Below are 454,314 nucleotides of genomic sequence, written 5' to 3'. Positions count from 1 at the left end.
TAGGTTATTGAACGGCGTTTAGCCGCGACCGATTGGGGCAAATACCCCCTGGGTCAGTTGCGCCAGCACAGCGGCCGCCAGCTGTACTTCCAAGCCGCGCCGCCCGGCGCTGACGTAGATACTGGGAAACTGCTGCGCGGACTCATCAATAAAAGTACGCAGCCGCTTCTTCTGCCCCAGCGGGCTGATGCCGCCCAGCAGGTAACCGGTAGCGCGCTGCGCCGCTGCCGGGTCGGCCATGTCGGCTTTCTTCACGCCCGCCGCCTGAGCCAAGGCTTTCAGGTCGAGCGTGCCTGCCACCGGCACCACCGCTACCAGCAACTCACCCTTCTCGCTGGCCGCCAGCAGGGTCTTGAACACTTGCGCAGGGTCAAGATTGAGCTTTTCCGCCGCTTCCAAACCGTAGGAAGCCGCCTTGGGATCGTGGCTATAGCTGTGCACCTGATGCACCGCTTTGGCCTTTTTTAACAAATCGATGGCTGGGGTCATGTTCGAATGTGAAAACAATCTGACAAAGTTGGCGTACCTTAGCCGAAAAAACTGCCTAGAGCAGTTTTTAACGTCGCCTAGCGGCGACCCGCAGAGTGACTTGTGTGGGTGGCATGCTCATAAACTTAGCAGCCGCCAGTCTATAATGCGCGCACTTCCAAGGAGCCTCCATGACCCTGCCGCTGCGCCAACAGGATATTCTCGAAATCGCCCGCGAGCGCGGCTACGTCAGCATCGACGAGTTGGCCCAGGCCTTTGCCGTCACTCCGCAAACCATTCGCCGCGACATTAACCAGCTCGCCGAACAAGGCTTGCTGCGCCGCACCCACGGCGGCGCGGCGAGTGAAAGTTCAAGCATCCAGAACACCGCCTACAGCATGCGCGCAGGCCTGATGCGCGATGAAAAACAGCGCATCGCCACCGCCATCGCCGCACAAATCCCCGACCACGCGTCGCTGTTTATCAATATCGGCACCACCACCGAGGCGATTGCCCGTGAGTTACTCGGCCACAAGGGCCTGAAGATCATCACCAATAACCTGCACGTGGCGGCCCAGCTCAGCGCCAAGGCCGACTTCGAGGTGCTCCTGGCCGGCGGCACCGTGCGCAGCGATGGCGGCGTGGTGGGCCAGGCAGCAGTGGATTTTATCCAGCAGTTCAAAGTCGACTTCGCCCTGGTTGGCATCAGCGGAATTGATGAAGACGGCAGCCTGCTCGACTTCGACTATCAGGAAGTCCGCGTCTCCCAAGCCATTATTAGCAACGCCCGCCAGGTATTCCTGGCCGTCGACTCAAGCAAATTTGGCCGCAATGCCGTGGTGCGCCTGGGTTCGGTTGCCCTGGTTGATCGACTGTTCACCGACGCCGCCCCCTCAACTGCAGTCAACCGCCTGCTCAGCGAACACAAGGTGCAGCTCGACCTGGTGTAACCCAGCGCCTTAATTTTAATAACCGAACGCCGTTGGGCGCGAAAGCGCACCCCGGGGTGGCGAAGCTGTGCATATTCGACTAGCATATTTTCGAAAGTGAACATTTAAAGTTCAATACTGACTTTCGGTGCCGCCATGCCTACTCGCTCTGCCAGCCACACCCCTCTCGCTGAAGTCTATGACCTCGCCGTCATTGGCGGCGGCATCAATGGCGCGGGGATTGCCGCCGATGCCGCCGGTCGCGGCCTGAGCGTGTTCCTTTGTGAAAAGGACGACCTGGCGCAGCACACCTCTTCGGCCAGCAGCAAGCTGATTCACGGCGGCCTGCGCTACCTGGAGCATTACGAATTCCGCCTGGTGCGCGAAGCGTTGGCCGAACGTGAAGTGCTGCTGAACAAAGCCCCGCATATCGTTAAACCCCTGCGTTTTATCCTGCCGCACCGCCCGCACCTGCGCCCGGCGTGGATGATCCGCGCCGGGCTGTTTCTCTACGACCATCTGGGCAAGCGCGAAAAGCTGGCCGGCTCGCGCAGCCTGCGCTTTGGCGCCGGCAGCCCGCTGAGAGCCGAGATCAGCCGCGGCTTCGAATATTCCGACTGCTGGGTCGACGACGCCCGCCTGGTGGTGCTCAACGCCATGGCCGCCCGCGAAAACGGCGCACACGTGCACAGCCGCACCCGCTGCCTCAGCGCCCGGCGCAGCAAAGGCCTGTGGCATATCCACCTGGAACGTCACGACGGCAGCCTGTTTTCGATTCGTGCACGTGCGCTGGTCAACGCCGCAGGGCCCTGGGTTGCGCAGTTTATTCGGGAAGACCTGAAGCAGCAGTCGCCCTACGGCATTCGCCTGATCCAGGGCAGCCATATCGTCGTGCCACGCCTGTTCGAGGGCGAGCAGGCCTACATTCTGCAAAACGAAGACCGCCGCATTGTGTTCGCCATCCCCTATCAGGAGCGCTTCACCCTGATCGGCACCACCGACCGTGAATACCAAGGTGACCCTGGCAAAGTAGCGATCAGCGCAGAAGAAACCGACTACCTGTTGAACGTAGTCAACGCCCACTTCAAAAAGCAGTTGGCGCGCGGCGATATTCTGCACACTTACGCCGGCGTGCGGCCGCTGTGCGACGACGAGTCGGACGACCCGTCTGCGGTCACCCGCGATTACACCCTGTCACTGTCCAGCCCACCGGGCGAAGCGCCGCTGCTTTCGGTATTCGGCGGCAAGCTCACCACCTACCGCAAACTCGCCGAATCGGCATTGGAACAACTGTCGCCCTTCTTCCCCAAGATGGGCCCCCGCTGGACCGCGACCAGCCTGCTGCCTGGCGCAGAGCAGCTGGACAGTCAAAGCGTCTTGATCGAAGCATTGTGTGCACGCTTTGACTGGCTGCCCACCGCCCTGGCCCGGCGCTGGGCCAGCAGCTACGGCAGCCGCAGCTGGGTAATGCTCAAAGGCGTGAGCAGCCTCAGCGATCTGGGAGAGCACCTGGGCGGCAGCCTCTACACCCGTGAAGTCGACTATTTATGCCAGCACGAGTGGGCTATACAGGCCGAGGACATTCTCTGGCGGCGCAGCAAACTCGGCCTCTTCACCACAGCGGCGCAGCAAGCCAAGCTCGACAGTTACCTGCGCCTCGAATCACCCCACAACCCGCAAGACGCCAGCGCCATCTAAGCGCATAACCCCGGTAAGCATGCTCAAAAATCATCGTTAACCGCGCGCTGCGGCTGTTCGACTGGATGCTCGCCATGCATGGCACAGGCATAAAAAAGGGCGACCGAAGTCGCCCAAATTGCCTTGCGTGCCCCTTGCCCTAGCGGATTCAGCCCTGCTTGCGCTTGTGCGAGTCCTGCCAGATGAAATAGCCAACACCGACGAAGAAGGCGACCATCAGACCGACCGTGCCGATACCGGCGAGAACTACGACATCGATAAACATGGTTGCCTCCTGCATGAAGCCTGTGTGGGAATGGCTTCAAGGTATCAGGGGCAAATTGGCCGCTATTGATCCAGATCAATAATGGCCAGGCGCGGCTCGCATGAGGCGGCGCTTAGCTGATCCAGATCAATAAATCAGCTCGCCACCTGCCGGCATCAACGCTTTTTCGGTTTGCCTGCAGGCTTCTTCTTGCCCTTGGGCAATGGCAGGGCTTGTTCGAACGCGTCACGCATTTCATTGAGTTTTTTGTCACGCAGGTCATGGATGCGTTTGTCGCGTTCGGCCGCGAAATCAATCAGCTGGTTGTCTTGGCTCATGGGCTCGGCTTGATCAAACGAAAGGTCAGGTTCAGACGTGGCGCACAGGGGCTGCGCGTCTTCGCCACTTGGTGCTGCCAATAATGCTGGGTTGGCCCGCGCATGACCAGCAATGATCCATGCGCCAAAGGCAGCGAATGCTCAATACGACTTTGCCCCTTACGGCGCAAATCAAAACGCCGAGTGCCGCCTAGGTTAAGCGAGGCAATCAGCGGATTAGCGCCCAACTCTGCTTCATCATCGCTGTGCCAGCCCATGGAGTCCTGACCATCACGATAATAGTTGAGCAGCACGCCATTCAGTGGCTGCCCGACAGCAGCGACCACCTGTGCGCGAATCTGCGCAAGCAATGGCGTCCAGGGCAGCGGTTGATGGGTCAAGCCCGAGTAGCGATAGCGGGCCTGAGCATCGCCATACCAAGCCACCAGTCTTGGCACCGGCAGTTGCCGGCCATATATCTGTACGTGCGGCTGCTGCCAGGGTGTTTGCGCGATCAACTCGCTTAGCCAGCGCTCGGCGGTCGCTACATCTAACCACTGCGTATGCAACTCAAGTTCGGCGTTGGGTAGCTGCAGTGGGTTGTCATCAAATAGATCCACAGGGTAAAGCTCGCAGGACGGTGTGAATAAGTGTGCAGTCCTCAGACTTCAACATCCACCCACAACCCTTGACGCGGCAGCTCCTCGAAGTCGGCTTCATCGGCTGCGCCCACCTCACCTTCGGCCAACTCTTCGGGCGTATAGCCGCGTCGACGCTGGCGCCGGCGTTGCTCTTCGCGCAGCAGCGCCTCGGCCTCCTGCGGGTGCCGCTTGTCCACACTGACGGCGCTTTCCTTGGCGCTTTCGGCAGCCGCGGTCACCGGCGGAATTTCCGGGCGCGGCTTGACCACATCGTTCTGCACGGTGACAGGAGCCAGGCTGTGGGGGATTGGTGGCAGCATTTTTCAGCCCTCCTTTGGTCAGACTGTCGGCCGGCGAGGCCGCGACTTGAGCGCCAGCTCGCTACACTTTTGATCAACCAAACCACACAAAGTGCCCGACGTGGAGCATTGCGCCTTTGGTCAGGCCCGGCGCTGCGTTAACATAGTCGGCTTTTTTACGCGGGAGACAAGCATGGCGCAGTATGAACCGGGGCAACGCTGGATCAGTGACAGCGAAGCGGAGCTGGGTTTGGGAACCGTTCTGATGCAGGACGGCCGCATGCTCACCGTGCTCTACCCGGCCACCGGCGAAACCCGCCAGTACGCCATGCGCAGCGCGCCGTTGACCCGCGTACGCTTTTCACCGGGCGATGAAATCACCCACTTCGAGGGCTGGAAGCTGACCGTCCAGGAAGTCGACGATGTTGACGGCCTGCTGGTTTATCACGGCCTTAATGCACAGCACGAAAGCGTCACCCTGCCGGAAACCCAGCTGTCGAACTTTATCCAGTTCCGCCTGGCCAGTGACCGCCTGTTCGCCGGGCAGATCGACCCGCTGCCGTGGTTCGCCCTGCGCTATCACACCCTCGATTACACCAGCCGCCAGTTGCAATCCAGTCTCTGGGGCCTGGGCGGCGTGCGCGCGCAACCGATTGCTCACCAGCTGCACATCGCCCGCGAAGTGGCTGACCGGATTGCCCCGCGGGTACTCCTGGCGGATGAAGTAGGCCTGGGGAAAACCATCGAAGCCGGTTTGGTGATTCATCGCCAGCTGCTCTCCGGGCGCGCCAACCGCGTGTTGATCCTGGTGCCGGAAAACCTCCAGCACCAGTGGCTGGTGGAGATGCGCCGGCGCTTCAATCTGGACGTTGCGCTGTTCGACGAAGAGCGCTTTATCGAAAGCGATGCCAGCAACCCGTTCGAAGACTGCCAGCTGGCGCTGGTCGCGCTTGAGTGGCTGTGTGAGGACGAAAACGCCCAGGACGCGCTGTTCGCTGCCGGCTGGGACCTGCTGGTGGTCGACGAAGCGCACCACCTGGTCTGGCACCCGGAACACGCCAGCGCCGAGTACGCTCTGGTCGAACAGCTCGCCGAAATAATCCCCGGCGTGCTGCTGCTCACCGCCACCCCCGAGCAACTCGGCCAGGACAGCCACTTTGCGCGCCTGCGCCTGCTCGACCCGAATCGCTTCCACGACCTCAATGCCTTCCGCGCTGAGAGCGAGCACTACAAGCCGATTGCCGAAGCCGTACAGGAGCTGCTGGACAAAGGCAGCCTGTCCGACGCGGCGCACAAGACCATCCACGACTTCCTCGGTGACGGTGGTGAAGAGCTGCTCAGCGCGGTCAATGCCGGCGACAGCGAAGCTTCGGCGCGCCTGGTGCGTGAACTGCTCGACCGTCACGGCACCGGCCGCTTGCTGTTCCGTAACACCCGTGCCGCCGTGCAGGGTTTCCCCGACCGCGAGCTGCACCCCTACCCGCTGGCCAGCCCCGACGAATACATGGAGCTGCCCATCGGCGAGCACGCCGACCTGTACCCAGAGGTCAGCTATCAGGCGCAGTCGGAAGTCGATGAAGAGCTGCGCTGGTGGAAGTTCGACCCGCGCGTCGAATGGCTGATCGACACCCTGAAGATGCTGAAGAAGTTCAAGGTCCTGGTGATCTGCGCCCACGCCGAAACCGCCATGGACCTGGAAGACGCCCTGCGCGTACGCAAAGGCATCCCGGCCACGGTGTTCCACGAGGGCATGAGCATCCTTGAGCGTGACCGCGCCGCGGCCTACTTCGCCGATGAAGAGTTCGGCGCCCAGGTACTGATTTGCTCGGAAATCGGCTCCGAAGGCCGCAACTTCCAGTTCGCTCACCACCTGGTGCTGTTCGATCTGCCGGCGCACCCGGACCTGCTCGAACAGCGCATTGGCCGCCTCGACCGCATCGGCCAGAAGCACCGCATTCAGTTGCACGTGCCGTACCTGGAAAACAGCCCGCAAGAGCGCCTGTTCCAGTGGTATCACCAGGCACTCAATGCCTTCCTTGCCACCTGCCCGACCGGTAACGCGTTGCAGCAAAAGTTTGGTAGCCGCCTGCTGCCGATGCTGGAAAGCGGCGATGACGGCGAGTGGCAAGCGCTGGTTGATGAAGCCACAACCGAGCGCCTGCGCCTGGAAGACGAACTGCACGCTGGCCGCGACCGCCTGCTGGAGCTAAACTCCGGCGGTGCTGGCGAAGGCGAAGCACTGGTCGAAGCGATTCTCGAGCAAGACGACCAGTTCGCCCTGCCGATCTATATGGAGCAACTGTTCGACGCCTTTGGCATCGACAGTGAAGACCATTCCGACAACGCGCTGATCCTGCGCCCCAGCGAGAAGATGCTGGATGCCAGCTTCCCCCTCGGCGACGACGAAGGCGTGACCATCACCTACGATCGCGACATGGCCCTGGTGCGCGAAGACATGCAATTCCTCACCTGGGAACACCCCATGGTGCAAGGCGGCATGGACCTGGTGCGCTCCGGCTCGATGGGTAACACCGGCGTCGCGCTGATCAAAAACAAGGCACTGAAACCCGGCACCGTGTTGCTGGAAATGCTCTATGTCAGTGAAGTAGTCGCGCCGCGTGCGCTGCAGCTCGGTCGTTATCTGCCGCCGATTGCCCTGCGCTGCCTGCTCGACGCCAACGGCAACGACCTGGCGCACAAGGTGGCTTTCGATACCTTGAACGATCAGCTGGAAAGCGTCCCGCGCGCCAGTGCCAACAAGTTCGTCCAGGCCCAGCGCGACAGCCTCAACCCGTTGATCAACGCCGGCGAAGGTAAAGTTGCCGAGCGCCACAACACCCGCGTCGATGAAGCCAAGCGCCGCCTGGCCGCCGAGACCGATGAGGAACTGGCGCGCCTGATCGCCCTGCAAGCGGTCAACCCAAGTGTGCGCGACAGTGAACTCAACGCCCTGCGCCAATTGCGCGAGCAAGGCCTGGCCATGCTCGACAAAGCCGCGCTACGCCTGGAAGCCATCCGCGTGCTGGTCGCCGGCTAAGCCTAAGGTGTATACCCAGACAGCAAAAGGCCCGCAATTGCGGGCCTTTTGCTGTCTGGGTCCGGTTCAGGCCGGCACGCCTTCAGCCATACCGCGCTGCATCTGCGCGGAATCGCGCACAAAGCAGCGCGAGGCCTGCACCAGCGCCAGCATGGTCATAAACAAGGCCACCGGTATCAGGTACATGGCGTTGTGCAAACCCACGGCTTTGAAGGCTTCGCTCATCTCACTTGCGCCTGCCGCGAGCATCGCCGCCTGGGAGTAATGATCCGACAGCAGCCCAACCGCCACCGGGCCCAGGCCACCCCCTAACAGGTACAGGCCAGCGAAGAACAGCGCCATGGCCGTAGCCCGCAAGCGTGGCTCGATTACATCCTGAATCGCGGTGTAAACGCAGGTGTAAAAGTTGTAGGCAAACAACCAACCAATGCTGAACAAGGCCACAAACACGGCAACTTCAACCCGCCCCGCGAGCAAGGCAACGCCAGTAGCCGTCGCGGCGATCAGCATGCTCAACGCAGCAAACAGCAAGCGCCCGGTCTGCCAGCGCTGATGAATCTTGTCGGCCAGCCAGCCACCCAGAGTCAGGCCGACTAAACCGGTAAGACCGACAATCACCCCAGTGGCCATGGCGGCTTGCTCCAGCGGCAACAGGAAGTAGCGCTGCAGCATCGGCACCATAAATGAGTTGCAGGCGTAAGTGGCGAAGTTGAACGTCAACCCGGCCACCACCAACCACCAGAAGGTGCGAATCGCCAGCACCTTGCGCACTGGCTTATCCACCGGCGTGGTCTGTGACTTGACCTGCTCGGCCGCACCACGCGCGGGCTCTTTAATAAAGAACATAAACAGCGCCAGAATCATCCCCGGCACTGCGGCAATAAAGAACGGCGCGCGCCAGCTGTCGAAGGCCTTAACCATCGCGCCAATGGTGAAGAACGCCAGCAGCAAACCAATCGGCAGCCCGAGCATAAAGATACCCATGGCCCGTGCGCGCTTGTGCGCCGGAAACAGGTCGCCAATCAGCGAGTTGGCCGCCGGCGCGTAGCTGGCCTCGCCAATGCCCACGCCCATGCGAATCAGCAGGAAACTCCAGAAGTTCCAGGCCAAGCCGTTCACCGCCGTCAGGCCACTCCAGACGGCCAGGCCCCAACCCATGATCTTGCGTCGCGCGCCGGTGTCGGCCATGCGCCCCAGCGGCACACCGGCGATGGCGTAGACAATGGTAAAGGCGGTACCGATCAACCCCAGCTGCAGGTCGCTTAGGCCCCACTCCATGCGGATCGGCTCGATGATGATCGCCGGAATGGTGCGATCGAAAAAATTGAACAAATTGGCGAGAAAAAGCAGGAACAGAATGCGCCAGGCATTCGTCGCTTGCAGGGATTGCTGCATGGAATCCATCTCTAATTATTGTTATCGAAACACGCCAGCGGCACTCAGCCAGCCATCGCGCCCAGCACGTGCAGGCAAATCTAGAGCCTTGCACCTTGGCTGTCTGTGACTATTGGTGGTGTGTATGCCGGGCAATGGCCGCTCGAGCAAACCGCAGCTCACAAACCAGGGCGGCGCGGCGGAGTCGAGAAGACCGACGGCGAGCGGAGCACGCTTGCCTCGGCCACACCCGTCAGTTGCCACGCAACAGCTTGCGCCACTCGCCAAGCCAGCCCAGGCTTGCGCCGGTCGCCGCCTCACCCGGCCGATATTCGGCCGCCAACCACCCGCGACAACCACTCGCACGCAAGGCCGACAGCAGCGGCGCGAAGTGCAGTTCGCCAGTGCCTGGCGCGCCACGCCCGGGATAATCGGCAAACTGCACATGACCAATACGCCCCGCCAGCAGAGTAAGCCCCGCGAGGATGTCCACGCCCTGCCGGGCCATGTGGTAAAGGTCGTACTGCGCGCTCAGATTAGGCTGCGCCACGCTCTTGAGCAGGGCATCCAGCTGCTGCGGGGTATTGATCAGAAAGCCTGGCATGTCTAACGGGTTGATCGCCTCCACCACCACGCCAATCCCCAACAGCTGGAAGGCCTCGGCTGTCTTGCGTAGATTGCCGACCAGACAAGCCAGTGCCTGCTCAGGTTCAAGGCCAGCAGCTAAACGCCCCGGCAACACATTGACCAACGCTGGGCGGACCATGGCGGCGTAACTCAAGGCCTCCTGCAGCGCGGCATCGAACTCAGCCTGACGCGCAGGCACGGCGGCCAACCCAGCACCGCCGCTCATCAGGTCACCCGCCGGTAGATTGATCAGGCGCAACGGCATGCCTGCCGCCGCCAGCGCCTCTTTTAGGCGGACGGCCGGCAATTCGTAGGGAAACTGGATTTCCACGCCATCAAAGCCGGCAGCGGCCGCCGCCACCACGCGCTCAAGCAGGGGCAACTCGGTAAATAACAGCGACAGGTTGGCGGCAATTTTCATGGCTGTGCCTCTTGATGCCGTGGCTCCCGGTACAGCTGCACCAGCGTTGCCGGGTCGCGCTGCAGATTGCCCTGACGGCCGTGTTGACGCATCAACTGCGCGGCCAGGCCACTAAGCGGCGTAGCAGAGCCGACCTGCTGCGACAGTTTGACCGCCGTATCGAGGTCCTTAAGCAGGGTGCGCACATGCCATTTGACCGGCTCGAACTGACTCTCGGCCATTTGCGGCGCGAGAATCTGTAACGGTTTGGAGTCGGCAAAGCCGCCGGCCAGCGCCGGCGCGATAAGGCTGGCATCGACCCCGGCCTGCTCCGCCAGGGCCACCACTTCGGCGATCACCAACGCGTTGCACGCGACGATCATCTGGTTGCACACCTTGGTCACCTGGCCTGCGCCAACATCGCCCATGCGCGTCAGCCGTTGCCCCAGGTGCGCGAGAATCGGCCGCACACGCTCGATGTCCTCCACCCGGCCACCGGCCATGATGGCCAACGTACCGCTGGCGGCCCCCGGCGTGCCGCCTGATACCGGCGCATCGACCCAACGCATGCCACAGCGGGTGTACAGCTCGGCCGCCATCGCACGGGTAGCAGCAGGTTCCAGGCTGGAAAAATCCACCAGCAGCTGCCCAGGCTTGGCTGCTTCAACAATCCCGCCTGGGCCAAAAACCACCTCACGCACCACCTCGGTATCGGCTAAGCAGAGCATGACGATATCGGCCTGAGCGCACAGCTGCGCAGGGCGCGCAACCGCTTGTGCGCCGCGCGCCTGCAGGGGCGCGCATTTCTCCGCCGAACGGTTCCAGACCGTCAGCGCAAAACCAGCGGCCAGCAGGCGCTGAGTCATGGGCAGGCCCATCAGGCCAATACCCGCGAATGCCAAAGCTGGAAGATGTGAGGACATAGGCAGTCTCCAATACAATCAAGGCCGCCATCTTAACGTAGGTTGCGCCTGCATCCGCCTTGCCCAGTCCGCGCTTGTAAAATGGCCGACTGGCGCACGCCCGAGCGGGGTTGAAGTGCCGCAGGCTGGTTGCCATAGGCTGCGCGATGCCGCTTAAAAACCGTCCTTGTCCAGATGGTCGAGATTGACCGGCTCGCCGCTGTGCGCGCCGAGCTTGGCGCGAATGTCCTCGAACATCTGATCGTACTCGGCGTGGCTGTGCATGATCAGGCTGCTATCAGTCGGCATACCATGCTTATGTGCCAACCGACTGACCACACTGGCAAAGTTGTAGGCCGTGTCGCGGTGCAGTTCGAAAACCTCTTCAAAGACCTTGCCGTCCACCTGCCCCTGCAGGCGCATGTGCAACATCGGCCCCTCGCTGGAGTCCTGGCGAACTTCGTAATACAGGTCGATGTTGAAGAGCGGCAGCTCAGCCGTAGCCAAGGTGTTGGCACGATGCAAATGGCCGGGTTCAAACATGCTGGCAGCTCCCGCAATCAGTCGGTGGTGCTGCCAGCATAGTTGCTCTGCTGCAGCCTGATGAGCGCCAACTCAGTGCAGCGGCGCGCGCTCGAGTCGTTCTTGCGCCAGCACCCAGGGCGCTACCACCACCGCCCAGAGTTCAGGATCGCGGTTTAGCAGGTCTTCGGCACGGCTGTCATCGACCCGGCTTAGCAGCCCAGACGCCAGCCAGGAAGCAACTTTTTCATGGTCGTTCTGCGCCACAGCCTGCGCCACGTCGATCAGGTCCTGCGTAGCGTCGACCAGCAGCAATGCGCCGCGGGCGAAGGTAGGTTGCAGCTCCTGCCAGGTAATTGCTGCAGTTTCACCAAGCAGCTTGGCATAGAGGGTGCTAGGTTGTTCAGTCATGGGATGCCCTGTCATGGATGGCCAATTTACCAATCGGCGGCCATGATAGCGTTGACCCGCCCGCTGGCAAATTCCCGAAGTCATTCGCGACGTTACCAGCAGCGAGAAAGACACGCCGTTTTTCTATACGTTTCTTGCGTTAAAGCGACACCTCAAGCCTTTGCCCCCAGCAAGCGGCTTTTCAAGCCGCGAAGCAGCGCTCTACACTGCACCGGTACAGTTGCCGGGGGAATGGCCGGGGGAAACAACCCGGTTCTGCAGCTTTGGCCGCCAGAACTACAATAATCAAAACCAATAAGAGTGGAGCACTATGAACAAGGCTACTAAGCAGATTTCCAAACTGTTTGCCGCCATGGCCATGGCTGGCGTTGCCAGCTACTCGGTAGCGGCTGACACCATCAAAATTGGCCTGGCAGGCCCGGTCACCGGCGCCGTCGCGCAATACGGTGAGATGCAGTTCATCGGTGCCAAAATGGCCATCGAGCAGATCAACAAAGCCGGTGGGGTGAATGGCGCGCAACTCGAAGGCGTGGTTTATGACGATGCCTGCGACCCTAAGCAAGCGGTTGCCGTGGCCAACAAAATCGTCAACGACGAAGTCAAATTCGTGGTCGGCCACCTCTGCTCCAGCTCCACTCAGCCTGCGTCGGACATTTACGAAGACGAAGGCATTCTGATGATCACCCCGGCGTCGACCAGCCCGGACGTCACCTCGCGTGGCTATGAGCTGATCTTCCGCACCATCGGTCTGGACAGCCTGCAAGGTCCAACCGCAGGTAACTTCATTGCCGACCACGTCAAGCCGAAAGCCGTTGCCGTGATCCACGACAAGCAGCAGTACGGTGAAGGCATCGCTACCGCGGTCAAGCAGACCCTGGAAGGCAAAGGCACCAAGGTAGTTCTGTTCGAAGGCATCAACGCCGGCGACAAGGACTTCTCCTCGATGATCTCCAAGCTCAAGCAAGCCAACGTCGACTTTATCTACTACGGCGGCTACCACCCAGAGCTGGGTCTGATGCTGCGCCAAGCGTCCGAGAAAGGCCTGAAGGTCAAGTTCATGGGCCCAGAAGGCGTAGGCAACAAGGAAATCTCGGCCATCGCCGGCCCGGCTTCCGAAGGCATGCTGGTAACCCTGCCGAAGTCGTTCGATCAGGACCCACGCAACCAGGCACTGGTTGATGCATTCAAGGCCAAGAACGAAGACCCAAGCGGCCCGTTCGTATTCCCAGCCTATGCTGCTGTTCAGGTTATCGCTGAAGGCATCAGCAAAGCTGGCGACACCGACACCGCCAAAGTGGCCGCTGCCCTGCGCGCCAATAGCTTCGACACCCCGACAGGTAACCTGACCTTCGACGAGAAGGGCGACCTGAAGGACTTCAGCTTTGTGGTTTACGAATGGCACCAGGACGGTACCAAGACCGAAGCCAAGTAAGCCTCCCGCCTGAACCCAAAGCCCACTGCATCCGCCGTGGGCTTTGCTTATTAGAAGAATTCCGGTTGCATGCTGCGCCACAAGCGCTGCCTTGCGTGCCAACCCAGGAGTTAGGCAATGCCTGATCTATATCACTACCTGCAACAGCTGGTTAACGGCCTGACCGTTGGCAGCACCTATGCCCTGATCGCCATCGGCTACACCATGGTTTACGGCATTATCGGCATGATCAACTTCGCCCACGGCGAGGTTTACATGATTGGCTCCTATGTCGCCTTTATCGCGATTGCCGGCCTGACCATGCTGGGCCTGGATAGCCTGCCACTGCTGATGATCGCCGCCTTTGCCGGCAGCATCATTATTGCCAGTGCCTACGGCTACAGCATTGAACGGGTTGCCTATCGTCCCTTGCGTGGCGGTAATCGCCTGATCCCGCTGATTTCGGCCATCGGCATGTCGATTTTCCTGCAAAACGAAGTACTGCTGGCCCAGGATTCGAAAGACAAAGCCATCCCCAACCTGCTACCCGGCAACTTCGTGTTTGGTGAAAGCGCGATGAATGGCGTGGTGATTTCCTACATGCAGGTGCTGGTTTTCGTCGTCACCTTCTTTGTCATGCTCGGCCTGACCCTGTTCATCTCCCGTTCCCGCCTGGGCCGCGCCTGCCGCGCCTGCGCTGAAGATCTGAAGATGGCGAACCTGCTCGGCATCAACACTAACAACATCATTGCCCTGACCTTCGTCATCGGTGCTGCTCTGGCCGGCGTCGCCGCCGTGCTACTGGGCATGCAATACGGCGTGATCAACCCGCACCTGGGCTTCCTCGCGGGGATCAAGGCCTTCACTGCCGCTGTACTGGGCGGTATTGGCAGCATTCCAGGCGCCGTTCTCGGTGGCTTGCTGCTCGGCCTGGCCGAAGCCTTTGGCGCTGATATCTTCGGCGACCAATACAAGGACGTGGTGGCCTTCAGCCTATTGGTGTTGGTGTTGTTGTTCCGTCCTACGGGCATCCTCGGTCGTCCGGAGGTTGAAAAAGTATGAGTACTGCCATCACCACAAACCTCAAGACCGCGATTTTCAGCGCCCTACTGGTGCTGGCCGTGGCCTACCCGGTACTCGGTCTGAAGCTGACCACCGTGGGCATCAAGCTCGAAGTACAAGGTGCCAGCCCGGCCATTATCTGGACCATCGCCGGTTGTGCGATTGCCATGTTCTTTTGGCAGTTGTTCCGCAGCCAACTGAGCGCGGCCTGGAGCCAGGTGCCGAGCCTGCCCAGCGTACCGAGCCAGGCGAGTAACTTTCTCACCCTGCCTTCGACCCAGCGCTGGATCATCCTCGGCCTGATCATGGTCGCCCTGGCCTGGCCGTTCTTCGGTTCGCGCGGCGCGGTGGACATCGCCACGCTGATCCTGATCTACGTGATGCTCGGCCTCGGCCTGAATATCGTGGTTGGCCTCGCTGGCCTGCTCGATCTGGGCTACGTCGGTTTCTATGCCGTCGGTGCCTACAGCTACGCGCTGCTGTCGCACTACTACGGCCTGGGCTTCTGGGTATGCCTACCGATTGCCGGCCTGATGGCGGCATTCTTCGGCTTTATCCTGGGTTTCCCGGTGCTGCGCCTGCGCGGTGACTACCTGGCCATCGTCACCCTGGGCTTCGGTGAGATCATCCGCATTCTGCTGCGCAACATGACCGACATCACCGGCGGCCCCAACGGCATCAGCAACATCGACAAACCGACGCTGTTCGGCCTGTCGTTCGAGCGCAAAGCCGCCGAGGGTATGCAGACCTTCCACGAGTACTTCGGCGTCGCCTACAACTCGATCAACAAGGTGATCTTCCTCTACCTGATCGCCCTGCTGCTGGTGTTGCTGACCCTGTTCGTGATCAATCGCCTGCTGCGCATGCCAATCGGCCGCGCCTGGGAAGCCTTGCGTGAAGACGAAATCGCCTGCCGCGCGCTGGGTATGAACCCGACCGTGATCAAGCTCTCGGCCTTCACCCTCGGTGCGACCTTTGCCGGGTTCGCCGGCAGCTTCTTCGCCGCCCGCCAGGGTTTGGTGACGCCTGAGTCGTTCACCTTTATCGAATCAGCGATCATCCTCGCCATCGTCGTGCTGGGCGGCATGGGCTCGCAGCTCGGCATCATCCTCGCCGCCGTGGTGATGATCCTGCTGCCCGAGCTGATGCGTGAGTTCAGCGAGTACCGCATGCTGATGTTCGGTGCCCTGATGGTATTCATGATGATCTGGCGTCCGCAGGGCCTGTTGCCCATGCAACGTCCGCACCTGGAGCTGAAACGATGAGCCGCCCGATTCTAGAAGTAAGCGGCCTGTCCATGCGCTTCGGCGGCCTGCTGGCCGTCAACGGCGTGGCCCTTAGCGTGCAACCCCAGCAAGTGGTGTCGATGATCGGCCCCAACGGTGCTGGCAAGACCACGGTGTTCAACTGCCTGACCGGTTTCTACCAGCCAACGGCCGGCAGCATCAGCCTGGACGGCGAGCAGATCGAAGGCCTGCCCGGCCATAAGATCGCGCGCAAAGGCGTGGTGCGTACGTTCCAGAACGTGCGTCTGTTCAAGGATATGACCGCGGTGGAAAACCTGCTGGTGGCGCAACATCGCCACCTCAACACCAACTTCCTCGCCGGACTGTTCAAGACCCCAGCGTTTCGCAAAAGCGAGCGCGAGGCCATGGACTATGCCGCGCATTGGCTGGACCAGGTCAACCTGACCGAATTCGCCAACCGCCCGGCCGGCACCCTGGCTTACGGCCAGCAGCGCCGCCTGGAAATTGCCCGCTGCATGATGACTCGCCCACGCATCCTGATGCTCGACGAACCCGCTGCGGGCCTCAACCCGCGCGAGACCGACGACCTCAAGGCGCTAATCGGCATGCTGCGTGATCGGCACAACGTCACCGTGCTGTTGATCGAGCACGACATGAAACTGGTCATGAGCATTTCCGACCACATCTACGTGATCAACCAGGGCACGCCCCTGGCGGACGGTACGCCGGAGCAGATCCGCGAGAACCCGGACGTGATCAAAGCCTATCTGGGGGAAGCTTGATGCTGTATTTCGAGAATGTTTCCACCTTCTACGGCAAGATCCAGGCGCTGCACGACGTCAACGTTGAGGTCCGTCAGGGTGAAATTGTCACCCTGATCGGCGCCAACGGTGCCGGCAAGTCGACGCTACTGATGACCCTGTGCGGCAACCCACAGGCCAGCAGCGGCAGCATTCGCTATCAGGGCGAAGAACTGATCGGCATGGACACCCCAGAGATCATGCGCAAGAGCATTGCCGTGGTCCCGGAAGGCCGGCGGGTATTCGCCCGCCTGACCGTGGAAGAAAACCTGGAAATGGGCGGTTTCTTCGGCAGCAAAGCCGACAATCAGGAACAGCTGGATAAAGTCCTGCATTTGTTCCCGCGTCTGCGCGAGCGCTTTGCCCAGCGCGCCGGCACCATGTCCGGCGGTGAGCAACAAATGCTCGCCATCGGCCGTGCGCTGATGAGCAAGCCCACCCTGCTGCTGCTCGATGAGCCGTCGCTGGGCCTGGCACCGATCATCATCCAGCAGATCTTCGACATCATCGAACAGCTGCGCAAGGACGGGGTAACGGTGTTTCTGGTCGAGCAGAACGCCAACCAGGCGCTCAAGCTGGCCGACCGCGGCTATGTGCTGGAGAACGGACGGATCGTCATGCAGGGCAGCGGCCACGAACTGCTGAATGACCCCAAGGTACGCGACGCATACCTGGGCGGCTAACCACCCGCGTTATAAAAAACCGCCCCTCGGGGCGGTTTTTTATTGCCGAGCACCAAGCCTGGCCTTGCGCATTTCCAGTTGGCCGCAGATTTATCGTCGCCATCAGCCTGATCTTCCGTGCATAGCCGTCTCGGCCAGTTACAATGGCAGCCCTTTGTTTATTGATGACTGCTTTTTATGACCGAGCCTGTTCGCCTGTCCAAACGCCTGATTGAAGTGATCGGCTGTTCGCGCCGCGAGGCCGAGCTGTATATCGAGGGCGGCTGGGTCACGGTGGATGGTGTGGTGGTCGAAGAGCCGCAATTCAAAGTCAGCGAGCAACGCGTTGAGCTGCTCGCCGATGCCGTGTTGACCCCCGCCGAACCCGTCACCCTGCTGTTGAATGTACCGGCCGGGCATTACCCGGATCGCGCCATCGAGAACATCGGCGTGGCCAACCATTGGGCGGACGACGCGTCCGGCATCCGCCCGCTGAAAAGCCATTTCGCTCGCCTGAACAGCTGCGCACCGCTGCAAGTCGGGGCCGACGGCCTGCATGTGCTTACCCAGGACTGGCGCATCGAGCGCAAGCTCAAGGAAGACCTAAACAAGCTCGAGCAGGAATATGTGGTCGAGGTGCTCGGCACCTTGAGCGCCAGCCAACTCAAACGCCTGGCCCACGGTCTGACCTTCAATGGCGTGGCGTTGCCGCCGTGCAAAGTCAGCTGGCAGAACGAAACGCGCCTACGCTTCGCCTTGAAGAATCCGCTGCCCGGCCAGCTGGTCTTCATGTGCAACAGTGTCGACCTCAAGGTACTGGGCATGAAGCGCATCCGCATTGGCGGCGTGTCGATGGCCAAGGTACAGCCGGGGCAATGGCGCTACCTGGCTGGCAAAGAACGTTTCTAATTTTTTAGCTGATGCGCCTTGTGCATCAGCCCTTTTCAGGACCACCCCATGCTTAATAACGACATACTGCGCAGCCTGCGCTACACCCTCGACATCAGCGATGCGCAGATGGCCGAGATCTTCCAGCTGAGCGGCAAAAAAATCACCGTCGCTGAACTCAGCCCATTGCTGAAAAAAGACGATGAAGAAGGTTTTAGCGCTTGCGACGATGAGCTGATGGCGCACTTCCTTGATGGCTTGGTGTATTACAAGCGTGGCAAAGACGACAGCCGCCCGGGCCAACCCTTCGAGCTGCCAATCACCAACAACATCGTGTTGAAGAAATTGCGTGTGGCCTTCGAGCTGAAAGAAGACGACATGCACGCGGTCATGAACAGCGTCGACTGCCCGGTTTCCAAACCGGAAATGAGCGCCCTGTTCCGCAAATTCGGCCACAGCAATTACCGCACCTGCGGTGATCAGTTCCTGCGTAACTTCCTCAAGGGCCTGACCCTGCGCGTACGCGGCGAGTAACGCCGCTCCTTGCCATGCGCCCTGCATGGCAGCGTATTTCCAAGGCCAATAGTGCCTGCCGCACGGCAGGCACGCGATTAGGCTGGTGGCATTCATCCCCCTGAGGACTTGCCATGCACCCCTACTTTGATCTGCAAGGCCGCACCGCCCTGGTGACCGGCGGCACCCGCGGCATCGGCAAGATGATCGCCAAAGCATTTGTCGAGGCCGGCGCAACGGTCTATGTCTGCGCCCGCGATGGCGAGGCCTGCGCGCAAACCGCCGCTGAACTCTCCGCCTTCGGCACCTGCCATGGCATCGCCGCCAATCTGGCCAGCGAAGAAGGCGTACAGGTATTGGCTCAGCAATTAACTGAGCAGATCGGCAGCCTGGATATTCTGGTCAACAACGCTGGCACCACCTGGGGCGCACCGCTGGAAAGCTATCCGGCCAAGGGCTGGGAGAAAGTCATGCAGCTCAATGTCACTTCGGTGTTCAGCTGCATCCAGCAGTTGCTGCCGCTGCTGCGCAAAGCCGGCAGCGCGGCCAACCCGGCGCGGGTGATCAACATTGGTTCGGTGGCGGGCATGACCTCGCACGGCGAAAATGCCTACGCTTACGGCCCGAGCAAAGCGGCGCTGCATCAGCTGTCACGCATGCTCGCCCGCGAACTGGTGCGCGAGCACATCAACGTCAACGTAATTGCCCCTGGGCGCTTCCCGAGCAAGATGACCCAGCATATCGCCGGCGATGCAGCCGCCATGGCCGAAGACACGGCCCTGATCCCCATGCAGCGCTGGGGCCGTGAAGAAGAAATGGCCGCCCTGGCGATCAGCCTGGCCAGCACCGCCGGTGCCTACATAACGGGCGCAATCATCCCCATCGACGGCGGTTTTAGCCTCTAGTCAGGTACTATGGCGGCGTTTTCACTCGATCACGCCGCCATGTCTTATTCCGTTTCGCCCATTGGTTTTCTCCGCTCCTGCTTCAAGGAGAAGTTCGCCATCCCCCGCCAGCCGCAACTCGCCCCGGCCGCCCGGGGCGTGCTGGAATTGCTGGCACCCTTCGATAACGGCGATGCGGTACAGGGCCTGGAGCAGGTCAGCCACGTTTGGCTGCTGTTTCTGTTTCATCAGGCGCTGGAAGACAAGCCGCGCCTGAAGGTGCGCCCGCCGCGCCTGGGCGGCAATCAGTCAGTTGGCGTGTTCAGCACCCGCGCTACCCACCGGCCCAATGGCATCGGCCAATCGGTGGTTAAGCTGGATAAAGTCGAACAGGGCAAGCTCTGGCTCTCCGGTATTGACCTGCTTGATGGCACGCCCGTGCTGGATATCAAGCCCTACGTGCCCTACGCCGACAGCGTCACGGAGGCCTATAACCGCATCGCCGACAGCGCCCCGGCATTGATCGGGGTGACGTGGCAGGAGGAGGCGCTGCTGCAGGCCCACAGCCACAGCCAGCGCCTGGCTGAACCGCTGGTTGAGCTGATCGAACAGTGCCTGGCCCAAGACCCGCGCCCGGCCTATCAACAGCCATCGCCTGAGCGCCGTTACGGCGTGCGCTTCTGGGATGTCGAGGTGCACTGGCATTACCCACAACTCGGCAGCATCCGCGTGCTGGATGTGTCGTTGGCCGACTGACAGCTGCAGGCCTGGCGGCATAACGCGGCGCTTAGGCAGTGCGTTCTAAACTGAATAGATGCTCAGCGCAGAGCGGCCACACAAGAGCTGCGGCATTGCACTTGCCGGGCAAACTAGCGTTCACTGTTGTCAGCCTTGCCGGTAAGGTCAATGTGACGGCTATACTGCCAAAAGGCCAGTAAGCGGCTTGCTCCGCCTACCATCATGCCCAGACGACGTATTGTGATCGTATGAAGCCCAGCGCCTACAGCCCAAGCGAAAACCTGGTTGATTTACTGCTCGACGCCGTCTGTGTTGTGGATAAAAGCGGGCGTTTCGTTTTTGTCAGCGCGGCCTGCCAGCGCATTTTCGGCTATCGCGCGGATGAAATGGTCGGCGAGATCATGATCGACATGGTCCACCCAGACGACCGCGCAAGAACCCTGCAAGCCGCAGCAGAGGTCATGGCCGGGGGCAGCAAGCCACAGTTCGAAAACCGTTACCTGCGCAAAGATGGGCAAACGGTGCACATCCTCTGGTCCGCGCGCTGGTCGGACGATGATCAGGTGCGTGTTGCGGTGGCCCATGACATTACTGCCCGCAAGCGCAACGAGGCTATCCAAACGGCGCTGTACGGCATTTCAGAGGTCGCCCACTCGGCAAAAAACCTGCTTGAACTGTTCCAGCAGGTGCACTTGATCATCGACGAACTGCTGCCTGCGATTAACTTCTCCGTCGCGCTCTATGATCAACAACACGATGCCCTGACCTTTCCCTACCCCGCTCACCCCACAGAAGAACTCAACGCCGCCCCCCAACTGACTATCGCAACGCTCAGTGCCGAGGTGATACACAGCGGCAAGCCTCTGCTACGCACGTCGGCGACCCAAGAGAGCGCAGGCCAACCGCCAACCCACTGCTACTGGCTAGGGGTTCCGCTGAAGTCGCATACAGGCGTGATGGGTGCCCTGGTCGTGCGCAGTGCGGTACTCAACCATGACTACAACGAAGACGAGCAAGAGCTGCTGCAATTCGTCTCAACCCAGGTGGCAACGGCTATCGAGCGCCAACAGATGTTGAGCCGTTTGCAGTTTATGGCGCAGTACGACCAGCTCACTCAGTTACCCAACCGCGAGTTGCTGCGTGACCGCTTGCACATAGCGCTGACCCGCGCCCGCCGCGAGCAGTCGCAAGTGGCGCTGCTGTTTCTCGACTTGGACAAGTTCAAGCAGGTGAACGACACCCTCGGCCATGCCGCCGGCGACCTGCTGCTGCAAAGCGTGGCCCAGCGCATCCAGCAATGCCTGCGCGAGGTCGATACGGTGGCCCGCTTTGCCGGCGATGAATTTGTCATATTGCTTGAAGACTTTGCGTCCGCCGATCATGCCAGCGTCGTCGCCGAAAAAATTCGCCAGAGCCTTAATCAGCCCTTTGAGCTGAACAGCCAGCACCTGAACGTTCTGCCGAGCATCGGCATCGCCCTGTACCCGCAACATGCCCAGACTGAACAGCAATTGCTGCAGCATGCCGACAACGCCATGTACCGGGCCAAGCAGAGCGGTGGCAACCGCTCGCACAGCGCTGATTAACGTGACTGAAGACGGATAAAAAAGCCCGCCAATAGGCGGGCTTTTTACTGCTGTAACACTTACTTTTCGACGAACGCCCGCTCAATCAAGTAGTCACCCGGCTCGCGCATCCGCGCGGAAACCTGCAGACCGAACTCGTTCAGCACCTCGCTGGTTTCATCGAGCATGCTTGGGCTGCCGCAGATCATCGCACGGTCATCCTGCGGGTTGATCGGTGGCAGGCCGATATCCCGAAACAGCTTGCCGCTGCGCATCAGATCAGTCAGACGCCCCTGGTTCTCGAACGGCTCGCGGGTCACCGTTGGGTAGTAGATCAACTTGTCCTTCAGCGCATCGCCAAAGAACTCGTTGCGCGGCAGGTGCTCGGTGATGAACTCGCGGTAGGCCACTTCGTTCACATAGCGCACACCGTGAACCAGAATCACTTTTTCGAAGCGCTCATAGGTTTCCGGGTCCTGAATCACGCTCATAAAGGGCGCCAGACCAGTACCGGTGCTGAGCAGATACAGGTGCTTACCAGGCTTGAGATCATCCAGCACCAGCGTGCCGGTGGGCTTCTTGCTGATGATGATCTCGTCGCCTTCCTTCATATGCTGCAGCTGCGACGTCAGTGGGCCGTCCGGCACCTTGATGCTGAAAAACTCCAGATGCTCTTCCCAGTTCGGGCTGGCGATGGAGTAGGCGCGCATCAGCGGACGGCCGGTCTCTTGCTGCAGGCCGATCATCACGAACTGACCGTTCTCAAAGCGCAAACCGGGATCACGGGTGCACTTGAAGCTGAACAACGTGTCGTTCCAGTGATGAACACTCAGAATGCGCTCAGCGTTAAGGTTGCTCATGCTCGGGACTCCGCAGAAGGTAAGATTGCCTGCGCGCTTAGGCGCGATTGCGTGGCATTGTAATGAGCGACGCAATATCTGTTAACTTGATTATCAAGATATAGGTTATCGGTTATATAGATATGCGATTTACCCTCAGACAACTGCAAGTCTTCGTCGCCGTCGCTCAGCAGGAAAGCGTGTCCCGCGCCGCTGACTCCCTGGCCCTGTCGCAATCGGCGACCAGTACCTCGTTGAGCGAACTGGAGCGCCAGTCCGACTGCCAACTGTTCGACCGCGCCGGCAAACGCCTATGCCTAAATGCCCTCGGCCTACAGTTGCTGCCTCAGGCCGTGGCCCTGCTCGACCAGGCCAAGGAAATCGAACGCTTGCTGGGCGGCAAGAGTGGCTTCGGCTCACTGGATGTCGGTGCCACCCTGACCGTGGGCAACTACCTGGCCACCCTGCTGATCGGCAGCTTTATGCAGCGTCATCCGGAGTGCCGGGTGAAACTGCAGGTGCATAACACCGCCTATGTGGTGCAGCAGATTGCCCACTATGAATTGGACATGGGCATGATCGAAGGTGACTGCCAGCACCCGGATATCGAGGTGCAGCCTTGGGTCGAGGATGAGCTGGTGGTGTTCTGCGCCCCGCAACATGCCCTGGCGCAACGCCGCGAGGCGAGCCTGGAGGAGTTGACGCACGAGGCCTGGATTCTTCGCGAACAAGGCTCCGGCACCCGCCTAACCTTCGACCAGGCCATGCGTCATCACCGTACGGGCCTGAACATTCGCCTGGAGCTGGAGCACACCGAAGCGATCAAACGGGCGGTGGAGTCGGGCCTGGGGATTGGCTGCATTTCCCGCCTGGCGCTGCGCGATGCATTTCGCCGGGGCAGCCTGGTGCCGGTGGAAACACCGGAGCTGGACCTGCGCCGGCAGTTCTACTTTATCTGGCACAAACAGAAGTACCAGACCGCTGCCATGCGTGAATTTATCGAGCTGTGCCGCGCGCTCACGGCAGGGGTAACACGCAGCGATCAAATCGTCCTGCCGACCATCGCCTGATAACCCAGCTACTACCCCAGCAGAATAATCGCCCAGACCAGAGCAATCAGGCAGAGCGCAGTGAACTGGGCGGCACTGCCCATGTCCTTGGCGTTTTTCGACAGTGGGTGCAGCTCCAGGGAGATGCGGTCGATCGCCGCTTCCACCGCCGAGTTGAGCAACTCGACGATCAGCGCCAACACACAGACCGCAACCATCAACGCGCGCTCGACGCGGCTGACATCCAGGTAGAAGGCCAAGGGCACCAGCACTAAATTGATCAACAACAGCTGACGAAAAGCGGCCTCGCCAGTGAAGGCCGCACGCAAACCGGCCAGCGAATAACCCGTGGCATTGAGAACACGTTTAAAGCCCGTTTGGCCTTTGAATGGCGACATCATCACGACCATATGCGAGAAAGCCTGGCAGGCTACGCCAAGCGCGGCAGAAAAAACACGCTAGTTAGACGCAATCGTTTCCAACTGCTGCAGCAGCAACGCCGCCTGGGTGCGGGTACGCACGCCAAGCTTGCGGAAGATCGCGGTGACGTGCGCCTTCACCGTGGCCTCAGAGACGCCCAATTCATAGGCAATCTGCTTGTTCAGCAAACCATCACAGACCATGGTCAGTACGCGGAACTGCTGCGGCGTCAGGCTGGCCAAGCCGGCGCTGGCGGCTTTGGCTTCGGCTGACAAGGCAATGGCCTCCTGACTCTGCTGCGGCCACCAAACCTCACCATCGAGTACCAAGCGCACCGCTTGCTGAATGGTTGCCAACGGGCTGGATTTAGGAATAAAGCCGCTGGCGCCGAACTCGCGAGAACGCGCGACGATGGCCGGCTCTTCCTGGGCGGAGATCATCACCACGGGGATATGCGGATACTGCCCACGCAACAGCACCAGGCCGGAAAAACCGTAAGCGCCTGGCATATTAAGGTCGAGCAGAACCAGATCCCAATCGGTCTTCTGCACCAGGCAGGCTTCCAGTTCGGCAATGCTGGCCGCTTCAACCAGCCGTACATCCGGCCCCAGTCCCAGGGTCAGTGCCTGCTGCAAGGCACTGCGAAACAAGGGGTGATCATCAGCAATAAGGATTTCAAATGCGGCCATGGTGAATCCTATTTTTTGTTATGTGGATACCCGCCAGGGGTATTGCCCAGGGCTCGGTGAACAGTGCGCGCAGGGTACAGGGTTGCAGCGCAACCAAACCTATCATCGCAAAAAAAGCGATCAAGCATGCCGAGCGCCGACGGGGTGGTCAAGCGCGGTGCTTTCCGGCACAGTTCGCAGCTTTACCGACGAGTTGCCTGAAATGCGAAGCAACGCCCTACGTGCCGACCTATTGATGCTAGTAACTGCGATGATCTGGGGTTCGTCTTTTGTCGCCCAGCGACTGGGCATGGACTCCATCGGTCCCTTTCTTTATAGCGGATTACGCTTTGCCCTAGCCGCGCTGATTTTACTGCCCGTGCTGCGACTGCTGGAAGGCCGCATCAGCAGTGCCAAGGTCGTCCCCTTAAACCGCCAGCTACTGCGTGGCGGCATGCTGATGGGCCTTGCGCTCGCACTGGGGATCAACCTGCAGCAAGTCGGCCTGCTGTTCACCAGCGTCACCAACTCCGGCTTTATCACCGGGCTGTACGTGATCATCGTACCGCTGCTGGGGCTGTTTATCGGCCACAAGACCGGCCTGGGCATCTGGCTGGGAGCCTGCATGGCGGTAGTCGGCATGTTCCTATTGAGCGTCGGCGAGGGCTTTCAGGTGGCCTCCGGCGATTGGCTGCAACTGGCCGGGGCCTTTGTCTGGGGCGTGCACGTACTGCTGGTAGGCTTCTTTGCCGGGCGGCATGACCCGCTGCGTTTGGCCTTGGTGCAGTTCATCACCTGCGCGGTGATCAGCCTGGTGCTGGCGGTGATCTTCGAGGAAATCCAGCTGCAAGCGATCATCGCGGCCGGCCCGGCGATTCTCTACGGCGGAGTTTTTGGCGTGGCGGTCGGCTTTACCTTGCAGGTGGTGGCGCAGAAAGATGCCATCGCCTCCCACGCCGCGATCATCCTCTCGCTGGAAGCGGTATTCGCCGCCATTGCCGGCGCTTGGCTATTGGGTGAATCGCTGGAACTGCGCGGCTACTTCGGTTGTGCGCTGATGTTAGCGGGCATGTTGATGGCGCAACTGTGGCCGAAAACACTGGCTGAACGCCAAGCCGTTTAAACCTCAGGCAAACCAGCCGGGCCTGGCTTTACCCAGGCCCGGCAACGCTGATCGACTTTCGCCAGGCGCTTAGAGGAACTCGCGCAGGCGCTCATGCAGAGGATCATCCAGCGGCACCGCTCGCGGCGCCTTGGCCGCCAGGTAGTGCTGGCTGAACACGTCCAGATAGGCATTCAAACCATCGGCGGCGCGCTGGTCACCAGCCAGCTCCAAACACAGCGCGGCGACTTCGGCGGTGCAAAAATGATCGTCTCGTTTAGAGCGGCGCAACTTGTAGCGTGACAGCTGCTCAGCCTGCAGGCTGAGCACCGGCAGGCTGTCGAGGTAGGGGCTTTTGCGGAACATTTTGCGTGCCTCGCTCCAGGTGGCATCCAGCAGCACGAACAACGGCCGTTTCCCCGTATCCGGCTGCACCACGCTGACCACTCGCTCGGCGGCCACATACTCGCCCGGAAACACCAGATAAGGCTGCCACTGTGGATCACGCAGCAACGCCGGCAAGCCAGCATCGACCTCCACCCGCGACCAGCCAAACGCCGCGGTATCTGCCAGCACATCGGCAATCAACCAGCCGGTATTGCTCGGCTTAAGCGCTTCCACATCGTGCATCAACAGGCACACCCCCGAGGTTGCCGCAATACGTGGACGCCAGGCGCACAGGCAATGGGTCACCGCCAAACGGCAATCATCACAGCGCACCGAGCGGCTGCCACGAGCGAGAAAGGGTTTGACGCTGCGGGCAATCCGCGCAGCTCGCAAACGTGCGACAGCGTGGCTCATCAGGTGCGTACCTGACAGATTAGAAGGGGCGGCATGGGTGATCCTGGGTCGATAAGCGCGGCAGTCTAACAAAGCCCGCGGCGGCCCACTCAACCGTGCGTCTTACGCCGCCTGCCGTTGCCACTGCGCAAGTGCCGGCAGGCGAGTAAGATAAGCGTCACTGAACCTCTGCCCCGCCCTGCCGGTCAGAAGGTGCGAATCGACTTTGGAGAACCCCATGCTGCGTTTGACCAGCCTGACCTTGGCCTTGAGCCTCCCGCTGTTTGCCCATGCCGCCACCTTGAAAGACTTTGAACTGAGCAAAACCCTGGAAAACGTGGCGCGTGAAAGCAGCGTGGGCACGCCGCGCGCGATCAACGCCGACATCCTCGATCAAGGCTATACGGTTGACGGCAGCGAGCTGGTCAACCACCTCAGCGTGCGCAGCGAGCATGCCGCGAAGATGCGCGGCAACCCGGATGTGGTCCGCGCACAGCTGGCCAACAGCGTGTGCCGCAATGCCGGTTATCGCCAGCTGTTGGTGCGCGGTGCGGTACTGCGTTATGAGTTCAGCGAATACAAAAGCAACCGCCCGGTAACCACCGAGCGGTTCAGCAAAGCCGACTGCGCGCTGTAAGCCGGTAAATGCCGCCCTGCTTCGCGCGACTCGCCTCAGCCCGTCGTGCGGAGCGTGCGCCTAACGCAGGCTCCGCGGATCACCCCGCCCCTGCACCGCCGCGAGCTCCTCGGCATTGAGCAACTCATCGAGCGGCTTATCCAGCAACACGGCAACGGCCTCCAGCACATGCGCCCAGCTCGCCTGATTGGCGAATAACATGCCGGCTTCATCCAGCGTGCCGCCCCGATTGCGGTAACCCAATACGCGGCTCTGACGCCCATCACCCAGCAGCGGCCAGAGATGCCCACGCGCCACTTCCGGGCGCATATGGGTCAACAGCACACGGCGTGAATATCTCGCCGGGAAGATCTGCTCAACCCGCCCGGCATCGGTAATACCGGCCTGTTCCCAGTGATCGCGCGGCTCACGAAAACGCCCTGGTTCCTGCAGGTACACCAAGCGCCAGGCACAACCTGCCTGGCTCAAACGCACGCTGGCGCGCTGCATTTCAGCCAGTTGATAACTGCCGGTGGCAATCAGCAGCACAGGCTGCGCGCCAGGCTCCTCAGCCAGCACAACAGCCCCGTCCTGCGCCAACTGCTCGGCCTGCTCAGGACTGAAGGCATAAGGCCGTTCCCGCTTGGCAATCACCATGCACGCCAGCTGGCCACGTGCCTGATAGATGCCCGGCAGCAGGGCCAACACCGAGTTATGGTCAGCTGGAAAGACCACCCGCACCATATCGTTCATCTCACCCAGCAACGCCTCACAGAACGTGGTGTCTTGATGCGACTGCTGGTTCTTGCCGTTCTCCCACGTATGCGAAGTGGCGACCAGCGGCCAGCCGAGCCAACCCGCCGGACGCCCTGCCTCTTTCTGCTGACGGGCAAAGATGATCCGTTGGCGCACCGCGCCAAGCATCTTCACGCAGAAGGCCTCATAGCTGGCCACCAGGTTCAGGCCGCCCTGATTGGCCAGGCAGGCGGACACCACCGCCTCTTCGTTGAGCGCGGTAATGATGGCGCCATCCAGTGCTTCCAGCTCGCTTTCCGGCGCAATAACCCGGTGCTTGAGCGCCTTTAGCACGCCGCCCAAGCGATTGCTGGCCAACTCATCGGGGTTGCCAACCCGAGGGCGTAACTGCGGGTTGGCCCGCACCAAATCAATAAAGAACCGATCCAGCGCCAGCATCGGCGAGCAGGCGCTGTCTTGATAATCCAGTGCAGGCAGTTGCGCCGCTGGCGGCTGGCGCTGCGCCAAGGGATTGTCCCGCTCCAAAGCACGCTCACCGCGGGCGGCGAACAGTGCGCAGGCGCTACGCAGCTCATCGGGGGCTACCCACAGCTGCGCCGCATGTTGGTTGAACAGCTCGCGGGCAGACTCATCGGTATACGGGTTAGCCGGCAGCGGCAGGTTATGCGCGGCATTGCTGCCGGCACCATAAAAACCAAAACCTTTGACTGTTTCGGCAATGCCATAGGGCATTGGCAACGGATAGTTCAGCACGCTATCGCGCAGCTCCTGCACGCGACGACCCATGCGCTGCTCCATGCCCCATAGGGCGCAGACAAAGGCCGCCGGATCCCGACCATCAAAACTCACGGGGTCAAAACCGCAATGACGCAGATGCTCGCGGAAGTTATCCAACCCCGCAGGCGTTGCCAACTCGGTGCGTTGCTCGATGCGCCGGCCGTTGGCAATCATCAACGGCAAAGCCAGCCCACAGTCTTCCGCGCGCCACCAGCGTGGCATCCAGTCACTGCCGCGTTGTTCCTCGGCAGCCCCATCCGAGAGGAACGCCACCAGCTTCTCACCCGGTAACGGCAGATGGGCGTATTGCAACTCGGCAAAACCCAGGTAGCCGCCCTCAGCAATGCCGCCGGCGGTATGCGGGTTAACGTGACTGCCCAACGGGGCGCTGACCTGGCCAGCCGCGTTCTGCACATAACTGTAGAAATCAGCCACCATCTGACTCATTCCCGCCTCGTCACAGGGGTAGCGCGCGGCCTGCTCAGGGTGCTGATTGGCGGTCAGCAGATTAAGCGCTTCAATTGCCGCCACGCAGTGACCCTGGCCCATTAACCAGCCACGGGTTTCGCCGGTCAGGTTATTCAATGCCAAGTAACCGGCATAAGCCGGCACCATATTCAGCGCACCACCGGTGTGCCCTTCCGGGGTCACTTTGAAATCCTCTGCCGCCAGGGGCACACCATCCAGACGCACGCGCTGGGCATAGGTCATATGCACAACCAACCACATCCCTGCCGCAGCCAGCCGGTCCAGCGCATAAAAATGTCGGTAGACGCTGGCCAGGTCAGCTTGTGAGCCCGCCTGTACCAGCTGATGCGCCAAGCGGTAAACCGCCGCACAGGCCTGTGGACTATGCTGAAAAGGGCCGTAACCGCGCTGCCAAGCGGCAAAGGACGGCTCACTGCGTGCATGCTCTGCCAGCTCGCTGGCACTAGGGAATAGCTGGGTCATATGCGACTCCTCATGGGTACCTAGAGTCTAGGACGTTGGGTTCGGAAAGCAGCTGACCTGCATCAATAGTCATCGCGGTTTTTTAGCGCAGGCTAACCCGCACCCATTCGACTCCTATAGGTATTAGCCATGGCTCTGCTCAACTTCCTCGGCGCCATTCAACAGGTCACCGGTTCCTGCTACCTGATCGAAAGCCGCGATGGCGCGAAAGTTCTGCTCGAATGTGGCATGCGCCAAGGCCGCCGCGAAGAGAACGAAGGTAACCGCGCCGCGTTCCCCTTTGTGCCGCGCAGCCTGGATGCCGTGGTGGTGTCCCACGCACATATTGACCATACCGGCCTGCTGCCCAAGCTCGCGGCCGCAGGCTACCGCGGGCCGATCTTCGCCACCGACGCGACCTCTGAGCTAATGGAGCTGATGTTGCTCGATTCAGCCTTTATTCAGGAGAAAGACGCCGAGTGGGAAAACAAGTGGCGGGCGCGTATGGGCAAAACCGCCATCAGCCCGCTGTACACCAAAGCCGATGCGGAACAGGCCCTGAGCCAGCGTCAGCCCATGCTCTATGGCGAGACCCGGGAGGTCGCTAAAGGCGTGCAAGTGACCTTCCACAATGCCGGGCATATCCTCGGCTCGGCGATTGTCGAAATAGCAGTACAGGACCATCACCTGACCCGCCGCCTGGTGTTCTCCGGCGACCTGGGCAATACCTGCTCACCCTTGTTGCAACACCCCAGCACACTTAAGCAGGCCGATGTTGTGCTGCTTGAATCGACCTACGGTGATCGCGACCATCGCTGCAGCGAAGACACCCTGGATGAACTCGTGGAGATTCTGCAGCAGGCTCATCGTGACGGTGGCAACGTGCTCATTCCCTCGTTCGCCGTGGGCCGCACGCAAGACCTGATCTACTATCTGGGCCGCTTCTATCACGAAGGCCGCTTACCTCAGCAAGTGGTGTTCCTCGACAGTCCCATGGCGATTCGCGCCAACGCCATCTACTCACGCTTTCAAGAGCAGTTTGCCAGTGAGGAGCGCGCGGAGTTTCAGGCGCACGGCAGCAAACGTATCGAAGACTGGCTGCCGATCCTGCGCTGCACGCCCACGCCTGAGGAGTCGATGGCAATCAACCGGATAAAAAGCGGCGCCATTATTATCGCCGGCAGTGGCATGTGCACAGGCGGCCGGATCGTTCACCACTTCAAGCACAACCTCTGGCGCGAGGACTGCCACCTGATTTTTCCCGGCTTCCAGGCCAAGGGCACGCTCGGGCGCAACATCGTCGATGGCGCAGAGCACGTGAAAGTCCTCCACCAGCGCATCGCGGTAAAAGCCAAAGTGCATACCCTTGGCGGGTTCTCGGCACACGCCGGCCAGTCGCAACTGATTGACTGGGTCAGCCATTTCGACCATCACCCCGAGCTGTATCTGGTGCATGGCGAACTGGAGAAAATGCAGACCCTGCAGCTGACCTTGCGCGAGCGCCTGAACTGGATCGCCAACATTCCTGAGCCCGGCGAGCAAATCGCCCTCTGAATGTGGCAGGGCCAAGGCTGCCGGCAATCATCTAGCGGCCTGCGCCGCACAAAGCTTTAACCGCCAGGCATACTCAAGGCTCGGCCGACTCAACACTGCGCAGCCTCGGCCAGTAACCTGAAGGAGATGTTGCATGCCCTATGAATCGGACGATTATCTGTCCCGGCACTTTCAGATCAGTGGCGTCGACCTGCACGCTAAAGTGGAAGAGCTGAGCACGCTGGTAACGCCACCCGACAGCCCCAACATCAAGCTCTACCAGGCCATGCTCCACACGGTTGTACGCATGGCGCAGGCGGACCGCAACCGCTGGGACGCGAAGATCATGCAACAAACCCTGCGCGAGATGGAGCATGCCTTCAGCGCGCTTGAGCAGTTCAAACGGCGACGCAAGGTGACCGTGTTTGGTTCAGCACGTACCCCGGCAAATCATCCGATGTACAGCCTGGCTCGCGACCTCGGCGAGACCCTGGCCAAGCATAATCTAATGGTCATTACCGGTGCCGGCGGTGGCATCATGGCCGCCGCTCACGAAGGTGCGGGGCTGGAAAACAGCTTGGGTTTCAATATCACCCTACCCTTCGAGCAAGATGCCAATGCCACCGTACAAGGCAGCAACAACCTGCTGCCGTTCCACTTCTTCTTTTTGCGCAAGCTGTTCTTCGTCAAGGAAGCCGATGGCCTGGTGCTTTGCCCGGGCGGTTTCGGCACCCTCGACGAAGCGCTAGAAGTGCTGACCTTGATCCAGACGGGTAAAAGCCCGTTGGTGCCAGTGGTGTTGCTCGATCAACCGGGCGGCACCTTCTGGACCAGCGCCCTGACGTTTATCCGCGAGCAGCTGCAGGACAACGGCTACATCCTGCCCAGCGACATGCACCTGTTGCGTCTGGTGCACAGCGCTGAAGAAGCCGCCGAAGCGATCGCCCAGTTCTACCGCAACTACCACTCCAGCCGTTGGCTCAATGAGAGCTACGTCATCCGCCTTAACCATGCGCTGAACGAGGCGGCGATGCAGCAGCTGAACAGCGAGTTTCGCGACCTGTGCAAACACGGCGACTTCCAACAGCAGGCGCGCTGTGAATCCGAGCAGGACGAGCCAGAGCTCTGCCACATGACGCGCCTGGCCTTTGCCTTCAACGGCCGTAACCATGGTCGCTTGCGCGAGTTGCTAGACCTAGTCAATCAGCCGCAACACTGGGCAGAACCGGCCTGACCTGCACGCACCAGCCGATAGCCTGCTCACGGGCTATCGGAATAGCTATCAGGCTAACGAAAAAACAGCTATCGACTGCCGGCACTGCAGTGCAAAGCACTCTGTAGCCAGTACTGCTGCAGTATCGGAATAAGGGAGGGGAGTACAAGTAACAGTAGTAAGCAATGGCAGCGGCTAACGGTTAACTGAGCGACAGGCCGTATCGGTTTAATCGTCCAGCGCACCACGCAACAAGCGCCCGATCAGCTCAGGCGGATAACCTCGATAACTGAGAAAGCGCCCTTGCTTGGCACGCTCGCGAGCATCGTGCGGTAATTCGCCGGCAAACTTGCGCCGCCAGGTCTCTTGCAGGTATTCACCCCAGTCGATACCACTGTCGCGCAAAGCCTGCTCGACATCGCTGCGGGCCAGGCCACGCTGCGTCAGTTCCTCACGGATACGCAACGGCCCATAACCGGCACGCGCCTTATAACTGACAAAAGCTTGCAGATAGCGCGCTTCAGATAACAAACCCTCTTCCGCCAGGCGGTCGAGGGCTGCGCCAATCAATTCATCTGCCGCGCCACGTCTGCGCAGCTTGCGGGTCAACTCGACACGGCCATGCTCACGCCGCGCCAGTAGGTCCATGGCCGCCCGCCGCACAGCGACGGGGGTATCCAGAACAATGCTCATGTCCCGATAAATCAGGCGTCGGCATCAGCCAGGTCATCGGCCGTAGCGTTGGCCTTGGCCGGCGCAGCAGTGACCAACAACTTCTCACGTATCAGCCCCTCGACAGTGCGCGCCACTTCCGGATTGTCTTCCAGGTACTTGGCCGAATTAGCCTTACCCTGGCCGATTTTGCTGCCCTGATAGCTGTACCAGGCACCGGATTTTTCTAGCAGACCAAGCTGCACACCGAGGTCGATAATTTCGCCGTTACGGTAAATGCCCTTGCCATACAAAATCTGGAATTCGGCCTGACGGAAAGGCGGCGCGACTTTGTTTTTCACCACTTTGACGCGGGTTTCGCTGCCGACCACTTCGTCGCCTTCCTTCACCGCACCGGTGCGGCGGATGTCCAGGCGTACCGAGGCGTAGAACTTCAGTGCGTTACCGCCGGTGGTGGTTTCCGGGCTGCCGAACATCACGCCGATCTTCATGCGGATCTGGTTGATGAAGATCACCAGGCAGTTGGCGTTCTTGATGTTGCCGGTGATCTTGCGCAGCGCCTGGCTCATTAGGCGAGCTTGCAGACCGACGTGCATGTCACCCATCTCGCCTTCGATTTCTGCCTTCGGCACCAACGCCGCCACGGAGTCGATGACGATCACGTCGATGGCGTTGGAACGCACCAGCATGTCGGTGATTTCCAGGGCCTGCTCGCCGGTATCGGGCTGCGACACCAACAGATCATCGACATTTACACCCAGCTTGCCGGCGTACTCAGGATCGAGTGCGTGCTCGGCGTCGACGAAGGCGCAGGTAGCGCCGAGCTTCTGCGCTTCAGCGATGACCGACAGGGTCAGGGTGGTTTTACCAGAAGACTCAGGGCCGTAGATTTCAACGATACGGCCTTTCGGCAGACCGCCGATGCCCAGCGCGATGTCCAAACCCAGCGAGCCGGTGGAGATGGCCGGAATCGCCTGACGATCATGATCGCCCATGCGCATGACCGCACCCTTGCCGAATTGCTTTTCAATCTGGCCTAGGGCAGCCGCCAAGGCGCGCTTCTTATTCTCGTCCATTTAAGTCCTCACGTAATCAAGAAGGGCCAGCTAGCGGCCACCAACAACTGTATAAGTAGACAGTATTATTCCACAGGGCAAGTCGTCCGCCTACCCCGCGTTTGGATTTTCTTGCGCCAACAGCCGCAACAGCCCCGCCAGTGCTGCCTCGACCGTCTGTCGGCGGACTTCGGCCCGGTCACCGGAAAACTGCCGACGCCCACTAAGCAGCCGCTCGCCATCGCCCCAAGCCAGCCATACGGTGCCCACTGGCTTCTCCGCTGTGCCACCGTCAGGGCCGGCCACACCGCTGACCGCCACCGCATAGCGCGCGCCGCTGTTAGCCTGGGCCCCGCGCACCATCGCCTCGACCACCTCCTGGCTCACCGCACCGACAATGCCGAATAGCGCCTCAGACACGTCCAGCTGCTGGACCTTTTGCCCATTGGAATAGGTGACATAGCCGGCCTCGAACCAAGCCGAACTGCCCGGGATCCGCGTAATCGCCTCGGCAATACCGCCACCGGTACAGGATTCCGCGGTTGTCACGTGAGCCTTCGCCTCGAGCAACTGCACACCGAGCTGGGCAGCCAACTGGGTCAAGGCGTAGTCATTACTATTCATCTGCACTCCGGGGTTAAAGCCAGCCAGGTCGATACCGTACACTAGGCGCTTTTGCGATTCAGCCGGACAGTTAAACGATGAGCCAAAGCGACCTCAGTTCTCACACGCCGATGATGCAGCAGTATTGGCGGCTGAAAAACCAGCACCCAGACGAGCTGATGTTCTACCGCATGGGCGACTTCTACGAGATCTTCTACGAGGACGCGAAAAAAGCCGCCAAGCTGCTGGATATCACCCTGACAGCCCGTGGCCAATCGGCCGGCCAGGCCATTCCGATGTGCGGCATCCCCTACCACTCACTGGAGGGTTACCTAGCCAAGCTGGTCAAACTCGGCGAGTCGGTGGTGATCTGCGAGCAAGTCGGTGATCCGGCCACCAGCAAGGGGCCAGTGGAGCGTCAGGTGGTGCGCATCATTACCCCAGGCACGGTCAGTGACGAAGCCCTACTGGATGAGCGCCGCGACAACCTGCTAGCCGCAGTATTGGGCGACGAGCGCCTGTTTGGCCTTGCCGTGCTGGATATCACCAGCGGCCGCTTCAGCGTGCTGGAGATCAAGGGCTGGGAAAACCTGCTGGCGGAACTGGAGCGCCTGAACCCGGTTGAGCTATTGATTCCCGATGACTGGCCGCAGGGCTTGCCCGCCGAAAAGCGCCGCGGCGCACGCCGCCGTGCACCGTGGGATTTCGAGCGAGACAGCGCGCTCAAGAGCCTGTGTCAGCAGTTCGCCACTCAGGACCTCAAAGGCTTTGGCTGTGAAAATCTGACCCTGGCCATTGGCGCCGCCGGCTGCCTGCTGGCGTATGCCAAGGAAACCCAGCGCACGGCCCTGCCGCACTTGCGCAGCCTGCGTCATGAGCGCTTGGACGACACGGTGATTCTCGACGGGGCCAGCCGGCGCAACTTGGAACTCGACATCAACCTGGCGGGTGGTCGCGACAACACCCTGCAATCGGTGGTCGATCGCTGCCAAACCGCCATGGGCAGCCGCCTGCTCAGCCGCTGGCTGAATCGTCCATTACGCGACCAATCCATTCTCGAAGCGCGCCAGGAATCGATCGCCTGCTTGCTGGAGAGCTACCGCTTCGAAACCCTGCAGCCACAGCTGAAAGAAATCGGTGATCTGGAACGCATACTCGCCCGCATCGGCCTGCGCAATGCCCGCCCGCGCGACCTGGCACGCCTGCGTGACGCCCTCGCCGCATTGCCCGAGCTGCAACAGGCATTGAGCAGCCTGGACTCGCCACACCTGCAAAGCCTGGCCGTCATCGTCAGCACCTACCCAGAACTGGCCGAACTGCTGGCAAAAGCGATTATCGACAATCCGCCAGCGGTGATCCGCGATGGCGGCGTACTGAAAACCGGTTATGACGCTGAACTGGACGAACTGCAATCGCTCAGTGAGAACGCCGGCCAGTACCTGATGGACCTGGAAACCCGGGAAAAAGCGCGTACCGGCCTGGCTAACCTCAAAGTCGGCTACAACCGCGTGCACGGCTACTTTATCGAACTGCCGAGCAAGCAGGCTGAATCCGCCCCGGCCGACTACATCCGTCGCCAGACCCTGAAAGGCGCCGAGCGTTTTATCACCCCCGAGCTCAAAGAATTCGAAGACAAGGCGCTGTCAGCCAAGAGCCGTGCCCTGGCTCGCGAGAAGCTGCTGTATGACGAGCTGCTCGAACGCCTGATCAGCCACCTGGGCCCGCTGCAGGACAGTGCCGCCGCCCTGGCCGAACTCGATGTACTGAGTAACCTGGCTGAGCGCGCGCTGAATCTCGATCTCAACTGCCCGCGCTTTGTCGACGAGCCATGCATGCGCATCGACCAGGGTCGTCATCCGGTGGTTGAGCAGGTACTGACTACGCCGTTTGTGGCCAACGACCTCAGCCTCGATGATGACACGCGCATGCTGATCATCACCGGGCCGAACATGGGTGGTAAATCCACCTACATGCGTCAGACCGCACTGATCGTACTCCTCGCGCATATCGGCAGCTTCGTCCCAGCCAAAAGCTGCGAGCTGTCACTGGTCGACCGTATCTTTACCCGTATCGGCTCCAGCGATGACTTGGCCGGTGGCCGCTCGACCTTTATGGTGGAGATGAGTGAAACCGCCAACATCCTGCATAACGCGACAGAACGCAGCCTAGTGCTGATGGACGAAGTCGGCCGCGGCACCAGCACCTTCGATGGTTTGTCGCTGGCCTGGGCCGCCGCCGAACAACTGGCCAAACTACGCGCCTATACCCTGTTCGCCACCCACTACTTCGAGTTGACTGTGCTGCCGGAAAGCCAGCCGATCGTGGCCAACGTGCACCTCAACGCCACCGAACATAACGAACGCATCGTGTTCCTCCACCATGTATTGCCTGGCCCTGCCAGCCAAAGCTATGGCCTCGCCGTAGCCCAACTGGCAGGTGTGCCAAATGAAGTCATACTGCGTGCTCGCGAGCATTTGGCGCGCCTGGAAACCACCAGCCTGCCTCATGATCTGCCGTCCACACCGCTCGGCCAGAGCGGCGCGCCCATGCAAAGCGACATGTTCGCCAGCCTGCCGCACCCTATGCTCGAGGAATTACAGAAAATCAATCCAGATGATCTGACTCCGCGCAAAGCGCTGGAACTGTTATATACATGGAAGACACGCTTCTAACGCTATTGCGCGTGAACTGTTAGAATCGCGCGCATTTTTATCAATGCCCGACTTAAAGCCTGAGCCGTGGCCATTACCCCTAGCCTGCTAAAGCCCGCATAGAACGGGGCAGGCTGGCGCCCGAGGAGAGAATCAGAAATGACCTTCGTCGTTACCGACAACTGTGTCAAATGCAAATACACCGACTGCGTAGAAGTCTGCCCGGTGGACTGTTTCTACGAAGGCCCGAACTTCCTGGTGATTCACCCGGACGAGTGCATCGACTGCGCACTCTGTGAGCCTGAATGCCCTGCAGAAGCCATTTTCTCTGAAGATGAAGTGCCGGAAGACCAGCAGGAATACATCGAGCTGAACGCCGATCTGGCCGAAGTTTGGCCAAACATCACCGAGAAGAAAGAATCCCTGCCGGACGCTGAAGAGTGGGATGGCGTTAAGGACAAGCTGCAATACCTAGAGCGCTAGTATCCGGCTCACCGGCTGTACAAAAACCCGCCTTGCGCGGGTTTTTACTTTTCTCCAGGCAAAAAAAGGGGCGGTATAAACCGCCCACTTTTTGTCCCTAGTCCCTGTATTTCCCAGCTCATCGTCCTGATGAATCGCGTCCTGCGATGTCCTGATTGTCATCCTGACAACCTGTGCTTGTCCGTCAGCACAGGTGTAATACTAGCGATCTTTGCTTTGCGAACAAGCGCACCGCTTTGCTGCGCACACCACTTAACGCCATCGATAATTAAAAAATAATCTTTATAAATCAGTAACTTATCTAATAGACAGGCACTTATCCAACCAACATACACACCAAACACTTACGCAGCTTGTAAGCGATGGCTTACAGCACCTCTCGCATTAATAGCCAGAACACCAGGCACTGCTGCGTAAAAGACGCTGCCAAACGGGATGAGCGCCAAGAATAGCCTGTCACAAAAAACCCGGCAGACGCCGGGTTTGTGGTTAATGCATCAGACTCACTGGAATAATGAGTCGCTCGACAGACCATTCTTTTCCAGGATTTCGCGCAAGCGCTTGAGGGCTTCGACCTGAATCTGCCGAACCCGCTCACGGGTCAAGCCGATCTCCCGACCCACCTCCTCCAGCGTGCAGCTTTCATGGCCACGTAAGCCGAAGCGGCGAATCACCACCTCGCGCTGCTTATCGGTCAGGTCCGATAGCCATTGATCGATGCTTTGCGACAGGTCTTCATCCTGCAATAACTCGCAAGGATCAGTCGGGCGATCGTCAGTTAGCGTATCAAGCAGGGTTTTGTCCGAGTCCTGACCCAGTGAGACATCCACCGAGGAAACACGCTCATTCAAACCAAGCATGCGCTTGACTTCGCCCACAGGTTTTTCCAGCAGGTTGGCAATTTCTTCTGCAGAAGGCTCGTGATCGAGCTTCTGGGTCAATTCACGGGCGGCGCGCAGGTAAACGTTGAGCTCTTTCACCACGTGAATGGGTAAGCGAATGGTACGCGTCTGATTCATGATCGCCCGCTCGATGGTCTGGCGGATCCACCAAGTGGCATAGGTCGAAAAACGGAAGCCGCGTTCGGGGTCGAACTTCTCCACCGCACGAATCAGACCGAGATTGCCCTCTTCAATCAGATCAAGCAGGGACAAGCCACGATTGACGTAGCGCCGTGCAATCTTCACCACCAACCGCAGGTTGCTTTCAATCATGCGCTTGCGGCCAGCCGGGTCGCCTTTCTGCGCCAGGCGCGCAAAGAACACTTCTTCTTCAGGCGTCAGTAGAGGGGAGAAGCCGATCTCATTGAGGTACAGCTGAGTGGCGTCGAGCGCGCGAGTGTAATCGATGTACTTATGTTGTTTGCTGCTGGCTGTGGAGGCCTTAGCTTTGGCGCGGGAAAGTGGCGGTTGTGCGTTTGCGTTTGATTCGTCGTCCAAGACAATAGCCGGCTCCATGAGGAGCACTTCATCATCGACATCAAACTCCGGCGCTTCTTTTTTATTATTTATAGCCATTTTTATATTCCTTGCTGAGTTCAACAGCAAGCTCTAGCGCACCAAGTCCCTGGTTACACCCGAGCCCGTCCCTCCTACGTGGCGGAGACAGGCTAGCGTAAGGTCAGCGTTTAGGCAGGTATTGCAGCGGATCTACAGGTTTACCTTGGCGGCGGACTTCAAAGTGAAGTTTCACCCGGTCGGTTCCTGTGGAGCCCATCTCGGCAATTTTCTGCCCGGCTTTGACCTGTTGCCCCTCCTGTACCAACAACCTGCGGTTATGACCGTAGGCGCTTACGTAGGTATCGCTATGTTTGATGATTACCAACTCGCCGTAGCCCCGTAAACCACTCCCGGCGTATACCACTGAACCATCAGACGCAGCTAAAACAGGCTGGCCCAATTCACCGGCTATATCAATGCCTTTATTCAAACTGCCGTTTGAGGAAAAACGCCCAATAACTGCGCCATTCGAGGGCCACAACCAACCGGATGCCGAGCGCTGCGTCGGCGGTAACGCTGTCACGCTAGGCGCAGTTCTGACCGGGGCCGGCGACTGAGTTTGTACAGGGCGGGACTGTATGGGTGCGCTAGGCCGACTGGTCGGCGAGACAACCACGGGGGCCGTCACCACCACAGGCGGACGACTGGCGCTGTGCCCGTCAAAGCGAATGATCTGGCCAACCCGAATCAGGTAAGGCGGCGCAATACGGTTACGCGCCGCCAGCGCCTTCCAATCCCAGCCGAAACGGAAAGCAATGGAATACAGCGTGTCGCCTCGCTGCACCTGATATTGACCACTACGAACCGGCTGACGCTGCGCTGCCTGGCTGGCACCGCCATGGGCACGGTCAACCACTTTGACCCCGCCCGGCGGCGGACTCGCACAGGCACCCAGCAGTACACTGAGGACAAGGCCACTCAACAGGTTACGAGCACTGCTGGCGCGAATCGGCAATTGAATGGCTGTGAAACTCACCTGCATCTCCCTCGGGTAAAACTGACTGCATCTAACAGGCGTGCATTGTGCCGCAATTATCGGTTATCAGCAGCGCTTTGCGGGTTTCGTCCAGCCAACCACTCGAGCCCCAGCACCAGCACCACGCCAGTAACAGCCAAGGCAATGGCCAACAGTAGCTGCGGGTCTTGCCCGCTGATCTCGGCAAAACGCTCAGGCCACAGGTTCGCCTGCAGCAAAGGCACTTGCTCGCCATGACTATTGGTACGCCAGGTCAGGGTTTCCTTCCATGGCCAGATTTTGTTCAGGGAACCAATCATCAGCCCGGTCAAAAACGCCAGCGTCAGGTCGCGCCAACGCGCCAAGAGCCAGCGCAGTGCACTGGCAAAGCTGACGATGCCGACCAGGCAACCGCTGGCAAAGATCAGCAACACGCTGATATCCAGACCTTTTACCGCCGTCAGCACAAAGCTGTACAGGCCCAGTAGCACCAGAATAAAGCTCCCGGAAATACCTGGCAGAATCATCGCGCAAATGGCGATCGCCCCGGCGAAGAACAGACTCAACGGGTCATGCCCCAGCTGCAGCGGCGCAGCCACGGTTATCCAGTAAGCGAACGCCCCGCCGAGCAGCAGACTGACAGCTCGTCCCCAGCTCCAGCGTTGAATTTCCCGCACCACCAAGTGGGTGGAAACCAGAATCAGGCCGAAGAAGAACGACCACACCGGAATCGGCTGCTCAACCAGTAGGTAAGTAATTACCCGCGCCAGGCTCAGCACGCTGGTCATGATGCCCAGCAGCAGCACCAGCAGAAAGGTTGCATTGGCAGCCTTCCAAGCCTCAACAATTCGCCCGCGCAGCAACAAACCAAGGGCCACCGGTACGCTGGCAATCGAACGCAGGAGTTCGTCATAAATACCGGTAATAAAAGCTACGGTACCACCCGATACACCAGGCACTACGTCGGCAGCGCCCATGGCAATACCTTTGGCGTAGAGCAGAAAATACTTCTTCATGGGTCCATCCGCGAACAATCGAAAATCAGGCCAGGGGGCCGTTGAGCAAGGGTACAAAACGCACAGCATCGAGAACATGCCGTGAGAAGCCGTGCTCTTCACGAACGATCAGCAAGAGCTCTTGCTCATCTCCCGCACCGACCGGAATAACCAAGCGACCACCAGGTGCCAGCTGATCGAGCAAGGCCTGTGGCACATTACTCGCCGCGGCCGTGACGATAATGCCGTTGTAGGGTCCCAAGGCATTCCAGCCTTCCCAGCCGTCGCCCCAGCGAAACACCACATTGCGCAGGTTAAGCTGCACCAGGCGCTCCTTGGCTTTGTCCTGCAAACTCTGGATACGCTCAACGCTAAACACGCGCTCGACCAGTTGGGACAGAATCGCCGTTTGATACCCCGAACCCGTGCCGATTTCCAGCACCTTGTCTAAAGGGCCTGCGGCCAGCAGCAGCTCACTCATGCGCGCAACTATGTAGGGCTGCGAGATGGTCTGATTGCTGCCAATCGGCAGCGCGGTGTCTTCATAGGCGCGATGGGCCAGGGCCTCATCAACAAACAGATGGCGCGGCGTGCGGCGAATAGCTTCCAGCACGTGGGCGTTGGACAGCCCCTCCTCGTAAAGACGCTGAATCAGACGCTCGCGGGTGCGCTGCGAGGTCATGCCAATACCGCGGTGCAAATCATCCTGTTCACGGAAGATCACAACAGCCCCTCCAACCAGGGTTGCAAGCTGTTGAACCCTTCTTGAAAGGTACGATCCAGCTGCAACGGCGTGACCGAGACGTACCCTTGCATCACCGCATGAAAATCTGTGCCGGGGCCGCCATCTTCCGCATCACCCGCCACCGAGATCCAATAGCCTTCTTTACCGCGCGGGTTGACCACCTTGACTGGCGCAGCTGCCCGTGCACGATGGCCGAGGCGGGTCAGCTGGATCCCGCGGATATGCTCCAGCGGCAAGTTGGGGATGTTCACATTGAGCACGGTACGCGGCGGCAGATCGAGTTGCTCATGCGCCTCGACCAGCTTACGGGCGAAATAGGCGGCCGTCGGCAGGTTATCCGGCAGACGTGAGAGCAGGGAAAAGGCAAACGCCGGGCGTGCCAGAAAGCGCCCTTCCAGAGCCGCGGCCACCGTACCGGAATACAGCACGTCATCGCCGAGATTAGCGCCCAGATTGATCCCTGCCACCACCAGATCCGCCACCTGCGGCAGCAGGCCATTAAGGCCTAGGTGCACGCAGTCGGTCGGCGTGCCATTCAGGCTGATATAGCCGTTAGCCAAGGTGTTCGGGTGCAAAGGACGATCAAGGGTCAGCGAACTGCTCGCGCCACTCTTGTCCTGATCGGGTGCAATCACTGCGCACTCGGCATAATCAGCCAGCGCTGCATGCAGCGCTGCCAGGCCTGGGGCAGCAACGCCGTCATCATTAGAAATCAGAATACGCATGGGTTGTCCGTCTGCCCTGCAGGCAACAGATCGACAAGCTCACGCACCAAGACGGTGGCGAAGCATCCAGCCGGCAGGACGAATTCCAGTTGCAGAATGTCAGGCTCGGGATAATGCCACGACAGGCCGCCAATGGGGAGGCGCAGGATACGCCGCTCATGGTTCATGCCCGCTTCTGCCAACCAGTCGACCAAGACAGACTCGCGCGCCGCCAACTGCTGTTCCAGCTCTTGGGCAGTACCTTCAGCGGGAGAGGCACCAGAGCCCCACAACGGGCCGGTTGGGTGCAAATCAAGGATTGCCAGCCGCGGATCAGCACACTCGGCCTCACCGGCAGCAAAGAAACTGCGGCTGTCGGTGAAGGCCAGCAAGTCGCCCAGCAATGCCTGATTCCAGGTACCGGCCTTTACTCGCTCGGCCAACACCTGGTTGAACAGGTAGCTACGCGCGGCCGAGAGCACCCGCGAGCGCACATTACGTTTTTCCGGCAGGTTTTTACCTTGGGCAAAATGCCGAGCATGGGCGACATTACCGCCCTCAAAACCGAAGCGCTGCAAGCCGTAATAGTTGGGAATACCCTGCGCTGCGATTTGCTTCAGGCGCTGATCCAGCGCTTCGCGATCCACAGCAAGCTGCGTCAGGCGCAAGGTAAAGCCATTAGCCGCATGCGCGCCGCGCTGTAATTTGCGGGTATGCCGTACCTGTTTAAGGATGCTCAGGCTGGCATCTTCAGCAGCGCTTAGATCAGGATTGGCCTTGCCTGGCAGGTGCAGACTGAACCACTGCCGGGTCAACGCCTGGCGATCCTTGAGCCCGGCATAGCTGATCAGGCGCAGCGGCACGCCCGCCGCACGGGCGATGCGTTTAGCTGCCTCTTCGGTGTTTAACTCACGCTTTTCCACCCACAGCCAGAGGTGCTCGCCCTCGCCGGCCAGCGGGATATCCAGCACTTCATCGACTTGAAAGTCTTCCGCTACGGCTTTGAGCACCGCCGTGCCGCAGGATTCGCCATGGGCGCGCGGGCCCAACAGTTGAAGTTCGTTCATCGGCTAACCAACAGCGCAACGGCATGCACGGCAATGCCTTCTTCACGACCGGTAAAGCCAAGCTTCTCAGTGGTAGTGGCTTTGACGTTGACTTGATCCAGGCTCACCTGCAGGTCTTCGGCAATCCGCGCACGCATGGTCTCGATATGCGGGGCCATCTTCGGAGCCTGGGCAACGATGGTGGCGTCGACATTGCCCACCTGCCAGCCTTTAGTGTGAATCAAACCCAGCACATGACGCAGCAACACACGACTATCCGCCCCCTTAAAGCTCGGGTCAGTGTCGGGGAAGTGTTTGCCGATATCGCCCAGCGCGGCCGCGCCAAGCAAGGCGTCACTCAGTGCATGCAGCAGCACGTCGCCGTCGGAATGGGCCAACAGGCCGAACTGATGGGGAATTTGCACGCCGCCCAGGGTAATAAAACAACCCTCGGTAAAACGGTGTACGTCGTAGCCGTGGCCAATACGCATAAAGAACAACGCCCTGAAAAAGTCAGGGCGTGATTCTAACTGAAAGCGGCCTGCAGAAGCCGGCTCGCTGGCGAGGCAAGCATCGCTCGCCAGCGCAACCTCAGCTCAACAGCGCCTTGGCGTGATGACGCAGATGGTCATCGATAAAGCTGGCGATGAAGTAGTAGCTGTGGTCGTAACCAGGCTGCAGCCTTAGGGTTAATGGATGCCCTGCCGCCTGCGCCGCGGCTTTGAGCGCGTCGGGCTTAAGCTGGTTTTCGAGGAAATCATCACGATCCCCCTGATCCACCAAGATCGGCAGTTTCTCCGTGGCCTCGGCCAGCAAGACGCAGGCATCCCACTCGCGCCAGCGCGAACGCTCCTCCCCCAGGTAGCGCGAGAACGCCTTCTCGCCCCATGGGCAATTAATCGGATTGCTGATCGGCGCAAACGCCGACAGCGACTGATAACGCCCTGGGTTACGCAAGGCACACACCAGTGCGCCATGCCCGCCCATCGAGTGGCCGCTGATGCCACGCTTGTCGGATACCGGGAAATTCGCCTCGATCAACGCCGGCAACTCCTGCACCACATAGTCGTACATGCGGTAATGCCGCGCCCATGGCTCCTGCGTGGCATTCAGGTAGAAACCTGCGCCTAGACCGAAGTCCCAGGCTTTATCCGGATCATCCGGTACATCAGCGCCGCGCGGACTGGTGTCCGGCGCCACGATGATCATCCCCAGCTCGGCCGCCAGCTTGTGCGCACCAGCCTTCTGCATAAAGTTCTCATCGGTGCAGGTCAACCCGCTCAACCAATACAACACCGGCAGCTTGCCGCCCTGCTCCGCCTGCGGTGGCAGGTACACGGCAAACACCATGTCGCAGCCCAGCACCGCGGAACGGTGGCGGTAGCGTTTATGCCAACCGCCTGCACTCTTCTGGCAGGAAATATTTTCCAAACTCATGACCGACCTCAGAAGTGAATAACGGTACGGATGCTCTTGCCTTCATGCATCAGGTCAAACGCCTTGTTGATGTCTTCCAGCGGCATGTTGTGGGTGATAAAGGTATCCAGCGGGATTTCGCCCTTCTGCGCCTTTTCCACATAGCTTGGCAGCTCGGTACGGCCTTTCACGCCGCCAAACGCCGACCCGCGCCAGACGCGCCCGGTGACCAACTGAAACGGACGGGTGCTGATTTCCTGACCGGCACCGGCTACGCCGATAATCACCGACTCACCCCAGCCCTTGTGTGCACACTCCAAGGCCGCACGCATCAATTGCACATTGCCGATGCACTCGAAGGAGTAGTCGACGCCGCCATCGGTCATTTCAATGATCACGTCCTGAATCGGCTTGGCGAAGTCCTTCGGATTGACGAAGTCAGTCGCACCCAACTCGCGGGCCACGTCAAACTTGGCCGGGTTGATATCGATGGCGATGATGCGCGAGGCCTTGGCCATTTTCGCGCCAATGACTGCAGCCAGGCCGATGCCGCCCAGGCCGAAGATTGCCACGGTGGCACCCGCTTCGACTTTAGCGGTATTCAGCACGGCGCCGATGCCGGTGGTAACGCCGCAACCGAGTAGGCAGACTTTTTCCAGCGGCGCGTCCTTAGGGATTTTCGCCAAGGACACTTCCGGCAATACGGTGTACTCGGAGAAAGTCGAGCAGCCCATGTAGTGGTAAATCGGCTCGCCTTTGTAGGAGAAGCGGCTGGTGCCATCGGGCATCAGGCCCTTGCCCTGAGTGGCGCGTACCGAGCTGCACAGGTTGGTCTTACCGGATGTGCAGAACTTGCAGGTGCGGCATTCGGCGGTGTACAGCGGGATCACATGATCGCCCACTTCCAGCGAGGTCACGCCCTCGCCAATGGCTTCGACAATACCGCCACCTTCGTGACCCAGCACCGCCGGGAAAACGCCTTCGGAATCTTCGCCAGACAGGGTGTAGGCGTCGGTGTGGCACACCCCGGTGGCAACAATACGCACCAACACTTCGCCGGCCTTGGGCGGCGCCACGTCGATTTCGACAATTTGCAGCGGCTGGTTCGGGGCAAACGCTACAGCAGCACGGGACTTGATCATCAGCACTCTCCAGGGAATTCAACAGTGAGAAGAGTGTAGATCAGTGCCTTAAAAAGATTAATCCGCTAAAAAACAAAACATTCTTGCTGTACAGGGATAATCTGCCGATAAAAACCGCCTTAAGGAAAACACTATGAACCGCTGGGAAGGCCTCGATGAATTTGTCGCCGTCGCCGAATGTGGTCAATTCACCGCCGCCGCCGAACGCCTGAGCTTGTCGTCGTCCCAGGTCAGTCGGCAGATCGCGCGCCTGGAAGAACGCCTGCAGACGCGCCTGTTCTATCGCAGCACCCGCCGCGTAGCGCTGACCGAAGCCGGCCAAACCTTTCTGCAACATTGCCAGCGCCTGCAGGACGCCCGCGAAGAAGCCCTGCGCGCCATAGGTGACCTGAGCAGCGAACCCAAAGGCCTGCTGCGCATGACCTGCGCGGTGGCGTATGGCGAACGCTTTATTGTGCCGCTGGTAACCGAGTTTATGATCCAGCACCCACAGCTGCGGGTGGATATCGAACTGAGCAATCGCACCCTCGACCTGCTGCACGACGGCCTGGATCTGGCCATCCGTCTAGGGCGCTTGCAGGACTCGCGCCTGGTGGCAGCACGCCTGGCTTCGCGGCAAATGTACCTGTGCGCCGCCCCCGAGTACCTGCAGCGCTATGGCCGCCCACACTCGCTGTCCGAACTGAGCCAGCACAATTGCCTGATCGGTAACTCAGACTTGTGGAGTTTTACCGCCAACGGCCAGGATGCCAGCATGCGGGTGCAGGGCAACTGGCGCTGCAACAGCGGCCAAGCAGTACTGGAAGCCGCGTTACGCGGGATTGGTTTGTGCCAACTGCCGGACTATTACGTACTGGAGCATCTGCGCAGCGGCGCACTGGTGTCCTTGCTGGACAACCAGCAGCCACCAGACACCGCCGTGTGGGCGATCTACCCACAGCAACGGCATCTGTCGCCTAAGGTGCGGCAGCTGGTGGATTTTCTAAAACAGGGCCTCGGGCAACGCCGCGAATACCGCAAGGACTGAGCTAGCAGCGCCCTTGCCAGAGTAGATTGAGGCTCTGCAGGTCTTCCGGTCGCGTGACTTTGAGGTTATCGGCACGCCCCTCAATCAGCCGCGGGGCTTGCCCCGCCCACTCCATAGCAGAGGCCTCATCGGTAACCGCCACCCCGGCAATCAGCGCATCGGCCAGCGCCCGCTGCAGCTCACCCAGGCGAAACATCTGCGGGGTAAACGCCTGCCAGATGGTTGAGCGATCAACCGTGGCCTGCACTCGGCCATCTGCGCTCGCCCGCTTGAGCGTGTCGCGGGCGGGCACAGCGAGCAGCCCCCCCACCGGATCAGCAGCCAACTCGGCGAGCAATAAGTCCAAGTCGCTGCGGGCCAGATTCGGCCGCGCGGCATCATGCACCAACACCCAGTCCTGATCCTCTGCACCCAATTCACTCAAGCGCAGCAAGCCATTGAGCACTGAGTCGGCGCGCTCAGCACCACCATCGGCGCGCTGAATGCGCTGGTCACTGGCACACGCCAGGCTGGGCCAATAAGGGTCATCGGCCGCCAGGCTAACCACCACCGCGCGCAACTGGGGATGTTCGAGAAAGCACCCCAGGGTGTGCTCGAGAATGCTTTTGCCGGCCAGTTGCAGGTACTGCTTAGGCCGGTCGGCACGCATCCGACTGCCAATACCGGCAGCTGGAATCAGCGCCCAGAAAGGGGGGAGTTCAGGGTTATTCATTCAGCCAACTGATAGAGGGTTTCGCCCTCTTTGAGCATGCCCAACTCGTGCCGCGCACGCTCCTCAACGGTTTCCATGCCACTTTTCAGCTCCAGAACCTCGGCCTCGAGAATCCGGTTGCGCTCCTGCAGTTGCTGGTTCTCGCCTTGCTGATCGGCAATCTGCTGTTGCAACTGGGCCACCTGCGCCAAGCTGCCATCACCCACCCACAGGCGATATTGCAGGCCTGCCAGCACGCTAATCAGCACGATAAACACCCAGTAGAAATTATTGCGCATAGCGAAAAAAGCTTCCGAACGAAAAAAGGGGCGACTTACGCCGCCCCTTTTACCATGCCCTGAGTGATCGCTGAAAACATCGCGACCCCAGATAAGGCTAGATCAGGCGGGCGGTGAAGTTTACTGCAGTAAACGAGCGTGCCCAGCCTGATTTTTAACGCTGTAGCGTCACGCTCCGTGGCGTTTAGCCACGGAACTCGGCGCGGCCCTTGTAAGGTGCCTTGCCCGCCAGCTGCTCTTCAATACGCAGCAGCTGGTTGTACTTGGACACACGGTCCGAACGGCACAGCGAGCCGGTCTTGATCTGGCCCGCCGCAGTGCCCACTGCCAGGTCGGCGATGGTGCTGTCTTCAGTTTCACCGGAGCGGTGCGAGATAACCGCGGTGTAACCGGCAGCCTTGGCCATCTGGATGGCTTCCAGGGTTTCGGTCAGGGTGCCGATCTGGTTGAACTTGATCAGGATCGAGTTACCGATCGACTCGTCAATACCACGCTTGAGGATCTTGGTATTGGTGACGAACAAGTCGTCGCCAACCAGCTGAACCTTGTTGCCGATCTTGTCGGTCAGGACTTTCCAGCCCGCCCAATCGGACTCGTCCATGCCGTCTTCAATGGAGATGATCGGGTAGCGCTCGGACAGACCCGCCAGATAGTCGGCGAAACCTTCGGCGTTAAACACTTTACCTTCGCCAGCCAGGTCGTACTGACCATCCTTGAAGAACTCGCTGGAGGCGCAGTCCAGAGCCAGGGTGACGTCATCGCCCAAGGTGTAACCGGCATTGGCCACAGCCTCGGCAATAGCTGCCAGCGCGTCTTCGTTGGACGCCAGGTTCGGCGCGAAACCGCCTTCATCACCGACCGAGGTGCTCAGGCCACGGGCCTTCAGCACCGCTTTCAGGTGATGGAAGATCTCAGTGCCCATACGCAAGGCGTCGGAGAAGGTCTTGGCACCGACCGGCTGCACCATGAACTCCTGGATGTCGACGTTGTTATCGGCATGCTCGCCGCCGTTGATGATGTTCATCATCGGTACCGGCATCGAGTAAACACCTGGGGTGCCATTCAGGTCGGCGATGTGCGCATACAGCGGCACGCCCTTGGCCTGAGCGGCAGCCTTGGCAGCAGCCAAAGACACCGCAAGGATGGCGTTGGCACCCAGGGTGGCTTTGTTCTCAGTACCGTCGAGGGCGATCATCGCCAAATCGAGGGCTTTCTGGTCAGCGGCATCTTTGCCCAGCAGCAAGTCGCGGATCGGGCCGTTGATATTGGCCACGGCCTTGAGTACGCCCTTACCCAGGTAACGGCTCTTGTCGCCATCACGCAATTCCAGTGCTTCACGCGAACCGGTGGAGGCACCAGACGGCGCACAGGCGCTGCCCATGATGCCGCCCTCGAGAATTACATCGGCTTCCACAGTTGGGTTACCACGGGAATCGAGAACCTCACGGCCTTTGATGTCGACGATCTTTGCCATTGCGTGTAGCACTCCAAAAAATTGACGAAAAGGGTAGCACTGAGATGCACACTCGCTGCGCACTGGAAACGAGTCCAGCGCACAACATGTATCGACTACTAAGTCAGATTGTATACAAAAAGCACTTTACCGGAGAATTACCGTTTCAGGCAGTCTCAATCGGCGCAAAACTCTTGATCAAATCATCCAGCTGCTTGAGCTGAGTGAGGAACGGTTCCAGCTTGTCCAGACGCAAGGCACAAGGGCCGTCACATTTAGCGTTATCCGGATCCGGATGCGCTTCCAAAAATAAGCCCGCCAGGCCTTGGCTCATACCCGCCTTGGCCAGGTCAGTGACCTGAGCACGACGACCACCGGCCGAGTCGGCACGCCCACCCGGCATTTGCAGCGCGTGGGTTACGTCGAAGAACACCGGGTAGTTCATCTGCTTCATGGTGCCGAAGCCGAGCATGTCCACTACCAGGTTGTTGTAGCCGAAGGAGCTGCCACGCTCGCAGAGAATCAGTTGGTCATTACCCGCCTCTTCACACTTAGCCAGGATGTGCTTCATCTCCTGGGGCGCAAGGAACTGGGCTTTTTTGATATTGATCACCGCTCCGGTCTTGGCCATGGCCACGACCAGATCAGTTTGCCGCGAGAGAAACGCCGGCAGCTGAATGATGTCGCATACATCAGCCACGGGCTGCGCCTGATGCGGCTCATGCACGTCAGTGATTACCGGCACGCCGAAGGTCTTTTTAATTTCCTCAAAGACCTTCATGCCCTCTTCCAGGCCTGGGCCACGGAATGAGCTCACGGACGAGCGGTTGGCCTTATCAAAGCTGGCCTTGAACACGTAAGGGATACCGAGCTTGTCAGTAACCCGTACGTACTCTTCACAGGCACGCATGGCCAGCTCGCGCGACTCAATGACGTTGATCCCGCCGAACAGCACGAAGGGCTTGTCGTTGGCGATTTCAATAGCGCCAACCTTGATGATTTTCTGCGCCATCGTCTTATGCCTTCTTGGCTTTCTGGGCCAGCGCGGCAGTGACAAAGCCACTGAACAACGGATGGCCGTCACGCGGAGTAGAGGTGAACTCCGGATGGAACTGGCACGCGACGAACCATGGATGATCCGGCGCTTCGACCACTTCAACCAGCGCGCCGTCGCCCGAGCGGCCGGTAACCTTGAGGCCCGCTTCGATCAGCTGTGGCAACAGGTTGTTGTTCACTTCATAACGATGACGGTGACGCTCGACAATCACATCCTTGGCGTAGCAGGCATGCACTTGCGAACCGGCCTGCAGCTGGCAGTCCTGAGCGCCAAGGCGCATGGTGCCACCGAGATCCGAAGCATCGGTACGCTGCTCGGTCACACCGGTCGCGTCCTGCCACTCGGTGATCAAGCCGACCACTGGATGCTGGCTAGTGGTATCAAACTCGGACGAGTTGGCATCGTTCCAGCCCAGCACATTTCGTGCGAACTCGATGACCGCAACCTGCATACCCAAGCAGATGCCCAGGTAAGGAATTTTGTTTTCGCGAGCGTACTGGACGGTGGTGATCTTGCCTTCCACACCACGCAGACCGAAACCACCCGGTACCAGAATGGCATCCACGCCTTCAAGCAGCGCAGTGCCTTTGTTCTCGATGTCTTCGGAGTCGATATAACGCAGATTGACCTTGGTGCGGTTCTGGATACCGGCATGGCTCATCGCTTCAATCAGCGACTTGTAGGCATCCAGCAACTCCATGTACTTGCCGACCATGGCGATAGTGACTTCGTGCTCCGGGTTGAGCTTGGCATCAACCACGCGGTCCCACTCGGACAGATCAGCACTGTTGCATTCCAGGCCGAAACGCTCGATGACAAAATCATCCAGACCCTGAGCATGCAAAACACCTGGAATCTTGTAGATGGTGTCGACGTCTTCCAGGGAAATCACCGCACGCTCTTCAACGTTGGTGAACAGCGCAATCTTGCGGCGCGAGGAGATATCGATCGGGTGGTCGGAGCGGCAGATCAGCACGTCTGGCTGCAGGCCGATAGAGCGCAGTTCTTTCACCGAATGCTGGGTTGGCTTGGTTTTGGTTTCGCCCGCAGTGGCGATATACGGAACCAGAGTCAGGTGCATGAGCATGGCGCGCTTGGCACCGACTTCTACACGCAGCTGGCGAATCGCCTCGAGGAACGGCTGCGATTCGATATCACCGACCGTACCGCCGATTTCAACCATGGCCACGTCAGCATCGCCAGCACCCTTGATGATGCGGCGCTTGATCTCGTCGGTGATGTGCGGGATGACCTGAATGGTCGCGCCCAGGTAATCACCACGGCGCTCACGGCGCAGCACGTCTTCGTAGACGCGACCAGTGGTGAAGTTGTTGCTCTTGGTCATCGTGGTGCGGATAAACCGCTCGTAGTGGCCCAGATCAAGGTCGGTCTCCGCGCCGTCATGGGTGACGAACACCTCACCGTGCTGGAACGGGCTCATGGTGCCCGGATCGACGTTGATATAGGGATCCAGCTTGAGCATCGTGACCTTCAGGCCCCGCGCCTCCAGGATAGCCGCCAATGAAGCCGAGGCGATGCCTTTCCCCAATGAAGAAACAACACCACCCGTGACGAATATGTAGCGCGTCATGAAAAACCCTAGAAGTCTGCGTTTAAGCGGCCAGTGCCGCCGGGGAAAGCGAAGGAGTACCCAAGCTGCTTACTGCAACACATGCAATAAGCTAGCCCTGTCGATTCCCAAGGGAGTCAACAAAAGCACTAGTAAGACGGGAGCGTAGTCTACCGGAAAGGGCTTATCAGCTCAAACCTTGATCGCTGGTCGGCGGCTGCCAATGTAATTGCCAACTGCCGTCGAGCGCGCCATCCAATCCTGGCAGATTGGCGACCGCCACAACTTGGCCATCCAAACGTAGCAACGGCAAGCGCTCACGCACAAAAACCGGCACCCGTAACTCATTGAACAAGCGTTTCAAATCACGATGCCCGCGTCCCTGCAAGAGGATCTGCTCACCAGCGCGGCGATAACCCAACTGCCAGTTGCCCGCCGGTAATCGGCCTTCAATACGCACACAGCCATTACCCGGCAACACCGCGCACTGAGCACCGTGAACCGCTCTAGCGAGCTGTGCCGGCGAGCGCAGCCAGTCACCCGCCAACCACCATAAGCACTCATCACTGCGGCGTAACTCACCCGCCGCCAGCCTCCAGACCGGCGCAGCATCGACCGCCGCATCGCGCAGCGCCTGCCAACCGACCCAATGCTCGCTATCCGGCATCGCCGTCAACGGTCGCAGCCAATAACGCAGCGCATTACGCTGACGCGGCTCACTCAAACCGCGTAGTGCAGGCAGCGCCAGGCGTGGCAGCGGTAGCCAGGCAAACTCGCCCGACACCTCAGCGGCCGCGACATCCTGCTGCGCCAGCTCATCAAGCAACTGCCCCGCCTCACCCAAGTGCGCGGCGGTGCGCGACAGGCTGACCAGCGCCTGCGGCCAACGCTTGAGCAATGACGGCAGCACCTGGCGACGCAAGTAATTACGCGAGAACCGCTCATCGGTATTTGATGGATCGTCGACCCAGCTGAGCTTTTGTTCGACGGCATAAACCTGCAACTCAGCCCGCGAACAGTTCAGAAGCGGCCGAACCAGGCGCCCCGCCGCCAATGCGCGACTCACCTGCATCGCCGCCAAACCCTGCACACCGGCACCGCGCAGCAGGCGAAACAGTAAGGTTTCCGCTTGATCATCGCGATGCTGCGCAGTCAGCAGCACCTCACCAGCATCCAAGCGTGCAGCAAAAGCGGCGTAACGAGCATCACGCGCTGCACGCTCAAGACTGGCTCCTGGGACAACCTGCACATACTCAACCTGTAACGGCACAGATAGCCCCGCGCACAGCTCACGGCAATGCGCCGGCCAGGCATCGGCAGCGCTCTGTAAACCGTGATGAATATGGATGGCGGAAAGTGGCGGCAATGCCTCGCGTTGCGCGAGGCCGGCCAGCAGGTGCAACAGCACCGTGGAATCCAACCCACCGGACAAGGCGATATGCCAAGCCGGCGCGTTGCGCCAGGGCGCCAGAGATTCCAGCAGCCTGGCGCTCAAGCTCATTTAGGCGATGCCGTAGCTCATCAAACGCTCATAACGACGCTTCAACAACGCCTCCGTATCGAACGTTTTGAGCATGTCCAGCTGGGTTAACAACGCCTGACGCACCGACTCAGCGGCAGCCGCCGGGTCACTGTGTGCACCACCGAGCGGCTCGCCAATCACCTGATCGACGATGCCTAAGCCTTTCAGGCGCTCAGCGGTGATGCCCATCGCCTCAGCGGCATCTGGCGCTTTCTCCGCAGTCTTCCACAGAATCGAGGCGCAGCCTTCCGGCGAGATCACCGAGTAGGTGGAGTACTGCAGCATGTTCAACTGATCGCACACACCAATGGCCAGTGCGCCGCCGGACCCACCCTCACCGATCACCGTGGCAATGATCGGCGTCTTCAACCGCGCCATGACGCGCAGGTTCCAGGCAATCGCCTCACTCTGGTTGCGCTCTTCGGCATCGATACCCGGATAAGCACCCGGGGTATCGATAAAGGTCAGGATCGGCATTTTGAAGCGTTCAGCCATTTCCATCAGGCGACACGCCTTGCGGTAGCCCTCAGGACGCGGCATGCCGAAGTTGCGGCGTACTTTTTCGCGAACTTCACGGCCTTTCTGGTGACCGATGACCATCACCGGCTCACCGTCCAAGCGCGCTACACCACCAACCAGGGCGGCGTCATCGGAAAAATGCCGATCACCATGCAGCTCATCAAACTCAGTAAAGATGTGCTGCAGGTAATCCAGGGTGTAAGGACGGCGCGGGTGGCGCGCCAGCTTGGCGATCTGCCAGCTGCTCAGGTTGCCGAAAATGCTTTCGGTCAGCGAGCTGCTCTTAACCTGCAGGCGTGCGATTTCATCAGTGATGTTCAGCGAGTTGTCGTTACCAACCAGGCGAAGCTCTTCGATCTTGGCTTGCAGGTCGGCGATCGGCTGTTCGAAATCGAGAAAATTCGGGTTCATAGTCATCCGTCTTGCGTCGACGGCCAAGTGGCCGGGAGCTGTATCCGTTATCGCGCCCTACCTTATAGCAGCAGGCGCATTCAGGTCGACACCCGGTTCTGCACGAAAGCCTTCAATGCAGAACCCACTGGGTATCACGACCAACCGGCGAGGCCAGAGCCTCGCAAATCAGCGGTAGTGCAAAAAGACGTTGTCGCGGCCGAACTGGTCACGCAATGCTTGAATCAGACTGTCAGCCGGCTCAATCCGCCAGCCCTCACCAAACTGCAAGAGCGCCTTGGCGTCAGCACCACTGTAGTCAACAGTAATGGGGCAAGCACCGCGATAACGCCCACACAGCTCGGCCAGCCAACGCAGACGATCACCTTTTAAGGCGCTACTGGCGAGTTTGATTCGCAAGCTGTCAGCCAGCCCCGTACGCGCCTCCTCCAGGCTCATCACGCGCTTGGCGCGCAGGCGCAGACCGCCGGAGAAGTCGTCATTACTCACCTCGCCTTCAACCACCACCAAGGCGTCGGTCTGCAGCAGCGCCTGTGCATTGTTGAACGCTTCGGCAAACAAAGAGGCCTCGATCCGTCCGGAGCGGTCATCGAGGGTAATAAAGCCCATCTTGTCGCCTTTTTTATTCTTCATCACCCGCAGGTTAACCACCAGGCCGGCAATCGTCTGATCACCCCGCGCCGGCTTGAGGTCAACGATGCGCTGACGGGCAAAGCGCCGCACTTCGCCTTCATACTCGTCGATCGGGTGACCGGTCAGGTAAAGACCCAGGGTATCTTTCTCACCTTTAAGGCGCTCTTTGAGCGTCAGGTCACGGGCACGCAAGTGATTGCGGTAAACATCCGCCTCGGCATCGGCAAACACCCCGCCAAACAGGTCCATATGACCGCTGTCGTGGCTGCGTGCGGTTTGCTCGGCAGCCTGCACCGCCTCCTCCATGGCAGCCAGCAGCACGGCGCGGTTACGGTCGATATTGGCCTTGTAGGCTTTTAACTCTTCATGGAAGTACGGGCCGAGACGGTCCAGCGCGCCGCTGCGGATCAATGCCTCCAGCGTGCGCTTGTTAATGCGCTTGAGATCAACCCGCGAGCAGAAATCGAACAGGTCCTTGAACGGCCCCGCCTGCCGCGCTTCAACGATCGCCTCCACCGGCCCTTCGCCGACCCCTTTGATCGCGCCAAGGCCGTAAACAATCCAGCCTTCATTGTTAACCGTGAACTTGAACTCGGAGATATTCACATCCGGCGCATCGAGGCGCAGCTTCATGCTGCGGCACTCCTCGATCAGGGTCACGACCTTGTCGGTGTTGTGCATATCCGCCGACAACACCGCCGCCATAAAGGCCGCCGAATGGTGGGCCTTGAGCCAGGCAGTCTGGTAAGAGAGCAGACCATAGGCAGCCGAGTGCGATTTGTTGAAGCCGTAACCGGCGAACTTCTCCACTAGGTCGAAGATGTTACCTGCCAGGTTCGCATCAATGCCGTTATTGGCGCAGCCTTCAATAAAGCCGCCGCGCTGCTTGGCCATTTCCTCAGGCTTCTTCTTACCCATGGCGCGGCGCAGCATGTCTGCACCACCGAGGGTGTAACCAGCCATGACCTGGGCAATCTGCATCACCTGTTCCTGATACAGGATGATGCCGTAAGTCGGCTTGAGCACCGGCTCCAGCCCCGCGTATTGATAATCCTGATGCGGGTAGGAAATCGGCTCACGACCGTGCTTACGGTTGATAAAGTCGTCCACCATGCCCGACTGCAGCGGCCCCGGACGGAACAGCGCCACCAGAGCGATCATGTCCTCCAGACAGTCCGGCTTGAGCTTTTTGATCAGTTCCTTCATGCCGCGCGATTCAAGCTGGAACACCGCGGTGGTTTCGGCCTTCTGCAGCATCTGGAAGGTCGGCTTGTCATCCAACGGGATAAAGTCGATGTTCAGGTCCGGCAGGCCCTGCTTGGCCTGTTCGCGGTTGATGGTTTCCATCGCCCACTTGATGATCGTGAGGGTACGCAGGCCGAGGAAGTCAAACTTCACCAGGCCGGCGGATTCCACGTCATCTTTATCGAACTGGGTCACCAGCCCGCCGCCCTCGTCATCGCAGGCAATCGGCGAGAAATCGGTGAGTTTGGTCGGCGCGATAACCACACCACCGGCGTGTTTGCCGGTGCCGCGACAGATGCCTTCGAGCCTGAGCGACATGTCCCAGATCTCGCGGGCGTCTTCGTCGACCTTGAGGAAATCGCGCAGCGGCTCCTCCATCTCGTAGGCTTTTTCCAGGGTCATGCCGACTTCGAAGGGGATCATCTTCGACAAGCGATCGGCCAGGCCGTAAGACTTGCCCTGAGCCCGCGCCACGTCACGCACCACCGCCTTGGCCGCCATGGTGCCGAAGGTGATGATCTGGCTCACCGCATTGCGCCCGTATTTCTCCGCCACGTAGTCGATCACCCGGTCACGACCGTCCATGCAGAAGTCGACGTCGAAGTCGGGCATGGAGACCCGCTCGGGGTTGAGGAAGCGTTCGAACAGCAGGTCATAAGCCAGCGGGTCGAGGTCGGTGATCTTCTGCACATAGGCCACCAGCGAACCGGCACCTGAGCCACGGCCTGGGCCAACCGGGACGCCGTTATTCTTCGCCCACTTGATGAAGTCCATTACGATCAGGAAGTAACCGGGGAAGCCCATCTGGATGATGATATCCAGCTCGAAATTCAACCGATCAATGTAAACCTGACGTTTCTCTTCATAGTTCGGCGTGGTGTCTTTCGGCCACAGCACCGCCAGACGCTCCTCCAAGCCCTCGAAGGAGACCTGACGGAAGTACTCGTCCATGGTCAGGCCGTCAGGCACGGGGAAGTCCGGCAGGAAGTATTTACCCAGTTGCACCTCGATATTGCAGCGCTTGGCAATTTCGATGGTGTTTTCCAGCGCCTCGGGCAGGTCACTGAACAGCTCGGCCATTTCCTCTGGGGTCTTCAGGTACTGCTGATCGGAATAGGTGCGCAGGCGGCGTGGGTCATCCAGGCTGCGGCCCTCGCCGATACACACGCGGGTCTCGTGGGCGGCAAAGTCATCTTCTTTGATAAAACGCACATCATTGGTCGCCACCAGCGGCGCGCCGAGCTTATCGGCCAGCGCCACTGCCGCATGCACGTGCTCTTCATCGTTGACCCGGTTGGTGCGCTGCACTTCGAGGTAGAAGCGCTCGGGGAACACCGCCATCCACTCTTGCAGCAACGCCTCGGCCGTGGCCAGCTCGCCATCGAGCAGAGCATGGCCCACCTCGCCCTCCTTGGCACCCGACAGGGCAATCAGGCCTTCGGCGGCGGCTTTGACCCAGTCACGCTGAATGATCACCAGGTCATTGCTCTGACCTTCGCTCCAGCCACGCGAGACCAGTTCCGTCAGGTTACGGTAGCCCTGGGCATTCATCGCCAGCAGAGTCATGCGGCTCAGCGGGCCGTCTTCCTCGGCGCTGGCCAGCCAGATGTCGGCACCGCAGATCGGTTTGATGCCGCCGCCCATGGCGGCCTTATAGAACTTCACCAACGAGCACATATTGCTCATGTCGGTCACCGCTACGGCCGGCATGCCGGCAGCAGCCACCGACTTGATCAGCGGCTTGACCCGCACCAGCCCATCGACCAGGGAAAACTCGGTGTGCAAACGCAGGTGGACGAACGAGGCGGTCATGGCAGTCCTATACAAAACACAAAAACGATAAGGCCCGGATTGTACCGGGCCAAAGTGCAAACAACAGCAAGTAGGATGGGTTGAGCACAGCGATACCCATCGCGCGACATGATGGGTATCGGCGCAAGCACCTCAACCCACCTTACGTATCCAAAAGAGCCTTGACCGGCCCGAACGAGCGTCGATGAATCGGCGTCGGCCCTAGGCGGCGTAAAGCCTCTAGATGCACGGGGGTGGGATAGCCCTTGTGCCCGGCAATGCCGTAGCCGGGGTATTGCTGATCAAGCTGCTGCATCTCGCGGTCGCGGCTGACCTTGGCCAGGATCGAAGCGGCAGCAATGGCCGGGACCTGGCTATCGCCCTTGACCACAGCGGCACTGGGCACCTGCAGCTTGGGGCAGCGATTGCCGTCGATCAGCGCCAATTTAGGTGTGACGCTCAAACCCTCGACCGCACGCTGCATGGCCAGCATGGTGGCCTGCAAAATGTTCAGCTGGTCGATCTCTTCCACCTCAGCCCGGGCAATGCACCAGGCCAGGGCTTTTTCACGAATTTCATCGAAGAGCTTTTCGCGACGCGCTTCAGTCAATTTCTTCGAGTCATTGAGGCCGAGAATCGGCCGTGCCGGATCGAGAATGACGGCGGCCGTCACCACCGCACCGCAGAGCGGGCCACGGCCCACCTCATCGACACCAGCAACCAGTTCCTGCACCAGGGTGAAATCCAGGCCGAGCTGCATCAGCTACGGCCCGTTAGCTGCAGCACGGCCTGGGCGGCCTGTACTGACGCATCACGACGCAAAGCCCGATGAATCACATCAAAGCCTTCAGTCTGCACTTCGCCGCCATTGAGCAGCGGTGCCAGCAACTGCGCCAGCGCTTCGGCAGTAGCCGCATCCTGGATCAGCTCGGGCACCAGCAAACGCTCGGCCAGCAGGTTGGGCAATGAAATATAGGCACTGCTAACCAGGCGCTTAAGGATGCGGTAGGTCATAGGTGCAACCTTATAGGCCACCACCATGGGGCGCTTGTACAGCAGGGCTTCAAGGGTCGCCGTACCGGAGGCAATCAACACCGCATTACAGGCGGCTAGCGCCTCATGGGAGCGGCCATTGAGCAGGGTCAGCGGCAGATCACGGCCTACCAGCATCTGCTCAAGCTGTGCACGACGTTCGGGACTGGAACAGGGCAAGACAAACTGAATACCGGGGCGCAACGTACGCAAGCGCACGGCCGCATCGAGAAACAGACTGCCCAGGCGCGCCACTTCACCACCGCGACTGCCCGGCATCAAGGCAACCACGGGCTGATCATGGGGCAGGTTAAGCGCATCACGCGCCGCCGCGCGATCGGCCTGTTGCGGAATGGTATCGGCCAGCGGATGCCCAACAAAACGCACCGGCACCTGATGGTCCTGGTAGAACTGCGCTTCGAACGGAAACAGGGTCAGCATCAGATCGCAGGCATCCCGAATCTTCAGCACACGCTTCTGCCGCCAGGCCCACACGGAAGGACTGACGTAATGCACGGTCTTGATTCCCGCCTGACGCAACTTGAGCTCAAGGGTCAGATTGAAATCCGGCGCGTCGATGCCGATGCACACATCCGGCTTGGCGGCGATCAACGTGTTGATCAGGCGTTTACGCCGTGACAACAATTCGGGAAGACGACCAAGCACCTCAACCAAACCCATCACCGACAAGCGCTCCATCGGAAAATAGGAGTTCAGGCCCTGGGCCTGCATCAGCGGGCCACCGACACCGATAAACTCGATTGCGGGGTGCTGGGCTTTAAGGGCCTGCATCAGGCCGGCACCGAGAATATCGCCAGACGCCTCGCCGGCGACCAGCGCGACACGCATCAGGTCAGTCATAAATTATCGGGTAATGCCGCGGCTGGAAGCCTGAATGGAATCGCGGAAGATCGCGACTTCGGGGAACTCTGCTGCCGATTCGGCCAACTCGCTCATCGCCTGATCAACCGTCAGCCCTTGGCGGTAGACCGTCTTGTAACCGCGACGCAGGGCCGCAATGGCTTCGGGGCTGAAACCACGACGACGCATGCCCTCGAAGTTCATGCTGCGGGCTTCCGCCGGGTTACCAAAGACGGTGACAAACGCCGGAACGTCCTTGCCAATCGCCGTGCCCATGCCGGAAAAGCTGTGCGCGCCGATACGGCAGAACTGATGGACCAGGGTGTAACCGGAAAGAATCGCCCAGTCATCCACCCATACATGCCCGGCCAACGCGGTGTTGTTGACCAGAATGCAATGATTGCCGATCACGCTGTCATGGCCAATGTGGGCATAGGCCATGATCAGATTGTGGTCGCCAATAGTGGTTTCACTGCGGTCCTGCACGGTACCGCGATGGATGGTGACACCCTCACGAATCACATTGTGATCGCCAATCACCAGGCGCGTCGCCTCACCTTGATACTTAAGATCAGGGGTGTCTTCGCCCACCGAGGAAAACTGATAGATGCGGTTATGTTTACCGATCCAGGTCGGCCCCTTGAGGATCACATGGGGGCCGATCACTGTACCTTCGCCAATTTCCACATCGGCCCCGACTATCGACCAAGGGCCTACGATAACGTCGTCAGCCAGCTTGGCACTGGGGTCGATGATCGCGCGAGGGTCAATCAAACTCATAGTTTGCGTTCCGCACAGATGATTTCTGCCGAGCAGACTTCCTTGCCGTCGACGCTGGCCTTGCACTCGAACTTCCAGATGCTGCGCTTGCTGCTCAGGTAGCGGGCCTCGAGGATCAGTTGATCACCCGGCACCACTGGCTGACGAAAGCGTAGCTTGTCCGAGCCAACGAAGTAATACAGGGTGCCATCGGCAGGCTTCAGATCCATCATCTTGAAGCCGAGAATGCCAGCGGCCTGAGCCATGGCCTCGATGATCAACACGCCCGGCATGATCGGGTGCTCAGGGAAGTGGCCGTTAAAGAATGGCTCATTGATACTGACATTCTTGTAAGCACGAATACACTTGCCTTCAAGATCCAGCTCAGCCACCCGATCCACCAGCAGGAACGGATAACGGTGCGGCAAGTATTCGCGAATCTGGTTGATGTCCATCATGTGCAGAGGAGCCTGTAAGAGAAAAAAGAGAAACCGGCAAATACCGGTTCAGGCATCAGATGAAGTGTCAGCGGCGGAGGTCACGGCGGCCAGCTGCTTTTCCAACTGCTGCAGGCGTCGCGCCATGTCATCCAACTGACGAATCCGTGCCGCGCTCTTGCGCCACTCAGCCGCTGGCTGCATGGCTGTGCCCGAAGAATAGGAGCCGGGCTCGGTAATCGAGCGGGTGACCATGGTCATACCGGTGACGAACACGTTGTCGCACACCTCGATGTGCCCAACCATGCCAACGCCGCCGGCGATCATGCAGTTCTTGCCGATTTTGGTGCTGCCGGAAATACCCGCGCAACCGGCCATGGCGGTGTTATCACCGATCTGCACGTTGTGCGCGATCATGATCTGGTTATCCAGCTTAACGCCGTTACCAATCAGCGTGTCCGACAACGCACCACGGTCCACCGTGGTGTTGGCACCTATTTCAACATCATCGCCGATAGTCACGCCGCCGATCTGCGCGATCTTCTGCCAGACACCCTTCTCGTTGGCAAAGCCGAAGCCCTCACCGCCGATCACCGCGCCGGACTGAATGACCACGCGTTTGCCGATCCGCACATCGTGATACAGCGTCACTCGCGGGGCTAACCAGCCGCCCTCACCGATCACCGAACGCGCGCCGATAACGCACTGCGCGCCGACAGTCACGCCGGCGGCTATCTGCGCACCACTCTCGACCACTGCATACGCGCCAATACTGGCACTGCCATCGACCTGCGCATCCGCCGCCACCACCGCGCTCGGGTGCACACCCGGCAAGGCCCGCGGCTTGCGATCAAACAGATGGGAAAGCTCGGCATAGGCCAGGTAGGGATTGGCCACAACCAGGGCATTACCGGTATAGCCTTCGGCATCGGCGGCGGTCAGCAGCACCGCACCAGCCTGACAGCCAGAGAGAAACTTACGGTATTGCGCATTGGCGAGAAAACTCAACTGCTCAGGGCCAGCCTCCTGCAAGGTAGCCAAACCACTGATCAGTTGATCTTCGGTGCCACGCAAGGTGGCACCCAGACGCCCGGCCAACTGGCCAAGGGTATAAACCGGCATGTTCATGATCAACGCAGCTTGTTCATACGCTCAATAACCTGGCGGGTGATGTCGAACTGTGGTTTGACATCAATCACCGCACCGCGCTCCAGCACCAAGTCAAAGTTACCGGTCTTGATCACTTCTTCCACCGCCTTATCCAGGTTCGGCTTGAGCTTCTTAAGCATTTCACGATCCGCCACAGCCTTGGACTCGTTCAACTCCTTGGACTGAAACTGGAAGTCACGGGCTTTTTGCTTGAACTCAAGCTCCAGACGCTCGCGCTCGGCGGTTTGCATTTTTTCACCGTCTTTGACCAGACGATCCTGAATGCGCTTGGCATCGCTTTCCAAGGTTTTCAGCTTGTTCAGTTGCGGGCCGAACTTCTTCTCGGCATCCACGGCATAACGCTTAGCCGCATCAGACTCCAACAGGGCCATCTGATAGTTCAATACCGCGACTTTCATCTCGGCAAACGCCGGAGTCGCCAGCAGGGCAACGCTTAACAAAACCAGTTGAGTCAACTTACGCACGGTGCAACTCCTGCAAAACTGTTGATATTCAATAATCCGACGCTTAGAACGTCTGACCGAGAGAGAACTGGAAAATCTGTGTATCGGCATCATCCGGCTTGATGATTGGCATGGCCAAACTAAAGCTTAACGGGCCAAGAGCGGTGATCCACGTCAGGCCAACACCCACCGAGCTGGCCAAATTGCCGGCATCGATGCTGCTGCAATCGGCCTGGGAACTTCCGCAATTGGTGTCGAAGACATTACCCACATCCCAGAACAGTGCGGTACGCAGGGAGCGCTGGTCTTTGACGAACGGCATAGGGAACAGCAGCTCGGCACCACCTTGAATCAGCACGTTGCCGCCGAATGGTAGAGGATCTTGATCCGGGTCGAACGACGTACCTGGGTTGGTGCCTTTGCTCGGCGTGCTACGCGGCCCCAGACTGCTGTCCTTAAAGCCACGCACCGAGTTGAAACCACCGGCGTAGTAGTTCTCATAAAACGGCAACTCGCTGGTAGAACCATAGCTTTCGCCATAACCCAACTGGCTGTGCAAGCGTAGGGTGTAGGTATCTGTCAGCGGCTTGAAAACCTGGCCACGGTAATCCACCTTGAAGAACGACAAGTCACTGCCCGGCACCGTTGACTCAAATACCAGACTTTGTGAGTGACCACGGTTAGCCAGCACGCCACGGTTAAGGGTCGACTCAGACCAACCGACCGAGGCTTTAAGGTTCAGGTAGCTGTCACCTTCGGCTTCAATAAAGTCGAAGATCTCATCAACGGTATACACACCAGTGCCGATGCTGTCGTTCTGGATGGTCAGGCCATAGGTCAGACGCGAAGTATCGCTGATTGGATATCCAATGCTGACGCCCGCGCCGTAGCTGTCCACCGAGTAGCTGGACACATCGGTGTTCAGCTCATCGTAATCGGTTTCACGGAAGAAGGCGTTGTAGCCCAGGCTCACGCCGTCCGGCGTCCAGTACGGATCAACGAAACCGAAGTTGTAGCTGCTCTGGTATTCGCTGCGGGTCAAACCCACGCTGACCTTATTACCGGTACCGAGGAAGTTGTTCTGAGTAATCGAGCCACCCAGAATCAAACCGGCGTTCTGGGCAAAACCGACGCTGGCGGTAATCGAACCAGAAGCCTGTTCTTCAACGCTGTAGTTGACATCAACCTGATCATCGGTGCCCGGCACTTGCGGGGTTTCGACGTTGACTTCCTTGAAGTAGCCCAGCCGCTCCAGACGGGTCTTGGACTGATCAATCAGGTAAGTCGAAGCCCAGCCACCTTCCATCTGGCGCATTTCACGGCGCAGAACATCATCTTCTGTCTTGGTGTTACCACGGAAGTTGATCCGGTTTACATAAGCGCGCTTGCCCGGGTCGACCACAAAGGTGATGGACACGGTGCCATCATCATGCGCTTCCGGTACGCCATTGACGTTGGCGAAGGTATAGCCTTCGTTACCCAGGCGACGGGTGATCAACTCGGACGTAGTGGTCATCACTTTACGCGAGAACACCTGGCCCTCTTGGACCAGCAGCAAGGCGCGAACTTCTTCTTCCGGCACCTTCAACTCACCGCTGAGCTTGACCTCACGCACGGTGAATTTCTCGCCTTCATCCACGTTGACGGTGACGTAGACGTGCTTCTTGTCTGGGGTAATGGACACCTGCGTAGAGCTGATATCCATGTTGATATAGCCGCGATCCAGATAATAGGAGCGCAGACGTTCCAAGTCACCGGAGAGCTTCTCACGGGCGTACTTGTCATCATTCTTGAAGAAGGACAGCCAGTTGGTGGTTTTCAGCTCGAACAAGTCAATCAGGTCTTCGTCGGAAAAAACCGAGTTACCCACCACGTTGATGTGCTGAATCGCCGCAATAGAACCTTCGTTAATATTGATCTTCAGCGCGACGCGGTTGCGTGGCTGCGGAATCACTTCGGCTTCGATTTCGGCGGAGTAACGGCCCTGCGCCACGTACTGACGCTGCAGTTCGTTACGCACACCTTCCAGAGTGGCGCGCTGGAAAATCTCGCCTTCGGCCAGACCAGACTGATTCAAGCCCTTGAGCAAGTCTTCACTGCTGATAGCCTTGTTACCTTCGATTTCGATGCCGGAAATCGACGGCCGCTCAACAACGGTAATAACCAGTACGTCGCCATCGCGACCGAGCTGGATATCCTGGAAGAAACCGGTCTTGAACAGTTCGCGAGTGGCCTCGACCAATGCGCGATCATCCGCTTGCGCACCCACATTGAGAGGCAAGGCACCGAATACGCTGCCAGCCGAAACGCGCTGCAGACCGGTGACCCGAATATCGGAGATGGTGAAGGACTCGGCGTGAACTTCGGTGATCATCAGTGCGGCAAGCACCGCAGGTAGCAGCAGACGTTTCATGAAGTCCTTTCTTATTTCAACTGACAATAAAAAATCTGCCGCTTAAGGCGACACTTTTTGTACATACGAAGAGCGTAATTCAGCAGCGACTACAGGCGACCCAGGTCATTTATCAGGGCCAGCAACATAACCCCAATTATTAGACTGATGCCGATCTGCATCCCCCAACCCTGCACCCGTTCCGACAGTGGACGACCACGCACCCACTCGACCAGATAAAACAGCAGATGCCCCCCATCCAGCACGGGGATAGGCAGCAAATTAAGAACCCCCAGGCTAATGCTCAGGTAGGCGAGGAATTTAAGAAAATCACTCAAACCCGACTCAGCAGAAGCGCCCGCCACTTTAGCAATGGTTATCGGCCCGCTCAAGTTTTTTACCGAGAGCTCACCAAAGAGCATTTTCTTCAGCGAATTAAGGGTCAGAACGCTCATTGCCCAGGTGTTTTTGGCCCCTTCAACAACGGCCTCTAACGGGCCGTAACTCACTTCGCGCAGCATGTCGGCGGGCCACTCTCCGCCGGCCACGCCGGCGCCCAGATAACCCGTCGACGCCCCACCCTCACCGCGCGCAGCCAGGGTCAAAGGCACATCCAGCTGCTGACCTTCGCGCTCAACCAGCAGGGTAACTTTCTTGCCCGGCAAGCCACGAACTTGATCAACCAGTTGCTGCCAATCAGCTAACCGCTGGCCTTCAAACGCAAGCAGTCGATCACCCACCTGCAAACCCGCCGCGAATGCAGGCCCTTCGGGGTCAAGCTGTGCCAGCACGGGCTGCAGCACCGGACGCCACGGACGAATACCTAGTGAAGCGATGGGGTCGGGCTCATCGGTGCCGCGCAACCAGTTATCCAGCACGATCTGCCGAGGGCTGTCGACCGAAGAGTCTTGCTCACGCACGGCCAAATCCAGACGACCACTTTCACCCAGGCGACCCACCAGCTGTAGATTGACTGCCGCCCAACCGAGGGTTGCCTGACCATCAATCGCAACGATTTCCTGCCCAGCCTGCAATCCAGCGACATCAGCCAGGCTACCCGCCTCGACCGCACCGATAACCGGGCGCACCTGCTGGCTACCGAGCATCGCCACGACCCAGAAGAACAGCAACGCAAGCACAAAATTGGCTACAGGGCCGGCCGCCACGATGGCAATACGCTGCCGTACCGACTTACGGTTGAACGACTGATCAAGCAACTCCGGCGGCACATCGCCTTCGCGCTCATCAAGCATTTTCACGTAGCCGCCCAGCGGGATGGCAGCCACAACAAACTCGGTGCCCTGGCGGTCATGCCAGCGCAGCAAAGGGCTGCCAAAGCCGACAGAAAACCGCAGCACCTTTACACCACAACGGCGGGCAACCCAGAAATGGCCATATTCATGAATAGTTACCAGCACACCGAGAGCAACCAGGGTGCCGACCAACATATAAAGCGCACTCATCAAACTTCTCCGCGTCAGCGATTAGCGCAGACTCAGCCATTGCTCAGCCAGATTACGTGCCCGACTATCAGCAGCCAGCACAGCATCCAGACTCTCAACCGCCAGGGCGGGCTCAGCGTGCAGGACGTCTTCGATCATACGCGCGATCTCCGGAAAGCGGATGCGCCGTTCAAGGAAAGCGGTCACCGCCACTTCGTTCGCCGCATTCAGCATGGCCGGCGCAGTCCCTCCGGCTTGTGCCGCTTCACGCGCCAAACGCAAACAGGGAAAGCGCTGCTCATCCGGCGCCTGGAAGTCCAGCCGGGCGATGGCGAATAGATCCAGCGGCGCGACACCTGAATCAATACGCTCCGGCCAAGCCAAGGCATGAGTGATTGGCGTGCGCATGTCCGGATTGCCCAATTGGGCCAACACCGAGCCGTCAACGTAATCCACCAGAGAGTGGATCACGCTCTGCGGATGCACCACCACTTCAATCTGCGCAGGCGTCGTATCAAACAACCAACAGGCCTCGATCAGCTCCAGACCTTTGTTCATCATGCTTGCCGAGTCGACCGAAATTTTGCGACCCATCGACCAGTTAGGGTGCGCGCAGGCCTGCTCAGGCGTGACGGCATGCAGCTGCTCCAGCGGCATTTCACGGAATGGCCCGCCTGAAGCGGTCAATAGAATACGGCGCACGCCAACCGACTGCAGCCCGCGCGCGTAGTCACCCGGCAGGCACTGGAAAATCGCATTGTGCTCACTGTCGATCGGCAGCAACACCGCACCGCTGCGCTTGACCGCCTGCATAAACAGTGCGCCCGACATCACCAGGGCTTCTTTATTGGCCAGCAGGACTTTCTTGCCAGCCTCGACTGCCGCCAGGGTCGGCGGCAAGCCTGCCGCCCCAACGATAGCCGCCATCACCGTATCGACCTCAGGATGCGCCGCTACCTGACACAAGCCTTGCTGACCATACAGCACCTCAGTAGGCAGCCCGGCCGCACGCAGATTGCCTTGCAAGCCAGCAGCAGCGGAGGCTTCCGGCACCACAACAAAGCGCGGCCGATAAAGCACGCACAACGCCTCGAGCTCAGCCAGACGACTGAAGCCAGACAGCGCAAACACTTGATAACGCTCAGGGTGACGAGCAATCACATCAAGGGTGCTCAGGCCGATCGAACCCGTCGCACCCAGCACCGTAACCTGCTGCGGGTGACTCACAGCGCGCCCCAACCAGCCAGCCATAGCAAGGCGGCAAACACCGGGATCGCAGCCGTTAGACTGTCGATACGATCCAGCACACCACCATGTCCAGGCAGCAGATTGCTGCTGTCCTTGATCCCGGATTGGCGTTTAAACATGCTTTCAGTCAGATCGCCGACCACCGAGATCAGCACCACCACAGCGGTACCCGCCAAGCCCAGCAGCAGGCTGGCGAACGACCAGTCCCGGTAAACCGCCACACCCACGCAGATCAGCAGTGTCGCGAGCAAGCCACCAAACACGCCTTCCCAGCTTTTACCGGGACTGACCTGCGGGGCCAGCTTGCGCTTACCGAAACGCCGGCCACTGAAGTAAGCGCCGATATCTGCACCCCACACCAGCACCATCACCGCCAGAATCAGCCAGTTCGCCTCAGGCCATTGCTTGAACAACACCAACCCCTGCCAAGCCGGCAGCAGAATCAGCAGACCAATCAGCAACTTAGCCGGCAGACCAGACCAGCAACGGCTACTGGCCGGATAGCCCAGCACCAGAACGGTTGCCAGCGCCCACCAGATAACCCCAGACAACAACACCCATGGCGCCAAAACGGGCAACAGGTACAAGCCCAATAGCAGCACGGCAACCAGCGACGCGAAAGCAACACGCTGCACCTGCGCAGTCAAGCCGGCCAAGCGCGCCCATTCCCAAGCGCCCAAGCTGACCACTGCGCCGATAAACAGCGCAAACAGCCCGCCATCAAGCAGAAAGAAACCACCCAGAGCGAACGGCAACAGCACCAGCGCCGTGATAATTCGTTGTTTGAGCATCAGCTGCGGGTCTCAGCAGCCACCTGATCGCTGGTTTTCCCAAAGCGACGCTGGCGGCTAGCAAAATCGGCCAAGGCTTTGCGCATGGCGTCGTGTTTGAAATCCGGCCAGTACAGGTCGGAGAAATACAGCTCGGTATACGCCAGCTGCCAAAGCAGGAAGTTACTGATGCGGTGCTCGCCACCGGTGCGAATGCACAGATCCGGCAGCGGCAAATCGCCGGTCACCAGACAGCTTTGCAACAACTGCGGAGTGATGTCCTCGGCGCGCAAATGACCACCCTGAACCTCACGCGCCAAGCGCTGAGCGGCCTGGGCAATATCCCACTGACCACCATAATTGGCGGCCACTTGCAGGACAAATCGCTTGTCGCCGGCCGTTTGCGCCTCAGCTTCACGCATTGCCGCCTGCAGTTCAGGGTGAAAGCGCGAGCGATCACCAATAATCCGCAAGCTGATGTCATTGGCATTAAGCTTCTTCGCCTCGCGGCGCAACGCGGCGAGGAACAACTCCATCAGCGCACTGACCTCCTCAGCCGGGCGCTGCCAGTTTTCACTGGAAAAAGCGAAGAGGGTCAACACCTCGACCCCCGCCTCAGCGCACACCTCGATCACCGCGCGCACAGCATCGACACCGGCTTTATGGCCGGCCACGCCAGGCAGCAGACGCTTCTTCGCCCAGCGATTATTACCGTCCATGATGATCGCCACATGCCGCGGCACAGCGGACGGACTACTGTCTTGGCTTTTGATCATGACGAAATCCTGACCGTTAAACGGCCATCAGATCCGCTTCTTTCTGCTTAACCGCTACTTCGATCTCGGCCACGAACTTGTCCGTCAACTTCTGCACGTCATCGGCGGCACGGCGCTCGTCGTCCTCGCTGATTTCCTTCTCCTTGACCAGGTCTTTCAACTGGCTCAAGGCATCACGACGGATATTGCGCACGGCCACACGGCCATCTTCGGCCGCATCGCGGGCCTGCTTGGTGAAGCCCTTGCGGGTTTCTTCGGTCAGCGCCGGCATGGAAATCAGCAGCAATTCGCCCAGGTTGGTCGGATTGAAGCCCAGACCGGAGCTTTGGATCGCCTTATCCACTGCGGCCAGCATGTTGCGCTCGAAGGCCACAACCTGCAGGGTGCGCGAGTCTTTAACCGTCACGTTGGCAACCTGATTCAGCGGGGTGTCAGCGCCGTAGTAAGGCACCATCACGCCGCCAAGGATGCTCGGGTGCGCCTGGCCGGTACGAATACGGCTAAAGGCATGCAGCAGCGACTCCAGGCTCTTTTGCATACGCACCTGAGCGTCTTTCTTGATCTCATTAATCATGTTTATCTTCCTCAATCAGAGTGCCTTCAGCACCACCTACTACTACGTTGAGCAGGGCGCCGGGCTTGTTCATATTGAAAACGCGCAGCGGCATAGCATGGTCGCGGCACAGACAAATAGCGGTCAGATCCATTACACCCAGCTTGCGATCGAGCACCTCATCATAGGTCAGGCGATCGAACTTCTCGGCATGCGGGTCTTTGAATGGATCGGCAGTGTACACACCATCCACCTTGGTCGCCTTGAGCACCACGTCGGCATCGATTTCGATGGCTCGCAGGCAAGCAGCCGAGTCAGTGGTGAAAAACGGATTACCAGTGCCAGCAGCGAAGATCACCACCTCACCGGTTTTCAGATGACGCAATGCTTTGCGCCGATCGTAATGGTCAGTCACGCCGACCATGGAAATCGCCGACATCACGATGGCCGGGATATTCGAGCGCTCCAGCGCATCGCGCATGGCCAGGGCGTTCATCACCGTGGCGAGCATGCCCATATGGTCGCCGGTTACTCGGTCCATGCCAGCGGCGCTCAGAGCTGCGCCACGAAACAAATTGCCGCCACCGATTACCAGGCCAACCTGCACGCCGATACCGACCAACTGGCCGACTTCCAGCGCCATGCGGTCAAGCACCTTGGGGTCAATACCGAAGTCTTCCGCCCCCATCAGGGCCTCGCCGCTAAGTTTGAGCAGAATGCGCTTGTAGCGCGGTTGACGACCACTCATCTGCTGAGCCATTGCGAGTCTCTCCTGCGGCGTTTGAATTCTATGCGAACCTTGGGTTCACCTTGATTGAGCGCTTCGACAGCGCCCTCAGTGATTGGTGCCAACGCCCAAACACTGCATTGCAACACTGCGCCCTTAATTTGACAAAGAGGCCGCGCGCGTGAGCGGGCAGCCTCTTCGGGGCGACAGCGATTAACCGTCTTACTGCTTGCTGGCAGCCAGCTGGGCAGCAACTTCTTCAGCGAAGTTGTCGACCGGCTTCTCGATGCCTTCACCTACCTGGAAGCGGGTGAAGGAAACGATTTCAGCGCCGGCTTTCTTGGCCAGAGCACCGACCTTGATTTCCGGATCTTTAACGAAGGCTTGCTCAACCAGACTGGCTTCAGCGAGGAACTTCTGGATACGACCGCCAACCATCTTCTCGACGATTTCAGCCGGTTTGCCCTTCATCTTGTCTTCGTTGAGGCTAATGAACACGGCTTTCTCGCGCTCAATGGCTTCAGCAGAAACTTCTGTAGGCAGCAGGAACTCAGGATTGCTGGCCGCTACGTGCATGGCAATGTCTTTAGCCAATTCAGCGTCGCCACCCTTGAGGACAACCACAACGCCGATCTTGTTGCCGTGCAGGTAAGCATTGACCACGTCGCCTTCAACACGCGCCAGACGACGAATATTGACGTTTTCGCCAACTTTGGCCACCAGCGCTTCGCGCGCCGATTCCTGGGAAGCGATCAGTGGCGCGGCGTCAGTCAGCTTCTCGGCAAATGCCTTTTCGATGCTGCTGTTCACGAAGTTCTTGAAGTCGTCCTGCAGAGCCAGGAAGTCAGTTTGCGAGTTGACTTCAAGGATCACGGCCGACTTGCCGTCTTCAGCGACTTTGACACTGATAGCGCCTTCAGCAGCTACGTTGCCCGCTTTTTTGGCAGCCTTGATCGCGCCGGAAGCACGCATGTCGTCGATGGCTTTTTCGATGTCGCCGCCAGCCTTGGTCAAGGCCTTCTTGCAGTCCATCATGCCTTCGCCAGTACGCTCACGCAGTTCTTTTACCAACGCTGCAGTAATCTCTGCCATTTCAAAATCCTCTGGATAGGTTGTTAACCATTCCACCCGCCAATACAAAACGGGCGCTCAATTCGTAACGCATTGCCGACAATGACCAGAAACAATTGCAAGTGCGTGTCGGCGATGGTTTTAAAGGTGGCAAAAAGGGGGCCAAGCCCCCTTTTTGCGAACTAAGCAAACGCTAGACGCGCTCTACTTAGCCTTCAACAACTGCAGCCGGGGCTTGCTCGACGAACTCGTCGGTGCCGCCATTAGCGTTGTTGCGAGCACGAATCACGGCATCAGCCATGGCGCCCATGTACAGCTGGATGGCGCGAATGGCGTCATCGTTACCTGGAATAATGTAGTCAACGCCTTCCGGGCTGCTGTTGGTATCGACGATGCCGATAACTGGGATGCCCAGCTTGTTGGCTTCAGTGATAGCAATGCGCTCGTGGTCAACGTCGATCACGAACAGAGCGTCTGGCAGACCGCCCATGTCCTTGATACCACCCAGGCTGCGATCCAGTTTTTCCAGATCACGAGTACGCATCAGGGCTTCTTTCTTGGTCAGCTTGGTGAAAGTACCGTCCTGGGACTGAACTTCCAGATCACGCAGACGCTTGATCGAGGCACGGATGGTTTTGTAGTTGGTCAGCATGCCGCCCAACCAGCGATGATCGACGTACGGCGAGCCGCAACGTGCTGCTTCTTCAGCAACGATCTTGCCAGCGGAACGCTTGGTGCCGACGAACAGAATCTTGTTTTTGCCCGAAGCCAGCTTCTCAACGAACGACAGTGCGTCGTTGAACATTGGCAGGGTTTTTTCAAGGTTGATGATGTGGATCTTGTTGCGCGCGCCGAAAATGTACTTGCCCATTTTCGGGTTCCAGTAACGGGTCTGGTGGCCGAAGTGCACACCGGCCTTCAGCATATCGCGCATATTGACTTGGGACATGATAGTTCCTTGATAAGTCGGGTTAGGCCTCCACGTATCCCGATCTCCAACCTCGCGAACTTGTCGCAAAGCACCCAGGAAACCGTGTCGATACGTGTGTGGGTTTAAGCTTCCGGGCACGCAGCCCGCAAAGCGGCGCGTTTTATACCATAGAAATCAGGCGCAAGCCACCTACGAACAACAACATATACCATCCACCCGACTGGCACGCTTTTTCGTCCTTATAGCTTGCGCCTGGTAACTGCTAATATGTCGCCCTTTCTGTTCGCGTCCGAGAACCGCATATGACCGTCACCATCAAAACCCCCGACGAAATCGAAAAAATGCGCGTAGCCGGCCGCCTGGCTGCCGAAGTGTTGGAAATGATTGGCGAGCACGTCAAGCCCGGCATCACCACCGAAGCGCTCGACCGCATCTGCCATGACTATATTGTCAACGTGCAGCAGGCCATCCCTGCCCCTCTCAATTATAAAGGCTTCCCCAAGTCGATCTGCACCTCGGTCAACCATGTGGTTTGCCACGGCATCCCCAATGACAAGCCACTGAAAGACGGTGATGTGATCAACATCGATATCACCGTAATCAAGGACGGCTACCACGGCGATACCAGCAAAATGTTCATGGTTGGCAAAGTGCCTGAGTGGGCCGAGCGCTTGGCTACGGTCACCCAAGAGTGCCTGTATAAAGGCATCGAGCTGGTCAAGCCGGGCACCCGCCTGGGCGACATCGGTGAAGTCATCCAGAAGCATGCTGAGAAGAATGGCTTCTCGGTAGTACGTGAGTTCTGCGGCCACGGCATTGGCGCGGTGTTCCACGAAGAGCCACAAGTGCTGCACTACGGCCGCGCCGGCACCGGCATGGAGCTGGTAGAAGGCATGACCTTCACCATCGAGCCGATGATCAACCAAGGCCGCGCGGAAACCCGCACCCTGGGCGACGGCTGGACCGCGATCACCAAGGACCGCAAGCTTTCCGCACAGTGGGAGCACACCCTTCTGGTGACAGCTACCGGCTACGAGATTTTCACCCTGCGCAGCGATGAAACCATCGCCCGCACTTCAGCCTGAACCCTCACGAGTTTGCTTTATCGATAAAAGGAAGGCCGCAATGCCGCAGGTAGATCCCGAACTGTTCGATCGCGGCCAGTTCCAGGCCGAGCTGGCCCTCAAGGCCAGCCCCATTGCGGCATTCAAGAAGGCCATCCGCCACGCCCGCGAAGTGCTCGACGGGCGCTTCAAGTGCGGCCGCGACGTACGCCGCCTGATCGAAGACCGCGCCTGGTTTGTCGATCAGATCCTGCGTGAGGCATGGCTGCGCCTACCCTGGAGCGATGACGCCGACATCGCCCTGCTGGCCGTAGGCGGCTACGGCCGTGGCGAGCTGCACCCGTTCTCCGACATTGACCTGCTGATCCTGCTGGATAACGCCGACCACGAAACCTTCCGCGAACCCATCGAGAGCTTCCTTACCCTGCTCTGGGACATCGGCCTGGAAGTTGGTCAAAGCGTACGCAGCGTCGACGAGTGCGCCGAAGAAGCCCGCGCCGACCTGACAGTGATCACCAACCTGATCGAAAGCCGCACCATTGCCGGTCCGGAACGCTTGCGCCAGCGCATGCAAAGTGTCACCAGCACGGCACACATGTGGGCCAGCACCGATTTCTTTGTCGCAAAACAGGCCGAGCAACGCGCCCGCCACAGCAAATACAACAACACCGAATACAACCTGGAGCCCAACGTCAAAGGCTCGCCAGGCGGCCTGCGCGACATCCAGACCATTCTCTGGATGGCGCGCCGGCATTTCGGCATGCTCAACCTGCATGCCATGGTCGGCCAGGGCTTTTTGCTGGAAAGCGAATACGCGCTACTGGCGTCCAGCAAGGAATTTCTCTGGAAAGTCCGTTACGCCCTGCACATGCTCGCCGGCCGCGCCGAAGACCGCCTGCTGTTCGATCATCAGGTCAAAGTGGCCGAGCTGCTGGGCTTTAAGGAGCAGGACAACAAGCGCACCATCGAGCGCTTTATGCAGAAGTACTACCGCGTGGTGATGGCGATTGCCGAGCTTAGCGACCTGATCATCCAGCACTTTGACGAACAGATCCTGCGCGCTGGGGAAATCGGCCCGACCAAGGCCCTCAACAGCCGCTTTCAAGTGCGCAACGGCTACATCGAAGCCGTGCATCCGGGCGTATTCAAACGCACGCCGTTCGCCATCATGGAAATCTTCGTGGTCATGGCACAGAACCCGGAGATTGAAGGGGTCTGCGCCGACACTATCCGCCTGCTACGCGACCACCGCTACCTGATCGACGATGACTTCCGTAACGACATCCGCAACACCAGCCTGTTTATCGAGCTATTCAAGTGCAAGGAAGGTATCCACCGCAACCTGCGGCGGATGAATCGCTACGGCATTCTCGGCCTGTACCTGCCGGAGTTCGGCCTGATTGTCGGGCAGATGCAACACGACCTGTTCCACATCTACACGGTCGACGCGCACACGCTCAACGTGATCAAACACCTGCGCAAGCTGACCAAACCCGGCGTCGCCGAAAAATTCCCCCTGGCCAGCGAACTGGTCGACAAGCTGCCCAAACCGGAGCTGATCTACCTAGCCGGGATTTACCACGACATCGGCAAAGGTCGCGGCGGTGATCACTCTGAGCTGGGCGCGGTAGACGCGGCGGCGTTCTGCGAACGCCACCAACTGCCTAAATGGGACGCCAAGCTGATTGCCTGGCTGGTGCAAAGCCACCTGACCATGTCCACCACCGCGCAGCGCAAAGACCTTTCCGACCCGCAGGTGATCTCCGACTTCGCCCACCTGGTCGGCGACCAGACGCGCCTGGATTACCTCTACGTGCTGACCGTGGCCGATATCAACGCCACCAACCCGAGCCTGTGGAACTCCTGGCGCGCCAGCTTGCTGCGCCAGCTGTACACCGAGACCAAGCGTGCGCTGAACCGCGGCCTGGAAAACCCACTGGATCGTGAAGAGCAAATTCGCCTGACGCAACGCGCCGCACTGGACATTCTGGTGCGCGGCGACACCGACGCCGACATTGCCGAGCAACTCTGGGCGCAATTGGGCGATGACTACTTCCTGCGCCATACGGCCGAAGATGTGGCCTGGCATACGCTGGCAATCATTAGCCACCCCAATGACGGCAACCCGCTGGTACTGATCAAGGAAACCACCCAGCGTGAGTTTGAAGGCGGCACACAAATCTTCATTTATGCCGAAGACCAGCATGATTTCTTTGCCGTGACCGTGGCGGCCATGGCCCAGCTCAACCTGAACATCCATGACGCACGGATTCTCACCTCCACCAGCCAGTTCACCCTCGACACTTACATCGTGCTGGAAAGTGAAGGCGGCTCGATTGGCAACAACCCGGCGCGCATCAGCGAAATCCGCCAGGGCCTGATCGACGCCCTGAAAAACCCGGACGACTACCCCAGCATCATTCAGCGCCGGGTGCCGCGCCAGCTCAAGCACTTTGCCTTTGCCCCGCAGGTGACCATCCACAACGACGCCAACCGCCCGGTGACCGTACTCGAAGTGATTGCCCCGGACCGCCCCGGCCTGCTGGCGCGTATCGGGCGCATCTTCCTGGATTTCGACCTGTCGCTGCAGAACGCCAAGATCGCCACATTGGGCGAGCGGGTAGAAGACGTGTTCTTTATCACCGACGCCAACAATCAGCCGCTCTCCGACCCCGAACTGTGCGCCAACCTGCAGGCCACCATCGTGCGCAAGCTATCGGCGCCCAACCCCAGCGAAAACCAGCCGTCACGGCACATCATTTAATCCACCGCACGCCTGAGACCGGGAACACCCCGCCTCAGGCGCCCCACGACTTAGATGCGGAAGCTGTCCACCAACTGTTTGAGTCGCCCGGCCTGCTGATCGAGCTCAGTACAGGCCCGCAAACTGGCTTCCAAGTTACGCACACCATCCTGGTTCAGCACGTTGATCTCGGTGATATCCATGTTGAGGTTTTCGACCACCGAGGTTTGCTCCTCGGTCGCGGTGGCCACCGACTGGTTCATGCCATCAATCTCGGCAATGCGCAGTGTCACGCTTTGCAGGTTGTCCCCGGCTTGCTTGCCGATACGCACGCTGTCATCACTGAAGCGGCGGCTTTCCAGCATGGTGTTCACCGCGTCCTGAGCGCCCGTCTGTAGCTGCTCAATCATCTGCTGAATTTCCTGCGCCGAACTCTGGGTACGCTGCGCCAGGTTACGCACCTCGTCCGCCACCACGGCAAAACCGCGCCCTGCCTCGCCGGCACGCGCAGCCTCAATGGCCGCGTTAAGGGCCAACAAATTGGTTTGCTCGGAGATGCCCTTGATCACATCAAGAATCTGGCCGATGTCGTTGCTCTTCTGGCTCAGGGTTTCGATGTGCGAGCCAGCCACCTCGATCTTGCTCGACAAATCACTCATCGCGCCTAGGGTTTTTTCGACCATTTGCTGACCGTTCTCGGCACCTTGGCGGGCGTCACTGGCCTGACTGGAGGCATCGGCGGCGTTACGCGCGATCTCCTGCGCAGCAGCGCCCAGCTCGTTAATGGCCGCCGCCACGCTGTCGGTGCGCGCCGCCTGTTCGCTGGAGTTATTCATCGAGGCATTGGATGCCGCCACCACGGTGCGCACGCGTTCATGCACAGCGCTGGTGGTGGACGCCACTTCACGGATCGACTCGTGAATCCGCTCAACAAAGCGGTTGAATGCCACTGCCAGCTCACCAAACTCATCCTGCGAACCCACCTGCAAACGCCGGGTCAAATCCCCCTCACCTTGAGCGATATCGCCCATGGCGCGGCTCATCACATGCAGCGGCTGCAACAGAAAGCGAATCAGCAGCCCGAGCAGCAACAAAATCGCCGCGACACCAATCACCATCACCATCAACGCCGACAGGCGGAACTTCTGCAGCGCGGCATAGGCCTTGCTCTTGTCGACTGACAGGCCGACATACCAACGCACGCCCTGCAGGTCTTGTACGGGAATAAAGGTGACTATCCGCGCGGAGCCATCGGCCGCTTGCACATCCTGCAGGGTATTGCTCAGCGTCGGCTGGCTACCAGGGAACAGTTCACCCAGGCCCTTGAGCACCTGCTCGCGGTTCGAATGAACCAGCACAGTGCCTTTGTCGTCGACCAGGAAGGCATAACCCAAGCCCCCAAGGTCCAGCGAACTGAGGATGTTGTCGATGGTTTCCAGTTTCAGGTCGCCGCCCACCACCCCGACCAACGCGCCATTACGACGCACCGCACGGGTAATGGTGATCAACAAGCCATCGCGCGGGTCAGCCGCCAGATAAGGTGCGGTCAGGCCGACGCCAGAACCAGTCTGGGCCATTTTGTACCAGGGCCGCTGACGTGGGTCATAACCAGCCGGCAAGTCACTGGACGGCGACTGGGTATAGGTGCCGTCCGTTTCACCCAGGTAGGCGTATAAAAAGGACGAGGCAATACTGCGGTGTTCAAGACTTCTGCTCAGCGCGGCGGCATCACTGCTGTCCTCCACCGTTTCGCCAAGCGAGTCGAGCAGCAGAACGCGACCATTGAGCCAGTGCTGAATATTGCCCGCCGAGACATTGCCCATGTCGCGCAGGTAGTTTTCGAGGTTTTCACGAATGGCGTTGCGTTGCATATAGTCGTTGTACAAGGCGAATGAGGCGAAGGCCGCAATCACCACCAACGACGCAGCCAGCATGATCTTGTGACTGAATTTTAGGTTGCGCATTAATACTCTCGTTTAGCTGACCCACAATCGCCGCCCGGCTCTTTGTCCGGTAACCGACTGTCGGCCCAAAGCTCAGGGCGTTCACTGAAAAAAACAGCGACTACACGCCCGCATGAGCCACGGCAAGCTGCCGCGTCATCTGTTGGTTCAGGCTGAGGCCGCAGCGCCGCCATGGCGGCGGAGGATTAAGCCGTAAATCAACCCCACAGAATTCTCTAAATGCGTCTTAACGTGCTAGTGTCGCGACCTTTTAAGTATTCCAGTAGCGATCTGTCATGAACCACGCCCTCGCCCATTTACAGCCCTACCCTTTTGAGAAGTTGCGCGCCCTGCTCGGCAGCACCACAGCGCCGGCCGGCAAAAAGCCGATTGCCCTGTCGATTGGCGAGCCCAAGCACCGCTCGCCGGACTTTGTCGCCGCCGCCCTCAGTGCCAATCTCGATCAGCTCGCGGTGTACCCAACCACCCTGGGCATCCCGGCGCTGCGCGAAGCCATTGCCGCCTGGTGCAGCCGCCGCTTCAACCTACCGGTCGGGATGCTCGACCCGGCGCGCCATGTGCTGCCGGTCAACGGCACCCGCGAGGCGCTGTTTGCCTTTACCCAAACCGTGGTACAGCGTGATGTCGAATGTTTGGTGGTCAGCCCCAACCCGTTCTATCAGATCTATGAAGGTGCAGCCCTGCTTGCCGGCGCACAGCCGTACTACCTGCCGTGCCTGGAAGAACATGGCTTCAACCCGGATTTCGAGGCGGTCAGCGATGACGTCTGGCAGCGCTGCCAGATTCTCTTTCTCTGCTCGCCCGGCAACCCGACCGGCGCGCTGATCCCGCTGCAAACGCTGAAAAAATTGATCGCCCTGGCCGACAAATTCGACTTCGTGATCGCCGCCGACGAGTGCTACAGCGAGCTGTACTTCGACGAAAGCAATCCGCCAGCCGGCTTGCTCACGGCCTGCGCCGAACTGGGCCGGCATGACTTTGCGCGCTGCGTGGTGTTTCACAGTCTGTCCAAGCGCTCCAATCTGCCAGGCCTGCGTTCGGGTTTTGTCGCCGGCGACGCCGCCATTCTGAAATCTTTCCTGCTGTACCGTACCTATCACGGCTGCGCCATGCCGGTGCAAACCCAGCTGGCCAGCGCGGCCGCCTGGAGCGATGAAGAGCACGTCCGGGCTAACCGCGAGCTGTACCGCGAAAAATTTGACGCGGTGCTGGCAATTCTTCACGACGTACTCGATGTACAACGCCCGGACGGCGGGTTCTACCTGTGGGCGAGAACGCCGATAGACGATGAAACATTTACCCGCGAGCTGTTTGCCCGCGAACATGTCACCGTAGTGCCCGGTTCCTACCTGTCGCGCAGCGTCAATGGGCATAATCCAGGCGCCAATCGCGTGCGCATGGCACTGGTCGCCCCATTGGCCGAATGCGTGGCCGCCGCTGAGCGTATCCGTGATTTTGTGAAGGGCCTCGACGCATGAGCAAAACCCTGTTTGGCATCAAAGCCTGGGATGCATAAGCAAAAGCGGTAAAGCCCTTTTGTATCAATGGCTTGCGCAATAAAAAGCGCCCCGCCATGGGGCGCTTTGCACGAATTCCCGCCCCAATAAAATCAAACACTTACGGTTGTGTTTTGGGGAGGATTTAACCGCAATCACCGACCGTTCTGGTCAAGCTCACCCACCACTTAACGATTCATACTGACGCTCACACGCGCGCCCTCTTATTCCTCGGTCGTCGGCTTCTGCAGCATAGAGTTGAGCCAACGCTCCAAGCCGGCCGAGCAGCTCGGTACGCACTCTGGCTTCGGCTTCTGCTGCCTGGCTGAGCTGGGCAGTGATGGTATTGCCTGCTGCTCGGCTGCGACGTTCGGCAAGGTCGAGACGTTGCTGCAACCGCTCAAGAGCAGTGCCAGCCCGAGCAGCATCAGCCAGCGCAGTTTCAATCTGTTGTTCGGCATCTTTCTGCACCTCTTCGCTCACCGTCATGCGGCGTTTGGTTTCTTGAAGGGCGGCCAGTGTTGCAAGCCGGTCACGCTCGCTGACCTCGGCCCGGTAGCTGGCCAGCTCAGAGACAGCGCCGGACGCCTTCACTTGCGCGCCACTAACCCGCACCTGCTGCACACCAGCCACAATCAGCAACGCCAGCAGCCAGTACGCCCAAGCCGGGACCAGCCTCAGCCAGGTCATGGGTAAACCCTGCGATCAAGCTCAAAGTGCGGGCCGTCCTTGAATGAAACCCAGTCGCCGCCCCAGACAATGGCAACGTCCAGCTCCTTTGCGGCTGCCTTCATGGCTGCGGCGAGCTTGTGATAGAGCGGCCAGTCCCAGCGCACCTCAGCACCGATATACGCAACCAAGTCAACGGCGTGCCCGGTAAGGTGACGGCTGTTCATCGTCTTGCTTGCGCCCTTGGCGAAGTATTCGCGCTGCTTCTCGATAGTTCGCACGCCTTCGGTGATGCCGAAGTCCACTTCGGTGATCTCAATCGCGCGCATGACAACCCGCACTAGGTCAGGGTGCACGCGCTGCAGACGCTCAAGGCTTCTGCGGCTAAGTCGATAGGGCATACTTTTCTCCAGGCATAAAAAAGCCCGCACTTGGCGGGCGATTAAATTTCTATTGACGGCTAAGCTTGGGGGAAGTGCTCGCGGGCTAGCTCGCCTAGGTAGGCCAGTTCGCAGTGGCGCAGATCGCCTTGGCGGTCGAACCAGAACAGGGTATCGATCAGCTTCTCAGCAATCGCCCAGCGGCGTTTGGCGTTGCAGCGGTGGGCGCGACTACTCAGGGTTTCGTCGGTGTAGCCAGCTAACAGGGTGTTGGCCAGTTGGTCGAGGGCAATCAATACGCCAAGCCAGTACACGCGACGACCATAGCTTGGCGTGTAGAGGTCAAGCCGGGTCATCGGCCTGGAACCAAAGACGTGTTTGCTCCAGCCCTGCCAGCTCCAGCACCTCAAGAAACTCAGGCAGCGCCACTAAGGCAACAGTGTTATCAGCAAGCGCCCATGGCTGCGTCGTCCCTTCTGGTTTAACTTGCAGCACGGCGATGGGTTTGAGCATGCGGTCAGTATCTTTTTCACCGCCGTCGAATGTGCGACCTAGAGAACTAGTGACTTTGATAGCTGCAACTGCCTCTGCGCGGGCGGCTTTGAATGCACCCCTTGCCGCTACTGCCGCCTCGGCCTGCTTGCCCTCTGCGGTCTTTACTTGGCTCCAATCAATCATACTGGCACCTCATCAGTCGGCAATTTAACCGGCCCGTCTTGCGTTACATGGGCTGGCTCAGGAAACGCCACCGCCCGCGAAGGGTTAGGCCCGTGAGGCAGGCGTAGGGTCAAATGCAGCTCCCCGCTAATACGCTCAACAGGCCCACCAAAATGCCCCGAGTCGATAGCGTCAGCGGGAAGGGTTGCGCCCTCTGGTAGCTGGGTAAAGTCGAAGGCTTGACCGTTAAGGGTGATCACATCACCGGCAACGGAGGCTTCTAGTGCTTCGTCCAGACGTAATGGGCTTAGTTTAATAATCATTAGAACCACCTCCCGAACGCCATATACGTAAAAGGCGTAGAAACACCGCGCCCGCTGGCAATTACGCATGTGGTAGTCGTTGCATCATAAAGCACGTCATTAGCTTCGCTCGCAGCCGCCCGCGCCACCCCGGTGGGGGTAACCACTACAAAGGGTGTCGCGATAAATACTGCCGGGAACGTCTCGGTTCTCACCCCGGTCGTTGACGCGGACATGCTCGGCGTAAGTGCAGCGCAAATTTGTGTCCCGTCCGCATACCGCACGTAAGACCCATTAGCGTTACTGCCCCGCTCGATAATCGCCCCAGTCGGCACGCCGGCAAGCTGGGACACAGTGCCAACGAACCCTGAGCGCGCTACCTTCTCAAGCTGAAGACGGCTGGCGGTTGCTTGCAGCTTGCCAATCGCAGCCAGCACCGTATCCGTTGCGGCCACGTCTGCGCTTGAGGCGGTAGACAGGCCGGTCAGTAAGGCGGCACGAACAGCGGTGGGCAAGTCCTGCCAAGTCTTATCGCCGCGCCAGTATTGGGCGGTTGTGCCGGCTGCAATCGCGCCCTCCTTGTCAGCCCCCAGCAAGACAACCGAGCCGTCTGACTTCTTGAGGTAAACTTTGCCATCGGCGGTATTGATGGCCAGCTCACCTAGCGACAACTGGCCAGCAGCGGGCACAGCGGCGGCGGTTGCTGAGCGCTTATGCTTGATAATGTCAGCCATACATCACCTCAGTACGTGCCGCCGTCGATACCATCCACGAACTCAAGCGCTGTGCCGCCCGCGTTTACTTTTACAAAGCGGCCAGCCGCACCGGTAAAGCTTGCCGGCGTATCAGTGAGCGCGACGAAAGTAGTCGCACCGCTGCCGCCCATGGCTTCCATCACGAAGGTGCCGCTGCGGTAGACAAGAACTTGGCCGTTCGATGCGCCAGTGGTGTCTACATCGCTCAGCGCGTTGATGCTGGTAGCCGCTACAACGGTGCCCACAGCGGCCGTGAAGTCGGACAGATCGGCAGACGACAGGCCGTCGAGCTTATCCTTGAGCGCCTTGCCGCCGATGATGATGGGCGCGCCGTCGCTGATACGGCCGTAGTACAGATACCCACTGACCTCGGAGTAGGCCAGTTCGCCAGCAGCCAGTGAAGCCGGGGCAGATGTTGCGCTTGAGCGCTTGATGCGGATTACGTCAGCCATGTGTATTACCTCAGAAGAAACCGCCATCAGGCGAAACAGGCTGCCAGCCGGCAGCGGTGTAGACCTGCAGTTGCAAGGTCAGGGGGTTGTACCAAGTTTCATTTTCCAGCGGCGCGGGTGGCGGGTAGTCCTGCAGATAGGTGACGCCAGAGCCACCACCAGGCGCGCCGGGAGTACCTTGCGGCCCAGCCGGACCCTGCTCGCCAGCAGCTACCAACACGGCCGGCGCATGCTCAGGCTCGACAACTAGGGCGAACGCCTCAGCCGTGACCAGTACGCGCGGGCAGTCACTCATGCGTCACCTCCTGGCTGACCACTACCTCACCTTCAGCCCAGCGCGTTACGTCGCCATTGCTCATGGTCAGCTCAAGGTCATAGCGGCCTTTGGTCCATGTAATCGCGGCGGTTTCTGCGGCGGTCAGGGTGATAACGATGCGGCCATCGCCTGCGACTAGCCGTCCATTGTCCATGGACAGCTCAAGCAGCAAGGCTCCTGCCGTGTCGCGGATCATCATCCGAGCTGAAAAGCCGGTCAGATCAACCGGGGGCTGGTACACAATTAGGCCGCCGCTGGCGGTGCGCCCAATGCCGCTGATGTTATTGAGCTCCAGGGTGTTTGCATCGATGACCTTGGCCAAGCGGAAAGGCTCTCGGGCTTTGTCGCGCCCCAAGTCACCCCATCCGGTCACGCCTTCGATCCAGATCGGCCAGCTACCCACTAGGCCATGGGCAGGAACAGTGAGCAGCAGCGGCGCGCTTTGCTGGATAGCGGTGATGGGCTTGTACTGGTACGCCGGCTGCATCAGCAGCAGCGGCTTGCGCAGGGTGGCCCCCTGATTGATGCGCAGGTCTAGGCGAGCAGGCTGCATAAATTCTCCAGGCGTAAAAAAGCCCGCGCGGTGGCGGGCTGGGTCTGTGTGCGTTACGGGGCGGGCGGCTCGGAGACCGTCAGCGGGGTGGTCATAAAGAACATCGACCCGTCATCGTCGCCCCAGACTTTGTAGTAATAAGGGCTGGCGCTGGCCGGGAGTTTGCGCGACGATCCTACAGTCGTAAGCGTGGCATTAGTGTGGATGGTGCCAACGCCCAGGCCGAACTCGGCTACGCCCCCGGCCGCCATAATGCCCTCGGTGACAGGGACCGCCGCGCCGCCATTAAATCCGAGGCCTATAGATATAAGCGGGGCCCCCGCCGCGAACTGGACCTTGTGCCAGTCGCTAAACTCAACCCCTTCATAAACCCCGCTGTCTACGCAAAACCACAACTCAAAGTATTCATCATCAATGTAGTGCGCACCTGCTGGAGCCAAGACAACCCCGGCAGGGCTGCCGTTGCCCCGCAGCGGCTCTGAGCCGCCAAAGCCCGCCAGCATCCCGGCCGTGACCGAGCAATAGATCGAGCTGCCTGCTGGCCACTCTTGCGCGGTTGTGCCTTCCAGCCCTCGCGTCAGTGTGGCAGTGCCGCTCACAGCCACCGCATCCACCACTTCAAATAGAGCGCCCGAGGCATCACTGATGCACAGGCGGTAGCTGCCATCGGGTAAATCCAAGGCGGCCGAAGTATCTGCAGCGCCGAGGGTGATCGGCCGCAGCCAGTTGTTCACATAGTTCATGGTCATTCCTATAGGTAGCCGATCAGTTGCTTGCCGGGCATATCCACGCCGCGAGCGCCTTCGCCGGTCATCGGGTTGTAGGCTGATGCGGTGTAAAACGGCCGGCCATCCATTTGCAGCCGCCCAGGGGATTCAGTCGCCAGCGCGCCAACCGTGCCGCGCGGCGTAAGCAGCGGCGACACATACACGTCAGGCGTGCTGGACAGCGGCTCACGAATGGCAATGCCGGAATTTGAGGGGCCGGGGTATGCGCACAGCTGATAGCCGAACAGGTGTCGAGCGCCGACCAGAGTGGCTCCGGGCGTCTGTGCGGCGTAAGCCTTGGTGAACACCTGCGTTCCCGGCCCGCTGGTCCACGACCTGCCTGCGGTAGTAATCGTCGTGCTGCCGGTGACCGTCTGGATGTACTTCGGGTCGGCGTTGTCGCCCTGGAACTGCGTCAGAATCGTTGACCAGCCGTCGAACTCATAGTCTTGGGTGATGCTGTGCGCGCCCATGCGCAGGGTGATGCGCTGCGTCTCCTTGGTGCGCACCGTGTTGGTGTGGTCGCTGATGTAAATGGTCGGATAAACGCAGGTGTCGCCTTCAAGCGTGCCGCTGTGGCCGCCGCCGTCTTGCTCCCTAGAGCTTTCAGCGGTGCGTAGTATGTCCGCCTCGGTGTAGACAATCTGTCCATCTACATACTCAGCCGCCAGCAGCACGCCGCTATGGGTGAGGCGCCGCGTGGTCGTACCGCCCGCGATGGATTCGTTCGGCTCGTTTTCGGGCAGTGACTCCATCGCGTAAACAAAGCTGCAGGGGCCGGTCGATACAATCACCCGCTGCTTGAGGTCGTTGGTCACTGTCTCGTTAAAGCTGCCCAGGCATTGGGCCTGGCTCTTCAGCAGCTGCCAGGTTGCAACCACTTCACCGGCCGGCCCTTCGGATAGGATCACCTCAAAGAAGCTGATCGGCGTTGAGTCAGATTGCAGGTTGCTGCTCGACGGCCCCGACCGCAACTCCCGCAGATACACGGAATACACGCGGCGCGTGCCGTCAGTCGAGCGCGCCTGCTCAAACGGATCAAGCTCATACTTGCCACGGTCTTGGCTGACGGTTTGGCCGCTTTGCGAGTAGAGCGTGTCGAAGTCCACACCAAGGTCAGCATGGCTGAGCGTGGCGAATATCTGCGAATCCGTATCAGGCCAGCGCACCCGAACGCTCAGCTGTAGGTGCGTATCCGGCTCAAGGGGGTTTGGCTCCCCCACCCCGTCTATATCAATCTGCACCTGATAGGTCTTATCGCCAATGCGTGCCGGGCCTACGCCGCGACGATCAACCAAGCGCTTGCCGGCAGCCTTGGCACCAGAGGCGGCAATGGCCGGCGTTACCGGCGGGTCAGCGCGGCCAATATCCCACAGCGAAGCGTCTAGCCTTGGCCAGTACGGGTGCCACGGCATATCGCTATTCCAGCCAGGCGATGGCGGGCGGATGAATGCCGGGCGGCCGTCGCGGGGATCGATGCGCTCAATGCCGGTTTCGCCTGGCAGGCTGTAGACCAGGCCGTGGAATGGGTACGGGTCGATAGCCTCAATAATCTGCCCCAGCGGCATGTTGGCTTGCGGCTCGGTCATGGGGTTGGCGTCACTGGGGGTTCAAAGGCAAGGCCGGTGATCAGCACTTCGCGGTTATCAGCGTCGAGCAGGGTCAGAGTGTCCACCGCCTTGACGCGGAACAGGCCGGCCCCGTCGAAGGTTTCCACATACACCGGCTCAGCGCTGAACGTGCGCGACTGGGCAGCAAGCGGGCTGGCAATGGCGCCGCCCCCAGTTGCCGGCGGCGCCTGGTAATGGCCTGTGCCTGTTTGCGCTGGCAGAGCGCCACGCGGGTTCACGGTCTTCAGGGTTTGGCGGGAGCGGGGCGGCACAACTACCGCATTGATTTCATCGACCTGGCTCTTGCCGGTGCGGCGCTCGATCATGGCCTTGCCGCCAGCACGGCGACTGTCCTGCATAGCCTGGCCGCTTGCTCGGCGCTTTTGGTCGTTGGTCATATCAAAGCTCCAGCTGATCGTTAGGGATGGCCACCCGGTAAGTCGCACTCACGGCGCGCTGCAGCTCGTCGCGGTACACCGCATCAATCTCCACGCTGCTCACCGCAAAACGGCGCGGGAAGTCCTCGGCGGTCAAGTCATCCTTGGCATCCCAGTTGCCGGAGAACCCAAGGCGCGCCTCGTCATACGGCGAAATGGGGTAGCCGGTCACCGGGTCAACCAAACGGCCGCCCAACTGCGTGACCAGGCCGCCACCCTGCGACGGGATATCTGGCAGCGATGTGTCTGGAGCGGCTGGCACGACGAGCGGGTCATTCACGCCGCCGCCGCGCATCACCGCAACGCTCAAGGTGGTAATGGCCCGGCCTGAGCCGAGGTCGATATTGTGCTGTATGCGCCGGCACTTGCCGGTGGCCTTGGCGGTGTCGTCCAAGCGCAGGGTGTGCCTGAGGTCAACGGCCAAGGCCATGTCGGTCGGCGTCTGCCAGCTGATAGTGGTGCCACGATGCGCGTCCACCAGTGTGGCCTTGCCTCGATTGAGCAGGCAGCTGAGGAAGCTGACGCGGCGGCTTTCGTCGCCAAGGTCTTGCCGGATGCCTGTGCTGGTCGGCTTCCCGCTTTCCCAGTCATCGACCCGGCCGTCTTCGACTTCAAAGCTGCTCGACTCGCGCACCATCACTGGAGTGGCCGAGCCGCCAGCGGTCAGGGTGAGCGTGTAATGCTGGGTGATTGTTTGCACCCAGCGCGCAGCCCCTTTAGCTGTCGCGGACAGCCACAGATTGTCGTAAGGGTTGATCCACGGGTTACCGTCGCCGCAAGGGTCTGCCATGTTGCCCGGCAGCTTGTAGCCGCCCACGCCGCCAACAAGGCTGAGGCCTGCGCCTGTCACGGCGCTCTCGATCATATCGGTGGTGGGCAGTTCGTGGCTGTTCTGCCGCCATGTGCAGAAGCTGCCAATGCCTGACGCAACGCCCCAGCCGAACGTGGTGTTGTTCTGATACAGGCGCGAGTAGCGGTAGCTGGCCTCGATCTCGACCGTGTTAGTGCTTGCGCCCTGCGGCTGCAGATCAATCTGCACGCTTTTGTAAAGCGTGGTGCCGGGGCCAAACACGAATGCCGGCGCGGTGGCGTACCAGCTTGTGGTGCGCAGCTCGCCGGTTGCTGAGCAATCCAGCGAGGCGGTGATGGTGCTGAGCAGTTCCTCGGCATATTCCCAACGGCTTCGGCCTTCAATCGGCTCAAAGGCATCCGCCGACCAGGTGCCCGGAATCAGCGCAGTGATCTGCTCGATCGTCAGCGCTTCTACCCTGTCCTGCCGCTGGTCACTGCACTCACACGACAGAATGCGGGTGGTGCTGTCCCAGGCTGGCATTTCCAGCGTACCGGTATACAGCCGCGCGGTGGTCACCACGCCCTCACGGTTGCGGCTGATGTAATCCAGCTCAACCGGCTTGCCGGTCCAGTCCGGCGGCACAACAGGGCCAGGCGGCAGCAGCAGGCTAAAGCCCGCTACGCCGGCGGCGCCTTCTTCGCGGTCGATATCGATCAGGCCCGTGAGCAGCTGGGTCAGGTCGACACCGCCCACCAGCAGGCGCACGCGCCACACAAAGGAGATACCGCGCACCACATACACCGGCTCGGGTACAGGCGCAGCGCTTGCGCCGGCACTGCCCAGGGGTGCGGAGCCCAGTGGGCTGAAACCGATAAGCATTAGGCTTCTTCCCAGCTGATGGACCACGACTGAAAGCCACCGGCTTGGCTCTTAGCCGGCCGGCTGCAAAACACTGAATACACCGGCCACCACCACACCTGGTACATCGCCGCGCCCGGCACGGCGGTTACCGTAGCAACGCCGTCAACGGTGACCACCGCAGCATCCACCCACTGCTCACCGACCAAGGCAAACGCCCACGGCGCGTCGTCTGGACGCGGCGTGGTGGTGAGGGTGAATACCAGGCCGGCCTGCTGCATGTTGCTGGCTTGGGTGCTGCGCAGCTCAAGCGGGCCGGTGTAATCCAGGCCATCAAGGCCTGGCGGCATCCAGCCCTGAGCACTGATGGTGCCGCCCGCCTTTTCCCAGTGGGTTTGCTTGGCCAGAGCGCCGTCACTCATACGGTCCTGCGACGATCCGCCGATGGGCTGCACGGTCAAATCCGGGGCGCCAGCATGCAGCACAATCGGCACACCGCCGAGCATGAGGGGTACGGGCATTGGGGAACTCCAGGCGTAAAAAAGCCCGCTCAGCGGCGGGCTATTTCAGGGTAAAAATCAGCTTTCCGTAAGCATCGGAATTGGCATTGTCATTATTACAACCTTGGGGCTTTCTGGTCTGTCCGCCAGCTCACGGCGCCGCCAACGAGTTGCGGTTATCGCTTTCTGAAGGTCAGACGTGACGATATGAACGCGGAGCAACAAAAAGCCTTCATCAGCTTTTAGATATCCTATCTCGCATGCCTTGAACCCATGATCACTGGCTATCTGTAGCGCCTCTTCTGGACCGGGCAAAACGACAGCGCGGACAAGGGGCTCAACAACTGACAGGCCCGACTGCCCTGAGCATGCGCACTCAAGCTGATAAATGCATTCTTGCTCTTTGGCTTCTAGCTCATCGGACTGGTTACTCGGCAGCACGTGCATGCGGATGCTAAGCCCATCAAATCTGGCCATTAACGAATCAACAGCCTGGCCGGCAGCGGTAGCCGTGAGGAACGGCCCAAAGTGCGGAAGGTTTACAAACTCATGCTTTGCCTCAACCGAAAACAGATACTCGCCTATCATCGAACCCCCACGCTATCTACGCCCAAACTTAGTGGCCAGTCGCCTCAATATACGATCGAACTGATCCGCCTCGGCTTGCATCGTATAGGTTTCGCCGCCTGGCAGGGTTAGGTTTACAACGCCACGGCTTGGGCCGGAAGATGGCATTGGCATGGACGCTACCGCCTCAACCATGCCGCCGTCAGCAAAGCGCCGAAGCGGGATGCCGTTGTTGATCAGGTCGAGGTAGCCCTTGCCCAGCTTGCGCACAGCAGCCGCTTTGATGACGTACTCGCCGTTACTCAGCAGCGCCGGGATGCTGTCGCTTGTGCCAGTGCCAGGGCCGCGAACGTGGCCGCCTGTGGCGAACTGTTGAGGTGCCTGCGCATCGCCGCTTGGGCTTGCAACCCGAACCGGCAGAACAATCTGAGTATTGCCAAGCTCTGCAGCCAGGGCCTGGATTTGAGTGCGTACCGCCTCGATGCTTGCGTCGTCAGCCTTGACGCTGACGGGCATGTTCTTAAGTTTTTCGGCGTCGGCAGCTAGGGTTGCCATGCTCACGCCGATGGCAGTGATTTTGTCTTCTGCGCGGGTTTGCTCAATGTCGTTTGCGGCCAATTCAATGGCCTGCAGCTCTTGGATAAAGCCACCAAATCCATAGGTGTTCTCGCCGGCTGCGGCAAGGTCTTGCAGCATTTTTAATGCGGCCTGCGCCTGCGCCTGCGCGCCTTCAACATCACCCGCCTTAAGCGAAGCCCGAGCCCCAACCTTCAGCGCCTGCGCACTGCTGTAAGACGCCTCCCCCTCACCACCAAGGCCTGCCAGCGCTTCGCTATAGCGCTTCTCGATATCAAGCCGCTCGCTCTTGACCTTTTCCAGGGCGGCATTGGCTTTTTTCTGGGAGGCTACAAGGGCTTTGGCTTGTTTCTCGGCCGCGTCAACCTGCTGGTCCTGCAGGGTTTTCAGCTCGGCAACATAAGCCCGACGATCATTGATTTCCTTTTCCCGAATCGCTTGCTGTGCTTGCGCAGCCATATCAGCAAGCAACTTTGTTTCGGCATTCATACCCTCTTGTTCTTGCGTCAATGCAGAGTAGTACGCCTTCCAATCGGCAAGGCCTTTGGCGATCTGCTCATCTGTCATATACAGGTCAAGCATGCCAAAGCCATTTGCGGCAGCTTCGAACTTTTCAAGCTCTTTTGCAGCCCGATCAATCTCAACTACATTCCCGGTAATACGCGCGGCGATGTAACCCAGGTCTTGAGCTAAAGAGACAGTTCCGGCGCCGGCCTTGATTGCGGCTTCAGCAACTTGCGCGAGCGCACTTGCCAACAGTATTAGGCTATCTCTGGTATTGGGATCAGAAATGGTGTCGCCAAGCTCATTGATCGCATCGATAAATGGTTGAACATCTGCCTGGCCAAGCGCTTCATTCCATCGGTCGGCAAGCTCCGTCATAGCTCCGCCAACTGTATCTGGCAGGGTCTCTGCTTCCTTTCGCAGCACCTCAAGCTGGCTGGTGAGCGCGTTTGTCACAACGTCAGCCGTCAACTCTCCCTGTGCGGCCATCTCTTTTAATGCGCCCGTAGGCACGCCAAGGCTATCCGCCAGCGCCTGCATCAACCGCGGCGCTTGCTCAGCCACGCTGTTGAACTCATCGCCGCGCAGCGCGCCTGAGCCCAAGGCCTGCGCAAACTGGATAACGCCGTTCTCGGCTTCTTGGGCACTGGCCCCGGAAACCCTGAAAGCCGTGGCGACCGCTTCAGTAACCTTGAGAATGTCCTCTTGGCTGCGGCCAGCCTCTTTAAGTGGGCGGCTTATGCGGCCATACAGGGTGACCAGAGAGGCCAGAGGCGTTTGGGTGCTGGTGGCAATTTTGCGCAGCTCAGCCTGGGCGGTGTTGAACTCTTCCTGTGACTCTGTTGCGAGCTGCAGGCGGGCATTCATCAAGTTGTAACTGTCCGCCGCAGCGGCAATACCTTGCACAGCACTGGTCAGTGCAGATATGGAGAATGCACCGATCACCGCGCGGCCAGCGGCTTCCAGCTTTTTGTTCATGCTCTCAAGCGAAGAGTTAACTTCCTTGAAAGCCTGCTGGGTTTCGTTTTTGCCACGGATTACAACCTGGGCTTCTGCCTTGCGTGCCATCAGTCGAACCCCTTCATGATTTTCTTGAAGTCTTTGGCATCTGCCTTGGCGCAGCGGGCAGCAATGATGGAATTGCGCATGTCTTCGCGGCCCTGTTTCTCAGCTGCTTCAAGGTAAAGCTCAACTTGTGCCAGGGTGTAATCACCCACCTCGGCGGCGCTATGCCCGGCGCTTATCAGGCGTTGGGCGATATCGGGCCACTCAACGCCCTTACCATTGCTGGCAGGGCGTCGACGAAAAAACCCGTATTCACCCGCACCACCTCGGCCAGTACCTGCACACAAATGGCTGACGGCATAAACCAGAGCTGCCAGCGTTTTAAGCTGGTGGTGGCCAGCAGCAACTTGCGAATTTCACAGGCGTTCTTGGCGGCGTAGCGGTTTATCTCGGCCACACTGGCCTTTGCAAAAAGCTCGACAAGAGCGCCGGCCGTTTTCCCGTACCGCTCAAAATGCCGCAGCTTGACCGGGTAAACCATCACGGTACGGCCCCGCACCTCAATGGCTTCTGGCGTTGGGTACATGATTTCAAGGGGGCTCATACAATCTCCGGGCATTAAAAAACCCGCCGAAGCGGGTTTTGTTAGTTGTGTATTGAAGTTAATCGCCCATTGGTCACGAACATTCTTATAGGCGGGTAACCGTCACACTTATAAACAAGATACTCCTTAACTCCCTGAGCACTTGTTGTCTTTGAAGTGTCGTCTGGGTATCCCCACAAATCATGCTCAAAAATACTTGCCTTTGGCATTCCAATTGAGAGGCCAACTTGATCACGACGAGAAGAACAAATCTCATCGTGTTTTCGGCGCATCTCTGCAACAGCTTTATCCGTGACAAGTTTGTCGGCGGCGAGTTTTTTCTCTAACTCAGCATACTTCTGTTTACGCTCAGCGCTCTCGCGCATGGTTTTCTCGTAGTAGCTTTCAGCGTGGCTGAACTCGATTTTCTCAACAACAGGTCCGCACTCTTTGTCTGAAAAAACGGCTCTACCAGAACTATCTGTGCACTTGAAAACGGTGTCAGCAACTAATGGCGAGCTAGTCAGCAACACGAAGGCAAAACAAAAACCACGGCGCATAGCGGATTCCCTCCCAACTGATATGGAAGGGACTTTAGCCCATAGACCTACCGAAGGGCCATAACCCGTAGTAGCCTGCCGCAAACCAAAGCCATGGAGCGGCCATGCACATCCTTACATTCTTAACCCTGATCAGCGTCCCTTTCATCGCAGGCCTGGCTTATCTGTACTGGCGTACTGATACCCCGAAAAAGCCGAGCAACAAGTCACGACATGAGACCAAGAAAAAAATCATCACGGTCCAGGCCGAAGACGCACTAGAAAGCTTCTTTTGCGCCATCGCCGGCGAAAGCTTTGAAAACGAAGATGGCACTTCACGCCAAGACATCATCCGCAAGCATGCCAAGCCAGGCATGCAGGTGCATCTGCAGCGCGAACCAGAAAACCCCCACGACACCAACGCCATTGCCGCCTACTTGGGTGACCACCAAATTGGCTACCTCAGAAGCGAGGTGGCCGAGCGTCACGCGCAGGGTATTGATTCGGGCCGGCTTGCTCTGTACGCAGAAATAAAGAGCGTGAACGGCGGCACCAAAAACAAGCCAAGCTTAGGTGTGACACTACGCGCCACCCTATTCAGAGTGCGAAAGCAGTAACTTTAAGACTGGGCCGTGCGGCCGCTTAGCGTGAAATCTGCCGGGCGCTTTCCGCCATTTTCTTTCTGAAAATAGGCGACCAGCTCAGGCATGCTTTTGTCCAGTCGCTGGGCAGCACGCTGCGCTTCCATAAAGAACTCCCAGGTGCTGCTGTAAAGGTCGGGGTTCAACTCTTTAAGCCCTGTGCGGATGCTTTTATTCCAACGGTGCATCACCCAGGCGGTGTAGTGCAGCAGCAAGCTCAGGTCCTGGGCGCGGGGAAAGTCTAGGGCAAAAAGCGTTTCTGCCTTTTCATCGCGGCCCAACCACTCCCCCTCCAGCGCATAGGCAGCGATGAAGTTGCGCGCGGCGTCCAACTGGCTGGCGGGGATATCCGCTGCCGATCGCACGCCGAAGGCTGCATGGGTTTGCGACCAGATTTTAGCAATTGCCTTGCGCTGGGTTTGCGCGGGCAGGCTTACCACTTTGCCCTTGATCAACGCACCGAGCATGTTGAAACCGTTGGTGCCGATAGTCTCCCCAAGCAGGGTGCCCATCTTGTTGTGCGTGTCGGCATAGCTGCCGTGTTTACGGATAGCGGGCAGTACCTCGGCGGTGATCCACTTCTTGAATCGCTTCGCCTCCGCTTTGCGGCTACGCAGGATGGCCGAGTAAAGGCCGGATTCGTTGATCACCAGCATTTCCTGAGCGCCACCAAGGGTGGGCACAATCTGCCTACCCTTTTCGTCTTCATCCAGGTTGCGGGTCATGTCCTTAGCGGTCAGGTAGTCAAGAGCGCCAGCAACGTCAGTCGCAACAAACCATGGCTGATCATCAATCAGCAGGGTGCGGACTTCGCGGGCTTCGAACTTGAACGGAATGATTTGAGCGGTTTGCATGATGGAACTCCTACGATCTGTCTGGAGTTCGCCACCGCTTGCGACCAAGCAAATAAGGGAGGCGAACCGTACGCAGGTTGGTCGACTGGGGACGTAGGAACCCAGCAGGGCCGAAGCCCTCCCGCGCACGGCCCGCCATAAACGGGCACAAAAAAACGCCATTTGAGGCGTCGTGCGCCTACATCAATTCCGAGCGACCAAACCCGGCCGCTGAATTTGCAGCGGCACGGGAACTATGGCTACAAAGCCAAGTTGCGTCAAGGCTTAGGTGATCACATCCATCTCGATCTTAAAGAACTGCGACAGGCCAGCGGTAACGATGCTGGTGTCGATAAGCACTTCGCCGGTGATCTCCAGGGCGCCGAAGTCATCACCGATGAAGCCAAGGCCCTGAGCAGCGCCGATCTTGGCGCGGTGCACGGTGACGGTCACAGTCTTGCCGGTGGCGGCTTCGTTCACGCCCTCGAACACCATTTCGAAAGTCTGCGCACCAGTGGTGAGCGCTTCGATGGTGGCCACGTCGCTCACGGTGGTGGCAGTGCCGAACAGGACCATTGCCATGTTTTCCGGACTGAGGTCGTGCAGAGTTGCGGTGAACTCCACCGACTCAATGCGGTTGACCTGAGCATAGGTGCCGCCGCCGGCGCTGCGGTAGTTTGGCAGCTTGATGATGTTCTCGTTTACGTTGAACTGCAGCGCAGACACGTTGCCCACATCACGGGCGGTGCCGCCAGCTTCCGGGGTGAGCTTAACGATGCCCTTGCCCATGTATGCATAGTTGGCCATTTCAGGTTTTCTCCAGACGAAAAAAAACCCGCACATGGCGGGCTTGGGTGTTGGTTTGCGGGGTTAGTAGGTTTCGACGTAGCGCAGGGTCACGGTGACAACCACGCTGCGGTAGGTGCTGCCGTCGTTATCGGGGTCGTACTCGGTCGACTCTTCGCTCAGCCAGCCGCTCGCAAGGGGGCGGATCATGGGCAACGGGTCAGCGCCGATGGTTTTGATGATGTCGTGATGCAGGTGCTGCAAATCTTGCAGCGTGGCGGTGCGCGGCAGCACGCCCTCAATCTGGTAGCTGGCGGCGCGGATAAACTTGCCGGCGCGCTCATCCTCTTTGTCATCGCCTGTGATTCGCATCAGCAGAAAGGGCAATGGCGCTTTGTCGGGCTTGTTTTTGCCGAAGCCATACACACCCGCTATCTCGGTATGAAAGCCGGCAGCTTGCTTGATGGCATCAAGGCGCACTTCCAGCGCTTCGGAAAGCTCAGTACCTCTGGTCATCGTGGCCCCTTGTCGATTTCTTTCTGTAGGCGTTTGGCGAACTCAGCCTGCAGGTAATCACTTGTCCATTTAATTGTTTGGGTCGTGGCGAGCTGCTTAAACCAATAAGCCGTGCTCGGACCGCGCGCCAACTGCAGGGCGCGTTTGTAGGCGTAGGTTTTGCCCCTTGCCGCGGTCTTGCTGCTGCGGGTGGAAAGCGGCAGCTTTTGACTGCTGGATGGGTTTACAAAGCCTGCGGCGATCTTCCTGCCGCGCGGCCCGCGAACCCATATCCGCGCACGGGTGGCGTCGATAACGTCAAACCCCCAGGTGCGGTAATTAGCAACTAGCACGCCGGAGCTACTGGGGATAATGCGTGCATCCATTCGGCCACGGCGGGCACGTTTAACCTTGAGCGCAGCACGAACCCGCTGCGGCCTTATCGTCTGCGTCAGCGGCTTAACGAAGCGCTCAGAGCGGGTTTTGGTGGCGGTAGTGTTGAGCGCGCCGCGCAGTACGGGATCAACCTTTTTGCCGAGTCCTTCCAGTTGGCGCTGGACTTGCTTGAGGCCCATCACTTGTATGGTGACGTTCATGCAACCAGCTCCAGCCAGAGGCCGCGCACCACGCCGTCGTCGCTGTCGCGGGCGTAGGCGATGACGTTGTACAGAGCCCCGGCAATGAGCAGTTGGTCGCCCTCTTCGGGCCGCCCTACTTCGATCACCGCCACTTCGGCTTTGGTTTTGTAGTCCGTGACCTGGCCCATGTCGTCCAAGTAGGGCGCCAGGTGGGCGAGGTGCACGCGGCAGGCGACAGGCATGCCGCTTTGCGGGCGGTACTCAGCGCACTGGCCAACCAACTCAGCGCAGCTCATGACCATTTCAGCGCGGGTGCCCATGGGGTCACGCGGGGCGCTGGCGATGTACAGCAGGCGGTTACCGTTGCGCAGGTAGCGGCCTTGTTGCAACTCATTGGTATAGCGGGCGCGCACTTCGACCAAGCCGGTTGAGCGCAGGCCGGCTGGGGCCGTTACATCGCCCGTATCCTTGGCGCGGATGCTGGCCCAGCGGGCACCGTGCTCAACCGGGCATAGGTCAGCGGATAGGCTGAGGATGGTGGCGCGGTGGCGCAAATTCCCGGCGCGCATCAGATGTTCACCCAGCGATGGGGCTGCCACAGCGCATGAGTGGCAAAGGGCAGTTCAGCGGTAATGGTGCCGATTACTACGCTCTCAGCATGGGCGTACCAGTGGCCGATGAGCATGAGTGCGCCTTGCTGGATGCTTTTGCTGATGACCAGCGCGTTGCCGATTGGCTCCGGCAATGAGGCTTCGTCCTCAACCAGCTTACGGTTGGTCCAGACTTCGAAGGCGCTGATGGCGCCGTCTATGTAGCCCTGGATCATTGTGTCCTCGTCGTCGTGCTCGACGCGCAGGTGCGCCTTCACGGCGGCAAGGGCAATCATTTTTTAGGCTCTGGGGCGGGCTTTTCTTTTTTAGCCGGCGCTCCTGCCAGTGTTGCAACTTTGAGCTGCTCGACCGCAACAACGGCGCAGCGCTCGGAGACTTCTTGCTCGCCCAGTTCGATTTGCACAACGGTGTTGCCGTCGGGCGAAAACGGGAACGCTTGGGTGACGTTGATTTTTGGCATGTTAATGGCCTCAGCAAGGGCCAGCCGTAGCTGGCCCTATTAGGGTTAGGCGCTCAGGGTGAGCACTTTCACGGCGTTGGAGTCGGTCAACATGCCGCCTACGCGCTTGGTGGTGTAGAAACCGACGTTCGGCTTGTTGGTGTAGGGGTCGCGCAGTACGCGAGTGCCGATGCGGTCAACGATGGTGTATGCGCGGCGGAAGTCGCCGAACAGCACCGCGTTGGCATCTGCAGCCACTGCTGGCATGTCTTCGTTCTCGGTCACGCCGTAGCCCAGCAGGCTGGACGGCTGGCCGGCTTCGATGCCTGGGCGCCAGATGTAGTTGCCTTCCAGGTCCTTCATGGTGCGGATCTTGAACAGGGTCATGTTCGGCAGCATCCAGCTTGCGCCGGCGCGGTGACCTTTGCGCAGGGTGTAAACCAGCTTCACCAGGTCGTCGGTGTCGAAGTCACCGGCAGTGCCCGATTTGATGTTCTGGATGGTGCCGAAGGCGCGAACATCATCGGCGGTCAGGGCCATGGTGTATGCCAGCAGGCCTTTTGGTTTGTTGGTGCCGTTGCCGGTGAGGAACGCCAAGCCTTCCTGCTCGGAGAACTCGCGGGCGACTTCGGCATTCAGCCAGCCCTCAGCATCGAAGAACATGTCATCGAGACTGGTTTGGGTGGCCTGCGGGTTGGCGTAAATCTCACCCATGACGGCGCTGATTTGCGCCAAGGTTGGGGTGCCGGTTGCTGGGCGGGCGTCAGTCTCGCCAACCCAGCCAGAGCCAGCGCCACCCAGGTTCACCAGCTTCTTGTAATCCGGGGTGGACACGGTGATCTGGCTGCACACTTGGCGCATGGGCGACTCGTCGCGCAGCAGCTCAAGGATGGCGCGGTCGAGTTCTTCCGGTACGGCATAGCCGCCGTCAGCTTCAACGGTGGTCTGCAGGGCCTTGGCTTGCAGTTCGCCCAGGCCGTCGTCCTTGCCTTTACGCACGAACTGCATGAATGCAGCTTTATGCTCAGACACCACTTTGTCGGCGTTGCCACCTGGGCGCTTGATGCCGGCCAGCTCTTTCTCAAGCTCAGACTTGAGGGCGTCCAGCTCGGTCAGTTTGCCGTTAAGGGCTTCAACCTGGCCGGACAGCTTGCCTTTTTCGGCTTCCAGGGCATCAACGCGCTTGTCGTTTGCGCCCTTGAACTCATCAAACTTCTTGCCGAGTGCTTCGGCAACGTCTTGCACGTCTTTCAATTCAACAGCCATGAGAGGCTCCTTACATTTTGGCGATTAGGGATTTCAGGGTTTGCAGCGCTTCGTCTGCGCCCGCCTCTCGCGGGGTGATGGCGCTATAGCCTTTGGCCATAAAGGCCTTGGCTTGTGTGCCGGAAAACCCAACCTCTCGAAGGGCCTTCTCGACCTTGCTGGGTGGCGGTGTTTCACCGCGCTCAAGCAGGGATTTCACATCAGAAATGCGGGCTTCATCGTTGGCCGGGAACGTCACCAGCGAGACTTCCCAAAGGTCGATGGCCTTGAGAATCCAGATGCCCTTTTCTTTGTCGTATTCGTAGTCATCGAGCATGTAGCCGATGGATAGCCCGGACAGGCTGCCAGCCTTCATGTGGCCGTGGGCGCGCTTGGCAAGCGGGTCGGCATCAATGAGCAGGCGGCCTTTGACGTAGAGGCCGGTTTCGTCCTCACGCATCTCGGTGTAAACACCGATGGGCTCGCTCATGTTGTGCTGCCACAGCAGGGCCGGCAACCGGCCTTTGGCTGCCCAGCGCTCAAGGCTTGCGGTGAACGCGCCGCGCACAACCACGTCGCCGTAGCTGTCTTCGACGCCAAACACAGAGCCGTAGCCTTCGAACTCGCCAGTGTCACTAACCGATTTAACGGTCAGCGGCATATCAAGGCGTTGTTTTGTCTTCATTCCCGGCCTCCGGGTTGGTGGTCATGTTCATGGGGGTCAGGTAGATGTCGCCACCATCGCGCGGGTTGAGGTCTTCCAGTTCGCGGCAATCGTTGGGGCTGAGGATTCCCCACTGAATGCCCTTGCCGTAGGACTCATAGCGGCCTTTGATGTCGCCGCGCAGCAGTGCGCCGGCATTGAACTTGGCGTAGTGGGTAAGGCGGTCTTTCTCGCTCAGCAACCCAACCTGAATGCGATGCTCGATACGGGTGAGCAGCGGCACCAGGCTGTAGTTCACGAAGCTCATGCCCATGTGCTCGATGTTGTTGAGCGTCATCTTTTCCATGCTGGCCACCAGGTGGGGCGGCACCCGGAACAGCCCGCAGATTTGGGCGTCTGTCAGCTTGCGCGATTCGATGAATTGCGAGTCTTGAGCATTGAGGCTGATCGGTTTCCAGTTCAGGCCCATCTCAAGAATCATTGGCTTGTAGGCATTGGCCACGCCCATGTGCTCGCCTTGAAACTCTGTCTTAAGGCGCTTGAATGCTTCGTCTGTTAGTTGCTGTTCGGTAGCCAGTACGCCAGAGGTGACTGCGCCATTGGTGAACAGCTTGGCGGCGTGTTGCTCCATTGCCTGGCCAAGACCCAGCGCCTGGCGGGCGTAGGCGATGGGGTTCAGGCCGTTGAGGCCGTCTAGGGTAAACAGCCGCACGTGCCAGATTTCATCCTGCGTCAGCGTGCGAACGCCATCCTTGAACGTAACCTGGTACTCAACCGTCCAGTCGTCGTTAAGCTTGGGCTTTACGTTGGCTGGGTTGATTGGCAGCAGCTCAACCACGTTACCCAGCGCCATGACCTTGTAGGCGTAGAAGTTGCCGCGCAGGCACAGGCAGGCAATCAGCAGCTCCCACATTTCCTGGGCGGTCATGTAGCCGTTAGGTGCGACGGAAAGCAGCGGGTAAAGCCGGTGGCCGGTGGCACCTGAGCGCTCGCGCCCGACTTGCTGAAACAGCCGACAGGGCAGCATGCCAACCGACTCAGCCAGGACCCGAACGCAGTTAAATACAGTGAGCTGCTGCATGGCGCTGTTGGTGGTGACCACTTGCCCGCTGTGGGTTTCGTATTCAACGCCAAGGGCGCGGGCCAGCTTTTCGGGCGTGTCGATGATCTGCGGATCACTTTTCGCCCACAGCCGGCCGAGGCTTTTGAGTATTCCCATCAGAGCGTCCTGATTCCGTGTTTCACGATGTGGTCAGAAAGCCCTGGGGCTTCTTCTTCTCTGCCCGCAATTGCCCGACTGATGGCCATGATCAAGCCGACGATGCCGTCGATCTTGTTCTCTGGCCGTTCTTTGTTGGGGTAGATGTTGTCTTTTACGTCCAGCTTGGCGATCACGTTGCTGGCCATCCATGTCAGGATCGGGCAGTCACCGTGAGCCAGCACGCGGCGCAGGGTGAGCGCCTCAAGCTCTTTCATGGGTTCGCTGATGTTCTGCACCGTCTGGCGCACTTCGACCATCAACAGCCCTTCGGCCTGCATTTCCTGCGCAAGCTGGGTGGCTTGCCAGGGGTCATAGGCGACTTGCTGCACATCGAAGCGGCCGGCGAACTCGCGCAGATCCTCTTTGATGACTTCGAAGTCGATCACTTCCCCATCGGTGAGTGTCAGCAGGCCCAGGGCGTCAAACTCGCGGTAGCGGGCGGTGTTGCTGTCCAGTTCCTCGATCACGCGCACTTCAGGCAGGTAGTACCGGCCGTGGACGTGCCAAAGCGGGTCACCCTCAACCGGCGGGAACAGCAGCAGGTTGCCGGCGATGTCGATCTTGCTGGCCAGGTCGAGGCCGATGATGCATGGCCTGCCCTCAAGCTCTGCGAGCGATTTGCGGGCAGGGGCTTCTTTCCAGCGCAGCATGTTGAGCCAGGCGTTTTTGGCGCCGACCCATTCGTTGAGGTGCTTGGTGCGGAACGTGGCCTGCTTGGCGGCGCTCTGCATGGCGTCACGCTGGCGCGCCTGCAGAAAGTCGCCGTTGATGCTGATGCCGTAATTTGGGTTGGCCTTGATCAGTACCGATTCGCTGGTCCAGTCGTCGCCAGGGTCAATCGTGTAGAGCATGGCCCACAGGTCGGGGCGCTCGATTGCACCCTCAAGCATGCGCTCGGAGTCCCTGACCAGCTGGTGGCATGGGCCGCCGATGCTCGACCCTGCGGTGGTGATGACCAGCATGACGGGCTGCTCGCGGGCGCCCATGCCGGTTTCCATGGTGTCAAACAGGGTTGAGTCTTGGTGTTCGTGAAATTCGTCAACGATGGCGCAGCTTGGGCTGGAGCCATCACCGGGCTTGCCGATCACCGGCTCAAAGCGTGAGCCATCGGTGAGGCGGCACATGTTGGAGGCGTTAACCTCGACGCCGTAGTGGTCGCGCAGCGCGGGGGTGCGGTCAACCATGAGTTTGGCTGGGCGGAATACCTCCCATGCTTGTTTCTCGGTGGTCGCGCCGCTGTAAACCTCCGCGCCAAACTCGCCGTCAGCGGTGAACATGTACAGGCCCAGGCCGCCGCCGATGATCGACTTGCCGTTTTTACGCGGCACGAAAATCAGGATGGTGCGGTAGCGCCGGGTTTTGTCTTTCTTGCGCAGCCACCCAAACGGGATGCACACGCTGAATAGCTGCCAGCCTTCAAGCTTGATGGTCTCGCGCTTGCTAGCCCATTTACCTTTGGTGTGCGGCAGCAGCTGCAGGAACTTGGCAACGCGCTCGGCCTTGGCCGGGTCGAACACATAGGGGAAGTCGGCCGACTTGGAGCGCTTTACGTCATCGAGGTGACGCTGGCAGGCCAGCTTGATCCACTTGCAGGCCGGAATCTTCCCGCTGATCACCTGGCGTGCGTAGGCCTCCGCTGCTTTTACCAGCGGATAGGTTTTCTTGGCGGCCATTACAGGTCATCGAATGGGTTGCCCTTGGGGGCGTCTTTCTTGCCGCCAACCTTGGCGCGGTCGGCAGGGGTCATGCCGAACTTGCCCAGCAGGGCTTCAAGGCGCACCAACTTGGCGGCCGGGAAGTCAATCGGGTTAAGGCGGAACTGAGCCAGGAGGTTTGCAGCCAGCTCAAGGGCTAGCCGGTCAGAAGCGGTGAGCACTTCCAGCGGTGCTGATTTCTCGATTTCCTTCCAGGCCTTGAGCACTTCGCCGTCGATATGGGCGGGCGCTTTGCCAAGCGGGCCGGCAGTCGGGGCGTCAGTTCGCGCACGCTCGGGGTGTTTTTTAAATGCGCCACGGGCGTCGAGCACGTTGGTCGGCGTCCTTGGTCGGGCCATTTTTGAAAACCATTATTTTGGAGACGTAAGAAAAAGGTTCCCCCCGTCGTTCGGGAAGGCGGTCTTGCCCTACTTTTGACCCTCCCCCTCCCCTGTCAGGCCGACCCGCTCACCGATGCGGTTGTGGCACGGTCTGCAGAGCGGTCTGACGTTGTGCCAGTCGAGGCCCAGCTCAGGGTGAGTCTTGTAAGGCTTAATGTGGTCGAGGATCACAGCGGCCGTCACACGGTCATGCTTGGTGCACTCGACACACAGAGGATGCAGGCGCAGGTAATAGACGCGGAAGCGGGTCCAGCGAGTTGTCTTGTAGAACTCATCGGACTCATCACGGCGCTTGTTGTACTGCTTGTGGGCGCGCTTCAGCTGCTCTGCCCTGCGCTCATCGGCCAAGGGCTTGTGCACGCTGCAATGGCTCACACCACGCACCAGGACACTGCAACCAGGCCATGCGCATGGCTTAGGCGGCTTAAGCGCCACGGTATTTCTTCTTGACTGCGTGCTTGTGCACCGAAGAGTGGCGCGGCTTCATAAAGCGCAAGGCGCCCCGCGACCAACGATCAACCAAAAGAACTGTTCGGCCACTCTCAAGCATCTGCTCTACAACGCGCATCGCAGCCTTTTCTTCTGGGGTGAACTCACTCATTTCCACACCACAGCCTTAAGCTCGCGCAGCATGTCAGGCAGGCTCATGTGCTTGCTTAGCTCGGCATACACGAACCAACCGCGAACCATGACCCATGCAGGCAGGCCACAGACAAAGATGATGGCAGCCAGGGCGACTAGGCCAATGTCGTCATTGATCCAGTGACCCAGCTCAAACCAGCGGATGATGAACGCACCACCGCCAAGGCTGGCCACTACTGTCGAGATCATGGCCACTACAAACTCCCGCGCCGTCTTGGGCAGGGTCATAGCCATTACAACGATGGTCACAAGTACGGCAGCGAATGCGCCCAGCACACCCAGCTTGTACAGCGCGATCCCGCCAAATGCGGTAGATGCTGGCTCGGTCATGGTGTTTGGTCTCATTGGCGTACCTTGGCCATCGCCGGCCGGGCTTTGCTGTAGGTCCAGCACAGCAATGCGCCGCCATCCGCTTGGAGCAAAGAGGCGAGCACGTGTGCTGGGTGTCAGGGATAAAAGGCCCGGTGTGATCGGGCAAGGGCTGTTGGGGAACAGCTAGGGATAGCGGAAACGAAAAAGCCCCGGCGGTTAGGCCAGGGCTTTTGAAGCGGTAAAACCGCAAGATGGGGAGAAATGTACAGCCCGTGTAATCCACTGTCAATAACCACAGCGTGTACATTTAAACAGTCACGCTACCTCTTGGTAGTGGCACAGCGCGGCATCAACCCAGGCAGCGCCCACCATCACCAACTCTTGAGCGCGAACATGGGTCACAGGCTTGCCCAGCGCCGCCGTCATCAACTGCCCCAGACGGCGATAGCTCATGCCCTGGTGCCGGTAGTAGTTCCACAGTGCCAGGCCCGCTTCCTCATAGCGATCGAACAAGCGGCACACCTTGCCATCGATCAGCAGGGCCAGCTCATCAGTGATACAGGGATCAGGGGCGCGCTCAACCTGCACATGATCACGCATAAGCGCCAGGCTGGGTGAAACGTAGCTCGGCACGCCGGACTGCACACGCAGCCACACACCCCACTCTTGCAGCATGTACTCAGTATCCAGGTGTTGCATGGCTATCCCCTCAATCGCCAGTGAAGTGCGCGCCGCCCGCGCCCTTCTTGTTGTTGCCCTGGTAGTCCGCTGCCGGCCCCGTTACGGGTACCAAGCCAGCGCGCTCCAGTTGTTCTTGTTGCTGCTCAACCTGCCGATGGGCTCGGTTCAGCCTTACCCGCAGCTGTTGCACCATCTGCTCAAGGCTCAGCGCCTTATTGGTTGTGCGATCGATCAACCCAGCCCCGTTGCAGCCCGCGCAATCGAACACATCAAAAATGCCCTTGATAACGCCCTGCCCTTGGCACACCTCACAGCGCACCAGAGGGATCACCGCTATCTGGCGCGCCATCAGAACTCCTCGACTACCCAGCCGGTGTTGCGCTTACCGCGCTGCACACCGAAGAACTTGAACGGGTACATCGCCGCCGCCACCTTCGTCTTCACCCGAGCGTCATCCGTCCAGAAGCCCTTCACCTCATGCACCTCAAGCAAGCCCTCGGCATTCATCACGAAGAAGTCCGCGGTATAGAAGGTGTTATCAGCCAGGCGAAGCTTCACACCCTCGAAGCGGTACCACTGGATCTCCCCAGCATGCAGGCGCTGTTTCAGCAGTAGGTCATAGGCTGCTTCGGTCTTATTCATCGCGCCGACCTTGAGCCGCCCGAGCGCTTGAAGTGCCTTCATTCCGCTCATATACATCCTCTACCCGTGAATACACTGGAAACGCCCGGAGCGCCCGCAGCGTCTAGGCCCCCGGCTGTTTGCGGAGATGCAGCAGCGGCAACATTTAAGCCGTGCGCGATTGCAAACCCACACTCATCAAGCCGGGCATGCCATAGCTCAAGTGCCTCACGGCAGCGGCCTGCAACATCACGCGTGAGGTAGGTTTCTGCCGTCTTGCCAAGGCTGTGGTTGATCAGCCGCTCACCAATGAAGTGATCCACGCCCAGCTCAGACAGCGAGGCGCGCATCAACTTGCGCAAGTCATGGCTCGACCACTTCCCGCCCGATATCGCCCGGAACATTGAATGCGCCGTAGTGGCCGACAACCGAGCGCCGCCCCTCACCGGGAACACCCAATCACCCTGGGCGCGGGCATCAGGCAACGCAGCCCGATAGCGCGCCAGCAACGCCAGCACCTGAGGCGTCAGAGGCAGCTCATGCAGCCGGCTGGACTTGTTCGCGGGGATCACCCAAAAGCGCTCAGCCCTCGAAATATGCGCCCAGGTGGCCTTGAGCGTTTCCGATATGCGCGTGCCGTGGGCCAGCATCATCAAAGGCAACAGGCCGTTCACCGGGTCCTTGTCGAAGGCCTCTGAAAGCTGCGCAACCAAAGGCGGCAGGTCGATGCGCGACAACGCAGCGGGCTTGCTCTTGATGGGTGCGCTGTCGAAGTCCTTGAACGTGATAGAGGCCATCGGGTTAATCTTGATGCGCCCCGTCTTCTCGGCCGTCGCGAACGCACGGCGCAACACCTGAATAGCCTTCTGCTGGGTGGCTGGCTTCTTCCCGTCACCACCCATGCGCCAGATCAGCTTGTCATCCACAACCCGCCGATCCAGCTTCTTGATGGCCACACGAGCAAGGGCCGGGAGAATGTTCACCTTGGCCATCGAGACCACATTCTTCCTGTAGTCCGAGTTCGCCGGATACTTCTGCTCCACCCTGCGCAGCCACCACAGCACCACATCACCCGTGGTGCGCAGCTCGCCCGCCTTCTTTCCTGCAGCAGCCATCAGTGCTCAGCCTCAGCCATTGCCCGGCGCTCAAACTCAATCAGCATGTCGATGCAGTGCTTGGCCTTCTCCAAATCCTGAATGCCGCCCTTCTGCCGAAACCGCGAGATGTACTTGATGGCCGTGTGCTGGCAGGCGTCCAGGCCGTTGGCCATGCTGTACTCCATGGGCTGGATCTTCATGCCCTTGTAATGCGCGCCACCCACCTGGGTATCCAAGGCGCTTTCAGTCTTGATTGGCTCACCCACGTACCACCTCCGGTAATTCCATCCAACCCTTGAGCGTGTGCTCGTACTCAGTCACATAGGCCGGGTCACTCTTGCCATCGCACAAGTTGCCCTCCAACTGCGCCGTCACCCACTCGCACTGGTAATCACTCCACTGCGCCACAACAGGCCAAGGCCCGCCGGTGTCGGCAAGAAACTGGCGATCCTTCGGCGCGGTTTCAGCGGGTAGCCACTCAGCCATTGATCAACACCCCACCGCGCACGATCTTCTTCTTGCTGCCCAGGCTCAGGTGCACCCCATCCGCCTTGCGCTCAAGCTGCCAGCCCTGAATCAACAACCACTCCACATCCCGGCGCATTTGCGTGTGCACCCGCTTGCCGTCTGGCTTGGGTTTGTTGCTAACAAACTCGATCACGCAGCCACCCCCATGATTAATTGATGGTTCTCGCAGATCGTCTGCGCGGCCTTGGCCGTGGTGCACACCTGCCCGATGAACTCCCCGTTGATGCTTGCGCGATAGCTCGCAACGCCGGCGCTGATGTACTTGGCCACCTTGTAGCCGCTGTCGCTGACCAGCAGATAAGGCGAATGTTTGCGCCAGTTCATTGCGCCACCCCGCCACGCAGCGCGGCCCGCAAACTGGCCAGCCCTTTGCGCCCACCTTCCTCGGTGCGTACCGATGAAACCGAATACGGGTCAGGCAGCCCCAGCGGGATCGCCTTCAGCGCCTGGCCATCCATCACCATGCGGCAGGCGGCCTCGTAGTTGCGGGCAAACAGCTTGCGGCTCACATCGGCTTTCGAGCTGAGCAGGCAGTGAAAGCCCGTCTCAAGCGCCGCGTGGCAAACAGCCGGATGGCTCCACGGCGCATCAATCGAACCGCCCGCCGGATGCGCCCGCTTGCAGGCCTCGTGGTAGGCGGCCCCCTCAGCCGGCAAACCAAACGCCTCCGGGTCACGGTTCTCACACATTGCACGGAACTCAGGGGCCGCCGGCGGCCAGCGCTTCAACTGCGGGTCTTGGGTCTCCGCCAGGGCCGAAAGGCCTACCGCGATCTGCGCACCGCGCAACCCGCCCAACGTGGCTGCCCAAGCGTGGGTCTGGTCAGCCGACACGCCGAAACTCCCCGTCCAGCGGTGCCCGTAAAGCTCCGTCATCTTGAGCCACAGGTTGTCCAGCAGGCCCTGGCGCAGCTTCTCGGGCTTCACGGGCGGCAATGGCGGCTCGCACTTGCCCAACGGCTGACTTGTCACCTGCTGGGCGATTTGGCTGGCTGGCGTCATGAGTAATCTTCTCCGGGAAAATGCCCGTCCAGCCGTTGGCCATCGACTGGCTCAGCACGGCATCGGGGTTGTGGTGGCCAGCCAGGGCGGCGGCTTGGTTGCGAACAGTGGTGGCGGTCAGCGCCTTGCGGATTTCACGGCGGTACTGGCACCACTCCGCCCAAATGCTCGGGCTGACGTTGCCAGGGCACTCAGTCACCGGGTCGTACTTCGCGGCACCCGGCGCACCTGTGCGCCCAGCTTTTGGTTTAAGTGATGGATTAGTGGACGGATTGGGTGCAGCTGCTGCACCCCGTTCCTGCGTCAGTTGCACCCCGTTCGTGCAAGAGCTGCACCCCGTACCCTCACAACGGCATGCATCTACTGCACCCCGCTCAGTGCCGCATGCAGCAGCTGCACCCCGTTGCATGGCCAGGTCATAAACCACTGGGCGGCGGTCGTGACGGTCGATATAGGCGGCCGCAATAGCCTGGTTACCCGGCGCAATCGCACCCACCTCACGCAAGTGCTCAAGCGCACTGCGCACCGTGCGCACAGAGAGCCCCGTGTCCGCGCTCAAACTGTTAGCCGAAGGGAAGGCAGCATGGCCATGCTTATCCGCGTAATTAGCCAAGCACAGCAGCACATGCCGCGCAGTTGGCGTCTTCACCAGCGTCTGCTCAAGCGCCCAGGTCATTGCCTGCACGCTCATTGGGCAGCACCCATCTTCTGCGCCAGCTTCGCCAAGCCCTTCGGCGTAACCCGCACCTGCCCGGCAAGCCGTTGAGCGCCGTCATCTTCGAGGCCAATCACCGTAACCTTATGCTCAAGCAGCCCGGCGGCCTCGCGCGGCTGGTACGCCAACAAGCGCGTCGAACCCTCACGGCGATAAACCCAGCGGTTCTCACGCAGCCAAGCGATCAGCACCTTGCGCTGCACGCCCAAGTGCTTGGCCGCATCCGTCAGGCACATCGAGCCGCGCGCCGCCGCAATGCGCGCCAGCGCCTCAACCTTCGGCGCCTGCTCGGTTACCACAAGGCGCAGCTGGTTGTTTTGCTCGGCAAGGTCAGCGGCCAAGCGCAACGCCTCAGGCAGGCTCTGCGGGATGACCGGAGCCAAAGCGCCCTGCTCCAGCTCATGCCAACGGCGGATCACCTTCATACGCAACGGCACGCTGTAGCCGCTCAGCAAGCAATCGGTGTGCTCACGATCAAGGTGATACTCGGTTTGCTCACGGTTTTGGCTGTCCAGATAGATGCGCGCAAAACTGCTCACATCTCCATTCAGCGCATCGAGCATGGCCGCAATGTCACGCTTCACATCCGGGTGACGCTTGCCAGTCAACTCGGCAATCTCTCGGCTGCTCATCGTCCGCGCCACGTTTTCACATTGCGCAAAACGTGGCGCGGTAAGGGTGGTATTGCTCGGGGAAGGCTGCATGGGCATAATCGACTCCGTGTGTTGTTGTTGAAGAAGCCGCTCTAGACCAGCGGCTTTTTTTTGCCTGCAATTCAGGCGGCTTTTATCGACTCTTCCAGCACTGCCAGGCTGTCTTTAGCGCCCAGCAGCTCACGCTTGATCAGCTGCTTCTCCGTCTGCGACACATGGCCATCAGCCAAGGCATCCGCCACGGCGCGGGTCACGTCCGCCACCTCGGCCGACATACCCAGCAACGCAGCCGTAAGGCCAGTGGCAGCCGGGGCTTGTTTAGCCACCAACTCAAAGCCGAACTCAGTCGCCATCGCACGCAGCACCGATGCATCGCCGCTGTGCAACATGATCTGCAGCAGCTGCTCCACGTTCAGGCGGTGGGTGTCGTCGTTTGGGTTGGCGCGGTTAAGCAGGGTGGTGTGCGCCATACCCATCTTGTGGGCCAACTCTTTTGGGCCAGCAGCCAGAACGGTTTCGTGAATAGCGCGGTGAATCTCTTCCATATCGGGAAACCTCAGCGGGTTTGTCGTGGCGGGCCAGCCGGCTGGCTGCCAAGCTGTAATCAATGGATCAGGCGGCTTGAGTTTTCGCAGACTGCGATGGGAACGGGCGAAGTTCCTCAGCCGAAAAACTGCCATCGGGGTGCTCGGTGACGAAAACGGCGCGGCCAACGCGCAGGGCTTTGCTGATGGCGCCCTGGGTGCAGCCGAGCAGCGCGGCGCATTCTTCTTGCGTGCGCTCATGTACGAAGGTTGTGAGGGGGGTGCGTTTCATTGGCCGCTCCAGGTTCTTTGTATGCGCAAGTATTACTCGCGGTCTTGCTTTAAGCAAGACCAGCGGTCTTAGATTGCTATTACCGGAAGTCATAAGCTCAGCTCATGAATGAAAATCCAAAAAAACGAGCGCTCAGCACTGAAGAACAGCGCGAATGCGCAGCCCTGAACGCCATCTACAAGGCGAAAAAGAAAGCGCTGGGCGTCACCCAGGAGCTGATTGCGATAGAAGGCCTTAAAGCCAACTCTCAAAGCGCGGCCAGCCACTACCTGACTGGGCGTAATGCTCTGAACGCCGAGGCAGCTTCCGTTTTCGCAAGGTACCTGCAGGTTCCGATTCAGGATTTCAGCCCGAGACTGGCTGAAGAGATTCGCCGGCAGGCACAGACAGTGATTAGCGCAAAGCCAGTCGAGGCAAATGCTGAGCTGATCGGCACCATGTCAGCCTGGGATAGCAGCACACCATTGGGTGACGATGAAGTCGCCATACCGCTCTACAAGGAGGTTGAGTTGGCTGCAGGAGGCGGTGCCACCCAGGTAATCGAAGTGCCAGGCAGACTGCTTCGCTTCGCAAAGTCCACGCTACGCGAAGCCGGCGTGATGCCCGCCAACGCCGTGTGCGCCACCGTCAAGGGCCGCAGCATGGAGCGCCTGATCATGGACGGCGCCACCATCGGCATTGATACCGGCAGCAAGCACATAGAAGACGGCGAGATATACGCCTTCGACCAAGACGGCATGCTGCGCGTCAAATACCTCTACCGCCTCCCCGGCGGCAGCGTGCGCGTGCGCAGCGAGAACGACGAAGAGTTCCCCGACGAAGTATTGAGCCCCGAAGAGTTCGCCCAGGTGCGCATGTTCGGCTGGGTCTTCTGGTGGTCAACCGTGCGCCGCCGGCGCGGGCTTAGCATCGCGAAATGACACAGCAAGCAGATGGATCTGGACCGCTTATAGAATTCAGCATGATCAGCCTGTCTTTTGAAGACTGGCCATCAACCATTGATGCGCTAGGAAGGCTGTATATCATCGCCTGGGATAGATCGCCGCCCTTTGTAACGGCCGTAACAGCGGCCATTGCGCTATTTCCGTATTATTGGCTGTGGATGCGTCGCACCACAGCACCAGCTGAGAGAGAACTCAACCTGCGCGAGAGCGCCGCTTGGGATACACTAGACCTCAAGAGCAAACGCAAAAAGAAAGGGGGGAAGAAATGACCAGCTCAGTTCTAATCGGCCTACTCATTGCCGCCGCCACTGTTCTCTACTGGATGCTTTGCCGCAAGCGCTCACTGGCTGTACAGGCTCGCGCCGTCGATCTTCTAAGCGAGCTATACGCTGACGACTCTGTAACAGATAATGAAAAGCAGACAGCCCACTACAACTACTTAATGACCCAGCGGTGGTGGTACTTGCCGTTTCTTGTTGCGGTTGCACCTTTCGTGCTGGCTTTTACGCTTATCTTTAACCGCAAGGGCCTACCAAAGCCATCTGATGACTCACCGAAGATGCGTGAGGTAATGGATTGCCTGGTGATGATCTACCTCACTCGCAACCCGATCACGGCCGCAGTCTGCATGACAACTATTACCCTAATGGCCCTGCCAGTGATTCTGGTTGGTCTGCTCTTGAATCGCATCAAGAGCCTCCCCAGTCTTGCCATGCTTGCAGTAGTCGTTAGCGCGCTAGTTGCAACCAACGTCATCAAGCCAAGTAAAGAGGCGCGGGCGCACTAAGTGCGCTCTGCGCGGTGAGCCCAAATACAGCGCCACCATCCAAGCACGCGCCAGCAGGCTTTTAGCCACACGGAGCGCTAAACTGGACAGATGGTCAGTATTGCTGGGTAACATCCGATGGCTATAAAGTAGCCATGTACGTATAGTCCAAGCCCGCTTATTAACGACATCCAAAGGAGTGCGCCATGTCTGCAAAAGCTGCCGCTCCTGCGCTTATAGTCGCAGCACTAGCCCTGGTGGGTGATTACTCATCCGTCTCCGAAGCGCCAAACAAGCCAAGGCCAGGCAACCATGCCTATTACGCTCAAGCCAGCGACCTCAGTGCGGCCATTTCTCAGATGGTTGCAGATTGGGCTGCACTCGATATCGAGTACATTCAAATAGTCGGCACTGTGCTCGAACGTAATGAGCTAGATGAAAGCTACTTTCTCACCAACATGCAGCTTCTTAAGGCTGTTCGCCAGCTCGAGGCCTCGCTACAAATGGCGGCCGTGCCGGTGCCGGTGGCAGATCATCACTTGGCGTTACGCCGCGCTATTGCAAAGGTGCGCACGCGCCTAGCCACAATTGATAACCAGTTCCGCCAACACTTCGTTGTGCCCACAGAGTTTGAAAGTCAGCTTTCAGGCGGCGCCCTTGCAGCGCTAGCCACGCACACTACCCGGCAACTAGCCAAGCTGGCTTAAGGGAGCAAATGGCAGTTGATGTCCGCTTTCACCCTGAGACCTTTGCCCTCTTCTTCAAGCCAGTAGATGACAAGCACCCTGGGCTTTCCGCCAAACTGCTTGAAGAGTTCACTCGCTACGTTAAGTCAGAGCGCCAGCAGATACCTTCAATCTTCGGCAAAGACGTGCCTTACATGCAGCCAATTCAAGCGGCGCAAGCTTGCATGATGCACATCCACATAAAAATACCGCCAGCCGCCTTCCCCAAAAACACCCCTCAACACAGCAGGGTCTGCAGGCTTGGCCGGCCCGGGGACGACGCGGCGCTCCTCTATGTACCGGGTGAGCTATATGAAGATCGCTTCCTGATCCTCGCCCTCTTCTGGCCAGATGCGCACGGCAGAGCGAACGACCGACCAACAATGAAGGCCCTTGCGCGCATCGCTAAGGCATGGCGCGACCAAAACTAATACAAGCACCAAACACCCAAGCCCGCCACTGAGCGGGCTTTTTTGTGCCCCTGACAAATATATTACCGCAGGTCTTGCTTAATAATATGACCGCTGCTAATTTAAACCCAAGCCGAAGCAACACCGGCCAGGCCGAAAGGCCGCCACTCTTTAAAAACCTGCAGCAACACAAACCGCACGCCTCTACCGGCGACCGGCGTCAGACAGGCGAACGAGGAAAGCCTGCCAACGGTGCGAACGCACACGGCTGACGATGGATTACCACCCGAGCGAATGACCCGGAAAGCAGTGCGGCTGCAAGTTTTCACTGATGCCCATTCACTGAGTGGGCATTGGGAAAACAACGGAGGGGATCAGCATGTTTGATGCCATTAAGCACCACGACAGCGATGGCGGCCTAACCAGCGCCAGCTACATGGATGGCGAAGTTCAGGGCTACATCAGCTTCAGCAGCGCGCCGGATCGAACCGGCGTAATCAGCGCGGTTGGGCCGGATGAGGCCGTGCGCGAATGCTCGATGAGCCACTGGGTTGGATTCGGCGGCCGCTACCGCGCAAGGGCGCGCGACGAGGTCAGCTGCTACGCCTGAAGTTTTCACTGATGCGCCTTGGCAACAGGGCGCATTGGGAAAACAACCGGAGAGCAACCATGGAAAACCAACACCGCAAAATCACCGGCTACCGCGAGCTTAGCCAGGAAGAAGTCGACCTGATGAACCGGATCAAGGCGGCGGGCGCTGAGCTGCTGCAGCTACAGGCAGAGCTGGCAGGCCGCCTGAGCACTGATCAGGAAATTCTAAGGGCAGATGCCGGGCGGTCAATCAAGGGTCACGAAGTAAACGGAACCCCGGCCACCGTACATACCGGCACCACACCTGAGTGCCACGAGCTAAGCCGATTTCAGGCAGCCGAGCCACTGCGCTGGGCAAACATCGGCAAGACAGACATTCAGACCGGAATCATGGCGCTAGTGCGGGCAGTGGCTCAGCCAGCAGGTGCCTAACCCAATCCCGCAACACGACCGGGACGCCACCGGGCAACGCATGAAGCCGCGCCCGGTAATAAGCCGGACTGGCCCACCGGGGCATACGGGCCAACAAACACCTGCAAGACCGCCGCGAATCGGTATGCGCTGGCGTTAGCTGCTCGGCCCAACCTACCGGGCAGGTCAGGCACGCCAATGCCAAGACCAGGGCGCGCCATCGTTTGAGTAATTCGAAGTCACGGTGCCGGCTGAATGGCCGGTTCCTTGTATGGGTGTCCCGCATACCTGGCGACAGAGCGGGCCGATCACCTGCATGCAGGGCGTATCGGAGTGTGATTGGCGGGGCGCACCGAGAAGCGCTGGGAGTTCCAAGAGTAAAGGTGGCAAGTAATCGAGGCTGTTCGTGGAGTTGGTACGCCGTACGACACTAAGCCCGCTGAAATATCGAAGCCCGCCACCCAATCCAATCACACCCCGATGCGCACTTTCGCGCATCACAACCCTAGACGAATCGTTCATTCCGACTGGGAAGGTACACCGCCGGGAGGCGGCAAGCACTCGGGCCACGGCTAAGCAGGAGCGAAGCCGCCAGGGGATTAGATCACCCCGCAGGTCAGCCGGAATGGTCGCAAGCCGGCACTAATTCAATAGGTGGCCACTGCCTGCCCAGTGAGCGAACAACGGGAGGCCATGGCCATGAATTAAGCCAACGCAACACCTGCGCGGCGCAGTAAGCCTGAAGGCTGCGCCCAACACCTGACAGGCAGCGGCCAAGCGGGGCGACGATGTGACCGCGCATCATTGGGCCAAGCCCAAAGCCCCACCCGAACGTACAGCGCGATTCCCGGCACCGGGTTCCCGATGCCGGGCTTTTTCCCTATCCCGTACCCATAAGCAGCCAACCCAGCACGCAGCCTTGCGGAAGTCTGGCGGGTTGGTGCGGCTGACTTATGGGTATGACCAACACAGGTGCCACACCATGAATGCATTCCAGCAAGCCAAAGCCAGCACAGCCGAACTGACCGACCTGCTCACCCTCGCCCGCCAAGCCCGCGCCGCCTTTGCCCAGCGCAGCCTGCTGCAAGGCTACCGCCCGGACAGCACCCAAGCCGTGATACGCGGCAAGGGCATGGTTCGCGTAGTAGACAGCACCAGCCACCGCGTCCTGGGCTTTCGCCGCACCGCACAAGAAGCGGCCTGGTTGCAGCAAGCCCTGGAGAACGGCACCCACCAACCCACCGTCGCCTAAACGGAGGCCAGCATGACCCGCACAACAGTCAAAGCCCTGTACCGGGGCAAGCCGGTGGTCTGGCCAGTCGAGCAGATCACCCACTTCCAGCACGCCGACAAGTACACCGTTGCCCACCACGTTGATGGCCGTGAGCTGCTGCTTAACGACACCATCAAAGTGCTGGCTGATGAGTTCTGCCGGCAGTTTCTGCTGGTCAACCGCGGCGTACTGGTCGCCCGCGCTCGCATTCGGCAAGTCGTGCACACACCGGAGCGCATCGAAGGCGCGGTGTACTTGGAGGGTGTTGATAACCCCCTACCCTGCAGCCGCTCACGCATGCCAGTGGTCAAAGACTTCCTGCGCTGCGCCGCATAGCCCCTTACCGGCGCGTCCTGCGCCCCTATTCACGGTAGCCCTATGTTCGACATAACAAGCATCCAGGCCCGCGATGGTCTGCGCCAAACCCTGGCCGCAAAAATGGCGGCCTTTGAAGCCGAGTGCGGCCCAGTTAAGACCCTGCCCATCCGCATCGGTGACGCCCCCATCCCAGGGTTTCGCATCCACTGCCCCGACAAGCCCAAGGCCGTGCTCCGGGTGCGCGTGCGCAAGCCAGCCAGCGAGCGCAAGCCCCGCGCCAACATGATCGCCAAGCAGCAGAAGATCGAGGCCATCCGCCAACTGGCCGCCAAAGGGCTGCGCATTGAAGAGATAGCCGACCAGGCCGACTTCACCCCCAAGCTAACCCGCAGCAATGTGCTCAACACCCTGCGCGAGCACAGCATCCCGCGTGGCCCCAAGACAAACTTGGAGGCGTAATGGCCAAGACAACCCAGCAGCGCTCAGAAGAATCAGCCGAAAAAGCAAAAGCGGCGGGTGAGGAAGAGCTGCGCAACAAGGTCCGCCCTGGCACCCGCGCCATGCTCAAAGACCTCATGCACTGGCACGACATCACGGTCATATCTGAAGCCATCCAGAACATGATCATCAACCTGCATGCCCTGGGGCCAGAAGGCTCAGCCCATGCACTCAAAACACCGCGCCACACTTTCGAGATAAACGAAAACGTGGCGCGTGATTTGTACAGCCTGGGTGCGCGCAGCGCGGCAAAGCTCGACGCTGACGACCTGCCGTAACACCCCTCATACCAAGCCCAGCGCCAGCAGCGCAGCGGGCTGCTATTGCCTGGAGAAAGCTATGCCACACGTACTTTATGCCGGCCTGCGCAACCCTGAGCGCGACCAGAACATCTTTAACGCCCTGATGGGTAAGTCGATAGCGGAAGTGGCTGAGGCTATGGAGCTGCAGCCAAGCACGGTGCGTGCGGCGCAGAAGCGCATCGCTGACCTTGACACCTTCAACCTCACCCTCACAGGGGGGGGTAAGGACATTCCGATTGGGCCGGTGGCTGCGAAGTCATTCCGCCGCGCTGCGCTGGGTGCATACCGCCACTTTTGCGGCACCTTCCGCAGCCTAGAGCTGAACCAGTGGGCCGTAACTGACGGCACCACCACCCTCACCATTCAAGAGCTTCGCGACCTCGACTCCGGTGTGGCGTCGGTGACCGAGGACGATCCGGAAACAACCACATGACCCACTACCCCAAAGGCGGCCGCTGCCGTGGCTGCTCCAAACGCCTCGACGACTGCAGCCACCTACCCTTCGAGCGCATGCCCATCCACCGACAGGACGGCGCTGACACAGTGGTTATCTGCACTGAGTTTGCGACGGCAAGCGGTGAGGTGGGCAAGCCGTTTTTCAATCCTAAGCGAGCGCGACGCCTGTAGCGCCAAGAGACACCCATGCACACCCCAACCTTTTGCCGCCACAGCGGCCAGCGCATAGGCGTCTGTAAATGCCTGTGCTGCACACCCATCAAGCCGGAGTAACCAGCAATGGACATACCACCCCATAGGCACCCGCTTTATCTGGACGGACGGAGTTCGCGCCGATCAGGGCAAGGGCGCAATGCTTGCCCATTCGCAGCCTTGGATATGCGCCGCCGCTCGCTGTGGCTTGCTGGCTGGCACGATGCAGACATGGAGGCCGCATGACAACGATGACCGAAAGCGCCGCCGTACAACGCATCAACGCCCAGCTAAACGACCGCTATCAGCAGCTCTCCACCGGCATCGTGTACCGGGTAGTCATGGAGTGCGGCGGCATGTGTGAACTGGAAAGCATTGGCCGAGGCACCAACTACCGCAGCCGCGAACAGCTGAACAATCCTGAGAACTGGAGGCGCATGCCATGAGCGAACAAGCCCGAATTGAAACCGCTATCGACACCGCGATTGATAACTGCGAACTGTTCCGCGCTCAGATTGCCGAGCGGGCGCGGGAGATAGCCGCCCTGACACCCAATCCAAGCGCGGTGGTGCTGCCTGAGCGCTTGGCGACTTTCCACGACGACGATCCAGGGCGGGTTGCGTTCTCGCGCACCTGGAACGCCTGCCTTCGTGAAGTCGCCCGCCTCAACCCGTCGCGGGGTGTGCCGGATGGTTATCGACTGGTGCCAGTTGAGCCGACGCCAGAGATGATCGACTGCTTCTGGGGGGAAATAACGCAGGGGGATGCTGAGATTGCTGTTGCCCTAGAAGCATACGCAGAAATGCTATCCGCCGCACCAACCCCTGCGCCAACGGTTGAGCCAGCCCGTAGCGATGACCATGTGGAGGATGACCTCACTATGGTCAAGGTGCCGCGTGAGTTGCTGCGCACCATTGAGCAGAGCTGGCGAATCCCCAATGGCTGCCCTGCAAGCGTCAGCGAGGAAGTAGGTGAGATTATCGCCAATGGACTGCGTGACCTCCGCGCACTGCTGAATGGTGGCCGCCATGAGTGAGGCACGGCTGATGCAGATACTGGCAAGCCTTGCTCGCCGCAGCCCACTGCGCACGCTGCACACTATCTGCGAGACGCAGCACCAGATCAGCACGCGAAGGCTTGAGCAGTACCTTGAGCCTATTGGCGATGAATTGGCAGACTTCGCTTTCTATCTGCGACAGGACTACGACCAACTCCACGCCGCCAACCAGCGGCTAGAGGTTGAAGTGGCGCGGTTGCGGGAGGCTCTGGATTCCAAGGTGCCACTTTACGAGGCAGTTGAGCGCGCATGCGGCTCGTTGCCGGATGGCTGGAAGATCGAGATTCACTGCGAGCAAGGTGCTGGCTGGGTTGAGCTTTACGACGATTGCGGCGTTATCTGTGACGGCTTCCCGACCAACAACGAGCGGCTTGACTACACGGTGAACGACGCCATCGATGCAGCCCTATCAACCGACAATGGCGAGGTGACGGAATGAATATGGCCAAATCGATAGGGGTTTGCTGTCTTATCTGGCTGGCGGTCGTCTACTTCGGTGTCGCGCTGTATGGCCGCGTTGCATCCACCGGAACTAGCGCGTGGTACAGCGGCACCGTGGATGCAACGTGCATCCTTGAAAAGCGTCTTGATCAAATCGCCATGAGCTGCCTGCCGGGCAACCGACTATCAACTGCCAATGGCGAGGTGGCGGAATGAACAAACCCGAATGGAAAGACGCGCCAGATTGGGCGCAGTGGCTAGCGATGGATGCGAACGGTGATTGGTATTGGTACGAGCTTGAACCGGATTACAACGGCGAAGAATGGGAGCATATCGGCGCTGTCTCAATCGCGTTTGAGTGCCCTTATCCCGGTCAGACTTTGGAGCCACGCCATGACGCCTAACCTGATTCACGTTGCAGGGCTTGAGCTGGCAAGTGAAGCCGTTAAGGACTGCACATCTCCGGAGGCGATTCAGGGGGCTATATACCGGCTGCTAAACCAAGCCAAGTCCGCCCCGCCATCGCATGACGCTGAGCTGGTGCGCCAGTGCATAGCCGAGGAACTGTCTACATGGGAAGGTGATTTCCAAGGGCCGGTTCAAACTGCAATGCGCTGCCTACAGGTACGCATCGACGCCAAGCTGGCCAGCCTCAAGCCATGAGCCAGCCCGCCTACCTAAAGGCCCAGCTCGTATGGGCCTACGAAATGCGCCACCTGCCCAAGCCAATGCCCTGGCGCCGGATCGGCCGAGCCCTCGGCGTCAGCCCCGGCGCAATCTGCCTGGCCGTTCACCGCGCTACGCAAAAAGGCATTAGCCACCTGGCCTAGCCTGCAACTTAAACCCCATCTTTAACTGTGCCGGCTTGAGCCGGTGGAGAGGTATTCCTGTGCAAATAAAAACCAGCGGATCAAGCATAACCATCGACGGCAAGACCTTCACTGGCCGCAGCGTGAGCATTGTCGGAAACAAGGTGGTGGTCGATGGCGTTGAACAGCCTGGCGAACTGGTCGGGCCGGTCAGCGTAACCGTCAACGGCAATGCTGAGTCGGTAGAAAGCGGCTCAGGTCTCATCGAGGTCGCGGGTAGCGCTGGGCGCGTTAAGACGATGAGCGGCGATGTTTGGTGCGGCGACGTGACCGGCGACGTAGGAACCATGAGCGGCGATGTTACCTGTGGGGCAATACGCGGCTCAGTCAAAACAATGTCGGGCGATATTCGCCACCGCTAACCACACTCCCCAGCCGCGCTGGGTGGAGAGAGATATGAGCCTTGCAACTCTTGAAGAATGGGCGGCCGAGAACTTCAGGACGCCGCCAAGCACTAACACGCTGCGCAAGTGGGCGCGCGAAGGCAGCATACAGCCCGCCCCGGTAAAGCATGGGCGCAGCTACTATGTTGAGATTGACGCCCGCTACCACGAGCCACCCAAGCCTCAGCCTATCCCGCGAGGCTCAAGCCTACTCAACCGAATAGAGGCCGCCCGCAATGTCTCCAAGGCCGCGTGACCCAGGCAGCAAAGACCTTGCCGGCCTGAACCTGTACCGCAAGCTGGATAAGCGCAATGGTGTGACGTACTACCAGTACCGCGACCCAGTGTCTGGCCGATGCTTTGGCATGGGCACCGATAAGGAGGCCGCCATTCGTGAAGCGGTGGCCGCCAACCATGCGTTGAACGCTGCGCCGGTATCACTGGCGCAGCGGATCACTGAGCAGCCAGAGCCTGCCGGCCTTCTGTTCTCGGCCTGGCTGGTCGAGTACCGGGAGATTTATCAGGCGCGCGAGCTATCACCGGCCAGCGTGCGCAACGCACGCATGCGGATTAACCGGCTTGACGTTGCGCTGGGCAGCAAGCCAATCCGGGCGATCACCACTATGGACGTGGCGGGCTACTTGGCGGGCGTGGCCAAAGGTGGCAAGGGGCAAATGTCCAGGGCGATGCGCTCACTCCTGCGCGACGTTTTCGTCGAGGCGATGGCGGTTGGCTGGACGGATAGCAACCCGGCCGACGCAACCAAAGCGGCGCGCGTGAAGATCAAGCGGCAGCGCCTGACCCTGGATATGTGGAAGGCGACCTATGCGGAGGCCAAGCAGTCATGGCTAAAGCGCGCCATGGAGCTGGCTGTGCTGACGGGGCAGCGGCGGGAGGATGTGGCAGGGATGTTGTTCAAGGATGTGCGCGACGATCACCTGCATGTGATCCAGTCAAAGACCGGTGCGCGCCTGCGCATTAGTACCGGCCTGCGGCTTGAGTCGGTCGGCCTTGAGCTGGGCGCGGTGATTAAAAGCTGTCGCGACATGGTAGTGTCCAAGCACCTGATCCACCACGCACGCACCATCAGTCGTGCCAAGGCAGGGCAAAGTATTGTGCTGGACACGCTGAGCAAGGAGTTTGCCGCAGCCCGGGATCGAGCCGCTACCAAGCTCGGGCTTGATCTTGGCGACCACCCGCCGACCTTCCATGAAATGCGCTCGCTGGCTGCAAGGCTGCACGCCGCAGAAGGTCGCGACCCGCAGGCTTTGCTCGGTCATCGTCACGCGAAAATGACCGACCTGTACCGTGATGCGCGCGGGGCCGAGTGGATCGACGTGGCATAATGCGCGCCGGAATTTTGGGGAGGATTTGGGGAGGTTTTGGAGAGCCAACACAGCCCCTTATAAATCAATGACTTACAGCCTATACGGCATCAAAGCCTGCGACACCATGAAGAAAGCCCGCTCCTGGCTCGACGAGCACGGGGTAAGCTATGCCTTTCATGATTACAAAACTTGCGGTATAGACCGCGACAACCTGGAAAAGTGGTGCAACGAGCATGGTTGGGAAATCGTCCTAAACCGCGCAGGCACCACCTTCCGCAAGCTGGACGAGGTGCAGAAAAGCGACCTCGATCAGCACAAGGCGATCGAACTGATGCTCGCCCAACCGTCGATGATCAAACGCCCCGTGCTGGATCTCGGCAACAAGACCCTGGTCGGCTTCAAGGCCGACCGCTATGCCGCCGAACTGGGTTGACCACTCGGCCCACATGAATTTGCGGTAAGGAAAATAAAATGAACACAACTCTATTTAGCCTGGCCTTTGGCGTTGGCACTCAGAACCGTCAGAGCAACTGGCTGGAAGTTTTTTACGCCCAGCCGCTGCTCAACCCAGCCAGCGAGCTGGTCGCCAAGGTGATAGAGCAACTCGGTTACCAGGGCGGTAACCAGACCATCGCAATGAGCAACAGCCAGGCCGGCGATCTGGCCGAAGCGTTGAAAAATGTAGACGCGGCGCAAGCAGCCCTGCTCACCCGCCTGGCCGAAAGCCAGAAGCCACTGGTCGCCACCCTGTTGGCTGAAGACAGCGCGCTGACCAGCACCCCTGAGGCCTACCTCAAACTGCACCTGCTGTCGCATCGCCTGGTTAAGCCGCACGGCCTGAACCTGACCGGTATCTTCCCGCTGCTGCCTAACGTGGCGTGGACCAACAAGGGTGCCATCGACCTCGCCGAGCTGGCCGAACGCCAGCTGGAAGCCCGCTTGAAGGGCAACCTGCTGGAAGTCTTCTCGGTGGACAAGTTCCCGAAAATGACCGACTACGTGGTGCCTGCCGGCGTGCGAATCGCCGACAGCGCACGCATTCGCCTGGGTGCTTACGTGGGCGAAGGCACCACCGTGATGCACGAAGGCTTTGTTAACTTCAACGCCGGCACTGCAGGCCCGGGCATGATCGAAGGCCGCGTTTCCGCCGGTGTCTTCGTCGGTAAAGGCTCGGACCTGGGCGGCGGCTGCTCGACCATGGGCACCCTGTCTGGTGGCGGCAACATCGTCATCTCCGTCGGCGAAGGCTGCCTGATCGGTGCCAACGCCGGTATCGGCATCCCATTGGGCGACCGCAATACCGTGGAATCCGGTCTGTACATCACCGCCGGCACCAAGGTGGCGCTGCTGGATGCCGACAATAAGTTGGTCAAGGTTCTAAAAGCCCGCGAACTGGCCGGCCAGCCGGACCTGCTGTTCCGCCGCAACTCGCAAAGCGGTGCAGTGGAGTGCAAAACCCACAAGTCGGCTATCGAACTGAACGACGCCCTGCACGCCCACAACTAAAAAGTAGGTTTAAAGCGACTGCGCTCGGCTATGCAGCGTTGAACTCAAGCTCAAAATGCTCATGTACATTCGTACACTCCGCGTTCTCGCTTAAGTTCGCCTTGCCTAGCCTTCGCTCGCTACGCTTTAACAACAACTTTTGGACGGTAGCTTTGTAGGATGGGTTGAGCATAGCGATACCCATCACGCCCATCATGGGTATCGCTATGCTCAACCCATCCTACGGTTTCGACTCTTCTCTCATGCTCATGCATTCCCCCTGGCGCGCTGACTTCCCTGGCATTCTGGCCCTTGAGGCCGAGGGCCAGACCTACCTCGACAGCGCCGCCACCGCACAAAAACCCCAGACGATGCTTGACGCCCTGCTCGGCTACTACGCCGGCGGTGCCGCCAATGTGCATCGCGCCCAACATCTGCCCGGCGAGCGTGCCACCCGCGCCTTCGAAGCCACCCGTGAGAAAGCCGCACACTGGCTGAACGCCGCCAATGTGCAGCAACTGATCTTCACCCGTAGTGCCACCGAGGCCTTCAATCTGCTGGCTTACGGCCTGGAACAGCACTTTCAGCCTGGTGACCAGATCGTCATCAGCGCTCTGGAACACCACGCCAACCTGTTGCCCTGGCAGCAACTGGCGCTGCGCCGCCAGCTCAAGCTGGTGGTGCTGCCACTGGATAGCGCTGGCCTGATCGACCTGACGCAAGCCGCGCAATTGCTCGGCCCGCGTACCCGCCTGCTGGCGGTCAGTCAGTTGTCCAATGTGCTCGGTTGCTGGCAGCCGCTTGAGCCGCTGCTGGCATTGGCACAGGCGCAAGGCGCACTGACCGTGGTCGACGGTACCCAGGGCGTGGTACATGGCCGTCATGATGTGCAGGCGCTGGGCTGCGATTTCTATGTCAGCTCCAGCCACAAGCTCTATGGCCCGGATGGCGTCGGCCTGCTTTACGGTCGCACGCCCGCCCTGCAACAGCTGGCGCACTGGCAGTTCGGCGGTGAGATGCTGCTGCATACCGACTACAGCAGCGCCAGCTTCCGCGCCGCGCCACTGGGGTTTGAGGCCGGCACACCGCCAATCGCCTCGGTGATCGCCCTCGGCGCCAGCCTGGATTACCTGAACAGCCTCGACGCCCATGCCGTCGACGCCCACGAAGCCGCCCTGCATGCCGAGCTGATCAGCGGCCTGCAGCAGCGCCAGGGTGTACGCCTGCTCGGCACGCCTAACGTCGCGCTGGCCAGCTTTGTGGTCGAGGATGTGCACCACGCCGACCTCGCTCACCTGCTGACCGAGCAGGGCATCGCCGTGCGCGCCGGCCACCACTGCGCCATGCCCTTGCTGCAAGGCCTTGGCCTCAGCGGTGCGATTCGCGTGTCCTTGGGGCTGTATAACGACGGCGCTGATCTGCAGCGCTTCTTCACCGCGCTGGACCAAGCCCTGGAGCTGTTGCAATGAGCCTGCCCGCCCACGCCGACACTGCGCTGCAGGCTTTCGCTGCGTGTCCCGGCTGGGAGCAGCGCGCACGTTTACTGATGCAGTGGGGCGAGCAGCTTGCTCCGCTCAGCGAGGACGAGCGCAGTGAAGCCAACCGCGTAACGGGCTGTGAGAGTCAAGTGTGGTTGCTGGCCGAGCGTAACGGCGCACACTGGCAGTTCCGCGCCAGCAGCGAGGCGCGCCTGCTGCGCGGCCTGCTTGCGCTTCTTTTAGTGCGGGTCAATGGCCTGAGTCAGGCCGAGCTGGCGCAGCTGAATCTACCAGACTGGTTTGCCCAGCTTGGCCTGGCGCGTCACCTGTCACCCTCTCGCAGCAATGGTCTGCAGGCGGTACTGACGCGCATGCAGCAATTGCTGGCGGCAGACGATCAGGGCGCGCTTGACCACTGATCCGCGTCGCCCGAATCCAGCGCCTGCTGCAAACGCTGTAGCTCACCGTTCGCCGTCAGGCGGCGCAAACCGGCATTGAACACCTCACGCAGCTTATTGGCCTGGGCATCACCCTTAGCAAACAACAGATGCAGCGATTCGTTATTCAAAACACGCGGGTGATGGCTGATTTGTGCGCGCTCGGCGGGCGAGAACAAGCGACGCAACATGGCATAACCCACCGCCCGATCCTGCGGGTGAAAGTCCACGCGGCCCAGGCTCAACAAGCGCAAACCGGTGTCTTCCTTGCTGCTCTGCTGCACCTGTAACTGCCCCGCTTCGAGCGCTGCATCAAACTGCGGGCCGTAGGAGTAACCGTGGGTGGTGGCGATGCGAAACGCCTTGAGGTCTTCAATCCGTGTCCAAGCCAGCTGCTGATCGGCGCGCTGGAACAGCACGATCTGCCCCTGCACCACGGCATCACTGCACTCACTGATGCGCTGGCGCTGCGCCGAACAGGAATACGGCATCACCGCATCCAGGTGGCCCTGCTCGAGCATCAACAGGTTACGGTCCCAAGGGTAATAAACGAACTCGACCGAGTAGCCGGCCGCGTTGAAAATCTCCCGTGTTAGCCGCGCCAGTGCACCGCCATCCTCGCGCTGCGGGTCGACATAAGGCACCCATTCGCCGCTACCGATACGCACCAGCGGCTGGGCACTGACGCCCAGACAGGTGCACAGGAGGGCAAGCGACAGCAGGTAACGTAGGGTACGGCTTAAGGTAAATCGCAGCAGGGACAACACACACCTCAAAGGTTAAGCACCAGCATATCCCTGCTATACATCGACCCGAATCGGCCACTCCTTACAGTCTAGCCAACAACCTCAGGCGGTGGGCTGGCGCTCCGCCGGTCGCCGTGTTCCGGCCACCAGCTTGTCGACAATCCGCGCGGCAGCGACCATGCCAAAGGTCGCGGTGACCATCATCACCGCGCCAAAACCGCCGGCACAGTCGAGCTTGACCCCTTCGCCGACAAAGCCCTTGTATTGACAGACGCTGCCATCTGGCTTGGGGTAGCGCAGCTGCTCGCTGGAGTACACACACGGCACGCTGTAGTTGCGCCCAGGGGTGCGCGAGAAGCCATAGTCACGACGCAGGGTGGAACGCACTTTGGACGCCAGCGGATCGTTCCAGGTCTTGTTCAGGTCAGCCACCTGAATCTGCGTCGGGTCAATCTGCCCGCCCGCGCCGCCGGTGGTAATCACCTGGATCTTGCGCCGCTTGCACCAGGCAATCAGCGCCGCCTTGGCGTTGACGCTGTCGATGCAATCGATCACCGCGTCGAGCTGCGTGGTGATGTACTCGGCCATGGTCTCGCGGGTGACGAAGTCCGCCACCGAATGCACCACACAGGCCGGGTTAATGCCGCGAATGCGCGCCGCCATCACCTCGACCTTGGCCTGACCGACGGTGCTGTCGAGCGCATGCAACTGGCGGTTGCTGTTGCTCACACAGACGTCATCCAAATCAAACAGGGAAATCTCGCCTACCCCAGATCGCGCCAGGGCTTCGGCGGCCCATGAGCCCACGCCGCCAATGCCGACCACCGCCACATGCGCGGCCGCCAGCCGTTCGGCCCCTTGCTGGCTATATAAACGGGCAATGCCGCCAAAGCGTTGTTCATCCACAGGCATTCTTATCTCTCACGCGCCATCAGCGGCGCGCATTATAGGGAGCCGGCGACCTGCGCCCAAGCGCTGTGTTGGCCCAGAGCGCGGCTAACCGATGAGCTGCAGTAGCACATGGCCATAAGCGGAACCTAGAAGGCCATCAAGCGTCCCAGCAATAGGCCCACAGGCCAGGCTATACAGCCCTATGGCGGCGGCGTAGCATGCGCCACCCGACGCCCGTCGATCTTTATTGCCCCTTCGCTGGACCTGCACACTATGCCTTCGCGTAAGTTTGGACTGAACCTGGTCGTATTCCTGGCGATTGCCGCCTTGTTTACCGGTATTTGGGCGCTGTACAACCGCCCGGTCACCGCCCCCGACTGGCCGGAACAGGTCGCCGGCTTTTCCTTTTCGCCGTTCCGCGCCGGGCAGAACCCCCAGCAAGACACTTACCCCAGCGACGCCCAAATGCGTGAGGATCTGGAACTGCTGAGCAGCCAGACCGACAATATCCGCACCTATTCGGTCGACGGCCCTTTGGGCGACATCCCCCGCCTCGCCGAAGAATTCGGCCTGCGTGTAACTCTGGGTATCTGGATCAGCCCAGACCTTGCGCGTAACGAGCGAGAAATCGCCAAAGCCATTGAAATTGCCAACAACTCACGCAGCGTGGTGCGCGTGGTGGTCGGCAACGAAGCCTTGTTCCGTGAAGAAGTCAGCGCAGAAAACCTCATCGACTACATCGACCGCGTGCGCGCAGCGGTCAAGGTCCCAGTGACCACCTCCGAGCAGTGGCACATCTGGCAAGACCACCCTGAACTGGCCCAGCACGTCGACCTGATCGCCGCCCACGTGCTGCCCTACTGGGAGTTCGTGCCGATGGAAGACGCCACCGACTTCGTCCTCGAACGCGCCAAGGACCTAAAGAAGCTCTTTCCGAAAAAACCGCTGCTGCTCTCCGAGGTCGGCTGGCCGAGCAACGGCCGTATGCGCGGTGGTGCGGACGCCTCACAAGCCGACCAAGCCATCTACCTGCGCACCCTGGTCAATGCACTGAACGGCAAAGGCTACAACTACTTCGTCATCGAAGCCTTCGACCAGCCGTGGAAAGCCAGCGATGAAGGCTCAGTCGGTGCCTACTGGGGCGTCTACAACCTCGACCGCCAGGCCAAGTTCGCCTTCGAAGGCCCGGTGGTCGCCATCCCGCAGTGGCGCTTGCTGGCCATCGGCTCGGTGGTACTGGCACTGCTCAGCCTGGCCTTGATGTTGATCGACGGCAGCGCCCTGCGCCAGCGCGGGCGCACCTTCCTGACCTTTGTTGCCTTCGCAGGCGGCTCCGCCCTGGTGTGGATCGGCTACGACTACAGCCAGCAATACAGCACCTGGTTCAGCACCATCGTCGGCCTGTTGCTGGGCATCGGTGCCTTCGGCGTATTTATTGTGCTGCTCACCGAAGCCCATGAACTGGCTGAAACCGCCTGGACCCGCACCCGCCGCAGGCCCTTCCAACCGGTCAGCGGCGACAGCGCCTACCGGCCCAAGGTGTCGATCCACGTGCCCTGCTACAACGAGCCGCCGGAGATGGTTAAACAGACCCTCGACGCCCTCGCGGCGCTGGATTACCCGGATTACGAAGTACTGATCATCGACAACAACACCAAGGACCCCGCGGTGTGGGAGCCAGTGCAGGCTTACTGCGAAGTGCTCGGCCCGCGTTTCCGCTTCTTCCACGTGGCACCGATTGCCGGCTTCAAAGGTGGCGCACTGAACTACATCCTGCCGCACACCGCGCCAGACGCCGAAGTGGTGGCGGTGATCGACGCCGACTACTGCGTCGACAAGAACTGGCTGAAGTTTATGGTGCCGCACTTCAGCGACCCGAAAATCGCCGTGGTGCAGTCGCCGCAGGATTACCGCGACGGCAACGAAAGCATCTTCAAGAAGCTCTGCTACGCCGAATACAAAGGCTTCTTCCATATCGGCATGGTCACCCGCAACGACCGCGACGCGATCATCCAGCACGGCACCATGACCATGATCCGCCGCAGCGTGATGGACGAGCTGAAATGGGCCGACTGGACCATCTGCGAAGACGCCGAACTGGGCCTGCGCGTGTTCGAGAAAGGCTATAGCGCCGCCTACGCGCACCAGAGTTTCGGCCAGGGTCTGATGCCGGACACCTTTATCGACTACAAGAAGCAGCGCTTCCGCTGGGCCTACGGCGCCATTCAGATCATGAAGGGCCACGCCCGCAGCCTGTTCCTCGGCAAGGACAGCGAACTCAAGACTGGCCAGCGCTACCACTTCGTCGCCGGCTGGCTGCCATGGATTGCCGATGGCCTGAATATCTTCTTCACCGCGGGCGCCCTGCTCTGGTCGGCCGCGATGATCATCGTGCCGCAACGGGTCGACCCACCGCTGATGATCTTCGCCATCCCGCCGCTGGCGCTGTTCTTCTTCAAGTTCGGCAAAATCATGTTCCTCTACCGCAAGGCCATGGGTGTCGATCTGCTGCACTCGTTCCAGGCGGCCATCGCCGGGTTGGCGCTGTCACACACCATCGCCAAGGCGGTGCTGTACGGCACCTTCACCAAAACCATCCCGTTCTTCCGCACCCCGAAGATGGCCAGCAACCACGGCATCCTGGTGGCCCTGGCCGAGGCCCGCGAAGAGCTGTTCATCATGCTCCTGCTGTGGGGCTCGGCACTGGGCATCAGCATCGTGCAAGGCCTGCCCAGCGCCGATGTGAAGTTCTGGGTGACCATGCTGCTGGTGCAGTCACTGCCGTACCTGGCGGCGTTAATCATGGCCCTGCTGTCGTCATTGCCCACGGCGCAGGCAACCGCCGAAGCAGCGCCTGTCACCAGCTGACTGCTGGCGTGGCTGAATGCCAGACGGCGGCCAATGGCCGCCGTTTTGCTTTAAGATGGCGGCCTTTCTGCCTGACGCCGCCTTGGAGCCGCAATGACCGCCAACGCCACGCCCCTCTCCCCGACGCTGGAGCTTGCCTGCGAGCTGATCCGCCGCCCGTCCGTGACCCCGCTCGACGAAGGCTGTCAGGAACAGATGACCCGCCGCCTGGCCGCCTGCGGCTTCACCATCGAGCCGATGCGCATCGAGGAAGTGGACAATTTCTGGGCCACCCACGGCAGCAACGATGGTCCCGTACTGTGTTTTGCCGGGCATACCGATGTGGTGCCAACCGGCCCCATTCAGAGCTGGCAGCACCAGCCCTTCGATGCCCTGATTGATGAAAACGGCATGCTCTGCGGCCGTGGCGCGGCAGATATGAAAGGCAGCCTGGCGTCGATGATCATTGCCGTTGAACGCTTCGTGGCCGAGTACCCAAACCACCAGGGGCGTATCGCCTTCCTGATCACCAGCGACGAAGAAGGCCCCGCGCATCACGGCACCAAGGCCGTGGTCGAGCGCCTGCGTGAGCGTAATGAGCGCCTGGACTGGTGCATCGTCGGTGAACCGTCGAGCACCACCCTGGTCGGCGATGTGGTGAAAAACGGGCGCCGTGGCTCGCTTGGCTGCACCCTCACGGTGCGCGGCAAGCAGGGCCACGTGGCCTACCCGCACCTGGCCCGCAACCCGATCCACCTGGCCGCACCAGCGCTGGCCGAACTGGCCGCCGAACACTGGGACGAAGGCAATGCGTTCTTCCCGCCGACCAGCTTCCAGGTCTCCAACCTGAATGCCGGCACGGGCGCGACCAACGTGATTCCCGGCGAGCTGAAAGCGGTGTTCAACTTCCGGTTTTCAACCGAGTCCACAGTCGAAGGCCTGCAACAGCGGGTCGAAGCGATTCTCGGCAAACACGGCCTGGACTATCACCTGGACTGGGCACTGTCCGGCATGCCGTTCCTCACCGAACCCGGCGCGCTGCTCGACGGCGTGGCCGCCAGCATCAAAACCGTCACCGGCCGTGACACCCAGCCCTCGACCAGCGGCGGTACCTCCGACGGGCGCTTTATCGCCACCCTCGGCACCCAGGTGGTCGAGCTCGGCCCGGTCAACGCGACCATCCACCAGATTGACGAGCGCGTGCTGGCCAGTGACCTGGATGTGCTGACCGAAATCTATTATCAAACCCTAGTGAACCTGCTCGCATGAGCCTGATCTGTCCCATTTGCCAGGGCGCACTGAGCCTCGTCGACAACGGCGTGGCTTGCCCGGCCAACCATCGCTTCGACCGCGCGCGTCAGGGTTATCTGAACCTACTCCCCGTGCAGCACAAGAACAGCCGCGACCCTGGCGACAACGCCGCTATGGTCGAGGCGCGTCGACGCTTCCTCGACGGCGCTCATTACGCGCCGCTGGCCAAGCGTCTAGCCGAGTTGGCCGCTGGTTATAACCCGGCGCGCTGGCTGGATATCGGCTGCGGTGAGGGCTATTACACCCGCCAACTCGCCGATGCCCTGCCACAAGCAGAAGGCTACGCCCTGGACATCTCCCGCGAGGCGATCAAACGCGGTTGCAAGCGCGCGCCGCAGCTCGAATGGCTGGTGGCGAGCATGGCCCGCGTGCCGCTGAGTGACGCCAGCTGCCAACTGCTGGCCAGTGTATTCAGCCCGCTCGACTGGCAGGAAGCCAAACGCCTGCTCGCCCCCGGTGGCGGCCTGCTGCGCATGGGCCCGACCCGCGACCATCTGATGGAGCTGCGCCAAAGTCTGTATGACGAAGTGCGTGACTACGATGATCAGAAGCATCTGGAGCTGATCCCCGAGGGCATGCGCCTGGCCCACAGCGAAACCTTAACGTTTAACCTCCAACTGGAGAGCAGCGAAGCCCGTGCCGACCTGCTGGCCATGACCCCACACGGCTGGCGCGCCAGCGCTGAACGCCGCGCCGCGGTAATTGCCCAACCCTGTGCAGTGACCGTTGCCATCCGCTACGACTGGATCGAGAAGCTATGAGCATGCGCCAACCGGATATCGAGATTTACCTGAAAGACGCCGATCACAACGCCATCGCTGAATGGCTGAGCACTGCCCTTGGCAGCTGTACGCCCTGGCAGCAGAAAGGCCAGACCTATAAATGCTTGGCCGGCGATGTGTCGGTCACCTGGCTGCCCAAGGCGGTCGGCAAATGGCACAGCCTGTTCCTGGAAAGCGCCGCCACCCCCTGGGCCGACGACCTGGCCTGCGCCCAGGCCGCGTTCGCCGCGCTGAATGTTGAAGTGCGCTGCGCCCCGAACGGCTGGCAGGAAGAAGAAAGCGACGAGCAGGCCGACCGCTGGATGCGTATCAGCGCCGATGGCGTTGAGGAAATCACCTGGCGCACCGCTTAACCCGGAGACAGACCGTGCCGAGCGGAACCATCAGCACCTGGAATGACGCCAAAGGCTTTGGCTTTATTCAACCGAGTGACGGTAAAGAGCGGGTGTTCTTTCATATCTCGGCATTCAATCGAGCCTCGCGGCCAACCGTGGGTCTCAAGGTGTCCTATCAGCTGGTCTATGACCAGCAGAACCGCGCCAAAGCCCATAACGTCAGCGCCGAACAGAGCGCCAGGCAACGGCAAAAGAACGTCGCACGCGCCAAGGCAAAGCCCTTCGGCATTGGCCAGTTATTGATCCTCGCCAGCCTCTTGCTGGGCATGTTGCTGCTGTTCAATGGCATGGGCGGCACGCAGCTATTCCACTCGTTCGGGGGCGATAGCAGTGAACGTGTGCAGACACAGGATCGTGAACTGTCGCACACCCTGTCGCTGATCCGGCAAGGCGGGCCGTTCCCCCACAGCCAGGATGGCAGTACCTTTCACAACCGTGAACGCCTGCTGCCCAGCAAGCCCAGAGGCTACTACCGCGAATACACCGTGGCCACACCTGGCCTCAATCACCGCGGCGCCCGCCGTGTGGTAACAGGCGGGCAGCCGCCCGCAGTCTATTACTACACCGGCGACCACTACCGCAGCTTCCGCCAGATTGCCGGTGAGCCCTGATGCGTGATTTCCCAACCTTACCGAGCAGTGGCGTCTGGAGGCTCAGCGAGCGCCCGAATACAGATGCGGCGCTGGTGGGTATTCACTGCCATCCAGCGGCGGATAAAGACAGCCTCCTCGCCGCGCTTGCGCAAGCCCTGCACCTGCCGCCTGACTTCGGCATGAACTGGGACGCTGCCTGGGACTGCCTGAACGATCCACACTGGATGGCTCAGCGCGCGTTCACCTTGCAGCTGCCTGAAACATTGCCGGTTGACGAGAACGCCCTGAGCATTTTTCTGCAGCTATTCAGCGAGGCCTGCGACGCATGGCATGAGCAACAGCAGAATCTGCTGCTGCTGGTCGTGACTACACGCCAAGACCTGCCCTGTATTCAGGCGCTGGCAGAGCCGCCGCATTATCCGGCCGCCTAAAACAACTAAACCCCGCCTAGGCGGGGTTTAGTTTTAACCGGGCAGTTACTTCTTGCCCTGTTTCTTCAACTCTTCGTCACGCAGTTCGCGGCGCAGGATCTTGCCGACGTTGGTGGTCGGCAGTACGTCGCGGAACTCGACAGCCTTGGGCACCTTGTAGCCGGTGACATTGGCGCGCATGTGCTCCATGACCTGCTCTTTGGTCAGGGTTTCACCCGGTTTGACCACCACGAAGATTTTGATCGCCTCGCCCGACTTCTCATCCGGCACGCCAATCGCCGCACACTGCAGCACACCTGGCAACGCAGCCAGCACGTCTTCCAGCTCGTTCGGGTAAACGTTGAAGCCGGACACCAGAATCATGTCCTTCTTGCGGTCGACGATGCGCATGTAACCGTCTTCCTGGATCACCGCAATATCGCCGGTCTTCAGCCAGCCATCGGCATCAAGGACTTCGTCGGTGGCTTCCTGGCGCTGCCAGTAGCCCTTCATCACCTGCGGGCCTTTGACGCACAACTCGCCAATCGAACCCAGTGGCTGCTCAACGCCTTCATCGTCGATGACCTTGCAGATGGTCGACGGCACCGGGATGCCGATGGTGCCGATCTGGATATTGCTAAATGGGTTAACCGACGCCACCGGGCTGGTCTCGGTCATGCCGAAGCCTTCGCAGATGGCACAACCGGTGACCTGCTTCCAGCGCTCGGCGGTGGCCAGTTGCAGCGCCATACCGCCGGAGAAGGTGGCCTTCAGGGTGGAGAAGTCGAGCTTACGGAAGTCCTCGTTGTTGCACAGGGCAACGAACAGGGTATTGAGGCCGACAAAACCGGTGAATTTGTACTTGGCCAGGTCTTTGGTCATCGCGGGCAGATCACGCGGGTTGGTGATCAGCACGTTGTGCCCACCAATCAACATCATGGCCATGCAATGGAAGGTGAACGCGTAGATATGGTACAGCGGCAATGGCGCGATCAGTACCTCACTGCCTTCTTGCATTTCCGCGCCCATCAGGGCTTTGACCTGCAGCATATTGGCGATCAGGTTGCGGTGGGTCAGCATCGCGCCCTTGGCTACACCAGTGGTACCACCGGTGTATTGCAGCACAGCGATTTCGCCATTCGCCGGTGCGGCGTCTTTAGCGGCCAGGCCACGGCCTTTAGCCATGGCAGCGGTGAACTTGATGGCGCGCGGCAGGTTGTAGGCCGGCACCATTTTTTTCACATGCTTGACCACAGTGTTAACCAGCAGGCGCTTGAGCGGCGACAACATGTCGCCAACTTCGGTAATGATCAGCGTCTTGATCCCGGTTTTCGGCAGTACCTGCTCAACCAGATGGGCCATGTTGGCCAGGCTGACCAGCGCCTTGGCGCCGGAGTCGTTGAACTGGTGCTCCAACTCACGTGCGGTGTACAGCGGGTTGGTATTGACCACCACCAGGCCGGCGCGCAGTGCGCCGAAGACCACAACCGGGTACTGCAGTACGTTGGGCAGTTGCACGGCGATACGGTCGCCGGGCTGCAGGTCGGTGTTGTGTTGCAAGTAGGCGGCAAACACGCCCGACAACTCGTACAGCTCACCGTAGGTAATGGTTTTACCCATATTGCTGAAAGCTGGCTTGTCGGCGAAACGCTGGCAGGACTCTTTCAGTACCGCCTGGATATTCGGGTACTGGTCAGGATTGATTTCGGCAGCAATCCCAACGGGATACTTATCCTTCCAAAAGTTTTCGGTCATGGAAGCCCACTCCTCAGCAACAGCTTGATCTTCACCGCGCATAGACGGCTGTTTATTGTAGATTCGCGTGTTTTCTAACGACTTTAACGGCGAAAAATTGCCGGGAGCAATTTTTGACGTCGCGCAGCGACGCGCCCACAAGGGTGATCGCCCTAGCTGGCGGGTCCCCAAAAGCCGACCGAGAGTAGCAGCTTTGCCAAACAGCGACCAGCACCAATACGTGCCGCAGCAGTCACTAAAATGACTGACAGGCAGGATTTAGTCACGCTCGTAATATCGCCAGAACAGGCGAGCTACAGGCTTTACAGAGGGGTTTTGCCGTTTTATCGCCAGCCCGTCACGGCTGGCGATCGCTGCACAGGCGGCAGCACGGCAATGACTATCAGGCGATATCGCGCAGCTCGCGACGGAGGATTTTGCCCACCGGGGTCATCGGTAACGAATCACGGAAGACGATCTGCTTGGGCACCTTGTAACCGGTGAAGTTTTCCTTGCAGTAAGCCTTCAGCGCCTCAGTACTTAGGCTGCTATCGCGGGGCACTACGAACAACTTGACCGCCTCGCCAGACTTCTCGTCCGGCACACCGATGGCCGCACAGCTGACCACTTGCGGGTGGGCCATCACCACGTCTTCGATTTCGTTGGGGTAAACGTTGAACCCCGAGACGATGATCATGTCCTTCTTGCGGTCGACAATACGCACGAAGCCGTCCGGGTCGATCACCGCCACGTCACCACTCTTGAACCAGCCATCGGCGCCCAGTACCTCGGCGGTGGCTTCTGCGCGATTCCAGTAGCCCTTCATCACCTGCGGGCCTTTGATACACAACTCGCCACGCTCACCCAGCGGCTGCTCAACGCCGTCATCATCGACCACCTTGAACGCGGTACCCGGCACTGGAACGCCGACAGTGCCCAGGCGCACCTTGTTGCCGTAAGCGTTGGTGCTGGCCACCGGAGAGGTTTCAGTCAGGCCATAGCCTTCAGTCACCGGGCAGCCGGTCATGGCCTGCCAACGCTCGGCAGTGGCTTTAACCAATGCAGTGCCACCGGAGTTGGTCAGTTTGAAATGGGAGAAATCGAGGTTCTTGAACTCTGGGTGATCCATCAGTGCCACGAACAGGGTGTTGAGACCCAGCAGCGCAGAGAACTGCCACTTGCCCAGCTCCTTGACGAAGCCTGGGATGTCCCGTGGATTGGTGATCAACACGTTGTGATTGCCGTTGACCATCATGCACATGCAATTCGCGGTGAAGGCATAGATATGGTAGAGCGGCAGCGGCGCGATCATGATTTCCTGGCCCTGCTTCATCAGCGGGGTGCCATCGTCGCCCAGCTGTGACAGGCAGGCATCGACCTGCAGCATGTTGGCCACCAGGTTACCGTGGGTGAGCATCGCCCCCTTGGCCACGCCCGTGGTGCCGCCGGTGTATTGCAGCACGGCGATATCGTCCTGGCCGACCTTGACCGGTTTCAACGCATGGCCCTGGCCCTGCTTGAGTACATCCTTGAACCCCACCGCCTGCGGCAGGTGGTAAGCCGGGACCATCTTCTTGACCTTCTTCACCACTGCGTTGACCAGCCAGCCCTTCAGGCTCGGCAGCAGGTCGCCCATTTTGGCTTCGATAAGGTAGTCAATCTCGGTATCTGGCAGCACGTCCTGCACCAGCTTGCCGAACATATTCAAATACACCAGCGCGCGGACCCCGGCATCCTTGAACTGATGGCGCATCTCACGGGCGGTGTACAGCGGATTGGTGTTGACTACAATCAGCCCCGCACGCATCGCGCCGAACACGGCAATCGGGTACTGCAGCACGTTAGGCATCTGCACCGCGATACGCTCGCCCGGCTGCAAGTCCGTGTGCTTTTGCAGGTAGGCGGCAAACGCCGCCGAAAGTCGATCCAGCTCGGCATAGGTCAGCGTTACGCCCATGTTGCTGAAAGCAGGGCGGTCGGCGAATTTCTTACAGGAGCGCTCGAACACCTCGATCACCGACTTATAAGCCCCCATGTCGATGTCATTGGGTACACCGGCCGGGCGTTTGTCGCTCCAGAAATCAGGCTGCATTATTTTTATCCTCTTGCCCTGAGATGATCCTATCCGCGCTGCGGAGTTGGCTGAAAAGTAACAGCTAACTCCAGGCAGGCAAATAGCCTGGCGGCGTCATTGATGCACTGAATCTTGCCGCTCCTTGTGGAACTATCCTGGGGTGCCACGTATAACCGCTCCGTTCATAAACCATTATGGTTCGCCATGGCTTTTATTCTGCTCACGCTGGCCTTACTGACGCTGCTCGTGCAGCCGGCCCACGCCGAGTCGCACCTGCGTATGGCCACGTTGGAATACCCGCCGTACAGCTCTCAATACTTGACCAATGGCGGCAGCATCATCGCCCTGACCCGCCGCGCTTTTGCCGTACGCGGGCATTCAGTGCAAATCGACTTTATGCCCTGGGCGCGGGTGCGCTTGGCCTTGCGCAACCGCAGCTACCACGGTGCACTGGGCCTGTGGCCGCAAGAGATTAAGGAGGAAGGACTCCGCGCCTCGCGTCCGCTGTTTTATAGCGAGCTGGGCATATTTATACGTAATGACTACCCACTGCAGTTCACCGTGTTAAAGGAGCTGCACGGGCGAACCCTGGGCACCGTGCGCGGTTACGGCTACCCGCAGCACATTCTCGATGCCGGCCTGACCCTCGAAGAGGCCGTGAGTGACATCAGCAACCTGCGCAAACTCAATGCCCGACGCTTCGACATGGTGCTGCTCGAACACATAGTTGGTAATCACCTGATCAACAACGATCAACAACTGCGCGGCAAACTACGCTGGCACGGCAACGTACTCGAGCGGGTGCCCCTATTCGTCGGCTTTGTCCCGCCAACGCCTGGCGAGCCAGACTGGAGCAAGGTGTTTGAGCAGGGCCTGCGCGACCTGCATAGCAGTGGCGAATACATGCAGATTCTGCGCGAACACAACCGCTGAACCCAGCACAGGCTTTGCGCCATGCCGCGCGGGGTGCACAATGCCCCGATTATGCTGGCTTAAGGGATACGCCATGCTCCACCAAGCGTTCTGGCTCAATTGCACTGATGCCGCGCCCCTCTACGTAAACCGCTGGCACAGCGAGCAACCGCCCAAGGCACTGTTGATGATCGCCCATGGCATGGCCGAGCACAGTGGGCGCTATGCCCGTCTGGCTGCAGCGCTGGTGGCGCAAGGCTTCGAGGTCTATGCGCACGACCAGCGCGGGCATGGCAAAACCGCCGAACATGGCCTGCTCGGCCACTATGCCGACAGCCATGGCTGGAGTCTGGTGGTCAACGACCTGGCCAACCTCAACCACCATATGCGCCAGAGCCACCCGCAGACGCCGATTTTCCTCCTCGGCCACAGCATGGGCAGCTATATCAGCCAGGCCTACCTGATGCAGCACAGCTGCAGCCTGCAGGGCGCGATTCTCTCCGGCTCCAACTACCAGCCCGTGGCGCTGTACCGCGCCGGCCAGTGGCTGGCGCGCTTCGAGCGCTGGCGGCAAGGCCCGCAGGGCTATAGCGCCCTGCTTGAGTTCGTTTCGTTCGGCTCGTTCAACAAGGCCTTCAAGCCCAACCGCAGCAGCTTCGACTGGCTGAGCCGCGATCCGCTGGAAGTCGACAAATACGTCGACGACCGATTGTGCGGTTTTCGCTGCAGCAATCAGCTGTGGATCGACTTGCTCGGCGGCCTGCAACAGATCACCCCACTGCACAGTCTCGCGCAGATCGACAACCACCTGCCGCTGCTGGTAATTGGCGGGGCCTGTGACCCGGTCAGCGACGGCCACCGTCAACAAGACTTAGGCAATGCCCTGCTCGCCGCCGGCAACGCGCATGTACAGGTAAAAATCTACCCGGATGCCCGTCACGAACTGCTCAACGAGAGCAATCGCGACGAGGTGACCAGCGACATCATCGACTGGCTGCACCAGGCCCTCAGCCAACCGCGCCAGCCCAACCAACAGAACCAAGAGAGTCATCCATGAGCCAAAGCAGCAACACGCCCTACGACGTTCTCGAAGTTGGCCAGACCGCCAGCTACAGCAAGACCGTCAGCGAACGCGACATCCAGCTGTTTGCCGAAGTTTCCGGCGACCACAACCCGGTGCACCTGGACGCCGAATACGCGGCCACCACCATGTTCAAGGAGCGTATCGCCCACGGTATGTTCAGCGGTGCGCTGATCAGCGCGGCGGTGGCCTGCGAACTGCCTGGCCCCGGCACCATCTATATCGGCCAGAGCATGCGCTTTACCGCCCCGGTAAAACTCGGCGACACCCTGACCGTGCGCCTGGAAATTCTCGAAAAACTGCCTAAGTTCCGCGTGCGCGTGGCCACCCGCGTGTTTAACCAGAACGATGAACTGGTGGTAGACGGCGAAGCCGAGATCCTCGCCCCGCGCAAAGCGCAGACCGTTGAGCTGACCAAACTGCCGCCCATCACCATCGGCTAAGCTTGACGCCTCAGGTCACTGCCTCTGGCGGTGGCCTCCCCCACTACGCACTCATGCCCGGAGCAACCCGTTTCGGCGCTTCTGGAGATTTCCATGTCCATGTACCAAACATCCATCCCGGTCTTCACCCGTCAACTGACCAACCTGTCGACCATCCTCGGCATCGCTGCGGCCCACGCCGAAGAGAAGAAGATCGAGCAGAGTGTGTTCCTTAATGCGCGTCTGGCCCCGGATATGTTCCCCCTGAGCCGCCAGGTGCAGATCGCCTGCGACGGCGTCAAAGCGGGCGCGGCGCTGCTGGCTGAAGTTGACGCGCCGAGCCATGCCGACGACGAAACCAGCTTCGCCGAACTGCAGGCGCGTATCGCCAAGACCCTGACCTTCCTGCAGAGCCTGAACGCCGCGCAGATCGACGGCAGCGAAACCCGCACCATCACCCTCAAGCGCCGCGACAAGGAAACCCACTTCCAGGGCCAGGCCTTCCTGCTTGATCACGTACTACCGAACTTCTACTTCCACCTCACCACCGCCTACGCCATCCTGCGTCATAACGGCGTGGCCATCGGCAAGCGCGACTTCCTCGGCACTCGCTGAGTGCTCCAAGCAGCGGCCGGTTTGACCGGCTGCTGGCTCCGTTTTAAATCAGTTAGATCATTACAGCTGTGCCCACTGCCCATCCTGGCGATGCGCCTGTAAGTGCGGCAACACCGCCGCCAGCAACGGCTCCTTGAACGCCTCCTGAAAGCGATGGGCCAGCCCCGGAATCAGCTTCAACTCACTGCCTTTGATATGCGCCGCCACATGCACGCCGTGCATCACCGGCAGCAACGGATCGGCAGTGCCATGCACCACCAGGGTCGGCACCCGTAGACGATTAAGCAGTTCAACCCGACTCGGCTCGGCCAATATCGCCAACAGTTGGCGTTGCACACCTTCGGGGTTGAAGGCGCGGTCGTAAGCCAGTTCTGCCTGCTGCAACAACAGTTCACGGTCATCGCTGACGGTCGGGCTGCCCAACGCGGCCAACAGATCAGCCTGCTGCTCCAATGCCACCGCGCGGTTAGGCGCTTCACGCTTGGCCAGCAATGCCAACAGCGAGTCACTCGGTGCCGGCAAGCCTTGGGCGCCAGAGCTGGTCATGATCAAGGTCAGGCTCTGCACCCGCTCAGGCGCTATAGCCGCCAGATGCTGAGCAATCATCCCGCCCATGCTCGCCCCCAACACATGGAATTGCTTTACGCTCAGACTATCCATCAGCCCCAAGGCATCGCCGGCCATGTCACGCAAACCATAAGGTGCGCTCACCGACAGGCCCAGGCGATACCGCAGCGCTTCGTAGGTCAGATTGATCGACGGCGCGGCCTGCGCCCAGGTGCTCAACCCCACATCACGATTATCAAAACGAATGACGCGAAAGCCTTGCTCGCACAGGCGCGCGACCACTTCATCGGGCCAGTGAATCAGTTGCCCGCCCAGGCCCATTACCAGCAGCAGCGCCGGGTCACTGGCGCGGCCGATGCTCTGGTATGCCAGACGCACCTCGCCCAGCTCGGCCATTTCAGCCGGCACCTGAACATCACAACGTTGGGCTGCAAAAGCAGGCACGCCGCACAACAGCGCAGCGAGAAGAATAAGTACACGCATAACATCACCACATCGCAGGACAGCGAAACGCAGCCCCCCATTAAGGCGCGAGTGTGGTGAAAGTTGTTCGCACGCGCTGCCACAAAACCGTGACAGTTTGATGAAGGAAGACGAGCGGTTGCCTAGCAACTACAAAAACTACAGAAACTCGCGGCTAAAGCCCCTCCCACAGACGCAACAGGCTCCGTGGGAGGGGCTTTAGCCGCGACAGAACAGCAGTCAGGCCAGTTCAGTACGCAGCTGACGGGCCGCCGCGACCATATTGACCAACGCCGCTTCGGTTTCCGGCCAGGCGCGGGTTTTCAGGCCGCAGTCCGGATTGACCCACAAGCGCTCAACGGGGATGCGTTGCGCGGCCTTACGCAGCAGCGTGGTCATCTCGGCCGTGTCCGGCACGCGTGGCGAGTGAATGTCGTAGACCCCGGGGCCGATATCATTGGGGTAAGCAAACGCCTCGAAGGCCTGCAACAACTGCATGTCTGAGCGCGAAGTTTCGATGGTGATCACGTCGGCATCCATGGCGGCGATGGACTCGATCACAGCGTTGAACTCGCTGTAGCACATGTGCGTGTGGATCTGCGTCTCGTCGCGCACGCCCGAAACGCACAGACGGAAAGCGTCGGTGGCCCAATCCAGATAGGCCTGCCACTGCGCCTGTCGCAACGGTAGCCCTTCGCGGAACGCCGCTTCGTCGACCTGGATAATCTTGATCCCGGCCGCTTCCAGATCCAGCACTTCGTCACGAATCGCCAGGGCCAACTGGCGCGCCTGTTGCTCGCGGGAAATGTCGTCACGCGGGAACGACCACATCAGCATGGTCACCGGGCCGGTGAGCATGCCCTTCATCGCCTTGCTGGTCAGCCCTTGGGCATAACCAATCCACTCCACGGTCATCGCCTGCGGGCGGCTCAAATCGCCGAAAATCACCGCCGGCTTGACGCAACGCGAGCCGTAACTCTGCACCCAGCCGAAGCGGGTAAAGGCATAGCCATCGAGTTGCTCGGCGAAGTACTCGACCATGTCATTACGCTCGGCCTCACCGTGCACCAGCACATCCAGGCCGAGGTTTTCCTGCACCTCAACTGCGTGGCGAATCTCGCTGTGCATGGCTTCGGTGTAGTCGGCCAGCGACAGCTTGCCGGCCTTGAACGACTGCCGCGCCAAGCGAATTGCAGCGGTCTGCGGAAACGAGCCAATGGTGGTCGTGGGGAAGACGGGCAGTTGCAAGCGCGCACGTTGCTGCTCGATACGCTGAGCAAACGGCGACTGACGCTGACTGTCGGCGGCACTAATGGCCGCCAGACGCGCCTGCACCGCCGGCTTGTGAATACGCGGCGACTGCGCACGGCTGGCCTGCACGGCGCGGCTCTCGGCCAGGGCAGTTTGCACCGCGGTGTTCTGCGGGTCATTCAGGGCCGCGGTCAGCAGCGCGACTTCCGCGCACTTTTGTACGGCAAAGGCCAGCCAGCTTTTCAGCTCATCATCCAGCTGCTCTTCACGGCTCAGGTCGACCGGGCTGTGCAGCAGCGAGCAACTCGGTGCTACCCACAAACGCTCGCCCAAACGCTCCTGAGCCTGTTGCAGAATGGCCAGCGTGCTGTCTAGATCGGTGCGCCAGATGTTGCGCCCGTCCACCACACCGAGCGACAACACCTTGTAGGCCGGCAAGCGGTCGAGAATGCTGGGGAACTGCTCCGGCGCGCGCACCAGATCGATATGCAGGCCATCCACCGGCAGGCTGGCGGCCAGACCGAGGTTGTCTTCCAGGCCGCCAAAGTAGGTGGCGATCAACTTTTTACCGGGCTCGCGCTGGAGAATGTTGTAGCTACGCTCGAACGCGTTCTTCCAATCTTGTGGCAGGTCCAGGGCCAGAATCGGCTCGTCAATCTGCACCCACTCCACGCCCTGCGTCGCCAGGCGCTGAAGAATCTCGCCGTAAACCGGCAGCAGCCGCTCAAGCAGATCCAGGCGATCGAACGCCTCGCCCTTGGCCTTGCCCAGCCACAGGTAGGTCAGCGGGCCGATGAGCACCGGCTTAACGCTATGCCCCAGGCTATGGGCTTCGGCCACCTCCTCAAACAACTGCTCCCAGCTCAGCTGGAACTGCTGATCGGCGCTGAATTCCGGGACCAGATAGTGATAGTTGGTGTCGAACCACTTGGTGAGCTCTTGGGCAGACGCGGGTTGCGCATGGGCTGCGCCGCAACAGGCGTTCTGGCTGTTGTTGTTTGCAGAAACCCCACGCGCCATAGCGAACAGCGTGTCCAGGCTCGGCTTGGCGTTGTGCGGCCGGAAGCGCTCGGGGATCACGCCAAAGCTCAGCGAGTGAGTCAGCACCTGGTCGTACCAGGCGAAGTCGCCGACCGGCAGCAGGTCGATACCGGCGTCCTTCTGCACCTGCCAATGGGCGGCGCGCAGTGTGCGGCCCACCGCCTGCAAACCGGCTTCATCCAGCTCGCCTTTCCAGTAGGCCTCCAGGGCTTTTTTCAGCTCACGGTCGCGACCAATACGCGGAAAACCCAGGGAATGGGACAAGGCCATGTCAGAACGCTCCATCGAATCAATAAGATAGGGCTATTCTCGGCACTCACTCCACGTGAGACAAACTCAACCTATTCGTCTTGATCTACAGTTTTATTCATGTAGGGTGAGTGACGTTTCGCCCATCCACCACCCCCGGCCTGCCAATGCTGGGTGAATACAGCGTCAACCACCCTACGCCCTCTTCTCCCCCGAGGTTTCAATGCTCGAATTGCGCCACCTGAAAACCCTGCATGCCCTACGCGAAAGCGAAAGCCTGGTGGATGCCGCCGAGCGCCTGCACCTGACCCAGTCGGCACTGTCGCACCAGTTCAAGGAGTTGGAAGAGCGCCTGAGCATGCAGCTGTTTGTGCGCAAAACCAAGCCGGTACGCTTTACCAGCGCCGGCCTGCGCCTGCTGCAACTGTCGGATACGGTATTGCCGCTGTTGCGCGGCGCTGAGCGCGATCTGGCGCGCCTGGCCGGCGGTACAGCTGGCCGCCTGCACATGGCCATCGAATGCCACAGCTGCTTCCAGTGGCTGATGCCGACCATCGACCAGTTCCGCGATGCCTGGCCGGAAGTGGAATTGGACCTGGCCTCGGGTTTCTCCTTCGCTCCGCTGCCGGCTCTGGCCCGCGGTGACCTGGATCTGGTAGTGACCAGCGACCCACTGGAGCTGGCCGGCATCACCTATGTCCCGCTGTTCACCTACGAGGCCATGCTCGCGGTGGCCAACCAGCACCCGCTGGCGAGCAAACCGTGCATCAAGCCAGAAGACCTGGCCAGCGAAACCCTGATCACCTACCCGGTGGAGCGTGATCGCCTGGACATTTTCACCCGCTTCCTTGAGCCCGCCGATGTTGAGCCGGCGCAGGTGCGCACCTCGGAGCTGACGGTGATGATGATGCAGCTGGTGGCCAGCGGCCGTGGCGTGTGCGGCCTGCCCAACTGGGCGCTGCACGAGTACAGTTCGCGCGGCTATGTAACGGCCAAGCGCCTGGGCGATAAAGGCCTGTTCGCCACCCTGTACGCCGGCATCCGCACCGACATGCTCGACGCGCCCTTTATGCGCGATTTTCTGCTGACCGCCAAAGACACCTCCTTCGCCAACCTGGAAGGCGTCAGCGTGGCGCGCTAAAAAGCCTGCCACATCAGCTCAACGCGCTAGGCAGAGGCTGGGCAGCGGCGCATAATCCGCGCCGCTCAAGCCCTCCCCCGATCCCTGGATGCACTGCCGTCATGATCGTTCGCCCGCGCCCCAGTGCGCTGCACCTGTTCTTCGTTCGCCGTGGTTCAATCTTCCCGCATATCGCCTCCAAGCTGCTGAGCATCACGCTGCTGTCCTGCGTGGTGGTGGGGCTCTATGAGTACGGCTGGATGCAGTGGCTTAGCCACGTCAGTGCCCCACCCTTTTCGCTGTTGGGGCTGGCCCTCTCGGTCTTTCTCGGCTTTCGCAACAGCGCCTGTTATGACCGCTGGTGGGAAGCGCGCAAGCAGTGGGGCGAGCTGATTATCCAAGCCCGCGGCCTGGCCCGCGAAAGCCAGGCATTGCTGGCCGGTGACGACAATGCGCGCTTGCGCCGCCTGGCCATCGAACGCTGCATTGCCTTTGCCCATGCCCTGGCCGCCCATCTGCGCGGCCAGGATGCGCCGGCGGCCTGTGCGGCATGGGTCAGCCCGGACGAACTGGCAGCCCTGCGCCAACGGCGCAACGTGCCAGATACCCTGCTCAACTGGATCAATCAGGATCTGGCGCAATGCGTGCGTGAACGCCGTCTTAGCGATGTGCTCTATCGCGGCCTGGAACAACGCCTGGACACCCTCGCCGCCAGCCAGGCCATTTGCGAACGCATCAAAAGCACCCCGACACCGTTCGCCTACACCTTGCTGCTGCACCGCACGGCCTGGTTGTTCTGCATGCTGCTGCCGTTTGGTTTGGTCAGCTCACTGGAAATGCTGACGCCGGTTCTGGTGACGATTATTGCCTACACCTTCTTCGGCCTCGATGCGCTGGGCGACGAGCTGGAGGAACCCTTCGGCCTGTCGGACAACGACTTGCCCCTGAGCGCCATGGTTCGCGGCATTGAGATCGACTTGCTGGAAACCCTTGGCGATACCCTGCCCGAACCCCTGCAACCGCAAGGCTACGTTTTGCAGTAAATAGCACTGCTGCTTTGCTGTGCTCAGCACTCAAAAGGGGCAGCGCGAAACCGCTGAAGGTGACCTTCAGCGGTTTCGCGCTGCTTGGCGATAGGCCATAAGAGTCTTGCCAGCGGACGTCCCTGTCACCACGCTGGAAGGATGATTCAGGTCACTGCGGCTTACGCCGGCGCAGCAGCAGATAGGCTGCCGGCAACACAAACAAAGACAGTAATGGCGCGCTGAGCATGCCTCCGACCATCGGTGCGGCAATGCGGCTCATCACCTCGCTGCCAGTGCCGCCACCGAGCAGAATCGGCAGCAGGCCGGCAATGATCACCGCCACGGTCATGGCTTTGGGCCGCACCCGCTGCACCGCCCCTTCGCGAATGGCCGCAAGCAGCGCCGTCTCATCGTCTTGCCCTTTGGCTTGGCGCTCTGCCCAGGCGTTTTTCAGGTAGAGCAGCATGATCACGCCGAACTCCGCTGCCACCCCGGCTAAGGCGATAAAGCCGACGCCGGTGGCCACCGACAGGTGATAGCCGAGCAGGTAGAGAAACCAGATGCCGCCGGTGAGGGCGAACGGCAGCGTGGCCATGATCAACAGCGCCTCGCTGAAGCGGTTGAAGCACAGGTAAAGCAGCACGAAGATGATCATCAGCGTCGCTGGCACCACCAGTTTCAGCCGCGCATTGGCCCGTTGCAGAAACTCGAACTGCCCCGAGTAACTCAGGCTAATGCCCGGTTGCAACTGCACCTCAGCCTCGATGGCGCGGCGCAAGTCGGCGACCACCGAGGCCAGGTCGCGGCCGCGTACATCCACATAGACCCAACCGGAAGGCCGGGCGTTTTCGCTCTTGAGCATCGGCGGGCCGTCGCTGATCTTGATGCGCGCCACCGTACCGAGGGTAATCTGGCTGCCCGCCGGGGTGTAGATCGGCAGCTGCTCCAGCTTGCTCAGAGAGTCGCGCCATTCACGCGGGTAACGCACGCTGATGGGAAAGCGCGCCAGCCCTTCGATGGTCTCGCCGATATTTTCACCACCAATCGCCCCGGCGACTATGGCCTGCACATCAGCGATATTCAGGCCATAGCGCGCCGCCGCTGGCCGATCGATGTCGACGTCGATATAGCGCCCGCCAGTCAAGCGCTCGGCCAGCGCCGAACTGACTCCGGGCACACCTTTGGCGACCTTTTCGATGGCTTGGGTGGCCTGATCAATCTGCGCCAGATTGCTGCCCGCGACCTTGACCCCAATCGGGCTCTTAATGCCGGTGGCGAGCATGTCGATGCGGTTGCGAATTGGCGGAATCCAGATGTTGGTCAGCCCCGGCACTTGCACCACCCGGTCCAGCTCATCCACCAACTGCTCGGCGGTCATGCCGGCGCGCCACTGCTCACGCGGCTTGAACTGAATGGTGGTTTCAAACATCTCCAGCGGTGCCGGGTCGGTGGCAGTTTCCGCGCGCCCGGCTTTGCCAAACACATGGGCGACTTCCGGCACGGTTTTGATCAACCGGTCGGTCTGCTGCAACAACTGCGCGGCTTTCTGCGCCGACAAACCCGGCAGGGCCGAGGGCATATACAGCAGGTCGCCTTCATCCAGCGGCGGCAGAAACTCGCCGCCCAACTGCGACAACGGCCACAGCGTGCTGAGCAGCACCAGCAGTGCAACCGCCAGGGTCGCCTTGGGCCACGCCAATACCGCGTCCAGCACCGGTTGGTAGAGGCGGATCAATCCACGATTAAGTGGGTTGCGCGCCTCATCGGGTATCCGCCCGCGTATCCAGTAGCCCATCAGCACCGGCACCAGGGTCACCGACAATCCTGCGGCGGCGGCCATGGCGTAGGTTTTGGTAAAGGCCAGCGGGCCAAACAACCGGCCTTCTTGGGCCTGCAGGGTGAACACCGGAATAAACGACAGGGTGATGATCAGCAGACAGAAGAACAGCGCCGGGCCGACTTCCACCGCTGCAGCGGTAATCACCCGCCAATGCTGCTCGCCTTTGAGTTCTTCGTCTGGATGCTGCTCGCGCCAGGCTTCGATCTTTTTGTGCGCGTTCTCGATCATCACCACCGCCGCATCGACCATCGCGCCAATCGCAATGGCGATACCGCCGAGGGACATGATGTTGGCGTTAATGCCCTGTTGCTGCATCACCGCGAAGGCGATCAACACGCCGACCGGTAAAGACACAATCGCCACCAGCGAAGAACGCAGGTGCCAGAGAAACGCCGCACAGACCAAGGCGACGACGATGAACTCCTCAATCAGTTTGACGCTGAGGTTCTTCACTGCACGGTCGATCAGCTGGCTGCGGTCATAGGTGGTGACGATCTCCACCCCTTCCGGCAGGCTGCTTTTCAGCGTTTCGAGCTTGGCCTTGACCGCCGCAATGGTGCTGCGCGCGTTCTTGCCGCTGCGCAAAATCACCACGCCACCGACCACCTCGCCCTCGCCATCCAGCTCGGCGATACCACGACGCATCTCCGGCCCTAACTGGATATGCGCGACGTCGCCAAGGGTCAGCGGCACGCCACCGCTATCGAGGCGCAGCGGGATGGCGCGAAAGTCGTTGAGGCTTTGCAGGTAACCGGACGCACGGACCATAAATTCGGTTTCCGCCATCTCCAGCACCGCACCACCGGTTTCCTGATTGGCCTGGCCAATCGCGGCGGTGACCTCGGCCTGGGTGACACCCAAGCTGGCCAACTTGATCGGGTCGAGTTGCACCTGGTACTGCTTGACCATGCCGCCAATGCTGGCCACTTCGGCGACATTGGCCAGGGTTTTCAGCTCGAACTTGAGAAACCAGTCCTGCAGTGCGCGCAGCTGCGCCAGGTCATGTTTGCCGGAGCGATCAACCAAAGCGTACTGGTAGATCCAGCCGACGCCGGTAGCGTCCGGCCCCAGCGACGGTTTGGCAGTGGCCGGCAGGCGACTCTGGATCTGGCTGAGGTATTCCAGCACCCGCGAGCGCGCCCAGTAGAGGTCGGTGTCGTCGTCGAACAACACATAGACGTAGCTGTCACCGAAGAACGAGTAACCGCGTACGGTTTTCGCCCCCGGCACCGAGAGCATGGTGGTGGTCAGCGGATAGGTCACCTGGTTTTCGACAATTTGCGGTGCCTGGCCCGGAAAAGGCGTGCGGATGATCACCTGCACATCGGACAGGTCTGGCAGCGCATCGATCGGCGTGTTTTGTAGCGACCAAATACCCCAGGCCGTGGCGAACAGCGTGGCCAATATCACCAGAAAACGATTAACCACCGACCAGCGAATCAGCGCGGCAATCATGGTTGCACCTGCTGCTGGCCGTCCTGCTGCTTTTGCAGCGGCGCTAGGTGCTCGATGCGCTCAATCAGCAGGCCGTTATCATCGGCGCGCACGCCGACCTTCACTTTATCGCCCACCTTGAAGCCCTCCACCAGCGTCGGGCTGGCAAGCGGAAAGCGCATGCTCATGCCGGGCATGCCTAAGGTTTTGAACGGCCCGTGGCTGAGCATCACCCCCTCCTCGTTGATGCCGTCGATCTGCCCCTCGGCCTCATGCAAGGCTGTCTCCAGCTTCACTTCAGCGGCCGCTTGCCCCAGACCTTGCACCGCAATACCGCGCAGGCTGGCTTCGGAATCGAGCAGGAACTGCCCTGAAGCAACCACCTGTTGGCCCTCCGTCAGCCCCTCCAGCACCTCGGTTTTACCCTCGGCCTCAGCACCCAGGCGCACTTCCACCGGGCGATAGCGCCCTTCGCTTTCAGCCAGCATCACCAGCGCACGGCGACCACTGCGGATCACCGCCTCGCTGGGCACTAATACAACATCGCGCTCGGCGGGGCGGGTAAGCCGCACCTGAGCCGTCAGGCCTGGGCGCAAGCGGCCCTCGGGGTTGGCCAACTCGACCCGCAGCCGTAGGGTGCGGCTATCGAGATTGGCCTGGGGCAGAATTGCCGCAATGCGGCCGCTGAGCACTTCACCGGGGAAGGCCGGCAAACGCGCCTCGACCTGCTGACCCTGGCTCAGCCCTGCGGCCTCGGCTTCCGGCACGGCCACCTCCAGCCAGACCGTACGCAAACCGTTGATGGTGGCCAGGGTTTGCCCTACCGCCAGGGTCATGCCTTCGCGCACCTCAAGTTGCTGCAGCACACCACTGATGGGGCTGGTAACCGTCCATAGCGTCTGCACCTGACCACTGCGCTCGAACTGGCTGATCAACGCGGCAGGCATACCGGCCAGCCGCATGCGCTGACGCGCCGCGCTCAACAGACCGGGATCGCCCGCACTGCGCAATGCCAGATAGTCTTCCTGAGCACTGACCCAAGCTGGCACCAGCAGATCGGCCAGCGGCGCGCCGGCCTCCAGCACATCCTCGGCGGCGCGGGCATACACGCGCTCGACGAAACCGCCACTGCGCGTTTGCACCACGGCAACCTCACGGCTGTTGAACGCCAGGCTGCCGACCACTTCCAGGCTGCTTGCCGCCGCCCCGCGGGTTACCAGAGCCAAACGCATGCCAAGGTTTTGGCTGATGCTCGGGTCAATGCTGACGGCGGCGCTGTCGCCGCCTTCATCGGCATAGCGCGGCACCAGCTGCATGTCCATAAAGGGCGACTTGCCCGGCTTATCGAACTTCTGCTGCGGCACCATCGGGTCGTACCAATACAGCACCTGACCCTTGGCGGCCATCGCCGCTTCAGCGCTAGGACCTGCCTGCAGGGTGCTGGGCATCGAGATATGCGCGATCCCGTAACCACCCGCCGCCGCAACGGCCATCAACAGGCTGGTCAACAGCACGCCTTTTATCGTTGTCACGCTCATTGCTCAGCCCCTTCGTAGGCGAAATACAGTCGGGCACTGGTCAGCGCCCGTTCTTGCTCAACGCTAATCTGCTGCAGGCGCGTCTCGATCAGTTCGCGGCGCGCGGCAATCACACTGGCCAACTCAGCCGCGCCCGAGCGATAGTCGGCCAGGCTCAGTGCGACCTTCTCCTCAGCCAAAGGCAGCAAGCTGTCCTGGCTGCGGCGCAGCGCCCGGTCATAGCGCTGATACTCGGCCAGGTCTGTGGCCAACTGCTGCGCATACTCGCGCTGGGCGTCCGCCCGTTCGGCTTCCAACTGGTTCAACTGGGCTTGCTTAGCGGCAATGCGCGGGTTTTGCCGGGAGGCGGGAAACAGCGGCAAATCAACACTGACTTGCACACTCAACATGTCGCCGAACATGGCGTCGCGCTGTTGGTAGGCCAGCTGCCAGCTCCAGTCTGGAGTTTTCTCAGCCACTGCCTGGTGAATCTCGGCCTGCGCCTCGGCGGCCAGCGGATCAAACAGCACTAGCTCGGGGCGACGCTGCAGGTTCTCCTGGTAGTGCTCGGCGTTTACCGGCCAATGCGGCAGTTTTCCAGTCAGCGACTCGTCACCTCGTGGCCCGACCCAGCGGCGCAAAGCCGCACGTTGCTGGGTGCGCTGCTGCTGCAGCACGTCTTCCTGCTCGGCCAGCAACGCGGCCTCTTGGCGCGGCCCGATACTGTCGGCAGCCGGCCCGCGACCGCTGCTGATGCGGGCGCGTACGGCGTTAGCCAGCAAGGTGTTTTCAGCATAAAGGTCTGGGAATAACGCCAGCTTCTGCTCCACACCGAGCGCCTCAATCCAGGCCAGCGCGGTTTCCCGGCGCACCTTGAGGTGCTCCACACGCTGCGTCTGGGTAGCACGCTTGACTCCAGCTTCGGCTACCCCCACCTGAGCTCGGCGCTTGGCGCGACTGGGCACCTCTTGCATGACACCGAGCATTTTCATGGTCATGGGTTCAGCGTTGAGGCGACCACGATTGGCGCCCTCAATGGGCACGTTTTGCAGCCCCAACAGCAATTGGGGGTCGGGCAACTCGCCGGCGGGTATCGTCAAGCGTTGCGCCGCGTCAACCTGTGCAGCTTGCGCGGTCAGTGAAGGGGCTTCGCGCTCGGCCAGGCGCAGAGCCTCATTAAGAGTCAGGGCAGCAACCGGCAGGCTGCACAAAGCAGTCGCCAGAGCCCCGAGCAGCCACAACGGGCTGGAGGAAAACGTGAGCATAGTGGGGATTCCTGTCGCAATTGCACCCGATAAAGGGCACTCAACAGCTGCTCTGCAGCCTTAGCCGCACAGTAGCGTTCATACAGAGCAGGAATCAGGCGCGGGGAGGACGCCAGGGAGCGGCCTGTGGCCGCGAAGGAAATACCGCCTGGGTTAGCCACAACGGGCCACGTTCAAGCGCCAGTACTTTGAGCTTAAGCCGTTGGATATCCAGCAACGGCAAGCTGGCCGTGGAGCACTTGAGCATGTTTGGGCAGGCCTGACTACCGGCCGCCATGGCGGCATCGGCGCAGCACTCCATTTGCACTTGGCTGGCGTGGTCCATCAAGCAAATTTCGCCGGCCTGGAGCATGCCCGCCAGGCTCTGCAAAGGCAGAATCAGCGACAGCAACAACACCAGATAGGCACGGCGAAAGGTATTCATAGCCGGCAGTTTATTCCTGCGCAGCGCGCAGAACAATTACCAAAAGCCTGCCTGCTCGCATCAAGACCCAAGACGCTTAGCGAGAAAAATACTCGTGCACCAACGCCGCCCATCAGCACAGCCCGTTACAACTCAGGGCTTGCTGATCGTGACCACCAGTCATAGCATGACCATTGGTCACAAAGCCTAAGGCCCTCCATGCGCTACCAAGATCGGCAGTTCGAACAACGCGAAAGCGCCCTCCTTGAGGCCGCGCGCCAGCTGTTTGCCGAGCAACATTGGGACCGCGTGACCATTGCCGAGGTGGCGATAGCCGCCGGTATCGGCAAAGGCACGGTGTACAAGCACTTCCCTAGCAAAGAGGCGCTGTATGCACGCCTGGTGCTCGACCTCAGCCGCCAACAATTGCAGGAGTTGCGCAGCCTGTTTGCCGCCAGCCCGGCACCTGAGGCCATGCGCCGCGTCATCCGCCGGGCGTTCGAGCTGATGTTGGCCGATCCGATCCAGGCGCAATTGTGTTTGCACTGCGACCGCCCGGAATTCCAGGCGCGCTTGGAAAGCCCATACCGCCAACAGTTTCTCGATATCGAGCAGCACTACCAGCAGTTCTTTGCCGACCTGCTCAGCGCCACCTTTAACCGCCAGACGCTGAGCCAGGCCGATTGCCAACAACTACTCTGGGGCGTGGAGGCCTGCTTCAACGGGGTGATGGCGCGCATCGCCTCGGGGGGCTTCGCCCACTGGGCCGACCCCATTGCCCTGGATGACTATTTCACCTGCGTCACCGATTTCATCATTGCCGGCCTGCGTACCCAAGCAGCCGAACTGCTTGCTCAACCCATCAGCCACGAGTAGCCGCTCATGTTCAGTCAGCTGTCCAAACGCCCTTGGTTGATCGCTGTAGCCATCACCCTGCTGCTCCTGCTGTGGTTGCTCAGCGGCTCGTTGTTCAAGGCCCAGAAAACCGCCAGCGCTGACGTTCCGGCGCAAGAGCCGGGTCTGGCCAAGGTCGAAGTGCAGTGGCTGGAGGCCAGCCCAATGCAGCGCCAGCATGTGGTGCAAGGCCAGGTGGAGGCCTGGCGCCGGGTCGAATTACGTTCACAGGTCAGCGGCACGGTGACTCGCCTGGACCAAGACAAGGGTAGCCCGGTCAAGCAAGGCCAGCGGCTGCTTACCTTGTCCGCCGACAATCGCCCGGCTCAAGTGGCCAAGGGCGAAGCCGATGTGCGCCAGCGCGCGGCCGATGCCAAAGCGGCAACCCGCCTGCGTGAGCGCAACCTGGTGTCCGCCAACGAACTGATCCGCCTGCAGAGTGAGCTGGCCAAGGCGCGCGCAGAACTCGACCTGGCGCGCATTCAACTGGCCAATACGCAGATCACCGCGCCCTTTGCCGGCACCTATGACCAGCGCATGGTTGAGCTGGGCGATTTTGTCCAGCCGGGGCAAAGCCTGCTGACCCTGGTTGATATCAGCCAGCTCAAGGTCAGCGCGCAAATCGCCCAGCAGGAAGTGACCCAGCTAACGCTCGGCCAGGCGGTGCGAGTGGAGATGCTCGATGGCCGTGAATTAACCGGCGAACTGCACTTTATCGCCGCCGCCGCCGACCCTGGTTCGCGCAGCTTCCGCATCGAGGTCAAGGTCGATAACCCCAAGGCGCTGCGCCTGGCCGGTGCCAGTGCGACCCTGCATATTCACACCGGTGAAACCCTCGCCCAGCGTATTTCCCCAGCGTTGTTGAGCCTCGATCAAGCCGGCCGGCATGGCGTCAAATGGGTTAACGAGCAACAACAGGTGGTGTTCACCCCGGTGCAGCTGATCAGCGTCGACAATCAGGGTGCCTGGGTCAGCGGCTTGCCGCACAAGGTCGCGCTGATCACCCTCGGCCAGGGCTTTGTCGAGCCAGGCCAGCAGGTAATCAGCCAACCGGCCAAAGGGGGGAGCTGAGATGCACAACCTGATCGCTGCGGCACTTGATCGCAGCCGCACCAGCCTGCTGTTGCTGATGTTTCTGATGTTCGGTGGCCTGGCCGCCTATGTGGCGATTCCCAAGGAAGCCAACCCGGATGTCAGCATCCCGATCATCTATGTATTGGTCACGCTTGAGGGCATCAGCCCGGAAGACGCCGAGCGCCTGTTGGTGCGCCCGCTGGAGCAGGAGTTGCGCAGCCTCGAAGGGATCAAGGAAATGCGCTCCACAGCCAACGAAGGCCTAGCCTCGGTAACCCTGGAGTTCGATGCTGGCTTCAATGCCAAGCAAGCGTTGGCCGATGTACGTGAGAAGGTCGATACCGCGCGCAGCAAACTGCCGGAGGAAGCCGAAGAACCGACGGTTAACGAAGTCAACGTGGCGCTGTTCCCGGTGCTGTCGATTGGTCTGTCCGGGCCAATTGCCGAAACCGAGCTGGTGTATATCGCCCGCCGCCTGAAGGAAAACGTCGAAGGCATTGCCGAAGTGCTCTCGGTGGAAATTGGCGGTGACCGCGAAGACCTGCTGGAAATCGTCGTCGACCCACAAGTACTCGACAGCTACGGCATCGACTACAACGAGCTGTTCACCCTGATCAGCCGCAACAACCGCCTGGTCGCCGCCGGCAGCCTGGACACCGGCGCGGGGCGCATGAGTTTGAAGGTGCCCGGGGTGATTGAAGACCTCGAAGACGTGCTGAGCATGCCCATCAAGGTGGTGGGTAACAGCGTGGTGACCTTCGGCGATGTCGCCACCATCCACCGCACCTTCAAGGACCCCACCGGCTTTGCCCGGATCAACGGTCAACCGGCGGTGGTGCTGGAGGTTTCCAAGCGCAGCGGGGCCAACATCATTGCCACCACCGAGCAGGTCAAGGCGCTGCTGCTCGAAGCCCAGCCGCTGCTGCCCGAGGGCCTCAAAGTCAGCTACATCATGGATCAGTCGCTGCAGGTCAAGAGCCTGCTCGGCGACCTGCTCAACAACGTTATGACCGCCATCGTGCTGGTGTTGATTCTGGTGGTGGCGAGCATGGGCATGCGCTCGGCATTGCTGGTTGGCCTAACGATTCCCGGCGCCTTTCTCACCGGCATCCTGCTGATCTGGGCGCTCGGCTTCACCCTTAATATCATCGTATTGTTCAGCCTGATTCTGGTCGCCGGGATGCTGGTGGACGGCGCCATTGTGGTCTCCGAACTGGCCGACCGTTACCTACACCAGGGACAAACCCCACGCCAGGCCTGGGCCAACGCGTCAACACGGATGGCCTGGCCGGTAATCGCTTCCACCGCCACCACCCTGGCGGTGTTTTTGCCGTTGCTGTTCTGGCCCGGTGTGGTTGGCCAGTTTATGAAATACCTGCCGGCCACGGTGATCGTCTGCCTGCTCGCCTCGCTGGCCATGGCCTTGGTGTTCCTGCCGGTACTCGGCGCAGTCACCGGCGGCCAACCGCTGGCCAAACCGACTCAGCCGGGGCGTGGCGCAGTGGCTTATCGCCGGCTACTGGGAGCCTTGCTAAAACGCCCGGGCCTGACCTTGCTGGGCATCCTGGCGCTGGTTGCCTTGATCTACACCGCGTACGGCCGCTTCAACCATGGTGTGGATTTCTTTCCTGAAGTCGAACCGGAAAGCGCCCAGATCTGGCTGCGCGCACGCGGCGACCTGTCAGTAGAGGAAAAAGACGCCCTGCTTCAGCGCGTAGAAAAACGCCTGCTCGGCATGAGCGAAGTGAAAGCCCTGTATGCCCGCTCGCTGGCGCAGCCGGGCGGGCAACTGGGGGCAGATGTCATCGGCACCCTGCAGTTCCAGTTCACCGAATGGCATGAGCGACGCCCGGCCAGCAGCATCCTTGAGGACATGCGCGCACGTACAGCGGACATCCCCGGCATAGTCCTGGAATTTCGCAAGCAGGAGGACGGCCCCAGCAGCGGCAAGCCGCTCAAGCTGCAAATCAGCGCCCATGACGCTCAGCAAGCCGACCGCTATGTCGACGAATTACGCACGACCATGCAGCGCATTGGCGGTTTCAAAGATATTGAGGATGATCGCGCGCTGCCGGGCATCGAGTGGCGCATCAAGGTCGACCGCGAAGCTGCCGCACGCTTCGGCGCGGACGTACTGAGCGTGGGCAATGCCGTGCAGATGGTCACCAACGGCCTCAAGCTGGCCACCTATCGCCCGGAAGACGCCACCGATGAAGTAGACATCCGCGTGCGTCTGCCCGCCAACTGGCGCTCCCTCGACCAGCTTGGTCGCCTGACGCTGAACACAGCGGCCGGGCAGATCCCGCTGAGCAACTTCGTTGCGCTTGAGCAAGCGCCCAAAGTCGGCACCCTGCGCCGAGTCGACGGCAACCGCACCATCACCCTGCAAGCGGACCTGGCCGCAGGCGCACAACTGGCGGAACGCCAGAGCGCGCTGGAACAAGCCATGGGCACGCCGCCCGCAGATGTGCAGCTGAAGGTAGCTGGCGAAGGCGCGGACCAAGAGCAGGCGGCCAACTTCCTCAGCTCCGCTTTTATGGTGGCGATTTTCCTGATGTTTATCATCCTGGTGACCCAGTTCAACAGCATCTATCAATCGCTGTTGGTGCTCTCGGCCATCGTCCTGTCGACCGCTGGCGTATTGATGGGCTTGCTGGTCAATGCTCAGTCGTTCGGCATCGTTATGGTCGGCATGGGTTTGATTGCCCTGGCCGGGATTGTGGTGAACAACAACATCATCCTGATCGACACCTATAACCAGCTGCGTCGCCAAGGCCTGGAGCCGCGCGCTGCGGCGCTGGAAACCGGCTGCCTGCGCCTGCGCCCGGTGCTGCTAACCGCGGTGACCACGGTGCTGGGGCTGATCCCAATGGTGATTGGGGTCAGCGTCGATTTGCTGACCCCAAGCCTGGGCCTTGGCGCGCCGTCAACGCAGTGGTGGACGCAGCTGTCCAGCGCCATCGCCGGCGGCCTGAGCTTCGCCACGGTACTCACGCTACTGCTGACGCCCTGCTTGCTGGTGCTCGGCTCGCGCTTCGAGCGACGCCCGCCACCACTGGAAACCTTCGAAGATGACCTGCTCGACTTGCCAGAGCATTTGCTGGCCAGCGCCCCCGGCAATAAAGCCCAGCTGCAACAGACGCTTTAAGTGAATACGCCCCACGCCAGCATTGGCCTGGGGCGCTGCTTACCGGCAAAACCAGAGCAGCGCCGCGCGACTGGGTAGTCAAGCCCGCAGCCCGTACACTCGCGGCATCATTGCCGAGGACTCCGCATGCGCACGCTTTATCAGTTTCCGATCTCCCATTACTGCGAAAAGACCCGCTGGCACCTCGACCACAAGGGCCTCGACTTTCAGGTCGACAACCTCTTCCCAGGCCTGCATCGGCTGAAGAGTAAGCGCCTGGCCGGCATCGTCACCCTGCCAATCCTGCGAGATGGCGACAGCGTGATCGGCGACTCCACGCAGATCGCCCTGTACCTGGAACAGCATTACCCTGATAGACCACTGCTGCCGGCCGATGCCGCGCAGCGCGCCGAAGTGCTGGAACTGGAAGAGCAGTTCGACCGCCTCGGCGTGCACGTGCGCCGCTGGCTGTATGGCCAGATTAAGCAGTGGGATTCGGTGATGCACGCCATGCTCAAGGTCTACCGCCCCATGCTGGGCCTGCGCGACCTGATGAAGCCGGTGCTGATCAATGGTGTACAGAAACTCTATGGCGTGACCCCACAGCGGGTGGACAAATCCCAGACCGCATTGCTTGAGGGCTTGGCGCTGATCGAATCGCGCATCCACGGTGATCCATCGCGCTACCTGGTCGGTGATCAATTGACCCTGGCCGATATTAGCGCCGCCGCACTCTTCGCCCCGCTATTCACCCCGCCGGGTACCCCCTGGGAAGGGGTCGCCGGCTATGACGGCAAAACCCAAACCTTTCTCGATGAACTGCACGCCCACCCGGGCGGCCAGTGGGTACTGCGCCGCTATGCCGAAGACCGTCAGCGCCGCAGCTAAACAACCTTGGCCTGGCTGTTGAGCAGCCAGGGCTCTCCTGCGAAGCCTGTTTTGTCAGCCGCTTGTACCAGCTACCTGCTATAAGCGCTCAGCCCCTGGGTAATCCTGCGCCAATAGCAGGCAGTCGCTATTGGCGCGGCTCAGCCTGTCGGCACCCTCACCCACCAATTCAACAAAAATATCTTATGCGCGCCAAGCACTTCCCTGCCTGCCGCGCACGCCAACGGCTAAACTGCAGACAGTGGCCCGCTGCGAGGAACTCAGCGCGCAAGCCCGCTGATGTTATTCAGCAACCTGTCAAACCTCTGGATGAGTACATCAGGCCAAATGAATATGGGCGCACCACAGCAACTAAAAACCACCACCCGGCCAGCCGACGAGCAGCCCAGCCCACGCAGACACAGACGTACGCTGAAAATTATCTTCTGGCTGCTGCTTGTGGCGTTGTGCATCGCCGCCGGCCTGCTGCTTGTCGAGGAAGTACGCACCTCGCGGTTTCAGGCCCAGGAGATCAGTCGCTACGCGCAAACCCTCAGCTATCAGGTCAAGCCGGGGCCTAGCCCGGCAATCATCTACCCCAAGGAAGGCCCCTTCGATAAGCGCCAGGGCTACACCTACCTGCCGCTGATGCTGGAGCGTCTTGGCCAACGCAACTTTGTCGTGCAACAGCAGGCGCAGTTCTCCCCGGCACTGCTCGACTATGCCCAGCGCGGGCTGTTTGTGCCCTACCCGGAGAAAATTCAAAGTGGCCTGCTGATCAATGACTGCAGCGGCACACCGTTCTACCAATTCCGCTATCCGCAGCAGCGCTACCCAAGCTTCAGCGCCATCCCCGCGCTAGTTACCAATAGCCTGCTGTTTATCGAAAACCGCAAACTGCTCGACCCCGAACAGCCCCTGGCCAACCCGGCAGTGGATTGGCCGCGCTTTGTTATGGCTGCGGTGTCCCAGGTCGGCAAGCTGCTGGACATGCAGGATCAATCGGCGGGCGGCAGTACCCTGGCCACCCAGCTGGAGAAATATCGCCACTCCCCGGACGGCCTGACACTCTCGGCGACGGAAAAACTGCGGCAGATGCTTTCCGCCAGCGTGCGCGCTTACCAGGGCGGCCCACAAACGCTAGCGGCGCGGGAAAATATCGTCCGCGATTACCTCAACAGCGTGCCGCTCTCGGCTGCCCCAGGTCACGGCGAGGTGCACGGCCTGGCTGACGGTCTGCGTATCTGGTTCGGCGCTGACTTTGCCCGCGTCAACCTGCTGCTCGACCCTGCACGTTCACCTGAGGCCAGCCTGGCCGAGCGTGGCCTGGCCTTGCGTCAGGTCCTGGCCTTGATGATTGCGCAGCGGCGCCCGTCTTATTACCTGGCGCAGGGCCGCCATGACCTGGGTGCCCTAACCGACAGCCATATTCGCCTGCTGGCAGGCGGCGGCTTGATCGACTCGGCGCTGCGCGATGCCGCCCTGCAGCAGCCACTCACGTACCGCGACTGGGTGCTGGAACCCAACCTAAGACCGGTGGACGGCAACAAGGGCATCAGCGTCGTACGTTCACGTCTTTCGGCCATGCTTAACATGCCGTTTTATGACCTGGACCGCCTTGACCTGACGGCCACCAGCACCCTCAACAACCCGCTCCAACAAGCCGTCAGCCACTACCTGCAGCAATTGGCTGACCCGGTGTTTGCCGGGGAAATCGGCCTGTTCGGCGAGCGCCTACTCTCGCCGGAAAAAACCGCCGATGTGCGTTACAGCTTTACCCTACTTGAACGCACCAACAACGGTAGCCTGGTGCGAGTCCAGACCGACAATACCGATCAACCATTCGACATCAACGAAGGCAGCAAGCTCGAGTTGGGCTCTACCGCCAAACTCAGGGTGCTGGCCACCTACCTGGAAATCATCGCCGAACTGCACCAGCGCCATGCGGGACAAAGCGCCAGTGAGCTGCGTGCAGTCAACGCCGAGGACAACCTGACCCGCTGGGCCATCAGCTACCTGCAAAGCACCACCAACACCAGCCTGCCAGCCATGCTCGATGCGGCGTTAGAACGTAAATACTCGGCCAGCCCAGGCGAGCGCTTCTTCACCGGCGGCGGTATTCACACCTTTAGCAACTTCCGCCGCGAGGATAACCAGCGCATCGCCAGCCTGCGCGAAGCCCTGCGCGAGTCGCTCAACCTGCCGTTTATCCGCCTGATGCGTGATCTGGTGCGCTACACCACCTACCAGGGGGCGAATAACAGCGCCGAACTGCTCAAAGACGACAAGGATCCACGCCGCCAAGCCTATCTGCATGACTTCGCCGACCGTGAGGGCAAAACCTTTCTGCTGCGCTTCTGGCGTAAGTATCAGGGGCAGCCCGAGCAACTGCGCCTGGAGACCTTCCTCAGCGGCCTGCGGCACACCTCGGTAAGGCTCGCGGCCGTGCATCGCTACCTCACGCCGCAAGCCGACGAGGCCACCTTCGCCGCTTTCCTAAGCAGCAACCTGCCCCAGGAAAAGCTCAGTGAGAAGCGCATCAGCGAGCTGTACAAGCGTTACGGCCCGGGGGCTTATAGCCTGCCAGACCAGGGCTATATCGCCCGCGTTCACCCGCTTGAATTATGGCTACTGGGCTACCTGATCGAGCAACCGCAGGCCAGCTTCAACGATGCCGTGGCGGCCAGTCGCGAGCAGCGCCAGGAGGTCTATGGCTGGCTGTTCCGCAGCCGGCACAAAAGCGCCCGCGACAGCCGCATCCGCATCATGCTGGAGGTCGAAGCCTTCCTCGACATTCATCGGCGCTGGCAAAACCTCGGCTACCCCTTTGCCCACTTGGTGCCATCACTGGCTACCGCCATCGGCAGCTCCGGCGACCGTCCAGCGGCGCTGGCCGAACTGGTCGGAATTATCCAGAACGACGGTATTCGCCAGTCCACCGCGCGCATCGACAGCCTGCATTTCGCCGCCGACACGCCTTTCGACACGTTAGTGACGCGCGACCACACCAACGGCAAGCGGGTCATGGCCTCGGAAGTCGCCGCGGCATTGCGCAGCGCGCTCGCCGATGTGGTCGAAGCCGGCACTGCACGCCGCCTGCTCGGCAGCTTTACCCAGACCGATGGCCTGCCCCTCAAGGTCGGTGGCAAAACGGGAACCGGCGATAACCGTATCGAAACCGTCGCTTCAGGCGGGCGCGTACTCAGCTCGCGGGCGATCAACCGTACGGCTACCTTTGTGTTCTATCTGGGCCCACGCCACTACGGCACCCTCACCGCTTTTGTCCCTGGCCGCGCGGCGGAAAACTTTCGTTTCACCTCCGCTCTGCCGGTGCAGGTTCTCAAAGGCATGGCGCCGATACTGCTGCCTTACCTTGAGCCGAGCACCTACAGTCAATGCCTGCCGCGCATACCCGCAGCCAAGGCCAGCAGCCTGTAAAAACACCACGATGGACAACACTCGCGCCAAAAAAACGGGAGGCCACTGGCCTCCCGTTTTTCCGAACCCTGCTGGCGACTATTTCGCCTGGTAAATGATTCCAGGACTGCACTGCACCATTTGATAGTGGCTAGGCAGGCCATTAAGGGCTTCAGAAGCCCCGAGAAACAGGTAACCACCTGGCTTCAACATGGCATGAATGCGGGTGAGAATGTCCTTCTTTACCTCGGCCGAAAAGTAGATCAGTACGTTACGGCAGAACACCACATCGAACTTGCCCAGGCTGGCGTAACTGTCCAGCAGGTTCAGCGCGCGAAACTCAACACGACTGCGAATGGCCGGTTTGACCACCCAGCGGCCCGGCCCTTTAGGCTCGAAATACCGCTGCAACCGCTCCTGGGAAAGGCCACGGCCCATCGCCAGGCTGTCGTACTCGCCAGATTTACAGTTGACCAACATCGTCGGCGAAAGGTCGGTGGCAACGATCTGCACCCCACCCTTGAGCTGACCGATATTGCTCTTCTCGAACTCATCGATGGTCATCGACAGCGAGTAGGGTTCCTGACCGGAAGAGCAGGCCGCCGACCAGATGCGCAGGCGCTGACCAGGGCTGGCCTTGATCATCTCCGGGAGCACGCGCTTCTTCAGCACTTCGAAAGGATAGGTATCGCGAAACCATAGGGTTTCGTTAGTGGTCATGGCATCAACCACCTGCTCACGCAAACCGCTGCGCGGCTGGGTTTGCATGCGCTGCACCAGCTCCCCCAGGGTCTTGATGCTGTTCTGTTCCATCAGCTTGTTGAGCCGGCTGGAAACCAGATACTGTTTATTCGTGCCCAGCAGAATGCCGCAGGCTTTTTCCAGGAACGTCCGGAACTGCTCGAAATCCAAATTACCTGTAGACACTCGCGAGGCCTCGACAAACATATGTTTAACGGAGGGCCAGGCCCTCAGTCCCCTGCCGCAATATTGATGCGGTCAGCTACCCGTGCTGCCAGGTCATCCGGGCGAAACTTAGCGAGAAAATCATCCGCGCCGACCTTCTTCACCATGGCCTGATTGAACACGCCAGACAGTGAAGTATGCAGGATGATGTGCAGCTTTTGCATGCGCGGATCGGCACGGATTTCCGCAGTTAGCGTATAGCCATCCATTTCCGGCATTTCGATGTCGGAAATCAGCATGAGAAATTCCTCCTCAGGCTTGCGGCCTTCTTCAACCATGGCCTTCAGGTATTCCAACGCCTGGCGGCCGTCATTCAGCGCCACCACCTCGACGCCGACGGTTTCCAGGCAACGGGTAACCTGCTTGCGCGCCACCGATGAGTCGTCGCAGGTCAGCACGCGCTTGGTCACCGCACGCGCCTGCGTCTGGGCATCCAAGACACCTTCAGAGATGACCTCTGATGTCGGTGCTACTTCAGCCAGAACCTTCTCGACATCAATGATTTCAACCATCTTGCCGTCCAGCTGGGTAACCGCCGTCAGGTAGTGATCACGCCCGGTGCCTTTGGGTGGTGGATGAATCGACTCCCAGTTCATGTTGACGATGCGCTCAACCGAGTGCACCAGAAAGCCCTGAACCTTGGTGTTGTATTCAGTGATGATGACAAAACTGTTGTGGATGTTGGCCAGCGGCGCACTGCCGGTGGCCATGGCCAAATCAAGAATCGGGATAGTACCGCCACGGATACTGGCCACACCGCGAACGATCGGGCTGGATCTCGGCATGATGGTGAGCTTCGGGCACTGCAACACCTCTTTCACCTTGAATACGTTGATCCCATACAACTGATTGCCATTCAAACGGAACAACAGCAATTCCAAACGATTCTGCCCAACCAACTGAGTTCGCTGGTTAACCGAATCCATCACACCGGCCATACCCAAACTCCTCTTTGAGTAACAAATTGCTGTCAGCGTAGCAGGCGGCACGCGCCTTGCTAACCAACCCATATGAACATTGAAACGACAACTAACCGACGCCCATTGCCACTGCGCCGCTACTGGCTGGCAGTTGTACCCGCTTTACTGGCGCTCTGCCATAGCACCCTGGCAACGGCAGACGCCACGCGGCCTGAACAGCTTATCGGCGCCGGCGAAGTGTTTCTTGAGCAAGCGGTGAGCGATTATTTAAAACGCAGCAATATCGCTGGCCGCCATGAGATTGAAATCAATCGGCTTGACCCACGCCTGCGCCTACCGCTGTGCGGACAGCCATTGACCACCACCCTGGAAAGCCCCGCCGAACCAATTGGCCGCGTGACGCTGCGCGTACGCTGTGATGGCGATGCGCCATGGACGGTGTTCGTCCCCGGCCAAGTTCGCCTATACCGCGAGGTGGTGATCGTGAGTCGCCCGCTCAAACGCAACAACCTGGTGACGGACATGGATATCGTGCTGGCCGAACGGGATGTCGGGTTGCTGAATCAGGGTTACCTCACAGCGCTTCAGCAGGCTATCGGCAAAAAATTGACACGCCCTCTGCTGCCGGACCAGGTGCTGGCCCCCAGCCATGTGCAAATAGCCGAAGCCATACGCAAGGGCGAGCAGGTGGTTATCAGCGCCCGCAGCGGCGGAATCAGCGTGCGCATGCCCGGCGAAGCCTTGTCAGATGGCACGGTTGGCCGGCAGATCAGCGTGCGCAACCAACGCTCCAATCGCGTGATCAGAGCCCGCGTAGTAGGCCCTGGACAAGTTGAAGTGGCGATGTAGGCACGTGTGTTGTTTTGGCTTTGTGCACTCAGTGAGCTGACGATTACCCGCACTGTGTTTAGACTGTTACCTGACGCACAGTTTTTTGCCCTAAAGTTTTTCTAGGCCATGCCGACAACCAGGCAAGCGTCCAATACTGTTCGAGGTTTTGCATCATGGTCATTGATATCAACCGGCTCAACAATGCCGCAACGCCAGCCAACTCGGGGCGAGCAGGCAGCGCACAGGCAAATGGTCAGAGCGATGCCATCGGCCACAAACAGCCTGGCAACGTTCCCAGCGCCGAACAAGCTAAACAAGCCGACAAGAGCGGCGAATCGGTACAACTGAGCCGCGAGGCCCAACAACTGCAGAAAGCCAGCGAAAAGCTGCGCGATCAGCCGGCGGTCAATAAAGAACGCGTCGCCCAACTGAAGCAGGCAATTGCAGACGGCAGCTACCAAGTCGATAGCCAGCGCGTCGCCAGCAAACTGCTTAATTTCGAATCCCAGCGCTAGCCTCCGGGCTGCGTCGGGGTATTGGTCGCCCAATAGACACTTCATGCCACGCCCTGAAGCATCTATTACCCTGAAGAGCCCGCTATGCAAGACACCAGCCTGCTTCAACTGTTCACCAGCGATATCGGCACCGCCGAGCAATTGCTTGAATTGATCGACAGCGAATTCCAAGCCCTCAGTGATCGCGACCTCCCGCGCCTGCAGAGCATCCTGACTGACAAGCTGCCGTTGCTGACCCTGCTCGACCAGCACGGCAAGGAACGCAGCCAGCTGCTCGCCAGCCTCAACCTCAGCGCTGACCGCACAGGCCTGCAGGCACTTGCAGCCCAATCCAGCCAAGGCGAACTGTTACTTGAGCGCGGCGATCAACTCAGCGCCCTACTCGAGCGCTGCCAGACGGCTAACCTGCGTAACGGCAGACTGATTCGTTCCAGCCAGGCCTCGGCCAACAGCATGCTCGGCATTCTTCGCGGCAACGAAACCCCCAACCTCTATGACAGTCGCGGCAGTGCCGCTAGAATCGCTCAGCAGCGCCCGCTCAGCCAGGCCTGACACTTAAAAAGGCACACCGAGCACACTGCCATATAGCCAGTATGCTCGTGCCATCGCATTTGCCCGGAGAGTTACGGACCGTGTCCAGCCCCTTTAGCCAGGAAGATGGCCCGCAACCACCTAAGGTGCTCAAGGCACCGGTTGAAATAGTTGCCAATCTACGCCAACTGCAACAAGCCAATGACCCGCTGACCATCACCTTCCACGAACGCAATCAACGCTTCCAGAGCTATGTGGTCGAGGTTGATCGCGATAAAAACCTGTTGATTCTCGATGAGTTGATACCCAGCGACGGTGAACGCTATCTAGTCAATGGTGAAGCGTTCAACGTCGAAGCGTTCCACGATGGTGTCCGCGTGGCCTGGCAATGCGAACAGAACGTACGCATTACTGAGCATCAAGGTGCGCGCTGCTATTTCAGTCCGATGCCGCCTGAAATGACCTACCACCAACGCCGCGGGGCTTTTCGTGCCCCACTGAGACAGAGCGAATCACTCAAGATAGAGCTGGCTGGCGATAAGCTGCGTACCGCTCTGCCTGGAGAGTTAGTGGATATATCGGCAACCGGCTGCAAACTGCGCTTCCCCGGCAGCCTTGGCAGCAGCCTGCAAGCCGGCCAGGTTTATGAGCGCTTTACCGCCCGATTTCCTTTCGGTGCCATGACCACCCCGCTTGAGGTGCGCCATGTAGTGTATGACGAGAAAGTGGACAGCACCTTTATTGGCGCGCGCTTTCATCGCATTGGCGGCCAGGAGCAGCGCTTGGTCGAGCGCTTTGTCTACCAACTGCAACGTGAAGCGCGCCGCTTCGAAAGCGACGGATTGTTCTAACGCCGCTAGAGCCGGATGTTAAGCGCCGCCAGGCGCGGCAGATCCTCGGGCCGATCCACGTCCCACAACGCAGGCAGCAGTACCGGATGCCAGTCCAGCTGCTGCAGGCGTTGCAGCGTCATATTGAAGACCCGCTCGCTCCCCCACGGAATGTCGCTGAATAACGTGGCGTGCAGGCTGCGCAACCCCAGCAGCACATAACCACCATCCTCCGCTGGGCCAATCACCACCGACTGCTGCTGCAACGCGCTGCAAGCTTGCTGCAGATAATCACCATCCAGCGCCGGGCAGTCATTACCGATCAGGATCACCGCATCACTTTCCGCCAACCCTAGGGTGGCAATGCGCCGCATGCGTTCACCCAAATCGCCTGCCGGCTGCTCGACCAAGGTCCAACCGTACTCCTGCGCCTGCGCCTGCAGCTCGGCGCTGGGCAAATCATCCAGCCACAGAAAGCGCTCACTAAAGCCATGACCTGGCAACTGCAAGGCACGCTCCAACAACAGCTGCTGCAAGTCACAGGCACCTTGAGCACCCAGCGCTGGAATCATGCGGGTCTTCACTCGCCCCGCTACTGGCGCGCGTGCCAGCATGTGCAATGAGATCGAAAGGTTCATAGCATTGATCCTCGACGGTATTGTCGAGCCAGTTTTTCCGGACTAACGCCGCAGTAATAGGCCAGACGTAAACCCCACATCAACACTACGGTACGCCAGATTCCGTGATGCTCCCAGCGCCGGCTGGAAGTCGTCAAGGGTGGCCGCAAACAATACGGCCGAGCCTGTGCCTTCAGGCGGCGACACAGCTGCAAATCCTCCATCAGCGGGATCTGCGCATAACCACCCAAGGCGTCGAAGCCTGCCCGTTGAACAAATATCCCCTGATCGCCCGAGGCGATACCCGTCAGCCGCGAGCGCAGACTAATCATCCAGCCAATCACCCATAACGCCACCCCGCTGCCGGACAACCGCACATCAAAACGCCCCCACAGCGGGCGCTCGCGCAACACGCCCTGCAAGCGTTTGACTGACTCGGCACTGACCCGCGTATCGGCGTGCACGAACCACAGGTACTCCCCCTGAGCGACAGCCGCGCCGGCATTCATCTGCAACGCACGCCCGGGAGCGGTTCTGAGCAGCCGATCAACCCGCCCGAGGGCCAGCTCACAGGTGCTATCACAGCTACCACCGTCGACCACAATCAATTCCGCACCCGCCGCGCGAAGCGCTGCCAGGTCCTCAAGCAAATAGGGCAACGCCTGGGCCTCGTTGCGCACCGGGATCACCACACTGAGCAGCGGCATCATCCGCGCTGAGCCGGCTCAGCTTTAGGCTCGACGCCTGGTTCAGCGCCTGGCTCGACGCCGGCATCCTCTGGCGCGCCGTGGTCATGCATTTGCTCTTGCACCACCTGCTCATCGACACGCGGGTCGAGCGCGGCCGTCAACGGCGAACTGGTGGTGCTATCCGGCATTGGGATGTGATGCAGCGGCGCATCATCAACCTGGTGCAGATTAGTGACCTTCGCGGGCCTTACGCATAGCACCAGAATCAACGAGCAACCACTGACGAAGGCATACAGCATGTTTGCCCCGAAAAAGCGCATCAGCACACCTGCCAGCAACGGCCCGATACTAGCGCCGACACCAAAGGTCACCAACAGCATGGCCGTTAGCGACACCCGCCGTTCGGCCTCAACGTGGTCATTCGCCAGCGCCACCGCCAGCGGGTAGAGACTGAACTGCAGGGCAGACACCGCAAAGCCTACGGCAAATAAAAGCAGCAAGCTGACCTGCGGCAAAAGCGCTAGCGGCAATGCCGCCACGACCAGCAACGCGGCGCAACCACGGATCAGATAAACCCGATCACGGCGATCGGACAGCCAACCCAATGGCCACTGCACGACCAGGCCGGCGATAATGCAACTGCCCATAAACAAACCGATTTGCTCAGTGGACAAGCCCATACGCGTGCCATATAGCGGGGCCAAACCGTAGAACGAGCCAATCAACAGCCCCGCGACCACGATGGCCGTCAGCGACAACGGCACGCGCTCGATAAAAAAGCGCATTTCCAATGGAGCCGGATGCAGAGGTGCAGGGTGCAACTTACGGGTCAGGGCCACCGGCACCAGGCACAGGGCGAAGCACAGCGCCACCAGCATCAGCAGCTCAAGGCCAAGTGTTGGATGCACGACCAGCACCAGCTGACCGAGGATCAAACCGAGGTAAGAAGCCCCCATATAGCCGGCAAACACCTGACCACGCTGGCTGTTTTCGGCCTGCTCATTGAGCCAGCTCTCAACCACCATGTACTGGCACATCATGCCCAGACCGACCAGCACCCGCAGCAGCAACCAGCTTGGCAGCCAATCGCTGAGGCCGTGCCCCAGCACTGCCGCGGTGACCACCCCAGCACAGGCGACATAAGCGCGAATATGTCCCACCCGCGCGATCAACCGGTGCCCCAGCTTGCCGCCCAGCACCAACCCCAGGTAGTTGGCTGCCATCAACGCACCGACCCACAAACCATCTGCAGTTTGCGCCAGCCGCAACGCCAAATAGGTGCTCAACAAGCCCGAGCCCAGCAGCATTAACAGGGTGGCGAAATACAGCGAACTGAATGATTTTAGGATCAAAGTCATGGGGCGGAGGTAACTCCATACAGGGCCGCCGAAGCCATGCTCGACGATCAGATTTTAGCCGTGAGCGGCCAATATGCGGTGCTCACACGGGGTAATTTCATCAAGGAAGCGGGTCAGCTCCAAGGTCTTGCTCGCTATGTAACCATCGACAAATTCCTTGCCGAACAATTCCACTGCAAACTCGCTGCGTTTGAGACGCTCAATGACGGCATGCATGGTACAGGGTAGCGTTAAATTATCCGCCACCTCGCACTCACCCTGAATCGGCGCGCTCGCCTCAACTGCTGTTCGATAGCGTACAGCCCTGCCGCCAGGCTGGCGCCAGGCAAGGATTGCCATCGACACCTGGCAAACGATTTTCCGCTGACTGGGACACGCAGCCCGGCAGCGCGCTTATCCGCCGACCCGCAGACAAGAAAACCTTCAGCGCTCATTACCTGGCCACGCGACACATCGTTCAGGTTCTGGGTCACGCATTCGACTTTATCAATACCACGCAGCAATTCAGCCAGGGCAGGGCAGTTGAGGGTGTTCATGCGCTGCTGCCCTCGCACAGACAGGAAGCCGTAGCTGAACGACTGAAGTGAACAAAATACGTATCAGTGGTTCGGGGTATCAAGCGCAGCACGCGGATTGATCAAGCAAGTCGTCATCGCACAGACATACACATCAACAAATTAGATATATATAAATAAGTATAGGGCAGCCAAAAACTCACCTAAAGCGCTCGCACTTTATAAGCAAGATATTGATTTATATAGACAAAATACAACTATCAACGGCATCGATGATTACCATGCTCACCCTGCACTTCTTCATCAATTTTTCGCAAGTAACATGGGCTCCGTACTCACTTACTACCCGCCCTTACGAGGAGCCTGAACATGAAAAAGCAAATGCTTACCGCCGTACTTCTGAGCAGCCTGTCCATCAGCGCCTTTGCCCTGCCGCAGGACAACCCGCAACCGCTTTTGGGTGAGATGCAAGACAGCAACGTAAAAGTTCTACTGGACCTGGGCTACAAGATGCAGAGCGAAGGCGGCGCTGAGCGCACTCATGAGCGTCAGATGGATCGCCTGCGTGTTGCAGAAGGTGGCGCTGACCGTGTGCATGAGCGCCAGATGGAACGCCTACGTGTAGCTGAAGGCGGTGCCGAGCGTACTCATCAGCGCCAGATGGAACGCCTACGTGTAGCTGAAGGCGGTGCCGAGCGTACTCATCAGCGCCAGATGGACCGCCTGCGTGTTGCTGAAGGTGGCGCTGACCGTGTGCATGAGCGCCAAATGGAACGCCTGCGCCTGGCAGAAGGCGGCGCGGAACGCCTGAGCGAGCGCCAGCAACGCTTACTGCGTAGCAGCTAAGCCCCCTGCTACAACCCGCGCATAAAGCACCCACTGGGTGCTTTATGCGTTTAAGGCGGCCTCTAACTGCCCCAGCCGTTGCTCCAACTCCGCAACTCGCGCCTCCAGCGCCTCGACTCGACTGTCCTGCTGCGCGCTATTCGATGGCCGCCCTGGCTCACTGGCCTTGGCTTCCAGCGCTGCCTGCAAATCAGCTGGGTCACCCAGCACGTGCATATAACGCTCTTCACGTTGTCCCGGCTGACGCGGCGGCAGGCACGCCAGTTCACGGCTGATCAGACGCTCAAGGTGATGCCGCACCTGCTCGACGTCATCAAAGTCATGCATGCGACTGCTGCGCGTCAGCAACTCATTAAGGGTCTGCGGGCCGCGCAACAACAACAGGCCGAGCAACACCACCTGCGCCGCGACCAATTCCAGCGCCTTATCGGCGCGATGCTCCCAGCGATCCGCCCGACTGCCCATCACCAGGCGCGCCATCTCGCGCCCCTCCAGGCTGCGCAGAGCCTGCCCGACCTGCCCAGCCGTCAGGTTCAGCACCGGTTCACGACTGGTTTTCTGGTTACAGGCCAGCACCAGCGCATTCAGTGTCAGTGGGTAGGCTTCAGGGGTGGTCAACTGCTTTTCGATCAGGCAGCCCAGCACCCGCGCCTCAACCAGAGTCAAATGGGCCATAGCCACCGCACTCGCATTTTCATTGGACATAGCAACCTCAGCGCGTTGAAGACCCCTAGCCTAGCCGGCCTGGCCATAGGTTGATAGGCACAGTTCAGTGGCCAGGTGCGGCAGTAACAGCGCAGGTAACCCGCGTAGCTGTGCTAAAGTCGCGCGCTATTTTTCAGCGCGGTCTTGTTTTATCCCCGCGAAAAGCCTCGTAACGCGCACTGCAGCCATGCATCCAGCCGCTCAGCCTTTCAGCTCAGTGGGCTATAGAAGAGATCGCAGGCCTGCCCACCAAGTAGAGATGTCTGTTATGCCCCCTGCCCAACACCCGTTTTTACAACTGCTCAACCGCACCAGCCTGGTGCTGCAAATCGCCATCGGCCTGGTAGCCGGCATCGCCCTTGCGCTGTTCCTGCCTGAAGCCGCGGCAAGCGTCAGCCTCCTCGGCACGGTGTTCGTCTCGGCATTGAAGGCCGTGGCCCCAGTATTGGTGTTCGTGCTGGTCGCAGCGTCGATTGCCAACCATCAACACGGCCAGCAAACCCATATCAAACCCATCCTGGCGCTCTACCTGCTCGGCACCTTCAGCGCCGCGCTGATTGCAGTAGCCGCCAGCTATACCTTCCCATCGAGCTTGACGCTGGTGAGCAACAGCGCCGAACTGTCGCCCCCGGGCGGCATCAGCGAGGTGTTGAAAACCCTGCTGCTGAACGTGGTGGACAACCCGATCAATGCGCTGCTCAAGGGCAACTTTATTGGCATCCTGGCCTGGGCCATCGCCCTGGGCTTTGCTTTCCGGCACGCCAGCCCGAGCAGCAAGCAAATGCTCGCGGACCTCTCCAATGGCGTGACCAGCATCGTCAAGCTGGTGATCCGCCTGGCGCCTCTGGGCGTCTTCGGCCTGGTAGCCGCAACGCTGGCCGAATCCGGCATGGCCGCCCTGCTCGACTATTTGCACCTGCTGCTGGTTCTGGTGGGCTGCATGCTGTTTGTCGCACTGGTCAGCAACCCGCTGATTGTCTACCTCAAGACCCGCCGCAACCCCTACCCACTGGTGCTGACCTGCCTGCGCGAAAGCGGCCTTACGGCATTCTTTACCCGCAGCTCGGCGGCCAACATCCCGGTCAATCTGCAGCTCTGCGAACGCCTGGGCCTGCATAAAGAAACCTACTCGGTATCGATCCCGCTGGGTGCGACCATCAACATGGCCGGCGCCGCCATCACCATTACCGTGCTGACCCTGGCTGCGGTGAACACCCTGGGTATCGCTGTTGATCTGCCGACCGCACTGCTGCTGAGCCTGCTCGCCTCGATCAGCGCCTGCGGCGCATCGGGAGTTGCCGGCGGCTCGCTGCTGCTGATCCCTCTAGCATGCAGCCTGTTCGGCATTCCCAATGATGTGGCCATGCAGGTGGTGGCTGTCGGCTTTATCATCGGCATCGTGCAGGACTCGGCGGAAACGGCGCTGAACTCCTCCACCGACGTGCTGTTTACTGCGGCGGCCTGCATGGCCGATAAGCCGCGCAAGTAAACCGCCTGCAGTAAAAAGGCTTACCCCATGGGTAAGCCTTTTTTATGGGTGCCTCATCACGCGCGACCACCTGGCGAGCCGTCGCGGCGCGGGGCGAGTCAGCACCTCAGGCAGTTTTTTCCTGGCCAACCGATAAACGTCATACGTGCAGCGTTTGAATCGCTGAACGATTACGGTAGGCTTTGCCGCTTCTTTATAAGGAGTAACTCCCATGGCCCGCGCCACTGCCCGCCACATCCTGGTTGCCAGCGAAGACAAGTGCAACGAACTGAAAGCCGCAATCGAAGGCGGTGCTGACTTCGCCCAAGTCGCCAAAGACAACTCCAGCTGCCCGTCCAGCCGCAGCGGCGGTGATCTCGGCTCGTTCGGCCCAGGCCAGATGGTTAAAGAGTTCGACACCGTGGTATTCAGCGCACCGGTCAACGTGGTGCAGGGCCCGGTGAAGACCCAGTTCGGCTATCACCTGCTGGAAGTGACCAGCCGTCAGGACTGATCCTGCCTGCTCGCCGGGCCTCCCGGGCCCGGCGATACCTTTCTCTGCGCAGCCTTCACTGAGCAACGCGCCCTGACCAACAGCGACACCGCCCGTGCAATAGCCCGGTATACTCGCCGGCCTTTCCCTCTCGCACCCGCGGACATTGTCATGACCCACACCCCAGCAGCTGAACCCACACTCGCCGTGCAGGCTGCCGACAGCGCAGTGCCACACAGCGACTTAACGGCTGCAGCGCCCAAAGCACGTGGCTTTTCCTCACTGTTTAGCGCCGCCAAGACGGCTTCCGGCAAACAGGACGACCAGCCCTGGCACCAGAAGGGCAATAAATCAGCCCATGAAAAGAAAATTGGTGCAGCACCGAACGGCACCCGGCGCTCCATGGGTAAGCGTTAAGCGTCTAGCTGAAACGCGCGCGTAATCGCGACTGCAGCCAGCCACCGAACACATTCAACAATAAGCCGAGCATGACCAGCAGCGCCCCGAACAATTGCAGGGTGCTCAGCTGCTCATCAAGCAGCAAGGCCGCTGAGGTAACCCCCACCACCGGCACCAGCAGCGAAAACGGCGCCACCTGGCTGGCCGGATAGCGCGACAGCAAAAGACTCCACAGGCCATAGCCGAGGATGGTCGCGCCAAATGCCAGGTAGGCCAGCACCAGCAGCGTATCCAGGCTGATCGCACGCAGCGCAGCCTCGATCACCTCAGGCCCTTCCAATAGCCACGACAGCGCAAAGAACGGCAACGGTGGCACCAGACTGCCCCACACCACCAATCCGACCAGATCCACCTTGCCCAGCTTGCGCGTGACGATATTGCCCAGCGCCCACATCGCGGCCGCGCACAACGTCAGGAGAAAGCCGGCCAGGGTCATCAGCCCATTGCCCTGCAAACCAATCAGCAACAAACCGCTGGCGGCTACCAGCAGGCCGAATAAATTGGCCAGACGAAAACGCTCACCCAGCAACAGCACGGCAAACAGCAACGTAAAGAAAGCCTGCGACTGCAGCACCAGCGAGGCCAATCCGGCCGGCATGCCCACCGACATGGCCGAGAACAGAAAAGCGAACTGCCCCAGCGAAATGCTCAAGCCATAGGCCAGTAACCAACGCAGCGGGATCTGCGGTCGCTTGATAAATAACACCGCAGGAAAAGCCGCCAAGAGAAAGCGCAGCGCGCCGAGCAACATCGGCGGCATGTCATCCAGGCCGATCTTGATCACCACGAAGTTCATGCCCCAGACGATGATCACCACCAGCGCTAACAACAAATCCTTGGGCAACATAGCGCGCTCTCATGACCGTCAAAGCGCCATTAGACCAGTCGCACTAACGCCTGCCTAACTACAGCTGTAAAGGAATCGAGGGTCACAGTGCTAAGTTTAAGGCGAAGCGCATGGACTTGCCCGGCGTGCTCGGACAGCTTGTTCGAGCGCAGTCAGGCGCTACTTCACCAGCAACACCGGCACCTGCACCTCATGAATCACCCGAGTCGCCACCGACCCCATTAGCAGGCCAGTAAAAGTGCCCAGGCCGCGAGTGCCCATCACCACGGTGTCGCATTGCAGCTGCTTGACCGTATCGTTTACCTGCTCGGCTATATTGCCAAGCGCCGCGTGCGCCTGGCAGGTAATTCCCGCAGCCTTGAGTTGTTCAAGTGGCCATTCGAGCTTGCCGTTGGCTTGCTCCAGTAGCGACTGGCGGATATTGGCGAACATCTCGTCGTTGACGTATTCACCGTAAAGCGTCGCCTCGTGCTGAACATTGATCACGTGCACCTCAAGGGTCGCGCTGTGCGCCTGCGCGAAGTCGATCACATACTGCAGGGCGCGTTTCGAGCTGTCCGAACCATCGAATGCAATCAGTACATTGCGCATAGCGAGTCTCCTCTGCCGAGATATACAAAGCATAGTCCACAGTCGAACCGGAAGGCTTAACCCCAAACAGCGCTCCGCTCAGCGGTGTCCATCACAACAGGGCCGCAGCGCCCAAAAACAAGCGCAGACCAGCCATTCAGCCATCCTGCAGAGGGACAGATCAGACCCTTGCGCCGCCCCATCCTGAATCTGGCATGCCATCATGCCGCTGTGCGCCGCCGCGCTGGCACCACTGCCGTAAGGAATCGCCATGGACAAACAACGTCTCAGCGCAGACATCTACGCCAAGCTGACCAACGAAGAGGATGCGCGGGTCTGCACCGACATCGACGAGCACGCCTGTCGCGCTGTGCCGGGCAATTTCTTGCTGATGATCCTCAGCCACTTTTTCAGCAAACTGGGTGACGCCCTGGCAAACCCGAAAGTGGTCTTGCCCTGGGTGATGGAAACCCTGCATGCGCCGCTCTACCTGATCGGCTTTCTGGTGCCGATTCGCGAGTCGGGCTCGCTGATCCCACAACTGTTTATCGCCAGCTACATTCGCGCCGTGGCAGTGCGTAAATGGATCTGGATCCTCGGCAGCCTGGTACAAGCGGCCGCTATCGGGGTCATCGGCCTGGTGACGTGGACGCTGGACGGCGTCATAGCGGGTTGGGCAATCATTGCGCTGCTGGTGCTGTTCAGCCTGGCTCGGGGTTTAAGCTCGGTGGCCTCGAAAGACGTACTCGGCAAGACCATCCCCAAGACCCGCCGCGGCCAGGTTAATGGCTGGTCAGCCAGCAGCGCAGGCCTGGTCACCGTCGCCCTGGCCTTGCTGCTGTTGCTCAGCGGTGCCGCTCAGCTGCCGCCTCAAGCCTATGGCCTGCTACTGGCGGGTGCCGGCCTGCTGTGGCTGATCGCCGCAGCGATTTATGCCCGTATCAGCGAGTTTCCAGGGGAAACCGAGGGCGGTGGCAATGCCGTGGTCGAAGCCATGAAGCGCCTCGACATCCTGCGCAGCGACCGCCCCTTCCGGCGTTTCGTGATCACCCGCGCGCTACTCCTGTGTTCGGCCCTGAGCGCGCCTTACTACGTGGTGCTGGCGCAGCAGAAGCTCGGCTCGGCGGCCACCACCCTGGGCTTGTTTATGCTGGCCAGCGGTGCCGCGAGCTTGGTCTCCGCGCCACTATGGGGGCGCTTCGCCGACCTCTCCAGCCGTCGGGTGATGATGCTCGCCGCCGTGTTGAGCGCCAGCCTTGGCCTGCTAGTCTATCTACTCGACAACCTGCAACCGAGCTGGCTGGCCGTCGGCTGGATGCTGCCGGCACTGTACTTTTGCCTGAGTATTGCCCACCAAGGCGTGCGCATTGGCCGTAAGACCTACGTGGTCGACCTGGCGCAGGGCAACCGCCGCACGGATTATGTGGCGGTCAGCAATACCCTGATCGGAGTGATTCTACTGCTGCTCGGCTTCGCCGGAGCCCTGGGCACGGTCTTGACGATCAGCCAGATTATTCTGTTGCTGTCATTGCTGGGTGCCTTCGGCGCAGTCATGGCCGCCGCGCTGCCGGAAGCTGAATAATGCGCATGCTCACAGCGCAAACCCTATCGAATTAAGCGAGCACAAACCGCTGATTAATCCACCCCTGGCGATCACCCGAGGAGCCCGTCATGAGCACACGACCCGAGGCCGATGTTCCGACCTTTCTCGAGAGCATCTTTGAGCGTCTAAACGCGGCTGATGATGTGCGCCAGCGTCTGGCTTGCGCCAAGCTCACCGCCCAAGTGAGCATTCCGGTGCGCATGGACGATGGCGCGCTAAAAGTATTCCAAGGCTGGCGCGTGCAGTACGACGACACCCGCGGGCCGACCAAGGGCGGTGTGCGATTCCACCCCCAGGTCTCGGCGGAGGAAGTGACCCACCTGAGTTTCTGGATGACCATCAAGTGCGCCGTGGTCGACCTGCCGTTCGGGGGCGCCAAAGGCGGCATCTGCGTCGACCCCAAGGGGCTTTCCAAGCTAGAACTGGAGCGCCTATCGCGCGGCTATATCCGCGCCATCCATGACCTGATCGGCCCAGACCGCGACATCCCGGCCCCCGACGTCAACACCAACGCCACGGTGATGGGCTGGATGGCTGACGAGTACGCACAGATCGAGCGCCGCCAGGTGCCCGCGATGATCACCGGCAAACCCTTGGGGCTCGGCGGCTCGGCAGGCCGCGTAGCCGCCACCGGGCGCGGCGCCCTGCAAGTGCTGCAACTGTGGGCCAAGCGTGAAAATAAATCGCCGGAAAAGCTACGTATCGCTGTGCAGGGTTTCGGCAACGCCGGCTATCACTTCGCGCGTCTGGCCCATGACGCGGGTTATCGCATCGTCGCCATCTCTGACTCCAAGGGCGCGATCTATGACGAGGAAGGCCTGAAGCCTCAACCGATCTGGGAGCACAAGAACCAAACACGCGAACTCAAGGGCATGGTCTATTGCGACGAATCGGTATGCGAACTGAGCAAAGCCGAAAGCATTGATCAGCAGAAACTGCTTGAACTGGATGTCGACGTACTGGTCCTCGCGGCCCTGGAGAACGCCGTCAACGAAGACAACGTCGAGCGGATCAAGGCCAAGGTCATTCTCGAAATCGCCAACGGGCCGGTCACCAGCAAAGCTGACCAACTGCTGGCTGAAGCTGGCGTGCTGATCCTGCCCGATGTGCTGGTGAATGCCGGCGGGGTAATCGTCAGTCACCTCGAGTGGGTGCAGAACCGCACCGGTGACTACTGGACCGAAGACACCGTCGAGCAGCGCCTGGACGAGCGCATCGGCCAAGCCGCCGAGGCCTGTTTCGCGCGCGCCGAAGAACAGCAGGTGAGCATGCGCACTGCCGCCTATCTGCAGGGTGTAGCCCGCATTGCCGAAGCCATGAGCAATCAAGGCACACGCACCTATTTTAACGAGCACAACGACTGACACCCCTCAATGCAGCCCATGCGGCATTGAGGGGGTGTCAGCAACAGGCAGACCGATTAAAATCCGCAGCTGACCTGTGCCCGCTTCTTAGGCAGACACACGATTCATCCGACCGTACCGACCGAGAGAGCACCCATGGGCGCACAATGGAAAGCCAAACCTAAAGAAGCCGCCGCCAACGCCAGAGGCAAGATCTTCGGCCGTCTGGTCAAGGAAATCATGATCGCCGCCCGTAACGGTGCCGACCCTGACCTCAACCCCAAGCTGCGCCTGGCGATTCACCAGTCGAAAAAAGCCTCGATGCCCAAGGAAACCCTCGACCGGGCGATCAAGAAAGGCGCCGGCCTGCTGGGCGACACCGTGACCTTTCACTCGGCCACCTATGAAGGCTTTGCGCCGCATCAGGTGCCAGTGATCATCGAGTGCCTGACCGACAACATCAACCGCACCGTCGCGGAAATCCGCGTGCTGTTCCGCAAGGGCCAGATGGGCGCATCCGGTTCGGTCACCTGGGATTTCGACCACGTGGGCATGATCGAAGCCTCACCAGAGGGCGATGCCGATGCCGAATTGGCTGCCATTGAAGCCGGTGCTCAGGACTTCGAGCCGTCGGATGAAGGCGCCACACTGTTTATCACCGAGCCGACCGACCTCGATGCCGTCTGCCGTGCATTGCCGGATCACGGTTTCAGCGTCAACGCGGCAAAAATCGGCTACATCCCGAAAAACCCAGTCAATAGCCTAACGGCCGAGCAGCTCGAAGAAGTCGAAGCCTTCCTCGAAGCCCTCGACGCGCATGATGACGTGCAAAACGTCTATGTCGGGCTCTCCGGCTAACTAACGCCGCGCACAGGCTCGCTCGGCAGGACGCTCAGCGGGCCCACGAACACCACTAACTTGCGTGCGCTGTTCGTCAAACAGGCCGATTGCTGCTCCGCACAACGTCCAAAGCGAGTAGAATCGCCGGCCGCCGCGCCGCCAGCGCCCGGCGTGTACACAAGGACGTTGTCACACAGGAGTTTTATCGTGCACAAATTTCTCACCTTGGCTGCGTGCCTACTGCTCGGCGCATGTGCCAGCAACCCGCAGACGCTATATCAGCAAGAAGTCATCGAGGGCCACAGCCCGATGGCCAAAAGCACCCTGGAAGCCATCCATAACACCCAGGCCATCCCCCTGCCGCTCAACCCTGGCCTGCTAGCACCGCAGTGGCCGATCAGCGCCGACGAACCACGCCTGGACTTCGGCAGCTCGATCTCCAATTACCGGATTTTTTCCCTGCAGCTGAAAAAGGGGGAGCGTTACACCCTCAACGTGCGCTCGCTGTGCAACAAGCCCTGCCTGGGCGTGAGCAAGTTCGCCTTGAAGCCACGCGCCATGCTGCTGGATGCCTACGGCGCAGTGATTGCCGACAAACCCTCGCATGCTTCGGCAGCGGTTGGGCAGATCAACCTCAGCTGGGATGGCGAAGCCGCCGAAGATGGCACCTATTACCTGCTAGTAGCCGCCGATAACGACACTCTCGGTCAGACCATCGTGATTGACGATGTGTGGATCAACAACTCGCCGCTGATGGCGGTCGAGGTCGATATGCACAGTTCGCCGTTCGGCAGCATCAGCGCGTTCTCTACCCCGCGCTGACACATAACAGGCCTCGCGAGCTGCAAGGGCTCGCGCAGGCCAAGCGGCCGCTGAATATCCGCGGCGCCCAGTAGCCCCCGCCCATTTATTGATCCAACGCAAGATGCCCAGCCCCTAGCGCTTTAGCCTAGAGCGATGCCTTTCCGAGGGTTTGCCCTCCAACTGCCATCGACGAGGTCTCCATGAGCATCACCTCTGCCAGCATCTGCGCGGCGGCCGAGCAACTGCAGGGTTTTGTCGGTTTCAATGCCAAGACCGGGCGCTACATCGTACGTTTCTCTGAAGATTCCTTCGGCCTCGACGTCCTCGAACACAGCATCACGCCAACCTGCGAATTCGTTTGGCGCGCCTTTGACGGCGAGCTAATGAACCTTGACCGTGCGCGCCTGCACTTGCTGCGGGAGCAGAACATTGATGACCGCCTGAATCTCAGCGAAGCGTTGCGGGTCTACCTGCGCCGCACGGACCTGCCGGAAATCTGCGCCGAGCGGCACCGCCTAAACGCCTAAAAAATCTGCTTTTTATAGATGTCCGCAGGCTCTTTGAACGCGAACGAGCCAATCTGTTAATGCTCGACCCAGGCATGCAGGGCGATGCAGCGGCTGCAGTCATGTTCAACCCGCGCGTTGATTTTGAGCAGGACGAGTTGGTCGTCGACCTTGGCCACCGCCATGACCTATGGCCAAGGTCAGCACAGCAACCCGCAGGCTGACTCCCGCGCCTGTGAGTTGGCGCATAACGGCCGCTTGTCAGGCTGGCATAATACCCAGCGCACAGCCGGGCAATCAGCCCGAAGTGGTATTGAAAGGACTCAACATCGAAATGCCCCGCATGCTCTCGCCGGCCACCTGGTGCTGGCTTATAGGCCTTCTGCTACTGAGCCTGCCGCCCCTGCTATACGCCGATGAGAACGGTGTGATTCATTACCCTCGGCGTGCAGAGGGCGATGAATTTCGCTCCACTTACGAGCTGGCGCAACTGCAACTGGCCTTGAATAAAGCCGGCAGCCCGCTACGCCTAGAACCCTCGCCATTCAGCATGGAGCAAGAGCGTGCGCTAGCCAGCCTGGAGCGCAATGACCGCCTCGACGTGGCCTGGAGCATGACCACCGACGATCGCGAACAGCGCCTGCTACCGGTTCGCATTCCGCTCGATAAAGGCCTATTCGGCTGGCGCATCGCCCTGCTACCTAGTAGTCGCGCGGAACTCCTCAAAGGTGTGCGCAGCCTCGACGACCTGCGCCAGTTCTCCGCTGGCCAGGGTCACGACTGGCCGGACAGCGAAATTCTGCGCAGGCATGGCTTGTCGGTCACTACTTCGTCGAGTTACGGCAGCTTGTTTCGCATGTTGCAGGCGCAACGCTTCGACTACTTTCCACGCTCGGCGATCGAAATTTGGGGGGAGCTGGAACACCCTCGCGGCAAGCAGTTGGTTGCCGATCAACATGTGCTGCTGCACTACCCCACGGCCATGTATTTCTTCTTCTCACGTAAACGCCCGGAGCTGGCAGAAACCGTCCGCCGAGGTATGGAGAAGGCAATTGCAGACGGCTCATTTGAGCGCCTATTTCAGCAGCATTTCGCCGCGCGGCTAAAACGTGCGCAATTCGCTCAACGCCAGGTAATCGAGCTGCACAACCCGCTACTGCCCAGCGCCACGCCCTTGCAGCGGCGCGAGCTGTGGTTCACTCCAGCGGCACGGGGGCGCTAGGCTGTGGCTGCGCCAGGGTGGTCTGCACCACGTTGCGCGTATGCGCGCCGAAGCGCTTGAACAACTCCACCAGCAACTGCTCCAACAACGGATCCGCTGCGCGCTGCGCCAACTGGTTACCTTCGCTAAAACCCGGAGCCGCCGCAGGTTTACGCGCCAACCACTCACCGACCCGTTGATCCAGCGCATCGGCACTGGCGTAGGACTCGGCCGCCACCACGTGCTGCGCATAGCCCGACGAGTAAGCCGGGTAGCTGCTCGGCGGCGTCTGCGTATAGGCCTGTAACAGTGGGGACACCGCCTGTTCGCCCATCAGCTGCTGCATGCGCTCAAGCTGGTACTCCTCGATCGCCGTATGCCGATCCGCCACGCGCGCAATAGCCGCCAGGCGATCAGCGGGATAGCCCAAGGCGCCTTTGAGGGCGATCAGCATCAGCTCGGGCGTGCTGAAACCCGGCACGGTCTTGGCGTGGTACGGCTGGGTCAGGTCCTGCATGTAGTGCAGCGCCCAACCGAGAAAACGATAGCCCCAGTAATCATGCCCACTGGCCAAGGCCAAGCGAGCAAGCCCGGTGTACTGATAAATACGCCAATGCGGCAAAGTGCGCCGCAGGTAGGGTGCCGCCTGAAACACCAGCTCCGGCTCATGGTAATAGCCGATATGAAAAGGCGCCTGGGAGGAGTACTCGAAACGCGCGTCGCCAAACGGCTGCTCGCCAAAGTTGTACTGCCCGCCGACCTCACCAGGGTTGTCGCTGAACAAGTTGATGTCGTGGCCATAATCCGGCTCATCGGCCGCACTGCTCAGCACCTGCACGGCGCCCACCGTGTCGCCCGGTTGCAAGGCGAGATAACGCCAGTGGCTCCAGGGGCCGATCTTGCGGAACACCAGCACCTGCTCGGCGGCCAGCCGCGCGCGCCCCTCATCAGTCTGCCCAGGTAATTGCTGGACGAAACCGGCCAAGCGAACTTGCGGGTTGACCCGCAGCGCATGCAGGAACGCGCTGCGCCTTTCGTGCGCTGGCGTGGCAGCGGCACTGAAGCGCAAGGCATCCGGACGCGCCGGGTAATTCGGGAAATGTGCTCGGGCAAAGGTTTCCTGCTCATCGAGTAACTGCTCGATGGCCGGCGCCTGAGCGTCGAGAAAGTCCTGCAGCGACTCGTAACGCAACGTGCGCTGCAACTCAGGCAAGGCCTGTAAGGCCAGCTGGCTGCCCAACGAGTGATTGGACCAGGCCAGCGCACTTAACGGCTGAGACGCCAGGCAACAGGCAGAAAGCAACAGCAACAATGGCTTCACAGGTACTCCGGCAGCAGCTAACAACGCGAAGAGCCGTAGCCTAACGGCAAAGTACTGATCTAGCACGGTCGTATCATGTCAGCCCACTCACCAATCGGGCAGCTCTTCGCTCGCGCTGTCGATCAGCCGTTGCGGGGCCTACCCGAGATACACAGCCACTGCGACGACCAGCGCCATTACTACCAGCGTGAGCGCCAACAGCGACACATTCAGCCGCCGTGGCTCACTCTCGACAGTGGCCGCTGCATGCGCTGGGGCAGCCTGTGCCGCCGCGTGCAGCGGGTTTACCGGGCTGTTCAGCGAGCTAGACAGAGGGGGCCTCTGCTTGAGCGGTTTCGGCAGATCCACGGCGCGCATAAACAATGTGGCATCTTCATCCACGCTTGGCGCCACCGTGCCTTTCGGGCCGATCACCAGCAAGCTGACCGAGCCCATCTTCAACTGGTCGCCGGGCTGCAGCACCGCCGTCGCGACCTTCTGCTGATTGACCAACAAGCCATTCGCCGAAGCCAGGTCCTTGACCTCCAGCACGCCATCCTTGAGGTAGAACTCACAGTGCCGGCGCGACAATTCCTGATCGTGGAAGCACAGCTCGCACTTCACTGAACGGCCAAAGGTCATGGAGCCGTTAATATGGAACTTCTTGCCTTCGTGCTCACCCTGGATCACCTGCAGGTACCAGCGTGCAGCCTGCTCGTTTTTGCTTTTGCTGCGGGCGGGGTCAACCAACAGCAGCTCCACCGAGCCCAACCGCACACGGTCATCGGCGCGCAGCTGAAAGCGCGTACTGATACGTTCGTCATTGACGAACGCGCCACCCGGGCTGCCCACATCGGTCAGGTAGTAGAAGCCATGGTCCTGGCGAATTTCCGCATGAAACGGGCCGATGCTCGGATCCACCAGCACCAGACTGTTGCGGCTGTCCTGACCGATGGTGAAGCGCTCATCGACCAACCAGATTGGAGCCTGACGATTATCACTGAAGTGAATTCTGAGCATCTGCGCCACTACCCCAAAGTCAGTTAAACCGCCGGTAAACCGGCTCAAAAATTGCCGCACTGCGCGCAGGCGCGATTAACCGCAGACACTCTCGAGCCGAGGCGCGCATGCTGCCTGCCAACCAGGAAGGTAGCAATACGCCAGCATCGTTACTTAATCAAAAAGGTTATTCCACAAGCGCTTGACCGGATTATCCGACTTCGCTGACCTCGTCGCTGGCGCGGGCTGCGAGGCCGCCGCTGGCTTGCGGCGCGGTAGTTGCGCCAGGCGTACGCGCTCGTTATGGCCATCGAGCAGCTGCAACAGCGGCTCGTTAGCCGGCTCAACTTCTAAGCCCTGCTGCACCAGCGCCAGCGCCAAGGCAAACTCACGACGCTTGTAGGCCGCCTCACTTTGCTCGATATAACGCTGTGCAACGCGGTTGGTCCCGGCCAGTGCCAGCAGGTTATCCGGCTCCAGCGCCAGAACTTGGCGGTAGTAGTAGATAGCGCTGTCATCTTCGGGGAGCATTAGCTGTTGCTCCGCCAGGCGCTGCTCAGCCAATTGCAGGTACTGGTTGATCCGGGCCTGCAGAACACGGGCCAGCCCGTCCATCGCTTGGAGGTTGTCCGGGTCACGTGTCAGCACCTGGCGGAACAGGTAGTCCGCATTATCCAGCGCAGGCTCTAGCAAGCGGCCCTCTTGCAGGCGCAGTTCCGCGCGCGCCAGTTGCTCGCTGATTTGTTTTTGTTGGTACAGGTAATAACTGCCGCCGGCCGCGCCGGACAACAGCAACAGACTGGCCAATAGCCAAACCCACAGCGTACTGCGTCCGGCCTCAGCCCTCGCCGGCTTAACCAGGCCGAGTGCTGGTGCGATGCGCGTGTTATCCGGGTCATCCAGCGCCAGCTCATCCAGGCTGGCCAGCAGCACCTTGCAGTCGGCAAAACGCTCATCCGGATCTTTAGCCAGCATGCGCTCAATTAGCCACTGGTAACCCTGGAGATGTGCGGGCAGTTGCGGCACATCCATCTGCAGGTGATTCATCACGGTTTGGGTGTAATTAGCCGCGCGAAACAGGTTCGTACCGGTGAGCATCTCCAGCAGGATCACCCCCAGGCTATAAATATCGCTGCGCGCGTCCAGCGCCTGACACTGGGCCTGCTCTGGACTGCTATAGGACGGGCTGCCGACGGCGATACCAAACTGGGTGATGTCATTGTCCAGTTCGAGTTGTTTGGCTACGCCAAAATCAGTGATCACCGCGGTGCCATCAAGGCGAAAGAGAATATTCGCCGGTTTGATATCGCGGTGTATCAGGCCCTTGTCATGCACCACAGCCAGACCACTCGCTACCTCCTGCAGGATGCGCAAGGCGCGGCTCAGGTCGAACACCTCGCCTTTGTACTGCGCCAGATCACCACCCGGCACAAATTCCATCGTCAGGTAATGACGACCATCGGCCAGTTGGTTGATGTCATAAATGGTGATGATCGACGGGTGATGCAAGGAGGCGACGGTATGGCCTTCCCTGATAAAGCGCTGGCTGAACGATTGGTCATCCGTGCTCAGCAAGACCTTAATTGCCACCTTGCGGTGCAGCGATTCTTGAGTGGCCAGGTAGACCTCGGCCATCCCGCCTTTACCCAAGCGGCCGTGCACCTGATAACCAGGGATATCGAGTAATTGTTCAGTCATAAGTGTCAGTGCACATCATCAGGTTGAGGCTTGCGGGAGGTGAACAGCCGGCGAAGCAGCCCCTGCGGTTTGACTTCAACGCTGGGCGCAGCCGCATTACGCCCGAGCACGATACAGGAGATATTATCCTTGCCGCCCATTTCGTTGGCCCGCGCCAGCAACTGGCTGACCAACTCATCGAGGGTCTGGGCACTGCTGCACAGCTGCTGGATCTGCGCATCGTCAAGTTCGCCGCTCAAGCCATCACTGCACAGCAACAGCAACTCATGCTCACCGAGCGTTCCGTGCTGCACGCCAACCTGCAGCGGCTGATCCTCTCGGCCCAGGCACTGCAGAATGACATTACGCTGCGGATGACTTCGCGCATCCTCTGGCCCCATCTGACCGGCATCAACCATCGCCTGAACCCAGCTGTGGTCGCGGGTCAAGCGCTCGATGTGCCCCACACTGACGCGATAGGCACGGCTGTCGCCGACCCACGCAATACTGAATGCGGCACTATTGAAACGCACCGCCACCAGGGTTGTGCCCATGCCGCGCTGCTCATCGTTACGCGCCGCAGCGAGAATTTCGCGATTAGCCGCATGCACCGCCTCGACCAGCTCCAGGCCATTGGCGCAGCCTGCCTGTAACACCTGCAAGGCCAGAGCGCTGGCCACTTCGCCACATTGATGGCCGCCCATACCATCGGCAATTGCCCACAAATTCAATTGCGGGCAACACAGCAGGGCATCTTCATTGTGTTCACGCACGCGCCCAGGCACGCTGTGGCCGGCATAAATCAGTGCTTGTTCCATAACGTCTCAACATAGGATCAACAGCCGCACGGCACTACGTTGTACTCGGCTCAGAGCGCCCATAATGCGATGAGACACTCCAGCTGTCACCGCCGAGTGATGATTTTACAAGTGAACTGTTAACCAGTCGCACCCAACGCTCCTTAGACAAGGGCGTAGACTGAAAACACCGGCCTGGCCTCACCGCGAGGAGCTGGCGCGCTCCAGAACGCTTGCCCTCAGGCATCCACAGCCAATACGCCGACCACCCGCCATGCACTACTACCAACTCCCCGCCCCACTTAAACCACTTGCTGACAAGTTCTACCGCAGCCAGCGCTCAGCCATGCGTGCCAAAGCCGACGGGCAGACATGGGTGGCTGCAGATCGCGCAATAGTTGCAGCGTTGTGCCTGCACAAGGTCGAGCATGGCCACTGGCTGACCAGCCTGCTGGTCGCCACAACGCAGCGTAAGCAGGGCGTGGCACGGCAGTTGATCGAAGCCGCGCTGGCCGACTGCTCGACCCCGGTCTGGTTGTTCTGCGAACCGCAGTTAAACGACTTCTACCTGCGCCTAGGATTTATCCCCTGCACCGACCTACCCCAGGTCCTGGCTGAGCGCCTGGCCCGCTATAGACGCAGCAAAAGCCTCCAGGCCTTCTCCCGACACCCAGCACACGCTGTACGGGGCGACGCTTGCCCCTAATCACGGGCGAGCCGAACACCGCCCGGTAGCTAGCGCCCAATACTGGCACCTTGCTCACTTCGCTATTGCCATAATCGGCTAAAGCTCTGCATGCTTAGGCCAAAGCAATTATAAAAATGGTTCTTCCATGCGGCCACCGCGACTGATCAGGCGCCTGCGTAACGACTTCCAGCTGTCCATCATCACCTTGATGGGGCTGCTTGGCGTGATTGGCATCACCCCTTACGCCGTTTACCGGCTCGCCACCGGCAACTACCTAGTCGCCTCGGCCGATAGCGTCATAGTCGCCTCCACCGTACTCGCGGTGCTGTACGCCTGGCGGACAGGCGACACCGTCAAGCCGGGCATTTACCTGGCGCTCATCTTCTCGGCGGCAGCCACCCTGATTGCCATTAACCTGGGCGTCAACGGCCTGTTCTGGATCTATCCGTTGATCCTGTTCAACTTCTTTATGGTGTCCCCACTCAAAGCCTTGCTGATCACCACACTGGTACTCACGACCCTGGCCAGTTACGGCCTGCTAAAACCAGGCGCGGTGTTCGAAAGCCACTACCAGATGGTTTCATTTCTGGTCACCAGCATGATGGCCAGCAGCCTTAGTTTCGTCTTTGCCTACCGCACCACCAGTCAGCGCGATGAACTGCAGCAACTGGCCATCCATGACCCACTGACCGGCGCACGCAACCGCCGCGCCATGAATGAAGAACTGCGGATAGCAGCCTCCCTCAAGCGCCGTCACGGCAACAGCTGCGGCGTTTTGACCATGGACCTGGACCATTTCAAACGGGTCAACGACAACCATGGGCATCAGGCCGGCGATCAAGTGTTGATGGACTTTGTCGAACTGATCACAAGTGCCTCACGCCAAGAAGACCGCTTGTTCCGCTTCGGCGGCGAAGAGTTCCTGCTGCTACTGCCTAATACCGAAAAAGCTGGCCTACTGGCTGCGGCCCAGCACCTGCAACAACAAATTCGCCAGCACCTGCGCGGGCCAAGCGATGCCGTGACCATGTCTGTCGGCGGCGCCATATTGCGCAGCGATGAGCACTGGGAAGACATGCTGCAACGGGCCGATCTACGCCTCTATCGCGCCAAGAACACCGGACGCAACTGCATCGTAATTGATGACGATGCCGACACGACAAGCCTGCAGCCTATCGCCTAATTACGCGCTTTATCTTTGCTTACTCCTTAGGCGGCAAAATAACTGCCCACGGCCATCAACGCTGTAACAACCCTGGCTTGAGCTTGTCTATTGGCCACACTCACTCGAGAACCCTGCCATGAAAAGACGCTCGCTGCTCAAGGCCATCGCCCTGCTGCCGGCCCTGCCCCTGCTCAGTCACGCCCCGCTCAGCCTGGCGCAAGCCATCGCCAGCAGCGTAACGCCGCTGGACAAACCGCATAGCGCCTGGCGTGATCTGCTAACACCCGAGGCTTATGCCGTCTTGTTCGAGGAAGACACCGAAGCCCCAGGTAGCAGCCCGCTGAATCAGGAAAAGCGCGACGGCACTTATGTCTGCGCGGCCTGCTACCTGCCGCTGTTCGCCAGCCAGGACAAATATGAAAGCGGCACTGGTTGGCCCAGCTTTACCCAGCCGATTGCCGGCCACATGGGGCAGAAACGCGATTTCAAACTGTTCTTCCCGCGCACCGAATACCACTGCATCCGCTGCGGCGGGCATCAGGGCCATGTCTTCGATGACGGTCCAAAGCCAAGAGGCGAACGCTGGTGCAACAACGGCCTGGCCTTACGCTTTATCCCTCAAGGCGAACCTTTACCTGAGCTGAGGAGCTGAATATGGCGCTTATCACTGCTGCCTGGCGCGGCCGCCTGCTGGCCAGCGCTACCCTGCTCCTCGGCGGCCTGCTGGCCGCCTGTGAGCCCATGGCTGCGCAGGCACCACAACCGCAAGTCAACACTCAGTCGGTGGAAAACCCTGGCGTAGCGATCTTTGCCGGCGGCTGTTTCTGGTGCACCGAGTCGGACTTCGACAAGCTGCCCGGGGTGATTGAAACCACCTCGGGCTATATCGGTGGGCATGTCGATAACCCGACCTACGAGCAGGTTTCAGCCGGTAACAGCGGGCATATTGAAGCCGTGCGCGTGCGCTTTGATCCGAGCAAAACCAGCTATGCGCAACTGCTGGAGGCCTTCTGGCCAACCATCGACCCAGTGACAGCCAACGCGCAGTTCTGTGACCGCGGCTCGCAATACCGCAGCGCGATCTTTTACAGCAACCCAGCAGAGCAGCAGCAGGCCGAAGCCTCCAAGGCTGCCCTAGATAAGTCCGGACGCCTGCCGGCAGCGGTGGTCACTGAAGTTCTCGCCGCCAGCACCTTTTACCCGGCCGAGGAGTACCACCAGGACTACTACCTGCGTAACCCACTGCGCTACACCTACTACCGCAACGGTTGTGGCCGCGACCAACGCCTGGAGCAACTCTGGGGCAAGAAATAAAAAGTGCGCACGCATCCGCTGGCTCTCGCACCAACAGAGCTAACGGCTGCGTTGCTGGTATTCCGTGGCTTGCCCTGGGTACTGTTGTGCTAGGTTGCCGGCGGGATACTCGATGCTTTGCCTGAGAGTCCCGCGTCGCTCAAACGACTGGCTGCTGTAACCCTGCTCATCACGCTGCAGCCCGCTGGGTAAGCGCTGCCCGCCATACAGATTATAATTTTCGGCTTGCTGGGAACTGCCAATGCTGCCGCTGGCACCAGGGCTGATATAGGCCTTCGGAATCACCCGCAACGTCTGCGAGGCTTGTTGCTCGGCATACAACGGCGCGCTCACCAGCACACCCAACAGACTGATTATGTACCTGCACATTGTCATCACCGCCTCTGCCGCATCGCGCAAAACACATGAAGTATTGGCCACTAGCAACAAGCTAGCGGCTCCGCCCAGCGACCCAAGCAGCCCACGCCTCGGGGCTCACAAATCGTCCCGCTTCGATTTCGCGATAACCGTCCCGCTTAATTTGGCGAGTATTCATTACTATCAACAGCTCTGAGTTTGCACAACGAGCATGACCACCAAGATGAATATTCGCATGGCTCTATTACTGCTGATCAGCCTGCCCGGCTTGGTGCTGGCTGATCCATTCAGCTGCAGGGTAGTGACTGTCAGCGAAGGCGACACCTTCACCTGCCTGAGCACTGAGAACAAACGCCTACGGGTTCGCCTTGCAGAAATCGACGCGCCAGAAAGAAAGCAGCCCTATGCGAGCGAAGCCAAGCAGGCGCTCTCTGAACTGGTGCTTGAAAAACACGTTGTCCTGCACGTGCAAGAGCTGGATCGCTACGGCAGGACGCTGGCGCGCGTCTACGTCGGGGGCCTCGATGTAAATTACAGCCTGGTCGAGCACGGCGCTGCCTGGGCGTATACCCAACAGCTAAAAGACCGCAGGCTGAAAGATGCCGAAACCCTGGCGAGGAAAATGGGCAAAGGCCTTTGGCGGCTCCCCGCCGAATCCAGAGTCGCGCCCTGGGACTGGCGCTACACCGGCAGAATTGCTGCACCACAAAAGACCAAACCTAACCCAAGAGCGTCGTTCTCCCAGTTCGGTGACGGCCAGTAGCCAGGGTGCTTGGTTTATTAATGGTGCCGGAGATAGGAATCGAACCTACGACCTTCGCGTTACGAGTGCGCTGCTCTACCAACTGAGCTACACCGGCAAGCTTCAGCCAAGTGGCACAGCAGCTAAGGTTCAAGCATCCGCTGCCGCGCGACTTAAGGCTGTCACTGCAAGCCTAGCACTCAGTTACAGAGCGTGCGGTTCACTGCCAATGCAGCGCAGTGAACCCTAAGCCCATAAAGCGCTGCGGCTCACTTGCTGGGCAGTTCGATACGGTCTTCGTGGATCACGATGCGACCCTGCTTGTACAAACCGCCGATGGCTTTTTTAAAGTTGCCCTTGCTGACCCGAAACAGTCCGGCAATTTCTTCAGGCGAGCTTTTATCATTCACCTTGAGCACACCATCGTGCTCGCGCAGCTTGGCCAGTATTTGCTCACCCAGGCTGCTGGCCGCTTCCTGACCAACCGGCTGCAAGCTCAGGCTGATCTTACCGTCGGCGCGCACTTCCTTGATAAAGCCCTTCTCCTGCATGCCGCTGCGCAGAAATTTGAACAGCTCATTCTTGTGGATCAGGCCCCAGTGCTTGCCGTTGATGATGGCCTTGAAGCCCATATCGGTCGCTTCCGCCACCAGCAGGTCAACAGCCTCACCCTCCGCGTAATTCGCTGGCACGTTATCCAGGTAGCGGTCCAGGCGAGCGGTGGCGGTAATACGCTTGCTGCGCTTGTCGAGAAACACATGCACCACGCAGTAATCACCCACCTGCAGCGGGCGCTTTTCTTCGGAGTGCGGCAGCAATAAATCTTTTGGCAAACCCCAATTAAGGAATAAACCAACTCGGTTGATATCCACAACTTTCAAACTGGCAAAACCACCCACCTGAACTTTTGGCGTTTCAGTGGTGGCAATCAATTTGTCTTCACTGTCCAAGTAAATAAAGACGTTCAACCAGTCTTCCACTTCACTTGGGGTATCGCTCGGGATATAGCGTTTTGGCAATAAAATCTCGCCATCCGCGCCGCCATCCAGATACAGGCCGAAGTCGGTGTGCTTCACGACCTGCAAACTATTCATTCGTCCAATTACCGCCATGATGCCCTACCCTCATTACCAGGCCAGCATTCTAGCCGAGTCGCCCCTGAATTTCTCGGCCTAGCGTGCGCCGCAACGTAGCCGTCTGACAGCCTGCCAATCGACCCGACCAGCGGGCCAGCGGTAAACAATCCCCACCCCGCCGGCTCAAAATTAATTGCCTATCCCTATTAAAACAGCCACTTACTGAAATATCCGATAATGCCGCAGGCTATCTAGGCAATTATATTTCCAGCACCAGACACATCCGGGATTTATTTACCAAGCAATTGTCAAGTATTTCAAGTACAATGCGCGGCCAAATTAATTTTTAAATAGGTTAATGGCCGTCATGCGCGTAAAAGCATCCAACAGTAAACCCAAGCCGGCTCCAGCCGTGGAAACCAGCGCCTCGATCGATGCACAGATCGAAGCCTTCCTGAAATCCGGCGGGGAAATCCAAAAAATTGCCAAGGGCATCAGCGGCCAGGTGTACGGCACCACCAAGCAGATCACCATCGGCAAAAAGTAACGATCTCTGGCCACGCGGCGCTTTGCTCGCAATGACAAGGCGCTGGCCAGTGCATCCCCCCACTTAATGCCATCGCTGTTTTGCCCTTTTGCGCACCTCCCTCTGGCGCTAAACACAGGCTTGTTTCAGAATCATGTCAGCCCGCATCTTGCGGCTGATTCGGCCTTGCCGTTGCTGAACGATGGCAATCGCCCCAGGAGTACCCGTGCGCGTTACCTGCAATTGGCTTCGTCACCCTTCCAGCCCCCTGCTCACCCTCGGTTTGTTACTACTTGCCCTGCCATTGCTCAGCCGCTACCTGCTGGGCTGGTCACACCCCTACGGTTACCTGTCTGACCTGGCAATCGGCAGCCTGCTGCTGGTAGCCCTGCACCAACGCGCCTGGCTGCTGAGCATTCCCCTGCTGCTGGTGTGGTGCATCTTTACCTTGAGTACGGCCGAGCTAGTCAATGCCGTGGGGCGCATGCCGGAACCTGCCGATTTACAGTACTTGAGCGATGTGCAGTTCCTCAGCCACTCCACCCAAGGCGGCGGTTTGAGCCAGCCGTTATTGGCCTTGAGCATGGCGGTGCTGGTAATGCTCTACCTGGGCCTGCGCCGCCGGCCGACACTGCACCGCACCGCGCCGCTGTCACGTATTTGGCTGCTATTGCCGCTGTCACTGTTTGCCGTGCACAGCATCGGCCAGCAATTCAAACCCAGCGAAGCGGATCAATGGCTGCAGTTCAACCTGCCACACAAGCTACTGGCGGAAAGCACCAGTAGCGGCCAACAGCTCCTGGCTGACTGGCTAGCCGGGGATGAGCCGAGCAGCCCACCCGACATCAGCGGCCTCAACCAACTCGACCTGAATGGCACGCCACTGCTCAAGCAGGCCGGCAGCGCGCGCAACGTGTTGATCATTACTTTGGAAGGTGTGACCGGGGCGTATATACGCGCCAGCCGCCTGGCCATCGGCAGCAGCTATGCGCAAGACCCGATGCCGCGCCTGAGCCAATGGGCCGAGCGCGGCATGCTCACCAGCGATTACGTGCTGCATGGCCACCAAACCATCCGCGGCCTCTACGCCATGCTTTGTGGCGACTACAACAAACTCGACACCGGCACCCCGAAAGGCGTTGAGCTGCTCAACAACCCCGCGCGCAGCGAGCAGTGCCTGCCCGCGCAATTGCGTGAGCGCGGCCTGAGCACGCACTTCCTGCAAGGCGCCGGGCTGCGCTTTATGGCCAAAGACCAGATCATGCCGCAGATGGGCTTCGACAAGACCCTCGGCCGCGACTGGTTCAAGAACAAGCCCTATATCGACTTTCCCTGGGGCATGGACGACAAGGCCTATTTTGAAGGCGCCCTGGGTTACGTGAAACAGCTGCGCACGCAACGTCAGCCCTGGATGCTGACCCTGCTGACCGTTGGCACTCACCAACCCTACTCCGCCCCCCAGGAATACCTGGATCGCCAGCCCAATGCCAAGCTGGCAGCGATTGCCTATCTGGACGATGCCGTTGCCGACTTCCTCACGGCCCTCGAGCAGCAAGGCGTGATGAAAGACACCCTGGTGCTCGTTACCTCGGATGAGTCCCACGGCTTGGGCGACGTGCGCCTGGCCTCGGCCTGGGGCTTTAACCTGCTGCTGGCCCCCGAGCAGTCGCAATTGCCTGCACTCAAGCAGGGTGTGTATGGCCATGTCGATTTGACCGCCTCGGTGCTCGACTACTTCGCCTTTCCCGTACCTAGCAACATCGCCGGGCGCTCACTGCTGCGTGACTACAGCACTGGCCGCGAAATCATCTCCTACACCAATGGCCTGCTGCGCCAGCATGACGGCCAGGGCACGCTGACTGAGTGCGACTTCCAGAGCGTCTGCCGGCGTTACGCCAGCCCTGGCTTTATCGCCGACAGCGCGCGCTACCTGGGGCGCTTTACGGGTAAGCCCGCCCGTTTGATCAGCCAGCGTGCCGGCCTGCTCGACCAGTCGCTGAGCAGCGGCCAGGACGAGCAGCATTACCAGTTCGCCAACAAGCAGCCGGTCATGCTTAAGCCCAGCGCCAGTGATGACTGGGCAGACAACCTTGTGGGCGCGCAATACCTGACCTTGGGCAAGGACACGCAGACCACGGTGACCCTGAAAATCCGCGCCCTGAGCATGGATAAGCAAGGCGCTAGGCTGCACTTGAAAACCAAGGAATACGACCGCGATGTGGCCTTGCCGATACCCGAACTGCCGTTGCTAACCCGTGATAAGCCGGTAGAGATCAGCTTCACTTTCGACAACCCGGCAGCGCGCAAGGCGTTCTCCTTCCACCTGGTCGGCCAGGGCCGGGGGGCCATCGAAATCGTCGACTTCAGCGTCAGCAGTTCGCCGCAGGCGCCTGAGGCCAAGCTACTGGCCGCTCAGGAAGGCCTCGACACAGTCGCCCCCACGCAATAAGTGAGTTGCAGCCGTCAGTGCATCGCGTAGCGGCGCTCAATGCGGGTGTACTCGCCACTTTGCCGAAGCGCTGCCAATCCTTGATTGAGGCGCTCGCAATCGGCCCGCTGACGGCACCCCAGCTTGTAGTCGGTTGGCGCAAAGAGCGGATACACCGTCAGCGGCTGGCTCACATCGACCTGGGTATACACCTCACGGTTGAAGTAACGCAGGATGCGCATGTCCGCCACCACCACATCAACTCGACCGCTATAGAGCATGCGGTTGCGGGCAATCTGAAACGCCTCTTCACGGTAACGCGGGTTGGCTTCGGCCATGGCCTGGTATTCGCTGCCGAGCAGCAAGCGTGAGCGTTGAAAGGCATTCACCGAGTACCGCGCCAGATCACTGATACGCAGGATATCCAGGTTTTTCGAGCGCAAGGCCACGGCGACATTCTGGTAGCGGATATAAGCGTTGGAATAAAAATTAGCACCGCCGCTGAGCTCATTGGTCGTGGCAATGACGTCAAGCTGGCCCTTGCGCAGCATCCGATTTAAACGCTCCATCGGCGCGTAATACGCCACCGGCTGCAGACCGCCTCGCTGCGCGGCGGCCATGACAATGTCGTATTCCAAGCCACGCGCTTGGTTCTCGAAAATATACGGCGGCTTGTTCGTACCGAAGCCAACTCTCAGGCTTTGCGCCGAGGCCGTCAGGCTGCATGCCAGCAGAAAAAATACCCACAACCCTTTCATGCCGATACCCAAACTTGACCAGCGCCCAGCATAGCCCGCTACGCCCTGGTTTGGCAGCGCTCTATCACTGAGATCGATTTGCCCGAATTAGTCGCCTGGAGCCCTGACAGCGCTAGACTCTTGCCACCCAAGTCAGCCCATACACTCTGGAGAGCCTTCATGCTTAAAGCCGAATACCCACAACGCGGCCCGCAACCTCACGAGGTGATTGCCGCCGTCGAGTTGCAACTGCCAGAGCCTGGCGCTGGCCAGGTGCGCATTAAAGTACTGGCCGCGCCGATCAACCCCTCCGACGTCCTCACCCTCACCGGCGAGTACGGCATGCTGCCGCCGCTACCGGCCATCGGCGGTAACGAGGGCGTCGGGCGTGTCGAGGCACTGGGTGCCGAAGTCGCCAATCTGAAGGTCGGCCAGATGGTACTGCTGCCCGTGGGTTGCGGTACCTGGGTCAGCCATTTGAATGCGCCCGCCGGCAAACTTATCCCTCTGCCGGAGGCCGATCCACAGCAACTGGCAATGCTCACGGTCAATCCGCCAACCGCCTCCCTGCTGCTCAGCCAGTTCGTCGAACTCAAACCCGGCGACTGGGTGATCCAGAACGCCGCCAACTCGGGCGTTGGCAGCTACTTGATCCAATTGGCAAAACTGCGCGGCTTCAAGACGGTCAACGTGGTGCGCCGCGAGTCAGCGATCGCCGGTGTTGAAGCCGAAGGCGGTGACGTGGTGCTGGTCGACGGGCCGGACTTGGCCAAACGCGTACGTGTCGCCACAAGCAACGCGGCCATACGCTTAGGCATCGATGCGGTGGGCGGTGAGGCCACCGATCATCTGGCGGCCAGCCTGTGCGACGGCGGCGTACTGGTTAACTACGGCATGATGAGCCGCCAGCCGTGCCAGGTATCGCCGTCTTCTTTTGTCTTCCGCGATGTCAGCCTGCGCGGCTTCTGGTTGGCCAAATGGTTCCAGAATGCCAGCCAGGCCGAGCAGATGAAGGTCTTTGGTGAACTGGTACAACTGATTGCCAGCGGCAAGCTGCACAGCCGCGTTGCCGCGACCTATGACGTCAGTGAGATCAAGCAAGCCGTAGCGGCCGCCGCCAGTGGTGAGCGCGATGGCAAGATCCTGATCGTACCGAAGTAAGCCCCTGTTGAGCGACGGCGGGTAGTCCGCCGCCGCTCAACCTATGAGCGGCGCATTCACCCACCACAGCAGCCCAGCCAGGGCCACGTGCAGCAAGACGATCAACCAGAACACCAGTTGATAGCTCAGCTTGCGGTTCTTGTGTCGAATCAAGCGCTGCGCCAGCAAACCACCTGGCCAGCCACCCAACACTTCATACAGGTGCAGACGCGCCTCGGGCGTGCGCTGCCGGCCCTTAATCGCGAATTGCTTGTCGCGGTAGTAAGCGAAGAAGCAGACCAGACTCATCAGCCCGTAGACCGCCGCCAGCAGTGGCAACAGCTCGACGCTCAGCAATAGCGGCTGCAAGCGCTCGTGCCAGAGCGGCGCAACGCCCTGCAGCCAAAAGGGATAACTGGCGTAGTGACTGATACTCAAGGCCAGGTTGCTCTGCGCAATGCTGCACGGCTGGTCGGTGTAAAGCATCACCCCGTCAGCCTGCATACATTGGTGCACCGCGCCCGCGCCTTGGGCTTGCGCGACTATAAACAGCGCAGCAAGCCAACACAGCCAGCGCGCCATGGTGTTACTCGGCGGCTGGCGTGCGGCGCTTCAACGGTGCCAGGCCGTCCTGGCTGACCAGCGTCGGGGCATCAGCCTTGGGTTTGTTGATGGTGTTGCGCTTGCTCGGCGCCTTGGCGACCGGCTTTTTCGCGACAATTTTCTTGCCGGTTTTCGGGTCGATCTTTTTCTTCTTCGGCCCGACAGCCTTGCCAGATGCCTTGAGGTTTTTCGGGCCCTGGTAGATGCCCTTGATGTCCTTGATATTACGGCGCTCGAAACGCTGCTTGAGGTAGCGTTCGATGCTCGACATCAGCGCCCAGTCGTTATGGCAGATCAGCGAAATCGCCAGACCTTCGGCGCCGGCACGGCCGGTACGGCCGATGCGGTGCACGTATTCGTCGCCGGAGCGCGGCATATCGAAGTTGATCACCAAGTCCAGACCGTCAACGTCCAGACCACGCGCGGCGACGTCGGTGGCCACCAGAATCTTCACCGCGCCCTGCTTAAGGCGATCGATGGCCAGCTTGCGGTCCTTCTGATCCTTCTCACCGTGCAGCACGAACACCTTGTATTCCTTGGCCACCAGCTTGCCGTACAGACGGTCAGCCTGGACGCGGGTGTTGGTGAAGATGATCGCTTTTCCGTAGGTTTCGTTGGCCAGCAGCCAGTCGACCAGACGCTCTTTATGATGGTTGTGGTCGGCGGTGATGATCTGCTGACGGGTGCCTTCATTGAGCTGGCTAACGCGGTTGAGCTGCAAATGCTCTGGCTCTTTCAGCACCTTGCCAACCACCTCGCGCAAGCCGGCACCGCCACTGGTGGCAGAGAACAGCAGGGTCTGGCGTTCGGCATTGCACAGCTCGGACAACCGCTGCACGTCTTCGCTGAAGCCCATATCGAGCATGCGGTCGGCTTCGTCGAGCACCAGCACTTCAACTTCATCGAGCAGCAGGTTGCCGGCGTTGGCATGTTCGATCAGACGACCCGGCGTGCCGATCAGGATATCCACCCGGCGCAGCATGGCCGCCTGCACCTTGAAGTCTTCGCCGCCAGTGATCAGACCGGCCTTGAGGAAGGTGAACTGGGCAAAACGCTCGACTTCCTTGAGGGTCTGCTGCGCCAGCTCGCGGGTTGGCAGCAGGATCATCGCGCGCACGCTCATGCGCGGCGAGGAGGCACCATCACCGAGCAGGCGGTTGAGCATGGGCAGCACGAAGGCGGCAGTTTTGCCGCTGCCGGTTTGCGCGGTTACCCGCAGGTCTTTTCCTTGCAGCGCCAGCGGAATGGCCGCCAGCTGCACCGGGGTGGGCTCGACAAAGTTCAGCGCAGCCACGGCTTTAAGCAGGCGTTCATGCAGGGCGAATTGGGAAAACACGGGATAACCTCGACGAAAAACAAAAATCAGCCGCATAGCCTACCGCTTTCCGGGCCGCAGGCCGAGTGACTTTGCATATTCAGCGCAATAAAGCGACCGCAGCCCTTGAACAAAGCGGCGCTTCAACGTTCAAAATGACCGTTCATTCGTTTTTGCCGGTCTTGGAGCACCTCATGCGCAACCTTGATAAAACCTTGCTAATCAGCTCTACGCTGGCACTTACACTCGCCATGCAAAGCAGTATTGCCGCCCCAAAACATGACCATCCGGGCAAACAGGGTGGCAACTCGCACAGTGACATCAGCGTTAACGTCAATGGCCCGTCAATTGATATCGGTCGGGTGCGTATCGTGCTTGGCGAGAATCGCAACCTGATTGGCCCAACCCGCGCCTTACCACCCGGCATTGCCAAGAACCTGGCCCGTGGTAAACCGCTGCCACCCGGCATTGCGAAAAACTTCGACAGACGGCTACTTGGCCAACTGCCGCGCTATGACGGCTATGAGTGGAAACAAATGGGCACTGACGTGGTGCTGGTGGCCATTACCACGGGCATCATTTACGAGGTGTTGCGCAACGTACTGGACTGAGCAAGGCCTATTGCTCAGTAAAGGCGATACGCCGCCGCTGCTTGATCAGCAGCCGGCCGCTATCCCAGCCCACCAACAACACGGCCAGCCAGATCGGCAGATAGGTCAGCCATTGCGCGCTATCAAAATGCTCACCGAGAAACAGCAGCGCAACCAAAAACAGCAGCACCGGCTCGACATAACTGAGGATGCCGAACAGCCCCATCGGCAGCAACCGGCTGGCCGCCATCATCGCGGCAAACGCCAATGCGCTGAGCAGGCCCAGGCCGGCCAACAGCCACAACAACTGCGGGGTTTGACTGAACAACTCTGGCGGCCCCCACTGCACAATTATGTAGATCGCCACCGGAGCCATAAACAGCATCTCTAGAACAAACCCAGACAGAGAATCCAGACGCATCCAGCGGCGCAACATGAAATACGGCGGATAGCCCAGCGCCGTGACCATCACCACCCAGGAAAACGCCTGGGTCAGCCACAGTTCATGGGCGACGCCGAGCAAGGCGCTGAACACCGCCAAGCGTTGCAACGGCCGCAACCGCTCGCCATAGAACACCCGGCCGGCCAGCACCATGACCAGTGGCAGGAGGAAATACCCCAGCGACACCTCCAGCATGCGCCCAGACAGCGGTGCCCAGACGAACAGTGCCCACTGAATGCCCATTAGCAGCGCCGCCACCGGTAGGCTCGCCAGCAGCAGCGGCTCGCGGCGCAGTCGCCCACAGGCGGCCAGCAACAGCGGCCATTGCCGCGACACGGTCACCAGCAACAGCACCGCCGGCAACGACCACAGCACCCGCTGGGCAAACACCTGCAGGCCATCGAGCGGAGCCAATAGCTGTACATAGCCAGGCACCAAGGCAAACAGCACCGAGGCGATAATCGACAGCGTTACACCACGCCCAGACAGTTGCATCACATCACCCTACTCATTCAGACCTCAACACATTGCCTCGCCTGTAGTTAAGACCACAGCAAGCAACACGGCCGCGACCTTACCCGCTGGCGTCTAAAAAAGCTCGGGGCACCTGCTCTAGCGCGTGCAAGAACGGCTCGCAGGTGGCAACGCGACACATGAAAAACCCGCACGGTAGCAGCCGTGCGGGGAGATGAGCCCAGGCGTAGCAGACGCCTGGGGAGCAGGATGCAGCGGACAAATCAGATCGCTTGAGCCAATTGCGCCTTGGCCTGGCTCACGCCTTTTTCCATAAACTCGCCGCCCAGGTTGAGACCTTCGGCGTGGATAAAGCTGACATCGTGGATGCCGACAAAGGCCAGCGCCTGGCGCAAATACGGTTCCTGATGATCCTGATTGCTACCCGCGTAAATGCCGCCACGGGCGGTCAGGACAAAGGCGCGCTTGCCGCTGAGCAGGCCTTGTGGGCCAGCGTCCGTGTACTTGAAGGTCACCCCGGCACGCAGCACGTGATCCAGCCAGGCTTTCAGGGTGCTGGGGATGGCGAAGTTGTACATCGGCGCAGCCAACACCAGCACATCGGCGTCCAGCAACTCGTCAGTCAAGCGATTGGACAGCGCCAGAGCAGCCTGTTCGGCTGCGCTTTGTTGCTCAGCCGGGGTCATCCAGCCGCCCAGCAAATTGGCATCCAAATGCGGTACCTGCTCAACCGCGAGGTCACGCACCTTGATCTGATCCGCGGGATGGGTGGCCTGCCAGGAGGCAATAAACTGTTCAGTCAGCTGGCGCGAAACCGAACCTTGTTGACGGGCACTGCTTTCGATTACGAGGACGTTTGCCATGTTGTTTGCTCCACCGAAGAGACGACTGAAGTGTCGATGGGCAAAGAATAGAAGCTAGCAAATCGATTAAAAAGCGCAAAAAATCGCACAAACAAATCGAATAAATTGATTTATAGCCGATCAGCACTTAGTCTCAAAGACAAAGCGCAGGCTACGACAGCTCGCAGGTCAGCTTGACGCGCAACTTGATGATGCTACGGCTGAACTTCACCGCCAAGTTGCCGCTTTCACCGGCAGCCAGACTGACTTTACGGGTACGTGGCGCTTCTGGGCCATTACGAAACATCGCCGTGCACTTGGCATCGCTGCGGCCATAGTTGTACAGCTGGACGCCGCCTATGTTGTGGTCGATTTCCTGGGTACTGGCCGATACTTCAGCACCGTTGAGTTGTTTCTCCACCTCAATCGGGTAGGCCATCGCAGTCAACGGCAAGCAGGCCAGCAGCGCGCAACAGAGCTTTTTCATCAGGGCAGTCTCCGGAAAAAGGAGGCCAGTTTAGGTTGATTGAGTGAGCATTTGCACCCTAGAACTTGAGTGCGTACAGGAACCGAATATGAAAGCCCCCCGCGTAACCCTCGATCAATGGCGCACCCTGCAGGCAGTGGTCGATCACGGTGGCTTTGCCCAGGCGGCTGAAGTCCTCCATCGCTCACAGTCCTCGGTCAGCTACACCGTGGCGCGCATGCAGGAGCAACTGGGTGTGCCGCTGCTGCGCATCGACGGGCGCAAAGCCGTGCTCACCGAAGCCGGTGACGTGCTGCTGCGGCGCTCGCGGCAACTGGTCAAACAAGCCAGCCAGCTGGAAGACCTGGCCCACCATATGGAACAGGGCTGGGAAGCCGAGGTGCGCCTGGTGGTGGATGCCGCTTACCCCAATGCACGCCTGGTGCGGGCGCTGACCGCCTTTATGCCGCAAAGCCGTGGCTGCCGGGTGCGCCTGCGCGAGGAAGTGCTGTCCGGCGTGGAGGAGGTGATAAAGGAAGGCACCGCCGACCTGGCCATCAGTGCGCTGAGCATTCCCGGCTTCCTCGGCGCCGAAATGAGCACGGTGGAGTTTGTCGCCGTGGCCCATCCCGATCACCCGCTGCACCGCCTGCAGCGGACAGTCACCTTTCAGGATCTGGAAACCCAGATGCAGGTGGTGATCCGCGACTCCGGCCGCCAGCAGCCACGTGATGTCGGCTGGCTCGGTGCAGAACAACGCTGGACGGTCGGCAGCCTGGCCACCGCCGCCACCTTTGTCAGCAACGGCCTGGGCTTTGCCTGGTTGCCGCGCCACCTGATCGAGCGCGAGCTCACGGATGGCCTGCTCAAGCCCCTGCCGCTGGAGCAAGGCGGCAGCCGCAACCCGCTGTTCTACCTGTACTCGAACAAAGACACCCCCTTGGGTCCGGCCACGCAGATTTTGGTTGAGCTGATCCAACGCTTCGATGCCGCCCCTTTAAACGCAGCCTTTGCTGCGCCCCTGCCCTCCGCTTGAGAGGAACCTGTAGATGTCATTTTTCGATTACGACGGTTGCCAGCTGCATTACGAAGAATATGGCCACGGCGCACCGGTGCTGCTGGTCCACGGCCTGGGCTCAAGCACCCGCGACTGGGAGTACCAGATCCCCGAACTGGCACGCCACTACCGGGTGATCGTTCTGGATGTGCGTGGCCATGGCCGCTCGGATAAACCCCGCGAGCGCTACAGCATCGCTGGCTTTGCCGAAGATGTTGGCGCGCTGATCGAGCACCTGCAGCTTGCCCAGGTGCACCTGGTGGGCATTTCCATGGGCGGGATGATCGGCTTCCAGCTCGGCGTGGATCGCCCCGAGCTGCTAAAGAGCCTGTGCATCGTCAACAGTGGCCCCGAGGTTAAGGCGAAAAGCCCACGCGACTATATCGAAATAGCTAAACGCTGGAGCCTGTCGCGCCTGCTCAGCCTCGACACGATTGCCAAAGCGTTGGGCAAACTGCTGTTCCCTAAACCGGAGCAGGCCGAACTGCGGCAGAAAATCCTTCAGCGCTGGCCGCAAAACGACAAGCGCGCGTACCTTGCCAGCCTGGATGCCATCATCGGCTGGGGCGTGCGGGAACGTCTGAGCCGGATCAGCTGTCCGACCCTGGTGATCAGTGCCGATCGCGATTACACCCCGGTGGCGCAGAAGCAGGCCTATGTCGACGAAATGCCCAACGCGCACCTGCTGGTGATCAACGACTCGCGCCATGCCACACCGCTGGACCAACCCGGACAGTTCAATAGCAGCTTGCTGGCCTTCCTCAGTGAAGTCGAGCAAGCCGCCACACAGCCCTCCCCCAATAAGGACGCCCACGCATGTTGAAAAAACTCACCCTCGCCGCTTGTTCTGTGTTGTTTGCCGGTAGCCTGCTGGCGGCGGAAAACCCCAAGGTGCTGCTGACCACCAGCCTTGGTGAAATCGAGATCGAACTCAACGCCGAGAAAGCCCCGATCAGCACCGCCAACTTCCTCAGCTATGTAGACAGCGGCTATTACGCCGGCACCCAGTTCCACCGGGTAATTCCAGGCTTTATGGTGCAAGGCGGCGGCTTCGATGCCGACATGCAGCAAAAAGACACCCAGGCACCGATCAAGAACGAAGCCGACAATGGCCTGCACAACGTGCGCGGCACCCTGGCCATGGCCCGCACTCAGGTGCGCGACTCCGCCACCAGTCAGTTCTTTATCAACCACAAAGACAACGCCTTCCTCGATCACGGCTCGCGTGACTTTGGTTACGCGGTCTTTGGCCAGGTAACCCGTGGCATGGATGTGGTCGACAAGATCGCCCAAGTGCCCACCGCCACCACTGGCGGCCATCAGAACGTACCGCGCCAGCCGGTGCTGATCACCGCCGCCAAACGCCTCTAACCGCGCCCGGGCTGGATAGCCGGCCTATCCAGCCCGATACGGCAACTGCGTGCGGGCCTGTGCGGCATAGTCGCGCACGCCCAGTTGCTCTTCGGCGAGGAAGTTCGCCACGGCCGCGCGCAGGCCGGGATGACAGAGGTAGTGCCAGGAGTGAGTGATCACCGGCTCGAAGCCGCGAATCAGCTTGTGCTCACCCTGCGCCCCCGCATCGAAACGCTGCAGACCATTGGCAATGGCGTAATCCATGCCCTGATAGAAGCAGGTCTCAAAATGCAGCCGGTCAAACTCGGCCAAACAGCCCCAGTAACGCCCATATAGGCTATCGCCGCCGATCAGACTAAAAGCCATGGCCACCGGCCTGCCGGCTTGATGCGCGAACACCACGCGGATCATCTGCGGCATACGTTCGGCCAGCAGGCTGAAAAACGTTCGCGTCAGGTAAGGCGACTGGCCGCGCACGCGGTAGGTGTTGGCGTAGCACAGATAGACAAAGTCCCACTCCAGCTCGCTCAGCTGATGACCTTCACGCCACTCAAACTCGATACCCTGCCCCGCCACCTGCTCACGCTCCTTGCGCATCTGCTTGCGCTTGCGTGAACTGAGCAGGTCGAGAAAGTCCTGAAAATCCCGATAGCCGCGGTTGTGCCAGTGGTACTGACAGCCCAGGCGCTGCAACCAGCCCTCGCGCCCTTCTAGCAGGGCATTTTCGGCCTCAGTGGTGAAGTTGATATGCAGGCTCGATAAACCCTGCGACGCCAGGCTACCGGTCAACTCATCGAGCAACTGCCCAGCCGCCTGCGGTGCGCCGAGTAACCGTTGACCGGTTACCGGGGAAAAGGGAATCGCGCCGAGCAGCTTGGGGTAATAGTCGATCCCGGCGCGGTGGCAGGCATCCGCCCAGCCGTGGTCAAACACGTACTCGCCGTAGGAATGGCTTTTCAGATAACCCGGCATGGCTGCCTGCAGTTGGCCCTGCTCGCCGAATAGAGCCGCATGCGCCGGCTGCCAGCCGCTGCGCCCACCGACGCTGCCGCTGTCCTCCAGCGTCGAAAGAAAAGCATGGCGCAAAAACGGCTGCGCCTCAGTCAGTAGGTCATCCCACTGGCGGGCGGCCACTTCATGGATGGAATTCAGTCGGGTCGGCAACATCGGCAACTCAGTCAGTCGGGCAAGGCTGCACTATAGCCGCAAGGCCTTAGGCCTGGCAGCGCTGGGTAAACGCCAATCGGCCTGCTAGATCAGCGTCACCGGTAACCGCACTCCAGCCCGCTGCGCCACAGAAAAATAAAAAGCCCCGCACAAGGCGGGGCTCAAAGAGAGGAGCAGCAGTGAAGCGGGGTTGCTTAGAACACGTACTGCAGGCGACCGACGATGGCTTTACCGTCGTCTTGCACGTTTGTGCCACCGACCTGACGCGAGGTGTCGATGTTGTCCACTTCGTAGTCGATGTAGTTCAGGCTGACACGTACCGCCGGCGTGGCGAAGTAGTTGACACCAACCACCATGGCGCTGGCGTCGAACTCACTGCCAGTATCTGCCGCAACGATGTTGGCCAGCCCCAGGTTGCCTGGAATAGCCGTCGCGTCAGAGTCAACCGAGGTGCTCTCATAACGTGCGAACACTTCCCAAGTGCCTTTCATATCGGTCGGCTTGTCCCAGCGACCATCAGCGGCCTTGTAACCACGGGCAGCGCCGAACATGTAGGACAACTGAGCGTTGTAGCCGCTGATATCCACATCAGAATTCGCGCCAACCAGGTTTTCACCGGCAATGTTGCGCTGGAAGTATTCAGCCTGAGCACGCACCGAACCGAACTGCGCACCGGACTCCAGCACCCACTCGTTGTCCTTATCCGCTACGCGCACATCACCCAGGACCAGACGGAAATCGTTGTCGCTGCGGATCCCCATACGGGTACGGGCGCGTGCACGGTTATCGTCCGGGTTGCTGCTGTGATAGTTGGCCGCCAGGTGCACCACATCAGTACCGCTCAGATAAGGCGCCCAGTGAGCACGCAGGGTGTAACCGAACAGCTCATCGTTACCCTCATCAGCGACTTCCTTCTGGTCGTAGTGAGCAACCTGCGCCATCAGGCCGTAGTTCTCACCCGAGTGCTTGGCCATCAGACCAAACTTGGTGTCTTCGTCACCGTTGAGGAAATCGTACATGAACGGACGTTCAATCGCGGTGATCCACGAGGAACTGGTGGTGTTTTCCAGGCCGTACTCGCCGCCATACTGACCCACAGTAAAGGTGGCAAAATCCAGACCGCTGTAAGTGATATAAGCGCGGTCAACATCGGTACCATTCTCAGAACCGTCGTAGCTCACCCGCACACCCCAGCCCCAATCCTTGTAGGCAACCCCTTCCAGACCGATTTCACCACGGCGGATAAAGGTGTTGAAGGTGTCATCAAACGGTTGGTTCTGGTCGGCGGCCTGCAGGCCATCAAAGTTAGTGGCATCCCACTGCAGCTTGCCGCCCAACTTAAAGCTGAATTCTTTGTCCGTGGTGGCGACTTCCAGGCCACCCTTGGTTTTGATCACGAGATCGGCGCCATCAGTGCTGACGGTACCGGCGAAAGCCTGGGCGGAAACGGCCAGGGCCAGAGCGCTGGTAGCAAAGCCGGCCATTACTCCACGAAAGCTGTACGTACGGATCATCGAAGATTCCTCTAAATGGACGTTAAGTGTTGAAAACACCCGAGCGCTGAGGGCTCGTTCGTGCTGGAGGGAATCTTGGCGGCGGGATATTTCAGCGCGGTTGCTGATATATAAATATTTGATTACAACGGAACTTTTTACTTCGTTTGTACATAAGCAGTGCGCAACCCGCTCACGCCGTGCTTTACCACCGCACGCGGCAGAAGACTTTTGCCGGCGGCCAGCCGATCCGTCACACTACGCCCCCCGAGCAAATGCTCGTTTTTTCAAAGCCTGCAGACTCCGTATGACCCGATCCCCGCTTCGCCGTCTCGTTTTTGGCGCCCTGCGCCGTGTGCTGTACCTCTGGGTACGCTCGGAAACCATCAACCAGTCCGCCTTCACCCTCAAGCTCGACCGCAGCAAGCCGGTGTTTTACGTGCTGCAGCAGCCGTCGCTGAGTGACCTGGCGGTGGTCGATACCGAGTGTCGCAAGGCCGGCTTACCGAGGCCGGTGCTGCCAGTATCGGTGGGTAACCTGGAGGAGCCGTCTGCGTTTTTCTACCTGACGCCAGAGCCGGACTGGCTCGGCCGTCAGGACAAACGCGGGATCGCGCCGACCCTGCAACGCTTGGTCAGCGCGCTGAGCCAGCATGCGGTGGACGATGCGCAAATCATCCCCGTCAGCGTGTTCTGGGGCCAATCGCCGGATCGCGAAACCAGCCCGTGGAAGCTCTTGTTCGCCGACAGCTGGGCCGTCACCGGCCGCCTGCGTCGCCTGGTGAGCATCCTGATCCTGGGGCGCAAGACCCGCGTGCAGTTCTCCACGCCGATTCATCTACGCGAGCTGGTCGAGCAGGACAAAGGCCACGAGCGCACCCTGCGCATGGTGCAGCGCATCCTGCGGGTGCACTTCCGCAACCAGAAGGCGGCCGTGATCGGCCCGGACGTGTCACACCGGCGCAACCTGGTCAAAGGCCTGGTGCACGGCCCGCAGGTGCGCCAGGCGATCATCGACGAAGCCGAGCGTGAAGGCATCAGCCTGGAAAAGGCCGAAGGCCAAGCGCTGCGCTACGGCAACGAGATCGCCTCGGACTACACCTACACCGCCATTCGCTTCCTCGAACTGGTGCTGAGCTGGTTCTGGAACAAGATCTACGACGGCATCAAGGTCAACCACATCGAAGGCGTGCAAGAAGTCGCCCAGGGCCATGAGGTGATCTATGTGCCCTGCCACCGCAGCCATATCGACTACCTGCTGTTGTCCTACCTGCTGTTTCGCAACGGCCTGACGCCGCCGCACATTGCTGCGGGTATCAACCTCAACATGCCGCTGATCGGCGGCCTGCTGCGGCGTTGCGGGGCGTTCTTTATGCGCCGCACGTTCAAGGGCAACCCGCTGTACACCGCGGTGTTCAATGAGTACCTGCACACCCTGTTCAGCAAAGGCTTCCCGGTCGAGTACTTCGTCGAAGGCGGGCGCTCGCGCACCGGACGCATGCTGCAGCCGAAAACCGGCATGCTGGCCATCACCATGCGTAGCTTCCTACGCAGCAACCGTCTGCCGGTGGTGTTCGTGCCGGTGTATATCGGCTACGAGCGGGTGCTGGAAGGCCGTACGTATCTGGGCGAGCTGCGCGGTGCGAGCAAGAAGAAAGAGTCGATCTTCGACATATTCAAAGTCATCGGCGCGCTCAAGCAGCGTTTTGGCCATGTCTGGGTCAACTTTGGCGAGCCGATCAAACTGGCCGAGTTCCTCGACAGTCAGCAACCGGACTGGCGTGAGCAGGATTACGGCACGCAGTTCCGCCCCACCTGGCTCAACGAGGCGACCAATAACCTCGGCGCACGCGTCGCCCAGCACCTCAACGAAGCCGCCGCCATCAACCCGGTCAACCTGGTGGCCCTGGCGCTGCTTTCCACCAGCAAGCTGGCCTTGGATGAACGTGCCCTGGCGCGGGTGCTTGACCTCTATCTGGCCTTGCTGCGCAGCGTGCCCTACTCACCGCACACGACATTGCCGGACGGCGATGGTCAGGCGCTGATCGAGTACGTGCAGAAGATGGACCTGCTCGCCGAGCAGACCGACCCACTGGGTAAGATTCTCTATCTGGATGAGCACAACGCCGTTCTGATGACCTACTACCGCAACAACGTACTGCACATTTTCGCCCTGCCAGCGCTGTTGGCGAGCTTCTTCCAGAGCAGTGCACGGATGAGCCGCGAGCAGATCCTGCGCTTTACCCGCGCCCTCTACCCCTACCTGCAATCCGAGCTGTTTATCCGCTGGGAACTGGATGAACTGGACGCCGTGGTCGACCAATGGCTCGCCGCCTTTGTCGAGCAAGGGTTGCTGACCCTAGATGGCGACACCTATGTGCGCCCGGCACCAAGCTCGCGCGAGTTCGTCCTGCTGACCCTGCTGGCCCGCGCCATCGTGCAGACCCTGCAGCGTTTCTACATGGCCACCGCCCTGCTGCTGAATGCCGGGCAGAACGCCATCAGCGCCGAAGAGCTGGAAGACCTGTGCACCGTGATGGCCCAGCGCCTGTCGATCCTGCATGGCCTGAATGCCCCGGAGTTCTTCGACAAGAGCCTGTTCCGCCACTTTATCCAGGGCCTGCTCGACCAAGGCGTGCTGCGTCAGGACGAAGCCGGCAAGCTCAGCCATCACCCGCTGCTCAATGAGCTGGCCGAGGGCGCGGCCAAGCGCGTGCTGCCGGCCGAGATTCGCCTGTCGATTCGCCAGGTGGCCATGGACCGCAACGAGGATGTTACCGAGCCGGCGTAAAGCCACTTTCGCAGGACGGGCAGGCGCCAGGCTTGTCCGCCACGTCCACCCTACGGCCTCGCGAAATGACGTCGGGTGGAGGACGCTTCATCCACCCAGCCAATCGCCTCGGTGGATGAGCAAGGCGTCATCCACCCAACGAGGTCACAGGCCTGTAGATAATCCCAAGATCGACCACAGCGTCCGCCCCCCATGAACCCCGACAACGCTAAAACCAGCACGCCGTCGCGTGCGGAATTCCACCTGGCCAACCAGCCCCGCGCCGAAGCCGAGGCCCAACGCCTGCTGGCCGCCAAAGCCGAACTCGGCGGACGCTGGCTGAACTGGGTGGCGGCCGAGCTATACGCCCTCAAACCGCCGGCTTATGCACAGATGGTGCGCCGCGAGCTGCAGCGCCTGAGCCGCTAACTGCGGCTCAGGTCAATCAAGCGGGATGACAATGCCTGCATCGCAGTACTGACTTCATCCAGTGCCTGCGCATCGCGAGCATTTTCTTCGCTGATGCTGTGGATACGCACGGCCAACTCGTTGATCTCTTGGGTGACGTGGCTTTGCTGTTGTGCTGCAACGGCGATCTGCTGGGCGCGCTGAGAAATATCATCAAAACTCTGCACCGTACTGGACAGTGCCGATGCGGCCCCTTCGGCCTCACCCACGGCATGCTCAGTACGCGCTTCACCGGCCTGCATGGCTTTCACGGCCTGACGTGAGGTCTGCTGCAGGGAGCTGATCATGGTGCTGATCTCATTCGCCGAGTTCTGCGTTCGCCCAGCCAGGGTGCGCACCTCATCGGCGACCACCGCAAAACCACGGCCCTGTTCACCGGCCCGCGCCGCTTCAATCGCAGCATTCAAAGCCAGCAAATTAGTCTGCTCAGAAATCGCCTTGATCACATCCAGCACCACGCCAACTTGCTGGCTGTCCTTCTCTAAGCGGCCAATCGCCAAAGCGGCCTCAGCCATCTCGGCGGACAGCGTCTGAATAGCGGCACTGTTGGAGGCCACCTTCTGCTGACCGTCCTGCACCACCGACAAGGAGTTCTGCGCGGTAGTCGCGCAGTCGTTGGTGTTATGCGCCACTTCCTGAGCACTGGAAGACATCTCGGTAATCGCCGCCGCCAACTGGGTGTTCTCCTGACGCTGCTGCTCGGCGCGCCCAGCTAAGGTGCTGCTCAGACTGCCCAGCTGAGCCGCTTCTGCCTGCAGATGGTCGGCCTCGTCAGCAATGCGCTGAAGCATCGTGCGCAACTGCCCGGCATAGCGATTGACCGCATGGCGCAACGCGCCGATCTCATCCTCACGCTCTACGCTCAACTGCACATCGCGGCTGGCCGAACCACGGCCTAGGGAATCGATCTGCGCGGTGGTTTCTTCCAGCTGAGCAATCAGTTTGCGCCCAGCCAACCAGGCCAACGCCAGCAAAATGGCCAACAACGGAATCAGAAACAGCAAAATGTCCCAGGTTAGCGCCCAGGCCAGGCCGGTCACGCGCTCAAAGGGCGTCACCAGACCGATCACCCAACCGGTGTCAGGCATAACAAACAGGCTGACGCGACTGGCCTGCTTGAGCTGCTCGTCGTGTTCCAGGTCCAGGTTGCTAATGGTTCCCACACTGCTGCTCGCGAGCGCCGCCTGAATAGGTTTCAGCCAGCTTTGCTGCTGCGCCAAATCAGCAAACTTGAGCATCGCGCTGCCTTTGGCACCGGCTATACCGGGGAAATGCAGCACATTGCCTGCCTGATCGAGGGCAAACGCATAGCCATCAGTAACCTTGCCTTGCTCGGTGAGAAAACGCGACAGATCGTCCAGCAGCAGATCCAGAGTAGCCACACCGGCAAAGCGGCCGCCCAGCTGATAAGGCACGCTGCACGTGACCATCGGCACGCCGGTCACGGCATCCTGATAAGCCTCTGACCACAAGCAGCGACCGGCCTTACTGTTACGCGCCCCGGTGTACCACGCATCGTTTTGATAGCCAGGGCCATCGGCAGCGTTGTAGTCATCCGAGTAAGCCAGCCGCCCATCGCCACCGCGCGCCCAGAAGAAGCTGCGGCGCGCGACACCGTCGGTAAAGGCATTCGGCTCAGGCCAAACACCGCCACCGGCGATGGCTTTATCACCCTGGTTATTAATCACATTGGGCAGCGTATTGAGGTACAGCGCTTCATCCAGCGGCAACACTTCGGAGAGGTGCGCTAAGCTCGCGGTCACTCCTTCAATCCCGGACAGCTGCAACGCCAGCTGACGCACGATTGCACCGCCCGTTTGCTCAATCAACTCACCGCTGGCGGCCACCACACGCGGCTGACCGCGCAGCGCCATTACGGCAAAAACCGCCAGGGCGGTCAGGATCAGCAACAGAATACTGCCCAAGGTCAAACGCTGCGACAAACGAACTGGCACCAAAGCCATGCGACTACTCCTGCTGCATAAAGTTGATTCTTATAGTTACGGCTAGAACAGCGTAAAACGCGCCCCCGTTTCATCAGCAAATCAGATGGCGCACTCGCTAAACGGCGCCACAAGTAAGATTGCATGGCCAGAGTCTATAGATGAATTGGCCCCTTGGGCGGTTTCAGCCTATTTCTAGAGGCCGCAAAATTTACCCTGCGGGCCAACAGCGCCAGGCAAGAACCTAATAGCGAGTAGGCCGGCAAGCGCTTGGTCGATCTGCACGCCTCACTCAGGGCCAAGGCCAGAGACGCTAACCGGCGCCTACGTGCTCATTTGCCTGCGCGACTCAGTCCGCTAAGCTCCGCAATACTCCACACCGCACAAGGATGCCCACCATGCTTCGTTTAATGTCCCTGGCCGCCGGCCTTGCTCTTTCCGGTAGTGTCTTCGCCCTGTCCCTGGCCGACCTGAGCCAAAGCGACGCCAGCGGCGGCCTCAAAGACGCCCTCACCCAAGGCGCTAAAGTGGCCGTGCAGCAACTGGGCAAGCCCGGCGGTTTCAGCAATAACCCGGACGTGCGCATCGAGCTGCCGGGCAACCTCGGCAAGGCCGCAAGAACCATGAAAATGATGGGCATGGGCGCGCAAGTCGATCAGCTTGAAGCGAGCATGAACAAAGCCGCCGAAGCCGCCGTGCCGCAAGCCCAGGCGCTGCTGGTGGATTCGGTGAAGAAAATGACCGTTCAAGACGCCAAAAGCATCCTCAGCGGCCCGCAAGATTCCGCCACCCAATACCTCAACAAAACCAGCCGCGAACAGATCCGCGCCAAGTTCCTGCCCATCGTCAAACAAGCCACCGACCAGGTCGGCCTGGCCCAGCAATACAACAGCTTCGCCGGCCAAGCCGCGAGCTTCGGCGTGATCGACGCGAAAAGCGCGAATATCGAGAGTTATGTCACCGAACAAGCACTGGACGGCCTGTTCAGCATGATCGCCGAGCAAGAAGCCAGCATCCGCCAGAACCCGGCTGGTGCCGCGACTAGCTTGGCGAAGAAGGTGTTTGGGGCATTGTAATAAGGGTTGGATGGATATGAAAAAGCCAGGCCGTGAGGTCTGGCTTTTTTGTTAGGCAAAGCAAAAGCACCGCGACCAAGGCCACTCCTACTGGATTGCAAAGACACCTAGGATGGCTTGAGCAGCGCGATACCCATACGGTTAATTGCCTGGCTGATGGGTATCGCTGCGCTCCACCCATCCTACGCAGCTAGCCATATAAATCAGAACAGCAAAACTCGCGGCTAAAGCCTCTTCCACAGGGCTGACAGTGTTCACAAGCCCTCGCCAGGCCAAAAAAACAAAACCCCGCCAATCAGCGGGGTCTTGTTAGGCAAACGCCAGGCTTATTCGGCCTGCGCCACCAGCACATCATTCTGGTTGCGGCTCCACTGCGGCAGCAGCGTGCCGATCAGCATACCGGCCATGCTGAACAGCAGGCCCGCCAGCTGCGGCGGCCAGAACGCTGCTTCACTCCAGGTCAGTTCCAGATAGATCCACGACACCAGGCCAAAAGCGATGGCAACCAACGCGCCCTGAGTGGTCGCACGCTTCCAGAACAGTCCGGCGAACAACGGCACCACAGCCGCCACCAGCGTCACCTTGTAGGCGTTACCGACCATCTCGTAGATGCTCGCGTCTGAATACAGGGCAAACGCCAGGGTCGCCACCGCGCACACAAAGATGATGCAGCGCATCAGCAGCAGGTACTGCTTGTCAGTGAGCACCGGCAAAAAGCGCTTGAGCACGTTCTCAGTCAGAGTCACCGAGGGGGCCAGCAAGGTGCCAGACGCGGTGGACATGATCGCCGAGAGCAACGCACCGAAGAACATGATCTGGGCGAACAGCGGGGTTTTATCAAGGATCAGCAGTGGCAGGATCATCTGCGAATCTTCAGCCAGCCACTTCTCGACCAGCGCCGGGTCGATCATCGAGGCGGCGTAAACCAGAAAGATCGGCAGCATGCAGAAGCCCAGGTAGAACACCGCGCCGGTCATCGAAGCGCGTGCGGCGATGTTCTCGCTCTTGGCCGACATCACCCGCTGGTACACGTCCTGCTGGGGGATGGAGCCGAGCATCATGGTTACCGCAGCGCCGATAAAGGCGACGATATCCTTGGGCTCGAAGGCGTTCATAAAGGTGAACTTGCCTTCGCTGGCGGCTTTGCTGATGACCAGGTCGGCGCCACCGGCCATGTCGCTGAACAGCCAAACCAGGTAGATCAGGCCGACGACGATAACGATCATCTGGAAGAAGTCAGTCAGGGCAATCGACCACATGCCGCCAAACAGGGTGTACAGCAGCACGATAAAGGTGCCGAGGAACATGCCTTGAGTGGTGCTGATGCTGCCGTCGGAGATGACGTTGAACACCAGGCCGAGGGCGATCAGTTGCGCGGCGATCCAACCCAGGTAGGACAGCACGATGACCAGGCTGATGATCAGTTCGACCTGCGGCCCGAAGCGTTTCTTGAAGTAGTCACCGATGGTCAGCAGGTTCATTCGGTACAGCGGCCGCGCGATGATCAGGCCGACTAGAAACAGGCAGCCGAACGAGCCGAACGGGTCTTCGACAATGCCGGCAAAGCCTTCTTCAAGAAAAGTCGCGGGGATGCCCAGCACAGCCTCGGAGCCAAACCAGGTGGCAAACACCATGGCCGCGACGATGGGGAAGCCCATGCTACGTCCACCCGAGGCGAAATCACGGGTGTTATGGACGCGAGTGGAGGCGTAGAAACCGATGCCAACAGTCACCAGTAGATAGAGCACAACGAACCAAATCAGCATGTTTCCCGTTCCACAGACGTCAGCTCACCGCATGCGTGCCCCGCGCAGGCAGCGCAGGCTAGAACGGTGAACTACAGGTTTTTGTTATGTCTTTTCATGACGGGTCACTGCACGCGCCCATCAAGGTCGCGCAGTCTGGCAAAACCGTAAAATATGTCAAATAAAAATTACAAACCCGTGCAAAAAAGTCTGACAAGCGGACTGGATAACGAGATAAAAGACTGTAATACCTAAAGAAAACCAATGCAGCCCCCAAAAAGAGTTGCATATTTTTGACAGCCACTGATCAAGAAATCGCTACAGCGGGCTGTCGCCACGCATAAAAAAGCCAGACGCTAGCGTCTGGCTTTTTTACCTCAAGCGGCTGCTCAGCCCGGCTGACGCTCCACTTCCTTGACCCGGAACCACGCCGCATACAGTGCCGGCAGGAACAGCAGGGTCAACGCTGTGGCAACGATCAGGCCACCCATAATGGCCACGGCCATTGGCCCGAAGAACACGCTGCGCGACAGCGGGATCATCGCCAATACGGCCGCCAAAGCGGTCAGCACGATGGGCCGGAAACGCCGCACAGTGGCTTCGATAATTGCGCGCCAGCGGTCCATGCCGGCGGCAATGTCCTGCTCGATCTGGTCGACCAGAATCACCGAGTTGCGCATGATCATCCCCGACAGAGCGATGGTGCCGAGCATGGCCACAAAACCGAACGGCTGACGGAAGAGCAGCAGAAACAACGTGACGCCGATCAGCCCCAGCGGCGCGGTGAGGAACACCATCGCCGAGCGCGAAAAGCTCTTCAGCTGCAGCATCAGCAAAGTCAGCACCACCACGATAAACAGCGGTATGCCGGCGTTTACCGACTTCTGCCCACGGCTGGAGTCTTCCACCGTGCCGCCGACATCCAGCTGGTAGCCGTCCGGCAGTTGCGCACGCACCGGCTCGAGGGTCGGCAAGATTTGTTTGACCAGGCTAGCCGGCTGCTCCTTGCCGTACACATCAGCACGCACGGTGACGGTTGGCAGGCGATTGCGGTGCCAGATGATGCCTTCCTCAAAACCATATTCCAGAGTGGCCACTTGCGACAGCGGCACGCTGCGAGCATTGTCGGTCGGCACCGCCAGGCTTGGCAGCAGGCTCAGTTCCTTGCGCTCGCTCAAGGTACCGCGCAGGAGGATTTCGATCAGTTCGTTGCCCTCACGGTACTGACTGACCGACGAGCCGGTCAGCGAGCTTTGCAGAAAGCGCGACAGGTCGGCGGTGCTCACACCCAGGGCGCGGGCGCGCTCTTGGTCGATGTTCAGACGCACGACCTTGCTCGGCTCTTCCCAATCCAGGTGCACGTTGGCCACATGCGGGTTCTCGCGCACCTTACCGGCCACCTGACGCGCCAGTTGACGCACTTCATCAATATGCTCGCCGGACACCCGGAACTGCACCGGATAGCCCACTGGCGGGCCATTTTCCAGGCGCGAAATACGCGTGCGCAGGGTCGGGAATTCATCGTGCAATACATCGATCAGCCAGCTACGAATCTGTTCGCGCTCTTCGATACTTTTCGCCAGTACCACAAACTGGGCAAAGCTGGCGGCTGGCAATTGCTGATCCAGCGGCAGATAGAAACGCGGTGAACCAGTGCCGACATAGGCCACGTAGTTATCGATGCCTTCGTGACCTTTGAGCAGCGCCTCAAAGCGCTTGGCCTGCTCTTCAGTGGCGGCCAGTGATGAGCCCTCGCTGAGTTTGAGATCGACCATCAGCTCCAGACGACCAGAGGCCGGGAAGAACTGTTGTGGCACAAAGCGGAACAACAGGATCGAGCCGACGAACAGCGCAATGGTCAGCATGATCACCGTCTTGCGCCGGCGTACGCACCACTCGACCGCCCGGCGCACACGCTGATAAAACGGCGTGCCGTAAGGGTCGTGAACGCCCGCACTGGCGCCATGTTTGGCGGCGTGCAGCTTGGCCAGATCGGGTAACAGCTTGGCACCCAGGTACGGCACGAAGACCACGGCGGCGATCCATGAGACCAGCAGGGCAATGGTCACCACCTGGAAGATCGAGCGGGTGTATTCGCCGGTGCCGGACTGCGCGGTGGCAATCGGCAAAAAGCCAGCCGCAGTGATCAAGGTGCCGGTAAGCATGGGAAAGGCGGTGCTGGTCCAGGCATAACTGGCCGCTTTGATGCGGTCATAGCCCTGCTCCATTTTGATCGCCATCATCTCCACGGCAATGATCGCGTCATCGACCATCAAGCCCAACGCCAGCACCAGCGCGCCGAGGGAAATTTTGTGCAGGCCAATACCGAGGTAGTACATGGCGGCAAAAGTCATCGCCAGCACCAGCGGAATAGACAGGGCGACCACCAGGCCCGTGCGGATGCCGAGGGAGAAGAAACTCACCAGCAGCACGATGATCACCGCTTCGGTGAGCACCCGGACAAACTCGCCCACGCCGGTTTTAACCGCGGCGGGCTGGTCGGAGACTTTGTTCAGCTGCATGCCGGCCGGCAGGGTTTCCTGCAAGCGGGCGAACTCCCCCTCCAGGGCCTCGCCGAGCACCAGAATGTCGCCGCCGGGCTTCATCGACACGGCCAGACCAATGGCATCTTCGCCCATGTAGCGCATGCGCGGCGCGGGGGGATCATTGAAGCCACGCTTGACCTCAGCCACATCGGAGATACGGAAGGTGCGATCGGCGACCCGGATAGGAAAGTTGCGAATGTCATCGACCGACTCAAAGCGCCCCGTCACCCGCAGCTGGATACGGTCTGAACTGGTTTCAAAAAAACCAGCGGCCGCCACCGAGTTCTGCTCTTCCAGCGCCTGCTGCACAGCGGCGAGCGGCAGGCCAAGGGTGGCCAGTTTGGTATTGGACAGCTCGATCCAGACCTTCTCATCCTGCAGACCGAGCAGGTCGACCTTGCCCACGTCCTTGACCCGCTGCAGTTGCAGCTGGACACGGTCGGCATAGTCCTTGAGCACGGCGTAGTCGAAGCCTTCTCCGGTCAGCGCATAGATATTGCCGAAGGTGGTGCCGAACTCATCGTTATAAAACGGCCCCTGAATGCCCTGTGGCAAGGTGTGGCGAATATCGCTGACCTTCTTGCGCACCTGATAGAACAGCTCGGGAATATCCACCGAGCGCATGGAGTCGCGGGCCACGAAGGTGACCTGGGACTCGCCAGGACGCGAGAACGAGATGATTTTGTCGTACTCGCCGGTCTCCATCAGTTTCTTTTCAATGCGCTCGGTGACCTGCTGGGCCACCTCTTCGGCGCTCGCCCCTGGCCAGTTGGTGCGCACCACCATGGCCTTGAAGGTAAAGGGCGGGTCTTCGCTTTGGCCCAGCTTGGTGTAGGACAGCGCGCCGACCACGGCCAGCAGCAGCATGAGATACAGCACGATTTGGCGGTTGCGCAGCGCCCAGGCGGACAGGTTGAAATCCATCGGGCTTACTCCTTGGCCGTGAGCTGGATAACACGGTTGTCACGGTCAACCGGGCGCACCTGCTGGCCTTCACGCAGCACCTGGCCACCAGCCGCCACGACCCAGTCGCTGGCCTTTAAACCTTCGAGTATCGGTACGCTGTTCTCACCGTAGGCACCGATGCGTACGTGGGTGCGCTTCAGCGTGGAGTCTTTCGGGTCGACGACCCAGACGTAGGGCTGGCCCTGCTCGGCGGTCAGCGCCGACAGTGGCACCGCCAGCGGCACTTCGCCGTTATGGGCGATAAACACGCGGGCACTCTGGCCGAGTTCGGCCGGCACCTTGCCTTCGGTAAACGCCACACGGGCGGCGAAGGTGCGCGACTGCGGGTCGGCCGATGGCGAGATTTCACGAATACGCCCGGGGAAGCGCTGATCCGGCTGTGACCAGAGCTCGACCGCGACCTCCTGGCCGACCTTGAAGCGCTCGAAGGCTTGCTCCGGCAGGTTGATCATTACTTCCCGCTCGCCATCAGCCGCCAAGGTGAACACCGTTTGCCCGGCCGCCACCACTTGCCCGACCTCGACCATGCGCCGTGCGACCACACCATTCTGCGAGGCGCGCAGCACGGCATAACCGGCCTGGTTGTTGGCCACGTTGAACTCGGCGCGCACCTGCTTGACCCGTGCCTCACCGGAGCGATAGGTATTTTCCGCATTGTCATACTGCGAGCGGCTGACCAGGTTGCGCGCCAACAAGGTTTTGTAGCGATCACGTTCGGCACGCACCAGCTGCAGGTTGGCCTCGGCCGCTGTCAGTTGGGCGCGGATGGCCTCCAGCTGCAAGCGCACGTCTTGCGGATCCAGCTCGGCCAGGGGCTGATCCTTCTTCACCTGCGCGCCGACATCGACCAGGCGCTTGCTCACCTTGCCACCGATACGGAAGGCCAACTCCGGCTCCAGGCGCGCGCGCACTTCACCAGGATAGGCATCCACCAACTCACCGGCCAGCTGCGGCTGCACCACCATGGCCGGGCGCACGGCAACCGCAGCGGGTTCGCCATTGCCACAGGCAGCAAGCAACAGAATAAGACTGGCAGGCAGAGCAACAGACAGGGCATGACGAAACATGATGACTAACCTTTGTGAGGCTTTTGAATATTTAAACTGACGGGTATAGTAAAAATAGCAAACTCACTAGTCCAGTATTAAAACCGACCCATGCCAAACAACTTGTTGCCCACCAGCGGTCCCGGCCGCCCCAAAGACCTGGCCAAGCGCAAAGCCATTCTGGAAGCGGCGAAGACCCTGTTTCTCAGCAATGGTTATGACGGCAGCAGCATGGACGCGATTGCCGCCGAAGCCGGGGTTTCCAAGCTCACGGTGTACAGCCACTTCACCGACAAGGAGAAGTTGTTTGCCGAGGCAATTAAATCCAAATGCGAGGAGCAACTGCCGCAGCTGTTGTTCGAGCTGAACGATAACGTGCCAATCGAACAGCTGCTGCTGAGCATTGGTCGCGGGTTCAGCGAGCTGATTAACAGCCGTGAGTCGGTGGAGCTGCACCGGGTGATGGTGAGCTTGGCCGCGCAGGATTCGAAGCTCTCAAAGGTGTTCTACGCGGCAGGTCCGGAGCGCGTGCTGCATGGCATGGCAGACTTGCTGCGCCAAGCTGACCTGGCCGGCAAGCTGCGCGTAGCCGATCCTCTGAGCGCGGCGGATCAGTTCTTCTGCCTGATCAAGGGCGGGGTTAACTTTCGCCTGCTAATCGGCTGCGGCGAAGCCCTGCAAGGCGCCGAAGCCGAAGCCTATGTGCGCGACGCGGTAGACGTATTCCTGCGCGCCTACCGCGTTGAACCGCGCACTTAGGTTGGCGCGGGTGCTGCGCCGCCACAAGCGCGCAGCGCACGGACTTACTCGCTTGCGGCTTGCAGCTTTTTCTTCGGGTAGATGTCGTACCGGCTGGATTTACCTTCTAGGGCATAGCCGGGCTTAGCCCCCTCAATCAGCGGCGCCTTGCGCGGGCGCTTGACCACCACCCGATGAGTGGCGAGTTCTAACGCGGCCTCAAGTAACGCCGGAGCATCCAGGTCATCGCCGACAAAGGGGCGGAACAGACGCATCTCTTTTTTCACCAGCGCGCTCTTGTCGCGGTGCGGGAACATCGGGTCGAGGTAGATCACCTGCGGCGGCTCGCCCTGCCAGGCGCGCATCAGCTCAATCGCATTGCCCGTCAGCAACTGCATCCGCGCGGCAATCGGCGCGACCTCGCGATCCAGCGCCGCACGGGCCAGACCATCTTCCAGCAATGCGGCAATCAATGGCTGGCGTTCAATCAAGGTCATCTCGCAACCCAAACTGGCCAGCACGAAGGCATCACGCCCCAGGCCAGCGGTAGCATCCAACACGCGCGGGCGTACTCCTGCCTGCACGCCCACTGCCTTGGCAATCATCTGCCCACTGCCGCCACCAAATAAGCGCCGATGCGCCACTGCGCCCTCAACAAAGTCGACTTTGACCGGCCCGGGTGCCTGTGGGCCTAGCTCGACCAACTGCAGGCCGCCCTCGCCCAATTGCAGGGCGAACTCACCGTCGCCCTGCAGCGGCAAGCACAAACGCTGCGCCCAGGCAGCCGCCGCCTCGGCCAGGTGCGGGGCCAGGGCTTGCATACAAATTCTGGCTAGTAGCCGCTCATCACTCATGAAAAAACATGCTCGAAAATCACTCAATTAACCATTTGGATCGGTTGATAACGTAGCTGGGCGGCATTTTGCCAGACCTGGCAGCTTCCAGCCGCACCGAGTTCGCCCATAGCCGCCGCAGCGTGGCCGCATACTTGCTCTTGGCGCAGGTTTAACGCTTGCGCTACAGCAAAGCCAACTGTTCAACCTCAGGCGGTGACGGCCACTCAGGCAACGCCCGCAGCCCCGGGAGGCGCAGCATCAGCTGCTGATGAAAACGCTGGGCCAGCTGCGGTGCCAGGCGGTTGTCCGAGGTGTGGAGAAACACATAGGGCGCGCGCCCTTCTTCGATCCAGCCGGCTACTTTGTTCAGCCAAGGCAGCATAAACGGGTCATTGGCCAGCAACTCCGGATGACCGATAAAGCGCAACTGCGGGGACTGACTAAAAGCCGTGGGGCGCAGCGGCAGGCGCGGCTTCTTGGCCTGGGCATGCAGCACCGCCGGCGCGCTGGAGGCACAACTGAACAGCGCCCGTGAATCCAGACAAATACGTTCGATGCCGCGTTCATGCAGCAGGCGATTGAGGCTGCGCTCTTCCTCGCCTTTGGCGAAAAACGCCGGATGACGCAGCTCAACCGCCAATTCAGCCCCCTGCCAAGGCTCGATAAAGCTGACCAGCTCGGCCAAACGCTGCGGCCCGAAACTGGCTGGCAACTGCAACCAGAACGGCGCAACCCGCGCCCCCAGAGGCGCCAATAAGCGGCGAAAGCCCTCGGCGGCACTTAGTTGCTCGCGCAAGTCGCCGCCGTGGCTGATCTCACGCGGTAACTTGGCGCAAAAGCGCAGGTGCGCCGGCATCTGCTCAGCCCAGCGCGCCACCGTTTCCACGGAAGGCGCGGCATAGAAGGTGGTGTTGCCCTCAACGGCGTTGAACGCCTGGCCATACAGCGGCAGAAACTCGCGACTGCGGCTGCCCTCCGGGTACAACGAGCCGCGCCAAGCAGGCTCGCTCCATGACGGGCAACCGAGGTAATAAGGCAACATCAATTTGAAGACCGTGGAGAAATGTAGCGAGCGAAGGCTAGGCAAGGCGAGATCAGCCGAGGATGCGCAGTGTACGAGTTGTACATGAGCATTCCGAAGCTGATATCAACGCGGCATAGCCGAGCGCAGTAGTTTCGCAATGGTCTTCTAGGCGTAGAGATCGAGACCCAGCACTTGCTGAGCATCTGCCTCACTGGCGAAGCTGGCGGTTGAGCTGTAGCTGGCCAAAGCTTGAGCGGCGCGATTGTTCAGCGGCGGCTGATACAGCTGATCTTGCAAACGGCTAGGCAGGCTGTCGCTGCTGGCATTGCCCGCTTCGACCTTTCGTGCCTGAGCGACGGACTCAAGACCCTGGGTGCTGGCCGGTGATGCTGGCTGCTCACGACGCGCCTCTATCTCGCGCTGCGCTTCGCGAAATGGGGTAACCGCAGAACCCGGGCGGGCACTGCGGTCTGGCGAATAAGATGAGGTAAAACCGTCGATACGCATCAGTTACTGCTCGGTTTACTTAGCCAACAATGGGGGCAAGTCATAGCCAATTTAGCCCCCACCGGGGCCGCTTGGCAATCAAACGCCGTGAAACGTCGCAGATACGCGACGGCAGGTGCAGTAGCGCCACAACGTGTGGCCGTTCAGAGCGGCGCCTTGGGCGTGGCGACCTTATCGCGCAGGTAAACCGGCTGCGCCAGGTCGGCGGCAACCGATTCGCCACGCGCCCAGGCAAATCGTGCCAGGCTGAGTAAATCTTCGGCATGCGGCAACATCGCAACATCTTGCCCAGTGGCCACCACCGGGATGCGCGCGGCAAACGTCCCCCAGCCGGTGCCGGCGGCGAACCAGTCACCCGCCGCATCCTCGGGCAGACTGGCGCGTTCTGGCGGCAATACGGCCTCAACGCCGACCAAGCGCATCTCGCCCTGCTCGGCGCGATAGCAGCCCCAGTAGACTTCATCCATACGCGCATCAATGGCCGCAGCGACCTGCTGCGCGCCATGCTCGCGCAAGCTGCGTTGAGCCAGCACGGCCAGGTTGGACACCGGCAACACCGGGCGTTCTAAAGCAAATGCCAGGCCCTGCACCACACCGATAGCAATCCGTACGCCGGTAAATGCCCCTGGCCCACGACCAAAGGCAATCGCGTCGAGCGCCGACAACGGCACATCAGCGTCCGCCAGCAGCTGCTTGATCATCGGCAGCAGACGCTGGGCGTGCATGCGCGGAATCACTTCATAGTGGCTGAGCACCTTACCGTCATGCAGCAAGGCAACGGAGCAGGCTTCAGTGGCAGTATCCAGGGCCAGGAGAGTGGTCATTGCATTCGGACAGGTGACGAAATGGGCGGGCATTAAAACGGTTTAACGTGTTTTTTGCCAGCGCCACGGCCTGTCAGGCGACAGAGCGGTGCGCTACAGACATGACAGGCCATCAAGCTGACGCTTGGCCTGCGATCACGCCGCAGAGGCCAACCGCGCTTATGTGCAAAAACGACAACGCCCCGCAAAAGCGGGGCGTTGTCTGACAGCAACTGAGGTTTAGCTCAACGCAGCCAGTACCTTAGCGGTGATCTCATCAACCGAACCGACGCCCGCAATGGCGCTGTATTTCGGCGTGCCGTCAACGGCAGCCAGCTTCTGGTAGAAATCTACCAGCGGTTTGGTTTGCGAATGGTAGATCGACAGGCGATGACGCACGGTTTCTTCTTTGTCGTCTTCGCGCTGGATCAGCTCGTCACCGGTTTCGTCGTCAATACCGGCGACTTTCGGCGGATTGTGCTCGGTGTGGTAAACGCGACCCGACGCCGGGTGCACACGGCGACCGGCGATACGGCCGACGATTTCTTCATCATCAACGGCGATTTCCAGCACATTGTCGATGATCACGCCAGCTTCCTTCAGAGCTTCAGCCTGCGGAATGGTGCGCGGGAAACCATCGAAGAGAAAACCATTGGCACAATCGGCCTGGGTGATGCGTTCCTTGACCAGATTGATGATCAGGTCATCGGAAACCAGACCACCACTGTCCATGACGCTCTTGGCGGCCAGGCCCAGCTCAGTGCCGGCCTTGACCGCAGCACGCAGCATGTCACCGGTGGAGATTTGCGGAATACCAAATTTCTTGGTGATGAAACCAGCTTGGGTACCTTTACCGGCACCGGGCGCTCCCAGCAAAATCACGCGCATCGATGTGCTCCTCAAAACTTAAGTGGAAATCGGTCGGATTCGCCTCGTGGGGCCAATCTCAGAATGGTTTAGGCAGCGCTGACAACAAGGGCCATAGTGCCGAAAGGCCGATCAAGATACACAGCGCACCCATAGCGCACAAGCCACCTAAAGTCGGATACGTCTACGACCGCCCCAGACCGATAGCGCTGCCGGCGACGCGCTACACGCACGCCGCCGAAGCCATAAATAAGCCCTTGGAATGCGCTAACCGGTGTTGCGCAAACCTGCTGCGATACCCGCCACACTGACCAACAACGCCTGTTCCAGAGGGCTATCGGCCTGATTATCGCGCTGCCGCGCGCGCGCCAAAAGCTCAGCCTGGAGCAAGTGCAGCGGGTCCAGGTAAGTGTTACGCACGCTGATCGACTCGAGGGTTTCGGGACTGTGTGCCAAGAGCTGCGATTGCTCTGTCAACCCTAATACGGAGGACACCGCCTGCGACAATAGGCCGCGCAAATGCGCCCCCAGCGGCTGCAGCGCGGGCTCGACCAGACGCTCGTCATACAGGCTGGCGATCGATTCGTCAGCCTTGGCCAGCACCATCTCCAGCATATCGATGCGCGTGCGGAAGAACGGCCAGTGCGTGCGCATCTGCCCGAGCAATTCACCTTCGCCACGCTGTATGGCGTTGCTCAGCGCCGCTTCCCAGCCCAGCCAGGCTGGCAACATCAAGCGGGTTTGGGTCCAGGCGAAAATCCACGGGATCGCCCGCAAACTTTCCACGCCACCCTCGCGCCGCTTAGCTGGGCGACTGCCTAGGGGTAAGCGGCCCAACTCCTGCTCTGGCGTGGCCTGGCGGAAATAATCGACAAATTGCGGATGCTCGCGCACCACCGCCCGGTAGGCGCTGACGCCGTCGCTGGCGAGTTTGTCCATCAGCTCGCGCCAAGCGGGCTCAGGACTGGGTGGCGGCAATAAAGTGGCCTCTAGCACGGCCGCTAGGTACAGATTGAGGTTCTGCTCGGCGATATCCGGCATGCCGAATTTGAAACGAATCATTTCGCCTTGCTCGGTGGTGCGGAACCGCCCCGCTACCGAACCGGGCGGCTGCGACAGAATCGCCGCATGCGCCGGGCCGCCACCGCGCCCCACCGTGCCGCCGCGACCGTGGAACAACAACAACTCAACATCCTGCTCACGGCACACTTGCACCAGGGTTTCCTGCGCGCGGTACTGCGCCCAAGCGGCAGCCGTGGTGCCGGCGTCCTTGGCCGAGTCGGAGTAGCCGATCATCACTTCTTGCGGCCCCTGCAGCCGCGCGCGATAGCCATGCAGTGCCAGCAGCCGACTGATCACCGGGCCGGCGTTATCCAGGTCGGCCAGGGTCTCGAACAGTGGCACCACCCGCATCGGCCGCTGTAACCCGGCTTCTTTAAGCAGCAGTTGCACGGCCAGTACATCGGAGGCGGCACCGGCCATGGAGATCACGTAGGACCCCAGGGACGCAGCAGGTGCGCGAGCCACTTCACGGCAGGTCGCCAGCACCTCCTCGGTCTCACCACTGGGTTTGAAATGCCCCGGCAGCAATGGTCGGCGGTTGTCTAGCTCACCCTGCAGAAACGCCAAGCGTGCCTCTTCATCCCACTCCGCGTAACGCCCCAGGCCTAAATAATCGGTAATTTCACTCATGGCCGCCACGTGCCGGCTGGCGTCCTGACGCACGTCCAAGCGCCCCATAAACAGGCCAAACGTGGCGGCGCGACGCAGGCAATCGAGCAACGGCCCATCGGCAATCACTCCCATGCCGCAGTCATGCAGGGACTGGTAGCAACACTGCAGCGGTTCGAACAACTCGCGGTTGTTCTGCAGCACCGCCGAGGGTGGCGGCAGATCTTCCTGCAAGGCCGCTTGAGCCCAGCTGCGGGTGGCACGCAAACGGTCACGCAACTGCTTAAGCAGGCTGCGGTACGGCTCGGCACTCTCCCCCACCCGCGCCAGCAACGCCGGGCTGGCCTGCTGCATGGACAGCCCGGCGGCCAGCTGGTCGATATCACGCAGGTACAGATCAGCCGCCATCCAGCGTGCCAACAACAGCACCTCACGGGTCACGCTGGCGGTGACATTCGGATTGCCATCGCGGTCACCGCCCATCCAGGAGGCGAAACGAATCGGCGCCGCATCCAGCGGCAGGTGCAACCCAGTAGCGCTATGCAGCACCTGGTCAGCCTTGCGCAGCACATTAGGGATGGCGTGCCAGAGTGAATGTTCGATCACGGCGAAGCCCCACTTGGCTTCATCCAGCGGGCTCGGCCGGCTGCGGCGAATCTCTTCGGTGTGCCAGGCTTCGGCAATCAACCGTTGCAGACGTTGTTTGACCTGCTCACGCTCGGCCGCCGAGAGATCGCTATGATCGCCGGCGGCTAACTGCTCAGCCATGGCGTCGTATTTCTGAATCAGGGTGCGCCGTGCCACTTCGGTAGGGTGGGCGGTCAGTACCAGCTCGATATCCAACCGGCCGAACTGGCGGGCCAGCGCCTCACCTTTATGGCCGTGGGTGGACAAGCGCTGTAGCAGCTCGGCGAGGATATTGTCTTCAAACGGCTGCGCTTCACCCGGCGCTCGGCGGCGCACGCGGTGGTACTGCTCGGCAATATTGGCCAGGTTGAGAAACTGGTTAAACGCCCGCGCCACCGGTAACAACTCGTCGTCCGCCAACTGATTCAGGGTTGCACTGAGTTGCTCCGCGCCTTCCCTTGAACCCTGGCGAGAGGCTTTGGCCCCTTTACGGATACGTTCGATCTTGTCGAGAAAAGCCGCACCATGCTGCACCCTGATGGTGTCACCCAGCAGTTCGCCGAGCTGATGGACGTCTTCGCGCAAACGCGCATCGATTTCTGCCATGACTATTGCCTCCACTGATCCTGCTTGCAGAGTGCCCAGCGCGCCAACTTCTTACAAGTGCGCGACGCCCTCAGCGCACTTATCAGCGCAAGCACTAGTCTTAATAGGGCAAGCCCGAGCAAGAGTCGCCGGGCACCGAACGGACACGAGGCCATCATGAAAATTCACGAGCTGGTTCAACACTGGCAGGAAAACGCCCAGGGGCGACTGAGCGCCACACCCTATCAGATCCATCTCGACCTGGAAGCCGCCGCACGCCTGGCCGCGCTGCAGGAGATGTACCCCAAACACCACGTCGAAGAACTGCTTGGTGAGCTGCTCGGGGCAGCCCTCGAAGAGCTGGAAGCCAGCTTGCCCTACGTCAAGGGCAACAAAGTGGTAGCCACCGATGAATTGGGTGACCCTCTGTATGAAGACATCGGCCTGACGCCGCGCTTCCTCGCCCTGTCACGCAAGCATCTGCGCGAGCTAAGCTAGCAGCAGGACAATACCGAGCACTGACAGCAATCAGCTACCGCGCAGATCGCCGGCAGCGCCCTCTCAGCATAAAGCCAGACCGCCCCAGAGCTCTAGCTCTGAGCGCTCTAGCCATCAACTACTACACTTCAAAACTGAGGCACCCCTATGTGCCAATCACGCAGGAGTCGCAAACCATGTTCAAGTTTCCCGCAACGCGCTCACTGAAAACCTTGGCCTTGGTCGGAGCGGTGTTTCTGGCCGGTTGTGCCGGAAACCCACCAACAGATCAGTTCGCTTTGACCAATACGGCGGTAAAAGCGGCAGAAACAGCCGGGGCTGCCGAGTTTGCTCCACTGGAACTGAAGTCTGCACGCGACAAATCTCGTCTGGCCGAGCAGGCCAATTTCGACAAGAACTATGCACAGGCAAGCAACCTTGCCGAACAGGCCGAGTGGGACGCTCGGGTAGCAGAGCGTAAGGCCCGCGCAGCTAAGGCAGAGAAGGCCGTAATGGATGCCGAGAAAGGTGTCGAAGAACTGCGCGAGGAAGGTTTGCGCAGCGCCGAATGATTATTACGTCCAGTCGCCTAACGTAACCTGCCTCCCATGAGGAATCAGATCATGCATAAACACATCATGCTTCCCGCCCTATTCATTCTCAGCGCAGGCCTTACCGCGTGCGCAACGCCCCCTAACGACAACCTTGAGCAGGCCCGCGCCAACTACGCCAATCTGGAAAGTGACCCTCAATCACTCAAGCTAGCGGCCCTGGAAACCCAGGCAGCCGAGAAGACCCTAGACAATGCCGACCAGGCTTATCGCGAGGGTGAAGACGAAGAGTCCGTCGACCAACTGGCCTATGTGGCCAACCAAAAAGTCGAACTCGCCAAACACACCATTGCGCTGAGAATTGCCGAACAAAAGCTCGGCAATATGGCCAACCTTCGTGCACGCGCACGCCTTGAGGCACGCGACGCGCAAATCCGTAGCTTGCAGGAGTCAATGCAAGCCAAGCCAACCGAGCGCGGCGCGATGATTACCTTTGGGGATGTGCTGTTCGACCTGAACAAGGCTGATTTACGACCCAGCGCCTTCGGTAAAGTGCAGACCCTCGCGCAATTCCTTAAGGACAACCCGGAGCGCAAGGTGCTCGTGGAAGGCTTTACCGACAGCACCGGTTCAGACCAATACAACCTAGAACTGTCCCAGCGCCGCGCTGATGGGCTAAAACACGCACTGGCTCGCCAGGGTGTGGACATCAACCGCATTGCTACACGCGGCTTCGGTGAGGAGTATGCGCTTACCGACAACAGCACTCCGGCAGCACGCGCGATGAATCGTCGTGTCGAGGTGACTGTATCTAACGGTGCCGATGCAGTGGCGCCACGCCGCTAAGGCGCTAAGCGCAAATAAGACGTTACTTTGGCGATGGCAGCGACCTGAACAACAGCCGCAACCCTAGCGGTACTCAGGTCGCTGAGTTGCATTGCTGTAAAAGCAGACAACGCGGCCATCCATACACACGCACCTGCACACGACTGGCCACCTCTGCACCGACAGGTAAAGCGACGCTAAGGCTAACGCGGACGCGCCAGCGCCGTTGATTTACTGAGCGATAGCCGGAGCGCTTTCGTCCACACAACGTACGGCCTGCTTGCGCTGGTCGACCAGCACACCGCTCAGCCCCTTCTGCTCCAGGTCAAACATCACCAACACGCTATCGATGCACTGAGCCACCTGGCTAGCAGGTTTGAGCGAGACCTTGTAGTCCTCACCCGGAACAGTCTTGAGCATGGTGAACTCGGACAGCAGCAAGGCATCCTCCGGTTTGGCGATATGCAGGTAGCCGTAATAGCTGAGCACAGCCACTGTGGCGCAGATGCTGCCGATAGCGGTAAGGATCAGCGGGACAGGGTTCACTTCACTCATAACAGACTCTCGGGGTTAACAATGGGCGGGCTGAGCATTAGGCGGCGCAGCTTGCAACAAACCCAGGCACCTGAAAAGTCCCAGATTGCCGCATTACTTGCCGCCAGCACGCACTTCCTCGCGGGCCTTGAAGGTCGCCTCGTAAATACGTTCGGCCAGCCGTGAAAACGGCAGACTCTGCACCCACACGGTGCCGGTGCCCTTGAGCGTGGCCAGGAGAATACCTTCGCCACCAAACAGCATGCTCTTCAGCCCGCCCGCCAGGGCGATGTCGTAATCGATACCGCTGGTAAAGGCCACCAGGCAACCGGTGTCCAGGCGCAGGGTTTCTTTGTTTAGCTGCTTGCGAATAACCGTACCGCCGGCATGCACAAAGGCCAGGCCGTCACCTTCAAGCTTTTGCAGGATAAAACCTTCACCGCCGAAGAACCCCGCCCCCAGGCGTTTGTTAAAGCTGATGCCGACTGCTGTGCCGTAGGCCGCGCAGAGAAAGGCGTCCTTCTGACAGATCAGCGTACCGCCATGCTCGGCCAACTGAATCGGCACCACGGTGCCGGGGTAAGGAGCAGCAAAAGCCACCCGGGCCTGGGCTTTGCCGGCATTGGAAAAATGCGTCATAAACAGCGACTCGCCCGTCAGCATGCGCTTGCCCATGCTCCATAGCTTGCCCAGCACACCCGCAGCCGCGCCATCGCCCATGCGCGTTTCAAAGTGGATGCCGTCGGTCATGTAATTCATCACCCCAGCCTCGGCGATCACCGTTTCACCGGGATCGAGAATGATCTCCACACTCTGCGCGGAGGCCCCAAGAATTTCGTAGTCGAGTTGATGGCTGGGCATGCGGCGGCTCCTGACCAATTAGACGAGGGTTCTGTGCCTGCGAAGGCTGCCCCGGATTTCCATCCGGGTTACAGCGCCCCTAACTTAAGGGCTAGGAGCGTAACGAGCGAAGAGCAGGGCCGCGCCCGTTCCCTACGAGTAGCGGCATTTCCCACATCCATGTGGGTCACAAGGTCTGCACGCCGCATAACGCGCGAAGCCCGCAGTAGCTACTAGAGGATATTGGCGTAGTCGGCTTCGATGCGATCCAGGCTCAGGTGATTGAGGAAGTTAGAGAAACACATCCAGGCCGACAACGAGTTGAGGTCGCTGAACTGCGGCGGCAGGTACTTGGGCGCGACGACTAACCCTTCATCCACCAACTGGCTCAGCGAGCGCATGTCCTCGAGGGTGGTCTTGCCGCAGAACAACAGCGGAATCTGCTCCAGCTTGCCTTTGCGCACGGCCAACTGAATGTAGTTGTAAACCATGATAAAGCCTTTCAGGTAGGACAGGTCCTTGGTGAAAGGCAAACCGCTAGGGGTTGAGCCGCGGAACACCCGGTTAGCATTGCTGTAGCTCTGCTCCTGGCTGAAACCCTGCTCGCGGTAGAAGTCGAATACTTGCAGAAAATCTGCGCCCTCTTCAGCCATATGAATGGCGCGGGTACGGTTGGTCAGTTTGCGCAAACGGGTTGGGTAAGAGGCGAAAGCAATCACCTCCATGAGGATCGCCAGACCTTCCTGGGTCACAGTCGAAGATGGCGGGCCTTTGGCCAGAAAGGTGCAAATTGGCTGATTCTGCCCATTCAGGGTGGTTGCCACATGCACCAAGCCTTCGTGCACTTCCAGGGCCTTGACGTCACGCTCGTTGAACATCGCATCGGCGCGGATCTTGATGTAATCGGCACCCGCCGCCGCATCAGCCAGAATACCGTCGGACTCGAACACCCGAATGGTCTCTTCCGCCTCGCCAAACACCTTGTTTAAGCGGTGCTGCAGCAGGTTGACCGCCTCTTTGGCGGTCAAGGTCTTGGCCTCATCCTTGAGGTCACCGCGCTGGTCGATGTTGTTGAGGAAGTCCGAAAACATCAGGCCAAGATCGGCCAGCGTCGGATCACCGGCGTGGAAGGCATCGGACGCCGCGCCGTAGAGTTCCTGACTGATCAGGCCAAAATCTTCGGTGCCGCGCGCTTCAAGCATACGGATGACCATGCGGTACTCGCGGCACATGCGCCGCATGATCTTGCCCACCGGGTTGAACTGGCCGAGCTGACGGGTGATGTCGCGCTCAATATTCTGAAACTCCAGCTTCTTCCCTGCCGCATCAAAGGGCAGCGGCCGACTGGCGTAGTAGGCACGGTCGACGGCGGGTAATTTTTTACCCTTGTGCTTGAGAAACTCGCTACGAATCGAGTCGTCCCACTTCACCGCATCCAGGACACGAATCGGTGTTTGCGCCTCAACCAAACGATCGGACAGTGCACGCACAACCAACTGATAATCGTCCAACTCGGTATGACTGTTCATGCGTTCCCCATTCCCCACTAATCGCCCACACGCTGATAGCGCGCGACTTCAACAAACACATCCGAATTAGCATGATCGTCGAGGTAGCCGAATACCTGCTCCAGCGGGCTGCTGATTAGCACGCCGTCGCCTTCCGCCGCCTCGACCAACTCACCCTGCAACACGCCCTGCTCCACCTCCTGGAGGATGCGATCGACATCCAGGTTGTAGATCACCAGTTCGTTGTCAGTGGTCAGCTCAAAGCCGGCAATGGCGAAATTCGCCCCCAAACTTTTCGGCAACCCCGCTGACAGGTACCAGCGCCGACCATGATGAGCCACGGTAAAGCCATATTCTTCAACGCCTTGCAGGTTATCCAAGCTGTCGATATAGGCTCGCGCCTTGTAGACGTTGGAGCCGGCCCGAGTGATTTGCAGATACTGCTGCTCGCCCCACTCATTCTTGCGCGACCACTCGCCAAGCAGAGGAATTGGGGCGGCTTCATGGGCGGGGATTGGGTCCTTGAAGGTAACCAGGCAGCCACCCAGCAACAGGAAGGACACGGCAAGCAGCACGCGCCAGGCGTTCATTAGACTCTCCTTGTGAGCGAGTTGACCGGACTAGAGGCCCAGTACCAAGTGCATATAACGTTTAAGCATGGCCAACATCTCCTCACTGTCCAGATGATCGACACCATCGAGCAGGCCCTGATATTCCATGCGTACGATAATCGCCGTCAACAGCTTGGCATCCTGCTCCGCGTGCTGCGAACCCAGCACCTCGAAGAAGTGCGTCACGCCCTGTAGCAGAATTTGTCGATGGGCACGCACCAACCCGCGCAAGCGTGGATTGAGCAAGGCCTCCTGCTGAAAGGCCTGCTCCGCCAGCAGGTGCTCACGGCGGCTCGACAACTGCTCACGCACGTATTCCACGGCCAACCGGGCGATTTCATTGGCCAGCCGCCGCCGCGCTTCGGCGCTACCATCCAGGTTGCTCACCTGCTCACGCAGCAAGCCCTCGGTGCCCTGCCAAAACTGCCCCATATGCGCCGCACTGCGCTCGACGAACTGGGTGAAGGTATCGCTGATCAGGTCATTAATATCTTTGAAGTAATAGGTCGTGGCCGACAACGGCACCGCGGCCTCGGCCGCTACGGCGCGGTGACGCACAGCGCGCACGCCATCACGCACGATAATGCGCATGGCCGCATCGAGAATAGCCTGACGGCGCTGCTCGCTGCCCTGACGACTGGCTTTGCGGCCCTGGTATTGAACGCTCTCAGCGATGGCATTGGCCACCAGGGTGGCGCTTTCTTGGGCGGGCTTGGCTGTCACAGCAGGGCAATCCTCTGGCGGTTATTCACAGTGACCTATGACTTAGTCAGTAAATCGCAAAAAACATCCCATTGCAGGCAATAAAAAGCCGCCCGTAGGCGGCTTTTTAAGCATCAGGCTTGCGGGCGCATATGCGGGAACAGGATCACGTCACGAATCGACGGTGAGTTGGTCAACAACATCACCAGGCGGTCAATACCGATGCCTTCCCCTGCGGTCGGCGGCATGCCGTACTCCAGCGCGCGCACGAAGTCGGCGTCGTAATGCATGGCTTCATCGTCACCGGCGTCTTTATCGGCCACCTGCGCCATAAAGCGCTCGGCCTGATCTTCGGCATCGTTCAACTCGGAGTAGGCGTTGGCGATCTCGCGGCCACCGATAAACAGCTCGAAGCGGTCGGTGACGTTGGGGTTTTCGTCGTTGCGACGTGCCAGCGGCGAGACCTCGAACGGGTACTGAGTAATGAAGTGCGGCTGCTCCAACTTGTGCTCGACCAGCTCTTCGAAAATCATCACCTGCAGCTTGCCCAGACCTTCGAAGCCGAGCACCTTGGCCCCGGCTTGCTTGGCGATAGCGCGGGCCTTGTCGATGTCCTGCAGATCGGCAGCAGTGATTTGCGGGTTGTACTTGAGGATCGAGTCGAACACCGACAGGCGCACAAACGGCTCGCCGAAGTGGAACACCTTGTCGCCGTACGGCACGTCAGTCGAACCCAGCACCAGCTGCGCCAGCTCGCGGAACAGCTCCTCGGTCAGGTCCATGTTGTCTTCGTAGTCGGCGTAGGCCTGGTAGAACTCGAGCATGGTGAACTCGGGGTTGTGCCGAGTCGAAACGCCTTCGTTACGGAAGTTGCGGTTGATCTCGAAGACCTTCTCGAAGCCGCCAACCACCAGACGCTTGAGGTACAGCTCCGGGGCGATACGCAGGAACATTTCCATGTCCAGCGCATTGTGGTGTGTTTCAAACGGCTTGGCCGCGGCACCGCCGGGGATGGTCTGCAGCATCGGCGTTTCCACTTCAAGGAAGTCGCGCTGCATCAGGAAGCTACGGATGTGCGCGATCACCTGCGAGCGCACGCGGAAGGTCTGACGCACGTCTTCGTTGACGATCAGGTCAACGTAACGCTGTCGGTAGCGCTGCTCGGTGTCGGTCAGGCCGTGGTGCTTATCTGGCAGCGGGCGCAGTGACTTGGTCAGCAGGCGCACTTCGGTCATTTCGACGTAGAGGTCGCCCTTGCCGGAACGGGCCAGGGTGCCCACGGCGGAAATGATGTCGCCCATGTCCCAGGTTTTCACTGCGGCCAGGGTTTCTTCGGACAGGGTCTTGCGGTTGACGTAGACCTGAATACGCCCGGTCATATCTTGCAGCACCATGAACGAGCCACGGTTGAGCATGATGCGCCCGGCCACTTTGACCGGAATCGCGGCCTCGGCCAGCTCTTCCTTAGTCCTCTCGGCGTACTGTTTCTGCAGGTCGGCACAGTAGCAGTCACGGCGAAAGTCGTTAGGGAAAGCGTTGCCCTGCGCACGGATGGCAGCAAGCTTTTCTTTGCGCTGGGCAATCAGCTTGTTTTCTTCCTGTTGCAGTTCGTGTTGGTCGAGTTGTTGGTCGCTCATGGTCGTTCGTCTGTCCTGTAAATCGTTGGTTGGGCACAGGCCCGGCGGGTGGTTGGGCAGCGCGTGGCACACCCCAACTGGCCTAAAACCATCACGCGGCGGTTAGAGCCCTTGCTTCAGGCTCGCCACCAGGTATTCGTCGATATCGCCGTCGAGCACTTTGTCGCAGTCACTGCGCTCGATGTTGGTACGCAGATCCTTGATCCGCGAGGCATCGAGTACATAGGAGCGAATCTGGTGCCCCCAGCCGATATCCGACTTGGTGTCTTCCAGCGCCTGGGAGGCTTCGCGGCGTTTCTGCATTTCCAGCTCGTACAACTTGGCCCGCAACATTTTCATCGCGGTATCGCGGTTGGCGTGCTGGGAGCGTTCGTTCTGGCAGCTGACCACCGTATTGGTCGGTACGTGGGTGATACGCACCGCCGAGTCGGTGGTGTTTACGTGCTGACCGCCCGCGCCCGAGGAGCGGTAGGTGTCGGTGCGCAGATCCGCCGGGTTGATGTCGATTTCAATGTTGTCATCGATTTCCGGCGAGACGAACACCGCGGTAAACGAGGTGTGGCGACGGTTGCCGGAGTCAAACGGGCTCTTGCGTACCAGGCGGTGTACGCCAATCTCGGTGCGCAGCCAGCCATAGGCGTACTCGCCCTTGATGTGCAGGGTTGCGCCCTTGATCCCGGCGACTTCGCCAGCGGACAGTTCCATGATGGTCGCATCGAAGCCGCGCTTGTCGGCCCAGCGCAGGTACATGCGCAGCAGGATGTTGGCCCAGTCCTGAGCCTCGGTACCGCCGGAGCCGGCCTGGATATCCAGGTAGGCGTTGTTGGGGTCCATCTCGCCACGGAACATACGGCGGAATTCGAGTTTTTCGAGGATGTCGCGCAAGCGCTCGACTTCGGCAGCCACATCATCGGCAGCGGCTTGGTCGTCTTCTTCGGCGGCCATTTCCAGCAGGTCACGCGAGTCGCCCAGGCTACCGTGCAGGTCATCCAGGGTGTCGACGATCAATGCCAGTGCGGCACGCTCGCGGCCCAGGTTCTGCGCGTATTCGGGGTTATTCCAGACGTTAGGGTCTTCGAGCTCGCGGTTTACTTCGACCAGACGATCATGTTTGTGATCGTAGTCAAAGATACCCCCGAATGGTTTGGGTGCGCTCGGACAGGTCCTTGATGCTGTTGAGGATCGGGTTGATTTCCATGGCGTTCAGCACTCGCAGGCGATTGAGGTGTACAGCGGCCTTGTGCGGTCCGGCCAGCACGCCTGATGGCTACTGAGCGGACACGGCAACCTGACCGTGGCCCCGAAGTTTTAGAAAAGCCGGCGAGTATACCCCAGTCAACGCGCTGCTGGCAGCCCACGACGAATGCCGTCCAGCCGGATAGCCTCAGCCAACCTCAGGCCGGCGCACCTTATCCGGCTCGGCAACGCCCACTTGGTTACGCCCATTCTGCTTGGCCAGGTACAAGCCACGGTCGGCCAGTTCGACCAGGTCGGTAGGGGCCATATCGCTCCGCGGGGTGAGCGTGGCAACGCCCAGGCTGATGCTGACGGTGGAGTCCTGGGTCGGCTGCTCATGGGGAATCGCCAAAGCCTGCACACAAAGCCGGACCTTCTCTGCCAGTAAGCGCGCGCCGCCACGCGAAGTGCCCGGCAGAATCATGACGAATTCCTCACCGCCATACCGCGCCGCCAGGTCCGAAGAGCGGTTGCACATGTCACTCAGGCAGGTGGCCACCTGGCGCAAGGCCTCATCACCCTCGACATGGCCAAAGCGATCATTGAAGGCCTTGAAGTAATCGACATCAATCATCAGCAGCGACAACTCGCTTTGCTCACGCAGCGCGCGCGCCCACTCACTGTTCAGGCAGTCATCGAAATGCCGACGGTTAGCCAGGCCCGTGAGCCCGTCAGACCTCATCAAGCGTTGCAACACCAGATTGGCCTCGAGCAATTGCTGCTGGCTCTCACGCAACGCACGAAAAGCTTCATCGCGCTGCTGCAAGGCCAAATAAGAGCGTGAGTGGTAACGAATGCGCGCCACCAGCTCAATCACATCGGGCAGCTTGACCAAATAGTCGTTGGCCCCGCGGGAGAATGCCGCGCTCTTGACCTTGGGGTCTTCCTTGGTCGACAGCACGATAATCGGCACATCTTGCAGGGTGCTGCGGCTGCGGTACTCGGCCAGCAATTCAAGACCGTCCATGCCTGGCATGACCAAGTCTTGCAGGATAACCGTTGGCTTGATCTGTTCTGCCAGGCTGACGGCCTGCAGAGGATCAGAGCAGAAATGAAAAGAAATATTCGCCTCAGTCGCCAAGGCCCTGCGCACAGCCTCACCAATCATCGCTTGGTCATCGACCAGTAAGACCATCAACGGAGCCGATACCGATGCACCCTCCTGAGCACCGTAAAACTGAGGATCACTACGCATACCACTTACTCCAGGCGTATTGCCCTTAACTGTCATAAATCCTGCAACATCCGACACCACTTAACCCTCTCCAGCTGTTAATCAAACAGCGTCACGAGACGCCGGCCAATCTCGGCCAACGGTAATATTTCCACTGCAGCGTCAAGCTGCGCAGCCGCTTTGGGCATGCCATACACCGCACAACTGGCCTGATCCTGAGCAATGGTCAGAAAGCCACCCTGGCGCATGTTCAGTAACCCCTGAGCACCATCGCGGCCCATGCCCGTGAGCAATACGCCTATCGAGTCGCCCTTCCAGTTAGCCACCACGCTGTCAAAAAAAACATCGATCGACGGCCGATAAATATGCGTGCTGGGCTCGGCGCTGTAGGTCAGCTGGCCATTACGCTGCATGATCAGGTGATCATTAGTGCCAGCCAGCAACACGCTGCCGGGTTGCGGCACATCGCCGATGCGGGCCAAACGTACCGGCAGCGGTGACTCGCTGGCCAACCATTGCGCCATGCCGGCAGCGAAGGTTTCGTCCACGTGCTGCACCAGCACAATGGCGGCGGGGAACCCAGGCGGCAATTGCTTGAGCAGCTCGACTAAGGACGCCGGGCCACCCGCCGATGCACCAATAACCACCAGCCGCTGGCGGCAACTGCTACTCTCACGCGGGATCGGCTCGGGGGCTTTGCGGACATTTTTTTGCCCCAGCAGCAGGTCCAAATTATGAATCTTGCGCAACAGTGTGGCGGCATCCGGCAACTGCGCTTCGCCCAGCGCCGGCGTCGCGACGACATCCAGCGCGCCATGCCCCATGGCCTCGAACACACGGCTAACATGCCGTTCGACATCCGAGGTGACGATCAAGATGGCGCAAGGGGTCTGGGCCATAATCTGGCGGGTGGCTTCCACGCCATCCATTTCAGGCATCAGCAAGTCCATCAACAGCAGGTCCGGGGTGTCTTCAGCACAGCGCTGCACAGCCTCCACGCCACTGCCCGCCACCCAGACCACCTGATGCTCGGGGGCGCGCGCCAACGTGCGACGCAACGCCTCCACTGCCAGCGGCATATCGTTGACTATTCCGATTCTCATCCCTGTGCCTCGCCTATTAATATCTGCACCGCATCAAGCAGCGCTTCATCATGAAAGCTGGCCTTGGCCAGGTAGTAATCCGCGCCGGCATCCAGCCCACGGCGACGGTCTTCCTCGCGATCCTTATAAGACACCACCATCACCGGCAACGTGCGCAGACGGCTATCACGGCGCAGTAACGTCACCAACTCGATACCGTCCATGCGCGGCATGTCGATATCAGTAATCAGCAAGTCGAAGTGTTCGTCACGCAGCGCATTCCAGCCATCCATACCGTCCACGGCGACCGCGACCTCGTAGCCACGACTGAGCAACAGCTTGCGCTCAAGCTCACGCACCGTCAGGGAGTCATCGACCACCAACACGCGCTTACGGGCGGCCTGCTGAACGCCCTGGCTGCGTCGATCAACCCGCTCCAGATGGCCGCTGCCCAAGAGTTTGGCAATTGAGCTGAATAAGTCTTCAACATCCAGAATCAGCACCGGCGAGCCGTCATCCAGCAAGGCGCCGGCTGCCACATCGCGAATTTTTCCTAGCCGGGCATCAAGTGGCATGACCACCAAGGTGCGCTCGCCAATAAAGCGCTCCACGGCAATGCCGTAAAGGTGTTCGCGCTCGCGGATCAACACCAGTGGAATGCCGGCGTCTTCAGTACGCCCCTCGGGACGTTGCAATAACTGGCTAGCAGAAATCAGGCTGACATGCCGATCGCCGTGCCAGAAGTGCTGACGGCCTTCTAGCTGCACCACATCCTCTGCGCTCACCCGCAACATGTGTTCGATATGCGCCAAGGGGAAGGCGTAGGCTTCACCGGCAACTTCCACCACCAGGCTACGCACCACTGAAAGCGTCAGCGGCACTTGCAGGATGAAGGTACTGCCCTCTCCGCGACGATGCTCTAGGCGCACGCTGCCGCGTAACTGGCGCAACTCGTGTTGCACCGCATCGAGCCCCACCCCTCGCCCGGACACCTCGGTGACCTGCTCACGCAGGCTAAAGCCCGGCAAGAACAGAAAGGCCAACAGCTCGTCTTCGCTCAGCCGGGTGGCCGTCTCCGCGCTGGCAAACTGGCGCGCAACCACCACCTCGCGCAGGCGCTCGACGTCGATCCCGGCACCGTCATCGCTGAGTTCCAGCACCAGCATGCCGGCACGGTGACGCGCGCGCAGCAGCAGTCGCCCTTCCTCGGGCTTACCCTTGCGAAGACGCAACTCGGTCGGTTCGATGCCGTGGTCAACCGCATTACGCAGCAGGTGAGTCAACGGCGCGTCCAGGCGCTCAAGTACATCGCGGTCAACTTGCGTAGCCTCCCCTTCAATATCCAGTCGCACCTGTTTTCCGAGAGAGCGGCCCAGATCACGCACCATCCGCGCGCGCCCGACCAGACCATCGGCCAGCGGGCGCATACGCGAAGCCAGTGCGGCATCGTAGAGAGAGCGGCTACGCAGGCCACCCTCCCAAGCAAACTCTTCAAAGGCATCGGAATGCACCTGCAGCAACTGCTGGCACTCGGCCAATTGCGCCCTGGTTTCCTCCAGCAATGCTTGCGCCTGAGGCTCTAGGTCGCTGCTTAGGGTTAAATCGCGCACGCTATCCAAGGTCCGCCGTAGCGCTGACTGCTGGCGCTTGAGCCGTTGCAACGAGTCGGTCAGCGGTTGGATCCGCTGAAACTCGACCAGCGCTTTCCCTGACATGTCCAATAAGTGATCAAGTCGCTCAGCCGAAACTCTAAGTACGCGCCCACGGCCATCTTCAAGCAGCTCTTCTGCAGGCTCTGGCGCAGCAACCGGCGCGGTGGCGGCTGGCTCCTGCACTACCGGCGCTGCGGCAGTCGCACGCCCCAGCGCAGGCACCGCAATTGCCAGTTGCTGCTCCAGCAAGGCCACCAGTTGCTCAATCCGCTCGGCCGGCGGGGCATCGGCAATAGCCTGCGCGCCAACCCGGCGTAATAGATCGGTGCCCTGCAGCAACCCGTCGATGTGCTCAGGCAGCAAGCGCAGCAGGCCTTCCTGCGCGGCCACCAGCAGGTCCTCCATGGCGTGGGCGACCTTCACGCCGTCATCCAAACCGACGATACGCGCCGCGCCTTTGAGCGAATGCGCCGCACGCATACAGGCTTCCAGCTGCCCCGCATGGTTGGGCTCACGCTCCAGCACCAATAAGCCGGCATCCAGCACCTGGGCCTGGGCATCCGCCTCCATGCGGTAGAGTTCCAGCAACGAGACATCCCTCATCTGATCGGGCGTCATGCGAAACTCCTGCTCATGGCCTGCTGCAACAGCTCATCATCAAGCAGGGTAATGCTGCGCCCCTGCCACTGGAATACACCGCTGGCAAACTGACTGACCGCCAGGCTGCCGTCACGCACAGCAGGTCGCACACTGTGCAACGCAATCGCATGAATGCCCTCCACTTCATCGACCGGCACTACCACCGGCCCGCCTTGTCCGGCCAAGATCAGCATGCGCGCAATCACCCGCTGAGCCGAAGCCGGTGCCGCGCCTGGCGGAATACCCAGGAGTTCGCCAAGTGATAGGCAGGCCACCAGCGTGCCACGCACATTGCTCACGCCCAACAGGCTGCGTGAGCGCTGGTGGGGTAAGGCGTGAATCGGCATCTGCGCCACCACCTCGACCAGGCCGCGCGTTGCCAGGGCCAGCCATTCATCGGCAACCCGGAACAGCAGCAGCGAACAACGCTCGACAAGCGGCTCGTCTACGACTTGCTCAACATCGTCTTGCTCTGCCGCATAACGCTCAAGCAGGCGGAGAGCGGCAGCGGCGTGCACCTCACAATTGCGGCAGTGCACGTGTTCGGGCAAGCGCTCACAGCTCTTATCGCCCCGAACGCCAATACGGTTCCAGCAATCATCGATACCTGCGGCGCTCTCCGTCAGTATCACGTTATCGCTCATCGCGCTTCACTCCAGAAGGGCTCGCCCGGTTGGCCCGCTGCTGCAGACGCTTGGCACCGTCATGGTCACCCCGCGCACCCAGCAGAGCGGCCAAGTGCACCAGGCTCTCAACATGTTCAGGTTCAAGGTAGAGCGCTTTGCGGTAGTAACCCTGGGCAACGTCGTCCAGGCCCGCCATGTCATTGAGCAGGCCCATCCAGTAAAACGCCTCGGCGCTGGGACCGTGCGCCAGCAGATAACGCTCACAGCCTTGGAGAGCCTCGGCACTGCGGCCGGCATCTGCCAGCTGAGCAATCCTGCCCAGCGCACTGGCCGCTTCGTCGAGCGGTGCGGCGGGTGCGGCGAAGCGAGCAGGCAGCACACGAGGTGCAGGCGCAGGTCGGGGCGGACGAATCGGCGCAGGCGCGATCACGCGCGGCGCCGCTTTCAAGGCAGGTGCCGCCAGCTCACGGCGGAAGGCAAAGGTCAGCGGCGCACCCAGCGCGTGCATACCGCGCTGGGTGAGCAAGCTGGCCTCGGCAGGCCCGACAAAGAAGGTGCCATCGGCGTGCAGCAAGCGCTGCAGCCCATCAAGCACTGCATGCTGCGTGGGCCGATCAAAGTAAATCAGCAGGTTGCGGCAGAAAATAAAATCGAAGGGGGCTTCGCCGCCCAGCACGTGGCTATCCATCAAGTTGCCACAGCGCAGCTTGACCCGCTCGCGCACCCGCGACTGCAACTGAAAGCCGTTGTCAGTGGCGTCGAAGTAACGCTCGCGAAAAGCTAAACCCTGACCGCGAAAGGAATTGCGCCCGTAGTGCCCCAGGCGCGCCAACTCGACTACCTTGGCGCTGACGTCCAGCGCCTCGACCTGAAACGCCGCCGGGGCGAAGCCGGCATCCAGCAGGGCCATGACAATCGAATACGGCTCCTCACCACTGGAGCACGGCAGGCTGAGCACGCGCAGCGGACGGCTGCCAGCCAGCGCGGCCTTGCGTTTAAGCGCCAAGTCGACCAATGCGACAAACGATTCCGGGTAGCGGAAAAACCAGGTCTCCGGCACCACAACCGCCTCGACCAGCGCCTGTTGCTCGGTCTTTGAGCGCTCTAAGTGCAACCAGTAATCGGCATCCACTGAAACGCTCTGAGCCTGCATACGCTGGCGAATTGCCCGTTCGATCACCAACCGCCCAACCGACTCTGCCTCCAGGCCGATCAGCTGCTTCAGCAAGCGCTCCACCTGAGCAATCACGAGGCGACGCCCGCGTCCGGGAACAGCAGCGCGCAGACATCCGCAGGCAGCAACCCGGCGACCTCGATGCGCTGCAGCAGCCCTTGAGGGGATTGCTGTACACCGCCCAGATAATGCGCCTCACCGGCGCCCAGCCCCGAATCACGGAAGGCACTGGCCGGCAGGCGCAGGGTGTCGGTGGCTTTTTCCAGAATCAGGCCAAGCACGCGGTTGGCCGGACGGTAATGCACCAGCACCAAGCGGGTACTGGCCAGTGCAGCGGCGGGCCGGCCACAGGCACGCACCAGCAGATCAATCACCGGTACCAATGCCCCACGGTACTCAAAGCCCCCGGCGACCCACGCCGGGGCTTGCGGAAAGGCCTTCAGGCGGCGCAACGGCAGCACTTCCGCGATCTCATGCACATCCAGCGCATAGCGGTCCTGATCCAAGCTAAACAGCAAATAAAGCCCGCCCGCCTCGCGACTGAGAGACGCCTGACCGGCACTCGGGCTGTCCATGCTCAGACCTTGAATCGGCTGACGCCGCTGCGCAGGCTACCGGCCACCTGGTTCAGCTCATCAATCGCCGCGCCCGCCTGGCGCAGCGAGTCGACTGTCTGCCCACTGGCTTCGCTGAGCTGCACCAGTGCCTGGTTAATCTGCTCGGCACCCGTCGCCTGGGCTTGCATCCCCTCGTCCATCATCTGTACGCGGGGCGCCAAGGCCTGCACCTGATGAATGATCTGCGACAGTTGATCACCGACCTGGGTCATCTCGCTATTACCGCGGCGCACCTCTTCGGAGAATTTATCCATGCCCATGACCCCCGCCGACACCGCCGACTGAATCTCGCGCACCATCTGCTCGATGTCGTAGGTGGCGACAGCGGTCTGGTCGGCCAACCGTCGTACCTGAGTGGCGACAACGGCAAAGCCGCGACCGTACTCGCCAGCTTTCTCGGCCTCAATGGCGGCGTTCAGGGACAACAAGTTGGTTTGATCCGCCACTTTGACGATGGTGGTCACCACATGATTGATGTTGCCGGCTTTCTCATTAAGGATCGCCAGCTTGGCATTCACCACATCGGCGGCGCCCACCACGTGACGCATGACATCTTCCATGCGGGCCAGGCCCAGCTGGCCGGAGCCGGCGAGCACCGAGGTGTGTTCAGCGGTGCCAGACACTTCACTCATGGTGCGCACCAGGTCGCGTGAAGTGGCGGCGATTTCACGCGAGGTTGCGCCAATTTCCGTCGTCGTGGCGGCGGTTTCGGTGGCGGTGGCTTGCTGCTGCCGAGAGGTCGCTGCGATTTCGGTGATCGACGTGGTCATCTGCACCGCCGACCGCTGCGCCTGGGCCACCAGCGTCTTCAGCTCCCCAGCCATGCTATTGAAGCCTTGCTCGATGGCATTGAACTCATCGCGCCGGCCCATATCAAGGCGCGCGGAAAGATCACCCGAGCCGAGCAATTTGAAGGTCTCTACCACCGCATCAATGGGCCGGCTAATCGCTCGCTGCAGGCTCACCGAGCTCAAAGCTGCCACGCCGAGGACAATCAAAATTGCCAGCACCAAGCTCAGCTTGGTCAGCTCAACGTCAGTGACAATCTGCTGCACCGCGCGCTCGGCATATTGCCGGTTCAGCTCAAACAGTTGAGTCAGAGCCGCACGCGCCTCCAGCCAGGCGGGGGTCAGTTGTTCACGGGTCAGTTGGGAAGCCTCGGCATCGCGGCCAGCGGCAACCAACTCAAGTAATTGCGCATGCAGCGCCAGATACTGATCACGCTTGACCAAGAAATTTTGCGCATCAAGTCGTTCCGGCTCAGTGCTGATGGTCGCTTGGTAGGCCCTCCAGTTTTTATCCAGACGCTGAGTCAACTCGGCAAAGGCCTTGCTCGCATCAGCGCCCGCGTGCTGCCTGGTTTCATCATCCTGACTGGCCATCAGCAGGCGCTGGCTCTCCAACAGATGGTCAGCCCAGGCCAACCGCGTCAACCCGGCAAACTCCATACCCGGCGCCGCCGATGTGCGCACATTAATGGCCGCCTGTTCAACCGTGGCCAAGCGGTAATAAGCCGTGGCGGAAAGCAATAAAAGAATTACCACCACAACCGAAAAGCTCGCGATGATGCGTTGCCGGACAGTCCAATTCTTCACAATATTCCCCAATCGGTTAAACGCACCCGGCCAGCCATATGCTGATCGCGCGTAGAAATGGTGCGACTCTAGAGTTTGCCTCACTCAGCGGCAAGCACTGAAATTCCAGAGTGCGCAGAGACCATGAGGCTCAACCTAAGGTCTGCGTCGCCGACGGCCAACTGAGGTTTATTCAACCGGCAAGCGCCGTAACAGGTCGGCCAGCTCGCGCATGCCGCTCAAGCCGCCTCAGCCAACGGGCGCTGCACGCTTAACCGGCCAACAGCTCCTGGCGCACCTGTGCCTCAAGCTCGACCTTGAGGGCGGGGTCCAACTTGAGCTGGCGGGCCAACTCTTCGAGGTAGGCGCGCTCCATAAAGTGCTCTTCATCGACCATCAACACACTGGCCACATACATCTCTGCGGCCATTTCCGGGCTGCTGGCGGCGCGGGCGATTTCAGCGGGGTCCAGTGGCTTGTTGAGCTCAGCCTGCAGCCAATGCTGCAGTTCGGCATCACCGGTTAGTTTGAGCAACTCACCTTCGAGCAATTGCCGCTCGCGGGCATCGACATGGCCATCGGCTTTCGCCGCAGCCACCAGCGCCTTGAGCACCGCCTGACTATGCAGCTCGGCCTCTGGCGCGGGCAGACGATCGAGGGTTTGTGGCTCGCCTTGCGGCGCATTGGCCTGCTGCGCCTGCCAGTTGCCATAGGCCTTGTAGGCCACGACACCGAGCGCAGCCAGGCCGCCGTAGGTAAGCGCCTTGCCACCCATTTTGCGTGCACTTTTGTTGCCCAATAGCAGCCCCAAGGCCCCAGCCGCCAGCGCGCCACCCCCGGCACCTTTGAGCAAAGTGGCCAAATCACCACTCTGGCCACCTTTGCCAGCAGCACCAAGCAAACCGCCCAAACTGCCCGCCAGGCCGCCTGAGCCACCAGCAGAGCCGCCGGCGGATTTCTGTTGCAAGAGGTCTTGGCCGGATTTCAACAACTGATCAAGTAGCCCACGGGTAATCATCACGCGCTCTCCCTAAAAATACGGTGCAGGTACATGGACTGATTCTAGAGAGCGAGGTTTCCCGCCACCCAACCCAGAATGCTTCGAAAGATTGCTAGCAGGCGTCAATCTTAGAAAAAAGCGGCCACTCGTCGGTTAGCCGGCACAAAACGGGGGAAACAGTGGTCAGAATCACGCTTCACCACTGACTGATCTATATTTGACGTCAGTAGGATGGCACGACAGCCCTTAGGGTGTCCGGCAAGGATGACAGACACAACACTCTGTAACGGCAAAAGGCTAGCAATCGCCAACGCCGGAGACCTTGCATCATGCAGTTACGCGTCACCCGCCTCGCCCGCCCCTTACTGCGCAGCCTAGTCGCCAGTTGCTGGCTGTTCAGTCCCGCACTGCTGGCTGAGACGCCGGCAAGCCACAACAGCGGGTTCTCAACAGCTTTGCACGACGCACGTCTGGTGAGCTGGCACAGCCTGGTCGACAACTCCGCCGATGACGACGAACGTGCCCAGCTGGAGCGGGTCAACCAGTTCATCAACCGTGCGGTGAGCTTTGTCAGTGATCAGCAGGCGTGGGGAGAGGAGGATTACTGGGCCACGCCGGCACAGACCCTCAGCCGCAGCCAAGGTGACTGTGAAGATTTCGCCATCGCCAAATACTTCAGCCTGGTGCGCATGGGTGTGCCCAGCGAGAGACTACGCCTGACCTTCGTCAAAGCGCTTACGCAGAACCAGGCGCATATGGTGCTGGCGTATTACCCCAGCTCCAGCGAACAGCCGCTGATCCTCGACAACCTTAATCCGCACATTCTTCCGGCCAGCGAGCGTAGCGATCTGCTGCCGGTGTATTCCTTCAACAGCCACGGCGTATTTCTCGCCAAAACGCCGCAACGGGTCAGCCAGCCAGCGCAGTTTCTCACGCGCTGGAGTGAGCTAAGCGAGCGGGCGCTGGCCGATGGCTCGGCCGCACCCTCACCACAGAGTTAGGCGCTGCTCAGCGCGGGCTGATATGGGCGATCAGCAGCTGCACAGACTCCTGCCCACGAAACTCATTCACATCCAGCTTGTAGGCCAGCTCAACCCAGCGCACGGTGGGGTTTGGCCAGATCTCACGATCCACGCCAAAAGCAATGCCATCCAGCTGCACGCTGCCGCATTCGCTTTTCAGCACCACCTTGAGGTGCCGCTCGCCGACCACGCGCTGCTGCACCAGCTGGAACACGCCATGGAACAGCGGCTCGGGAAAGTGCTGGCCCCACGGCCCGGCATTGCGCAACTCCTTGGCCAGCGGCAAATGGAACTCTTCAATGGACAAGGCACCATCGGACAACAAGCGCCCGGTGAGGTCATCCTCACACAGCTGGCGACGCACTTCGGCATCGAAGGCGGCGGCAAAATCGGCGAAGTTGGCCGCTGGCAGGGACAAGCCGGCAGCCATGGCATGCCCACCAAACTTGCTGATCAATTGCGGATGCTTAGCAGCCACCGCATCCAGCGCATCACGGATATGGAAGCCCGGCACCGAACGCGCCGAACCTTTGAGCACGCCATCGCCGGCATCGGCAAAGGCGATGGTCGGGCGGTGATAGCGCTCTTTCATGCGTGAGGCGAGGATACCGATCACCCCTTGATGCCAATCGGCCTCGAACAGGCACAGGCCGAAGGGCATGTCTTCCAGCGGCAAGTCCTTGAGCTGCGCCAGGGCCTCGCGCTGCATGCCCTGCTCAATCGCCTTGCGATCCTGATTGAGTTGATCCAGCTGCACGGCCATGTCGCGGGCCAGGGCTTCGTCTTCACAGAGCAGGCATTCGATGCCCAACGCCATGTCATCCAGGCGCCCCGCCGCATTCAGCCGGGGGCCAAGGATAAAGCCGAGGTCGGTGGAGGTGATGCGCCGATGGTCGCGCCCGGCCACTTCGAGAATCGCGCGCAAACCCGCGCGCGCTCGGCCAGCACGAATCCGCGCCAGGCCCTGATGCACCAAAATACGATTATTGGCGTCCAGCGGCACCACGTCGGCAACGCTGCCCAGGGCTACCAGATCCAGCAGCTCGCCCAAATTCGGCTCGGGCCGCTGCGCGGTGAACCAGCCCATATCACGCAAGCGCGCGCGCAGGGCCAGTAGCACGTAGAACATCACGCCAACCCCAGCCAGCGCCTTGCTGGGGAACTCGCAGCCCGGCTGGTTGGGATTGACGATGGCATCCGCCGCCGGCAACTCGGCACCGGGCAAGTGGTGGTCGGTGACCAGCACAGTCAAGCCAGCGGCTTTGGCCGCCGCCACGCCTTCAACGCTTGAGATGCCGTTATCCACGGTGATCAACAGCTGCGGCTGACGCTCCAGCGCCACCGCGACGATCTCCGGGGTGAGGCCATAACCGTATTCAAAACGGTTGGGCACCAGGTAATCGACATGCGCCGCGCCGAGCATGCGCAAACCCAGCACGCCGACCGTACTGGCGGTCGCGCCGTCAGCATCGAAGTCACCGACGATCAACATACGCTGGCCCTGCTCGAGCCCCTGCACCAGCAAATCGACGGCCGCATCCATGCCCTTGAGCTGCTGATAAGGAATCAGCCGCGCCAAGCCTTTATCCAGCTCAGCCGCCGATTGCACGCCACGGGCGGCATACAAACGGGTCAACAGCGGCGGCAGAGCGCCCAGATCGGGCAGCGTGGCGGGTAACGGGCGGGCTTCGATACGCATCAGGGTTCCGGTACAGACTAAGGCAGGGCATACATAGGCGCGGCCTTGGCCGCGGAGCCGTAGGATGGGTTGAGCCTGCGATACCCATCATTAGCGGAACTTGATGGGTATCGCTGCGCTCAACCCATCCTACCAAGGCAAGATTTAGCGTTCGCCAATCAGCCACTCGATCGGCAGCTCATGCTGACCGCGCTCATCGGTGACGAACAGTTCGCCGTCGCTGATCATCACGCTCCAGTTCAAGGAACGCGGCATATCCAAGGCCAGATTGGCCAATGCGTCCTGATCCAGCGCTACTACGTTGATGTTTTTCAGGGTGCGCACCGGGTCCAGCTCTTTGGTCTGCCATACGCGCAGGTTGCCGTAAGCCACCAAGCTGAATTTTTCGGTACGCCGCGAGCACCAGGTCATGCGTTCGCTGTCCGGCTGGCCGACTTCGATCCAGTGCAGCACGCGGTCATCCAGGCTTTTTTCCCACAATGCCGGCTCGTCTACATCGGACAAGCCACGACCAAACGCCAAGTGCTCGTGATAGAACAAGGCATAGCCGATCAAGCGCGCGGCCAAGCGCGTTTCAGTTTCCGAAGGGTGCTTGGCCACGGTGAAGCGCAGGCTTTCATAGACGCTGCGGTCCATGTCGGTGAGGTTCAGCTCGATTTTGTAGGTGGTTGCTTGCAGAGCCATAACACAGGTCGTCGCTAGAAAAAGTGGCCGACAGTCTAACGGAAACGCCGCACCTGTACCGTTTTCTTGACGTCATTGTGCGCATACAGATCAGCCACCACCACGCGATCCCGACCGTTATTTTTGGCTTGATACAGCGCACCATCGGCCAGCGATAAGAGCCGTGATATATCCAAACGCGCCGAACTCGCACAGGCAATGCCAATACTGGCGCTCATGGCGCCTTGCGCCTGAACACGCTGCTTGAACGCCAGCCGAATCGCCTCAGCAACGGCCACAGCCCCATCCCGATCAGTCTCCAGCAGACACGCGAACTCTTCACCGCCAATGCGTCCAAATATGTCATGCGGTTTTAGGCTGTCGCGCAAAGCCTGGGCAAAGCATTGGATCACCCAATCGCCTACGGGGTGACCCAGCCGATCGTTAATTTGCTTAAAGTTGTCCAAGTCACACACCAGCAGCGCCAGCGGTCTGGGCTGTTCGGCAATGCTCTTGAGCAAGTTTTCAACTGAATGGGTAAAGGCGCGGCGGTTGCCGATGCCGGTTAACGGATCGGTTAATGAGGCTGCACGGTAATGCACCTCAGCACGCTCTTTCACCAGCGACAGGGCAATAAAGCCGGCCCCCACCGAATAAAGCATGCTTTCAATCAACACCCAGCCAAAAAACGCACTACTGCCGTTATTGAGCGGCGAGCCGGAGTCGGCCAACAGGCGCATGAGATAAAACCCGCAGTGGCTACCGAGCAAGAGTGTTGCCGGCACAATCGATAGACCTTGCTTGCGTGGCATACGCAATAGTTCAAACAGCGTGGCCACCATGTACAGCACCACTAGGCCGCAGAACAGCGCCAAACGCAGGGACGTTGACTGAAGGAACACGGGCCACAGACCAAGCAAACACCACAGCGATGCGCCTGCCAACAGCAGCACTAAAGGCACTCGGCGACCGACAAATGCGCACATCCCGGCCCAGTACATGGCCACTGCCAGCAACACCAAAGCGTTGCCCAAGACAATCGAGAGTGTATCGATGCCCACCCCGCGCAAGGCGGTCACTACAATGCCGGCGGCAGTTATTAACAGTGAGCTGCCCATCCACAACAGCGTGCGCTCAACCCGGCCACGCCACCACGTAGAGATAAGCAAGCCGCCGCACAGGCCCATCACTAACGTATTGGCCACCAACAGGGTGGGTATATCCAGAATCATAAGCTCACTCACGGCATCCGGCCGGGCACATTTAGGCGGCAGTATAGCAATGTGCCTGCATGCTCTTGGTGAGCAAAAACCGCCGCGCCGGATAGTACAAAAAGTGATAAAGGCCTATCACCCTACAACTACAGCGCGACGACCTAGGCTGATGCCGAGCTTTGTAGGCAACGCCAGCATGCGCACTCAAGCACTTGCTGGATTAAACCTGACCTGGCTGGGCAGCTTGATCGCGGGTTTATTTGTGTCACGCATTTGAGCGAAGCTCGGCGCGCAAACGCTCAAGGTCGAGTGAGCCCATAGCGGCGGCCCGCTGCGCAGACTTCCTTAGGGCACATCCTGGCGATGGTTTGGCCGTCGCGTAACAAGCCAGCGCTCACCTAACCAGCAAGACGACTCAACAACGTATTTGCTGCTCGCAGCCACTCTCAGGGTCGCGGTAATCGATAATTGCCTGGCAGGTGCTCAGGTCAACATACAGCCGGCAATAATGCTCGCCATGCCGCCAGGCCATGGCCACGCTGCTTTCGCTGGACTGGTTCAATTCAAAACGCCCAGCAAATGCCGGGTGGCTATTGCGCAGGCGCATCAGCGTTAACAGCCGCTGCACCAGCGGCTGCTGCAGCGCCACCTCGGCCTCGTCCACACTGTAATAGCGCCGATTGACATCACGCGCCTCACCGGTCGCGGCACACAGCTCAAAATCATTACAGCCGGCGAGCAAGCCGACGTAGTAAACCTGTGGAATCCCCGGGGTGAAAAACTGGATGGCACGCGCGGCGATGTAGGCTTCGTCATTGCGCAGCAACGCTTCGTAAAAGGTGCAGGTGAGCTGATAAATCGCCCCCACGCTGTGCGCACTGACCGCCGAACGACGCATGATCGGGTCGGCACTACGGGTCGAGACTTCATCGACGAGAAAACGAATTTCCGCTTCCGGCAGCATGCTTTCCACATCCGGAATGCAGATGCCGTCGTGGGTATCGAGCACGGTGATCTGGTTGCGCGGGCACATGCGCAGCCACTGCTTCAGGTACCGGCTGCTGCCAGCGAGAAACGCATGCAGCACCAGTGGCGGCAGGGCGAACGCATAGGGCCGCATGTGTCGGCGCGAGATGGCGTATTGGTAGCTGATGTGGTCGTGCACCTCGGGCAGCATCTCGGCACCGTACTTCTCGCCGGTCTCGCGAAACCAGTCGAGGATGCGGTACACGTCCGGTTCGACCAGAAAGCAGCTGCTGCCAATTTTCTTGGTGGTGTAACCAAACGCATCGAGGCGGAACAGCTTGACCCCGCGCGCGGCGAGAAAGGCCATGTACTGCTCCATCAGCTGATAAGTCAGCGGGGAGTCGTAGTTGAGGTCAATCTGCCGCTCGGTAAAGGTGCACCACACCCGGCATGTCTGACCATTGGCCAGCTGCACATCGCGAAACGGCTCTTTCTCTTTGCGGATATGGATCTTGCCCAGGTCTTCCAGGCTGATTTCACCCAGCGTATCGACCTGCACAAACAGCTCGGCGTAGGCCGAGTCCTGGCCATGGGCAACAAAATCGAGAAACTCTGGCGACTCATCGGCAATGTGGCTGATCACCAGATCGACGCACAAATCGAAACGGGCCGAGATGCGCTCGACATCCGCCCAGTCACCGTAGCGCGGGTCGACCTGCATATGGGTTAAGGGCGAGAATCCACCGTCGGCGTTCGAGGGGTACATGGGCAATAAATGCACGCCACCGACTGCATCGGCCAGGTGCCGATCCAGTAACGCGTAGAGGCTACTGAGGTTGCCACCCAAACGATCTGGATAGGTGATCAACTGGACCGCGTTGCGCAATGCCATGCCCACTCCTTACTCGCTGGTACAACGGCCTACTACTGCAGCAGGACTGTCATTGACCTTAGCGAGACATGCTGGTCATGGCCAGCGAGAAGCCGCCCTCGACATACCCTGTGCATATTTCCCCTGCAGCCACCCAATCGCATAGGCTTAGCCATGCTTCTTCGCCCTGGAACCGCCATGAGCCCGAACAAACCCTTAGCTGGCCTGAAAGTCATCGAACTTGGCACCCTGATCGCCGGCCCGTTTGCCTCACGCATCTGCGCCGAATTCGGTGCCGAAGTAATCAAGGTCGAATCACCGGATGGCGGCGACCCGCTGCGCAAGTGGCGCAAGCTGTATGAGGGCACCTCCCTGTGGTGGTTTGTGCAGGCGCGTAACAAGCAATCGATCACCCTCAACCTCAAGCATGAGGCCGGCCGCGAGGTGCTGAAAAAGCTGCTCAGCGAGGCCGACATCCTCATCGAGAATTTCCGCCCCGGGGTGCTGGAGAAACTCGGCCTGGGCTGGGACGCGCTACACGCACTCAACCCCAAGCTGGTGATGGTGCGCCTGTCCGGGTTCGGCCAGAGCGGGCCGATGAAGGATCAGCCCGGTTTCGGCGCGGTGGGCGAGTCCATGGGCGGCCTGCGTTACATCACCGGCTTTGAAGATCGCCCACCGGTGCGCACCGGCATCAGCATCGGCGATTCGATTGCCGCGCTATGGGGCGTGATCGGTGCGCTGATGGCGCTGCGCCATCGCGAAGTAAATGGCGGCCAGGGCCAGGTGGTCGATGTGGCGCTGTATGAGGCGATCTTCGCCATGATGGAGTCGATGATCCCGGAGTTCGACGTGTTCGGCTTTATCCGCGAGCGCAGCGGTAACATCATGCCCGGCATCACGCCCTCCTCGATCCACACCAGCAGCGACGGCAAGCACGTGCAGATCGGCGCCAACGGCGATGCGATCTTCAAACGCTTTATGCAGGCCATCGGCCGCAACGATCTCGCCGAGGCACCAGACCTGGCCAGCAATGACGGTCGTGATGCGCGCCGCGATGAGCTGTATGGGGTAATCGACCGCTGGGTCGGCGCACTGCCGCTGGAGCAGGTGCTGGCGACCTTGAACCAGGCCGAGGTGCCGGCCAGCAGGATCTTCAGCGCCGAGGACATGTTTCACGACCCGCAATTTCTCGCCCGCGAGATGCTCCTATCGGCCAAACTGCCCGACGGCAAAGCCTTCAAGATGCCTGGCATCGTGCCCAAACTGTCGGAAACCCCCGGCGGCGTGGAGTGGGTCGGCCCGCAGCTGGGCGAGCATAACCAGGCGGTACTCAATGCCCTCGGTTACAGCGACACGCAGATCGCCGAATTAAAAACCCTCGGCGCCATTTGACCTCGTGCTGTTCTCCGACCCGTGCAACGGCCCGGCGCACAACCTGATCACCGAGCTGCGTGATTACCCCGAGTGGCATCTGGGCCGCAGCCGCTATGGCGTGTGGGTACTGCCCGTGCAATGCCCCACCCTGCTCGTCCGCATCGCCAATATTCAGCAGCAGCTGGCGGACGTGCTGCATCCGCCAGGTCGGCGTCAGGCGCATATCACCCTGTTTGTCTGCGGTTTTACCAGTGGCGTGCAGCGGCGTGACGACGACTTCAGCAAGCAGCAGTTACAACGGCAACTCAAGGCGTTTGGCCGGCAACCTCGGCAAGCCTTGAGCCTGTCGATTGGCCAACCGGATAGCTTTGCCAGCGCGGCGTTTCTCCCGGTCAACGACCCATCCGGCCAGCTACTGGCCTGGCGCGAATGCCTTGGCGAACATGCCGAAGAAGTGCGCCAAAGCCCCTATCACGCTCACATTACCCTGGGCCTGTATCGACGCAGCGTTGACGCCGCACTGATTCGGCAGCGACTGAATGAGCTGAGAGAACCCAGCCCGCGCCAGCTCAATATTAATACCGTGCACTATGGCCATTACCGGGCGCGCCAGCTATTCAGCCCACTGCGCATCCAGCACACCCTGCGCCTCGGCAGTCGTCCGATAATCTAAAGCGCATAAAAAAGCCGGCGCCTTTAAGGGAGCCGGCTTTTTCAAGCAACGCCAGGCTTACAGCGGCTTGCCGCGATTGCCGTGTTGCGCGACGAAGCTCTGGACCGCTTTCAGGTCATTGGCCAGCACGGTGCAACGCTCATCGCGCTCGAACAGGTCGGCCAAGTGCGGCGGCAACGCCGGGGCGGCACCAATGCCGGCCTTCTCCACCGCTTCCGGAAACTTCACCGGGTGGGCGGTGCCAAGAATGACCATCGGCGTGGCCAGGCTGCGGCGACAATCGCGTGCGGCCTTAACCCCGATCGCGGTATGCGGGTCGAGCAGCTCGCCGCACTCGGCATACACCGCGGCGATGGTGGCGCAGGTTTCTTCGTCGTTTACCGCCAAGGAATCAAACAGCTTGCGCGCCTCGGTCCAACGATCATCCGCCACGCTGAAGGCACCAGTCTGCTTGAAGCTGGCCATCAGCTCGGCCACGGCCGCGCCATTGCGACCGTGCAGGTCGAACAGCAAGCGCTCAAAGTTCGACGAGACCATGATGTCCATGGACGGCGACAAGGTTGGGTGCAGGGCGTCTTTGGCGTACTGATTACCGCTCATAAAGCGGTGCAGGATGTCGTTGCGGTTGGTGGCGACGATCAGCTGGCTGATCGGCAGGCCCATGTTGCGCGCCAGGTAGCCGGCGAAGATATCGCCGAAGTTGCCGGTCGGTACCGAGAAGGCGATGGAGCGCGCCGGGCCACCCAGCTGCAGGGCCGCGTGGAAGTAGTAGACGATCTGGGCCATGATCCGCGCCCAGTTGATCGAGTTGACCGCGACCAGACGGGTGCCCTTGAGGAAGCTCTGGTCAGCGAAGCTGTCCTTGACCATCTCCTGGCAGTCATCGAAGTTGCCTTCGATGGCGATGTTATGGATGTTGTCACCGAAGATGGTGGTCATCTGCCGGCGCTGCACTTCGGACACGCGGTTGTGCGGGTGCATGATGAAGATGTCAACGTTATCGCAGGCCTTGCAGCCTTCGATGGCGGCCGAGCCGGTGTCGCCACTGGTGGCACCCATGATCACCACACGCTCGTTGCGCTTGGCCAGCACGTAGTCGAGCAGACGACCGAGCAGCTGCAGGGCGAAGTCCTTAAAGGCCAGGGTCGGGCCGTGGAACAGCTCCAGCACCCACTCGTTGCCATTCAGCTGACGCAGCGGGGCGACGGCGTTGTGGGCGAACACACCGTAGGTCTCTTCAAGGATTTTCTTGAAGTCGGCATCCGGAATGCTGCCGGTGACAAACGGGCGCATCACCCGGAAGGCCAGCTCGTGATACGGCAAGCCGGCCCAGGAGGCGATTTCTTCCTGGGTGAAGCGCGGCAGGTTTTCCGGCACATACAGACCGCCATCACTGGCCAGACCAGCCAGCAACACGTCTTCGAAATTCAGGGCCGGTGCCTGGCCACGGGTACTGATATAGCGCATAGGGGCAAACCTTCGGTTGAATCTTTAAGAGCCGCCGCTGCGGGCTGCAGCTGCGGCCAGAGGCGAATTAGCTCAACTGCTCGACGCGGATACGCACGACACTGCCGACCACATCGTCCAGCGCCTCAAGGGCACTGATCGCCTCGTTGATCTGCGCTTCGACCACGCGGTGGGTGACCAGAATCATCGGCACCAGGCCGTCCTGCTCCTCCACTTCCTTCTGCATGATCGACTCGATGTTGATCCCGCGCGCCGACAGAATGCTCGCCACCTGGGCCAACACGCCCGGATGATCCTTGGCCTGAATGCGCAGGTAGTAAGCGCTCTCGCTGGCCTCAATCGGCAGAATCGGGTGGTCGGACAGCGAGTCTGGCTGGAAGGCCAGGTGCGGCACACGGTTGGTTGGGTCGCTCGTCAGCGCACGGACCACGTCAACCAGATCGGCGATCACCGACGAAGCGGTCGGTTCCATACCAGCGCCGGCACCGTAATACAGCGTGCTGCCGGCAGCGTCGCCGTTGACCATCACCGCATTCATCACCCCGTTGACGTTGGCGATCAGACGATCCGCCGGGATCAGCGTTGGGTGCACGCGCAACTCAATACCAGCCTCGGTGCGGCGCGCCACACCCAGGTGCTTGATGCGGTAACCCAGCGCTTCGGCGTAGTTCACATCCGCGGTGGTCAGCTGGGTGATGCCTTCGGTGTAGGCCTTGTCGAACTGCAGCGGAATGCCGAAAGCGATGGACGCCAAGATGGTCAGCTTGTGCGCCGCATCAATGCCTTCGACGTCGAAGGTCGGATCGGCTTCGGCATAACCCAACGCCTGCGCTTCGGCCAGTACGTCAGGGAAGGCGCGACCCTTCTCGCGCATTTCACTGAGGATAAAGTTGCCGGTACCGTTGATGATCCCCGCCAGCCAGTTGATATGGTTGGCCGACAGGCCTTCACGGATCGCCTTGATCACCGGAATACCGCCAGCTACGGCGGCTTCGAAGGCGACGATCACGCCCTTCTCGCGGGCACGGGCGAAGATCTCATTGCCATGCACGGCGATCAGCGCCTTGTTGGCGGTGACCACATGCTTACCGTTGTCGATGGCCTTGAGCACCAGCTCCTTGGCCAGGGTGTAGCCGCCAATCAGCTCGATAACGATATCGATCTCAGGGTTGTTCACCAGCTCGAAAACATCGCTGGTCATGCTAATACCGGTCGTATCGTACTGCGGCTTAGGCGAGCGAATGGCGATTTGCGCGACTTCAATACCGCGCCCTGCGCGCCGGGTAATTTCCTCGGCATTGCGCTTGAGTACATTCAACGTACCGCCACCGACGGTACCTAGCCCACAGATGCCTACTTTCACCGGTTTCACACTGAACTCCCCATCTGCATGCGTAAAACGACCGGAACAGGCCCGGTCGTAGAAAAGAGCCGCACCATACGAAGCGGCTGTTTATTAGTCAATCTGCTGTAAAACTCGGATCACTTGGACTCTAGGGCGATTTTCGCCAACTGCGGTGCCGGCTGGTAGCCCGGAATGATCTTGCCGTTGGCCAAGACAATGGCCGGTGTGCCGCTGACCCCAATCATCTGCCCCAGGGCGTATTGCTTGGCAACCGGGCTATCGCACTGTGCATCCGCCACGCTCTGACGGCTTTTCGCACGGTTCATGGCGTCCTTCTGGTCCTTGGCGCACCAGACATTAGCCAGTTCCTTGGCGGCGACACTGTCCAGGCCCTGTCGTGGGAATGCCAGGTAACGCACCTCGACCCCCAGACGATTCAGCTCAGGCACTTCGCTGTGCAGCTTCTGGCAATAGCCACAGTCAGTGTCGGTGAAGACGGTGATATGAGTTTTCGGCTGCTTAGGCGCGAACACCACCATTTCCGAGGCGGGAATGGCCTCCATTAGCTTGGCCACGCCACGGCTCTCCGCCGCCTCAGTCAGGTTCACCGGCTTACCGTCCTTGATCTGAAACAGGTAGCCCTGCAGCAGAAACTGCCCATCGGCGCTGGTATACAGTTGCCGGCCACCGGCCAGCTCGACCTGATAAACGCCAGGCATGGGGCTTTCAGCAATGGCCTCAATCGGCAGGTCCGGATCGATAGCCTTGAGGGTATTGCGAATGGCCTGGTCGGCGTCGGCAGCAACGCCCACGCCACTGATCAGCCCCAGGGCCAACGCAACAACAATGCGGTTAAAACGCATACAAACTCCTGGCGAAAAACGATCTAACGAGGGATACGCGCAGCCTATCATAGAAGCCCACAGAGACCGACCACAGCAGGCCAGACGGCGCGCTCAGCCACGTGGATGGTGCTGCGCATGCAGCTCCTGCAGGCGCGCACGGGCAACATGGGTATAAATTTGCGTGGTCGACAGATCGCTATGCCCCAAAAGCATCTGCACCACGCGCAAATCCGCGCCGTGATTGAGCAAATGCGTGGCAAAGGCATGGCGCAAGGTATGTGGCGACAGGCTCTTGGCAATCCCCGCCACCCTGGCCTGGTGCTTGATGCGGTGCCAGAACGTCTGCCGCGTCATTTGCTCGCCACGCATACTGGGAAACAGCACGTCACTGGGCTTGCCATCCAGTAGAAACGGCCGCGCCTCCTTGCTGTAGCGCTCAATCCAGGCAATCGCCTCCTCACCCAGAGGCACCAAACGCTCTTTGCTGCCCTTGCCGAACACCCGCAGCACACCCTGACGCAGGTTAACCTGCTCCAAGGTCAAGCCAATCAGTTCACTGACGCGCAGGCCGCAGGCATACAGCACTTCAAGCATGGCGCGATCGCGCAGACCGATGGGATCGTCCAGCTCGGGAGCGGCCAGCAAGGCCTCAACATCGACCTCCGACAGCGACTTGGGTAAAGGCCGGCCCAGCTGCGGCAAGTCGATTTGCAGCGTTGGATCGCGCTCGACCAGCTGCTCGCGCAACAGAAAACGATAAAAGCCGCGCAACCCCGACAGCAGGCGCGCGGTGGAGCGCGCCTTGTAGCCCTCACTCAAACGCCAGGCCAGATGATCCAGAATCAGCTCACGCCCGGCGTCCGCCAACTGCACATTGCGCGCCTGCAACCAGCCATTAAACAACCCCAGGTCACTGCGGTAAGCCGCGCGCGTATGCGCCGACAACCCCTTCTCCAACCACAGGGTTTCAACAAAACGATCAATCAAGGGGTGGTCGATGGCAGGCATGCGGAACTATGGCGGCAGTGGAAAGCAGGTTAGTCTTCCACACCTTGGCCACGCAGGGCCAGGTATCCATTCGCAAGGACCCTTGATGAACGAACAACATATTCTGCTGGCCTTCGCCGCCATCGGTGCCAGCGCCCTCGCCTGCCAGTGGCTGGCGTGGCGCCTACGGTTACCCGCCATCCTATTTCTGCTGATCGCCGGCATCCTTGCCGGGCCCATTTTGGGCTGGCTTGATCCACAAGCCCTGTTCGGCGACCTGTTATTCCCTCTGGTGTCGATGGCCGTCGCCCTGATCCTGTTCGAAGGCAGCCTGACCCTGCATTTATCCGAGTGGCGCGAGATTGGCAGCGTGGTCCGGCGCATGGTGACGATCGGCGCACTGGCGACCTGGGCGGTGATCGCTGTCAGTACCCACTATCTGCTGGGCTTTAGCTGGGAGATGGCCTTGCTGCTTGGCACCCTGACGCTGGTCACCGGGCCGACAGTGATCGTGCCGATGCTGCGCGTGGTACGCCCCAAGGCATCGGTTGCCAACATTCTGCGCTGGGAAGGCATCGTTATCGACCCGATTGGCGCGCTGCTCGCGGTTGTGGTGTATAGCTTTATTATCTCCAGCAGCGACGGTAACGGCTGGGACAACGGCCTGGCCACCTTCGCCGGGGTCATTGCCTGTGGCAGCCTGTTCGGGATTGCCGCTGGCTGGTCACTCGGTATTGTATTAAAGCGCCAATGGCTGCCGGACTACCTGCACAACCTCGCAGTATTAGCGATGGTGCTGGGCGCGTTCATTGCCTCCAACGAAGTCATGCATGAATCTGGCCTGCTCGCCGTGACCTTGATGGGCATGTGGTTGGCCAACATGAAGGGCGTCGACGTGCGGCATATCCTGCACTTCAAGGAGAACCTCAGCGTTCTGCTGATTTCCGGTCTATTCATTCTGCTTGCCGCGCGACTCGACCTGAACGCCCTGCTCGCCCTCGGGCCGGCGGTCTTGGTACTCTTGGTTATCATTCAGTTTGTCGCCCGCCCGCTCAACGTCGCGCTATCCACCTTCGGCTCCAGCCTTAACTGGCGCGAACGCGCACTGCTGGCCTGGATTTCGCCACGCGGCATTGTCGCTGCGGCCGTATCGGCCATTTTCGCCATCCGCCTCGGCGAGCTGGGCTACGAAGGTGCCGAACTGCTGGTACCACTGACCTTTGCCGTGATCATCGGCACGGTTGTGCTGCAGAGTGCCACGGCGCGCCCGCTGGCCAAGCTGCTGAAAGTGGCAGAGCCGGCGCCAAGCGGTTTTCTGATCGTCGGCGCCAATCCGGTAGCCCGCGCACTCGGTACAGCCCTGCAAGACCTCGGCAACCGCGTGCTGCTGTGCGACTCCAGCTGGGAAAACATCAGCACGGCGCGCATGAAGAAGCTTCCGACTTACTTTGGCAACCCCACCTCACAGCACGCCGAAGCCCACCTGGATCTAGTCGGCCTTGGCCACTTGCTGGCCGTGTCGCCGTCAAGCGAACTGAACTCACTGGCCTGCATGCACTTCCGCCACGACTTTGCCGCCAGCCGCCGCTTTACCCTGCCCAGCGGAACGGAAAGCCGACGTAGCGATAAACACCGCAGCCGCGACGCGGTGCGTGGTCGCCCCCTGGGCAGTCAAGCACTGAGCTTCCCGCAGTTTGCCAGCCGCCTCAGCAAAGGCGCCGAGGTGCGTACCACCACCCTCACCAGCGCATTTGACTGGCAGGCCTACCAAGATCTGCACGGTGAAAAAGCCATTGTCCTGCTCGCATGCGACCCAACCGGCTGGATCCATATTGCAACCCAGCCACTCGATATCAAGCCAGGTCCGGACTGGACATTGGTCGCACTGATTGACGCCGAACAAGAAGCAGCCCGCTAACCGCCGCGCACAGAGAACCACACCCCCAGCAATCTTTGGATTGGTGGGGGTGCTTGCTAGCGAGTTCATTGCTGCACCGGCGCCCAAACCCAGCGCCACCGCACTGAATATCAACCTGCCTAAATAGCCTAGCGGCGCATGGAGTTAAAGCTCCAGCACCGGCACAGGCCTCTTCTGCTCGTCAATTGCCACAAAGCTGAACACCCCAGTGATTGCTCGCTCACGAACATCACTGCTCATGCTCTCGACAAACACCTCGACCTCAACCTTGAGGCTGGTGTTACCCACCTTGATCACCCGCCCAATCAGCTCGACGATTGAGCCCGCAGGAATTGCATGCTTAAAGTCGATCCGATCTGACGACACCGTCACCAGCGGTAAGCGGCAAAAGCGTGTGGCCGCGATAAACGACACCTCATCCATCCAGGCCAGCGCCGTCCCACCAAACAAGGTGTTGTGATGGTTGGTCGTCGGCGGGAACACCGCCTTGGTCACTCGCGTTTCCGACAGTTCGGTACGCCGTTGAATCTCTTGCTCTCTTGGGCTCATGTGACGACTACCTGATCAGATCAAATGGCAAACTACTAGACGGCGAGGCATCTCTAGCATCGCGCCAACTTATTGGCCTATAGCCTCTCTGCAACACTCGCCGAGCAGCAGCCCCATAAACGAAAAAAGCAGCCCGAAGGCTGCTTTTTTTTACAAGGAAGCTGAGGCTTAGCCCAGTTTTTCCTTGATGCGTGCTGCTTTACCGGACAGGTCACGCAGGTAGTAAAGCTTGGCTTTACGCACGTCACCGCGACGCTTAACGGCCAGGCTCTCAACCAGCGGGCTGTAGGTCTGGAAAGTACGCTCAACACCAACACCGTTGGAGATCTTACGAACAGTGAAGGCACTGTTCAGACCACGGTTACGCTTGGCGATAACAACGCCTTCAAACGCCTGCAGACGCTGACGGTCGCCTTCCTTTACTTTTACCTGAACTACGATGGTGTCGCCCGGTGCAAACGGCGGAATCACTTTACCCATCTGCTCAGCTTCGATCTGCTGAATAATCTTGTTGGTCATGCTGCGCTCCTAAGACAGGCCTTGGCCGGTCATCGATACATTAACTATCGTCCCGCTGGCGGACGTATTCCTCCAGCAGCTTCTTCTCTTCTCCAGAAAGCGAGCGGCTTTCCAGAAGATCAGCGCGGCGTTCGTGCGTCCGACCAAGGGACTGCTGCAAACGCCAGCGCCGGATGTGCTCATGATTGCCACTCAGCAATACATCAGGAACACGTTTATCCGCATACACCTCCGGGCGAGTGTAGTGCGGGCAGTCGAGCAGACCATCCGTAAAGGAGTCCTCCTCGGCCGAACTTGCATGACCCAATGCACCAGGCAAAAGGCGCGTTACCGCATCGATTAGCACCATGGCCGGCAGCTCACCGCCGGACAGGACGTAGTCCCCAATCGACCATTCTTCATCAACATGCGCTTCAATAAAGCGTTCATCAATGCCTTCGTAGCGACCTGCGATGAGGATTAACCCCTCAACGTTTGCCAGTTCGCGTACTGCTGACTGCGTCAGCTGGCGACCTTGCGGCGAAAGATAAATCACTTTCGCTTTTTCACCTGCGGCGTGCCTGGCATCGAGCAAAGCATCCTCAAGCGGCTTGATCTTCATCACCATGCCAGGGCCACCACCAAAAGGCCGATCATCCACAGTGTGGTGACGGTCAGTGGTATAGCTTCGCGGGTTCCAACAGGTCAGTTGTAACAACCCCTGTTTCACCGCGCGGCTGGTAATGCCGTAATCGCTGATAGCGGTAAACATTTCCGGGAACAGCGTAATGACTTCAACGCGCAGATTAGGCATCAGGCTTAGAAGTCCGCATCCCAGTCGACCCGCATTTCGCCAGCACTCAGATCAATCGACAACACGCATTGCTCGGTATAGGGCAACAAGCGCTCACGACCATCCAGGCTGTCGGTGCAGGGTTTAACCACCATTACATCGTTGGCACCGGTTTCTAACAAGTGATCAATCTTGCCGAGCAATTGCCCTGCCTGATCGATAACCTTGAGACCTTCCAACTGGTACCAGTAGTAGTCGCCGTCGGTTAATTCAGGGAACAGGTTGCGCGGCACACAGATCTCATAACCGGCAAGAAGACGCGCCTCTTCACGGTCATCAAGACCCTTAAGCTTTGCGACCAGGAACTTATCATTCCCGCGTCCGCTGACCAGCTCTACCTGTTTCACACTGCCTTCGCGCTTGAGCGTCCAGGACTTGTACTGCAACAGGTTTGCAACAGGATCAGTAAAGGAATACACCTTCACTTCACCGCGAACGCCATGTACAGAGTAAATCTTGCCGATAACAATCAAATCATCGGTAGAAGCAGGCGTCGCGCTCATATTACTCAGGCCGCAGCCTTAGCAGCGTCCTTCAACAACTGAGCAACACGATCAGAAGGCTGTGCGCCAACGCTCAGCCAATGGGCCAGGCGATCTTGCTTCACGGACAGGCGAACTTCCTGACCACGAGCGATCGGGTTGAAGAAACCGATCTCTTCTTTGTGCGAACCGTCGCGTGGGTTGCGGCTGTCGGTCACGTTGATTTTGTAGAACGGGCGCTTTTTGGAGCCGCCAAGGGCAAGACGAATCGTTAGCATGTGAACATAGTTCCTGTAGTCGGTGCTGCAAATCTAAATGCACAGCGGGCATAGGTGCCCGAAAGGCCGCATATTCTAAGGAATATCCGGACTTTTGCAAATGGCTTTTTCAGGCGCATAGGACTGTGCAATCAAGAATTGCCAGAGGCCGCAATCCAAACCGGCCCGTCAGCTCCCGCAAAATGCGGGCTTACTGTACCCCCCTCACTCAGCGGGGGCTGCGCCGACATCGCTGCCGACGCGGATTCCTTACATCTTCGGCATACCGCCTGGCATCATCCCGCCCATGCCACGCATCATCTTGGCCATGCCGCCTTTGGCCGTGAATTTCTTCATCATCTTCTGCATCTGCTTGTGCTGCTTGATCAAGCGCCCGATGTCCTGCACCTGAGTGCCGGAACCCATGGCGATACGGCGCTTGCGCGAACCACTGATCACATCAGGATCACGCCGCTCCTGGGGCGTCATCGAGTTGATGATCGCCTCCATCTGCTTGAACTGTTTCTCGGCCGCACCCTGGGCATTGCCCATCTGCGCCAGATTGACGCCGCCCATCTGTGGCAGCTTGTCCATCAAGCCACCCAGTCCGCCCATATTCTTCATTTGTTGCAGCTGATCACGGAAGTCTTCGAGGTCGAAACCCTTACCCTTCTTCAGTTTCTTGGTGAGCTTGTCGGCTTTTTCGCGATCCAGGGTCTGCTCGGCCTGCTCGATCAGACTGAGCACGTCACCCATACCCAAGATGCGCGAGGCGATCCGGTCCGGATGGAAGGGCTCCAGCGCCTCGGTTTTTTCACCCATGCCGATAAATTTGATCGGCTTACCGGTGATATGCCGAACAGACAACGCAGCACCACCACGGGCATCACCGTCGACCTTGGTCAGCACGACACCGGTCAGCGGCAGCGCATCATTAAAGGCTTTGGCGGTGTTGGCGGCGTCCTGACCGGTCATCGCATCGACCACAAACAGGGTTTCCACCGGTTTGATCGCGGCGTGCAGGGCCTGGATCTCCGCCATCATCTCAGCATCGATAGCCAAGCGACCGGCGGTATCGACGATCACCACATCAATAAACTTGAGCTTGGCTTCCTTGATCGCTGCCTCGGCAATATCAACCGGCTTCTGGCTGAGATCGGAGGGGAAGAAGGTTACGCCGATATCATGGGCCAGGGTTTCCAACTGCTTGATCGCCGCCGGGCGATAAACGTCGGCCGAGACCACCATTACGGTCTTCTTCTTGCGCTCTTTAAGGAAGCGCGCCAGCTTGCCCACCGTGGTGGTTTTACCGGCACCCTGCAGACCGGCCATCAGCACCACGGCTGGCGGAACAGCGTTCAGGGCCAAGTCTTCATTGGCCGCACCCATTAACTCTTCGAGTTCTGCACGGACGATTTTCACAAAGGCCTGGCCCGGCGTCAGGCTTTTCGAGACTTCGGTGCCAACCGCACGATCCTTGACCTTGTTGACGAAGTCCTTAACCACCGGCAAGGCAACGTCGGCCTCAAGCAAGGCCATGCGCACTTCACGCAGGGTGTCCTTGATGTTGTCTTCACTCAGCTTGGCTTTGCCAGTGACATTTCGCAGGGTCTGCGAGAGGCGGTCAGTCAGATTTTCGAACATGCGCGTTCCTTTCAGGCTCAACTGAGCCGAGGGTGGGCTTGCAACAGGTCGCAGATTATAGCGAAGACTGCCAGGCACCGACACCGCCAGACGCTTTCGTGGCACATGGGTTATATGCCACACTGGCCGCCTTTCGGGTTTGCCTAACAAGGATTTATGCACCCTCTGCTACCCAGTCTCGCCGCTGCCTGCCTCTATGCGGGAGCCGCACTCTATCAAGGCCTGCGCCTGCAACAGCGCGGCACATCTGACAAGCGCCTGCTGATTGCGCTCGGCGCACTGGCGTTGCTTCTGCACAGCAGCAGCCTGTTTCTGCAGATGTTCGATGCCAACGGCTTGTCGCTGGACTTCTTTAAAGCTGCCAGCCTGATTGCCGCCGCGGTTATTCTGCTGACACTGCTGGCCTGCGCACGGATCCCGGTGGAAAACCTGCTGCTGCTGCTATTTCCGCTGGGGATGATCACCGTCCTGCTCGCCCAGTTCATGCCCAGCGGCACTACCCAGGTCATCGACGAAGCACCGGGCATAATCGCCCACATTCTATTGTCGATAACCGCTTACGGCATGCTCACCATTGCCGTATTTCAGTCACTGCTACTGCTCTTGCAGAATCACCAGCTCAAGAACAAACACCCTTCGGGGCTAATCAAGAACTTCCCCCCCCTGCAAACCATGGAAAGCCTGCTGTTCAGCTTCCTCTGGACTGGCTGGGCGTTGCTGTCACTGTCTCTGCTGTCTGGCGCACTGTTTATCAGTGACCTATTTGCCCAGCATCTGGTACACAAAACCATCCTCTCGTGCTTTGCCTGGGTGGTGTTTGCCGTACTCCTGTGGGGCCGCCACCAACTCGGCTGGCGTGGCCACAAAGCCATTCGCTGGACCTTGACGGGCTTTTGCCTGCTGATGCTGGCCTATTTTGGCAGCAAGCTGGTTCGCGAATTCATCCTGCATATCTGAGACCCCTTCCGTGGACGACCTTCACTCCAGCTACCTGCTTGGGCTGCTGATTTTTCTGATTCTGTGCTCGGCCTTCTTCTCCAGTTCGGAGACCGGCATGCTCAGCCTCAACCGCTATCGCCTCAAGCACATGGCCAAGGAAGGACACAAGGGTGCTCGGCGCGTGACCGCCCTGCTCAGTCGCCCTGATCGCCTGCTCGGCACCATCTTGGTTGGCAATAATGTGGTCAACATTCTCGCCGCCTCCATCGCCACCGTACTGGCCGTGGACATGTGGGGCGAAGCCGGGATTGCCATTGCCACTGCTGGCCTGACCATTGTGGTGCTGATTTTTGGGGAAATCACCCCGAAAACCCTGGCCGCCCTGCGCCCGGAACTGGTGGCCTTCCCCGCCAGCCGCGTACTGGCGATGCTGCAGCGCCTGCTCTACCCGGTCGTCTGGACGACCAGCACGATCAGCAACGGACTGCTGCGTTTGTTTGGCATCGACCCCTCGCAACGCGCCAGCGACAGCCTCTCCACCGAAGAGCTGCGCAGCGTGGTGCGCGAGTCCGCGAGCGGCATGCCAAAAAACCGGCAAAACATGCTGCTCGGCATTCTAGATCTTGAGCGCGTGACGGTGGATGACATCATGATCCCGCGCAACGAAGTCACCGGCATCAACCTTGATGACGACCTCGAAAGCATCATCAGCCTGCTGACCAACACCACTCACACGCGCCTGCCGGTCTTCCGCACCGACATCAACCAGATCGAAGGCATCGTGCATATGCGCCAGATTGCCCGCTTGCTGACGCATAACGAGCTGAGCAAAGAGGCGCTACTGGCCGCCTGTAATGAGCCGTACTTCGTCCCGGAAGGTACGCCGCTGTCGACCCAGCTGATCAACTTCCAAAAGCAGAAACGCCGGATTGGCATCGTCGTCGATGAGTACGGTGATGTGATCGGCATCGTGACCCTGGAAGACCTCCTCGAAGAAATCGTTGGCGACTTCAGCAACCAGGACACCTTGCGCAGCCCGGACATTCACCCCCAAGAAGACGGCACTCAGGTGATTGATGGCGCAGCCTATATCCGCGAAATCAACAAGGCGCTGGACTGGCACCTACCCTGCGACGGCCCGAAAACCCTCAACGGCCTAGTGACCGAAGCGCTGGAAAGCATTCCAGACAGCGCCGTTTGCCTGAAGATTGGCCCTTATCGCCTGGAAATTTTGCAATCGTCGGAGAACCGGGTAAAAAGCGTACGCGCCTGGCAAGCCAAGCCTAAGACGCACACTGAGCCGCCGGCGCAAGGCTGACGGCCAGCCCCTGCGCCCATACGCGATACCCCAGGCCTGACGGGTGATAACCATCACGCGCCAGGTACTCTGGGGAAAACTCCAGCTCAACCGCGTGATACCCCACACCCAGGCACGCCGCCAACTCACCCAAGCGCACATCCAACAAGCCCGCGCGCAGGCCGAGCAAGCGCCGCAATAACCAGGGCAGCGCGGTAAAATGCTGCAGCGGCGGCACACTGCTAAAGGCCACCCGAGCACCACGCGCCGCCAACGCTTCGGCCATGCCGCCGAGCGCAGCCTCCCAGCGCGACAGCGAGGTCAAGCGCGTGGTGTCGTTAACGCCAAACACCAGCAGCGCCAGATCAAAGGGCTGCTCAAGCACCTGCGGCAACAACCGTTCGCGCGCCTGCGCAGCGGTAATCCCATTCTCGCCACATGCACGCCAGGCCACCGGCCGGCCGTAACGCACCGCCAACGCTGCCGCCAGTTGCCCGACCAGCGCCGCGTGCAACTGCCCCACACCCACGCCGACCACGGTTGACTCGCCCAGTACCAACAGGCGCAACGGCTCACCTGGCAAATCCTCGCCGGCCACCCCGTACAACAAGCCGGCCGCCGGCGGCAAACGCAGCGCTTTACGCCGCGTATACACAGCCAGCGGCAGCGCTACCGGCACCAGCAGCGTAAAGCCTAGCCACCACGCACTGGCGCGCCAGGCACTCACAACTCGACCTTGACCGCCTGCGCCGCACGCGTGGCCTTGGCTCGCGCCGCCTGCAATGACTCATCACGCGCCAACGCCACCCCCATACGCCGCTGACCACTGACTTGCGGCTTGCCGAATAGGCGCAGAGCGGTATCCGGCTCGACCAGAGCGGCCGCCAAATTGCCGAAACTGACCTGTTGCGACTCACCCTCGACCAATATCACCGCAGACGCCGACGCACCGAGCTGGCGAATTGCCGGAACCGGCAAACCGAGAATAGCCCGCGCATGCAGGGCAAACTCAGATAGATCTTGGGAAATCAGGGTGACCAGACCAGTGTCGTGCGGGCGCGGCGAAATCTCGCAGAACCACACCTGATCGCCTTTGACGAACAGTTCGACGCCAAACAAGCCACGCCCACCCAACGACCCGGTGACAGCTAACGCAATACGCTCAGCTTCTGCCTGGGCCTTTGGGCTCATCGGCTGTGGCTGCCAGGACTCCTGGTAGTCACCCTTGACCTGACGATGGCCGACCGGCGCACAGAAGGTGGTGCCACCGGCATGGCGCACGGTGAGCAAAGCGATCTCGTAATCGAAGTCGATAAAGCCTTCAACGATCACGCGCCCCTTGCCGGCCCGGCCACCGGCCTGGGCGTAATCCCAAGCGCTTTGCAGGTCATCGATACCCTTCAGCACGGACTGCCCCTTGCCGGACGAGCTCATGATCGGCTTGATCAGACAAGGGAAGCCGATAGCCTCGACCGCGGCCTGACACTGCTCGAATGAGTCGGCGAATTGATAAGGCGAGGTCGGCAGCCCCAGCTCTTCGGCGGCCAGCCGGCGAATGCCTTCACGGTTCATGGTCAGCTGCGCGGCGCGGGCACTGGGGATCACGGTAAAGCCTTCATTCTCCAGCTCAACCAGGGTCGCGGTGGCGATGGCTTCAATTTCCGGGACGATGTAATGCGGCTGTTCCAATTCGATCACGGCTCGCAACGCGCCACCGTCAAGCATGTCGATCACATGACTGCGGTGCGCCACCTGCATGGCCGGCGCATTGGCGTAACGATCTACGGCAATCACCTCAACGCCCAGGCGTTGCAACTCAATCGCCATTTCCTTACCCAGCTCACCAGAGCCGCACAACAGCACACGGGTCGCGCTCGGCGACAAAGGGGTTCCGATACGGGGCATGCGGGTTCCTCAAACGAATAGATTTAACGCGCGGTTATAACAAGATGCCTTGGGCTTTAGCGCGCGCATGACAAAACTGCAGCACCTGGCGGCGCTCAGCATTGTCCATTAGGCCCCAGCGGGTGATTTCGCCTACCGAGCGCTGGCAGCCGATACAGATATCCTGATCATCCAGCGCACAGACATGCACGCAAGGTGACGCAACCGGGCGCTCCTGTTGCATCAATCGTCCTGCACTGACAGCTCGCGCGCATAGCGCTGGGCATTGTGCACATAGTGCGCCGCGCTGGCTTCAAGCATTTTCTTTTGCGCTTCGGTCAGCTCACGCACCACCTTTCCCGGCGAACCCATGACCAGTGAGCCATCCGGAATCTCCTTGCCTTCACCAATTAGGCTATTGGCGCCGATGATGCAGTGCTTGCCGATTTTAGCGCCGTTGAGCACCACGGCATTGATGCCTATCAGGCTGTAATCACCCACGCTGCAACCGTGCAGCATGGCATTGTGACCAATGGTCACGCCCTTGCCGATACTCAGCGGGAAGCCCATATCGGTATGCATCACCGTGCCGTCTTGGACGTTGCTGTTCTCGCCGATATGAATCAACTCGTTGTCACCGCGCAACACGGCGTTAAACCAGACGCTCGCCCCCGCGTCCAACTTGACTTTGCCGACCAGGGTGGCATTGGGCGCAACCCAGCTTTCGCTATGGGTTTCTACGTGGGACTGGCCCAGACGGTATTTCATGCGTTATTCCTCATCCCACAGTCATGTGAGCTTGATGAAGTGCTCGGGCGGCTGGCGCATATCGATATGCACATCGTCGAACACCAGGTTGACCAACTCGATCAGCATGATCGCCGTCAGCCCCCATATTTTATATTCGCCATAGCGGTAACTCGGCACGTACCAGCTGCGCCCGAGGTAATCGATACGGTGGGTGGTTTCCCGTGGATCATCGCGAAAAAATGCCAGCGGCACGGCAAACACGGCGGCGATCTCGGCGTCATTCGGCTGATACTCGACAAAGTCCGGCACCAGCCCGACATAGGGCGTGACCTGGATGCCGTGGCGCGAGACCAAGGCGCTGAGCGGCCCAACAATCTCCACCAACCCAGGCGGCAAGCCGATCTCCTCCTCCGCTTCGCGCAAGGCGGTTTGAATCAGATCGGCATCTTCCGGGTCACGCCGCCCACCGGGAAACGCCACTTCGCCACTGTGAGTGGAGAGGCCACTGGCGCGTAAGGTCAGCACCACTTCCGGCTCGTCACTGCGAGTGATCGGCACCAGTACGGCGGCCTCAGGATAGTGTGTGTCGATCTGCATGCTCTGCGGGCTATAGCCACGCACGCGAAGGAGCAACTCGTCCAGCATGGGGATTCTCGGTGTTTTATTCTGCCTTCGATGATGGCACGAAAGCGGCGCACGGCCCAAGCCCCGCGCCACCGACCGGCATCATTCAGGCGCTCGATAAGGCTGCTCTCGCCGCTTGCCGAGTACCCATCACGCACGCCAATATAGACCATAGGCAACGAGGATCTGGCATGAAGTTCTGTAGCAACTGTGGCGGGCCGACCAGTCACATCATCCCGTCGGGTGACAACCGCTTGCGCCACGTCTGCGCGCAATGCCAGACCGTGCATTACCAGAACCCGCGCATCATCGCCGGCTGCCTGCCGATATGGGGCGAGCAAGTGTTGCTGTGCCGCCGCGCCATCGAGCCACGGCGCAGCTACTGGACCCTGCCGGCCGGCTTTATGGAGAATGGCGAAACCCTCGAACAGGCCGCCGCCCGAGAAACCCATGAGGAAGCCTGTGCCCGCGTGCGCAGCCTCAATCTCTATACCCTGTTTGACCTGCCACACATCAATCAGGTGTATATGCTGTTTCGCGCCGAGCTGGTCGACCTGGACTTTGCCCCCGGCGAGGAAAGCCTCGAGGTTGCGCTTTTTCACGAACACGACATCCCCTGGTCAGAGCTGGCTTTCCCGACCATCGGACGTACCTTAGAATGCTACTTCGCCGACCGCCGCGAGCAGCACTACCCGGTCCGCAACGAGCCGCTCGAAGCCTTGCGCGCGCATTACAAAAAAGCCCTTTGATCGATGGAAATTACCATGCGCTGGTTGTTCGCCCTACTCTGCCTGAGCGTCGCCCTAACCGGCCACGCCAGCACTGCCCCAATGCCTGACGGCAAGACCGTCGACAAGGTGCTGGTGGTTAAGTCTGAACGCACTCTGCACCTGATCAGCCGTGGCGATACCCTCAAGTCCTATCGCATGTCACTGGGTAAAAAACCTGACGGCGCCAAACAACGCGAAGGCGACCTGCGCACCCCTGAAGGGTTTTATTGGATCGACTGGCGCAAGACCAGCGACAAATACAACCTGTCCATGCACATCTCCTACCCCAACGCCCGCGACCAAGCGCAGGCGCGAGCCCAGGGCGTATCGCCAGGCGGCATGATCATGATCCACGGCACGCCACTGGATGAGGAATACCCCGAATGGTTCTTCCACACCCTGGACTGGACCGAAGGCTGTATTGCCATGAAGAACGCCGATATGCGCGAGATCTGGAGCCTGGTCAAGGACGGCACGTTGATCGAAATCAGACCGTAAACCCGCCACAGCGATAAACCGCACACATAAAAAAGGCACCTTAGCGGTGCCTTTTTTGTCGCTGACGTTTAAAACTGGATATCCGACAGCCGCCACACCTCAAAGGCTGGCGTCTCATAGGGATGTTGCTGCTTCATGGCCTTGACCGCGTCATGGATCAGTTCGTCGGCCACCACCATCTCGACCTTCCACTCCGCCACCTGCTCGACCCCTCCACGCTGGCCAAGAAACGGCTGGCTGCCCTCCAGAGCGCGGAACTGGCCCTGCCCCAGCACCTGCCAGCAGCACTGATCATAGCGACCAATACGTCCGCCGCCAGCGCTGAACACCGCGTTCTTGACGCTATCCAGATGAGTTTCAGGTACATAAAAACACAGCTTGTACATCGAAGTCTCCGCCGGCAAGACTGATAAAAACACGCCGCAATCATGCCACAGGATACTGGCACTTTGCCTCACAGGGCACGGGCACAGGTCATGACCCACCGCATGCCCCAGGCATTTGCTGGGTGTTCAACGCATTAGGCCAACTCACACAACCCGGCGCAGGTCATAAACCTCACCAAAATCGCCGCCAACGAGCCGTTGGCCCACTGACCGGCAAATTATGGCGACCATCACAGTAAGGTAGACGCTGCGACAAACCGCAACGGCAAAGCAATAGAAATTGCTCGCGCTCAGGCAGTAGCTCAAGCACATCAGCACAGGCAGAAACACAATCGGGAAGCTGGGACGAACGCCCGCAGCGGCACAGCAGCAAGGTATCGCCAGGCTTGACCTGGCGCACCTCAGGCAAGATCGGCGCGGGCTTATCCATCAGCCCGCGCCGCCTTGATCAATCCACCCACACGCGGGCGTTGCGGAACATGCGCAGCCAGCCGGCATCTTCCTGCCAGTCATCCGGCTTCCAGGAGTTCTGCACGGCGCGGAACACCCGCTCCGGGTGCGGCATCATGATGGTCACGCGGCCATCGCGACTGGTCAGGCCGGTAATCCCGCGCGGCGAACCGTTGGGGTTGGCCGGGTAGGTTTCGGTGACCTTGCCGTGGTTGTCGATAAAGCGCATGGCCACGCAACCGGACAAGTCGGCTTCGAGCAGGGCTTCTTCGTTCTCGAACTCGGCATGACCTTCACCGTGGGCGATGGCGATCGGCATGCGCGAACCGGCCATACCTTGCAGGAAGATCGAGGCCGACTCCTGCACCTGCACCATGGCCACGCGCGCCTCGAACTGCTCCGAGCGGTTGCGCACAAAGTGCGGCCAGAACTCGGTGCCGGGGATCAGTTCATGCAGGTTGCTCATCATCTGGCAGCCGTTGCACACGCCCAGGCTGAAGCTGTCCTTACGCTCGAAGAAGGCCTGGAAGCCATCACGCGCACGGCTGTTAAACAGGATCGATTTGGCCCAGCCTTCGCCGGCACCGAGCACGTCACCGTAGGAGAAGCCGCCGCAGGCGACCAGACCCTTGAACGCCTCCAGGCTGACGCTTCCGTTAAGGATGTCGCTCATGTGCACATCGACGGCATTGAAGCCGGCGCGGTCGAAAGCCGCCGCCATTTCCACCTGACCATTGACGCCCTGCTCACGCAGCACGGCGATCTGCGGGCGTACGCCCTTGCGGATATACGGCGCACTGATGTCCTGATTGACGTCGAAGCCAAGCTTGACCGTCAGGCCGGGGTTGTCTTCTTCCAGCAAGCCTTCGAACTCTTGCTCAGCGCACTCAACGTTATCGCGCAAGCGCTGGATCTGATAGCTGGTCTGCGCCCACTGGCGCTGCAGCAGACGGCGCTGGCCTGTGAAGACCGGCTGACCGTTAAAGCTGATGGCCACGTCGTCGCTGTTGACCGGCTGACCGATCACCGCCACACAGTCACCCAGACCCGCCGCGCTGAACTGCGCCAGCACTTGCGGGGTAGCGTCCTGATGCACCTGAATCACCGCCCCCAGCTCTTCGTTGAACAGTACGGCGGCCAACTCTGGCTTGCCATCGGCTAAAGCATCGAGGAACAGATTGAGGCCGCAGTGACCGGCAAAGGCCATTTCCAGCACAGTGACCAGCAGGCCACCGTCGGAGCGGTCGTGGTAGGCCAGGATATGGCCGTCGGCGTTCAGCCCCTGGATCACCGCGAAGAAGGCTTTCAGGTCTTCGGCGTCATCGACATCCGGCGCCTGGCTGCCAAGCTTGCTGTAGACCTGAGTGAGAATCGACGCACCCAGGCGGTTCTGCCCACGACCGAGGTCGATCAGGATCAGGTCTGTTTCGCCCTTATCCATACGCAGCTGCGGGGTCAGCGTCTTGCGAATATCACTGACCGGGGCAAAGCCGGTAACGACCAGCGACAGCGGCGAGGTGACGCTCTTGTCAGCATCCTCATCGCGCCACTGAGTCTTCATCGACATCGAGTCCTTGCCCACCGGGATGGTGATGCCCAACTCCGGGCACAGCTCCATACCTACAGCTTTAACCGTGTCGTACAAGCGCGCATCTTCGCCCGGATGGCCGGCTGCGGACATCCAGTTGGCGGATAGTTTGATGTCACTGATGGCATTAATCCGCGAAGCCGCCAGGTTGGTCAGGGTTTCACCAATCGCCATACGCCCGGACGCCGCCGCATCGAGCAGCGCCAGCGGAGTACGCTCGCCCATGGCCATGGCTTCACCGGTGTAAACATCAAAACTGGTGGCGGTCACGGCGCAATCGGCCACTGGCACCTGCCACGGCCCGACCATCTGGTCGCGGGCCACCAGGCCAGTAATGCTGCGGTCGCCAATGGTGATCAGGAAGCTCTTGCTGGCCACCGCTGGGTGGTGCAGGACACGGGTAACTGCTTCATCGATAGCCAGCTTGCTGGCATCGAAGTCGTCACCCAGCTCGCTTTCACGCGTGGCCGAACGGTGCATGCGCGGGGCCTTGCCCAGCAGCACGTTGAGCGGCATGTCCACGGCATTGTTGCCGAAATGGCTGTCGGTCACGGTCAGGTGAGCCTCTTCAGTGGCCTCACCGACTACCGCAAACGGGCAACGCTCACGCTCGCAAATCGCCTTGAAGCGCTCGAAGTTGGCCGCATCCACCGCCATCACGTAGCGTTCCTGGGACTCGTTGCTCCAGATTTCATGCGGGGCCATGCCCGGCTCATCATTGGGTACGTTGCGCAGCTCAAAACGCCCGCCACGCCCGCCATCGTTGACCAGTTCCGGGAAGGCGTTGGACAAGCCACCCGCGCCAACGTCATGAATAAAGGCAATCGGGTTGTGCTCACCCAGCTGCCAGCAGCGGTCGATCACTTCCTGACAGCGGCGCTCCATTTCCGGGTTTTCGCGCTGCACCGAGGCAAAATCCAAGTCAGCCGAGCTGGTGCCGGTGGCCATAGACGAGGCCGCACCGCCACCCAGACCGATGAGCATGGCTGGGCCGCCGAGCACGATCAGCTTGGCGCCTACGGTAATTTCGCCTTTCTGCACGTGCTCGGCGCGAATGTTACCCATACCGCCCGCCAGCATGATCGGCTTGTGGTAGCCGCGCACTTCTTCACCGCGCGGGGTCTGAATCGCCTGCTCGAAGGTGCGGAAGTAACCGGTCAGCGCCGGACGTCCGAATTCGTTGTTGAATGCCGCGCCGCCCAGCGGGCCTTCGATCATGATGTCCAGTGCAGTAACGATGCGCTCGGGTTTGCCGTACGGCACTTCCCATGGCTGCTCGAAACCCGGAATTTGCAGGTTGGACACGGTGAAGCCGGTGAGGCCGGCTTTCGGCTTGGCGCCACGACCGGTCGCGCCCTCGTCACGAATCTCACCACCAGAGCCGGTCGCCGCCCCAGGGAACGGCGCAATCGCGGTCGGGTGGTTGTGGGTTTCCACCTTCATCAGAATATGCACCGGCTCCTGCACCGCGCCGTACTGACGGGTTTCAGGGTCCGGGAAGAAACGCCCGGCAACGTTGCCGACGATCACCGAGGCGTTGTCCTTATAAGCAGACAAGACCCCTTCGCTGTGCATTTGATAGGTGTTTTTGATCATGCCGAACAAGGATTTCTCCTGGCTCTGGCCATCAATATCCCAACTGGCGTTAAAAATCTTGTGGCGGCAATGCTCAGAGTTGGCCTGGGCGAACATCATCAGTTCGATGTCGTGGGGGTTGCGCCCCAGCCCGACAAAAGCATTGACCAGGTAGTCGATTTCGTCCTCAGCCAGGGCCAGGCCCAAGTCGACGTTAGCCTGCTCCAGCGCGGCGCGGCCGCCACCCAGAATATCCACCGCCGTCAGCGGCTTAGGCTGAGCATGGCTGAACAGCGCCGCAGCGCCTTCCAGGTTATCCAGCACCAACTGGGTCATGCGGTCATGCAGCAGATCAGCCACCTGCTGCGCCTCGGCAGCATTCAGCTCGCCGCTAACGTAGTAGGCCAGACCGCGCTCGATACGCTGGATCTTTGCCAGGCCGCAGTTGCGGGCGATATCACTGGCCTTACTCGACCAAGGCGAGATGGTGCCAAAGCGCGGAATGCTCAGGAACAGGCGGCCGCTTGGCTCCTGAACCGGCACGCTCGGGCCATACTTCAGCAAACGAGCCAACACCTGCTCTTCGTCAGCACTTAAAGCGCCGGTCACTTCGGCGAAATGCGCGAATTCGGCATACAGGCCGGTGACCGCAGGAACCTTGCTGGTCAGTTGTGCAAGCAGTTTGCCGTGACGGAAAGCAGAAAGGGCGGGAGCGCCGCGCAGGATCAACATCGGGGACAGCCTCTGGGAAGGGGTGTACTTTGAGGCCGTGCATTCTAGCCTAAAGCGTCGACAACGGCACCCGTGAAGGCCAGGCTCTGTTAGCGCTGCATGCCAACGCGAGCAACAACGCCAATTGCCCGATTGGCGCCGCAGCAAAAGCACCATTTTTCTAACAGAGAAGCCACCTGCTGTCGATATATGGCGCGCCCCGTGCTTTGCGTATACTGAGTCAATGTTTGCCCTATCTGTGTGCCGTGTGCGCCGTGCCTGCTGGCTGTCGGCGATCGGAGTCCTCCTGCTGCTCGGCGGCTGTGCTGAAGAACCCAGCACACTCGAACGCGTTCAGGCGGAGGGTGTACTGCGGGTGATCACCCGTAACAGCCCGGCCACCTATTTCCAAGACCGCAACGGCGAAACCGGCTTCGAATACGAGCTGGTAAAACGCTTTGCCGATGACTTGGGCGTTGAGCTGAAAATCGAAACAGCCGACAACCTCGACGACCTTTTCGCCAGCCTGAACAGGCCCGCTGGCCCCGTACTGGCCGCCGCCGGTTTGGTAGAAAGCGACGGACGGCGGCAGCACGCACGCTTCTCCCTGCCCTACCTCGAAGTCACCCCCCAGGTGATCTACCGTAACGGCCAACAGCGCCCGACCCGCCCAGATGATCTGTTAGGCAAACGCATCCTGGTTCTAAAAGGCAGCAGCCATGCCGAACAACTTGCCGAGATGAAGCTGCAACTGCCGGAACTGGCCTATGAAGAGTCGTCTGCGGTTGAGGTGGTCGATTTATTACGCATGGTGGATGAAGGCCAGATCGACCTGACCCTGGTTGATTCTAATGAGCTGGCGATGAACCAGGTGTACTTCCCCAACGTACGCGTGGCCTTTGACCTCGGCGATGAGCAGAGCCTGGCCTGGGCCACCGCGCCCGGAGAAGACCGCAGCCTGCTTGATGAAATGAATGCTTTTATTGAGCGCGCACAGCAGAACGGCAGCCTGCAACGCCTGAAAGGCCGCTACTACGGCCATGTTGATGTACTCGGTTATGTCGGTGCCTACACCTTCGCCAAACACCTGCAACAGCGCTTGCCGCGCTACGAGAAGCACTTTCGCGAAGCCGCTAAGGTCAACCAGGTGGACTGGCGCCTGCTTGCCGCCATGGGCTATCAAGAATCTCTCTGGCAACCCACCGCCACCTCAAAAACCGGGGTGCGCGGACTGATGATGCTGACCCTACGCACCGCCCAAGCCATGGGCGTATCCAACCGTCTCGACCCCAAGCAGAGCATCGATGGCGGTGCCAAATACATCGTCCACGTAAAGAGCCTGCTCCCAGAGAGCATTGAGGAGCCGGACCGCACCTGGTTCGCCCTGGCCGCTTACAACGTCGGCGGCGGCCACCTGGAAGACGCCCGCAAGCTCACCGAAGCCGAAGGCCTGAACCCGAATAAATGGCTGGATGTGCAGAAAATTCTGCCACGCCTGGCGCAGAAACAGTGGTACAGCAAAACCCGCTATGGTTATGCCCGAGGCGGCGAACCGGTACATTTTGTGCGCAACATCCGTCGTTACTACGACATCCTCACCTGGGTCACTCAACCGCAACTGGAAGGCACGCAAATCGCCGAAAGCAGCCAACATGTCCCAGGCATCGACAAGCGCCAGCCCAACCAGCAGACCCCACCACTCTAGCGTTGCTCGCGCCGCGCCTTGAAAAAGGCACTGAGCAGTGCCCCACACTCCTCGGCCAGCACCCCACCTTCAACCAGCACTCGATGGTTGAGAAACGCCTGATTGAAGAACTCGCCGCGACTCAACGCCACCCCAGCCTTGGGCTCGCTCGCACCAAACACCACCCGCTGCACCCGCGCATGCACAATCAACCCCGCACACATGCTGCACGGCTCGAGCGTCACATACAGGGTGCTGCCGGGCAGACGGTAGTTGTCCACGGCCTGCGCAGCGCCGCGAATCGCCACCATTTCGGCGTGTGCACTGGGGTCATGGGTGGTGATCGGGCAATTAAAACCGCGCCCGACTATCACGCCATCCTGCACCAGCACCGCACCGACCGGCACTTCACCCAGCACTGCCCCCTCGGCGGCCAACGCCAAAGCCTCGCGCATAAAGTGCTGGTCCTGGCTGCGATCGACAATCAATGGACGACGCATCAGGCCACCTCAATCGCAGCCATCAGGCCGGTTTCCATGTGATCAATCACATGGCAATGGAACATCCAGATTCCCGGGTTATCGGCGACAAAGGCGATACGCGCCACTTCATTCTTGCCCAGCAGATAGGTGTCGGTGAAATACGGAATGATCTGCTTGCGGTTGGATGAGATCACCTTGAATGCCAACCCATGCAAGTGAATCGGGTGCAGGTACTGCGCCATATTGCGCAGCTCAAAGATGTAGTGGCCATCCTTCTTCAGACTGGCTATGGGCCGATCCGCGCAGGTCTTGTCGCTGATATCCCAGGCCTGACCGTTGATCTGCCAATACTTGGCCGGCCCGTTATCACCTTCACTGACCAGACGCGCCGACCACTCGAAGTTGAAGCGCAACACCTCGGCGCGCTCTAAATCAGGCTCGGCCACCGGATTGGCTGGCAGCGGCGCAGGCCACTCGCCGGCGACGCCAGCGCTGCCAACACTTTTCAGCGTCGCCAGGCGCAGCGGGCCATTGCGCAGGGACAACTCAACACCCGCCGCTGGCACCCGCACCGCCAGGTCGATACGCATACCTGGGCCCAACCAATATTCCTTACCCAAAGGCCGCGGTGTAATCGGATGGCCATCCAGCGCATACAAGCGCGCATCGGCACCTGGCAGGTTGAGCCGATAGGTCACAGTGTTATCCAGATTAAGCACACGCAGGCGCACCACCTGCCCGGCCGGCAGCTCAATTACCGGCGCCGGCTTACCGTTAATGGTGGTTAGCCGTCCGCGCGTACCTTCCCGCGCCGCTTCACGCGGCACACTGAATGCGGTAAAAGCACCCTGCTCGTCGATATGCCAGGTTTTCAGGCTCAACGTGCGCTCATGGGCAAAGCCTGTGGGCTCGCGTTCCTCGACAATCAACGGGCCGACCAAGCCACGCCCAAGCTGCTCGGCGCTGCTCAGGTGCGGGTGGTACCAAAAGTTGCCGGCATCTTCAGTCTTGAAGCGGTAGTCGAAATACTCGCCCGGCAATACCGGCAGCTGCGAGACATAAGGCACGCCATCCATTGCCAACGGCAGACGGATGCCATGCCAGTGAATGGTGGTCGGCTCGTCCAGCTGATTGATAAAGCGCACCCGCAGCCAGTCGCCTTGGCGTGCGCGGATTTCCAGCCCTGGCACTTGGCCGGCATAGCCCCAGGCCGGGGTTATGTGCCCAAGCAACAGCTCGACATCCAACGGTGCGGCGATCAGTTCGTAGTCATGGGTCGCCTGATTTTCAGTGCGCCCCAGCCAGTAACGCACGCCGCCAGCGCCCAGACCGACGACACCCAGACCGACTAAACCGGCAAGGATCTGCCTACGCTTCAACTTCATCAACCACCTATGTCCGGCCTGCAGAGCCTGCAATGCAACCTCAGCCCCAGCACATTGGCAGGGGCTAAACGAGAGAGAGTCGCATTCTATGCGGGCGGCTTCAGCAAGTCGAACGCCCGATCGTCGCACTTGGCACTCACGCCAGCGCAGTAATCCCCAACAACATCGCGCCCAGCAGCAATAGTGCGCCACTGAAACGAAGCCAGCCGGCACCCAACGCCAGCCACTTCTCCGCCAATACCAGCAGGGCCAGCAGCGCCATACCCCACAAACTCATGGCACCCACCACTAGCAGAAGCAGCATCAGCGCCCAACAGCAACCCAAGCAGTAGAGACCATGCTGCATGCCGAGGCGCCAGGCACCCGACAAGCCAGGACGAACGTGGCGCTGCAGAAACCCCAGCGGGCTTTGACAATGTTGCAGGCAAGCCGCCTTTGCCCGGCTCAACTGGTACAACCCGGCCATCAACAGAGCCAGAGCGCCAAGCCAGGGCGGCAGGCGCAAGAGCATTGGGTCGAGCCAGCCGAGCTGCTCGCCCACGCCCTGCAACAGCGTCATTAACAGCGCGAACAGACTCCACAACAACACATAGGCCACAATGAACAGCAGCAGCTTTGTCAGTTTCTGACGATCACGCTGCAGGCAACGACGGTAAAGCAGGAAGACGGGCAAAACGGCTGGCAGCATCATGGCCTGCATCATCACCATCCACATCAGCAAGGCAAACATACCTGCAGGCGCCAGCCAGTCGGTGGGCGGCATCTGCATCTCACCCATGGCCGCCATCACTGTCGCCTGCTCAAACTGCCACCACCAAGCAACCGCACTCAGCAGCAGAATGCAGGCGCTGGCTAGCAGCGCACCATGGTCGACCGGCCTAGCCGCGAATGATGCCATTGGGCCCGGTATGCAGTTCATAGAGCAACGCGTTGGCCTCGCTGTAGTTCATCGCAAGGGCTGCCGTGGTGCTGAAAGTGCCACTGACACAGTCGGCCTCAGCAAACTGAAAACCATCCGGCAAGACCATGCTCACACGGTGCACCGAGCCATCCAGCGGATTTCGAATTGGCACGGCCGTGGCTTCAATGGCGCTCCGCACGTGGATACTCGCCGTCAACCCAGCACGGTCGACACACACCTTGACTGGCACGAAGCGCGGCTCATGCATGGTTTCGATGGTGCTGGCGAAAATGGCAAAGAATGCCGTTGGTTCCTGCTCCTGCCCTGTAAGGATGGTCAACAGGGCTTGGCGCTGTGCCTCACTGGCACGCTCATCAATGAAGGCCTGGCACTGACCATGCCCCTCGTGAATAGCACCGGGCCAAGCAAAGCTGCAGGCCACGTGCAAATCGTCCAACGACACATCGGCGAAGTGCCCTTGCTCAATATGAAAGCCCACCGCAGCCTCGCAATTACCAGAGGTGGGCGGCGCATTGAACTGGCAGGGGCAGCCGTACGCGCAATTACACAAATCAACGCCGGCGCCGCGCAGACGCCAGTCGACATAATCGGCCATGCTCATCTCCTCGAGCGGCAACAATGCCACTTAATGAGACTAGCCCCTACGGCAACGACCCCGTAGACGCATTCGACCCCTGAGCCGCCGCCCTAAGCGAGAAAGCGCATAACCACAGGCGAAGATGCAGAAAGGGCAGCCTAAGCTGCCCTTTCTGTCAGTGCATCATTCCCACTCAATGGTCGCTGGCGGCTTGCTCGACACGTCGTAGGTGACGCGGGAGATACCGTCGATTTCATTGATGATGCGGCCGCTAACGGTTTCCAGCAGCTCGTAAGGCAGGTGCGCCCAACGTGCGGTCATAAAGTCGATGGTTTCCACCGCTCGCAGGGCCACAACCCAGGCGTAACGACGGCCGTCACCGACCACACCGACCGACTTAACCGGCTGGAACACCACGAACGCCTGGCTGACCTTGTGGTACCAGTCGGCCTTGCGCAGCTCTTCGATAAAGATGTGATCCGCACGGCGCAGCAGGTCGGCGTATTCCTTCTTCACTTCACCGAGGATGCGCACGCCCAAGCCTGGGCCTGGGAATGGATGACGGTAAACCATGTCGTACGGCAGACCGAGCTCAAGGCCCAAACGACGTACTTCGTCCTTGAACAGTTCGCGCAGCGGCTCGACCAGCTTCAGGTTCATTTCTTCCGGCAGGCCGCCGACGTTGTGGTGCGACTTGATCACGTGGGCCTTGCCGCTTTTCGCGCCCGCCGACTCGATCACGTCCGGGTAGATGGTGCCCTGAGCGAGGAACTTGATGTTATCCAGCTTGCTGGCTTGAGCATCAAATACATCGATAAAGGTGCGACCGATGATTTTGCGCTTCTTTTCCGGATCGGCTTCGCCGGCCAGGTTGCCGAGGAACTGCTCCTCGGCATTGGCGCGAATCACTTTGACGCCCATGTTCTCGGCGAACATGGCCATCACTTGCTCACCTTCGTGCAGACGCAACAGGCCGTTGTCGACAAACACGCAGGTCAGTTGGTCGCCAATCGCCTTGTGCAACAGTGCTGCGACCACAGATGAGTCGACGCCGCCGGACAGGCCGAGCAACACATTGGCGCTACCCACTTGCGCACGCACAGTGGCAATGGCGTCTTCAGCGATTTTCGACGGCGTCCACAGCGCTTCGCACTGGCAGATATCGAGGATAAAGCGCGAGAGGATGCGCCCGCCCTGCTTGGTGTGGGTCACTTCTGGGTGGAACTGCACGCCGTAGTAGCCGCGCGAGTCGTTGAACATGCCGGCAATCGGGCAGCTCGGAGTGCTGGCCAGGATGTGGAAGTCCTGCGGCAGCTTGGTGACTTTGTCACCGTGGCTCATCCACACGTCGAGACCAAATACGCCGTCGTCATCGACGTGATCTTCGATGCCATCGAGCAGGTGGCTTTTGCCCACCACATCAACGCGGGCGTAACCAAACTCACGCAGCTCGGAACCTTCAACCTTGCCGCCCAGCTGCTCGGCCATGGTCTGCATGCCGTAGCAGATACCGAAAACCGGCACGCCGAGGTCAAACACCGCTTGCGGCGCACGCGGGCTGCCGACCTCATGCACCGACTCCGGACCACCGGCGAGGATGATCCCGCGCGGGGCGAAGGCACGAATGTCATCGTCGCTCATGTCGAACGGATGCAGTTCGCAATACACGCCGATCTCGCGCACGCGACGGGCGATCAGCTGGGTGTACTGGGAGCCGAAATCCAGAATCAGAATGCGGTGCGCGTGGATGTCTTGATGAGCCATGGCCGTCTCTCGTAGCGAAATTCACAAATGACTCGGGGCTGCCCTGTAAAAAACAGCGACAGCCCCGCATTTCATATCAACAGTTAGCCGACGCGGTAGTTCGGGGCTTCTTTGGTGATCTGTACGTCGTGTACATGCGACTCAGCCATGCCAGCACCGGTGATGCGCACGAACTCAGGCTTGCTGCGCATCTCTTCGATGGTCGCGCAACCGGTGTAGCCCATGGAGGCACGCAGGCCGCCCATCAGCTGATGGACGATAGCGCCCATCGCGCCCTTGTAGGCCACGCGGCCTTCGATGCCTTCCGGGACGAGCTTTTCAGCACCGGCCGAAGAGTCCTGGAAGTAGCGATCCGAAGAGCCCTGCGCCTGCGCCATCGCGCCCAGCGAACCCATACCGCGGTAAGCCTTGTAGGAACGACCCTGGAACAGTTCGATTTCACCTGGCGCTTCTTCAGTACCGGCGAGCATCGAACCGATCATCACGCAGGAAGCACCGGCCACGATGGCCTTGGACAGGTCACCAGAGAAACGAATGCCACCGTCGGCGATCAAGGGTACGCCGGTGCCTGCCAGGGCAGCCGCTACATTGGCGACAGCGCTGATTTGCGGCACACCGACACCGGCGACGATACGCGTGGTGCAGATCGAGCCTGGACCAATGCCGACCTTGACCGCATCCGCACCAGCTTCGGCCAGCGCCTTGGCCGCGTCACCAGTGGCGATGTTGCCGCCGATGACCTGCACCTCAGGGAAGGTCTGCTTGACCCAGCGCACGCGGTCGATCACGCCCTTGGAGTGACCGTGGGCGGTGTCGACGATGATCACGTCAACGCCGGCATTTACCAGCGCGGTCACGCGCTCTTCTGTATCGGCACCGGTGCCGACCGCCGCGCCGACGCGCAGGCGACCTTGGTCATCCTTGCTGGCCAGCGGGTAGGCCTTGGCTTTTTCGATGTCGTTGACCGTCATCATGCCTTTGAGGCGGAATTGCTCGTCGACGATCAGCACGCGCTCAATGCGGTGCTTGTGCAGCAGTTTGCGCACAGTCTGGGTGTCTTCACCCTCTTTGACCGTGACCAGACGCTCTTTTGGCGTCATCACGTCGCGCACCGTGGCGCGCATATTGGTCTCAAAGCGCACGTCACGACTGGTGACGATGCCGACCAGATCACCGTGGTGCAGCACCGGTACGCCGGAGATGTTGTTCTGCCGAGTCAGGTCGAACAAATCACCCACAGTGGCGTCGGCCTCGATGGTGATCGGATCCTTGACCACACCGGACTCATAACGCTTGACCTTGCGCACTTCGAGCGCTTGCTGCTCGGGAGTCATGTTCTTGTGGATGATGCCGATGCCGCCTTCCTGAGCCATGGCAATCGCCAGACGGGCTTCAGTCACGGTATCCATCGCAGCAGAGAGCAGGGGAATATTCAGTTCAATGCCACGGGTCAGGCGCGTTTTAAGGCTGACATCCTTCGGCAGAACTTCGGAATAACCTGGAATAAGTAGAACGTCGTCGAAGGTAAGAGCTTCTTGACTGATACGCAGCATGGCGGGGGCTCCCGGACGGGAAAATTGGAAGCGCGCCATTATACTCAGACGCCCCCCTGCACTCAACGCAAAGTATTGATAAACCTCTCCAAACATTCACGCGCCGGGCATCGCGCCCTACAAATCGACCCGCACCAAAGAGACCGGATAGCCCAGTCGCGCGGCGAACTCGTCGAGAAAACTCGGCTTAAACCGGGCATCCGCCCAGTTATTGAAGATAAATCCCAGGTTGGAAAAGCCGCAGGGCTGCAGAAATAAAAAACCGTTGATGTCATCTTCATGGCCACAGCGCGGACAGGTGAAGTTGTCGGTGTGCCCAGGCATCCACTCTTCCAAGCTGTCGAACAGTGGCCCGCCGACCTCTTTACGGCACTGGGCGCAGCCTGCTTCCTCAAGAAAACCAGTGGTCGGGGTATAGATGCAACGCTTGTAGATAATCTCCAGGCCATGCACCGCCTGCCCGAACGGCAGCAATTGCGGACGCTCAACCACCCGGCGCGCGCCCTCGGCAATGCCATAGGCCATATGCTGGTAAGTACGCCCGCAGGTCGAGAGCTGCTCGGCGATGATGTTCTGTTTGACCAGCCAACGCACGATCAACCGCGCCCGCGCCTCGTGGCCGGGAAAGCTGGAAATCTGCGGCACGATGATCGCTTGCTGCTCGTTCATGACTGGTTCTGCATGGATAAAGCCGCGCAGCTTAATCGGCTGGCACGCTCGGTCAAGGTCAATCCGCTATGGCCTGCCTGGTTAAAGCCTTTATCATGCCGAGCATGATCAAAGACCCGTTCCAACGCCTGAACCTCGACCGCGAAGTGCTCAGCGTCAGTCAATTGAACAACCGCGCGCGCCTGCTGCTGGAAGATGTGTTCGGCGGCATCTGGGTGGAAGGTGAAATTTCCAACCTGGCCAAGCCGGCGTCCGGGCACATCTACTTCACCCTTAAAGATAGTCAGGCCCAGGTACGTTGCGCGCTGTTCCGGCAAAACGCCGCCAAAGTGCGCCAAGCGCTGCGTGATGGCTTGGCCGTGAAGGTGCGCGGCAAGGTTTCGCTGTTTGAGGGGCGCGGCGATTACCAGCTGATTCTCGATGCAGTCGAGCCGGCCGGCGATGGCTCACTGCGCCTGGCCTTCGAAGCACTGAAGGAAAAACTCAGCGCCGAAGGACTGTTTTCGGCCGCGCACAAAGTCGCCCTGCCCGCCCACCCGAAACGCATCGGCATTATCAGCTCGCCGACCGGCGCGGTGATCCGCGACATCATCAGCGTGTTTCGCCGCCGTGCGCCGCAGGTCGATCTGACCCTGATCCCGACTGCCGTGCAAGGCCGTGACGCCACCGCACAGATCGTCCGCGCACTGGCCCTGGCCGACACCAAGGGCTTCGATGCATTGATCCTGGCCCGCGGCGGCGGCTCGCTGGAAGACCTCTGGTGCTTCAACGAAGAGCCGGTGGCCCGCGCCATTGCCGCCTGCCAAACCCCCATCGTCAGCGCCGTGGGCCATGAAACCGATGTTTCCATCGCTGATTTTGTCGCCGACGTACGAGCGCCGACGCCCTCGGCGGCCGCTGAACTGCTGGCTCCGGACAGCAGCGAACTGCTGCAACGACTGCACACCCTCAAACGTCGCCTGAACCTGCGCATGCAACACCGCCTGGAGCGCGAGCGCATGCGCCTGGACGGCTTGCAGCGGCGCTTACGCCACCCTGGCGAACGCCTGCGCCAGCATGCCCAGCGCATCGACGACCTGGAGATGCGCCTGAGCCGCGCCTTCGCGCGCCAGCTGAATAATCGCCGCGAGCGCCTAACCCAGCTACACACCCGGCTGCTCAGTGTGCATCCGGAGCGCAACCTCAAACTGCTCGACCAGCGCTTGCAGGCCCTCGCCGAGCGCCTGCAACGCAGCATGCGCGCAGGCCTCAAACAACGTCATCTGCAACTGCATAGCCAGGTGCAAACCCTGCATGCGGTCAGCCCGCTGGCGACGCTCGGCAGGGGCTACAGCATCCTCCTCGATGAGCGCGGCCGGGCCATCCGCAACGCCGCCGACACGCAACCAGGCCAGCGCCTAAAAGCCCGCCTAGGCAACGGCGAGCTGGAGGTGCGGGTCGAAGACAATCATCTACAGCCGGTCACGTTGTCGCTGCTGGACTAACCAGCAGGCACAACAACGAGTAACCGCCTACCCACTGGAATCGCCATGCGCCTGTTTCTCTGCTCAATCGCCCTCTGCCTTGCCCTACCCGCTCATGCAGAAGGCTTTATCAGCCGCCTGTTGAACAAGCCCGTACCGGGCGGCGTGGCTGTGGTTGATCTGGGTGCCGGAGAAACCGCGCCCAGCGTGCGCTATCAAAACAAACCGGTATTGGTGATTAAAGAAGACCAGCAACGCTGGATCGCCATAGTCGGCGTGCCGCTTAGCGCCAAGCCAGGCCGCCAGAAAATCAACGTTAATGGCAGTCAACAGCTGAGCTTTCAGGTGGCCAGCAAGCACTATGTTGAACAGCGCATCACCATCAAAAACCAGCAGCAGGTCAACCCCAACGCCAAGAACCTGGCGCGCATCGAGCGCGAGCTGGCTGAGCAAACCCGCGCCTATCAGCAATTCAGCGCCCGCCAGCCGAGCAACCTGCTGTTTGACCGCCCCGTAAGCGGGCCATTGTCCAGCCCCTTCGGCTTGCGCCGCTTCTTCAACGGCGAAGAACGTAACCCGCACTCCGGGCTGGACTTCGCCGCCAGCCGCGGCACACCGATTAAAGCCCCGGCGGCGGGAAAGGTGATCCTGATCGGCGACTACTTCTTCAATGGCAAAACCGTATTTGTCGACCACGGCCAGGGGCTGATCAGCATGTTCTGTCACCTCTCGGCCATCGACGTGAGGCTCGGCGACGAACTGCCGCGCGGCGGCGTGCTCGGCAAGGTCGGTGCCACCGGTCGCGCCACCGGCCCACACCTGCACTGGAACGTCAGTTTGAATGACGCCCGCGTCGACCCGGCGATTTTTATCGGCGCGTTCAAACCCTAGCGGCCCGCAAGACACGTCCAGTAACCAACCTGGCCGACCTAGTGGCAGCGCCTTGGTTAAGGTAGCGCCAATCATTAAAACGCTGAAACTCTAGAGGAGTGGCATGAGCGACTTGTACAGCAACGCCCAGAACTGGCTTGAACACTACCCCGAACTCTACAGCCTGACCGGCCTGAGCCTGCTGATACTCGCGGCCTGGTTAGCCAATTGGGTGGTCAAGCGCATCCTCTTGCGCGGCTTGTACCGTCTCTTGAAGGCCACGCCGATTGGCCAGGATGGCACCCTGCATAATTCGCGCATCATTGCGCGGCTCGCCAATATCGTCCCAGCGCTGATCATTTCCGCCGGCATCATGCTGGTACCGCACCTGCCAGAAGCTGCCGTGGCAGCGACACGCAATGTCTGCAGCGCGTTTATCGTGCTGACCATCGCTTTGGCCATCAGCGGCGTATTGACGCTGCTGAACAGCGTTTACGAGAAGCGCCCCAACGCCCACCTGAAGCCGATCAAGGGGTATGTGCAGGTGGTGAAGATACTGCTCTTCGCAGTTGCCACCATCCTCATGATCGCCAGCTTGATTGATCGCTCCCCACTGATCCTGCTGTCGGGCCTCGGGGCCATGGCCGCGGTGCTGATGCTGATCTTCCAGGACACCCTGCTGTCGTTGGTCGCCAGCGTGCAGATCTCCTCCAGCGATATGATTCGCGTCGGCGACTGGGTCGAGATGCCACAACTGAATGCCGATGGCGACGTGATCGACATCGCCCTGCACACGGTCAAGGTGCAGAACTGGGACAAAACCATCAGCACCATTCCGACCAAGCGTTTTATCAGTGACCCGTTCAAAAACTGGCGAGGCATGCAGGAATGCGGTGGCCGGCGGATCAAGCGCAGCTTGCTGCTCGACCAAACCAGCATTGGCTTCCTCAGCCCGGAGCAAATCGCCCGCCTGCAGCGTTTCCTGCTGCTTGGCAAATACCTGAGCAACAAGCAAAGCGAACTGCTCAGCTGGAACAGCGCACTGCTCGACACCAGCCAGGAGCCGGCGAATACTCGCCGAATCACCAACATCGGCACCTTCCGCGCCTATGTCGAGCACTACCTGCGCCAACATCCGGGCATCCATCAGGAGATGACCCAACTGGTCAGGCAGCTGAGCCCCACAGCAAATGGCCTGCCACTGGAGCTTTACTGCTTCACCAATACGACGGCTTGGACACGCTATGAAGCTATCCAGTCCGACCTCTTCGACCACCTGCTGGCGATCCTTCCGGAGTTTGGCTTGCGGGTTTTCCAGCACCCGAGTGGCGCGGACATGCGCGAACTGAAACCCGGCCTTGCCGCTGTAGCCCAGGGCTGAGCGTAAGACGGGCGGCTGCAGCCGGTGCAGCCGCCCGCAACCAGCACAAAGCCCAGCAGAATTTTTCAGCACAAAAACCACAATTAACTGCAAAAACAGCTCACCAACACCAATTTATTCGCATTGCTTGCCAGCTTTACCTTCACCGATTAGGGTTGGCGCCATGCACACTCAACACACTCTTATTCAGCTGCGCCAACACACCTGCCTCTGCTTGGTGAGCCAGCGACTGCGTGGCTAACGCCTAACGCCACCGCCCTACCCTGTTTACAGATTGCGCCCGGCCCGCCGATTGCCGCCGCGCTACAAGGATTGCCCCATGAGCATGCTTAAACACCCGTCCAGCAAGTACCGCCCGTTCACCCAGATCGCCATCCCGGACCGCACCTGGCCGGATCAAATCATCGACAAGGCGCCGATCTGGCTGTCGACCGACTTGCGCGACGGCAACCAATCATTGATCGAGCCGATGGACGCCGAGAAGAAGATGCGTTTCTTCAAGTGCCTGGTACAGATCGGCCTGAAGGAAATCGAAGTGGGTTTTCCCTCGGCCTCGCAGACGGATTTCGACTTCGTCCGCGAGCTGATCGAAGGCGGCCACATTCCGGATGACGTGACCATCCAGGTGCTGACCCAGGCCCGCGACGACCTTATCGAGCGTACCTTTGAGTCGCTCAAGGGCGCGAAGAAAGCCATCGTGCATTACTACAACGCCTGCGCGCCGAGTTTCCGCAAGATCGTCTTCAACCAGGACAAGGCAGGCGTCAAAGCCGTCGCCGTGGCCGCCGGCACGACCATCAAGCGCCTCGCGGCTGCCGCCCCAGAAACCCAGTGGGGCTTTGAGTACTCACCGGAAGTGTTCAGCTCCACCGAGATCGATTTCGCCGTGGAGGTGTGCAACGCGGTCATCGGCGTATTCCAGCCGACCCCGGCCAACCCGCTGATCCTCAACCTGCCCGCAACCATCGAGTGCGCCACGCCGAACAACTACGCCGACCAGATCGAGTGGTTTGGCCGCCATGTCGACCGCCGCGACAGTGTGCTGATTAGCGTGCACACCCACAACGACCGTGGCACCGGTGTAGCCGCCTCTGAATTGGCAGTCATGGCCGGCGCCGATCGCGTCGAAGGCTGCCTGTTCGGCAATGGCGAGCGCACCGGCAACGTCTGCCTGGTGACCCTGGCACTGAACCTCTACACCCAGGGCGTCGACCCTGAACTGGACTTCTCCGATATCGACAACGTGCGCAAGGTGGTCGAGGACTGCAACCAAATTCCGGTACACCCGCGCCACCCGTATGTCGGCGACTTGGTTCATACCGCCTTCTCTGGCTCGCACCAGGATGCCATCCGCAAGGGCTTTGCCCAGCAGCAGACCGACGCTGTCTGGGAAGTGCCTTACCTGCCGATCGACCCCGCCGATATTGGCCGCGATTACGAAGCGGTAATCCGCGTCAACAGCCAGTCCGGCAAGGGTGGCATCACCTTCCTGCTCGAGCAGGAATACGGCATCTGCCTGCCACGGCGCATGCAAATTGAGTTCAGCCAGGTGGTGCAGAAGGAAACCGACCGCCTCGGCCTGGAGATGAGCGCCAAGCAGATCCATCAGCTGCTGGAGCGCGAGTACCTGCAAGCCAGCGTGCCTTACGCACTGAAAGGCCATCGCCTGCAGGAAGAAAACGGCACCAGCGCGGTCGATGTCGAGATCGTCAACGACGGTGAAGTTCAGCACTGGCGCGGCATCGGCAAAGGCCCGCTGGAAGCCCTGGTCGCCGGTCTGCCGGTTGCCGTGGAAATCATGGACTATTCCGAGCACGCCATCGGTGCCGGCACCAACGCCAAGGCCGCGGCCTATATCGAGCTGCGCGTTAACGGTGGCCGCGCCCTGCACGGTGTAGGCATCGACGAGAACCTCACCACGGCGAGCTTCCGCGCGCTGTTCAGCGCCCTTAACCGCTCGCTGAAACAGACTGAGGCACAAGCCGCCTAAGGCGCTCCAGCAGTGACGACAACGCCGGGCATGCCCGGCGTTGTTACATCTGCACCCCGGATAAATCCACGGCAGTACTGGCGGTTATACCTGGATAGGTGGGTTGCACCCAGGTGACGTCAACTCAAAGCCATCGGCATCGAGGTAAGCCGGAAAACGCTCGCGGTAAGCCGCCAACGCGGCACCCGACAGGCTGATAGTAAACACCCCGGTCGCCGCCTCGGCGCTGAGCAATGAATCACCCTGAAAATCCAGTACCTGGCTGTCGCCGCTATAAGCGTGGCCCTTGCCGTCCTCGCCGATACGATTGACCGCCGCCACATAGCAGAGGTTTTCGATCGCCCGCGCCGGCAACAGGCGGTTCCAGTGATGGCGCCGCGCCGCTGGCCAGTTGGCGGTGTAGAGCAGCAGGTCGGTATCTTGCGGATCGCAACTCCACACTGGAAAGCGCAGGTCGTAGCAGATCAACGGTCGCACCTGCCAGCCCTTCACCTCCAGCAGCACTTGCTGCTCACCCGCGCTGTAGTGCTTGTGCTCACCGGCCATACGAAACAGGTGACGCTTGTCGTAGTGGGCCAAGCTGCCATCCGGGCGCGCCCAGAGCAGGCGATTACGGTACGCACCATGGGCGGTTTGGATAATCAGGCTGCCGGTAACCACGGCCTGCAGCGCTTGGGCCTGCTCACGTAACCACTGGCTGCTCGGTCCATTCTCCGGCTCGGCCAGAGCGGCGGAGTCCATGGAAAAGCCGGTGCTAAACATCTCCGGCAGCACGATCAGATCGGCCCCACGGGCCTGCTCCAACAGGGCTGCAAAATGCGCGCGATTGGCTGCAGGGTCTTGCCAAGCCAGGGAAGTCTGAATCAGCGCCAACTCTAGATCGGGCAACAGGCTTATATCGCGCATAACTTCTCCGCCGCCTGGCGCAAGGTTTCCTCACGCTTGGCGAAGCACAAACGCAGCAGGCGTAAATCCTTGGGCGCTTGTTGATAGAACACGGACACCGGAATCGCCGCGACAGCGTGTTCACGGGTCAGCCATTCGGCCATGGCCACATCATCCAGATCATCGCGAATGGCCGAGTAATCAAGCAACTGGAAATAGGTCCCCGGGGTGCGGGTAAAGCTGAAGCGCGAACCCACCAGCAGATCACAAAACAGGTCGCGCTTGGCTTGGTAAAAGCCCGGCAGCTCCTCGACATGCTCAGGATGCTCAGCCATGTAGTCGGCCAGCGCCCATTGCAGCGGCGTCACTCCGCAGAAGCTGACGTACTGATGCACCTTGCGCAGCTCCGTACTCAAGGCGGGTGGCGCGACCACGTAGCCGGTTTTCCAGCCGGTTACGTGGTAGGTCTTGCCGAACGAGCTGACCACAAACGCACGCTGATACAACTCCTCATGCGCCAACACGCTGGCGTGCTGGCCACCATCGAACACCAGGTGCTCGTACACCTCATCACTGATCAGGTGGATATCGCGGTGGCGAATCAACTCAGCCAGCCGATCCAGCTCGGTACGCGAGATCAGCGCCCCGCTGGGGTTGTGCGGACTGTTGAGGATGATCAGCCGCGTCTTGGCACTCAGCGCGTCCTCTAGACGCTGCCAGTCGATGGCAAAATCCCCGCATGCCAGTGGCACGTGCACGCAGCGCCCGCCGGCCAACTCAACGGATGGCTCATAACTGTCGTAACACGGGTCGAAGACGATCACCTCATCACCCGGACGGATCAGCGCCTGCACCGCACAGAAGATCGCCTGAGTCGCCCCCGGGGTAATGGTGATTTCGCTATCGACGCTGACCACGCGGCCATAACTACGAGCAATTTTTGCCGCTACTTGCTCGCGCAGTGCGGGTAAACCGGTCATCGGCGCGTACTGATTATGCCCAGCCGCAATATGCCGGGCGACGGCTTCACGCAGCGCTTGCGGACCATCGAAGTCAGGGAAGCCCTGGGACAGATTGAGCGCGCCGGTTTCCCCGGCGAGCTGCGACATGCGGGTAAAAATCGTGGTGCCGACATTCGGCAGCTTGCTGATGATCATCGTGGCAGCATCCGGCTTGAGCGCTTGTGATGCGGCAGGATAGCCGATCCCCCAGACACGCAAAAGGCACCCGAAGGTGCCTTTATAACGCGTTTCAATCCACGCTTAGCGCTTGTCTTTACGCTTCTTCTCGGCCTTTTTGTGGTGGGTCATCATCCGGCGCTTCTTGTTCACCTGACGATCCGTAAGGGTGTTTTTGTTGCCCTCGTACGGGTTATCACCGCCTTTAAACTCGATACGGATCGGCGTGCCGACCAGTTTGAGCACGCGGCGGTAGGTATTTTCCAGGTAACGGATATAGGACTTGGGCACCGAATCAACCTGGTTACCGTGGATCACGATCAGCGGCGGGTTAGCACCACCGAGGTGGGCGTAACGCAGCTTGATCCGACGATTCTGCACCATGGGCGGCGCGTGATCGCTGACCGCGTCTTCAAGAATCTGGGTCAGGCGGTTGGTCGGCCAGCGAGTGATCGCCGACTTGAACGAGGCCTGTACCGATTTGTACAGGTTGCCCACACCGGTGCCATGCAGCGCCGAGATAAAGTGAATGTCGGCGAAGTCGACAAAGAACAGCCGGCGTTGCAGCTCGACCTTCACATAGTCGCGCTCGCTCGGTTCCATGCCGTCCCACTTGTTCAGGGCAATCACCAAGGCACGGCCGCTTTCCAGGACGAAGCCGAGCAGGTTGAGGTCATGGTCGACCACACCTTCGCGGGCATCCATGACGAATACCACGACGTTGGAGTCTTGGATCGCCTGCAGGGTTTTCACCACCGAGAACTTTTCCACCGCCTCGAAGATCTTGCCACGGCGACGCACGCCCGCGGTATCGATCAGGGTGTACTTCTCGTCATCGCGCTCAAACGGAATATAGATGCTATCGCGCGTGGTGCCGGCCTGGTCATAAACGATGACCCGCTCTTCACCGAGCATGCGGTTGACCAGCGTCGACTTGCCGACGTTCGGCCGGCCGATAATCGCCAGTTTGATGCCGTCCTTCTCGCTCGGGCCGGGAATGCGCTTGGCCTCCTGGCCTTCGAGGACAACTTCCTCTTCCTCGCCTTCTTGCAGCTCGGCAGCATCCTTGGGGAAGGAGCCCAGCACGGCTTCGAGCATCTGGGTGATACCACGGCCATGCGCACCGGCAATCGGCAGGGACTCGCCCATGCCCATGCTGGAGAATTCGGCGCGGGCCAGGTCGGTGTCGATATTGTCGACCTTGTTGATCACCAGGAAGCTGCGTTTGTTACGACGACGCAGGTGCTCACCAATCATCTGGTCGGAGGCGGACAGCCCGGCGCGGGCGTCCACCAGAAACAGTACGGCATCGGCTTCTTCAATGGCCTGCAGGGACTGCTCGGCCATCTTCGCGTCAATGCCTTCCTCGTCACCGGAAATACCACCGGTGTCGATGACGATATAGGTTCGCCCCTGCCACTTGGCCTCGCCGTATTGGCGATCACGGGTCAGACCAGACAGGTCGCCGACAATCGCGTCACGGGACTTGGTCAAGCGGTTAAACAGGGTGGACTTGCCGACGTTCGGACGGCCCACCAGGGCAATTACGGGAACCATTAGGCTCTCCACTTCGTTATTTCAGAAAATACAAAAGCCGCTGCAGGGGCAGCGGCCGGAATTCATTGCACTGACGATGCTGCGCAGCCCCAAGAGCTGTACAGCACCGCCAAAGCGACAGGCGCTTATTTGATGGTCAAAGCCACCAGTTTGCCGCTATTGCCGAAGGCATATAGCCAGCCGCCTGCCACCAATGGACGCGCACGCAGACCATCACTGTCGATACGTGTACGGCCGACAAAACGGCCATCCACCTGACTCACCAGGTGCAGGTAACCTTCCAGGTCACCAAACGCCACGTAGCTGGAGAACACTTCCGGCGCAGACAGCTGACGGCGAGCCAGCGCGTCATTGTTCCACAGTGCCGAAGCCGAACGCTCGTCGATCCCTTCAACCGTGCCGTTGGCCAGGTTTACATAAACACTGCCGTAACCTTGGGCCACGCCCACCGAGCTGGAGGCTTCACGCTGCCAAAGAATACGACCACTCTCCAGATCCATCGCCGCCACACGGCCTTGATAGCTAACTGCATAGAGCGTACCGGCCGAAAGCAGCAAGCCGCCGTCGATATCAACAACGCGCTCCAACTCGGAACGGCCCTGCGGTACAGCTACGCGCTGCTCCCAGACCGGAATGCCACGCTGTGCGTCCAGCGCGATCACCTTACCGGTGGACAGGCCGGCAACCGCCAGGCGGTTGGTCAGTACCGGGCTACCAGTGCCGCGCAGCGTCAGAACCGCCGGAGTGTTTTCGAAGATCCAGCGCTGATTGCCGGTGTCCGCATCAAAAGCAATCAGACGGTCATCCTGGGTCTGTACCAGCACCACATCACCGTTCAATGCAGGCGCGGCCAGTACTTCACTGGTCACCCGTGCACGCCACTTTTCTTCACCGCTAACGGTGTCGAGGGCGATGATTTCACCTTTAAGGGTACCGACAACTACCAGGCCGTAGCCTGCAGCTACGGCACCGGAAACCGGCAGATCCAGCTCAGTTTTCCACAGGACCTTACCCGTCATGCGGTTCATGGCCACAACCAGGCCTTCAACGTCGGCAGCATAAATCTGCTCACCGTCAAGCGCCGGCGTGAGCATGTTAAAGGTGTCGCCCTGGCCGTCGCCAATCGAACGACTCCACTCTTTCTGCAGGCTAACCTCTTCCTCGAACTTGGGCAGATCGGCCGGGGGCAGTTCCTTCTTACTATTGCTGCTGCAACCTACAGCCAATACGGCCAGGGCCAGCAGTGCGGCATTCTTCCAGCGCATCACGTCACGCATCCCCTTTTGCCAGATCATCCAGCTTCATTTGCAGACCACCTACAGCCGCGTCTTCGGAGAGCGCAGCTTTGGCTTTTTCGTAGGCAGCGTGGGCATCATCGGCACGGCCGAGCTGCACCAGCAGATCACCTTTGAGTTCTTCACGACTGGCGGTAAAGGCCGACGCAGCCTGGGTTTCCAGCAACTTGAGGGCCTCTTCAGCCTTGTCCTGAGCCGCCAGCACACGCGCCAAGCGTTGACGCGCCAACTCTGCCAGGCTGTCGTCAGCAGGCTTATCGACAATCGCCTGCAGCTCGCTGGCAGCGTCGTCCAACTTGCCCGCTTCGACTGCTACTTTGGCCACGAACAGGCTGCCGTATTGAGCGTAATGGCTGCCGGCGTAGTCACTTTTCAGGGTGTTGGCCAACTCGGCAACCTTGGCGGCGTCAGGCTTGCCGCTAGGCTCCAGCGCCGCTTCCAGCAATTGCTGATAGACGATCGAAGCGCCTTGCGCCTGATTGCTCTGGTACTTCTGCCAGCCCTGCCAGCCAAATACCACCACCAACGCCAGCGCAACGCCGGTCAGCAATGGCATGCCATTCTGCTGCCACCAGTCCTTGATTACCGCCAGCTCTTCATCATCAGTACGCGAAACCACCCCAGCACTCCTTTTCGCTAAATCACTAAATAGACGCTCAGGCCTGATTGGCGCAGTTCGCCAGATGCTCGGCCAATGCCGACCATGCAATACTTTGCTGCTCGCCCTGACCACGCAGCGGCTTGCAACCTACCACTTGCTGGGCCAATTCGTCTTCACCCAAGATCAAGGCGTACAACGCGCCGCTTTTATCGGCTTTCTTGAACTGACTCTTGAAGCTACCCGCCCCGGCATTCACCTGCAGACGTAGGCTAGGCAGCTGATCACGCAGCCGCTCGCTCAAGGCCAGCGCCGCCAGCTCAGCGGGCTCACCGAAAGCACACAGGTAAACGTCAACCGTGCGAGCGATTTCAGCCGGTACTTTACCTAGAGTTTCGAGCAACAGCACCAAGCGTTCGATGCCCATGGCAAAACCCACGCCCGGCGTCGGCTTGCCGCCCATCTGCTCAACCAGGCCGTCATAACGACCACCGGCGCAGACGGTGCCCTGGGAGCCGAGCTGATCGGTGACCCACTCGAACACGGTCTTGCTGTAGTAATCCAGGCCACGCACCAGCTTGGGATTGATCACATACGGCACACCCGCCGCATCCAGACGGGCTTTCAGCCCCTCGAAATGCAGCCGCGACTCGTCATCCAGGTAATCCGCCAGCTTCGGCGCATTAACCAGTACGGCCTGGGTTTCCGGCGATTTGCTGTCGAGCACACGCAACGGGTTGCTGCCCATACGGCGACGACTGTCTTCATCAAGCTGATCCGCGTGCGCGCTGAGAAATTCAACCAGCGCATCACGGTAGACCGCACGCGCAGCACTGGTGCCCAGGCTGTTGAGCTCAAGCTTTACCGCATCACGAATACCCAGCAGGTTCCACAAACGCCAGGTCAGCACGATCAGCTCAGCATCGATGTCCGGGCCGTCAACATTGAACACTTCCACGCCAATCTGGTGGAACTGGCGATAACGACCTTTCTGTGGGCGCTCGTGACGGAACATCGGGCCGATGTACCAGAGTTTCTGCATCTGCCCACCGCCGGACAAACCATGCTCAAGCACCGCGCGCACGCAGGCCGCAGTCCCTTCCGGACGCAGGGTCAGGGAATCGCCGTTACGGTCGTCAAAGGTGTACATCTCTTTTTCAACGATATCGGTGACTTCACCGATGGAGCGTTTGAACAGCTCGGTGAACTCGACGATCGGCATGCGCATCTGACGGTAGCCGTAGCCGTCCAGCAGATTGGCCACGGTGCCTTCAAAATAGCGCCAAAGCGGGGTCTGCTCGGGCAGGATATCGTTCATGCCACGAATGGCTTGCAGGGGCTTGCTCAATTCAATTCCTTAACGGTGTTAGCTACGCACGATAACGGCGGCGTCAGCGGCGACCTTGTCGGCCGCTTTCTGGCGAATCAGCTTTTCCAGCTCATCGACCAGGTTGTCATTACCCAGCTTGAGAGCCGGTTTGCCATCGATATAGATCAGGTTGGGCGAGCCGCCAGTCAGGCCGATATGCGCCTCTTTGGCTTCGCCAGGGCCATTAACCACACAACCGATCACCGCCACGTCCAGCGGCACCAGCAGGTCTTCGACGCGCTGTTCCAGCTCGTTCATGGTCTTAACCACATCGAAATTCTGCCGCGAGCAGCTCGGACAGGCGATGAAGTTGATGCCGCGCGAACGCAAGCGCAGTGACTTGAGGATGTCGTAACCGACCTTGATCTCCTCCACAGGGTCTGCGGCAAGGGAGATACGGATGGTGTCACCGATACCTTCGGCCAACAGCATGCCTAAGCCCACAGCCGATTTGACCGTGCCCGAACGCAAACCACCGGCTTCGGTGATGCCCAAGTGCAGCGGCTGCTCAATCTGTTTAGCCAACAAGCGGTACGCCTCGACGGCCATAAACACGTCGGAAGCCTTAACGCTGACTTTGAAATCGGGGAAATTCAGACGATCCAGATGCTCGACATGGCGCAAGGCGGACTCAACCAATGCCGCTGGCGTGGGTTCGCCGTACTTCTTCTGCAGGTCTTTTTCCAGCGAGCCGGCATTCACCCCGATGCGGATCGGAATGCCTCGGTCCCGCGCGGCTTCAACCACAGCCCGCACACGGTCTTCTCGACCGATGTTGCCCGGGTTGATACGCAGGCAATCAACGCCGAGCTCTGCTACCCGCAAGGCGATTTGATAGTCGAAGTGGATATCGGCCACCAGCGGTACCTTGACCTGCTGTTTGATCCGACCGAAGGCTTCGGCCGCATCCATATCCGGCACCGAGACGCGCACAATGTCAGCACCGGCATCTTCCAGGCGACGAATCTGCGCCACGGTGGCGGCCACGTCATTGGTATCGCTATTGGTCATGCTCTGCACGGCAATCGGCGCATCGCCGCCAACCGGCACGGAGCCTACCCATATCTGCCGTGAAACGCGGCGTTTGATCGGTGATTCGCACTGCATATTACTGCCCACCCAACTTCAGACGCGCCGTTTCACCTGAGATAAAAGGCGCAACATCGACCGGACTGCCATTGAGGCTGACCTGCGCACCTCGGGCATAACCCAGGCGTAGTTCCAGCGGAGCCTTGCCAGTCACCTGCAGGCTATCGCCTTTGCGTTTCAGGGCGCTGAACAGCACCTTGCCATTGGCATCAGTCAGCTGCGTCCAGCAATCGGCAATAAAGCTCAAGCTGACAACCGCTTCGCCTGCGGCAACCTGCACCGGAGCGGTTGCAACCGGGGCAGCAGGCAATGCCTCTGCCGCAACCTGCACAACCGGCGCTGCAGCTGCGACGGTTGGAACAAGCGGTGCTTGTGCCTGCACATCCACCGCTGCCGCTTCATCAGCGTTAGCAGCTGGCATTACGGGCGTGCCTTCAGGCAACGGCAAGGCCGTTTCCGCGTCCATTTGGGCCGCTTCCACCGCCTGATCTTCCGGCTCTTCCAGCGGGTGAATCTGTGTGGTGCCGTCGGCGCCATCTACTTCTACATGCTCAAGACTGGTCGTGGCGAGGTCTTCTGCTTGGCGCTCGGCCTTCTCCTGCCACCAGAAGAAGCTCAAACCGGCCAGCGCGAGCAACAACACAAAACTGACCATGCGCAGAATGCGCTGTGAGTACCTTACCGGCCCTTCAATGCGCCCAAGACTGTGCACACTGCTGCCAGCGGCATCGCTACCGGTGAACTGATCGAACTCCAGTACCAGACGATTCTGATCGAGCTCCAGCAACTTGGCATAGGCCCGCACATAACCGCGGGCAAAGGTATGCCCAGGCAGCTTGTCAAAAGCACCTTGCTCGACCTGACTCAAGCGCTGCGAGGTCAAATTCAACTGTGCAGCGACTTCGGCGATAGTCCAGCCGCGACCCTCGCGAGCCTCGCGCAATGTATCGCCCGGATTGACGCGGGAAACTGCTAGCACTTCAGGTTGCGCCGCTTTCATTATTGCTCCGACAGGTATTGCTGATATTCCGGCGTGCCCGGATAAAGTCGCTTCAATTGCAAGCCGAGGCTCGCAGCTTTGTTGCGCTCATCGAAAATCTTCGCTAACCGCGCCCCTAACAACAAGCTACGCGCAGTCTGCGGCGCCAAGGTTAGGTAGCCCTCGTAATAGCTCCGGGCTGGGACGAACTGCTTGTCCTCATAGGACAGCTGCGCCATCTCCATCAACGCGCGCGGCTGGCGGCTGTTCAAGCGCAGCGAGCGCTCGAAATACGCCTTGGCCTGTTCAGGCTGGTTCAACTGCTGCGCGGTCAACCCAAGGTTTTCAAAAACCCGTGAACGCTCAGGGTAGAGATTGTCCTGAGCCGCTTCCAGGTAACGCTCAAGTGCTTCCTGATAACGCTGTTGTTCGAACAGGAAACTGCCGTAGTTATTCAGCAAGCGAGCATCGTCACGGCGCTGCGAAATAGCCTTACGAAAGTGCTCATCCGCCAGTTTGGGTTCCATTTCTATCTGGAACGCCAAGGCCAGCGCGGCGTGTGCATCGGCATTGGAGGAGTCGAGCTCCAGGGCCTTCTTCAGCGGCACTTTGGCACGCCCAGTCTGACCTTGCTGCAGGTAGCCTATGCCCAACTGAACATAGGCATCACGGGCCTCGTCGCGGCCCTTATCGGTTTTCATCGGATCAACACTACCGGTTGTGACACAACCGGCTAACAGACTAGCGGCCAACAGCAATGACGCGGGACGCAAGGTCATGGGTATCCTCCCCTTAAGTTCGATTGGCGGCGGAACTCGGCGTTTCTGCCTCGCTACTCAACTCACGCACAGCGATGTAACGCTCACTTCGGCGGGTACGGTCCATTACCTGACCAACCAACTGGCCACAGGCTGCGTCAATGTCCTCGCCCCGCGTGGTGCGCACGGTGACATTGTGCCCGGCCTTATGCAGCAGGTCCTGGAAGCGGCGAATCGCATTGTTACTCGGCCGCTCATAGCCCGAGTGGGGGAAGGGATTAAACGGAATCAGGTTGATCTTGCAAGGCACATCTTTGAGAAGTGCGATCATTTCCTCAGCGTGCTCAATCTTATCGTTCACATCCTTGAGCAGGGTGTATTCGATGGTCAGCACGCGTTTCTCGCCAAGCCGCGAAACATAACGCTTACACGCGGCCAAGAGCATTTCCAGCGGGTACTTCTTGTTGATTGGTACCAACTGGCTACGCAGCTCATCATTCGGCGCATGCAGCGACAAGGCCAGCGACACATCAATCACTTCGCCCAGCTTATCGATCATCGGCACCACGCCCGAGGTCGACAGGGTCACCTTGCGCTTGGAGATGCCATAGCCGAGGTCGTCCATCATGATTTTCATGGCGGCGACGACATTGTCAAAGTTCAGCAATGGCTCACCCATGCCCATCATCACCACGTTGGTGATGGCACGGTCGACTTTAGCCGGGACACTGCCAAACGACTTGTTGGCAATCCACACCTGGCCGATCACTTCGGCGGCAGTGAGATCGCTATTAAAGCCTTGTTTACCGGTTGAGCAGAAACTGCAATCCAGCGCACAGCCAGCCTGCGACGAGACACACAAGGTGCCGCGCGAGCCCTGGGGGATATACACGGTTTCGACACAACTGCCTGACGCCACCCGCACTACCCACTTGCGTGTGCCATCAGTGGAAATATCTTCGCTGACCACTTCCGGGCCGCGGATTTCAGCACAGGCCTTGAGCTTTTCGCGCAAGGCCTTGCTGACGTTACTCATGGCGTCGAAATCATCGACACCAAAGTGGTGAATCCACTTCATCAACTGACCGGCGCGGAAACGTTTTTCCCCGATATGTTCGAAGAATTGTTCCATTTCTGCCTGGGTCAGACCCAACAGATTAGTTTTACCGGTCGATGCGATCATGGTTTCACCCTCACTCAAATTCGCTTAGCGAATGCGAGCGCAAACTTCAGTGGCCGCGAAGAAGTAAGCAATTTCGCGAGCAGCCGACGCTTCGGAGTCAGAACCGTGTACAGCGTTTTCGTCGATGGAAACGGCGAAATCAGCACGGATGGTGCCGGCAGCAGCTTCTTTTGGGTTGGTAGCGCCCATCAGCTCGCGATTAGCCAGAACAGCGTTTTCGCCTTCCAGAACCTGAACGATAACTGGACCAGAAGTCATGAATGCAACCAGATCCTTGAAGAAGCCACGCTCGCTGTGCTCAGCGTAGAAGCCAGCAGCTTCGCGCTCGGACAGCTGAACCATCTTCGAAGCAACGACGCGCAGGCCGGCTTTTTCGAAACGGCTGGTGATTTCGCCGATAACGTTTTTAGCAACAGCGTCAGGCTTGATGATGGAGAAAGTGCGTTGAACAGCCATGTGAAACTCCAGGAACAGTGATTAAAGCGAAAAATTAAACCCGCGAATTATACGCGGGTTTATAGGGATTGCCTAACAGCGTACAGGGCTGACTCAGTCGGCTTCTTCGATCCAGGCGGCCTGAACGGCCTCCAGCACCTTCTCGCCGCCGCGCGCCGGGTCGTCACTGAATTCCGGCAATGCCAGAATCCACTTGTGCAAATCGACGAAATTCACATAACGCGGATCCACATCAGGCTTGGATTCGGCCAACTGAATAGCGATTTCCAGCACATCAACCCATTTCAAAGTCATAACGGCTCCTTGAATCAATGCGGCGCTTCGGCGGCATGATTGAGCGAGTATTTAGGAATTTCGACCGTCAGGTCTTCAGTGCCGACAACCGCCTGACAGGACAGGCGCGACTGCGCCTCCAGCCCCCAAGCCTTGTCGAGCATGTCCTCTTCCAGCTCGTCGGCCTCGGCGAGCGAAGCAAAGCCTTCGCGGATAATGCAGTGGCAAGTGGTACACGCACAGACACCACCGCAGGCACTTTCGATCTCGATGTGATGCTCATGGGCCACTTCAAGCACCGAAGTACCAGGTGCAACTTCAATTACCAAGCCTTCCGGGCACAGTACAGCGTGGGGCAGAAAGATAATCTGCGGCATGCTTATTCCTCAATCTCATCAAGACTACGGCCAGCCAGCGAGGCTTTGACCGTGGCATCCAGACGACGCGCCGCGAAGGCATCGGTTATCTGGGTCAATCGCTTAGTGTGCTGCTCAATGGCCAAGCCATCACTGGCCGCCATGCACTCTCGTAATTGCTGCATCTGCGCTTCGATGGCCAGGCGCTCATCGGCATCCAGCAAGCGCTCACCATCGGCCAGCAATGCGGCCTCAACCGCCTCCAACAGACGCTGAGCATCGACTTGCTGCTCGCGCAACACGCGCGCCACCTTGTCATCACCCGCATTTTTGAAGGAATCCTGCAGCATGCGGGCGATTTCGCCATCAGTCAGGCCATAGGACGGCTTGACCTGGATACTCGCCTCGACACCCGATGCCAGCTCAAGGGCCGACACGCTGAGCAGGCCGTCGGCATCAACCTGAAAGGTCACGCGGATCTTCGCCGCACCAGCAACCATCGGCGGAATACCGCGCAACTCGAAACGCGCCAGAGAACGACAGTCGCTGATCAGCTCGCGCTCACCCTGCAGCACATGGATCATCATGGCCGTTTGGCCGTCTTTATAAGTGGTGAAGTCCTGAGCGCGAGCCACGGGGATGGTGGTATTACGCGGAATCACCTTCTCCATCAGCCCACCCATGGTCTCCAGCCCCAGCGACAGCGGAATCACGTCCAGCAGTAGCAGCTCTTCGCCATCACCACGCTTGTTACCCGCCAGAGCATCCGCCTGGATCGCCGCACCAATGGCCACCACCTGATCGGGGTCAATATCGGCCAACGGCTCACGGGCGAACAGCTCGGCGACCGCCTGACGCACACGCGGCACGCGGGTCGAGCCGCCGACCATGACCACCGCCTCAACTTCTTCCAGCTCAATACCGGCATCGCGTACGGCGCGGCGGCAAGCCTTGAGACTGCGCGCAACCATCGGCTCGATCAACGCATCAAGCTGCCCACGACTCAACTGCCCCTGCCAGCCAGCATAATTGAGCGTAGCCACATCGCTATTGGTCAAGGCTTCCTTGGCGGCGCAGGCTGCCTGCAGCAACAGGCGCTGCTGACCCGGATCGAGATCAGCTGATACGCCTGCCTGCTGCACAATCCAGCCGGCGATGGCGTAATCAAAGTCATCACCACCCAGGGCGCTATCGCCGCCGGTGGCGAGCACTTCAAACACGCCGCCGGTCAGGCGCAGCACGGAAATATCGAAGGTACCGCCACCCAGGTCATAAATCGCCACCACACCTTCGGCGTGCTGATCGAGGCCATAGGCAACCGCTGCTGCGGTCGGTTCGTTAAGCAGGCGCAGCACATTCAGACCCGCCAGGCGCGCCGCATCCTTAGTGGCCTGGCGCTGCGAGTCGTCAAAATAGGCCGGCACGGTGATCACGGCGCCGACCAGCTCACCACCCAGAGTCGCCTCAGCACGCTGACGCAGTGCTTTGAGAATATCGGCGGAAACCTCGACCGGGCTTTTCGGCCCCTGCACCGTATCAATGAACGGCATGTGCGACTCACCACCGACAAAGCGGTAGGGCAGCTGCTCGCCCAACTGTTTAACGTCAGCCAAACCACGCCCCATCAGGCGCTTGACCGACAGCACGGTGTTTAGTGGATCACCTGAGGCAGCCGCCCGTGCGGCCTCGCCCACTTCGACTCGATCCGCGTGGTAGCGCACGGCGGACGGCAGTATGACCTGCCCAGCCGCATCAGCTAAAGGTTCAGAGAGCCCGCTGCGCACAGCGGCGACTAGCGAATTGGTGGTACCCAGATCAATCCCCACCGCCAGCCGACGCTGGTGTGGCTGGGGGCTTTGTCCGGGTTCAGCGATCTGCAGTAAGGCCATGAGTAATCAATGCTTATGTATCAGGTGCAGCGCAACAGGCGCACCAGCGTTAATCGTCGAGGCGCTCTTCCAGCTGGCGAACCTCGTGAGAGAGCTTGTCGAGAAACTGCATGCGGCGCATCAGGCGCTCGGCCTCTTCACGCTGCGTCGCATCATCCCAACAAACGGCAAAGCTTTCGTTGAGCTCATCCTGAGCCACTTTCAAACGGCGCTTGAACTGCGCAACCCCAGCCAGATCCGCGCTGTCATGCAGATCTTCCAGCTCTTCACGCCACTGCATCTGCTGCAGCAGAAAGCTAGGGTCTTGCACGGTGACTTCCAACGGCAGTTCCGGGCCACTCAGCGCGAGCAGATAACGCGCGCGCTGCGGCGCATTTTTCAGCGTTCGATAGGCTTCATTGAGGCTGGCAGACTGCTCCAGCGCCAGGCGCTGTTCGCGCTCTGATGCATCAGCAAAACGATCCGGATGAACCTGCCGCGCCAGTTCGCGGTAGCGACTGGCCAACAACTCCGGGTCCAAACGAAAACCTGGCTGCAGCTCAAACAAAGCAAAGTGACAAGGAGTACCCACAGGCGCCTCAGATGTTGAAGCTTTCGCCGCAGCCGCATTCGCCGCGTACGTTTGGGTTGTTGAACTTGAAGCCTTCGTTCAACCCTTCCTTAACAAAGTCCAGCTCGGTGCCATCGAGGTAAACCAGGCTTTTTGGATCAATAATCACTTTGACCCCGAAGCTCTCGAACACCTGATCTTCGCCGGCGGTCTCATCGACAAACTCCAGCACATAAGCCAGGCCAGAACAGCCAGTGGTGCGAACAGCCAAACGGATGCCCTCACCCTTGCCGCGCCCGTCAAGGGAGCGACGCACGTGCTGAGCCGCTGCTTCGGTCATGCTGATAGCCATCGACATACCTCCTTAGAGCAAGCCTTTCTTCTGCTTGTAGTCACGCACAGCAGCCTTGATGGCATCTTCTGCGAGAACTGAGCAGTGAATTTTCACCGGCGGCAGAGCCAATTCCTCGGCCAACTGGGTGTTCTTGATGGTTTCTGCTTCGTCCAGGGTCTTGCCCTTCATCCACTCAGTTGCGAGGGAGCTGGAGGCAATCGCCGAACCGCAGCCGTAGGTCTTGAACTTGGCGTCTTCAATCACGCCCTGCTCGTTGACCTTGATTTGCAGACGCATCACGTCGCCACAGGCTGGCGCACCGACCATGCCGGTGCCTACGCTTGGGTCTTCCGCGTCCATCTTGCCGACGTTGCGCGGGTTCTCGTAGTGGTCAATGACCTTTTCACTGTAAGCCATGCTGGTATTCCTTCCTCATCAGAGAGTCGTTCTTACTCGACGACTACTTAGTGCGCCGCCCACTCGATCTTGGAGATGTCGACACCGTCTTTGTACATATCCCACAGCGGCGACAATTCGCGCAGCTTGGTAACCGCCTCGCAAACCTTCTGCGCGGCGTAATCGACCTCCTCATCAGTAGTGAAGCGGCCGAAGGTAAAGCGAATGGAACTGTGTGCCAGCTCGTCATTGCGGCCCAGGGCGCGCAACACGTAGGACGGCTCCAGCGAAGCCGAGGTACAGGCCGAGCCGGAAGAAACGGCCAGATCCTTAAGCGCCATGATCAGCGACTCACCCTCAACGTAGTTGAAGCTAAGGTTGAGGTTGTGCGGTACACGGGCCGTCATGCTGCCGTTGATGTACAACTCCTCAAGACCATCGACCTGCTTAAAGAAGCGATCGCGCAGGGCCAGAATGCGCTGGTTTTCCTGAGCCATTTCTTCCTTGGCAATCTGGAACGCCTCACCCATACCCACACACTGGTGGGTCGCCAGGGTACCGGAACGCATGCCGCGCTCATGGCCACCACCGTGAGTCTGGGCTTCCAGACGCACACGCGGCTTACGGCGCACATACAGCGCACCGACGCCTTTGGGGCCATAGGTCTTGTGCGCCGAGAAAGACATTAGATCGACCTTGAGCGAACCCAGGTCAATCGCCACCTTACCGGTGGACTGAGCCGCATCAACATGCAGGAACACGCCGCGCGAACGGGTCAGCTCGCCAATCGCCGCGATGTCGTTGATGGTGCCGATTTCGTTATTCACATGCATGACCGACACCAGAATGGTGTCCTCACGCAGCACCGCCTCGATCATGGCCGGGGTAATCAGGCCATCTTCAGTGGGTTCGAGATAGGTGACCTCGAAACCTTCGCGCTCAAGTTGACGCATGGTATCGAGCACCGCTTTGTGCTCGATTTTCGAAGTAATCAGGTGCCTGCCTTTACTCTTGTAGAAGTCAGCAATGCCCTTGATCGCCAAGTTATTGGACTCGGTAGCTCCGGACGTCCAGACAATTTCGCGCGGATCGGCATTGACCAACTCGGCCACCTGACGACGGGCATTCTCCACCGCCTCTTCAGCCTTCCAGCCAAACACATGGGAGCGCGACGCCGGGTTACCGAAGTTACCGTCAACCAGCAGGCATTCGCTCATTTTTTGCGCAACACGCGGATCAACCGGCGTGGTGGCGGAATAATCGAGGTAAATCGGCAACTTCATCAACTTTCTCCTAATCAGGTATCAGGCCAGCTAGCCAGCGCTTAGCGCTCAATCGACGGCGGACGTTTCAATCTTATCCAGGTAAGGCGTCCTGCCATTGCAACGGCGCTGATCCTGGCGCTGGGCAACTTCCTGGACTTCACGACGGGTCACCAAGTCAGCGAGACTGATGCCACTGAGAAATTCGTGTATCTGCTGACTGAGATCACACCACAGGTGGTGGGTCAGACAGGTATCGCCGGCGTGACAATCGCCCTGCCCTTGGCAGCGCGTAGCATCAACAGACTCGTTCACTGCATCGATCACTTCAGCCACCTGAATGCCCTGCATGTCTCGCGACAGCTGATAGCCACCGCCAGGCCCGCGCACACTGGAGACCAGATTGCCGCGACGCAGCTTGGCGAACAGCTGCTCCAAGTAAGACAGGGAAATCCCCTGACGCTCGGAGATATCAGCCAGAGACACCGGCCCGCGCTGAGCATGCAGCGCCAGATCAAGCATGGCGGTGACGGCGTAACGGCCTTTGGTGGTTAGTCGCATAAGGGATTACCGCGTGATCGCAATATGCTGCGATTATGCAATTCCCGAGTATTTAAGTCAACTATAAGACCTAGCGCTCTAGTCGGGATTAGCGGACGTGAAGGGCGCGCAGTTTAGCAAAACGCCCGCGCCCACACCATCAAACTGCAGGGTTGTCTGCATCCTTGACCACACCAGCGAAATCCTCATTACGCAACTGCGGCAGGTCCTTAGAGCAGTAATCACTGCCCAAGGCCTTGAGCGCACCGCACATTCCCTCCAACTGCCCGTCCACCGCATGCAGGTGATCGAGCAACTGACCAATGGCGCGCGCCACCGGATCAGGCATGTCCTGACCCACGCCATAGGCATCGAAGCCGAGCTTCTCGGCAATCGCCTTACGCTTGGCTTCCTGCTCATCATCGGCCTTAACAATAATCCGCCCTGGAATACCAACCGCCGTAGCACCCGCCGGCACCTCCTTGGTCACCACGGCATTGGAGCCAATCTTGGCGCCCGCACCCACTGTAAACGGCCCCAACACTTTGGCACCCGCACCAACCACCACACCATCTTCCAAGGTTGGGTGACGCTTACCCTTGTTCCAGCTGGTACCACCCAGCGTCACACCCTGATAAAGCGTGACGTCATTACCGATTTCCGCGGTCTCGCCAATCACAATGCCCATGCCGTGATCGATAAAGAAGCGCCGACCAATTTTCGCCCCGGGATGGATTTCGACCCCAGTCATCCAGCGCCCGATATTCGACACCACGCGCGCCAGCCACTTCCAGCCAGCCACCCAAAGCGCATGCGCCACGCGATGCAACCAGACCGCATGCAAACCCGGATAGCACGTGACCACCTCAAAGGTATTACGCGCAGCCGGGTCGCGATGGAACACGCTCTGAATGTCTTCCCGCACGCGCTCAAACATCTACTTTCTCCTGCCCAGAGTGCTCGCCACGCGCCGCCTTGATGGTTTCCGTCAAGATACCGCGCAAGATATTCATTTCCAGCTTGCTGACCTCGCTGCGCCCATACAAGCGGCGCAAGCGACTCATCAAGTGCCGCGGCTTGGCCGGATCTAGAAACCTGATTTCAACCAGCGCCTGCTCAAGATGCGCGTAAAACGACTCCAACTCATCTGCCGTTACCGGCTGCGAACTCTGCATGGCAGTTGTTTCTAATTTGAGCGTCTTGGTCGGTTGATTCTCGGCCGCCAACCAGGCCATACGCACCTCATAGGCCAAGACCTGCACCGCAGCCGCCAGATTCAGCGAACTAAACTCCGGGTCTGACGGTATGTGCACGTGAAAATGGCAACGCTGCAATTCTTCATTGGTCAGCCCGGCATACTCACGTCCAAACACCAACGCCACCTGCGCACCTTGCCGCGCCTGCTCGCACGCCGCCACGCCACACTCACGCGGATCCAGCAGCGGCCAGGGAATACGCCGATCCCGCGCACTGGTGCCGAGCACCAGACTGCAGCCGACCAACGCCTCTTCCAGCGTGCCTACCACCTGCGCCGCATCGAGCACATCACTGGCTCCAGAAGCCCTGGCCACCGCATCGGCGCTGGGAAAGTCCTGCGGATCAACCAGCACTAACTGCGACAACCCCATGTTTTTCATGGCCCGCGCCGCGCCACCGATATTGCCCGGATGGCTGGTATTGACCAAGACAACGCGAATATTTTCTAGCAACGCAAACGCTCACAGACAAGGCTTAGAGAGGCAAATCTTACAGAACCATCAAGCCTTACGCCACGCAAGGTGCAGGTTGCACTTCAACCGCCGGGCTTTTCTGCTAGAATGGCCGGCTTTCTTTAACGACCCAGGTGAACATCCATGCAGCCCATGCTGAATATCGCGCTGCGCGCAGCCCGTAGCGCCGGCGAAATGATCTTCCGCTCGACCGAACGCTTGGACGTCATCTCGGTCGACGAGAAAGAAGCCAAGGACTATGTAACTGAGCTTAATCGCTCCGCCGAGCAACTGATCATCCAGGGCTTGCGCAAGGCCTACCCGACTCACGGCATCTTCGGCAAGGAAAGCGGCCTGAGCGCAGGCAGCGGTGAAGGCGCTGACTATGTGTGGATCATCGACGCACTGGATGGCAGCGCTAACTTTATCCGCGGCATTCCGCATTACGCCGTGAGCATCGCCTGCAAATACCGTGGCCGCCTTGAGCATGCCGTGATCATCGACCCCGTGCGCCAAGAAGAATTCACCACCAGCCGCGGCCGCGGCGCTGCCCTCAACGGCCGCCGGATGCGCGTTGGCAATCGCAAGAGCCTGGAAGGCGCACTGCTCGGCACCGGCTTCCCGTTCCGCGACAGCCAGATGGACAACCTCGAAAACCACATCGGCATGTTCCGCAGCTTGGTTGGCCAGGCTGCGGGCCTACGCCAGGGCGGAGCAGCAAGCCTGGACTTGGCCTACGTTGCCACGGGCCGCTTCGATGCATTCTGGGAGTTTGGTCTGTCCGAATGGGACATGGCCGCCGGCGCCCTGCTGATTCAAGAAGCAGGCGGCCTGGTCAGCGACTTCAACGGCAGCCATGAATTCCTTGAAAAAGGCCAGATCGTGGCCGGCAACACCAAGTGCTTCAAAGCGGTACTCACTGCTATCCAGCCGCACCTGTCAGCCGCTTTGAAGCGCTAATAGGTCAGGCAATAAAAAAGCGCCCTAGGGCGCTTTTTTATTGCCTGAACACTTACTCGGCCAACACCAACTGACCATCACGCACCGGGATGCGCTGACCTGGATCATTAGCCATACGCACTTGGCTAATCTTACCGTCCAACTCGTACTTAACATCATAACCAACCAGTTTCTCACTGGTGTCGGTCACCGTATTGCAGCGCGTTTCGGTGGTGGTCACCGTGTCATTGGCCTGCATGCTGCCCTGCACCTTGTTACCGGCATAGCCACCGCCGACCGCACCGGCCACGGTTGCCAACTTCTTGCCGTTACCACCACCAACCTGGTTACCCAACAAACCGCCAACCACCGCACCAATCGCCGTACCGGCAATTTTATGCTGATCCTTGACCGGTGCCTGCCGGGTGACCGCCACGTCTTTACACACCTCTCGCGGGGTCTTGATGGTTTGGTTAACCGGCTTCACTGCGAGCACTTCAGCATACTTAGGGGCAGTGACAACGTTGTAAGTGGCCACCGCACCGCCTGCCGTCACACCCACTGCACCCAATACTGCACCGACCAACAATGACTTATTCATACCAACCTCCTGGAAACGCTGCTTAGCGCGCATCGCGCCTTAATCCCTGCCTTGGAGCATAAAAAAACCGGGCAAGTTCAATACCTGCCCGGTCTATTCAAACATTTGCGATTAAGCGCACAGAATCAAGGACGCTCATCAACCTCTTCTTCCACCACCGGCGGAATCAAATCATCCACGGTCAGATCAAGCCACACCAGCATCACGTTGGCGATATAGACCGACGAGTAGGTACCCGCCGCCACACCGACAAACAGCGCCACCGAGAATGCATACAGGTTGTCGCCGGCAAACATCAGCAACGCACCAATCGCCAACAAAGTAGATATGGAGGTCGCCATGGTGCGCAACAGGGTCTGCGTGGTGGAGATGTTGATATTGTCGATCAAGCTCGTCTTGCGCAGCACGCGGAAGTTCTCCCGCACCCGGTCGAACACCACGATAGTGTCGTTCAGCGAGTAACCGATGATCGCCAGTAACGCCGCCATCACCGTCAGGTCGAAAGTGATCTGAAAGAACGAGAGAATGCCGAGAGTGACAATCACGTCGTGGACCAGCGAGATAATCGCCGCCACACCGAACTTCCACTGAAAGCGGAAGGCCAGGTAAAGCATCACCCCACCCAGCGCCAGCAGCAGCCCTAGCCCGCCCTGATCACGCAGCTCTTCACCGACCTGCGGGCCGACGAACTCAACCTTCTTCACCTCAAGCTGCTCACCGGCCTGGCGCAGCGCTGTCGCTACTTTGTTACCCAGCTCAGGATCATTGCCCTGCATGCGCACCACCACATCGGTGGTGGCACCAAAACTCTGCACCACGGCATCGGCATAGCCGGCACCCGCCAACTGCGCGCGGATATTACCGAGGTCTGCTGGCTGCTCGTAGCTCAGCTCGATTTGCGTACCGCCGGTAAAGTCCAGGCCCAGGTTCAGCCCCTTGGTAAACAGGCTACCCAGCGACACCAGCGTCAGCAGCACAGTGAGGGCGAACGCAATATTGCGAACCCCCATGAAGTTGATCGTACGATTCATCACAGCCCCTTAAATCCACAACTTCTTGAAGTCACGCCCGCCGCACGTCAGGTTGACCATGCAACGCGTCACCAGAATGGCGGTAAACATCGATGTGATGATGCCCAGCGACAGGGTCACCGCGAAGCCCTTGACCGGCCCAGTGCCCATGGCGAACAAAATACCGCCGACCAACAGGGTGGTCAGGTTGGCATCGACAATCGCCGAGTAGGCCCGATCAAAGCCTTCATGGATCGCACGCTGAATCGACATGCCATTGGCTATTTCCTCACGAATACGCGAGAAGATCAGCACGTTGGCATCCACCGCCATACCCATAGTCAGCACGATACCGGCAATGCCTGGCAGGGTCAGGGTAGCACTGAGCAGAGACATCAGCGCCAGCAACAGCACCATGTTCAGGCCCAGGGCAAAAGTCGCCAGCACACCAAAGGCACGGTAGATGGCAATGATGAACAGCGAGACAAACAGCATTGCCCACAACGACGCATTTACGCCCTTGGCAATGTTGTCAGCACCCAGGCTCGGGCCAATGGTGCGCTCTTCCGCGAAGTACATCGGCGCCGCCAGGCCACCAGCACGTAACAGCAGCGCTAGCTCGGACGACTCGCCCTGGCCATCCAGGCCGGTGATGCGGAACTGGCTACCCAGCGGTGACTGAATAGTGGCCAGGCTGATGATCTTCTTCTCTTCGACGAAGGTCTGCAGTTCGACTTCCTTCTCGACGCCATCGACCACCTGACGCACATAGCGGGTCACCGGCTTCTGCTCGATAAAGATCACCGCCATGCTGCGCCCGACATTGTTGCGGGTGGCGCGATTCATCAGATCACCACCACGGCCATCCAGGCGGATATTCACCTGCGGGCTGCCGTTTTCGTCGAAGCTGGCCTGCGCATCGGTCACTTGGTCACCGGTGATGATCAGATCACGCTCCAGCAGCGCCGGCGGACGGCCTTCCTGGCGGAACTCGAAGCTTTCTGTCGCCGCCCTGGCTGCATCCGGCTCAGCGGCCAGACGGAACTCCAAGTTGGCGGTCTTGCCGAGAATACGCTTGGCTTCGGCGGTGTCCTGCACGCCCGGCAGCTCAACCACGATGCGGTTGGCCCCCTGACGCTGGACCAGCGGCTCGGCTACACCCAGCTCATTGACCCGATTGCGCACCGTGGTCAGGTTCTGCTTGATCGAGTATTCGCGAATTTCGACCAGCTTGGCCTGGGTCAGCGCCAAACGCAGCACCTGCAACTCATTACGCTGCACAGTGGTCATATCAAAATCGTTAAAATCCTTGCGAATCAGCTGCTGAGCTTTCTCCAACGCCGCCTCATCAACAAAACCCAACTGAATAGCACCATTGAGCTCAGGCAGACTGCGATAACGCACACGCTCTTTGCGCAGCAGGCTCTTGACCTCACCCTCGTAGACCTTACGGCGCGCATCCAGGGCTTTGTCCATGTCCACTTCCATCAGGAAGTGCACACCACCGGACAAGTCCAGACCGAGCTTCATTGGGCTACCGCCCAGGTTGCGCAGCCAATCCGGTGTGGTTTGCGCCAGGTTCAACGCCACCACGAACTCATCGCTCAAAGTCTTGCGCACCAGCTCTTTGGCAGGCAACTGATCTTCAGCGCTGTTCAAGCGCAGCAAGCCGGCACGCCCCTGATTGGCCACGCTGACTGCTTTTACACTGATACCGGCCGCTTCCAGCGCACGCTTAGCGCGCTCCAGGTCAGCCTGCTCGACGCGCATGGCGGAGCTGTTGCCACTGATCTGGATCGCCGGATCATCCGGGTACAGATTGGGCGCGGAATAGAGGAAACCGATTGCTAGCACAGCCAGAATCAGCAGGTACTTCCAGAGGGGAAATTTGTTGAGCATGACGCCGCCCGTTATGACGCGGGGCGCATTAAGCGCCCCGTCGAATGGTAAAGGTGTGTGGCTTAGATCGCTTTCAGCGTGCCTTTAGGCAGCGAGGCGGCAATCGCCACTTTCTGAATCTTCAGCTCGACGGTGTCGGACACTTCGATTACCACGAAGTCATCGGAAACCTTCGACACCTTGCCAGCGATACCGCCGCTGGTTACCACTTCATCACCTTTCTGCAGGCCACCAATCAGACCCTTGTGCTCTTTCGCACGCTTGGCCTGTGGACGCCAGATCATCAGATAGAAGATGACCAGAAAGCCGACCAGAAATACCCACTCAAAACCACTACCAGCAGGACCGGCAGCCGGAACGGCACCTTCAGCGAACGCAGCGGGGATAAAAAAGCTCATATAACACTCCTGTTAAAAGGTCTTTATAAGGTTGGGGAATCAGTCCAGAGGCGGCGTTGGCAGCCCGCGCTTGGCATAGAAGGCATCGACAAAGGCGGCCAATGTACCCTGTTGAATAGCCTCGCGCAAACCAGCCATAAGCACTTGATAATGCCGCAAGTTATGGATTGTATTGAGCATGCTACCGAGCATTTCGCCGCATTTATCCAAGTGATGCAGATAGGCGCGGGAGAAGTGTTTACAGGTGTAACAATCACAGCTCGGATCCAGCGGCGAATTGTCCTGCTTATGGAAGGCATTGCGGATTTTCAGCACGCCCGTGTCGATAAACAGGTGACCATTGCGCGCATTACGGGTCGGCATCACGCAGTCGAACATATCCACACCACGGCGCACGCCTTCGACCAGATCCTCCGGCTTGCCGACGCCCATCAGGTAGCGCGGCTTATCGGCCGGCAACTGCGCGGGCAGGTAGTCGAGCACCTTGATCATTTCTTCTTTCGGCTCACCGACGGACAGGCCACCAATCGCATAACCGTCAAAGCCGATCTGCTCCAGGCCCTCCAGGGAAACCTTGCGCAACTCCTCATGCATGCCGCCCTGAACGATACCAAACAGCGCCGCGGTATTCTCGCCATGGGCGTCTTTCGAGCGCTTGGCCCAACGCAAGGACAACTCCATCGACTTTTTGGCCACGTCAAACTCGGCCGGATAGGGCGTGCATTCATCGAAAATCATCACGATGTCGGAGCCCAGATCGCGCTGCACCTGCATCGACTCTTCCGGCCCCATAAACACCTTGGCACCGTCGACAGGCGAGGCGAAGTACACCCCCTCCTCCTTGATCTTGCGCATCGCGCCCAGGCTAAACACCTGAAAACCGCCGGAGTCGGTGAGGATCGGCCCCTGCCACTGCATAAAGTCGTGCAAGTCGCCGTGCTTCTTGATCACCTCGGTGCCAGGACGCAGCCACAGGTGAAAGGTGTTGCCGAGAATAATCTGCGCACCAATCGCCTCGACATCGTCCGGCATCATGCCCTTGACCGTGCCATAGGTACCCACCGGCATAAACGCCGGGGTTTCCACCACGCCACGCGGAAAGGTCAGCCGACCACGGCGCGCCTTGCCCTCGGTCGCCAATAATTCGAAAGACATGCGGCACGTGCGCGTCATAACTGTTCCTCTGGCCCGCGCGGTGCGGGATTGCGGGTGATAAACATGGCATCACCGTAACTGAAAAAACGGTACTTGCCGGCAATCGCCGCCTGATAGGCCGCCATGGTTTCCGGGTAACCGGCAAACGCCGACACCAGCATCAGCAGGGTCGATTCCGGCAAATGGAAATTGGTCACCAGCGCATCGACCACATGCAGCGGCCGGCCTGGGAAAATAAAGATATCGGTATCACCACTGAAAGCCTTGAGCACGCCATCGCGCGCGGCGCTTTCCAGCGAACGCACGCTGGTGGTGCCGACGGCGATTACCCGCCCGCCGCGCGCACGACAAGCCGCCACAGCATCCACCACATCCTGACCGACCTCTAGCCACTCAGTGTGCATATGGTGGTCTTCGATGCGCTCAACCCGCACCGGCTGAAACGTCCCCGCGCCTACGTGCAGTGTGACAAAGGCGCGCTCGACACCCTTTGCAGCAATGGCATCCAACAGCGCCTGATCGAAGTGCAGCCCCGCAGTCGGCGCGGCCACGGCGCCGGCACGGTCGGCATACACCGTCTGATAACGCTCACGATCGGCCTGCTCATCCGGGCGGTCGATATACGGCGGCAACGGCATATGCCCGACCCGCTCCAGCAGCGGCAGCACTTCTTCGCTAAAACGCAGCTCGAATAACGCATCGTGGCGCGCGACCATCTCGGCCTCGCCACCGCCGTCGATCAAAATGCTCGAACCGGGCTTGGGCGACTTGCTCGAACGCACATGGGCCAGCACACGATGACTGTCCAGCACCCGCTCGACCAGCACCTCCAGCTTGCCGCCCGAAGCCTTCTGCCCGAACAGCCGCGCCGGAATCACCCGCGTATTGTTGAACACCATCAAATCGCCGGGGCGCAGATAATCCAACAGATCACTGAACTGTTTGTGCGCCAACTCACCGGTTGGCCCATCGAGCACCAGCAAGCGGCTGGCACGGCGTTCGGCAAGAGGATGGCGGGCAATCAGAGCGTCTGGCAGCTCAAAACTGAAGTCGGCAACACGCATGGTCAGAGTGGGGTCATCTAGAAGGGCGGCAAAGTTTACCGGAAATCACACATTCTGAACACGCAGTGCATTGACCAACTCAAATACCATCTCTATACTCCGCCGCCATTGTGCCCCGGTGGCGGAACCGGTAGACGCGGCGGATTCAAAATGCCCACTGCCTACTACCAAACCCCTCTAGAACGCACCTTTCAGGCCATCAAGGCCGCTGCTACACCGCTGAGTCACGGTTAAGACTCAATTCTGACAACCTCGTCAGAGATCTTCAAGCCTCCTCCAACAACTGACATTCAGACCTGTTCTTGCAGCGTTTCCTGATGACCTTTCCGTTTGCCCCAAGACATGCCAAGGCATCGGCCCGCTCATTACCTAGCATTCCGTTGCGTGCCTTCACCCAGCAGACGGTGACATCCTTCTCTTGTAGCAACTGGTCAATGCACCGCCATAGGTCGAGATGCTCCGGGGGCTTCTTGTCGGCCCTCTTCCAGCCCCTACTCTTCCAGCCCTCTAGCCAGCCGTTGCAGGCGTCGGCAATGTATTTGCTGTCAGTGTGCAGGGTGATAGGTGCTGTCTTAGTACATCGCTTCAGAGCCTCGACAAGGGCCATTAGCTCAGCCCTGCTGTTGGTCTGCGGCTCGCCCCGAGGGACTGGCCCGGCAATTTCTAATGTCTCCCCTTGGGGATTGGTCAGTACTGCACCCCAGCCTGCCTTGGCGCTAGGCCTTCCATTGTTGCGGCATGCGCCGTCGGTATAGATGGTGTAGGTGGTCATTGGTAAGTGTTCCTTATTAGATGCACGGGCAGGCCTCCCCCTCCTGACGCTTCTCAGGTGGAGACCTCCGGTGATGCAGGTCAGGTAGTCGAGGCCAAGGCCTTCGGCTGAGACCAAGATTTTGGGGACGCCATGTGATGGCTGAGAGTGGCGCTGAGTGCTTCGCCCAGAGACGGCCTTGGCGGTGGTCTTTGCATGGATTGCCTTTGAAGAGGCAACTACAGCAGCTGCACCAGAGCGAACACCCGGAGACCTCTAGGAGGTAGTGGTCTTGGTGGTCTCTTATATATTGCGACGTTAATTCAGCTCATCAGGCTGCAATGCCTTCCTGCTCTTCGTCATCGAAATATTCAGCACCTGACTGAAGCTCAGCTATGCGCTCGAAGGTTCCGACGGGCATTCCAGCTAACAGATAAGGCATGGCCATTCTCAGCGCCTGAACGTATCGCTGGGCCTGTCGAACCTCAACAAGCAGCAGGGCAGAAACGCCGGCGGCAGTGATGACAGACAGTTGGTCAAGAATCGCCAGCATATGCCGTACAGACAGCGGAATACTGCGAGCATTGGGGCGATACCAATCAAGACTTGCCACTCCTCGAAGAACATCATCCAGCCATGCTGGGTAGCCATAGGCTCTGACCGCTTCTTCGTCCTCACGGAGCAACGTTCTAAGACCTACGAAAGGATTGCAAACCGCATCAGGCTTGCGCCCTCGCCCACTAACCTTTGCATTGGCGACCAAGCCAGAAAGCCGCGTCCTTCGCTCCTCAAGCTCACAAATTCGGGCCTCCAGCCGCCGACTGAACTCCAGCAACTCTTCGGGCAAATTTTCCATGCCCCCTCCTTCAGCGACTGAGCTTTGCCGGGGCGAGAGCCTTCCCACCCATGCGGTTGACTGGGCCAAGCTGCAGCCAGTGAGAACCATCCTTGTCGCCCTGGGCGAGCGCCAAGAGGTCGGCAAGCGATTTGCTCAAGCCAGCGATTAGAGCCAGCTCCAGTGACTCGCCAAGACGTGTGTCGCGCCCCTTCAGCTTCGCTAGAGCGTTGGCCAGTTCAACCAACTGAGTGGCATGGTCTCGGCGCATGTGGACGTGGAAGCGGACAAGTGAATCAGGTGTGTGGTGTTTCATTGGGTAGTTTTCCTTTGTGATAGGCGAACGCGAGCGCACCGCTAGGGGTAGCCCTGCAGGGTGTCGGGAGATGTCGCCGGGGGAGTGTTAAGAGGCAGTAAAGGGCCGATAAGAACGGCTTTCTTTTCTGCTAGTACTGGGGGTAAAGGAGGCAGGTAGACTCAGCATTACATACGGCTCAGCACCGCCCAAAGAACGCTTCAAGAATCTTCTGCACTTCGTAACAGACACCTCGCAGGATGTAGTCGACGTCACGCATTACGCTGCCTCCTTGCTCAGGATGAAGCGCAGCTCGGTGAGGCCTTTAGGTGTCACGAAGACCTGAGGGAAGCTGCGGCCAGTGCCTGCCTTGTTACGGAAGCGAGTGACCAACCAACCTTTATCCCGTGCCATCGCTGTTGGGGCGTCTGTATCGCGCTTCGACTTCCAACCGATAGCCCTGAGGAAACGGTTCAGAGCGATGGCGCTCGGCATGCCCAATGCTTCAGCGGCCTGCGTGGCTGTGAAGAAGCCGTCGTTGCTGACCAAGGTGTCGTAGCCGATTGCCTTAGGGGTCAGTGTGGTGACTTCTTGAGTGAGCTGCAGGTTCGCCTGCTCCAGTTGCTCACGTTCCTTAAGGGACTTGACCAGCTCTTCCAGAGACGCCAGATAAGTCTGAGGCAAGGCAAAAGAGGCGGACTCTTCCGGCTTGGTGATGGTCAGCTCAGCTTTCTTGTTGAGGATGTCGTCGATGACCATGTCGCAGAACACGGCGAACTTCACGTCCAGCCAGCGGGCGAAGAAGACGGCCAGCTTAGGGTGACCCCAAGTGCCTGGGGCGCGGCCCCCGCGTACTGCCTGGACTACAGGGCAGTCCGTGGATTTCACGGTTTGAGAAAGCGCGTCGACGTAATCGACAGTATCAGGCGACCGCATGAAGTTGCTCAGGTCTTTACCGTAGACCTTCGCAGCCTTGGTCATGTTGAAGTAGCCGTCCTCGCGGAAGCTGAAGGTCTGGCCGTTGTAGTCGCGGGTGATGATGTTGTTGGTCATGTCGTTCTCTCCAAGATGTTGATAGGCGGCGAAGGGCCGCTCGAAAGGTTCTGAAGTGATTCAGCTAGTACTGGGGGTAATTACGTTTGGGAGGCCTCAACCCCGCTTGGGGCGTGGCCTGTAGCCCGGTGGAAGAGGCGCGCACATGGCTTACTGCCCGAGCATTTCGCGGATGTTCTTAGCGACTGCCTCAGCGCTCTGTGCCTCGGCCAGCAGGTCTTCTGCTTGCTCTTCCAGGGCGATGGCCTGCTCGGTCTTCTGAGCGGCGACTGCCTTGTTGCGGGCGGTCAGGTCTTCCAGGGCGGCCAGGGTCTTGTTGAAGGACTTGAGGTAGGAGAAAACAACAGGGGAGCGGACAGGGAGAGGAATGGTTTTGCTACGGACGGAGAATCCGTTGAGGGGCAGGACTTAAATGGTTATGCAGCGGACTGGTTATCCGTGGATGAACCACAAGATACGAAAAACCCCCGTTGGGTGACCTCCGGGGGCTTCGTCTTTGTGCTGGTGCTGGTGATAGGCGTCAGGCTGTGGCGCCTTCCTTGGCCTTGTCCCTTGCCCTGATAACAGTGCTGGTGCTGACCCCTAGGAGCTTGGCAGCTTCGCGTATACCAGTGCCTTTGCTTAGCAGTGCCATGATGCGGGCGTGCTTCTCCTTGTCTACACCCCTTCCCTTGTATGCCCCCTGAGCCTTGGCCTTAGCAATGCCCTCGTCCTGCCGTCTGCGGCGGTCTTCGTAGTCTTTCCGGGCAACCGCTGCGAGCATGTCTAAGAGCATGTCATTGATGGCCCCAAGCATCCGCGAGGTGAAGGCGTCAGCAGTGGTGGCGTTGGGCGCGACTAAGAACTGGTGCGAGGTAGGCAGATCCAAGGCAACGACCCTCACATCCTTAGCCTTAATGGTCGCCCTGAGCTGCTGCCAATCGCCCTCAGTGAGACGGCTAAGCCTGTCGACCTGCTCAACCAACAGAACATCCCCCGGCTTGGCGTCGGCCAGCAGCCTGAATAACTCGGGACGCTGCAAGGATGCCCCGCTCTCGTTCTCTGTGTAATAGCTGGCGATGGTGAGGCCGTGGCTATGGACGAAGGTATCCAAGGCAGAGCGTGCGCGGCTGGCGTCTTGCTCAGTAGTGGATGCCCGAAGATATGCGCGGACAAACATTGGCGACAACTCCTCGTAGTCGTTTAAGTGTTGCCACCATGCATGTAGCCGTATAAGTAGTCAACAGTACACAAACGACAACGCAAACGAAGGCTGCCGCTGTAGTCGATGAGGTATACCCAAAGAGAACGGCTTGGACTGTGGCGTAGAGATGATAATTTCCTAGACCGAGGAAAGGACGCAGAGCTGCACCGGGGGATATCAAGGCTGCACAGCCAGCAATGGGCGGAGCTATGCTTGGGCGGAAAATGATGCTCGAAATGCCCCCCCCGGCACGGGGGAATCAGGGCAGAACCATTGTTACAGAAGGCCGCTCATATTTTTCTGCCAGAAACATTCACTCTTGAGTTACCTACCTAAAGCAAGCAACTACAGGAGCACCCACGGGAGCAAAGGCAGGTGTAACGCAGAGCTTGTGTGATCTATCGGCATGAGTAACTGCAAATTTCGACGAGCCAGATGCCCCATCTGACCAGTCATAACGTAGTAACAATAACGACCAGATAGCATCCAACCCAAAGCGACCAGAGGATAAACTCAAGCTTCGCAGCGAAAGCAGAACCTCAAGGAGGCGTCGAAGAAGCCTAACCTCTACTAAAGGGGGGCGCGCGCACCAAAATGCTACTGGGTTGTATGCTCGACTAATGGCTTCCCCCCCCCTCAAAAGGCTGAATTTACGCTCAAGCATTCCTTGTTTCTTGGGTACGTGGCGAGTTAGCTCCAATCAAGCTCCTAATTTTCTCAGCGCTAGAACTAAACTGAGCACCAAGTAAAAAAGCTCTATCTAGCTTAGACGCCCGAAAACTTGACGATCCAAGTCTCGCATGGAGAGCGCACCAAGCTACAAATAATGGCTCATTGACCTCATCGGTGGTAGTGTTTTCAAGATTTCGCATCAAGGAATTTAATGTTTTAGCTTCCTAGGGATATGAGGCTGTTATGAGTACTACTAAAAAACCATTGGCTGTAGTGTTTGTTCATGGGTTTACAGGCGGAATTAGTACATGGAAAAACTTAAGCGGTGAAACATTCAAAGATTTATTATTAAAAGAAGCTGACCTATCAGAAACCTTTGAAATGGTTGAGTTTGAGTACTTTTCCAAAATAACTGATATTTTCCACGCTGACATAATCCAAAAAGCCATATCACTGTTCGGACTTAGGCCAAAGGTTAGATATAATCGGCCGATAAAAAATCTCGCCGATGAACTAAGAAGTTTCATACAGCTAAATCTAGATGAGCATGATGGCATTGTTCTTATAGGGCACAGCATGGGAGGCTTGATTTGCAAGGAAGTCATACTCAGCCATGTGCAGGGTGACGGGCCTGAAATTATAGGTTATGGCTCTATTGCGGTTCCTCACAAAGGGTCTTTGGATTCAATACTGCTCTCGCTTTTCAACGTGAATAGCAAAGAACTAGTCCCCTTGAACGCATACAACAGTGAACTTAACAATCGATGGATTGATAGAAAAAGCAAGCTTCCCGAATCTGTTTACGTTATTGGCCAACATGACCAGTATGTCCCTCAGTCAAGCGGTCTCCCCTTCACAACCAAATTCCTAAATATCCCCCACGACCATAATACAATATGCAAGCCCCAATCCAGCAAGGACAGCGCGTACAAAGCCATTCAGAAATTCTTAAGAAAAATCTCAAAAAATAATAAAATGCACTCTCTTTCAACGCTTACATATGAAGAGGCGTCACCCGATTACGACAAAGAAATTTTTGTAATAAAAATGATACTTTGTGATATCGGTGAGAAAGGGATTGAGGACGCAAAAGAATCCTTTTTTAACGCAGAAATCATCACAAAAGCGGCAGATGAAGAAGATAAAAATCTACTTCGCGAACTGAGAGTCAAAGTAATTTCTCTCTACAGGCAAACATTTAATTATCACGCAAATACTGGCTCAACTCCTAATATGATCTTTGGAGAGGTGCACCAAAAATTATTAAGTGAAGATAAACACGCCCTTGAAGTAGGTGCGAGCTACATCAACTTTCTTCACAAAAAAGGCCTATTACACCAAGAGGCAAACAAGGAATGCACCACCGTAACATGGTCAAACAGCACATCAATTGAAGAAATCAAGAGCATGCTGGCATGAGCATAGACTATGCTTTTTTTGATTTCAGAGAAGAGCACTACTCTGCGCTTTATCGTGCCTGGCTTATAATTTACAAACTCTCCGAAAATCGAAATAAAAAATTACAACTATCTATATATAAGGCTCAGCAAATTGACCACATAGTTAAGAGCCCCAAACTATTCAAAAATGCCTGCCAATTCCTGAGTGGGCCTCACTCAGCTAACGACATTCCTGAATCACTATATAATTCAGAAGTGAAAAGCACGGGTGCCTTCGACAAGAAGGAATTTCTAACCAAAGTAATGCTACTTTCAGAAGCCGGTATTGTGGAGCTAATTAGAGATGACGAGCACTTTCTAATTAAGTGCCTAACACCACCACCAACTTCAGAACTACCAACACAGGTACAACTTGAAAGTCAAATTGTGGCGATTAAAGGACTGATAAACAAATCAGAATCAGTCTTGAACAAAATCATATTGGGTGGATAATGGATAGCAACCCCTCTCTAATCGTGCATCGATTGATATTAATGGGCATCGACGGTATATATGAGGCCAAGTTTAAATTAGGGCTTAACATTATATGGGGCTCGATGGACTCCGGAAAATCCACCATACCCCATATGATAAATTATTGCCTAGGCGGCTCAAACAAGAAAATACTTTATGATGAAGTTAAAGCAAAGGTAAGAACGCTATTCCTTGAGCTATCACTCAACGGGAACATATATACAGTAGAGCGCGCTCTAAACGAACCCAAGTCAGCCGTAAAAGTATACTCTTGCAACTTCGATAATAGAGGGGAAGTTTTCCCTCAGTTCATGGCCGCAGACTCTAACGGGAATATGCCTGATGGCTGGTTATCAGATTTCATTCTTGAAAGCCTCGGCATTGCACGCGTTAAAGTCAAAGAATCATTGACCAGACCTGATGCTGACGAAGACCGACTTAGTTTTAGAGACCTAATGAAGCTAATGTTCCTAAAGCAAACAGATGTAGGCTCTGACGGACTTCTGGATTACAAAAACCAAGCTGTATTTATTAAAAACGTAGCCATCCAGAAGTTTGTTTACAACATCCACGACGAGCGACTTTCCTCGCTAAACACTCAGCGAAAGCAGGAAATTGACATACTCAAGCAACTCAAGAGCTCCCAAGATATTCTTTCAAAGTTTTTGAGAGAAGTAGGAATATCTCTCGATGAATTTGCTTTCGGGGATAAAATCGACGACACCAAGAAAAAAATTGAGGAACTAGACGAAGCAGTACAAAACTTAAAAACAGATTTCAGCTTGAACTCTAAAGCCTCCATTGAGCTACGAAAAACCCTAGGCCAACTGAGAGACAACCTAGACGAAAAGACCAAACAAATCGCCTCTCTAAAAAAGCGCATCACCGAATTTTCCAAGCTTAAAAGCACGTATCGGATTGAGCTAGATAACATCAAGATTTCAAAGTTGTCTCGTCCATTTCTGAGCAACGTACCTGTTGAAAAAACCATTGCATGCCCTACGTGCAGCAGTAATTTAACTATCGCCTCTCAGGCCATACCTGAAAACGAAATAAATTCGATTGAACGATCTGTTAATAATAAAATATCTGGACTTGACGACACCATAAAGATCGCTCTAGACAAGATAGAAACTCTCCAGACCGAAGCTGCTCAAGTAGAACTTCAGATTCAACAGCACACACAAATTTTTGACGTTAATAACCTTTCCAGCATATCCCCCATCGTATCAATGATCGAAACAGCAGAGAAAGCTAAGGTTCAGGCACATGTAGAACTGGCTCATCTCAAAAAAAATCTATCCATATACAAAAAGTACAGTGAAACTCAAGAAAAAATAAACAGCAAACAATCCGTCATCTCCAACTTAGAAATTTTAATCAAAAATATTGAGGCCGGACTGATTGACGCAGATGAAATCATCTCGAAACTCAGGACTACTTTCACTAGATATATAGAAAAAAGCGGCGTTCAGAACGTACACAGCATCTCCTACAGCAAGCAGTTCGTCCCACAATTTAGAAACATCTCTTATTACGACCATCTTTCTGGTGGAATTAGAACTGTTATGTCTCTTGGCATGTATATAACAAGACTTGCATACTCCATAGAAGAGGCCTGCAACATCCCTCCATTTTTGATGATAGATACACCGGGCCAAAATATAGGCCGAAAAAGGAGCCCGGAGGACGACGACTCGGTTTCAGACCCAGCTATTTATGAAAAAATCTACTCTCAACTATTAGATGTAGTAAGCCTAGCGAAAAATAATGATACCCCCTGCCAAGTGATTGTCGTTGACAACGACCTCCCGGACATTTTGTCTGGCCCTGAAAACTCGAAAAAATACCACTTAGTCAAACGATTCCAGAAGAACAATCCGAAGTTTGAAAAAGGGTTAATTCACGACGCATAAAACCATTCATAATATGCAATTAATAACTTTATGTGATTGGCATTTTTTGGCATGCCATGATTTATGCGCCAGGCAAAACCTTCTCAACTTTGAGTGTTGCCGGCGCAGCTGTACAGGTGAGATTCTAAAAACCCCATTAGCCGCTCGCCATAGAACACTCAAAACCAACTTAAAGTTAAACCACATAACTACGCGACTTTGCCTGCAATAGCTCTCAAACTACATAAACCTCGGCGCATACTGGTCAGTATTTAATGTAATCTACATATAGATGGCAATTCAATTGGACAGATAAACATTATCGCCATAACGCAGATAGCGTCACGGACGTGAAATACTGAAAGACTCGCGAGCAAACCTCAACTACGGGTAAATCCTCGGCGGAGGCGCTGTGATGTTTGCGCGCCCCTAGGAATTTGGTTAATAAGTCTAAGCAGAAACCAAGATATGAATCCTATAACTGAGGCTCGTCGAAACTATCATCTACAACCGCAACTCTTCGCACCTCCTCGAAAGCATCCTCCACCTGCTGCATCGACTCCCGTAAATCTTCAACACTCAGCCGCAAATAGTGCTTCATGGTCACGTCACCACCCACGCTGTGGTTAACCATCCGTTTGACCGTGGCCAAGTCCTTAAGCGTCCTCTGAGCGATGGTGACAAACGTCCGCCGCAGGTCATGGGGCGACCACTTGAACTGCAGTTGATTGACCAGATGCTCAACCATCAACTCCAAGCGGCGGGTCGTGAGATGGAAGACCAAGCCTTGACGCCCCTCACAGTGAACCTTCAGCAGGGCAAATAGACGCCTGCACAGAGGCAACCGGTGGTCGCTGCCGTTCTTGGTGTCGTGGAAAGTGACTGTCTTTGCCTGCCAATCAATGTCCGTGGTCTTCAGCCGCAGCGCCTCCCCTCTCCGGCACCCAGTCAGGGCGATGAAGACAAAAGCCGCCGATGCTTCCTTGTCGGGCAATGCTTCAACTGCTCTCCACCACCTGGGCTGCAAGGAGTCAGGAATAACACCATCCCTTGGCTTTATGTGGTGCAGCCCTCCCATTGCCTTGAGCCTCTTAGTCGGGTTTATCGTCGTGATGCCGTACTTAGCAGCCCCGAACGACCAGACCGCAGAGAAGATGCGGGCAAGCTGGTTGGCCTGCGCCTTGGACTTGGCACTGACTTCATTGAAGCGCTTCTCGAAGATGTCTGACGTGATAGCTAACCACCCCCTTTCTAGCCAGTCAGCGGCATAGCGGTTGAAGACCTTTTGATAGTCGTCGGCGGTGGATGACTTCAGTTTTCGAGTGTTGCGGTAGACATTGAAGACCGCCTGCAGTGTCGGTGCGGGCTTGGTTTTTGGCTTGGTCACCGGGACTGGTGCCGGGGGTGACGCAACCTCAACCCGAGCGACATCCGTCCTTGATGCAACACCAAGCATTGCCCTGAGAGCATCCAGCGCTGCCGCCCTAGCCTCCTCCGCGCTCATTACAGGCCAATGCCCAAGCGTTCGATAGCTTCCCCGTAGTCGAACCCGGAAAACCCTTGAGCGCGCCCCTGCGACCATCTGAAAGCCCAACAAGTGGCTGTCGTGGATAACCTGCCGAGTGCTGCCTGAACAATTGACCCGCGCGACCGAGGAATCGGAAAGGAGAAAGCGTCTTGCTGCTGAGTTCTGCGTCACCATTGCTACACCGCTGCGTCACCAAAGTGCATGGGCGTGACTCAGCTGCGAACGGCCAAAAACGGGCCATCCGCACTCAATGGTCTAGCGTCAGGAAGTCTTGAAGAGGACTGAAAGCATTGAAATACAAGGATTTGCAGCAAGTGCATTGACCAATGCAAATACCATCTCTATACTCCGCCGCCATTGTGCCCCGGTGGCGGAACCGGTAGACGCGGCGGATTCAAAATCCGTTTTCGAAAGAAGTGGGAGTTCGAGTCTCCCCCGGGGCACCATAAATCTCGAAAAAGGCCTTGATTATCAAGGCCTTTTTTATTGCCTGCAATAAAGTGCTGGTACACCAGCACAGCGGCGTGACGTCGCCTTAGAAAGGCCCTCGACGCGCACAAAGCCCTTGCTGACGACCGTACAAAAGCGCCCTCAAGGCCAGTATTTACATGCCCTGGCGGGGCTTGGCATGCACCTGAATGTTGGCTAGAGTTTCCCCACTGTGTTTGCATGGGTCGCCGAAAATCGTGGCCAGGCGCAGTAGATCAATAAGATCCGCTACAGCCAGCTCAACCTCGCACACCGCCTTGCAACCAGTATCAGCCCCTCATCACGGGTAGCGGCTGTCATCAACTCTAGGTTCAAGGAAATACACTATGTCGAATCGTCAGAACGGTATCGTCAAATGGTTTAACGACGAGAAAGGTTTTGGTTTTATCAGCCCTGAAAGCGGCCCGGATCTGTTCGTGCACTTCCGTTCGATTCAGAGCAATGGTTTCAAGAGCCTTAAAGAAGGCCAGAAGGTCAGCTTTATCGCTGTGCAGGGCCAGAAAGGCATGCAGGCTGACGAAGTTCAAGTGCAGGAATAATCCTGCCACCCTGAAGAACCCCTGATGGCAGCATCAGGGGTTTTTTATTGCCCTCTGATGCCGCATTGTTAGCGCCCATTCCGCCAGCCTACCGAGTAAAGAGCCAATCATGCCGAAACACCTGCTGCGCCCGCAGGGTGAATTCCCCAGCGCCGGACTGCTCCGCCGCCTCGCCGCCATGTTTTATGACGCCCTGTTGTGCATCGCACTGCTGATTGTGGTGACCTTTATCTACAAACTGATCCTGATGGGCTTCTATGGCGAGGCGCAGCTCAAGCAGATGTCCGATGCCGGCGCACTGGATGGCGACCCCCTACTCTCGACCCTGTTGCTGCTAAGCCTGTTCGGCTTCTTCGCCAAGTTCTGGACCCACAGTGGCCAGACCCTGGGCATGCAGGTTTGGGGCCTGCGTATTCAGAACCGCGACGGCTCAGCTGTCAGCCTGTGGCAGGCATTACTGCGCTTTCTGGTCGCCATTGGCTCCTGGCTACTGTTCGGCCTGGGCTTTCTCTGGATGCTCTGGGACAAACAAAAGCGCAGCTGGCATGACATCTATTCGGACAGCCAGGTCATTCAACTGCCGAAGAATATTCACAAGAAGTAAACCGCAGGCATACAAATGCTCGGGAGCCATTTTTAACGTCGCGCAGCGACGGCCCGAAGGGTCGCCGCCATGGATGGCAGGCTATAAAAAAGCCGGCGTGCACATCGGGTGCACGCCGGCTTTTTTCGCCTGATTAACCGGCGCGACGCAGCAAGAACATCCCGACCAGTGCGCAGATACCGGCTGGGGTCAACACCGCCAGCAGCGGTGAGAAGCCGAACACCAGGCTCGATGGCCCGAGCAGGTCCTGGCTGATCTTGAACACGAAGCCTACCAGCACCCCAGTAAACACCCGCTGCCCCAGTGTCACCGAGCGCAATGGGCCGAAGATAAAGGAGATCGCCATCAGCACCAGGGCGGCCGTCACCAATGGCTGCAGCACCTTGGTCCAGAACGACAGCCAGTACTGACTGTTGTTCAGCCCCTGCTCGGCCAGGTAGTGAATGTAATCCCACAGTCCGGTCATCGACAACGCATCCGGGGCCAGCACCACAGTGCCGAGCAATTGCGGGGTCAACTCGACATCCCAGCGCTCGCTAGCCTGTCGGATGACTTCACTGCTGCGCTCACGGAAATGCGTGGTCGCCACGTCTTCCAGCTGCCAGTGATCACCCTGATACTGCGCGCGCCGGGCAAAGCTGGAGGACTGCATGTGTTTCTGCTCATCGAAGCGGTAGCGGGTAACCCCCAGCAGCACGCCATCGGGTTGCACGGCGTTGATGTGCACATACTCTTGCCCCTGGCGATGCCACAGACCGTGCTTGGAGCTCTGTGCGTCACCGCCACCTTGAGCCATGGCACGACTCGCCTGAGCCTGGTTCTCGCTATAGGGCGCCAGGTACTCGCCAATCAGCACGCCGACCAGCATCAGCACCAGCATCGGCTTCATCACCGCCCAGACTATCCGCCCAATCGACACGCCGGCCGCGCGCATGATGGTCAGCTCGCTGCTACTGGCCAACGAGCCCAAACCGATCAGGCAGCCAACCAGCGCCGCCATGGGTAGCATTTCATAGATGCGCCGCGGGGCTGTCAGCAGCACATAGCCGAGGGCATCGAGCAGGCTGTAACTGTCCTCGACATCCCCCAGTTCATCGATAAAGGCAAACAGCAGGGCCAGCCCCACGATAATCCCCAGCACCGCGATGATGGCGATAAAAACCTGGGTACCGATATAACGATCCAACTTAACCACGGGCCACCTCCTGCGCCACACGAGGGGCCGCCCAGCGCAACCGCAGCGACTCCCAATTCAGCAACAGCAGACCGATCAACGCGAACAGCCCATGCACCCACCACAAGCCCAAGGCGGTTGGTATTGTTGCTTTATCCAGTGCGCCACGCGCACCGATCAACAGCGCCAAATAAGCCATGTACAGCAGAATGGCGGGCAACAACTTGAGAAAGCGCCCCTGCCGTGGATTGACCCGAGACAGCGGCACCGCCAGCAAGGTGACCACAAAAACCAGCATGGGAATCGATAAACGCCACTGCAATTCAGACTGCATGCGTGGATCGTCACTGCCAATCAGCTCGCGCGTCGGGATCGCCTCACGCTCCATCACATCCGCTGCCACTTCCGGCTTGGGCAGTAATACACCGTATGTGTCGTACTTAATTGCGCGGTAATCGGCCTGACCCGGATTGCCGTCATAGCGGTAACCATTTTCCAGGATCAGGTAACGACTGCCGTCTGCCTGAATTTCCTGACGCCCGGACTCCGCCACCAGCACAGAAATACCGCGCTCCTTGTCACCTTGGCTCGACAGCTGCGTCTCGGAGATAAACACCCCGGCCAACGAACTGCGATCCTCGGAAAGATCTTCGGTGTAGGTCACCCGCGCGCCACCTTTCATTGACTGAAAACGCCCCGGCACCAGGGTATCCAGCTCGGTCAAGGCGCTCTGCTGGTTGAGAATCCGCGCCACATGCTCAACGCCTTGTGGGGCCAGCCCCAGGCTTAACCAGCCGGCGAGCAGCGCAACCAAGGTGGCGGGCGCCAGGCTGTAGGTAAATAAGCGCTGCTGGCTCATGCCGGTGGCCGAAAGCACCGTCATCTCGCTGTCCAGATACATCCGCCCATAGGCCAGGAGAATGCCGAGGAACAGCGCCAGCGGCAGGATCAGCTGCAAGAAGCCGGGGATCCGGTACGCCATGATCATCAGCAGCACCCCAGGATCAAGCATCCCTTGCGCCGCCTGGGCCAAATAACGAATAAAGCGGCCGCTCATAATAATGACCAGCAGCACGGCACTCACCGCACTCAGGGTCAGCAGCACTTCACGAGACAGATAACGGAAGACGATCAAACCAGACACTCCAGGGTTGTCAGGCTCAGCTGGCTAAGCTCAAACTAGCCAAACTGCTTGCCGGCGCGCCCAACGGGCGCACCTTGAAATTTAAGCCGGCATTATCCTGCAATAGCGACTCGTTGTCTTGGGGACACCACGTAATGGAATTTATTGTTAAAAGCGCACGCCCAGAAACTCTAAAAACCGCCACCCTGGTTATCCCTGTCGGCGAAAGCCGTACACTCGGCGCAACCGCCACGGCCATCGACACCGCCAGCGCAGGGGCCATCAGCGCCCTGCTTAAGCGTGGCGACCTGACTGGCAAGCTCGGCCAGACCCTGCTGGCGCATAACCTGCCAGGCCTCAAAGCAGAGCGCGTGCTCCTGATCGGCACCGGCAAGGACAGCGAGCTGTCTGACCGCCAGTTACGCAAAGTTGTCAGCAGCGTTTACAGCAGCCTGAAAAACCTCGGCGGCGGTGACGCGGCCCTGGCGCTCGACGAACTGCAGGTGAAAAACCGCGACACTTATGGCAAAACCCGCCTGATGGTGGAAAGCCTGGCCGATGCCGGTTACTGCTTTGATCGCTTCAAGAGCCAGAAAGCCGAAGCCGGCGCACTGAAGAAAATCACCCTGCTCAGCGACAAAGCCGGCCTGGCTGACGCCCAGCGCGCCAGCAGCCACGCCCAGGCGATTGCCACGGGGATGGCCTTCACCAAAGACCTCGGCAACATGCCGCCGAACCTTTGCCACCCAAGCTACCTGGCGGAAGAAGCCAAAGCACTGGGCAAGGCCTACAAGAACCTTAAAGTCGAAATCCTTGATGAGAAGAAGCTCAAGGAACTCGGCATGGGCGCGTTTCTCGCCGTCGCTCAGGGCAGCGATCAACCACCACGGATGATCGTCCTCAACTACCAGGGCGGGAAAAAGACCGAGAAGCCCTTCGCCCTGGTCGGCAAAGGCATCACCTTCGACACTGGCGGCATCAGCATCAAACCCGCCAGCGGCATGGATGAGATGAAGTACGACATGTGCGGCGCCGCCAGCGTGTTCGGCACGTTGAAAGCCGTGCTCGAAATGCAGCTGCCGATCAACCTGGTCTGCCTGCTGGCCTGCGCCGAGAACATGCCGAGCGGTGGCGCCACACGCCCTGGCGACATCGTCACCAGCATGAGCGGACAGACCGTGGAAATCCTCAACACCGACGCCGAAGGCCGCCTGGTGCTGTGTGATGCCCTGACCTATGCCGAGCGCTTCAAGCCGCAGGCGGTGATCGACATCGCCACCCTCACCGGCGCCTGCATCGTCGCGCTGGGCAGCAATGTCTCCGGGCTGATGGGCAACAACGACGAGCTGGTACAGCAAATCCTCGCTGCCGGCCTGGCTGCCGACGACCGCGCCTGGCAGTTGCCGCTGTATGACGAGTACCAGGAACAGCTCGACAGCCCGTTCGCTGACATCGCCAATATCGGCGGGCCGAAAGCCGGCACCATCACCGCTGGCTGCTTCCTTTCGCGCTTTACCAAGAGCTACCACTGGGCGCATCTGGATATCGCCGGCACGGCATGGATCAGCGGCGGCAAGGATAAAGGCGCGACCGGCCGTCCGGTGCCGATGCTCACGCAGTACCTGCTGGACCGCAGCAACGCCTGACAACCGGCCTCGGATCTGCTGCGCGCCGACGTCTGGCGCGAGCGATCCGAAATAGGCGCTACACACCAGGCGCACTGTAGGAGCGGTCTTAACCGCAATTGACTGGTAAGCTGCGCGCCTTTCAGCAAGCCGCTCCTGCAACCAACGCCCAAGCGTATCGCCATGCCCCGAATAGAATTCTATGTACTCTCCACCGCCGTGCCGGGTGACCGCCTGCGCGCGGCGTGCCAGCTGGCGATGAAGGCCTGGCGCGCCGGCCTGCCGGTGTTTCTGCGCGGCAGCGATGCCACGCAATGTGCAGAGCTGGACGAATTGCTGTGGCGCTTCAAGGCGGAAAGCTTTGTCCCGCACAGTCTCTATCAGGATGATGCGCAGGCGCCTGTGGCGATTGGCCTGGATGAAGAACCCAGCGGCAGCCAAGGCGTGCTGATCAACCTCGGCAGCACCCTTTCACCGCAGATTGAGCGTTTCAGCCGGGTGATCGAAATCGTCAACCAAGAACCCGACCTACTGACCGCCTGCCGGGAGAATTTCCGCAGTTACCGTCAGCGCGGCTATGATCCAAAACGAGTCGAGCTTTAGCGCCACACCATGGACAACCCAAACACACCGAAAAAACCCGCACACCTGCTGAACGACCTGGAGTCGATCCGCCAACTGCTGGGCGATGAAAACCTTGAGCCACCGCTGCTGATCGACTCGATCGACCCGGATAGCATCCCCCTGCTCTCCGAGATCGTTACCCCACCACCTAGCGAGGCAACGCCAGCCGCCCCAGCGCAGCCCGCGCCAAGCGTTGCGCAAACCCTGCGCGAAACGGTCAACCAGAGCATCAGCCGCGACAGCGAGTTGAACCGCCTGGACACTGAGCTACGCGCCGCCGCCCAGCTGATTCTGCAAGACGTGATCGACGACTTCGTGCCGCAAATTGAAGCCGAACTGAAACGTCGTCTAGAAGCGCGCCTGCCGCGCCTGCTGCCGCGCCGCCCATGACACGGGGCGCCTAGCGCCCATCAGTCAGTCACTCCACGCTCACCCTTACGTCACGCAGGCCATCCCCGCTATACTTGCCGGCTTTTCCGACCAGCCGTCATAAGGGTCCCGCCGCGCATGGACAAGACCTACCAGCCGCACGCCATTGAAACCGCCCTGTACCAGAACTGGGAAGCGAACAACTACTTCGCCCCGCAAGGTGCAGGCGAGCCGTACACCATCATGATCCCGCCGCCGAACGTCACCGGCAGCCTGCACATGGGCCACGGCTTCAACAACTCGATCATGGATGCGCTGATCCGTTTCCGCCGCATGCAGGGCCGCAATACCCTGTGGCAGCCGGGCACCGACCACGCCGGCATCGCCACGCAGATGGTGGTAGAACGCCAGCTTGCTGCTGAAGGTGTCGGCCGTCACGACCTGGGCCGCGAAAAATTCCTGGAAAAAGTCTGGGAATGGAAGGAACAGTCCGGCGGCACCATCACCCGACAGATTCGCCGCCTCGGTAGCTCGGTGGACTGGTCGCGTGAGCGCTTCACCATGGACGACGGCCTGTCCGAATCGGTTAAAGAGGCCTTTGTGCGTTTGCATAAAGACGGCCTGATCTACCGCGGCAAACGCCTGGTCAACTGGGACACCAAGTTCCACACCGCAATCTCCGACCTCGAAGTGGAAAACCACGATGAGAAAGGCAGCCTGTGGAATCTGCGTTACCCGCTGGCCGACGGCAACAAAACCGCCGACGGCAAGGATTACCTGATCGTCGCCACCACTCGCCCGGAAACCATGCTCGGCGACAGCGCCGTCGCGGTAAACCCGAGTGACGAGCGCTACCAGGCGCTGATCGGCACCTTCGTCGAACTGCCGCTGGTTGGCCGCCGCATCCCGATCATCGCGGATGACTATTGCGACCCCGAATTCGGCACCGGCTGCGTGAAGATCACCCCAGCCCACGACTTCAACGACTATGAAGTCGGCAAACGCCACAACCTGCCACTGCTGAACATCTTCGATAAAAACGCTGCGGTATTGGCGCAAGTCCAGGCATTCAACGTCGACGGCAGCGTCAACAGCGACATCGACGGCAGCCTGCCGGCGCAGTTCGCCGGCCTCGACCGCTTTGAGGCACGCAAGCAAATCGTTGCCGCCTTTGAGGCCGCCGGTCTGCTTGAAGGCATTGAGCCGCACGCGCTGAAAGTACCGAAAGGCGACCGTTCCGGCACCATTATCGAGCCGTGGCTGACCGACCAGTGGTACGTCAGCACCAAGCCGCTGGCGGAAAAAGCCATCGCCGTGGTCGAGAGCGGTGAAATCCAGTTCGTGCCCAAGCAGTACGAGAACATGTACTTCAGCTGGATGCGCGACATTCAGGACTGGTGCATCAGCCGTCAGCTGTGGTGGGGCCACCGCATTCCGGCCTGGTACGACGATGCCGGCAACGTCTATGTCGGTCGTGACGAGGCGGAAGTACGCGCCACGCATAATCTGGGCGACGCCAACCTGCGCCAAGACGAAGACGTGCTGGATACCTGGTTCAGCTCCGGCCTGTGGACCTTCTCCACCCTCGGCTGGCCCGAGCAGACCGATGCTCTGAAAACTTTCCACCCGACCGACGTGTTGGTCACCGGTTTCGACATCATCTTCTTCTGGGTCGCGCGGATGATCATGCTGTCGACCCACCTGACCGGGCAGATTCCGTTCAAGACTGTGTACGTGCACGGTTTGGTCCGCGACGGCCAGGGCCAGAAGATGTCCAAGTCCAAGGGCAACGTGCTCGACCCGCTGGATATCGTCGACGGCATCACCCTGGATCAGCTGCTGGAGAAACGCACCACCGGCTTGATGCAGCCAAAGCTGGCCGAGAAGATCGCCAAGCAGACCAAAGCCGAATTCCCTGACGGCATCGCCGCCTACGGCACCGACGCCCTGCGCTTCACTAACCTGGCGCTGGCCTCCACCGGCCGCGACATCAAGTTCGACATGGGCCGGGTTGAGGGCTACCGCAACTTCTGCAACAAGATCTGGAACGCCGCCAACTTCGTCATCGAGAACACCGATGGCCAGGACACTGGCGTTAACGGCGAAGAAGTCGAGTTGTCCTCGGTGGACCGCTGGATCATCTCCGCCCTGCAACGCACCGAAGCCGAAGTCACTCGTCAGCTCGACGCCTTCCGCTTCGACCTGGCCGCGCACGCCCTCTACGAATTCATCTGGGACGAGTACTGCGCTTGGTACCTGGAGCTGGTCAAGCCCGTGCTGTGGGACGAGAACGCGCCGATCGAGCGTCAGCGCGGCACCCGCCGCACCCTGGTGCGCGTGCTGGAAGTGGCCCTGCGTCTGGCCCATCCGTTTATGCCGTTTATCACTGAAGAGATCTGGCAGCGGATCAAGGCGCAAGCCGGCGTCAGCGGTGAAACCATCATGCTGCAGGCCTGGCCGGTCGCGAACCAGGAGCGCATCGACGCTGCTGCCGAAGGCGATATCGAGTGGGTCAAGCAGCTGATGCTGGGCCTGCGGCAGATCCGTGGCGAGATGAAAATCTCCATGGCCAAGCGCATCGACATCATCCTGCAGAACGCCAGCGACGAAGACCAACGCCGCCTGGCCGACAACCTGCCGCTGCTGAACAAGCTGGCCAAGCTGGAGTCGGTACGCGTACTGGCAGCTGGTGAAGACGCGCCGATGTCCGCCACCGCCCTGGTCGGCGACATGCAGGTGCTGGTACCGATGGCTGGGCTGATCGACAAGGACGCCGAACTGGCGCGCCTGGACAAGGAAATCGCCCGCCTGGATGGAGAGGTCAAGCGCGTCGGCGGCAAGCTGGCCAACGAAGGCTTCGTCGCCAAGGCTCCCGCCGAGGTGCTCGATAAAGAGCGCGCCAAGCTGAATGAGGCCGAGCAAGCGCTGGGCAAGATGGTCGAGCAGCGCGGCAAAATCGCCGCGCTCTGATCACCAGCAACACCTAAGGCCCGCGCCCTCACCGGCGCGGGCTTTGTTTTTTTGTGGCAGGCGCCTCAGCCGCAATTTTCGCCGCTGAAGCGCCTGCCACAGCTCCATTTATTGACCGGTACACCCATGACTGATGCACGCGCCCCCTCCCTACTCGACGCCCTGTTACCGATTGGCGTGCTGGTGGTTTTGTTAAGCCTTTCCGTTTACTTGTATGGCGACAGCTCGTCCAGCGGGCCTAACCAAATCGCCCTGATGAGCGCCGCATTTGTGGCCGGCCTGGTCGGTTTGAAGAACGGCCTGCAATGGGCACAAATCGAAGAAGGCATCCTGGCCGGCATCCACATGGCGATGAAAGCCAACCTGATTCTGCTGGCGGTCGGTGCACTGATCGGCACCTGGATTCTCGCCGGCACCGTGCCGACCATGATCTGGTTCGGCCTCAAGCTGATTTCAGCCGAATACTTCTATGTCACCAGCTGCCTGATCTGCGCCCTCACCGCGCTGTCCATTGGCAGCTCCTGGACCGTGGCCGGCACCCTCGGTATCGGCCTGATGGGCGTAGCCGCCGGCTTGGGGCTGGACCCGGCGATTACCGCGGGGGCAATCATCTCCGGGGCGTACTTTGGCGACAAACTCTCGCCCCTGTCGGACACCACCAACCTGGCTCCAGCCGCCGCCGGTGCTGATCTGTTCGCGCATATCCGCTACATGCTGCGCACCACCACGCCGGCCCTGCTGATTACCCTGGTGATCTTCTTTGTGCTGGGCCAGCAGGCCAGCAGCAACCACGACACCACGCGTATCGCCGAGGTGCTGCTGGCGCTGGAAGGCCAGTTCAGCCTGGGCTGGCACCTGCTACTGCCGGTAGCGTTCTTGCTGTTTCTGGCGGTGCGCCAATGGGCAGCCTTCCCCGCCGTCTTTCTCGCGGCGCTGGTCGGTGCAGTGTTTGCGCTGATGTTCCAGGGCGATGTGATGCAGCGTCTGGCCGACCCCGCGGCGGGCGCGCTGGCTCCGCTGAAAACCGTATGGAGCGCACTGTTTGCCGGTTATCAGTCCAACAGTGGCAACGCTGCTTTGGATGGCCTGCTATCCAAGGGCGGCATGGGCAGCATGCTCACCACCGTGTGGTTGATCATCTGCGCCATGTGCTTTGGCGGTGTACTGGAAAAACTCGGCCTGCTGCAGCGCCTGCTGCAAAGCACCCTGCACCTGGCGAAAAGCACCAGCAGCCTGATCGCCAGCACCATCGCCACCGCCATCGGCACCAATATCATCACCGCCGACCAATACATCGCCCTGGTGCTGCCCGGCCGCATGTACCGCGAGGAGTACGCCAAGCGCGGCCTGGCCCCGGTAACCTTGTCGCGGGCACTGGAAGACGGCGGCACCCTGACCTCGGTGCTGGTACCGTGGAACACCTGCGGCGCTTACATGGCCGCCACCCTCGGTGTCGCGACCCTGAGTTACTTACCGTACTGCTTCTTCAATTTGTTGATGCCACTGCTGGCCATCAGTCTGGCGTTTATCTTCCCGCCGCAGCCCGTTGCACAAGCCGAGGCCCCGCGCGACGTCCTGCCGCAGGCGGAGTAGCGAAGACCACTCCCAGTTGCGCAACCCCGCGCAACTGGGACATTCCAGCGTAATCCGAACGCTCAAAAAATCGCTGCGCAGGCCACAAATTGGCGGGCGGCGCGATAAATACCCTGCCAATTTCCATGGAATTCAGGCATCTTCGTCGGCGCATCAAGAACCTCTGGCACCTCTAATTCAATAAAAAAGCCCTGCAACTGGAATTCTGATCATGTATGCGTTGATGGCACTGACCTTCGTTTTTGGCTACCTGTGTATCGCCCTCGAACACCCACTTAAAGTCGACAAAGCCGCTTCGGCAATCCTCACCGCCGTAATCTGCTGGACCTTACTGGTGCTGGGCGCTGACAGTATTTTGCCGCTGATTGGCTCAGGCACTGCCGGCGCCAGCAGCAATGGCCATCACGTCACCGAAGAGCTGCGCCATCACCTCGGTGAAATTTCCGAAATTCTGTTCTTCCTCATGGGCGCGATGACCATCGTCGAGCTGATCGACGCCCATGAAGGTTTCAAGGTCATCACCGACCGCATCCGCACCAACAAGCGTGTGCACCTGCTCTGGCTGGTGGGCCTGATCACCTTCTTCCTCTCGGCGGCGCTGGATAACCTGGCCACCACCATTGTGATGATCTCGCTGCTGCGCAAGCTGATTGACGACCAGAAAGAGCGCTGGTTCTACGCCGGCATCGTGGTGATAGCCGCCAACGCGGGCGGGGCCTGGTCACCGATCGGCGACGTAACCACCACCATGCTGTGGATCGGCAATCAGATCACCGCCAGTGGCATCGTGGTCAAACTGATCATCCCGAGCATGATCTGCCTGCTGGTCCCGCTGATCATCATGAGCTTTGTGCTCAAGGGCGATATCACCCCGCCGAAAATCAGAGAAAGCCGCGAAAGTCGCCGCGACCCGACCACGCCATTCGAGCGTAACCTGGTGTTCGTCCTAGGCCTCGGTGCGCTGATCTTCGTCCCGGTGTTCAAGACCGTCACCCACTTGCCACCGTATATGGGCATTCTGTTCGGCCTGGGCATCCTCTGGGTCACCACTGAAATCATTCACCGCAGCAAGAACAGCGAAGACAAAGACCCGCTGTCGGTGGTCGGCGTATTGCGCCGCATCGACGTCACCAGCGTGTTGTTCTTCCTCGGCATTCTGCTAGCGGTCTCCAGCCTGTCGACGGCCGGCCACCTGATCGACGTCGCCACCTACCTGAAAGACAGCCTGGGCAATGTCTACACCATCGCCATGTCCATCGGCCTGCTGTCCGCCGTGGTGGATAACGTGCCGATGGTCGCGGGCGCGATGAAAATGTACCCGCTGGTCAGCCCCGAGACCTTAGCGCTCGCCGGCAGTGAAACCAGCTGGCTGAGCAACTTTGTGGTCAATGGTCACTTCTGGGAAATGCTCGCCTATTGCGCGGGTACCGGCGGCAGCTGCCTGATCATCGGCTCGGCGGCAGGTGTAGCAGCCATGGGCATGGAGAAGATCAATTTCATCTGGTACGTGAAGTACATCAGCGGCCTGGCTTTCGCCGGCTATATCGCCGGCGCCCTGAGCTATATCGTGCTCTACGCCCTCTAAGCCAACAGCGAGGCGGACACCATGACCACAGCTGCCTCGCATCGGAGCGCTTATGCAAATCAGTAAAACCCGCAGCAGTTTTTACCGCCGGCTGTACGTAGCCTGGCTGATCGACAGCGGCACCGCGACCAACGTGCCGGCGCTGATGGCAGTCACTGGCATGCCCCGCCGTACCGCCCAGGACACCCTCAGCGCCCTCAGCGAGCTGGATATCGACTGCGCATTTGCCCAGCAGAGCGGCGAGCGCAATAACGCCGGGCACTATGAAATACGCGACTGGGGGCCGATCGACCCACAGTGGGTGAGCGCCCACCTGCAGCCAATCAAAGCCGCGCTCGGCTACCTCTGACGCACCGTAACCGGGTTGCTCGCGCTCGCCATCCTTAGCGCCTATATGGCTAACCACGAGCAACCTGCGCCCAGCTGTGGGAAAATCCCGCGCCCCAAGCCTGCGATCTTCCTGCCATGTCCCTGCCGCCGAAACGCCCGAGTCGTAAACCCAGCGCAGCGCGCCCTGCTGCCAGCAAGCCTGCTGCGGCCAAGCCCGATGCAACCAAGGGTTTGCTGCACCCGCGCAATCGTCACCAGGGCCGCTATGACTTTCCCGCGCTGATCAAGGCCAGCCCTGAGCTGGCGGCTTTTGTGATCATCAATCCCTATGGCAATGAGAGCATCGACTTCGCCAACCCGGCGGCGGTCAAGGTGTTCAACCGCGCGCTGCTCAAGCAGTTCTACGGCATCGCGCAGTGGGATATTCCCGCCGATTACCTGTGCCCACCGATTCCTGGTCGCGCCGATTACCTGCATTACCTCGCCGATCTGCTGGCTGCCAGCAATGGCGGCGAGATACCGCGCGGTACCAAGGTGCGCGCACTGGATGTCGGCGTTGGCGCCAACTGCATCTACCCGCTGCTGGGTAACCGTGAATATGCCTGGCGCTTTCTCGGCTCGGACATTGCGGCCGAAGCCATCGCCTCGGCCAAGGCCATCGTGCAAGCCAATCCAGGCTTGAGTGAGGCCATCGAGTTGCGCCAGCAAGGCGACACTGCGCATATCTTTCAGGGCCTGTTAAGCCGTGACGAGCGCTTCGACCTGACCCTGTGCAACCCGCCCTTCCACGCCAGTGCCGAAGAAGCCAACAGCGGCAGCAAACGCAAATGGCGCAACCTGGGCAAACTCGACCCCAAACGCAAACTGCCGGTGCTGAACTTCGGTGGCCAGGCCGCAGAATTGTGGTGCAAAGGCGGCGAAGCGGCGTTTGTCAGCCGCTTGATCAAGGAAAGCGTGCAGGTCGGCCAGCAGGTGCTGTGGTTTAGCAGCCTGATCTCCAAGGCTGGCAATCTGCCGCTGGTCTACAGCGCACTAAAACAAGCCGGTGCGCTGCAGGTGCAGACCGTGGAAATGGCCCAGGGCCAGAAGCAAAGCCGCTTCGTTGCCTGGACCTTCCAGACGCCCGAACAGCAACAGGCGTGGCGTACAGCGCGCTGGGCCTAGGACGGGACGGGGCGCATCGCCGTAGGATAGGTTGAGCAAAGCGATACCCATGCCGTCTATAGCGCCAGGTGATGGGTTACGCCGCTTCGCTGAAGCTGCATGACTGCGGTTATAGGCAGCGGCTAACCCATCCTACGTTTGGCCCAAGGCGTTACTTGACCAGCTCGAACAGCGCGACGTTGCCGCTCTTTTCCAGGCCAGTCACGAGGTAATGTCGGCCGTCCTTCTCGACATGGGCCAATCCTTCCGGCGCCAAATTACCAGAGCCGGCACCTTCGCCAGCACCGATCACCTGCAGCACCTTAGGTTGCGCCGGCTGATCCAGGTCGATCAGGGCCAGGGCGTCTGCACGCTCCAGGGTGGCAACCGCCAGGCGCTTACCAAAGGCATCGAAACTCACCACGCCTTCCGGCTCGCTGCCTTTATTGGGGCTGCGCGCATCCGGGTAAACACCGGCCTCGGCAGCTTTGTCGTCGAACTGGCTACCGGTATCGCCGAGCAGCTTGCCGCTTATCGCATCGAACACGCTGAGCGTGCGCCCTCCACCGCTGGGCAGGCCGGCTTTGGTCTTGCCGATTTTCGGGTCGCTGTCGCCTTCATCGGCGCTGATCAGGTAGCGGCCATCGGCACTCACAGCGATGCCATCTGGTTCGCGCAGGGCGAACAGCTCGGCAGACGGGTCATACGTGCCGTCATCGATGATATCCGCGGCATGGCGCACCGTACCCAAACCAAACACCTTGTCCAGCTTGCCCTGCAGCACATCAACCACCGCTACCGCGTTGTTTTCCTGCAGGCTGACGTAAGCTCGCGCACCGTCCGGGCTGAACACCACGTATTCCGGCTCGATATGCTCAGCGCTGGTACCGAACGGAAGCTTTATCTCTTCGCCATCGATCACCCGCTCCAGCAGACGTTGATGCGCGGCCTGAGTTGCACCTTCGACACCCGCCAAGTCCGGCAGCCTGATCAGGCTGTGCTTGGCAGCAGCCACACCCGCGCGCAGGTCGATCAGGCTGAGCGAGCCTTCGCCGCTGCGAAAGCCCTCGCCGTCGCGCACATAACCTTCGCCTTCATTGGCCACCAGCACAACGTCGCCCTTGGGCGAAAACGCCACACTGTCCGGCCAGATACCGACCTCGATGGACTTCAGCAACTTACCGTCGGCGGCCGCACGCAACTCGACCCGGCCGTTTTTTAGGCCATCACTGTTGCGCACGCACACCGCGAAGAGATCGTCGCTGGGATGGAACGCCACCGAGGTAATTTCCCCCGCGCCCTCGGTCACCAGGTTATAGCGCGCAAGACGACTGAGGCCCTTGGCCGGGTCCAACTGCAGAAGATCCACCAGGCCTTCGGCGCTATTGGAAACGACCACGCGCATGCTCGAAGCCTGCACACTGACAATTTCAGTGCCCGCAGCGAAGCCGCTCTGGTACTCCGCCAGGGGTTTGAGCTCAAGGGCCGAGACCAGTGGGGCCAGCGCAAAAAGCGCACACAGTGTAGGGATTCGCAGCACAGTAACTATCCTTATGCAAAGACCGGGGAATTGAACCATTTCGCAGCAGTCTTCACGGCCAAGATGACGCCTTGATGAAGTATTGGTGGCACAGGCTGTCCGCAATCTATACAAGCAACATTGCCCACGATGGTATAAATGCGCGCTGCTAACAGAGGTCATTTAATGAAGTGGAAAACCCTGTTCGTCGCAGTGTGCTTGCTGCTTGGTGTCTTCGTGCAGGCCAGCGAACAACCGGAATTGAAGATCAGCGTCGGTGACTGGCCGCCATACTTGTCCAGTGACCTGAGACATAACGGCGTCATCGCTCACCTGATCAGTGATCTGCTCGCCGATGAAGGCTACCGCGTCAGCTTTCAGTTTCTGCCCTGGCCACGGGCTTACTCATCTGCCGCCGCGGGCCACTTTGACGCCACGGCCGTGTGGATGCACAAGGACGAGCGCGAGGCTGACTTCCTCTTCAGTGCCCCGCTGCTGGATGAGCAGTTCGTGTTCTTTCACCTGAAAAGCCTGCCCTTCGACTGGCGCAGCTTTGCTGACCTCAGCGGCATGAAGCTGGGTGGCGGCCTGGAATACAGCTACGGCCCACGCTTCGATGCTTTTCTCGCCGAGGGCAAGGTGAAGATCGAGCGCGTTTCCCACGACCAGCAAAACTTCGACAAGCTGCTTAAAGAACGCGTGACCCTCTATCCGCAGGAGATCAACGTGGGCTACGCAGCACTGCGCAGCCACTTCAGCGCGGCGGAGCAAGCGCGTATTACCCATCACCCTAAGCCGCTGCTGATCAACCACAGCTACCTGATGCTGCCGAAAAGCCTGAAAGGCAGCCCGGCGCTGCTCGCACGCTTTAACCAGCGCCTGCAGCACTATCGCAAGAGTGGTCGATACCAGCGCTATTTCGATGACTTACAGCAAGGGAAGTACCAGGCAGAGCCGTCTGCCTTGCCCGTAAGCGAGTGATTCAGGCCGCAGCAAGGTTTAGCGTGAGCTGCGCCCGGCGGTTTATTTGGGTTGCCAATAGCGCTGCATTTCAACGAACAGGAAAGAGGCGGTCCAGGTGATCAACACCAGGCCAGTAAGCCCTTCAATTCCGGCCAGGAAACGTATCGATCCAGTCGGCTCGATATCGCCGAAGCCCAGGGTGGTGAAGGTCGTGAAGGAAAAATACACACAATCCAACAGGCTGCCGTCGAAGTTGCCCGCCAACTCACCCCAGCCGCTGGCGCGATGCATAAAGTAATAGGCGAAGGCGAATACCCACACCTCGACCGCATGGGCCAACAGCGCACCGCAGACGCCGAGGACAATACGAAAGCGATGACGGACGTTGAGCTTGGGCAGCAACTGGGTCAAGCGAAACAGGAACTCGTAGTGCGTCACCACCGCGATTATCACCACTAAGCTGTTGACCAGAAATACACTGAACACGGACGCTCCGTTTACCGAGAGACGGGAAGATGGGCGGCGCAGAAGGCCCCGCTCATGGTACTGAGTATGGCGCTGAGGTGGTCAGCGGGCCACTGTAAACAGCTTCCCCGCGCCCCTACTGCGTGCGTTCAACTGCGCGAGCAGCGCCAGCCCAGGTTTAGCAAGCGAAGCGCCGGTCCAGGCCGCTGTAGCCCATGCCGACACTCTTGTGCACTTTCAGCTGCACCGGGATGCGCTCCTTGAGCGCCTCGACGTGGCTGATTACGCCGATCATCTTGCCGCTGGCATTGAGGTTATCCAGAGCATCCAGCGCCACTTCAAGGGTTTCGCCGTCGAGGGTGCCGAAGCCTTCGTCGAGGAACAGCGAGTCGATGCTGGTCTTGTGGCTGACCAGGTCGGAGAGCGCCAAGGCCAGCGCCAGACTGACCAGAAAACTCTCGCCGCCCGACAGGGTTTTGGTGTCGCGCGCCGCATCGGCCTGCCAGGTGTCGATCACCTCCAGCTCCAACTCACCGCTGCTGCGCCGCGCCAACTGGTAGCGGCCATGCAGGCGTTCTAGCTGTTGGTTAGCCAGATAAACCAGGTGATCCAGGGTCAGCCCCTGGGCGAATTTACGGTACTTGGCACCATCGGCTGAGCCGATCAAGCTGTTGAGTTGCTGCCAGAGGTCGTACTCGCCCTGCTTGATGTCGATCGCCGCAAACAGGCTTTGCTGGCCTAGCCTGCGCTCGTCATTGCTGTGTAGCTGGGCGCGGATTTCGCCCTGACGTTGAGTCAGTGCTCGCAACTGTGCAGCCAATGTCTGCAACTGCTCATCCAGCTGTTCAAGGCCCAATGCGCTGTGCGGCAGCGCCTGGAGCTGCGCCAACTGTTGCGTGCTGGACAGTGCCAAGGCTTGGGCCTCGGTCAGGGCTTTTTCCAGACGCGCCTTGAGCTCGCTCAACTGAGCCTGTTGCTCATCACTGAGCAGCGCCGCCAAGTAGGCCGCCTCATCGGCAAAGGGGCTGAGGTCGAGCGCTTCGAGCCAGGCTTGTTGCTGCCGATGCAGGCTGCTTTTTGTCTGAGCCAGCAACTCGCCGAGGGTCTGCTGTTTACCCTGCAAGGCGCTAACCGCCTGCACGCTGCTGTCGTAACCCGCTTGAACGGTCAGCAGGCGCTCGTGAGCATCCGTCGCTATTGGCAGCGCAGATAACCCGGGCGCGGCCAGCTGCTGCAGGCGTTGCTGCCAGAGCGCGGCAACGTTCTGATTTGTCAGCAGGCCGTGTTGCTCATCGCGCAACTGCTGCGCAAGCTCGCGAAGTTGCTGCTGTTGCTGCTGCCACTGCGCCCATTCCTGCTCGCGCTGGCGCAGCCAGTCATCGCCCTGCTCAGGCAGGCTGTAGCCGAACTGCGCCAACACCTCTGCCAGCTGCGCCTGCTGTTGGTGCTGTTGCTGTTGTAGTTGCTGCAACTGCGCATGGCTGTCGTTGTGTAGGCTCTGATTGGCCTCCTGCTTGTTCAGCAGCACAACCTGCTCATTGCGCAGCGCTTGCTGCCCTTTTTCCGCCTGCTGAGTCGCCGCCCGGGCGCTCTCCATGGCCGACTTGCGCTGCTGTAACTGAGCCAGGCGCAGCTGCAACTGCTCCACCTGCTGCGCATGGCTTTGCTTACAGGCTTGCAACGCCGCAGCATCGGCTGGGGCTTGGCCAAGCAACGCACATTGCTGTTGCCATAACTCGGCCTGTTGCGCGCGCTCTTGCTCCAGCCGTTGCGCCTGCTGGCGCTGCTGGTCGATACGTTCGCCAAGAGTCGCCACGCCACTGCGCAGGTTTTCACCCTGCTCGCCCAGCGCCTTCAACTGCTCGCGCTTGGCCTCCAGTGCGGCAGCGGTCGCCGAACTGTCCAGGGCTTGATAAGCCGTTATCGCCGGGTGTTCCAGCGAGCCACAGAGCGGGCAGGCCTGCTCAGGCTGCAACTGCTCGCGGTATTTCTCCAGCGCCTGAATGCGCTGTTCCTGCTGTAACAGGGTTTCCTTGTCGCGCACCTGTTGCTGCAGGTCGCGATACTGCTCACGCAGGCTGATCAGGGCCTGATCCTGGGTAATCTTTTGCTGCTCCTGCTCCAGCAGGTCACGGCTCAACTGCGCGGCTTGCTTGGCTAACGCCTGACGCTGCTGGGCAATCTGTTCCAGGCGCTCCAGCACATGCCCCTGGCCGACTAAACGCTGCCAGTGCTCATTCAAGGCGCTCTCGGACTCACCGGCCAGCAGTTGCTCCAGCAACGCCGCTTGCTCAACCTCAAGCTGCTGCGCCGAGGCCAAGGCCGTATCGGCCTCAGTCAGCTGTGCTTGCAGGCGCTGCAATTGCTCCACCAACTGCACACCCGCCACCTGCTGTTGCTGCTGTTTGTGCAACTGCTCGGCGACCGCCACGGCCAACTGACTGCGCGCGGCAAACTGCTCTCGCCAGACGCCCAACCGCTCGCCCAACTGAGCACGCTGCGGCTGTTGCGCCAACCGCGCCTGCACGCTCTGCTGCTGTTCGCTGAGCTGGGCAATCGTGGCCTGCCTGGCCGTCAGCAACTGCTGGCTGAACTGACTGGCCTGCCAGACATACTCGGCCACCTGTTGTTGGGCTTGCTGCTGAGCAGCGGTAACGCTGCGCAACTCCTGCCCACGCTGCACGCACTGTTGCTGAGCCTGCTGCCAAGCCTGATGCACGGGCTGTAATTTGAGCGCCGGCGCGCTGTCAGCCAGCACCTGCAACTGCGGCTGAGCGTCCAACAGGGCTTGCCGCGCCAGTTGCTCCTGGGTTTGCGCCTGTTGCTGCTGGTTGAGCGCTTTACGCAGCTCAAGCAGGTGCTGGCGCTGTTGCTGGCCGTCCTGTTGCTGGCTGTTGAGGGCGGTTTCCTGCTCGCTTAGCTGCGCGGCTTCAGCCTGTAACTGCTGGCGCTGTTCATCGCTCAGCAACTCAACTCCATCGGCGCGGGCACGCAGCTGACCTAGATCAACTTCTACCTTCTTGGTGGACTGATAAACACGCTGGGAAATTTGCCCGTAGATGTCGGTACCAGTCAGCTCTTCCAACAGTTCGGCACGCTGGTTGGCATTGGCTTCAAGGAAGGCCGCAAAACCGCCCTGGGCGAGCAGCATGGACTTGGTAAAACGCTCGAAATCCAGCCCGGTCAAGCGCTCGGTTTCGCGCAGCTTCTCGTTGATTTTGTCGGTGATGATCTGCCCGTCAGCCGCCGCCAGCTCGACCTTGGGCGCTTGCAGCGCGCCATCGGCCTTGTCGCGGGCGCGGCGCTGGCTCCAGAAGGCGCGGTAAGCCACACCCTTGACCTCGAACTCGACCTCGGCCAGACAATCGGCGGTGTGCCGGGTCATTAGCTCATTGGCGCTAGCCGACACCGTGTTCATGCGCGGCGTGCGGTGATACAGCGCCAGGCAGATGGCATCCAGCAACGTAGTCTTGCCGGCACCGGTCGGCCCGGTGATGGCGAACAGGCCGTTGTCTTTGAACGGCTCGGCAGTGAAGTCGATCTTCCACTCGCCCTTGAGCGAATTGAGGTTCTTCAGGCGCAGGCTGATGATTTTCATGCGTCGCCCTCGCACAGCTCACTCACCACCTGTTGATACAGCCCGAGCAGCTTGGTCTGCTCGGCTTCCTCTAAGGTTTCGCTGCTCAGCCGCTGGGCGAACACCTCCTCCACGCTCAGCTCGTCCAGGGTTTCCTTGGCCTGGCCTTGCAGGCTGGCGGCAGCATTGCCGCGCTCACGGCGGATGCGCAGCACCTCGACCGGCAGCCCCTCGCACAGGGCGGCGATGCGCAGTTGCAGGTCGCTGAGGTAGTCATCGGTGCCGACCAGCACTTCCAGCCATACCGGCTGCTCGACACTGCCCTGCTTGGCCGCTTCTTGGATGGCCACGCCTAGTTCCTTAAGTGAGCCGCGCAGCGACAGCAACGGCTGAAACCGCGGCACCAACAATGGCTGAATGCTGCGCAAACCGCTGACGTCGAGCTCAACCAGCAACACTTCTTTCTGCTGCTTGGCTTCATCAAAACTCAGCGGGATAGGCGAGCCGCAGTAGCGAATATGCTCCAGACCACCGACCTTCTGCGGGCGATGGATATGCCCCAGGGCGATATAGGCCGCCGGCGGAAAGGCGCTGGTAGGAAAGGCCTCCAGGCTGCCGACATAAATCTCGCGCACCGAATCACTGGCGCTGGCTCCCACAGTGGTCAGGTGGCCAGTGGCAATAATCGGCAGCTCGCCGCCCAGCTCCAGACGCTTGGCTTCGGCCAAGGCATAGAGGTCCTGGTAGTGCTGCTGGATCGCCTGCTGCAGCGACAGCTGCTTGTCCTGGGCGCTCTGCCCAGCCTGGCTGAGTAACACATCACGCGGGCGGATAAAGGGGATGCCACAGAGCAATGCGCCGACGGAACCGTCACGCCGATGCAGCGCCAGCAGTTGCTCATCCAGCTGCTCGCAGACGCCGGGAATCACCCGCGTACCGAGTTGCGCCAGCAGAGTTTTACTCTCGCCGAGCATGGCCACCGAATCATGATTACCGCCGAGCACCACCAGCTCACAGCCGGTGGCGCGCAACTCGACGATAAAGCGGTTGTACTGCTCACGGGCATAACTGGGCGGCGCGCCTGTGTCGAAAATATCACCGACAATCAGCACAGCATCCACTGCCTGCGCGCGCACCTGCTCGATCAACCAGGCACAAAAAGCCTGGTGCTCGGCCTGGCGAGTCTTGCCCATAAAGTGCTGGCCGAGGTGCCAGTCGGAGGTGTGCAGGATGCGCATGGGCTGAGTCAAAAGGTCCAATCCTTAACCATCATATGAGTCTTCACTTTCTGCATACCGGGGAAGTTTTCGATCTCGCCACGCACCTCACTAAAGCGCAGCATTGAAGGCGCCTCGATATACACCAGCATGTCGGTCTCACCGCTGATGCCGCTGCAGCGCCGCACTTCGGGGAATACGCGCATCAACTCGACATAGTGCTCACAACGGCCGCCGCTGTAGAACAACTCCAGATAGCCCTTGATCGCCGCCTCACCCGGCAGCGTTACGTGTGCGTGGTAGCCGCTGATCACGCCGCGCTGCTCCAGTTGGCGGACTCGCTCACTCACCGCCGAGCGCGACAGGTTGACCTCGCGGGCGATCTGGCTGACGGGTAAACGCGCATCGGCGCGCAGCAAGGCGAGTATCTGCTGGTCGAACTTGTCCACGGGGTGCTCTCAAAAGCAATGTGCTGGAGAATGCCGCCATTTCGTCGGGCAAAGCCGACGCTTCGCCAGCTGCCTGAATCAGGTGGGCGATTTAACATGGCGAACGAAACCGCAGAGCATACAACATGAGTCGTCTGAATCAGGAATTGGGCCTGTTGCAAGGGATTGGCCTGCTAAGCACCTCGTTACTCGGTACCGGAGTTTTCGTGATTCCGGCGCTGGCGGCGACGGCCGCCGGTGAGGCCTCGTTATGGGCCTGGATGATCCTTATCGCCCTGGTGCTGCCGGTGGCGTTTACTTTTGCCCAATTGGGCCGGCGCTTCCCCCATGCCGGCGGTGCACCGCACCTGATCGGCCGCGCCTTTGGCCCGCGCATGGAGCGCCTCAGCGCGCTGCTGTTTCTCGCTGTGCTGCCAGTGGGTTTACCGGCGGCGCTGAATATTGCCAGCGGCTTCTGGCAGGCGTTATTTGACCTCACGCATAACCAGGCGCTGATCATTGAGCTGGCGACCCTGGCCGCCATCCTCCTGCTCGGCCAGCGCCCAGCCAAGGCTTCGGGTTTGATTCAGGGCGCGATTGCCGTAGCGATTATTGGCACCATCGCGCTGATCTGGTGGGTCGGCGACTTGCCCGCCAGCCACCAGCCACTGCTGCCGCCGATTAGCGGTTCCTGGCACCTGCTGCCAACGGCGCTGGCCGTGATGTTCTGGTGTTTTGTCGGCATCGAAGCCTTTACCCACATGGGCGAAGAGTTCAAGAACCCTGAGCGCGACTTTCCGCTGGCCTTGCTGTTCGGCGTGCTGCTGGCGGGTTTGGTGTACTGGGCCTGTTCGGTGGCGGTGCTGAGCCTCCATGCTTACGGTGATGTGCAGACCGACGCGGCTTCGCTGCCACGCTTGCTCGACCTGCTGCTGGGCGAGAAGGCCCGCTGGTTGGCCGCCACGGTCGGTTACCTAGCCTGCTTCGCCTCAATGAACGTGTATATGCAGGGCTTTGCCCGGCTGATCTGGAGCCTGGCCGACGAAGGCAAGCTGCCGGACAGCCTGGCCCAGCGCAACCAACACGGGGTGCCGGCGCGCGCCCTGCTGCTGGTGGTGCTCGCCTGCGCGCTGTGCGCCGGCCTGGCCAGCGTGCTCAACCTGACGGTGGACGACCTGATCCGCTACGCCAACGGCAACTTCGTGCTGGTCTACCTGTTCAGCATGGCCGCGGGCTGGGTGTTGCTGCGTGGGATCTGGCGCTGGCTGGCCGCATTCAGCGCACTGTTGTGCGGCCTGGTGCTGCTGATGCTCGGCATGGATGCAGGCTATGCCCTGGCCTTGCTCGCCGTACTCGGCCTGCTCGACCGCCTCAATGAGCAGCGCAGCATGCGCCTGGCGGCCGGGCCACACTGAAAGCACCGCTAACCTTTAACTTGGTCAGCCTTACCAGCTACCCTCAGCCCAGCTAGGTACTGACAAGGACTGACCATGCGCCGCATTCTTCATGACCTGAAAATCCTCATCCTCACCAACCTGTGGATCGTGCCGGTACTAGCCGGCCTAGTCGGTGCGCTGTTTTACTTTGCCGCGCCGCCACCGCCGATGCACGCGCGCCTGGCCACTGGCAGTGAAAACGGCGGTTACCATGCCTTCGGCGTGCGCTTGCAAGCTGAGCTGGCGCTGCACGGCTTCACCCTGGAACTGGTGCCCAGCGCTGGCTCGCAGGACAACCTGAGCAAACTCACGGCCGACGAGGTGGAACTGGCTCTGGTGCAAAGTGGCCAAGAGTTGAGCCTGAGCGATGAGCAGCGCGAGAAAATTGCCGGCCTCGGCGTGATGTACCGCGAGCCACTGTGGTTGTTCGTAGGCGAACATGTGCCGTTCGAACGCTTGGCCAACCTGACGCAACTGCGCCTGGCCATCGGCTCAGAGGGCAGCGGCACCCAGGCGGTAACCGCCGCGTTGCTGAGTGCCAACCGCATCGCGCCTGAGAACTATCCGCCGCAGTGGCAAGCGCTTGGCGGTCGCCGCGCCGCCGATGAGTTGATCGCCGGCACGCTGGACGCCGCCTTCTTCATCGGCCCGGCGGAAAATGTGCTGCTGCAGCGCCTGGCCGCCGAACCGAAGCTCCGCCTGGTCGGCCTGCGCCGCATTGATGCCTACCTGGCGCGCCTGCCGTACCTGAGCCAGCTGCAGGTCGGTGAAGGCATGCTCGACTTGGCTCATAACGTGCCAAGCACGAACATTGCCACCCTCGGCCCGGTCGCCACCTTGGTCGCCGGCGAAGACTTTCACCCCTCGCTGACCCCGCTGATCCTCGAAGCCACCAAAACCGTGCTGAAGAACGGCAGCCTGCTTGATCCAGCTGGCAGTTACCCGGCTCGCCCGCCGCTGTCGCTGCCGATTCTGGATGAGGCCGAGTACTACTACGCCAAGGGTTTGCCGATCCTGCAGCGCTACCTGCCATTTCGTATCGCCTCGCTGGCCGACCGCTACATCATCCTCGCCATCCCGCTGCTGGTGCTGCTGTTCCCGCTGTTCAAGGCCATTGGCCCGATTTACCAGTGGCGCATCCGCGCACGCATCTACCGCTGGTACAAGCACCTGCGCGAGATCGACCAGCAGCTGTACAAAGGCAAGCTGAGCGGCAACATCGGCGCAGAAATCGAGCGTCTGGAAAAACTCGAAGACGAACTGGCCCAGGTAGAAGTGCCGCTGTCCTACTCCAACGAGCTGTATGAGCTGCACATGCACCTGCGTTACATGATTGAACGCTTGAGCTCCTACCAGCGGCGCACGACTGACCAAGCGAAGGTCGGGTAACATGCGCACTTTCCGTTTACGCACCACGAGGCCGCTATGCCGATCCGCCACTGTATCGTCCACCTGATCGACAAGAAGCCCGATGGCACGCCCGCAGTGCTGCATGCTCGCGACACCGAGCTGGGCGCGTCCCAGGCCATCGAGAACATGCTCGCCGACCTCAACGAGAGCTATAACGCCAAGCAGGGCAAAGCCTGGGGCTTCTTTCACGAAGAGTCCGGCGCTTACCCGTTCAGCGGTTGGCTGAAGGCTTATCTGGATAACAGCCAGGACTTCGCCGCGTTCAGCCGTCAGGCCGTGGAGCAGCTGCAGAAGCTGATGGAAGAATCCAACCTATCCACCGGCGGCCATGTGCTGTTCGCCCACTACCAGCAAGGCATGACCGACTACCTGGCCATCGCCCTGCTGCACCACAGCGAAGGCGTGGCGGTGAACGATGCGCTGGACGTAACGGCCGCCAAGCATCTGGACCTCAGCCAGTTGCACCTGGCAGCGCGGATCAACATTTCCGAATGGCAGAACAACGCCAACTCCAAGCAATACATCTCGTTTATCAAGGGCAAGAACGGCAAGAAGGTCTCGGAGTACTTCCGCGATTTTATCGGCTGTCAGGAAGGTGTCGACGGCCCAGGGGAAACCCGCACCCTGCTGAAAGCCTTCAGCGACTTCGTGGAAAGCGAAGACCTGCCGGAAGAACAGGCCCGCGAAAAAACCAAGACCCTGGTCGGCTACGCCAGCAGCCAGGCCAAGCTGGGCGAGCCGATGACCCTCACCGAACTATCCGGGCTGATCGATGAAGAGCGGCCTAAGGCGTTTTACGAGCATATCCGCAACAAGGACTACGGCCTGTCGCCGGAAATCCCAGCGGATAAGCGCACCCTCAACCAGTTCCAGCGTTTTACCGGCCGCGCCGAAGGCCTGTCGATCAGCTTCGAAGCGCACCTGCTGGGTTCAAAGGTCGAGTACGACGAAAGCACTGACACCTTGGTGATTCGCAACCTGCCGACCCAGCTCACCGACCAACTCAAGCGCCGTAAAAACTAGCGATGAGTCGCCTGCCGGACACGCTGCTGGATGCCTGCCTGTGTGATCCGGCGGCACTCTTTGGGCAAGATCCGGCCCGCGACTTCGGTTTAGACAAACAGCAGGCCAAGCAGGCGTTGGCGGCCCTGCGGCCCTGGCTCAACAAACAGCAGCGCATGCTCTGGGCCAATCGCCGCAATGCCCTGCTGCTGATCCTGCAAGGCACCGACTGTTCCGGTAAAGACGGGGTGATTCGCCGGGTGGTCAACAGCTTCGACCCCCAGGGCGTACGTATTCACGGTTTCCATAAACCCGATGCCTGCGAACAACGCCATGACTTTCTCTGGCGCTATCAGCGTCGCTTGCCAGAGCCAGGCCTGCTCGGCGTATTTAACCGCAGTTACTACGAGGGACTGATCAGCGATCCGTTGGATGGTCTGTGCAACCTCAGCGAATTGCCTGCTCGCCGCCAGGCCATCCAAGCCTTCGAAATGCAGCTAATCACCCAGCACATCCAGCCGCTGAAGTGCTTTTTGCACCTATCCAAAGACGAGCAAAAACAACGCCTGCGTAAACGCCTGGAGCAACCGCATAAGCGCTGGAAGCTGCACCGTAGCGACCTGCAATCGTACCGTCAGTTTGATCTGCGCCAGCAGCGTTGGGCCGAGCAGTTAAGTGCCAGCCACAGCCATGCTGCGCCCTGGTATGTGATACCGGCCGACCATCGCTGGTTACGCGACTGGATAATCGCCAGCCTGCTGGCCCGCGAATTTGAACGTTTGCAACTGGACTGGCCGGATGACCCGGCACCGTTCAGTCTGGAAGACCTGTAACAGTGCGGATCAACAACCGCGGATTTCCCCGCGATTGTGCTTAAGCCTATTACAACGCTTTGATGGCAAAGCCCAGTCGCGGAAAGTGCACGTGCACGGTGCCGGCGCGTGGGTCTTCGCGGCGCAGGATCAGCTCTTCTGTGCCGCTGAAAACCAGCTCACCCTCAACCGCATCCACACCATAGTCGACGGCCGAAATCGCCACCTGCTGACCCACGGCAAAGCCGTTTGGATCAACCAGCGGCGCTTCCGGTAGCGCCGCGGGGGTGGCATCACGGGCAATATTAATGGCGTCCTCAGCACTCATGTCGCTGAACGAACCGTGACCAAAGTCCAGCACTCGCGCCAGCCAAGTGGCGACGGCCGGATAGGCGTCCACCAGTGGCGCAGTCACCGGGGTGCCGCGCAGGAACCACAGCGAATGGGCCATGGCGATATCCGCCAGCGACGGCTCGCCAAACAGAAAGTCACCCTGCTCGCGCTCAAGCTGCTGCTGCAAGCGCGCCATGATTGTCGGCCATTGATGCTTGGCCACCTCTAACGGTACACGGGTGGCCAGGCCGCCGTTGAACAGCGTCGAACGGTCGGCAATAAAGGTCTTGAGGAACTCCGGCGGCAGTTTGCCGAAGCGTGCGGCGACGGACTCCGGCTGGAACACCAGGCTCACTGCATGCAGAAACACCTGGGAGTCGGCCCACTGGGCGAAACTGGCGACGTTGAATTCTTGGCCTTCCGGAAACAGCGCCGGGGTGCTTTTCTCCGTTTCCAGGCGACGGGCAATCAAGGCGCTGTCGCAGTAGATGTCCGCGCCGATCTGCAGCACCGGGGTTTTGCGGTAGCCACCGGTCAATGCGGTGAGGTCTGGCTTGGGCATGATTGGCGGGATCATTACCGAGCGCCAGGACAGCTGCTTGAAACCGAGCATCAAGCGCGTCTTCTCGGCGAAGGGCGAAGTCGGGTAATGGTGCAGGATCAACTCGTGCATGACAGGCTCCGCAGCGTTGGGGATAAACCAGCAGCTTAACCCTGCCTAGGGTATCGGCCTACCCGCTTAGCCTAATGGCGCATTATCAGCCTCGGCGATAACAGCCTGCGTGGCGACCAGGGCTTCCTTGGCGGTCTTGGCCAGCGCCTTGATGGCGCGTTCGCGGCGCAGCGCATCGCCTTTCGCCGCGCAGGCCTCGATATACACCAAGGCCTGCGCCGGGCTGGAATGGAAGAAGCGCGCGCCTTTGCCGCTCTGGTGCTTGGCAAAGCGCTTGTGCGGGTCGTCGCTGATGCCGCAATACAACGCACCATTGGCCGCCCGCACCAGGTAGACAAACCAGGCTTTGCTGACGGGCGTGGCAATCGCAGGGGACAAATCAGGCATCAGGAAAATCAATCGGTTGAGGCTCAAGCGGCGAGCTTAACGGCTCTTTTACAACGCCGCCAAACCTTTACCCGCCGGCTGTTGAAGAGCCGGTTGCGTTCTACTCTTTGAAATACCGTGCCCTGACCGCCGTCACCGTGGCCTCGCGCAGCAGGCCGATAAACAGCTGCTCGACATCGCTCAGCAGCTGGTTTTCCGGGGTCACTAGGTAAACGTCGTTGACCGGCAGCTGGTCATAGGGCGGTAGCTGGAACAACAGCTTCTGCGCCACATAGGGCTTGGCCCCCTCCACGGTCAGGGCGCCAAAGCCGAGGCCGGCGAGAATCAGCCGGCGCACTTCTTCCTCGTTGGGCGACACGGCCACCAGGCGTCCCCAGAACTGCTGCTGGCTGCGTACCGAGCTGACGGCGCTAAGGCCCTCGCCCGGCTGATCGCTCTCGAAAGACACATAACTCAGGCCGCGCAGGTCCTCTGCCGTAAGTCCCTCGCGAGCAAACAGCGGGTGGCGCGGGCCACAATAGAAGGCCATCTGCTCGTAACCAATCAGGTCAAAGTGCAGGCCGGTCTGCGCGGTTTTCTTGTTGCTGATACCGATATGCAGGCCGCCCCGCGCCACGGCGTCGACGATGTCGGCGCTGGGCTGGGAACTGAGGCTGATCAGCACATTGGGATAGAGCTGGTGAAACTGCGCCAGGCTGTCGTCGAACGGCTGGCAGCTGACATGGCTGGCCACCTGGATATGCAGCTCGCCGAGCACCGCACCGGCCGCACCGGCGTACTGCTCGGCCATCTTGTCGATGATGCTGCCGGCCGAGGAAATGTACTCGTAGACCCGCAAACCCTGCTCGGTCAGGGCGAACATGCCCTTCTTGCGCTGGATCAGGCGCATGCCCAGGTGTTCTTCCAGACGCTTGAGCGCATTGCTGACGCTGGGCTGGCTGAGCGACAGCTTGCGCGCCGCGCCGGTGATGCTGCTTTCCTCGACTATCACCAAAAAGGTGTACAGCAGATTCCAGTCCAGATTGCGCAGCAAGCGCTCGCGGGGCGACAGCATGATCGGTGGTTCTCCCAGGCAGGCCGTCATATTGGCCAATTCTGGGGCAACAGTGCACTGCCCCAGCCACCGAGTGCAAGCCTGCCCGGCCGCGTCATCGCTCAGTCGACATCAAGCGCCAGGAGGTCGCGGTATTCGCCACGGCGACGGATCAGCCGGCTGCCCTGCTGCACGTCCACCAGCACCGCGGCAGCCGATTGCCGACCACAGTACTGGTTCATCATTTCCAGGGCGTAGGCCCCCACGTCCAGCAGGGCAATGACATCGCCTATCTCGGTGGCAGCCGGCAATTCACGCAGGTTGGGCTGGTGTACCAGCACCTTCTCCAGCACCGCACGATGTTCGGCCAGCGCCGGTTGCTCGGCGATCAGGTCGGCCACGGCACCCTCGCCCTCAATGTCGTAGTAGGTGTCGCTGCTGTCGCACAGCGGCCCGGCGATACGGCAGTGGTGGGTATCCCGATCATCAGCGCGCGAGGCGTTGAGCATGTGGAAGTACCAGCCGATATACAGGTCGAACAGCACGCTGTAGCCGGCATCCAGGTAAAACACCGGACGCCCCTGGCGCTCTTTGCGGGCCTCGATGCGGGTCAGCAAGATAGCGGTGTCGCTGACCATGCTGCGCCCCGGTTCGACGATCAGCTCAATCTGCTCACCGAGAGCCTGAGCCATCGGCTTGATCAGGTGCTCGGCGAGCATGGCGAAGTCGATCTCGGTGCGGTAGTTGGCACAATAATGTGCAGCGACCGAATCGAAGTTCTCCTGCGCGCTGCTGTAATTCTTCGGGAAGCCGCCACCCAGATTCACGTGTTCCAGCGGGTAAGGCAGGCGCTCGCCGACCTGACGCACATAATCGATAAGGAAGTTGGCCTCGGCCTGGTACACGCTGATATCGGTGATCTGGGTGCCGATATGCGCATGCACCCCCACCAGCTTGACCGCCTGCGGATGTTGCAAAATCAGCTCGATGGCCTCGGCCTGCTCGGCGGCGGTCATGCCGAATTTGGAGGTCGAGGTGCCAGTCTGCCAACCGGCGGCCGCGCCGCCCTGAATTTCCGGGATGATGCGCAGGCTAACGCGGGCCTGCTTACCCAACTCCTCCGCCACCGTGAGAATGCGCGCCAGCTCCGACAGTGAATCGACGTTGATCGCCTTGATTCCGGCGGCAATCACCTCGCGCAGCTCATGCACCTGCTTGGCCACACCGTTGAACACCAGCTGCGACGGGGCGAACCCGGCGATTTGCGCCTTGTAGAACTCGCCACCAGAGTTGACCTCCAGATCCAGGCCGCAGTCCTTGAATACCTTGAGCACCGCCAGGTTGGCGCAGGCCTTGCTGGCGAAGCAAACCCGGGTATTGGCGTGCACACGGCGGAAGTTGTCGAGAATATCCCGCGCGTTATGCCGCAGCTTGGCTTCGGAATAAACAAACAGTGGCGAACCATAGCGTTCGACCAATTCGCGGGTGTTGACCCCATCGATCAGCAACTGGTTGTGGCCACTCTCAAGGTGCTCGGCTCTTTTCCACGGGTACAGAGAAACGACTTCGCTCATGGCAGTTCTCACTCAAACAAGGCAGTTAAAATTAATATTGGCTGGCCAGCAGGCGGCGCAGGTTGTCCGATTTCGGGGCATTGAACAGCTGCTCGGGGCAGCCCTGCTCCTCGATGCGGCCCTGGTGCAGGTACACCAACTTGGACGAAACCTCGCGGGCAAAACGCATCTCGTGGGTGACCATGATCATGGTGCGGCCCTCCTCGGCCAGCTCGCGGATTACCTTCAACACCTCGCCGACTAGCTCCGGGTCTAGGGCCGAGGTTGGCTCATCGAACAGCATCACTTCCGGGTCCATGGCCAGGGCGCGGGCGATGGCCACCCGCTGCTTTTGCCCACCGGACAGGCAGTCGGGGTACATCTGGCACTTATCCAGCATGCCGACGCGGGCCAGCAACTTCTTCGCCTGGGCCTCTACGTCAATGCGATTGCGTTTAAGCACCAGACACGGGCCGAGCATGACGTTCTCCAACACGGTCATGTGCGACCACAGGTTGAACGACTGGAAGACCATGGCCAGGCGCGAACGCACCCGCTCGATCTGCCGCTGGAAACGCCGCGAGCGCACGCCACGGCTGTTCGGCGTCAGCTCCAGCTCCTCGCCGTTCACCTGCAGGCGCCCGCTGTCGGGGAACTCCAGCAGGTTCATGCAGCGCAGCAAGGTGCTTTTGCCCGAACCGCTGGAGCCGATGATGCTGATCACGTCTTGCTTCTCGGCGGTCAGGGAAATGCCCTTGAGCACCTCGATACCGGCAAAGGTCTTGTACAGTCCATCCACTTGCAGGGCGGCATTGGTCATCTCGAGACTCCGGTGGCGACCCGCTCTGCGGCGGGTGCAGTAGCAATGGCTGGGGCCTGGCGGGCCCGCTGGTGGCGGGTCAGGCACAGCTCCAGGCGACGCCAGAACCAGACGAAAACACTGGTCATCAGCAGGTAGAGCACGGCCGCCCAGAGGTACACGGACAGGTCGAAGGTCTGCGAGAAGATCCGCCGGGTCTGCCCCATTACATCGAACAGGGTGATCACGCTGACCACCGCACTGCCCTTGAGCAGCAGAATGATTTCGTTACCCAGGGCCGGAAATACAATGCGGTAGGCATTGGGCAGGATGATTTTGCGGTACTGGTTGAAGCGCGACAGGCCCATGGCCACACCCGCCTCGATCTGCCCGTAAGGCACAGCGCGCAGGCCACCCCGAAGAATCTCGATCTGATAAGCCGTGGAGTTGAGGGCAAAGGTCAGCAGCGCGCAGTAGTACGGATCGCGGAAGAACCACCACAGCCCCAACTCGCTCAGCTCGGCGCGGAACTGCCCGGATCCGTAATAGACCAGAAACAGCTGGGCCAGCAGCGGCGTGCCACGAAAGAACGAGACGAACAGGCGAATCGGCCAACGCAACAGCCCCTGCTCGCGGCAGCGGGCGATGGCCAAAGGTAAGGCCAGCGCGCAGGACAGCAGCGCGGCGATGACGGTGAGCTGCAAGGTCAGGCCGGCGCCGGCCAACAACTGAGTGGAGAAGCGCGCAAGGATATCCATCATGCTGCGGCACCTCCGCTACGGTAACCACGGTTAGCACGGCGCTCCATGCGTGCCAGCAGAAACTCGCAGAGCAGGCAGACGCCCCAATAGGCCAGGCACACCACCAGGAAGAACAGAAACGGCTTCTTGGTGGTGCCCACGGCGATATTGGCCACGCGCATCAGGTCACTAAGGGCAATCACCGACACCAAGGCGGTGTCCTTGAGCAGGTTGATCCATAGGTTGCCCAGGCCCGGTAACGCCAGACGCAGCAGTTGCGGCAGCTCAATCACCCGGAAGATCGTCAGCCGGCGCAGGCCCATGGCCTGGCCCGCCTCGCGCTGACCGCCGTCCAGGGCCTGCCAGGCGCCACGCCAGACTTCGCTGGAATAGGCGGCAAACACCATGGCCAGGGCCACGACCCCGGCGACAAAGGGGCTCAGCTCGAAATACCCGACGTCCGGGTCATACCAGCGCAACAGGGCATTCAAGCCCATACCCACGCCGTGGTAGATGATAAACAGGGTGAGCAACTCGGGCAGGCCGCGCAGGGTGGTGCTGTAGGCCAAGGCCAGGCTGCGCGCCAGGCGCCCGCCAAACAGCGCCAGTGCTGCCACCAGTAAGCCCAACAGCAACCCGACCGGCAGGGTGGTCAGTGCTAGGACCAGGGTTACCCCAAGCCCTTGCAACAACTCGTCACCCCAGCCGGCGTCACCAAAACTCAGGTAAGTGAGCCAGTCCATAAAACATCCTCTTCTCGTTCAGCAGGTGGGCCGTGCTTGGCTCACTGCTCCAGGGTCAGCAGGTTGAGCGAGAAGAATTTGTCGTTGATGAGCTTGTAGGTGCCGTCGGCGATGATCGCCGCCAGTGCCTCATTAAGTTGCTGGCGCAGCTGTTCGTCTTCCTTGCGCACGGCCATGCCGACGCCCTCACCGACATATTTAGGGTCACTGACCGGCTCACCGACTATGCGGCAGCAACTGCCGTCGTCGGACTTCAGGGTCCAGTCAAGCATCGGAATCATGTCGCCGACCTGGGCATCTAGACGCCCGGAGACCATGTCCAGGTTCACCGCATCCTGGGTCGGATACAGGCGTACATCGGAGTCGGGGTACATGGCCATCAGGAAGTCGGCCTGGGTGGTGGCACCCTGAGCGCCGAGGGTCTTACCCGCCAGGGCAGCCGGGCTGAAATCCTTGAGCTTGGAGTCCTTTGACACCACAAAGGTCATCGCCGACTTCTGATAGGGATCACTGAAGGCGACCATCTGCTTGCGCTCCTCAGTGATAAACATGGAAGCGATCACCACATCATATTTGCGCCCCATCAGTGCGGGGATGATGCCGTCCCAGTCCTGAGCCACCAAACTGCACTTGACCTGCATGCGCTTGCACAACGCCTCGCCGATTTCGACATCGAAGCCAGCCAACTGGCCGTCGGCGGTGTAGTAGTTAAAGGGTGGGTACGCACCTTCGGTGGCGATGCGCAGGGTCTTGGCTTCGGTGGCCTGGGCGGCGCCTAAAGGCAGGAGGCCGATGCCGGCACAGAGCAACAATGAGCGGAGAGTCTTATTCATATTATTTTCCTCTGGAAGCAGATTTCGCTGTGAAATCAGGTTGTGCGGTAAAGCCGACTATCAGCCACACCCCCACTTCACATCGCACTGTGGTGACCATTTGGTCACCGCTGCAACGCAAGAATCCGCCCAGCTCAGACATTTATCAAATGTATATTTATTATGTTATGCATAACCATCAGCTATGTGTGAGCCCGCAAAAATCCGCGTACGCAAACGCGACATACCGGTGCAAACACTACTGAGCGATCCGTAAGCACCGAGCCCGCGCCTGCGCGTGCTGACACGCCAGTCGCCCTCTGCAGAAAATACGCGGGCGCCGTTACACTGCGTACTTTGTAAAGGAGCACAGGCGATGCAAAAGGCAGCGGTTTACGGTACAGGCGATGCGTCCTATCAGGCCGCCGGCGGCATTGAGGGTTTACGCGGCCTGGTCTCGGATTTTTACCGCTTGATGGATGAGCGCCCCGAGGCCGCTCAGCTGCGCAGCCTGCATGGCGAGAGCCTGGAACTGGCGAGCGACAAACTGGCCTGCTTTCTCAGCGGTTGGCTCGGTGGTCCCAGCCTGTTCAGCGAGAAATACGGTGCGATCGCCATCCCGGCTTTTCACGCCCAATGGCCGATTAATCAACAGCTGGCCGAGAGCTGGCTCGACTGCATGGGCCGGGCGATCGCACTGCAGCCCTACCCTGCTGACTTCGCTGACTACCTGCTGACCCAGTTGCGGGTGCCGGCGCAGCGTATCGTTCAGGCCAGCCGAAACCGGCATGGCACGGCTGGCGATTAGCGCGATAACGCGGCGTGAGCGCTACTGTAAGCACCACAACTCATCAGCAATAGCGCTAAGTGATGTCGTTACGATTGTTTCCAGCGCTCGGCCGCGTCCTGATCTGAGCAGCGCCCTTCGACCCAGCGCGGGCCTTCGGCGGTGTCTTCCTTCTTCCAGAACGGCGCGCGGGTTTTCAGGTAATCCATGACGAAGTTGCAGGCATCGAATGCCGCCTGACGGTGAGCGCTGCTGGTGCCGACAAACACAATCGGCTCGCCCGGTTCCAGACGGCCAACACGGTGGATGACCTCAATGCCCAGCAACGGCCAACGCTGCCGGGCCTCCTCGGCGATCTTGGCCAGGGACTTCTCGGTCATGCCGGGGAAATGTTCGAGAAACATGCCGGCGACTTCGCGCCCCTCGTTGAAGTCGCGCACATAGCCGACAAAGCTGACCACCGCACCGATGCCCAGGTTGGCGGCATGCAGGGCGTTGAGCTCATGGCCGGGATCAAAGGGTTGCGACTGGACGCGAATGCTCATGCAGATGCTCTCTTTGCGAGGGGCGTAGGGTGGGTTAGCGGCGCAAAGCCAAGCTGGCAAAACAGCCGAGCAATCCGGGCGCTGCGCAACCCACCACGGTATTCACTGGCGGCATGGGTAGCATGAGGGCAGCTAAAGCGGTGCAATACGGCATCCTGCCGTTTTGTCGCTACGCTCAACCCACCCGACAAAATCATCCACCCGTCACGGTGGGGAAGAACGCCACTTCATCGCCGGCCTGTAGCGGTTCGTCCAAACTGCAAAGCTCCTGATTGCGCGCACACATCAGGTTTTGTTCGGCCAGCACGTCCCATACGCCACCACGGGCTAACAGATGCTGACGCAGCTCATCGAGGCTGGCGAATGCACCACTCAACTGCTCACCGTCCAGCCCCAACGCTTCGCGGTAACGGGCAAAATACTGCACGCGAATCATGCTTCGTCCTCAACTTTGCTTTCTACCTTGAAGGCGCCACTTTTGCCGCCAACTTTCTCCAGCAGGCGCACGCCTTCGATGACCATGCCGCGGTCCACCGCCTTGCACATGTCGTAAATAGTCAGCGCGGCGACGCTGGCGGCGGTCAGGGCTTCCATTTCCACCCCGGTCTGCCCGGTCAGCTTGCAGCGCGCAGTAATGCGCACGGCATCCGTACCTTCGGCCCGCAGCTCGACCTTGACGCTGGTGAGCATCAGCGGATGGCACAAGGGGATCAGGTCACTGGTTTTCTTCGCGGCCTGAATGCCGGCAATCCGCGCCACGGCAAACACATCACCCTTGGGGTGTTCGCCCTGGCTAATCATCTGCAGGGTTTCGGGGCGCATGCGCACCAACGCTTCGGCCACAGCCTCACGGACGGTCAGGGCTTTATCGCTGATATCGACCATATTGGCGCGGCCTTGGGAATCGAGATGGGTTAACACGGGCAGACTCCAGACAGGTGTCCGCCGATTGTAAACCCAGGGGTCAGGTTACGGCACCTGTGAATGCCGATGGATTCAGCCAGATGCTGCAAGCAGCAGCCAGCCCTGCAGCCATAAGGCGTGCAAGGCTGGCTGGCGGTGAGTTACAGATGGGTTTCGGCGTACTCGGCGAGGATCGAGCGTGGCACCCCTTGCAGGGTGATGTGCACGCCATGCTCGAAGTCTTTGAAGCGCTCCGTCAGGTAAGTCAGCCCGGAGCTGGGGGCCGACAGGTAAGGTGTATCGATTTGCGCCAGGTTGCCCAGGCACACCACTTTAGAGCCGCTGCCGGCACGGGTGATGATGGTTTTCATCTGGTGCGGGGTGAGGTTCTGGCATTCGTCGATCAGGATCAGGCTTTGCTGGAAGCTGCGCCCGCGGATGTAGTTGAGCGATTTAAATTGCAGCGGCACCTTTTGCAGGATGTAATCGACGCTGCCGTGGGTGTTCTCGTCCTCCATATGCAGCGCTTCAAGGTTGTCGGTGATGGCCCCAAGCCAGGGCTCCATCTTCTCCGCCTCGGTGCCGGGCAGAAAGCCGATTTCCTGATCCAGCCCCTGCACGCTGCGGGTGGCGATAATGCGCCGATAACGCTTGCTGACCATGGTCTGCTCGATGGCCGCCGCCAGGGCCAGGATGGTTTTACCGGAGCCGGCCGCGCCCGTCAGGTTAACCAGATGAATGTCCGGATCAAGCAGGGCAAACAGCGCCAGTGACTGGTACACATCACGCGGGCGCAAGCCCCAGGCCTCTTGATGCATCAGCGGTTCCTGGTGCATGTCGAGGATCAGCAATTCACCCGGTTTAATGCCTTTGATCCAGCCGACGAAGCCCTGCTCGTCGATGATGAACTCGTTGAGGTGCATCGCCGGCATCTCTTCGGTGAGCTGCACTTGATGCCAGGTGCGGCCGTGGCCCTGACGTGTCTCGACCTTCTCCACGCGATCCCAAAAGGAGCCACTGACGTTGTGGTAGCCCTTGGGCAACAGCGATATATCGTCGACCAACTGGTCGGTGTGGTAATCCTCTGAATCGATGCCGCAGGCGCGCGCTTTAAGGCGCATGTTGATGTCTTTGGTCACCAGCACCACGTTGAGGCCAGGGCGACGCGACTTCAGCTCGACCAGTTGGTTGATGATTTTGTTGTCGTTGAGGTCTTCCGGCAGCCAGGTCAGCGGCGCGGCGCTTTTGCTCATCAGAATCGACAGAAAGCCGCATGCCCCGCTCTTATCGCGCTGAATCGGGACGCCATGCTCCACTTCCTCGGGGTTGGCACTGCCGAGAATCTTGTCGATCAGGCGAATGGCCTGGCGGCATTCGGCGGCGACCCCCTGCTTGCCGGTTTTAAGTTTGTCCAACTCCTCCAGTACAGTCATCGGGATGGCGACGTGGTGCTCCTGAAAATTCAGCAGCGCGTTGGGATCGTGAATCAGCACATTGGTGTCGAGGGCGTACAGGGTTGGGGCGGTGGATTTGGCGCGTCCGTGGTCATCCATACTCGGTCACCTTCTGTAGTAGCCAAGCAGCGCAGAAGTGAAACTGCGCCGCGAAGGGCCGCCGGTTGCTCAGTGACGAGGCTGAGCACGCTGCAAATAGGTGAGGGCCGATGGCCGCCACCTGTCTGCAGGGTTCGGCGGTCTTGCCTTTTAATTACTCCTATTTGGATGACAGAAAAACGTTTTTTTACGTATTTGCCGGTTTATTTTCTAGTCCGGCAAATAGCGCTTGGCGCACCGCTCAGGCACCGCTAAAGTCAGGGGTTCTAGCGCCCTGCGCGGCTGTTGACTTTTTAACCAACGCCCCGTGCAACCGCACAGCGATTGACCTCCACGGTCACATGCACCAACTCGCTAATCCCCGCCAAACGTGCCTTGTAGCGATCTGCCGAGCGATCACCATGGGTGACCAGGCTGACGATGCAGGCAAACTGCGCCCGCCCTACACGCCATACATGCAAGTCGGTCAGTTCGGTATCCGCTTCCTCGGCTACAGCACTGCGGATGCGCGCCACCACCGGGCTGTCCATCTCGCGATCGAGCAACACCTTGGCGGTTTCAATCAGTAAGCCTTTGGCCCATACCGCGATGATCACCGCACCAATCACCCCCATCAGCGGATCAAGCCAATCCCAGCCCAGCAGCATCCCGCCTACCAACGCGAGGATCGCGGCGACCGAGGTAAGGGCATCGGCCAGCACATGCACAAAAGCAGCATGGCGATTAAGGTCTTTGCCCGACGGCGTTGCGGCGTGATCGTGATCGTGATCGTGATCGTGATCGTGATCGACATGAGCATGCCCATGGGCGTGGCCGTGATCATGGCTGTCGCGCAGCAACCAGGCTGACACCAGATTGACCAGCAGGCCAATCACGGCCACCCACAAGGCCATGTCGAAGGTAATGGTTTGCGGTTGCCATAAGCGCCACAGCGACTCGAACGCCAGCATCGCCACCACCACAACCAACAGCAAAGCACTGGCGAAACCGGTCAGCACCTCAATCTTCCAGGTGCCAAAGGCAAAGCGTGGGTCATCGGCATAGCGCCGCGCCAGCAGGTAGGCCAAGGCAGTCAGGCCAATGGCAAGCATATGCGAGGCCATGTGCCAGCCATCTGCAAGCAAGGCCATGGAGTTGAAGGCATAGCCGGCGACAATCTCCACCAGCATGGTCACCCCGGTCAGCGCGGCGACACGCCAGGCTTGGCGCTCGGCGCGGGTCTCCAGAGGGCGATAGTCGTGGGAAGGCTCCCAGCGTGAGTGGTTGCAGGCGGTCATGATGGCTCCTTGATGGATTCGACCCGAACAAACTACAACCCCGTGGCGGCCCCCGGGTCAAGCGACGCAAGACAAACTTAGCCAATCGCCCTTATAGGTAGTCTCAGCCGCCGCCAGCTTCTAGAATCGCCGCAGACTTTCAGGAGCACAGTGTATGTTGATGGTGATTTCCCCGGCCAAGACCCTCGATTACGAGACGCCGTCGGTAACCCCGCGTTTTACCCAGCCTGAGCACCTCGACCATGCGCAGGCACTGATCGAGCAACTGCGCGATTTTAGCCCCGCGCAAATCGCCGAACTGATGCACCTCTCGGACAAACTCGCCGGCCTGAATGCCGCGCGTTTTGGCAGCTGGGAGCGGCCGTTCAACCCCTCCAACGCCAAGCAGGCGCTGCTGGCGTTCAAGGGCGATGTGTACACCGGGCTAAATGCCGAAGACTTCAACGAAAGCGATTTCGATTTCGCTCAAAAACACCTGCGCATGCTCTCCGGACTGTATGGCCTGCTGCGTCCACTGGACCTGATGCAGCCCTATCGCCTGGAGATGGGCACCAAGCTGGCCAACCCACGCGGCAATAACCTCTATGACTTCTGGGGCGAGCGCATCAGCGGCTGGCTCAATGAGGCGCTGGCCGCTCAAGGCGATGAGGTACTGCTCAACCTGGCCTCCAACGAGTACTTCAGCGCGGTGAAGCGTAAGGCGCTGAATGCGCGGGTTATCAACACCGAGTTCAAGGATCAGAAAAACGGCCAGTACAAGATCATCAGCTTCTACGCCAAGAAAGCCCGCGGCCTGATGGCGCGTTACGTGATCAAGGAGCGCATCAGCGACCCGGCCGGCCTCAAGGACTTCAGCTACCAGGGCTATCGTTATTCGGCGGAGCAGTCCAAGACTGATAGTCTGGTATTCCTACGTGACCACCCCGAGGCCTGATTAATGCTATTCGGCGCAATTCTGGTACTGAGCTGGCTGATCTTGCTGATCCGCTACCCGAGCAAGGCCCTGCCGATCTCGCTCGCCGCGTTGATCGGCCTGGGCCTGGTGACCAGCTGGGTGCTCTGGGAAGAAAGCCGCGAAAACCGCCACCTGGCGCACCTCGAATTACGCCTCGACTATGCCCCGGACAGCTGCCCGGCAGATCGCCCGCTGACCCTGAACCTGAAAAACGCCAGTGCAGCGGCATTGGTCGAACTGCAATGGCAGATCGCCGCTTACCGCCCGGGCGACAGCACCAATCTGGCCGAGCGCCTGTATGAAACCCCGCGCTACAGCGGCCCGGGCGACTTACAGCCAGGGGCCACCTGGCAAACCTGCCTGCCCCTGCCGCCTCTGCGCAGCGGCTACCGTGCCAGCACCCTGAAGTTCCGCGCCGAGCGCCTGCAAGGCAGCTTTGTCTATTAACACCGCTACATCGACTGCATAAAAAATAATAAGGAGCTGTGCATGAGCCAACCCAGCGTACTGATCACCGGCTGTTCCAGCGGCATTGGCCGCGCCCTGGCCGAGGTGTTTCAGCAAGCCGGTTATCAAGTCTGGGCCAGCGCGCGTAAAGCCGAGGACCTGGCGGCCTTGAGTGAGGCTGGGTTTAACGCGGTGGAGCTGGACGTCAACGATGGTCAGGCGCTGGGCCAACTGGCCGAACGCCTAAAATCCGAAATTGGCGGTCTCGATGTGCTGATCAACAACGCCGGTTACGGCGCCATGGGCCCGCTGCTCGACGGCGGCGTGAGCGCCATGCGCAAGCAGTTCGAAACCAACGTGTTTTCAATCGTCGGCGTGACCCGTTCACTGTTCCCGCTGCTGCGGCAGAACAAAGGCCTGGTGGTGAATGTCGGCAGCGTCTCCGGCGTGCTGGTCACCCCGTTCGCCGGTGCTTACTGCGCCTCCAAGGCTGCCGTGCATGCGTTAAGTGATGCGCTGCGCCTGGAGCTGGCGCCCTTTGCGATTGAGGTGATGGAAGTACAGCCCGGCGCGATTGCCTCCAGCTTCGGCGCCAACGCCAGCCAGCAGGCCGAACAGCTGATCGACCAGGCCTCACCCTGGTGGCCGATCCGCGAGGGCATCCGCGCCCGCGCCAATGCCTCACAGGACAACCCCACCCCCGCCAGCCACTTCGCCCGCAACCTGCTGGCGGCGGTGCAGAGCAAACCCCGGCCCAACCTGATCCGCCTGGGCAACGGCAGCCGTGCCCTGCCCCTGCTCGCAGCGCTGGTGCCTAAGCGCTTGATGGAAAGCATTCTGAAAAAACGCTTTGGCCTAAACCGCAGCCTGTAGGAGTCGCCCCAATGCACGACGCCAGCCCCGACCACGCGCCGATCACTCACTTGGCCATCGGCGGGGTCGCGGCAGTTATCGTGCTCAATCTGCTGCTGCGCACCTTCGCCAAACTCCCCGGTGTACTTAACACCCTCATCGTGGCGGCTGTCGTCGCCGGTGGCATGGCGCTGTGGTTCTACCTGCAACATAAGCGTCGCCCGCACCCCGGCGAACGCCGCCGGTTAATCGCCCTGTACGGCGGCATCCTTGCCCTGCTCTACCTGGGTCTGCTGGGCATGATGTGGTTCAAAGACGAACCCGGCCCGATGGGCCTGTTTATCTTTGGTTTGCATTACTTCAGCTACCCGCTGCTGGCCTGGCTGGCGCTGGCCAAGCTCCAGCGTCCTTAAGCGCCGTCCACCCAAACACCGAGTGGCCGTAGGATTACCGCTTAGCGTTAGCGCTTGATGGTTTTCAGCAAATCTTCCGGGGTGATATAGCCCACCGCGCCGGCATTGCTCGCCGCGCTGCCCGGTTGTGGCTGATGCAGGATATGGCCCTTCATCTTGCCGATGATGTGCATCTCACACGGTTTGCAGTCGAACTTCAGGGTCAGCACTTCGTCCTGGTGGATCAGCTGCATGTCCGAGACTTTGGTGCGCACGCCGGTGACGCCTTTGGCCTGCTTAGGGCAGAGGTTGAAGGAGAACCGCAGGCAGTGCTTGGTGATCATCACCGGCACATCGCCGGCTTCTTCATGGGCCTCGTAAGCCGCATCGATCAGCTGCACGCCGTAACGCTGGTAGAAGGTGCGGGCCTTGTCGTTGTAGACGTTGGCAAGGAAGGTCAGATGCGACTCGGGGTACACCGGCGCTGGCACGCTAACTGGCTTGCGCCCGCCACGGGGATGGACGGCAACGCGGGCCTGAGTCAGCGCTTCAATGGCTTCGCGGCGCAGGGCCTTGAGTTGCGAGCCGGGGATAAACGGCACGGCTTCGCAGTCGATCTGCACAGCGGTGCTGAAGTAGATGGTGGTGCCCAGCTTGCTCAAGGTGTCGGCCAGCTGCTCACGGGATTGCTCGGCATCCTTGGCGGCGGCGAACGGCCCATTCAGGCTGACGCTGGCCACTACGCCCTCTTCGCTGGTCACGCTCAAGTGCAACTGATCGCCGTGCAACGCCACCTGCCAGCTCACCGCAACGCGGCGCTCGGCCGAAGTCTTCTGCAAGGCTTGCTGCCAGTTATGGTCAAGGTTGCGATTGAGCGGCTGTTGCGGGCGCACGCGCTGCATGGCCTCGGGCATCTCATTAGGCTCGACGCGGTAGCGGTAGCGCTTCTCGCCGTCCTCGTCGAACTCGCCTTTGAGCTCGCAGATGTTGCTGCGAAAGCCCACCACTTCGCGCTTGATCAGCACATTAAGGCCATCGCCATTCGACAGCGGCGTGTCAGTGACGGCGATCAGGTCGCGCTTGTTGACCTTCTCGATATAGCCCACCGCCAACCCGGTAAAGGTTGGCGAGTCGAACGCGCCGATATCCACCTTGCGGTCGCTGACAAAGTAGTCGGTGCTGCCACGGTGGAAGGTTTTGTCGGTGTCCGGGGTAAAGAAGTGCTCGGTACGGCCGCTGGCAGCGCGGGCCAGGTGCGGACGCTGTTCGAGAATCGCGTCGAGTTCCTGGCGGTAGTGCGCGGTGATGTTCTTCACGTAGCTCATGTCTTTGTAGCGCCCTTCGATCTTGAACGAGCGCACGCCGGCATCCACCAGATGAATCAGGTTGTCGGTCTGGTTGTTGTCCTTCATCGACAGCAGGTGCTTATCAAACGCCACCACGCGGCCCTGATCATCTTTCAGGGTGTACGGCAGGCGGCAGGCTTGTGAGCAGTCACCACGGTTGGCGCTGCGCCCGGTCTGCGCGTGGGAGATGTTGCACTGCCCGGAGAACGCCACGCACAGCGCGCCGTGGATAAAGAACTCCACCGCCGAATCGACGTTTTTGCAGATGTTGCTGATTTCTTGCAGGTTCAGCTCGCGGGCCAACACCAGCTGGGAGAAACCGGCGTTATCGAGGAAGCGGGCTTTTTCCAGGGTGCGGATGTCGCACTGGGTGCTGGCGTGGATCTCGATGGGCGGCAGGTCCATCTCCATCACGCCCATATCTTGCACAATCAGCGCATCGATGCCGGCCTCATACAGCTGCCAGATCATCTGCCGCGCCGGCTCCAGCTCATCCTCATGCAGGATGGTGTTGAGGGTGACGAACACCCGCGCATGGAACAAATGGGCAAACTGCACCAGCTCGGCAATCTCCGCCACGCTGTTGCTGGCGTTGTGCCGCGCGCCAAAGCCGGGGCCACCGATGTACACGGCATCAGCGCCATGCAGGATGGCCTCCTTGGCAATAGTGGTATCGCGCGCAGGGCTGAGCAGTTCGAGGTGGTGCTTGGGCAGGGACATGGCGTGGGCATCGGCGGCAGTCAATTAAGCCGGGCATTTTACCCTTAAAGGCGGGTTTGTCTCTGCCCGCTTGGCAGCCACTTACACACTGTATGGGCATCCATGCAAAAGGCCACGTAGAATTGCCTTTCGAATGAGCACGGGATGAGTACGGTGGACTTACAGCAGGGCTTTATCCTCACCCGCCACTGGCGTGATACGCCGGCCGGGACGCTGGTGGAGTTCTGGCTGGCCACCGATAACGGGCCGCGGCATATCCGCTTGCCGCTGCAACCCTCGGTGGCGTTTATTCCAGCTGAGCAGCACGCCCAGGCCGAGGCGCTGCTGGCCAATGAAAGCGGCGTTGAACTGCGCCCCCTGGGGCTAAAGGACTTTCAGCAGCGCCCGGTGCTGGGCCTGTATTGCCAGCAGCATCGCCAGTTGATTGATCTCGATAAACGCCTGCGCCGCGCCGGCGTGACGGTCTACGAGGCAGATGTACGGCCGCCCGAGCGCTACCTGATGGAGCGTTTTATCACCGCCCCGGTGCAGTTCACTGGCGCGCCCAACAGCGATGGCCTGCTGCTGGATGCGCAGATCAAACCCTGTAGCGACTACCGCCCGACGCTCAAGCTGGCCTCGCTGGATATCGAAACCAATGCCTTCGGCGAGTTGTACTCGATTGCCATCGAGGGCTGCGGCCAGCGCGACGTGTATATGCTCGGCCGCACGCCCGAGCAGCCGCCGGCTGTGGACTTCGCATTGGGATACTGCGAAAGCCGCGGTCAATTGCTCGAACGCCTGAATCAGTGGATGGCGCAGCATGATCCGGACGCGATTATCGGCTGGAACCTGGTGCAGTTCGACCTGCGTGTGCTCCACGAACATGCGCGCAGCCTGGCCATCCCGCTGCTTCTGGGCCGTGATGGCAGCGAGATGCAGTGGCGCGAACACGGCAGCGCAAACGGTCACTTCTTTGCCGACGCGGCGGGCCGGCTGATCATCGACGGTATCGAAGCGCTGCGCTCAGCGACTTGGAGCTTCCCCTCGTTCAGCCTGGAAAACGTCGCACAAACCCTGCTCGGCGAAGGCAAGGACATCTCCACGCCCTACCAGCGCATGGACGAAATCGACCGCATGTTCCGCGAGGACAAACCGGCCCTGGCGCGCTACAACCTGCGCGACTGCGAGCTGGTCTCGCGGGTTTTCGAGAAAACCGAGATCCTCAGCTTCCTGCTCGAACGCGCCACCGTCACCGGTTTACCCGCCGACCGCAGCGGCGGTTCGGTGGCCGCGTTTGAACACCTATATATGCCGCTGATGCATCGCCGTGGCTTTGTTGCGCCGAACCTCGGTGACAACCCGCCGCAAGCCAGCCCCGGCGGCTTTGTCATGGAGTCGCAGCCGGGGCTGTATGAGTCGGTGTTGGTACTGGATTACAAGAGCCTGTATCCGTCGATCATCCGCAGCTTTCTGATCGATCCGGTGGGGCTGATCGAAGGCCTGCGTCAGCCAGACGACGCGCATTCGGTGCCAGGCTTTCGCGGTGGGCGTTTCTCCCGTAGCGAGCATTGCCTGCCGGCGATTGTCGAACGTGTGTGGCAGAGTCGCGAGGCAGCCAAACGCGAGCACAACGCACCGCTGTCGCAAGCGTTGAAGATCATCATGAATGCTTTTTACGGCGTGCTCGGCTCCAGCGGCTGCCGCTTCTTCGACACGCGCCTGGCCTCCTCCATCACCCTGCGCGGCCACGAGATCATGGCGCGCACCCGCGCGTTGATCGAGGCAGAAGGTTACCGGGTGATTTACGGCGACACCGACTCGACTTTCGTCTGGCTGCAACGCCTGCATGACGAAGCCGATGCCGCGCAGATCGGCCGCAGCCTGGTGGCCAAGGTCAATGCCTGGTGGGCTGAGCACTTGCAGACCGAGTACGGTCTGAGCAGCGCCCTGGAGCTGCAATACGAAACCCATTACCGGCGTTTTCTGATGCCGACCATTCGCGGCGCCGAGGAAGGCAGTAAGAAGCGCTACGCCGGCTTGGTCAGCCGCGCCGACGGCAGCAGCGAGATGGTCTACAAAGGCCTGGAAACCGTGCGTAGCGACTGGTCGCCGCTGGCCCAGCAGTTTCAGCGCGAGCTGTATGAGCGGATCTTCCGTAATCAGCCCTATCAGGATTATGTGCGCGATTATGTTGAGCGCACTTTGAATGGCGAGCTGGATGAGCTGCTGGTGTACCGCAAGCGCCTGCGCCGCCTGCTTACTGACTATGAGCGCAACGTGCCGCCGCATGTGCGCGCCGCGCGCCTGGCCGATGAGTACAACGCCGCGCACGGGCGGCCACTGCAATACCAGCGCGGCGGCTGGATCAGCTACGTGATCACCACGGCCGGCCCGCAACCACTGGAAGCGCGCAGCGCCGCGATCGACTACGACCATTACCTGACCCGGCAACTGCAACCGGTGGCCGACGCCATCCTGCCGTTTGTCGATGATAATTTCGCCACCCTGATTGGCGGGCAGCTGGGGCTGTTCTAAGTACTTTTACCGGATGAAAACCCGCGAAAGGTTTTCCACTCTTACCCCCGCAGGCTTATCGGGCTCGGCTTGATTGACGTGTTTGGCGGGCACCATTAATGACGCTGAGCGACTTAATCGTGCTGTGCTTACTCGATGAGTTCATCCCAGCTCCCCCCCAACTCGCGGCAATATGCCTATAGTCTGGGTACCCATCAGGTCGAACATAAGGCTGAATAAATGACCGTAGACGAGCTCAGTCACTTAGTCAGTGAGACTATCAATAAAGCACTCGACGCATTTTCCCAGCCGCAAACCTATGCACAGATCGGTATTATTTTAGCGATCTACCTGGTTGCCTGGGTGTTGGCCAATCGCATCAGAACCTATGCCCCGTTCCTTGATGCGCTGCAAGAAAAGTCTGTTACCCACCCTTTGCGCAAATTGGTTAGCCGCGTGGGCGGTTTAATCTTTCCGCTGTTCGCCATCTTAATGCTGCGCATCGCCGTTGAGGTAAGCGGCGAAGCCTTGGGCCAAAGCTGGCTGATGCAGACCGCATTAACAGTTGCCATATTGCTGCTGTTCTATTCGATCATCCGCAACTTTGTGCAAAGCCGGGTGGTCGCGGGGGTATTCAAGTGGCTGGGCATACCGCTGCTGCTGCTGCACCTACTGGGCATACTCGCTGGCTTGATCGCCATACTCGAATCCATATCGGTCAACCTCGGCAATATTGAGATTTCGCTTTACGGCATCGCCCGCGTGGCCATTTTTGGTTCACTGCTGTTTTGGCTAGGGCGTATTAGCAGCAAGACTGGCCGCTCATTTATCGCCCATCAGGAAAACCTCGATATACGCACCCGCGAAGTGGCGGCGAAACTGTTCGAGGTGGCGATATTCTTCGTCATGGCCCTGCTGATCTTGCAGGTGATGGGCATCAATCTGACCACCCTCGCGGTGTTTGGCGGCGCCATTGGTGTGGGTGTCGGCTTGGGCTTGCAAGCGATTGCCTCCAACTTTATTTCCGGAATCATCATCCTTCTCGACCGCTCGGTGTCGATTGGTGATTACGTTGAACTCGATGATGGTCGCACCGGCATCGTCCGCGAATTAAACATGCGCTCAACCACCCTGGAAACCTACGACGGCAAAGACATCGTGGTGCCTAACGAAAAATTCATCGCCGAGATTTTTACCAACTGGACGCACAAGGACAAAAGCCAGCGTTATCGCGTGGATTTCTCGGTCGCCTATCACTCCGACATCAGAAAGCTGGTGGAAATCATCAAGACCGTGGTGGCCAGCCATCCACAAGTATTCAGCGGTGAAGATGTGCCACTCGAGGAGCGCCCCGACTGTGAAATCGATAGCTTTGGCGACTCAGGCATCAACATGTTTGTTGAGTTCTGGATGGAGGGCATCGACGACGGCAAAAACCGCGTCGGCGGTGACCTGCTGTTAATGATTCTGGAAGCGCTGCAGGAACACGGCTATGAAATCCCCTTCCCGCAGCGCGAGGTTCGCGTGGTGAATAAGGACTTTTCCATTAACACCAAGCGCAGCGATTAATCGCTGTTGATGAAGGGCCCGATCAGCCCTTCGCTACCAACGCCGCGGTTGCCGGCAACGCCTTGGGCTTACGAAACACCAACACGTTGCCGAGCATCACCAGCAGCAGGCCGAACAAGGCCGGTGCGGTCCATTGATAGCCCTCGGCAAACACCGAGATATTCAACGCCACCACCGGGAACAGCACCGTGCAGTAGGCGGCGCGCTCCGGGCCCATGCGCCCGACCAGGGTCAGGTAGGCGGTAAAGCCGACCACCGAACCGGGGATCGCCAGGTACAACAGGCTGCCGATATAACGGCTGGTCCACTCGATACTAAACGGCGTGCCACTGACCACACAGATCGCCACCAACATCAACGCGCCATAGAGCATGCCCCAGGCATTGGTGGTCAGCGGCTTGAGGCCGGCCTTCTGCTGCAGGCTGGAGAGCATATTGCCGGCGGAGAACAGCAATGTGCCCACGACCGCCAGAGCAATGCCCAACAAGGTTTCATGGCTGGCCTCATGCCCGGCCAACTCCGGCCAGAACAACAACGCTAAACCACCCAACCCCAGCGCACCACCGGCGAGCACATTGGCGGCGATTTTCTGCTTAAAGAACAGCCGTGCGTTGATCGCGTTCCATAACGTCGCGGTGGAGAAAATCACCGCCACCAGGCCGCTGGGTATCCATTGACTGGCGGTGTAGAAGCACATGAAATTCAGGCAGAACAGGCACAAGCCTTGCGTCAGGCAAATCAGCTGACCGCGCTTATCGAGCTTCTGCAGGCGGCCACTGAGCAGCAAAACGGCAAACAGCACCAGCGCGGCGAGGGCAAAGCGATAGGCAATCGAGGCGGCAATCGCCACTTCACCCAGTTGCATCTTCAGGGCAATCCAGGTGGTGCCCCAGATCAGCACGGTTAACAGATAGAGCGACAGGTTCATCAACAAACTCCCTTTGAATGGCCGAGAGTTTGCGCCTGCTCAGCCCTGACTGGCTTGCACAAACTTGCGCTTTTTATCCCCGGTGAGTGCGACTGAGTCAGGGCCAGCCTTATGCAAACACATCAGCGCTGAGCCGTTGCCTGATACCGAGGCAACCCGAGGGAAATCAGCGCCGCGAGCAGAACAAAAGCCGAGGAAATCCACAGACAGGCCTCCAAGCCATAGGCCTGATACACCCAGCCGGAGAGCAACGTGCCGAGCAGCCGGCCCAAGGCGTTGGCCATGTAATAGAAGCCCACATCCAGCGACACGCCGTCTTCCTTGGCGTAGCTGACGATCAAATAGCTGTGCAGCGAGGAGTTCACCGCAAACAGCACGCCAAACACCATAAGCCCACCGAGCAGTACCCACTGCGCTGATAAGTCACTGCCCAGGCCCAGGGCTATCGCCGCCGGCAAGCCAGCCAATAGCGCGGCCCAGACAAACGCCGCGCGACCATCCGGCAACTGGCCACTGGCTTTGCCGGTAATGGCTGGAGCGAAGGACTGCACGATGCCGTAGCCAATCACCCAGACCGCAAGAAAACCGCCGACCAGCCACACATCCCAGCCAAATACACTGGCTAGATACACCGGCAGCGCCACGACAAACCATACATCCCGCGCACCAAAGAGAAATAACCGCGCCGCCGAGAGCAGGTTGAGCGCCCGGCTTTTCGACAGCAGCTCACGGAACTTCGGCTTGGCTTTGGCCTTGCCCAAGTCCTTTTTCAACAACAGCAGACTGGCCAGCCAGACCAGCGCCAGCACAGCAGCCATGGCCAGCACCGCGCCGCTAAAACCGAGCAGCGCCAACAGCGCACCACCGAGGAAGAAGCCCGCGCCCTTGAGCGCATTCTTCGAGCCGGTGAGGATCGCCACCCACTGATACAAGGTGCCCTGCTGGTCGCCCGGCACCAGCAGTTTGATTGAGCTTTTCGCGCTCATCTTGTTCAGGTCTTTGGCGATACCGGACAGCGCCTGCGCGCCCATCACCCAGGGGATGGTCAGCCAGGCCGCCGGCACCGTGAGCATCAACAAGGCCACGACCTGCAGGCCCAGACCGATATTCATGGTGCGATTGAGCCCCAACCGTGCGCCGAGGTAGCCACCGAGCAGATTGGTCACCACGCCAAAAATCTCGTAGAACAGAAACAGCGCGGCAATCGCCAACGGCGTGTAACCGAGGCGGTGAAAATGCAGCACCACCAGCATGCGCAGTGCGCCGTCCGTCAGGGTAAAGGCCCAATAGTTGCCAGTAACCAGCAAGTATTGGCGCACCTCAGGGGCTAGACGGGATAAGGCGAGCATAGGCAGTGTTCCGCTCAAGTGAGGATTATAAAAGGGCTATGAGCTGGTTTGAGTAGGATGGGTGGAGCGCAGCGATACCCATCAAAATCGGCTACGCCAGATGGGTATCGACGCGCAATGCCCGCTATCCGCTAGGCAGACTTGCGCAAGCGTCTCAACCCATCCTAGGTTGGCCTCGTTAGGCCGCACCGACCAGCCGCGCCAACTCGACAGTACGGTTGGCGTAGCCCCATTCGTTGTCGTACCAGGCATACAACTTCACCTGAGTGCCGTTGACCACCATGGTCGACAGCGCGTCGATGATCGAGGAGCGCGGGTCGCTGCGGTAGTCGATGGACACCAGCGGGCGCTCTTCATAACCGAGGATGCCAGCCAGCGGCCCAGCGGCAGCCGCCTTAAATAAGGCGTTGACCTCCTCCACCGTGGTCGCCCGCTCGATCTCAAAGACGCAATCCGTCAACGAAGCGTTAGCTAGGGGTACGCGCACCGCATGGCCATTCAGCTTGCCGCGCAGCTCGGGGAAGATTTCGGCAATCGCCGTGGCCGAGCCGGTGCTGGTGGGGATCAGGCTCATGCCACTGGCCCGCGCGCGGCGCAGGTCCTTATGCGGCTGGTCGAGAATGCTCTGGGTGTTGGTCAGGTCGTGGATGGTGGTGATTGAGCCATGGCGGATACCGAGGTTCTCATGGATCACCTTAACCACCGGGGCCAGGCAGTTGGTGGTGCACGACGCGGCGGTAACGATGCGATGCAGCGCCGGATCAAACAGCTGCTGGTTAACGCCCAAGACGATATTCAACGCGCCGGCCTCTTTCACCGGCGCACTGACCACCACACGCTTCACGCCCTGGTCGAGATAGCCTTGCAGCACCGCCACGGTCTTCATCTTGCCGCTGGCCTCGATCACCAGGTCGCAACCGCTCCAATCGGTATCGGCGATAGCTTTGTTAGCGCTGACCTTGATCGACTTGCCGTCGATCAGGATGCACTCGCCTGCGCTGCTCGCCTCATGCTGCCAGCGGCCATGCACCGAGTCGAAATTCAGCAGATGGGCGTGGGTCGCGGCATCGCCGGCCGGGTCGTTGATCTGCACAAACTCAAACTCCGGCCAGCCCCAAGCCGCGCGCAATGCCAGACGGCCGATGCGGCCAAAACCGTTGATACCTACTTTGATAGCCATGGGTAATGGTCTCGCTAAGTGATTAAACAGAACGCGGGGCGAACATGATGATCGCCATGCCGAACAAGGCCACAGCGGCCCCGAGCAAATCCCAGTGGCTGGGGCGAATGCCATCCACCAGCCACAACCAAACAATGGCCGTGGCGACATACACCCCGCCATACGCCGCATACACTCGCCCGGTGGCGGTTGGGTGCAGGCTCAGCAGCCAGACAAACAACGCCAGCGAGGCTGCGGCCGGTAGCAGCAGCCAGATGCTCTTGCCCTGTTTCAGCCATAAATAGGGCAGATAGCAGCCCAGGATTTCAGCCACAGCCGTGAGCGCGAACAAACCGAGGGTGTTGAGCAGGCTCACCTCAATCTCCAAACTGGGTTAGCGCAGATGCTGAGAGTGCCGAAGAAATGCGACATGCTGATGGTCCCTGAAAGTTAAATAGACGCCTGATTGACCCGTTTGGACAGCTGCTCAGCCGATTCCTTGCGCTCGGAATAGCGGTCCACCAGGTAGTCCGCCTGGCCGCGCAACAGCAGGGTGAACTTGACCAGTTCCTCCATCACATCCACCACCCGGTCGTAATAGGCCGAGGGCTTCATCCGCCCCGCCTCATCAAATTCGAGAAAGGCTTTGGCCACCGAGGACTGATTGGGGATGGTGAACATGCGCATCCAACGCCCCAGCACGCGCATCTGGTTCAGTGCATTAAAGGATTGCGAACCACCGGACACCTGCATCAGCGCCAGGGTTTTTCCCTGGCTTGGCCGTACCGCCCCCATGGCCAAAGGGATCCAGTCAATCTGCGCTTTGAATACGCCGGTCATCGCGCCATGCCGCTCCGGCGAGCACCAGACCATGCCCTCACTCCACAGCACCAGCTCGCGTAATTCCTGCACCTTGGGGTGGCCCTCGGGCGCGTCATCCGGCAGCGGCAGGCCACTGGGGTTGAAGATCCGCGCTTCGGCACCGAGCTGCTCAAGCAGCCGCGCCGCCTCCTCAGTCAGTAAGCGGCTATAGGAGCGCTCCCGGTTGGAGCCATAGAGCAGCAGGATGCGCGGCTTGTGCTGCGCCGCCGCTTTATCCTGGGGGGTGATATCCAGCAGCTGCGCAACGATATTCGGCAGATCGGGGAGCATAATTTTTCTCCAGAAATAGGGCGTTAGCTGCACAGCGCCGCACGGTCAGGGCGGTCACGCATGCTGTGCAAACGCAGGCGATCTTCGGCCAGTTGTGGGTCATCGGCCTTGAGCACTTGCGCCAAAAGTTCACTGATCCAGGCGGGCAACTGCGGATGCAGGCGGTAATACACCCACTGCCCGGCACGCCGGTCTTGCAACAGCCCGCAGCTGCGCAACTGGGCCAGGTGACGGGAGATCTTCGGCTGACTCTCCTGCAGCGCAACAGTCAGCTCGCAGACGCACAACTCACCCTCCTGAACGATCAACTGGGTCATGCGCGTGCGGGTGTCATCAGCCAGGCACTTGAACAAGGTGACCGGGGCCAGTGTCTGCACAGGCGCACTGGCCTTGCTCTTGACCAGCACGAACATTTTGATGCGTTCATGGATCTGCTGGAGGGTGGTTTTGTAAGCGTTCGGCTGCTGACTGCTGGCCGGGTCCTCAAAGTCCCAGGCGATGTATTCGCCGGCACCCGGCAGGGTGCTGCACTCGAAGGCGGACTTATCACACAGGGTGATCACATAATCGAACTGCTGACCGTCGAAGCTCTCCAGCGGTTTGCTGTGCAGGCCCTCAGTGTTTATCCCCAGCTGCTCCAGCGCTAAACGGGCACGCGGATCAACCTCACTCGGCTGGGTGCCGGCGCTAAAGGCCTCGTAGCCTTCAGAGTCGGTATGACGCAGCAGGGCCTCGGCCAACTGGGAGCGGGCGGCATTAGCCACACAGAGGAACAACACGCGAATCTTTTGGCTCATGGGGATGGCCTCACGCAAATACGATTTGGCGAATATATTTAAAACCATATATCTTGTAAACCGTATATTCAGCCCAACTGAACCAACCCAGATCAATACCGCGTATAGCGGACATGACCCGTGACTCGACCTAAGGAAGCCTGCATGACCAACGCCATTCAATCCGTAGCGCCTCGGGCCGGCTCGCCGCTGGGTTTGTTCGAGCGTTACCTGAGCCTCTGGGTGTTTCTCTGCATCGGTGGCGGCACCCTGCTCGGCCTGTTTGCACCCGAGGCAGCACAGGCCGTGGGAGCGCTGGAGGTCGCCCAGGTGAATATCCCGGTGGGCCTGCTGATCTGGGTGATGATCATCCCCATGCTGATGAAGATCGACTTCAGCGCCATCGGCGAGATCTATCAGCAACGCGCCGGCCTGGGCGTGACCCTGAGCATCAACTGGCTGATCAAGCCGTTCACCATGGCGTTTATGGCCTGGCTGTTTCTGCGTCATGTGTTCGCCGACTGGCTGCCAGCCGAGCAGATCGACAGTTATGTGGCCGGGCTGATTCTGCTCGGCGCAGCACCCTGCACCGCCATGGTGTTCGTCTGGAGCAACCTGTGTAAGGGCAACGCCAACTTCACCCTAACCCAGGTGGCGATCAATGATCTGGTGATGGTGTTCGCCTTCGCGCCGATCGTCGCCCTGCTGCTCGGCGTGTCGTCGATCCCGGTGCCCTGGGACACCCTGCTGCTGTCGGTGCTGATGTACATCGTCATCCCGCTGGCGATTGCTCAGTTTATCCGCGCACGCCGTCTGCGCCGGGGCGAAGCCGCATTACAGGCGACGCTGGCGCGCATAGGTCCGTTCTCCATCCTCGCCCTCCTGGCCACCCTGATGCTGCTGTTTTCCTTTCAGGGTCAGACCATCGTCGAACAACCGCTGATCATCGCCATACTGGCAGTGCCGATTCTGCTGCAAACCCTGTTTATCGCCGCACTGGGCTATTGGCTGTGCCGCCAACTCAAGGTGCGCCACGACATCGCCGGCCCTGCCGCGATGATCGGTGCCTCGAACTTCTTCGAGCTGGCGGTAGCCGTGGCCATTGTGCTGTATGGCTTCAACTCGGGTGCTGCACTGGCCACGGTGGTCGGTGTACTGATCGAGGTGCCGGTGATGCTCTGGCTGGTGCGCATGGTTAATAACAGCAAGGGCTGGTACGAACGCAAAGCCTGATTGTTACTGCACCACGCTTGCAGATTCTTGCGCTTTTTATGACTGCGGGGCTGGCAGGCGGCCATGCCCGGCGTAGCATGGGGCGACGGAGGATGTATGGCGCCACTCGAACACTTACAGGTTTTCCAGAGCATGCACAGCTCGCCCAATGCTCAGCTGCAGCGCAGCGCCGAGCTGGGTGACGGGTTGGCGGCGGCGGTGTGGAGCAACCGCGATGATGCCCGCGACTACCAGGCACCCAGCCACCACACACTGTCCTGCTACCTGGCCTACGGCACCGGCAGCTTCCGCCGTGAAAACCCGTCCAGCAAGGGTGCACCGAACAAACTGTGCATCCTCCCGGCCGGGCATCAGTCGGCCTGGGTGATCAACGGCAAAATCCAGCTGGCCCACCTGTATGTCAGCCAGGAACAGTTCGCCCTGGCTGCCGCCCACCTGCTCGACCGCGAACCGCGTGAACTGGAACTGCGCGAAGGCACCTTTCTCGATGACCCGCAGCAGGCCCAGCGCTTCCGCCAGCTCAGCCAACTTGACTGGAATGAGCCGGCCGAGCGTCTGCTCAGCAGCAGCCTGGCCCACGGCTTGATCAGCCACGCCCTGCTCTCCCAAGTGGGCCGCCGGGAAGGTTTGCGCCTGACGGGCGGCCTAGCGCCCATGCAGCGCCGGCGAGTGCGCGAGTTTATCCAGGCCAATCTGGCCGAGCCGCTCAGCCTGGGCCAGCTGGCCGGGTTATGTGCGCTCTCCGAATACCACTTCGCCAGGATGTTCCAACTCAGTTTTGGTCTACCGCCGCATCGCTATGTACTGGCGCAGCGTTTGCGCCATGCCCAGCAGCTGCTGCAATACACCACCCAGCCGCTGCTCGAGGTCGCCATGGCCTGTGGTTTTGCCAGCGCCAGTCATTTCAACAACCGCTTCCGCCAAGCGTTTAATGCCACGCCTGGGCAATACCGCGCGGCGCTGCAACGCCGCTAGTACGCCGCGCCCCTGCTCGCCAAAACACAGTGTAATTACCACCCCCGCGCATAAGTGAGGGGAGTGGGCGCGGCCGGGCAGCGAAAAGCGTCTGCTAAAGCCGGGCCGCCTGTGCAAGAATCATCGGCTGTCTTCGAGAAAGCTGCCCATGTCACGATTCGTCTTTTCGCTCAGCAGGGTCATCTGATGGCCCTCGATATCCTGCATCTACGTGAGGAGGACTGGCGCGCCGAATTTGGCGTGGGCGACCTGCAACGTGGCCAGGGCTACGCCGCGCAAGGCCGCAGCCGCCTAATCAGCCTCAAGGACAGCACCCTGCTGGCCAGCTGCCGTGGCTCCGGCAGCCAGACCTACCAACAACGCATCACCCTGCATCCTTACGGCCAGGGCTGGGGCGTCAGTGGCAAGTGCAGCTGCCCGGTGGGTTTCAATTGCAAACATGTGGCCAGCGCCCTACTCACCCTGCAAGCCCAGCAGGCGCAAGGCGTCGACCTTTCACCGCTGATCGTCAGCAGCCCGGAGGCCCGCGAAGAACGCCTGGAGGGCCTGCAGCCGAGCCCGGTGCTGAGCCTGGGCAGCCTGGTGCGCGTGCACTTCGATGCCCGCAAGAGCCGTATGCAGGAACAAACCCAGCACCGCGCGGCCTTGGCCTTCGATTACCAGGGCCATCTGGCCTCGGGTAAGCATGGCAAAGACCTGCTGATCAAACAGCACCCCGAGCTGAGCCTGCGCATCGTGCGTAACCTCGACGCTGAAGCGCAGCTGCGCAAACGCCTGCAACAGACCGGCCTGCTGGTCTCGCTCCGGCAAAGCGAAGCCCTGCCGGAGAGCGCCGGTGAAGCCTACGAGCAAGTCAACGACGCAGCCTGGCTGCTGTTTGTCCGCGAGCAACTGGCGCAACTGCGCGAAGAAGGCTGGCAGATTCGCATGCAGCCAGACTTCCAATTCAACCTGGCGCAAGTTGATGACTGGTACGCCGAGGTCGAGGAAGACCCCGAGCAAACCTGGTTTGACCTGGAGCTGGGCATCGAGGTCGAGGGCCAGCGCATCAGCCTGCTGCCGATTCTGCTGCAGGCCATCCGCCACAAACCCTGGCTGCTCAACGGCGAGGCACTGAACAAGCGCGACGACGATGAAATGCTGCTGGTCAGCCTGCCCAACAGCCACAAACGCGCCGCCCTGCCGCTGTCACGCTTGAAACCCTTGCTGGCCACCCTCGGCGAGCTGTTTGTGCGCGAGCCTGGCGAGTCCAGCCAACGCCTGCGCCTGTCGCGTTTAGACGCCGCGCGGCTAAATCATCTGCAAGATGGCCCCGCGCTGAGCTGGCAAGGCGGCAGCCAGCTGCGCGACTTCGCCGAGCGCCTGCAACGCCTGGGCAGCGCCACCTTGCAGCCGCCACCAGGCCTGCAGGCAGAGCTGCGCGCCTATCAGCTGCAAGGCCTGGCCTGGATGCAGGGCCTGGCTGAGCTGGGCGTGGGCGGCCTGCTGGCCGATGACATGGGCCTGGGCAAAACCCTGCAGACGCTCGGCCATATTCTCTGCGAGCATCAGGCTGGGCGCTTGCAACAGCCGGCGCTGATCGTCATGCCCACCAGCCTGATCCCCAACTGGCAGGATGAAGCGGCGCGCTTTACCCCGCAGCTCAAGGTGCTGGCGCTGTACGGGCCGAAACGCCGCGCGCTGTTCAAGCAGATAGACCAGCAGCAGATCATCCTCACCACTTACGCCCTGCTGCCCCGCGATCTCAAGGCGCTGAGCGCTTACCGCTACCGCCTGCTGATCCTCGATGAAGCGCAGAACATCAAGAACCCGCGCAGCAAGGCCGCCATCGCTGCCGGGCAGCTTCAAGCCGAGCAGCGCCTGTGCCTGACCGGCACGCCGCTGGAGAATCACTTGGGCGAGCTGTGGTCGCTGTTCAATTTCCTCATGCCCGGCTGGCTCGGCGACAGCAAAAGCTTTACCCGCGACTACCGCACACCGATTGAGAAAAACGCCAACGAACAACGTCTGGCGCACCTCACCGGGCGGATCAAACCCTTTATTCTGCGGCGCACCAAGGAACAGGTGGCCAGTGAATTGCCGCCGAAAACCGAGATCACCCATTGGGTTGAACTCAGTGCGACGCAACGCGACCGCTACGAAACCCTGCGCCTGGCCATGGACAAAAAAGTCCGTGACGAGATCGCCCGCCAAGGTTTGGCCCGCAGCCAGATCGTGATTCTCGAAGCGTTGCTGCGCCTGCGCCAGGCCTGTTGCGACTTGCGCTTGCTCGGTGAGGAAGGTGACAGCCAGCTCAGCAGCCTGGATTCGGGCAAGCTCAGCGGCCTGCTGGAGATGCTCGATGAACTGTTCGCCGAAGGCCGCCGGGTGCTGCTGTTCTCGCAGTTCACCTCGATGCTGACGCTGATCGAGGCCGAGCTAAACACGCGCAACATCCCCTACGCCAAGCTCACCGGCAGCACCCAGGACCGGCGCACCCCGGTGCAGCAATTCCAGGCTGGTGAGCTGCCGATCTTCCTGATCAGCCTGAAAGCCGGTGGCGCGGGCCTGAACCTCACCGCCGCCGACACGGTGATCCACTTCGACCCCTGGTGGAACCCGGCTGCCGAAGCCCAGGCCAGCGACCGCGCTTATCGTATCGGCCAGGACAAACCGGTGTTCGTCTACAAGCTGATCGCCCGCGGCAGCGTCGAAGAGAAGATCCAGCAACTGCAGCAGGCCAAGGCCAACCTGGCCCGCGGCGTACTGGAAGGCGGTAGCCAGACCCAACTGCAACTCAGTGAAGACGACTTGCAGGCGCTATTTGCCCCGTTAAGCCCCTGAGCCAAGCCACTCAATCGTCGCTTTGGGTGTCGTCTTTTTCCGCTGCATCATCCGCCGGGTTAGGTTTTTTGCGCACCCCACCCGCCTGAACCGAGGGAAAACGCGACGAAGCATAGCGCACCACAAAAATCGCCAGCGCCAGCAAGAGAATCGCCCCAGACACCATCACCACGCCCATATCGGGTTTATGGTTGTGCGATATATCGGCAATCATCAAACGGGTCAGCGCGGTAATCGCCACATAAATCATGAAGCGAATCGGCATGTGGTTGGTCTTGAAATAGATCCCCACCATGGCCGCCAATTCCAGGTAGATGAACAGCAACAAGATGTCATCGACCGTGATATGACCCTTGTCCAGCATGCCGATAAAGGCCATCACCGCCGCCCAGGCAGTCACCGCACCGATGGCGAACAACGCCAGGTAATGGAAGGCCTCCATCAACAGATTGCCCAGCGACTCAGCCTGGCCATGCATGCGCTCGCGCATCTGCTCGGCCCAGTTTGGCTTACCCATAACATCTCCTAGAGAATCAAAAATAACCACGGCCCTGCGCACGCAGCTAACCGCGCCAGTAGCAGAAGCCTGCTGGCAACGAAAAAGCACCTGCAACAGCCACGCCATGGCGGCGCACGCGCACCCTACACTGAAAATTCGACTATGTTGTCAGCCGGCATAGCAATTGCTGCTGTTCAAATGCCCGCGAGTTCTTTATGCTCGCAACCACTGTACAAATAAACAGTTTATTGCAACCTATTCAGCGTGAAGGCGTAGAGGTGATGAATGGCCGTCGAAGTGGTGTACCGCAGCAGCCGGGATTTGGAGCGTTTATTCATGGATAAAGCCGAAGCTGACCGTCATGACAAAATGCTCGAACTGGCCGAACTGCTCACCGAGGTGCTGCAAAAAGCCGTGCCGTCGCTAAATGAAAGCCAGGGTGAAGAACTGGGCATCTACATGGCGAAGAACCGTGAAATCTTCGCCAAAGCCTTCAAGAACCAGCCCGATGCGCTGAGTGAATTGAGCGAAGCCGCTGCCGAATAATCTTCGCCGCGGCAAACAAAACCCCAGCCAGTGACTGGGGTTTGGCATTTATAGCGACTATAAATGCGCCGTGGGAGGCGCTTTAGCGGCGAGCGTTCAATCGCCGGATGGTAATCGCAGGGGCGCGGCTAAAGTCCCCCCACGTAGATGGCTTCACTTATTTAGCCATACAGCAGCCGCTCGGCAATCGCATCTGCAACCCTTGCCGGGGAGCGTTTGTCAGCCTGGGCATGGCCGAAAATCTCCGTCAGGCGACGGCTGATCTGGGTCAGGTGCGCGGTGATCGCCACCAGGCTTGCACCTTGATGTTTTAAGGACACGTAAATCAGCCCACCGGCATTGATCACATAATCCGGTGCGTAGAGAATCCCCCGCGCCTGCAGATGGTCGGAGATATCGGCACTGGCCAGCTGGTTGTTCGCCGCCCCCGCCACTGCCGAACAGCGCAGCTGGGCGACGCCTGTAGCGCTCAACACACCGCCCAACCCACACGGCGCAAGGATGTCGCAGGGGATGGCCAGCAACGCCTCATTGGCCACCGGCCGTGCGCCGAGTTGCTCGACCGCCAGTTGCACGCGGCCAGGGTCGAGATCGCTGACCAGCAACTCGGCACCGGCGGCATGCAGCTGCTCGGCCAAGGCATAACCGACATTGCCCAGGCCCTGAATCGCCACCCGCAAGCCCTCCAGGTTGTCGCTGCCGAGGCGCGCCAGGGCGGTGGCGCGAATCCCGGTAAACACGCCCATGGCGGTGTGCGGCGAAGGGTCGCCTTCAGCCGTGGTGCTGGTCACATGCTGGGTGTACTGCGCGATGCAGTCCATATCGGCGCTGGACGTACCGCTGTCCATGGCGCTGATGTAGCGGCCGTTCAAGGTTTCGATGAACCGCCCGAAGGCCTCGAACAATGCACCACGATTCTCGACATGCGCGGGGCGAATGATCACCGCCTTGCCACCACCTTGCTGCAGGCCAGCCAACGCCGCCTTGTAGCTCATGCCTTGGGCCAGGCGCAGCACATCGTCGATGGCGCTCTGGGTGTCGGCATAGGGTAAGTAGCGACAGCCGCCCAGCGCAGGGCCCAGGCGACTATTGTGAATGGCGATAATGGCCTGCAGACCGCTTGGCGGGTCCACGGCGAAGTGCAGCGACTCCAGTCGGGCGGTTTCCATCATGGCGAACATGCTGTGGCTCCCGTACTGCTTTGCTACTCAGTATAGGCCGCGGCGCTGCCGGCAGACCTCCGGTGGTCAGTTGCGCCAGCACTCACTCGCCCCCGCAATCAACGGAACGATAAGCCGCCTCTGCGCTAGAACAAACCCAGTGCCTTAGCCTTGGCCACCGCCTGGGTGCGCCGCGACACGCCCAGTTTGCCGTTGATCCGCCGGGCATGGGTCTTAACCGTGTGCAGTGAAATAAACAGCTGCTCGGCCACTTCCTGATTCGAACAGCCCTGGGCGATCAGCTGCAGCACGGCCAGCTCGCGCTGGCTCAGCGTATTGGCCGTTTCGCCCGGCAAGGCGCACTCATTCAGGGGGTTGCCCAGGGTAAACCACAGGCATTGATAACCCAGGCGACGGCGTAGCGCCTGCCCCTCCGCCCGCGCCTGCTCGGCCGCGGCTTGGTCAGCGTGCGCATCGCAAGCCTCGGCATATGCCAGCAAGAGTTCACTGAGCAGCGCCTGACGCCCCTGGTTCAAGGCTTGATCACGCAGCTGTCGCAAGGCTTCACGCACATCCGCGCCTTGTGCCAGATCCAGCTGCAGCCCTAACAACTGCAGGCGTGGGATCAACTCGGGGAAGTTCGGTGTAGGCAGAATCGCCTTAACCTTCTGCTCATAAGCCAACACTCGATCCACCGCCAGGCGCGCACGCTCATGGTGCCCCTGGGCGATCCACAGGTGACTGCTGGCCAGTAGCAGGGTGCCGCGGTACAGGGTTTCACTGACGTGCTGGCGTTGCATCAACCGCTCGGCTTCGCCCAGCTGAGCAAAGGCCGTGGCCAGGTCGCCCTGCACCATGGCCAACTCGGCCAAACCAAGGTAGCCATGAAATGCCGCGGGGTCCCCCCAGTTGAGTGCCAGCGCAAGCCCAGCGGCAAAACCATTGGCCGCCTCGGCACGCCTGCCCTGACGTAACTGCACGCGGGCCAAACGCAGCTGCAGCCGCGCCCGCACCGGGGTATTTTGCAGGGTGCTCAGGTGGCCCGCAGTCAACACCCGCAGCAACAGTTTCTCGGCACGGGCAAACTCGCCGCGCGCCTCCAACAACAACCCGTGGTCCAACTCCAACAGGGCCTCAAACACAGGGTTGCCGTGCGACCGCGCGCGTTTCAAGGCCTCGAAACTGAGCTTTTGCGCCAGTTCCAGATCACCCTGACCAATCGCCACTAACGTCAGTGCCGAGCGACAGAGCAAGGACTGCGCCCAGGCGCTTTCCGGCAAACCCTGCAAGGCTTCAAGCAGATGGCCGCGCGCACTGACTGCGCAAAGCCGACCGTAGGCGATGATCCCCTGAATCGCTTGCCAGTGAGCAAACAGCTCGCGGGTGCGCAGGCCATCACTGCGCGGCTGAAACCTGGCCAGTTGATCGATACAGTGCTGCGCCTCATCCAGACGCCCGACCAACAGCAAGACCCAGGCATTCAGCAGAATTAACCTGGGCGTACTGCACAGCAGGCTCTCGGGTAACTCGCTGCGCCAGCGCAGGATCAGCGGCAAGTCCTGACCTTGCAGCACCTGCTCCTCGGTAAAGCGCTCCAAAAAGCTGCTGGCCACCTCCGGCTGCCCGGCCAGCAAGGCATGCTCCACCGCCGCGCGAATATCGCCCTGGCTGGCGAACCATTGGCTGGCGTGCACATGCAGCGCGCTGTAAGCGGTGCCCGCAGTCAGTCGCTGCAACAGCGCGGCCAGCGGCGCAAACAAGACCCACCAGCCCTTGCCGGATTCGACTTCCTGAATAAACAAACCACGCTCAATCAACATGCGCAGCCAGTTCGCCCCCTCCCCCACACCAAACAAGTGCTCACACAGCGCCGGGTTAAAGCGTGGTAACTGGGCCAGCTGATAGAACATCTGCAGCAGCTCGTGCGGCAGCTCGCGCAACACCTCGCGCTCGACGTACTCAGCGAGCAAGTGATTGTGCTCCGCATCCAGCGGCGCACTTGCTTCAGCGGGCTCGGCCTGGGCAGCCAATAAGCGCAGGCGCAATGCCGCCGGCCAGCCGTGAGTGAGCCCGTGCAGCGCGGGCGCCCAGGTGCTGCGGGCAGGGTCCAGCTGTTGCAGCCAGCCGGCAACCTCGGCCTCGGTAAACGACAGGTCAGTCGCGCCCAACTCCAGCAGCTCGCCTTCCAGCAACAGCCGCGACAAGTTACAGGCCGGCCGGCGGCGGCTGCCCAGCCACCAGCACACGCTGGCGGAAGTCACCAAGAGCAGTTGATCGAGGACGTCATCCAGATCGCTGTCCGGCCGTGCCGGGTAATCGTTGAGCATGATCCACAGACGCCGCGTCTCCTGCGCCAGTGCGATCAGCACTTCGCCAGCCGTTAGCTGTGCCGGGTAACCGAGCAGCGTGCCCAGTTGCTGCACCAACTGCTCGGCTGAGATGCCTTCAGCGGCACAGTTGAGCCAGAGGACGCGGCAGTCTGGCGGGCACTCACGGGCGCAGTCGGCCAGCAATACGCTCTTGCCAAACCCGGCAGGCGCGATCAGCAGTCGCAGTTGACAGTCTTGGTCAAGCAGCCGTTGCTGCAGGGTTACGCGCGGAATATGGCCGGGAGGTGGGCGCTTAACGCTGCCGCAGGAAGTCGCAGCGACGCTCAGCGAAAAAGGCGCTAATGCGTTCATGGCGGCTCGTTTTATTGTTGTACGGGAACCGGATCATCGCAGGCTAAACCTCAACACTTGAGGCTTACAGCTCTATCAACGCAGGTGATGGCGGATGATAAAAAAAGCGGCCCGCAGGCCGCTAAATCACGGAGTAATACCTATGCCTTGAGGGTTAACGCACGCCTGAACTGCGCAAAGCGGCCGGCGTGTAGTCGGCCGCGGAGGCCTTGAAGCCGAAGTTGTACGCTGACTTTTCCTCGTTCTTCATGCCCAAGGCCAAATAGCGACCAGCCACCAGGTCGTACAGCGCCTCCAGGGTGTAACCCGGCACCTGATGGTTGAAGTACTGCTGCGCATGGCCCTCCGCCACACGCCAGAGTTGGCCGCGACCGTCGTAATGGTCGACCAGGGCGATCTGCCAGCTGTCCTCATCGACATACATATGCCGCTTGGCATAAATATGCCGTTCACCACTCTTCAGCGTGGCCACCACCTCCCACACCCGGTGCAACTCGTAGCGGGCCAGGTCCTGGTTGATATGCCCGGCCTTGATCACATCGTCGTAAGCCAGCGCTGGCGAATCGAGCTTGTAGCTGTTGTATGGAATGTACATTTCCTTCTTGCCGACCAACTTCCAGTCGTAGCGATCCGGCGCGCCGGAAAACAAGTCGAAGTTGTCGGCCGTGCGCATACCGTCAGCGGCGGTACCCGGACCGTCGTAGGCTACCTGGGGTGCGCGGCGTACCCGACGCTGACCGGCGTTATAGATCCAGGCCAGGCGCGGTTCCTTGACCTGATCAATGGTCTCGTGGACCAGCAATACGTTACCGGCCAGGCGCGAAGGTGCCGTCACCCGCTGTTTGAAATACAGCAGTATGTTGCTGCCCTTGGCGGGGTCGAGGTCCGGCATATCCGCCGGGAACGCCACCTCGTCCTCGAACTTCACCAGGCTGTAGGAGCCGTTAGTCTGCGGCGTAGCTTGCGTGACGATCCGACGGGTATTGCCCCCGCGGTATCGGGTGATGTGGTTCCACACCACCTCAACGCCGCTTTTGGGGATCGGGAAGGCGTAATAACGACTGGCGTTAAAGTTGAGCAGACCGTTGCCGCCATCCACCGGCGTGGTATTCAGCGCACTGAGCTTGGCGGCGGCTGCAATGGCCTCAGGCACGGCGGTGGTGCGATGGGTGGCATAGACCGGGATCTTGTAGCTGTCCGCGTAGCGCTTGAGCATGGCCATCTGCCCGGCTGACAGTTTGTCCTTGTACTGCTCGGCATTGGCGGCGGTGATGGTGAACAACGGTTGCTCGCTGGCAAACGGGTCAGCGAGAAAACCTTTGCTGTCGACAGCGGCGGCGTTGGTCGGCAGGCCACCAGTCCAGGCAGGGATGGTGCCCTCGGCATTACCAGCCATTTCACCGCCCAGCGGCGTCAGGCTGACGCCCAACTGAGCGGCTTCTTGCTCAGAGACTGCGGCCATCACACTGCTGGCTAACAGGGTCAGCGCCAGCGCTCCGGCTTGCAGGATTCTTGTGCTTTTCATTGGGTACGGATCCTTTTGCACTGCGTTGATCAGAAGTTCACACCAAAACTGAGGGCGACAAAGTCACGGTCGACGTTGGTGTTGTAATCACCACCAAAAAAGTCGGTGTAACTGAGGCTGGCGGTGTAGGTGTTCTGGTAATCAGCATTCAAACCCAGGCTGACGGCTTTACTGCCTTCGCTAAAGTTGGGTCCATAACCATCAACGTCATGCGACCAAGCGATACTCGGCGTCAGGTTGACCCCGGCAAAAACGTTGCTGTAGTCGGCACTGGCGCGCAGGCGATAGCCCCAGGAGCTGCTGGTGATAAAGCCATCGTCATTACACTCATCAGGGTTGGCGGTATTCAGCGAGCCGGTACAGGCAGCATTAGGGGTTAACTCACCAATGCCATAGACCGGATCGCGGCCGAAGCGCAGATCGCCGATATCATTACTGATACCACTGACATGGTTGTAACCCACCTCACCGAGCAGGGTCAGGCGGCTGGCACCGAGCACCCGGTCAAAGAACTGCACCGCAGTAATCTGAGCCTGGGTCACCGGTTTGCGCACATAACCACTGATTTCCTCGCCGGCGACATTGCGCGCATGACCACTGGTAAACACCGGTGAATTAGGCAATGCCAGCGAAGCAAAGGTCAGGTCGGTAGAGTTGATCGAGATCGGCATGTTTGGCCGATAGCTGAGTTCACCCGACAGCGCAGTGCCCTCGACGTTGGTTTGAAAACTTATGCCATACAGGCGGATATCTTCGGGGTACTCGAGAAAGTAGCGGGCATTCGGCGCGCCAGGAATGAGGGACGCAGAGGGTGTGCTGGTGCGTACGAAACTGCCGTTCGGGGTACGGCTGTGGTAGTTCATCGCATACAGACCGAACTCGGTGTCGTTCAGCGATTCGGCAAACCAGCGCAGGGCAACGCCGAACTGGCCACTGTCGCGCGCATCCCGATCGCCGCCACGCGGGACATAAATGGGATTGCCAGGAGCACCGGTGTTGTTCGAGGCACCTGGCGCTACATCCGCGCCGAACACCGCCAGGCGATCATTGCAGCCATCAGCCGCGGTGTCACTGGGGGCGAAGAAGGTGCCGCAGTTATCAATAACCGTCTGGTCCCACTCCAGCTGATAGAACGCCTCCATGCTCACGCTGTCAGTCAGGCTCTGCGACACGTAGAGCATATTGACCGGAATCAAACCCTCTTTGATCTCCGCACCAGGACGGCGGAACGCTGCGGCATCCACCGGGTTGATTGAGTTGATCGAGTTCTGGATAAAAGTGCTCTCACCCCAACTCACCACCTGCTTACCCACCCGCACGCTACCCGGCATGCCACCCAGGTTGTAGTTGTGGTAGATAAACGCATCGAGGATTTCCGCGCCAGAGGCCTGCGCCGCGGTCTTGCGGTTGCTGTCGACGATGTCATAGAGCAGGCGGCTTTCGTCCTTGGTTTCGAAGTCGTACCAGTACTTGCCGCGAATAAACACGCCGGTATCGCCGTACTTCAGCTCAAGGTCATGAATGCCTTTGAAGATTTTCGAGAAGGTTTCGCCCTTCTTGAAGTTCAGGCGGCCGTCATCGTTGGTTTGCGAGGACGCCTTGCCGCCATTGCGCGTGCCGATAAAGTCCGGTTCAGCGCCGCGTACGCTCCAACTGGCACCCACAGAAAGGGACGAATCGAACTGCCCTTCGACCTCACCAAGGTTAAACGTTACGGCCTGAACAGGCGCGACACAGCACAGCGCAATGGCAGTCGCCAAAACACTAGGCTGGAAGATGGCATGTCTTGTTTTTGTTCTCATGCGGCTCTCCTGGAAAGCGGGGGTTTCGTGTTGAAGCTCCACGCTACCCAGCCACCCGGGGCGGGATAAGCGCCCGAAAGAGGTATTTGCCCGGTCAGCCGAAAGAGTGAATAGCCGTCTAATAGGCCACCCCGCGCCCAGCCCATTGAGCCTCCCAATGGCGCTGGATAGGCTGGATGAATAGTTCTTGCTGTCGGCCACGGGCATGGCCGCTACACCCCGCTCAGCCCAGTTCGCGTTAGCGCAATAACCCTCGGCAACAAGCCGTGGCCAGCATCAACCGTATCGCTTTAGATACAACGTAATAAAATCGATACAGCCAGCCTAACCCACGGCCTCAGCGCCCTTACCGAACACATAGCCGTTGAACGCCCCTCACGCGTATTGAAATCACTACAGGCACAACAAGAGCACAACCACAGAAACAATCTAAGTTATTGTTTTTGTTGATAAAAATAACAATGGCACCTACCTTGCTATGGTCTTTGCATCTTGCGTTCGCTGCCCTGCACGAGCGTCCAGCACATCGCCCCCAGCAGAAAGGGCGAGTCACCCCCTTGAGGAGTTCACATGAGCGAATTGCGTTTTACCGTTGAGCACGAATGGCTGCGTCAGGATGCCGATGGCCTGGTTACCGTGGGCATCACCGCCTATGCCCAGGAAGCCTTGGGTGACGTGGTATTCGTGCAATTGCCAGAGGCCCAGAGCTACGCCGAGGGCGACGAAGTGGCCGTACTGGAATCGGTAAAAGCGGCAAGCAATATCTCCATGCCGCTGGACGGTGAGGTGGTTGAGGTCAATGGCGAGCTAGAATCCAGCCCTGAGTTGGTTAACGAAGAGCCCCTGGGTAAAGGTTGGTTCTTCCGTTTCCGCCCGGCCAATGCCAGCGCGGTAGCCGACCTGCTCGATCAGGCTGCCTACGAGCGCCTGCTCAACGCCAATGCTGACGCCTGAGAGATTGCAATGACCAAGCTGACCACCCAGAACGAATTTGTCGCCCGCCACATCGGCCCACGTGAGGCTGATACCGCGGCCATGCTCGAACTGCTCGGCTACGCCAGCATCGACGCACTGACCGACAACGTGATCCCCGAGAGCATCAAGGGCACCAGCGTGCTGGGCTCACTGCCGGGCCTGTCGGAAGCCGACGCGCTGGCCAAGATCAAAGCCATCGCTGGCAAAAACCAGCAATTCAAAACCTACATCGGCCAGGGCTATCACGGCACCCACACGCCAAGCCCGATCCTGCGCAACCTGCTGGAAAACCCGGCCTGGTACACCGCCTACACCCCGTACCAGCCAGAAATCTCCCAGGGTCGCCTGGAGTCCTTGCTGAACTTCCAGACCCTGGTCACCGACCTCACCGGTATGCAGATCGCCAACGCGTCCCTGCTCGATGAGGCCACCGCCGCCGCCGAAGCCATGACCTTCTGCAAGCGCCTGTCGAAGAACAAGGCCAGCAACGCCTTCTTCGCCTCGCAGCACTGCCACCCGCAAACCCTCGACGTGCTGCGCACCCGTGCCGAGCCGCTGGGCATTGAAGTAGTGGTAGGCGACGAAGCCAGCATCACTGACGCCAGCGCCTACTTCGGCGCACTGCTGCAGTACCCGGCGAGCAATGGCGACATCTTCGATTACCGCGAGCTGGTAGCGCGCTTCCACGCCGCCAACGCGCTGGTTGCCGTGGCCGCTGACCTGCTGGCCCTGACCCTGCTCACCCCGCCGGGTGAGTTTGGTGCCGACGTGGCCCTGGGCAGCGCGCAGCGCTTCGGTGTGCCGCTGGGCTTCGGTGGCCCGCACGCCGCCTACTTCGCCACCCGCGATGCATTCAAACGCGACATGCCGGGCCGCCTGGTCGGCATGTCGATCGACCGTTTCGGCAAGCCGGCCCTGCGCCTGGCCATGCAGACCCGCGAGCAGCACATCCGCCGCGAGAAGGCCACCAGCAACATCTGCACCGCCCAGGTGCTGCTGGCCAACATCGCCAGCATGTACGCCGTGTACCACGGCCCCAAAGGTCTGACCCAGATCGCCCAGCGCACCCACCAGTTCACCGCGATCCTGGCCAAGGGCCTGCGCGCTTTGGGCTACAGCGTTGAGCAGGAATTCTTCTTCGACACCCTGAGCCTGGCCACCGGCAGCAAGACCGCCGCCCTGCACGCGGCTGCGCGCAAAGCCAGCATCAACCTGCGTGAAATCGATGGCGAGCGCCTGGGCCTATCCCTGGACGAAACCACTGACCAGGCCGCTGTCGAAGCACTGCTGGCGGTATTTGCCGAGGGCAAAGCCGTGCCGGCATTCGCCGAGCTGGCCGCAGGCGTCACCGCACAACTGCCGCAAGGCCTGCTGCGTGAGTCGGCGATCCTCGCGCACCCGGTGTTCAACCGTTATCACTCGGAAACCGAGTTGATGCGCTACCTGCGCAAACTGGCCGACAAGGACCTGGCGCTGGACCGCAGCATGATCCCGCTGGGCTCCTGCACCATGAAGCTCAACGCCGCCAGCGAAATGATCCCGGTGACCTGGGCCGAATTCGGCAACCTGCACCCCTTCGCTCCGGTTGAGCAAAGCCAAGGCTACAGCCAGCTGACCACTGAACTGGAAGCCATGCTCTGCGCGGCCACCGGTTACGACGGCATCTCCCTGCAGCCGAACGCCGGTTCCCAGGGCGAGTACGCCGGCCTGCTGGCCATCCGCGCGTACCACCACAGCCGCGGCGACGATCAGCGCGACATCTGCCTGATCCCGCAGTCGGCCCACGGCACCAACCCGGCCACCGCCAGCATGGCCGGCATGCGTGTAGTCGTCACCGCCTGCGACAGCAGCGGTAACGTCGACATCGCCGATCTTAAGGCCAAGGCCGAAGAGCACAAAGAGCGCCTGGCTGCGCTGATGATTACCTACCCGTCGACCCACGGCGTGTTCGAGGAAGGCATCCGCGAAATCTGCCAGATCATTCATGACAACGGCGGCCAGGTGTACATCGACGGCGCCAACATGAATGCCATGGTCGGCCTCTGCGCCCCAGGCCAGTTCGGCGGCGACGTCTCGCACCTGAACCTGCACAAGACCTTCTGCATCCCGCACGGCGGTGGCGGCCCAGGCGTCGGCCCGATTGGCGTCAAAGCGCACCTGATTCCGTTCCTGCCGGGCCATGGTCACATGGCGCGCAAGGAAGGTGCCGTCAGCGCCGCACCGTTCGGCAGCGCCAGCATCCTGCCAATCACCTGGATGTACATCAGCATGATGGGCGGCGAAGGCCTCAAGCGCGCCTCGCAGATGGCCATTCTCAACGCCAACTACATCGCCCGCCGCCTCGAAGAGCACTACCCCGTGCTGTATTCGGGCGCCGGTGGCCTGGTGGCGCACGAGTGCATTCTGGACATCCGTCCGATCAAGGACAGCAGCGGCATCAGCGTTGACGATGTGGCCAAGCGCCTGATCGACTTCGGTTTCCACGCCCCGACCATGTCCTTCCCGGTCGCCGGCACGCTGATGATCGAACCGACCGAAAGCGAATCCAAGGAAGAACTGGACCGCTTCTGCGACGCCATGATCGCCATTCGCGAAGAAATTCGTGCGGTGGAAGCCGGTCATCTGGACGCCACCGACAACCCGTTGAAAAACGCCCCGCACACCGCCCTGGAACTGGTCGGTGAATGGACGCACGGCTACAGCCGCGAGCAGGCGGTGTACCCAACCGCCACGCTGATCGAAGGCAAGTACTGGCCACCGGTCGGCCGCGTCGACAACGTGTTCGGCGACCGCAACCTGATCTGCGCCTGCCCGTCCATCGAGGCGTATCAGGACGCTTAAGGCGATGTAAACGTAGGATGGGTTGAGCGCAGCGATACCCATCACGCCACGTACCATCAACGATGGCTTACACGGCGTTCAATAGCGGCGTTGCCAGCCTGATCAGGGCAATGCGCCGCCCATCCTACGGTTTATTTACCCAAAATTTCGACTCACCCCTACCCGGGGCGGGTCAGTTGTACCCACAAGAACAACAACCGAGGGATCTGCGCATGTTCAGCAAACACGACCAACTGCAAGGTTATGACGACGCCCTGCTCGCCGCGATCAACGCCGAAGAGCAACGCCAGGAAGATCACATTGAGCTGATCGCCTCGGAAAACTATTGCAGCCAGCGCGTCATGCTGGCGCAAGGCAGTGGCCTGACCAACAAGTACGCCGAAGGCTATCCGGGCAAGCGTTACTACGGCGGCTGTGAGCATGTCGACAAGGTCGAGGCCCTGGCCATCGAGCGCGCCAAGCAGTTGTTCGGTGCCGACTACGCCAACGTCCAGCCGCATTCCGGCTCATCGGCCAACAGCGCGGTGTACCTGGCGCTGCTCAATGCCGGCGACACCATCCTCGGTATGAGCCTGGCCCACGGCGGCCACCTGACCCACGGCGCCAAGGTGTCGTCTTCGGGCAAGCTGTACAACGCGGTGCAATACGGCATCGACGAGCAAGGCCTGATCGATTACGCCGAAGTCGAACGCCTGGCGCTTGAGCACAAGCCGAAGATGATCGTCGCCGGTTTCTCCGCCTATTCGCGCACCCTGGATTTCGCCCGTTTCCGCGCAATCGCCGACAAGGTCGACGCCCTGCTGTTTGTCGACATGGCCCACGTCGCCGGCTTGGTCGCCGCAGGCCTGTACCCCAACCCGATGCCGTTTGCCGATGTGGTCACCACCACCACCCACAAAACCCTGCGCGGCCCACGCGGTGGCTTGATCCTGGCGCGCGCCAATGCGGACATCGAGAAGAAGCTCAACTCGGCGGTATTCCCCGGCAGCCAGGGCGGCCCGCTGATGCACGTGATCGCAGCCAAGGCAGTGTGCTTCAAGGAAGCGCTGGAGCCTGCTTTTAAAACCTATCAACAGCAGGTCATCGACAACGCCCAGGCCATGGCCGAAGTGTTCGTTGGCCGCGGCTATGACGTGGTTTCCGGCGGCACCGACAACCACCTGATGCTGATCAGTCTGGTCAAGCAGGGCCTGACCGGCAAAGCCGCCGATGCGGCGCTGGGTGATGCGCATATCACGGTGAACAAGAACGCCGTGCCGAATGACCCGCAGTCGCCGTTCGTCACTTCTGGCATCCGCATCGGCACTCCGGCCGTGACCACGCGCGGCTTCAAGCAAACCGAATGCCGCACCCTGGCTGGCTGGATCTGCGACATTCTCGATGAGCTGGACAACCCGGCGCTGATCGAGCGCGTCCGTGGTCAGGTGGCGGCACTCTGCGCCAGCTTCCCGGTCTACGCTGACTAAGCAACAGCTGCTTTTTGCTGAACGCAGGCGCGGTTACACGCCGCGCTGTATCCACGCCAACCTACAAGGTCGGCTCAGAGCCGGAGAAAGCATGTCACTCAGCGTTTTTGATTTATTCAAGATAGGTATCGGCCCCTCCAGCTCACACACCGTGGGCCCGATGCTCGCCGCCCTGCGCTTTGCCGAAGGCCTGCGCCGCGACGATTTACTCGCCAGCACCGAGAGTATCAAGGTCGAGCTATACGGCTCCCTCGGCGCCACCGGCAAAGGCCATGGCAGCGATAAGGCGGTGCTACTAGGCCTGGAGGGCGAGCAGCCCGACACGGTCGACACCAACAACGTCGACGCCCGCCTGGCGGCGATCCGCAGCGGCGGTGAGCTGAATTTGCTTGGCGAAAAACCGATCCGCTTTGTCGAAAAACAGCACCTGGCGATGATCCGCAAGCCGCTGCCCTTTCACCCCAACGGCATGATCTTTCGCGCCTTCGACGCCGCCGGGTTACAGATTCGCTCGCGTGAGTATTACTCGGTGGGCGGCGGCTTTGTGGTGGATGAACAAGCCGCCGGCGCTGACCGCATCGTCGAAGACACCACGCCGCTGCAATACCCCTTCACCACCGGTAAGCAACTGCTGGCGCATTGCGCCGCGCACAACCTGTCGATCAGCCAGGTGATGCTGGCCAACGAGGCGGCCTGGCGCCCGGAAGCGGAAACCCGCGCGCGCCTGCTGCAGATCTGGCAAGTGATGCAGGATTGCGTCGAAGCCGGTTGCCGCAACGAGGGCATCATGCCCGGCGGGCTCAAGGTCAAACGCCGCGCGGCAGACTTACACCGACAACTGTGCAAACACCCGGAAGCCAGCCTGCGGGATGCCTTGAGCGTGCTCGATTGGGTCAACCTCTATGCCTTGGCGGTTAACGAAGAAAACGCCAGCGGCGGCCGCGTGGTTACCGCGCCGACCAATGGCGCGGCCGGTATCGTGCCGGCGGTGCTGCATTACTACAGCCGCTTTATCCCCAGTTCCAACGATGACGGCGTGGTGCGTTTTCTGCTCACTGCCGCCGCCATCGGCATCCTCTACAAGGAAAACGCCTCGATCTCCGGCGCCGAAGTCGGCTGTCAGGGCGAGGTCGGCGTAGCCTGTTCGATGGCCGCCGGGGCACTCTGCGAAGTGCTGGGCGGTAACGTCAACCAGGTGGAAAACGCCGCCGAAATTGGCATGGAACATAACCTCGGCCTGACCTGCGACCCCATCGGCGGCCTGGTGCAGGTACCCTGTATCGAACGCAACGCCATGGGCTCGGTGAAGGCCATCAACGCCGCACGCATGGCCCTGCGCGGCGACGGTCAGCACTTTGTGTCGCTGGATAAAGTCATCCGCACCATGCGCCAGACCGGTGCCGACATGAACAACAAGTACAAGGAAACCGCCCGCGGCGGTTTGGCCGTCAATATTATCGAGTGCTGAGCAGCGCACCCCATACAAGCCTGTAGGCGCGAGCACGCTGCGCCTACAGGAATAACGTTTACCGACATGGAGAACCGCATGACCACTGAAACCCTGGCGAAAACCCCACTACACGCCCTGCACCTCGAATTGGGCGCGCGCATGGTGCCGTTTGCCGACTACGACATGCCGGTGCAGTACCCGCTCGGGGTGATGAAAGAACACCTGCACACCCGCGAGCAGGCTGGTCTGTTCGACGTCTCGCACATGGGCCAGATCGTCCTGCGCGGTGCCAATGCCGCCAAGGCCCTGGAAACCCTGGTGCCGGTGGACATCATCGACCTACCGGTGGGCATGCAGCGCTACGCCATGTTCACCGATGAGAATGGCGGCATCCTCGACGATCTGATGGTTGCCAACCTGGGCGACGACACCCTGTTCCTGGTGGTCAACGCCGGCTGCAAGCATCAGGACCTGGCTCACCTGCAACAACACATCGGCAGCCAGTGCGAGATTGAGGAGCAGTTCGAAGCCCGCGCCCTGTTGGCGCTGCAAGGCCCTAAAGCCGTCGACGTACTGGCGCGCCTGGCCCCAGAAGTGGCGCAGATGACCTTTATGCAATTCGCCCCGGTGCGTTTACTCGGCGTGGACTGCTACGTCAGCCGCTCCGGTTACACCGGTGAAGATGGCTACGAGATTTCCGTGCCTGCTGAACACGCCGAGACCCTGGCGCGCAGCCTGCTAGCCGAAACAGAAGTCGAGGCCATCGGCCTCGGCGCGCGTGACTCGCTGCGTCTGGAAGCCGGCCTGTGCCTGTATGGCCACGACATGAGCAGCAGCGTCACGCCAATCGAAGCCAGCCTGCTGTGGGCCATCTCCAAGCCGCGTCGTGCCGATGGTGCCCGCGCCGGTGGTTTCCCGGGGGCGGCGCGCATCTTCGCCCAGCAACAAGAAGGCGTGACCAGCAAGCGCGTCGGCCTGCTGCCACAAGAGCGTGTACCGGTGCGTGAAGGCGCGGAGATTGTCGATGCCGACGGCACTGTGATCGGCAGCGTCAGCAGCGGCGGCTTCGGCCCAAGCCTCGGCGCACCGGTGGCCATGGGTTATGTGCAGAGCAGCCATATCGCCCTGGATACCGAACTGTGGGCCATGGTGCGCGGCAAGCGCGTGGCGATGAAAGTCGCCAAAACGCCGTTCGTGCCACAACGCTACTACCGAGGCTAATCGCCCACCGCGCTGCGCCGGCCGCCAGGTCGGCGCACAACCTTCGTTATCGCAACTGCCCGACCATCGCAGCCGCGACACTGAGCACATCCTTGCCCAGCTGCTTGGATCGCTCGCCATTCCAGCCCGTTTGCGGGTTAGGCCGATCGTCGTGGTCTTTGAACGGCATTTCGATGGTGAACGCTAAACAATCGAACTCTAGCCCCACGGCATTACAAGCCAGGGTGGTATTGGCCTGGCCGAACTGGTCTGGGGCGTATCCGAAAGTGGTCTGAAACTCGGCACCATTATCGATCAGCAGCTGGCGAAATTGCTGCTCCAGCCCGGCAAGGCGCGGGCTGTAACCCGGATTACCCTCACATCCTGCGGTGAATACGTGGGGAATCTCTTCGTCACCGTGGATATCCAGAAACAGATCAACGCCAATCGCGCGCATCTGCTGCTGGACGAAATGCACTTCGGGGCTGTCCGCCGCGCTGGCTGACTGCCAGGCTCGGTTGAGGTCACGTCCGGCGAGATTAGTGCGCAAGTGACCACGGAAGGCGCCGTCCGGGTTCATATTCGGCACCAGGTACAGATCGGCCTGTGCCAATAACGCGCTTAGCTCGGCGTCATCACGCTGCTGCAGACGCTCGATCAACCCCTCCATAAACCACTCAGCCATATGCTCGCCAGGGTGCTGCTGGGCGATCAGCCAAATCTTGCGCGCCGCTTGCGGATTACGGCTGATCCGCAGCAACTCGATGGCGCGGCCTTCGAGGCTTTTGCCGGTGGCAAACAACTCGGCACCGGCCAGGCGCTGCGCCTGGTCAATTAGCTGTGCATGGCGGGCGCGGCTATAGGGTTCAAAATAGGCAAACCAGATCTGTGCCTGCTGCGGCTCGACATCAAAGCTCAGCGCACCATCTGCAAAACGGCTGGGTACGCGAAACCAGTTACGCTGATCGTAAGAGGCCACGGCGTGGTAGTCCGTCCAGGCATTCGGGTAAGACGACTGCCCAGCATTGCTCAGGCTAAAACCATAACGCTGCCCTGGCTGCAAACCTTCAACCTTAAAATGAAACCACTGGAAGTGGCCGCTGTTAAGGTCCGGACGAATCGCCAGCAACACCTGCTGCGGATTACTGGCGTCGATGACCTCGATATTGCCGCTGTCGAAGTTGGAGCTGATCTGCATGGATACCTCGATGGCTGGTGATAGACCGCTACGCTTAAGAGTCGCAGCTCTGCCTGGCGAACGAAACGCTGAAGGCGACACACTGCTAGGCATTCGACCCTGTCGAATCAAGCAGCGCCAACCCTAGCCGCGCAACTTGCTGCCGCCTGCACAGTCTGCTGTGCAGTGGCCCTTTCAAACCCCGCAAAAGACCGGAGAAGCCCCGCATGGCTATTGCTTACCCATACGTAGCATTGCTTGGCATGCTGATGATACTAGGCGGTTGCGCCAGCACCTCAAACGGCAAGCCAGCCAGTGCCCCCACCCCAGTAGAGACGGCAAAAACCGACACCCGCGCCGCGCACGCTGACCTGCAACGCCAGGCCATGCGCGGCGACCTCGACAGCCAGTTCCAATTGGGCAGCCTGTATTTTGTCAGCCAACCGAAAGACCTCAAACAGGCCGAATACTGGTGGAAAATGGCCGCCGACAAGGGCCATGCGCTGGCTGCGGTCAGTCTGGCGTTTTTGTACACCGGCCGCGATAACCCGGCGCTCAACAACCCGCCACTGATGCTCAAGTACTTGAATCAGTCTGCTGCTGGGGGTAACCCGATGGCCCAGCACATCCTCGGCAACCTCTACCTCAGGGGCGAACAGGGCGTGCCCCGTGACGCACGGCAAGCCCGGGCATTATTCCTCAGCGCCTGCCAACAGAACTACGCCGCCAGCTGTGAAGCGCTCAGTCAAACACCCTGAGACTGGCGTCAGGTTTCAATCATTTTTGCCTCAGCCGGAGCTAACGGCTCAGCATCGGGCTGCTCGGGCTGCCGGGGTTCGTCTGGCTGATCTGCTTCAGCAGGTGTGCCCAGCCACTCACTGAGCGAGCGTTGCACGTCGTCCACCTCCTTGTTGAGCGCTTTAGCCGTCTCATCAAGCATCTCTTGAGCCAGGTCCCGCACAGCTTGCTCGGTCTTCTCGACCAATTTCTGCGCCGACTGTTCGAGGGCATCGCAACCTGCCAGGTTAATTAGCAACACCCCCAGCACACCTACTTGCATCGCTTTACGCATCACGGCCTCTATTAACAACTGTTAGCGGGTTGCTCTGTGGCAGCGACCCAGCACGATAAAATAACTTCCCCGCGATCGCCCACTCGCTCACAGGACGCAGCAGAGTCGAGCCGCTTGGCAAACACGCCAACACAGGGCTAATAATACAAGCCACTGTACGCACCCAGTAGCCACGCATTGGCATGGCTGCATTTGCCTGCCAGTATTCATCGCCACTAAAGGATTATGTCGTGTTGATACGCAAGGCGCTGGTCGTGCTAAGCATTTTATTTTCGGCCAGCGCTTCAGCTGAAGAATTGCACTTTGTCACCGAAGAGTTCCCACCCTTCAGCTATTCCCGCGGCGCAATAGCCAGCGGCGCACTGTCCGAAATAGTAGAAGCCACCTGCATGATTTTGCAGTGGCGCTGCTCTATTGAGGTATTACCCTGGCGGCGCGCACTGCAGTTAGCCGAGGAGGGTGAAGTGGATGGGATTTTTACTGTTATTCAATCACCCGCGCGACAGCAGGCATTCTTTATTACCCCCATGCTGGTGACCTCCGGGTACGACTTCTACACCACACGCTCAAGCAACTTCCACTACACCCAGCCAGACGATTTACGTGGTCGCCAAATCGGAGTGTATGGCCCGTCAGGCACCTCATTTATTTTGCAAGAACACCTGCAAAGCACCCCAAACGTCGAGGTCAAGCTGGTTACCAATAACCGGCGCTTGTTATTGATGCTCAATGCCGGACGCTTTGGCGAGAATGGCGTAGTTGTACTTAATCGCGATGTAGCGCGGCACTTGATTGAGCATGAACATCTGTATGCCCTGCGTCACGCCGGACACTTGACATCGATTGCATACGGCATTGGTTTTTCCCGCAAAAAAGTCAGCCTTGGGCAATTTCAGGCCTTCAATCGCGGGTTAAGCAGACTGCGCAATAGCGGCCAACTTGCAACCATTGTGCAACGCTATGGTCTACAACCTAGCGATTAAGCACGCTGGACATTTGACTCGGCTTCGCCATAATTACCGTGTGCAGCCTAATTAAGCCCTTTACAAGCCTGACAACTCGATCAGGCAATCCTCAATTAAAGGGCACGCTGGCGCTGATAATAGTCTCTGAAACTATTCGCAACGCCTTGCTTAATACATGCGCAAACTACAACTGTTTGGCTGTCTCAGCTGTCCAGGCACGCGCCTGGCATCAAGCCAATATTCTGCTCAACACCATGGGAAACAACGTGACGAAAGACGAACTGCGCGCCGAACTCGAGCGCCAGGCGCAGCGTTACAAGGATGTATACGGCGGGGAAGTGATTACCTACGCCGCTCAACCGGACCCCGAGCGCAAGCCATGGCGCAAGAAGGCTAACCTTCTCGACCAAGCGTTTGACAAAGAGCTGGAAAAAATCGAAAAAGAGCTGCAAACCAAGGCCGACGAAGCGTCTGGCTGACGCCCGCCTCCCTGGCAGCTGACCACGCGGCCATCCCTCATCGGGATGGCCGTAGCCTCAACGCCGCTTGCCGCCCATTAACGACCCCAACAATCCGCGCACCAGCTGCCGGCCGATCTGATTGGCCGCCTGGCGCATGGTGGCTTTCATTACCTGACTCGCCAGCCCGCCGAACAGCTCACCGGCTGCGCCAGCAATGCCGCCGTCCGCCTCGTCTTTCTTGCCGGCGGGGGTCACTTTACTTTGCTCGATTTGCTCCGCGGCGGCCTGTTCGGCGCGCGCGGTCAACAGCTCGTACGCCGACTCACGATCAATGGGTTTATCGTAGCGTCCACGCAATGGCGACTGGGCAATCAAGGCCGCGCGCTCAGCCTCACTCAACGGCCCAATCCGCGACTGCGGTGGCGCAACCGCCACACGCTGGACCATGGCGGGCGTGCCTTTAGTCTCCATGGTACCGACCAGCGCCTCGCCAATACCCAGTTCAGTCAACACCGCCAGCGTGTCGATGGCAGGGTTAGGCCGAAAGCCATCGGCTACCGCGCGCAACGACTTCTGTTCTTTGGCGGTAAAGGCGCGCAAGCCATGCTGGATACGCAGGCCCAGCTGCGCCAACACATCGTCCGGCAAATCACCCGGTGACTGGGTGACGAAGTACACCCCCACGCCTTTCGAACGAATCAGCCGCACCACCTGCTCCAGGCGTTCCTGCAACGCCTTCGGCGTATCGGCAAACAACAGGTGCGCTTCATCAAAGAACAGCGCCAACAGCGGTTTGTCGGCGTCGCCGCGCTCCGGCAGTTGCTCGAATAACTCGGCCAGCAGCCAAAGCAGGAAGGTCGCGTAGACCTTGGGCGCTTCGTGCACCAGACGGCTGGCGTCGAGCAGGTGAATGCGCCCGCGACCATCGCGATCAGGGTGCAAAATATCTTCAAGTTGCAGCGCCGGCTCACCAAACAACGCCTCCGCACCTTGCTGCTCAAGGCCGGCCAGCTTGCGTAGCAAGGCTTGTGCTGAAGCGCTGGTAAACAGCGCGCTGTCGTCGCCAAGCACCTCGGGGTGGCTTTTCAGGTGCGCCAGCAATGCCTTGAGGTCTTTCAGATCAAGCAACAGCAAGCCTTCGCGATCTGCCACCTTGAACGCGGCATAGAGCGCAGCCTGCTGGCTAGCGGTCAGCTCCAGCAGCGCGCCCAGCAACAAAGGCCCCATTTCACTGAGCGTGGTGCGCAGCGGGTGGCCGCTTTGCCCGTGCACATCCCACAGGGTGACCGGGTAGGCCATCGGCTGATGGTTAAGCCAGGGCATGCTGGCAATCCGCTCAGCCACCTTGCCTTGTGGCGCACCCGCCGCACCGAGGCCACAAAGATCGCCTTTAACATCGGCGGCGAACACCGCCACGCCAGCATCGCTAAAGGTTTCGATGAGGCGCTGCAATGTCACGGTTTTACCCGTACCCGTGGCACCTGCGATCAGCCCGTGCCGGTTGGCCAGACGCAGCGCCTGCCCCACTGGCAGCCCATCAAGACCGGCCCCCACAACAAACTGATCGGTTTGCGTCATTTTGTTATCTCCCTGGTTAAAGCTTTGCTGCAATCAAGCCGACACAATCACCATGACCGCACAGTCGGCCCCGCGATTAGCTCAGTCAGCCCAAGACTGATGCCAGAACTTACCGGACGCAAGAAGCCATGACCAACAACCTGAAGTTCAGCCACAAGATTCTGCTCGCCGCCTCACTGGTGGTGATCGCGGCATTCTCGCTGTTCACCCTGTACAACGACTATCTGCAACGCAATGCCATTCAGAGTGATCTGGAGAGCTACCTGCATGAGATGGGTGATGTCACTGCAAGCAATATTTCCAACTGGCTGTCGGGGCGCATCCTGCTGGTGGAAAGCGCAGCGCAGTCGATTGGCCGTGATGCTTCGAGCGAAGCCCTGACCGGTTTGCTGGAGCAGAGGGCTCTGGCCTCTACGTTCGTGTTTACTTACTTGGGTAGCGCCGATGGCAGTTTCACCATGCGCCCAGACAGTGAAATGCCCGCGGATTATGACCCGCGCACACGACCTTGGTATAAGGACGCCATGAGTGCGGGTGGCAGCACCCTGACCGAACCTTATTTCGACGCCTCCACCGGAGCGTTGACCATGACCATCGCCACCCCAGCCAAGCCCGCTGGCGTAGTCGGTGGCGACCTGAGCCTGCAGACCCTGACAGACATCATCAACTCACTGAGTTTCGACGGTATCGGCTACGCATTTCTGGTCAGCTCAGACGGCAAGATCCTGGTCCACCCGGACAAAGCACTGGTGATGAAGAACCTCAGTGAGGTCTACCCGAAAAACACCCCGCGCATCAGCAGCGAGTTCAGCGAAACAGAACTCGATGGTAGTCAGCGCATCCTGACCTTTAGCCCGGTCAAAGGTCTGCCTTCGGTGAACTGGCATATTGGTCTGTCCGTCGACAAGGACAAGGCCTATGCGATGCTCAGCGAGTTCCGCGCGTCTGCAATCATTGCCACCATCATCGCGGTGGTGCTGATCATGCTGCTGCTGAGCATGCTGATCAGCGTGCTAATGCAACCGCTGAATGTCATGGGCAAAGCCATGGAAGACATCGCTCAGGGCGAGGGCGACCTGACCAAGCGCCTGAACATCCAATCGAATGACGAGTTCGGTCGACTGGCCCGCGCGTTCAACCAATTTGTCGAGCGTATCCACAGCTCGATCCGCGAAGTGTCGTCGGCCACCAGCCAGGTTAACGAAGTGGCCAAACTGGTGGTCGGTGCGTCCAACTCATCGATGATCAACTCGGACGAACAAGCCAGCCGCACCAACAGTGTGGCCGCGGCGATCAACGAACTGGGCGCGGCCGCCCAGGAGATCGCGCGCAACGCGGCTGACGCCTCGAATCAAGCCTCCGATGCGCGTCATCTGGCAGAAGATGGCCGCCAGGTCGTGGAAAAAACCATCCGCGCCATGAATGAACTGTCGGGCAAGATCAGCGCCTCTTGCAGCAACATTGAGACCCTCAACAGCAAGACCGTGAACATCGGGCAGATTCTTGAGGTAATCAAAAGCATCTCCCAGCAAACCAACCTGCTGGCACTCAACGCCGCCATCGAAGCGGCGCGCGCCGGTGAAGCCGGCCGTGGCTTCGCCGTGGTAGCCGATGAAGTGCGCAACCTGGCCCATCGCACCCAGGAGTCGGCGCAGGAAATCGAGAAGATGATTGAAGAGCTGCAAGTCGGCTCGCGTGAGTCGGTCACCACCATGACCGAAAGCCAGCGTTACAGTGAGGAGAGCGTCGAGATCGCCAACCAGGCCGGTGCACGCCTGGGCAGCGTAACCGAACGCATCGGCGAGATCGACGGTATGAACCAGTCGGTGGCCACCGCGACCGAAGAGCAGACCTCGGTGATCGAGTCACTCAACGTCGACATCACCGAAATCAACACCCTTAACCAGGAAGGCGTGGAAAACCTCAACGCCACCCTGCGCGCCTGCGGTGACCTGGAGCAACAAGCCAGCCGACTTAAGCAGTTGGTCGACAGCTTCCGCATTTAACCAAGCAATAAAAAACGGGGCGCTCAGTGAGCGCCCCGTTTGCATGCCTACTCGTCGCCGCTCGGCGGCTGCTTATCTTGCTGCAACTGTCGCCATAGCTCGGCGGCATGCGCGAATTCGGTGCCGTGTTCAGGGGTCAGTGCCTGCGGGTCATAGCGCTGCGTACAGCCCTCACCGAGCACTGCTGGCGCGCTCGATGCCCCTCGCGAGAGCGGATCACCCATAACCCCTCCAATCAGCAGCGCTCGGTTTTAGTTAAGCGCCAGACGCCCTTCGTCGTGCTGGGCGAACTCTTTGACCGCCCGCAGCACATCACTGCGACTGACCTGACCAACCAAGCGGCCCCCTTCAACAACCGGCAAGCGCCGACGCCGACCGCGCAGGAAGCGCTCTGAGATTTCAATGATATCTGCCTCAGGCGAAATCACTTCTACCTCAGTGGTCATATAGGCGCTGACATTACCGCCCGTCGACTCGTAATAAGCGCCTGAGAGGATGCCGCGTAAACAATCACCTTCCGACAACAGCCCTACCAGATGCCCTTGGCCATCGACCACTGGCGCGCCGGATATACGGTGCTCAAGCAGACGATTGATCGCGGTAAACAGGTTCATTTCGGGACGAAAAGTCACCAGATTGCGGGTCATGTAATCACGTACTTTGATTGACTTGAGCATCAGTAGACTCCTCTGTCTGCGCTTAACCGCAGCGCCGCATGCACGTCAGTCGAACACCACCGTCTTGTTGTCGTGCACCAGCACTCGGTCTTCTAAGTGATAGCGTAGACCACGCGACAGCACCATCTTCTCGACATCTTTACCCAGGCGCACCATCTCCTCAATGCTATCGCGATGGCTGACCCGTACCACGTCCTGCTCGATGATCGGGCCGGCATCCAGTTCCTCGGTGACATAGTGCGAGGTCGCCCCTATCAGCTTAACCCCACGCAGCGACGCTTGGTGATAGGGCTTGGCCCCGACAAAGGACGGCAGGAAGCTGTGGTGAATATTGATGACGCGCTGCGAGAACTCCGCACACAACTGCGCCGGCAGAATCTGCATATAACGCGCTAAGACAATTACGTCAGCCGCATGGGCTTTTACCAAGCGTTCAACTTCATCGAAAGCCGGCTGTTTGTCTTCAGGGTTAACCGGTACGTGGAAGAATGGAATGCCATGCCACTCGACCATGCTGCGCAGGTCATTGTGGTTAGAAATCACACACGGAATCTCGCAATCCAGCTCATCGCTGTGCCAGCGGTGCAGCAAATCGGCCAGGCAATGCGATTCCCGGCTGGCCATCAACACCACGCGCTTTGTCTGCGCCGAATCGGTAACCCGCCACTCCATGGAAAACTCACGGGCGATAGGCGAAAACGCCTGACGGAAACCATCCAAGTCAAAAGGCAGTGAGTCGGCGCGGATCTCATGACGCATAAAGAACCAACCGCTCTGGTTATCAGAGTGATGACTCGCTTCGGTAATCCAGCCGTTGTAAGTAGCCAGAAAGTTACTGACTTTGGCCACGATCCCAACCCGGTCTGGACAGGCAATAACCAATCGAAAAGTACGCATCAACGGCTCCAGCACTCGAATAAAGTCGGCCATTCTAGTCACTGCACGAGAAAACTGCAGTAGCCAAACAGCCCTGCCGTTGCAGCCGTACGGGCGAGTGGCGCTTCAGATGCAACTAAACCCGAGCGTGAACTAGGCGTTGAACATGCACTCATGTAGAAAAAGCAAACGGCCAATAAGTTACTTAACAATACAATTCATAAAAAATACCGACAAAGCGGTTTACTTGTGAAAAGTGCCTGACTACTATTACCAGTACTTAATCGTCATTTCTTAATACAGGCACGCCTACATGTCGCTGATCAATGAATACCGCGCCACCGAAGAAGCTATCAAAGAGCTGCAAGACCGCCTGAAGAACATGTCGCAAGACGACAAGCTGAAAAAAGAGCTGGAATTCGAAGGCAAATTGCGTGCACTGATGGGCGAATACCAAAAGTCGCTGCGTGACATCATTGCCATGCTCGACCCAGACGCCAAAAGCAGCAAAGCTATCCGCACAAGCAAAACCACTGGCACCAAGCGCGCCCGTAAAGTTAAGCAATACAAAAACCCGAACACTGGTGACGTGATTGAAACCAAAGGTGGCAACCACAAAACCCTGAAAGAGTGGAAAGCCAAGTGGGGCGGCGACGTCGTTGAAAGCTGGGTAACCCTGCTGGACTAAGCCACAACGCGACCCGTACGGCTGCAAATAAAAACGCCAGCATTGCTGGCGTTTTTTTATGGGCATTAGTTTCTAACTAGCGCCACATTTGACCTTACTGATTACAAGGCATATTGCTCGCGCAGCCGCTCGGCATACGCACGCCACTCCAACAGTATCGCTTGCTGTGCAGCATCTGCACTGGCAAACACCTGCGCCACCGCCTGCTCGAACTGCTCAAGGGTATTCGGCGCACCGTATTCGGGGTTGCTCAAACGTTGCTGGCAAAAGGCTCGCCAGCGCTGCTGTTCTTCAGCGTTAAGGCTCGCGGCAAAGTTGCGCGCCCGGTAACGAAATAGCAACTCAGGCAAACGCCCATCATCAAAAGGCCAAACAGCCTTGGCCAACTGCTGCGGCTCCGCACGCCTTACTTGTTCGCACAAGCGGCGATCACGGTCACCAATAAAGCCATCGTACAACTGTTGTTCCGGGTCTTGATTGGGGGCGAATGGTTCTTCGCCATATACCTGCACCAGCTTGTCCTGCCAATGAGCGGAACTAGCCTGTAACTGCTCGGCCTGCGCCTGATACGCCGGAATATCGAGTTGCAGGCGCTGAATATCCTGCGCACGCAATACATTCATCGGAGCAACAACCGGGCAACGATTGATATGCAGCAACTTGAGCGGCACCGGCAACTCGCCCTCGGCCAATTGATCACGGCGCGTGTAAAGCCGCGAGCGCAATACCTCAGCCGACTCATTGAGCAGCGGCGCAATATCCGCCTGTAGGTCACACACAATCAGGGCATTACGATTACGCGGATGCCAGGCCAAGGGCAGCACCACTGCCAGGTAATGCCGCGCACCGGCATAACGCCCGGAAATATGCACCAAGGGCTGTAATAAGCGTATGTGTTCCTGCACCCGTTGCTTAGTGCGCAGTTGATACAAATAGTCATACAACTTCGGCTGCTTGTTGCGCAGTAGCCGCGCCAACGCAATAGTGGCGCGTACATCGGACAGCGCATCGTGAGCCTGGCCATGCGCAATGCCATTCGCGGCAGTCAGGCGCTCCAGCTTGAGCGTGACCCGCCCCTCTTCTTCCGGCCAAACGATGCCTTCCGGGCGCAAGGCGTAGGCCGTTCGCACCAAGTCGATCAGATCCCAACGGCTATTACCGCCCTGCCACTCGCGGGCATAGGGGTCATAGAAGTTGCGGTACAGACTATAACGCGTCACTTCATCATCGAAGCGCAGGCTGTTGTAGCCCACCCCGCAGGTGCCTTGCTGCGACAACTCGGCATGGATGCGGTGCATAAACTCGGCCTCATCCAGGCCATGCTGCGCCAAGGTGCTTGGGGTAATCCCGGTAACCAGGCAAGCCGCCGGGTGCGGCAGGATGTCGTCGCTGGGCTGGCAATAAATGTTCAGCGGCTCCGCGATTTCATTGAGCTGTTCATCGGTGCGAATCCCGGCCACCTGCAACGGGCGGTCGCGGCGCGGGTCGATTCCGGTGGTTTCGTAGTCGTACCAAAAGAGGCTAGCGGTCACAATAACGTCCTAATGCTGAGGCGCAGGCAGTCTAGCACCCTGCTGCCAAGCACAGCCCCCGCCCCACATATCCGACCTTGAAACTGTCAGCCAACCGATTAATTGCCATTAAATAACCTGCTGCTTCGAGTCTTGTGACAGCGCCGGTTGCGTCCCTGCGTACTGCTGGCTAGCATCGGGCTTTCCTCGACGCAGTCTGCCGATGCCGCTCACGCCCCCCTCTGCTTCAGTTGCCGCACGTGCGCTGCTGGATACCCGCTATAAAGTGGAAACACCGGAAGGCATCGACCTGATCCTGCGCCCGGCGGGTTTGGTGCCGCGTGCCCTGGCATTCAGTATCGACCTGCTGATCCGCGGCGCACTGCTCGGCGCATTGTTTGCTGTCTTGGCGCTGCTGGGGCAGTTCGGTATGGGCCTGGGCACGATCCTGCTGTTTCTCGTGACCTGGTGGTACATGGTGCTGTTTGAAGTGTTCAACCAGGGCCGCTCACCTGGCAAACAACTGATGGGCCTGCGGGTCACTCATGACGACGGCACGCCGATTGGCTGGGCCGCCTCACTCACCCGCAACCTGCTGCGCTTCGTCGACATCCTGCCGTTCGGCTATACCCTGGGCATTCTCAGCTGCCTCAATCACCCGGCCTTTAAACGCCTGGGCGATATCGCAGCCGGAACCCTGGTGGTTTATCGCGATACCCCGCCCATTGCCCCCGAACTGCCGCCAGCCGAAGCCTTGCGCGCGCCGTTCAGTATGACGCTGGACGAACAGCGCGCCCTGCTTAGTTTTGCCGAGCGCGCGCAGAGCCTGTCTAGCGCGCGCCGTAATGAACTGGCAAGCATTCTTGCCGAGCCGTTGCAGGTTCCGGCCGAGCGGGCGGAACAACAGATTCACGGCATTGCCCGTGGCTTGCTAGGCCCGACATGAAGCAGAGCCTGTTCGAAAACCAGCACCAGGCCGATTGGCAGGCGTTCAGCACGCAGCTTGAAGCGCTTGAGCGCGGCAAAGCCGACAGCCAGCAGTGCAAAGGCTTTGCCGCGGCCTATCGCCGCGTGTGCCAGCACCTGGCGCTGGCGCAGAGTCGCGGTTACAGCAGCCTACTGATCGAGCGCCTGCAGCAACTGGCCATGCGCGGCCATCAACAGTTCTACCGCCATCGCAGTCCGCTGGGCGGCCAGTTACTCGGCTTTATTCTGGCGGGTTTTCCGCGCCTGGTTAGAGCCGAATGGCGCTTTGTCGTCGCTGGGTGCCTGGTGTTTTTTGGCAGCCTGTTACTGATGGGCGTGCTGGTGTACCACTTCCCCGATTTGGTCTACGGCGTGATGGGCCCCGAGCAAGTCGCCGACATGGAAAAAATGTACGACCCCGACGCCAGACGCATTGGCCGCTTCAGTGAACGTGATTCGGGCGATGACTGGATGATGTTCGGCTACTACATCATGAACAACATCGGCATCGCCTTTCAGACCTTTGCCAGCGGCCTGTTATTTGGCCTCGGCAGCCTGTTCTTCCTGCTGTTCAACGGCCTGATGATTGGCGCGGTGGCCGGCCATCTAACGCAGATTGGCTACGGCGCAACCTTCTGGTCTTTCGTCGTCGGCCACGGCGCATTCGAGCTCACCGCCATTGCCCTGGCTGGCGCCGCCGGGCTAAAACTGGGCTGGGCACTACTCGCGCCGGGGCGCTTACCTCGCGGCGAGGCCTTGCGGGTGGCTGCCGGTAGCAGTGTGCGACTGGTGGGCGGGGTGATTGTATTTCTGCTCTTGGCCGCCTTTATCGAGGCGTACTGGTCATCCATGAGCCTGGCCAGCCCCACCGTCAAATATGCAGTCGGCGGCGTGCTCTGGCTGCTGGTACTGGCTTACCTGCTGCTGGCCGGTCGAGGTACGCATGCGCCTGACTGATGCCAGCGTGGTCATTCGCCCACGCAGTGCCTGGGAGGCCGTCGACCTTGGCGTGCTGTTGGCTAAGCAGCATACCGGGCTGTTGATGCTCAGCTGGGCGCTGGTGACCCTGCCAATCTTCGCCCTGCTGTGCCTGCTGCTGTGGGACTCGCCAAGCATTGCCCTGCTGATTTTCTGGTGGCTCAAGCCGGCTTATGAGCGCTTGCCGCTGTACATTCTGTCGCAGGCTTTATTTGCTGCGCCCCCCACACTCAAGCAGGCGCTGAAAGCCCTGCCTGGCCTGCTCAAACCGCAGTTACTGGCCAGCCTGACCTGGCGCAGGTTAAGCCCCACACGCAGCTTCGACATGCCCGTCATGCAGCTAGAAGGCCTTACTGGCAAAGCGCGCAATCAACGCCTGACGGCCCTTGGCCAGCGTGATGCCGGTGGTGCCAGCTGGCTAACGATTGTCGGCATGCACCTGGAGATAGCGCTGTGGCTCGGCATCATCAGCCTGTTCTATATGCTGCTACCGGCGCAAATTGAGCTGAACTGGAGTTGGGACAGTTTGATCAACGCCGCCGGCGAGTGGTTATGGCTGGAACACCTGTCCAACCTGCTTTACGTATTGCTGCTGATTCTCTGGGAGCCGATTTACGTCGCCTGTGGCTTCACCCTTTATCTGAACCGGCGCACCGCCCTCGAAGCCTGGGATATCGAGCTGGTGTTCCGCCGGCTGCGCCAACGCCTGACCGGCGTGGCCTATGCCCTGCTGCTGGGCTGCGGCCTGCTGCTGATGCAAATACCCAATAGCGCCATGGCCACCACCAGCGACCCAGTGCCGATTGAAGACCCCATGGGGCCACAGGCCGAACGCCTGCTCAAGCAACCGCTGAGCAGCCTGCAAGCGCAGCAAAGCATCAGCCAGCTGCTCGATCAACCGCCCTTCGAACACCGTGAAACCGTCACCCGCTGGCGTTTCGGTGAGGAGTCCAAGGAGCCCGGCGCAGCAGACGGCAAAACCCTGAGTGAGCTATTGAAGAGCTTGTTAAAACTCTCCGAACTGTGGAAAAGCATCGACGGCGTGGCGCTGTTGTTCGAAGTGCTGCTGTGGGCGACGCTGTTCGGCCTAATCACCTGGCTGCTGTGGCGCTACCGCGACTGGCTGAGTGCCTTTGCTGGGCGCATGCGCTTGCCGCAGCGCCAGCAGCACCTGCCACCGCAACAGCTGTTCGGCCTGGAAGTGGCACCGCAAAGCTTGCCAGCGGACATTCCCGGCGAAGTCGAACGGCTGTGGGACACACAACCGCGCGCGGCCCTGGGTTTGCTCTACCGCGCCCTGCTCAGCCGTCTGCTGCATGAGCAGCGCTTGCCGCTGAACAGCGCGCATACCGAAGCCGAAGTGCTGCAACTGGTGCAGGCGCTTGCGCATAAAGACCTCAGTCACTTCAGTCAGATGCTGACCGGCCACTGGCAGCACCTCGCCTACGGCCATCAGCTGCCGCCGCCAGCGCTGAAACAGAGCCTGTGCAGCGCGTGGCGACAGCTGTTTGAACAAGAGGCTCAGGCATGACTCGGCGCCTGCAACTTGCACTCGGCGCCAGCCTGCTCCTGCTGCTCGGCGTGCTCGGCATTTACCTGCTGAGCAAACTCACGCCTTACCAGGAAACCCTCAAGCACGGCCCGGCTCCAGAAGCCCAAGCCAACCCCTATCTGGCCGCCGAACAGTTCCTGCGTACACAGGGCTTGCAAGTGCAGCGTGCCGACGGTCTAAGCATCATCAGCGACCTGCCGAGCGCGGGACACACCCTGCTGCTGCTCGGTGATCGCCAGCGCATGACGCCCAAACAAAGCGCGCGCCTCCTGGCCTGGGCGGCCAAAGGTGGGCATCTGCTGTTCGTGGCCGAACGGCTATGGGATGAACAAGACGGTAAAAGCGGCGATCTGCTGCTCGACAGCCTGGGAATCCAGCAGTATCAGGCTGAAGATCTCGACGAAGAAAACAACCCAGCGCCTGATGAGCCGCTGCCCGTCGACGGCGACCCACAATCCGCCCCTGCGGCCGACGGCGCAGCTGCAGCTGCGGATGACGAGAACCATGCCTATCCAGAGCTGACCCAGCTCTATCTGGAAAACGAAGAAGCGCCGGCCTACATCAACTTTGACCCCGACTTCCATCTCTACGATGCCGAAAATCGCGCCCATGCCTGGGCCAACAGCGATGCAGCCACGCACTTGCTGCAGCTCTACCATGGCGACGGCCTGATCAGCGTGATCAGCGACAGCTGGATCTGGCAGAACCAGAGCATCGGCGAGTACGACAACGCCTGGCTGCTCTGGTACATGAGCCAAGACAGCCAGGTCACCCTGCTCTACCGCGCCGACCGCGATGACCTGCTCAGCCTAGTGCTCGAACACTTCCCGCAGGCGCTAGTTGCCCTGGCGCTGCTGCTGGCCTTTGGGCTGTGGCACCTGAGTATGCGTCAGGGTCCATTATTGCTGCCCGCCAGCCGTAATCGGCGACAGCTGCAGGAACACCTGCGCGGCAGCGCCGAATTCCTCCTGCGCCACAACGGTCAACAGAGCCTGCTGCAAGGCCTGCAACAGGATATCCAGCGCCGCGCCCGGCATCGCCACCCGGGCTTTGAACGCCTCGCAGTAGCCGAACAATGGCAGGTGCTTAGCCGCCTGACTCGCCAGCCGTCCCGCGTTATCAGTCAAGCCATGCGACCGCCGCCCAAGCAGCGCCTGGCCGCCGCCGAATTCACCCGCCAGGTCGCCAACCTGCAAACCCTCAGGAATGCCCTATGAGCGAGCACACCCCCGAACAGCCGGACAGCGAAATCGCAGTGGCTGCCGCAACCCCCGAGCCCAGAACTCCTGAAGTACCCGCTGCCGCACCCACAGCAGCGGCCCCGACAGCGCCCGCCGCGAATCCGAATAGCCAGCGCCAGCGTGCCAGCCAGCTGGCTCAGGCACTGCGTAGCGAGCTGCAGAAAGCCCTGATCGGCCAGACAGCGGTGATTGATGACGTGCTCAGCGCACTGATTGCGGGTGGCCATGTGCTGGTTGAAGGCGTTCCCGGCCTGGGTAAAACCTTGCTGGTGCGTGCGCTGGCGCGCTGCTTTGGCGGCGAGTTCTCGCGCATTCAATTCACCCCGGACCTGATGCCCAGCGACGTTACCGGCCACGCCGTGTACGACCTGCAGAGCGAGCAGTTCAAGCTGCGCAAAGGCCCGGTGTTCACCAACCTGCTGCTGGCTGACGAGATCAACCGCGCCCCGGCCAAAACCCAGGCGGCACTGCTGGAAGTGATGCAGGAGCGTCAGGTGACCCTGGAAGGTCGCGCCCTCAATGTGCCGTTGCCGTTTATGGTGCTGGCCACACAAAACCCGATCGAGCAGGAAGGCACCTACCCGCTGCCGGAGGCCGAACTTGACCGCTTTATGCTCAAGCTGCGCATGGACTACCCCGAGCAGAGCGAAGAGCTCAACATGGTGCGTCAGGTGGCACGCTCGAGCAAAGCCGACATGCTCGAGGTCACCCCATTGCGCACCCTGCTGCAAGCCCGCGATGTATTGGCGCTGCAGAAAATCGCCAGCGACCTGCCGATTGATGAACAGGTACTCGATTACGCCGTGCGCATTGCCCGCGCCACACGTAGCTGGCCGGGCCTGGCCATCGGTGCCGGGCCACGCGCCTCAATCGCCCTGGTGCGTTGCGGTCGTGCCCGTGCGCTGTTGCGCGGCGGCGACTTCGTCCTGCCGGATGACATCAAAGGCTGCGCCCTGGCCGTGCTGCGCCACCGCGTACGCCTCTCCCCCGAGCTAGACATTGAAGGTCTGTCGGTCGATCAGGTGCTGCAACAACTGCTCAGCCTGGTTCCGGCACCGCGCCTATGAAGCCCGTATTGATAGGCGCTACGGCATGAAACCATCGCGCGCACTGCTGGGCTTGCTGGCCGGCCTGTTCGTCCTTGGCCTGCTGCTGGGGATCTGCAGCGCCTTGGGTATCGGCGTGCCGCGCAGCTTTACCCCCATTTATTGGGGCCTGCTGCTGGTGCTGCTCGGCCTGACACTGATCGACGCCCTACGCGCGCGCTTGATGGCGGTGCCGCGCCTCGAACGCCAGCTCCCCGGCAACCTGCCATTGGGCCGCTGGAGTGACGTGTGCTTGACCCTGCACCACACCTACAGCCGCCCACTGCAAATCGAGGTATTCGATCACCTGCCCGCTGACATGGCCTTCGAACACCTGCCGCTCAAGGTCGATCTGCACCCAGGCGAACAGACGCAGGTCAGCTACCGCGTGCGGCCGCTGCGGCGTGGGCACTTCCACTTTCCGCAATGCGAGGTCAGCCTGCCCAGCCCGATGGGGCTTTGGCGCGACCGGCGTTACTTGCCGCTCGCAGGGGAAACCCGCGTCTACCCGGATTTCGCCCGCCTGTATGGCGCACAGTTGATGGCCGTGGATGACTGGATCAACCAGCTCGGCGTGCGCCAGCAACAACGCCGCGGCCTCGGCCAGGAGTTCCACCAGCTGCGCGAATTTCGCGACGGCGACAGCCTGCGGCAGATCGACTGGAAGGCCACCGCACGCAAACGCACGCCGATTGCCCGCGAATACCAGGATGAGCGTGACCAGCAAATCATCTTCCTGCTCGATTGCGGCCGGCGTATGCGCAGCCAGGACGGCGAGCTGGCGCACTTCGATCACGCCCTCAACGCCTGCCTGCTGCTCAGCTATGTGGCGCTGCGTCAGGGCGACGCCGTCGGGCTCTCGACCTTTGCCAGCGACCAGCAACGCTTTATTGCACCGGTCAAAGGCCAGGCGCAGCTCAATGTGCTGCTCAATGCCCTGTACGACCTGCGCAGCACCCTGCAGCCAGCCGACTTCAGTGCCGCAGTGGAGAATGTGCTTAGCCGTCAGCGCCGACGCGCCCTGGTGGTGCTGGTGACCAACCTGCGCGATGAGGATGACCAGGCCCTGCTCGGCGCGGTCAAACGCCTGAGCCAGCAACACCGCGTGCTGGTCGCCAGCCTGCGTGAAGAAGTGCTGGATACCCTGCGCCATACCCCGGTGCAGGATCTATCCAGCGCGCTGGATTACTGCGGCACCCTGGACTACCTGAATGCCCGCGCCAGCCTGCACGAGCGCCTGACAGCCAACAAAGTACCGGTACTGGATGCCCGCCCCAGTGAGTTAGGGCCGCAACTGGTAAGCAGTTATCTGGCGTGGAAAAAAGCCGGCGTACTGTAAGGAACCGACCAGGATCTGCAGCGCGTCGGCTCTGCTGCGTTAAAAGCACAACGCTAGCTCGCGAGATCCGCGATCTGTTTCGCGAGCAGTAACCCTAAAGCCAGGTGACGTGCTGCTCCAACGGAAAGCGCAGACGCGGGTTGTACACGCCCTTCTCGTCCTGTTTACCCACCGCCAGCAGCATGATCGGCAGCGCCTCGCGCGGGATATCCAGAGTTTTACGCAAACGCACTTCATCGAAGCCTTCCATCGGGCAGGTGGCGTAGCCATGGCTCTGAAAGGCCAGCATCAGGTTCTGCGCCGCCAAGGCCGTGGATTTCACCGCCCAGATACGCATCTGCGCGCGGCTATTGGGCGCACGCATCAGCGGCTTGCGCCAGGCGGCCACACGTAACAGCTGCCGCTTGAACAGCCCCAGCAGACCGAACGGCCCCTGGTTGTACTGAAAAGGTGCGGTCTTGTTGTAGAAACTGCGAATCCGCGCGGGCACTTGCGGCTCCGGCCAGTACTCAATGATGTTCTGGCAGGCCTGTTTCCAGGTGTCCGGGCGCGCCAGCACGGCGATGATCAAAGGCGCCTTGGCGGCGTTCTGGCTCATGCAAATCGGGTGCAGGCGGGCCAGCAGCGCTGGATCGCGAATCACCTGAAAACTCCAGGGCTGCAGGTTGCAGGAATTCGGCGCGAGTACCGCCAGTTCCAGGCAGTCGCGCACCACCTCATCCGGCACGGCTTCGGCAGTAAAACGGCGTACCGAACGGCGACTCTCGATCAACTCGCGAAGCGCGGCGGGGTTAGCGCAAATCGGGGCAGGGTCAGCAGGGAAAAGGCTCATCAGGGTCATCCTTAGCAAATCGACCCAATTAAGCCGTGATGGCTGGCTGCGGACAAGCCATGGGCTGGCTGAGTCCGCAGCCTGGCGCAAATGGCCTGCTCACGATCTGCTGCGCGTCGGCTGAACGGCGTTGGAAACGGCCTCAGATGCTCGTTTACAGCTCGTAAACTCCGCTTCCTCGACCGCTTTCACCACCGCTCTCTAGGCTCGCAAGATCGTGAAAGACGTTTAACCTAAGGCCTTTTCGATGGCCTGAATGATGTTGGGATCATCCGGGGTGGTGCGCGGCGAAAAGCGCGCCAGCACGCGACCATCATGGCCGACCAGAAACTTCTCGAAATTCCAGGTGATATCACCCGGAAACTCAGCCCCTTCACCCGCCAGCAAACGGTACAGCGGGTGGCGGTCCGCGCCATTCACCTCAAGTTTGCTAGCCATGGGAAAGCTAACCGCATAATTAAGGCTGCAGAATTCGCGGATGGCGTCTTCGCTGTCCGGTTCCTGCTCGGCAAACTGATTGCACGGCAAGCCCAGCACGCTGAAGCCTTGGTCCTTGTACTGCTGATAGAGCTTTTCCAGGCCGGCATATTGCGGCGTCAGGCCACACTTGGAGGCCACATTAACCACCAACACCACCCGCCCCTTGAAGGGTGCCAGCGGCAGCTCTTGGCCATCCAATGCACGCAGGTTGAGGTCGTGAAAGGCACTCATGTTTAACTCCTTGAGAACACAGATGTGGCGCGGCGGGCAGAAAGTGCCCGGGAAGCATTTTTAACGTCGCTCAGCGACGCTCTGTAGGGTGGCCGCCATAAAAGGCCGTGCCATAAAAAAGGCACCTATCGAAGGTGCCTTTCTTGTGTTCCAGCTTAGCAGTCGAGCCGCTAGTTGGTACGACCATAAGTCGAATTACAACGACGACATAAGGCGGACACTTAGTGCTGGTGACCACCTTCGCCATGGATATGGCCATGGGCGACTTCTTCTTCGCTGGCATCACGCACGTCAACAACCTTCACCTTGAAGTGCAGGCGCTGGCCGGCCAGTGGGTGGTTGCCGTCAACGATTACGTCATCGCCGTCGAGGTCACGGATGGTGACGATCTGCATGCCGCCGTCCGGACCGGAAGCGTGGAACTGCATGCCGACTTCCAGCTCATCGACACCTTCGAACATCGAGCGGTTGAGGGTGGCGACCAGCTCAGCGCTGTATTCGCCATAGGCATCTTCCGGCTCGACTGCAACGTCCAACTCGTCGCCAACCTGCTTATCCAGCAGGGCTTTTTCCAAGCCGCCGATGATGTTGCCGGCACCGTGCAGATAAACCAGCGGCGCGCCGCCTGCGGAACTGTCGATCACCTCACCGGCATCGTTAGTCAGGGTATAGTCGATGGAGACGGCCTTATTGGCGGCGATCAGCATGGGGCGGGACCTTTTGCTTGAAAATAAAGAGCGGGCAAGTTTACCGAAGGGCGCGCGTGAAAGCGAACCGGACACAGACGGACGGCCATGCGTGGTTTTAGTGCGCGTGCTTGATTTCCGTCAGGATGAGCACGGCGACTGGCTGGCAGTATTGTCCTGCGGCCATACACAGCACCTGCGCCACCAACCGCCCTGGCAGAATCGCGCGTGGATACTCGACCCCACACAACGCAACGCACAGCTGGGTAAAGCCTTCCCCTGCGGCTGGTGTGCGGCCGCACATGCCCCCAACGAGGCAGCAATACAGCGCCCGAACCCAGCGTTAAACAAGGAGCGGTAAATGCCCGCACGCAACATTTTGGTGATCAACTGCGGCAGTTCATCGATCAAGTTTGCTCTGGTCAACGAAGACCACGAGGCATTCACCCTGAGCGGTATAGCCGAGCGGCTTGGCAGTGCGCAGGCGCAGGTACTCTGGCAGCAGGACGGCAACAAAGAGCGCCTGATGCTGCCCCACGCCGACCACCGTGCGGCCCTCGCCCAAGTGTTAGCGCTGATCCAGACGGCCGCTGGCGACCAGTTGCACGGCATTGGTCATCGCGTGGTGCATGGTGGCGAGCACTTCACTGCAGCTTGCACGCTGGACGACTCGAGCATCGCCGCGATCCGCGCGACCGCAACCTTGGCCCCGCTGCACAACCCAGCCAACCTACTCGGTATAGAGGCCGCCACCAAGCTGTTCCCGAGCCTACCGCAGGTGGCGGTGTTCGATACCGCATTCCACCAGTCACTGCCCGAACACGCCTATCGCTACGCCCTCCCCGAGCCGCTGTACCGTGAGCACGGCGTGCGCCGCTATGGCTTTCACGGCACCAGCTACCGCTTTGTCGGTCAGCGCGCTGCCGAGATGAGCGGGCTGGCGTTCACGGCCAGCAGCTGGCTGCTCGCGCACCTTGGCAACGGCTGCTCCACCTGCGCCATTGTCGACGGCCAAAGCCGCGACACCAGCATGGGCCTGACGCCATTGGAAGGGCTGGTGATGGGCACCCGCAGCGGCGATGTCGACCCCAACCTGCACAGCCATCTGGCGCGGACTCTGGGCTGGAGCCTGGAGCAGATCGAAACCCTGCTTAACAAGGAAAGCGGCCTGCTCGGCCTGTCCGCCCTGTCCAATGACATGCGCACCCTGGAGCAGGCCCGCGCACAAGGCCATGCCGGCGCGACGCTGGCCATTGAGGTGTTTTGCTATCGCCTGGCCAAATCCCTGGCGGCCATGAGCTGCGCCCTGCCGCAACTGGACGGGCTGATTTTCACCGGCGGTATCGGTGAGAACTCGGCATTGATCCGCAGCAAGACCGTCGCCCATCTCAAGCTGCTCAACCTGGCTCTCGACGAGCAGGCCAACGCCAGCACCGTGCGCGGTGTCGCCGGGCCGATCCAGGTCCACGGCCACCCGCGCGTACTGGTGGTGCCGACCAACGAAGAACGACAGATCGCCCTCGACACCCTGGCGCTACTCGACGCCTGAACGGAGCACCTATGCACACCTTCTTTATTGCCCCCACCGGTTTCGGTGTCGGCCTGACCTCCATCAGCCTCGGCCTGGTTGGCGCCCTGGAGCGCGCCGGCCTCAAGGTCGGCTTTTTCAAACCCATCGCGCAACCACATCAAGGTGACATGGGCCCGGAACGCTCCAGCGAGCTGATCGCCCGTACCCACGGCCTGCACTCACCCAAGCCGCTGGCCTTGGCGCATGTCGAACGCATGCTCGGCGACGGTCAGCTGGATGAATTGCTTGAGGAAATCATCAGCCTTTATCAAGAGGCGTCTGCCGACAAAGACGTGATCATCGTCGAAGGCATGGTGCCGACACGCCAGGCCAGCTATGCCGCGCGCGTCAACTTTCACCTGGCCAAGAGCGTGGATGCCGAGGTGATTCTGGTCTCTGCCCCGGAGCAGGAAAACCTCAGCGAATTGATTGATCGCGTGGAGATCCAGGCCCAGCTGTTCGGTGGGCCGAAGGACCCCAAAGTGCTCGGGGTGATCCTTAACAAAGTGCGCAGCGAAGACGGCACCAACGCCTTCATCCGCCGCCTGAAAGAACTTTCGCCGCTGTTTAAGAACGATGACTTCCGCCTGCTCGGCTGCATCCCCTGGCAGGACGAGTTAAACGCCCCACGCACCCGCGACATTGCCGACCTGCTCGGCGCGCGCGTGCTCAATGCCGGCGATTACGAACAGCGGCGCATGCTCAAGATCGTGCTCTGCGCTCGCGCAGTGGCCAACACCGTGCAACTGCTCAAGCCCGGCACGCTGGTGGTTACGCCGGGGGACCGCGACGACATCATCCTCGCCGCCAGCCTGGCGGCGATGAACGGCATGCCCCTGGCCGGCTTGCTGCTATGCAGCGACTTTGCTCCCGACCCGCGCATCATGGAGCTGTGCCGTGGTGCGTTGCAGAGCGGCTTACCGGTGATGACAGTGAGCACCGGCTCCTACGACACCGCGACCAACCTCAACCGCCTGAACAAGGAAATCCCCGTCGACGATAAGGAGCGCGCCGAAACGGTCGCCGACTTCATCGCCAGCCATATCGACCACGAGTGGCTATTTACCCGCTGCGGCACGCCGCGCGAGTTGCACATGTCACCGCCGGCGTTTCGTTATCAGTTGGTGCAACGGGCCAAGGCGGCGAACAAGCGCATTGTCCTGCCGGAAGGCAGCGAGCCGCGTACCGTGCAGGCCGCCGCGATTTGCCAGGCGCGCGGTATTGCACGCTGCGTGCTGCTGGCCAAGCCGGAAGATGTTCACGCGGTGGCCCGCGCCCACGGCATCGAACTGCCTGAGGGACTGGAAATTCTCGACCCTGAGCTGATCCGCGAACGCTATGTCGAGCCCATGGTCGAGCTGCGCAAAGGCAAAGGTTTGAACGCGCCAATGGCTGCCGCCCAACTCGAAGACACCGTGGTGCTGGGCACCATGATGCTCGCGCTGGATGAGGTCGACGGCCTGGTTTCCGGGGCAATCAACACCACCGCCAACACCATTCGTCCGGCCCTGCAGCTGATCAAAACTGCCCCCGGTTACCAGCTGGTGTCGTCGGTGTTCTTTATGCTGCTGCCCGATCAGGTGCTGGTGTACGGCGACTGCGCGGTAAATCCCGATCCGACGGCGGTGGAGCTGGCCGAAATCGCCGTGCAAAGTGCGGCCTCGGCCAGCGCGTTTGGCATCACCCCGCGCGTGGCCATGCTCAGCTACTCCACCGGCGACTCCGGCACTGGTGAGGAAGTCGAGAAAGTCCGCGAGGCCACTCGTCTGGCACGGGCCATTGCCCCCCAGTTGCTGCTCGACGGCCCGCTGCAATACGACGCCGCCGCGATCGACAGCGTCGGCCGGCAAAAGGCCCCCAACAGCCCGGTGGCTGGGCGTGCCACGGTGTTTATCTTCCCAGACCTGAACACCGGCAATACCACTTACAAAGCGGTGCAACGCAGCGCCGATTGCGTCAGCGTCGGGCCCATGCTGCAAGGTCTGCGTAAGCCGGTTAACGACCTGTCTCGCGGTGCACTGGTCGACGACATCGTCTACACCATTGCCCTGACCGTAATTCAGGCGGCCAACTTGCCAGACTAAAACCCAGCCGGGGCCGGCCAAGCGCCGCCCTGGCCGGCTAATAGCACTTAAAAGCCACGAACGACGCCGATAAGCAACACTTCGTAAGGTTTGCAGTTCGGTACACAGACGTTAATCTGTGCGCCGACCGAGCTGTGCTGGAAAACCACAGACTCAAACGCTTCGGGGCGCACGCCCTACTTTTGGAGACACCGGCCCCCATGCTGCATTTTCTCCCTGCTCCACTGCGCGGCGTAATTGCCGGCCTGCTACTCGCCCTGAATACCCTGATCGGCTGCTGGCCGCTGTTCATCGGGGCTCTGCTGAAATTCTTGCTGCCCATCCCGAAGGTTCATCGCGTGTTGCGCTCGGCCATGCATGCGACAGCCGAATTCTGGATTTCCACCAACAAGTTCTGGATGCGCCTGGTTGGCAATATCGAGTGGAATGTCGAAGGACTGAAGGGCTTCGACAAGCAACACTCCTATCTGGTAACCAGCAACCACCAGAGCTGGGTCGATATCCTGGTGCTGCAATACCAGCTCAACCGCCGCGTACCCTTTCTCAAGTTCTTCCTCAAGCAGGAGTTGATCTGGGTGCCGGTGATCGGCCTGTGTTGGTGGGCGCTGGAGTTCCCTTTCATGAAGCGTTTCAGCAAGGAGTTCCTGGCCAAGCACCCGGAGAAACGCGGCCAGGACCTGGCCACCACGCGCAAAGCCTGCGAACGCTACAAAACCAACCCGGTATCGGTATTCAACTTCCTTGAAGGCACGCGCCTATCACCGGCCAAACACGCCCAGCAGCAGTCACCCTTTAAGCACCTGCTCAAACCCAAGGCCGGCGGTATTGCCTTCGTTCTGGATGCGATGGGCGAGCAACTGCACAGTCTGGTCAACGTCACCATTCATTACCCGCACGGCGTCCCAGGCTTCTGGGACCTGCTGTGTGGACGGATTGATCAGGTCGTGGTGCGCTTCGAGGAGGTGCAAATCCCCAAGGAGTTCATTGGCGGCAACTACGATCAGGACGACGCCTACCGCCTGCAATTCCAACAGTGGGTCAACCAGCTGTGGCTGGACAAGGATGCGCAACTGGATGAGCTGAAACAGCGTTTCCCAGCCAACTGAGGCGCTGTGTAATGTTGAATCAAGCCCGCCTAAACGGCGGGCTTTTCATTGCGCGGCAGATTGTGCCAATCCACTTGCGCAGGGAACGCATTGGCCTGCTCGACGCTCAACCCCGGGGCAACCAGAAAGCCCTGCATGATCGCGCAATCGTGCTGCGCCAGCCAATCGCGCTGCGCCATGGTTTCCACGCCCTCGGCGATCACCTCAAGGCCTAAGTGCCGACCGAGATCGATGATGGTACTGACCACTGCCGCATCACGGGGCGAGTCGAGCATATTGCTGATGAACAGGCGGTCGATCTTCAGCGTGTCCAGCTCGAAATGGCGCAGGTAGGCCAAAGATGAGTAGCCCGTACCAAAATCATCAATAGCAATTTTCACTCCGAGCCGTCGTAGCTGACGCAGCTGTTCCTGGCTGGTTTCCAGATTTTGCATCAACGCACTTTCAGTCACTTCCACCTCCAGCTGCTGCGGGGCCAGCTGATGTTCCTCAAGCACTCGGCGCAGGTCTTCAACCAGCTGCGGCATGCCAAACTGCACCGGACTGACATTCACGCTGATCACCAATTCACTGCCATAGCGCTGACTCATCTGCCGGCACTGCTCGACCCCGGCTTGGAAAATCCAGCTACCCAGGCGATTGATCAGCCGCGTTTCTTCGAGCAAGGGAATAAACACCCCGGGCGCGACGGTACCCGCCACCCGATGCTGCCATCGCAACAATGCTTCGAAGCCGCGTAGACGACCGCTTTCGAGGTGAATCTGCGGCTGATAGACCAACACAAAGTCGTCATTTTCAATCGCCGCGCGCAAGCTCTCCTCGAGCATCAGCCTTGAGCGCGCACGGCCATTCATTTCCGGGGAAAAGAAACGATATTGCTGGCGACCCGCGCGTTTGGCCTCGTACATGGCCATATCGGCGGCGCGTAGCAGGCTCTCGACGTTTTGCCCGCACTCAGGGAAGCAGGCAATACCCACGCTCGCGCCGAGGGTTACATCAATACCGTCGAAGGTATGCCGCACCGAGACCTGCTCAATCAGCTTCTCGGCAATCCGCGCAGCATCTTCTGGATGATCCAGGCTATCGAGCAAGGCGGTGAACTCATCGCCGCCGATCCGCGCCAAGCTGTCATAGGGCCGCAGACTGGCCTTGAGCTGCTCGCCAACCCGCTGCAATAAGCGGTCGCCGACATCATGGCCGAGTGAATCGTTAATCCGCTTGAAGCCGTCCAGGTCGAGATACAGCACTGCCATACGATGGCCACTGCGCTCGACCCGCGACAACGCCGACTCCAGTGCTTGGTAGAAACCACGCCGGTTGAGCAGGCCGGTTAAGGCATCAGTAATCGCCTGAGACTCCAACTGGTGGTGCAGATTACGCACCACCGACATGTCCAGCGCAATGATGACCATTGCATGCTGCAGACGAGGCAACGGCGAACAGGACAGCGCCACCGGCACCTCGCCTCCGCTTATGCGGCGTAAATTAGCGTCATGCAGGCGATACGTCTCACCGCGCCGCCCTTGCCGATAAAACTCGGACACACGCCACTCGCAGGTCACGTCCGGGCTGGCCAGGTGAGAGAGCATTTCAGTGCCCTGCAAATCGCTGATCGAACCGCCCAGCATGCGCGCCATGGCTGGGTTGGCAAAGCTGATGCGGCCATCCTCACCCACCACCATGATGCCTTCGGCGGCGTTGTCCAGCACTGAGGCATTAAACGCCCGCGCGCTATCCAACTGCTGGTTCAACAGCAGCAACTCGCTGCGATTGCGTTCATGTTCGAGCAGGGCGTGAATTTTGTGGCGCAACACGCTGGGGTCGAACGGCTTGAGCATGAAATCCACCGCCCCACTGGCGTAGCCCTTGAGCACCGAGCCCTGAGTTTGGGCGATGGCCGAGACAAAGATGATCGGCGTGAAGCGAGTACGCGGGTTGCCGCGCATCAGCCGGGCCACTTCGAAACCGTCCATAAACGGCATCTGCACATCCAGCAGCACCAGCCCCACATCCTCCTCGAGCAGGCATTGCAAGGCAGCTTCGCCCGAGTCGACGCAGCGCAGTTGCCAGTCGCCATCCTCCAGCAGAGCCTGCATGGCCTCTAGATTTTCCGCTCGGTCATCCACCACCAGCAGAATCTGCGGCGTGGCCGTGACCTTGAGTTGCGCGTATGCCATAAAATCTCCCTTATCCCTGGCGAATGCCTTTCAACTCCTGTTGCGGTTCAGGTTAGCAGGCTGCTGAAAAACTATTGCGCTGGTGCCGGCGGCGCATCGCTGGCGGCCAACCAGCGCGTCAACAACTCTAGCAAAGCCTCACGACTCACCGGTTTAGCCAGATAATCGTCGACGCCAGCGTTGATGCACTTCTCCCGATCGCCCTTCATGGCATGCGCAGTCAGCGCAATGATTGGGATAAGACAGGCATGTTCGGTTTTAAGCAGTCGGGTAGCCGTATAGCCGTCCATGGTCGGCATCGCCATGTCCATCAGGATCAGGTCGAACGGCTCTCGCTGATAACACTTGATGGCTTCCTGGCCGTCCTTCGCCGCGCTGATGATTAGCCCCACCTCATCGAGCAAGGCCGTCATGGCATATACATTGCGCACGTCATCGTCCACCAGCAAGACCCGCCGGCCTTGCAGTGGGTTTCCCAACGTCGATGTAGCTAATTGTGCCGGTGCACGTACCTCGCCGAGAAAACCCTGTACAGCCTCACTCAGCGCCTGCATGTCCTCGCCGTGCTTGTGCACCACCACCGCACTGAAGCGCCGCAGGCGCTGCAGAGCCTGGCGGGTGACATCGACACCCGTGTTGATCACCACTCGTGCGTCATTAAGTGGCCGCTGCCGATTGAGCGCCTCCAGCAGCTCAAAGCCGTCCTGGTCTGGCAGGTCAAGATCAATTACCAATGCGCTGAACGCCCCTGCAGCATAAGCCTGCTGCGCTTCATCAGCCCGCGCGCAGGCCTGCACAGTAAAGCCCAGCTGCTGCAGATGCTCACGATAATGCTCGCGCTCGACCTCGACATCCTCAACCAGCAGCAAATGCTGCGCCGGCTGCTGGCCGAGCATCTGCAGGTCGGCAAACACCTGCTCCAAGTCAGCACGCTGGATTGGTTTGACCAGGTAGCGCGTGCTGTCATTACTCCAGCCTAGCGGCTGCGGTACGCAGGAAATGATATGCACAGGCGTGTCACGGTGACTGGCATGCCTGCGCAGGCGGCGGAACAACTGCCAGCCACTGATATCGGGCAACAGAATATCGAGAATGATCGCGCTGAACCGCTCGCTTTGCAGCAGGCCTAGTGCCTGCATGCCGGATCGGCAATGCACACTGGCGAAGCCATGCGCGTGCGCCTCCTCGGCCAGGACCATGGCAAAATCCACGTCATCCTCGACAATCAGTACCGCCGGGCCCACACCGCTGCGCTGCGCGGCGCCCACTACTGCCTCCACCTGATCCTGCGCCACGACCCGTACCGGCAATCGCACGGTAAAGCAGGAGCCTTCGCCGGGCGTACTTTGCAGGCTGATCTCACCGTCCATCGCCAGCACCAACTGACGCGTAATCGCCAACCCTAACCCGGTGCCACCAAAACGCCGGCTGGTGGAACCGTCGAGCTGCTGGAAGGCCTGGAAAATCTGCTCATGCTGCGCAGGGGCGATACCCATGCCGCTGTCGCGCACGCTGAAGTCCAGCAATTCGTACCCCTCCTCGGGCTCACCAGAGGCACAGGACACGGTCAGGCTGACCTCTCCCTGCTCGGTAAACTTCAAGGCATTAGAGAGCAGGTTGCGCAGTATCTGATGCAAGCGTATGCGATCACTGTGAATCACCCGTGGGACGCCTGCTGCCAACTGGGTATGCAGGCGCAGCCCTTTAATCTCGGCCATTGGCCGCAAGCCGGCATCCAGTTCGACCAGCACGTCCTGCATGTTCAATGGCTCTATTTTCAACTGCATGCGCCCGGACTCGACCTTGGCCAGATCAAGCACATCGTTGATCAACTGCAATAGATCACTGCCCGCACGGTGCACGATGTCAGCATGCCTGGCCTGTTTCTCGGTTAGGTTGCCAGCACTGTTAAGGCGCAACTGATCGCTAAGTATCAAAATACTGTTAAGCGGCGTACGCAACTCATGGGACATGTTGGCGAGAAACTCTGACTTGTAGCGATTGGCCAACATCAACTGATCGGCCTGGTCGCGCAGGCGTTGTTCAGCCGCTTTACGTTCGCTGATGTCAATAATCACCGCCTGCACCAGCGCGTCATCGCCACTGCGTATGGGCGACAGCCCCACCTCAAGGGGGATCAAGTGGCCGTCGCGATGCTGACCGAACAACTCACGGTTGCGGCCCATGCGGCGTGGCTCTGGATTGTCTTGGTAGCTCTTGCGCTGCGGTACATGACTAGTGCGTAAATCAATCGGCAAGAGCATTTCAACGGGCTGAGACAGCAACGCTTCACGGTCATAGCCAAAAAGTTGCTCTGTCTGACGGTTGACCATGGCAATACAGCCTTGACTATCAACCAGCACAATCGCGTTGGGCGAGGCCTCGACCACGAGACGAAAGCGCTCCTCGGCACCTTTGCGCGCACGTAGATCGATGAGGTTGATCAGGTAACTCACACCGACTGAGTCACCCAGCACGCTCACACTCAATGCAACCGGCAACTCGCTGCCACACTCAGAGCGCACTTGGTGCTCATGGGCAAACTCAGGCGCCTCATGATCAATCGCCAAGGTACTGAGTTGCCCCATCGCTGGCAGAAAGCGCCTCACGCGCTCACCGAGCAAGCCCTCAGGCGTTGAGTCGAGCAGTTCGGCAGCGCTGCGATTGGCCATCTCGATACGCCCTTCGGCGTCGCACAACAAGGTAGCCACCGGCAAGCGCTCAACCAACAGGCGAAAACGCTCCTCGCGCTCACGCAGTTGCGCCGTCGCCAGTTGATTGGCAAATAACTCACGCTCACGTAAATACAGATAGCCGCCGATCAATAGCGCCAGCAACACGGCCGCCGCCAACCCCAGCCACAGGCGCAAACTGCTCGACTGACTGACTTGCTCTGCGTCGTAGAGCGCCGTGCTGCTGACTTCAAGCACCCAGTTGCGGCCGTACTGTGGCAACTCCAGCACATGGTGAAAAGTCGGCGACGACATGGCGCCGGTGGTCTCGCCACTGAGCAACAGCAACTCAGGGGCTTGCTTATCCTTGAGCACGATAGCAAAGCGACTGTTCTGCGCCCCGAGGATGCCGGTCATCAAGTCGTGACTGCGAAACGCCGCATGGACCAAACCCAGTACTGCCGCACGGCGCTCTTCAACCGTGTTCAGCGGCTTGCCCGGCTGGTACACCGGTAAATACAACAACACGCCCGCCTGAACGTTCTCCCCTGTTTCCTGGCGTAGCGTCACCGGTGCACTGAGGGCTGCCACACCACTGTCAATAGCCTGCTCAATGGCCGCCTTGCGCACGGCCTCACTGAGCATGTCGTAACCCAGCACCCGTCGATTACGCCAATCCAGCGGGCTGATGTAGTCGATCAGCAGGTAGTGCTCTCGCTGCCCTGCGGGGAAAAACAATGGGCTACTACGCTCTTTAGCCGGCTCTTGGGCAATAAGTTTCTCGAGCTGATCCGCCCGCAAATAGCGCGACCACCCCAGCGCCTGAATGCCTGGATAGCGATCCTGCAACTGCAGCTGATCCATGGCCCGCTCCCACTCGTCCAGGGAAACGATCTCGCCACTGGCCATCAATCCTGAGGTCCCGCGCAGCACCATTTCATAGGCCTGCATACGGCTGAGTACCCGCTGGCTAACGTCCTGAGCATCACGTTCAAAGCGCTCCTGGCGCTGCTCGTGCTCACGCTGTTCCAGTGCGCGCCACTGGCCAAATGACAGACCACCCAGCACCACCAACAGGCTCAGGGTGACCCAAATGGGCAGCCAGGGTTTACGTGAGATAACGGCGAGCCGGTCGTCCATGCGATCTCCAATCTTCATCCATGTAAGGCGCTACTGTGCACCACGGCAGCAGGATTTGGGTGAACCACTGCCAGCAGTCTAGTCAGGTATTGAATGATCGCCCATGACATCCCGGCCAGCGCTTCAGGATTTAACAGGCAGGCATAAAAAAGCCGCGCATTCGGGCGAATGCGCGGCTTTCATGAAGCCAAAACGATTACAGCGGACGCAGGTTGATTTCTACCCGGCGGTTCTGCGAACGACCGTATTCGGTGGCATTACTGGCCACCGGCTGATCCGGCCCCATGCCGCGAGTACTGATCCGCATGCCGTTGACGCCCTGAGACGTCAGGTAGTTGGCAACGCTTTGGGCCCGCCGCTGGGACAATGTGTAATTGTACTGCTGCGCCCCCACGTTATCGGTATGCCCGATGATCTCGATACTGTTCTGCTCATACTGCTTGAAGGAATTAGCCAGGTTGTTCAGTGGCGCGTAGAAATTGCCGGAGATGTCCGCCGAGTTGGTGGCGAACGTGATGTTACCCGGCATGATCAGTTTGAGGTCATCACCATTGCGCTGCACCTCAACCCCGGTGCCCTGCATGCTGCGACGCAGTTCTGCCTCCTGCTTGTCGGCATAGTAGCCATAGCCGCCGCCCGCCGCGCCACCGACTGCGGCACCAATCAACGCACCCTTGGTGCGGTCTTTTTTGCTGGATGTAGCGGCACCCACCGCCGCACCGGCTATCGCGCCGATGGTGCCGTAAGTGGTCGACTTACGCATTTCGCCATCCTCACGTACGTAAGGATTCTGCACAGCACAACCGGCAACAATGGACACAGCAGTGGCTAGCAGCAGTATTTGCGAGGCTTTAAACATGAACTTCACTCCAGCAATTAAACGGATGAGTTACCCGAGCATCATTGTAGGAACATAGCACAGGGAAAAAATTCCCTGCTCAGGCGCGCACAAAAGGGTTATCACGCATCTCGTCGCCCAATCGCGTCTCGGCACCATGGCCGGTCACCACCGTGGCGTCTTCATCCAAGCAATACAAGCGTTGCTTAATCGAGCGCTCGATAGTCGCGTAGTCACCACCCCACAGATCGGTGCGGCCGATACCACGCTTGAACAGCGTATCACCGGCAATCAACAGCTTGTCCTGCGGGAACCAGAAACTCATCGAGCCAGGGGTGTGCCCCGGTGTGTGCAGCGCCACACCGCAACCGCAGGCGAGTTCCTCATCATCAGCAAGCCAGTGATCCGGCGCAGGCACCGGCGTATACGGCACACCAAACATGCCGCACTGCATTTCCAGGTTGTCCCAGAGGAATTGATCCTCTTTATGCAAGTGCAGGGTCGCACCGGTCAGTTCCTTCATCTGCCCGGAGGCGAGAAAGTGATCCAGGTGTGCATGGGTATGAATGATGCTCACCACCTTGAGGCCATGGGCGTCGAGACGCGCCATGATCAAATCCGGGTTGCCACCCGGATCGACGACAATAGCCTTCTTAGTTAGCGGGTCACCAATAATCGTGCAGTTGCACTGCAAAGGCCCGACGGGGAAGGTTTCGCGAATCAACGCGGGTTGAGCGGCTTGCATGAAGTCTCCAGCAAATTAAATAGCATCGTTATGGCATGCCCACATAAAACACTCTGTCGCAGTTAGCCCTATCAGCGACATGCCCAAATAAACAACAAAGGGTGACACCAATCATCCAGTCCCATTAAGGGCCTGACGGTAATATTTGTTCGCTATCGCCACGCCATACCTTGAGCGAAGTCTCGGCTGCTGGATGCGGCGCAATCAGCGCAATAGCCCCAGGCTCTTGGCTCGCGCCACCGCTTGAGTGCGACGTTCGACGCCGAGCTTGCTGTTGATGTGCCGAGCGTGGGTTTTCACCGTGTGCAGCGAGATAAACAAGCGCTCGCTAATTTCCTGATTGGAGCAGCCCTGAGCGATCAGCTCCAATACGCCCATCTCGCGCGTGCTCAACGCATCGATCAACGCATTGCCGTCCTCCGGGCTCGCCGCCTGCGCAGTACGCGGCAGATGCTGCTGCAAGGTTTCAATCAAGGGACTCGCGTCCTGCGCCAGTAGCTGCGCGCGCAACCATTCGGGTTGCCGGCTCAACACATCATAAAAGGGCAGCAGGCCACCCCCTGCTGCGAGCTGTAGGGCACTGCACAACTGTTGCCGAGCCTCACGCTCACGGCCACCGTCATGCAGCATGGCCATCAGTTGCATCTGCGCAATCGCCCCCAACAACTGCCCGCCGGCGTTCTGCGCCAGCTGACTGAGCCCACGCAAGCGCCGCTCGGCCTGCTCTTCTTCGCCCTGCAGGCGCTCGTAAGTGGCCAGGTGCAGCTGAATATGCAGCGGCAGTTGCGGGTGGAACTCAGGCGCGGCTGCCGCCTGCTCGCCGCCATAGGCATCCAGCAGACGGTTCAGCCAGACGCCGGCCAACTCACACTGCTCCTGGCGTAACCACAGTTCACATTTAACCAGGGTGATCATCGCCAGGTAGTAGATCGGTGGAATATCCCAGATATGCATCAGCCGTTCGGCCTCAGCCAACTGAGCGAAGGCTTCCGACAGGTTGCCACTGCGGCCCTCCATGCTGGCCAGCACGCAATAACCGATCAGCACACTGATATCACGACAATCGCGCGCCTCGGAAATTCCACTCAACAGCTTCTGCCGTGCCTGCTGTGGCTGCAGGCGCAGGCTCAACAGATAACCTTCATACAAGGTCAATCGGCCACGCGCCGCGTATTGCCGCCGCACTGGAAGGATCTCCAGACGCTGCAACCCCAGACGCACCTCATCCAGCGCCCGCAGCACTTCGCCACGCGCTTGCAGAACCCGCGCCCGATCGTAGTGGGTCAATGCCTCGAACAGTGGATTGCCGACCCGCTGGGCTAATTCCAGCGCTTCACGATTCAACCCGCGGGCGCGCCACAGGTCACCCTGCACAATCGCCAGGTTAGCCAGACTGGACAGGCACATCAGCCGTTGACCATACCGCTCCTGCGGCAGACAGCTCAGCGCTTCACTGCAGTAGGCCTGCGCCTTAACACTGTCACCGCGGCCGCGGGCAATCACACCGCTCAAGGCCAACCACTGTGCCAGCAAACCTTCCTGCTCAGCCCGATCGTGCGCCGGCAGAAAACGTCCGAGTTGGGCGAGCAGCTCTTCGGCCGCATCCAGCTGGCAGGCCAACGCCAATGCCCAGCCGTACAACAGAATCAGGCGCGGCGTACTGGTCAGCAGGTTGTCGGGCAAATCGATCTTCCAGCGCAGCAACGTGGCAACGTTCTGCTCGGCCAGTAGCTGTTCTTCGGAAAGGTTCTGCACCAGGTTAGCCGCCACATCCGGTTGCCCGGCACGCAGCGCCTGTTCAATGGCCTCATCCAGCAACCCTTCGGCGCTGAACCAGCGACAGGCGCGCAAGTGCAAGCCCGTAGAGGGCTGCGGACGGCTGCGCAGCAGGTCAGAAAACAGGTGGTGATAGCGAAACCATTTGCCCTGCTCATCCAGCGGCACCAAAAACACCTGGTGTGCTTGAAGATGGCGAAGAATCGCGACGCTGTCATGGGCATCGCGCAGGGCATCACACAGCTCCGCACAGAAGCGCTCCTGGCTGGCCGTGTCATAGAGGAAAGCTTGCACCTCGGCGGGTTGCCGCTCGATCACCTCTTCCAACAGGTAGTCATGAATCAGCCCATCACCGCCCTGAACCAGCGACGGCAACACGCCAGACTCCTGCGTTTCGCTGGCAGCCAGTGACCACAAGCGCAAGCCTGCCACCCACCCTTCACTCCGCTGCAGCAGATCCGCCAGCGCTTCAGCGGACAACACCGAGCCCTGCAAGGCGAGCAACTCAGTGCTTTCGCTGTCGCTCAGCCGCAGATCCTGCTCGTGCAACTCCAGCAGCTGGCGCGACAGGCGTAAGCGCGACAGATGCCAATCCGGACGCTGGCGACTGGTCACCAGCATCACCAACCCGGGCGGCAGATGATTGAGCAAAAACTGCAGGCAACGATCGAGTACCGCGCCTTGAGCCAAGTGATAATCATCCAGCACCAGCAACAGCGGCTGCTGTGGCTCGAGGCGCAGCGTCAACTCATCGAGCAAACCATCGAGCCACTCTTCGAAGGCGAAAGGCTGATGCCGTTGGCGTAAACGCAGAAGTCCAAGCGCCTCCTGCCCGAGACCAGGGAAGAACTGCTGCAGCCCGCCGAGCAACCGCTCGAGAAAACGCCCCGGGTCACTGTCGCGCGAGCTCAAACCCAGCCACAGGTTTTGCCACGGCTCAGGTAAATGTTCACAAAACTCGATGGCGAGTGAGCTTTTACCAAATCCAGCAGGCGCGCTGACCAACAGCAGCCGGCCCGCCAAGCCCTCCAGCAAACGCTCGCACAGTCCCGGGCGCGAGACATAACTGGCGGGTAACGGCGGCCGATAGAAATACCCGCCCAATGCGTTGGGCGCGGCAACCAAGTCAGAAATGGAGGGCAGATTGGTCATCAGCTGGTTTCTTGTAGTAGTCAGGCAGAGGCACTACCAATACCCAGCAGCCTAGCGCCTTGCCCCACGCATTTGAAGCCCTGACGGCTTTCAGACGGGAATCGGCAATGATTGCTCATACATCAGCTGCATATGTATCGGCAGCGTGCAAGCCTAGGAGAGCGCCTGGAAGGTAGCTTCACATTGCGTGGTGAAAGCCCTGAAGGTGATCGCCTGGATGACCACGCATAAAAAAACCGGCCCTCTGGGCCGGTTTCTTATGCCGCTGTACTCAGGTTTAGCGAACGCCCGCCTGGCGCAGGGCCGCTGGGGTGTAATCGCTTTCCTTGGCTGGGTAGTCGAACTCGTAAGAACTCTTCTCTTCGTTCTTCATACCCAGAGCCAGGTAACGACCCGACAACAGGTCATACAGGGTCTCTACGCTGTACCACGGCACTTGCTTGTCGTAGTAGTACTGAGAGTGGGCCTCAGCCACACGCCACAGGGTACCGCGACCGTCGTAGTGGTCGATCTGCGCCGCTTGCCAGGTGTCTTCGTCGATGAAGAAGTCACGCTTGGCGTAGATGTGACGCTCGCCCGACTTCAGGGTTGCAGTCACATGCCATACACGGTGCAGTTCGTAACGCGTCAGGTCCTGATTAATGTGGCCAGCCTTGATGATCTGGTCATATTTCAGCTTCGGCGAATCCAGACGGTAGCTGTTGTAAGGAATGTAGATTTCCTTTTTACCGTTGAGCTTCCATTCGTAACGGTCAGGAGCACCGTTGTACAAGTCGAAGTTATCGGATGTACGCAGGCCATCGGCTGCAGTACCTGGACCGTCATAAGACACCTGTGGCGCACGACGCACACGACGCTGACCGGCGTTGTACAGCCACGCCAGGCGCGGCTCCTTCACCTGGTTCAACGTCTCGTGAACCAACAGCACGTTACCCGCCAGACGCGACGGAGCAGTTACCCGCTGCTTGAAGTAGAACAGCACGTTGCTTGGCTTGCTGGCATCGGCATCCTTCAGCGCACCACGGAAGGTGAACTCATCCTGGAAGTAAACCAGGCTGTAGGAACCATTGGCTTGCGGAGTCGCCTGGGTTACCAAGCGCTTCACGCTGCCACCACGGTAGCGAGTGATATGGTTCCAGATCGCTTCCAGGCCGTCCTTCGGAATAGGGAAAGGAATAGCCTGTTCGAAGTTCTCCAGGCCGTTACCGCCCTCGACCATCTTGGTGTTGACGGCGTTGTTCTTGACAGCCGCCAGGACAGCGCTTGGCATGGTCGCTGAACGATGGGTGGCGAATACCGGCATTTTGTAGCTTTCCGGGTAACGCTTAAACATCGCCAACTGGCCAGGGGTCAGCTTGTCTTTGTACTGATCAACGTTCTGTGCAGTGATGGTGAACAGCGGCTGCTCATTCGGGAACGGATCCGCGAGAAAGCCGGCAGAATCGACAGCACCTGCGTTGGTTGGCAAACCGCCGGTCCAGGCTGGAATCGAGCCGTCAGCATTACCGGCCATTTCCGCACCAACCGGAGTCAGCGTAGTGCCCAGTTTGGCCGCCTCACCCGGCGATACCGCTGCCATAACACCGCTGGCCAGCAGCGAGAGTGTCAGGGCACCGGTTTGCAGCAGACTTTTTGTTGTTTTCATAGTCATAGTCGTCCTCAAAATCTCGTCCGCTTAGAAGTTCATACCGAAGCTGAGTGCTACGAAGTCACGGTCAATCGACGTGTTGTACTTGCCACCGAAGAAATCGGTGTAAGCCAGGCTGGCGGTGTAGGTGTTCTGGTATTCAGCATCCAGACCCAAGCTGACAGCCTTAGCGCCTTCAGTGAACAGACCATTTGGACCGTAACCGTCAACGTCATGCGACCAGGACACGCTTGGCTTCAGGTTGACGCCGGCGAATACGTCCGGGTAGTCCCAAATGGCGCGAGCACGGTAGCCCCACGAAGTACTGGTCACAAAACCATCATCATTGCAGTGTTTTGTAGCATTCGCCGTCGCGCCTGTATTGCCATTGGCACCAGCGATCGTAGAAGCGTTGAGAGATCGACATGTTGCATTATTGTCAGCCGAAGCACCCGGACCGTAAATAGGATCGCGGCCATAGCGCAACTCGCTAGAGTTTTCTAAACCGCCAACATGCACAATGCCGACCTCGCCCACCAGAGTCAGACGGCTAGCCCCCATCACTTGATCGAAGAAATGGGTGAAGGTGGTCTGGAACTGGCTGATTTCCTTGCGCCGATAACCATTAACAGTGCCACCCGGCTGCCCTTTGATAAGTGAGGCGTTAGCTACCAAAGGCGTAATACCTGCAAACAGAATATCTGTGGTATTCAACAGCACCGGTGCGTTCGGACGGTAGCTAAACTCACCACTCATAGCTGTGCCAGTGGGCAGCGTGGTAGAGAAACTCAGACCGTAGAGCTGAATATCTTCAGGGTACTCAAGGAAGTAATTGGAGTTACCGGCAACAGGTATTGCCGCAAATTGAGCAGGTACGGCAGCAAGACCGTGCAACGCAGCACTTGTTGTTCGGTAAGCGGCAGGGCCTGGCGCGGTAGCACTGAAGGCCGGTGTACGGCTGTGGTAATTCATGAAGTAAGCCCCGAACTCTGTGTCTAGAGCCGGCGAGAAGTAGCGTAAAGCTGTACCAAACTGGCCACTGTCGCGTGCATCGCGGTCACCCGAGCGACGGATCAACACACCCTCCGAGTTCTGATCTACAGCAAGGTTTCCGTTACCCTGGGCAACAAGCGCTTGGTTCACACCCCGACCTACAGCAGGGTTGTTACTCAGCACCCGCAGATTGTTGTCGCAGCCATCAGCAATGATGTCCGGCTGAGCAAAGAAGGTTCCGCAGTTATCGACAACAGTCTGATCCCACTCCAACTGATAGAAGGCCTCAGCAGAAAGGTTCTCAGTCAGGCTCTGAGATACATAGAACATGTTGACCGGGATCAAACCTTCTTTGATCTCAGCACCTGGGCGACGGAATGCCGACACGTCGACCGGGTTGATCTCATTGATGCTGTTACGGATAAAGGTGCTTTCACCCCAGCTTACAACTTGCTTACCCAAACGCACCGAGCCTGGCTGATCGCCGATGGCGTAGTTGTGGTAAACGAAGGCGTCGAGAATCTGTGCGCCTGAGGCTTGCGCGCCCTCTTTACGGTTGCTGTCGCTGATGTCTTTGAACAGACGGCTTTCATCTTTCAACTCAAAGTCATACCAGTACTTACCCCGAACGAACACACCGGTATCACCGTATTTCAATTCAAGGTCATGAATACCCTTAAATATCTTCGAGAAGGTCTCACCACGCTTGAAGTTCTGACGCGAATCATCGGTGGTCTGGGACAGACCTTCACCACCGTTGTTAACACCAATCAGATCTGGATCCGCGCCACGCGCCGACCAGCTCGCGCCGACCGACATGGATGAGTCGAACTGACCTTCGATTTCACCGATATTAAAAGTAACGCCGAATGCAGGTGCGGCGAGGGTGGATGCGAGGCTGACGGCCAGCGGCAGTCGTGCCAGGCGCCAGGTTTGTTTGGTTTTTGTCATCGACGCTACTCCATGTGTTTTTTGTTATGGATGGTGCGGACTATAGCCAGCGGGTACTTCTGCTTGATCCCTCGAAAGGGTGATTTTTAGCTCACAAGCACTCTGGCTCGCTGGTTTCGGCGTGTTCACCACGACCTGCAGAGCCAAGAATGGCTTGTAACGAGCAATTAGCAAGCCAAACGCTTGTTTGACTGACCAGTCACCTAAAGTGATTTGCTTGAACGTAAATTGAGCTGCGCTTGCATTACGTATCTTGCCCTCCCGATAGCTTTACCAATCCTCCCGAGAGCCTTTACTCAAGCGGCTTCGCTGGGATTAGCGAGCTTCAAACCAACGGGCGAAGCTGGTGCCCCGCCCGTGACGAAAAATCTTAGACGGTGGACAGAAATGGGCTACCGGCGGCCTGCCACTGGACGATATCCAGACGAATACGCTTCTTATCCAGCTTGCCAACACTGGTTTTGGGAACTTCGGTAACAAGCGCTATTTGCGAGGGTATCGCCCACTTGTTAATGCTGCCCTGATCGACAAAAGGTTTGAGGTGATCCTTCAATCCTTTGGCGTCCAGGCTGTGGCCGTCACGTAACACCAGCAAGGCAAACGGCCGCTCGCCCCACTGCGGGTCAACCACACCAACCACTGCCACTTCACGCACGGCAGGGTGACGGCTGATCAGGTCCTCCAACGCCAAAGAAGAAATCCATTCGCCGCCGGTCTTGATCACATCCTTGATGCGGTCACGGATGTCGATAAAGCCAAAGTCGTCGATAGTCGCCACATCACCTGTGTGTAACCAACCGTGCTCCCACAGCTCTTCGCCCTTCTCCGGCTCACGGTAGTAGCCTTGGGTCAGCCATGGCGCGCGCAACACCAACTCGCCCTGGGTTTCGCCGTCGGCCGGTAACAGGCTGCCATCGGCGGACATAATGGCGGCTTCGACCAGCGGCACCGGCACCCCGGCTTTAATCCGGTAAGCGGTGCGCTCATCTTCACTTCCGGCCATCAGCTCATCGTTGATGTGACCACAGGAGATCAGCGGGCAGGTTTCTGACATACCGTAGGCGGCGGTCAGCTGGATACCGCGGGCTTTGGCGGCGTCATACAGCGAGCGGTTAAGGGCGCTGCCACCAATGATCATCTTCAGACCATTGAAGTTCTGATTTTGAGCAGAGGGTGCGTTCATGACCATTTGCAAAATAGTCGGCACGCAGTGGGAGAAGGTGACCTTCTCCTCTTTCATCAAGCGGCACAGCATGTCCGGCTCATAACGACCGGGATACACCTGCTTGACCCCGAGCATGGTCGCCACATAAGGAATGCCCCATGCATGCACGTGGAACATTGGGGTGATCGGCATATACACATCGTTAGTGCCCAGCAGACGAATGCTGTCGAGGCTGCCCAGTACGCTAGCCTCGGCCAGGGTGTGCAGCACCAGTTGACGATGACTGAAGTAGACGCCTTTGGGGTTACCGGTGGTGCCGGTGGTATAGAAGGTGGTGGCGATCGAGTTTTCGTCGAAATCCTGGAAGTCGTAACGCGGGCTGGCGGCTGCCAGCAGGGTTTCGTACTCGCCGACCAGGCCGCCTAGGCCCGCAGACTTAGCCTCTGCATCGGTGAGCAGGATGGTTTTCTGCACGGTGGTCAGCTGGCTTTCGATGCTTTGATAGAGCGGTACAAACTCGCTGTTAACCAGCACGAACTTATCGTCGGCATGGTTCATGGTGTAGAGAATCTGATCGGCCGAAAGGCGGATATTGATGGTGTGCAGCACCGCGCCGATCATCGGGATGGCAAACATGCACTCTAGGTAGCGGTGGCTGTCCCAGTCCATCACTGCCACGGTGTCGCCCGCCTTGACCCCGGCCTCGGTCAGCACGTTGGCCAGCCGGGCGATACGCTCATTGAGGGTGGCGTAGCTGTAGCGCATCTGGTCGCGGTAAACGATCTCGCGGCTTTTCTCGTAGCGGATGCCGGACAACAGCAAACGCTTGATCAACAGAGGGGCTTGGTGCGCATTCGCAGCGGGAGCAATCAGACGGGTCTGGAGCATGGCGATACCTTAGTTCACGAGTTTTTATCAGTACGCCAATCTAGAGCCCTCGGCGTTTGACTAAATCAACCCAAAGAATGATTTTTCGGCATGACTCTTTGGGCATTTTTAGTCACGCAGTAGAATCCACGGCTAGCCATTACATTTATTTGGCATATTTGAGGAGTTTTTCGATGTCCGATATCGTCATCGTCAGCGGCGCACGTACGCCAATGGGTGGTTTTCAAGGCAGCCTGTCCAGCGTTGCCGCCGTTGACCTGGGCGCCGCCGCGATTGCGGCCGCTGTTGAGCGCGCCGGGATTGCACCGGCCGACGTGCAAGAAGTGATCATGGGCTGCGTGCTGCCCGCCGGCCTCAAGCAAGGCCCGGCGCGTCAGGCGTCGCTGAATGCCGGGCTGCCTGCTGCGACTGGCTGCACCACGATCAATAAGCTCTGTGGTTCGGGCATGAAGGCGGTGATGCAGGCCTTTGACTCGCTCAAAGCCGGTAGCAACACGGTAATGATCGCCGGCGGCATGGAAAGCATGTCCAACGCGCCCTACCTCATGACCAAAGCCCGCGCCGGCCTGCGAATGGGCCATGGTGAGATCAAGGACCACATGTTCCTCGACGGTCTGGAAGACGCTCGCACCGGTCGTTTAATGGGCTCCTTTGCCCAGGAAACCGCCGACCAATACGGCTTCACCCGCGAGCACATGGATGCTTACGCCATCGAATCGCTGAAGCGCGCTCAGGCAGCCATCGCCAGTGGCGCACTGGATGCGGAAATCGTCCCGATCACCGTCAGCGGCCGCAAGGGCGATGCACTGGTCAAGGATGATGAACAGCCGTTGAACGCCAATCTGGAGAAGATTCCGGGCCTCAAACCAGCATTCCGCAAGGACGGCACGATCACCGCCGCCAACGCCAGTTCGATCTCCGACGGTGCCTCAGCGCTGCTGCTGATGACCGCCGAAGAAGCCGCCAAGCGCGGCCTTAAGCCGTTGGCCAAAATCGTCGCGCACGCCACCCAGAGCCAGGATCCGAGTGAATTCACCCTGGCGCCGGTTGGCTCAATCAGCAATCTGTTGAAGAAAACTGGCTGGGATAAGGCCGACGTCGATCTGTTCGAGATCAACGAAGCCTTCGCCATGGTCACCATGCTGGCCATGCGTGAGCACGACCTGGATCACGCCAAGGTCAACATCTATGGCGGCGCGTGCGCCCAGGGTCACCCGGTGGGTTCCACGGGTTCACGGATCATTCTGACCTTGATCAACGCGCTGAAGAACACCGGCGGCAAGCGCGGTATCGCCTCGCTGTGCATCGGTGGCGGTGAAGCGACGGCCGTAGCAGTCGAGCTGATCTAAGGCCCGTAGCCAAACGGAGAGTGGCTCACGCCCGCAGCCACTCTCCGCTCAGCGCCCGCTCACCCGCCAGGTTCAGCGACGGCGATTCAGCAACTTAAACATCAGCTGATCCAAAACACCCCAGACCTTCTGCTGTACACGGATGTACCAAGGCCTGGCCAGCCAGGCCTTGCCATCAATCAGCTGGCTGTCGGCAAAGTCACGCTCAAAACAGGTCGCCACGCTGGCGGTGAACGCTGGGTCGAGTGCCTCAAGGTTGGCATCCAGATTAAAGCTCAGGTTCCAGTGATCGAAATTGCAGGAACCAATACTGACCCAATCGTCCACCAGCGCCATCTTCAGGTGCAGAAAGCGCGGTTGGTATTCAAATATCTGCACACCGGCTTTCAGCAAACTGGCGTAATAACGCTGCCCGGCAAAACGTATCGGCGGATGGTCGGTATTGTTGCCAGCCAACAGCAGGCGCACATCGACCCCACGCTCGGCCGCTTGGCGCAGCACGCGGCGCACTCGCCAGGTCGGCAAGAAATAAGGCGTAGCCAGCCAGATGCGGCGCTTCGAGCCGCGCAGCATGCGCACCAACGAATAGAGAATGTCGCGATGCTGCACCGCATCGGCAAACGCGACACGCGCCAAGCCCTCCCCCACAGCCGGCGTTGCCAACAAGGTTTTGATGCGCAATGGCAGGCGCGGCCGCCAGACGATCCAGCTTTGATCCATCTGCCACTGGCGATCAAACAGCTGCAACCAGTCGGCCACCACGGGGCCACTGATTTCCACCATGACTTCATGCCAACGGCTCTCGGCTGCGCCAGGCTGCCAGAAGGCATCCGTGGCACCGGTACCGCCGACGAAAGCGAACTGCTCATCGACCACCAACACTTTGCGGTGATCACGGTGAAAGTTGCGCACACCATGGCGCCAGCGCACCGGGTTGTACCATTTCACCTGGATACCCGCAGCGTCTAGACGCAGGCGATCCGGCAACAGCAAGCCTTGCCCACCGTAGCCGTCGAACAGGCAACGCACCGCGACCCCACGCTCAGCCGCCGCACATAAGGCGTCCAGTAAGGCGCTTGAACACGCGCCACTTTCCAGCAGATACAACTCCAGCTCGACATGGCGCTGAGCAGCGTTAATGCGCTTGAGCATCTGCCCGAAAAAGCACGGGCCATCGACCAGCAGGCTCACCGCATTGCCGCGCCGCCAGGGGAATACGTTATAGGCCACGGGAGCTCACACGACACAGGGCTTCAGGCATGACACGTCACGGTCAGAAACGAAGAGGCCACCATAGCTGCCTTACCATGCATTGCAAGCCCCACTCAGAGGCACCGCCCTCAGGGCGCGGGTAGCTCAGCAGGCTCTGGCAACAACTGACATCCCTGGCGCGGGCTCAGCCACTGCGCACTCTGGGTGCGACCCAGGCCTCGGGCCGTCACGCGCTTATGCGCAGCATCATCAAAAAAGCCTGAAAGCGGCAGGTACTGCGCCACATAGGTCGCACAATAATCCGCCGGGTTATTGACCACGTAGCGGCATGAACAATATTCCTTGGCCGAGTAAGCACCGATGATGTCGGGGAAGGCTTGCAGGTGGCTGCGGTTTTGCCAGGCCAAGGCCGCCAACAACAGCAGCACCAGCAGTAACAGGCTGCTGAACAGACGCCGGCGGATCATCGCTGCACCTCAGTGGCCGTGGCCGCGATTACCAGTTTGAGAAAGTGATTGCGATCAAAGCTGGCATCACGGTCATCGGCGTAACGCACGATCACCAGCTTCTCGTCCGGCAGCACATACAAGCCTTGCCCCCAGTGACCTGAGGCCGCCAGCAGGTTGCTCGGCGCATCCGGCCAAGGTTTGCGCGCCCCCGCCACCGCGGCATTGAGCCACCACTGGCCACCCGGAACGGGGTCACTGGCTTTATCGTCCTGCGGCTGATAATTGGCAAACGGCGTACGGTTGAACTCGACCCAGGCCTTGGGCAGCAGTTGCTGCTCGCGCCAGCGCCCCTCGCGCTGCATCAGCAAGCCAACACGCGCCAGGTCACGTGCGCTCATGTACAGGTAAGAAGAGCCGACAAAGGTGCCCGCCGCATCGCTTTCCCAGACCGCCGATGTCACGCCTAGCGGATTGAACAGCGCCGTCCAGGGGTAATCGGCATACGCCGCCTCGCCGACCATACCCTTGAGCGCGGCGGACAACACGTTGCTGTCGCCGCTGGAATAACGAAAGCGCGCACCCGGCTCGGCATCAGCCGTATGCGCGGCGGTGAAGGCCGCCATATCACTGCGCCCACGGGTATAGAGCATGGCCACCACCGAGGATTTCAGCGGCGCGTATTCGTAATCCTCCTGCCAGTCCAAACCCGAGGCCCAGTTCAGTAGATGGCCAATCTTGACCTGCGGGTGCGCGGCAAATGGCGGGTAGTAAGCTGCCACCGGCGCATCCAGCTTGAACAGCCCCTGGCCGTAAGCCACGCCCAGCGTGGTGGCGAGTATGCTTTTGGCCATTGACCAGGTCAGGTGCGGCGTGGCGGCGCTGGTCGGCTCCGCGTAGCGCTCATAGACCACTTGGCCGTCGCGAATCACCAACAAGGCATCGGTGCGCACACCCTGACGGGTGGCCTCATCACGGGCTGGGAAGGCGTAGCTGTCCAGCTCGCTAAGCGCCGCACTGGCTGGCGTCAGCTGGCGGCTCCAGTCGGCACCGGGCCAGCTCTCAGCATGCACAGTCGCACAGCCAAGGCTGAACGCGCACGCCAGCAGCAGCCGCGAAGGAAAGAGGACGATGGGCATGACGCCGCCTTTACTGGGATCAAAGGCGGCACCCTAGCATGGGCCCGTTGACGACAAACAGCGTCGAACGCGCCGCATTCACGGACAATTTGGCGCGAAATGTCAGTACTGACTATTTCGGCAGGCGGTAATCCTCCGCCCCCATCAAGTCCATGCCGCACTCAAGGTGCTCGACCCAGTAGAGGAAGGCGTTGATCATTTCCGCGCCGACAAAGGGCCGGCCATGCTGCGGCACAATCATCGCCACATCCATTTCACGCACCATCGCCGCCCACAGGCGGCAGACCTTGTTGCTGGCCATGTAGCGCCGGTGAAAGCCGAGCATGTTTGGGACATGGTTGACGAAGTCGCTCACCGGGTGCGCATCGTCGACCAGCGATGCGCCCATGTCGCCGGAAAACAGGATCTTGCTTGTCGGGTCATACAGCTGGAAGTTGCCCACCGAATGCAGGAAGTGCGCAGGCACCGCCTTGAGTGTGCACTTGCCCAAACTAAATGACTGGCCGCGATCGGGCAGCGCGATGATCCGGTCAAAGGTGTTGATGCCACGGCTGAGCGCCAGGTAGTTAGCCGTCAGGTGCGGCAGGAAACGCGCCCAGAGCTTGGAGCAGATCACCTGCGCACGGGTGTGCAGCAGCCATTTGTCCAGCGAGGCAATGATGTCCGGGTCCTGGTGCGAGGCAAAAATATAGGTCAGGTCTTGCACCGGAATGTGCTTGGACAACTCCAGCGACAGCGGCGTGTAGGTCAGATCGCCACCCGGATCGAGCAGCAGGTACTGCTCGTTGTCGGTGATCAGAAACTGGTTGGACTGCACGCCCTCACCGCTGACCAAGTCATCGAACATCATGCATTGATGCTCGCCGTTATCGAACAGCACTATAGGCTCGCGGCGCATGGCAGGCTCTCTTGCAAAAGCCGGCGAGCTTAATGGCCTAACGCCCGAGCCTTACTGATCTGGATCAAACCGCCACGGTGCAACGCGTCACAAGCTGGCTTAAAGGTTGATACCGAGCAGTGCCTGGGCCTTCTGCAGGCGCTTGCCGCGTGCGCTGCCGGCGATCGACAGCAGGTCCTTGTCACGCTGCCAGAGCTGCGCCCAGTGCACCGCGCCTGCGGCAAAAGCAGCATCCAGATCAGTGCTCAGGCTGTCGAACTGAGCAAACAGCCCGCCTAACAACAGGTGGTTATCCGCCGCACTCGGGCATTGCCGCGCCACTTCCGCGCAGCCGGCCAACAGGCCAAGCAGGCGCAATTGCAAACTCTGCGGCCAGGCAGCCTCCTGCCCCACGCCGAACAACCAGGCGGTCAGTGCCGCCAGCACGTGGGCGTCTTCCAGCGTGCGGAACGGTTTGACGTAGGCAGCCCAACCATCACCCGGCAGCCGCTCACAATGCGCGCCCTGCAGATGCAAACGGCCATGGCTGATGTCCGGCATCAGCGGCAACGCGGGCAGGGTTTCAATACGCACGCCCGGCGCGCCGTTGCGCACCACGCCCAGCGCCAGCCTTACCGGCTGGCCGGCTTCATCCTCGCGGGCGGCCACCAGCAGCCAATCGACCGCTTCGGCGGCAGTAACGAAATCCTTGCGGCCAGCGAGGGTTAGCGCGCTGAGCCGCGTGTGCATGTCCGCCGGGCGGATGCTGCGGTTCTCGGTCGCGCACAGCGCACCCAGCGTCCAGGGCGCGGCGGGCCAAAGCGCGCGCAACGCGCCTTGATAACCGGCAAGAAAGGCCAGCCCCGGCGTCGCCGCCAAGCGCCCGCCGAGCACAGCCAGCTGCAACGGCGTCGGCTGAGCGATGCGCTCAAGCAGGCTGGCGTACCACGCCTCCAGGTCGACGATTGGCAGACGTGTCTGCGGGCTCAACAGCTGTTGCCAGGGCATGCATTGCTCCTTGTTGGGTTAGGGTCTGTCACACAAGCATCACCAAAACTTAACGGAGGTGACACCAGCGCTACCTAGCCTGAGCTTGCCCAACAAGATCGACCGGCCGCAAGGCAAAAAACCGGCTCACGGAGACTCAGGCATGACTCAGATGGCAATCACCCGCAACCGCAACACCCCAGCGCGTCGCTTGCAGGCCGAGCGTTTACTGGGCGCAGCTGCCCTGCGTGAAGCCCAGGCGCTGCGCTATCGCGTATTCAGCGCCGAGTTCGCTGCCAAGTTCAAGGGTGCTGAACTCGGCCTGGACATGGATGACTACGACATTCACTGCCAGCACATCGGCGTGCGTGACATGAACAGCGGTGAGCTGGTGGCCACCACCCGCCTACTCGACCATCAAGCCGCCGCCAACCTGGGGCGCTTTTACAGCGAAGAAGAGTTTAGCCTGCACGGCCTGATGCACCTCGAAGGCCCGGTATTGGAAATCGGCCGCACCTGTGTCGATGCGGCCTACCGCAACGGCGCGACCATCGCCGTGCTCTGGGGCGAACTGGCCGAGGTGCTCAACCAAGGCGCTTACCGCTACCTGATGGGCTGCGCCAGCATCTCCATGCTCGATGGAGGTATCCAGGCCCAGGCGATCATGCAGCGTCTACGTGAGCGCTACCTGTGCACCGAGCACCTGCGCGCCGAACCGAAAACCCCACTACCCAGCCTGGACGTGCCGAGCAACGTCATCGCCGAGATGCCACCGCTGCTCAAAGCCTATATGCGCCTGGGCGCGAAGATCTGCGGCGAACCGTGTTGGGATCAGGATTTCCAGGTCGCCGACGTGTTTATCCTGCTCAAGCGCGACGAACTCTGCCCGCGTTACGCACGGCACTTCAAAGCGGCGGGGTAAACCTCCGCCACGCACAGTTGCACAAGCCGCCGGCACGCTGTAGACAGTGCCGGCGTTTTGTCTTTGCCTGCAGGAGCCCCCGATGAAGAAGCTGCGTTTGTATGCCCGCCTGTTGCGCCTGTTGGCGGTGATCAGCCTCGGCACGCTGCTGGCGGCCGGCGTCGCCCTGCTGGAGCGTCTGGTTCGGCATGACCTGATGCCCACCCGCCAGCGCCTGACCCGCTGGTTTCTCGCGCGGCTGACGGATGCGCTGCCGTTTCGCCTAAAGGTGCAAGGCCAGCTGCCGCGCCAGCCAATGCTCTGGGTCAGTAATCACGTGTCGTGGACTGACATTCCGCTGCTGGGCATGCTCACTCCACTGTCTTTTTTGTCCAAGGCCGAGGTGCGCGCCTGGCCAGTCGCAGGCTGGCTGGCGCTCAAGGCCGGCACGCTGTTTATCCGCCGGGGCTCGGGGGATAGCGGCCTGCTCAATCAACAACTCGGCCAGCACTTACAACAGGGCCGCAACCTGCTGATCTTCCCGGAAGGCACCACCACCGATGGCCTCGACCTGCGCACCTTTCATGGCCGCCTGCTGAGCAGCGCCATCGACAGCGGCGTCGCGGTGCAGCCGGTGGCGATCCGTTACCTGCGCAACGGCCAGCCCTGCGCCGTAGCGCCATTTATTGGCGATGACGACATGCTCGCGCACCTGCTGCGCCTGCTCGGCAGCGACTTGGGTGAAGTGCAGATCCAGCTGCTCACGCCGATTGCCAGCGCTGAGTTGCATCGCAATGCGCTCGCGCGGGCCGCGCAACAGGCGATCCGCCAGGCGCTGTTCGGCGCAGCGACCCCTGAGCAAACGGTCGTTGCTGAAGACCTGGCGGCCTAATCCGCCGCTTGCCGCTGCTGCGCCACAAACGCCTGTAATTCAGGGTAGAACTGCTGAAAATCCTCCAGCAGCTGTTGGTACAGTCGCTCCAGCTCAGCCATACCCCCCGCCAACAACCCCGGCCGCGACAGCCTCCGGTCGATGCCCGCCACCACCTGCTCCAGCACGGCAAATTCACGGTAACTGCCTAACCAGTCCTGCGCGGCCATGCGTGGTGCAATCATCGCCAGACGCTCGGGCAAACGCGGCTCGGCCTGCAGCACCCGATAAACCCGCCCGGTAAAAATTGGCAAAGGCTCGGCGGCATAGTCCGCCCAGTGCAGCGCCAGGCAGTGGTCAAAAAACACATCCAGCAAGATCCCGGCACAACGCCGCCGCTCAGCAGGGAAGCGCGCCCGCGCCTGCATTTGCAGCGGGTGGTTGTCGGTAAACACATCGATACGCCGATGCAGACGAATCGCCGCCTCGATATCCGCCGGCCACTGCCCCGCCAACGGCCCTTTGACGAAATCGCCATACAGGCTGCCCAGCAATTGAGCCGGCGCGTCACCGCCGAGATGTAAATGCGCGAGGTAATTCATGCCTGCCAGCTTACACATCAGCGCGCATGATGATGACTATCGGCACGAACAATCTGTATATCGCCAACGCCCGATATAAGGTTCGTCTCATCGCGATACGGCGTGACAACACCCACGGACGACCCGCATGCAGCTCGACATCGATGAAATCATCAAGGCCCTGGCCCACCCGGTACGGCGCGACATCCTGCACTGGTTGAAAGACCCCCAGGCCTATTTCGCCGATCAGGAGCACCCGCTGGAAATCGGCGTCTGCGCCGGCAAGATCGACCAACGCACCGGGCTGTCGCAATCGACTGTCTCCGCGCACCTGGCGACCTTGCAGCGCGCCGGGCTGATCAGCAGCAAAAAGGTCGGCCAATGGCATTTCTTCAAACGCAATGAAGAAACTATCCAGGCCTTCCTCAGCCATATCAGCCAAGCGCTTTAAATCATTTGCTATTAGCCCCGCACACAGGACGCATATTTATGACCACGCTTTTTGACCCCATCAAGATCGGTGATCTTGAACTGAACAACCGCATCATCATGGCCCCGCTGACCCGCTGCCGCGCCGACGAAGGCCGCGTACCCAATGCGCTGATGGCCGAGTACTACGTGCAACGCGCCAGCGCCGGCCTGATCATCAGTGAAGCCACCGCCGTCACGCCGATGGGTGTCGGCTACCCGGACACCCCCGGCATCTGGTCCGATGAGCAGGTGCGCGGCTGGAGCAACATCACCAAGGCCGTGCACGCCGCAGGCAGCAAGATCGTCCTGCAACTGTGGCACGTCGGGCGTATTTCCGACCCGGTCTACCTGAATGGCCAGTTGCCCGTCGCGCCAAGCGCCATCCAGCCGGCTGGGCACGTCAGCCTGATCCGCCCGATGAAGGACTACGTCACCCCACGCGCCCTGGAAACGGAAGAAATCGCCGACATCGTCGACGCCTATCGCCTGGGCGCAGAAAACGCTAAAGCGGCCGGTTTTGACGGCGTGGAAATCCACGGTGCCAACGGCTATCTGCTCGACCAGTTCCTGCAGAGCAGCACCAACCAGCGCACAGACCGTTACGGCGGTAGCCTGGAAAACCGCGCGCGCCTGCTGCTGGAAGTCACCGATGCCGCAATTGACGTCTGGGGCGCAGGCCGCGTTGGCGTGCACCTGGCACCGCGCGCCGATAGCCATGACATGGGCGACGCCGACCGCGCAGAAACCTTCACCTACATCGCTCGCGAACTGGGCAAGCGCGGCATTGCCTTTATCTGCGCCCGTGAGAAAGAAGCCGACGACAGCCTGTCGCCAAGCCTGAAAGAAGCCTTCGGCGGCGTGTTTATCGCCAACGAACGCTTCACCAAAGATCAGGCCAACGCCTGGCTACAAAGCGGCAAAGCCGATGCCGTGGCCTTCGGTATTCCGTTTATCGCCAACCCAGACCTGCCAGCCCGCCTGGCGCAAGACGCCGAACTGAACACCCCGCACCCAGAAACCTTCTACGGCAAAGGCGCGGTGGGTTACCTCGACTACCCGACGCTGTAAGCCAAGGGCCGCAATGCCTCGAAAAGCCCGGTGCAGCGCATCGGGCTTTTTACTTTGCAGCCATTACGTCAAACTGGAATTTAAATCCTTTATATTCAATTACTTAGGCTATAGCTACGAGGCTATATCCACAATAAGCGGCAGATGATCGCTATATTCCAGCCAATGCTCAGTTGCACCGATGGATAGGTGGGCGCTGGCCTTGAGCATTTCAGACAGAAACGCATAATCGATGTGGTATGGCTTTTCCAACTTCCGGTGCAGAAAGAATGTCGGCTGGGCCTCAGAGCCTTGGTGTTGTCCTGTCTGCGCATGGTAAAGACTGTGAAGGCCAATATCCGCAAGCTCTTTGACCACGTCCGAGTGGTTCCACCAGCGATCCCAAACATCCCAGCGCGCATTGCTGTTGAGGTCTCCAATTACGATGGCTCTGGGCTTGGCAAATTGGGCCTTGTGCAATTGAAGCCACTTGTAGAGCTGACCAATGTATTTAAACGTTGGAGAGCCAGCCTCTTTTGTCCAAACGGCCAATAACGTGATCCCATCTACCCGGCATGGTAAGAAGAGCTGCAACCGTCCAGCGTCGAGAGCGAGTGGCTCTAGTCGCATCCCTGACTTGACGAATACGCCAAGGCCTTTGTGCTTATTTCCGCCAGCCCAGAGATAGCTGCCGGCCCACTGTTTGTAATGGGCATCTTGAGTCTGCGTGGGGTTCTCACACTCCTGGACAACAAGGATGTCTGCCCGCAGCTCATCGAGAAGGTGGAGCTTTTTTCGAAGTGCCCCGTTGCAATTCCAGCTAACAATTCGCATCTGAGCGAGGATTCCCTTCACAGATCAGACCAAGTAGCCCGAGCTTACCATCCAATTGAGCGGGTAATTTTCGCTGCACAAGCAATGGCTGAAAGGCTCGCGTTATCTCGTAGGATGGGTTGAGCGCAGCGATACCCATCGTTGTAATCGTCCGAGTCATTGGACAACCCCTTAAACCGAAGAGGCCATTTAATGGCTGACGGTACTTCTGCTCGGCTTAGCTGCCGATGATGGGTATCGCTATGCTCAACGCCATCCTACGGTGCCGGGCTTTTTCACCGGCTGATTAAGGTAAGTTAGCGCCACCCAAACAGAGATTTGCACCCCTTAGAAGCCCTGACCGGCGGCTCATCGGCGATCCGCATGCTCGCCTGAACATCGCCGTAGCCCTGCAAATCGGACGGCTCTCGCCGCCGCGAAGTACAAGGAATAGTGGATGAATATCGTCAACGCCCGCCTGCGCAAGAAGCCCGGCCTGTACCGCATCGAACTGGACGGCGAGCGCATTGCCGCGATCATCGAGCAGCCGGTGCTGGTCGCAGCCAACGCTAACGATCTGGACGCCGCCGGCAATCTGGTAACCGCGCCCTTTATCGAACCGCACATTCACCTCGACGCCACCCTCACCGCCGGCGAGCCGGCCTGGAACATGAGCGGTACGCTGTTCGAAGGGATCGAGCTGTGGGGCGAACGCAAAGCGCGGGTCACTCACGAAGACACCAAGCAGCGTGCGCGCAAGGCCATCGACATGCTGGTCGACCATGGCATCCAGCATGTGCGCAGCCATGTCGACGTGACCGATCCGACGCTCGCCGCACTCAAGGCGCTGGTCGAGGTGCGCGAAGAAGTGCGCCACCTGATCGACCTGCAGATTGTCGCCTTCCCCCAGGAGGGCATTGAGTCATTCGCCAACGGCCGCGCGTTGATGGAGCAGGCGATTACCTTGGGCGCTGATGTGGTTGGCGGTATTCCGCACTTTGAAAACACCCGCGAGCAGGGCGTCAGCTCGATCAAGTTTCTGATGGATTTGGCCGAGCGCACGGGTTGTTTGGTGGATGTACATTGCGACGAAACTGACGACCCGCACTCGCGCTTTCTCGAAGTGCTGGCCGAGGAAGCCCGTGTGCGCGGCATGGGTGAGCGCGTTACCGCCAGCCACACTACGGCCATGGGCTCTTACGACAACGCCTATTGCTCAAAGCTGTTTCGCCTGCTCAAGCAATCGAAGATCAACTTTATCTCCTGCCCCACCGAGAGCATCCACCTGCAAGGCCGCTTCGACAGCTTCCCCAAGCGCCGTGGCCTGACCCGCGTGGCTGAGCTTGACCGCGCCGGGGTGAACGTCTGCCTGGCGCAGGACTCGATCGTTGACCCTTGGTACCCACTGGGTAACGGCAACATCCTGCGCATTCTCGAAGCCGGCCTGCACATCTGTCACATGCTCGGTTACGAAGACCTGCAACGCTGCCTCGACTTCATCACCGACCACAGCGCGAAAACCCTGAACCTGGGCGAGCGCTATGGATTGGAGGTGGGTCGCCCGGCGAATTTGCTGATTCTGTCCGCACCTGACGACTATGAAATGCTGCGCAGCCAGGGCCACGCGCTGGTCTCAATCCGTGCCGGCAAGGTGTTGATGCAACGCACACCCGCACAGATCAGCCGTACCCGCTAGGCCTTAAGCAGGCGGGCCGGCGCGCCACCAAGCCGGCCCTTAGCGGGCGTCGATCTGCTGCTGTAGGTTCTGCACCTGGGCCTGCAGGGTGTTGATATTGCGGGTCATCTGCGCGCGGAAGGCGTCAAACTCGGCCGTGCTGCTGCCGGCGGAACGGGTTTCCAGATCACCTTTAACCACCAGCAGATCCTGCTCCAGGCGAGCGAGGGCCTGGTTCGGATTGCCGAGCTTCTTCAACGCCGCTACGTCAGCGCTCAACCCAGCCACCTTTTCATCGAGCTTGGCTTGGGCTGCCTGAGCACTTTTCAGGGAAGCTTGCTCTTTGCTCAGCACAGCCTGCTCGGCACTGAGTTTGTTAAGGATGGCTTCAAGCTTGGCGCCGCCACCTTCCTGGCCCTTCAGCTGCACCGCCAGCTGCTCAAGGCGCTTGCTCTGCTCGCTTTGCTGGCTGCTCGCCCCCTGCTGCTGCTTGGTTATCTCGGCCAACTTATTTTCCAGCTGCTTGACCCGCAGTTTCAGCGCTTCACTGCCGCTGGTCACCGAAGACTCGGTGGCAACCACCTTGCCGGAAATATCCTGAATGCGCCCCGCCGCTTCTTCGCTGATCCGCGCGAAGCTCTCCTGGGTGGCCACCAGTTGCTGCTCCATCAGGCTGACCTGCTGGAAGCTCCACCAGCCGAGCCCGCCGAGGGCAATTATCAGCGCCCCGACCAGCGCCCACAGCGGGCCCGTGCTGGCCGACTTCACCGGTGCAGCAGGGCCGCCACGGCCATAGCTATTACCGCGCGTGGATTCCGGGTGATCGGTCGCATACTCATCGTGGTCGCGCTGTTCAGCCCGCAGGCTGGGCACGTGATCGAGTTCGTCGTGGGCATCGTTACGCATGGGTCAACCTTCAAGAAAGCGCAGGGATCACAAATGGCCGCGCAGTATAACGGTTCGCGCGCAGCGCTTCAGTGTCGCGCCAAGTCAGGGCGAGACGCACTGAGCAAGGGCATGGCACAGGCCATCGACACGCTATACCCCGCGCAGTTCCGCAGCACTGTGAGCTGGTATGCGCTTTGCACTCACCTATTCGCGACATCTGCGCGCCCTCAGGGCGCACCGCGATGCAGTCGTGATCAGGCCGCAGGGCATTCGCAATGAATGATACCCAGCCCACTTGTATATCGAGGGAAGGTCCATGGAGCTGAACAAAGAAGTGTTGGATTGCATGAAAAGCCTGCGCCGCCGGCTGCGCGAAGAGTTGGCGCTGGACATTCGC

General features: G+C 60.0%; 444 protein-coding genes, 2 tRNA genes and 2 pseudogenes (1 of these 448 running past the window's edge). 171 read left to right on the top strand and 277 right to left on the bottom strand.

Annotated features, from left to right (window positions below; all coding sequences use genetic code 11):
- Positions 1-18: 18 nt before the first annotated feature.
- Complete coding sequence (gene ybaK, locus Q0V31_RS12020; RefSeq protein ID WP_298187989.1) at positions 19-489, bottom strand: Cys-tRNA(Pro) deacylase; 471 nt, start codon at positions 487-489, stop codon at positions 19-21.
- Positions 490-659: 170 nt separating this feature from the next.
- Here ybaK and Q0V31_RS12015 point away from each other — a divergent pair, with 170 nt between their 5' ends.
- Together Q0V31_RS12015 and glpD are read left to right on the top strand one after the other, a co-directional pair.
- Positions 660-1,418, top strand: a complete 759-nt coding sequence (locus Q0V31_RS12015; protein WP_298187987.1) for a DeoR family transcriptional regulator — start codon at positions 660-662, stop codon at positions 1,416-1,418.
- Positions 1,419-1,553: 135 nt separating this feature from the next.
- Positions 1,554-3,095, top strand: a complete 1,542-nt coding sequence (gene glpD / locus Q0V31_RS12010; protein WP_298187986.1) for a glycerol-3-phosphate dehydrogenase — start codon at positions 1,554-1,556, stop codon at positions 3,093-3,095.
- Between the two features lie 148 nt (positions 3,096-3,243).
- Here the strand turns inward: glpD and ccoM are convergent, their stop codons facing one another.
- The 4 genes from ccoM to Q0V31_RS11990 all read right to left on the bottom strand — a co-directional run bounded on the left by ccoM (position 3,244) and on the right by Q0V31_RS11990 (position 4,617).
- On the bottom strand, positions 3,244-3,360 hold the full coding sequence (gene ccoM / locus Q0V31_RS12005; RefSeq protein ID WP_276605876.1) for a cytochrome c oxidase subunit CcoM: 117 nt from the start codon (positions 3,358-3,360) through the stop codon (positions 3,244-3,246).
- Positions 3,361-3,515: 155 nt separating this feature from the next.
- On the bottom strand, positions 3,516-3,677 hold the full coding sequence (locus Q0V31_RS12000; protein ID WP_298187981.1) for a hypothetical protein: 162 nt from the start codon (positions 3,675-3,677) through the stop codon (positions 3,516-3,518).
- Entirely contained in the window at positions 3,674-4,276 is a 603-nt protein-coding gene (locus tag Q0V31_RS11995) for an alpha-ketoglutarate-dependent dioxygenase AlkB (RefSeq protein ID WP_298187979.1), read from the bottom strand. The genes Q0V31_RS12000 and Q0V31_RS11995 overlap by 4 nt, the downstream gene beginning before the upstream one ends.
- Before the next feature lie 41 nt (positions 4,277-4,317).
- Positions 4,318-4,617, bottom strand: coding sequence for an aspartate-semialdehyde dehydrogenase (locus Q0V31_RS11990; protein WP_298187974.1), 300 nt, complete (start codon positions 4,615-4,617; stop codon positions 4,318-4,320).
- Positions 4,618-4,789: 172 nt separating this feature from the next.
- Here Q0V31_RS11990 and rapA point away from each other — a divergent pair, with 172 nt between their 5' ends.
- Positions 4,790-7,633 (top strand): RNA polymerase-associated protein RapA, encoded by a 2,844-nt coding sequence (gene rapA, locus Q0V31_RS11985; protein WP_298187972.1) that lies wholly within the window; start codon positions 4,790-4,792, stop codon positions 7,631-7,633.
- Between the two features lie 66 nt (positions 7,634-7,699).
- On the opposite strand, the gene Q0V31_RS11980 is transcribed toward rapA, so the two are convergent.
- From Q0V31_RS11980 to Q0V31_RS11960, 5 genes are all read right to left on the bottom strand, one after another.
- The gene (locus Q0V31_RS11980; RefSeq protein ID WP_298187969.1) at positions 7,700-9,028 is read right to left on the bottom strand and encodes an MFS transporter; all 1,329 of its coding nucleotides are present in this window, start codon (positions 9,026-9,028) and stop codon (positions 7,700-7,702) included.
- Positions 9,029-9,260: 232 nt separating this feature from the next.
- Positions 9,261-10,055, bottom strand: a complete 795-nt coding sequence (locus tag Q0V31_RS11975) for a TIM barrel protein (protein ID WP_298187966.1) — start codon at positions 10,053-10,055, stop codon at positions 9,261-9,263.
- Complete coding sequence (locus tag Q0V31_RS11970; protein ID WP_298187964.1) at positions 10,052-10,957, bottom strand: NAD(P)-dependent oxidoreductase; 906 nt, start codon at positions 10,955-10,957, stop codon at positions 10,052-10,054. Before Q0V31_RS11970 ends, Q0V31_RS11975 begins: the two co-directional genes overlap by 4 nt.
- A gap of 153 nt (positions 10,958-11,110) precedes the next feature.
- Positions 11,111-11,479: a DUF5064 family protein gene (locus Q0V31_RS11965; protein WP_298187962.1), complete on the bottom strand. Its 369-nt coding sequence runs from the start codon at positions 11,477-11,479 to the stop codon at positions 11,111-11,113.
- Positions 11,480-11,551: 72 nt separating this feature from the next.
- Positions 11,552-11,869, bottom strand: a complete 318-nt coding sequence (locus tag Q0V31_RS11960) for a DUF2288 domain-containing protein (protein WP_298187960.1) — start codon at positions 11,867-11,869, stop codon at positions 11,552-11,554.
- 310 nt (positions 11,870-12,179) lie between these two features.
- On the opposite strand from Q0V31_RS11960, the gene Q0V31_RS11955 reads away from it, so the two are divergent.
- The 10 genes from Q0V31_RS11955 to Q0V31_RS11910 all read left to right on the top strand — a co-directional run bounded on the left by Q0V31_RS11955 (position 12,180) and on the right by Q0V31_RS11910 (position 21,660).
- Positions 12,180-13,301: a branched-chain amino acid ABC transporter substrate-binding protein gene (locus Q0V31_RS11955; protein ID WP_298187958.1), complete on the top strand. Its 1,122-nt coding sequence runs from the start codon at positions 12,180-12,182 to the stop codon at positions 13,299-13,301.
- Between the two features lie 117 nt (positions 13,302-13,418).
- Positions 13,419-14,342 (top strand): high-affinity branched-chain amino acid ABC transporter permease LivH, encoded by a 924-nt coding sequence (gene livH, locus Q0V31_RS11950; RefSeq protein WP_274086748.1) that lies wholly within the window; start codon positions 13,419-13,421, stop codon positions 14,340-14,342.
- Between the two features lie 8 nt (positions 14,343-14,350).
- Positions 14,351-15,607: a high-affinity branched-chain amino acid ABC transporter permease LivM gene (locus tag Q0V31_RS11945; protein ID WP_298191056.1), complete on the top strand. Its 1,257-nt coding sequence runs from the start codon at positions 14,351-14,353 to the stop codon at positions 15,605-15,607.
- Positions 15,604-16,371 (top strand): high-affinity branched-chain amino acid ABC transporter ATP-binding protein LivG, encoded by a 768-nt coding sequence (livG, locus tag Q0V31_RS11940; protein WP_298187951.1) that lies wholly within the window; start codon positions 15,604-15,606, stop codon positions 16,369-16,371. The genes Q0V31_RS11945 and livG overlap by 4 nt, the downstream gene beginning before the upstream one ends.
- The gene (locus Q0V31_RS11935; protein ID WP_298187949.1) at positions 16,371-17,072 is read left to right on the top strand and encodes an ABC transporter ATP-binding protein; all 702 of its coding nucleotides are present in this window, start codon (positions 16,371-16,373) and stop codon (positions 17,070-17,072) included. The genes livG and Q0V31_RS11935 overlap by 1 nt, the downstream gene beginning before the upstream one ends.
- Positions 17,073-17,249: 177 nt before the next feature.
- Complete coding sequence (locus tag Q0V31_RS11930) at positions 17,250-17,960, top strand: rRNA pseudouridine synthase (protein WP_298187947.1); 711 nt, start codon at positions 17,250-17,252, stop codon at positions 17,958-17,960.
- A 48-nt stretch (positions 17,961-18,008) separates the two neighbouring features.
- On the top strand, positions 18,009-18,473 hold the full coding sequence (locus Q0V31_RS11925) for a DUF1456 family protein (protein ID WP_298187944.1): 465 nt from the start codon (positions 18,009-18,011) through the stop codon (positions 18,471-18,473).
- A 113-nt stretch (positions 18,474-18,586) separates the two neighbouring features.
- A complete protein-coding gene (locus Q0V31_RS11920) occupies positions 18,587-19,357 on the top strand; it encodes an SDR family oxidoreductase (RefSeq protein ID WP_298187942.1) in 771 nt (256 codons plus the stop codon).
- A gap of 39 nt (positions 19,358-19,396) precedes the next feature.
- On the top strand, positions 19,397-20,092 hold the full coding sequence (tsaA, locus tag Q0V31_RS11915) for a tRNA (N6-threonylcarbamoyladenosine(37)-N6)-methyltransferase TrmO (protein ID WP_298187940.1): 696 nt from the start codon (positions 19,397-19,399) through the stop codon (positions 20,090-20,092).
- 230 nt (positions 20,093-20,322) lie between these two features.
- Complete coding sequence (locus Q0V31_RS11910) at positions 20,323-21,660, top strand: GGDEF domain-containing protein (RefSeq protein ID WP_298187938.1); 1,338 nt, start codon at positions 20,323-20,325, stop codon at positions 21,658-21,660.
- A gap of 59 nt (positions 21,661-21,719) precedes the next feature.
- Here the strand turns inward: Q0V31_RS11910 and fpr are convergent, their stop codons facing one another.
- Positions 21,720-22,499 carry a ferredoxin-NADP reductase gene (gene fpr / locus Q0V31_RS11905; protein ID WP_298187936.1) on the bottom strand — a complete coding sequence of 260 codons (780 nt, stop codon included), beginning with the start codon at positions 22,497-22,499 and terminating at the stop codon, positions 21,720-21,722.
- A gap of 122 nt (positions 22,500-22,621) precedes the next feature.
- On the opposite strand from fpr, the gene Q0V31_RS11900 reads away from it, so the two are divergent.
- Positions 22,622-23,548 (top strand): LysR family transcriptional regulator, encoded by a 927-nt coding sequence (locus tag Q0V31_RS11900; protein WP_298187934.1) that lies wholly within the window; start codon positions 22,622-22,624, stop codon positions 23,546-23,548.
- A gap of 11 nt (positions 23,549-23,559) precedes the next feature.
- Here Q0V31_RS11900 and Q0V31_RS11895 read toward each other — a convergent pair whose 3' ends face one another.
- Both Q0V31_RS11895 and erdR read right to left on the bottom strand, forming a co-directional pair.
- Entirely contained in the window at positions 23,560-23,931 is a 372-nt protein-coding gene (locus Q0V31_RS11895; protein ID WP_298191054.1) for a diacylglycerol kinase, read from the bottom strand.
- Between the two features lie 54 nt (positions 23,932-23,985).
- Positions 23,986-24,636 carry a response regulator transcription factor ErdR gene (gene erdR, locus Q0V31_RS11890; RefSeq protein ID WP_298187932.1) on the bottom strand — a complete coding sequence of 217 codons (651 nt, stop codon included), beginning with the start codon at positions 24,634-24,636 and terminating at the stop codon, positions 23,986-23,988.
- Positions 24,637-24,838: 202 nt separating this feature from the next.
- On the opposite strand from erdR, the gene Q0V31_RS11885 reads away from it, so the two are divergent.
- Complete coding sequence (locus tag Q0V31_RS11885; protein WP_298187930.1) at positions 24,839-25,738, top strand: DMT family transporter; 900 nt, start codon at positions 24,839-24,841, stop codon at positions 25,736-25,738.
- Between the two features lie 69 nt (positions 25,739-25,807).
- On the opposite strand, the gene Q0V31_RS11880 is transcribed toward Q0V31_RS11885, so the two are convergent.
- Positions 25,808-26,518 carry a tRNA-uridine aminocarboxypropyltransferase gene (locus Q0V31_RS11880; RefSeq protein ID WP_298187928.1) on the bottom strand — a complete coding sequence of 237 codons (711 nt, stop codon included), beginning with the start codon at positions 26,516-26,518 and terminating at the stop codon, positions 25,808-25,810.
- Between the two features lie 217 nt (positions 26,519-26,735).
- Between Q0V31_RS11880 and Q0V31_RS11875 the strand changes: the two genes are divergently transcribed.
- On the top strand, positions 26,736-27,134 hold the full coding sequence (locus Q0V31_RS11875; RefSeq protein ID WP_298187926.1) for a quorum-sensing-regulated virulence factor family protein: 399 nt from the start codon (positions 26,736-26,738) through the stop codon (positions 27,132-27,134).
- A gap of 60 nt (positions 27,135-27,194) precedes the next feature.
- On the opposite strand, the gene Q0V31_RS11870 is transcribed toward Q0V31_RS11875, so the two are convergent.
- Entirely contained in the window at positions 27,195-29,597 is a 2,403-nt protein-coding gene (locus Q0V31_RS11870) for a xylulose 5-phosphate 3-epimerase (RefSeq protein ID WP_298187924.1), read from the bottom strand.
- A gap of 129 nt (positions 29,598-29,726) precedes the next feature.
- On the opposite strand from Q0V31_RS11870, the gene Q0V31_RS11865 reads away from it, so the two are divergent.
- Together Q0V31_RS11865 and Q0V31_RS11860 are read left to right on the top strand one after the other, a co-directional pair.
- Positions 29,727-31,130 carry an MBL fold metallo-hydrolase gene (locus tag Q0V31_RS11865; RefSeq protein WP_298187921.1) on the top strand — a complete coding sequence of 468 codons (1,404 nt, stop codon included), beginning with the start codon at positions 29,727-29,729 and terminating at the stop codon, positions 31,128-31,130.
- Positions 31,131-31,263: 133 nt separating this feature from the next.
- On the top strand, positions 31,264-32,343 hold the full coding sequence (locus Q0V31_RS11860) for an LOG family protein (protein ID WP_298187920.1): 1,080 nt from the start codon (positions 31,264-31,266) through the stop codon (positions 32,341-32,343).
- 207 nt (positions 32,344-32,550) lie between these two features.
- On the opposite strand, the gene recX is transcribed toward Q0V31_RS11860, so the two are convergent.
- The 3 genes from recX to Q0V31_RS11845 form a co-directional block, all read right to left on the bottom strand.
- Complete coding sequence (gene recX / locus Q0V31_RS11855) at positions 32,551-33,015, bottom strand: recombination regulator RecX (protein ID WP_298187918.1); 465 nt, start codon at positions 33,013-33,015, stop codon at positions 32,551-32,553.
- Positions 33,016-33,026: 11 nt separating this feature from the next.
- Positions 33,027-34,070, bottom strand: a complete 1,044-nt coding sequence (recA, locus tag Q0V31_RS11850; protein WP_298187912.1) for a recombinase RecA — start codon at positions 34,068-34,070, stop codon at positions 33,027-33,029.
- 90 nt (positions 34,071-34,160) lie between these two features.
- Positions 34,161-34,673 (bottom strand): CinA family protein, encoded by a 513-nt coding sequence (locus Q0V31_RS11845; RefSeq protein ID WP_298187910.1) that lies wholly within the window; start codon positions 34,671-34,673, stop codon positions 34,161-34,163.
- 77 nt (positions 34,674-34,750) lie between these two features.
- On the opposite strand from Q0V31_RS11845, the gene mutS reads away from it, so the two are divergent.
- The gene (gene mutS / locus Q0V31_RS11840) at positions 34,751-37,324 is read left to right on the top strand and encodes a DNA mismatch repair protein MutS (protein WP_298187909.1); all 2,574 of its coding nucleotides are present in this window, start codon (positions 34,751-34,753) and stop codon (positions 37,322-37,324) included.
- Between the two features lie 138 nt (positions 37,325-37,462).
- Positions 37,463-37,786 carry a ferredoxin FdxA gene (fdxA, locus tag Q0V31_RS11835; RefSeq protein ID WP_298187908.1) on the top strand — a complete coding sequence of 108 codons (324 nt, stop codon included), beginning with the start codon at positions 37,463-37,465 and terminating at the stop codon, positions 37,784-37,786.
- A 503-nt stretch (positions 37,787-38,289) separates the two neighbouring features.
- Here fdxA and rpoS read toward each other — a convergent pair.
- From rpoS to Q0V31_RS11790, 9 genes are all read right to left on the bottom strand, one after another.
- Positions 38,290-39,303, bottom strand: a complete 1,014-nt coding sequence (gene rpoS, locus Q0V31_RS11830) for an RNA polymerase sigma factor RpoS (RefSeq protein WP_298187906.1) — start codon at positions 39,301-39,303, stop codon at positions 38,290-38,292.
- Positions 39,304-39,406: 103 nt separating this feature from the next.
- Positions 39,407-40,267: a peptidoglycan DD-metalloendopeptidase family protein gene (locus tag Q0V31_RS11825; protein ID WP_298187903.1), complete on the bottom strand. Its 861-nt coding sequence runs from the start codon at positions 40,265-40,267 to the stop codon at positions 39,407-39,409.
- Between the two features lie 50 nt (positions 40,268-40,317).
- Positions 40,318-41,256 (bottom strand): DUF368 domain-containing protein, encoded by a 939-nt coding sequence (locus Q0V31_RS11820; RefSeq protein ID WP_298187901.1) that lies wholly within the window; start codon positions 41,254-41,256, stop codon positions 40,318-40,320.
- A 25-nt stretch (positions 41,257-41,281) separates the two neighbouring features.
- Positions 41,282-41,917, bottom strand: a complete 636-nt coding sequence (locus Q0V31_RS11815) for a protein-L-isoaspartate(D-aspartate) O-methyltransferase (RefSeq protein WP_298191052.1) — start codon at positions 41,915-41,917, stop codon at positions 41,282-41,284.
- Between the two features lie 38 nt (positions 41,918-41,955).
- Positions 41,956-42,705, bottom strand: coding sequence for a 5'/3'-nucleotidase SurE (surE, locus tag Q0V31_RS11810; protein ID WP_298187899.1), 750 nt, complete (start codon positions 42,703-42,705; stop codon positions 41,956-41,958).
- Positions 42,693-43,751, bottom strand: a complete 1,059-nt coding sequence (gene truD, locus Q0V31_RS11805; protein ID WP_298187897.1) for a tRNA pseudouridine(13) synthase TruD — start codon at positions 43,749-43,751, stop codon at positions 42,693-42,695. The genes surE and truD overlap by 13 nt, the downstream gene beginning before the upstream one ends.
- Positions 43,748-44,221: a 2-C-methyl-D-erythritol 2,4-cyclodiphosphate synthase gene (ispF, locus tag Q0V31_RS11800; RefSeq protein WP_298187895.1), complete on the bottom strand. Its 474-nt coding sequence runs from the start codon at positions 44,219-44,221 to the stop codon at positions 43,748-43,750. The genes truD and ispF overlap by 4 nt, the downstream gene beginning before the upstream one ends.
- A gap of 100 nt (positions 44,222-44,321) precedes the next feature.
- Positions 44,322-45,167: an S-formylglutathione hydrolase gene (fghA, locus tag Q0V31_RS11795; RefSeq protein ID WP_298187893.1), complete on the bottom strand. Its 846-nt coding sequence runs from the start codon at positions 45,165-45,167 to the stop codon at positions 44,322-44,324.
- A gap of 8 nt (positions 45,168-45,175) precedes the next feature.
- Positions 45,176-46,288, bottom strand: a complete 1,113-nt coding sequence (locus Q0V31_RS11790; RefSeq protein WP_298187885.1) for an S-(hydroxymethyl)glutathione dehydrogenase/class III alcohol dehydrogenase — start codon at positions 46,286-46,288, stop codon at positions 45,176-45,178.
- Between the two features lie 133 nt (positions 46,289-46,421).
- Here Q0V31_RS11790 and Q0V31_RS11785 point away from each other — a divergent pair, with 133 nt between their 5' ends.
- Positions 46,422-47,315 (top strand): LysR family transcriptional regulator, encoded by an 894-nt coding sequence (locus Q0V31_RS11785; RefSeq protein WP_298187883.1) that lies wholly within the window; start codon positions 46,422-46,424, stop codon positions 47,313-47,315.
- A gap of 1 nt (position 47,316) precedes the next feature.
- On the opposite strand, the gene ispD is transcribed toward Q0V31_RS11785, so the two are convergent.
- The 23 genes from ispD to rpsB all read right to left on the bottom strand — a co-directional run bounded on the left by ispD (position 47,317) and on the right by rpsB (position 73,136).
- Entirely contained in the window at positions 47,317-48,027 is a 711-nt protein-coding gene (gene ispD / locus Q0V31_RS11780) for a 2-C-methyl-D-erythritol 4-phosphate cytidylyltransferase (protein WP_298187880.1), read from the bottom strand.
- The gene (gene ftsB / locus Q0V31_RS11775; protein ID WP_298187878.1) at positions 48,024-48,305 is read right to left on the bottom strand and encodes a cell division protein FtsB; all 282 of its coding nucleotides are present in this window, start codon (positions 48,303-48,305) and stop codon (positions 48,024-48,026) included. The genes ispD and ftsB overlap by 4 nt, the downstream gene beginning before the upstream one ends.
- Before the next feature lie 184 nt (positions 48,306-48,489).
- Complete coding sequence (gene eno / locus Q0V31_RS11770) at positions 48,490-49,779, bottom strand: phosphopyruvate hydratase (protein WP_298187877.1); 1,290 nt, start codon at positions 49,777-49,779, stop codon at positions 48,490-48,492.
- Between the two features lie 145 nt (positions 49,780-49,924).
- On the bottom strand, positions 49,925-50,770 hold the full coding sequence (gene kdsA, locus Q0V31_RS11765; protein ID WP_298187876.1) for a 3-deoxy-8-phosphooctulonate synthase: 846 nt from the start codon (positions 50,768-50,770) through the stop codon (positions 49,925-49,927).
- A gap of 4 nt (positions 50,771-50,774) precedes the next feature.
- The gene (locus Q0V31_RS11760; protein ID WP_298187875.1) at positions 50,775-52,406 is read right to left on the bottom strand and encodes a CTP synthase; all 1,632 of its coding nucleotides are present in this window, start codon (positions 52,404-52,406) and stop codon (positions 50,775-50,777) included.
- Positions 52,407-52,572: 166 nt separating this feature from the next.
- Complete coding sequence (tilS, locus tag Q0V31_RS11755; RefSeq protein WP_298187874.1) at positions 52,573-53,886, bottom strand: tRNA lysidine(34) synthetase TilS; 1,314 nt, start codon at positions 53,884-53,886, stop codon at positions 52,573-52,575.
- Positions 53,887-54,837, bottom strand: a complete 951-nt coding sequence (locus Q0V31_RS11750) for an acetyl-CoA carboxylase carboxyltransferase subunit alpha (RefSeq protein ID WP_298187872.1) — start codon at positions 54,835-54,837, stop codon at positions 53,887-53,889.
- A gap of 168 nt (positions 54,838-55,005) precedes the next feature.
- The gene (gene dnaE, locus Q0V31_RS11745) at positions 55,006-58,527 is read right to left on the bottom strand and encodes a DNA polymerase III subunit alpha (protein WP_298187871.1); all 3,522 of its coding nucleotides are present in this window, start codon (positions 58,525-58,527) and stop codon (positions 55,006-55,008) included.
- A gap of 142 nt (positions 58,528-58,669) precedes the next feature.
- Entirely contained in the window at positions 58,670-59,266 is a 597-nt protein-coding gene (gene rnhB, locus Q0V31_RS11740) for a ribonuclease HII (RefSeq protein WP_298187870.1), read from the bottom strand.
- The gene (lpxB, locus tag Q0V31_RS11735; protein WP_298187867.1) at positions 59,266-60,399 is read right to left on the bottom strand and encodes a lipid-A-disaccharide synthase; all 1,134 of its coding nucleotides are present in this window, start codon (positions 60,397-60,399) and stop codon (positions 59,266-59,268) included. The genes rnhB and lpxB overlap by 1 nt, the downstream gene beginning before the upstream one ends.
- 3 nt (positions 60,400-60,402) lie before the next feature.
- Entirely contained in the window at positions 60,403-61,179 is a 777-nt protein-coding gene (lpxA, locus tag Q0V31_RS11730; protein ID WP_298187866.1) for an acyl-ACP--UDP-N-acetylglucosamine O-acyltransferase, read from the bottom strand.
- Complete coding sequence (gene fabZ, locus Q0V31_RS11725) at positions 61,176-61,616, bottom strand: 3-hydroxyacyl-ACP dehydratase FabZ (RefSeq protein ID WP_298187864.1); 441 nt, start codon at positions 61,614-61,616, stop codon at positions 61,176-61,178. Before fabZ ends, lpxA begins: the two co-directional genes overlap by 4 nt.
- A gap of 48 nt (positions 61,617-61,664) precedes the next feature.
- Positions 61,665-62,726 carry a UDP-3-O-(3-hydroxymyristoyl)glucosamine N-acyltransferase gene (gene lpxD, locus Q0V31_RS11720; RefSeq protein ID WP_298191050.1) on the bottom strand — a complete coding sequence of 354 codons (1,062 nt, stop codon included), beginning with the start codon at positions 62,724-62,726 and terminating at the stop codon, positions 61,665-61,667.
- The gene (locus tag Q0V31_RS11715; RefSeq protein WP_090238860.1) at positions 62,726-63,229 is read right to left on the bottom strand and encodes an OmpH family outer membrane protein; all 504 of its coding nucleotides are present in this window, start codon (positions 63,227-63,229) and stop codon (positions 62,726-62,728) included. Before Q0V31_RS11715 ends, lpxD begins: the two co-directional genes overlap by 1 nt.
- Positions 63,230-63,272: 43 nt before the next feature.
- Complete coding sequence (bamA, locus tag Q0V31_RS11710) at positions 63,273-65,621, bottom strand: outer membrane protein assembly factor BamA (protein WP_298187862.1); 2,349 nt, start codon at positions 65,619-65,621, stop codon at positions 63,273-63,275.
- Between the two features lie 89 nt (positions 65,622-65,710).
- Complete coding sequence (gene rseP / locus Q0V31_RS11705; RefSeq protein WP_298187861.1) at positions 65,711-67,063, bottom strand: sigma E protease regulator RseP; 1,353 nt, start codon at positions 67,061-67,063, stop codon at positions 65,711-65,713.
- A gap of 21 nt (positions 67,064-67,084) precedes the next feature.
- Positions 67,085-68,269, bottom strand: a complete 1,185-nt coding sequence (gene ispC / locus Q0V31_RS11700) for a 1-deoxy-D-xylulose-5-phosphate reductoisomerase (RefSeq protein WP_298187860.1) — start codon at positions 68,267-68,269, stop codon at positions 67,085-67,087.
- The gene (locus tag Q0V31_RS11695; RefSeq protein WP_298187859.1) at positions 68,266-69,081 is read right to left on the bottom strand and encodes a phosphatidate cytidylyltransferase; all 816 of its coding nucleotides are present in this window, start codon (positions 69,079-69,081) and stop codon (positions 68,266-68,268) included. The genes ispC and Q0V31_RS11695 overlap by 4 nt, the downstream gene beginning before the upstream one ends.
- Positions 69,081-69,836, bottom strand: coding sequence for a polyprenyl diphosphate synthase (gene uppS, locus Q0V31_RS11690; RefSeq protein WP_298187858.1), 756 nt, complete (start codon positions 69,834-69,836; stop codon positions 69,081-69,083). Before uppS ends, Q0V31_RS11695 begins: the two co-directional genes overlap by 1 nt.
- Before the next feature lie 16 nt (positions 69,837-69,852).
- Positions 69,853-70,410: a ribosome recycling factor gene (gene frr, locus Q0V31_RS11685; RefSeq protein WP_298187856.1), complete on the bottom strand. Its 558-nt coding sequence runs from the start codon at positions 70,408-70,410 to the stop codon at positions 69,853-69,855.
- Positions 70,403-71,149 carry a UMP kinase gene (pyrH, locus tag Q0V31_RS11680; RefSeq protein ID WP_298187855.1) on the bottom strand — a complete coding sequence of 249 codons (747 nt, stop codon included), beginning with the start codon at positions 71,147-71,149 and terminating at the stop codon, positions 70,403-70,405. The genes frr and pyrH overlap by 8 nt, the downstream gene beginning before the upstream one ends.
- A 189-nt stretch (positions 71,150-71,338) precedes the next feature.
- Positions 71,339-72,208, bottom strand: coding sequence for a translation elongation factor Ts (gene tsf, locus Q0V31_RS11675; RefSeq protein WP_298187854.1), 870 nt, complete (start codon positions 72,206-72,208; stop codon positions 71,339-71,341).
- 187 nt (positions 72,209-72,395) lie between these two features.
- Positions 72,396-73,136, bottom strand: coding sequence for a 30S ribosomal protein S2 (rpsB, locus tag Q0V31_RS11670; protein ID WP_298187852.1), 741 nt, complete (start codon positions 73,134-73,136; stop codon positions 72,396-72,398).
- A gap of 284 nt (positions 73,137-73,420) precedes the next feature.
- Here rpsB and map point away from each other — a divergent pair, with 284 nt between their 5' ends.
- Positions 73,421-74,203 carry a type I methionyl aminopeptidase gene (map, locus tag Q0V31_RS11665; protein WP_298187851.1) on the top strand — a complete coding sequence of 261 codons (783 nt, stop codon included), beginning with the start codon at positions 73,421-73,423 and terminating at the stop codon, positions 74,201-74,203.
- A 40-nt stretch (positions 74,204-74,243) separates the two neighbouring features.
- Positions 74,244-76,946 (top strand): [protein-PII] uridylyltransferase, encoded by a 2,703-nt coding sequence (locus Q0V31_RS11660; protein WP_298187849.1) that lies wholly within the window; start codon positions 74,244-74,246, stop codon positions 76,944-76,946.
- A gap of 50 nt (positions 76,947-76,996) precedes the next feature.
- Here Q0V31_RS11660 and Q0V31_RS11655 read toward each other — a convergent pair whose 3' ends face one another.
- A complete protein-coding gene (locus Q0V31_RS11655; protein WP_298187848.1) occupies positions 76,997-78,889 on the bottom strand; it encodes a methyl-accepting chemotaxis protein in 1,893 nt (630 codons plus the stop codon).
- Positions 78,890-79,164: 275 nt separating this feature from the next.
- Between Q0V31_RS11655 and dapC the strand changes: the two genes are divergently transcribed.
- Entirely contained in the window at positions 79,165-80,367 is a 1,203-nt protein-coding gene (gene dapC, locus Q0V31_RS11650) for a succinyldiaminopimelate transaminase (RefSeq protein WP_298187847.1), read from the top strand.
- A 195-nt stretch (positions 80,368-80,562) separates the two neighbouring features.
- Here the strand turns inward: dapC and Q0V31_RS11645 are convergent, their stop codons facing one another.
- The 19 genes from Q0V31_RS11645 to Q0V31_RS11555 are packed head-to-tail and all read right to left on the bottom strand — an operon-like array spanning position 80,563 to position 93,229.
- A complete protein-coding gene (locus Q0V31_RS11645; protein WP_298187846.1) occupies positions 80,563-81,075 on the bottom strand; it encodes a DUF2514 family protein in 513 nt (170 codons plus the stop codon).
- Positions 81,072-81,455, bottom strand: a complete 384-nt coding sequence (locus Q0V31_RS11640; RefSeq protein WP_298187845.1) for a M15 family metallopeptidase — start codon at positions 81,453-81,455, stop codon at positions 81,072-81,074. The genes Q0V31_RS11645 and Q0V31_RS11640 overlap by 4 nt, the downstream gene beginning before the upstream one ends.
- 59 nt (positions 81,456-81,514) lie before the next feature.
- Positions 81,515-81,790 (bottom strand): hypothetical protein, encoded by a 276-nt coding sequence (locus Q0V31_RS11635; protein ID WP_298187844.1) that lies wholly within the window; start codon positions 81,788-81,790, stop codon positions 81,515-81,517.
- A complete protein-coding gene (locus tag Q0V31_RS11630; protein ID WP_298187843.1) occupies positions 81,777-82,112 on the bottom strand; it encodes a hypothetical protein in 336 nt (111 codons plus the stop codon). The genes Q0V31_RS11635 and Q0V31_RS11630 overlap by 14 nt, the downstream gene beginning before the upstream one ends.
- Positions 82,109-82,414 (bottom strand): hypothetical protein, encoded by a 306-nt coding sequence (locus tag Q0V31_RS11625; protein ID WP_298187842.1) that lies wholly within the window; start codon positions 82,412-82,414, stop codon positions 82,109-82,111. Before Q0V31_RS11625 ends, Q0V31_RS11630 begins: the two co-directional genes overlap by 4 nt.
- Positions 82,414-83,127, bottom strand: a complete 714-nt coding sequence (locus tag Q0V31_RS11620) for a hypothetical protein (RefSeq protein ID WP_298187841.1) — start codon at positions 83,125-83,127, stop codon at positions 82,414-82,416. The genes Q0V31_RS11625 and Q0V31_RS11620 overlap by 1 nt, the downstream gene beginning before the upstream one ends.
- A gap of 8 nt (positions 83,128-83,135) precedes the next feature.
- Positions 83,136-83,600 carry a hypothetical protein gene (locus Q0V31_RS11615; RefSeq protein WP_298187840.1) on the bottom strand — a complete coding sequence of 155 codons (465 nt, stop codon included), beginning with the start codon at positions 83,598-83,600 and terminating at the stop codon, positions 83,136-83,138.
- Between the two features lie 10 nt (positions 83,601-83,610).
- Complete coding sequence (locus Q0V31_RS11610; protein ID WP_298187839.1) at positions 83,611-83,895, bottom strand: hypothetical protein; 285 nt, start codon at positions 83,893-83,895, stop codon at positions 83,611-83,613.
- On the bottom strand, positions 83,888-84,469 hold the full coding sequence (locus tag Q0V31_RS11605) for a hypothetical protein (protein ID WP_298187838.1): 582 nt from the start codon (positions 84,467-84,469) through the stop codon (positions 83,888-83,890). The genes Q0V31_RS11610 and Q0V31_RS11605 overlap by 8 nt, the downstream gene beginning before the upstream one ends.
- 53 nt (positions 84,470-84,522) lie before the next feature.
- The gene (locus Q0V31_RS11600) at positions 84,523-85,212 is read right to left on the bottom strand and encodes a hypothetical protein (protein ID WP_298187836.1); all 690 of its coding nucleotides are present in this window, start codon (positions 85,210-85,212) and stop codon (positions 84,523-84,525) included.
- Between the two features lie 8 nt (positions 85,213-85,220).
- Positions 85,221-86,825, bottom strand: a complete 1,605-nt coding sequence (locus Q0V31_RS11595) for a hypothetical protein (protein WP_298187834.1) — start codon at positions 86,823-86,825, stop codon at positions 85,221-85,223.
- Positions 86,822-87,244 (bottom strand): hypothetical protein, encoded by a 423-nt coding sequence (locus Q0V31_RS11590; RefSeq protein ID WP_298187833.1) that lies wholly within the window; start codon positions 87,242-87,244, stop codon positions 86,822-86,824. Before Q0V31_RS11590 ends, Q0V31_RS11595 begins: the two co-directional genes overlap by 4 nt.
- A gap of 1 nt (position 87,245) precedes the next feature.
- Positions 87,246-88,955 (bottom strand): hypothetical protein, encoded by a 1,710-nt coding sequence (locus Q0V31_RS11585; protein WP_298187832.1) that lies wholly within the window; start codon positions 88,953-88,955, stop codon positions 87,246-87,248.
- On the bottom strand, positions 88,955-89,455 hold the full coding sequence (locus Q0V31_RS11580) for a hypothetical protein (protein WP_298187831.1): 501 nt from the start codon (positions 89,453-89,455) through the stop codon (positions 88,955-88,957). The genes Q0V31_RS11585 and Q0V31_RS11580 overlap by 1 nt, the downstream gene beginning before the upstream one ends.
- A 57-nt stretch (positions 89,456-89,512) precedes the next feature.
- Entirely contained in the window at positions 89,513-90,022 is a 510-nt protein-coding gene (locus Q0V31_RS11575; RefSeq protein ID WP_298187830.1) for a hypothetical protein, read from the bottom strand.
- A 12-nt stretch (positions 90,023-90,034) separates the two neighbouring features.
- Positions 90,035-92,149, bottom strand: coding sequence for a tape measure protein (locus Q0V31_RS11570; protein ID WP_298187828.1), 2,115 nt, complete (start codon positions 92,147-92,149; stop codon positions 90,035-90,037).
- Positions 92,149-92,298: a hypothetical protein gene (locus Q0V31_RS11565; protein ID WP_298187826.1), complete on the bottom strand. Its 150-nt coding sequence runs from the start codon at positions 92,296-92,298 to the stop codon at positions 92,149-92,151. Before Q0V31_RS11565 ends, Q0V31_RS11570 begins: the two co-directional genes overlap by 1 nt.
- 26 nt (positions 92,299-92,324) lie before the next feature.
- Positions 92,325-92,690, bottom strand: coding sequence for a hypothetical protein (locus Q0V31_RS11560; protein ID WP_298187825.1), 366 nt, complete (start codon positions 92,688-92,690; stop codon positions 92,325-92,327).
- A 41-nt stretch (positions 92,691-92,731) separates the two neighbouring features.
- Positions 92,732-93,229 carry a DUF4124 domain-containing protein gene (locus Q0V31_RS11555; protein WP_298187824.1) on the bottom strand — a complete coding sequence of 166 codons (498 nt, stop codon included), beginning with the start codon at positions 93,227-93,229 and terminating at the stop codon, positions 92,732-92,734.
- Positions 93,230-93,333: 104 nt separating this feature from the next.
- Between Q0V31_RS11555 and Q0V31_RS11550 the strand changes: the two genes are divergently transcribed.
- A complete protein-coding gene (locus Q0V31_RS11550; protein ID WP_298187823.1) occupies positions 93,334-93,825 on the top strand; it encodes an HIRAN domain-containing protein in 492 nt (163 codons plus the stop codon).
- A gap of 2 nt (positions 93,826-93,827) precedes the next feature.
- Here the strand turns inward: Q0V31_RS11550 and Q0V31_RS11545 are convergent, their stop codons facing one another.
- The 28 genes from Q0V31_RS11545 to Q0V31_RS11410 form a co-directional block, all read right to left on the bottom strand.
- Positions 93,828-94,703 (bottom strand): Bro-N domain-containing protein, encoded by an 876-nt coding sequence (locus tag Q0V31_RS11545; RefSeq protein ID WP_298187821.1) that lies wholly within the window; start codon positions 94,701-94,703, stop codon positions 93,828-93,830.
- A gap of 264 nt (positions 94,704-94,967) precedes the next feature.
- Positions 94,968-95,489, bottom strand: a complete 522-nt coding sequence (locus tag Q0V31_RS11540; protein ID WP_298187819.1) for a hypothetical protein — start codon at positions 95,487-95,489, stop codon at positions 94,968-94,970.
- Between the two features lie 63 nt (positions 95,490-95,552).
- Positions 95,553-95,984: a hypothetical protein gene (locus Q0V31_RS11535; RefSeq protein ID WP_298187817.1), complete on the bottom strand. Its 432-nt coding sequence runs from the start codon at positions 95,982-95,984 to the stop codon at positions 95,553-95,555.
- Positions 95,981-96,559: a hypothetical protein gene (locus Q0V31_RS11530; RefSeq protein WP_298187816.1), complete on the bottom strand. Its 579-nt coding sequence runs from the start codon at positions 96,557-96,559 to the stop codon at positions 95,981-95,983. The genes Q0V31_RS11535 and Q0V31_RS11530 overlap by 4 nt, the downstream gene beginning before the upstream one ends.
- On the bottom strand, positions 96,556-97,110 hold the full coding sequence (locus Q0V31_RS11525) for a hypothetical protein (RefSeq protein ID WP_298187815.1): 555 nt from the start codon (positions 97,108-97,110) through the stop codon (positions 96,556-96,558). Before Q0V31_RS11525 ends, Q0V31_RS11530 begins: the two co-directional genes overlap by 4 nt.
- On the bottom strand, positions 97,110-97,427 hold the full coding sequence (locus Q0V31_RS11520) for a head-tail connector protein (protein WP_298187814.1): 318 nt from the start codon (positions 97,425-97,427) through the stop codon (positions 97,110-97,112). The genes Q0V31_RS11525 and Q0V31_RS11520 overlap by 1 nt, the downstream gene beginning before the upstream one ends.
- On the bottom strand, positions 97,424-97,612 hold the full coding sequence (locus Q0V31_RS11515) for a hypothetical protein (protein ID WP_298187813.1): 189 nt from the start codon (positions 97,610-97,612) through the stop codon (positions 97,424-97,426). The genes Q0V31_RS11520 and Q0V31_RS11515 overlap by 4 nt, the downstream gene beginning before the upstream one ends.
- Positions 97,613-97,657: 45 nt before the next feature.
- Positions 97,658-98,857, bottom strand: a complete 1,200-nt coding sequence (locus Q0V31_RS11510; protein WP_298187811.1) for a phage major capsid protein — start codon at positions 98,855-98,857, stop codon at positions 97,658-97,660.
- 10 nt (positions 98,858-98,867) lie between these two features.
- Entirely contained in the window at positions 98,868-99,521 is a 654-nt protein-coding gene (locus Q0V31_RS11505; protein ID WP_298187810.1) for an HK97 family phage prohead protease, read from the bottom strand.
- On the bottom strand, positions 99,499-100,719 hold the full coding sequence (locus tag Q0V31_RS11500; protein WP_298187809.1) for a phage portal protein: 1,221 nt from the start codon (positions 100,717-100,719) through the stop codon (positions 99,499-99,501). Before Q0V31_RS11500 ends, Q0V31_RS11505 begins: the two co-directional genes overlap by 23 nt.
- Positions 100,719-102,434 carry a terminase TerL endonuclease subunit gene (locus tag Q0V31_RS11495; protein ID WP_298187807.1) on the bottom strand — a complete coding sequence of 572 codons (1,716 nt, stop codon included), beginning with the start codon at positions 102,432-102,434 and terminating at the stop codon, positions 100,719-100,721. Before Q0V31_RS11495 ends, Q0V31_RS11500 begins: the two co-directional genes overlap by 1 nt.
- Positions 102,434-102,814, bottom strand: a complete 381-nt coding sequence (locus Q0V31_RS11490) for a hypothetical protein (RefSeq protein WP_298187806.1) — start codon at positions 102,812-102,814, stop codon at positions 102,434-102,436. The genes Q0V31_RS11495 and Q0V31_RS11490 overlap by 1 nt, the downstream gene beginning before the upstream one ends.
- 69 nt (positions 102,815-102,883) lie before the next feature.
- A complete protein-coding gene (locus tag Q0V31_RS11485) occupies positions 102,884-103,231 on the bottom strand; it encodes an HNH endonuclease signature motif containing protein (RefSeq protein ID WP_298187805.1) in 348 nt (115 codons plus the stop codon).
- 49 nt (positions 103,232-103,280) lie between these two features.
- On the bottom strand, positions 103,281-103,457 hold the full coding sequence (locus Q0V31_RS11480; RefSeq protein WP_298187804.1) for a hypothetical protein: 177 nt from the start codon (positions 103,455-103,457) through the stop codon (positions 103,281-103,283).
- Positions 103,454-103,828, bottom strand: a complete 375-nt coding sequence (locus tag Q0V31_RS11475; protein ID WP_298187802.1) for a hypothetical protein — start codon at positions 103,826-103,828, stop codon at positions 103,454-103,456. The genes Q0V31_RS11480 and Q0V31_RS11475 overlap by 4 nt, the downstream gene beginning before the upstream one ends.
- A 297-nt stretch (positions 103,829-104,125) precedes the next feature.
- Positions 104,126-104,509, bottom strand: coding sequence for a hypothetical protein (locus Q0V31_RS11470; RefSeq protein ID WP_298187801.1), 384 nt, complete (start codon positions 104,507-104,509; stop codon positions 104,126-104,128).
- Between the two features lie 10 nt (positions 104,510-104,519).
- Positions 104,520-104,840 carry a hypothetical protein gene (locus tag Q0V31_RS11465; RefSeq protein ID WP_298187800.1) on the bottom strand — a complete coding sequence of 107 codons (321 nt, stop codon included), beginning with the start codon at positions 104,838-104,840 and terminating at the stop codon, positions 104,520-104,522.
- Positions 104,840-105,184 (bottom strand): DUF1064 domain-containing protein, encoded by a 345-nt coding sequence (locus tag Q0V31_RS11460; protein WP_298187799.1) that lies wholly within the window; start codon positions 105,182-105,184, stop codon positions 104,840-104,842. Before Q0V31_RS11460 ends, Q0V31_RS11465 begins: the two co-directional genes overlap by 1 nt.
- Positions 105,181-106,227, bottom strand: a complete 1,047-nt coding sequence (locus Q0V31_RS11455) for a tyrosine-type recombinase/integrase (protein WP_298187798.1) — start codon at positions 106,225-106,227, stop codon at positions 105,181-105,183. Before Q0V31_RS11455 ends, Q0V31_RS11460 begins: the two co-directional genes overlap by 4 nt.
- Complete coding sequence (locus tag Q0V31_RS11450) at positions 106,227-106,475, bottom strand: DUF3310 domain-containing protein (protein ID WP_298187797.1); 249 nt, start codon at positions 106,473-106,475, stop codon at positions 106,227-106,229. The genes Q0V31_RS11455 and Q0V31_RS11450 overlap by 1 nt, the downstream gene beginning before the upstream one ends.
- Complete coding sequence (locus Q0V31_RS11445; protein WP_298187796.1) at positions 106,468-106,695, bottom strand: hypothetical protein; 228 nt, start codon at positions 106,693-106,695, stop codon at positions 106,468-106,470. Before Q0V31_RS11445 ends, Q0V31_RS11450 begins: the two co-directional genes overlap by 8 nt.
- A complete protein-coding gene (locus Q0V31_RS11440) occupies positions 106,688-106,870 on the bottom strand; it encodes a hypothetical protein (protein WP_298187795.1) in 183 nt (60 codons plus the stop codon). Before Q0V31_RS11440 ends, Q0V31_RS11445 begins: the two co-directional genes overlap by 8 nt.
- Entirely contained in the window at positions 106,867-107,061 is a 195-nt protein-coding gene (locus Q0V31_RS11435) for a hypothetical protein (RefSeq protein ID WP_298187794.1), read from the bottom strand. Before Q0V31_RS11435 ends, Q0V31_RS11440 begins: the two co-directional genes overlap by 4 nt.
- Positions 107,058-107,570 (bottom strand): replication protein P, encoded by a 513-nt coding sequence (locus Q0V31_RS11430; protein ID WP_298187793.1) that lies wholly within the window; start codon positions 107,568-107,570, stop codon positions 107,058-107,060. Before Q0V31_RS11430 ends, Q0V31_RS11435 begins: the two co-directional genes overlap by 4 nt.
- Positions 107,560-108,429 carry a helix-turn-helix domain-containing protein gene (locus Q0V31_RS11425; RefSeq protein WP_298187792.1) on the bottom strand — a complete coding sequence of 290 codons (870 nt, stop codon included), beginning with the start codon at positions 108,427-108,429 and terminating at the stop codon, positions 107,560-107,562. The genes Q0V31_RS11430 and Q0V31_RS11425 overlap by 11 nt, the downstream gene beginning before the upstream one ends.
- Complete coding sequence (locus Q0V31_RS11420) at positions 108,426-109,085, bottom strand: phage regulatory protein/antirepressor Ant (RefSeq protein WP_298191048.1); 660 nt, start codon at positions 109,083-109,085, stop codon at positions 108,426-108,428. The genes Q0V31_RS11425 and Q0V31_RS11420 overlap by 4 nt, the downstream gene beginning before the upstream one ends.
- Before the next feature lie 143 nt (positions 109,086-109,228).
- Positions 109,229-109,651 carry a phage regulatory CII family protein gene (locus Q0V31_RS11415; protein WP_298187791.1) on the bottom strand — a complete coding sequence of 141 codons (423 nt, stop codon included), beginning with the start codon at positions 109,649-109,651 and terminating at the stop codon, positions 109,229-109,231.
- A 67-nt stretch (positions 109,652-109,718) separates the two neighbouring features.
- Positions 109,719-109,922: a Cro/CI family transcriptional regulator gene (locus tag Q0V31_RS11410; RefSeq protein WP_298187790.1), complete on the bottom strand. Its 204-nt coding sequence runs from the start codon at positions 109,920-109,922 to the stop codon at positions 109,719-109,721.
- A 104-nt stretch (positions 109,923-110,026) separates the two neighbouring features.
- Between Q0V31_RS11410 and Q0V31_RS11405 the strand changes: the two genes are divergently transcribed.
- The 25 genes from Q0V31_RS11405 (at position 110,027) to Q0V31_RS11285 (ending at position 124,268) form a co-directional block, all read left to right on the top strand.
- On the top strand, positions 110,027-110,842 hold the full coding sequence (locus tag Q0V31_RS11405; RefSeq protein ID WP_298187789.1) for a helix-turn-helix transcriptional regulator: 816 nt from the start codon (positions 110,027-110,029) through the stop codon (positions 110,840-110,842).
- A gap of 41 nt (positions 110,843-110,883) precedes the next feature.
- Positions 110,884-111,135 carry a hypothetical protein gene (locus Q0V31_RS11400; RefSeq protein ID WP_298187787.1) on the top strand — a complete coding sequence of 84 codons (252 nt, stop codon included), beginning with the start codon at positions 110,884-110,886 and terminating at the stop codon, positions 111,133-111,135.
- Positions 111,132-111,653, top strand: a complete 522-nt coding sequence (locus Q0V31_RS11395) for a hypothetical protein (protein WP_298187786.1) — start codon at positions 111,132-111,134, stop codon at positions 111,651-111,653. Before Q0V31_RS11400 ends, Q0V31_RS11395 begins: the two co-directional genes overlap by 4 nt.
- Positions 111,654-111,838: 185 nt before the next feature.
- Positions 111,839-112,339, top strand: a complete 501-nt coding sequence (locus tag Q0V31_RS11390) for a hypothetical protein (RefSeq protein WP_298187785.1) — start codon at positions 111,839-111,841, stop codon at positions 112,337-112,339.
- Between the two features lie 8 nt (positions 112,340-112,347).
- Positions 112,348-112,788: a type II toxin-antitoxin system YafO family toxin gene (locus tag Q0V31_RS11385; protein ID WP_298187784.1), complete on the top strand. Its 441-nt coding sequence runs from the start codon at positions 112,348-112,350 to the stop codon at positions 112,786-112,788.
- Positions 112,789-113,146: 358 nt separating this feature from the next.
- Entirely contained in the window at positions 113,147-113,377 is a 231-nt protein-coding gene (locus Q0V31_RS11380) for a hypothetical protein (RefSeq protein WP_298187782.1), read from the top strand.
- Between the two features lie 59 nt (positions 113,378-113,436).
- The gene (locus Q0V31_RS11375) at positions 113,437-113,790 is read left to right on the top strand and encodes a hypothetical protein (RefSeq protein ID WP_298187780.1); all 354 of its coding nucleotides are present in this window, start codon (positions 113,437-113,439) and stop codon (positions 113,788-113,790) included.
- 961 nt (positions 113,791-114,751) lie between these two features.
- Complete coding sequence (locus Q0V31_RS11370) at positions 114,752-115,021, top strand: hypothetical protein (RefSeq protein ID WP_298187779.1); 270 nt, start codon at positions 114,752-114,754, stop codon at positions 115,019-115,021.
- 12 nt (positions 115,022-115,033) lie between these two features.
- On the top strand, positions 115,034-115,378 hold the full coding sequence (locus Q0V31_RS11365; protein ID WP_298187778.1) for a LytTR family transcriptional regulator DNA-binding domain-containing protein: 345 nt from the start codon (positions 115,034-115,036) through the stop codon (positions 115,376-115,378).
- A gap of 42 nt (positions 115,379-115,420) precedes the next feature.
- A complete protein-coding gene (locus Q0V31_RS11360; RefSeq protein WP_298187776.1) occupies positions 115,421-115,819 on the top strand; it encodes a hypothetical protein in 399 nt (132 codons plus the stop codon).
- The gene (locus tag Q0V31_RS11355) at positions 115,819-116,136 is read left to right on the top strand and encodes a hypothetical protein (protein ID WP_298187774.1); all 318 of its coding nucleotides are present in this window, start codon (positions 115,819-115,821) and stop codon (positions 116,134-116,136) included. The genes Q0V31_RS11360 and Q0V31_RS11355 overlap by 1 nt, the downstream gene beginning before the upstream one ends.
- Positions 116,137-116,197: 61 nt before the next feature.
- A complete protein-coding gene (locus Q0V31_RS11350; protein ID WP_298187773.1) occupies positions 116,198-116,593 on the top strand; it encodes a hypothetical protein in 396 nt (131 codons plus the stop codon).
- 457 nt (positions 116,594-117,050) lie between these two features.
- Positions 117,051-117,254 (top strand): hypothetical protein, encoded by a 204-nt coding sequence (locus tag Q0V31_RS11345; protein ID WP_298187772.1) that lies wholly within the window; start codon positions 117,051-117,053, stop codon positions 117,252-117,254.
- On the top strand, positions 117,251-117,844 hold the full coding sequence (locus Q0V31_RS11340) for a hypothetical protein (RefSeq protein ID WP_298187770.1): 594 nt from the start codon (positions 117,251-117,253) through the stop codon (positions 117,842-117,844). The genes Q0V31_RS11345 and Q0V31_RS11340 overlap by 4 nt, the downstream gene beginning before the upstream one ends.
- On the top strand, positions 117,837-118,304 hold the full coding sequence (locus Q0V31_RS11335) for a hypothetical protein (protein ID WP_298187769.1): 468 nt from the start codon (positions 117,837-117,839) through the stop codon (positions 118,302-118,304). The genes Q0V31_RS11340 and Q0V31_RS11335 overlap by 8 nt, the downstream gene beginning before the upstream one ends.
- Entirely contained in the window at positions 118,301-118,522 is a 222-nt protein-coding gene (locus tag Q0V31_RS11330) for a hypothetical protein (protein ID WP_298187768.1), read from the top strand. Before Q0V31_RS11335 ends, Q0V31_RS11330 begins: the two co-directional genes overlap by 4 nt.
- Positions 118,519-118,710, top strand: coding sequence for a hypothetical protein (locus tag Q0V31_RS11325; protein WP_298187767.1), 192 nt, complete (start codon positions 118,519-118,521; stop codon positions 118,708-118,710). Before Q0V31_RS11330 ends, Q0V31_RS11325 begins: the two co-directional genes overlap by 4 nt.
- Positions 118,700-118,969 carry a hypothetical protein gene (locus tag Q0V31_RS11320; RefSeq protein ID WP_298187766.1) on the top strand — a complete coding sequence of 90 codons (270 nt, stop codon included), beginning with the start codon at positions 118,700-118,702 and terminating at the stop codon, positions 118,967-118,969. The genes Q0V31_RS11325 and Q0V31_RS11320 overlap by 11 nt, the downstream gene beginning before the upstream one ends.
- A 226-nt stretch (positions 118,970-119,195) precedes the next feature.
- The gene (locus tag Q0V31_RS11315) at positions 119,196-119,537 is read left to right on the top strand and encodes a hypothetical protein (RefSeq protein ID WP_298187764.1); all 342 of its coding nucleotides are present in this window, start codon (positions 119,196-119,198) and stop codon (positions 119,535-119,537) included.
- 34 nt (positions 119,538-119,571) lie between these two features.
- Positions 119,572-119,814: an excisionase gene (locus tag Q0V31_RS11310; protein ID WP_298187763.1), complete on the top strand. Its 243-nt coding sequence runs from the start codon at positions 119,572-119,574 to the stop codon at positions 119,812-119,814.
- Positions 119,795-120,904 (top strand): phage integrase Arm DNA-binding domain-containing protein, encoded by a 1,110-nt coding sequence (locus Q0V31_RS11305; protein WP_298187762.1) that lies wholly within the window; start codon positions 119,795-119,797, stop codon positions 120,902-120,904. Before Q0V31_RS11310 ends, Q0V31_RS11305 begins: the two co-directional genes overlap by 20 nt.
- A 67-nt stretch (positions 120,905-120,971) precedes the next feature.
- A complete protein-coding gene (locus Q0V31_RS11300) occupies positions 120,972-121,319 on the top strand; it encodes an ArsC family reductase (protein WP_298187761.1) in 348 nt (115 codons plus the stop codon).
- Between the two features lie 38 nt (positions 121,320-121,357).
- Positions 121,358-122,392: a 2,3,4,5-tetrahydropyridine-2,6-dicarboxylate N-succinyltransferase gene (dapD, locus tag Q0V31_RS11295; protein ID WP_298187760.1), complete on the top strand. Its 1,035-nt coding sequence runs from the start codon at positions 121,358-121,360 to the stop codon at positions 122,390-122,392.
- A gap of 242 nt (positions 122,393-122,634) precedes the next feature.
- Positions 122,635-123,840: an aminotransferase class V-fold PLP-dependent enzyme gene (locus Q0V31_RS11290; RefSeq protein WP_298187759.1), complete on the top strand. Its 1,206-nt coding sequence runs from the start codon at positions 122,635-122,637 to the stop codon at positions 123,838-123,840.
- A complete protein-coding gene (locus Q0V31_RS11285) occupies positions 123,837-124,268 on the top strand; it encodes a SufE family protein (RefSeq protein WP_298187758.1) in 432 nt (143 codons plus the stop codon). Before Q0V31_RS11290 ends, Q0V31_RS11285 begins: the two co-directional genes overlap by 4 nt.
- On the opposite strand, the gene Q0V31_RS11280 is transcribed toward Q0V31_RS11285, so the two are convergent.
- A complete protein-coding gene (locus Q0V31_RS11280) occupies positions 124,247-125,050 on the bottom strand; it encodes a transporter substrate-binding domain-containing protein (protein WP_298187757.1) in 804 nt (267 codons plus the stop codon). The two genes, Q0V31_RS11285 and Q0V31_RS11280, sit on opposite strands and share 22 nt — an antisense overlap.
- Before the next feature lie 84 nt (positions 125,051-125,134).
- Entirely contained in the window at positions 125,135-125,944 is an 810-nt protein-coding gene (gene tcdA / locus Q0V31_RS11275; protein ID WP_298187756.1) for a tRNA cyclic N6-threonylcarbamoyladenosine(37) synthase TcdA, read from the bottom strand.
- A gap of 252 nt (positions 125,945-126,196) precedes the next feature.
- Here tcdA and Q0V31_RS11270 point away from each other — a divergent pair, with 252 nt between their 5' ends.
- The 6 genes from Q0V31_RS11270 (at position 126,197) to Q0V31_RS11245 (ending at position 132,282) form a co-directional block, all read left to right on the top strand.
- Positions 126,197-128,791, top strand: a complete 2,595-nt coding sequence (locus tag Q0V31_RS11270; RefSeq protein ID WP_298187754.1) for a glycosyltransferase — start codon at positions 126,197-126,199, stop codon at positions 128,789-128,791.
- Between the two features lie 93 nt (positions 128,792-128,884).
- Entirely contained in the window at positions 128,885-130,039 is a 1,155-nt protein-coding gene (gene dapE / locus Q0V31_RS11265; protein ID WP_298187753.1) for a succinyl-diaminopimelate desuccinylase, read from the top strand.
- On the top strand, positions 130,036-130,842 hold the full coding sequence (locus Q0V31_RS11260) for a putative RNA methyltransferase (protein WP_298187751.1): 807 nt from the start codon (positions 130,036-130,038) through the stop codon (positions 130,840-130,842). The genes dapE and Q0V31_RS11260 overlap by 4 nt, the downstream gene beginning before the upstream one ends.
- Positions 130,843-130,844: 2 nt before the next feature.
- The gene (locus Q0V31_RS11255) at positions 130,845-131,216 is read left to right on the top strand and encodes a hypothetical protein (protein WP_298191047.1); all 372 of its coding nucleotides are present in this window, start codon (positions 130,845-130,847) and stop codon (positions 131,214-131,216) included.
- Positions 131,217-131,230: 14 nt separating this feature from the next.
- Positions 131,231-131,869, top strand: coding sequence for a ribonuclease domain-containing protein (locus Q0V31_RS11250; protein ID WP_298187750.1), 639 nt, complete (start codon positions 131,231-131,233; stop codon positions 131,867-131,869).
- A complete protein-coding gene (locus Q0V31_RS11245) occupies positions 131,869-132,282 on the top strand; it encodes a barstar family protein (RefSeq protein WP_298187748.1) in 414 nt (137 codons plus the stop codon). Before Q0V31_RS11250 ends, Q0V31_RS11245 begins: the two co-directional genes overlap by 1 nt.
- Before the next feature lie 45 nt (positions 132,283-132,327).
- Here Q0V31_RS11245 and fadD1 read toward each other — a convergent pair whose 3' ends face one another.
- Positions 132,328-134,016, bottom strand: a complete 1,689-nt coding sequence (fadD1, locus tag Q0V31_RS11240; protein WP_298187746.1) for a long-chain-fatty-acid--CoA ligase FadD1 — start codon at positions 134,014-134,016, stop codon at positions 132,328-132,330.
- Positions 134,017-134,398: 382 nt separating this feature from the next.
- On the bottom strand, positions 134,399-136,087 hold the full coding sequence (gene fadD2, locus Q0V31_RS11235) for a long-chain-fatty-acid--CoA ligase FadD2 (protein WP_298187745.1): 1,689 nt from the start codon (positions 136,085-136,087) through the stop codon (positions 134,399-134,401).
- 186 nt (positions 136,088-136,273) lie between these two features.
- Here fadD2 and Q0V31_RS11230 point away from each other — a divergent pair, with 186 nt between their 5' ends.
- The 4 genes from Q0V31_RS11230 to Q0V31_RS11215 all read left to right on the top strand — a co-directional run bounded on the left by Q0V31_RS11230 (position 136,274) and on the right by Q0V31_RS11215 (position 139,099).
- Positions 136,274-137,002, top strand: a complete 729-nt coding sequence (locus tag Q0V31_RS11230) for a transporter substrate-binding domain-containing protein (protein WP_298187744.1) — start codon at positions 136,274-136,276, stop codon at positions 137,000-137,002.
- 73 nt (positions 137,003-137,075) lie between these two features.
- Positions 137,076-138,038, top strand: a complete 963-nt coding sequence (locus tag Q0V31_RS11225; RefSeq protein WP_298187743.1) for an alpha/beta hydrolase — start codon at positions 137,076-137,078, stop codon at positions 138,036-138,038.
- On the top strand, positions 138,035-138,505 hold the full coding sequence (locus Q0V31_RS11220) for a MaoC family dehydratase (protein ID WP_275961166.1): 471 nt from the start codon (positions 138,035-138,037) through the stop codon (positions 138,503-138,505). Before Q0V31_RS11225 ends, Q0V31_RS11220 begins: the two co-directional genes overlap by 4 nt.
- An 87-nt stretch (positions 138,506-138,592) precedes the next feature.
- Positions 138,593-139,099, top strand: coding sequence for a DUF1993 family protein (locus tag Q0V31_RS11215; RefSeq protein WP_298191046.1), 507 nt, complete (start codon positions 138,593-138,595; stop codon positions 139,097-139,099).
- A 60-nt stretch (positions 139,100-139,159) separates the two neighbouring features.
- Here the strand turns inward: Q0V31_RS11215 and Q0V31_RS11210 are convergent, their stop codons facing one another.
- A complete protein-coding gene (locus Q0V31_RS11210) occupies positions 139,160-140,149 on the bottom strand; it encodes an alpha/beta hydrolase (protein WP_298187741.1) in 990 nt (329 codons plus the stop codon).
- Positions 140,150-140,368: 219 nt separating this feature from the next.
- Complete coding sequence (metE, locus tag Q0V31_RS11205; protein WP_298187740.1) at positions 140,369-142,690, bottom strand: 5-methyltetrahydropteroyltriglutamate--homocysteine S-methyltransferase; 2,322 nt, start codon at positions 142,688-142,690, stop codon at positions 140,369-140,371.
- 202 nt (positions 142,691-142,892) lie between these two features.
- On the opposite strand from metE, the gene metR reads away from it, so the two are divergent.
- Both metR and Q0V31_RS11195 read left to right on the top strand, forming a co-directional pair.
- Positions 142,893-143,810, top strand: coding sequence for a transcriptional regulator MetR (gene metR, locus Q0V31_RS11200; protein WP_298187739.1), 918 nt, complete (start codon positions 142,893-142,895; stop codon positions 143,808-143,810).
- Positions 143,811-143,911: 101 nt separating this feature from the next.
- Positions 143,912-144,832: a bestrophin family protein gene (locus Q0V31_RS11195; RefSeq protein WP_298187738.1), complete on the top strand. Its 921-nt coding sequence runs from the start codon at positions 143,912-143,914 to the stop codon at positions 144,830-144,832.
- Between the two features lie 151 nt (positions 144,833-144,983).
- On the opposite strand, the gene Q0V31_RS11190 is transcribed toward Q0V31_RS11195, so the two are convergent.
- The 4 genes from Q0V31_RS11190 to Q0V31_RS11175 form a co-directional block, all read right to left on the bottom strand.
- Complete coding sequence (locus Q0V31_RS11190) at positions 144,984-148,109, bottom strand: efflux RND transporter permease subunit (protein WP_298187737.1); 3,126 nt, start codon at positions 148,107-148,109, stop codon at positions 144,984-144,986.
- The gene (locus tag Q0V31_RS11185) at positions 148,106-149,626 is read right to left on the bottom strand and encodes an efflux RND transporter periplasmic adaptor subunit (RefSeq protein WP_298187736.1); all 1,521 of its coding nucleotides are present in this window, start codon (positions 149,624-149,626) and stop codon (positions 148,106-148,108) included. Before Q0V31_RS11185 ends, Q0V31_RS11190 begins: the two co-directional genes overlap by 4 nt.
- A complete protein-coding gene (locus tag Q0V31_RS11180; RefSeq protein WP_298187735.1) occupies positions 149,623-150,870 on the bottom strand; it encodes a TolC family protein in 1,248 nt (415 codons plus the stop codon). The genes Q0V31_RS11185 and Q0V31_RS11180 overlap by 4 nt, the downstream gene beginning before the upstream one ends.
- A 94-nt stretch (positions 150,871-150,964) precedes the next feature.
- The gene (locus Q0V31_RS11175; protein ID WP_298187734.1) at positions 150,965-151,294 is read right to left on the bottom strand and encodes a hypothetical protein; all 330 of its coding nucleotides are present in this window, start codon (positions 151,292-151,294) and stop codon (positions 150,965-150,967) included.
- A 198-nt stretch (positions 151,295-151,492) separates the two neighbouring features.
- Between Q0V31_RS11175 and Q0V31_RS11170 the strand changes: the two genes are divergently transcribed.
- From Q0V31_RS11170 to Q0V31_RS11150, 5 genes are all read left to right on the top strand, one after another.
- Positions 151,493-152,149 (top strand): TetR/AcrR family transcriptional regulator, encoded by a 657-nt coding sequence (locus Q0V31_RS11170; RefSeq protein WP_298187733.1) that lies wholly within the window; start codon positions 151,493-151,495, stop codon positions 152,147-152,149.
- A 6-nt stretch (positions 152,150-152,155) separates the two neighbouring features.
- The gene (locus Q0V31_RS11165; RefSeq protein ID WP_298187732.1) at positions 152,156-153,238 is read left to right on the top strand and encodes an efflux RND transporter periplasmic adaptor subunit; all 1,083 of its coding nucleotides are present in this window, start codon (positions 152,156-152,158) and stop codon (positions 153,236-153,238) included.
- Between the two features lies 1 nt (position 153,239).
- A complete protein-coding gene (locus Q0V31_RS11160; protein WP_298187731.1) occupies positions 153,240-156,389 on the top strand; it encodes an efflux RND transporter permease subunit in 3,150 nt (1,049 codons plus the stop codon).
- Between the two features lie 126 nt (positions 156,390-156,515).
- On the top strand, positions 156,516-157,256 hold the full coding sequence (locus tag Q0V31_RS11155; protein ID WP_298187730.1) for a glutathione S-transferase family protein: 741 nt from the start codon (positions 156,516-156,518) through the stop codon (positions 157,254-157,256).
- A 333-nt stretch (positions 157,257-157,589) separates the two neighbouring features.
- Complete coding sequence (locus Q0V31_RS11150) at positions 157,590-160,673, top strand: transglycosylase domain-containing protein (protein WP_298191045.1); 3,084 nt, start codon at positions 157,590-157,592, stop codon at positions 160,671-160,673.
- Positions 160,674-160,751: 78 nt separating this feature from the next.
- Here Q0V31_RS11150 and cheR read toward each other — a convergent pair whose 3' ends face one another.
- Both cheR and Q0V31_RS11140 read right to left on the bottom strand, forming a co-directional pair.
- Entirely contained in the window at positions 160,752-161,579 is an 828-nt protein-coding gene (cheR, locus tag Q0V31_RS11145; RefSeq protein ID WP_298187729.1) for a protein-glutamate O-methyltransferase CheR, read from the bottom strand.
- 44 nt (positions 161,580-161,623) lie between these two features.
- Positions 161,624-162,556: a chemotaxis protein CheV gene (locus Q0V31_RS11140; RefSeq protein WP_298187728.1), complete on the bottom strand. Its 933-nt coding sequence runs from the start codon at positions 162,554-162,556 to the stop codon at positions 161,624-161,626.
- A gap of 72 nt (positions 162,557-162,628) precedes the next feature.
- Between Q0V31_RS11140 and flgA the strand changes: the two genes are divergently transcribed.
- From flgA to Q0V31_RS11120, 4 genes are all read left to right on the top strand, one after another.
- On the top strand, positions 162,629-163,387 hold the full coding sequence (flgA, locus tag Q0V31_RS11135; RefSeq protein ID WP_298187727.1) for a flagellar basal body P-ring formation chaperone FlgA: 759 nt from the start codon (positions 162,629-162,631) through the stop codon (positions 163,385-163,387).
- Between the two features lie 155 nt (positions 163,388-163,542).
- Positions 163,543-163,884: a flagellar biosynthesis anti-sigma factor FlgM gene (gene flgM, locus Q0V31_RS11130; RefSeq protein ID WP_298187726.1), complete on the top strand. Its 342-nt coding sequence runs from the start codon at positions 163,543-163,545 to the stop codon at positions 163,882-163,884.
- Positions 163,885-163,968: 84 nt separating this feature from the next.
- Positions 163,969-164,436: a flagella synthesis protein FlgN gene (locus Q0V31_RS11125; protein ID WP_298187725.1), complete on the top strand. Its 468-nt coding sequence runs from the start codon at positions 163,969-163,971 to the stop codon at positions 164,434-164,436.
- 80 nt (positions 164,437-164,516) lie between these two features.
- Positions 164,517-165,266 (top strand): flagellar brake protein, encoded by a 750-nt coding sequence (locus Q0V31_RS11120; RefSeq protein WP_298187724.1) that lies wholly within the window; start codon positions 164,517-164,519, stop codon positions 165,264-165,266.
- A gap of 5 nt (positions 165,267-165,271) precedes the next feature.
- Here the strand turns inward: Q0V31_RS11120 and Q0V31_RS11115 are convergent, their stop codons facing one another.
- The 4 genes and pseudogenes from Q0V31_RS11115 to Q0V31_RS11100 all read right to left on the bottom strand — a co-directional run.
- The gene (locus Q0V31_RS11115) at positions 165,272-165,883 is read right to left on the bottom strand and encodes a TIGR04282 family arsenosugar biosynthesis glycosyltransferase (protein ID WP_298187723.1); all 612 of its coding nucleotides are present in this window, start codon (positions 165,881-165,883) and stop codon (positions 165,272-165,274) included.
- A complete protein-coding gene (locus tag Q0V31_RS11110; RefSeq protein ID WP_298187722.1) occupies positions 165,880-166,569 on the bottom strand; it encodes a TIGR04283 family arsenosugar biosynthesis glycosyltransferase in 690 nt (229 codons plus the stop codon). Before Q0V31_RS11110 ends, Q0V31_RS11115 begins: the two co-directional genes overlap by 4 nt.
- Positions 166,569-167,909 carry an MFS transporter gene (locus tag Q0V31_RS11105; protein WP_298187721.1) on the bottom strand — a complete coding sequence of 447 codons (1,341 nt, stop codon included), beginning with the start codon at positions 167,907-167,909 and terminating at the stop codon, positions 166,569-166,571. Before Q0V31_RS11105 ends, Q0V31_RS11110 begins: the two co-directional genes overlap by 1 nt.
- 54 nt (positions 167,910-167,963) lie before the next feature.
- Positions 167,964-168,319 (bottom strand): annotated as a pseudogene (locus Q0V31_RS11100) (glutamine synthetase); the annotation flags it as partial.
- 474 nt (positions 168,320-168,793) lie between these two features.
- Here Q0V31_RS11100 and Q0V31_RS11095 point away from each other — a divergent pair.
- Positions 168,794-169,270 (top strand): phage infection protein, encoded by a 477-nt coding sequence (locus Q0V31_RS11095; RefSeq protein ID WP_298187720.1) that lies wholly within the window; start codon positions 168,794-168,796, stop codon positions 169,268-169,270.
- 42 nt (positions 169,271-169,312) lie between these two features.
- On the opposite strand, the gene Q0V31_RS11090 is transcribed toward Q0V31_RS11095, so the two are convergent.
- A complete protein-coding gene (locus Q0V31_RS11090) occupies positions 169,313-169,975 on the bottom strand; it encodes a DUF480 domain-containing protein (protein ID WP_298187719.1) in 663 nt (220 codons plus the stop codon).
- 268 nt (positions 169,976-170,243) lie between these two features.
- Here Q0V31_RS11090 and sstT point away from each other — a divergent pair, with 268 nt between their 5' ends.
- The 3 genes from sstT (at position 170,244) to Q0V31_RS11075 (ending at position 172,353) form a co-directional block, all read left to right on the top strand.
- Positions 170,244-171,464 carry a serine/threonine transporter SstT gene (sstT, locus tag Q0V31_RS11085; protein ID WP_298187718.1) on the top strand — a complete coding sequence of 407 codons (1,221 nt, stop codon included), beginning with the start codon at positions 170,244-170,246 and terminating at the stop codon, positions 171,462-171,464.
- 211 nt (positions 171,465-171,675) lie between these two features.
- The gene (locus Q0V31_RS11080) at positions 171,676-171,957 is read left to right on the top strand and encodes a peptidylprolyl isomerase (RefSeq protein ID WP_274086841.1); all 282 of its coding nucleotides are present in this window, start codon (positions 171,676-171,678) and stop codon (positions 171,955-171,957) included.
- Positions 171,958-172,107: 150 nt separating this feature from the next.
- Positions 172,108-172,353 (top strand): hypothetical protein, encoded by a 246-nt coding sequence (locus Q0V31_RS11075; RefSeq protein WP_298187717.1) that lies wholly within the window; start codon positions 172,108-172,110, stop codon positions 172,351-172,353.
- Positions 172,354-172,357: 4 nt separating this feature from the next.
- On the opposite strand, the gene Q0V31_RS11070 is transcribed toward Q0V31_RS11075, so the two are convergent.
- Together Q0V31_RS11070 and Q0V31_RS11065 are read right to left on the bottom strand one after the other, a co-directional pair.
- Complete coding sequence (locus Q0V31_RS11070) at positions 172,358-173,242, bottom strand: EamA family transporter (protein ID WP_298187716.1); 885 nt, start codon at positions 173,240-173,242, stop codon at positions 172,358-172,360.
- A 159-nt stretch (positions 173,243-173,401) separates the two neighbouring features.
- Positions 173,402-173,833: a universal stress protein gene (locus Q0V31_RS11065; protein ID WP_298187715.1), complete on the bottom strand. Its 432-nt coding sequence runs from the start codon at positions 173,831-173,833 to the stop codon at positions 173,402-173,404.
- 250 nt (positions 173,834-174,083) lie between these two features.
- Between Q0V31_RS11065 and Q0V31_RS11060 the strand changes: the two genes are divergently transcribed.
- The 6 genes from Q0V31_RS11060 (at position 174,084) to Q0V31_RS11035 (ending at position 180,130) form a co-directional block, all read left to right on the top strand.
- The gene (locus tag Q0V31_RS11060) at positions 174,084-175,394 is read left to right on the top strand and encodes an MFS transporter (protein WP_298187714.1); all 1,311 of its coding nucleotides are present in this window, start codon (positions 174,084-174,086) and stop codon (positions 175,392-175,394) included.
- 89 nt (positions 175,395-175,483) lie between these two features.
- A complete protein-coding gene (locus Q0V31_RS11055; protein WP_298187713.1) occupies positions 175,484-176,779 on the top strand; it encodes a Glu/Leu/Phe/Val dehydrogenase in 1,296 nt (431 codons plus the stop codon).
- A 135-nt stretch (positions 176,780-176,914) separates the two neighbouring features.
- Entirely contained in the window at positions 176,915-177,616 is a 702-nt protein-coding gene (locus Q0V31_RS11050) for a YebC/PmpR family DNA-binding transcriptional regulator (RefSeq protein WP_298187712.1), read from the top strand.
- A gap of 189 nt (positions 177,617-177,805) precedes the next feature.
- Entirely contained in the window at positions 177,806-178,420 is a 615-nt protein-coding gene (locus Q0V31_RS11045; RefSeq protein WP_298187711.1) for a hypothetical protein, read from the top strand.
- A gap of 182 nt (positions 178,421-178,602) precedes the next feature.
- Entirely contained in the window at positions 178,603-178,929 is a 327-nt protein-coding gene (locus Q0V31_RS11040) for a DUF2025 family protein (RefSeq protein WP_298187710.1), read from the top strand.
- A gap of 313 nt (positions 178,930-179,242) precedes the next feature.
- Positions 179,243-180,130 carry a transporter substrate-binding domain-containing protein gene (locus tag Q0V31_RS11035; RefSeq protein ID WP_298187709.1) on the top strand — a complete coding sequence of 296 codons (888 nt, stop codon included), beginning with the start codon at positions 179,243-179,245 and terminating at the stop codon, positions 180,128-180,130.
- Here Q0V31_RS11035 and Q0V31_RS11030 read toward each other — a convergent pair.
- From Q0V31_RS11030 to Q0V31_RS11015, 4 genes are all read right to left on the bottom strand, one after another.
- Positions 180,105-181,430 carry a phospholipase gene (locus Q0V31_RS11030; protein WP_298187708.1) on the bottom strand — a complete coding sequence of 442 codons (1,326 nt, stop codon included), beginning with the start codon at positions 181,428-181,430 and terminating at the stop codon, positions 180,105-180,107. The two genes, Q0V31_RS11035 and Q0V31_RS11030, sit on opposite strands and share 26 nt — an antisense overlap.
- Positions 181,431-181,568: 138 nt before the next feature.
- Positions 181,569-182,429, bottom strand: coding sequence for an FHA domain-containing protein (locus tag Q0V31_RS11025; protein ID WP_298187707.1), 861 nt, complete (start codon positions 182,427-182,429; stop codon positions 181,569-181,571).
- A gap of 153 nt (positions 182,430-182,582) precedes the next feature.
- Positions 182,583-184,106: a serine/threonine-protein kinase gene (locus tag Q0V31_RS11020; protein WP_298187706.1), complete on the bottom strand. Its 1,524-nt coding sequence runs from the start codon at positions 184,104-184,106 to the stop codon at positions 182,583-182,585.
- A gap of 5 nt (positions 184,107-184,111) precedes the next feature.
- On the bottom strand, positions 184,112-184,903 hold the full coding sequence (locus Q0V31_RS11015; protein WP_298187705.1) for a protein phosphatase 2C domain-containing protein: 792 nt from the start codon (positions 184,901-184,903) through the stop codon (positions 184,112-184,114).
- 253 nt (positions 184,904-185,156) lie between these two features.
- Between Q0V31_RS11015 and Q0V31_RS11010 the strand changes: the two genes are divergently transcribed.
- The 4 genes from Q0V31_RS11010 (at position 185,157) to msrA (ending at position 188,049) form a co-directional block, all read left to right on the top strand.
- A complete protein-coding gene (locus Q0V31_RS11010; protein WP_298187704.1) occupies positions 185,157-185,588 on the top strand; it encodes a GNAT family N-acetyltransferase in 432 nt (143 codons plus the stop codon).
- A gap of 127 nt (positions 185,589-185,715) precedes the next feature.
- The gene (locus Q0V31_RS11005; RefSeq protein ID WP_298187703.1) at positions 185,716-186,753 is read left to right on the top strand and encodes a GGDEF domain-containing protein; all 1,038 of its coding nucleotides are present in this window, start codon (positions 185,716-185,718) and stop codon (positions 186,751-186,753) included.
- Between the two features lie 118 nt (positions 186,754-186,871).
- Complete coding sequence (gene msrB, locus Q0V31_RS11000; protein WP_298187702.1) at positions 186,872-187,387, top strand: peptide-methionine (R)-S-oxide reductase MsrB; 516 nt, start codon at positions 186,872-186,874, stop codon at positions 187,385-187,387.
- A gap of 2 nt (positions 187,388-187,389) precedes the next feature.
- Positions 187,390-188,049, top strand: a complete 660-nt coding sequence (gene msrA / locus Q0V31_RS10995) for a peptide-methionine (S)-S-oxide reductase MsrA (RefSeq protein WP_298187701.1) — start codon at positions 187,390-187,392, stop codon at positions 188,047-188,049.
- A gap of 39 nt (positions 188,050-188,088) precedes the next feature.
- Here msrA and Q0V31_RS10990 read toward each other — a convergent pair whose 3' ends face one another.
- Positions 188,089-188,418, bottom strand: coding sequence for a hypothetical protein (locus tag Q0V31_RS10990; protein ID WP_298187700.1), 330 nt, complete (start codon positions 188,416-188,418; stop codon positions 188,089-188,091).
- A gap of 223 nt (positions 188,419-188,641) precedes the next feature.
- Here Q0V31_RS10990 and Q0V31_RS10985 point away from each other — a divergent pair, with 223 nt between their 5' ends.
- Positions 188,642-189,169 carry a thermonuclease family protein gene (locus Q0V31_RS10985; protein WP_298187699.1) on the top strand — a complete coding sequence of 176 codons (528 nt, stop codon included), beginning with the start codon at positions 188,642-188,644 and terminating at the stop codon, positions 189,167-189,169.
- A gap of 21 nt (positions 189,170-189,190) precedes the next feature.
- Here the strand turns inward: Q0V31_RS10985 and Q0V31_RS10980 are convergent.
- Positions 189,191-189,266 (bottom strand) — tRNA-Thr (locus tag Q0V31_RS10980).
- Positions 189,267-189,417: 151 nt separating this feature from the next.
- The gene (locus tag Q0V31_RS10975; RefSeq protein ID WP_298187698.1) at positions 189,418-190,260 is read right to left on the bottom strand and encodes a S1-like domain-containing RNA-binding protein; all 843 of its coding nucleotides are present in this window, start codon (positions 190,258-190,260) and stop codon (positions 189,418-189,420) included.
- Positions 190,261-190,582: 322 nt separating this feature from the next.
- On the opposite strand from Q0V31_RS10975, the gene Q0V31_RS10970 reads away from it, so the two are divergent.
- Together Q0V31_RS10970 and Q0V31_RS10965 are read left to right on the top strand one after the other, a co-directional pair.
- The gene (locus tag Q0V31_RS10970; protein WP_298187697.1) at positions 190,583-190,771 is read left to right on the top strand and encodes a hypothetical protein; all 189 of its coding nucleotides are present in this window, start codon (positions 190,583-190,585) and stop codon (positions 190,769-190,771) included.
- A gap of 205 nt (positions 190,772-190,976) precedes the next feature.
- Positions 190,977-193,199, top strand: a complete 2,223-nt coding sequence (locus Q0V31_RS10965; RefSeq protein ID WP_298187696.1) for an LTA synthase family protein — start codon at positions 190,977-190,979, stop codon at positions 193,197-193,199.
- Positions 193,200-193,213: 14 nt separating this feature from the next.
- On the opposite strand, the gene Q0V31_RS10960 is transcribed toward Q0V31_RS10965, so the two are convergent.
- Positions 193,214-193,936, bottom strand: a complete 723-nt coding sequence (locus tag Q0V31_RS10960; protein WP_298187695.1) for a transporter substrate-binding domain-containing protein — start codon at positions 193,934-193,936, stop codon at positions 193,214-193,216.
- 159 nt (positions 193,937-194,095) lie between these two features.
- Between Q0V31_RS10960 and Q0V31_RS10955 the strand changes: the two genes are divergently transcribed.
- Positions 194,096-195,076, top strand: coding sequence for a zinc-dependent alcohol dehydrogenase family protein (locus Q0V31_RS10955; RefSeq protein WP_298187694.1), 981 nt, complete (start codon positions 194,096-194,098; stop codon positions 195,074-195,076).
- A gap of 36 nt (positions 195,077-195,112) precedes the next feature.
- Here Q0V31_RS10955 and Q0V31_RS10950 read toward each other — a convergent pair.
- Positions 195,113-195,391 (bottom strand): annotated as a pseudogene (locus Q0V31_RS10950) (DUF1294 domain-containing protein); the annotation flags it as partial.
- A 250-nt stretch (positions 195,392-195,641) separates the two neighbouring features.
- Positions 195,642-196,994, bottom strand: a complete 1,353-nt coding sequence (locus Q0V31_RS10945; protein WP_298187693.1) for a DEAD/DEAH box helicase — start codon at positions 196,992-196,994, stop codon at positions 195,642-195,644.
- Positions 196,995-197,167: 173 nt separating this feature from the next.
- On the opposite strand from Q0V31_RS10945, the gene Q0V31_RS10940 reads away from it, so the two are divergent.
- A complete protein-coding gene (locus tag Q0V31_RS10940) occupies positions 197,168-197,584 on the top strand; it encodes an anti-virulence regulator CigR family protein (RefSeq protein ID WP_298187692.1) in 417 nt (138 codons plus the stop codon).
- Between the two features lie 7 nt (positions 197,585-197,591).
- On the opposite strand, the gene rarD is transcribed toward Q0V31_RS10940, so the two are convergent.
- The 3 genes from rarD to Q0V31_RS10925 all read right to left on the bottom strand — a co-directional run bounded on the left by rarD (position 197,592) and on the right by Q0V31_RS10925 (position 199,808).
- The gene (gene rarD / locus Q0V31_RS10935; RefSeq protein WP_298191043.1) at positions 197,592-198,500 is read right to left on the bottom strand and encodes an EamA family transporter RarD; all 909 of its coding nucleotides are present in this window, start codon (positions 198,498-198,500) and stop codon (positions 197,592-197,594) included.
- Positions 198,501-198,742: 242 nt separating this feature from the next.
- Positions 198,743-199,342, bottom strand: a complete 600-nt coding sequence (locus Q0V31_RS10930) for an FMN-dependent NADH-azoreductase (RefSeq protein WP_298187691.1) — start codon at positions 199,340-199,342, stop codon at positions 198,743-198,745.
- A 151-nt stretch (positions 199,343-199,493) separates the two neighbouring features.
- Entirely contained in the window at positions 199,494-199,808 is a 315-nt protein-coding gene (locus tag Q0V31_RS10925; protein WP_298187690.1) for a 3-phosphoglycerate kinase, read from the bottom strand.
- An 88-nt stretch (positions 199,809-199,896) separates the two neighbouring features.
- Here Q0V31_RS10925 and Q0V31_RS10920 point away from each other — a divergent pair, with 88 nt between their 5' ends.
- Genes Q0V31_RS10920 through Q0V31_RS10910 form a run of 3 tightly spaced genes read left to right on the top strand, consistent with a single transcriptional unit; the run spans position 199,897 to position 202,215 of the window.
- The gene (locus Q0V31_RS10920; RefSeq protein WP_298187689.1) at positions 199,897-200,823 is read left to right on the top strand and encodes a LysR family transcriptional regulator; all 927 of its coding nucleotides are present in this window, start codon (positions 199,897-199,899) and stop codon (positions 200,821-200,823) included.
- Between the two features lie 13 nt (positions 200,824-200,836).
- Complete coding sequence (locus tag Q0V31_RS10915; protein ID WP_298187688.1) at positions 200,837-201,667, top strand: alpha/beta hydrolase; 831 nt, start codon at positions 200,837-200,839, stop codon at positions 201,665-201,667.
- A complete protein-coding gene (locus Q0V31_RS10910; RefSeq protein ID WP_298187687.1) occupies positions 201,661-202,215 on the top strand; it encodes a peptidylprolyl isomerase in 555 nt (184 codons plus the stop codon). The genes Q0V31_RS10915 and Q0V31_RS10910 overlap by 7 nt, the downstream gene beginning before the upstream one ends.
- A 24-nt stretch (positions 202,216-202,239) precedes the next feature.
- Here Q0V31_RS10910 and Q0V31_RS10905 read toward each other — a convergent pair whose 3' ends face one another.
- The gene (locus tag Q0V31_RS10905; protein WP_298187686.1) at positions 202,240-203,364 is read right to left on the bottom strand and encodes a GNAT family N-acetyltransferase; all 1,125 of its coding nucleotides are present in this window, start codon (positions 203,362-203,364) and stop codon (positions 202,240-202,242) included.
- A 194-nt stretch (positions 203,365-203,558) separates the two neighbouring features.
- Entirely contained in the window at positions 203,559-204,878 is a 1,320-nt protein-coding gene (locus tag Q0V31_RS10900; protein WP_298187685.1) for a porin, read from the bottom strand.
- A 286-nt stretch (positions 204,879-205,164) separates the two neighbouring features.
- Here Q0V31_RS10900 and plsB point away from each other — a divergent pair, with 286 nt between their 5' ends.
- Complete coding sequence (gene plsB, locus Q0V31_RS10895) at positions 205,165-207,648, top strand: glycerol-3-phosphate 1-O-acyltransferase PlsB (RefSeq protein ID WP_298187684.1); 2,484 nt, start codon at positions 205,165-205,167, stop codon at positions 207,646-207,648.
- 192 nt (positions 207,649-207,840) lie between these two features.
- On the top strand, positions 207,841-208,056 hold the full coding sequence (locus Q0V31_RS10890; protein WP_298187683.1) for a hypothetical protein: 216 nt from the start codon (positions 207,841-207,843) through the stop codon (positions 208,054-208,056).
- Here the strand turns inward: Q0V31_RS10890 and Q0V31_RS10885 are convergent.
- Positions 208,053-210,059, bottom strand: coding sequence for a methyl-accepting chemotaxis protein (locus Q0V31_RS10885; protein ID WP_298187682.1), 2,007 nt, complete (start codon positions 210,057-210,059; stop codon positions 208,053-208,055). The genes Q0V31_RS10890 and Q0V31_RS10885 overlap by 4 nt on opposite strands.
- Before the next feature lie 377 nt (positions 210,060-210,436).
- Here Q0V31_RS10885 and Q0V31_RS10880 point away from each other — a divergent pair, with 377 nt between their 5' ends.
- Complete coding sequence (locus tag Q0V31_RS10880; RefSeq protein ID WP_298187681.1) at positions 210,437-211,114, top strand: DUF4197 domain-containing protein; 678 nt, start codon at positions 210,437-210,439, stop codon at positions 211,112-211,114.
- A 326-nt stretch (positions 211,115-211,440) separates the two neighbouring features.
- Here the strand turns inward: Q0V31_RS10880 and Q0V31_RS10875 are convergent, their stop codons facing one another.
- From Q0V31_RS10875 to Q0V31_RS10865, 3 genes are all read right to left on the bottom strand, one after another.
- Positions 211,441-212,880, bottom strand: a complete 1,440-nt coding sequence (locus tag Q0V31_RS10875; protein WP_298187680.1) for a sodium:solute symporter family protein — start codon at positions 212,878-212,880, stop codon at positions 211,441-211,443.
- A 368-nt stretch (positions 212,881-213,248) separates the two neighbouring features.
- The gene (locus Q0V31_RS10870; RefSeq protein WP_298187679.1) at positions 213,249-216,329 is read right to left on the bottom strand and encodes an efflux RND transporter permease subunit; all 3,081 of its coding nucleotides are present in this window, start codon (positions 216,327-216,329) and stop codon (positions 213,249-213,251) included.
- 5 nt (positions 216,330-216,334) lie between these two features.
- Positions 216,335-217,438 (bottom strand): efflux RND transporter periplasmic adaptor subunit, encoded by a 1,104-nt coding sequence (locus Q0V31_RS10865; protein ID WP_298187678.1) that lies wholly within the window; start codon positions 217,436-217,438, stop codon positions 216,335-216,337.
- A gap of 90 nt (positions 217,439-217,528) precedes the next feature.
- Here Q0V31_RS10865 and Q0V31_RS10860 point away from each other — a divergent pair, with 90 nt between their 5' ends.
- Complete coding sequence (locus tag Q0V31_RS10860) at positions 217,529-218,176, top strand: TetR/AcrR family transcriptional regulator (protein ID WP_298187677.1); 648 nt, start codon at positions 217,529-217,531, stop codon at positions 218,174-218,176.
- A gap of 44 nt (positions 218,177-218,220) precedes the next feature.
- Here Q0V31_RS10860 and Q0V31_RS10855 read toward each other — a convergent pair whose 3' ends face one another.
- The 6 genes from Q0V31_RS10855 to ppc all read right to left on the bottom strand — a co-directional run bounded on the left by Q0V31_RS10855 (position 218,221) and on the right by ppc (position 225,096).
- A complete protein-coding gene (locus Q0V31_RS10855) occupies positions 218,221-219,009 on the bottom strand; it encodes a class I SAM-dependent methyltransferase (RefSeq protein WP_298187676.1) in 789 nt (262 codons plus the stop codon).
- A gap of 163 nt (positions 219,010-219,172) precedes the next feature.
- Complete coding sequence (locus tag Q0V31_RS10850; protein WP_298187675.1) at positions 219,173-220,033, bottom strand: DUF72 domain-containing protein; 861 nt, start codon at positions 220,031-220,033, stop codon at positions 219,173-219,175.
- 147 nt (positions 220,034-220,180) lie between these two features.
- Positions 220,181-220,522, bottom strand: coding sequence for a hypothetical protein (locus tag Q0V31_RS10845; RefSeq protein WP_298187674.1), 342 nt, complete (start codon positions 220,520-220,522; stop codon positions 220,181-220,183).
- 143 nt (positions 220,523-220,665) lie between these two features.
- Positions 220,666-221,346 carry a tRNA (adenosine(37)-N6)-threonylcarbamoyltransferase complex dimerization subunit type 1 TsaB gene (gene tsaB / locus Q0V31_RS10840; RefSeq protein ID WP_298187673.1) on the bottom strand — a complete coding sequence of 227 codons (681 nt, stop codon included), beginning with the start codon at positions 221,344-221,346 and terminating at the stop codon, positions 220,666-220,668.
- A 219-nt stretch (positions 221,347-221,565) separates the two neighbouring features.
- Complete coding sequence (gene adk, locus Q0V31_RS10835; protein WP_298187672.1) at positions 221,566-222,213, bottom strand: adenylate kinase; 648 nt, start codon at positions 222,211-222,213, stop codon at positions 221,566-221,568.
- Positions 222,214-222,459: 246 nt separating this feature from the next.
- Positions 222,460-225,096 (bottom strand): phosphoenolpyruvate carboxylase, encoded by a 2,637-nt coding sequence (ppc, locus tag Q0V31_RS10830; protein WP_298187671.1) that lies wholly within the window; start codon positions 225,094-225,096, stop codon positions 222,460-222,462.
- A gap of 156 nt (positions 225,097-225,252) precedes the next feature.
- On the opposite strand from ppc, the gene Q0V31_RS10825 reads away from it, so the two are divergent.
- The 3 genes from Q0V31_RS10825 (at position 225,253) to Q0V31_RS10815 (ending at position 226,949) form a co-directional block, all read left to right on the top strand.
- Entirely contained in the window at positions 225,253-225,573 is a 321-nt protein-coding gene (locus tag Q0V31_RS10825) for a pilin assembly protein (RefSeq protein WP_298187670.1), read from the top strand.
- A 176-nt stretch (positions 225,574-225,749) separates the two neighbouring features.
- Positions 225,750-226,124 carry a DUF4398 domain-containing protein gene (locus Q0V31_RS10820; protein ID WP_298187669.1) on the top strand — a complete coding sequence of 125 codons (375 nt, stop codon included), beginning with the start codon at positions 225,750-225,752 and terminating at the stop codon, positions 226,122-226,124.
- A gap of 51 nt (positions 226,125-226,175) precedes the next feature.
- Positions 226,176-226,949 (top strand): OmpA family protein, encoded by a 774-nt coding sequence (locus tag Q0V31_RS10815; protein ID WP_298187668.1) that lies wholly within the window; start codon positions 226,176-226,178, stop codon positions 226,947-226,949.
- A gap of 210 nt (positions 226,950-227,159) precedes the next feature.
- Here Q0V31_RS10815 and Q0V31_RS10810 read toward each other — a convergent pair whose 3' ends face one another.
- From Q0V31_RS10810 to Q0V31_RS10740, 15 genes are all read right to left on the bottom strand, one after another.
- Positions 227,160-227,483: a hypothetical protein gene (locus tag Q0V31_RS10810; protein ID WP_298187667.1), complete on the bottom strand. Its 324-nt coding sequence runs from the start codon at positions 227,481-227,483 to the stop codon at positions 227,160-227,162.
- A gap of 93 nt (positions 227,484-227,576) precedes the next feature.
- On the bottom strand, positions 227,577-228,323 hold the full coding sequence (locus Q0V31_RS10805; protein ID WP_298187666.1) for a TIGR00266 family protein: 747 nt from the start codon (positions 228,321-228,323) through the stop codon (positions 227,577-227,579).
- A gap of 212 nt (positions 228,324-228,535) precedes the next feature.
- Positions 228,536-229,831 carry a flavohemoglobin expression-modulating QEGLA motif protein gene (locus tag Q0V31_RS10800; RefSeq protein ID WP_298187665.1) on the bottom strand — a complete coding sequence of 432 codons (1,296 nt, stop codon included), beginning with the start codon at positions 229,829-229,831 and terminating at the stop codon, positions 228,536-228,538.
- Positions 229,832-229,848: 17 nt separating this feature from the next.
- A complete protein-coding gene (locus Q0V31_RS10795) occupies positions 229,849-230,400 on the bottom strand; it encodes a hypothetical protein (RefSeq protein WP_298187664.1) in 552 nt (183 codons plus the stop codon).
- A 30-nt stretch (positions 230,401-230,430) separates the two neighbouring features.
- Positions 230,431-231,144, bottom strand: a complete 714-nt coding sequence (locus Q0V31_RS10790) for a TetR family transcriptional regulator (RefSeq protein ID WP_298187663.1) — start codon at positions 231,142-231,144, stop codon at positions 230,431-230,433.
- A gap of 113 nt (positions 231,145-231,257) precedes the next feature.
- Positions 231,258-232,760 carry a lysine--tRNA ligase gene (gene lysS, locus Q0V31_RS10785; protein WP_298187662.1) on the bottom strand — a complete coding sequence of 501 codons (1,503 nt, stop codon included), beginning with the start codon at positions 232,758-232,760 and terminating at the stop codon, positions 231,258-231,260.
- A 102-nt stretch (positions 232,761-232,862) separates the two neighbouring features.
- Positions 232,863-233,958 (bottom strand): peptide chain release factor 2 gene (prfB, locus tag Q0V31_RS10780; protein ID WP_298191041.1). Its coding sequence is split into 2 segments (ribosomal slippage): positions 232,863-233,885 and positions 233,887-233,958, totalling 1,095 coding nucleotides; the frame shifts between segments, so codons are not numbered across the junction.
- Positions 233,959-234,144: 186 nt separating this feature from the next.
- Positions 234,145-235,191 carry a diguanylate cyclase gene (locus Q0V31_RS10775; RefSeq protein WP_298187661.1) on the bottom strand — a complete coding sequence of 349 codons (1,047 nt, stop codon included), beginning with the start codon at positions 235,189-235,191 and terminating at the stop codon, positions 234,145-234,147.
- 77 nt (positions 235,192-235,268) lie between these two features.
- Positions 235,269-236,273, bottom strand: coding sequence for a chemotaxis response regulator protein-glutamate methylesterase (locus Q0V31_RS10770; protein WP_298187660.1), 1,005 nt, complete (start codon positions 236,271-236,273; stop codon positions 235,269-235,271).
- On the bottom strand, positions 236,270-238,522 hold the full coding sequence (locus Q0V31_RS10765; RefSeq protein ID WP_298187659.1) for a hybrid sensor histidine kinase/response regulator: 2,253 nt from the start codon (positions 238,520-238,522) through the stop codon (positions 236,270-236,272). Before Q0V31_RS10765 ends, Q0V31_RS10770 begins: the two co-directional genes overlap by 4 nt.
- Positions 238,519-239,187, bottom strand: a complete 669-nt coding sequence (locus tag Q0V31_RS10760) for a chemotaxis protein CheW (protein ID WP_298187658.1) — start codon at positions 239,185-239,187, stop codon at positions 238,519-238,521. The genes Q0V31_RS10765 and Q0V31_RS10760 overlap by 4 nt, the downstream gene beginning before the upstream one ends.
- Positions 239,177-240,418 carry a CheR family methyltransferase gene (locus tag Q0V31_RS10755; protein ID WP_298187657.1) on the bottom strand — a complete coding sequence of 414 codons (1,242 nt, stop codon included), beginning with the start codon at positions 240,416-240,418 and terminating at the stop codon, positions 239,177-239,179. Before Q0V31_RS10755 ends, Q0V31_RS10760 begins: the two co-directional genes overlap by 11 nt.
- The gene (locus Q0V31_RS10750) at positions 240,415-240,918 is read right to left on the bottom strand and encodes a chemotaxis protein CheW (protein ID WP_298187656.1); all 504 of its coding nucleotides are present in this window, start codon (positions 240,916-240,918) and stop codon (positions 240,415-240,417) included. The genes Q0V31_RS10755 and Q0V31_RS10750 overlap by 4 nt, the downstream gene beginning before the upstream one ends.
- Positions 240,919-240,920: 2 nt before the next feature.
- Positions 240,921-242,555, bottom strand: a complete 1,635-nt coding sequence (locus Q0V31_RS10745) for a methyl-accepting chemotaxis protein (RefSeq protein WP_298187655.1) — start codon at positions 242,553-242,555, stop codon at positions 240,921-240,923.
- Positions 242,556-242,805: 250 nt separating this feature from the next.
- A complete protein-coding gene (locus Q0V31_RS10740) occupies positions 242,806-243,552 on the bottom strand; it encodes a tellurite resistance TerB family protein (protein ID WP_298191038.1) in 747 nt (248 codons plus the stop codon).
- Positions 243,553-243,863: 311 nt separating this feature from the next.
- On the opposite strand from Q0V31_RS10740, the gene Q0V31_RS10735 reads away from it, so the two are divergent.
- Entirely contained in the window at positions 243,864-244,535 is a 672-nt protein-coding gene (locus tag Q0V31_RS10735) for a transglutaminase-like cysteine peptidase (protein ID WP_298187654.1), read from the top strand.
- A 7-nt stretch (positions 244,536-244,542) separates the two neighbouring features.
- Here Q0V31_RS10735 and recJ read toward each other — a convergent pair whose 3' ends face one another.
- The 4 genes from recJ to gtfA all read right to left on the bottom strand — a co-directional run bounded on the left by recJ (position 244,543) and on the right by gtfA (position 249,990).
- Positions 244,543-246,255, bottom strand: a complete 1,713-nt coding sequence (gene recJ, locus Q0V31_RS10730) for a single-stranded-DNA-specific exonuclease RecJ (RefSeq protein WP_298187653.1) — start codon at positions 246,253-246,255, stop codon at positions 244,543-244,545.
- Positions 246,256-246,399: 144 nt separating this feature from the next.
- The gene (locus Q0V31_RS10725; protein ID WP_298187652.1) at positions 246,400-246,939 is read right to left on the bottom strand and encodes a YaeQ family protein; all 540 of its coding nucleotides are present in this window, start codon (positions 246,937-246,939) and stop codon (positions 246,400-246,402) included.
- Between the two features lie 35 nt (positions 246,940-246,974).
- Positions 246,975-248,162 carry a GGDEF domain-containing protein gene (locus Q0V31_RS10720; protein WP_298187651.1) on the bottom strand — a complete coding sequence of 396 codons (1,188 nt, stop codon included), beginning with the start codon at positions 248,160-248,162 and terminating at the stop codon, positions 246,975-246,977.
- Positions 248,163-248,547: 385 nt separating this feature from the next.
- Positions 248,548-249,990, bottom strand: a complete 1,443-nt coding sequence (gene gtfA / locus Q0V31_RS10715; RefSeq protein ID WP_298187650.1) for a sucrose phosphorylase — start codon at positions 249,988-249,990, stop codon at positions 248,548-248,550.
- Positions 249,991-250,167: 177 nt separating this feature from the next.
- Here gtfA and Q0V31_RS10710 point away from each other — a divergent pair, with 177 nt between their 5' ends.
- Positions 250,168-251,364 (top strand): CaiB/BaiF CoA-transferase family protein, encoded by a 1,197-nt coding sequence (locus Q0V31_RS10710; protein ID WP_298187649.1) that lies wholly within the window; start codon positions 250,168-250,170, stop codon positions 251,362-251,364.
- A gap of 4 nt (positions 251,365-251,368) precedes the next feature.
- Positions 251,369-252,019, top strand: coding sequence for a 2'-5' RNA ligase family protein (locus tag Q0V31_RS10705; protein WP_298187648.1), 651 nt, complete (start codon positions 251,369-251,371; stop codon positions 252,017-252,019).
- 57 nt (positions 252,020-252,076) lie between these two features.
- Here Q0V31_RS10705 and thrC read toward each other — a convergent pair whose 3' ends face one another.
- From thrC to xerD, 4 genes are all read right to left on the bottom strand, one after another.
- A complete protein-coding gene (thrC, locus tag Q0V31_RS10700; RefSeq protein ID WP_298187647.1) occupies positions 252,077-253,486 on the bottom strand; it encodes a threonine synthase in 1,410 nt (469 codons plus the stop codon).
- A 67-nt stretch (positions 253,487-253,553) separates the two neighbouring features.
- Positions 253,554-254,858: a homoserine dehydrogenase gene (locus tag Q0V31_RS10695; RefSeq protein ID WP_298187646.1), complete on the bottom strand. Its 1,305-nt coding sequence runs from the start codon at positions 254,856-254,858 to the stop codon at positions 253,554-253,556.
- A 110-nt stretch (positions 254,859-254,968) separates the two neighbouring features.
- Positions 254,969-255,694, bottom strand: coding sequence for a thioredoxin fold domain-containing protein (locus tag Q0V31_RS10690; RefSeq protein ID WP_298187645.1), 726 nt, complete (start codon positions 255,692-255,694; stop codon positions 254,969-254,971).
- Between the two features lie 93 nt (positions 255,695-255,787).
- Entirely contained in the window at positions 255,788-256,684 is an 897-nt protein-coding gene (xerD, locus tag Q0V31_RS10685) for a site-specific tyrosine recombinase XerD (RefSeq protein WP_298187644.1), read from the bottom strand.
- Between the two features lie 85 nt (positions 256,685-256,769).
- On the opposite strand from xerD, the gene Q0V31_RS10680 reads away from it, so the two are divergent.
- Positions 256,770-258,581, top strand: coding sequence for a sodium:proton antiporter (locus Q0V31_RS10680; RefSeq protein ID WP_298187643.1), 1,812 nt, complete (start codon positions 256,770-256,772; stop codon positions 258,579-258,581).
- A 144-nt stretch (positions 258,582-258,725) separates the two neighbouring features.
- Here Q0V31_RS10680 and Q0V31_RS10675 read toward each other — a convergent pair whose 3' ends face one another.
- The 6 genes from Q0V31_RS10675 to ffh all read right to left on the bottom strand — a co-directional run bounded on the left by Q0V31_RS10675 (position 258,726) and on the right by ffh (position 262,864).
- Positions 258,726-259,130 (bottom strand): acyl-CoA thioesterase, encoded by a 405-nt coding sequence (locus Q0V31_RS10675; RefSeq protein ID WP_298187642.1) that lies wholly within the window; start codon positions 259,128-259,130, stop codon positions 258,726-258,728.
- A gap of 168 nt (positions 259,131-259,298) precedes the next feature.
- A complete protein-coding gene (gene rplS / locus Q0V31_RS10670; protein WP_090239267.1) occupies positions 259,299-259,649 on the bottom strand; it encodes a 50S ribosomal protein L19 in 351 nt (116 codons plus the stop codon).
- 40 nt (positions 259,650-259,689) lie between these two features.
- Entirely contained in the window at positions 259,690-260,442 is a 753-nt protein-coding gene (gene trmD / locus Q0V31_RS10665) for a tRNA (guanosine(37)-N1)-methyltransferase TrmD (RefSeq protein ID WP_298187641.1), read from the bottom strand.
- 5 nt (positions 260,443-260,447) lie between these two features.
- Positions 260,448-260,984 (bottom strand): ribosome maturation factor RimM, encoded by a 537-nt coding sequence (gene rimM / locus Q0V31_RS10660; RefSeq protein WP_298187640.1) that lies wholly within the window; start codon positions 260,982-260,984, stop codon positions 260,448-260,450.
- A 5-nt stretch (positions 260,985-260,989) separates the two neighbouring features.
- Positions 260,990-261,241, bottom strand: a complete 252-nt coding sequence (gene rpsP, locus Q0V31_RS10655) for a 30S ribosomal protein S16 (RefSeq protein ID WP_090239277.1) — start codon at positions 261,239-261,241, stop codon at positions 260,990-260,992.
- Between the two features lie 249 nt (positions 261,242-261,490).
- Complete coding sequence (ffh, locus tag Q0V31_RS10650; RefSeq protein WP_298187639.1) at positions 261,491-262,864, bottom strand: signal recognition particle protein; 1,374 nt, start codon at positions 262,862-262,864, stop codon at positions 261,491-261,493.
- Between the two features lie 156 nt (positions 262,865-263,020).
- On the opposite strand from ffh, the gene ccsA reads away from it, so the two are divergent.
- The gene (gene ccsA / locus Q0V31_RS10645; RefSeq protein WP_298187638.1) at positions 263,021-263,821 is read left to right on the top strand and encodes a cytochrome c biogenesis protein CcsA; all 801 of its coding nucleotides are present in this window, start codon (positions 263,021-263,023) and stop codon (positions 263,819-263,821) included.
- A gap of 10 nt (positions 263,822-263,831) precedes the next feature.
- On the top strand, positions 263,832-265,121 hold the full coding sequence (locus Q0V31_RS10640) for an HlyC/CorC family transporter (RefSeq protein WP_298187637.1): 1,290 nt from the start codon (positions 263,832-263,834) through the stop codon (positions 265,119-265,121).
- Here Q0V31_RS10640 and Q0V31_RS10635 read toward each other — a convergent pair.
- Genes Q0V31_RS10635 through Q0V31_RS10615 form a run of 5 tightly spaced genes read right to left on the bottom strand, consistent with a single transcriptional unit; the run spans position 265,087 to position 268,379 of the window.
- Positions 265,087-265,827: an SGNH/GDSL hydrolase family protein gene (locus tag Q0V31_RS10635; protein ID WP_298187636.1), complete on the bottom strand. Its 741-nt coding sequence runs from the start codon at positions 265,825-265,827 to the stop codon at positions 265,087-265,089. The genes Q0V31_RS10640 and Q0V31_RS10635 overlap by 35 nt on opposite strands.
- Positions 265,824-267,005: a formate-dependent phosphoribosylglycinamide formyltransferase gene (purT, locus tag Q0V31_RS10630; protein WP_298187635.1), complete on the bottom strand. Its 1,182-nt coding sequence runs from the start codon at positions 267,003-267,005 to the stop codon at positions 265,824-265,826. Before purT ends, Q0V31_RS10635 begins: the two co-directional genes overlap by 4 nt.
- 34 nt (positions 267,006-267,039) lie before the next feature.
- A complete protein-coding gene (locus Q0V31_RS10625; protein ID WP_298187634.1) occupies positions 267,040-267,228 on the bottom strand; it encodes a DUF1289 domain-containing protein in 189 nt (62 codons plus the stop codon).
- Positions 267,228-267,752: a gamma carbonic anhydrase family protein gene (locus Q0V31_RS10620; protein ID WP_298187633.1), complete on the bottom strand. Its 525-nt coding sequence runs from the start codon at positions 267,750-267,752 to the stop codon at positions 267,228-267,230. The genes Q0V31_RS10625 and Q0V31_RS10620 overlap by 1 nt, the downstream gene beginning before the upstream one ends.
- Before the next feature lie 21 nt (positions 267,753-267,773).
- Positions 267,774-268,379 (bottom strand): CoA pyrophosphatase, encoded by a 606-nt coding sequence (locus Q0V31_RS10615; RefSeq protein WP_298187632.1) that lies wholly within the window; start codon positions 268,377-268,379, stop codon positions 267,774-267,776.
- Between the two features lie 170 nt (positions 268,380-268,549).
- Between Q0V31_RS10615 and Q0V31_RS10610 the strand changes: the two genes are divergently transcribed.
- Positions 268,550-269,107, top strand: a complete 558-nt coding sequence (locus Q0V31_RS10610; RefSeq protein WP_298187631.1) for an NUDIX hydrolase — start codon at positions 268,550-268,552, stop codon at positions 269,105-269,107.
- A gap of 15 nt (positions 269,108-269,122) precedes the next feature.
- Positions 269,123-269,626, top strand: coding sequence for a L,D-transpeptidase family protein (locus tag Q0V31_RS10605; RefSeq protein ID WP_298187630.1), 504 nt, complete (start codon positions 269,123-269,125; stop codon positions 269,624-269,626).
- A gap of 68 nt (positions 269,627-269,694) precedes the next feature.
- On the opposite strand, the gene Q0V31_RS10600 is transcribed toward Q0V31_RS10605, so the two are convergent.
- From Q0V31_RS10600 to purL, 3 genes are all read right to left on the bottom strand, one after another.
- A complete protein-coding gene (locus tag Q0V31_RS10600; RefSeq protein ID WP_298187629.1) occupies positions 269,695-270,012 on the bottom strand; it encodes a YqfO family protein in 318 nt (105 codons plus the stop codon).
- A 172-nt stretch (positions 270,013-270,184) separates the two neighbouring features.
- The gene (locus tag Q0V31_RS10595) at positions 270,185-270,442 is read right to left on the bottom strand and encodes a CDGSH iron-sulfur domain-containing protein (protein WP_298187628.1); all 258 of its coding nucleotides are present in this window, start codon (positions 270,440-270,442) and stop codon (positions 270,185-270,187) included.
- Positions 270,443-270,460: 18 nt separating this feature from the next.
- Positions 270,461-274,357, bottom strand: a complete 3,897-nt coding sequence (purL, locus tag Q0V31_RS10590) for a phosphoribosylformylglycinamidine synthase (protein ID WP_298187627.1) — start codon at positions 274,355-274,357, stop codon at positions 270,461-270,463.
- A gap of 223 nt (positions 274,358-274,580) precedes the next feature.
- Here purL and mltF point away from each other — a divergent pair, with 223 nt between their 5' ends.
- The gene (mltF, locus tag Q0V31_RS10585) at positions 274,581-276,041 is read left to right on the top strand and encodes a membrane-bound lytic murein transglycosylase MltF (protein ID WP_298187626.1); all 1,461 of its coding nucleotides are present in this window, start codon (positions 274,581-274,583) and stop codon (positions 276,039-276,041) included.
- On the opposite strand, the gene tadA is transcribed toward mltF, so the two are convergent.
- The 7 genes from tadA to Q0V31_RS10550 form a co-directional block, all read right to left on the bottom strand.
- The gene (gene tadA, locus Q0V31_RS10580; RefSeq protein WP_298187625.1) at positions 276,038-276,520 is read right to left on the bottom strand and encodes a tRNA adenosine(34) deaminase TadA; all 483 of its coding nucleotides are present in this window, start codon (positions 276,518-276,520) and stop codon (positions 276,038-276,040) included. The two genes, mltF and tadA, sit on opposite strands and share 4 nt — an antisense overlap.
- A complete protein-coding gene (locus Q0V31_RS10575) occupies positions 276,520-277,887 on the bottom strand; it encodes a multicopper oxidase family protein (protein ID WP_298187624.1) in 1,368 nt (455 codons plus the stop codon). Before Q0V31_RS10575 ends, tadA begins: the two co-directional genes overlap by 1 nt.
- A 136-nt stretch (positions 277,888-278,023) precedes the next feature.
- Entirely contained in the window at positions 278,024-278,785 is a 762-nt protein-coding gene (locus tag Q0V31_RS10570) for a DUF2182 domain-containing protein (protein ID WP_298187623.1), read from the bottom strand.
- Positions 278,766-279,404 (bottom strand): DUF1326 domain-containing protein, encoded by a 639-nt coding sequence (locus Q0V31_RS10565; RefSeq protein WP_298187622.1) that lies wholly within the window; start codon positions 279,402-279,404, stop codon positions 278,766-278,768. The genes Q0V31_RS10570 and Q0V31_RS10565 overlap by 20 nt, the downstream gene beginning before the upstream one ends.
- 165 nt (positions 279,405-279,569) lie before the next feature.
- A complete protein-coding gene (gene guaA, locus Q0V31_RS10560; protein WP_298187621.1) occupies positions 279,570-281,150 on the bottom strand; it encodes a glutamine-hydrolyzing GMP synthase in 1,581 nt (526 codons plus the stop codon).
- A gap of 83 nt (positions 281,151-281,233) precedes the next feature.
- Positions 281,234-282,703, bottom strand: a complete 1,470-nt coding sequence (gene guaB, locus Q0V31_RS10555) for an IMP dehydrogenase (RefSeq protein ID WP_298187620.1) — start codon at positions 282,701-282,703, stop codon at positions 281,234-281,236.
- 117 nt (positions 282,704-282,820) lie between these two features.
- A complete protein-coding gene (locus tag Q0V31_RS10550) occupies positions 282,821-283,372 on the bottom strand; it encodes a sugar ABC transporter ATPase (RefSeq protein ID WP_298187619.1) in 552 nt (183 codons plus the stop codon).
- A gap of 104 nt (positions 283,373-283,476) precedes the next feature.
- Between Q0V31_RS10550 and xseA the strand changes: the two genes are divergently transcribed.
- The 4 genes from xseA (at position 283,477) to leuA (ending at position 289,076) form a co-directional block, all read left to right on the top strand.
- Complete coding sequence (gene xseA, locus Q0V31_RS10545) at positions 283,477-284,856, top strand: exodeoxyribonuclease VII large subunit (protein WP_298191030.1); 1,380 nt, start codon at positions 283,477-283,479, stop codon at positions 284,854-284,856.
- Positions 284,857-284,901: 45 nt separating this feature from the next.
- The gene (locus Q0V31_RS10540; protein WP_298187618.1) at positions 284,902-285,726 is read left to right on the top strand and encodes a peptidoglycan DD-metalloendopeptidase family protein; all 825 of its coding nucleotides are present in this window, start codon (positions 284,902-284,904) and stop codon (positions 285,724-285,726) included.
- Between the two features lie 103 nt (positions 285,727-285,829).
- Complete coding sequence (locus Q0V31_RS10535) at positions 285,830-287,086, top strand: mechanosensitive ion channel domain-containing protein (RefSeq protein ID WP_298187617.1); 1,257 nt, start codon at positions 285,830-285,832, stop codon at positions 287,084-287,086.
- 319 nt (positions 287,087-287,405) lie between these two features.
- Positions 287,406-289,076, top strand: a complete 1,671-nt coding sequence (gene leuA / locus Q0V31_RS10530; protein WP_298187616.1) for a 2-isopropylmalate synthase — start codon at positions 287,406-287,408, stop codon at positions 289,074-289,076.
- 84 nt (positions 289,077-289,160) lie between these two features.
- Here leuA and Q0V31_RS10525 read toward each other — a convergent pair whose 3' ends face one another.
- The 21 genes from Q0V31_RS10525 to trmJ form a co-directional block, all read right to left on the bottom strand.
- Entirely contained in the window at positions 289,161-289,982 is an 822-nt protein-coding gene (locus tag Q0V31_RS10525) for an amidohydrolase (protein WP_298187615.1), read from the bottom strand.
- Positions 289,970-291,118: a pyridoxal phosphate-dependent aminotransferase gene (locus Q0V31_RS10520; protein ID WP_298187614.1), complete on the bottom strand. Its 1,149-nt coding sequence runs from the start codon at positions 291,116-291,118 to the stop codon at positions 289,970-289,972. Before Q0V31_RS10520 ends, Q0V31_RS10525 begins: the two co-directional genes overlap by 13 nt.
- A gap of 105 nt (positions 291,119-291,223) precedes the next feature.
- Positions 291,224-292,696 (bottom strand): ribosome biogenesis GTPase Der, encoded by a 1,473-nt coding sequence (der, locus tag Q0V31_RS10515; RefSeq protein ID WP_298187613.1) that lies wholly within the window; start codon positions 292,694-292,696, stop codon positions 291,224-291,226.
- Between the two features lie 125 nt (positions 292,697-292,821).
- Positions 292,822-293,973: an outer membrane protein assembly factor BamB gene (gene bamB, locus Q0V31_RS10510; protein ID WP_298191028.1), complete on the bottom strand. Its 1,152-nt coding sequence runs from the start codon at positions 293,971-293,973 to the stop codon at positions 292,822-292,824.
- Positions 293,966-294,547, bottom strand: coding sequence for a tetratricopeptide repeat protein (locus tag Q0V31_RS10505; protein ID WP_298191026.1), 582 nt, complete (start codon positions 294,545-294,547; stop codon positions 293,966-293,968). The genes bamB and Q0V31_RS10505 overlap by 8 nt, the downstream gene beginning before the upstream one ends.
- 100 nt (positions 294,548-294,647) lie before the next feature.
- Complete coding sequence (gene hisS / locus Q0V31_RS10500; RefSeq protein ID WP_298187612.1) at positions 294,648-295,937, bottom strand: histidine--tRNA ligase; 1,290 nt, start codon at positions 295,935-295,937, stop codon at positions 294,648-294,650.
- 18 nt (positions 295,938-295,955) lie between these two features.
- Positions 295,956-297,065 carry a flavodoxin-dependent (E)-4-hydroxy-3-methylbut-2-enyl-diphosphate synthase gene (ispG, locus tag Q0V31_RS10495; RefSeq protein WP_298187611.1) on the bottom strand — a complete coding sequence of 370 codons (1,110 nt, stop codon included), beginning with the start codon at positions 297,063-297,065 and terminating at the stop codon, positions 295,956-295,958.
- 1 nt (position 297,066) lies between these two features.
- Positions 297,067-298,047, bottom strand: coding sequence for a RodZ family helix-turn-helix domain-containing protein (locus Q0V31_RS10490; protein WP_298187610.1), 981 nt, complete (start codon positions 298,045-298,047; stop codon positions 297,067-297,069).
- Positions 298,047-298,805, bottom strand: a complete 759-nt coding sequence (pilW, locus tag Q0V31_RS10485) for a type IV pilus biogenesis/stability protein PilW (protein ID WP_298187609.1) — start codon at positions 298,803-298,805, stop codon at positions 298,047-298,049. Before pilW ends, Q0V31_RS10490 begins: the two co-directional genes overlap by 1 nt.
- Before the next feature lie 13 nt (positions 298,806-298,818).
- Complete coding sequence (rlmN, locus tag Q0V31_RS10480; protein ID WP_298187608.1) at positions 298,819-299,967, bottom strand: 23S rRNA (adenine(2503)-C(2))-methyltransferase RlmN; 1,149 nt, start codon at positions 299,965-299,967, stop codon at positions 298,819-298,821.
- 24 nt (positions 299,968-299,991) lie between these two features.
- Positions 299,992-300,423: a nucleoside-diphosphate kinase gene (ndk, locus tag Q0V31_RS10475; protein ID WP_262184649.1), complete on the bottom strand. Its 432-nt coding sequence runs from the start codon at positions 300,421-300,423 to the stop codon at positions 299,992-299,994.
- 93 nt (positions 300,424-300,516) lie between these two features.
- Positions 300,517-300,717, bottom strand: coding sequence for a Fe-S cluster assembly protein IscX (gene iscX / locus Q0V31_RS10470; protein ID WP_298187607.1), 201 nt, complete (start codon positions 300,715-300,717; stop codon positions 300,517-300,519).
- A 14-nt stretch (positions 300,718-300,731) separates the two neighbouring features.
- Complete coding sequence (fdx, locus tag Q0V31_RS10465) at positions 300,732-301,073, bottom strand: ISC system 2Fe-2S type ferredoxin (RefSeq protein WP_298187606.1); 342 nt, start codon at positions 301,071-301,073, stop codon at positions 300,732-300,734.
- Between the two features lie 2 nt (positions 301,074-301,075).
- Positions 301,076-302,941 carry a Fe-S protein assembly chaperone HscA gene (gene hscA / locus Q0V31_RS10460; RefSeq protein WP_298187605.1) on the bottom strand — a complete coding sequence of 622 codons (1,866 nt, stop codon included), beginning with the start codon at positions 302,939-302,941 and terminating at the stop codon, positions 301,076-301,078.
- A gap of 49 nt (positions 302,942-302,990) precedes the next feature.
- On the bottom strand, positions 302,991-303,512 hold the full coding sequence (gene hscB, locus Q0V31_RS10455; RefSeq protein WP_298187604.1) for a co-chaperone HscB: 522 nt from the start codon (positions 303,510-303,512) through the stop codon (positions 302,991-302,993).
- Between the two features lie 7 nt (positions 303,513-303,519).
- Entirely contained in the window at positions 303,520-303,843 is a 324-nt protein-coding gene (iscA, locus tag Q0V31_RS10450; RefSeq protein WP_298187603.1) for an iron-sulfur cluster assembly protein IscA, read from the bottom strand.
- A 12-nt stretch (positions 303,844-303,855) separates the two neighbouring features.
- Positions 303,856-304,242: a Fe-S cluster assembly scaffold IscU gene (gene iscU, locus Q0V31_RS10445; protein WP_090239371.1), complete on the bottom strand. Its 387-nt coding sequence runs from the start codon at positions 304,240-304,242 to the stop codon at positions 303,856-303,858.
- Between the two features lie 47 nt (positions 304,243-304,289).
- Positions 304,290-305,504 (bottom strand): IscS subfamily cysteine desulfurase, encoded by a 1,215-nt coding sequence (locus tag Q0V31_RS10440; protein ID WP_298187602.1) that lies wholly within the window; start codon positions 305,502-305,504, stop codon positions 304,290-304,292.
- Positions 305,505-305,552: 48 nt separating this feature from the next.
- Positions 305,553-306,044: a Fe-S cluster assembly transcriptional regulator IscR gene (gene iscR / locus Q0V31_RS10435; protein ID WP_090248642.1), complete on the bottom strand. Its 492-nt coding sequence runs from the start codon at positions 306,042-306,044 to the stop codon at positions 305,553-305,555.
- A 139-nt stretch (positions 306,045-306,183) separates the two neighbouring features.
- Entirely contained in the window at positions 306,184-306,960 is a 777-nt protein-coding gene (cysE, locus tag Q0V31_RS10430) for a serine O-acetyltransferase (protein ID WP_298187601.1), read from the bottom strand.
- The gene (trmJ, locus tag Q0V31_RS10425) at positions 306,953-307,732 is read right to left on the bottom strand and encodes a tRNA (cytosine(32)/uridine(32)-2'-O)-methyltransferase TrmJ (RefSeq protein WP_298187600.1); all 780 of its coding nucleotides are present in this window, start codon (positions 307,730-307,732) and stop codon (positions 306,953-306,955) included. Before trmJ ends, cysE begins: the two co-directional genes overlap by 8 nt.
- 144 nt (positions 307,733-307,876) lie before the next feature.
- Here trmJ and suhB point away from each other — a divergent pair, with 144 nt between their 5' ends.
- Positions 307,877-308,692 (top strand): inositol-phosphate phosphatase, encoded by an 816-nt coding sequence (suhB, locus tag Q0V31_RS10420; RefSeq protein WP_298187599.1) that lies wholly within the window; start codon positions 307,877-307,879, stop codon positions 308,690-308,692.
- Positions 308,693-308,744: 52 nt separating this feature from the next.
- Here suhB and Q0V31_RS10415 read toward each other — a convergent pair whose 3' ends face one another.
- The 11 genes from Q0V31_RS10415 to Q0V31_RS10365 form a co-directional block, all read right to left on the bottom strand.
- The gene (locus Q0V31_RS10415) at positions 308,745-309,272 is read right to left on the bottom strand and encodes a glycine zipper 2TM domain-containing protein (protein ID WP_298187598.1); all 528 of its coding nucleotides are present in this window, start codon (positions 309,270-309,272) and stop codon (positions 308,745-308,747) included.
- A gap of 125 nt (positions 309,273-309,397) precedes the next feature.
- Positions 309,398-310,303 (bottom strand): protein translocase subunit SecF, encoded by a 906-nt coding sequence (gene secF / locus Q0V31_RS10410; protein WP_298187597.1) that lies wholly within the window; start codon positions 310,301-310,303, stop codon positions 309,398-309,400.
- A 9-nt stretch (positions 310,304-310,312) separates the two neighbouring features.
- Positions 310,313-312,181, bottom strand: coding sequence for a protein translocase subunit SecD (secD, locus tag Q0V31_RS10405; RefSeq protein ID WP_298187596.1), 1,869 nt, complete (start codon positions 312,179-312,181; stop codon positions 310,313-310,315).
- Positions 312,182-312,243: 62 nt separating this feature from the next.
- Complete coding sequence (gene yajC, locus Q0V31_RS10400) at positions 312,244-312,579, bottom strand: preprotein translocase subunit YajC (RefSeq protein ID WP_298187595.1); 336 nt, start codon at positions 312,577-312,579, stop codon at positions 312,244-312,246.
- A 39-nt stretch (positions 312,580-312,618) separates the two neighbouring features.
- Positions 312,619-313,734 carry a tRNA guanosine(34) transglycosylase Tgt gene (gene tgt, locus Q0V31_RS10395; protein ID WP_298191024.1) on the bottom strand — a complete coding sequence of 372 codons (1,116 nt, stop codon included), beginning with the start codon at positions 313,732-313,734 and terminating at the stop codon, positions 312,619-312,621.
- Positions 313,735-313,748: 14 nt separating this feature from the next.
- Positions 313,749-314,798: a tRNA preQ1(34) S-adenosylmethionine ribosyltransferase-isomerase QueA gene (queA, locus tag Q0V31_RS10390; protein WP_298187594.1), complete on the bottom strand. Its 1,050-nt coding sequence runs from the start codon at positions 314,796-314,798 to the stop codon at positions 313,749-313,751.
- Positions 314,799-315,063: 265 nt separating this feature from the next.
- The gene (locus tag Q0V31_RS10385; protein ID WP_298187592.1) at positions 315,064-315,570 is read right to left on the bottom strand and encodes a ribonuclease H; all 507 of its coding nucleotides are present in this window, start codon (positions 315,568-315,570) and stop codon (positions 315,064-315,066) included.
- A gap of 310 nt (positions 315,571-315,880) precedes the next feature.
- Positions 315,881-316,405: a hypothetical protein gene (locus Q0V31_RS10380; RefSeq protein WP_298187591.1), complete on the bottom strand. Its 525-nt coding sequence runs from the start codon at positions 316,403-316,405 to the stop codon at positions 315,881-315,883.
- 10 nt (positions 316,406-316,415) lie between these two features.
- Positions 316,416-316,700, bottom strand: a complete 285-nt coding sequence (locus tag Q0V31_RS10375) for a hypothetical protein (RefSeq protein WP_298187589.1) — start codon at positions 316,698-316,700, stop codon at positions 316,416-316,418.
- A 258-nt stretch (positions 316,701-316,958) separates the two neighbouring features.
- The gene (locus tag Q0V31_RS10370; RefSeq protein ID WP_298187588.1) at positions 316,959-317,732 is read right to left on the bottom strand and encodes a KilA-N domain-containing protein; all 774 of its coding nucleotides are present in this window, start codon (positions 317,730-317,732) and stop codon (positions 316,959-316,961) included.
- Between the two features lie 520 nt (positions 317,733-318,252).
- A complete protein-coding gene (locus Q0V31_RS10365) occupies positions 318,253-318,891 on the bottom strand; it encodes a recombinase family protein (protein ID WP_298187587.1) in 639 nt (212 codons plus the stop codon).
- A 939-nt stretch (positions 318,892-319,830) separates the two neighbouring features.
- Between Q0V31_RS10365 and Q0V31_RS10360 the strand changes: the two genes are divergently transcribed.
- Genes Q0V31_RS10360 through Q0V31_RS10350 form a run of 3 tightly spaced genes read left to right on the top strand, consistent with a single transcriptional unit; the run spans position 319,831 to position 323,416 of the window.
- Complete coding sequence (locus Q0V31_RS10360) at positions 319,831-321,006, top strand: ABC-three component system protein (RefSeq protein ID WP_298187586.1); 1,176 nt, start codon at positions 319,831-319,833, stop codon at positions 321,004-321,006.
- On the top strand, positions 321,003-321,479 hold the full coding sequence (locus tag Q0V31_RS10355) for a hypothetical protein (protein ID WP_298187585.1): 477 nt from the start codon (positions 321,003-321,005) through the stop codon (positions 321,477-321,479). The genes Q0V31_RS10360 and Q0V31_RS10355 overlap by 4 nt, the downstream gene beginning before the upstream one ends.
- The gene (locus Q0V31_RS10350; RefSeq protein ID WP_298187583.1) at positions 321,479-323,416 is read left to right on the top strand and encodes an AAA family ATPase; all 1,938 of its coding nucleotides are present in this window, start codon (positions 321,479-321,481) and stop codon (positions 323,414-323,416) included. Before Q0V31_RS10355 ends, Q0V31_RS10350 begins: the two co-directional genes overlap by 1 nt.
- A 454-nt stretch (positions 323,417-323,870) precedes the next feature.
- Here Q0V31_RS10350 and Q0V31_RS10345 read toward each other — a convergent pair whose 3' ends face one another.
- Positions 323,871-324,782: a tyrosine-type recombinase/integrase gene (locus Q0V31_RS10345; protein ID WP_298187581.1), complete on the bottom strand. Its 912-nt coding sequence runs from the start codon at positions 324,780-324,782 to the stop codon at positions 323,871-323,873.
- Between the two features lie 502 nt (positions 324,783-325,284).
- Here Q0V31_RS10345 and Q0V31_RS10340 point away from each other — a divergent pair.
- From Q0V31_RS10340 to Q0V31_RS10330, 3 genes are all read left to right on the top strand, one after another.
- A tRNA-Leu gene (locus tag Q0V31_RS10340) sits at positions 325,285-325,369 on the top strand.
- 369 nt (positions 325,370-325,738) lie between these two features.
- Positions 325,739-325,951: a cold-shock protein gene (locus tag Q0V31_RS10335; protein WP_298187580.1), complete on the top strand. Its 213-nt coding sequence runs from the start codon at positions 325,739-325,741 to the stop codon at positions 325,949-325,951.
- Between the two features lie 109 nt (positions 325,952-326,060).
- Entirely contained in the window at positions 326,061-326,555 is a 495-nt protein-coding gene (locus Q0V31_RS10330) for an RDD family protein (protein WP_298187579.1), read from the top strand.
- Between the two features lie 133 nt (positions 326,556-326,688).
- Here Q0V31_RS10330 and lptG read toward each other — a convergent pair whose 3' ends face one another.
- Entirely contained in the window at positions 326,689-327,750 is a 1,062-nt protein-coding gene (gene lptG / locus Q0V31_RS10325; protein ID WP_298187577.1) for an LPS export ABC transporter permease LptG, read from the bottom strand.
- Complete coding sequence (lptF, locus tag Q0V31_RS10320) at positions 327,743-328,864, bottom strand: LPS export ABC transporter permease LptF (protein WP_298187576.1); 1,122 nt, start codon at positions 328,862-328,864, stop codon at positions 327,743-327,745. The genes lptG and lptF overlap by 8 nt, the downstream gene beginning before the upstream one ends.
- Before the next feature lie 143 nt (positions 328,865-329,007).
- Here lptF and Q0V31_RS10315 point away from each other — a divergent pair, with 143 nt between their 5' ends.
- The 8 genes from Q0V31_RS10315 to rlmF all read left to right on the top strand — a co-directional run bounded on the left by Q0V31_RS10315 (position 329,008) and on the right by rlmF (position 339,112).
- Positions 329,008-330,498 carry a leucyl aminopeptidase gene (locus tag Q0V31_RS10315; RefSeq protein ID WP_298187574.1) on the top strand — a complete coding sequence of 497 codons (1,491 nt, stop codon included), beginning with the start codon at positions 329,008-329,010 and terminating at the stop codon, positions 330,496-330,498.
- A gap of 162 nt (positions 330,499-330,660) precedes the next feature.
- Positions 330,661-331,080, top strand: coding sequence for a DNA polymerase III subunit chi (locus Q0V31_RS10310; protein ID WP_298187573.1), 420 nt, complete (start codon positions 330,661-330,663; stop codon positions 331,078-331,080).
- A 9-nt stretch (positions 331,081-331,089) separates the two neighbouring features.
- Positions 331,090-331,491 carry a DNA polymerase III subunit chi gene (locus tag Q0V31_RS10305; RefSeq protein ID WP_298187571.1) on the top strand — a complete coding sequence of 134 codons (402 nt, stop codon included), beginning with the start codon at positions 331,090-331,092 and terminating at the stop codon, positions 331,489-331,491.
- Positions 331,492-331,608: 117 nt separating this feature from the next.
- Positions 331,609-334,440, top strand: a complete 2,832-nt coding sequence (locus Q0V31_RS10300; RefSeq protein ID WP_298187569.1) for a valine--tRNA ligase — start codon at positions 331,609-331,611, stop codon at positions 334,438-334,440.
- Between the two features lie 126 nt (positions 334,441-334,566).
- Positions 334,567-336,033: a Na+/H+ antiporter NhaC gene (nhaC, locus tag Q0V31_RS10295; protein WP_298187567.1), complete on the top strand. Its 1,467-nt coding sequence runs from the start codon at positions 334,567-334,569 to the stop codon at positions 336,031-336,033.
- Positions 336,034-336,244: 211 nt separating this feature from the next.
- The gene (gene nhaD, locus Q0V31_RS10290) at positions 336,245-337,618 is read left to right on the top strand and encodes a sodium:proton antiporter NhaD (RefSeq protein WP_298187566.1); all 1,374 of its coding nucleotides are present in this window, start codon (positions 336,245-336,247) and stop codon (positions 337,616-337,618) included.
- 52 nt (positions 337,619-337,670) lie between these two features.
- Positions 337,671-337,967, top strand: a complete 297-nt coding sequence (locus Q0V31_RS10285; protein WP_298187565.1) for a winged helix-turn-helix domain-containing protein — start codon at positions 337,671-337,673, stop codon at positions 337,965-337,967.
- Positions 337,968-338,083: 116 nt separating this feature from the next.
- Positions 338,084-339,112 carry a 23S rRNA (adenine(1618)-N(6))-methyltransferase RlmF gene (rlmF, locus tag Q0V31_RS10280; protein ID WP_298187564.1) on the top strand — a complete coding sequence of 343 codons (1,029 nt, stop codon included), beginning with the start codon at positions 338,084-338,086 and terminating at the stop codon, positions 339,110-339,112.
- A gap of 151 nt (positions 339,113-339,263) precedes the next feature.
- Here the strand turns inward: rlmF and Q0V31_RS10275 are convergent, their stop codons facing one another.
- The gene (locus Q0V31_RS10275) at positions 339,264-340,631 is read right to left on the bottom strand and encodes a hypothetical protein (protein ID WP_298187563.1); all 1,368 of its coding nucleotides are present in this window, start codon (positions 340,629-340,631) and stop codon (positions 339,264-339,266) included.
- Between the two features lie 165 nt (positions 340,632-340,796).
- On the opposite strand from Q0V31_RS10275, the gene Q0V31_RS10270 reads away from it, so the two are divergent.
- A complete protein-coding gene (locus Q0V31_RS10270; RefSeq protein ID WP_298187562.1) occupies positions 340,797-341,591 on the top strand; it encodes a transporter substrate-binding domain-containing protein in 795 nt (264 codons plus the stop codon).
- 42 nt (positions 341,592-341,633) lie between these two features.
- Here Q0V31_RS10270 and Q0V31_RS10265 read toward each other — a convergent pair whose 3' ends face one another.
- The 4 genes from Q0V31_RS10265 to Q0V31_RS10250 form a co-directional block, all read right to left on the bottom strand.
- Complete coding sequence (locus Q0V31_RS10265; protein WP_298187561.1) at positions 341,634-342,059, bottom strand: potassium channel family protein; 426 nt, start codon at positions 342,057-342,059, stop codon at positions 341,634-341,636.
- A gap of 157 nt (positions 342,060-342,216) precedes the next feature.
- Positions 342,217-345,636, bottom strand: coding sequence for an SbcC/MukB-like Walker B domain-containing protein (locus tag Q0V31_RS10260; protein WP_298187559.1), 3,420 nt, complete (start codon positions 345,634-345,636; stop codon positions 342,217-342,219).
- The gene (gene sbcD / locus Q0V31_RS10255) at positions 345,633-346,853 is read right to left on the bottom strand and encodes an exonuclease subunit SbcD (protein WP_298191022.1); all 1,221 of its coding nucleotides are present in this window, start codon (positions 346,851-346,853) and stop codon (positions 345,633-345,635) included. Before sbcD ends, Q0V31_RS10260 begins: the two co-directional genes overlap by 4 nt.
- 8 nt (positions 346,854-346,861) lie before the next feature.
- A complete protein-coding gene (locus tag Q0V31_RS10250) occupies positions 346,862-347,281 on the bottom strand; it encodes an Lrp/AsnC family transcriptional regulator (RefSeq protein ID WP_298187558.1) in 420 nt (139 codons plus the stop codon).
- Between the two features lie 125 nt (positions 347,282-347,406).
- Here Q0V31_RS10250 and yjeH point away from each other — a divergent pair, with 125 nt between their 5' ends.
- The 4 genes from yjeH (at position 347,407) to Q0V31_RS10230 (ending at position 351,941) form a co-directional block, all read left to right on the top strand.
- Positions 347,407-348,675: an L-methionine/branched-chain amino acid transporter gene (gene yjeH, locus Q0V31_RS10245; RefSeq protein ID WP_298187556.1), complete on the top strand. Its 1,269-nt coding sequence runs from the start codon at positions 347,407-347,409 to the stop codon at positions 348,673-348,675.
- Between the two features lie 75 nt (positions 348,676-348,750).
- Positions 348,751-350,085 carry a TAXI family TRAP transporter solute-binding subunit gene (locus Q0V31_RS10240; protein WP_298187555.1) on the top strand — a complete coding sequence of 445 codons (1,335 nt, stop codon included), beginning with the start codon at positions 348,751-348,753 and terminating at the stop codon, positions 350,083-350,085.
- Positions 350,086-350,121: 36 nt separating this feature from the next.
- A complete protein-coding gene (gene yejK, locus Q0V31_RS10235) occupies positions 350,122-351,129 on the top strand; it encodes a nucleoid-associated protein YejK (protein ID WP_298187554.1) in 1,008 nt (335 codons plus the stop codon).
- 2 nt (positions 351,130-351,131) lie between these two features.
- Entirely contained in the window at positions 351,132-351,941 is an 810-nt protein-coding gene (locus Q0V31_RS10230) for a PPK2 family polyphosphate kinase (RefSeq protein ID WP_298187553.1), read from the top strand.
- Positions 351,942-351,990: 49 nt separating this feature from the next.
- On the opposite strand, the gene Q0V31_RS10225 is transcribed toward Q0V31_RS10230, so the two are convergent.
- From Q0V31_RS10225 to Q0V31_RS10190, 8 genes are all read right to left on the bottom strand, one after another.
- Complete coding sequence (locus tag Q0V31_RS10225) at positions 351,991-352,926, bottom strand: glutathione S-transferase family protein (protein ID WP_298187551.1); 936 nt, start codon at positions 352,924-352,926, stop codon at positions 351,991-351,993.
- 66 nt (positions 352,927-352,992) lie between these two features.
- Positions 352,993-353,313, bottom strand: a complete 321-nt coding sequence (locus Q0V31_RS10220; protein ID WP_298187549.1) for a GIY-YIG nuclease family protein — start codon at positions 353,311-353,313, stop codon at positions 352,993-352,995.
- 100 nt (positions 353,314-353,413) lie between these two features.
- Positions 353,414-354,367 (bottom strand): LysR family transcriptional regulator, encoded by a 954-nt coding sequence (locus Q0V31_RS10215; RefSeq protein ID WP_298187547.1) that lies wholly within the window; start codon positions 354,365-354,367, stop codon positions 353,414-353,416.
- A 101-nt stretch (positions 354,368-354,468) separates the two neighbouring features.
- Entirely contained in the window at positions 354,469-355,920 is a 1,452-nt protein-coding gene (gene lysA, locus Q0V31_RS10210; protein WP_298187545.1) for a diaminopimelate decarboxylase, read from the bottom strand.
- 31 nt (positions 355,921-355,951) lie between these two features.
- Positions 355,952-356,719, bottom strand: a complete 768-nt coding sequence (locus tag Q0V31_RS10205) for an ATP-binding cassette domain-containing protein (RefSeq protein ID WP_298187544.1) — start codon at positions 356,717-356,719, stop codon at positions 355,952-355,954.
- Entirely contained in the window at positions 356,716-357,459 is a 744-nt protein-coding gene (locus Q0V31_RS10200) for an ABC transporter permease subunit (RefSeq protein WP_298187542.1), read from the bottom strand. Before Q0V31_RS10200 ends, Q0V31_RS10205 begins: the two co-directional genes overlap by 4 nt.
- Entirely contained in the window at positions 357,456-358,181 is a 726-nt protein-coding gene (locus tag Q0V31_RS10195) for an ABC transporter permease subunit (RefSeq protein ID WP_298187540.1), read from the bottom strand. The genes Q0V31_RS10200 and Q0V31_RS10195 overlap by 4 nt, the downstream gene beginning before the upstream one ends.
- Positions 358,182-358,222: 41 nt before the next feature.
- The gene (locus tag Q0V31_RS10190; RefSeq protein WP_298187538.1) at positions 358,223-359,014 is read right to left on the bottom strand and encodes an ABC transporter substrate-binding protein; all 792 of its coding nucleotides are present in this window, start codon (positions 359,012-359,014) and stop codon (positions 358,223-358,225) included.
- Positions 359,015-359,369: 355 nt separating this feature from the next.
- On the opposite strand from Q0V31_RS10190, the gene Q0V31_RS10185 reads away from it, so the two are divergent.
- Positions 359,370-359,801, top strand: a complete 432-nt coding sequence (locus tag Q0V31_RS10185; RefSeq protein ID WP_298187536.1) for a group II truncated hemoglobin — start codon at positions 359,370-359,372, stop codon at positions 359,799-359,801.
- A 68-nt stretch (positions 359,802-359,869) separates the two neighbouring features.
- Here Q0V31_RS10185 and moaE read toward each other — a convergent pair whose 3' ends face one another.
- The 5 genes from moaE to dmeF form a co-directional block, all read right to left on the bottom strand.
- Positions 359,870-360,325 (bottom strand): molybdopterin synthase catalytic subunit MoaE, encoded by a 456-nt coding sequence (gene moaE / locus Q0V31_RS10180; protein WP_298187534.1) that lies wholly within the window; start codon positions 360,323-360,325, stop codon positions 359,870-359,872.
- A 193-nt stretch (positions 360,326-360,518) separates the two neighbouring features.
- On the bottom strand, positions 360,519-360,761 hold the full coding sequence (locus Q0V31_RS10175) for a MoaD/ThiS family protein (protein WP_298187532.1): 243 nt from the start codon (positions 360,759-360,761) through the stop codon (positions 360,519-360,521).
- Positions 360,758-361,246, bottom strand: a complete 489-nt coding sequence (moaC, locus tag Q0V31_RS10170) for a cyclic pyranopterin monophosphate synthase MoaC (RefSeq protein ID WP_298187531.1) — start codon at positions 361,244-361,246, stop codon at positions 360,758-360,760. The genes Q0V31_RS10175 and moaC overlap by 4 nt, the downstream gene beginning before the upstream one ends.
- A gap of 143 nt (positions 361,247-361,389) precedes the next feature.
- Positions 361,390-362,781 carry a PhoH family protein gene (locus Q0V31_RS10165; RefSeq protein WP_298187529.1) on the bottom strand — a complete coding sequence of 464 codons (1,392 nt, stop codon included), beginning with the start codon at positions 362,779-362,781 and terminating at the stop codon, positions 361,390-361,392.
- A gap of 293 nt (positions 362,782-363,074) precedes the next feature.
- A complete protein-coding gene (gene dmeF, locus Q0V31_RS10160) occupies positions 363,075-364,058 on the bottom strand; it encodes a CDF family Co(II)/Ni(II) efflux transporter DmeF (RefSeq protein WP_298187528.1) in 984 nt (327 codons plus the stop codon).
- 154 nt (positions 364,059-364,212) lie between these two features.
- On the opposite strand from dmeF, the gene yaaA reads away from it, so the two are divergent.
- The 4 genes from yaaA to Q0V31_RS10140 are packed head-to-tail and all read left to right on the top strand — an operon-like array spanning position 364,213 to position 366,725.
- Positions 364,213-364,992, top strand: a complete 780-nt coding sequence (gene yaaA / locus Q0V31_RS10155) for a peroxide stress protein YaaA (protein ID WP_298187526.1) — start codon at positions 364,213-364,215, stop codon at positions 364,990-364,992.
- A gap of 3 nt (positions 364,993-364,995) precedes the next feature.
- Positions 364,996-365,460 (top strand): multidrug transporter, encoded by a 465-nt coding sequence (locus tag Q0V31_RS10150; protein WP_298187525.1) that lies wholly within the window; start codon positions 364,996-364,998, stop codon positions 365,458-365,460.
- 42 nt (positions 365,461-365,502) lie between these two features.
- The gene (locus tag Q0V31_RS10145; protein ID WP_298187523.1) at positions 365,503-366,333 is read left to right on the top strand and encodes an SDR family oxidoreductase; all 831 of its coding nucleotides are present in this window, start codon (positions 365,503-365,505) and stop codon (positions 366,331-366,333) included.
- An 11-nt stretch (positions 366,334-366,344) separates the two neighbouring features.
- Positions 366,345-366,725, top strand: a complete 381-nt coding sequence (locus tag Q0V31_RS10140) for a hypothetical protein (RefSeq protein ID WP_298187522.1) — start codon at positions 366,345-366,347, stop codon at positions 366,723-366,725.
- Positions 366,726-366,772: 47 nt separating this feature from the next.
- Here the strand turns inward: Q0V31_RS10140 and Q0V31_RS10135 are convergent, their stop codons facing one another.
- A complete protein-coding gene (locus Q0V31_RS10135; protein WP_298187521.1) occupies positions 366,773-368,770 on the bottom strand; it encodes a U32 family peptidase in 1,998 nt (665 codons plus the stop codon).
- A 153-nt stretch (positions 368,771-368,923) separates the two neighbouring features.
- Between Q0V31_RS10135 and Q0V31_RS10130 the strand changes: the two genes are divergently transcribed.
- Positions 368,924-371,287 (top strand): DNA polymerase II, encoded by a 2,364-nt coding sequence (locus Q0V31_RS10130; protein WP_298191020.1) that lies wholly within the window; start codon positions 368,924-368,926, stop codon positions 371,285-371,287.
- A 219-nt stretch (positions 371,288-371,506) separates the two neighbouring features.
- Complete coding sequence (locus Q0V31_RS10125; protein WP_298187519.1) at positions 371,507-372,835, top strand: mechanosensitive ion channel domain-containing protein; 1,329 nt, start codon at positions 371,507-371,509, stop codon at positions 372,833-372,835.
- 22 nt (positions 372,836-372,857) lie between these two features.
- Here the strand turns inward: Q0V31_RS10125 and Q0V31_RS10120 are convergent, their stop codons facing one another.
- From Q0V31_RS10120 to Q0V31_RS10095, 6 genes are all read right to left on the bottom strand, one after another.
- Complete coding sequence (locus tag Q0V31_RS10120; protein ID WP_298187518.1) at positions 372,858-373,763, bottom strand: DMT family transporter; 906 nt, start codon at positions 373,761-373,763, stop codon at positions 372,858-372,860.
- 122 nt (positions 373,764-373,885) lie between these two features.
- Complete coding sequence (gene arsJ / locus Q0V31_RS10115) at positions 373,886-375,112, bottom strand: organoarsenical effux MFS transporter ArsJ (RefSeq protein ID WP_298187517.1); 1,227 nt, start codon at positions 375,110-375,112, stop codon at positions 373,886-373,888.
- 178 nt (positions 375,113-375,290) lie between these two features.
- Complete coding sequence (locus Q0V31_RS10110) at positions 375,291-376,292, bottom strand: ArsJ-associated glyceraldehyde-3-phosphate dehydrogenase (protein WP_298187516.1); 1,002 nt, start codon at positions 376,290-376,292, stop codon at positions 375,291-375,293.
- 22 nt (positions 376,293-376,314) lie between these two features.
- Complete coding sequence (locus Q0V31_RS10105; protein WP_298187515.1) at positions 376,315-376,647, bottom strand: YnfA family protein; 333 nt, start codon at positions 376,645-376,647, stop codon at positions 376,315-376,317.
- Positions 376,648-376,721: 74 nt separating this feature from the next.
- The gene (gene arsH, locus Q0V31_RS10100; protein WP_298187514.1) at positions 376,722-377,423 is read right to left on the bottom strand and encodes an arsenical resistance protein ArsH; all 702 of its coding nucleotides are present in this window, start codon (positions 377,421-377,423) and stop codon (positions 376,722-376,724) included.
- Between the two features lie 23 nt (positions 377,424-377,446).
- Entirely contained in the window at positions 377,447-378,220 is a 774-nt protein-coding gene (locus Q0V31_RS10095) for a metalloregulator ArsR/SmtB family transcription factor (protein ID WP_298187513.1), read from the bottom strand.
- Between the two features lie 144 nt (positions 378,221-378,364).
- On the opposite strand from Q0V31_RS10095, the gene arsB reads away from it, so the two are divergent.
- From arsB to Q0V31_RS10080, 3 genes are all read left to right on the top strand, one after another.
- The gene (gene arsB / locus Q0V31_RS10090; RefSeq protein WP_298187511.1) at positions 378,365-379,432 is read left to right on the top strand and encodes an ACR3 family arsenite efflux transporter; all 1,068 of its coding nucleotides are present in this window, start codon (positions 378,365-378,367) and stop codon (positions 379,430-379,432) included.
- 96 nt (positions 379,433-379,528) lie between these two features.
- Positions 379,529-380,407 (top strand): AraC family transcriptional regulator, encoded by an 879-nt coding sequence (locus Q0V31_RS10085; RefSeq protein ID WP_298187510.1) that lies wholly within the window; start codon positions 379,529-379,531, stop codon positions 380,405-380,407.
- 186 nt (positions 380,408-380,593) lie between these two features.
- Positions 380,594-383,230 (top strand): DEAD/DEAH box helicase, encoded by a 2,637-nt coding sequence (locus tag Q0V31_RS10080; protein WP_298187507.1) that lies wholly within the window; start codon positions 380,594-380,596, stop codon positions 383,228-383,230.
- Positions 383,231-383,240: 10 nt separating this feature from the next.
- On the opposite strand, the gene Q0V31_RS10075 is transcribed toward Q0V31_RS10080, so the two are convergent.
- Positions 383,241-383,747, bottom strand: coding sequence for a phosphate-starvation-inducible protein PsiE (locus Q0V31_RS10075; RefSeq protein WP_298187506.1), 507 nt, complete (start codon positions 383,745-383,747; stop codon positions 383,241-383,243).
- A 267-nt stretch (positions 383,748-384,014) separates the two neighbouring features.
- Here Q0V31_RS10075 and Q0V31_RS10070 point away from each other — a divergent pair, with 267 nt between their 5' ends.
- Positions 384,015-384,275, top strand: a complete 261-nt coding sequence (locus Q0V31_RS10070) for a YebG family protein (RefSeq protein ID WP_298187504.1) — start codon at positions 384,015-384,017, stop codon at positions 384,273-384,275.
- A gap of 161 nt (positions 384,276-384,436) precedes the next feature.
- On the opposite strand, the gene Q0V31_RS10065 is transcribed toward Q0V31_RS10070, so the two are convergent.
- The 4 genes from Q0V31_RS10065 to Q0V31_RS10050 all read right to left on the bottom strand — a co-directional run bounded on the left by Q0V31_RS10065 (position 384,437) and on the right by Q0V31_RS10050 (position 391,443).
- Positions 384,437-385,456: a Glu/Leu/Phe/Val dehydrogenase dimerization domain-containing protein gene (locus tag Q0V31_RS10065; protein WP_298187503.1), complete on the bottom strand. Its 1,020-nt coding sequence runs from the start codon at positions 385,454-385,456 to the stop codon at positions 384,437-384,439.
- A 125-nt stretch (positions 385,457-385,581) separates the two neighbouring features.
- Complete coding sequence (locus Q0V31_RS10060) at positions 385,582-388,116, bottom strand: LuxR C-terminal-related transcriptional regulator (RefSeq protein WP_298187501.1); 2,535 nt, start codon at positions 388,114-388,116, stop codon at positions 385,582-385,584.
- Between the two features lie 154 nt (positions 388,117-388,270).
- Positions 388,271-389,641: a DUF1329 domain-containing protein gene (locus tag Q0V31_RS10055; protein ID WP_298187500.1), complete on the bottom strand. Its 1,371-nt coding sequence runs from the start codon at positions 389,639-389,641 to the stop codon at positions 388,271-388,273.
- A gap of 29 nt (positions 389,642-389,670) precedes the next feature.
- Positions 389,671-391,443, bottom strand: coding sequence for a DUF1302 domain-containing protein (locus tag Q0V31_RS10050; protein WP_298187498.1), 1,773 nt, complete (start codon positions 391,441-391,443; stop codon positions 389,671-389,673).
- Positions 391,444-392,013: 570 nt separating this feature from the next.
- Here Q0V31_RS10050 and gcvH point away from each other — a divergent pair.
- The 5 genes from gcvH (at position 392,014) to gcvT (ending at position 399,396) form a co-directional block, all read left to right on the top strand.
- Complete coding sequence (gene gcvH / locus Q0V31_RS10045; protein ID WP_298187497.1) at positions 392,014-392,397, top strand: glycine cleavage system protein GcvH; 384 nt, start codon at positions 392,014-392,016, stop codon at positions 392,395-392,397.
- Positions 392,398-392,406: 9 nt separating this feature from the next.
- Positions 392,407-395,259, top strand: coding sequence for an aminomethyl-transferring glycine dehydrogenase (gene gcvP / locus Q0V31_RS10040; RefSeq protein WP_298187495.1), 2,853 nt, complete (start codon positions 392,407-392,409; stop codon positions 395,257-395,259).
- Positions 395,260-395,471: 212 nt separating this feature from the next.
- Positions 395,472-396,725, top strand: coding sequence for a serine hydroxymethyltransferase (gene glyA, locus Q0V31_RS10035; RefSeq protein ID WP_298187494.1), 1,254 nt, complete (start codon positions 395,472-395,474; stop codon positions 396,723-396,725).
- Between the two features lie 91 nt (positions 396,726-396,816).
- Positions 396,817-398,193 carry an L-serine ammonia-lyase gene (locus tag Q0V31_RS10030; RefSeq protein ID WP_298187492.1) on the top strand — a complete coding sequence of 459 codons (1,377 nt, stop codon included), beginning with the start codon at positions 396,817-396,819 and terminating at the stop codon, positions 398,191-398,193.
- A 78-nt stretch (positions 398,194-398,271) separates the two neighbouring features.
- Positions 398,272-399,396: a glycine cleavage system aminomethyltransferase GcvT gene (gene gcvT, locus Q0V31_RS10025; protein WP_298187490.1), complete on the top strand. Its 1,125-nt coding sequence runs from the start codon at positions 398,272-398,274 to the stop codon at positions 399,394-399,396.
- A gap of 46 nt (positions 399,397-399,442) precedes the next feature.
- Here gcvT and Q0V31_RS10020 read toward each other — a convergent pair whose 3' ends face one another.
- The gene (locus tag Q0V31_RS10020) at positions 399,443-400,573 is read right to left on the bottom strand and encodes a M14-type cytosolic carboxypeptidase (RefSeq protein WP_298187487.1); all 1,131 of its coding nucleotides are present in this window, start codon (positions 400,571-400,573) and stop codon (positions 399,443-399,445) included.
- A gap of 242 nt (positions 400,574-400,815) precedes the next feature.
- Between Q0V31_RS10020 and Q0V31_RS10015 the strand changes: the two genes are divergently transcribed.
- Positions 400,816-401,310: a tetratricopeptide repeat protein gene (locus Q0V31_RS10015; RefSeq protein WP_298187486.1), complete on the top strand. Its 495-nt coding sequence runs from the start codon at positions 400,816-400,818 to the stop codon at positions 401,308-401,310.
- Between the two features lie 8 nt (positions 401,311-401,318).
- Here the strand turns inward: Q0V31_RS10015 and Q0V31_RS10010 are convergent, their stop codons facing one another.
- The gene (locus Q0V31_RS10010; protein WP_298187484.1) at positions 401,319-401,624 is read right to left on the bottom strand and encodes a hypothetical protein; all 306 of its coding nucleotides are present in this window, start codon (positions 401,622-401,624) and stop codon (positions 401,319-401,321) included.
- A 182-nt stretch (positions 401,625-401,806) separates the two neighbouring features.
- On the opposite strand from Q0V31_RS10010, the gene Q0V31_RS10005 reads away from it, so the two are divergent.
- Both Q0V31_RS10005 and Q0V31_RS10000 read left to right on the top strand, forming a co-directional pair.
- Positions 401,807-402,607, top strand: coding sequence for a transporter substrate-binding domain-containing protein (locus Q0V31_RS10005; RefSeq protein ID WP_298187483.1), 801 nt, complete (start codon positions 401,807-401,809; stop codon positions 402,605-402,607).
- A 248-nt stretch (positions 402,608-402,855) separates the two neighbouring features.
- Positions 402,856-403,068 carry a hypothetical protein gene (locus Q0V31_RS10000; RefSeq protein WP_298187482.1) on the top strand — a complete coding sequence of 71 codons (213 nt, stop codon included), beginning with the start codon at positions 402,856-402,858 and terminating at the stop codon, positions 403,066-403,068.
- Positions 403,069-403,125: 57 nt separating this feature from the next.
- Here Q0V31_RS10000 and Q0V31_RS09995 read toward each other — a convergent pair whose 3' ends face one another.
- Positions 403,126-404,628 (bottom strand): helicase HerA-like domain-containing protein, encoded by a 1,503-nt coding sequence (locus tag Q0V31_RS09995; RefSeq protein ID WP_298187481.1) that lies wholly within the window; start codon positions 404,626-404,628, stop codon positions 403,126-403,128.
- Between the two features lie 128 nt (positions 404,629-404,756).
- On the opposite strand from Q0V31_RS09995, the gene Q0V31_RS09990 reads away from it, so the two are divergent.
- Entirely contained in the window at positions 404,757-406,634 is a 1,878-nt protein-coding gene (locus tag Q0V31_RS09990) for a methyl-accepting chemotaxis protein (RefSeq protein WP_298187479.1), read from the top strand.
- A gap of 47 nt (positions 406,635-406,681) precedes the next feature.
- Here Q0V31_RS09990 and Q0V31_RS09985 read toward each other — a convergent pair whose 3' ends face one another.
- Genes Q0V31_RS09985 through purU form a run of 3 tightly spaced genes read right to left on the bottom strand, consistent with a single transcriptional unit; the run spans position 406,682 to position 408,208 of the window.
- A complete protein-coding gene (locus tag Q0V31_RS09985; RefSeq protein ID WP_298187478.1) occupies positions 406,682-406,858 on the bottom strand; it encodes a hypothetical protein in 177 nt (58 codons plus the stop codon).
- Between the two features lie 27 nt (positions 406,859-406,885).
- On the bottom strand, positions 406,886-407,311 hold the full coding sequence (locus Q0V31_RS09980; protein WP_298187477.1) for a CBS domain-containing protein: 426 nt from the start codon (positions 407,309-407,311) through the stop codon (positions 406,886-406,888).
- Positions 407,312-407,356: 45 nt separating this feature from the next.
- A complete protein-coding gene (gene purU / locus Q0V31_RS09975) occupies positions 407,357-408,208 on the bottom strand; it encodes a formyltetrahydrofolate deformylase (protein ID WP_298187475.1) in 852 nt (283 codons plus the stop codon).
- A 292-nt stretch (positions 408,209-408,500) separates the two neighbouring features.
- Between purU and mvaT the strand changes: the two genes are divergently transcribed.
- Complete coding sequence (gene mvaT / locus Q0V31_RS09970) at positions 408,501-408,875, top strand: histone-like nucleoid-structuring protein MvaT (protein WP_298187474.1); 375 nt, start codon at positions 408,501-408,503, stop codon at positions 408,873-408,875.
- A 101-nt stretch (positions 408,876-408,976) separates the two neighbouring features.
- Here the strand turns inward: mvaT and sbcB are convergent, their stop codons facing one another.
- Positions 408,977-410,407 (bottom strand): exodeoxyribonuclease I, encoded by a 1,431-nt coding sequence (gene sbcB / locus Q0V31_RS09965; protein WP_298187472.1) that lies wholly within the window; start codon positions 410,405-410,407, stop codon positions 408,977-408,979.
- 202 nt (positions 410,408-410,609) lie between these two features.
- Between sbcB and Q0V31_RS09960 the strand changes: the two genes are divergently transcribed.
- From Q0V31_RS09960 to Q0V31_RS09935, 6 genes are read left to right on the top strand one after another with little or no spacing between them, the layout of a single operon-like run.
- On the top strand, positions 410,610-411,332 hold the full coding sequence (locus Q0V31_RS09960) for an RDD family protein (RefSeq protein WP_298187470.1): 723 nt from the start codon (positions 410,610-410,612) through the stop codon (positions 411,330-411,332).
- Positions 411,329-412,309, top strand: coding sequence for a stage II sporulation protein M (locus tag Q0V31_RS09955; RefSeq protein ID WP_298187468.1), 981 nt, complete (start codon positions 411,329-411,331; stop codon positions 412,307-412,309). Before Q0V31_RS09960 ends, Q0V31_RS09955 begins: the two co-directional genes overlap by 4 nt.
- Positions 412,296-413,861, top strand: a complete 1,566-nt coding sequence (locus Q0V31_RS09950; RefSeq protein WP_298187466.1) for a DUF4129 domain-containing protein — start codon at positions 412,296-412,298, stop codon at positions 413,859-413,861. The genes Q0V31_RS09955 and Q0V31_RS09950 overlap by 14 nt, the downstream gene beginning before the upstream one ends.
- The gene (locus Q0V31_RS09945; protein ID WP_298187465.1) at positions 413,858-415,099 is read left to right on the top strand and encodes a DUF4350 domain-containing protein; all 1,242 of its coding nucleotides are present in this window, start codon (positions 413,858-413,860) and stop codon (positions 415,097-415,099) included. The genes Q0V31_RS09950 and Q0V31_RS09945 overlap by 4 nt, the downstream gene beginning before the upstream one ends.
- Complete coding sequence (locus tag Q0V31_RS09940; protein ID WP_298187464.1) at positions 415,096-416,190, top strand: MoxR family ATPase; 1,095 nt, start codon at positions 415,096-415,098, stop codon at positions 416,188-416,190. The genes Q0V31_RS09945 and Q0V31_RS09940 overlap by 4 nt, the downstream gene beginning before the upstream one ends.
- A gap of 25 nt (positions 416,191-416,215) precedes the next feature.
- Positions 416,216-417,547 carry a DUF58 domain-containing protein gene (locus Q0V31_RS09935; RefSeq protein ID WP_298187462.1) on the top strand — a complete coding sequence of 444 codons (1,332 nt, stop codon included), beginning with the start codon at positions 416,216-416,218 and terminating at the stop codon, positions 417,545-417,547.
- Between the two features lie 94 nt (positions 417,548-417,641).
- On the opposite strand, the gene Q0V31_RS09930 is transcribed toward Q0V31_RS09935, so the two are convergent.
- The 3 genes from Q0V31_RS09930 to Q0V31_RS09920 form a co-directional block, all read right to left on the bottom strand.
- Entirely contained in the window at positions 417,642-418,379 is a 738-nt protein-coding gene (locus tag Q0V31_RS09930) for a nitroreductase family protein (protein ID WP_298187461.1), read from the bottom strand.
- 228 nt (positions 418,380-418,607) lie between these two features.
- Entirely contained in the window at positions 418,608-419,090 is a 483-nt protein-coding gene (locus Q0V31_RS09925; RefSeq protein WP_298187460.1) for a glutathione peroxidase, read from the bottom strand.
- Between the two features lie 221 nt (positions 419,091-419,311).
- Positions 419,312-419,797, bottom strand: a complete 486-nt coding sequence (locus tag Q0V31_RS09920) for a peptidylprolyl isomerase (protein WP_298187459.1) — start codon at positions 419,795-419,797, stop codon at positions 419,312-419,314.
- Here Q0V31_RS09920 and Q0V31_RS09915 point away from each other — a divergent pair.
- The 4 genes from Q0V31_RS09915 (at position 419,766) to Q0V31_RS09900 (ending at position 424,536) form a co-directional block, all read left to right on the top strand.
- Positions 419,766-420,137, top strand: a complete 372-nt coding sequence (locus Q0V31_RS09915; protein ID WP_298187457.1) for a DUF3565 domain-containing protein — start codon at positions 419,766-419,768, stop codon at positions 420,135-420,137. The two genes, Q0V31_RS09920 and Q0V31_RS09915, sit on opposite strands and share 32 nt — an antisense overlap.
- Positions 420,138-421,325 (top strand): acetate kinase, encoded by a 1,188-nt coding sequence (locus Q0V31_RS09910; RefSeq protein WP_298187456.1) that lies wholly within the window; start codon positions 420,138-420,140, stop codon positions 421,323-421,325.
- A gap of 11 nt (positions 421,326-421,336) precedes the next feature.
- Positions 421,337-423,430, top strand: coding sequence for a phosphate acetyltransferase (pta, locus tag Q0V31_RS09905; RefSeq protein WP_298187454.1), 2,094 nt, complete (start codon positions 421,337-421,339; stop codon positions 423,428-423,430).
- 200 nt (positions 423,431-423,630) lie between these two features.
- Positions 423,631-424,536: an acyltransferase gene (locus Q0V31_RS09900; protein ID WP_298187453.1), complete on the top strand. Its 906-nt coding sequence runs from the start codon at positions 423,631-423,633 to the stop codon at positions 424,534-424,536.
- 29 nt (positions 424,537-424,565) lie between these two features.
- Here the strand turns inward: Q0V31_RS09900 and Q0V31_RS09895 are convergent, their stop codons facing one another.
- From Q0V31_RS09895 to Q0V31_RS09860, 8 genes are all read right to left on the bottom strand, one after another.
- Positions 424,566-426,713 (bottom strand): EAL domain-containing protein, encoded by a 2,148-nt coding sequence (locus tag Q0V31_RS09895; RefSeq protein WP_298187452.1) that lies wholly within the window; start codon positions 426,711-426,713, stop codon positions 424,566-424,568.
- Between the two features lie 71 nt (positions 426,714-426,784).
- Positions 426,785-430,525 (bottom strand): response regulator, encoded by a 3,741-nt coding sequence (locus Q0V31_RS09890; RefSeq protein ID WP_298187450.1) that lies wholly within the window; start codon positions 430,523-430,525, stop codon positions 426,785-426,787.
- A gap of 196 nt (positions 430,526-430,721) precedes the next feature.
- Complete coding sequence (locus tag Q0V31_RS09885) at positions 430,722-431,384, bottom strand: OmpA family protein (RefSeq protein WP_298187448.1); 663 nt, start codon at positions 431,382-431,384, stop codon at positions 430,722-430,724.
- 79 nt (positions 431,385-431,463) lie between these two features.
- Positions 431,464-432,108 (bottom strand): MBL fold metallo-hydrolase, encoded by a 645-nt coding sequence (locus Q0V31_RS09880; protein WP_298187446.1) that lies wholly within the window; start codon positions 432,106-432,108, stop codon positions 431,464-431,466.
- Positions 432,109-432,312: 204 nt separating this feature from the next.
- Positions 432,313-435,036: a LuxR C-terminal-related transcriptional regulator gene (locus tag Q0V31_RS09875; RefSeq protein ID WP_298187445.1), complete on the bottom strand. Its 2,724-nt coding sequence runs from the start codon at positions 435,034-435,036 to the stop codon at positions 432,313-432,315.
- Between the two features lie 277 nt (positions 435,037-435,313).
- Entirely contained in the window at positions 435,314-436,681 is a 1,368-nt protein-coding gene (locus tag Q0V31_RS09870) for a DUF1329 domain-containing protein (protein WP_298187443.1), read from the bottom strand.
- Between the two features lie 30 nt (positions 436,682-436,711).
- Positions 436,712-438,607 carry a DUF1302 domain-containing protein gene (locus tag Q0V31_RS09865; RefSeq protein ID WP_298187442.1) on the bottom strand — a complete coding sequence of 632 codons (1,896 nt, stop codon included), beginning with the start codon at positions 438,605-438,607 and terminating at the stop codon, positions 436,712-436,714.
- A gap of 370 nt (positions 438,608-438,977) precedes the next feature.
- Complete coding sequence (locus tag Q0V31_RS09860) at positions 438,978-440,660, bottom strand: fatty acid--CoA ligase (RefSeq protein WP_298187441.1); 1,683 nt, start codon at positions 440,658-440,660, stop codon at positions 438,978-438,980.
- 173 nt (positions 440,661-440,833) lie between these two features.
- On the opposite strand from Q0V31_RS09860, the gene Q0V31_RS09855 reads away from it, so the two are divergent.
- Positions 440,834-442,009: an acetyl-CoA C-acyltransferase gene (locus tag Q0V31_RS09855; protein ID WP_298187440.1), complete on the top strand. Its 1,176-nt coding sequence runs from the start codon at positions 440,834-440,836 to the stop codon at positions 442,007-442,009.
- A gap of 72 nt (positions 442,010-442,081) precedes the next feature.
- Here Q0V31_RS09855 and Q0V31_RS09850 read toward each other — a convergent pair whose 3' ends face one another.
- From Q0V31_RS09850 to Q0V31_RS09830, 5 genes are all read right to left on the bottom strand, one after another.
- On the bottom strand, positions 442,082-443,239 hold the full coding sequence (locus tag Q0V31_RS09850; RefSeq protein ID WP_298187439.1) for a phosphatidylserine/phosphatidylglycerophosphate/cardiolipin synthase family protein: 1,158 nt from the start codon (positions 443,237-443,239) through the stop codon (positions 442,082-442,084).
- A gap of 110 nt (positions 443,240-443,349) precedes the next feature.
- Positions 443,350-443,688 (bottom strand): amidase, encoded by a 339-nt coding sequence (locus Q0V31_RS09845; RefSeq protein WP_298187438.1) that lies wholly within the window; start codon positions 443,686-443,688, stop codon positions 443,350-443,352.
- Complete coding sequence (locus Q0V31_RS09840; RefSeq protein WP_298187436.1) at positions 443,685-444,806, bottom strand: serine hydrolase; 1,122 nt, start codon at positions 444,804-444,806, stop codon at positions 443,685-443,687. The genes Q0V31_RS09845 and Q0V31_RS09840 overlap by 4 nt, the downstream gene beginning before the upstream one ends.
- A gap of 112 nt (positions 444,807-444,918) precedes the next feature.
- Positions 444,919-445,704 (bottom strand): MBL fold metallo-hydrolase, encoded by a 786-nt coding sequence (locus Q0V31_RS09835; RefSeq protein WP_298187434.1) that lies wholly within the window; start codon positions 445,702-445,704, stop codon positions 444,919-444,921.
- A gap of 99 nt (positions 445,705-445,803) precedes the next feature.
- Positions 445,804-446,691, bottom strand: a complete 888-nt coding sequence (locus tag Q0V31_RS09830; protein WP_298187433.1) for an acyl-CoA dehydrogenase — start codon at positions 446,689-446,691, stop codon at positions 445,804-445,806.
- 142 nt (positions 446,692-446,833) lie between these two features.
- Here Q0V31_RS09830 and olsB point away from each other — a divergent pair, with 142 nt between their 5' ends.
- Both olsB and Q0V31_RS09820 read left to right on the top strand, forming a co-directional pair.
- Entirely contained in the window at positions 446,834-447,592 is a 759-nt protein-coding gene (gene olsB / locus Q0V31_RS09825) for an L-ornithine N(alpha)-acyltransferase (protein ID WP_298187431.1), read from the top strand.
- An 82-nt stretch (positions 447,593-447,674) separates the two neighbouring features.
- Entirely contained in the window at positions 447,675-448,463 is a 789-nt protein-coding gene (locus Q0V31_RS09820) for a lysophospholipid acyltransferase family protein (RefSeq protein WP_298187430.1), read from the top strand.
- On the opposite strand, the gene Q0V31_RS09815 is transcribed toward Q0V31_RS09820, so the two are convergent.
- Positions 448,460-449,044 carry an ACP phosphodiesterase gene (locus Q0V31_RS09815; protein ID WP_298187428.1) on the bottom strand — a complete coding sequence of 195 codons (585 nt, stop codon included), beginning with the start codon at positions 449,042-449,044 and terminating at the stop codon, positions 448,460-448,462. The two genes, Q0V31_RS09820 and Q0V31_RS09815, sit on opposite strands and share 4 nt — an antisense overlap.
- 127 nt (positions 449,045-449,171) lie before the next feature.
- Between Q0V31_RS09815 and Q0V31_RS09810 the strand changes: the two genes are divergently transcribed.
- Entirely contained in the window at positions 449,172-449,474 is a 303-nt protein-coding gene (locus Q0V31_RS09810; protein ID WP_298187427.1) for a helix-turn-helix transcriptional regulator, read from the top strand.
- Positions 449,475-449,512: 38 nt separating this feature from the next.
- The gene (locus Q0V31_RS09805) at positions 449,513-450,562 is read left to right on the top strand and encodes an alkene reductase (protein ID WP_298187425.1); all 1,050 of its coding nucleotides are present in this window, start codon (positions 449,513-449,515) and stop codon (positions 450,560-450,562) included.
- Positions 450,563-450,676: 114 nt separating this feature from the next.
- Here Q0V31_RS09805 and Q0V31_RS09800 read toward each other — a convergent pair whose 3' ends face one another.
- The gene (locus Q0V31_RS09800) at positions 450,677-451,396 is read right to left on the bottom strand and encodes an endonuclease/exonuclease/phosphatase family protein (protein WP_298187423.1); all 720 of its coding nucleotides are present in this window, start codon (positions 451,394-451,396) and stop codon (positions 450,677-450,679) included.
- Between the two features lie 415 nt (positions 451,397-451,811).
- Between Q0V31_RS09800 and codA the strand changes: the two genes are divergently transcribed.
- Complete coding sequence (gene codA / locus Q0V31_RS09795; protein WP_298187422.1) at positions 451,812-453,050, top strand: cytosine deaminase; 1,239 nt, start codon at positions 451,812-451,814, stop codon at positions 453,048-453,050.
- A gap of 39 nt (positions 453,051-453,089) precedes the next feature.
- Here codA and Q0V31_RS09790 read toward each other — a convergent pair whose 3' ends face one another.
- On the bottom strand, positions 453,090-453,935 hold the full coding sequence (locus Q0V31_RS09790) for an ATPase (RefSeq protein ID WP_298187420.1): 846 nt from the start codon (positions 453,933-453,935) through the stop codon (positions 453,090-453,092).
- Positions 453,936-454,233: 298 nt separating this feature from the next.
- Between Q0V31_RS09790 and Q0V31_RS09785 the strand changes: the two genes are divergently transcribed.
- Positions 454,234-454,314, top strand: the 5' portion of a protein-coding gene (locus Q0V31_RS09785) for a hypothetical protein (protein WP_298187419.1). 231 nt of this gene lie beyond the right edge of the window; 81 of the gene's 312 nt are visible here — the first part of the coding sequence; its start codon is at positions 454,234-454,236; the stop codon falls past the right edge of the window.

Origin of the sequence: uncultured Pseudomonas sp. (assembly GCF_943846705.1) — a bacterium.
Taxonomy (GTDB): domain Bacteria; phylum Pseudomonadota; class Gammaproteobacteria; order Pseudomonadales; family Pseudomonadaceae; genus Aquipseudomonas.
The sequence above is the reverse complement of the archived record's forward strand: the minus strand, read 5'-3'. Positions and strand labels throughout refer to the sequence as shown.

Coding starts and splice junctions, on each gene's coding strand:
- ybaK (WP_298187989.1), bottom strand. CDS start 489: ATGACCCCAGCCATCGATTTGTTAAAAAAGGCCAAAGCGGTGCATCAG.
- Q0V31_RS12015 (WP_298187987.1), top strand. CDS start 660: ATGACCCTGCCGCTGCGCCAACAGGATATTCTCGAAATCGCCCGCGAG.
- glpD (WP_298187986.1), top strand. CDS start 1,554: ATGCCTACTCGCTCTGCCAGCCACACCCCTCTCGCTGAAGTCTATGAC.
- ccoM (WP_276605876.1), bottom strand. CDS start 3,360: ATGTTTATCGATGTCGTAGTTCTCGCCGGTATCGGCACGGTCGGTCTG.
- Q0V31_RS12000 (WP_298187981.1), bottom strand. CDS start 3,677: ATGAGCCAAGACAACCAGCTGATTGATTTCGCGGCCGAACGCGACAAA.
- Q0V31_RS11990 (WP_298187974.1), bottom strand. CDS start 4,617: ATGCTGCCACCAATCCCCCACAGCCTGGCTCCTGTCACCGTGCAGAAC.
- rapA (WP_298187972.1), top strand. CDS start 4,790: ATGGCGCAGTATGAACCGGGGCAACGCTGGATCAGTGACAGCGAAGCG.
- Q0V31_RS11980 (WP_298187969.1), bottom strand. CDS start 9,028: ATGCAGCAATCCCTGCAAGCGACGAATGCCTGGCGCATTCTGTTCCTG.
- Q0V31_RS11975 (WP_298187966.1), bottom strand. CDS start 10,055: ATGAAAATTGCCGCCAACCTGTCGCTGTTATTTACCGAGTTGCCCCTG.
- Q0V31_RS11970 (WP_298187964.1), bottom strand. CDS start 10,957: ATGTCCTCACATCTTCCAGCTTTGGCATTCGCGGGTATTGGCCTGATG.
- Q0V31_RS11965 (WP_298187962.1), bottom strand. CDS start 11,479: ATGTTTGAACCCGGCCATTTGCATCGTGCCAACACCTTGGCTACGGCT.
- Q0V31_RS11960 (WP_298187960.1), bottom strand. CDS start 11,869: ATGACTGAACAACCTAGCACCCTCTATGCCAAGCTGCTTGGTGAAACT.
- Q0V31_RS11955 (WP_298187958.1), top strand. CDS start 12,180: ATGAACAAGGCTACTAAGCAGATTTCCAAACTGTTTGCCGCCATGGCC.
- livH (WP_274086748.1), top strand. CDS start 13,419: ATGCCTGATCTATATCACTACCTGCAACAGCTGGTTAACGGCCTGACC.
- livG (WP_298187951.1), top strand. CDS start 15,604: ATGAGCCGCCCGATTCTAGAAGTAAGCGGCCTGTCCATGCGCTTCGGC.
- Q0V31_RS11935 (WP_298187949.1), top strand. CDS start 16,371: ATGCTGTATTTCGAGAATGTTTCCACCTTCTACGGCAAGATCCAGGCG.
- Q0V31_RS11930 (WP_298187947.1), top strand. CDS start 17,250: ATGACCGAGCCTGTTCGCCTGTCCAAACGCCTGATTGAAGTGATCGGC.
- Q0V31_RS11925 (WP_298187944.1), top strand. CDS start 18,009: ATGCTTAATAACGACATACTGCGCAGCCTGCGCTACACCCTCGACATC.
- Q0V31_RS11920 (WP_298187942.1), top strand. CDS start 18,587: ATGCACCCCTACTTTGATCTGCAAGGCCGCACCGCCCTGGTGACCGGC.
- tsaA (WP_298187940.1), top strand. CDS start 19,397: ATGTCTTATTCCGTTTCGCCCATTGGTTTTCTCCGCTCCTGCTTCAAG.
- Q0V31_RS11910 (WP_298187938.1), top strand. CDS start 20,323: ATGAAGCCCAGCGCCTACAGCCCAAGCGAAAACCTGGTTGATTTACTG.
- fpr (WP_298187936.1), bottom strand. CDS start 22,499: ATGAGCAACCTTAACGCTGAGCGCATTCTGAGTGTTCATCACTGGAAC.
- Q0V31_RS11900 (WP_298187934.1), top strand. CDS start 22,622: ATGCGATTTACCCTCAGACAACTGCAAGTCTTCGTCGCCGTCGCTCAG.
- erdR (WP_298187932.1), bottom strand. CDS start 24,636: ATGGCCGCATTTGAAATCCTTATTGCTGATGATCACCCCTTGTTTCGC.
- Q0V31_RS11885 (WP_298187930.1), top strand. CDS start 24,839: ATGCGAAGCAACGCCCTACGTGCCGACCTATTGATGCTAGTAACTGCG.
- Q0V31_RS11880 (WP_298187928.1), bottom strand. CDS start 26,518: ATGAGCCACGCTGTCGCACGTTTGCGAGCTGCGCGGATTGCCCGCAGC.
- Q0V31_RS11875 (WP_298187926.1), top strand. CDS start 26,736: ATGCTGCGTTTGACCAGCCTGACCTTGGCCTTGAGCCTCCCGCTGTTT.
- Q0V31_RS11870 (WP_298187924.1), bottom strand. CDS start 29,597: ATGACCCAGCTATTCCCTAGTGCCAGCGAGCTGGCAGAGCATGCACGC.
- Q0V31_RS11865 (WP_298187921.1), top strand. CDS start 29,727: ATGGCTCTGCTCAACTTCCTCGGCGCCATTCAACAGGTCACCGGTTCC.
- Q0V31_RS11860 (WP_298187920.1), top strand. CDS start 31,264: ATGCCCTATGAATCGGACGATTATCTGTCCCGGCACTTTCAGATCAGT.
- recX (WP_298187918.1), bottom strand. CDS start 33,015: ATGAGCATTGTTCTGGATACCCCCGTCGCTGTGCGGCGGGCGGCCATG.
- recA (WP_298187912.1), bottom strand. CDS start 34,070: ATGGACGAGAATAAGAAGCGCGCCTTGGCGGCTGCCCTAGGCCAGATT.
- Q0V31_RS11845 (WP_298187910.1), bottom strand. CDS start 34,673: ATGAATAGTAATGACTACGCCTTGACCCAGTTGGCTGCCCAGCTCGGT.
- mutS (WP_298187909.1), top strand. CDS start 34,751: ATGAGCCAAAGCGACCTCAGTTCTCACACGCCGATGATGCAGCAGTAT.
- fdxA (WP_298187908.1), top strand. CDS start 37,463: ATGACCTTCGTCGTTACCGACAACTGTGTCAAATGCAAATACACCGAC.
- rpoS (WP_298187906.1), bottom strand. CDS start 39,303: ATGGCTATAAATAATAAAAAAGAAGCGCCGGAGTTTGATGTCGATGAT.
- Q0V31_RS11825 (WP_298187903.1), bottom strand. CDS start 40,267: ATGCAGGTGAGTTTCACAGCCATTCAATTGCCGATTCGCGCCAGCAGT.
- Q0V31_RS11820 (WP_298187901.1), bottom strand. CDS start 41,256: ATGAAGAAGTATTTTCTGCTCTACGCCAAAGGTATTGCCATGGGCGCT.
- Q0V31_RS11815 (WP_298191052.1), bottom strand. CDS start 41,917: ATGACCTCGCAGCGCACCCGCGAGCGTCTGATTCAGCGTCTTTACGAG.
- surE (WP_298187899.1), bottom strand. CDS start 42,705: ATGCGTATTCTGATTTCTAATGATGACGGCGTTGCTGCCCCAGGCCTG.
- truD (WP_298187897.1), bottom strand. CDS start 43,751: ATGAACGAACTTCAACTGTTGGGCCCGCGCGCCCATGGCGAATCCTGC.
- ispF (WP_298187895.1), bottom strand. CDS start 44,221: ATGCGTATTGGCCACGGCTACGACGTACACCGTTTTACCGAGGGTTGT.
- fghA (WP_298187893.1), bottom strand. CDS start 45,167: ATGAGTTTGGAAAATATTTCCTGCCAGAAGAGTGCAGGCGGTTGGCAT.
- Q0V31_RS11790 (WP_298187885.1), bottom strand. CDS start 46,288: ATGATCAAGTCCCGTGCTGCTGTAGCGTTTGCCCCGAACCAGCCGCTG.
- Q0V31_RS11785 (WP_298187883.1), top strand. CDS start 46,422: ATGAACCGCTGGGAAGGCCTCGATGAATTTGTCGCCGTCGCCGAATGT.
- ispD (WP_298187880.1), bottom strand. CDS start 48,027: ATGAATAACCCTGAACTCCCCCCTTTCTGGGCGCTGATTCCAGCTGCC.
- ftsB (WP_298187878.1), bottom strand. CDS start 48,305: ATGCGCAATAATTTCTACTGGGTGTTTATCGTGCTGATTAGCGTGCTG.
- eno (WP_298187877.1), bottom strand. CDS start 49,779: ATGGCAAAGATCGTCGACATCAAAGGCCGTGAGGTTCTCGATTCCCGT.
- kdsA (WP_298187876.1), bottom strand. CDS start 50,770: ATGGCGCAGAAAATCATCAAGGTTGGCGCTATTGAAATCGCCAACGAC.
- Q0V31_RS11760 (WP_298187875.1), bottom strand. CDS start 52,406: ATGACGCGCTACATATTCGTCACGGGTGGTGTTGTTTCTTCATTGGGG.
- tilS (WP_298187874.1), bottom strand. CDS start 53,886: ATGAGCTTGAGCGCCAGGCTGCTGGAATCTCTGGCGCCCTGGCGCAAC.
- Q0V31_RS11750 (WP_298187872.1), bottom strand. CDS start 54,837: ATGAACCCGAATTTTCTCGATTTCGAACAGCCGATCGCCGACCTGCAA.
- dnaE (WP_298187871.1), bottom strand. CDS start 58,527: ATGACCGCCTCGTTCGTCCACCTGCGTTTGCACACCGAGTTTTCCCTG.
- rnhB (WP_298187870.1), bottom strand. CDS start 59,266: ATGCAGCTCGGCCTGGATTTCACCCTGGTGCAGGAACTGGTTGCTGGT.
- lpxB (WP_298187867.1), bottom strand. CDS start 60,399: ATGACTGACCTGATGCGTGTCGCGCTGGTCGCCGGCGAGGCGTCTGGC.
- lpxA (WP_298187866.1), bottom strand. CDS start 61,179: ATGAGTTTGATTGACCCTCGCGCGATCATCGACCCCAGTGCCAAGCTG.
- fabZ (WP_298187864.1), bottom strand. CDS start 61,616: ATGATGGACATCAACCAGATTCGCGAATACTTGCCGCACCGTTATCCG.
- bamA (WP_298187862.1), bottom strand. CDS start 65,621: ATGAAACGTCTGCTGCTACCTGCGGTGCTTGCCGCACTGATGATCACC.
- rseP (WP_298187861.1), bottom strand. CDS start 67,063: ATGAGTGCGCTTTATATGTTGGTCGGCACCCTGGTTGCTCTCGGTGTG.
- Q0V31_RS11695 (WP_298187859.1), bottom strand. CDS start 69,081: ATGCTCAAACAACGAATTATCACGGCGCTGGTGCTGTTGCCGTTCGCT.
- uppS (WP_298187858.1), bottom strand. CDS start 69,836: ATGATCAAAAGCCAAGACAGTAGTCCGTCCGCTGTGCCGCGGCATGTG.
- frr (WP_298187856.1), bottom strand. CDS start 70,410: ATGATTAATGAGATCAAGAAAGACGCTCAGGTGCGTATGCAAAAGAGC.
- pyrH (WP_298187855.1), bottom strand. CDS start 71,149: ATGGCTCAGCAGATGAGTGGTCGTCAACCGCGCTACAAGCGCATTCTG.
- tsf (WP_298187854.1), bottom strand. CDS start 72,208: ATGGCAGAGATTACTGCAGCGTTGGTAAAAGAACTGCGTGAGCGTACT.
- rpsB (WP_298187852.1), bottom strand. CDS start 73,136: ATGTCCCAAGTCAATATGCGCGATATGCTGAAGGCCGGTGTGCACTTC.
- map (WP_298187851.1), top strand. CDS start 73,421: ATGACCGTCACCATCAAAACCCCCGACGAAATCGAAAAAATGCGCGTA.
- Q0V31_RS11660 (WP_298187849.1), top strand. CDS start 74,244: ATGCCGCAGGTAGATCCCGAACTGTTCGATCGCGGCCAGTTCCAGGCC.
- Q0V31_RS11655 (WP_298187848.1), bottom strand. CDS start 78,889: ATGCGCAACCTAAAATTCAGTCACAAGATCATGCTGGCTGCGTCGTTG.
- dapC (WP_298187847.1), top strand. CDS start 79,165: ATGAACCACGCCCTCGCCCATTTACAGCCCTACCCTTTTGAGAAGTTG.
- Q0V31_RS11645 (WP_298187846.1), bottom strand. CDS start 81,075: ATGACCTGGCTGAGGCTGGTCCCGGCTTGGGCGTACTGGCTGCTGGCG.
- Q0V31_RS11640 (WP_298187845.1), bottom strand. CDS start 81,455: ATGCCCTATCGACTTAGCCGCAGAAGCCTTGAGCGTCTGCAGCGCGTG.
- Q0V31_RS11635 (WP_298187844.1), bottom strand. CDS start 81,790: ATGACCCGGCTTGACCTCTACACGCCAAGCTATGGTCGTCGCGTGTAC.
- Q0V31_RS11630 (WP_298187843.1), bottom strand. CDS start 82,112: ATGATTGATTGGAGCCAAGTAAAGACCGCAGAGGGCAAGCAGGCCGAG.
- Q0V31_RS11625 (WP_298187842.1), bottom strand. CDS start 82,414: ATGATTATTAAACTAAGCCCATTACGTCTGGACGAAGCACTAGAAGCC.
- Q0V31_RS11620 (WP_298187841.1), bottom strand. CDS start 83,127: ATGGCTGACATTATCAAGCATAAGCGCTCAGCAACCGCCGCCGCTGTG.
- Q0V31_RS11615 (WP_298187840.1), bottom strand. CDS start 83,600: ATGGCTGACGTAATCCGCATCAAGCGCTCAAGCGCAACATCTGCCCCG.
- Q0V31_RS11610 (WP_298187839.1), bottom strand. CDS start 83,895: ATGAGTGACTGCCCGCGCGTACTGGTCACGGCTGAGGCGTTCGCCCTA.
- Q0V31_RS11605 (WP_298187838.1), bottom strand. CDS start 84,469: ATGCAGCCTGCTCGCCTAGACCTGCGCATCAATCAGGGGGCCACCCTG.
- Q0V31_RS11600 (WP_298187836.1), bottom strand. CDS start 85,212: ATGAACTATGTGAACAACTGGCTGCGGCCGATCACCCTCGGCGCTGCA.
- Q0V31_RS11595 (WP_298187834.1), bottom strand. CDS start 86,825: ATGACCGAGCCGCAAGCCAACATGCCGCTGGGGCAGATTATTGAGGCT.
- Q0V31_RS11590 (WP_298187833.1), bottom strand. CDS start 87,244: ATGACCAACGACCAAAAGCGCCGAGCAAGCGGCCAGGCTATGCAGGAC.
- Q0V31_RS11585 (WP_298187832.1), bottom strand. CDS start 88,955: ATGCTTATCGGTTTCAGCCCACTGGGCTCCGCACCCCTGGGCAGTGCC.
- Q0V31_RS11580 (WP_298187831.1), bottom strand. CDS start 89,455: ATGCCCGTACCCCTCATGCTCGGCGGTGTGCCGATTGTGCTGCATGCT.
- Q0V31_RS11575 (WP_298187830.1), bottom strand. CDS start 90,022: ATGATAGGCGAGTATCTGTTTTCGGTTGAGGCAAAGCATGAGTTTGTA.
- Q0V31_RS11570 (WP_298187828.1), bottom strand. CDS start 92,149: ATGGCACGCAAGGCAGAAGCCCAGGTTGTAATCCGTGGCAAAAACGAA.
- Q0V31_RS11560 (WP_298187825.1), bottom strand. CDS start 92,690: ATGAGCCCCCTTGAAATCATGTACCCAACGCCAGAAGCCATTGAGGTG.
- Q0V31_RS11555 (WP_298187824.1), bottom strand. CDS start 93,229: ATGCGCCGTGGTTTTTGTTTTGCCTTCGTGTTGCTGACTAGCTCGCCA.
- Q0V31_RS11550 (WP_298187823.1), top strand. CDS start 93,334: ATGCACATCCTTACATTCTTAACCCTGATCAGCGTCCCTTTCATCGCA.
- Q0V31_RS11545 (WP_298187821.1), bottom strand. CDS start 94,703: ATGCAAACCGCTCAAATCATTCCGTTCAAGTTCGAAGCCCGCGAAGTC.
- Q0V31_RS11540 (WP_298187819.1), bottom strand. CDS start 95,489: ATGGCCAACTATGCATACATGGGCAAGGGCATCGTTAAGCTCACCCCG.
- Q0V31_RS11535 (WP_298187817.1), bottom strand. CDS start 95,984: ATGACCAGAGGTACTGAGCTTTCCGAAGCGCTGGAAGTGCGCCTTGAT.
- Q0V31_RS11530 (WP_298187816.1), bottom strand. CDS start 96,559: ATGAACGTCACCATACAAGTGATGGGCCTCAAGCAAGTCCAGCGCCAA.
- Q0V31_RS11525 (WP_298187815.1), bottom strand. CDS start 97,110: ATGCGCGCCGGGAATTTGCGCCACCGCGCCACCATCCTCAGCCTATCC.
- Q0V31_RS11520 (WP_298187814.1), bottom strand. CDS start 97,427: ATGATTGCCCTTGCCGCCGTGAAGGCGCACCTGCGCGTCGAGCACGAC.
- Q0V31_RS11515 (WP_298187813.1), bottom strand. CDS start 97,612: ATGCCAAAAATCAACGTCACCCAAGCGTTCCCGTTTTCGCCCGACGGC.
- Q0V31_RS11510 (WP_298187811.1), bottom strand. CDS start 98,857: ATGGCTGTTGAATTGAAAGACGTGCAAGACGTTGCCGAAGCACTCGGC.
- Q0V31_RS11505 (WP_298187810.1), bottom strand. CDS start 99,521: ATGAAGACAAAACAACGCCTTGATATGCCGCTGACCGTTAAATCGGTT.
- Q0V31_RS11500 (WP_298187809.1), bottom strand. CDS start 100,719: ATGGGAATACTCAAAAGCCTCGGCCGGCTGTGGGCGAAAAGTGATCCG.
- Q0V31_RS11495 (WP_298187807.1), bottom strand. CDS start 102,434: ATGGCCGCCAAGAAAACCTATCCGCTGGTAAAAGCAGCGGAGGCCTAC.
- Q0V31_RS11490 (WP_298187806.1), bottom strand. CDS start 102,814: ATGGCCCGACCAAGGACGCCGACCAACGTGCTCGACGCCCGTGGCGCA.
- Q0V31_RS11480 (WP_298187804.1), bottom strand. CDS start 103,457: ATGAGTGAGTTCACCCCAGAAGAAAAGGCTGCGATGCGCGTTGTAGAG.
- Q0V31_RS11475 (WP_298187802.1), bottom strand. CDS start 103,828: ATGACCGAGCCAGCATCTACCGCATTTGGCGGGATCGCGCTGTACAAG.
- Q0V31_RS11470 (WP_298187801.1), bottom strand. CDS start 104,509: ATGCAACACCTGGATACTGAGTACATGCTGCAAGAGTGGGGTGTGTGG.
- Q0V31_RS11465 (WP_298187800.1), bottom strand. CDS start 104,840: ATGGCGCGCCAGATAGCGGTGATCCCTCTGGTGCGCTGTGAGGTGTGC.
- Q0V31_RS11460 (WP_298187799.1), bottom strand. CDS start 105,184: ATGAGCGGAATGAAGGCACTTCAAGCGCTCGGGCGGCTCAAGGTCGGC.
- Q0V31_RS11455 (WP_298187798.1), bottom strand. CDS start 106,227: ATGGCTGCTGCAGGAAAGAAGGCGGGCGAGCTGCGCACCACGGGTGAT.
- Q0V31_RS11445 (WP_298187796.1), bottom strand. CDS start 106,695: ATGGCTGAGTGGCTACCCGCTGAAACCGCGCCGAAGGATCGCCAGTTT.
- Q0V31_RS11435 (WP_298187794.1), bottom strand. CDS start 107,061: ATGAACTGGCGCAAACATTCGCCTTATCTGCTGGTCAGCGACAGCGGC.
- Q0V31_RS11425 (WP_298187792.1), bottom strand. CDS start 108,429: ATGAGCGTGCAGGCAATGACCTGGGCGCTTGAGCAGACGCTGGTGAAG.
- Q0V31_RS11420 (WP_298191048.1), bottom strand. CDS start 109,085: ATGAGCAGCCGAGAGATTGCCGAGTTGACTGGCAAGCGTCACCCGGAT.
- Q0V31_RS11415 (WP_298187791.1), bottom strand. CDS start 109,651: ATGGAAGAGATTCACCGCGCTATTCACGAAACCGTTCTGGCTGCTGGC.
- Q0V31_RS11410 (WP_298187790.1), bottom strand. CDS start 109,922: ATGAAACGCACCCCCCTCACAACCTTCGTACATGAGCGCACGCAAGAA.
- Q0V31_RS11405 (WP_298187789.1), top strand. CDS start 110,027: ATGAATGAAAATCCAAAAAAACGAGCGCTCAGCACTGAAGAACAGCGC.
- Q0V31_RS11400 (WP_298187787.1), top strand. CDS start 110,884: ATGATCAGCCTGTCTTTTGAAGACTGGCCATCAACCATTGATGCGCTA.
- Q0V31_RS11395 (WP_298187786.1), top strand. CDS start 111,132: ATGACCAGCTCAGTTCTAATCGGCCTACTCATTGCCGCCGCCACTGTT.
- Q0V31_RS11390 (WP_298187785.1), top strand. CDS start 111,839: ATGTCTGCAAAAGCTGCCGCTCCTGCGCTTATAGTCGCAGCACTAGCC.
- Q0V31_RS11385 (WP_298187784.1), top strand. CDS start 112,348: ATGGCAGTTGATGTCCGCTTTCACCCTGAGACCTTTGCCCTCTTCTTC.
- Q0V31_RS11380 (WP_298187782.1), top strand. CDS start 113,147: ATGTTTGATGCCATTAAGCACCACGACAGCGATGGCGGCCTAACCAGC.
- Q0V31_RS11375 (WP_298187780.1), top strand. CDS start 113,437: ATGGAAAACCAACACCGCAAAATCACCGGCTACCGCGAGCTTAGCCAG.
- Q0V31_RS11370 (WP_298187779.1), top strand. CDS start 114,752: ATGAATGCATTCCAGCAAGCCAAAGCCAGCACAGCCGAACTGACCGAC.
- Q0V31_RS11365 (WP_298187778.1), top strand. CDS start 115,034: ATGACCCGCACAACAGTCAAAGCCCTGTACCGGGGCAAGCCGGTGGTC.
- Q0V31_RS11360 (WP_298187776.1), top strand. CDS start 115,421: ATGTTCGACATAACAAGCATCCAGGCCCGCGATGGTCTGCGCCAAACC.
- Q0V31_RS11355 (WP_298187774.1), top strand. CDS start 115,819: ATGGCCAAGACAACCCAGCAGCGCTCAGAAGAATCAGCCGAAAAAGCA.
- Q0V31_RS11350 (WP_298187773.1), top strand. CDS start 116,198: ATGCCACACGTACTTTATGCCGGCCTGCGCAACCCTGAGCGCGACCAG.
- Q0V31_RS11345 (WP_298187772.1), top strand. CDS start 117,051: ATGACAACGATGACCGAAAGCGCCGCCGTACAACGCATCAACGCCCAG.
- Q0V31_RS11340 (WP_298187770.1), top strand. CDS start 117,251: ATGAGCGAACAAGCCCGAATTGAAACCGCTATCGACACCGCGATTGAT.
- Q0V31_RS11335 (WP_298187769.1), top strand. CDS start 117,837: ATGAGTGAGGCACGGCTGATGCAGATACTGGCAAGCCTTGCTCGCCGC.
- Q0V31_RS11330 (WP_298187768.1), top strand. CDS start 118,301: ATGAATATGGCCAAATCGATAGGGGTTTGCTGTCTTATCTGGCTGGCG.
- Q0V31_RS11325 (WP_298187767.1), top strand. CDS start 118,519: ATGAACAAACCCGAATGGAAAGACGCGCCAGATTGGGCGCAGTGGCTA.
- Q0V31_RS11320 (WP_298187766.1), top strand. CDS start 118,700: ATGACGCCTAACCTGATTCACGTTGCAGGGCTTGAGCTGGCAAGTGAA.
- Q0V31_RS11310 (WP_298187763.1), top strand. CDS start 119,572: ATGAGCCTTGCAACTCTTGAAGAATGGGCGGCCGAGAACTTCAGGACG.
- Q0V31_RS11305 (WP_298187762.1), top strand. CDS start 119,795: ATGTCTCCAAGGCCGCGTGACCCAGGCAGCAAAGACCTTGCCGGCCTG.
- Q0V31_RS11300 (WP_298187761.1), top strand. CDS start 120,972: ATGACTTACAGCCTATACGGCATCAAAGCCTGCGACACCATGAAGAAA.
- dapD (WP_298187760.1), top strand. CDS start 121,358: ATGAACACAACTCTATTTAGCCTGGCCTTTGGCGTTGGCACTCAGAAC.
- Q0V31_RS11290 (WP_298187759.1), top strand. CDS start 122,635: ATGCTCATGCATTCCCCCTGGCGCGCTGACTTCCCTGGCATTCTGGCC.
- Q0V31_RS11285 (WP_298187758.1), top strand. CDS start 123,837: ATGAGCCTGCCCGCCCACGCCGACACTGCGCTGCAGGCTTTCGCTGCG.
- tcdA (WP_298187756.1), bottom strand. CDS start 125,944: ATGCCTGTGGATGAACAACGCTTTGGCGGCATTGCCCGTTTATATAGC.
- Q0V31_RS11270 (WP_298187754.1), top strand. CDS start 126,197: ATGCCTTCGCGTAAGTTTGGACTGAACCTGGTCGTATTCCTGGCGATT.
- dapE (WP_298187753.1), top strand. CDS start 128,885: ATGACCGCCAACGCCACGCCCCTCTCCCCGACGCTGGAGCTTGCCTGC.
- Q0V31_RS11260 (WP_298187751.1), top strand. CDS start 130,036: ATGAGCCTGATCTGTCCCATTTGCCAGGGCGCACTGAGCCTCGTCGAC.
- Q0V31_RS11255 (WP_298191047.1), top strand. CDS start 130,845: ATGCGCCAACCGGATATCGAGATTTACCTGAAAGACGCCGATCACAAC.
- Q0V31_RS11245 (WP_298187748.1), top strand. CDS start 131,869: ATGCGTGATTTCCCAACCTTACCGAGCAGTGGCGTCTGGAGGCTCAGC.
- fadD1 (WP_298187746.1), bottom strand. CDS start 134,016: ATGACCGAAAACTTTTGGAAGGATAAGTATCCCGTTGGGATTGCTGCC.
- fadD2 (WP_298187745.1), bottom strand. CDS start 136,087: ATGCAGCCTGATTTCTGGAGCGACAAACGCCCGGCCGGTGTACCCAAT.
- Q0V31_RS11230 (WP_298187744.1), top strand. CDS start 136,274: ATGGCTTTTATTCTGCTCACGCTGGCCTTACTGACGCTGCTCGTGCAG.
- Q0V31_RS11225 (WP_298187743.1), top strand. CDS start 137,076: ATGCTCCACCAAGCGTTCTGGCTCAATTGCACTGATGCCGCGCCCCTC.
- Q0V31_RS11220 (WP_275961166.1), top strand. CDS start 138,035: ATGAGCCAAAGCAGCAACACGCCCTACGACGTTCTCGAAGTTGGCCAG.
- Q0V31_RS11210 (WP_298187741.1), bottom strand. CDS start 140,149: ATGCGTGTACTTATTCTTCTCGCTGCGCTGTTGTGCGGCGTGCCTGCT.
- metE (WP_298187740.1), bottom strand. CDS start 142,690: ATGGCCTTGTCCCATTCCCTGGGTTTTCCGCGTATTGGTCGCGACCGT.
- metR (WP_298187739.1), top strand. CDS start 142,893: ATGCTCGAATTGCGCCACCTGAAAACCCTGCATGCCCTACGCGAAAGC.
- Q0V31_RS11195 (WP_298187738.1), top strand. CDS start 143,912: ATGATCGTTCGCCCGCGCCCCAGTGCGCTGCACCTGTTCTTCGTTCGC.
- Q0V31_RS11190 (WP_298187737.1), bottom strand. CDS start 148,109: ATGATTGCCGCGCTGATTCGCTGGTCGGTGGTTAATCGTTTTCTGGTG.
- Q0V31_RS11185 (WP_298187736.1), bottom strand. CDS start 149,626: ATGAGCGTGACAACGATAAAAGGCGTGCTGTTGACCAGCCTGTTGATG.
- Q0V31_RS11180 (WP_298187735.1), bottom strand. CDS start 150,870: ATGCTCACGTTTTCCTCCAGCCCGTTGTGGCTGCTCGGGGCTCTGGCG.
- Q0V31_RS11175 (WP_298187734.1), bottom strand. CDS start 151,294: ATGAATACCTTTCGCCGTGCCTATCTGGTGTTGTTGCTGTCGCTGATT.
- Q0V31_RS11170 (WP_298187733.1), top strand. CDS start 151,493: ATGCGCTACCAAGATCGGCAGTTCGAACAACGCGAAAGCGCCCTCCTT.
- Q0V31_RS11165 (WP_298187732.1), top strand. CDS start 152,156: ATGTTCAGTCAGCTGTCCAAACGCCCTTGGTTGATCGCTGTAGCCATC.
- Q0V31_RS11160 (WP_298187731.1), top strand. CDS start 153,240: ATGCACAACCTGATCGCTGCGGCACTTGATCGCAGCCGCACCAGCCTG.
- Q0V31_RS11155 (WP_298187730.1), top strand. CDS start 156,516: ATGCGCACGCTTTATCAGTTTCCGATCTCCCATTACTGCGAAAAGACC.
- Q0V31_RS11150 (WP_298191045.1), top strand. CDS start 157,590: ATGGGCGCACCACAGCAACTAAAAACCACCACCCGGCCAGCCGACGAG.
- Q0V31_RS11140 (WP_298187728.1), bottom strand. CDS start 162,556: ATGGCCGGTGTGATGGATTCGGTTAACCAGCGAACTCAGTTGGTTGGG.
- flgA (WP_298187727.1), top strand. CDS start 162,629: ATGAACATTGAAACGACAACTAACCGACGCCCATTGCCACTGCGCCGC.
- flgM (WP_298187726.1), top strand. CDS start 163,543: ATGGTCATTGATATCAACCGGCTCAACAATGCCGCAACGCCAGCCAAC.
- Q0V31_RS11125 (WP_298187725.1), top strand. CDS start 163,969: ATGCAAGACACCAGCCTGCTTCAACTGTTCACCAGCGATATCGGCACC.
- Q0V31_RS11115 (WP_298187723.1), bottom strand. CDS start 165,883: ATGAACCTTTCGATCTCATTGCACATGCTGGCACGCGCGCCAGTAGCG.
- Q0V31_RS11110 (WP_298187722.1), bottom strand. CDS start 166,569: ATGCCGCTGCTCAGTGTGGTGATCCCGGTGCGCAACGAGGCCCAGGCG.
- Q0V31_RS11105 (WP_298187721.1), bottom strand. CDS start 167,909: ATGACTTTGATCCTAAAATCATTCAGTTCGCTGTATTTCGCCACCCTG.
- Q0V31_RS11095 (WP_298187720.1), top strand. CDS start 168,794: ATGAAAAAGCAAATGCTTACCGCCGTACTTCTGAGCAGCCTGTCCATC.
- Q0V31_RS11090 (WP_298187719.1), bottom strand. CDS start 169,975: ATGTCCAATGAAAATGCGAGTGCGGTGGCTATGGCCCATTTGACTCTG.
- sstT (WP_298187718.1), top strand. CDS start 170,244: ATGCCCCCTGCCCAACACCCGTTTTTACAACTGCTCAACCGCACCAGC.
- Q0V31_RS11080 (WP_274086841.1), top strand. CDS start 171,676: ATGGCCCGCGCCACTGCCCGCCACATCCTGGTTGCCAGCGAAGACAAG.
- Q0V31_RS11075 (WP_298187717.1), top strand. CDS start 172,108: ATGACCCACACCCCAGCAGCTGAACCCACACTCGCCGTGCAGGCTGCC.
- Q0V31_RS11070 (WP_298187716.1), bottom strand. CDS start 173,242: ATGTTGCCCAAGGATTTGTTGTTAGCGCTGGTGGTGATCATCGTCTGG.
- Q0V31_RS11065 (WP_298187715.1), bottom strand. CDS start 173,833: ATGCGCAATGTACTGATTGCATTCGATGGTTCGGACAGCTCGAAACGC.
- Q0V31_RS11060 (WP_298187714.1), top strand. CDS start 174,084: ATGGACAAACAACGTCTCAGCGCAGACATCTACGCCAAGCTGACCAAC.
- Q0V31_RS11055 (WP_298187713.1), top strand. CDS start 175,484: ATGAGCACACGACCCGAGGCCGATGTTCCGACCTTTCTCGAGAGCATC.
- Q0V31_RS11050 (WP_298187712.1), top strand. CDS start 176,915: ATGGGCGCACAATGGAAAGCCAAACCTAAAGAAGCCGCCGCCAACGCC.
- Q0V31_RS11040 (WP_298187710.1), top strand. CDS start 178,603: ATGAGCATCACCTCTGCCAGCATCTGCGCGGCGGCCGAGCAACTGCAG.
- Q0V31_RS11035 (WP_298187709.1), top strand. CDS start 179,243: ATGCCCCGCATGCTCTCGCCGGCCACCTGGTGCTGGCTTATAGGCCTT.
- Q0V31_RS11025 (WP_298187707.1), bottom strand. CDS start 182,429: ATGCTCAGAATTCACTTCAGTGATAATCGTCAGGCTCCAATCTGGTTG.
- Q0V31_RS11020 (WP_298187706.1), bottom strand. CDS start 184,106: ATGACTGAACAATTACTCGATATCCCTGGTTATCAGGTGCACGGCCGC.
- Q0V31_RS11015 (WP_298187705.1), bottom strand. CDS start 184,903: ATGGAACAAGCACTGATTTATGCCGGCCACAGCGTGCCTGGGCGCGTG.
- Q0V31_RS11010 (WP_298187704.1), top strand. CDS start 185,157: ATGCACTACTACCAACTCCCCGCCCCACTTAAACCACTTGCTGACAAG.
- Q0V31_RS11005 (WP_298187703.1), top strand. CDS start 185,716: ATGCGGCCACCGCGACTGATCAGGCGCCTGCGTAACGACTTCCAGCTG.
- msrB (WP_298187702.1), top strand. CDS start 186,872: ATGAAAAGACGCTCGCTGCTCAAGGCCATCGCCCTGCTGCCGGCCCTG.
- msrA (WP_298187701.1), top strand. CDS start 187,390: ATGGCGCTTATCACTGCTGCCTGGCGCGGCCGCCTGCTGGCCAGCGCT.
- Q0V31_RS10990 (WP_298187700.1), bottom strand. CDS start 188,418: ATGTGCAGGTACATAATCAGTCTGTTGGGTGTGCTGGTGAGCGCGCCG.
- Q0V31_RS10985 (WP_298187699.1), top strand. CDS start 188,642: ATGGCTCTATTACTGCTGATCAGCCTGCCCGGCTTGGTGCTGGCTGAT.
- Q0V31_RS10975 (WP_298187698.1), bottom strand. CDS start 190,260: ATGGCGGTAATTGGACGAATGAATAGTTTGCAGGTCGTGAAGCACACC.
- Q0V31_RS10970 (WP_298187697.1), top strand. CDS start 190,583: ATGGCCGTCATGCGCGTAAAAGCATCCAACAGTAAACCCAAGCCGGCT.
- Q0V31_RS10960 (WP_298187695.1), bottom strand. CDS start 193,936: ATGAAAGGGTTGTGGGTATTTTTTCTGCTGGCATGCAGCCTGACGGCC.
- Q0V31_RS10955 (WP_298187694.1), top strand. CDS start 194,096: ATGCTTAAAGCCGAATACCCACAACGCGGCCCGCAACCTCACGAGGTG.
- Q0V31_RS10940 (WP_298187692.1), top strand. CDS start 197,168: ATGCGCAACCTTGATAAAACCTTGCTAATCAGCTCTACGCTGGCACTT.
- rarD (WP_298191043.1), bottom strand. CDS start 198,500: ATGCAACTGTCTGGGCGTGGTGTAACGCTGTCGATTATCGCCTCGGTG.
- Q0V31_RS10930 (WP_298187691.1), bottom strand. CDS start 199,342: ATGGCAAACGTCCTCGTAATCGAAAGCAGTGCCCGTCAACAAGGTTCG.
- Q0V31_RS10925 (WP_298187690.1), bottom strand. CDS start 199,808: ATGAAAAAGCTCTGTTGCGCGCTGCTGGCCTGCTTGCCGTTGACTGCG.
- Q0V31_RS10920 (WP_298187689.1), top strand. CDS start 199,897: ATGAAAGCCCCCCGCGTAACCCTCGATCAATGGCGCACCCTGCAGGCA.
- Q0V31_RS10915 (WP_298187688.1), top strand. CDS start 200,837: ATGTCATTTTTCGATTACGACGGTTGCCAGCTGCATTACGAAGAATAT.
- Q0V31_RS10910 (WP_298187687.1), top strand. CDS start 201,661: ATGTTGAAAAAACTCACCCTCGCCGCTTGTTCTGTGTTGTTTGCCGGT.
- Q0V31_RS10905 (WP_298187686.1), bottom strand. CDS start 203,364: ATGTTGCCGACCCGACTGAATTCCATCCATGAAGTGGCCGCCCGCCAG.
- Q0V31_RS10900 (WP_298187685.1), bottom strand. CDS start 204,878: ATGATCCGTACGTACAGCTTTCGTGGAGTAATGGCCGGCTTTGCTACC.
- plsB (WP_298187684.1), top strand. CDS start 205,165: ATGACCCGATCCCCGCTTCGCCGTCTCGTTTTTGGCGCCCTGCGCCGT.
- Q0V31_RS10890 (WP_298187683.1), top strand. CDS start 207,841: ATGAACCCCGACAACGCTAAAACCAGCACGCCGTCGCGTGCGGAATTC.
- Q0V31_RS10885 (WP_298187682.1), bottom strand. CDS start 210,059: ATGGCTTTGGTGCCAGTTCGTTTGTCGCAGCGTTTGACCTTGGGCAGT.
- Q0V31_RS10880 (WP_298187681.1), top strand. CDS start 210,437: ATGCTTCGTTTAATGTCCCTGGCCGCCGGCCTTGCTCTTTCCGGTAGT.
- Q0V31_RS10875 (WP_298187680.1), bottom strand. CDS start 212,880: ATGCTGATTTGGTTCGTTGTGCTCTATCTACTGGTGACTGTTGGCATC.
- Q0V31_RS10870 (WP_298187679.1), bottom strand. CDS start 216,329: ATGGATTTCAACCTGTCCGCCTGGGCGCTGCGCAACCGCCAAATCGTG.
- Q0V31_RS10865 (WP_298187678.1), bottom strand. CDS start 217,438: ATGTTTCGTCATGCCCTGTCTGTTGCTCTGCCTGCCAGTCTTATTCTG.
- Q0V31_RS10860 (WP_298187677.1), top strand. CDS start 217,529: ATGCCAAACAACTTGTTGCCCACCAGCGGTCCCGGCCGCCCCAAAGAC.
- Q0V31_RS10855 (WP_298187676.1), bottom strand. CDS start 219,009: ATGAGTGATGAGCGGCTACTAGCCAGAATTTGTATGCAAGCCCTGGCC.
- Q0V31_RS10850 (WP_298187675.1), bottom strand. CDS start 220,033: ATGTTGCCTTATTACCTCGGTTGCCCGTCATGGAGCGAGCCTGCTTGG.
- Q0V31_RS10845 (WP_298187674.1), bottom strand. CDS start 220,522: ATGCGTATCGACGGTTTTACCTCATCTTATTCGCCAGACCGCAGTGCC.
- tsaB (WP_298187673.1), bottom strand. CDS start 221,346: ATGACCACTCTCCTGGCCCTGGATACTGCCACTGAAGCCTGCTCCGTT.
- adk (WP_298187672.1), bottom strand. CDS start 222,213: ATGCGCGTGATTTTGCTGGGAGCGCCCGGTGCCGGTAAAGGTACCCAA.
- ppc (WP_298187671.1), bottom strand. CDS start 225,096: ATGGCAGAAATCGATGCGCGTTTGCGCGAAGACGTCCATCAGCTCGGC.
- Q0V31_RS10825 (WP_298187670.1), top strand. CDS start 225,253: ATGAAAATTCACGAGCTGGTTCAACACTGGCAGGAAAACGCCCAGGGG.
- Q0V31_RS10820 (WP_298187669.1), top strand. CDS start 225,750: ATGTTCAAGTTTCCCGCAACGCGCTCACTGAAAACCTTGGCCTTGGTC.
- Q0V31_RS10815 (WP_298187668.1), top strand. CDS start 226,176: ATGCATAAACACATCATGCTTCCCGCCCTATTCATTCTCAGCGCAGGC.
- Q0V31_RS10810 (WP_298187667.1), bottom strand. CDS start 227,483: ATGAGTGAAGTGAACCCTGTCCCGCTGATCCTTACCGCTATCGGCAGC.
- Q0V31_RS10805 (WP_298187666.1), bottom strand. CDS start 228,323: ATGCCCAGCCATCAACTCGACTACGAAATTCTTGGGGCCTCCGCGCAG.
- Q0V31_RS10800 (WP_298187665.1), bottom strand. CDS start 229,831: ATGAACAGTCATACCGAGTTGGACGATTATCAGTTGGTTGTGCGTGCA.
- Q0V31_RS10795 (WP_298187664.1), bottom strand. CDS start 230,400: ATGAACGCCTGGCGCGTGCTGCTTGCCGTGTCCTTCCTGTTGCTGGGT.
- lysS (WP_298187662.1), bottom strand. CDS start 232,760: ATGAGCGACCAACAACTCGACCAACACGAACTGCAACAGGAAGAAAAC.
- Q0V31_RS10775 (WP_298187661.1), bottom strand. CDS start 235,191: ATGCGTAGTGATCCTCAGTTTTACGGTGCTCAGGAGGGTGCATCGGTA.
- Q0V31_RS10770 (WP_298187660.1), bottom strand. CDS start 236,273: ATGAGAATCGGAATAGTCAACGATATGCCGCTGGCAGTGGAGGCGTTG.
- Q0V31_RS10765 (WP_298187659.1), bottom strand. CDS start 238,522: ATGACGCCCGATCAGATGAGGGATGTCTCGTTGCTGGAACTCTACCGC.
- Q0V31_RS10760 (WP_298187658.1), bottom strand. CDS start 239,187: ATGAGCGATAACGTGATACTGACGGAGAGCGCCGCAGGTATCGATGAT.
- Q0V31_RS10750 (WP_298187656.1), bottom strand. CDS start 240,918: ATGGACAGCCCGAGTGCCGGTCAGGCGTCTCTCAGTCGCGAGGCGGGC.
- Q0V31_RS10740 (WP_298191038.1), bottom strand. CDS start 243,552: ATGATTACCCGTGGGCTACTTGATCAGTTGTTGAAATCCGGCCAAGAC.
- Q0V31_RS10735 (WP_298187654.1), top strand. CDS start 243,864: ATGCAGTTACGCGTCACCCGCCTCGCCCGCCCCTTACTGCGCAGCCTA.
- recJ (WP_298187653.1), bottom strand. CDS start 246,255: ATGCGTATCGAAGCCCGCCCGTTACCCGCCACGCTGCCCGATCTGGGC.
- Q0V31_RS10725 (WP_298187652.1), bottom strand. CDS start 246,939: ATGGCTCTGCAAGCAACCACCTACAAAATCGAGCTGAACCTCACCGAC.
- gtfA (WP_298187650.1), bottom strand. CDS start 249,990: ATGGCATTGCGCAACGCGGTCCAGTTGATCACCTATCCAGATCGTTTG.
- Q0V31_RS10710 (WP_298187649.1), top strand. CDS start 250,168: ATGAGCCCGAACAAACCCTTAGCTGGCCTGAAAGTCATCGAACTTGGC.
- thrC (WP_298187647.1), bottom strand. CDS start 253,486: ATGCGCTATATCAGTACCCGTGGCCAGGCACCGGCCCTGAATTTCGAA.
- Q0V31_RS10690 (WP_298187645.1), bottom strand. CDS start 255,694: ATGCGTTTTAACCGCATTGTTGTTGCGTTGGCCCTGGGGCTGATCAGT.
- xerD (WP_298187644.1), bottom strand. CDS start 256,684: ATGCCTGCCATCGACCACCCCTTGATTGATCGTTTTGTTGAAACCCTG.
- Q0V31_RS10680 (WP_298187643.1), top strand. CDS start 256,770: ATGAACGAACAACATATTCTGCTGGCCTTCGCCGCCATCGGTGCCAGC.
- Q0V31_RS10675 (WP_298187642.1), bottom strand. CDS start 259,130: ATGAGCCCAAGAGAGCAAGAGATTCAACGGCGTACCGAACTGTCGGAA.
- rplS (WP_090239267.1), bottom strand. CDS start 259,649: ATGACCAACAAGATTATTCAGCAGATCGAAGCTGAGCAGATGGGTAAA.
- trmD (WP_298187641.1), bottom strand. CDS start 260,442: ATGCCTAATCTGCGCGTTGAAGTCATTACGCTGTTCCCGGAAATGTTT.
- rimM (WP_298187640.1), bottom strand. CDS start 260,984: ATGAGCGCGACGCCTGCTTCTACCGATGATTTGATTGTTATCGGCAAG.
- rpsP (WP_090239277.1), bottom strand. CDS start 261,241: ATGCTAACGATTCGTCTTGCCCTTGGCGGCTCCAAAAAGCGCCCGTTC.
- ffh (WP_298187639.1), bottom strand. CDS start 262,864: ATGTTCGAAAATCTGACTGACCGCCTCTCGCAGACCCTGCGAAATGTC.
- ccsA (WP_298187638.1), top strand. CDS start 263,021: ATGCACCCTCTGCTACCCAGTCTCGCCGCTGCCTGCCTCTATGCGGGA.
- purT (WP_298187635.1), bottom strand. CDS start 267,005: ATGCCCCGTATCGGAACCCCTTTGTCGCCGAGCGCGACCCGTGTGCTG.
- Q0V31_RS10625 (WP_298187634.1), bottom strand. CDS start 267,228: ATGCAACAGGAGCGCCCGGTTGCGTCACCTTGCGTGCATGTCTGTGCG.
- Q0V31_RS10620 (WP_298187633.1), bottom strand. CDS start 267,752: ATGAAATACCGTCTGGGCCAGTCCCACGTAGAAACCCATAGCGAAAGC.
- Q0V31_RS10615 (WP_298187632.1), bottom strand. CDS start 268,379: ATGCTGGACGAGTTGCTCCTTCGCGTGCGTGGCTATAGCCCGCAGAGC.
- Q0V31_RS10610 (WP_298187631.1), top strand. CDS start 268,550: ATGAAGTTCTGTAGCAACTGTGGCGGGCCGACCAGTCACATCATCCCG.
- Q0V31_RS10605 (WP_298187630.1), top strand. CDS start 269,123: ATGCGCTGGTTGTTCGCCCTACTCTGCCTGAGCGTCGCCCTAACCGGC.
- Q0V31_RS10600 (WP_298187629.1), bottom strand. CDS start 270,012: ATGTACAAGCTGTGTTTTTATGTACCTGAAACTCATCTGGATAGCGTC.
- Q0V31_RS10595 (WP_298187628.1), bottom strand. CDS start 270,442: ATGGATAAGCCCGCGCCGATCTTGCCTGAGGTGCGCCAGGTCAAGCCT.
- purL (WP_298187627.1), bottom strand. CDS start 274,357: ATGTTGATCCTGCGCGGCGCTCCCGCCCTTTCTGCTTTCCGTCACGGC.
- mltF (WP_298187626.1), top strand. CDS start 274,581: ATGTTTGCCCTATCTGTGTGCCGTGTGCGCCGTGCCTGCTGGCTGTCG.
- tadA (WP_298187625.1), bottom strand. CDS start 276,520: ATGCGTCGTCCATTGATTGTCGATCGCAGCCAGGACCAGCACTTTATG.
- Q0V31_RS10575 (WP_298187624.1), bottom strand. CDS start 277,887: ATGAAGTTGAAGCGTAGGCAGATCCTTGCCGGTTTAGTCGGTCTGGGT.
- Q0V31_RS10570 (WP_298187623.1), bottom strand. CDS start 278,785: ATGGCATCATTCGCGGCTAGGCCGGTCGACCATGGTGCGCTGCTAGCC.
- Q0V31_RS10565 (WP_298187622.1), bottom strand. CDS start 279,404: ATGGCCGATTATGTCGACTGGCGTCTGCGCGGCGCCGGCGTTGATTTG.
- guaA (WP_298187621.1), bottom strand. CDS start 281,150: ATGGCTCATCAAGACATCCACGCGCACCGCATTCTGATTCTGGATTTC.
- guaB (WP_298187620.1), bottom strand. CDS start 282,703: ATGCTGCGTATCAGTCAAGAAGCTCTTACCTTCGACGACGTTCTACTT.
- Q0V31_RS10550 (WP_298187619.1), bottom strand. CDS start 283,372: ATGAACGAGCAGCAAGCGATCATCGTGCCGCAGATTTCCAGCTTTCCC.
- xseA (WP_298191030.1), top strand. CDS start 283,477: ATGATCAAAGACCCGTTCCAACGCCTGAACCTCGACCGCGAAGTGCTC.
- Q0V31_RS10540 (WP_298187618.1), top strand. CDS start 284,902: ATGCGCCTGTTTCTCTGCTCAATCGCCCTCTGCCTTGCCCTACCCGCT.
- Q0V31_RS10535 (WP_298187617.1), top strand. CDS start 285,830: ATGAGCGACTTGTACAGCAACGCCCAGAACTGGCTTGAACACTACCCC.
- leuA (WP_298187616.1), top strand. CDS start 287,406: ATGAGCATGCTTAAACACCCGTCCAGCAAGTACCGCCCGTTCACCCAG.
- Q0V31_RS10525 (WP_298187615.1), bottom strand. CDS start 289,982: ATGCGCGATATAAGCCTGTTGCCCGATCTAGAGTTGGCGCTGATTCAG.
- Q0V31_RS10520 (WP_298187614.1), bottom strand. CDS start 291,118: ATGATCATCAGCAAGCTGCCGAATGTCGGCACCACGATTTTTACCCGC.
- der (WP_298187613.1), bottom strand. CDS start 292,696: ATGGTTCCCGTAATTGCCCTGGTGGGCCGTCCGAACGTCGGCAAGTCC.
- bamB (WP_298191028.1), bottom strand. CDS start 293,973: ATGCGTGACGTGATGCGCTGGAAGAATGCCGCACTGCTGGCCCTGGCC.
- Q0V31_RS10505 (WP_298191026.1), bottom strand. CDS start 294,547: ATGCCATTGCTGACCGGCGTTGCGCTGGCGTTGGTGGTGGTATTTGGC.
- ispG (WP_298187611.1), bottom strand. CDS start 297,065: ATGCAGTGCGAATCACCGATCAAACGCCGCGTTTCACGGCAGATATGG.
- Q0V31_RS10490 (WP_298187610.1), bottom strand. CDS start 298,047: ATGAAAGCGGCGCAACCTGAAGTGCTAGCAGTTTCCCGCGTCAATCCG.
- pilW (WP_298187609.1), bottom strand. CDS start 298,805: ATGACCTTGCGTCCCGCGTCATTGCTGTTGGCCGCTAGTCTGTTAGCC.
- rlmN (WP_298187608.1), bottom strand. CDS start 299,967: ATGATCGCATCGACCGGTAAAACTAATCTGTTGGGTCTGACCCAGGCA.
- ndk (WP_262184649.1), bottom strand. CDS start 300,423: ATGGCTGTTCAACGCACTTTCTCCATCATCAAGCCTGACGCTGTTGCT.
- iscX (WP_298187607.1), bottom strand. CDS start 300,717: ATGACTTTGAAATGGGTTGATGTGCTGGAAATCGCTATTCAGTTGGCC.
- fdx (WP_298187606.1), bottom strand. CDS start 301,073: ATGCCGCAGATTATCTTTCTGCCCCACGCTGTACTGTGCCCGGAAGGC.
- hscA (WP_298187605.1), bottom strand. CDS start 302,941: ATGGCCTTACTGCAGATCGCTGAACCCGGACAAAGCCCCCAGCCACAC.
- iscA (WP_298187603.1), bottom strand. CDS start 303,843: ATGGCTATCAGCATGACCGAAGCAGCGGCTCAGCACGTGCGTCGCTCC.
- iscU (WP_090239371.1), bottom strand. CDS start 304,242: ATGGCTTACAGTGAAAAGGTCATTGACCACTACGAGAACCCGCGCAAC.
- Q0V31_RS10440 (WP_298187602.1), bottom strand. CDS start 305,504: ATGAAGTTGCCGATTTACCTCGATTATTCCGCCACCACGCCGGTTGAT.
- iscR (WP_090248642.1), bottom strand. CDS start 306,044: ATGCGACTAACCACCAAAGGCCGTTACGCCGTCACCGCCATGCTTGAT.
- cysE (WP_298187601.1), bottom strand. CDS start 306,960: ATGTTTGAGCGCGTGCGGGAAGACATTCAGAGCGTGTTCCATCGCGAC.
- suhB (WP_298187599.1), top strand. CDS start 307,877: ATGCAGCCCATGCTGAATATCGCGCTGCGCGCAGCCCGTAGCGCCGGC.
- Q0V31_RS10415 (WP_298187598.1), bottom strand. CDS start 309,272: ATGAATAAGTCATTGTTGGTCGGTGCAGTATTGGGTGCAGTGGGTGTG.
- secF (WP_298187597.1), bottom strand. CDS start 310,303: ATGAATCGTACGATCAACTTCATGGGGGTTCGCAATATTGCGTTCGCC.
- secD (WP_298187596.1), bottom strand. CDS start 312,181: ATGCTCAACAAATTTCCCCTCTGGAAGTACCTGCTGATTCTGGCTGTG.
- yajC (WP_298187595.1), bottom strand. CDS start 312,579: ATGAGCTTTTTTATCCCCGCTGCGTTCGCTGAAGGTGCCGTTCCGGCT.
- tgt (WP_298191024.1), bottom strand. CDS start 313,734: ATGTCTTTCGAATTATTGGCGACCGAGGGCAAGGCGCGCCGTGGTCGG.
- queA (WP_298187594.1), bottom strand. CDS start 314,798: ATGCGTGTTGCCGACTTCAGTTTTGAGCTGCCAGACGCTCTGATTGCC.
- Q0V31_RS10385 (WP_298187592.1), bottom strand. CDS start 315,570: ATGACCACCTACACCATCTATACCGACGGCGCATGCCGCAACAATGGA.
- Q0V31_RS10380 (WP_298187591.1), bottom strand. CDS start 316,405: ATGGAAAATTTGCCCGAAGAGTTGCTGGAGTTCAGTCGGCGGCTGGAG.
- Q0V31_RS10375 (WP_298187589.1), bottom strand. CDS start 316,700: ATGAAACACCACACACCTGATTCACTTGTCCGCTTCCACGTCCACATG.
- Q0V31_RS10370 (WP_298187588.1), bottom strand. CDS start 317,732: ATGACCAACAACATCATCACCCGCGACTACAACGGCCAGACCTTCAGC.
- Q0V31_RS10365 (WP_298187587.1), bottom strand. CDS start 318,891: ATGTTTGTCCGCGCATATCTTCGGGCATCCACTACTGAGCAAGACGCC.
- Q0V31_RS10360 (WP_298187586.1), top strand. CDS start 319,831: ATGAGTACTACTAAAAAACCATTGGCTGTAGTGTTTGTTCATGGGTTT.
- Q0V31_RS10355 (WP_298187585.1), top strand. CDS start 321,003: ATGAGCATAGACTATGCTTTTTTTGATTTCAGAGAAGAGCACTACTCT.
- Q0V31_RS10350 (WP_298187583.1), top strand. CDS start 321,479: ATGGATAGCAACCCCTCTCTAATCGTGCATCGATTGATATTAATGGGC.
- Q0V31_RS10335 (WP_298187580.1), top strand. CDS start 325,739: ATGTCGAATCGTCAGAACGGTATCGTCAAATGGTTTAACGACGAGAAA.
- Q0V31_RS10330 (WP_298187579.1), top strand. CDS start 326,061: ATGCCGAAACACCTGCTGCGCCCGCAGGGTGAATTCCCCAGCGCCGGA.
- Q0V31_RS10315 (WP_298187574.1), top strand. CDS start 329,008: ATGGAATTTATTGTTAAAAGCGCACGCCCAGAAACTCTAAAAACCGCC.
- Q0V31_RS10310 (WP_298187573.1), top strand. CDS start 330,661: ATGCCCCGAATAGAATTCTATGTACTCTCCACCGCCGTGCCGGGTGAC.
- Q0V31_RS10305 (WP_298187571.1), top strand. CDS start 331,090: ATGGACAACCCAAACACACCGAAAAAACCCGCACACCTGCTGAACGAC.
- Q0V31_RS10300 (WP_298187569.1), top strand. CDS start 331,609: ATGGACAAGACCTACCAGCCGCACGCCATTGAAACCGCCCTGTACCAG.
- nhaC (WP_298187567.1), top strand. CDS start 334,567: ATGACTGATGCACGCGCCCCCTCCCTACTCGACGCCCTGTTACCGATT.
- nhaD (WP_298187566.1), top strand. CDS start 336,245: ATGTATGCGTTGATGGCACTGACCTTCGTTTTTGGCTACCTGTGTATC.
- Q0V31_RS10285 (WP_298187565.1), top strand. CDS start 337,671: ATGCAAATCAGTAAAACCCGCAGCAGTTTTTACCGCCGGCTGTACGTA.
- rlmF (WP_298187564.1), top strand. CDS start 338,084: ATGTCCCTGCCGCCGAAACGCCCGAGTCGTAAACCCAGCGCAGCGCGC.
- Q0V31_RS10270 (WP_298187562.1), top strand. CDS start 340,797: ATGAAGTGGAAAACCCTGTTCGTCGCAGTGTGCTTGCTGCTTGGTGTC.
- Q0V31_RS10260 (WP_298187559.1), bottom strand. CDS start 345,636: ATGAAAATCATCAGCCTGCGCCTGAAGAACCTCAATTCGCTCAAGGGC.
- sbcD (WP_298191022.1), bottom strand. CDS start 346,853: ATGCGCATCCTGCACACCTCCGACTGGCACCTCGGCCAGCACTTTATG.
- yjeH (WP_298187556.1), top strand. CDS start 347,407: ATGAGTCGTCTGAATCAGGAATTGGGCCTGTTGCAAGGGATTGGCCTG.
- Q0V31_RS10240 (WP_298187555.1), top strand. CDS start 348,751: ATGCGCCGCATTCTTCATGACCTGAAAATCCTCATCCTCACCAACCTG.
- yejK (WP_298187554.1), top strand. CDS start 350,122: ATGCCGATCCGCCACTGTATCGTCCACCTGATCGACAAGAAGCCCGAT.
- Q0V31_RS10230 (WP_298187553.1), top strand. CDS start 351,132: ATGAGTCGCCTGCCGGACACGCTGCTGGATGCCTGCCTGTGTGATCCG.
- Q0V31_RS10225 (WP_298187551.1), bottom strand. CDS start 352,926: ATGCACGAGTTGATCCTGCACCATTACCCGACTTCGCCCTTCGCCGAG.
- Q0V31_RS10220 (WP_298187549.1), bottom strand. CDS start 353,313: ATGCCTGATTTGTCCCCTGCGATTGCCACGCCCGTCAGCAAAGCCTGG.
- Q0V31_RS10215 (WP_298187547.1), bottom strand. CDS start 354,367: ATGCTGTCGCCCCGCGAGCGCTTGCTGCGCAATCTGGACTGGAATCTG.
- lysA (WP_298187545.1), bottom strand. CDS start 355,920: ATGAGCGAAGTCGTTTCTCTGTACCCGTGGAAAAGAGCCGAGCACCTT.
- Q0V31_RS10205 (WP_298187544.1), bottom strand. CDS start 356,719: ATGACCAATGCCGCCCTGCAAGTGGATGGACTGTACAAGACCTTTGCC.
- Q0V31_RS10200 (WP_298187542.1), bottom strand. CDS start 357,459: ATGATGGATATCCTTGCGCGCTTCTCCACTCAGTTGTTGGCCGGCGCC.
- Q0V31_RS10195 (WP_298187540.1), bottom strand. CDS start 358,181: ATGGACTGGCTCACTTACCTGAGTTTTGGTGACGCCGGCTGGGGTGAC.
- Q0V31_RS10190 (WP_298187538.1), bottom strand. CDS start 359,014: ATGAATAAGACTCTCCGCTCATTGTTGCTCTGTGCCGGCATCGGCCTC.
- Q0V31_RS10185 (WP_298187536.1), top strand. CDS start 359,370: ATGCAAAAGGCAGCGGTTTACGGTACAGGCGATGCGTCCTATCAGGCC.
- moaE (WP_298187534.1), bottom strand. CDS start 360,325: ATGAGCATTCGCGTCCAGTCGCAACCCTTTGATCCCGGCCATGAGCTC.
- Q0V31_RS10175 (WP_298187532.1), bottom strand. CDS start 360,761: ATGATTCGCGTGCAGTATTTTGCCCGTTACCGCGAAGCGTTGGGGCTG.
- Q0V31_RS10165 (WP_298187529.1), bottom strand. CDS start 362,781: ATGGATGACCACGGACGCGCCAAATCCACCGCCCCAACCCTGTACGCC.
- dmeF (WP_298187528.1), bottom strand. CDS start 364,058: ATGACCGCCTGCAACCACTCACGCTGGGAGCCTTCCCACGACTATCGC.
- yaaA (WP_298187526.1), top strand. CDS start 364,213: ATGTTGATGGTGATTTCCCCGGCCAAGACCCTCGATTACGAGACGCCG.
- Q0V31_RS10150 (WP_298187525.1), top strand. CDS start 364,996: ATGCTATTCGGCGCAATTCTGGTACTGAGCTGGCTGATCTTGCTGATC.
- Q0V31_RS10145 (WP_298187523.1), top strand. CDS start 365,503: ATGAGCCAACCCAGCGTACTGATCACCGGCTGTTCCAGCGGCATTGGC.
- Q0V31_RS10140 (WP_298187522.1), top strand. CDS start 366,345: ATGCACGACGCCAGCCCCGACCACGCGCCGATCACTCACTTGGCCATC.
- Q0V31_RS10135 (WP_298187521.1), bottom strand. CDS start 368,770: ATGTCCCTGCCCAAGCACCACCTCGAACTGCTCAGCCCTGCGCGCGAT.
- Q0V31_RS10125 (WP_298187519.1), top strand. CDS start 371,507: ATGACCGTAGACGAGCTCAGTCACTTAGTCAGTGAGACTATCAATAAA.
- Q0V31_RS10120 (WP_298187518.1), bottom strand. CDS start 373,763: ATGAACCTGTCGCTCTATCTGTTAACCGTGCTGATCTGGGGCACCACC.
- arsJ (WP_298187517.1), bottom strand. CDS start 375,112: ATGCTCGCCTTATCCCGTCTAGCCCCTGAGGTGCGCCAATACTTGCTG.
- Q0V31_RS10110 (WP_298187516.1), bottom strand. CDS start 376,292: ATGGCTATCAAAGTAGGTATCAACGGTTTTGGCCGCATCGGCCGTCTG.
- arsH (WP_298187514.1), bottom strand. CDS start 377,423: ATGCTCCCCGATCTGCCGAATATCGTTGCGCAGCTGCTGGATATCACC.
- Q0V31_RS10095 (WP_298187513.1), bottom strand. CDS start 378,220: ATGAGCCAAAAGATTCGCGTGTTGTTCCTCTGTGTGGCTAATGCCGCC.
- arsB (WP_298187511.1), top strand. CDS start 378,365: ATGACCAACGCCATTCAATCCGTAGCGCCTCGGGCCGGCTCGCCGCTG.
- Q0V31_RS10085 (WP_298187510.1), top strand. CDS start 379,529: ATGGCGCCACTCGAACACTTACAGGTTTTCCAGAGCATGCACAGCTCG.
- Q0V31_RS10080 (WP_298187507.1), top strand. CDS start 380,594: ATGGCCCTCGATATCCTGCATCTACGTGAGGAGGACTGGCGCGCCGAA.
- Q0V31_RS10075 (WP_298187506.1), bottom strand. CDS start 383,747: ATGGGTAAGCCAAACTGGGCCGAGCAGATGCGCGAGCGCATGCATGGC.
- Q0V31_RS10070 (WP_298187504.1), top strand. CDS start 384,015: ATGGCCGTCGAAGTGGTGTACCGCAGCAGCCGGGATTTGGAGCGTTTA.
- Q0V31_RS10065 (WP_298187503.1), bottom strand. CDS start 385,456: ATGTTCGCCATGATGGAAACCGCCCGACTGGAGTCGCTGCACTTCGCC.
- Q0V31_RS10060 (WP_298187501.1), bottom strand. CDS start 388,116: ATGAACGCATTAGCGCCTTTTTCGCTGAGCGTCGCTGCGACTTCCTGC.
- Q0V31_RS10055 (WP_298187500.1), bottom strand. CDS start 389,641: ATGAAAAGCACAAGAATCCTGCAAGCCGGAGCGCTGGCGCTGACCCTG.
- Q0V31_RS10050 (WP_298187498.1), bottom strand. CDS start 391,443: ATGAGAACAAAAACAAGACATGCCATCTTCCAGCCTAGTGTTTTGGCG.
- gcvH (WP_298187497.1), top strand. CDS start 392,014: ATGAGCGAATTGCGTTTTACCGTTGAGCACGAATGGCTGCGTCAGGAT.
- gcvP (WP_298187495.1), top strand. CDS start 392,407: ATGACCAAGCTGACCACCCAGAACGAATTTGTCGCCCGCCACATCGGC.
- glyA (WP_298187494.1), top strand. CDS start 395,472: ATGTTCAGCAAACACGACCAACTGCAAGGTTATGACGACGCCCTGCTC.
- Q0V31_RS10030 (WP_298187492.1), top strand. CDS start 396,817: ATGTCACTCAGCGTTTTTGATTTATTCAAGATAGGTATCGGCCCCTCC.
- gcvT (WP_298187490.1), top strand. CDS start 398,272: ATGACCACTGAAACCCTGGCGAAAACCCCACTACACGCCCTGCACCTC.
- Q0V31_RS10020 (WP_298187487.1), bottom strand. CDS start 400,573: ATGCAGATCAGCTCCAACTTCGACAGCGGCAATATCGAGGTCATCGAC.
- Q0V31_RS10015 (WP_298187486.1), top strand. CDS start 400,816: ATGCTGATGATACTAGGCGGTTGCGCCAGCACCTCAAACGGCAAGCCA.
- Q0V31_RS10010 (WP_298187484.1), bottom strand. CDS start 401,624: ATGCGTAAAGCGATGCAAGTAGGTGTGCTGGGGGTGTTGCTAATTAAC.
- Q0V31_RS10005 (WP_298187483.1), top strand. CDS start 401,807: ATGGCTGCATTTGCCTGCCAGTATTCATCGCCACTAAAGGATTATGTC.
- Q0V31_RS09995 (WP_298187481.1), bottom strand. CDS start 404,628: ATGACGCAAACCGATCAGTTTGTTGTGGGGGCCGGTCTTGATGGGCTG.
- Q0V31_RS09990 (WP_298187479.1), top strand. CDS start 404,757: ATGACCAACAACCTGAAGTTCAGCCACAAGATTCTGCTCGCCGCCTCA.
- Q0V31_RS09985 (WP_298187478.1), bottom strand. CDS start 406,858: ATGGGTGATCCGCTCTCGCGAGGGGCATCGAGCGCGCCAGCAGTGCTC.
- Q0V31_RS09980 (WP_298187477.1), bottom strand. CDS start 407,311: ATGCTCAAGTCAATCAAAGTACGTGATTACATGACCCGCAATCTGGTG.
- purU (WP_298187475.1), bottom strand. CDS start 408,208: ATGCGTACTTTTCGATTGGTTATTGCCTGTCCAGACCGGGTTGGGATC.
- mvaT (WP_298187474.1), top strand. CDS start 408,501: ATGTCGCTGATCAATGAATACCGCGCCACCGAAGAAGCTATCAAAGAG.
- Q0V31_RS09960 (WP_298187470.1), top strand. CDS start 410,610: ATGCCGCTCACGCCCCCCTCTGCTTCAGTTGCCGCACGTGCGCTGCTG.
- Q0V31_RS09955 (WP_298187468.1), top strand. CDS start 411,329: ATGAAGCAGAGCCTGTTCGAAAACCAGCACCAGGCCGATTGGCAGGCG.
- Q0V31_RS09950 (WP_298187466.1), top strand. CDS start 412,296: ATGCGCCTGACTGATGCCAGCGTGGTCATTCGCCCACGCAGTGCCTGG.
- Q0V31_RS09945 (WP_298187465.1), top strand. CDS start 413,858: ATGACTCGGCGCCTGCAACTTGCACTCGGCGCCAGCCTGCTCCTGCTG.
- Q0V31_RS09940 (WP_298187464.1), top strand. CDS start 415,096: ATGAGCGAGCACACCCCCGAACAGCCGGACAGCGAAATCGCAGTGGCT.
- Q0V31_RS09935 (WP_298187462.1), top strand. CDS start 416,216: ATGAAACCATCGCGCGCACTGCTGGGCTTGCTGGCCGGCCTGTTCGTC.
- Q0V31_RS09930 (WP_298187461.1), bottom strand. CDS start 418,379: ATGAGCCTTTTCCCTGCTGACCCTGCCCCGATTTGCGCTAACCCCGCC.
- Q0V31_RS09925 (WP_298187460.1), bottom strand. CDS start 419,090: ATGAGTGCCTTTCACGACCTCAACCTGCGTGCATTGGATGGCCAAGAG.
- Q0V31_RS09915 (WP_298187457.1), top strand. CDS start 419,766: ATGGAGACGGCCTTATTGGCGGCGATCAGCATGGGGCGGGACCTTTTG.
- Q0V31_RS09920 (WP_298187459.1), bottom strand. CDS start 419,797: ATGCTGATCGCCGCCAATAAGGCCGTCTCCATCGACTATACCCTGACT.
- Q0V31_RS09910 (WP_298187456.1), top strand. CDS start 420,138: ATGCCCGCACGCAACATTTTGGTGATCAACTGCGGCAGTTCATCGATC.
- pta (WP_298187454.1), top strand. CDS start 421,337: ATGCACACCTTCTTTATTGCCCCCACCGGTTTCGGTGTCGGCCTGACC.
- Q0V31_RS09900 (WP_298187453.1), top strand. CDS start 423,631: ATGCTGCATTTTCTCCCTGCTCCACTGCGCGGCGTAATTGCCGGCCTG.
- Q0V31_RS09895 (WP_298187452.1), bottom strand. CDS start 426,713: ATGGCATACGCGCAACTCAAGGTCACGGCCACGCCGCAGATTCTGCTG.
- Q0V31_RS09890 (WP_298187450.1), bottom strand. CDS start 430,525: ATGGACGACCGGCTCGCCGTTATCTCACGTAAACCCTGGCTGCCCATT.
- Q0V31_RS09885 (WP_298187448.1), bottom strand. CDS start 431,384: ATGTTTAAAGCCTCGCAAATACTGCTGCTAGCCACTGCTGTGTCCATT.
- Q0V31_RS09880 (WP_298187446.1), bottom strand. CDS start 432,108: ATGCAAGCCGCTCAACCCGCGTTGATTCGCGAAACCTTCCCCGTCGGG.
- Q0V31_RS09875 (WP_298187445.1), bottom strand. CDS start 435,036: ATGACCAATCTGCCCTCCATTTCTGACTTGGTTGCCGCGCCCAACGCA.
- Q0V31_RS09870 (WP_298187443.1), bottom strand. CDS start 436,681: ATGAAAACAACAAAAAGTCTGCTGCAAACCGGTGCCCTGACACTCTCG.
- Q0V31_RS09865 (WP_298187442.1), bottom strand. CDS start 438,607: ATGACAAAAACCAAACAAACCTGGCGCCTGGCACGACTGCCGCTGGCC.
- Q0V31_RS09860 (WP_298187441.1), bottom strand. CDS start 440,660: ATGCTCCAGACCCGTCTGATTGCTCCCGCTGCGAATGCGCACCAAGCC.
- Q0V31_RS09855 (WP_298187440.1), top strand. CDS start 440,834: ATGTCCGATATCGTCATCGTCAGCGGCGCACGTACGCCAATGGGTGGT.
- Q0V31_RS09845 (WP_298187438.1), bottom strand. CDS start 443,688: ATGATCCGCCGGCGTCTGTTCAGCAGCCTGTTACTGCTGGTGCTGCTG.
- Q0V31_RS09840 (WP_298187436.1), bottom strand. CDS start 444,806: ATGCCCATCGTCCTCTTTCCTTCGCGGCTGCTGCTGGCGTGCGCGTTC.
- Q0V31_RS09835 (WP_298187434.1), bottom strand. CDS start 445,704: ATGCGCCGCGAGCCTATAGTGCTGTTCGATAACGGCGAGCATCAATGC.
- Q0V31_RS09830 (WP_298187433.1), bottom strand. CDS start 446,691: ATGCCCTGGCAACAGCTGTTGAGCCCGCAGACACGTCTGCCAATCGTC.
- olsB (WP_298187431.1), top strand. CDS start 446,834: ATGACTCAGATGGCAATCACCCGCAACCGCAACACCCCAGCGCGTCGC.
- Q0V31_RS09820 (WP_298187430.1), top strand. CDS start 447,675: ATGAAGAAGCTGCGTTTGTATGCCCGCCTGTTGCGCCTGTTGGCGGTG.
- Q0V31_RS09815 (WP_298187428.1), bottom strand. CDS start 449,044: ATGAATTACCTCGCGCATTTACATCTCGGCGGTGACGCGCCGGCTCAA.
- Q0V31_RS09810 (WP_298187427.1), top strand. CDS start 449,172: ATGCAGCTCGACATCGATGAAATCATCAAGGCCCTGGCCCACCCGGTA.
- Q0V31_RS09805 (WP_298187425.1), top strand. CDS start 449,513: ATGACCACGCTTTTTGACCCCATCAAGATCGGTGATCTTGAACTGAAC.
- codA (WP_298187422.1), top strand. CDS start 451,812: ATGAATATCGTCAACGCCCGCCTGCGCAAGAAGCCCGGCCTGTACCGC.
- Q0V31_RS09790 (WP_298187420.1), bottom strand. CDS start 453,935: ATGCGTAACGATGCCCACGACGAACTCGATCACGTGCCCAGCCTGCGG.